This is a genomic window from Sphingopyxis fribergensis, from assembly GCF_000803645.1.
Lineage (GTDB): Bacteria > Pseudomonadota > Alphaproteobacteria > Sphingomonadales > Sphingomonadaceae > Sphingopyxis > Sphingopyxis fribergensis.
In genome coordinates, this window is the sequence record NZ_CP009122.1 from 4,508,797 (window position 1) to 4,962,269 (window position 453,473).

A 453,473-nucleotide genomic window follows, 5' to 3' on the forward strand; every position below is an offset into this window, starting at 1 on the left:
CGGGGGTGCTGAACCGGACGAGCATCTTGCTCTGATCGGCGCTGATACTCTCGATACGCACCGCCGACTGCGGCGATGCCTCTTCGAGCGTCTTCTGATGCGCCGCCATCGCCGGATCGAGCCAGCGCAGCGGGGCGTCGCGGTCGCTGGTCCGGACGCCGAGCAGCTTCGCCCCGTTCGACGCCATCAACACGCTTTCGACATTGACGCCGTCGGCGGCATAGACGGTCCGCACGGGCTTGCCGGTCGGAATGTCGACTTCGACGACCGCCGCCCGGCCGCCCTTGCTTTCCGTGATGACGAAACCATTGTTGCTGCCGGGCACGAAGTGGAAGGGCACGGTCAGTTCTTCTTCGGCGCCGAGCTTCGCGCTGTCGATGACGCGCAACGATCCCTCGCCGTTTGATCGGAACAGCAGGGTCGATTGGGTGCTTGCGTCGCGATAGCCGATGCCGAAGCGGACCTGGCCGAGATGATCGGCGCCCCAATCGAAAATGTTTGCACGCGGCCTTTCGGCGACCCGCTTGCGTCCGGTCGCCACATCGACGCGATAGACCGTCGGCCAGAAATCGGCTTCATTGCTATAGATCGAGTTTTGGGCGGCGATGAGGATTTCGGTCCCGCCGTCGGTCGGAACCCATAATATGTCGGACGCATTCTGCCCGCCGCTGTCCCAGAGCAGCTTGGTGATCTTGCCCGTGCCGCGATTGATGCCGATCGCGCGCGAAATATACCAGCGATCTCCCTCGACGGGCATCAGCGCATACAGGCCGACGATGATATTGTCGTTTCCGACCCAGCGGATCCACGCGACCTGCGTCTGGTCGGGAACCGCGACGATGATCGGTTTCGACCGGTCGCCGCGCACGGGCATCATCAGGATCCGCTGCTCGCCCCCTATCCCGAACAGCCCCGCGATATGCGTGCCGTCGGGCGACAGGTCGACATCTTCGACGAAAGGAAGCTCGGCAAAGGCGCTGGTCGGCAGCGGGGTGAAAGCGGGCGCGACGGGCGGCGATTTGAAATCCGCCGCGGCCAGCGCGCCCGAAGGCATAAGCAGCGCCGCCGCCAGCAGATATTCACCCCACGTCGCGCGCGCCATGCCCCGCTTATGCCCGCTCGCAAGCCGCAACGCATCCTCCCCCCGAAGACCGACAGTATATCGTCGGCGGCTACTTTCGCGAAGTCGTTGAAAAAATCAAATATTACTGATCGCGAGACGCGTGTCGTGGCGACAGTGACCGGCCTCTCGCTGGCAACGGACTGAAAACCATTGCAGCCGCCACCTTCGCGTTGATCCGATCATTGTTTTTGGGACCTTCAGCGGAAGGATTTTGGTGACCCCTACGGGCACCCGGCTGTCGTGGCAAGGTATTGAATTTACACCGGTATCTTTCCGATTCGTGATTTCTATACCATCATAAATGCCATCTGCCCAATGGACTTATATAGGCCGAAATGACTTTGCGCTGCCAGAGAGCTGACTCTTTGTTGGGCGGCGATGGAGCTGGCCGATCCGGTCGCGGATGCACTTCACCGGAACGGTTGTCCTTGGCAAGGACCTGTTGGAAGTGTAAATTGCCAGCTGAACCGGTGACCGTAAGTGGTCACCAGTCAGGCGATTTATCTCATTGATTTTATAAAATCAAATTATAAGAATCCAAACCGATACTACGAATGTTCCCACATTTTGAGTGGGCATAAATGAGTGGTTCTGGGTATTGGCGGAATGCTTTCACAGATTTTTTTCTGCTCCCACGACTTCGTGCAATTAGCGGAATGGTGCGGCGGAAAATGCCCCAATTGCTGAAATCGACGCTGCAGCCGCATTGCACCGATAGATGCTACGCTTGCCAACTCTCGAAAACTGTCTTCCGGAGCTTCATACTATAGATTTTCGAGTTGATCTCTTAGTCCCTCAAGCCACGGTGCATAGGCTCGCCAGCGTTGCAATCCTTCTCCATTGATCGGCTGTCGTACTTGCTGCGCACTGGGTGTGTAGATGCTTCTTTGGTTTTCATGCGGCCGCAGGCAGGCCGCGTCGAACGGCAGATCCAGGGCTGCAAGCAACTTGCGAATTTCTGCCTCGGGGTGTTCCACAAGCCTTTCATAACCCAGACGATAAACCCGTCCCGGCCGAACCCGTTCCAGATGATCCATCAAGTGGGCATAGTCGGAATGATACCGGCCAAGATCGGCCAAGTTGGCTGGAAAGCTCGTGTGGCGATTGAAATAGGTCGTGAAGTTCGACAGACAGCACGCCATGGGATCGCGACGGACGTCGATGATCTTTGCCTTAGGCAAGATAAGTAGGATCAAGGGAACAAGCTGCCAATTAGCGGGCATCTTGTCGGTGAAGAACGGGCGGTCGGTTCGCCGGTAGCGCCGCGTCGAGATGATGTAGCTGTCGCCGATCTCGCGTAGCTGTGGGGCCGGCAGGGCGGCAATGACGCCGGGCAAGGCGGCGTTTGATATCTCACGGCCAGCAATCTGCTGCGCGATATTCCGCAGTTCGAACAATTCGCCAAGATTCTCCACCATCGGATGGCTCGCGAGGATTTGCTCGACCAAAGTGGAGCCCGCGCGCGGCATGCCGACGATGAAGATCGGCGCATCGGTTTCGTTCCCATGCCCGGCGCGAGCATCGAACAAGGTGGACGTGAAAGCCGCTTCCGCTGCCCTGACGAAATCCTCCGTCGCCTGCGGGTCATAATGGATGAGCAAGCCGCGCACGCGATTCGCATCTTCATAGCGCCGGAACGACTCCTCATATCGGCCCTGGTCACCGAGCGCCTTGCCAAGGGCGAAGCCAAGCCGGACCCTGTCCAGACCCGGTTTGGCCTTTTCCATCGCCCGTTCCATCAACATGACGTCATCCGCGCTGAGCCGAACGACACGCAAATTAGCGAGACCCCACCAGGCAAGGCCGCTGGCGGGATCGAGGTCGAGGGCCTTGCGATAGGCGGCAACGGCTTGATCGAGATGCCCGGCGGTCTGCAATGCGTCGGCATAGCTGATCTGCGGAATAGCGGCGCCAGGGGTGCGAGCGATCAGTTGCCGGAGCACGGGCAGCGCCTCGTCCGCGCGACGTTCAGCCGTCAGCGTCGCCGCTTTGAGCGACAGCGCCCAGACAGGTCCGTCGCCGGCGCCAATCAACTCGTCCAGCAGCCCAAGCGCCTCGGCGGCACGCCCCTGGCGACCAAGCAAGGTACACAGATCGGCGTGGGCAAGCACGAAGCCCGGCGCTTGGCAGATCGCGCCACGGAGCAATCGCTCGGCATCGGCAAAATGCCCCGTTGCGACGGCGACGGCAGCCAGAAGGCGCAACGCATCGGGGTTTTCGGGGGAGACCACAAGGCTGGAACGGATCAGCTGTTCAGCACGCGTCAGTTGGTTGTCATTCAGGGCACGCGCCGCTTCAGCCAACATTTGGGTCTGCGCCGTCAACGAAGCAATTTGAGGACGTCGATAACGCGCTGAATCGCTATGGGGCATGTTCCGCGCGGTCGGATCGAGGGCGACAGCATCTGCATATCCTAGGCCGATTTCTCAGCAAAAATAGTCGGGTGCTTTGAATTTTGCAACTATTTACAGGCCTTAGTAACAAATTGATAACTCTGACATTGTTTAACGCCTATCCAGGTCACCTCCTATCGGGTCGCTAGCACACTTCGCAACGCCATCGGATCGGAAAGGGCACCGAAGGGCAAACTGCTGGTGACGGCAGGACGCAAAGTCTCCGGACGCTTCGAAAGAGAGTTAGCAGGGTTACTGGCAGGGGGTATGATGATCGCGACGGTTAAACCGTGCTGGCACGCCAGCCATTTGCAAGCGCCTGGGCGCGCTGTCATCCCTGACCTTGGTCCCGATCGTCAAAATTCTCGTGGTGTGCCGTCCTGATCGGGCGGCGCTCCGTCGTGTCTGAAATCCAACAATAACAACGAGGGGTCGATGAGCAACAGCAACAATAAGGCGCGCCGCGCGAGCGGAGCCAGTGCCTTCTCGCGTCGTCTGCTTTGCGGCGCCTCGCTGGCGGCGCTGATCGCCCTCGGCGCACCGTCGATCGCCCGAGCGCAGGACCAGGATCGTTACTGGGACGCCAACGGGACCAATCCCGGCAGCGGCGGCAACGGCACCTGGGACACCAGCTCGCCGGTCTGGAGCCAGGCAAATAGCGATGTGCTCGGTCCCTATCAAACGTGGGACAATGCCGCGCTGGACAATGCCATTTTCGGCATCACCGCGACCGGCACAACGACGACAGCAGGCTCGGTCACCCTCACCGCGCCGATCACCGTCCACAACATGACGTTTCAGACCGTCAACGGCTGGGTGCTGGGCGGCAGCACGCTGACACTTGCCGGCACTGCCCCCACGCTGACGATCAACGGCGACACCACCATCAATTCGATTCTTGCCGGAACGGCGGGCCTGACCAAGCTTGGATCGCGGACCTTGACGCTGACCGGCGCCAACACATTCAGCGGCGGGATCACTCTCGGCGGCGGCGCGCTGCGGGCCTCGACCGACGCCTCACTCGGTGCGCTCAGCAATAACATCGCGGTGACGGCCAGTTCAACCTTGCAGATCAATTCCGACGCGACGGCACGCACCGTTAACATCGGCACCGGGGCGACGCTGACGCTGATGGGAAGCGGTGTCGGGTCGGCTCTGCTCACTGGCGCTGGCGGCATTTCCGTTGGAACGACGGGTCCCGTCCGTCTGACCAACGACGCCAGCACTTATACCGGATCGACGCGATTCAACGGCTGTAACGGGGTGTGCTCCACCTATTTCTCGTCGATCGGCAATCTCGGCGAGGCAAGTTCGCTGGGCGCGCCGACGGACGCGATTTCGGGTACCATCCTGTTCGCCCAAACCAGCCAATATTCCGACAGTGTCATCTATACCGGCGACGGCGACAGTTCCAACCGCAACTGGACCCTTCAGGGGAGCACGGCGATCATCCGCAACCAGGGTTCGGGAACCCTGACGATCACCGGCAACGTCACCACCAATGGTGGCGCCAACTACAGCGCCGAAAGCGCGGACTTCCAGTTGCTGGGGACGCTGAGCGGCGCCAACTACAGCTTCGGCGGCCTGGCTGGCCGGACGATCACGCTGGGCGGCGCCAACGACTATACCGGCAGCAGCTCGATCGGTGCGATCACGGTCAAGGCGCCGGTGCTGGCGGATGCCGGGGTCGTCAGTTCGCTGGGCGCGGGCACCAGCGCTATCGCGCTCTCCAGCAACGGCGCGCTGAGCTATACCGGCGCCGGCGCGAGCAGCAACCGTTCCTGGGTCATTGCCAACACTTCGGGCACCATTTCCAACGATGGCACCGGCGCCCTGAACCTGAGCGGTGCTGTCGCGCTGGGCACCGCCGCCACCGACAACTTCACGCTGGGCGGCAGCTTTGCCGGCACGAACACCCTGTCGGGCGTCATTTCGGGCACCGGCAATATTGTCAGCAGCGGCAGTGGCACCTGGATATTGGGCGGCGCCAACAGCTTCAGCGGCAATGTGGTCGTCAATAGCGGCACGTTGCAGGCCGGGAGTGCCACCGCATTCGGCGCCACCAAGAGCGTGACCGTCAATGGCGGCATCCTGGACCTGAACGATTTCAGCTTCTGGACGCCGACCTTGAATGGCACCGGCGGCAGTATCGCGCTGGGCGCGAGCGGGACACTGACCGTCAACGGCACGGTGGCCAGCAGCTATGCCGGCACGATCACCGGCGGCGGCGGGCTGTTGAAGATGGGCAACGGCACGCTGACGCTGACCGGCGCCAGCAGCTACACCGGTGCAACGACCATTGTCGGCGGCGCTCTGGCGCTCGATTTCTCCGGCGTGGGCGGTCCGGCGAGTAACATCCTTTCCAGCGCATCGACGCTCAACTTGTCGGGCGGCACGTTGCGCGCGATCGGCGCGGCCGGGGAAGCGAACAGCCAGAGCCTCAGCGCCATCAATGTCATGGCGGGCAGCAACACCCTGCGCGCGGACTCGGGTGCGGGTGGCAGCCTCTCGCTCAATCTCGGCGCGATCAACCGTAGCGGCGGCCTCGTCAATTTCATCGTGCCGACCAGCGGCGCGATCACGACAAGCCATGCCGACGGCCTGCTTGGCGGATGGGCCACGGTCAATAGCTCGGACTATGCGAAGGTTCTGGGTGGCACCATCACGGCGTTCGCCGAAAGCGACTATGCCTCCAAGGACGATGCGGCCACCTGGATCGATGGCGATATCGTCACGGATACCGAGGGCGCTGCCGATACGCCGTTCTTCGGCACGGTGACCACCGGCCGGCAACTGGGCGGCCTGCGCTACACCGCGGCGGCGGACTCGACGGTGACCATCGCTGCGGGGCAGACGCTCGGCATCGACGGTACGATCATCGCCGCCCCTTCGGTCGGCAATTTCAACCAGACGATCACCGGCGGCTCGCTGACCGGCGGCGCCGGCGGCGGCACCTTGGGCGTGCAGCAGAACGGTGGCGGCATCTTCACCATCGCCTCGACCATCATCGACAACGGTGGCGCGACCGGCTTCGTGAAGGGCGGCAGCGGCGCGGTTCGGCTGGCCGGCGCCAACGGCTATACCGGCGGCACGACGCTGAGCGGCGGCCGGCTGGAAGTGAACAGCCTTGCCAATGGCGGCGTCGCCAGCAGCATCGGCGCGTCCTCCGGCGCGTCGTCCAACCTCGTGCTGGAAGGCGGCACGCTCGCTTATGTCGGCGGGACGGATGTCGTGTCGGATCGCGGCTTCACGCTGGTCAATGGCGGCGCCGGCGCGCCCACCATCGAAGTCAATACAGGGCGGAGCGTCGAATTCTCCGGGCAGGTGACAAGCCCCGATGACGCCGGGCTTACCAAGACCGGCTGGGGCACGCTTGTCCTTTCCAATCCCAACAACGACTATGTCGGCGTGACGACGATCAGCGGCTCGGGCGCCGGCGGCGCCAGCACGCTGTCCGTCGGCACACTGGCCAATGGCGGCGGTGCGAGTGGTATCGGCGCCGCCGGCGCGGACTCCGCCAACCTCATTCTCGATGCCGGCGGGCGCCTCCAATATACGGGCGGCAATGTCGCCATCGATCGCGGCTTCAGCCTGACCAACGGCGGCGGCCGCATCGATGTCAGCCAGGCGACGACCACGCTGACCGTCAGCGGCGCCGCGATCGGCACCGGCCAGTTCATCAAGGATGGTGACGGCACGCTGATCCTGTCCGGCACCAACAGCTATACCGGCGGCACGCATCTGACCGCGGGCACGCTCCGCGCCGGCTCCACCCAGGCTTTCGGAGGCAATGCGGCAGGCACGGGCGCGGGCGCGATGACCGTCGACGCCGGTGCGACCCTGGATCTTGCCGGCAAGAGCAATTTCGTGGGCGGCCTCAATGGCGGCGGGAACGTGCTGCTGGGCGCGGCCACGCTCAACATCAACAGCAGCGGCACCTTCACGGGCACGATCAGCGGCAGCGGCGGCATTGGCGTGACACGCTTCACCCAGGTCATGACCGGCTGCAACAACAGCTATACCGGTGTGACCACCGTCGTTTCCGGGCTGAGCACCGATTGCTTGGCCAATGGCGGGCAGGTGAGCGGCATCGGGGCTGCCAGCGCCGCCCCGACCAGTCTTGTCCTGAATGGCGGCTCGCTGAACTATACCGGCGCCTCCGTCAGCATCGATCGGGGCTTCGCCACCACATCCGGGCAGATCAACGTCACCAATGCGGCGACGACGCTGACACTGACCGGCACCACGACGGGCGGTTCGTTCACCAAGGAAGGCGCGGGCACGCTCGTGCTGTCGGGCACCACCACCCGCAACAGTACAACCCAGGTCAACAACGGGATTCTGCGCGCCGGAACGATCAATGCGTTCGGCACCGGCGGCGCCAGCTTCGCCAACGCTGCGGGCGCGGTGCTCGATCTCAATGGGTTCGACACGACCATTGGCTTCCTGAACGGCGGCGGCGCGGCCGGCGGCAATGTCACGCTGGGCGGTGCGACCCTGACGGTCGGCGCCAGCAACGGCAATTACGCCGGCGCAATCAGCGGCACCGGCAATCTCATCAAGACCAGCGGAGGTAACCAGACGCTGGCGAACTGCGCCAACAGCTATGACGGCATCACGACCGTGGCGGGCGGCGTGCTGGGCGTGAACTGCCTGACCGCCGGCGGCGTCAACAGCTCGATCGGTACCTCGAGCAGCGATGCGGGCAATCTGGTCATCAACGGCGGCACGCTGCGCTATCTGGGGACGGGCGACAGCACCGACCGGCAGTTCACGCTCGGTACGGGCGGCGGCAGGATCGATGCGTCGGGCACGGGCACCCTAGCCTTCACCAGCACCGCGGCCGTCACGCTCGCGGGCGCCGGCAATCGCACGCTGACGCTGGGCGGCACCAACACCGGCGACAACATCCTGGCGGCGCAGGTCACCAATCCCGGCACGGGCACGACCTCGCTGACCAAGACCGATGCCGGCACCTGGCGGCTGACCAACCAGGCCAGCAACTATACCGGCGTGACGACGATTAGCGGCGGCGTGCTGAGCGTCGATAAGCTCTCCGATGGCGGCGTCGCCAGCAGCATCGGCATGTCCTCCAACGCTGCCGCGAACCTGGTGATCGGATCGGGCGGCACGCTGCGCTATACCGGCACGGGCGATACGACCGACCGGCAGTTCACGCTGGGCGTGGGCACGACCGCGATCGAGTCCTCGGGCAGCGGCGCGGTGGTGTTCAACAATACCGGCGCGGTGTCCTATTCCGGAAACGGCGCGCGCGTGGTGTCGCTGGGCGGCACCAACGCCGGCGACAACGTCATGGGGGCCAGCATCGGCAACCAGAATGCCACGGTGCTGACCTCGCTTGCCAAGAACGATGCGGGGCTCTGGATCCTGACAGGCGACAACAGCTATACCGGCGTCACCAACATCAACGCTGGTACGTTGATCCTGGGCAATGGCGGCACCACCGGGTCGATCGTCAGCGGTACGGTCAATGATTTCGGTGTGCTGGGCTTCAACCGGTCCGACAGCTACACCTATGCCGGCGTCATCCAGGGCACCGGCGCCGTCAGCCAGTCCGGCGCGGGCACGACCATCCTGACCGGCGACAGCAGTTATACGGGCGGCACGACGATCACGGCCGGCACGCTCCAGCTCGGCAATGGCGGCACCACCGGCTCGATCGTCGGCGATGTGGCGAATAACGGCGCGTTCGTGTTCAACCGGTCGAACGACCTGACCTTTGCAGGCGTGATCTCGGGCACGGGCGTGGTCCGGCAGGACGGGACCGGCACGACCATCCTGTCCGGCACGAATAGCTATGCCGGCGGCACCATCATCAATGCCGGCACAATCCAGGTCTCGGCCGACGCCAATCTCGGCGCGGCCAGCGGCGGCCTGACCTTCAACGGCGCGACGCTGCGCAGCACGGCGAATATTGCCAGTAGCCGCAATGCGTCCCTCGTCGACGATGGCACGATCCTGACCGACGCCGGCACCAGCTTCGACCTGAGCGGCGTCGTGTCCGGCGCCGGCGGGCTGACCAAGGCGGGGGCGGGCACGCTGACCCTGACGGCGGCCGACACCTATACGGGCGGCACCACGATCACGGCCGGCACGCTCCAGATCGGTAACGGCGGCACGACCGGCTCGATCGTCGGCAATGTCGCGAATGCCGGCGCGCTGGTGTTCAACAGGTCTGACGAGATCGGCTTCGCCGGCGTCATTTCCGGCAGCGGCTCGGTGACCCAGGCGGGCACCGGCACGACCATCCTGACCGGCGCCAACAACTATCTGGGCGCAACCAACGTCAATGCGGGGACGCTGCGGATCAATGGCGATCAGTCGGCCGCGACCGGCCTGGTCACGGTCGCGAACGGCGCGACCCTGGGTGGTTCGGGGATCATCGGCGGCAGCGTCCTCGTCCAGAATGGCGGCACGCTGGCGCCGGGCAACAGCCCCGGCACGCTGACCATCGACAGCAACCTGACGCTGTCGGCGGGATCGGTCCTGAACTTCGAGTTCGGCGAGGCCAATGTCGCGGGCGGAGCGCTCAACGACCTCATCAATGTCGGCGGCAATCTGGTGCTGGACGGCACCATCAATGTCAGCGTGCCCACCGGCGGCACGTTCGGCGCCGGCATCTACCGCGTGTTCAACTATGGCGGCACGCTGACCGATAACGGGCTCGATCTCGGGACCATGCCCGGCGGCAGCCTCGTCGCCGTGCAGACCTCGGTCGCGGGGCAGGTCAACCTGGTGAACTCGGCGGGGCTCTCGCTCAGCTTCTGGGATGGCGATGCCGGTCCCAAGGTGAACAGCGTGGTCGACGGCGGCAACGGCACCTGGCACCTGGGCGGCACCGACAATAACTGGACCGACATGGCCGGCGGCACCAACGCCGCCTATGCCGACGGGACCATGGCGATCTTCGCCGGCGCGGCCGGCACGGTCGCGGTGGACAATGGCGGCGGTGCGGTGACGGCCTCCGGCCTGCAGTTCGCCACGAGTGGCTATCTCGTCCAGGGCGATCCGCTGACGCTGGTGGGGCCGAGCGCGGCGATCCGCGTGGGCGACGGCACGGCGGCGAGCGCGGGCTACACCGCCACCATCGCCTCCGAACTGACCGGCACCAGCGCGCTCGACAAGACCGATCTCGGCAAGCTCATCCTGACCGGCACGAACAGCTATGCGGGTGGCACGACGATCTCGGACGGCACGCTGCAAATCGGCAACGGCGGCACGAGCGGCTCGATCCCGGGCGACGTCGTCGATAACGGGACGCTGGCGTTCAACCGCTCGAACGATGTGACCTTCGCCGGCCTCGTCTCCGGCACTGGCGCGCTCGTGAAGCAGGGCGCCGGCGTCCTTACCCTCACGGGCGCCAACAGCTATGCGGGCGGCACGACGATCGATGCCGGCACGCTGCGTATCTCCAGCGACGCCAATCTCGGCGCCGCCACCGGCGGCCTGACCTTCAACGGCGGCACGCTGAACACCACGGCCGACATCACCAGCAGCCGCGATGTGGTGCTGGTGGGTGCCGGCACGATCCAGACCGGTGCGACCACGACCTTCACGCTGGGCGGCACGATCTCCGGCACGGGCAGTCTCGCCAAGACCGATCTGGGCACGCTGATCCTGACCGGGGACAACAGCTATACGGGCGGGACGACGATCACCTCGGGCAGGCTGCAACTCGGTAATGGCGGCACGACCGGCTCGATCGCCGGTAACGTGACGAACAACGCCACGCTGATCTTCAATCGCTCGAACGCCATGACGCTGGCCGGTGCGATCACGGGCGCAGGCGCCCTCGAGCAGGCCGGCTCCGGCACCACGACCCTGACCGGCACGAGCGGCTATACCGGCCAGACCCGCGTCAATAACGGCGAATTGCTTGTCGAGGGCAGCGGCAAGATCACCGGCACCACCAACTTCCGCGTTGCCGATGTTGCGGGGCAATCGGCGACGATGACGGTGACCGGCCCGGACGCGCAGGTCGTCTCCACAGGCAACAGCTCCGTCGGCAGCAGTGGCACCGGCATTCTGAACATCGAGAATGGTGGACGCGTCGCCAGCGCTGCCATTGGGATCGGCAATAGTGTAAACGGCAACGGAACGGTCAACGTCCGCGGTGTGGGCTCCAGCCTCGGCACCACCGATACCGCACAAGTGTTGGTAATCGGCGTTGCCGGGACGGGCGCGCTCAACGTCCTTGACGGCGGCACAGTCCAGGCGGCGAGTTCGGCGCGGATCGGTGCCTTGGGTTCGGCTCAGGGCGCCGTGACCGTCTCGGGGGCCGGATCGCGGTTCGAAACGGCGACCGGACTCACGCTCGCAAACACGGCTTCAACGACGGGCGTGCTGACTGTCGCGAATGGCGGCGCGGCCGTGGTCGGCAGCGGCACGCTGACGATGGGACCGGGCAATGCGGCGCTCAACATCGGCGGTGCGGAAGGGGCCGCCGCGACGGGGGCGGGCACGTTGACTGCCGCCAATGTCGTCACGAGCGCGAACGGCCGCGTCAACTTCAACCACACCGACGCCGGCTATACCTTCGCGTCGCTGATCTCGGGCACCGGCAAGGTGGACCAGAACGGTCCAGGCACCACGATCCTGACCGGCACGAACAGCTATACCGGCGGCACGACGATCAACGCCGGCACGCTGCAGATTTCGGCTGATACCAATCTGGGCGATGCCGCAGGCGGGATCACCTTCACCGGCGGCACGCTGCGCACCACGGCCGATATCACCAGCGCGCGCACTGTGGCGCTAGCGGGCGCCGGCACGGTGTTTACCGATGCGGGTACGACCTTCGAGCTTGACGGCACGATCTCGGGCGTGGGGGCGCTCACCAAGGCGGGTAACGGCACGTTCCTGCTGACGGCGGACAACAGTTATGCGGGTGGTACGACGATCTCGGGCGGCACGTTGCAGCTCGGCGATGGCGGCACGAGTGGTTCGATCCTGGGCAATGTTGCGAACAACGGCACGCTGGTGTTCGACCGTTCCGACACGCTCAACCTTGCGGGGGTCATTTCCGACACCGGCGCGGTCGTCCAGGCCGGCACCGGCACCACGATCCTGACCGGCACGAACAGCTATGCCGGCGGCACGACGATCAGCGCGGGAACGCTTCAGCTTGGTGACGGCGGCACCAGCGGTTCGATCCTGGGCGATGTGACCGATAACGCCACGCTGGCGTTCAACCGTTCCGACGACCTGACCTTTGCCAACCTCGTCTCCGGCACGGGGGCGCTGGTGAAGCAGGGCAGCGGCGCTCTCACCCTCACGGGCGCCAACAGCTACCTGGGCACGACGAGTGTCGATGCCGGAACGCTGCTGATCAATGGCGACCAGTCGACAGCGACCGGCGCTACCACCGTGAACAGCGGTGCGATGTTGGGCGGCGCGGGGATCATCGGCGGCAACGTCACCGTTGCGAGCGGCGCCAGCCTCAACCCCGGCCTTGCCGATGCGACGCCGGGCGTGCTCGCGATCAACGGCAATCTGTCGCTCGCGGGCGGCGCCACGCTCAACTATGATTTCGGCCAGGCGAATACCGTCGGCGGCGCACTCAACGATCTGATCACCGTGGGCGGCAACCTCACGCTGGGCGGCACCATCAACGTCAACGCGAGTGCCGGGGGTAGCTTCGGCCCCGGCATCTATCGCGTCATCAACTACACCGGCGCATTGACCAACAATAGTCTCGCCATCGGCACCATTCCTCCGGGTACCAATTTCTACGTGCAGACCTCGGTCGCCAATCAGGTGAACCTGATCAACACCGATGGCCTGGCGCTGCGCTTCTGGGACGGCGTCGCGGGCGGCCGCAACGACGGCATCATCACCGGCGGCAACGGCATCTGGCAGGGCACCGGCGGCAACGACAACTGGACGCTGGATGACGGTTCGATCAACGCGCCGTTCCTCGATAGCGCGTTCGCGGTCTTCCAGGGCATGAGCGGCCTTGTCACGGTCGATGGCACCCAAGGGCCGATCAATGTCGCAGGCATGCAGTTCGCGACCGGCGGCTACGACATCGTCGGCGACGCCATCAATCTTACGGGCACACAGGCGATCATCCGCATCGGCGACGGCACGGCGGCGAGTGCCGGCTATGTCGCGACCATCGGCGCGGCGCTGACGGGTGGCGCGCAGCTGGTCAAGACCGACGCTGGCACGCTGATCTTGGGCGGCACCAACAGCTATACCGGCGGCACGACGATCGACGGCGGCACGCTGCAGATCTCGAGCGACGCCAATCTGGGCGACGCGGCCGGCGGCCTTAGCTTCAACGATGGCACGCTGCACACCACCGCCGATCTCGCTGGCACCCGCGCAGTGACGCTGAACGGCACCGGGACGATCATCAGCGACGCGGGTACGACCGCGACGCTGGGAGGGGCAATTTCCGGCGGCGGGACCCTCGTCAAGGCTGGCAGCGGCACACTGATCCTGGGCGGCGCCAGCACCTATACCGGCGGCACGACGGTCGTCGGCGGAACGGTGCAGGTGTCGAGCGACTCCAATCTGGGCGATGTGTCGGGGGTGCTGTCGCTCCAGGGCGGCACGTTGCAGGCGGGTGCCGCGTTCACCTCCGCCCGCAACATTCTCGTGGGCAGCCCGACTTCCAACAGCATTGATACCCAGACGTTCGATGTCACGCTGAGCGGAACAATCGGCGATGGACCCGGCAATGCCGCCGGCGACTTCCTCAACAAGCTGGGTTCCGGCACGCTGACGCTGACGGGCGCCAACACCTATGGCAACCGCACGATCATCGCCGGGGGCACATTGGCGCTGGCGGGCGTCGGCACGATTGGCGCTGCCAACCTGGTGATCGGCTCGGGCACGGTCTTCGATATTTCCCAGACCGACACCGGCGCGAGAGTCATCCAGTTGAACGGCGCCGCCGACGGCAGCATTGCCCTTGGTTCCAAGACGCTGACGCTCGGCTTCGGCAATTCCTTCACCGACTGGACGGGCACGATCACCGATGGCGGGATCGGCGGCGGCACGGGCGGCCGCGTCGTCATCTCGGCGCCGGGCGGCGCTGTCCGCTATTTCAACGCGACCAGCTATACCGGCGGCACCACCGTCGCGGCCGGCAGCTTCGAGCTGGTGGGCAATGGCGCGCTCTATTCGGGCGGCGCGGTGGCGGTGAATGGCGGCGCGCTGTTCAACATCACCGGCCTGACTGGCGCTGGCACGACGATCGGCGACCTGAGCGGCAGCGGCGCGGTGGCGCTCGGCGACAAGTCACTCGCGCTCGGCACCGGCAACAGCACGACCTTCTCCGGCGTGATTGCCGGCAATGACGGGTCGATCGTCAAGAACGGCACCGGCACGTTCACGCTTTCCGGTGCCAACAGCTATACCGGCACGACCACCGTCAAAGCCGGCACGCTGCTGGTCAACGGCAACCAGTCGGCGGCGACGGGCCTGACGAGTGTGCTGAACAGCGCGACGCTGGGCGGCTCGGGCACGCTCGGCGGCAACGTGACGATTGCCGACGGCGGCACGCTGGCGCCCGGCAACGGCCGGGGCACGCTGACGGTCAACGGCAATCTGGCGCTGGCGGCGGGGTCGACGCTGAACTTCGAGTTCGGCCAGGCGAACACCGTAGGCGGTGCGCTCAACGATCTGGTGAATGTCGGCGGCAACCTGGCGCTCGACGGCACGCTCAATGTCAGCGTATCGACTGGCGGCTCCTTTGGCGCCGGCATCTACCGCGTGTTCAACTATGATGGCGCCCTGACCGACAATGGGCTGACGCTCGGCACCCTGCCGGCGGGCAATGTCGTCACAGTCCAGACATCGGTCGCGGGTCAGGTCAATCTGGTGAACAGCGGCGACCTGACGCTGAACTTCTGGGACGGCGATGCCGGGCCGAAGTTCAACGCCAGCGTCGATGGCGGCAACGGCATCTGGCAGGCCATAGCGGGCGGCGACAACTGGACGGATGCGGACGGCGTGGTCAACGCCGCCTATGCGAACGGCAGCTTTGCCGTCTTCATGGGGGCGCCCGGCACGGTCGCGGTGGACAATGGCGCAGGCACTGTCAGCGCCTCGGGCATGCAGTTCGCGACCAGCGGCTATCTTATCCAGGGCGACCCGTTGACGCTCGTCGGCGCCAGCGCCGACATCCGGGTCGGCGACGGCACGACGACGGGCGCGGGCTATGTCGCGACGATCGCGTCGGTCCTGACCGGCACGGCGGCGCTCAACAAGACCGATCTCGGCACGCTGATCCTGACGGGCACCAACGGTTATACCGGGGGCACGACCGTCTCGGGCGGCACGTTGCAGCTCGGCAATGGCGGCGCGACGGGCATGATCCAGGGCGATGTGGTCGATAATGGCACGCTTGCCTTCAACCGATCGGACGATGTCGCCTTCGCCAGCCTGATCGCCGGCACCGGCGCGCTGAACCAGAACGGTCCGGGCGCGCTGACTCTGACCGGTGCGAACAGCTATGCGGGGCCGACGATCGTCAACGCCGGCACGCTGTTCGTGAATGGCGACCAGTCGGCGGCGAAGGGCCTGACGACGGTCAATGGCGGCGCCACGCTGGGCGGTATCGGCATGATCGGCGGCAACGTGACGGTGGCCGATGGCGGCGTGCTGAATCCGGGCGGCATCGATGGCCTGCCGGGCACGCTGACGATCAAGGGCGGCCTGTCGCTGGCGGCGGGATCGACGATCAATGTCGCGTTCGGCCAGGCCGGCACGGTCGGCGGTCCGCTCAACGATCTGGTCGATGTCGGCGGTAATCTGACGCTCGATGGTATGCTGAACGTCGGCGTGCCGACTGGCGGCGCGTTCGATCCGGGCATCTACCGTGTGTTCAACTATGGCGGCACGCTCACCGACAACGGCTTGGCCCTTGGCACCCTGCCGGCGGGGAACGCGGTCACGGTCCAAACTTCGGTCGCGGGCCAGGTCAATCTGGTGAACAGCGGCAACCTGACGCTCAACTTCTGGGATGGAGATGCCGGGCCGAAGTTCAATGCCACCGTGGACGGCGGTAACGGCATCTGGCACGTCGCAGCCACCGGCGACAACTGGACGGATGCGAACGGCGCCGTCAATGCCGCCTATGCGAATGGCGCTTTCGCGGTGTTTGCCGGCCAGCCGGGCACTGTCACGATCGACAACAGCCAGGGCGATGTCAGCGCGGCCGGACTGCAATTCGCGGTCGATGGTTACACCATCCAGGGCGACACGCTGGCGCTCGTCGGGCCGCAATCGACCATCCGCGTCGGCGACGGTACGGCGGCCGGCAGCGCCTATACCGCCACGATCAATGCGGCGCTGACGGGTGCGACGCAACTGGTGAAGACAGATGCCGGCACCCTGAAGCTGGGCGGCATCAACAGCTACACCGGCGGCACGGCGATCAACGGCGGCACGATTGCCGTTTCGGCGGACGCCAATCTGGGCGATGCCGCGGGCGGCATCAGCGTCGACGGTGGCACGCTCAAGACCACGGCCAGCTTCACCAGCAATCGCGATTTCACGCTTGCCGGTGACGGCACGATCCTGACCGGTCAGGATACGACCTTCACGCTGGGCGGCATTCTGTCGGGTCCCGGCATCCTGACCAAGGACGGCGCTGGCACGCTGGCTGTCACCGGCGACAATAGCGGCTATGTCGCTGAGACCCGTGTCGCGCTCGGCACGCTGGCGGTCGATGGCGCGCTGGGCGGCAATGTCGATGTTACAGCGGCGGCGCGGTTGGAGGGTGTCGGCCGGGTCGGCGGCATCAGCAACGGCGGCGTGGTGGCGCCGGGCCGGGGCGGGTTCGGTACGCTGACCGTCACCGGCAACTATGTCGGCAATGGCGGCACACTGGAGATCGAGACCGCGCTGGGCGACGACGCCTCGCCGACCGACCGGTTGGTGGTGAATGGCGCGACCTCGGGCACAACCGGTGTCACAATCATCAACCGCAACGGCCTGGGTGCCCAGACGGTGGAGGGCATCAAGATCATCGACATCGCGGGCGCATCCAACGGCACTTTCACGCTGAACGGCGACTATCAGTTCCAAGGCGCGCCAGCGGTGGTGGCGGGTGCCTATGCCTATCGCCTCTACAAGAACGGCGTCACCGACCCCAATGACGGTGACTGGTATCTGCGTTCGGCGCTGACCAACCCGACGACGACCCCGATCGATCCCGACCAGCCGGTCGTGCCGCCGCCGCCGCTCTATCAGCCGGGCGTGCCGGTCTATGAAGGCTATGCGCAGACGCTGCTGGCGCTGACCGGCCTGCCGACGTTGCAGGAGCGCGTAGGCAACCGTTCCTGGGCCGGCACGCCGACCCAGGCTGGCACGGGCATCTGGGGCCGGATGGAGGGCGCGCGCCAGCGCCCGCAGCCGGTCTTCTCGACCAGCCATACCGACAAGAACATCGACAGCTGGCAGATGCAGATCGGCGTCGACCACGCCTTCGCCCAGCGGAGCGACGGCGCGGCGCTGATCGGCGGCCTCACGGCGCAATATGGCAAGGCCAATACCTCCGTCACCTCGCTGTTCGGCAATGGCGCGATCGGTGCCAAGGGCTATGGCGTCGGCGCGACGCTGACCTGGTATGGTCCCGACGGCTTCTATGCCGACGGCCAGGCGCAGGTCTCCTGGTTCACGAGCGACCTCAAGTCGAACGTGCTCGGCACGCTCGCCAGCGGCAATGACGGCATGGGCGAGGTATTCAGCCTGGAAGTGGGCAAGCGCGCGCCGATCGGCGGCAAGCTGAGCGTGACGCCGCAGATCCAGATGGCCTATGCCCATGTCAGCTTCGATCGCTTCACCGATCCCATGGGGGCGGTGGTGTCGGCGGACCAGGGCCGCAGCTTGAAAACGCGCTGGGGCCTGTCGATCGATCATCAGAACAGCTGGAGCACCGGCTCGGGCGGCAACCGCAGCAGCCATGCCTATGCGATTGTGAACCTCAACTATGAATGGCTACCCGACAGCGGCGTCAAGGTGTCCGGCACCCCCATCGTCAACCGCGAGCGGGCCCTGTGGGGCGAGTTGGGGCTGGGCGGCAGCTATAGCTGGAACGACCGGATCACGCTCTATGCCCAGGCGGCGGCCGATACGGCGGTTGCCGATTTCGGTAACGGATATAGCGTGAAGGGGACGGCTGGGATCAGAATACGATTCTAGGCGGATCGGGCGCGCTGTCGCGGTCTATGCACATCTTGCCAGTCCGACTGCGTGCTAGCGAAGCTGACCGGCCACGCGCTCCCAAAATAGCGTAGTACCTTCCGGTCGGATTCTCGAGGAGAACCCCATGATCTCGTCACCATCCTATCGTCCCACCTTGATCGTGCATCGTACCGGTTGTGCGGCCTTGGCCACTGCCTGTTCACAGGCAGCGATGGCGTCACGATTGTCATGCAGCATCTTGGCGGCGGTAGTGATCGCTGTCCACGCATCGGGATCGCTTGCGCGCATCATCCGGGTTCCCGCATCCCAAAGCGTCGGCTCGCCGATGATGTGAGCCGCCATGCTCTCCGGCATATGCCAGCTTGTCGGTAAGGCACGCAGGACGACGCCGGGGAGGATCGACCACAGCAGGCATCCGGCCGCTAGTCCGCCGCCGCCTGCCCATATCAGGCACCTGCGCTGCTCGCCTGTCACACGGACGGCCTCGACGAATCCGTGGATGATCCGCGCCGCCTCCTGATGCCCCTCCCGCGCTTCCCGGAGCGTCGCCTTGTCGGCCGCGCGGGATTTCTCGGCGGCCGCATCCATCCGCGCCGCCAGCCCTTCTGGGGTCAACTGCATGGCCGGCTTCTCGGCAATGACCGCCAGTCCTTGCGCGACGGCGGCGAGGCGCGTGTTCATCTGGCCGAGCGTCGCGCTGTAGTCGGGAATGTCGATGCTCGCGCGCTCCGCCGCCAGATGCTCGACCGCGTGCGCCATCATCGCGATCCGGCGGTCCAGCCGCGCGAACGCCTGCCCGGCGGATTCCTTCTGTAGCTCGGGTTTATTCAACAGCGATTGCTCGTCATCCATGTCTCATGCTCCTTGCTAGTGGCTGATCCCCAGGCTCCGGCCATGATCGAAGGGGATGCTATCGGCGAGGTCGCGCGACAGGCTGCGGCCCATGCTTTCGCCGATCTCAAGGCCAAGCTCGCGGCTGCGCAGCCCCAGCACGGATTCAAGCTGGGCGTCGCGCTCAAGGCTTTTCGCCATGTCGGCCATGTGCTGCGCGGTGGTCTTCGCGCCTCTGAAATTGCCGTCGCGCACCAACTCGGCGTGCTGCTCACGCAATTGCTGCCATCCTTCGACAAAGCGGTCGGCGCGCTGGAGGGGGTCTATGCGGATTTCAGCTTCGGCCTGCATGGCGCGCACGGCGTCATGACTGCTCCCTTGCGCCGCTTCGCGGATTAACTCCGGCTCGCCCCGGAACGCGCTGCCCAAGTCCGTGGAGCCTTGGGGCCGGATCGCGTCCAATGCTTGCCCAGCCCGATCCAGCGCCTCGCGCTGATGGGGCATGGGGTCGATACCTTGCGCGCGGGTCTGCCGGATAGCGTCCAGCGCCTTGGCGTAGCGTTCGACCGCCCCGCGCAAGCCCCCGGCGCGGATCGGCTGCGGGTCATGCTCGCGCTGCTGCTGGCGGGCCGGGTCGCGCTCGGCCTTGGGCATAGCGCCGCTGAGGTCGAGACCGTCGAACATACCGCGCCGGGGTTCGGGCGCGGGCGCTGCCTCGCGATCCTGACCGGGCAGCGAGAGGCGCAGCCCGTCGAAGATCCCGCGCGCCTTCTCCGCCCCGGCGCGGGCAATCTCCATGACACGCTCGCCAAAGCTGATGCCGTGCCGCTCCGCGAACTGCCGCGCCGGGTCGCGGGCAGGCTCGACTTGGCGGTAGTCGCTCACCATGTCCTTCGTGCGCTCGCGGGACAGGGTGCGAACAAGGCGGGCGTCGTCCTTGAAGTCGTCGCGGCCATAGTGGAGCGCCATGCCTTCGCGGTGGCGCGTCATGCCGACATAGGAGCCGTGCCGGTCCATCCCCGGCGTGGCGAGCATATGCGAGCGGTCCACGCTCATGCCCTGCGCCTTGTGGATCGTGGCGGCATAGCCATGATCCACATGGGCATAGTCCTTCGTATCGAACGCGACGCTGCGCCCGTCATCGGTGCGGACGGTCATGCCCTGCTGATTCACGTTCTCGACGGTGCCTAACGTGCCGTTCTTCACCTCAAGGCTACGCTCGTTGCGAAGGAACATGATGCGGTCGCCTGATGCGAAGGCGCGTGCGCCGCGCTCTGTCTTTACGCGAATATCATCGCCAAGCTCGTCCGCCGCCCGCATCCGGTCGCGCGCCGCCTCGTTGAGTTCGCGCACCTCGTCATTGGTATGGGTGAGGATGATCCGCGTTTGATCGGGCGCGGCGGTGCGCTCGCGGTCCCAGCGCTCGACCAGCTCGCTGCGCGCCTGCTCCCGCGTGTCGGCGGCGTGGACCATGCCATGGTTGGCATAGGCCCGGATCGCCTCGCCGGTGCGGCCGGTGGCAAGATGCCGGGTCGCGTCCTGCTGCCAGCCCTCATTCTGGCGACGAACCTCCGTGATCTCGACGCCGCCGTGCCGTTCGTGGATCGCGCGGAACGCCGCGCCCGCCTCGATGGCCTGCAACTGCTGCGGGTCGCCTACCAGCACGACCTTTGCGCCGGCGTCGGCGGCATGGGACAGCACGCGCTCCATCTGGCGCGTGCCGACCATGCCCGCCTCGTCGATCACCAGCACATCACGCGAAGTCAGTAGGTCGCGCCCCTGCGACCAGCCATGTTCCATGCTGGCGATGGTGCGCGACGCAATGCCCGAACCGTTCTCCAACCCTTCCGCCGCGATGCCTGACAGCGCCGCCCCGCGCACCTCGAATCCGCTGCGCTCCCATGCTTCCCGCGCAACCCCAAGCATCGCGCTCTTGCCGGTTCCGGCGTAACCGACGACGACGCTAAGCCCGCGCTCGGCCGTCACATGCTCGAACGCGGCGCGCTGCTCGCCGGTCAACTCCAACCCGCGCCCGTCCGCGCTGGTCAAAGCTGCTTCGCGCGCCTTCTCGTCCACGCGGTGCCGCTCGCGCTCGGCCATCAATTCCGATGCGCGCTGCAACCTCTGTTCCGTCTCGATCATCTCGCGCGACGTGAACCGATCATCGCCGCGCCCGTCCTTGCCCAAAGCGATCAAGTCGGGCGAAGCGCGAACGGCGCTCATGACGCGGTCGAACTGCTCCTTGCCGTCCGTGTGGCGGTGCACGAACATCGCCATGTCGCGGCGGGTGAACGTCGCCTGATGGTGGGTGATGGCGTCCAGCGCGATACGCGGCTCCGCGATGATGCGTTCGCCGTTGCGCTGCGCGGTGGCGCGGTGATTCTCGATGCACTCCGACTCAAGCCCGCGTTCGCCCATGCGCTGCGCGGCGGGGCCGATCTTGTCTTGTGGCTCAAGCCCGATGCCCTGCGCTTCCAAGGATCGGTGATCTATGCGGGCATCAATATCCAGTTCGGCAAGCCGGGTGTTGACGTGATCCGCCCACCGCTCGCGCCATTGCTCGACAAGCTCGGTCCTGTTCCAGTCGCGTTCCTTCGCGCCGAAACCATCCTTGCCCACCCCGCGCATGGTGAGCATGACATGGGCATGGGGTTTGGGCTGGCCGTCCGCGCCAATGTCCCAATGCACATTCAGGTCGGCAATCATGCCGCGTTCGACAAACTCCTGACTTACGAAATCGCGGGCAAGCGCGATGCCCTGTTGCTGATTCATCTCGCGCGGAATGGAGAACTCGACCTCGCGGGCTAGCTGCGCGTCCTTGCGCTTCTCGGTCGCCTCGACCTCGTTCCAAAGCGTTTCCCGATCCGCCAAGCGTTCGGGCGCACCGTCGGGCAGCATGATTTCGCTATGCTCGACGCCCGACTTGGCGTGAAAATCATGGTCGCGGTCCAGCCGCTCGTCATGCAGGCGCTCGCCCGCCCGATAGGCGGCGGCTGCAACGGCGCTGCGCCCTTGCGCGCGACCGATGACCTGAACGGAGAAGTGGTAGATCGCCATAGCGACATACCATCTACTGCCTTAAGCGCACGTCGGCACGACGTATAAGCGCGCCCTTCTCGAAATTTTCTCGGACGGGACTAGGCGGTGTCAGACTGTCACGGCGACTCTGCTGCGCTGTGGGTAGTATCATCTTATCATGATCGCATCGTCACTCAATGGAGACTTTGCGATGCGTAAACCCCGCGATTTTGATTCGGAACTCAAAGCCCTTGCCGACAAGGCCAAGGCGCTCAAGGAACGGCGTGTGCGACAGCTTGGCGAACTGGTGACGGCTTGCGGAGCCGATGCGCTCGATGCCGATCTGCTGGCCGGGGCGCTTCTTCATGCCGCGACGGTGAAGGATGCCGCCACAAAGGAGGGCTGGCGCAAGGCAGGTTCGGCCTTCTTTCACGGCAAGGGCGGCAAGCCTGCGGGCGGACCTGTTGGCCAACAGAGCGGCACTCTCCCGCTCGACGGCGGCGCGGCATCGGCTTGAGGCACGAAAGGCGCGAACCGACATGCGGGACTGGGCCGTCAAACGCCGTGAACGCACGCGGCATCTCATTGAACTCGGCGGCCTCGTCATCAAGGCGGGACTGGCTGAACTGACCGACGATGACCGCGCCACGCTTTACGGCGCGTTCCTCACGGTCGCGGACAGGTTGCGCGGCGACGAACGGGGAAACGCGCTTGCCCTCTGGCAGCGCAAGGGCAAGCGCGCATTCGAGGCGGAGCAGGGCGGAATAGACGGCTGATGCTATCGGCTGGGTTGCTGGGAATGTTCCTTGTTGCGCTTGTCCGCAACATAGCTCTGCCCGTTCTCGACGCGCGCTATGTCGAACAGCCCCGTGGCTTCGAACAGCGCCGTGAAGTTCCTGACGCCGTAGTTACGCGGATCGATCGGAGCCTGCCTTCGCGCGGCGAGTCCCGCCGCCGACATAGCCGCCCAGCCATCTTCTCGGGCTGTGGCCTCGACTGCCCCCCGTAATATGGTCACGAGTTTGGTGTCTTGTGACAGCGGCTTTCCCGCTGGTTTCGCGACGGGCGCTGGCTTTGCCTTGTCTCCCGCTTTTGCCTTGGCTTTGGGCTTTGTCGCCGGTTCCATGGGTGCGGCCGCTACCAGCGGTTCGTCCAATGTGTCGAGATAGAGGAAGGCCGTGCAGGCGTTGACGAACGGCGCGGGCGTCTTGCGCTCGCCAAAGCCGTAGACCTCATGCCCATTGGCCTTGAGTTGCATCACAAGCGGCGTGAAGTCCGCATCGCTCGATGCGAGGCAGAAGGCGTCGGGCTTCTGGGTATAGAGCAATTCCATAGCGTCGATCACCAGCGCAATGTCGGTGGCGTTCTTGCCGCTCGAATAGCTGAACTGCTGAATGGGCCGGATCGCGAAATCGTGCAGCTTGTCCTTCCAGTTCTTGAGGCCCGCGCTGGCCCAATCACCATAAGCGCGGCGAATGTTGGCCGTGCCATATTTGGAAAGCTCCGCCAGCATTTCGGCGATCTTGCTGTGCGGCACATTGTCCGCGTCGATCAGCAGCGCAATCCTGCGATCCGCTGTGCTGCGCGTCCGATCCTCTAATTCCACTTTATCCCCCCAAAGCGCGATGGCGATATTCTTGCGTACCGGCATCCCGAATGCCACCTGAATCGCGCAGACGAATGCCGCCTATTGCGGCACCTCCATCGTCACGCTGCCGCCAGGTAGCGCCTGATACTCGATCGTCGCCACGATGGGCGGGCGGCTCTTGTCGCAGTAGCGCACAGTGATGATGCCCTCCCGGATCGCGGGACACAGGCCGGAGCCATAGAGAATGTCCGCCAGCGCATCGAAGGTGGTCGCCTTCGCGCGATAGGCTCCGGTCCATCGCACCGCCCAAATGTCATCGTTGGCCTTGACCCGGTAGCCAGCCCTCTGCGCAACGTCCATGACCGCGCCAAGCACGGTGTCCGCGCGCACGTCGAAGTCCAGCACGGCGGACAGGTCTGCGGGTTTGGAACGGACGGCCTGCGCGGACTTCATCCGCCATAGCGTTGCCTCTGCGCCAGCCATGAAAAGGCACAGGCCGATCATCGCCAAGGGCAAATGGTCAACCCCGCGCTTGAGCCCGTCCGACCGCCAGAAACGGCGAACCGGAATGAGCGGATTCCACCGGCTCCGTGGCGGGGCGACATGTCTCACGATCCGCCATGTGCGTTGCAGCATGTTCGCACTGTGAGCAGGTCGGGACGGAGCTATCGCCGTCGTCGGCTCCGCTGGTGGCGGAAGCATTGGGGCTGGCAGGCTTGCGGCAAGCGACGCCTGATGGTCGGCAACGGCGCACGCCGCACGGTCGGCCAGTATCTCCACCCGCGCGAACGCCCACGCCAGTTCCTCTCCCGAAATGCGGTAGGATCGCCCATAGCGCGCCTCGACATAGGCGCGGCGGATGCAGCCGAATGCGCGACGTTCGAACCGGCTTTCTCGCGGCCATGCCGAACACAGGCGCGGGTCCAGTGCTTCCGCCGCCTCGCGCAGTTCATCCAGCGCATGGGTGCGCGGCGCGTGCAGGCTGATCGAGTGCAACACGGCCAGATAGAAATGCTCGCACGCCTGATGCAGCATCAGCGCCGCCATCGGTGCATCGCCCCGCTTTCGATAAAAAGCCGCGCCCGCCAGAAAATCCGTTCCGCGCTTATGCCACTGGATGAACTCCGCGACGCCCCGGATAGCCCGTTCCCGCACCGGAAGGCGGCGCGGCTCTTGCAGCCGCAAGCCTTCCATCTGGTAGAGCGCGATGCCCTGTTCGGCGATCGTGACGAAATAGGGATTGCCCTCGACAAGAGCACCGTTGATCCGCTCAAGGCTTTCTACGGACAGCCGCACCGGGCGGGCGATCTCGCCATGCTCCCATGCGCGGCGAAGCCGGTCGCGCACCAGCCGCCAGTCGCGGTCGCTGCGGGCGAGGCGGGGATCGTTGACGATCGCCAGCAGCCGGAATGCTTCCCCCGGCGCGACCTCTGCCCAATCCTTTTCTGCATGGGGACCGTGCAGGATCAGGGTGAGGATGCGGCCCGCCCGGAAATGTTCGGAGCATCGGCCCTTGGTCGTTTCCTCGAACGTCTCGAACAGGATCGTGGTGATATGAAGAAGCTCATCCCGGATTGGGGTGGGCAGATGATCGGCGTTGGTACGCAGCATCATGACTGCGCCTACTGTGGGCCGCGCTGGCAACCCTTCGGGCGTGGGTGGCCGGTCACGTCATGGACGCGGTCCACCAAGGCACGCACAAGAGGCGTGATCGTGGCCGGGATGAAGCCACCCGTCTGGGGCCGGTCTTCCTCCCAATCGTCATAGTGATAGCCCCACTTCCAGTAGGGCGAGAGAACCACCGCCAGCCGCGCCATGTCCGGGCAGTCATGGCCGAAGCCGCATGCATTGGCGTAGGCCAGCGCCTTGGCGATGTCCTGCTTGATGTGCTGGGCGTTCCATTCATCGGCAAAGCCCACGTCCAGCAGATAGGCGCATAGCGCCTGCTGACAGACGAAGCCTGCGTAATGCAGGGCTGGGTTGGAAAACCGGCTTTCGTGGAAAGGAACGACTTCCGTTAGCGACCAGCGCCGTTCCGCATTGTGATAGCGGAAGCGGCTGATGCTCCGCCCCTCTTTCGTGCGCGCAATGGTCGCGGGTTCGTCCTCATAGCGTTGGTGAAGCGACGCCAGCGCACCGCTCCAGGGTGAGGTGATCATCGGCATGGCGACCGACGCGACGGTCATACCGCGCAGCAAAGCGCGACGGGATGTAACGATTCTCGAATCGCTCGCTCGGAAGCTTGTCATCAGCCTGCCTTCCTTCAGCCATTCCAAGACGGAATGCCCGCCCGGAATCGATAACCGGCACCGCTTATAGCCCGAAAGGCAAGAAATATGCAATAAGAGGTGCCGGTTACTCCGCTTCAGGTTGAACAGGTGTCATGCACGGCTACGACGACAATATGGGAAGACCACCGCTCAACTTGAAATCAACCAATGTCCGTTTGCCCGAAGGTCTGGGCGATCGGATTGACAAACTGGTCGGGCGTCAGCGGCGCGCTGCCTTCATACGGGAAGTGCTTGAACGCGAAGTGGAGCGTTTGGAGGTCGAACAGGGTAAAGTCGGATAACGCCGAAATACCGCTGACGGAACCCCCTAATGATGAGGTTGTCGGATGCCACGCCAATCCGACAGTGTTTCTCAGGCAGTCGGGCAGCAAAAATAACTGTATAATGCCGTGGTCAGCGGAAACCCTTGGATTTGCGTCGCCCTTCCTGACGGGATCATGTGTTTTCCGACAGAGTGTTAATGTCAACAACCCGTCCTCCATTATCTTCTGTTATAAGCCGGACTGTAATATTTATGGGGGTGGCGAGTATGCCGGTAAAATCGCTGGGCGATATTTTTGGAACCTCACTTCATCGCGCCATATTGAAAGCAAGAGGCTACACCAAGGTAGGACGGACTTTTCGATGTGAGCGGCAAGATTTTACCGAGATGCTTATGATTCAGGGTAGCTCTTGGAACTCTGGGGTAGAACCATGGGAGTTCTACATTGATGTTTTGGTAGCCTTTCCAGACATTCCCTTGAGGCCGACGATACGGGGGGCGAACTATCACGCCAAAGGACGCATTGATGCCATTGTGGCAGATGCCCCTCCCAGCTTCCAATTGAGGGCTAATGATCTAGATCGCTTGGTTGTTGAAGTTGGGCAGCTTGCAACGGAGGCTTCCATTCGTTTGCCTGAACTGCTGCGACCAATCCAAGCTCGCGCACGTCAGGGGCTTTTTTCTCCTATTCCTCTGCCGGATTCGTGGCTTTGATGGTCAGGTTGTCCGAAAATCAGGTGAATTGCAGCACGTCGCTTCAGGCGACAGCCTGCAACCCCTTGCGCTGGATGATCGACAGCAGGCGCAGGGCAGGGCCACCGGGCCGCTTCACGCCACGCTCCCAATCGGACACGAGATTGCGCGAGACATTGAGATAGGCGGCGAACACCGGCTGCGAGACATGCTCGCGCTCGCGGATCGCCCGGATTTCATCACCTGCCAGCGCCGGGGCCGGGGCGAGGCACGCCTCGTCAAAGGTCCGCAGCGTCGCGCGCGACACCACGCCCGCGTCATGCGCGTCACTCATCATCTCATGGATCGCGCCTGCGATCTCGCTGCGATAGCCCTTATCCTTCATCACCGTTCCCATCGTCTATCTCTACCAGCGTTCCCGACGCCATCAGCCGGTCCAGTTCCTCACCGCTCCATTCCAGCGCCTCGCTCGCGGCCTTGCGGAGCAAGGCCAGGTCGACCTTTGATATGTTCGCCTGCGCATTCTTGGCGAACCCAAAAGCGAAAATCGCTCTGTCACCCTGCCTGAACAGGATCAGCGTGCGATAGCCGCCTGACTTGCCTTGCCCGGTGCGCGCGACGCGCTGCTTGATAACGCCGCCGCCAAGGTCGGCATCCACCAGACCGCTTTCCGCGCGCTCCACCGCCTTGCGAAGCGAAGCGTCCGCAATCCGCTTCCTTGCGCGCGAAGCGCTCGAACCATCCATTTTTGAAGATGCGCGAAATGGCGGTTCTCCTGCTTCTGTCACTGCATATAACACTTAGCGTTATAGTTCAACGCGGATGGGACGGGGCGATACGGTATCGGCTTCCTTGACAACGAACAGGTAGCGAGTGAGCATGAGTTCCTGCTTCACGACGCTTGCGGCGGTGGTCCTTTCAAAGGAGCATCCTATGACAGACTCGGCCTAGCGCCTTTTGGCTGCCCCCCGGAAAGGGGCGGCTGCGAAGGCTGCGCATGGGATTTTGGCACAGAGTGGGAAAAAATCTGCACTGATCGAGGTCAGTGAAAAGCCTATGCCAAGTTCCGCCGTTTTCCGCCGCTGACCGCCGATTGCCGCCAGCGTCCACCGTAACCTCAAAGCGGGACAGCCTGCGCGCCCGGAAGGCTCTTGTCCGGGACGGTAAGGCATCCAATGCTCGTGGCCGGGGGCGCGTGCAACATCCTGAATTGAAGAGATTGCCCCATGAATAGCCCTGACCGTATCATAAGACTGAAAACCGTTCTCGCCCGCACCGGGCTTTCCCGCACGACGCTCTATCGCAAGATGGGCGAAGGCACTTTTCCCCGCCAAGTGAAGATCAGCGTCCACGGCGCGGGCTGGCGCGAGTCCGCTATTAACCGCTGGATTGCCGATCCGGTAAGCTACCGGGAGGAGTTGGGCGTTTGATCCTGTCGCCGTGCCTTCGTCTCTTGTGGGCGAGGGCACGGCGATGTTGACAGCTTGCAATCAGGCGGCTTGGCTTTTCACCTTCCCGAATTTGCCGGTCACGACCTTCTGCCCATCGCGCAGGAAATCGAGATGGTCGGACCAGTGCTGCATCATGCGCACGCGCTCATCCCAATACTCGCCGCGTGTATAGGCGCGGCGCACGGCGTTGTTGTCGCAGTGGGCAAGCTGGCGCTCGATCGCGTCGGGATGCCATAGGCCCATCTCGTTGAGCAAAGTCGCCGCCATTGCCCGAAAGCCGTGGCCGGTCATTTCATCCTGCGCGAAGCCCATGCGCCGCAGGGCGGCGTTGATGGTGTTCTCCGACATGGGCCGGTCAACGGAACGCAGCGACGGGAACAGGAAGCGGCTATAATCCGCATCATGCTCGATGGTTTCGAGGATCGCGAGCGCCTGCCGGGATAGGGGGATGGTGTGGGCGCGGCGCATCTTCGTCTTGTGTGCCGGGACCGTCCACAGCGCCTTGTCGAAATCGAAGTCGGCCCATTCGGCATGGCGTAGCTCGCCGGGGCGAACGAACACATGGGGGAGCAATTGCAGCGCCGCCTTGGTGTTGGCGAAGCCCTCGAACGCCTCGATGGCCCGCAAGAGGCCACCTGCATTGTCGGCGCTGGTGATAGCGGCCCTGTGGACGGGTTGGGGCGCGATCAGTGCCCCGCGCAAGTCGGCGGCCACGTCACGTTCTGCGCGGGCGGTAGCGATGGCATAGCGGAATATCTGGCTGCATGTGCTGCGCAGCCGCTTGGCTGTCTCATACTTGCCCTTGCCCTCCATCTTGCGCAGCATGGTCAAAACCTCCTGCGCGGTGATGGCGGTGATAGGTCGCTTGCCCAGCGACGCATTGATGAACGCCAGCAGCCAGCGCAGTTTCTTCATCGTGACGGCGGAGCGGCCTTCGCGTTCGACCTTCACCAGCCATTCGTCGGCCACGGCCTTGAAGCTGTTGGACGCCGCCACGGTCGCGGCGATGCGATCCATCTTGATCTTCTCGGCGGGGTCATCCCCCTTCGCCAGAACCTTGCGGGCGGCGTCGCGTTGCTCGCGGGCGTCGGCAAGGCCGGTGTCGGGATAGACCCCGAAAGCCAGCGTCTTCTGCTTGCCCAGATGGCGGTAGTTCATCCGCCAGTAGCGCCCGCCATTCGGCGTCACATAAAGGAACAGGCCATCGCTATCGGTGAGCTTGTAGGGCTTGGCTTTGCTCTTGGCGTTTTTGATCGCAGCGGCGGTAAGCGCCATGATGGTATCTCCTTTTGGGGGAGGGCCGCGCTACCATCAGACATACCATCAATATGCTGGTATCCGGTGGTCCAAGACCGCTCCGTATGGGATACCTATACCACGAAAAACCGCAGAAATCCGCCGTTCCCGGCACCTTCTGATACTCTCTGGGAGAGTATTTTGGTGACCCCTACGGGAATCGAACCCGTGTTTTCGCCGTGAGAGGGCGACGTCCTGACCGCTAGACGAAGGGGCCTCAAGGGTCGGAAATTTTGCGGAAATGGGAGCCGACCGCTCCCGTGACCGATGGTGACCCCTACGGGCACCCGGTCCCGGTAGCAAGGTATTGATTATAGCTCGGTATTTTGACCGAGCTGGACGATGTACCATCAGAAATGCCATTCGTCCACCGGGATGATTCGGGCTTAAATGACATAGGGCGTGGGTTGGAGAGGCAGCAGCCATGCGCCTGGCCAAGTCATAGGAGGCGGCGAGACCGCTGCCCGAAACCTGTCATGCAGGGATGCCACACTGAGGCAGCAGCAACGCATCTGTGTCAATTGTTCTGATATTTATCGACCTCCGAGCCAAGCCGACATCCCCGCAAATTGGGAAGTCGTTCCGTCTCGGCGATTTTGGGGCATCACCGCCTGTGCCAAGCCTGCTTTGCACGTAAACTGAGAAATGGAGTGTAGATCATCACCCAAGCCTGACCATGCAATAATTGCGGTCATCTCATTGCGTTGAAACGGGAAACATAGATTCGAGCGGGGTCCCGATCGGCACCGATCGGGACCCGCCCAACGCCAAAATTCCGACGAAACTCAACGATTTGGGCTTGAAAGGCAGGGGCGTCCGGTTAGTCGCTGATCGACAATCTGACCCGGCAGAATATCTTGCCGGACCGGCCTGCCCCGATCGGGACAGGCCAAGCCGGAAACTAACGCCAACTCCGGACCACCAAGCCCAAACACTTCAGATCCTCGATCACGATCGTGTCACTTGGATCGACCCGCATTTCAGATCCCCCGTCGTGGGTGGTGGTGCCGATCACCAGCCGGCTGAGAACCCACATTCCCGTCGTCCCGGACTTGATCCGGGACGACGCCGGGTTCTGCTTTCACCTCACGGCGCGGTGCCGGCCGCCTGCGTTTCCTCCAGTCCGCCGCCCAGCGAGCGGTAGAGTTCGACCAGGTTGCTGGCTTGGGCCAGACGGGTCGTCACCAGTTGCTGCTGCGCCGCGTAGGAAGTTCGTTGCGCATCCAGAGTGGTGAGGAACGAATCCACGCCCGAACGGAAGCGAGCATCGGAGAGCCGCGCGGCCACGCCCGCCGATTCCGCGCGGGCGGTCTGGGCGCGCACCTGGTCGCCGATCTTGCCGCGTTGGGCCAGCGCATCGGCCACTTCGCGGAACGCGATCTGGATGGTCTTCTCGTAAGTGGCGACGGCGGCCTGCTGCGATGCCTTGGCATATTGCAGGTTGCCGCTGCGGCGGCCGAAGTCGAACAGCGGCAGCGAGGCGCTGGGGCCGGCGCTGTAGGTGTAGCTGCCATCCTTGAACAGGCCCGACAAGGCGCTGCTGAGCGTGCCGATCGTGCCCGTCAGCGAGATCGCTGGGAAGAACGCCGCGCGCGCCGCACCGATATTGGCGTTCTCAGCGATCAGCAGGTGTTCGGCGCGCAGCACGTCGGGACGGCGCAGCAGCACGTCGGAGCCGACATCGCCGGGCAGCGCGTCGCGGGTCGCGGGCTCGGCGGCAAGGCTGGAGGGCAGCTGCGCCTGAGGCACAGTGGTGCCAACCAGCAGGTTGAGCGCGTTCTGGTCCAGCGCCACAGCGGCCTCCAGCGCCGCGATGTCGCTCACCGCACCCTGATAGTTGGTATCGGCCTGACGCACTTCCAGTTCGGAGCCGATGCCGACGCGGAACTGCTCGCGGGTGAGGCGCAACGTCTCCTCGAACGCGCCCAGGGTCTGGCGCGAGAGGCGCAGCTGTTCCTGGTCCGAGGCCATCGTCAGCCAGGCGGTGGCGATCTCGGCGATCAGGCTGATGCGGGTGGAGCGCTGCGCCTCCTCGCTGGCGAAAACCTGCTCCTGCGCTGCGCGCGACAGATTGCGCACCCGGCCGAACAGGTCCAGCTCGAACGCCGAGAGGCCGGCGGTGGCCTGGTAGACCTCGATGTCCTGCGAGGCTCCCGTGCCAGTACCGCCCGCCGCGCCCATGTTGTTGTTGGTATAGTTCGCGGAGCCGCTGGCGTTGATCGTCGGCAGCAGGTCGGCGCGCTGCACCTTGAGCTGCGCGCGGGCCTGCAGCACGTTGGCCGCCGCCACCCGCAGGTCACGGTTGTTGGCGAGCCCCGCCTCGATCACCTGCTGCAGGCGGGGATCGAGGAAAAAGTCGCGCCAGCCGATCCGCGAGACGTCCACCGCGTCGGTGGCGGCGGCCGGGTAAACCCCGCCTTGCGGCAGCGTCGCCGGGATAGCCCCGGTGGGTCGTTCGTAATTGGGCGCCAGATTGCAGCCGGCGAGCAGCGCAGTGCTGGTGATCAGGGCGATGAGCGACTTGGTCATTTTGAGGATCCCTGCAGCGTGGTGCCGTCGTCGGTGGTGTGGCCCTTGTCCCCGGACGAGGTGTCGTCCTGCGGCGTCGCCCGGTCGTCCTGCCCGTGCTTGAACAGGCGGCAGACGACCACGAAGAACATCGGCACGAAGAAGATCGCGAAGACCGTCGCCGAGAGCATGCCGCCCACGACCGCGCGGCCGATGGCGTTCTGCCCGCCCGCGCCTGCTCCGTTCGACACCGCCAGCGGCAGCACGCCGAACACGAAAGCGAGCGAGGTCATCAGGATCGGACGCAGGCGCAGCCTGGCCGCCTCCATCGCCGCGTCGAAGGCGTTCATTCCCGCCTGCACGCGCTCCTCGGCGAATTCCACGATCAGGATCGCGTTCTTGGCCGAGACGCCGATCGTGGTGATCAGGCCCACCTGCAGGTAGATGTCGCTGTTGAGCCCGGTGATCCACGCCGCGAATACCGCGCCGATGACGCCGAGCGGCACCACCAGCAGCACCGAGATCGGCACCGACCAGCTTTCGTACAGCGCGGCAAGGCACAGGAACACGACAAACAGCGACAGGGCGTAGAGCGCGGGCGCCTGGCCGCCGCTGAGGCGTTCCTCGTAGGACAGGCCGGTCCATTCCAGCGCCGTGCCCGGGGGCAGCTTACCATGCATCTCGGTGATCGCGGTCATCGCGCCGCCGGTGCTCAGGCCCTCGCCCGGCGCACCCTGGAGCTGCATCGCCGGACGCCCCTTGTAACGCGTCAGGATGACCGGCGAGGTCTTCCACGACAGGGTCGAGAAGGCACCGTACGGTGCCATTTCACCATTGGTGCCGCGAACATAGAAGTTTTCGAGATCCTCCGGCACCTGGCGGAACTGCTCGTCCGCCTGGAGGTAGACCCGCTTGGTGCGGCCCCGATCGAGGAAATCGTTGACGTAGGCACTGCCCCAGGCCCCCGAGATTTCCGAGTTGATCGCACTGAGGTCGAGGCCGAGCGCGCTCGCCTTGTCCTGGTCGATCTTGATCTGCAGCTGCGGTGCGTCCTCCAGGCTGACCGGGCGGACCTGTGCAACGCGCTTGTCGCCTCCGGCGATGCCCAGCAACTGGTTACGCGCGGCGAGCAGCTTCTCGTGGCCCATGTTGGTCTCGTCGACTAACCACAGGTCGAAGCCGGTGGCGTTGCCCAGTTCCGGGACGGCGGGTGGCACGAGCGCGAAGATCATCGCGTCACGGTACTTTGCGAAAGTACCCATGGAGCGTCCCGCGATGGCGGCGGCCTTGTTTTCCGCGCCGCCGCGCTCGGCCCAATCCTTCAGCTTGACGAAGGCCAAGCCGGCGCTCTGCCCCTGGCCGTTGAACGAGAAACCGCTGACCGTGAAGACGGATTCGACGTTGGCTTTCTCATCCTTGAGGAAGTGGTCGTTCACGACGTCCAGCGCCTTCTGAGTCCGGGGCAGCGTGCCGCCCGGAGGTCCCTGGACCAGCGCGATCATCATGCCCTGGTCTTCTTCGGGCAGGAAGCCGCCGGGCAGGCGCGTGAACAGCAGCGCCATGATGCCGAAGATCAGCAGGTAGACTACGCTGGAGCGCTTCCAGCTGCGGGCCGTGGTGCGAACGCCCTTTTCGTACTTTTCCGTACCCCGGTCGAACTTGTCGTTGAACCAGCGGAAGAAGCGCGCGAGCGGGCCCTGACCCTGGCCCTGCCTGGGGTCGTGCGGCTTGAGGATGGTGGCGCACAATGCCGGCGTGAGCACCAGCGCGACGATCACCGACAGCGCCATTGAGGAAACGATGGTGACCGAGAACTGGCGATAGATGACGCCGGTCGAGCCGCCGAAGAACGCCATCGGCAGGAACACCGCCGAAAGCACCATGCCGATGCCGATCAGCGCGCCGCTGATCTCGTCCATAGATTTGCGCGCCGCTTCGCGTGGCGACAAGTGCTCGGTCTGGATCAGACGCTCGACATTCTCGACGACGACGATCGCGTCGTCGACGAGCAGACCGATCGCCAGCACCATGCCGAACAAGGTCAACGTGTTGATCGAATATCCCAGCATCGACATGATGCCGAAGGTGCCAAGCAGCACGACTGGAACCGCGATCGTCGGGATAATCGTGGCGCGCCAGTTCTGCAGAAACAGGAACATCACGAGGAAGACGAGCACGATCGCCTCGATCAGGGTGTGCACCACCTGTTCTACCGAGAGGCGTACGAACGGGGTGGTGTCGTATGGAAAGGCAACCTTGACGTCGGCGGGGAAGCCCTTGGCGATCGTCTGCACTTCGGCCTTGACCGCGTCGACCGTGTCGAGCGCATTGGCGCCCGAAGCCAGCTTGACGCCGAAACCGGAGGCCGGCTTGCCATTGTACTTGGTCTCGAAGCCGTAGATTTCCGAGCCTAACTCGACCCGCGCCACGTCGCGCAGGCGCACGACTGCGCCGCTGGTTCCGGTACGCAGGCGGATGTTGCCGAATTCCTCTGGCGTCTGCAGGCGCGACTGGACCGACACGGTGACGTTGAGCTGCTGTTCCTTGCTGGACGGCAGCTGGCCCAGCTGGCCCGCCGAAACCTGCGCGTTCTGCGCCGAGACGGCCGCGGTGATATCGGCGATCGTCATGTTGTAGCTGCGCAGCTTGAGCGGATCGACCCAGATGCGCATCGCGTACTGGGTGCCGAAGATTTGCAGCTCGCCCACGCCGTTGATGCGGCTGACGGGATCCTGGATCTGGCTGACGATGTAGTCCGAAAGATCGGTGGCTGAGTGGCTGCCGTCCTCGGAATAGATCGCGGCGATGACCAGGAAGCTCGCCGCCGACTTCTGGACCTGCACGCCCTGGCGCTGGACTTCCTGCGGCAGGAGCGAGGTCGCCGCCTGCAGCTTGTTCTGCACCTGGACCTGGGCGATGTCGGGATCGGTGCCCTGCTCGAAGGTCAGGGTGATGGTGACGTTGCCGGCCGACGAGGACGAGGCCGAGAAGTAGCGCAGATTGTCGATGCCCTTCAGCTGCTGCTCGATGATCTGCGTCGTCGTGCGCTCAAGCGTCTCGGCGTCGGCGCCTGGATAGGTCGCGGCGATGGTGACGGTGGGCGGCGCGATTTGCGGGAACTGCGCGATCGGCAGACTGCGGATCGCGATCACGCCGAACATCATCAGGACGATGGCGATGACCCATGCGAAGATGGGCCTGTCGATGAAATAGCGGGACATGATAGGTTACTTCCCCTGGCCCGGCTGCTGCGGCTGGCCGGCGCGCGCGCCCTGCGCGGCACCTGCCGGCACCGCCTTGACCACCACGCCCGGGCGCAGCATCTGTGCGCCGTCGACGACTACCTTGTCGCCCGGCTTCAGGCCCGCGGTGACGAGCCAGTTGGTCCCGACCGTGCGCGGCGCGTTGAGCTTGCGCATCTCGATCTTGTTCTGCGCGCCGACCACGAGAACCGTGGCGCTGCCCTTCTCGTCGCGCGAGACGGCGCCCTGCGGCACAAGGATGCCGTTGCTGCGGGTGCCCTCCACCATTTCGGCGCGCACGTACATGCCGGGCAGCAGCAGGCCACCCTTGTTCGGGAACTGAGCGCGGACGACTTGGCTGCCGGTGCTCGGATCCACGGTCACGTCGGTGAACTTGAGTACGCCTTCTTCGGCGAAGGCGCTGCCGTCCTCCAGCTTGAGCCGCACCCGCGCGGCCCCGCCTTCGCGCGAAAGCTCGCCCGAGAGGAGTTGCTGACGCAGCCGCAGCACGTCTGCGCTCGACTGCTGGATATCGACGAAGATCGGGTCGATGCGCTGGATCGTGGTCAGCGGATCGGCCTGCGAAGCCGACACCAGGGCGCCGGTGGTATAAGTCGAACGCCCGATCCGGCCGGAGATCGGCGCGCGAATCGTGGTACGGCCCAGATCGATCTGGGCGGAACGCAGCGCCGCTTCCTGCGCCGCCACGTCGGCCCGCGCCTGCTGGGCGGCGGCGACCGCGTTCTCTGCTTCCTGGCGCGAGATGGCGTTGATCTTGACCAGTTCGCCATAGCGCCGCGCCAGCGCCGCCGTGGAGGCGATCGCCGCGCGCGAGCGGCCAAGCGCCGCGCGTGCGCTGGCGACCTGTGCCTCGTAGGGCGCGGGATCGATGCGATAGAGCGCCTGCCCCGCCTGTACCTGATCGCCTTCGGTGAACAATCGCTGCAGGATCAACCCGTTGACCTGCGGGCGCACATCCGAAGTCTCATAGGCGCTGGTGCGGCCAGGCAGCTCGGAGCTGAGCACGACCGCTTCCGCGCGCACCGTCACGACTCCGACTTCGGGGTGACCGGCAGGCGCGCCCTGCTCGCCGCCGCCGCCGCAGGCGGACAGGAGAAGCGCCAGGGTCGGGGTGATCTTTTTCATGGAGAATGTCCGCAAAGAGAGTTAATAGTGAGTGAGCGCTCACTCCTGATTCGAGCGCTCTTTATTGCGCCGCAACATCGATTGCAAGCCGGGACATTGACTACCAGCGATAGAATAATGGAAAAGCGCCGGACGATCCGGTCAGCCGAACGGCGGCGACAGCTCCTCGAAACTGCGAGAACGCTCTTCGTTGAAGGAGGACCGGAATGGCCCAGATCGCCAGTGCTTCGGGTATCGCTATCGGGCAGAACTATCGCGATTTCGCCAACAAGGAAGCGATCATCGCCGCCATCTGCGAAGCAGACCTTGGGGGGTGGCTCGAAGAGGAGAAGCTGGAGGCTGCGGTCGCAGCAGGCGACCGTGACGCAATTCTCGGCTGGATCGAAAAGATCGCCACCGACACGCCGACAAGGGAAGACCGCCGCCTGATGTGCGAGCTTCTGGCCGAAGTGGGCCGCAATCCGATCATCGCCGAGATCAACCGCAACGTCGACGCACGCCTGCGGGCCAGCCTCGAGGCGGCGCTCGTCTCGCTGGCGCCCGTCACTTCCGGCCAGTGCCGCGCTACGATCACGGACTTCATTATCTCGCTGTCCTGGGGCATGGTCGCCGGGATGGAACTTTACCCCTTTCGCGAGCACGGCACGCTGCGCTGCTACGTCGGCTCTCTGCTCCAGCGCGAGGTATCCGCCCTGGCCAATTGAACAGGTTCACGCGATCTCGCATCCGCACAAGAAACGTCCCGTTTTTCGTGAGTTTGGCCCGTCGCTGCAATCGTGCGGCAACGCTGGACATTGTCCGGCAGTTATATCATCCTGAACCACTGCCAGGCCGAGGATACGGTCGTTCCAGAGGATGAGAATGATGATCGGACACAGTGAAGTGGATCCGGGCGACAAGGCGATGATTCTGCTGCAGAGCCTGATCTGCTACCTGCGGGAAAAGAACGTCCTGTCGCGCGCCGATATCGAGGAACTGCGTGAGCGCGTGGAAGCGCGAATTCCCGAAACCGAAGCCAGCCTCCCCTGCGTCGCCTCCCTAGCCGCAGCGGCGGCGGCCACGGAAATGCGCGAACTCGATGCCTATTGCGGTAAAAAATATGGCGGCAAACACCGCCGCCGGGCGAACTGAACCTGCCCGCGCCACCCCTCCGGCTGAGGAACTACGATCGGCGGCGTGCCCGGGTCGGCTGCGAATCGGCGGAACGAGGTCACGAGGACCTCGCCGGTTGTTGGACAGACCGCGAATTCCGCTTTATGCATTTGTCGGTAGCGATAGCATTGGGAGAAATGCTCTGCCGAAGGAATGTGGATGAAACAGGCTTCAAAAGCAAGAACGCGTGGAGAGCTGCCGCGCGAAAGGATCATCTCCAGCCCGCCGATTGTTCGGATCGAAAGGCTTCCATACCGCCACAACCGCCGAGCTCGCGACCGAGGCTTCCGTCTGCATGGGCCAGATCTACCGGCGCTTTTCGTCCAAGAGCGATATCATCCTCTCCATCGTGGAGGAGAATGCGCGTGCCCGCGTCGCGGAAATGCACGGGATATTCGATACCATTGAGCGTAATGAACGCTCAATGTTTGATGCGCTAAAGGCGATCACCGCGATCTCGCTGCAGAATGGCGACGGCGGCCTCTCCTACGAGATTCTCGCCGAGGCCTGTCGCAACGCTTCGGTTGCCGAGCGCATCGAAACCCTGTTCGCCTTCTACCGCGTGGGCGTGAGACGTCTGGTTACGCTCACGCGGCCAGACGTCTCACCTGCCGAGCGCGATACCTATGTCGACATCATGATGGCTTGCTTCATCGGACTCGGCTACCGAACTGCGGATTTGTACTCAGTCGACGTTGCACGAACCGCTGTCGCGGATTGGCGTTAGCCTCGATGTAAAGCCGTCCAGCGAGCGCCGCACCTGATTGAACGTCGGCCGCCATAGGCAGAGCTTTTCGACTCCTTCAACTGAGGAGTCGAACGATGAACGAGCTTATCCAGATTGGCCCGATCAGCCCGCTGCGCCAGCGCCTGATCGACGATATGACTGAGCAGATTCCAGCCGCCGATCACTACCCTCGGCCTTTCGCGGGCGGTCTGGTTCGCTGAGGCCCGACACGCTGAGGTGATCGGCGCTCATCGCTGGCGGTAGCACATGCCAACTGCAGCGCGACCGCGATGATCGCCTGCGACCTTCGCCCAGCTCATGGCGCCGTAAGGCCCACGAACTGAGCCAGCGCCTCTCCCCCTATTCGACGAGGCGGCGCACAGACATCCGGTGAAGGCCCGGGATTTTCATCGGGAGATCAGCAGCGGAAGGTGTGCGCCGGACAGCAAGGACCGGGTAACGCCGCCGAACAGGATTTTGGTGGTGCGCGGACGGCTATACACGCCAACGATCACCAGATCGGCCTTGCGCGCCGCCGCCTCGCCAAGAATGGCTTCCGCGATCGGCACGCGCCCGGAGGAGGTATTCGCGATATCGACATGCGCACCGTGCCTGGAAAGGTACTCGAGAAGGTTAACGCCGGGTTCGGGCCCGAAATGATCGGGGTGCCGGTCGCTATCGGCGGTAAGGATCGTCACACGGCTAGCTGCGGCCTTCACACACGCTTACCATCCTTTCGACTCTAACGGATGAGGATCAGGCATGGTATGGACTCGGGGCTGTAAACTGGCGTCGGAAGCCGACCCCCTTGAGCAGTCGCTGTATCGCACTGAATGAAAGTCATAATATTGAGAATCAGTGGGTTCCGGTCGCGCCGATCAACTCACGGGCCGATCCTCAATCAAGCGACGCGGAACCAGGCAAGAAAAGGCGCTATTCGCCATGCCAGCCATTCGTCGCTCGCTGTTGGAGATTCTACGCCGAGCAGAGTTTCGAACGGAGCATCTAGCAGTGCCATCGCAATGAATAAGCGGGCTGCATCCGGCGGCCGATCGATACGGGCAGAACCCGCTAGGTTCCAGCCGTGGAATATCTCTTCGAGATGGTGGATCAAAGGGAGGCGCTGCTCGCAATGATATCGTGGACCGAATGCCTTGTCCTGGAGGCTCGCTGCGGCAAGCAAACGGAGCATTGCCCGGCCTATATCCGAAACGGAAAAATCGAGGATGCCTCGCGCGAGCCGTAACAACTGTTCCGAGGGGCTGACCAGGCGGGAATCGACCTGTACCAATTGCGCGAGCGACAATTCGAGGCGACGCTGAACCACGGCACCGACAAGCCCTTCCTTGTTTCCGAACAATGCATAGAGGGTCGCCAGCGAACCTCCCGATCGCCGTATGACTTCGGAAAGCTTTGCGCGTTCGAAGCCCTTTTCGAGAAAAAGCTGTTCCGCCGCATCGAGAATAGCGAGGCGCCGGCTGTCGAGGCGATATTCGGACCGGCCAGCGGCCTGCGCCCGGTTGTGCCGGTCGCGCGCTCTGGCGCGGGTCGCTCTGTCGGGCCGTCTGACAGGTTTAACCATCGACCGTCAGCGCGGCAGGAAGCCGTGGGCAAGCTGGGATACAAGTTTGGCAGCGGAATTGTCGCTGCCCGGCGAAGCGGTGGGGTCAGACGAGCGCGCTGGCCAGTTGAGCGCACCAACAAGCGCGTGCAACAGAAGGACGGGATCGCTCCGAGCGATGGAGCCATCCGCCATTCCGTCCTCGATCAGTCCGAGCATCAAGGTGCGCGTCTCGTCCTTGAGCGCCCGAAGCTCGATGCGCTTTTCTTCACAAACCACTTTATCGTCGACCTGAATTGCGCATCGTCCGAAATCATCGATGCAGACGGCCGCGAGCCTCTCCAGGAAAGCGCAGAGGCGCTCGGCCCTCGTGCCCGGCCCGCATTGCGCATGTTCGGCTGCTTGATGCACGTCCTCAATGCCGATTTTCAGGCACTCGAAGACCATTTGCTCCTTGTTGCCGAGATAATGATAAAGCGTCGGCTTCTTCGCGCCGATGGCATCGGAGAGCTTGTCGAGCGAAGTTTCATGAAAGCCATGGTCGCTAAAGAGGCGCGCGGCGGCGCGCAGCATCTCCAGCCGCTTTGCTTGGCGCCGGACATTCTTGCTGACCCTGGCGGTCGTCCAATCCTTCATCGAACTCATCGCACTGCCCTTCGGAGCGTCCCGCCCGGGCGCCTCTCGTCGATGCCCGCCGCGAGTGCAAAAATGCGCCAGCGCTCATCGAAGTAGGAGGCCGGGGTGCCTTTCCCGAAGGCGTCGGCACTGCTCATTCGCACGTGCAGCGCCGCGCCGCCGATGAGATCGGCGAGAAGCCACCGATGCCGACGGCAACGGTCAGGCCGGCCTTAAGGGCCTTTTTCTTATGCATGGCCGCATTTCCTCCGATCGTTCAGCCGTCAGCGGGACAATAGCAACGGCAGGTGTGCGGCCGACAGGAGTGACCGCGTGATACCGCCGAACAGGATCTCGGTCGTCCGCGGATGGCTATATGCGCCAATGATCAGTAAATCCGCATTCTGCGCTGCCGCCTGGTTGAGGATTACATCCGCAATCGCGCTTCCGTCCGACGACAGTTTCGCGACTTCGACCGTGGCTCCGTGTCGGGTGAGATGCTCGGCCAGATTCGTGCCCGGATCATCCCCGTAGTGACCGGGATTGCGATCACTGTCGATGGTGAGGATCGTTACTTTAGCCGCCATGTTGATGAACGGCAGGGCATCGTTAACGGCGCGTCGCGCTTCCCGGCTCCGATTCCATGCGATGAGGGGGGCATCCCCGATCGTCGCGCCTGTCCATCCATCGGGAATTAGTAATACCGGAATGCCCGTTACCAGCAACAGACGCTCGGCCGACCAACTCGACGGGAGGTCCATGGGTTTAGGATGGGCGGCGACAATCAGATCGCAGTGCAGGGCGCGCAAGACTCCATCATCGAGCGCGCTGTCGCGCCATACGATGCGGAACTCGGAACTGATCTCATACTCTTGCGTGAGCTCAGCAAAATGCCGAGAAGCCGCCAGCACCTTTTGTTCGTCGGCTTCGCGCTGTTGTCTGACGACTGCTGCCACGGCCGATCCTCTTGCATAGGTCGAGTGGCGATCCAGAGAAGACCGCGCGACGCTATAAACTCCGACAAGATGCGCCTTGTGCCGCTTCGCCAGCATAGCTGCATGACGGCCAATCTGGTCCCCTTGCGGCGTTGCATCAAGGAATACAGCGATATCTCTCCAACTCGATAGCAATGGTGTCATCCTCTAACACTGGGTTTGGCGAATTTGCGTGTCGCCTTTGACGAAGACTAGGGTGCGGCAACGCTCGAGGGAGGGCGATGCGACCATCCCACGCCAATGCTGTCGCAGCGTTGCCGAAAATTGCGGCGTGCGGTGATCATGCCGGCCTGTTCCGCACAAACTACTATATTTCATGTTCGATCTCCTCCCGGTCGTCGTTAAACATCACCCGCGTTGAAGCAGGGATGGCTCCATGGTCGGCGAGAAGCTCGCGGACGGCCAGAATAACCGCAGGGCTGAAAATCTGGTGATCAACGCCCTCGCGCGAATAGAAGGCATGACCAGCGAGGCGCATTGCGAGGACGCGCAGGGCCTCAAGATGCGGGTTGGCCAGCGGGGAGACACCCGCAGGCCCAAAGAGCAGGCGTAGCAGACCCTCGCCGCCAGCCCCACTGATGCGCCGACGATGCCGCGCATCCGACAGACCGACCAGTACCGCCTGGCGTTCAAGCGATGTCAGGGAAGAAAGGCTGTGGGCCTCCGTGTTCGACGGGCCGAACGTTCGGTTATTGCCAACCGCTGAAGGGTGCCTGCCAACCGACCTCGGCGTAGGGAGGACGGAGATCGCCAAGTTGGGTGGCATATCGGCTGGCAGGCTGGCGGGGGATGACCGAGAGAGGTCCGTTGCGGAGGTGCCCCCGCCAAGGGGAATTGTATATATCTCATGGTGGGTCAGCATCGGATTCATGACGCGCCGCCTAATGGGCGCCGCCGGTGTCGATTGGCTCCCTCGGCCTGGGAGCGAACCAGATCCAGGGCGCGCAGCGATCGCAAAAAGGACCGTGATCGCGGCGAACATGTTGAGAGTGGCGCCCGTGAGGGAAGAGGGGGGCATGAAGCCTGGCAGAACGACAATGAACGAAAGTGCCATCCGCCAGCTCGACGCCTCCATGACTGCAGACAGCAATTGGTCAAGGGTTTCTCTTTCATCCTTAATTGGACGCCCGGCCGATCATTTTACACTTTTTCGGGGATAGCGGATTTTGCCCTACTGCTTCGCGGCCTGAAGTGATTTACCCTCAACGCCGGGGACTTTCTCCGAACGCAGATGAAGGATCGACCGCTTTTCTCTGGCTTTTTCGATTTCCTGGCTCATCGCGTCGATCCTCGACGAAACCCCCGCGTGGCGACGAATGCCGGTGATTGGTCCTGCCAGCCGGCTCGGGACAACCCGAGGGGGCTCCATTCTTGGGAGAGGCAGAAGCCGGGTTCGGGAACGCCGGCTGGCAGGTGGCGGGCAATGACACCGTGGGAAGGGACCTCAGGGTGCCATGGCCCGTCGAACTAAACGATGGGATGCAGGCGTCGAAAGGAAATCCAAGAGCTGGGTTCTCGCCCGGTCTTGCCATTGGAACGGTGCCGCTAGCGGAATTCGACGGTCGCTTGGCAATCATCTTCCTCTCCTCCGGAACAACGGAATGAGCGCTCATTCCGTTGTTCCGGATAGGTGATGTCTGACCACCGGTCAAGCGGTTCTCCCGCATATTTGGCCAAATCGGCTCGGAGTGAATACCGCCGGTTGGGCTCCGTTAGTGCTTTTCCCCTGTTCATCGGGCATGTAAGCGTGAGAGATCTGCATTGCAGAGCGGGGTGGCCTCGGTCTCCGACACAGGGTTGGCAAATGGCGGCTTCCCAAAGAAGGGCTACGAATGAACCGGGTTTCAAGAAAATATGCTGAAGGGGAGTCTCCGCGTGAGAGAATCGTCAACGCCGCGCGCAGGTTGTTCGGTTCGAAAGGCTTTTACGCGACGACAACGGCTGAGCTGGCGGTCGAAGCGGCGGTCAGCATAGGCCAGATCTACCGCCTCTTCACCGGTAAGGACGATATCATCCTCGCAATTGTCGAGGAGAATGTCCGCGTTCGTGTCGCCGGAATGTACTCGATTTTCGACGCCGTGGAACGGGGCGATCTTGCGATGTTCGACGCGATCAAGGCGATCGCCGGCAGCTCGCTAGACAATACGGATAGCAGTCTGTTCTACGAGATCCTGGCGGAGGCTTGCCGGAATCCTTTGGTTGCGGAGCGGTTCGAGGCGCAGACCGCCTTCTACCGCGAGGGCATTCGCCGTCTGGCAGCGCTTGCGCGGCCCGATGTGTCTTCTGCCGAGCTTGAAGCCTATAGCGATATAATGATGGCCTGTTTCATCGGTCTCGGCCACCGTACGGCGGTTTCGCCGCCTGTCGATGCCGAGGCGACGAGCCACAACACCGCTTGCCTGATGATGCGCGCGCTTGGCCTCGCCGAACAGGATGGGGCATCTTGTAAAGTCAGCCGTGGCCAGTTTGAATAAAATATGCTGCGTCGGAAGTTCGGTATTGCAGGCGCAGATATCGAGAGTTGCGATTGCACCGCGCACCAGGAGGAATATACGTCGCCTCATCCTCGGCATCGCCTTTAGGGCAGTCTCGAAAACGGCAAATCGCTCTTTGCCCAACAGGACGCTCTCTGGCGAGAAATCGGACAATCCATCTTTTGTCGACTGCTCCAGCATGTCGCGATGCACGGCATCATGATGGTTCGAGCGACGATGATGATCGATCACGATGTTGCACGCGACCGTATAGAGATACGCGCGGATTGGTCAGCTCGCCAAAATCGGGTGAGGCGGCGAGCTTGGCGAAGGCGGCCTAGGCGACTTCCTCGGGCTCCGGCGGCCCAGCTCCGAAACGCGACGCGATGTATCGCGTGAGACTACCCCAATGAGCGCGATAGAGGTTCTCAAGGATCGAGGCCGTATTCTGCGCGATCGGATGCGGGGCACCGCTGGCCGCCGAAGCAGCCGCGCGCGATCCTTCATTCTGATGCGGCTGGCCATACGTCTCCGAAGCTCGACAACGAGATTGGATCGGCCTCCGATGCAAGGCTGTTGCCCCCCGGTCTCATGTTCGACGTAAAGCGCCTCACTTGCAATCCCTCCCTGACCTGCCTTCCTAAATTTCGAGCTTCTGAGCTGAAAAACTAGAGAATGCGATGACGCGAAGAGGACGGCCTTCCGTGACCTCGCGCTCGGAGGATTGCGCCCGTGGTTTTTCGCCGGGCCATCGCCTTTCGGTCTCGAAAGTGGGGCGCTGACACCACCATCGGCGAGGAATGCCATCAGACCCACGCTCTTCGGCGTGGGTCTGATAATCCTCCAGGCGATCTGGCGGCCATCGGGGATGTCTTTGCTGGGCGCGTGCGGCGCCATGTTTCCGAGCGGCGAAGTGGCTCAGGGCTACGCTGGGGCCGAGACTGTCTGCCCCGCAGTCTTACAAACTCCAGGTTCAGACGATGAGATCAACCTATCTTCCAGCAACAGCCTGGCTGCATCGCGGTTTGCCTCTACGAGGGCGGGATCGCGCGTCGACTGGGCGATCACGATCGAGCCATGAACCAGCGACAAGATCTGGACCACGGCTTTTTCGGGCATGCTCAACGCCAAGGGCGCGATGAGTGACGCAACAAAGTCATGCAGGCGCTTGAAGTACATGGCGATGGTCGCCTGTACGTTTGGAGAGTTAGCCTCCGGGCCGAATTCGGCCAGCCCCTTCACGAAGGGGCAGCCCCGAAAGGACGGCGCACGCAAAGGCTCCTCCAGTGCGTCAAAAATGGCAAGGACGCGCTCCAGCGGTGATAGCCCGGCTCTTTCGGTCGCGGTTGCGAGCATCTGAAACCAAGCATCACTTTTATAACGCAGATAGGTAGCGATGAGGTCGGCCTTCGACGGAAAGTGCTTGTAGAAGGTCATCTTGGCCACGCCGCTTTCGGCGATGATCCGGTCTATGCCGACAGAGTTGATGCTGAGCCGGTAAAACAGGTCCGACGCCGTCTTCAGGATGCGTTCTCGCGGGGCAAGGGCGTCAAGCGACTGCCCATCCACATCCACGAACCCACGCACGCCGCGCTTCTGCATCTTTCCTTTCCTTCACCTACAATTCTTTGCCCGCACCAAGACAGACTAATCTGTCTATTTGTGATTGCAAGGGTAGACAGGTCTGTCTATATGGGTCGCCATGCACCGAGGAAAACTGAGAAAGGCCTTGAGATGAGCGGAAAAGTCGTTGTTGTGACCGGCGCCAGCAGTGGTTTTGGAAAACTCACTGCGTTGGAGCTGGCTCGTCGGGGCCACGCGGTGGTAGCGACCATGCGAGACATCGAAGGAAGAAACGCCCCGGTCCGAAGCCAACTTATCGACGCGGCGAAGGCCGAAGGACATGTGCTGCAAGTCCTTGAAATGGACGTCGCCGACGAGGCCTCGGTCAATTCCGCGATCGACCAGGTGGTCAAGCAGCACGGAAAAATTGACGCATTGATCAACAACGCCGGAACGATGGCTGTCGGGGTCACCGAAGCCTACACGGTTGCGGACGTTGAACGGCAATTCGCGGTCAACTTCTTCGGCGCTGTGCGGACCGATCGCGCCGTTCTGCCGCATATGCGTGCCGCCGGCAGCGGACTTCTCGTTCATGTGACATCCCTGATGGGCCGCGTCATTTTCCCGTTCTTCGGCGTCTATTCCGCGAGCAAGTTCGCGCTCGAGGCGCTTGCCGAATCCTATCGGTACGAACTGAAGGGCATCGGCATCGACTCCGTCATCGTCGAACCGGGACCGTTCCCGAGCAACCTTATCTCCTCGAGCCCGGAGCCATCCGATCAAGCCGTGCTTGCATCCTACGGTGAGGTCGCAGCGATACCGGGTCAGATCAAGGCCCACTCCAACGATGGACACGACGCGGCCAATCCGCCACGGCCCCAACGCGTGGCCGATGCCATTGCCCAACTGGTCGAGGCCACGGAGCGGCGTCCGTTGCGGACGGTCGTCATGCCTGAAGGCATGGACCTCGGCGTCCAGCGACTGAACGAGGCCGTCAGCCCAATTCAAAACGACATGCTCACGACGCTCGGCATGTCGGCCATGATTTGATCGGAGCCAGGCGATGAGCACACTCTACAGCACGAAAGTCACTGCAATTGGCGGCCGCAGCGGCACCGTGCGCAGCGATGACGGCCTTCTCGATCTCCCACTGGCGCTGCCAACGTCAATGGGCGGCAAGGGCGGCGCGACGAATCCGGAGCAGTTGTTCGCGGCCGGCTATGCGGCTTGCTTCGAAAATGCCGTGATCCACGTCACCCGCAACAAGACGACCAGAGTAAAGGACACCGACATCGTGGTGGTGGCCGAAGTGGGCTTGTCGCCAAATGCCAGCGGCGGTTTCGCGCTTTCAGTGGCGCTCGACGTCGCGATCACCGGGGTCGATCAGGCGACGGCCGAGGAGATCGTGCAGGCGGCGCATGCGACGTGCCCCTATTCGAATGCGGTGAAGGGCAATATCGACGTAGCCATCGCGGTCACGACGAACTGATCTCGATGCGGGAGGCGGATCTGGCGGAAGGGGCGACGGACCCGTAGCTCCCGGATCGCCAAGTCTGCGTCCCGCTACCGAGTCGAACTGCTGACGGGGCTCTCCCGGCCGGTGCGAGCGCTACTCGTCATCGGCGTACACGACGACCTCCGGCGCCATCACTGGGCGGTCGCCGACTGTCGCCAAAGTCGACCGGTTTTCGGAGAGAGTTCACTTCCCGATCTTGTATCCTTTGGATTGCGCTATTATCTAGTGCACTATGAAACAGCTCACTAGTTATTTGGCCGAAGCGCCCTCGGACGATCGGTCTGGGGCCGGCAACGAGCTGTCGTTCGCCGTGTACCGCGCAGCCAACCGGATGGCGCGGATGCACAAGCCGTTCCTGGAACCGCTGGGGCTGACGTTCCCGCAATATCTTGTCCTGCTCGAACTCTTTGCCGACACGCCGCGCACGGTGGGTGAGCTGGGCGGAAAGCTCGGCATGGATACGGGCACCATCACGCCGCTGCTGAAGCGGTTGGCAACAGCGGGAACGGTCACGCGGGTGCGGGACACCGCCGACGAACGGCGCGTCCTCATCGACCTGACACCCGCCGGCGAGGCGCTCCGCCCCGCTGTCCTGGCGATCAGCGGCCAGATCAGGACTGCCTGCAAGCTCGACGAACGGGGCGCCGCCGGCCTGCGTCAGACGCTAGACGACTTCGCCGTGCCGGCGTTCGAAAGCGATCCGAAATGACGGATCGTCGCCTTCCTTTCGTATCACCCCATCACCCTAGACACGGTCGCCTTCGGCACATCGCCAGGCCGATCACGGATCACACAGCAAAAGGACAGCACACATGAAGATCGGCATTCTTGGCACCGGCAATATCGGCAAGACGCTCGTCCACCGGTTGAGCGAGAAAGGTCACGACGTGAAGGTCGCCAACTCGCGTGGTCCCGCATCGATCGGCCCCGACATCCTCTCGTCCGGCGGACGGGCGGTGACGGCAGAGGAAGCGGTCCTCGATGTCGACGTCGTGATCCTTTCCATTCCCTTCAACAAGATTCCCGATATCGCGCCGCTGCTCGCCGGTCTCCCGGACGAGACGGTCGTGATCGACACGTCCAATTACTATCCCTCTCGCGATAACCGGATCGAGGCCGTCGAGGCAGGGCAAGTCGAAAGCCTGTGGGTGGCCGAACAGCTCGGTCGCCCGATCGCCAAGGCCTGGAACGCGATCGGCGCCGGGCCTTTTGCCAACAAGGGCAAGCCCGCCGGCACTCCGGGCCGGATTGCACTCCCCGTCGCCGCCGATCGCGACGAGGATCGCCGGGTCGCGCTCGCACTGGTCGAGGACACAGGGCTTGATGCCTTCGACGCCGGCAGTCTCGCCGATTCCTGGCGCCAACAACCTGGCGCACCGGCCTATTGCACCGACCTGACCCGTGACGAGATGGGGCCGGCGCTGGCCGCGGCGGAAAAGGCGCGACTGCCGAAGCGCCGCGACCTCGCCGGCGCGGCGTGGATGGAGCGGCTGGAGGGTGCGACCACCGAGCTCGATCCGGACTACCTGCCTCGCCTGAACCGCGCACTCTATATGTAATCGACACCGACATGCACCGGACGATGGGGTGGACTGCCCCATCGTGCGTGGCCAACGGTGGACTGCGAGAAATCCATGATCCGCGAAATGATTATCGGTCTGCATCTGGGCAACGGATACGGCTCGCTGCCCGGCTCGTGGCGCATGCCGGGCGTCGATCCCCTGAGCTATACCAGCTTCGATGCGAAAGTCCGGCAGGCGCAAGCCGCCGAGCGCGGCAAGCTGCACTTCCTGTTCCTGCCCGATGGCCCCAGTTCGGTCGCTGCCGACATCGAACATGAATCTCCCGGCTTCAATCTCGACGTCATGATGACACTCGCCGCGGTTGCCCGCGGCACCGAGCGGATCGGTCTCGTCGCCACCGGCTCGACCACCTTCAACGAGCCGTACAATCTCGCACGCCAGTTCAAGGCGCTCGACATCATGAGCCACGGGCGGGCAGGCTGGAACGCCATCACATCTGCCGGCGAGGATGTTGCTGCGAATTACGGCCAGCGGATTCCGTCGAGTGCGGACCGCTACGGACGCGCACACGAGATGGTGCAGCTCGTTCAGGCGCTTTGGGGCAGTTGGGGCAAGGACGCTTGGGTCCATGACCAGGCGTCCGGCCGGTTCGCGAATGCCGACGAGGTGGCCCCGATCAATCTGGGCGGACGGTTCGTCGCCTCGCGCGGGCCGCTCTACATCCCCCCTCCGAGCAGGGCCAGCCCGTGATCTTTCACGCCGGCGGCGCCAGCGCCAGCGCGCTCGCTCTCGCCGGCCGCTTCGCCAGCGCGGTCATCGGCGCGGCGTTCACGATCGAGGAAGGACGCGCCCACCGGACGGCATTCAGGAACGCCGCCGAACGCGCCGGTCGCGATCCCGACGAGATCAAGTTCATTGCCGGCCTGATGACCACGATCGCCGATGACAAGCGCGCCGCGCTCGATCGCCGCATCACGCTGACCGAACGGACGTTCCCGCAGCGCGCGGGGTATCTGCAGCAGATGCTGGGAGTGCGGATCGATCCAGCCCAGCTCGACGAACCGCTATCGCCGCAGCAGCTCGCCGCTGCCCGCCCGTCGTCCGGAGATCCCCGCGCGGTGCGGGCGCTGGAGGTCGCGCGCGAGGGATGGTCGGTGCGCGATATCCTCGCGCACGGCGTGATCGACTATCAGCCGGTCGTGGCGGGTCCGCCTACCGAGGTCGCAGATCACATGCAGGCATGGTTCGAGGCCGAAGCGGCCGATGGCTTCTGGGTGGCTCCCGACGTGTATGAGGACGGGCTGGGTCCGTTCGTAGATCAGGTCGTTCCGATCCTCCAGGCGCGCGATCTGTTCCACCGGGACTATGCCGGCACGACGCTGCGCGATCACCTGGGCGCGCCCGCGCAATACGGGCTCGATCCACGGATCGTCCGGTGACGGCAGGAGCAAGCAGAACCATGTGGGTGCGCGTGACTGCGGAAATCACGACGGAAAAGCCGCTCCGCCCATAGTCGTTGCCTCATCCTTTATGCTCAGGATGAAGAATGACGCTGGATCTGACCCGGTGCGACCTCGCCTTCAGCTCCATTGCTGCTCTGGCTGCCGCAGCCCTCCCGCACGCCATTGCCATGGCGCAGGTCCCGACACGGTCGGCTGTGAATCTCTCGCTGGTGGACCCGGAGCTGCGCGCCGCCGCGCGCGAGGCTGCGCCGATACCGACGCGCTGTCCCCGGCCACGCTTCCACCCCCGGGCCATCGGCGGCAAGGTTCCCGCCTTCGACGCCAATGTGCCGGCCGATCGACGGTAGATCGCCGGCGACCGCGGTGCGCCCGAGGTCGTCTATTCCGCGTCACCGTGGCGTGCCAGATCTTCTGGTAGCGGGGTCTGACCGCTCCGATTCTTCACGGCCGGCAGATCTGCTACGTTGCTGCGCCATGTGTGAAGAGCGGTGAGTTCAAGAGCGATCGGCAAGCCAACAATCTCGGCGAACATCAGGCCGGCAAACAAAGTTACGTCGGGCATGGAAAATTGATCGCCGGCCAGGAAAGGCTGCTTTGCCAGCACATCATTGAAATAGGGCATATTGGCCACGGCATATGCTCCGCGCCGCTGCCCCCATTCCTTTGCGCCGCTCCAGTCCGGCATCCGCCACGGTCGCAGCGTGGGGCCAAGACCAGGGGTGCCATAATGAAAATAATCGTCGACGGCATCGATCAACATCATCTCGGCGCGACGTTGCATCATGTGGATGAGCCCCTTCTCACGCGGTGTTGTGCCGGTCAGGATCGGGTTGCCATCCAGATTATCGAGATACTCGGTAATGGCGGTGGATTCAGAAATGATCGTGCCATCGGGCAACTCCAGAACGGGGATCTTTCCGATCGGGTTCATCGCGAGGAAACCCGGCTGCTTCTGTTCAGCGGCAATCAGATCGACACTGACGAATTCGATTTGGTCCTCCAGGCCTTTTGCAGCGACGACGATGCGGACCCGGGCCGGATGGGGAGCAGCCTCTCGATCAAAGATTCTCATGGACATTCCCTCTATCTGGCAGTTGATAGATATAGTACGTCTGTCGCGATCAATGCGTCAATGCCTATCTGCCATTTGATAGGCAGCAGACTTTGCAGGTATTGGAATGAGCACGAACACCAGGGAGCTGATCCTGAGCGCCGCCAAGCGGACCGCGCAGGCGCATGGCTATGGCGGTCTGAATTTTCGCGATCTCGCGAAGGACGTGGGCATCAAGTCGGCCAGCATCCATTATTATTTTCCCAGCAAAGCCGATCTCGGTGCGGCGGTAGCGAGGCGTTATCGGGAGGATGCTGCAGCGGCTCTGGAAATCATGTCGAACGAGACGCCGGATCCGATCGCGTGTCTGCGCCGCTATCCGGATACATTCCGTACGGCACTCCAGACTAACAACCGAATGTGCCTCGGTAGTTTCATGGCCGCCGAGTATGACGATCTGCCGGCTGCTGTGGCGAAGGAAGTCCAGGATTTTGCCGACGTCAATGTCGCATGGATCGCCCGCCAATTATCCGCTGCTTCCCTCATTTCCGTCGAGAAAAGCGAACAGAGGGCGCGGGCGATCTTTGCCGCCATCGCGGGCGCCCAACTATTAGCGAGAAGCCGATCAAATCTCAGTTTTTATGACTTGGCAATCGACAGCTTCCGCGAGGCGGGGCTTTTGCCAACTTAAACGCGCTTGCGGACATGTACACGAGCACGTTTGTGCCTGCCGCGGCCCCGCCTTTCATCCTGTCGGTGAGGAGCGCTAGCGGGTTGCTGCATAGGCAAGAAAGACCTTCCACCTGGTCTCGAATGTTTCCTGCAGGTCTGTGCTGTCAAGTTTGCTGGACTCGTTCCGCAACCGCTCAGCTACGCCGTCAATCAGATCGCTGAGGATGCTGGCGAGCGTCGGGGCATTGACGTGGCGAGTGATCTCCCCCTCTTCCTGACTGCGGATGATCAGGAGGATCAGCGGCGCCTCCATGATCGAGATCCAATTGGCACATCGTTCCCGCAGAAGGGGCGAGCGTGCCGACTCTGCCCTGATCACAAGGCCGAACGCCAGATTGTCGCGCTCGGTCAGGAAATTGAACAAACGGATCGCGGTCTGCTGCAAAGCATCCAAGGCCGAGGCTTGCGCGACGGTTGTCTCGTCCATGACAGCCCGCAATGAAGCAATGTTGCGATCGATCACAGCGACCAGTAGCCCCATCTTGCTTTCAAAACGGCGGTAGAGAGTCAGCTTTGATGCTCCGATCCGTTCCGCGATCTCGTTCATGGACGCATCGGAAAATCCATCGCGACAGAACACGTCTCGCGCTGCGGCAAGGATCTCGTCATCGATGGCCGCAGCCTGCTCGCGGGTCGGACGTCCCACTGAACGCTTCTTTGTCATGTGCACGCTTCCCATGGCGCCATTCTATACAATTGGCGGATTAAATAAACTTGCCGGTTGCATTTTTTGCGCATGGCGAATAAAGAACCCACGGGTATCATTTTATGAATCCGTCGGCGACTGGCCCAGCGTGCCTTTCGCGCTCTCACGGCAAAGGAGGCGGGAATGCAGCAAACAACACCTGGACACGAACATGCGGGGCGCGCGTCGCGTTTCGATCGCACCGTTCTTCGAACGGTCGCAGTGCTGCTGCTCTCGATTGGAGTGTTCCTCGCCGCCGGCGGAGCTTATCTCCTCGCACTTGGTGGCTCCCTATATTATCTGCTGACCGGCCTCGCCGTGGTCGCCAGTGCCGTGCTCCTCTGGCGCGGTGATCGGCGCGGCCAGTGGCTGTTCGGGGCAATGCTCGTTGCTACCGTGGGGTGGTCCGTCTGGGAGGTAGGGTTCACGGGCTGGTCCTTGGTCCCGCGTCTTGTCGGCCCCGCAGTTCTCGCACTGGTTCTACTGCTTCCCTCGATCCAGCGCGCCACTCGCAGCACCAGTCGGATGCCGCGCGGCGGCGTTGTCTTCGCCTTCGGGGGCGTAGCAGCGCTGGCCCTCGGCGGCGGTTTGCACACGTTCCGTGCGGCGCCAGCCGATCCATTATTTCAGACCGGCGCACAGGATTCACTGCCGCAAACAGCCGTTGCCGCATTCGAAGGTGTTCCTGGCGACTGGCTGCACTGGGGTAACGACCAAGGCGGCAGCCGTTTCAGTCCGCTCGACCAGATCACGCCTGACAATGTGAACGGCCTGACGGTCGCCTGGACCGCCGATATGGGGCCGGCGCCGGGTGACAAGCTGTCCAGTCTCGAAGTCACGCCGCTGAAGGTCGGGGACACTTTATATGCGTGCACACCTTACAGCATGGTCGTCGCGCTCGATGCCGAAACAGGCAGACGCCGTTGGACGCACAATGAACCGGACTCCGGCAAGGCGATCTCCCGCTTTTGCCGCGGCGTCGCTTACTACCGGACGCCAGATGTCTCTGGCGTTTGTGCCGAGCGGATCATCTGGGCCAGCCCGGATGCCAAACTCGTGGCATTGGACGCCAGGACCGGCCGCCTCTGTTCACGGTTCGGAAACAATGGACGCACAGACCTGCTGACCGGCATGGGCAAGGTCCCGGACGGCTATTACTACGTCAGCTCAGCGCCCCAGATCATCCGCGGCAAGATCGTCGTGGGCGGCGGTGTTTTGGATGGGCAGTATTGGGGCGAGCCGTCCGGCGTGATCCGCGGCTATGATGCCGTCACCGGCAAGTTTGCCTGGGCGTTCGATGTCGCCCGTCCAGAAGATCATTCGGAGCCAACCGGCGACGCGCATTACACCTACTCCACCCCGAACAGCTGGGCGCCCATCAGCGCGGACGAGAAGCTTGGCTTGGTCTACCTTCCAACTGGTAATGCCGTGCCCGATTACTACGGTAGCCAGCGTCGGCCATTCGACGAATTTCTCGCCTCCTCGGTGATCGCGATCGATGCGAATACGGGCGGACTGCGCTGGCGCTTCCAGACGGTTCATCATGACCTGTGGGACTATGACGTCGCCTCGCAACCGACTTTGATCGACCTCCCGGTAGGGAATGCGACGGTTCCCGCCCTGATCCAGCCCACCAAACGCGGCGAGGTTTTCGTGCTGGACCGACGCACCGGTAATCCCTTGCGTAGCGTCGCCGAACTCCCAGTTCCGCAAGGTCCGATCGCGCCGGGCGAGCGGCTGTCTCCCACCCAGCCCTTCTCAGTCGGCATGCCATCCTTCCGCGGCCCTGACATGACCGAAGCCGACATGTGGGGTGTGACGCCGCTCGATCAGATGCTGTGCCGGATCAAGTTCAAGCAGGCTCGGTACGACGGACCGCTGACGCCACCGCAAATCGACCGCCCAAACCTCGTCTCTCCGGGCTACCTTGGAGGAAGCGACTGGGGCAGCGTGTCGATCGATCGCGATCGCATGATCATGATCGTCAACTCCAATCGGATGCCCAATTACGACCAGCTCTATACCCGTGCAGACGCGCGCAAACGGGGCTGGGGAGTGGTCGGCAAAGATCCCCATGCCAATCCGGCAGCCGGACAGGCGATGGAAAACACCCCGTTCGCGGTGGACGTGCAGCCGTTCCTGTCGGTGCTCGGCACGCCGTGCAACGCGCCGCCCTGGGGCCTGCTCACTGCTGTCGACCTGCGAACCGGCAAGGTCATCTGGAACCGTCCCATCGGCACTGCGCGTGACAGTGGCCCGCTCGGCATTCCGATGATGCTGCCGATCACCATAGGCCTGCCCAATGTCGGCGGCTCGATCGTGACGCGCGGTGGGCTCGTGTTCATGGCAGGCGTGCAGGAGCGGATGTTCCGTGCGTTTGATATTCGAACCGGCAAGGAGGTCTGGGATGCGCGCCTCCCGGCTGGCGGACAGTCCATTCCGATGACCTACTGGTCGGATCAGTCCAAGCGCCAATTCGTGGTGGTAGCAGCAGGCGGACATGTTCCGCTCGGCACCAAGCTCGGCAAATCGCTGATCGCTTACGCGCTTCCGAAAGAACATTAACCGGCCTCTGCACATCATCGGACATAGATTGACGGTATGATATCATTCACCCTCTGCTCTATCAGAGATTAAGGTTAGGGTCAGGAAGGCTTCGGGATTGAGGGTAGCGTCGCGGTCCTCCCAGCCTGCAAAATTCTCGAAAGCCGCCTGTACGACATCTTCTGGATCGGGCGGCCCCGCTCCGAAGGCCGCGCGACATAGCGGCGAAGCCGATCCTTGTACGATCGATAAAGACGTTCGACATCCCCGCCGGAACTGGCGGCGTCGAAATATTCATCCGATGTCGGCTCGGAACGCACAGGCAGGAGCTTCCCTTCGCGCGCGAGGGGAACAAATCTTTTTTGAAGATGCAAGCTTGAGATTGATCGGCGCTCGTCCTGATTTCAGGCGGCCTCAAAGCTGACTAGCTGCTAGCGATCAGAAGCAGCTCTGGCGCGCCGCCATCGCGGCCTATCGGTTCAGGAAGAATTCTACCGGTACGGCGAGCTCCAGGGGGGCGGGCCGAGTGGCTGGAACGGCTGGGAGCGGTTGTGCCCGGCGCAGGGTATCGAGGGCGGCACGATCGAGCGCGGACGAACCGGAAGATCGGATAATTTCGGAGGAGAGCACCTGCCCGTCGCGCGTCATCCGGAACCGGACATGCGCTACGCCCTGTTCGCGTCGTGCGCGTGCGGCGGCTGGATAGCGGCGGTAGCGCTCCAGATGAGCGAGCAACAGCGCTTCCCACGTCGCCTCGGAATTGCTCGATGCCTGGTCGGCCGGCGGCGCCGCAAGCGATTTAGGTGCGGTCGTTTCAGGGACCGGATCGGCCGCGCGCGATTGTTCTTTCGGAGGCGTAGGACGTGTGACCGGAGAGACGCGCGGGTTCATGATCTCTGGCAATACCGGTTGCTCTTCGCGTTCTTGCGATTGCTGTTCCTGCTCGATCTGCCGGGGACCCTCTGGTACGTCCTGTGTGGGTTCGGTGGGAGCGGCTAGCGGCAGAAGGTTCACTGCCAGCGGCTTTGGCACGACCGTCGGCCGAGCCAGCTGCCAGGTGAGCAGCGTTGCTGCCGCAACCAGCAGGAATACGGCGGTCGTCCCGCTCAGTCCGACAAACCGCGTTCGCCAGTCCATCGGCTGGTCACTGTAACGCGAGATCGGATCCGGTTGAGCGCCCTCTACTTGGGTTGGCGGGCCCTGCTCGTCTGCAGGGTGCCGCGCGTGCGTCGCGCTCAAGGAAAGGGCCGCATGCTTCATGCGTTCGCGCCCGGTTCTGGGCGATGGATGATCCAGACGGCCCAGAACAAGAGGAAGGCGACGACCGCGATCGAGAGCGCGACGCCCGGTCGCACGTGCAGCCAGAACAGAACATAGCCGGCGCTCATTCCGCCGCATGCCAATATCTTCGCGCGGCGCGGCACGGCGCGTTCGGCGCGCCAGGCGTTGATTCCAGGACCTAAACGGGGGTGATTCAGCAGCCACGCCTCGAGTCTCGGCGATGACCTCGCAAAACAGGGCATGGCGAGCAGCAGGAAGTCTATGGTCGGCAGCAGCGGTACAAACAGGCCGAAGAACCCCACGCCGACCAGCAGGAGGCCGAGCCCCAGCCATGCCAGCCGGGCAACCCGCCCCTGCCGCAGCGGGGTGTCCGGACCGGGATCAGCGGAGGCGAGCATCGACGAAATGCTGGACGCGGGCAAAGGCGGCGTTCGCTCCGGCGACGGCGCGACCTTCCTCGTCGGGGGTCAGTTCCGCCGCGTCGAGGGCAGCGGTGAAGACACGCCAATGCGCCGCGGGTCCTTCGGGGGCAGGCGCCAGGTGCCGTGCGGCATGATCGTCGGACAGGCCAATCTTCGCAGCTTCCTTGCGCAGCAGGGCCGCGCCCATGTTCGAGCCTTCCGCGACATAGAGCCAGCCGAGCGCGGTGGGCACGTCGATGGTCGATCCCGGAGCAAAGGCGGGAGATTCGTCCAGATCGGGAAGCGGACGTTCGAGATCGGTCAGGTCTAACGCGATCAGCTCCGATTTCCGACGGTCGGCCAGCCCCGGAAGCAGCGACTGGAGCTCGGGGACTTCGTACAGCGGCTCGATATCGCGATGGAAGAGATACTGAACCTCGGCAAAGCGGGCATAGCCTTCGAGATCGGCAAAGCTTGCCGCTGACATGACCGAGCGATCAAGTTTGTCGTGCGCCGCGTGGGTGAGCGTCTTGAGGCGCTTGGAGAGCGGGAGGTCGATACCATCTGTCATTGGATTTCTTTCAGAAGCGGTAGCTGATGCCGATGCGAACCGAGTGCATTTCTGCATCGTTCCGGGCGCGGCGTCCGGTCACCACTGATGCCGTGCCGGGGTAGGCAGTCGATGGTGCGCGAACGAACTGGTTCGTCACCGGATCGCGGATGAGCGCGTTGGTAACGGGGTCGCGCAGATAGGCGCCAAGAACCTCGAATGTCTGGCCTACCCCCGCACGGGCATCCTCGAAATGAAATTCCGACGTGCCGAACCGGGTGTAGCCATATTCGCCGCGCACTGACCATTGATTGCCGAGCGCCAGCTCGGCGCCGCCGCCGACGGTCCAGCCGGTGCGCAGCTTTGTCGCCTTTTCGGAGAAGAAGGGCGCCGAGTTCTGGCTGAACCGGCGGTTCACGTTGAAATAGGACAGTGTCGCACTGTCGATATGCTGGGTACGGGTTTGCGCCTCCTGCATGAAAGCGAGCCCGCCCGTACCGAACAGCAGCACCCGGCCCGCCGAATAGCCGAGGCGCCCGCGCAGCGAGGCGGTCCAGTCGCTGGCATATTCGGTATCGGCCTGGTTGCTGCGATCCTGCGGATAGAAGTCGAACAGGACCGGCAGCAATTCGGTCGAGCGCGTATATTGATGCCCGCTCGCGCGGCTGATGCCGAAATCGCCCTCGACTCCAACGACCCACGGCCCTCCCAGCTTCCAGGTCATGCCGGCGACGAGGCCGATCTGGCTGCCGTCGAAGCTGGTGTTCGCGGACTCTGTCGCCGGGATGCCGCCTTCGGTGCTGTCGCCGGCGACCGTCGTGCCCTTGGTCGAAACAAAGCTATGGCCTGCGTTGAGACCGGCATAGGGGCCGGACCAGTCGCCGTCGAACGCGGCAAGCGGTTCGCGGCCGTCGAGCGCATCGATCGCGTGCTGTCGATGGCTGCGCGTCCGCTCGGGACCGCCGAAGGCTGCGGTGACCCCGATGCGAAAGGTCCGCCCCGGCGACGGCATCAGGCCGAGTGTAAGCGCGTCCATATAATAGCGGTCGGTGACATTATCGACCGCGACATCGAGCCGCAGCTGGTCGTTCAGGTCGAAACTGCCGTAAAGATCGAAGATGTCATAGGGCTTCCAGTCGATCGTTGTCACCGACCCGCCGAAGGTGATGATCGGCGTGTCGCGTTCGCCGACATGGATGTAGCGCCCGCCAAGAACCAGCCGCTCGTCGAACAGCCGCACGCCGATATCGGCGTTGAGCCCGAATTTTGGCGGGAGATGCGCGGGAACATAGCTGTTCGAGGTGCCGCCCTCGCGGCAGACATTGTCGTAGTCGCAGAATTCCTTGGAGGTGTAGAAGGTCCCACCGACGTTCGCGAAGACGATGCCCGCATCATAACGCAGCAGCGCTTCGATCCCCTGGAGCCGCGCGTGCTGGATGTTCACGACCGAGTTCAGCCCGTCGCTGGCGCCGCGGGTCAGATAATCGTCGATGTCGTTGGTGAAATAGGAGAACTTCGCCTGGAGCAGGTCGCTGTCCGAAACGATGCGCGCCTGCTGGAGGTTGATCCCGAGTTCGGTGTTGCGGGCGCGCTCTGGACGGATCGGGTTGCGCGGATCGGGATAGAAGGAAAAGCCGGTGGTCGATTCGAAGAGGCTGGGATTGCGGATCGCCTCCGCATAGCGCGCGTAGAATTGCAGCCCCTTCAGCGGTTCGATCACGAAAGAGACGATCGGAGCGAAGCCATCGTTCTTTTCATGATTATAGCCGGTGACATTGACTTGCGGCGATCCAGCCCAGGTGTCGGTTAAATTATTGTCGTGCGATTCGGTGTTGGTGTAACGGAGCGCGGCGTTGAAGCTCACCCACTCGTTCGGGCGCAGTTCGCCGGCGACGAAGGCGCTATATTCGTTGCGCCAGCCGTCGCGCGGTTCGACGAACGCGGTGTAGCCCGAATTATTCTTGTACGTCTCCCACCCGTCGGGAGGCGTGAGGCGCTCGCGCGTGTAGGAGGCGCCATAATCGAGTTCGAGGCGACCGAACGCGGTTTCCAAGCCCGAGCGGTTCGAGATGTTGATGCCCCAGCGATCTGACTGGCTTTGATATGCGGCATCCTGGATCGATACCCATGAACCGAAGGTGTAGCGGTACAGTGTCTCGATGCTGGTGAAGCTGCTCGTCTTCCAGAGATCGGCCTTAAGGTTGATCAGGTCATTGTCGTCGGGGTTCCAGCGATAGCGCGCGGTATATGTGTCGACTTCGGCGCGGCTGAGCGGCGCCTCCAGCGCGCCGCCGAAACGGATGATCTGCGACGGCATCATCTCGCCGAAATCGCTTTCATAGCGGACATAGGAGAGGTCGAGTCCGTGGCCGTTTCCGAAGCGGTACGTCCCGCGCAGCAGATAGGATGTGTTGTCCTGGGAGGTGCTGAGCACTTCTTCGCCCAGATTGTAGCGCTGCAGAACGCCGCCGGTAACATTGGTCCCGCCCGGCGGGACGGTGCCATGGTCACCACCGAAATAATTGCCGACCTCGCGTTTGGCGACCGCGCCGACGACTTCGAAATCGCCGACCCGGCCCGCGACCGCGACGCTGAAGCTGCTGCCATTGAGGTCGAGGGGGCCGGGGCGGTCGAAGCGCTCCGCCGTGCCCGCGCCGGTGCCGAGCGTCGCGATTTCTGGCGGTGCGACATTGTTGCCGATCAGCGAGCCGCGAAAGCGGATGCCGAAATCGCTTCTCGGCGCGATGAGGTCTTTCGCGCCGATGGTATCCACACGGACGACGCCGCCGGTGGCACCGACGCCGTCGGCGGAGGCAGACGGGCCTTTCTCCACGATGACGCTGCCAATCAGGTCCGGGTCGAGATAGGTGCGTCCCGCAACGCCCGAATAGCCGCGATAGACCGTCGATTGCTGGAGCGACCCGTCGATTACGACCGGAACGCGGTCCATCCCCTGCATGCCGCGGATATTGACGTCGAGCGCGCCGCTGTTGCGATTGTCGCCGTTGAGCACGCCGGGAATGCCCGAGAGAAAGTCGCCGGTCGATGTGCCCCGGAAGGTCAGGATATCATCCTGGCTGCGGACCGTGCTCGATTGTGCGGTCGTGAAAGCGCGACTTTCAGGCGGCACCGCCGAACCGCCCGTTCCCGTCCCACCTGCGCCCGAGGCACCCTCCACCCGCAGAGTGCCGAGCTGAACCACTCCATCGGCGGCCACGGGCGCCCGCTCGAGCCGGACCGCCGTCCGTGCGGTAAAGCGATAGGATAGTCCGCTGCCTTCCAAGAGCCGGGAGAGCGCTTGTGCGGCACTCAGCTTGCCGGTCAACGGCGCGCTCTGGCGACCCGCGACATCGCCGGGTTCATAACCGACCTGTATCCCCGTCTGCTGTGTGAACTGCCGCAAGGCGTCTTCGAGCGGTTGCGCCCGGATTTCGAAGCTACGGGTTGCGGATGGGGAAGTGGATTGTGCGAGGGCGGTTGTCATCGGCAGGAGCGTGAAAGCGGTGCCAGCAAGCAGCAGGCAACGGGCAAGATTACGAATTGGGCGGCCGGACGGCGCAAGCAACATGGATACCCCCTGAAGGTCTGACGGCCTCCGGTTATCGAGGGCCTAGGCTATACTGCGACGCATTCGCATCTCAGTGTCATGGCTATGACTGATGCAGACGGACGTTGCCCAAGGGAGGATCGGAATTTTTCTTAGTCCGACCCCGGTGACCGGACGATCATTATGCCGAGCGGCAGTCTCGTAACGGAAAGGCCGCGCATTGAGGCAATCGTCCGGATCGCATCGTCGGGACGATCGGTCCTGAATGTCCCGCTGACCCGGGCCAATCCGGCCGTCTCCCCGAAGGTGAAAACGTTGCCCCGCCGATAGCGTGCGAGAGTAGTGATTGCCGCATCGACCGAAATATTCCGAATGAGGAGCTCGCCATCCCGCCAGCTTGCGGTCGCACTAGCCGGCGCGCCGGCAATGCGTCTGACCATGCCGCCTTCGGCGTAGCGCGCATGATTGCCGGCCTTAAGAAGGAGGGGGTGCACGGAGCCGGGCGAGGAGACCTCGACCAGGCCTTCGGTCACACCGACCCGGACCTCATGCTCGCTTGTTCGATCCACCTCGAAGGCGGTGCCTATATCTTCGGTGACGCCGTCCAGCGCCGCTACGCGGAACGGGCGCGCATCGCCGTGCCGTACGGCGAACCAGGCGCGCCCCGAAAGCAATCTGATATTGCGCGTGCCGGCGTTGAAATCCACGGCGATGGCGGACCCTGTATCGAGGATAGCCTTCGATCCGTCGGCCAGCTCTATCTCACGAATTTCTCCGGTAGCCGTACGATGATCGGCCTCCATCATGATGGCAAGGTCGGGTGCCATGATGACGGCAAGCAAAGCCGCGGTAGCCGATGCGGCAACGGCGGGAGTGCGGCCACGCTTCTTGCCGAGCCAGAGCCGCAGACGGCGACGGGGATTGGGAGTTGGGGCAAAGGCGCTTTCGATCGACCCAAGTTGGCGCCACAGGGCGCGCTCGGTCTGAAACAACTGGTCATTCTCCGGAACGCTACGCCATCGCCGAAGGCGCGCCAGTTCGTCCTCGCTGATCGAGCCCGATGCGAGGCGTGCGATCCAGCGGCGCGCCTCGTCCGCGGGCGAGGATATATCTGACTCTGAAGCTCGAACAGTCACCCCGTCTCCCCGGCGTTATTGCTGTGGTTGACCCTATGACTGATCTCGCGCCGGTTTGCCCCAAGGCCGACGGCAAAAAAATTCATTCGTGGCTGCCACCACCGTCGCGAGCCGCCGCGAGGAGGCGAAGGGCGCGCTTGATATGGTTCTCGACGGTTGTGCTGCTGAGGCCGAGCTGAGCGGCGATGGCGCGCTGCGGAACGTCGGCAAACCGGTTCAGATGGAAAATGCGCTTGGTCGGTTCGGGCAAAAGTTCCGCTGCATCGGCAACCCTGCGCAACGCATCGGCCGCTAGCAGGCCGTGCTCCGGCGATGGCGTACCCTCTTCTTCCCAAAGAATGAAATGGGCCTCGGTATGAAGCGCGCGCTGCCGCGTTTCATGTTTTCGATAGTCACGCGCCTCGTTGGCCGCGAGGCGAAACAGATAGGCGCGCTTGTTGCTGATCGGCGGATCGTCCCGGACCTTCTGGATTTTGAACCAAAGCTTCTGAGTGATGTCTTCCGCGCTTTCCTGACCGGCAATCCGGCCCACCAGTCGCATCAGAGTGGGGCGTTCGGTCAGCAGCAGGCTCGATAGATCGGTTGAGTTTGTTGGCATGGCGTCCCAATGGCGATGGGCCAGAACTACGTCGGTTGCGAATCGTTTGCAATAAGATTGCTCTGAATGGAGCAACTGCGACAGAATGCTGGGCGCCCACAAGAGCAGGGCGCCGGCAAAAGAAACCGAGATGCGTCTTGGCGCGAGTGAAAAGGTGGAAACTTGGAATTTTGGCAAGCTAGCGCCAAAATGATCGCCGGGTGTCCCGTATACACGCTAAAAAACGCTGGTCCGCTTCCGGCCAAAATCGCCATTATCGGTGCCCTCGGGTTCGTGGGAACACCGATGTTATAACTCGCTGGAGACAGTGATCTGACCACGCGGAGATGTCCGTTTATGACGGGTGGCGAAGCGTGCCAGTCGCCAACTTGACGCTCCTATGTGGCTCCGTTGACCTAATTCTCGTGTAAACGAACCAAATCAGAATCCGATCGCTACCGCTTCTTTTTTTCCCAGTTCTTCTTCATTTCCGTCCAACGCTCGGCTTCATCGCGCTCTCGCGGGTCGGTCGGAAGCCGACCTGCGAGCCAGAAGTCGAACCATTGCAGGTTTCGGCGGTACACAGCCAACCGATGTGCTGGCTGCGACTTGATGTGATCCTCGCCAGGAAAAATATACAGGTCGCTCGGGATTCCGGCCTGTGTCAGCGCGGTGTGGCTCGCCACCATGGCCAGATATTCTTTGTCAGCGGCCTGGAAGAGCATAGGAAATTTCACACTCTTTGCTTGCTCTACCAGCGATATCTGGGACCAGAAGTGAGGCCTATTGTCGATGAGCCGTGGCCATCCACCGTCATGATAGCTTTGTGCGACGATCGGTCCAAGAAACGCATCCTGGATCGGTTCCCACCCGCAGCCGGATACAGAACCCGCAGTGAAAAGCGGGCTATGGATCGCGGCGAACTGCACCGTTGTGCAGCCATCGCTCAGTCCGGTGATTCCAATACGTTTCGGATCGATGAAGCCTCGATCGATCAAGGACTGGGCGGCAGTCTCGATCGCAGAGAGTATGTTCCGGCGCCCCGCAAAATCATGGTTGAATGCCGCCGTCAGAGCCTCCGACGATTCCTGTCTGCCGACGACATCCTCATAAGTCAGGTTGTCGACAACCAGTACGAAATACCCGCGATTGGCAAATGCCTGAATCGGAACTTCGTCTCCGATTCCACCGCGAAGAAACCCCTTCGTCCGATACTGAACGATCACAAGGGGATATCGATGTTCGGCGCTGAAAGCGACGGGGTAAACCAGATCCCCATAGAACGGGACGCCGAAGCCGTTACGCCAATTGATGCGTTCAACCTTGCCCATAATCAGCCGGGAAAATTCTGGATTGGGGTCGAATATCTTCCGCTCTTTGTTGCGATCCGGTTCCAACATCACAAAATGTCTTGGCTCTCGCGATCGTTCGCGCAGGCACAAGAGGTCATTATCCAGCGGCTGGCATTCAACCAGATCGTCGCTCGTGAGGTAGATGCGTCGGGCCGCCTGACTACCGGGACGCCATTCATAAATCGCAGACAGGCTATTCGCCCAGCCTTCCTTCCGCGTGAAGCGAAGCCGTTTGCCGTCACCAGACCACCAAAATGAAACCGACCTATCGATTCGGCAAAGGTCTACTGGGCATGGCAGGCGACGTCCTGTGGGCGTCTCTGCGATCACGCGGTAGTCTGGTGGATATACCGACGTATTGGCCGGCTCGGCATAGGCATTCCAACCAGCTGGGCTTGCTGAATAAGCAATTTTGTCAGCAGACAGTGACCCGAAGCGGATGATCTCCGAAGGAGAAGCGGGGCGCTCTAGACCACTATCCAGATTCACACTGATATAGTGCCGCTCTGCGTTAGGTGTTTGGGGCCGAGCTCCACGGACGGGGAATGCCCTTTCGTCGTATCGCCACCCCGAGAGACCCTCTTGATCGATAGCAGCGCGCATTGCGTCAAGACCGGGGCGCGCCGCGAAAATTATATCGCGCCCGTCCGGCGATATCCGGAAATCATCGACGTCCACGGGTGCGTCGGTGATCTGCCTTACATCTCCGTTAGCGATGTTAGCACGCCAGATTTGTGTCCTGCCTCCCACCCGTTTGAGATAGGCAACCCACCGTCCGTCGGGAGCCCAGCGCGGGGTCACCGGTGCGGCTGAGCCGATCGGAAATGCCGCCCAACCATATCTTGCCGGCTCGTCCCGGATTAGCTCTTCGCCAACGTCGAGCAGTTTCGGCTTAGCGCCCGGCGTGAGCGGAAGGACTACAATAGCAATGCAATACCGGTTCTGCCTCGGATCTCCCCGATGGAGTTGAAAGGCGACTGAACGATGGTCGGGAGAGAATGCGAACAGCGGACGTGAGCGATCAGGGCGGGGCGCAGGCCCGATATCCCTCAGGCTGGCTAATGCCTCGGGGGTGACCGGACCCGTGGCACCGTGCACGAAATCCGTCTTTGGAAGCGTTTCGCACCCGTCTTCAGCCAATGCCGGTTGACCGATGGCGCACAAAACCGGCGCCGCCAGCAGACGCACGCTCTTAAGGCATTGGCGCATTTCACCACTTCTTCGTCAGGGTTAGATTGATGACCCGACCGTAAAGTGAGTGATTTGTCGAATCGGCCTGTACTTCGGCGGCATAGGTGGCCCGAATTTTTTCGGGCTTGGCGTTGAATAGATTCTGAACTCCGACCTGCCATTCGACATTGGAAAACAGCCCGCTATTCGGTGCGCTGCGGATCGTCGCCACCGCGTCGAGTGTCGTGAATGAGCCAACCTTGACCGTTGGCGAAAGACGGTTGTCTTCCGTTGTTCCAACATAGGTGGCTGTGGCGGACAAGACTACATTATCCCCCTGCCAGCTTGCCCCCAGTCGTCCACGCCAATGCGGGGGAGTAAAGATGATTCCTGCCTGATCTACCAGTGGTAGGCCGGGTGCGATTTCCCGGGTGCTGTCGAGATAACTGGCCGATCCCTTTAATGAAAGTTGACCATATTCCCCCAAGTCTCGACGATAGCTGACAGAAAAATCGACCCCCTCCAGATTCTGTACGGCAATATTCTGCAGATAGTTCCGGAAGATTGCCGAAACGGCATCGGGATTGAAAGCGCCGGTTGTCAAATTGGTAAATACGCCTGTTATGCCGTCAATGGCAGACAGGACGTCTGACGAACCCGGATCTAACTGTATGAATTCGCTGTAAACGGGCTGGAATGCTCTCCCGGATGAGGCAACTGGAGCCGCGACGCGGTTCCTGTAGCGGATATTGAAGTATCCGATCTCCGCTTTGAAACCGTCCAAAAATGCGGGCGTGAGCTGGACTGAGGCTGTCCATGTCGTCGCGCGCTCTGGCGCCAAATCCGGGTTGCCGCCAAATAGGTACAGCACCGGAAGGTTCGTTGGGGGCAAGGGATTATATCGCGAGCTCGGAACGAGCTGGGCGTTGGTTAACTGACCGGTCTGATACAGGTTGGGAACCTTGAACGATTTGCCCCAGCTTCCCTTGAATTCGATACCCTCGTACGGCGAATAGACTAGGCCAAGCTTGGGCGTGGTCACGCGATTGATATCATGATGGTCCTCATATCGAAGGGCCCCGATAATATGCAGCTTGTTTACGAAGCTGATGTCATTTGTTGGCGCCACCAGTGGCAAGGAGAGTTCGCCATAGCCGAACGCCACGTCCCGGCTTTCCGTGAGCGCTTCGGTCGTTCTCTCAACGCCACCGACTACGGCTCGTGAATCGATGGTCAGCTTGTTGGAGCGATATCCAACTCCGACTGCTAGCCTTGCCTCGCCGCCCGGCAAGGAGAATAGCGATCCTTCGGCGCTGAGTTCGACCGACTTCAGTTCGTTGCTGTATTTCGGCAGTGCGCGGTAGGTTTCATTGCCCGCCGTAAATACGCGTGTGACAACGTCGGTATCGCTCTTGCTGTACGTTCCGGACAAGCGGGCATTCCAACCCGATGGTAGTTCAATTTTCAGCGCCGGGGATACAGACCAGCTATCCGCTTTCGATTCAACGACACTTCCCTGCGCATAACAGCTCGACGCAACGACGGCGATCAAGCATCGCGACGTGGAGCGATGCATATAGTGACCGTCAAACTCAAAGCTGATCGCATCGGTAATGGCCTGACGCCCCGCCGTTACGAGACTGATCTGGTCCTGCGCGGGTATCAGGGTTGCGTCGGGAGCGACGTTGCCCGTGTAAGAACGCTGACGCGCAGTGATTTCGGAAGAATCCTGATAATCGGCCGCCAGCATGAAGCCTCCGCTCCGCCAGGATGAGCCTGCAACGATGTTATACTGCCGCGTAACCGCACCGCCATCGGTCGCCGCTCCCAGCCTTGCAGACGTGATGATGCTGTCGATGTCCCGGCGCAGGGTGATGTTGGCAACACCGGCAACGGCGTCCGATCCGTAGAGCGCCGATGCACCATCGGCGACGACGTCAATCCGCTCGATCGCAGCGAGCGGGATAGCCGAAATGTCGATTCCCTGGCTGATTGCATCGAAGGCGACCCGATGGCCATTTATCAATGTCAGCGATGCATCCGGCCCCAGACCACGCAAATTGAGTGCCGACGAACCGGACACGTTGGTGAACCCTCCTTGGCCGGACGCCGAAATGGTCGGATTCTGGCCCCCGGCGAAGTTCTGGGGCAGGTCGCGGATGATTTGCCCGAGATCGGTCTGGCCAGACTGTCTTGCGTCCTCGCGCGTGATCGAGGTGACGGGCGAAATGGACGGGGCTCCCCGAATGTGCGATCCTGTTACGACAATTTCGGCGCTGTCCTCACTCGAGCCAGAAGTGCTCGCCTCGGCGCTACTGGCTGGCGACAATTGCGTCACAGCCGGCGCCGGCACCACCATGAATGTGCGTGGACCCGTCGAACGGACCACAAGACCAGTTCCTACAAGAAGCTTCGAAAGGGCATCGCTTACCGACATGGAGCCCCGGACCTCGTTCGTGCGTAGACCCGTCGTGTAGCGCCGGGCCGCAACGATCTGGATATCCGCTTGTCGGCCAAGAGCGGCAATTCCCGCATCTGCCGCTTGCGCGGGAACATTGAAAGTTCGTGTCTGCGCGTTAGCGGGGGCAGGCATCACCGCTATTAATGCGGCGGAGGCTAGAAAAATGGCATTGCGACTTCCGGTCATCTAATTCCCCCTGACAGATCCGGATCAATACGATCCGATCAAGGAAAAGGAGACCTTGGCAAGACGATTCCTTATTCTGGTACGATCATTTTTTGCGTCAGTGCGGCAGAATCCGAATTTCGTTGGAATTTGCGATATCGACCGAACGCGAAAAACTGCCGGCAATTACGCGAGCAAAGCCCTCAGGATCATTGGTCTGAAAAACGCCGTCAATCCGTTCAGCCGCAAGGATCGGATCACCCAGCACAATCTGACGCCGATTGTAGCGGTTCATTTCTGCAATGGCCGCGTCAACGCGTGTACCGGCCAAATCGATCTTGCCCGATCGCCAGGCAAGCGCTCGTTCGATCACCTGTTCTTCCGACGATCGGCCATCTACCGAGCCATTGTTTCTGATCCGGATTTTCGAGCCTGCGGGCAATCGTACGCTTTTCGTTCTGGTTCCGACCGCCCACGCCTCTACCACGCCTTCGCTTACAAGAATTTCAGCGCCGTCGCCGCGGCGGCGTACCGAGAACGCCGTCCCAACTGCGCGCACGCGGACTTCGCCCGCTTCGACAATAAAGGGGCGCTGCGGGTCCTTGGTAACTTGAAACCATGCTTCGCCTTTTTCGATCTTGATCCGACGTTCGTTCTCCACAATCTTGACGTCGAGCTTGCTGTCGGTGTTTATCGCGGCGATCGAACCGTCGGTCAGAGCAACTCTGCGGGTTTCTCCAACGTCCGTTGCATAGCCCATATCCGAATTGAACAGATAGAGACTACCGACGACGGAGGCGGCGAGAGCTCCCCCCGTGCCGAGCAGAAATTTTCGCCGGTCAAACCGGCGAGCTGAGCCGCGAGGCTCGTCCTGCAATTCCGAGCGGTCCAAAGCGATCACCGTCCATAGTGCCTGCGCGTGAACAAGCGCGCCCTCGTGCTGCTCGTCTTCCCTCAACCACTTTCCAAGTTGCTCGTCATCTGCATTGCTCCAAATGCCGGTGTCCATCCGCGCAACCCATTCGGCTGCCATCTCATCGACTGATTTTCGTGCCGACTGGGTCATGCCCGTCCGCTCCCTTTCCCAAATCTTTTTAGCGCATCAGTGGCCAGTTCCTCCTCGCGCCGCCAAGCAGCGCGAAGCTGGCGCACACCCAGCTGAACGTCATTCTCTACGATCGACTCGGTCACCCCGAGCGTCGCTGCAATTTCGCGTTGCGACAGGCCGTCGAACTTTCTCATTTCCACGATTCGACGGCAGCGCTCGGGCAGTTCTTTAAGTAGTCCCTTGAGCCGATCCATCGCCAAAAGGCCCGAGACGGTCGCCTCAGGCGACGGCGCATCGTCGATAACGGTGTCGTGAATTGAGCCGACCGTATCGATCGGGACGACCTTTGCTCTCCTCCGCATCCGAACCATCAGATTTTTCGCCATTGCGAAGAAATATATGTCGGGCCGTTCGATATGATCGACAGTCTCGAGCATCGCAAACCGGCAGTAACAGTCCTGTATCAGCTCATCGATCTCTTCGGGAGACGCTCGCGAACCCCTAAGCCATGCGCGCACGAACGGCTCATGGGGAATGACTTTATGGGCTACCCACGTTGCGCGCGCTCGCAAGCGTTCATGGTTTGAAAGTCTTCTCGTATTGTATCTCCTGGCCGGCTTAGCAGATGACGCCATGTGATAAGAGACCCAAGCGTCAGTTTTCCTTTTTCAGGGCATGTGAATTAATTTCGTGCCGCATGCCCACGCACGAATCATCGAATTGGGCCACAGGGGCTGGTCGCTCGAGTCCGCCTAGCCGATCCGGGACGCTGATCGTTCATATAGCTCAACACGATCGTTTTCAGGTGAACGGATGATCATGAGATGATGGCAACTATCCACACTACGTCACCGAAGCCGGATACTGTTCACCCCCACCAATGGTTGCTCGAACTGAGCGTTGCCTTCATTCGATCTGAATTTATTGTCGAGGTCGTCAGGCATGATGCCACGCATAGCAAAAGCGGGTTAAGAATCTTCGGCGTTGCACTCGCATGTCGTAAAACCGGGCGATAGCCGCCGTCCATCATGCGATTTCTGGCAGGTCATGCCCGCCGATCATCGTCGAAAAACTGCGTCGCACTTTATACTGTCGGCTTTTTTGGCGAAGCTCGATTGCAGAGACCCATTGTTCTTCGAACTCTGCTGCGTTATTTTTTGAAGCTCTGCATATCCTTTGCCATCAGGAGTAAATGCGCAAGATATGCCTGCTGCGGGTCAATCGAATTCCTTACACCGCGCGACCATAACAAAGCGAGACGATACAATGGATGACGCCGCAATGAATTCAACGGCACAAATGACGATCAAGCCGCGCTACCAATTCAGCCTGCCCGTTTGTCCGAGCCCGCGTCGCAGAGCCTAAGGCACGAAATCTTGGTTCCTTGAAAAAAGTGCGTGGACGAAAAAATTGCGTTACCAATTATCGACCGCCGGATTGTCTTGGCCTCTTCGAACAATTGTAGCGAGGGCAGCCCCGCCTGGATGATCGACGATGACAACCTCAATGCCTGGTTCGTGCGGGAGGTGCTCCCTCTTGAGCGGACGTTGACGTCCTACCTTCGTCGCAACTGGAGGGTGCCTGAAGACGTGGCAGAGTTGAGGCAGGACATCTACGAGAGCATACTGATCGGCGCGCGCCGGACGCTGCCGTCGAACACACGTGCCTACGTCTATACAGTCGCGCGCAACCGCCTCATTAACCATGCCAAGCGCGCGCGGATCGTGCCAATCGAGGCAATCGCCGACCTCGACAGCGTCAACCGGGGCGCAGACTTCGGCCTGTTCGAGGCCGAGCGGACGCTGACCGCCCGCGATGAGTTGCGCCGCACTAGGGAAGGCATCGACAAGCTGCCACCCAAATGCCGTGAAGTGATCCTCCTGCAGAAGGTCGACGGCATGACCGACCGGGAGGCGGCCGAGCATCTCGGCATCGGGATCGAAACGGTCCGGCGCCAGATCAAGCTCGGGATGAAAGCTCTATTTGATCATATGGCGGGCGGCACGGGCAAGATCGTGCGTAAGGCCTATCCCCGTCGGAGCGACCATGAGGTGGTGCCATGAAGCGGCAGGAAGCGATCGAGGACCAGGCGCTCGACTGGCTTATCCGTCGCAACGGCGAGGACTGGAGCGAGGATGAGCGGGTCAAGCTGGACACGTGGCTCGAAGAATCCATGGCGCACAAGGCGGCGTTCTGGCGGGTCGATCATCTGTGGCAGCAGGCGGACCGGATCAAGGCGCTCGGCATCGATCCGCATTCCGAGATCAAAGGACCGCAACCCGCGCGTCTGCGGTGGCCGGCCGCGATCGCGGCGAGCCTCATCGCGGCCATCGGCATTGGTGGAATCTCGCTCGGCCTGAAGTTTGTTGATTCGCCGCCGACACGAACGCAACTGGCGCAGCCGGCACGCTTCGATACGCCAATCGGCGGCCGTCGCGTGGTCCCGCTCGTCGATGGCAGCAAGGTCGAACTCAATACGCAGACCGTCCTGCGGACCGCTGTCAACGAGACGAGGCGGGAAGTCTGGCTCGACTCCGGCGAGGCGTTCTTCGAGGTTGCGCACCGCGAGGGCGAGCCGTTCGTGATTCATGCCGGCCGCCAGACCATCACGGTCTTGGGCACGAAGTTCTCGGTCCGCCGAGATAGGGACCGGGTGATAGTCAATGTGCTCGAGGGCCGGGTCCGGGTCGATGATGGCGACGGTCAGATGGCGCATGCAGCGATCATCACCGCGGGCGACACGGCGATCTCACGCGGCATTTCCACGCTCATCGCTCCAAGATCTGAAGAGCGTGTCGAGAACGCGCTGGCGTGGCGTGATGGCATGCTGAGCTTCGACCAGGCACCGCTGAGTGACGTAGTCGCCGAATTCAACCGCTACAATCGCACCCGGCTAGTCGTTACAGATGCGCAGGCCAGCCATATCCCGATCGGCGGCAGTTTTCAGGCGTCCAGCGTCGATTCCTTCACCCGGCTTCTGCGCGATGCCTATGGTCTCAAAATTCAGCGCGATGGCCAGACGGTGATAATCTCAAGTCAGTAGCGTTACCAAAAAAACGCCTCAGGATTGTCTTGCGCTCCCAATGGGGCAGACAGGCTGCCCGGATAAGGGGGGTAAATGAACCGAGCATTCGCAGCGGCACTCGCGACCAGCACCTGCGTAGTCGCGCTAGCCACGCCAGCGGCAGCGCAGACCCGCGAATATAACATTCCAGCCGGCTCACTGAAATCAGCGCTCGATACCTATGTCCGACAGTCCGGGCGCCAAATTGTTTATCGTGCCGATCAGGTTCGTTCCGCGCGCTCTCACGGCGCTCGCGGCAAACAGTCGGCAGAAGCCGCGCTCGCGGCTATCCTTGCGGGCAGCGGTTTCACCACTCGGGTCGACGGCAACCTTGTCGCGATCGTTCGGGGGGGAAACGCGGAAGCCGCTAGCTCGGCGGCCTCGCGGAAGGATGTGCCCGCTGCTGGCGCCGCGACCGAAGCCGAGAATGCGGGGGACATCATCGTGACCGGATCGCGACTGAAGCGCACGCGCCCCGACGATGGCGCGTCCCCCGTGACGACGATTTCACGCGAGAAGATCGATCGCGCGGGTGCGACGGGGGTCGGCGAAATCACGCGCAACTTGACTGCTACGAGCTTCACCACGGACGAGGAGTTCCAGCAAGGCGCCGGCCAGGCCGTCCAACTGCGCGGGCTCGGGCTCGGGTCGACGCTTGTGTTAATCAACGGGCGGCGCACGGTCACCTCGGCGCTGACCAATTCCAACAATTTCTTCGACCTCAACACCATCCCTCTCGCGGCCGTCGAAAGGATCGAGTTGCTGTCGGATTCGGCGTCGGCCGTCTACGGTGCCGACGCAACCGGCGGCGTGGTCAATGTGGTACTGAGCAGGGCCGTCGAGCGACCAACGCTGGATTTCTATTATGGCGGCGCGGATGGCGGTGCGACCGAGAAGAGAGCGTCGTTTTCGATGGGAACGTCCGGCCCGGACTTTCGCGCGTCGCTCGCTCTTGACTATTTCAAGCGCGAGAACCTGCCGGGGAGGGAGCGAGATCTGTTCGCCAACCGGGACTATCGCCGTTTCGGGGGGCGGGACCAGAGCTCGCTGATCGCCAATCCCGGCAATATCTGCACGGTCAGCGGGGCGAACCTGCCTGGTCTGTCAGCACCATGTGCCGCCGTACCGGCGGGCAGCATCGGCATCGGCCTGACTCCGGCGTCGTTCGCGGCGACGGCGGGACAGCAGAACCGGACGAGCAGCTATAATAATCTGTCGGTGGTGCCGGAAAGCGAACGGAAGAGCGCCGTCGGCCTTCTGGAATGGGACGTCGCGTCGGATGTGACGCTGTTTGCGGAGATGATGTATTCGGACCGGCGTGACCGAAGCTCGCAGCCGCCGCCCCAGCTTTCCAATGTCACTGTGCCCGCAAGCAACCCGTTCAACCCGTTCGGAGTGGCGGTAACGGCGAATTTCCTCCTCGCCTCACTGTCTGACCAGAGCATCGATTTTAGCAGCGAGTCTCTCCGATTGGTAACGGGCGCGCGCGGAAAGCTTGGAGCGTGGGATTGGGAACTGGCCGGCCTACGTTTCCGCGATCGCGGCAATCAGGATTACGGGCAGTTGCTGGACGGCGCCGCGGTGAACGCAGCGCTGGCATCGGCATCGCCGGAAATGGCCCTGAATGTGTTTCAGGACGGCCCCGGCGGCAGCGACGCGCTTGTCCGTTCGCTGCTGAATCCGACGCCGCGGCTGCTAATCGCGCGGTCCAAGGCCGACCAGATCGATGGTTTCGTGCGGGGGCCGCTGCTCGACCTGCCGGCCGGCGCGGTGCAAGCGGTAATCGGCGGCGAGTGGCGAAGGGAGAGCGTTAATTATGACTTCTCGGCCATCAATTATTCCATTCCATCGGATCGCAATGGACGGGAAAGCCATGCCGCATTTGCCGAGATTCAAATCCCCTTGCTCGCGGGCGATGCCTCGAAAGGAGATGCGGGCCGGCTGACGCTTTCGAGCGCGGGACGCTATGATCACTACAGCGATTTTGGCGGCACCTGGAATCCGCAGGTCGGCATCGTCTGGCAGGCGACGCCCTATCTGATGCTGAGGGGTTCCTATGGAACGGCCTTCCAGGCGCCGTCGCTCTACAATCTCTATCTCGCCGAGACCTCGTTCTCGACCCAAACCGTCGATCCCAGCCGCAACAACCAGACCGTCCCGATTCTCTCGCGGGGCGGCGGCAATCCCAACCTGAAGCCGCAGACGGCGGAGTCGTGGACGATCGGCTTCGTCCTGGCGCCGCAGCGCTCGAACCTACGCGTCAGGGGATCGTTCTGGCAGATCGTGCAGGAGGATCGGTTCCAGAGGTTGGCAGCGCCCGTCATCCTCGCCAACGAATCCTCCTTCTCCGACTATATCGTGCGCGACGCCCCCACGCCGGCCGACATCGCCGCCGGGCTTCCCGGAGTGCTGCGCGAAGTGCGCTCAGTCACGCTCAATTTCGGGCGGCTGAAGACCAACGGCTTTGACGCCGACGTGGCGATGTCGTGGGACACCGACCTCGGCCGCTTGTCGGCGGATGTCGCAGGAACGCTCGTCACCACCTATCGCACGGCGGACGTGCCCGGCGGCGCGCCGGTCGACCGCGTCGGCATCGCCAACACCAACGGGACGATCCCCCGGTTCAAGGCGACGGCGACCGGCGTCTGGGACCCGGGGCCTTTCGGCCTGACCGTCACCGGCCGCTATATCAGCGGATATGACGATACAACCGCCGATATCCGCAACGGGCTGCGCGTTCCAAGCCAGATATTCGTCGATGCGCAAGTTTCGGTTCACCTCGGTGAACTGATCGGCGGCTCGTGGGCGGAAAATAGCGAGCTGCGCTTCGGCGCGAAGAACCTGTTCAACCGCACCCCGGATTATTCCGGCGTATGGGGTATCGGCTATGATCCCAGCATCGCCGATCTCAGGGAACGGTTCCTCTATGTCGGCCTGTCGAAGGCCTTTTGAGGCCGCGATACTCGCCGACGCTCTCCAGATCTTCTCTCACGCCGATAGCGGCGCTTCCCGCATGAGGAACCTTCAATGACATCGGCCATGATACGATTCTTGTCAGCGATCGCGGCGATCATGATGTGCGCATCCGCCGTCGCTGCCCAATCGACACGGGGGACGAAATCCTATGACGTCGATCTGATGCTGAGGAACGAGGACATCGGGCGCGTCGAGTTCGATCCGCTGGGTCGTTACATCCTGTTCGACTATCAGCCGCGCTACGACCGTTCTCCGGATTTCGGCAAAGGCTGGTGGGGCCCCTTCGGCGGGCAAACCGCGAAGCTCTACATAGCCGATCTCGACCGGCCTGGCGCGGCGCGACCATTATTCGCCCAGGATGAGGGTGCCGGATACAGCCTTCGCTCGATATCCCCGGATGGCAGCGTTATCGTCTATATGAAGGCATCGGCGAACGCAGTCACCTATGGTCTGTACCGTCAGGGCGGAAAGGGTCCGGTTGAGATTGGCCTGACGCCGGATATCCGCTGGACGCTCACCTATGCCGATCCTGTGTGGATCTCGAATCATGAGTTCGTTCTCCCGGTTATGGCGCCAGGCCGGTTGCCGGCGCTGTTCGAGTCGCATGCTGAAGCCTTCGACCGGCTCGCCGAGGCGTGGCGCGATCAGCGCGCCGGCGAACGAGTAACCGCCAGCATCGTCGGGAGCGGTCGGCACGCGGCCACGCCATCACGGGAGACAATCGGAAGGCTGGTCGTGGTCGACAGCCTCACAGGCAAGTCTCGCACGCTGGCTGACGGCAATTTTCTCGCATGGTCGCTGTCGCCCGATCGGCATCATCTCGCTGCTGTCGAGGCTAGCCCGCTTGTGCCCGACCCGGCAGTGCCGCTCGATCACCAGGCGCCTTATTGGCGGGCCCAGAAGGCGATCCGCATATTCGACCTGCGCACGGGCACGCAAAGCGTGGTGGACTGCGACGAGTGCGACACCGCGACGACCACGCTGGAATGGTCATCCACTGGAAAACGGTTGGCCTTCTTCGCGCGCGCCCGGAAAGCAAGCTGGCGGGACGCCCGACTATGGGCATATGAGGTCATGCGAGACACCGCAGCGCCGATCGATGCGCAGGGCATGCGCGTCGATCTCAACCTACCCGGATATCCGCTCAGGCCGAGCATCCGTTGGCTGGGCGACCAATTGCTCGTCCTGGGCCGATCAGGCAGGCAGGCATCTTGGCACCTGATGCGCGACGGACGGGCGCCCCTCGATCTGGCCGAATCCTTCGGCGATGCGATGACGATCGTCGGCTCCGGCAAAGGCCTCCTCTGGGTGCAAGCCAACGGAAAACTCTGGTCGATGACGGCAGACGGCCGGAAGGCGGCCATCGATGCGATGGCGGAAACCGGCTCCTTCGGGGCATGGCAGGCGCCGGGGCGATTCACCCGGCGCGTTATAGGGCGTGGCGAAGGAGAGGCGGCGGTCATCGCTACATCCACGGGGTCGAATGCGGAACAGATGCTGCTGGCTTGGGGGGCAACCCCGCGGGACCGTTTCGTGCTGCGGGCGCCCTCAATCGACGCGAAGGCGGTTGCAGTGTCCGTCGATCGCCGCAAGGCCGTTTTCCGGGGAAACCCCGGCAATGTCGGCACGCTGACTATCGTTGATGCGGCGGGCGGCTCACGCGTAGTGATGAGGATCAACGAGCATCTGCGCGGCGTGGCACCCGGCCGTCCGGTGCGGCTGGATTATCGCGGTCCCGACGGTGAGCCGCTGGTAGCCTGGTTGCTCTTGCCTGCGGGCCATGCTCCGGGCAAGCCGTTGCCGACCGTGGTCGATGTCTATGCAGGTACGGGCAACCGGCAGCGTTGGTCAGGCCCGGAAATCTGGGAAACCAGCGAGTTGAACGGCCAGTTACTGGCAGCTCGAGGCTATGCCGTGCTCTATCCGAGCCTTCCTTACGATGAGGAGGCGACGAGACGCGAACCGATGGAAAAACTGGGCGGCCTTGTGCTGGCAGCCGTCGATGCAGCTGTCAGCGCGGGATATTCTGATCCATCGCGCCTTGCGATCCAGGGCCAGAGCTTCGGCGGCTATACGACGATGTCGGTGATCACCCAGACGGACCGTTTCAAGGCGGCGGTCGCTCAGGCCGGCCTATACGATCTAATCAGCCTCTATGGCGAACTGCAGCCGATCAACCGGATGCAGGCCGAGTTCGACGGCCCGGACCTATATTTTGCGAGCGGCGTCGAAACCGGCCAGCCGCGCTTGGGCGCCACGCCTTGGCAAGACCCCGAAGCCTATCTGCGCAACAGTCCGCTGATGCGTGTCGAACGCATCGTAACGCCCGTGATGATCGTCAGCGGCGACAAGGATTTCGTGCCGATGGCCCAAGCGGAGGAAATGTTCACGGCCCTCTTTCGGTTGAACAAGGACAGCGTGCTGCTTCGCTATTGGGGCGAGGGGCATGTGCTGTCGAGCCCAGCGAACATCAACGACAAGGTAGCGCGCGTCCTTGCATGGTATGACGAGAAGCTCGGTATGCCAAACGGGTCGCAGGCGCCGATAGCCTCGACGAACGAAAGCCCTACAATTGTGGTTCAATGATAAGCACCGAGCATCACCGCGAGCCCTACACCAGCTCCTCCAACGTCGACCGAAGCGGCAGAGAATAGAAAGAACGCTTCGACAAAAGCGAGAACGCGAAACATCCGATCGGGCCAAGTATTTACTCGTCACTCTGCTGAGGAGGGACAACTTGCACCGTGCATCTTACGATTCGTTTTGTCTTGGCAGCGGTCTTCTCGCAATTGGCGATTGTTTCACGATTCTGGTGTCGCATCACCGCTGCATCGGAAATCGCCCGCCAAGCCTCGGGGCTCCCGACGCGGAGCAGGCGCACGCCAGCTTCCCATATGGTCGGCTCCCCAAGCGCGCGTGTCGCGATCTTCTCGGGCATATGCCAGCTTTCAGGAAAAGCGCGGGCAATAGGACCGGGAACAACCGCCCATAGCAGGCATCCAGCCAGAACGCCTCCGCCGCCGGTCCACGCCAGCCATTCCCGCTGCTCATGCGCGGATTTCGCCGACGCCATCATTCGCCCAAGTTCGCGCACCGCGTGGTCATATCTATTCTCCGCCGCGGCGATCTGCTCCCGGTCGGACTGGCGCGCTTTCCGTGCGGCTTGGTCCATCCGTTGCCCCATGGTTTCCGGGGTCATTTCCATCGCGGGTTTTGCGGCGATGGCGGCCAGCGTCTTCGCTGCCGTGTCGAGGTGCTGCGCCATCTCGCCGAGCGTTGAGCTATAATCCGGTATATCGATATTGGCCTTTTCGGTCGCGAGGTTCTCGACCGCGCGGCGCATGAGTGCGATTTCGCCTTCAAGCCGTAAGAACGCCGCCGTCGCGGGATCGGTTGACTCAACTGCCCGAACGTCATTCGTCATCATCCTTCTCCTACATGCCTATTCCGATGCCGCGCGATCGGCTGCGGCCAAATCCTGCAATCTCGGCCAGTTCCTGTCCGATGGGGCGCACCGAGCGCGCATCGATACCTAGAGAGGCCCTGCGGGCTCTGAGGAGCGATTCGACCTGCACATCGCGCTCAAGGCTTTTCGCCATTGCGCTCATCTGGCCACTGACCTTGCGCGCCGCCTCATGCTCGGCATTCCGGCTGAGCGATGTGCGCTGCTGTTGCAGCCGCTGCCAGGTCTCGGTGAACCGGTCGGCGCGTTTGGCGGGATCGATGCGGATTTCCGCTTCGAGTTGCATCGCGCGGACCGCGGCCTGCGTGTTTCCTTGTGCCGCCGGACGAACCAGCTCAGGCTGACGCTCGAACGCCGCCGCCAGATCGGCGCGGGCGTGCGGCCGGATCGCATCGAGCTCGCTCCCGGCCTTGTCGAGCGCGTTGCGCTGGTGCGCGAGTGTCGGGAAGCCTTTTGCCGCCATGCGGTCGATGTCGGCCTGCGCGCGGGCGTAGCGTTCGACCGCACGCTTCGTGTCACTCGTTCGAGATGCCTCACGGGGTTCCAGGCTGGCCCGCTTCACGGTTGGGCTAAATCCGGCGAAGATGCTGCGCGCCTTTTCCGGAGCTTTGCGCACGATCTCGGCGACAAGCTCGCGGACTGTGATGCCGCGACGCTCGGCGAACGCGCGCGTCGGATCGGTGCGCGCATAATCGCTCGCCATATCCTTCGGCCGGTCGCGCGACAGGGTGCGCACCAGCTTGCCGCGATCGGCAAAGTCATCGCGACCATAATGCAGAGCCAGGCCGTCGCGATGGCGTGACATCGCGACATAGGCGCCGTGGCTATCCATGCCGGGCGTGGCGAGCACATGCGTGCGATCGACCGTCATGCCCTGTGCCTTGTGGATCGTGGCCGCATAACCATGATCGAGATCGCGATAATCTTTGGTGTCGAACGCGACGCTGCGACCGTCGTCGGTGCGCACGGCCATACGCTGTTCGCTGACGCGCTCGATGGTGCCGAGCGTGCCGTTCTTCACCGCCAGGCTGCGCTCATTGCGCAGGAACATGATACGATCGCCCGATGCGAACGCCCGATCGCCGCGCTCCACCTTGAAACTGACGTCTTCGCCAAGATCGCCGCCCACCCGCATGCGGTCGCGCGCTGCGTCGTTCAACTCGCGCACCTCGGCATTGGTATGGGTGAGGAAGATCCGGCTGGCGTTCGGATCGATCTTCCGGTCGCGATCCCAATATTCTACGAGCTGCGCGCGCGCCGCTTCCCGCGTCTCGGCGGCGCGCACCATACCCGCCTCGTCATAGGCGCGGATCGCATCGCCGGTGCGGCCCGTGGCAAGCTCGCGCGTCGCCTCGCGCTGCCAGCCTTCATGCTGGCGCCGAACTTCGCCGATCTCGACGCCGCCATGCCGCTCGTGAAGCGAGCGGAACGCGGCGCCCGCTCCGATTGATTGCAACTGCTGCGGGTCGCCAACGAGTACGACCTTGGCGCCGGCATCGCCAGCGTGCGACAGCACGCGCTCCATCTGGCGCGTGCCGACCATTCCGGCCTCGTCGATGACAAGCACGTCGCGCGCCGTAAGCAGATCGCGGCCGTGCGACCAGCCATGTTCGAGGCTGGCGATCGTGCGCGAGCCAATGCCCGAGCCGTTCTCCAGCCCCTCGGCAGCAATGCCCGACAGTGCCGCACCGCGCACGTTCAGTCCGGAACTCTCCCAAGCGTCGCGCGCGGCGCCGAGCATCGCGCTCTTGCCAGTTCCGGCATAGCCAACAACGATGCTGAGATCCCGCCGATCGGTCACATGGTCGAACGCGGCGCGTTGCTCACCCGTCAGATGCAAACCGCGGGCCGATGCGCGCGCCAGCGCGATGTCTCGATCGGTGTCCGCGACGCGGCGCCCATCGCGCTGCGCCATAGCTTCGGCGGCAAGGTGCAGTCGCTGCTCCGTCTCGATCATATCGCGCGACGTGAACCGATCCTCGCCGCGTCCGTCTTTCCCGAGTTCGATCAGATCGGGCGATGCGCGCACCGCGCCCAGCACGGCGTCATATTGTTCGCGCCCGTCGCTGTGGCGATGCGCGAACATCGCGAGATCGCGGCTGGTAAATGTGGCTTGCCCGTGGGTGATCGCGTCGAGCGCGAGACGCGGATTGGCGACAATGCGCTCGCCGTTGCGATAGGCAATATCGCGATGTTCTTCGAGCCGTTCGGCTTCAAGGCCGCGACCCTCCATGCGCGATGCGGCGGGGCCGATCTTGTCCTGCGGCTCAAGTGCAATGCCCTGCGCCTCGAGGCTGCGATGATCGATACGTGCATCGATATCGAGTTCGGCAAGGCGCTCGTTCACATGGTCAGCCCATCGCTCGCGCCATTGCTCGACAAGTTCGGTGCGGTTCCAGTCGCGGATCTTCGCGCCGAACCCCGCTTCGCCATCGTCGCCGACGACGATCTCGCGCATCGTCAGCATGACATGCGCGTGGGGTTTGGCGAGCCCGTCGGCGCCGATGTCCCAATGCACATTGAGGTCGGCGACCATGCCTTGATCGACAAACTCGCGTTGCACAAAATCGCGCGCCAGCTCGATGCCTTGGCTCTGGTTCATCTCGCGCGGGATCGCAAACTCGACCTCGCGGGATAGCTGCGCGTCCTTGCGCTTCTCGAACGCTTCGACGTCATTCCACAGGCGTTCGCGGTCGCGCCATTTGTCGGGCGCGTTCTCGGGCAGCAGCACTTCGCTGTGCACGACGCCGGACTTGTTGGTGAAGTCATGCGCGCGGTCGAGCCGCTCGTCGTGCAGCCGCTCGGCGGAGCGATAGGCGGCAGCCGCGACAGCGCTGCGGCCCGCCGCGCGGCTGATGACTTTGACCGAGAGATGGAAGATCGCCATGACGGCCATCCATCTACACTTCAAAAGCCACGTCGGCACGACGTATAAGCGCGCCCTTCCCGAATAAAATCCGGTCAGGGACTAGGCGGTGTCACTGCGTCCCGGCGACTCTACTGCATCACCGGCGCCCTTCTATTATCATGGCTGCATTGTCACTCAATGGAGACTTTGCCATGCGTAAACCACGGGATTTTGATTCGGAACTGCAAGCGCTCGCCGACAAGGCAAAGCTACTCAAGGAACGCCGTGTTCGCCAACTCGGCGAACTCGTCATTGCTTGCCGAGCCGATGCGCTCGATGCCGAGATGCTCGCTGGGGCATTGCTCAGCGCGGTGGCCACGAAGGATGGACAAGCGAAGGAGGGCTGGCGTCGTGCGGGTGCTGCCTTCTTTCAGCGCTCGGTCCGCAAGTCTGCGCCGCGATCTGGTCGCGGCGACGAAGGCGCTGTGCCGGGCGATGGCAATGCGGCATCGGCTTGACGCTGCGAGAGCGCGAAGTGGCATGCGCGAGTGGCAGATCCAGCGACGCGAGCGGACCCGCCAGCTTATCGAGTTGGGCGGCCTTGTGGTCAAGTCCGGGCTCGTCGACCTAACCGACGACGACCGAGCCACAATCTACGGCTCGTTTCTTGGGATAGCAGATAAGTTGCGGAGCGACGATGGCGCCCATGCCTCCGCGCTCTGGCGAAGGCGCGGCAAGCGGGCATTCGCCGCTGACGCGTTGCCTGACTCCGAATCGTCCGTCATAGACGCGCCATGATGCGGGAACTGACAGACGCCATCCGCCAGGTCGTAGAGCGCACGCCGCGGTGGATACGGCGCGATCTCGACAGCAAAGGCGGGCCGCATGACTCGGTGCTCAAGAAGCACTCGCCGCGATGATTGTCAGCGCGTTGGATCAAGAGAACAACTGATCGAGTTGTTTCATGGTGAGGTATCCAGGAGAGCCGGTTTGACTAAAGACTCCACTCGATCACGTCCATTTTGTTTCGCAAGGTAAAGAAGCCTGTCGGCCGCGGATAGCAACGGATCGATAGGGCCGCCGACTGCTGGGCTAACAATGATGAGGCCAATGCTGACGGTCGCCACAAGCGGTTGATGCTCGTCGAGCATGATTGGTTCGGACGCAACGGACCGAATGCGCTCGGCAACCATCATCGCCTCTTTTTGGCTGCAACCGGCAATCATGATCGCGAATTCCTCGCCGCCCATGCGCCCCAATATGTCTTGCGGTCGAAGGCAGTCCCTCGCACGATCGGCAAAGGTCGTCAGCACTTGGTCGCCGGCGGCGTGCCCGAACCGGTCGTTGATCGACTTGAATTGGTCGAGATCGACCATCATGATCGCGACGGATTGGTCGATCTCTCGCAGCATTCGTTCCGAATTCTCGATGAAGGCGTTTCGGTTGGCGACGCCCGTCAGTGGATCGTGCATCGCAAGATGCCGCATTCGGTCAAGCAGTTCTTTCCGGTTTTGCATCACGCTCGCCAGCATGACGGGCGCCAGTGCAATGAGTGCGGCACCCAGCCGCACGGACACCAGCGCCATTTCGCTCTCTGCCTGCAAGGGGCCTGGAATATACCCGCCCGAAATAATGCCGAGCGTCCAGATGCCGAAGACCAGTGTCAGGAGCGAGGTCATGAAGATCGGGTAGGCCAGACTGCACCACAACAGAGCGGGCACCGGAAAGGCAATCGCGCCGGGGCCTCCGATCAGCACGGCCGCTGCGCCCGAAAGTATGAAGAAAACAAAGGGAAGCGTGCGCACCGGTTTACCCGATGGTCGGAGACTCCATCCGTTGGAAAGCAGCGATGACAGCGGCGGAGCGACAAGAATAGCCGGGAGCAGCAGCACATAGTTGGCGAATTCGGTCGCGAACCAGAACGACCAGCCATTGAGGACGCCTCGTCCAAATAGCACTGGATTCGCGATCCCGCCGACAAGACCGGCAATTGCCCCGGCCACGGCGGATGCCATCACCAGATAGAGCATCGCATTGGGGTGTCGAAGCCGGCGCATATCGGATGGCAACCGAGTGAAGATCAGATATGCGCCCGCAATGCCGAGCAGATTGGCAGTGTTGAGAATGAGCGTCTTTAACAGAGTAGACCCGGTCAGCAGATCGGCCAGCATGAAGGCGCAAGCGCCAGTCAGCCATCCTCCTGAGCTTGCCGTGCGCGGCATGCGAAGCATAAGCCCCAGCATGACGGCATTTGCTGGCCACACCGTCGCTAGAAAGCCGACGGGCCGCGTCAAGATGCCGAACAGGCATGCCGTAAAGATGGCGATCCAAAATGTCGCCAGGGCTCCGGCCGGAGAGGCGGGCAAGTGCTTGAGGTCTGCTCCTAAGCGATTGAAGGTGGACACCGGCAGCGGCTTCCCATGTTGAAATCCGCACCGTCTGGTCAACTACGATCATCAGCACGGTGGACCGGGAGAAATGTGGCTGTTCAACCTTACCATAATGTTTGCGCGACGGCATTCCATGAATGGGAGGGGGTGCCCTCTACTGCAAAAGGCTCCCGTCGGCTGGGCGCGCACAGTTTCAGCGCGCGTCCCCGATTGGCATGATATCGCCCAATTCCGTTTCGTCTCTTAGGGTGCTGGCGATCATGGCATCATGTTCGGCAAAGACACGTTCGATATCCTCTCGCTTCTCAAATAGAAGCTTGGCCACGCCCGCCGTCATACCGCCTTCTTCGCCGACACGACCAAGAACATCGGCAAGGTCTGCAAGGGGCGCTTTCTCCGGGCCGGCGTGAAGCATGCCCTTGCCATCCCGATAAGCAGCGGACGGCATCCGAACTGCGATGACCGCATCGTCTGCTGCAATGGTTAACCAGATATTGATTTCCAGACCGGTTTGCGACGAGCCGATAGCAGCCCGGCCTGCTCCACTCTCCATCAGCGCGCGCTAATCTATCGGGCTCTGGGATCTGCCCATGTCGTCTCCGCTTCAAGGGTGGTGCGGCAAGCGGTGCATCGATCCCCTAACCGTAAATGGCGAATCGGATCATCTCCCACCGCCATTCGAGCGACAGTCGTTTCACCATGAGCGCGAAGCGAATGCGCGAGGCCAGCGACGGATATTCCTCGTCGAGGATCGCATAGCAGGCTTGCTTGCGGCGGCGTTCGACTTCGGCGCGGCCGATGCCGAGGTACGGGGCGATTTCCTCATACGGTCGGCCATGATGATGGAAGAGAACCCAGACCTGCTGCGACAGTTCGGGTTGGTCGAGCAGTCGCTCCGGAACCTGTATCGTGTCGGCTACCGTCATCTGCCTTTCCACCGGCAAGGGACGCCGCCGTCGACGATACTCGGAATAGCCATGCGGGTAGCGATGATCGGGAACAAGGGGTCGGCCAGCCATTCGTCGAACGATTGCCAGCCGGCGCCGCGGAGCGCGTCGTTGACGCGCCACAGTTGGTCGCGCCGACGTCGGCGCCACGGTCCAACGAAGCGCCATTGATCGACCGTGGCGACGCCGGCCCGGCGCGACCGCGCCACCGCTTTACGCAACGCCTTCGGCAATTGCGCGAGGATGAACGCGGCGGCGGCCTCCTGATCGTCGGCGATACCGGCAATCGGATCGGGCCATAGAATGTCGCCCGGAGAGCCACTCTCGGCGAAGGCGGTCGCGAGTGCTTGCCTATAGCGTTGTTGCAGGCGCGCCTGCAAGGCGGCGGTCGCCGGCCCGACGCCGGGCACCGAGTCCTTATAGCAGACGTGCGCCCACACGATCGCGCGCGCATCCATGAGACAGCTATTGATGGTGTCGCGATTGGCCCCAAGTTCCTCCGCTATCGCGCCGATTTCGACACCGTAGAAGTTATGGAGCAGGAACAGCGTGCGCGGGAGTGCGGGCACCCGTTCTATCGCGGCGCAGCGCTGACGATCGAGGCCGGACATGATCAGCGCCCCCGTTCGCATGGGGTTAAATGGTGCGTCGCGCGAAGCGCCGTACAGGCGGTTGCCCATTCCCCCGACCATTGCGCTGCGACCGCCGCGCGGCATCGCGCGAGCGCCTGCACCATATGATAATCGACGGTTGTGATGCCGATGCCAAGTTGCGCGGCAATCTCCTTGTAGCTCATCCGCCGCACCCGACGCATCAAGAAGACGCGCCGCGTCTTGGGCGGCATGGTGCGAACGGTCTGCCGATAGACGCGGAACAGGTCGATTGCCTCGATCCGCCATGTCTGCTCGGCTTGTGACACCGCATCGCGTTCCTCGTCGAGCGGATAGAAGGCGGTTGGGCCGCATGTCTTCTGGCGCGCGCGGTCGATCAGCAAATTGCGTGCGATCCGGGTCAGATAGGCTTGAGGACATTCGGTCCGCTCGAGGGCTCCGCTGCGCAGCAGCCGTGCAAAGGCTTCCTGCGTCAGATCGGGCGCTGCGTCGCGCCCGGCCCTTCGTCTGAAATATACATGTATCCGCTCGCGCTCGTCCCGATAGAAGGCGTCGAAGGCGGCGGTCGAAACCGGCGCGGTCATGACCGCGCCCCCTTGCGCTGGCGCGTGGGCAAGGGCGCATCGCGCGAGGCGCGACAGAGGGTGATGCCCGCTTCGATGCGGTCGAGGATGAAGGTGTCGCGTTCGACCTTGGCGACGCGGATGTCGGCCTTGGAGTAAAATTCAAGGCCGACCGCGCAGCGATTGCCGAGCTCGCTGCCGATGACATCGCGGGCGCGGGTCCAGCTTTCCGCTTCCTTGAACAGCGGATGATTGACGACGATCCAGAACTCATAATCGGAAAAATTGATCGCATCGTCGTCTTCGTACCAATTCTTCCGCGCATAGGGGCCGATGAGGATGATCCGGCGAATCTCGCCCGGCTCGGGCGCCTGCACGCGGGTTGGATCGAAGCAGGCGCGCAGGATGCGCGTGATGCGCTCGACCTCCTGCTGCTTGCGGCGGATCAGGTGGCCGACGCGCGCCATCACGACTTCGCGCGCGTAAACGTCGTTCGGGGGATTCATTTGCAGCTCGCACACCAGCGGTCCGCGCAGCACGCGCGGATGTGCAAGCGGTGTCCGCTGTTGCCGACCTAGCGGCTTACAGCAACTGCCCGACCGTGATGGCCGAACCTGCATGATGCCTGGCAGGGTAATCCTGAAGGATGGCCGCCAGTTACTCCATCCCGTGGGCGGGATCATGCCAGAATCAGGGAGCTCCGACAAGACGCCGAGCGGGTCGGGCTAATCGCGCGCGGCGGCCTCCAACGCGGTGATGCGTTCGGAGCGGACATGGTGGGCGACGCGGCCAAGGCCCTCAACGCGCCCTGTACAAGCAGCTATCGCACCTCGTTATGCGAAAGGGCGACAAGGCCATCGCCCTGCCGCCCTTTCGTGTTTCGGCTACGCCGGGCGTAAATTAGATCTGCGGAGTAGGGGCGGGCTCTTCGCTGGGAGCGGGCGCAGGCTCGTCCGTCGGTGCGGGAGCGGGTTCTTCCGCGGGCTTGGGTGCCGGGGCGGGCTCGGTGGTCGGTTCGGGAGCCGGTGCAGGCTCTTCCGTCGGCGCGGGGGTTCCGGTTTCCTGAGCAACAACCGCCAGCGGCGAAACAAGGAAGCTCACCGCCACGGCGGACGCAATCGCAATCTTACGCATGATATCTCCTAGCTATTGAGCGATGGGGCTGAAATGGAACCCCTCGATCGCACCAAGCCTGCAACTTTCCGCAGGCTAGGGGTCGCAACGTGTCCCGTTCCCGGATCGTTGCAGGAGGCCGGCAATCGCCTGCGCATAGTGAGGCAGATGCATAGATTTGCGCGGCGAACCGTTCACGCCAAAAGGTCCCGCCGGTTACGGCGAGGCACGTTTTGGGCGCACCATCGTCCCACGCTCGGTTTGAGCGACAGACCGCCCGACGTTCGCAACCGCCGCAAAGTTGCATGGCGGGAGCCATTTCTACGCGCGTGTCGAGTTGACTCCGTTGCGGGCCTCTATTTCCAAAATCGCGATCCGTTCGGAACAAACTTGATGAATGACGCGGCCCAATTCCTCGACGCGCTCGCCGAGCCAAGACAATTCCTCCGAACTGATCTTGTAGTGTTTTGAGTACCTGGCCTTCGTATAGGCCTCTTTCAATTTCTGGAACATCGCCCGCTCGCGGCGATTGGTCTCCGGCCAGACGCCATATAGGCGCCGGTCGAGGCCTTCCGCCAGCGAGCGGAGGAAAGCAATATTGTGATTGTAGGGCGTGTAGAAGGTCAGCGTGAGCAGCAGTCCCTGATAGAGCCGTTCCGTAGCTTGGTGTAGATCGAAAGCCGCCTTCTTGAGCTTTCCGCGTGCTTGCGCGTCTTTGAATCCCTCATAGAAATCTACCGAGCCTGCAATTTCTTCCTCAAAGTACCCTTTCGCAACCGCCAGAGCCTGTTGAGGCGTCTTGGGACGCGGTGTCGCCAGTTCGCTGCTGTCAGTTTCGTAGAGCGCGATGCCATCCTTAGCGACCTCCATGAAAAAGACGCGGCCATGCGCGAGCCCATCGTTCACCTCATGCAGCGAATGGACGATGAAATTGACTGGCGTGCGTAGCGTTTTCTCGATCGTATAGGCACGGATCAGCCGTTCCTCGGTCTTCGCCCAATAGGCGGCGCGGTCGGTGAGCTCCTTCTGGCTGACGATTACGAGAATGTCGTAATCGGACTTATACTGGTTCGCCGACAGCGGCGCATCGACCCAATCGCCGCGCGCGTGCGACCCAAACAATATGATTTTCAGGATACGGGCGCCCTTGCGGCGCCCGGTCGCATTCTCGGTCGCCTCGCGGAACTCGTCGAAAATGATCTCGACGATGCGCTCAAGTTCGCGCTGCTTGGCCGCAGGAAGATGGTCGACGTCGGTACGCATGGGTGCCAGAATCTTCGGGCAATGCCCGTCACTTGGCAAGGACAGAATGCCCGGCGCTTTGCGCCGGGCAAAAAAATGGAGAAACGAAACCGCTCCTCCATGAAGATTGCTGCTTGCAGTTCAGGCGGCTCGGCGCATTTCCGGTTCGGCGTCAATTTCCGCCGGAACCAGAAGCGGCGCGATGCGCTCGCTCCGTTCGACACAGCCGATACCGCCGCGTTCCGTATAACCGCGGTCCGTCACAGCGATGATCGAACCGTTCCACGATGTTGTCACGCCCATCAAGCGGCCGATTTCGGCGTCTGTCGCCGGCGCAACCCGCAAGGCCCATCCGACGTTCAGTTCCGCCGGAGCATCGGGGACCGGCACGGTCGTCTTGGTGAGGGGAATGGAGCGGCTTGCCGGTGTGCGGCAGTCGGCAACAATTTTCGCCCACTCTTCCAGGGGCGGCGGCGGCGGAATTGCCTGTGCCGTATTTGCCGCGAGGATGGCGCAACAAACGAAAAGTTCTATCATGCGGCGCTGCTTCATTCGGGCCCTCCTGGGCGGTCGATCCCTAAATCCATCGATTCGCTCACTTTATCAGAACAGTCCATTGCCGCATTGCAGTTTGTCAGAGTCTCTTCGAATCGAACAGGAACAGTGACCCCGGATGCGCGGCAGCAGGTTACCAATGGCGAGCGTCCGCTACCTGCAACGAGGTGAGCCCAAAGGTCAGGCCTTGTCCTCGACGCCGCGCCCTTCCCGGACGGGCCGGGTGAGGGATTCGCAACGCGACACCTCGTCGGGGTCGAAGCGGGCGATATTTTCGATGAGCGATCATCACGGCATCAGCCGACGAGGCGGCGCGTAGCGGAGTAGAGCGCGGCCGCCATTGGCGGGGCGCCACTGAGCGCTCATTCTGCACTCATATTCTCCCGCTCTTCGGAAAAATGTAGGCTAGCGTCTGATGGGCACGACATTCGTCATGTCCGTGTCTGCGTCGGGTGGCAAGTCCAGCCCGGAAACGCTTTCGAACATGCCATCTTCCAAGCCTGCGTCGGCTGCGATCCGCCGCACAGCTCCAGGCGAAGCCTGCTCAAGCGCTGTCATGGCCGAAGGCAGCAATTCGGGCTCCTCTGCAACTATAACATCGTCATAGCGTTCGAATTTGCGTTGCCCCGTCTTGCTCAGATGAATGTAGCCCGTCCGATATTGATCCGCCGACACGATCCTCAGATCATAGGCGCGACGAAGGATAGCCGAAGCGGCAACCTTCCAGCGCAACTTCATCTCGAAGATAGTCTGCCAGTTGAGCATTCGCCCGCGCGGAAATTCGTGGATGAACGCCGAGCGCGGAAGAAGAAAGGCGCTTGCGAAGCGATTGGCTTGATCTTCCGTGACCTTGTCGCCGGTCACAATACCTTTGTGCATGACGAGGTGACCGCATTCATGTGCCAAGTCGAAGCGAAGGCGACAGGCGCTTGGCTTGGCCTCGCTCCGAATGATCATCGGCCGGGGTCGGTCAATGGACAAGGCATCGACCCGTTCCGAAACGCCGCCAAAGAAGCTCACTACAGCGCCAGCATTTTCTACCACCCGCATCATGCTCGAAATCGGGCCTGTGCCCAATTTCCACTGATGGCGTGCTTCTTCGGCTGCACTCTCGATGTCGGCGGTGGACGTAACCGGGAGATCAGGGAATGAAACGTCCGGCAGTTCCAGAGCGCGATCGAGACGATCAATGAAACCATCAAGTAGCGTACCGCGTGCCAGCACCTGACTGACCACCGAAACGGGCGTCGTTCTTTGCTTGCGAAAATGGCACTGATCTGCCGACACCCCGCCCCGGGCGGGCAACGTGAAGAAACGCGCGGTCACTCCCAATGCGGCGGCGAGCGCCTCGATCATTACATCTGTCGGCTGCTTCGTACCCTGTTCAAGTTGGTTCAAATATTGACGTGTGGCACTGACGCGACTGCCCAGCTCGTCAAGAGTGAGCCCCTTGGCGACACGCGCAAGGCGCAGGCGTTCGCCATCGAAGACTTGCGTTCCGACCATGATCTCATCCGATCAATTCAAACCGGTGCGCCGTTAGGCGTCCGTGCCATCTTCCGCAATGTCGCGGTCGGTACGAAGCCCAACGCTGGGAGCCGCCAGTTCGACGCTCTCCGAGGCCGCATGTCCCACGGTGCCGGCAAATGTCGGCAAGCCGTCGAGCGGTACGTCCCAGATCAGAACCGCGGATTCGCCCCGCAAACCAACAAATTTCACCGCAAGCACGCTGCCGTCGATGTCGGTCTCCACCGCGAAGCGATAGGCAAGATCCCGGCCTTCGTCATGCTCGGGAAAAAGGATTTCGAGCTGGCGCAGTTCACCGAAGGTCTGCCGCAGCGTCCGGTCGGTCGGTTCGCCGGCGTCGCCCTTATAAATGCGTACAGGTACCTCTCCGATCTTGAAAATAAGCTGGAGAGTACGATCAATCGCGGTCAGCCAAACATGATCGCCGCTGTCAATTGCGCGCAGGATACGGTGCCTGCAAAACTGGAATGCCCGGCATCCGTGAGTCCAGCCATTGTCACCTGCCTCCTCGTCAAACCGCTCGAGAGCGGCGTGACGACCGTCGACCAGCATGGCGGCAACAATCTTGATTCGATCCTCGGTCAGGTCCGGATGATAGTCCCACGGATAAATCTTGGTCATCGAAGTCCCCAGTTGCTGGCTTGTTGCGCGCCACAATGGGCTTTTTCTATTATTTGTCAACCGATATGATTTTTGTAAACCGAGGGCCTGAGAGGCTGCTTTGAAGACATGGGAGCATTTGCAACATCATGCGGAGCAGACTCAGTCCTGGATTCCCCAAAATGCCGCAAAACCGTGCAGAACTGAAGCGTTCGAGAGAGCCCGCTATCGACCGCTGCCACTTGTATATTTAACATCTGCTCGCACCTTTCCCCGCCGGCAACGCCGGCGAGGAAAGATCAGATCAGCCGTTGAGGCGGTCCTTGATGGCCTTGGCTGCGCCAAAGGTCAGTTTCTTGGACGCCGCGATCTGGATGGTCGCGCCCGTCGAAGGGTTGCGGCCTTCGCGTGCTGCCGACGCTTTGACCTTGAACTTGCCAAAGCCGTTGACCGAAACTTCCTCGCCCTTGGCGGCGGCAGCTGCGATCGCGGCGAAGACGGCGTCGACGGCCTTCTTTCCGTCCGCTTTGCTGAGGCCGAGCGCGGCTGCAACGCTATCCGAAAGTTCGGTATGGTTCATTTCAAGTCTCCACAGGCGCCCGAGCCAATCCCGAGCGGCTCGCCGCTATAGGTGCGAGATCACCCAGTCGCCATCCCGGCATAGGTGATTGGCCGTTAGTGAGGATCGAATCGTGCGGGGTTACCTTGGGAGCGAGGGGAATAGGAATCGTACGTTTCGTGATGAGGCCCCGGTCGGACGGTGCCAAGCCTGGCACCAAGCCCCCTCGTTGGGACAGCATGGGAAATTATTTTCGCATATGGATTGGATGCTGCCGAACGCTAGCGAACGCAGCGGGACACAGGGACGTGTAAGCACCATTTTTGGCACTCTTGCGCGATTTTTAATCATCGCCAATTCTCCCGTCCAGGGGAGCCCACCAACCGCCAGACGATGGGACACAGGCCATGCAAAACTCCGAACGAATCATTCGTCTCCAGACCGTGCTCGCCCGCACGGGCCTTTCGCGATCCACCCTCTATCGTAAGATAGCAGAAGGCACTTTCCCGGCGCAATTGAAGATCAGCGTGCACGGCGCCGGATGGCATGAATCCGCCATCAACCGGTGGATCGCCGATCCCGTGCGTTACCGTGAAGGTTGCGCCGAATGACGCAAGGCCGGGTCAGTCTCCGGCCTTCGCCTTCTTGAAATCGCCGTTGATGATCATCGCACCATCGCGAAGGAAATCGAGATGATCGGACCAATGCTGCATCATGCGGACGCGCTCATCCCAATATTCGCCGCGCGTATAAGCCCGGCGCACCGCATTGTTGTCCTGATGGGCAAGCTGCCGCTCGATCGCGTCGGGATGCCATAGGCCCATTTCATTGAGCAGCGTTGCCGCCATCGCCCGGAAGCCGTGGCCGGTCATTTCATCCTGTGCATAGCCCATGCGGCGTAGCGCGGCGTTGACGGTGTTTTCCGACATCGGCCGATCGACCGAACGCAGCGACGGGAACAGATAAGGGCTATATCCCTCGTCGTGCTCGATGGTTTCGAGAATGGCGAGCGCCTGCCGAGAAAGAGGGATGCTGTGGGCGCGGCGCATCTTGGTCTTGTGTTTCGGGATGATCCACAGCTCCTTGTCCAAATCGAAGTCGGCCCATTCGGCAAAGCGAAGCTCGCCGGGGCGCACGAACACATGGGGTAGGAGGCGCAGCGCAGCCTTGGTGTTGGGATGCCCCTCGAACGCCTCGATAGCGCGGAGCAGGCCGCCCGCTGCATTGCCGTTCGTGATCGCGGCGCGGTGGACGGGCTGGGGCGCAATGAGCGCGCCGCGCAGATCCGCCGCCACGTCACGCTCGGCGCGGGCCGTGGCGATACCATAGCGGAATATTTGGCTGCACGTGCTGCGAAGTCGCTTGGCGGTCTCGTATCGGCCCTTGCTCTCCATCTTACGAAGCATCACCAAAAGCTCCTGCGCGGAGATGGAGGCGATGGGGCGCGTGCCGATGGACTCGTTGATGAAGTCCAGCAGCCAACGCAGCTTTTTCATGGTGACAGCCGAACGGCCTTCCCGCTCGACCTTCAAAAGCCATTCGTCGGCCACTGCCTTGAAGCTGTTGGACGCCGCGACAGCGGCTGCGATCTTTTCGAACTTGATTTGCTGGGCCGGATCGTCCCCGCGCGCCAGAACCTTGCGGGCCGCGTCGCGTTGCTCGCGGGCTTCGGCAAGGCTGGTGTCGGGATAGACGCCGAACGCCAGCGTCTTCTGCTTGCCGAAGTGGCGGTAGTTCATGCGCCAATAGCGCCCGCCATTGGGGGTCACATAGAGGAACAGCCCCTCAGAATCAGTGATTTTGTAGGGCTTTTCGCGGCCCTTTGCGTTTTTGATAGCAACAGCGGTAAGCGCCATGATGGTATCTCCTGATCAAGGAGGGCCGCGCTACCATCAAATATACCATCGAGATGGTGGTATCCGGTGGCACGAAGCCGCTCCATATGGGATACCTATACCACAAAAAACCGCAGAAATCAGCCATTTATGGCACATTCTGGAACCCTCTGGGAAAGAGAGTTGGTGACCCCTACGGGACTCGAACCCGTGTTTTCGCCGTGAAAGGGCGACGTCCTAGACCGCTAGACGAAGGGGCCGTCTGATCGGTGAGCGGGCGCCTTAGACGGGCGTTTCGGCGGGGTCAAGCATGGGGCGCCGTGGCCGCGTAAAAATATTGCGCCGCAGCGGATCAGCCGGTGCCTAGTCGGCCCACGCGGCGTCCTCGAGGTGGAGTTCAGCCGCCGGTCGGCTGCCCCAATCGTCGCGTTTCGCGCGGCCCGCGAGCCACAGCTTGCGATTGCCGCGCGTGTGCAGCAGGGCCTGCCCCAATTCGGTCTCGGCGCTGCGAAAGGCCACCGCCTTGAACCGCGCGCCATCGTCGCCCGATACGATCAGGCGGACATGGTCGGTGCCGACGATCCCCGATTCGACGATCCGCACCGGCCCGGTCGCGACGCGCGGCGCGGGCCAGCCCGCGCCATAGGGGCCCGCGCTCTCGATCGCATCGCACCACAAAGGGTTGATCCCGCGCGGCGCCAGTACCGCGTCGATCAGCAGCGACTTGTCGCCGCTCGCGCGCTCGACATCGGCGGCGAGGCGGTCGTTGAGCCAGGCGCCGAGCGCATCGACCTTGTCGGCTTCGACGGTCAGCCCCGCCGCCATCGCATGCCCGCCGCCCGCGACGAGCAGGCCGCTTTCCTTGGCGGCGAGGATTGCGGCGCCCAGGTCGACGCCGCTGATCGAGCGGCCGGAGCCTTTGCCGATGCCCGCGTCATCGAGCGCGATCACGATCGCGGGGCGGTGCAGTCGTTCCTTGAGGCGTCCCGCGACGATGCCGATCACCCCGGGGTGCCAGCCCTGTCCGGCGACGATCGCGACGGGGGCGTTGCCGCACGCGCTGCTCGCCGCCATCGCCTCTTCGAGCACCCCCGCCTCGATTGCGCGGCGTTCCTCGTTGAGCCGGTTGAGTTCCTGCGAGATGTCGGCCGCCTCCTGCGGGTCCGACGTCGTCAGCAAGCGCACCCCGAGGTCGGACTTGCCGACGCGCCCGCCGGCGTTGATCCGCGGGCCAAGCGCAAAGCCCATGTCGCTCGCGCTCGGCGGCTTGGTCAGCCGCGCGGCGTCCATCAGCGCCGCAAGGCCGGTGTTGCCGCGCCGCGCCATCACCTTCAGCCCCTGCGTCACCAGCGCGCGGTTGAAACCGGTGAGCCGTGCGACGTCGGCGACGGTGCCCAAGGCGACCAGATCGAGCAGGTCGATGAGCGCGGGTTCGTCGCGTGTCGCGAAAAAGCCGCGCGCGCGCAAAGTGCGGAGCAGCGCGGCGCCGAGCAGGAAGGCGACCCCTACCGCGGCGAGATTGCCGTGGATTGCGGCGTCGGGCTCCTCGTCGAGCCGGTTGGGATTCACCAGCGCAAAGGCCACGGGCAGCGTCGTCGCGCACTGGTGATGATCGACGACGATCACCTCGACCCCCGCCGCCTTGGCTTCGGCAATTGCGTCGAACGCCTGCGCCCCGCAATCAACCGTGACGACGAGCTTCGATCCCGCCTCGCCGATCTTGACCAGCGCAGCGCCCGAGGGGCCATAGCCTTCCATCAGCCGGTCGGGGATATAGGCGCCCGCAGGTAGCCCCAGCCCGCGCAGCAGCCGCACGAGCAGAGCGGCCGAGGTCGCACCGTCGACGTCATAATCGCCGAAGATCGTCACGGCCTCTTTGCGCTCGACGGCATCGGCGAGCCGCGCGGCGGCGGCGTCCATGTCTCGGAACAGCGACGGGTCGGGCATGAAGCCGCGCAAGGTCGGCGCGCGCTGCCGGTCGAGGTCGTCGCGCGTCACGCCGCGCGCGAGCAGCAATTGCGTGACGAGATCGTCGGGCGCGAGATTCTCCGACGCCATGTCGGCGCTCGCGCGGCGCCAGTGCCAGGGTTGGCCCTTGATCGAGTGCGTGATGCCGAGTGCAGTCTCGCTCATGACCGCGCCCTCGCGGCGAGGATGCGAGTGCGCAGGTCATGCGCGGCGGCGAGCGGGATCGCAGGTATTTCATGCGTCGCAAGCGAACTGCCGCCGGGGACGCCGAACACCAGGGTCGCGAGGCCGAGGGGGCGGAGGATGAAGTCGCTCTTGAGGTCGAGGCTCTGCACCGACGCGTGGGGCAGCAATGTCATCTTGGGTTTCCACCATCCGCGCAGGATCGCGACCTGCCCGCCAAGGTCGGCCCAGCGGTGGTAACGCGCGGCCCAGAAGGCGATCAGCGCGATCAGCGGCGCTGCGACCAGCGCCAGCCAGCCGACCGCATTGCCGAGCAGCAGCGCAACGCCGCCGCCGACCGTCGCGCAAAGCGCGCCGATCACAGGCCCGAGCGCGACGATGCGGTGGCTGCGCTGCCACGGCTGGCCGGCATCGGGGCGCTTTATGGCGACCTCGGCGAGCACCGGGTCGATCTCCCCCAGCTTGGCGAAAGGCACGACCTGATGGTCGCGCTCCTTGCCGCCGTCGCTGGCAAGGCTTTGCAGGCGCAGCTCGTGCCAGCCGAAGCGCTGGCGGAACCAGCCGGTGACGAGGATCGCCGCCTGCACGCGCTTCACCGGCACCGCGACGTCGGTGCGCGTCGTGAGGCCGCGGGTGCGACGCAGCGCGCGCGGCTCGCGCGTCAGGCGGAAGTCCCAGTTGGCGAAGACCATCGTCGCGACCCCGCTCAAGAAACCGATCAGCAGCAGCGACAGCAGCGCGCCGACTCCCGCGATCCAGCGGTGCGCCAGCAGCCATTGGTCGAGCCCATAATCCTCGGCGATATCGACCCAGTCCATCGGGTTGAAGACGTTGAAATCGAACGGCAGCAGCCCGTCGAAGAATTGCATGCCCGCGCCGACGACCGCAAGCGCGGCGAGCGAGAAGTTGAACAGCCCCGCGACGAGCAACCGGCGCGGCTCCATCGTGAACAACAGCCGGTCCTCAATGGCCGGCGCCGTTCCGGACGCATCGGCTGTGACCGGTGCGGCGACGGCCTCGCCGCTGCGGTGCGCGCGGATCGTCGTGCGCAGTGCCTGCGCGGAATCGAGCGCGATAGCATCGAGGCTCGCGTCATTTTCCTTGCCGCCCGCGCCGGTCTCGAACCCGACCTTGGCGATGCCGAGCGCGCGCGCGACGAGCCCCTGCTCGATGCTGACGTCCTGGATGCGGTCGAAAGGGATGGTGCGGTGCTGGCGCGAAAAGACGCCGCTTTCGATTATCACCTCGTCATCGCCGACAAGGAAACGGAAGCGGAGCCACTGGAACCAGGCGGCGGCCAGCGAGATCAGCAAGAAGGCGCCGACCGCGGGAACGATCCAGATCCAGTTGCCGGTAAAACCCAGCGCGGCGACCGCAGGCAGGAACTGCAACGAGCGCGGCCCCAGCTTGACGACCGCCAGCGCGAGCGTCGCGGGGTGCAGCCGCTGCCAGTCCGGCTCCGCTTCGGCCGTGGCTATGGCAGCAACGTCGCTCATGCGAAGTCGGTCTGGATATGGCGGCGGATCGTCTCGCGCATCGCGGCGGCGAGGTCGCTGTGCAGGCCCGGCAGCGTCACCGTGCTATTGTGCGTGCCCGACGTGTGGACGATCAGGTGCGACAGTCCGAACCAGCGCTCGATCGGCCCCTGCCCGACGTCGATATGCTGGACGCGCACAAAGGGGACGATGGTATCGGTGCGGAACAGCCAGCCGCGCGCAACGCGCAGCTGCCCGTCGCCGATCTTGTACCCCCAGCGCGACACGCGCCGCGACGGGAAGGTGACGATCATAGCGATCGCGATCAGCCACGCCGCCGCGGTGATCAGCCCGTACGGCCCCTCGATTTGCCGGATCAGCAGCGCGTCGAACACGCTCGCGCCGATCGCAAGGGGAATCAGGTTGAGCGCGGTCGCGATGCGCAAAACCTGCGCATAAGCGGGGTTAACCGGGTCGAGCCCCTCGGCGGCATTCAGCGCATCGGGATCGAAAGGGTCGGTCGGGTGCGCGGGGGTGTCGGTCATATTCCTCCGATAGTCGGTTACGTCCTCACGGTTCAACCACATTGAAGCGCGGATCGGCGGGCGGGTGCAGCGCGAACCACGACAGGAACGCCATGCGGTCGCCGTCGATCTTGATCGCGCCCGACTGGATCAGCGCGGGGAATTGCGCCTGTCCCAGCATCACATCGTCGAGCGTTGCCCGATTCATGGTGATCGTTGCGGTCGGCGCGGGGTCGGTCACGCCGTAACGCGGCACTTCGACTCCGCCGCCGACGACGATCGCGACCGTCTCCTTGCTGTCGGGCAGCACGAACTGGAATGCCCCCTTTGCCGCGCTCCCTTTCGCCGCATCGAAGCGCGCCGCGAGCGCGTCGAAAAATACCGCGGTCGGGATCGCGCTGATGAACGACCGGCTCTGCCCATTGCCCGACAGGCTTTCGACTGCGGTGCCGCGCAGGCTCGCCGCAGCGGCGAGATAATAATTCCGCCATGCGCCGGACTCGGCCTGATAGCCCATCTGGTCATAGGCCGAGGCGAGCGCCATGCGGGCGTCCTTGTTGGTCGGTTCGGCAAAGACCAGCTTGTTCAAAAGCTCGGCCGCCCAGCGATACTCGCCCGCCGCGACCGCGGCCTTGCCCGCCGCGAGCAGCTTGTCGGCGCCGCCCGCGAGCGCGACATATTTGGGCGCCGATTGCTCGGGCGGCAGCGGGTTGAAATTGGCGGGGTTGCCATCCCACCAGCCGAAATAGCGTTGATAGGTCGCCTTCATGTCGTGGTTCAGCGTGCCATAATAGCCGCGCGTCGAAAAATCCCTGCCCTGCACCGGCGCTTCGGCGGTCTGGTCGGCAAGCTCGTGCAGCGTCGCACCGCGATTGGCGAGGAACAAGGTGCGATCGTGAACATAGCGATAGGCATCGCGCTGGTTCGCCAGCAGCGCCGACACCTCGCCCGCGCCCCATGTCGGCCAGTGATGCGACGCCAGCGCGACCTCGGCCGTGCCGCCCCATTTCAGCAGCATCGCGTCGATCACCTTCGACCAGCGCAGCGCATCGCGCACCTGCGCGCCGCGCAGCGTCAATATATTGTGCAGATTGTGCGTGACCACCTCGGTCGTGTGCAGCGCCTTATAAGCGGGGATATAGAAAACGAACTCCGACGGCGCCTCGGTGCCGCCTGCGTCGAGGAAGTCGAAGGCGAGCCCATCGATCGTCAGCGTGCCGCCTTTTTCGCCGACACTCTCGGTCGGCTCCATATAGCCGATCGTGCCCGACGACAGCTTTGGCCCCAGCCCGGTGTCGACCTGCCCCGTCGGGCCGGGGGTCAGGATAGACCCGAACATATAGAGCGCGCGCCGTCCCATCGCCGTCCCGGCGAGGACATTCTCCGAGGTCGCTTCCTCCGAAAAACCGTGCGGTGCGATGATGCGGATCTTCTGCGCCTTGACCTGTTCGGGGGTGACGATGCCGCCGACGCCGCCGAAATGGTCGCTGTGGCTGTGGCTGAAGATCACCGCCTTGATCGGTCGCTTGCCCGACTTGGCTTCGACCGTGTCGGCGAATAATTTCCAACCCGCCGCCGCCGTCTCTTCGGACAGCAAAGGATCGACGACGATCCACCCCGTCTTGCCGCGGATGATCGTCATCACCGACAGATCATAGCCGCGCAGCTGCCAGATCTTGTCCGGCACAACCTCGAACAATCCGTGCACCGCGTTCAGCCGCGCCTGCCGCCACAGCGACGGATTGACCGTATCGGGGGCCTCGGCCTGGCTCAGAAAGGCATAGGGACGCCGGTCCCACACAATCTTGCCATCGGCGGTCTGGATCACCCCGCCCGGAATCTCGGCGAGCTTGCCGCGCATCGCATTGGCCTCGTCGCGCGGGTCGTTCAGCGGCAGGCGCCCCGCGATCTCGGCCTGCGCGGTGCGCGTCGCCTCGCTGGCTGGGTCCTGTGCGATGGCGGCGAAGGGCAGGCTGCCGGCAAGCAGCAGGGCGGTCAGTCGGCGCATATCATCTCTCCCCCATATTTCGGGGCAGCTTGCGCCGCGGCCCGGTGCTTGGCAAGCATCGGCGTATGATCGACGCGCCGCACCTGCTCATCGCCTGGCACAGCCGCACTGGCGGCAGCGAAGCGCTCGCACGCGCCGCGGCCGAGGGGGCCGCGAGCGCGAAGCTCGTCGCCGCGGACGAAGTCACGCCCGAAGGACTGCAAGCTGCGGGTGGCTATCTCTTCGTCGGTCCCGAAAATCTCGCCGCGCTGTCGGGCGCGATGAAGGAAATGTTCGACCGCTGTTATTATCCGTGCCTCGGCCGGCTCGAAGGCCGCCCTTATGCGACGATCATCTGCGCGGGATCCGACGGCGAAAACGCCCAGCGCCAGCTCGACCGCATCGCTACCGGCTGGCGGCTGAAGCGCGTGGCCGATCCGGTGATCGTGAACACCGCCGCGCAGACGCCCGAAGCGATCCTTGCGCCCAAGACGATCGCCCCCGACCGCCTCGCTGAAGCCCGCGACCTCGGCGCCGCGCTGGCGGAGGGTTTGGCGGCGGGGATTTTCTGACAATGCCAACGTTCATCCGAGCTGTATTATTGAGATAATACGGCAAGGATGGTCGGAAGGTCAAGGCCGCGCGTCGGCGCTGGGGCGGGGAGCTGGCTTCCCCATTTTCGTCATCCGCGCGAAAGCGGGGACCGAGCGCGTCCGTCGGCTGGCCTAGCCCTGGGTTCCCGCTTTCGCGGGAATGACGAAGTAAGCGGAGCGTCCGGTGCAGGTCGAACCCCGTCAATGCGACCGATGCTCGCCCTTCACCCAGCGCACCGTGCCCGACGAAGCGCGCATCACCACGGTTTCGGTCGTCATCACGCCGTCGCGGCGGCGCTTGACGCCGCGCAGCAGCGATCCGTCGGTGACGCCCGTCGCGGCGAAGATGACGTCGCCGCTGGCCAGGTCTTCGAGGTCATAGACCCGGTCGAGATCGTCGATGCCCCATTTCTTCGCGCGCTTCCGCTCGTCGTCGTTGCGGAACAGCAGGCGGCCCTTGAACTGGCCGCCGACGCAGCGCAGCGCGGCGGCGGCGAGCACACCTTCGGGGGCGCCGCCCGAACCCATATAGATGTCGATGTTGGTCTCGGGGTTGGTCGTCGCGATCACGCCCGCGACGTCGCCGTCGGGGATCAGCGCAACGCCGCAGCCGATCGCGCGCAGTTCGGCGATGATCGCCTCGTGGCGCGGGCGGTCGAGTACGCAGACGATGATCTGTTCGGGCGGGCAGCCCTTTTCGCGCGCGACGGCTTCGACATTTTCGCGCACGCTATTGTCGAAATTGACCACGCCGGGTGAATAGCCGGGGCCGACCGCGAGCTTGTCCATATAGACGTCGGGGGCGTTGAGCAGGCAGCCCTCTTCGGCGATCGCCAGCACCGCGAGCGCGTTGGGTCCGGCCTTGGCGGTGATTGTCGTGCCTTCCAGCGGGTCGACCGCGATGTCGATCTTCGGGCCCTTGCCCGGCGCATTGCCGACCTTTTCGCCGATATACAGCATCGGTGCCTCGTCGCGTTCGCCTTCGCCGATGACGATCGTGCCGTCCATATAGAGCGTGTTGAACGCGGTGCGCATCGCCTCGACCGCGGCGGCGTCGGCGGCTTTCTCGTCACCGCGGCCGATCAGCTTCGCGGCGGCGATCGCCGCAGCTTCGGTGACGCGCACCATTTCGAGCACGAGCACCCGGTCGAGGTTGCTGCCGGTATCCGTCATCTTTCGCACTCTCCGTCTTTACTTGTCCCGCCCCGTCGGCATGGTGGGCGCCATATGGTTGCCCGCGCCACTTGTCGAGAACGCTTCGCCCGATTCGGTGCGGCTTTCGCCATGAGCTGTGTCATCGCGATGACGGGCGCCGGGGCCGTCATGGCGCAGACGCAGGGCCCGCCCGCACCGCCGCCACCGCGCGATGCCGAAAGCGCCGCCGCCAGGGCAAAGGAAATGGTCGACCCGATCAAGCGCTGCCGACCCGCCGATGACGGCTCGATCAATGTTTGCGGTTCCGACACCGATCTGCACCGCCTGTCGCCCGAACTGCGCGCGATCGCGGGTATCGGCAAATCGACCGACGACGGCCTGCCGCGCGCCGCGGCGCAGGCGATGACGCTCGACAAACTGCCCTATAATTGGATATCTCTCGGCGGCCGGTACAAACGCGGCCCCGAATATAATGCGCAGTTCGAAGCGATGAAACGCGCGACCGACCCCGAAACGGGCACCCCGGCGCCACCGGAGGAAGAAGAACCCTAAAGCGCGAGGATCGGCATGTGCATCGGCGTGCCGACGACATGATCCGACGCGGCGAGGATGTCGAGCGCGGCGTGGATCGTGCTGGCGGGGCCTTCGTGGGTGACGAGCACGATCACGACGCCGCTTTCGTCGTCGCTGCCGCGCTGGATCAGGCTTTCGATCGACACCCCGGCATCGCGCATCGCCGCCGCTATCTCGGCAAGCACGCCGATCCGGTCCTCGACGATCAGCCGGACATAATGTTTGCCGATCCGCGCCCCCGCGTCGGCGATGGGTGCCGCATCGAGCGAATCGACCGGCATCGCAAAGGCCGGGCCATATTCGTCGCGCGCGATGTCGATGATGTCGGCGACGATCGCCGACGCCGTCGGCCCCGCGCCCGCGCCCGCGCCTTCGAAAAAGAGGCGGCCGACGAAATTGCCCTCGGCAACCACGGCGTTGAGCGCGCCGGGAACATAAGCGAGCGGATGGTCGGCGGGGACAAGGCACGGCTGGACATGCTGGTAGAGCGCGCCCCCGTTTTTGGCGCTATCGCGCTCGGCCATCCCAATCAGGCGGACGCGGTGACCGAGTGCTTCGGCCTCGCGAATATCGGCGGCGATCAGCCCGCGGATCCCGTCGGCGGTCACCGCGCCGATGTCGAGCCGCGTCCCGAAACAGAGCGCGGCGAGGATCGACAATTTATGCGCGGCGTCGATGCCGTCGACATCGAAGGTCGGGTCGGCCTCGGCATAACCCTCGGCCTGTGCGGCGCTCAGCGCATCGGCGAAGCTCGCGCCGTTGCGCTCCATCTGCGTCAGGATATAATTGCAGGTGCCATTGAGGATGCCATAGACGCGCGCGATCTCGTTCGCCGAGGCGCCTTCGCGGATCGCCTTGATGACGGGAATGCCGCCCGCGACCGCGGCCTCATATTTCAGCGGCGTGTCCTTTTCCTCGGCCAGCCGCGCGAGGTCGAGCCCGTGATGCGCGATCATCGCCTTGTTCGCGGTGACCAGCGCCTTGCCAGCGCCGAGCGCGTGGCGCGCCAGCGTCAGCGCCGGGCCGTCGGCGCCGCCGATCATCTCGACGACGACGTCGACATCTGCAGCCGCGACGAGCGCGTCCATATCGTCTTCCCAGCGATAGGGCGACAGGTCGACGCCGCGGTCCTTGTGGCGGTCGCGCGCCGACACGGCGACGATCTCGATCGCGCGGCCTGCGCGGCGCGCGATCAGCTCGCGGTTGACCTCGAGCAGCCGCACGACCCCGCCGCCGACGACGCCAATCCCTGCGAGCGCGACGCGCAGCGGCGGGCGGGGGGCGGTCGGGGCGGAATAAGGCGACATGCGAGGACTCCGATAAGACGCGGAGCTTCGCCCCGCCGTTGCGAGCGCCCTATCGGCTTTTGGGACGGAAACAAGCCCGGCGCGCCTTAGACGCGCCGAAGCAAATCTTTACCCGACCGGCGGCTTGCGCGTGCGCGTGCATTCGCCGAGCGCGCCCAATATGACGCCATAGTCCGACGCCGCCTTACGGCGATCCTCGGGCGCGGTGCCGGCGAGCTTGTTCAGCGGCAGCTGGCGCGGCAGCCCGCATGCGAGCCGGTACCAGGCGAGCGTATTGCGCGCGGGCACCGCCGCCGAGCCATCGACGATCTCGCCGAACGCCGCGGCCCAGCGCCGCGAGCCATCGGCGGCGGTCAAAATCGTCAGCGACACTGGCTCGCCCGTACTCGTGTTGAGAAAGACCTGCGTCTCGCCCTCGCCGGGCAAGGTGCCGGGAACATGGAATCCATTCGCGATGCCGGTGATCGCGGGCGCCGCGCCGGGCTTGACGAGCTCGGTCAGCACTGCGCGCAACTGCGCCTCTGTCGCCGGATCCCACGGCAGCTGGGCGTCGGGGGCGATCAGCTGGACGCTGCCGGTGTTGCTGCTCCCCGCCGCGGTCCCGGCGACGGGGCGGGCGAAGACTAGGACCGGCTGCTTTTTCTTCAGCTTCGGCGGCTTGCCCTTCGCGTCGAGCGGCAGATCGACGAGATAGGAGATTCGCGCTGCCAGCGGCCCCGATCCGCGAATCAGGCTGACAACGTCGGACTCGACATAGAATCGGGCGTGACCCGCCGCGACTCCGGGGGCCTGCTCCGGTTTGAGCACTGCGGCCTTATATATGCGCGCATGGAGCGCGATTGGCGCCGCGCTCGCCAGATCGGCGATGTCGGCATAGCTGTACGGGCTGGGGGTGGGCGCCGCTACGGGCGCCTGCATCGCGGAAACACTTGGGATTCCAAGACTCAAGGTCAAAATGCCGGCGATGGCCGCCGGGTGGGGGAGGCGCATGATCATTCGTCTTTCCATCGTTTATGACACCGTTATCGGCAAACAAAACCCCATCATGGGACAAGGCACATTAACCGCTGATAAAGGGTTTGCGAATGTGCCGCCACCGCGATAGGACGGGCCGCGAAGCGTCCGGCAAAAACATAATAAGCCGAACGTAGCGCCGTCGGGTCTCGCACAACGCATCGGAAATCATCCGGGCATTTGGCAACCGAACCCGTCGGCAGGGAATTGGTGTCAGGATGATCTAGCAAGGAGCGTCGTCCCTGAATGGCTTATGGTGATAATGTCGACCCTAAAAATAGGGTAGTGGCGATTGTCTTGGTTGGTCTGCTTACAGCGGTTCTGGGCTATGGCCTGGTTAACGGCTTGAATATCAGTATCGTCAAGAAACTCGCCGAAAAATTGGATGTGGTGGACGTTGAAGAGCCGCCGCCGCCGGAGGAACCCCCGCCGCCGCCGCCGCCAGACAACAAGCTGCCGCCGCCGCCGCCGGTTGTGACGCCGCCGTCGCCGATTCCGCCGCCGGTAACGACGAACACGATTCAGTCGGTGCCGAAGGCTCCGCCGACGCCGCCCCCGCCCGTCTACACGCCGCCGGCACCGCCCGCGCCGCCGCCGACGCCCGATCTGAGCGCCGCCGGTACGCCGCGTGGCAACCCGGGCCGCTGGGCGACGAACGACGACTATCCGGCACGTGCGATGCGCGAAGAGCGTGAAGGCACCACCGGCTTCCGCGTCACCTATGGTGCCGATGGTCGCATCACGTCGTGCGACGTGACCTCGTCGAGCGGCCATGCCGATCTCGATGCCGAAACCTGCAAGCTTATCCAGCGCCGTGGCCGGTTCAATCCGGGCAAGGATCGCGCGGGTAACCCCACGGGCGGCTCGTACAGCAATCGTATCCGTTGGCAGATCCCGCGCTGATCGCGCGGCCGGATCTGTGTTTCGAACTTATCGAATATTTTGAGAGGGATTTTCCAGTATGTTTAATCTGATCGCAAATGCCGCCGCTGCGGCAGCACCGGCCCACGAAGCGGGGCTCAGCTTGATGCCCGCCGCGATGTGCGTGAAGGAAGAAGGTGCGAGCCCTTATGGTCTCGTCCCCGCACTGTGCGAAGGCGGCATCGTCTCGCAGGTCACCTTCCTCGTCCTGCTGATCATGTTCGTCGGTACGCTCTACATCCTGTTCACCAAGCTGTTCGAACAGAATAAGGTGATGAACCAGGGCAAGGCCGTCGACGCCAATTTCTGGCGCGCCCCGACGCTCGCCGACGGCGCGGCAAAGCTCGAAAAGAACAGCGCCTACCGCCAGGTCGTCGAAGACGGTCTGCGCGCCAACGAAGAGCATAACAAGCTGACCGACCCCGTCGAAGCGCATGACTGGATGCACGGCACGCTCGAGCGTTCGCAGAACCACATCAACTCGAAGCTGAATTCGGGCCTCGCGTTCCTCGCGACCGTCGGTTCGACCGCTCCGTTCGTCGGTCTGTTCGGTACCGTTATCGGTATTCTTCGCGCGCTGGTGAAGATCGGTGCATCGGGTCAGGCTTCGATCGACACCGTTGCCGGTCCGGTCGGTGAAGCATTGATCATGACCGCCATCGGTCTGATCGTGGCGGTTCCTGCGGTGCTCGCGTTCAACTGGCTCCAGAGCCGCAACAAGGCGATCGCTCGCCGCCTCTCGACCTTCTCGAACGACGTGCTCGGCTCGATCATGTCGAACGGCCAGGTGAAGCCCGCGTTGATCGCTCCGGCGAAGACCGCTGCTCCGGCCGCGGCACCGAAGAAGGCCTGATCGGTCTCCTGGACCCCCGCCCTTGCCCGCGTGGCGAAGGGCGGGGTCCGTTGGACAGGGAAGACGAACTCAATGCGCGTCGTCCCGATGTCCGTGACAGAAATTTTGTGACAGGATGCTAATCCTATGGCGATGAGTGTAGGCGACAAGGGGGGCGAAGATGCCCCGATGTCCGAAATCAACACGACTCCGCTCGTGGACATCATGCTTGTGTTGCTCATCATCTTCCTCATCACGGTTCCCGTGGTGTTGGAGACGGTGAACCTGAAGCTGCCCGACGTGGCGTTTGAGGTGACGACGACGAAGCCTGAAAATGTGCTGCTGTCGATCCGTTCGGCTGATACCGACGGCGATGGCGAGCCCAATCCCGAGAGCACGGCGTGTGAAGTTTACTGGGGCCAGACCCCGGTCGATTCGAAGCAGTTGCTGGAACGTGGACAGAATAAACTCGAGCAGTTGCTCGAGGATATTGGCGGTCCGCAGAATATCACCGAGGAAAATTTTCCCGAAGTGCATATCCGCGGCGACGTCAACACCCCGTACCAGTGCATCGGCGGTGTGATCTACACGATGCAATATGCCGGCTTCCAGAAGATCGGGTTCATTTCGGAACCGGCTGCTGGCTCGGGCACCACGAGCCGCCTGTAAGGGCGCGCTCGGTTTAGGAACGAAGGAATAATCGCATGTCCATGGCAGTTGGAGATCGGGACGAAAATGAACCGATGATGGATATGAACACGACGCCGTTGATCGACGTCATGCTCGTGCTCCTCATCATGTTCATCATCACCATCCCGGTCCAGACCCACGCGGTGAAGATCGATCTGCCGGTCCCGACCGATAGCCAGAGCAATGTCGACCCCGAAAAGAACAAGGTGATGATCGATCCCGCGGGAACGATCACCTGGAACGGTTCACCGGTCGATCTCGCTCAGCTGGCGAACTATCTGGAACAGACCAAGGCTCTGCCCGTCGAACCCGAGCTGCAGGTCCAGCCCGACCCCTATGCGCGCTATATCGTCGTCGACAATGTCATGGCGGTGATCAAGCGCAGCGGCGTCGGCAAGCTGGGCTTTGTCGGCAACGAGCAATACGCCCGCGTCTTCTGATCATCGATCAGGGCCGTCAGGCAAAAATATGGGGCCGCGAAGCAATTCGCGGCCCTTTTTTTTCCTTTGCCGAGGGGCGTCCGGGTGTCCGCTAGCGACCGGAAGCCGCCCTCCCAAATCTCGTCACCCTGAACTTGTTTCAGGGTCCATGGTCCGCCGCTTCCTTCCGCGCAGCGTTGAATTGAAGCTCGGGCCATGGATGCTGAAACAAGTTCAGCATGACGAAATTAATGACCCGCCCCGCCCCAATCCCGACTATCCCCTTGGAACTTGTGGCATATGCGGGCATCGTCGCTAAACAGGGATCGAAACGCGCCGCCGCGACGTTCTGATTCACAGTTTTGCGATAGGGAGCAGCAGCAAGATGACGATAGGTTCGCACCAAAAACATATCATGGCTCAAGGGGCCGTTGTCATCGCCGCGCTCGCGCTCGCCGGCTGCGCCGGAATGGGGAAGAAGGCAACGACGACGCTGCCCGCGCCCGACGCCTATGCGCAGCTCTATGATTCGAAGGGCGCCGACCGCGGACGCGCCGATATCTATCGCGACACCACGGGCCTTCGCATCGAACTCGTCGCGCGCGGTTTTGCAACGGGTACTTATGGCATGCACGTCCATGCGGTCGGCCAGTGCACGCCGCCCGATTTCGCCAGCGCGGGTCCGCACTGGAACCCGACCAGCGTCCAGCATGGCCGCGACAATCCGATGGGCGCGCATCATGGCGACCTGCCCAATCTCACGATCGTCCCCGACGAGATCGGCCGCGCGACGCTGCGCATGGTCGGTTCGCGTTTCGAGGGCGATGGCGGGCTGCTCGACGCCGACGGCGCCGCTTTCGTGATCCACGCCGGACCCGACGATTACAAAACCGATCCCAGCGGCAACAGCGGCGGCCGCGTCGCGTGCGGCGTGATCGTCAAAGAGGGCGCGAAGTAAAGGGGCTTCCGAGTCGTCCCTCCCGCAACCCGGGGTGACGGAGCGGTTCCAAACCTCGACCGAAAGACTTAAGCGGGCGTCTCGATCGAAAGATCAGGCGCCCGCTGCGCGTTCGGCGATCGTCGCCTCTGCCTCGGGCACCGCGCGATAGGCATAGAGCAGCAAGCCGAGCGCGATCGGCGCGACACCGATTAGCGACAAGATGCCGGTGCGCAGGTCGCCGACCGGCTTGCCGTCGACGATCGTGCCCGCCAGGTCCGAAATCTGCCCGACCATATAGGGCCCGAACGACAGCCCGACCAAGGTGGTGCCGAGGAAAAAGGCGGCGGTTGCCGTCCCGCGCATCCGCGGCAGCACCAGATCCTGCGTCGTCGCCGCGGCGGCACCGAGCGCGGCGGCGCTCAGCATGCCGGCGAGGAAGTTCATGACATAAAAGAGCGTCGAATTTTCGGTGGTGTAGCCGATCCAGATCGGAATGATCGGCGCCACGACGCCAAAGATGATCATCAGGACGCGGCCCGCCGGGTTCTTTGCACGCAGATGGTCGGCGAGCCGCCCGCCGAGGATCACCCCGACGAAACCCGCGACTGCGCCGTTCGCCCCGAGGATGAAGGCGAGTTCCTGCTTGGGCAGGCCCAGCACGATTTCGGCATAGGGCGCCGACCAGAAAGCGAGTGCATAGGCGGCGAGGCTGACGAGACCGTAACCGAGCGTCGTGCAGATGAAGGCCGGGGTGCCCCAGATCAGCCGGAAGGTCGCAGGGTCGTGCGCGCGCAGCGCGCTCGCCCAGGAAAAGACCGCATAATAGCCGAGCGCGACCGCCGACCATTGCGGGAAATTGCCCGTCAGGCGGATCATCCACCAGGCAAATGCGGCGATCGCGGCGGCAAAGCCGACATTGATCGCCAGCGCCGCGGGGCCGCGCTTCGCGGCGCCCCACAGCGTCAGCGGCGGCACGATCATCGACAGATCCTTGCCGAACTCGCGAAAGGGGTTCGGCGAACTCGGGCTCGCGACGCCGTCCATCGCGCCGCGCACCGGCTCGCGCAAGCTGGCGACCCACAGCGCGAGGAGCAGGCCGGGGACGCCGACCGCGAGGAAGGCCGCCTGCCAGCCAACCAGTCCCATCGGCCCGCCGGCGGGGAAATTCCTGTTCCATGCTTCGACGATCAGCGCGCCGATGAACAGCGACACGCCGCCGCCGAGATAGAGCCCCGACGAATAAATGGCGAGCGCGGTCGCCTTTTGCCGCTTCGGAAAATAGTCGGAAATCAGCGAATAGGCGGTCGGGCTGGCGGTCGCCTCGCCGACCCCGACGCCCATACGCGCGAAGGTCAGCGTCAGCTGGTTATAGGCGAAACCCGATGCGGCGGTCATCGCCGACCACAAAGTCAGGCCGATCGACAGCAATTTCACCCGGTTCCAATTGTCGGCGAGACGGCCGAGCGGGATGCCGAACAGCGCATAGAAGACGGCGAACGCCGCGCCGCCAAGGAAGCCCATGTCGCCGTCGGTCAGGCCCAGATCAGCCTTGATGTCGACCGCGAGGATGCTGATGATCTGCCGGTCGATGAAATTGAGGATATAGACGACGACGAGCACCGACAGGACGTACCAGCTATATCCGGTGGCCTTCGGCTCGGCCAAAGCCGCCGCGCCGCTCATATCGTCTTCCGCCATCTGGCAACCCTCTCCCTGACCGATTATCTGTTATCGCTCATGGCTAGCAGAGCCGGAGGACGGCGCAAGTTGAAAGTCGGTTCAACTTTATGGAGAATATCGTCGATATGGCGGACGACAGACCAAGTACCGGGCCCGCTATCCTTTTCCTCTGCCTCGGCAACATATGCCGCTCGCCACTGGCGGAAGGCGCCGCACGGGCCGCCTTCGCAAAGGCCGGGATCGACGCGACGATCGATTCGGCGGGCACCGGCGACTGGCATATCGGCCGCCCGCCCGACGCGCGTGCACAGGCCGAAGCGCGCCGCCGCGGGGTTGATATCTCTACGCTCCGCGGCCGCCAGCTCCGCCGCGCCGACTTCTACGATTTCGACCTGATCCTCGCCGCCGATGCGACAAATCTGCGCGACGCCCGCGCGCTGCGCCCCGCCGACGCGACCGCCGAGCTTAAGCTGATGCTCGACCTGCTCCCCGACCGCGGCGGTGAGGGCGTCACCGACCCCTATTATGGTGAGGATGACGGTTTCGCTGCGACATGGGACGATGTCGACGCGGTCGCCGCCGCGCTTGTTGCTGAATTTTCGCCGCCTAGCGGATAACGCGCGACCGGATGATAACGCGATCCGCCATGACCGAGTTCGCTTTCGTACAGCGTAACATGAGAAAATTCGAACGCCGAACTGGCGAGGTCGCTGTTTAACGCAAGAAAGGGCGCGACCGGACCCGATCCGCGATTCAGTCGCGCCAGCGTGACATGCGGGGTGAAAGCGCGTGTTTCGGGCGCGACGCCGACGCGCGCGAGCAACTGATCGACCTTGCGGTGCAGCGCCGCGAGCGGTTCGTGCGGCTCGACCCCGGCCCAGATCATATGCGGGCGGCCCTGGCGTTCGAACAGACCCACCCCCGCGATCCGCGCGGTCACCGCCGGGGCATAAAGCGCGCCGAGCGCCGCGGCGATATCCTCGGCCATATGGTGATCAACCTCGCCGATGAAGCGCAGCGTCAGGTGGAGCTGCTCGTCATTTTGCCAGCGCGCGCCCGCGATGCCGTGCATCGCGGCGATCAATATGTCGCGGACCGGGCGCGGCGGGCGCAGCGCGACGAACAGGCGGTGCGTGGACATGGCGGTGAGCATAGAGGGCGGGATTTCGGATCGCGACCCCTAAGCGCCCGGAAGGCCATAATATTGCTCTTGTCCGGTTTCGCTTGAAAGACGAGGGGAAAGTCACGATATTGCTGCCTACGGCCGGTATGGGCTGGCCGGTGATGGAGTAATGACAATGGCGAATTGGAACGACCCCAATGTGGCGGCTTCCGGTTTTGGTGCCGGCGCGAATGCAATGGACCAGGCCGTCGATGCCGGCCTTCGGTCGTACATGCTGTCGGTTTACAACTATATGGGCTCGGGCGTGCTGCTGACCGGCATCGTCGCGTTGCTGGCGTTTCAGTCGGGCTTCACCGCCTCGCTGATCGGCTCGCCGCTGATGTGGGTCGTGGCGCTGGCGCCGCTGGCCTTTGTGCTGGTGCTGAGCTTTGGCATCAACAAGCTGTCGACCCCGGCGGCGCAGGCGCTGTTCTGGGTCTATGCCGCAGTGATGGGTCTGTCGATGTCGACGATCTTCATCGCCTTCACTGGCACCTCGATCGCGACGACCTTCTTCGCGACCGCGGCGGCGTTTATTGGTCTTAGCCTTTATGGCTATACGACCAAGAAGGATCTGTCGGGCTTCGGCACCTTCCTGATCATGGGTGTCGTCGGCATCCTGGTCGCGATGCTGATCAACCTGTTCCTGCAGTCGACCGCGATGGCGATGGCGATCAGCGTCATCGGCGTGCTGCTGTTCGCAGGCCTCACCGCCTATGACACGCAGAAGATCAAGAGCATGTATTTCTATGTCCGCGGGACCGACTTTGTCGGCAAGTCGGTGGTGATGGGCGCGCTGACGCTGTACCTCGACTTCGTCAACATGTTCACCTTCCTGCTCAACCTGATGGGCAGCCGCGACTAAGCGGACGGACAGACACGAAACAAGCGAGCCCGGCGAAGCGATTCGCCGGGCTCTTTCTTTTTGGGGGATGGGGATGAGCCGGTTCGCGATGCTTGCTGTGGCCGGCCTGATGCTGGGGGTGCCGGTGGCGATGGCGGGGGAAGGCGGTTCTGCCTGTACCGCCGCGCGGCCGGCCGGCGATCTCACGAGCCATGCTGCATCCTTCTTCCCCAAAGCGAGCAACGCCGATCTCGACGCGCTCGCCGCCTGTCTTGGCGATCCCGATCCGGCGGTGCGCGACGATTTTGCCTTCACCCTGTGGTCCGAAGGGCTTCGCGGTAAATATCTGACGCCCCCGCAAATGCGTTATACGCTCGGCCTGTTGACGAGGATGGTCGCAGCGCCCGACGATGCCGCCGGTTTTCGCCGTCCCTTCGCCGCGCTGGCGTTATCCGAGGTCGCGCGCGCCGACCGCGTCGAGGCGTTTCTGAGCCAGGCAGAACTCCACGCGCTCGCCGAAACCGGGGCGACCTATCTGCGCGGCGTGCACGATTATCGCGGTTTCATTGCCGGCGAAGGCTGGCGGCATGGCGTCGCGCATGGCGCCGACTTGCTGATGCAACTCGCGCTCAACCCGCGGCTGTCGCGCGCTGACGCTGATCTGATGCTCGGCGCCGTCGCGGCGCAGGTCGCTCCTGCCGAATCGCACGCCTATGTTCATGGCGAGGCGCGGCGACTCGCTCGTCCGATACTCTTTCTCGCCAAACGGACCGATATCGACGATGCCGCCTGGGCGGCGTGGTTCCAGTCGCTGCATCCCGATGCCACGCCGCGCTGGAAAGAGCCCTATGCCAGCACGGCGGGGCTGGCGGCGGTGCACAACAGCAGCGCGTTCGGCGATGCCATCTATGTCGCCGCCAGCGAATCGCAGGATCCGCAGGTCCGGCGACTCGCCCCGCTTGCCGCCGGATTGTTGAAGGCGTTGCCTTAGGCCGGCGCGGTGCCCGCCGCCTGCATTTCCGCGATCAGGCCGTTGTCGATCTCCTTGGCGCGCTTGTATGCCGCGCGTTCGCGCAAGGGCGCGACATAGGCTTCGAAAGCCGGGCGCGAAGGGATCGTGCCGAATTGCAGGCCCCAGTCGATCTGGCTGCCGACATAGACATCGGCGGCGCTGAAGCGGTCGCCCGCGACGAACGCCTTGCCCGCCACCGCGCTTTCGAGCGCGTCGAGCGCGGCGGAAAGTGAGCCGAAGCCCGCCATGCGCTGCTGGTCGGCATCGGGCTCGACCCCGAAATGCTTCGCGGTGATCGCCTGCTCGACGGGGCCTGCGGTAAAGAAGAGCCAGCGATAATAGTCGGCGCGGTCGGAGGGGTTGGGCGCGAGGCCCGCCTCGGGGAAGGCATCGGCCAGATAGGCACAGATCGCGGCGCATTCGGTGACGACCTTGCCGTTGTGGACGACCGCCGGAACCTTGCCCATCGGGTTGATCGCGAGATATTCGGCATCCTTCATCGTCGTGCCATAATCGAGGACGCGCGGTTCATAGCGCGCCCCGACCTCCTCGAGCATCCAGCGGACGATCTGCCCGCGCGACATTGGGTTGGTATAGAAAATCAGCTCATCGGCCATCGTACTTCTCCCATGGATTTCGAATCGGCATAGAACATATAAGGAACATTATCCGACTGCCAGCGGGCTTGTTTTGTCACCATAGGCAGCTAAGGCAAGGGCATGAGCGACGAACGCATATGGACAGCCGCCGTGCTGGTGATCGGCGACGAAATCCTTTCGGGCCGCACGCAGGACAAGAATGTGTCGCAAATTGCGACCTGGCTTGAAGTGCAGGGAATTCGCCTGCGCGAGGTGCGGATCGTTCCCGATGTCGAGGACGAGATCGTCGATGCGCTGAACGCGATCCGCGCGCGCTACGACTATGTCTTCACCACCGGCGGCATCGGTCCGACGCATGACGACATCACCGTCGATGCGGTCGCCAAGGCGCTCGGCGTTGGCGTCGTCATCCATCCCGCGGCGCGCGCGATCCTCGAGCGCTATTATGCCGCGCGCGGCAGCGAGCTGACCGAGGCGCGGCTGCGCATGGCGCGGGTGCCCGACGGCGCCGATCTGATCCCCAACCGCATGTCGGGCGCGCCGGGCATCCGCATCGGCAATCTGTTCGTGATGGCGGGGGTGCCGCATATCACCGCGGGCATGCTCGACGCGCTCACCGGCGAGCTTGAGGGAGGCGCGCCGCTTGTTGCCCATACGATCGGCGCGTGGGCACCCGAAAGCGAGATTGCCGATCTGCTGCGTCAGGGCGAAAAGGATTACCCCGGCGTCGCGATCGGCAGCTACCCCTTTTTTCGCGAGGGGAAGACCGGCGCCAATTTCGTCATCCGTTCGACCGACGGCGATCAGGTCGCGGCGTGCGTCGCGATGCTGATCGCGGGTTTCGAAGCGCTCGGCTATGCGGTGACCGACGGCGGTATCTGATCGACTGTTTCCGTTGCGCGCGGCAGGCGGCGGAGCATCAGGATCGCGAGCAGGCCAAAGATCGCCGCGACGACGAAGGCCGCGCCCGGAAAATGCAGCGGCGCGCCGTCGGCCGTAAAATAGGCCATCGTCCCGGTCAGCAGCAGCGGTGCGAACAACTGGCCGAGCCCCATCGCCATCGCCGAGATTCCCTGCACCTCGCCCTGCGTCTCGGCGGTTGCGCGGCGCGACATCATCGCCATCAGCGACGGCTGCACCGGTGCCTGCAACGCGACGGGGATCAGCAGCAGGAAGGCGCCGATCGTAGAGGTGGTGAAGGCGTAGCCGACATAGACGGCCACCGCGACGAGGATGCCAAGCGTCGCCGCGTCGCGCTCGCCAAAGCGCGCAACCGCGGGTCCGACGACGAAGACTTGGCCGAGCGCGATCATCACGCCCACCGCGGCAAGGCTGGCGCCGATCATCCCCGGCGTCCAGCCGAGCTGCGCGATGCAATAAAAGCTCCACGTCATCGGATAGACGAGGCTGGCGATCTGCCAGAGCACGAGCACCCCCGCGACGCCGTCCATGCCGGGCAGCGCGCGCATCGTCTTCCACGCGCCGAGCGGGTTCGCGCGGCGCCAGTCGAACGCGCGGCGGCGTTCAGGCGGCAATGTTTCGGGGAAAATGAAATAGCCGTAGAGCATGTTGGCCGCGGCGAGAATCGCGGCGGCCACGAACGGCGCGCGCGGGTTGATCTCACCGAGGAAACCGCCGAGGGCAGGGCCGGCGACAAATCCGATGCCGAACGCTGCGCCGACGAAGCCGAAGTTTCGCGCACGTTCCTCGGGCTTGGTGATGTCAGCGATCGCTGCTTGTGCCGCCGCATAGCTGCCGCCGAAAATGCCCGACAAGGCGCGCGCGACGAACAGCCAGGGCAAAGTCTGGACGATCGTCAGCAGCGCATAATCAATGGCAAGCCCGCCGAGCGCGAGCAGCAGCACGCGCCGCCGCCCGAAATGGTCCGACAGATTGCCGAGGATGGGTGAGGCGAGAAAGGTAGCGACCGCCATGACCAGCCCGATCCACGCCCCGACCTCGATTGCGTGGGGCAGATCGATGCGGCCGACCTCCATCACCAGTTGCGGCAGCACCGGCATGATGATGCCGAAACCGACCGCGTCCATGAAGATCGTTGCGACGATGAACGGGATGGTACGGGCCGCCGTCACTTGCTCTTTCTTTCTGCTGTCCCTAGCGCCACCGAACCCTCCCTCATGCGTTGGCGATAGATGAAACTCGAAATATCCGCCTCCCTAAATTACCGCCTGTCCGAACCCGTCGACCTGATGCTCCAGATCGAGGCCGCGAACGGGCATGGTCAGCGCGTCCTCGAAACCTCGCTCGACGTCGGCGCGCCCGAATTTGTCGCGCGCGTTCCGGCGGCGGACGGCATTTGCGAGCCGATCTGGCTGCGCGCCGAGGGCAGCCTGCGCGCCGAATATCGCGCGCTGGTCGAGGTCGACCGTCCCGACACCGACTTTCGCTCGCTCGCCGCAGTACCGCTCCACCGCCTGCCCGCCGAGGCGATCCCCTATCTCAACGAATCGCGCTATTGCCCATCGAACAAGTTCCACGCCTTTGTTGAACGCCGCTTTGGTGATCATGATGGCGGCGCGAAGATCGGCCGCATGCGCGACTGGATCGAAAGTCGTTTCACCTATGTTTCGGGATCGAGCGATGCCGAAACGGGCGCACTCGACAGTTTTGTCGAACGTCGCGGCGTGTGCCGCGATTATGCGCATGTGATGATCGCGCTCGCGCGCGCCGCGCATATCCCGGCGCGCATGGCGAGTGCTTATGCGCTGCGCGTCACGCCGCAGGATTTCCACGCCGTCGCCGAGGTCTATCTGGACGGCGACTGGCACCTCGTCGATGCGACCGGAATGGCGCGCGCCTCCGAAATGGCGCGTATTTGTGTTGGGCGCGACGCGGCGGATATATCGTTCCTGACGGCATATCGCGATATCGCGTTCGTCAGCCAGTCGGTGAAGGTGGAGCGCGTAGAGGGTTGAGGGGCCGTCGTGGCAAAGCCACGCCGTCAGTCCCGCTTTGCGGGCTGGCCGGACTTTCGCTAGTCGCGATTTAGCAGAGCTAAATCGCTGCGAAAGTCTGGAGCGGGTGAAGGGAATCGAACCCTCGTCACTTGCTTGGGAAGCAAAAGCTCTACCATTGAGCTACACCCGCGCTCGGCAACGGCCGTCAGGCCGCCTTTGCCGTCATCCGCGGCGCGGGTCAATCCTTTGCTGGCGGTGCAGCCTCAGCGCGCTGTTTCGCAGATCGTCTCCATCGCGACAAAGGTCGACGTGCTCGCGACATGCGGCAGGCTCGAGATTTTTTCGCCGAGCACGATGCGATAGCGACGGATGTCGGGGGTGCGGACCTTGAGAAGATAATCGAAGCTGCTCGCGATCATATGGCATTCCTCGACCTCGGGAATCTGTCGGACCGCCGTGTTGAACTGCTTTAATGCGTCTTCGCGCGTGTCCGACAGTTTGACCTCGGTGAAGGCGACATGATCGAGCCCGACCTTGGCGGGATCGACGATCGCGCGAAAGCCGGTGATCAGCCCGCTGTCGACGAGGCGCTTCACGCGCTGTTGGCAGGGTGTTTTCGAGAGACCGACCTGCAACGCGAGTTCGGTAAAGGTGATCCGTCCGTCGCGGCCCAGAATCGCGAGGATCTTGCGGTCGAACTCATCCAGTTCGACTGTTGAAGAAGCATTTTTCATAAGGATCGACTAGGATTGATCCAAAACTTGGTCAATTCATATATGAAGCCTGTCAAAACAAGTCGGATCGACTTACGCCAATATGGTATCAGGCGGCATGACCCAAAGCCCCGATCGCGCGCCCATCCGCGCCCTCGCCCGCCGCAGCGAATCCGACATCGTTGCCGAGCTGCGTAGTGCTCTCGCCACCTCCTCCGCCAGCGTCGACGCCGTAACGCGGCGCGGGCTCGAACTGATCCGCAAGGCGAAGGCCGAGGGCGAGCGCGAGACGCTCGTCGCGCAGCTGATGAACCGCTATCGACTGTCGACCGAGGAAGGCGTCGTGCTGATGTGCCTCGCCGAGGCGCTGCTGCGCGTTCCCGACAATGCGACCGCGAACGCGCTGATCCGCGACAAGATCGCCGGACGGCATTGGAAGGACGGCGAGGATGAGGACAGCCCGCTGATCGTCGCGCTGTCGTCGCGCGGGCTTTCGCTCGGCTCGGCGACGCTGATGCTCGATGCGATGGGCAGCCGGGCGAACCCGCTGACCTTGCTCAAATCGATGGTGCGCCGCTCGGGCGAGCCGGTGATTCGCCAGGCGGCGCTCGCGGCGATGAAGATGCTGGGTCAGCAGTTCGTGATGGGCGAGACGATCGACGCCGCGGTCAAGCGCGCCGACAAGGAGAAATCCGAACTCGCGAGTTTCGACATGCTCGGCGAAGCGGCGCGCACCGCCGAGGACGCGCAGCGTTACTATGAGAGCTATGCGAATGCCATCTCCCGCATCGGCAAGGCGGCGAAGCCCGGCGACCCGCACGCCAACCACGGCATTTCGATCAAGCTGTCGGCGCTCCACCCACGCTATGAATATCTCCAGCACGCGCGCGTGGTCGGCGAGCTGGTCCCCAAGGTGATCGACCTCGCCAAGGCGGCGCGCGGGGTGAACATCCCGCTGATGATCGACGCCGAAGAGACCGACCGCCTCGAACCGCATATGGACGTTTTCGCGGCGCTGATCGATGCCGGGATCGCCGACAACTGGACCGGGCTCGGCATCGTCATTCAGGCGTATCAGAAGCGCGCGCCGGCGGTGATCGACTGGCTCGCGAACCGCGCGCGGACGCGCGGGGTCAAGCTGTCGATGCGCCTCGTCAAGGGCGCCTATTGGGATACAGAGATCAAGCGCGCGCAGACGCTGGGGCTCGCTGATTTCCCGGTGTTCACGGCCAAACTCCACACCGATCTCAACTATATGCGCTGCGCTCAGCTCCTGCGCGATTGCCAGGATTGCATCTATCCGGCGTTCGCGAGCCACAATGCGATGACGCTCGCTTTTGTGTCCGAGCTGTTCGCGGGCGCCGATTACGAGCTGCAGCGGCTGCACGGCATGGGCGAGGGCGCCCACGACGCCTTGGTCGCGCTGTTCCCGCCGCCGCGCCCGGTGCGTGTCTATGCGCCCGTCGGCACGCACCGCGACCTGCTCGCCTATCTGGTTCGCCGCCTGCTCGAAAATGGCGCGAACTCCAGCTTCGTGCATCAATTCTCCGACCCCGGCGTCACCGCCGAACAGCTCGCGGTCGATCCGCGCAGCGTTGCGAGCGCGGCGTCAACGAACATTGCGACCGGCCTCGGCCTGTTCAACCCCACGCGGCGCAATTCGCGCGGCTATGATCTTGGCGAACCGGGCGTGCCTGAAGCGCTGGTTTCAGCGATCGGTGCGGCGCGGCGGAGCGACCTAGTCGCGGCACCGATCGTCGGCGGTGTTGCTCGTGAGGGCAAATCCGAAGCGGTGCGCAACCCCGCGACGGGCGCCGTCGTCGGCCAGGTGATCGAGGCCGATGCCGCGACGGTCACCGACGCCGTCGCCGCAGCGCGCAAGGCGCAGGGCGACTGGAGCCTCGCGGGCGGTGCCTTCCGCGCCGAGCGGCTCGAACGCGCCGCCGACCTGCTCGAGGAGCATGACGCGCTCTTCCTCGGCCTCGCGATCGACGAGGCGGGCAAGACGCTCGTCGATGCGATCGCCGAAGTCCGCGAAGCGGTCGATTTCCTGCGCTATTATGCCGCGCAGGCACGCGCCGATTTTACCTATCCCGTCGCGCTCCCCGGCCCGACGGGCGAGCGCAACGAACTGATGCTCGAGGGCAAGGGCGTGTTCGTGTGCATCAGCCCGTGGAACTTCCCGCTCGCGATCTTCCTGGGACAGGTGTCGGCGGCGCTCGCGGCGGGTAATGCCGTCCTCGCCAAACCCGCCGAGCAGACGCCGCTGATCGCCCACGCTGCGGTCGAACTGCTGCTCGAAGCCGGCATCCCCGGCGATATACTCCATTATCTCCCCGGCCGCGGCGAAACCGTCGGCGCGGCGCTGACCAGCAACAACGACATTATCGGCGTCGCCTTCACCGGCTCGACCGAGGTCGCGCGGATGATCAACCGCAGCCTTGCCGGGCGCGACGGCCCGATCGCGACGCTGATCGCCGAAACCGGCGGCGCGAACGCGATGATCGTCGATTCGACCGCGCTGCCCGAACAGGTCGCGCGCGACGCCGTCGCCTCGGCCTTCCAGTCGGCAGGGCAGCGTTGCTCGGCGCTGCGCCTGCTCTGCGTGCAGGAAGATGTCGCCGACACGATGATCGAGATGGTCGCGGGCGCGATGGCCGAGCTCAACGTCGGCGACCCCTCGATCCTCGCGACCGATGTCGGCCCGATCATCGACGACGAGGCGCAGGCGAACATCGCCGCCTATGTCGCCGAAGCGCGCGCGGCGGGCCGCGTGATCGCCGAGGCGGGGCGGACGAATTTGCCCGCCGACGGCCATTTCGTGCCGCCCGCGCTGATCCGGCTCGACCATGTCACCGACCTGAAGCGCGAGATTTTCGGGCCGGTGCTGCACGTTGCGACGTGGAAGGGTGGCGAGCTCGACCAGCTCATCGATGCGATCAACGCGTCGGGCTATGGCCTGACGCTCGGCGTCCACACGCGCATCGACGGCGTCGCGGCGCATATCGCGGCGCGGGCGGCGGTCGGCAACGTCTATGTCAACCGCAACCAGATCGGCGCGATCGTCGGATCGCAGCCTTTCGGCGGGCGCGGGCTGTCGGGGACCGGTCCCAAGGCCGGCGGTCCACATTATCTGCACCGCTTTGCCGAGGAAAAGTCGATCTCGACCGACATCACCGCGGCGGGCGGCAATGCGGCGTTGATGGCTGGCTGAATCTCAAGCTGGCTGATGTGCGGTCGCTTCGGCGACGCGCGCGTCAGCGTAGTGGGTGGAAACCACGAGGCCCGATACAGAGTGGACGACTGTCCCGGGCAAATACGTCCGAAAGCGTCTCGCGGCAGTGTGCCGCGGCGACCCTATGTTATGGTTGCCCCCCGCAGCCCTGACGGCGTATCGTTTTGCCGGCCGCGCGCCAATGGGTAATTTTACGCGCCCGGCACGCCGAGTAGCTGGGCTTGCCCCTTCAATCGCCCCGCCGCCGCCGGGTTGGCGGCGATCCCGTCCTTCAGCGCCTGCGCCGCCTTCGCCGTCTCGCCCAGCGTCATGCGGCTGCGCATCAGCATGATCCAGCGGTCGACGTCGGCCGGATTGGCCTTCAGCTTGGACTCGAGTCCGCTCACCATGCCTTCGATCATCTGATCCTGCTGGCCCTTGGGCAGCTGGGAAGCCGCCTCCATGTCGGCGCGGCTCGGCCCCGGGATCGCGCGTGCGGCGACCGGCATTTCGTTGGCGGTCAGCGGCCGCGCCTGCGTGTTCGCAAGTCGCGCGGTGACGTCGATCTTGTGGATCTGTCCGACTTGCTCGATCGTGCGGCGCAGGTCAGCCTCCCACGGTGCGCCTTGCGGCGTATCGGCGAGCAGCGCGAACCAGTCCTCGATCGCGCCCCTGTGATCGCCGCCGATGTCCTTTTTCACCGCGAGGAAATAGCGTGCGCGCGGGTCCTTGGCGTCGAGCGCGACCGCCTTGTCGAATGCCGTGAGCGCTGCGTCGGGCATCGGATCGCTGTCGCTCCCCATCACCCGCGCCTCGCCCAGCGCCGACCAGAGGCCGGCCGATTCGGGCGATAGAGCGACGGCTTTTTCATAAGCGGCGGCAGCGCCGGAAAAATCGCTGAGGTCGAATTTCGCCGCGCCGAGCGCGGTCCAGGCGTCGGCGCTGTTCGGTTCGCGCTTCGTCCGCGCTTCGAGTTCGGCGATTTGATCGGACGGCGCCGTAGACGCCTGCGCGGCCCGATCGAGGGCGGTGGGGCCGGTATCGCGCCAGATCGCATAGCCGACGGCCCCCGCCAGCAAGATGAAGGCGGCGATCAGGATCGCGCGGTTCGTGCCTGTCATGCCGCGGCCCGTTCCTTTGACCATCTCTTTGCTCTCGCTCATTTTTGCCCCTCTTGTGCGCTATATGAAAAAATACGGCCTGTGCGCGCAGTCATATTGCCTTTGCTTGGCGATGGTGTAGCCTTTGGCATACAAGGTCGGTCAACGATAAAATCGTCAGGGGTCGCACCGGCTTTCCCAGTCATACAGGGGAGGGGTGCATGGCAGTTTCGGATCACGTCGACTTTTCGACGTTCATGGAAGGCGTGAAAAAGCGCAACCCGGGTCAGCCCGAGTTCGTGCAGGCTGTTCAGGAGGTGTCCGAAGACATCTTCGATTTCATCGCCGACAAGGAAGAGTATCACGCACAGCAGATATTGCGGCGCATCGCCGAACCCGACCGGGTCGTATCTTTCCGCGTCTGCTGGGAGGACGATAACGGCAATATCCGCGTTCAGCGCGGCTGGCGCGTCCAGAACAACAATGCCATCGGCCCGTATAAGGGCGGCATACGCTTTCACCCCAGCGTCACCGAATCTGTGCTCAAATTCCTCGCGTTCGAACAGACGTTCAAGAATGCGCTGACCGGGCTGCCAATGGGCGGCGGCAAGGGCGGGTCGAACTTCAACCCCAAGGGCAAGAGCGTGCGCGAGATCATGCGCTTCTGCCAAAGCTTCATGACCGAGCTGTATCGCCACATCGGCGCCGACATCGACGTGCCCGCGGGCGATATCGGCGTGGGCGGGCGCGAGATCGGCTTCATGTTCGGCCAGTATAAACGGATCACCAACGAGTTCACCGGGGTGCTGACGGGCAAGGGGCTCGAATGGGGCGGCTCGCTGATCCGTACTGAAGCGACGGGCTATGGGGCGGTCTATTTCCTCGCCAATATGCTCGCGGCGAAGGGGCAGGATCTCGTTGGCAAGACCGCCGTCATCTCGGGGTCGGGCAATGTCGCGACGCACGCGGCGGAGAAAATCGTCCAGCTCGGCGGCAAGGTGCTGACCTTGTCCGATTCGGGCGGCTTCATCCACGATCCCGACGGCATCACGCAGGACAAGATCGACTGGGTGAAAGCGCACAAGACGCACCGCCGCGGCCGGATCGAGGAATATTGCGACGAGTTCAAAGGCGCGAGCTTCACCGCGGGCAAGACGCCGTGGGGCGTCCCGTGCGACGTCGCGCTGCCGTGCGCGACGCAGAATGAGTTGCTCGGCGACGATGCCAAAGCGCTGGTCGCCAATGGCTGTGTCGCGGTCAGCGAGGGTGCCAACATGCCAACGAACCTCGAGGGCGTGCATGTCTTCAAGGATGCGAAGATCATGTTCGCGCCGGGCAAGGCGGCGAACGCTGGCGGCGTCGCGGTGTCGGGGCTGGAAATGAGCCAGAACAGCGGCCGCCGCGCCTGGAGCGAGGGCGAGTTGCAACAGATGCTGAAAGATATCATGGACGGCATCCATACGCGCTGCCTGACCTATGGCGACCGGGGCGACGGCTATATCGATTATGTGAAGGGCGCCAATATCGCGGGGTTCAAGAAGGTCGCCGACGCGATGCTGGCTTTCGGGGTGGTGTAAATCGGCTCAAGGCGTAAAAGCGCCGGGTTGGGGAAAAGGGGTATTGCGGATGACGGCGCACGCTGGGAAGGAGCGCGGCGATCGGACTTGGTCGGCATTTGCCGTCCTTGCTGCCATGCTGTGCGCGCTCGCGATCGCCGCCTTCGTCTTTGCTCCCCCTGCGCGGTCGCAGGGCGAAAGCGGCGCGCGCTATACCGGCGTCGCATCTTGCGCCGGATCGACCTGCCACGGCCGGATGGAAGGCGACGGCACCGTCGTCCGCCAGGACGAGCTGATGAAATGGCAGGAGCCCTCGACCCCTGGCGGCGCGCATAGCCGCGCGTGGGCGGTACTGAACAATAACCGCAGCCAGTTCATAGCGCGTAATCTTGGCATTGGCGATCCCGCCAAGGCGCAGATGTGCCTCGGCTGCCACAGCACCGCGGGCACCGCGCGCGCGGTGCCGGCTGAGGATGGCGTCGGCTGCGAATCGTGCCACGGCGCAGCGGGCGGCTGGCTTGCGAGCCATTATGCTGGGGTGGGCACCAATGCCGACCCCGACCGCGAAATGCGGACCAAGCATTTGGCCAACCTGTCGGCGGGGCTCAAGAAACTCGAGGATCCGGTGGTGCGCGCCGGGGTGTGCGTCGACTGCCACTTCGGGTCGGCGGCCGACGGGCAGTTCGTTACCCACCGCATCATGGCCGCCGGCCACCCGCGTATTTCGTTCGAGCTCGACCTCTTCTCGTCGTTGCAGACGCATCATCAGGAGGACGCCGATTATGGCTGGCGCAAGTTCGGCGCCGCCGGGCGGCGCACCGACCATGTCCAGATGTGGGCGGTCGGACAGGCGACGGCGATCGAGCGCAGCCTCGCGCTGTTCCAGACGCGCCGTGGGGCCGAGGGCATGTTCCCCGAATTTTATTTCCTCGATTGCCACAGCTGCCATCGCCGCATCTTCGATCAGGCGAAGCCGGTCCGCACCGGGCTCGACAATGCGGGACGCGCGATCCCCGAAGGGATGCCGCCCTATAATGACGAAAATCTGATCATGCTCGCCGCCGCCGCGCGGCTGGCCGCGCCCACGCTGGCAGACCAGCTCGCCGCGCGCACCGCTGCCTTCCACAAGGCGATGGCAACCGACCGGGCGAGCGCGGTCGCCGCCGCGGCGCAGCTGTCGCAGACGGTCGCGGCGCTGAAATCCGCGTTCGCTTCGCGCAATTTCTCGGGCGCCGATGCTTTTGCGATGGTCGATGCAATTTCGGCAAAGGCGATTCGCGACCGCTACACCGACTATTCGGGGTCGCAGCAGGCGGTGATGGGGGTCGATACGCTGCTCAACGCGATGGTGTCGTCGGGCCGCGTCACCGTCGGCGCCGCGGCCGGTATCCGCGGCGACATCGACCGCGCCTATGCGGCAGTAAAGGATCCCAACGCGTACAAGCCCTCCGAATTCCAAGCGTCGTTCGGCAGCGCGGTGCGCGCGATAGGGGCGCTGCGGTAAGATCATGCAACACAAGACCCATCTTTTCCGCTCGGCCGCCTTTGCTGCGATGGGGGCGTTGTTGCTGACGTCCTGTGGCGGCGGTGGCGGCGGCAGTACGTCGACCCCGACGCCCACGCCGACGCCAACGCCCACGCCAACGACCGTCTACACTCCGCCCGCCGCCGAAGCGCTCACGACGGCCGACGTCGAACGCGTTCTCGCGCAAGCCATATCGGAAGCGCAGGCGCGCGGCCTGCCGTCGGTGATCGCGGTGACCGACCGCGTCGGCAATGTCCTTGGCGTGTTCCGCATGACGGGCGCGCGCGCGACGGCGACGACGTCGCCCGCACCCAACGGCGACAATCTCGACGCGCAGAATGTCACTTTTCCGGCGGAGGGCGGCGCGATCGCGAAAGCGGTGACCGGCGCGTACCTCTCGAGCGGCGGCAACGCCTTTTCGACGCGCACTGCGAGCCAGATCGTCCAGGAACATTTCCCGCCCGCGCCGACCACGGTGGGCCTCGAAAGCGGTCCCCTCTTCGGGGTGCAGTTCAGCCAACTCCCTTGCAGCGACCTGTCGGCGCGCTTTGGCGCCCCGGGGAATGCCGCGCTGATCGGCCCCAAACGCTCGCCGCTCGGCCTCGCCGCCGATCCGGGCGGGCTGCCGCTTTACAAGAACGGCGTGCTCGTCGGCGGCATCGGGGTGATGGGCGACGGCGTTTACGGCAGCGATCCCAACATCCTCGATATCGACAACGACGCCGAGGAGTTCATCGCGCTCGCGGGAACACGCGGGTTCGAGGCGCCAAGCACGATCACCGCCGACAAGATCACCGTCGACGGAACCAGTCTGCGCTTTTCGGACGCGACCTTCGCCGGGGTCATGTCGAACGGCGGCGCGAGCTTCGCCAGCCTCAACGGCGTCGCGGGCAATCTTGTCGCGGTGATCGGCTATGCCAATGCCGCGATCATGGCAGGGATCGCCTATGGCACCGAAGCGTCGGGTATCCGCGCTTCGACGTCGGCCGAATTTTCGAACCGCGACGCCTTTGTGCTGACCGACGGCAGCGGGACGAACCGCTATCCGCTGCGCGCGGGGACCGATGGAGCGACGAACAGCGCCCCGTTGACGCAGGCCGAAGCACGCGCTGTGCTCGAAGAAGCCTTCACCGTGATGAGCCGCGCGCGCGCGCAGATCCGCCGCCCGCTCGACAGCCGCGCGCAGGTCACGATCAGCATAGTCGATACGCATGGCGCGGTGCTCGGAATCGTGCGCTCGCCCGACGCCCCGATCTTCGGCACCGACGTTTCCTTGCAAAAGGCCCGCACCGCTGCCTTTTTCTCGGGCGCGCAGGCCGGGGCCGAACTCAGTGCCAACGCCAGCGCCGATGTCGCCGCCTTTGTGCCTGCCGTACGAACCTTCCTGAACGATCCTGCCGCGCTGACCGGCACGATCGCCTTTGCCGACCGCTCGGGCGGCAATTTGTCGCGCCCCTATTTCCCCGATGGCGAGGTCGGCCGCCCGCAAGGTCCGCTGTCGCGCCCGATCGCCCAGTTCAATCCCTTCTCGACCGGCCTGCAATCGGCGTTGATCATCGGCAATCTCGGCGCGCATCTCGGTTTCGTCTCGGGCGCCAGCGGGGCCGATACGCCGGCGCGCTGCACGACCTTGCCCGACGTCGCAGCGGGGCAGAACCGATTGCAAAACGGCATCCAGATCTTCCCCGGATCGGTTCCCATCTATCGCGGCAACCAGCTGGTCGGCGCGATCGGCGTCTCGGGCGACGGCATCGACCAGGACGACATGATCAGCTTTTTGGGCACGCATAATGGCGGCGCGCGCGTCGGCGGCATCGGCAATGCGCCAAAGGCGATTCGCGCGGACACGATCGTCGTCAATGTCGGCGCCGGCGTTCGCCTGCGCTATATCAGCTGCCCCTTCGCGCCGTTCCTCGACACGGCGCAGCAGAATGTCTGCGACGGGCTATAGGCGATGCTGACGGGGGGCAGCCTTTGGCCGGTCATCGCAACGCTCGCGGCGCAAGGCGCGCCGGGAGCCGAGGCGTTGCCGCCGCCGCCCGCACCCGAGGGGCCGCCGGTCGCGGGCGACGCCGCGCCCGCCGAGCAGTCCGCCGAAGAGCTGATCCCGCCGCCGCCGCCGGTCGATTGGCAGGACATGGTCAAGGACGATCTGGTCACCGACATCATCGAGGGCCGCCGCCGTCCCGGCTATCGGCCCGACCTTCCCGACGCGCTGACCCAGGACAATGAAGGCGCGCTGCGCCCGCCGCCGCCGCAAGCCTTTCCGGGGATGGAGGACCAATTGCCGGTTCCCGACCGCTGGCGCCTGATCGAGACATTGGGCGTCGTCAAGGAACGCTGGTTCGATCCCTATCACCAGAACACCTACAAGGGCGACCGCGCGATCGACCGCAGCAAGGTCAAATGGCTGCCGATCAAGGGCGACGACTGGTTCTTCGTCGCCAATGCCGTGTCCGACACCGTGTTCGAACCGCGCACCTTCCCGATCCCGGTCGGGGTCCAGACGACTGAGCGGCCGGGCAGCCTCGACGTGTTCGGCAAGGACCGCAGCTTCGTTTTCGCGCAGACCTTCATCGTCGGTGCCGCGCTGATAAAGGGTTCCACCGCGTTCAAGCCGCCCGATATCGAATATCGCGTCACGCTCGCCTATCAGGCCAATTATGTCGACGTGCCCGAACGGCGCGTGCTCGACGTGCGCCCGTCGAAGGCGAGCCATCGCTATGACTCGTTCCTCGGCGTGCAGGAATTGTTCGTCGACAAGCATCTCGGCAACACGTCCGACCGATATGATTTCTATTCGATCCGCCTCGGCATCCAGCCGTTCCAGAGCGATTTTCGCGGTTTTCTGTTCAACGACAGCCAGCTCGGCATCCGCCTGTTCGGCAACCGCGACAACAACCGCTTCCAATATAATCTCGCGGCGTTCTGGCGGCTCGAAAAGGACACTAATTCGGGTCTGAATGACATCACCCAGACGCCGCGCGACGACTTCATCCTGACCGCCAATCTCTATCGCCAGGATTTCCCCGTCGTCGGGCTGACCAGCCAGGTCAGCGTCACCTATAACATGAACCGCGAAAAGAATGACGTGCAGATCGACCACAACGGTTTCCCGGTGCGACCGGCGCTGCTCGGCGACCTGCGCGGGCGCGAATATGATGTCGTTTATCTGGGCTACAGCGCCGATGGGCGGATCGGGCGGATCAACCTGACCGCGAGCTTCTACGCCGCGCTGGGCGAGGACCGGAACAGCTTCTTCACCGGCAAGCCCGCCGAAATTCGCGCGGGCTTTGGCGCGGTCGAACTCAGCTACGACCACGACTGGATGCGCTTCCGCCTGTCGGGGCTGTACGCGACCGGCGACGGCGATCCGTATAACAATACCGAGGGCGGGTTCGACGCGATCTTTGAGAACCCGATCTTCGGCGGCGCCGACACCAGCTACTGGATTCGTCAGACGATCCCCTTCGCGGGCGGCGGGCGCGCGATTGCGATCAACGGGCGCAACGGCATATTGAACTCGCTCCGTTCGTCGAAGGAAGAGGGGCAGTCGAACTTCAACAATCCGGGCACCGTCTTTATCGGCGCGGGCGCCGATTTCGACCTGACGCCGGAGTTTCGCGTCAGCACCAATTTCAACCATCTGTGGTTCGCCGACACGTCGAGCCTGCAGGTGCTGCGCAGCGAAGGGTCGATCCCGAAGGATATCGGCTTCGACCTGTCGGTGGCGACGATCTGGCGGCCGAAAGCGACGCAGAATATCGTCGGCCGCCTCAGCGCAGCGGTGCTGCTGCCGGGCAAGGGGTTCAAGGACCTTTTCGACAACAAGCAGAAGAACGACGCCTACGTCTCCATCCTCGCCAATGTGATTTTGAGCTTTTAGATGCTGCTGCGCAAACTCTTCGCCCTGCTCGCTTTTGTGACGATGTGCGCTGCATTCGGCGCGAGCGTCGTGCGCGCGGCGGAAGAGGAAAAGCCGCTCAAGATCGAATATCGCTTCACCCCGCCCGCGCCGCGCGAGCAGAGCGACGCCGATGTCAGCGCGAAGTCGGAGGGCTGCTACAGCTGCCACACCCGCACCGACCAGCCCTCGATGCACGCGACCCCGGCAGTGAAGCTTGGTTGCACCGATTGCCATGGCGGCGATGCGAGCCAGCGCGGCACCCCCAGCCTCGGCTATCAGCATCCGACCAACAAGGAGGTGATGGCGCTCGCGCACCCGCAGCCGACCTTGCCCGGCGCGTGGCACGACAGCTCGGCGAACCCGCAGCGCAGCTATACCTTGCTCAACAAGGAATCGCCCGAATTCATCCGCTTCGTGAACCCCAGCGATTACCGCGTCGCGCGCGAGGCATGCGGGTCGTGCCATCTCGAGGTGATCGAGGCGACCGAGCGGTCGATGATGTCGACCGGCGCGATGCTGTGGGGCGGCGCGGCGTATAACAACGGAATCGTCCCCTATAAAAACTACATCTTCGGCGAAGCTTACACGCGCACCGGCGAGCCCGCGTGCATCCTGTCCCCCTCGTCGCGGTTGACCGCCGAGGACTATAAGGAAGCCTGCAAGCCAAGCTTCGGTTTCGACAAGATATTGACCGACGCCGAGAAAAAACGCGGCGCGCTCGCCAAAATGTACCCGCTCCCGCGCTGGAGCGTGTTGCCGCCGGGCGACGTGTTCCGTGTGTTCGAGCGCGGCGGGCGCAACATCAACACGCAATTCCCCGAAATCGGCCTGCCCAACCCGACGGGCAGCATCCAGCGGCTCGAGGAACCAGGGCGCCCCGACCTCAAGCAATCGAACCGCGGTCCGGGTACGGGCCTTCGCGTCTCGATCCCCGTGCTTAACATCCACAAGACGCGCCTCAACGATCCGCTGTCATGGTTCATGGGAACGAACGACCAGCCCGGCGACTATCGCCATTCGGGCTGTTCGGGCTGCCACGTCGTCTATGCCAACGATCGCGAACCGCGGCACAGCCTGACCTATGCCAAATATGGCCGCGATGGCGAGACCGATACCGTCGACCCGACGATCCGCGAGAAATTATGGACTGGCGTGGCCGATCATGGCGGCGACAAGAAACCCGCGGGCGGCGGTCATGCGGACGCATCGCATATGGCGCCCGACGACGGTTTTGTTGGCGGGACCGGGCATGGCGGACTAATCGATCCCGCGGCCACGACCGCTGGCGCACCGCAGCGCGAGCCGCGCCCGCGCCGCGAATCGGGGCATCCGATCAGCCACGCCTTTACCCGCGCGATCCCGACCTCGCAGTGCATGTCGTGCCACATGCACCAGCCGAACATCTTCCTGAACTCGTACCTCGGCTACACGATGTGGGATTATGAATCGGACGCGCCGCAGATGTGGCCGGGGCCGGACAATAGCGCGCCGCGCCCGCCGGGGATGAGCGACGAAGAGTATCAGAAGACATACAAGCAGCAGCGCTATCCGACCGCCGCCGAGGTTCATCAGGTGCTCGAACGCAATCCCGAAGGCGCGGCGACGCGCGGGCTGTGGGCCGATGTCGAATTCCTGCGCGACGTCTATGACGTCAACGACAGCAACAAGGACACGCAGTTCGCCGACTATCACGGTCACGGCTGGAACTTCCGCGGCATTTTCAAGCGCGACCGCGAAGGCAATCTGCTGACCGCCGACGGCAATATGTCGACCTATGGCACCGACACCGCGAACATCATCGATCCGAAGGATCCGGAGAAGTGGCGCAAGAGCTGTAGCCATTACACCGATCCGAAAGAACGCGAACTCTGCCTGACGAGCGCCGACCCCGGCCGACCGGACGTCGAGGGCAAGTTCGTTCCGCCCGGGATCAACCCGGGCAAGGCGGTCCATATGATGGACATCCACGCCGAAAAGGGCATGCAATGCGCCGATTGCCACTTCGCGCAGGACAGCCACGGCAATGGCTATATTCAGGGCGAAGTCGCCAACGCGGTCGAGATCAGCTGTAAGGATTGCCACGGCACCGCCGATGCCTTCCCGAACCTGCTGACGTCGAACGTCGCGGCGCGGCCGCAGGGCAATAACCTCGCTTTGCTGCGCAACCCCGACGGGCGGCGACGTTTTGAATTCCAGTATAATGACGATGCCGAGGTGATCGGGCTGATCCAGCGCTCGATCGTCGATCCGAAGCTCGAATGGCAGGTCAGCCTCGTCAAGCAGGCGGTGACGCCGGGGCCGCATTTCAACGCCAAGGCGGCGCGCGCCAAGCTGATGGCGCGCGCGGGCGCCGACGACGGCAGGTATGAATGGGGGCCGGGGGTCGCGAATGAAGACCGCGCGCACGGCGACGACAAGATGACCTGCTTCACCTGTCATCTGTCGTGGACGACGAGTTGCGGCGGCTGCCATTTGCCGATCGAGGCGAACTGGAAAACCAAGATGCACCATTTCGAGGGTGAGGAGACGCGCAACTTCGCGACTTACAACCCGCAGGTGGCGCGCGACGAGATGTTCCAGCTCGGCCGCCACCAGCTGACCAAGCCCGGTGAGCCCGGCCCGAACGGCGAGGCGCGCGGGATCATTACGCCGGTGCGCTCGACCTCGGCGCTGGTGCTGTCGTCGACGAACATCAACCGCGAGCGCATCTATGTGCAGCAACCGCCGATCAGCTCGGCCGGCTATTCGAGCCAAGCGTTCGCGCCGCATTTCCCGCACACCGTCCGGCGGCAGGAAACCAAGCAATGCTCAGACTGTCACCTGTCGGCGAACGACGACAATAATGCGATCATGGCGCAGCTGAACCTGCTCGGCACCAATTTCGTCAACTTCGTCGGCCTGAATGTCTGGTCGGGACAGGAAAACAGCTTCCAGGCGACGCGCGTCACCGAATGGGACGAGCCGCAGGCGGTGATCGGCAGTTACCTCCAGAAATATGCCTATCCCGACTATTGGAAACTGCACGTCGAACAGAATGGGCGTGAGCTTAAAAATTGGGTGCGCGGCAAGACTTTCGACAAGAAATTGTCAGGCGAAACGCACGCGCTCGAGGAATTCGCCAATATCGTCCAGGGCACGGGCGGACGGGTCAACTGCCTGCAACAGCGCGGCGAATATATGTTCGTCGCGGAAGGCAAGGGCGGCTTCCGCGTCTATGACGTCGCCTCGATCGGCAACAAGGGCTTCTCGGAACGCATCGTCCGCGCGCCCTTCTCGCCGCTTGGCCACGACACGCATGTGAAGACGAAGAACGCGACCTGCATGGCGATCGCGACGACGCAGCCGATCAGCGTGTCGCGCAACGAGACTATCGTGAAGAATTTCCCCGAGAATCACGAACAGGTGATGCACGACATCTATCGCTACGCCGTCATCACCGACAGCGTCGAAGGCCTGATCCTCGTCGATATCGACACGCTGGCCGACGCCGAATTCCGCAACAACAAGCTGAAGCGCGCGCTGACGTGGAACGAAGGCAATGTCCTTGCAGGGGCGCGGCACATCACGCTGGCGGGCAGCATGGCCTATGTCACGACCGACGCCGGCCTCGTCGTGCTCGACCTGACGACGCCGCTTGCGCCCAAAGTCACGGCGCAGCTTCCGCTGACCGACGCGCGCGCCAGCGCGGTGCAGTTCCGCTATCTTTGGGTCACCGATGCCGACGGCGTGAAACTGTTCGACGTCACCAACCTCGCGCAGCCGGTCGCGGTGCCGGAGGGCACGGTCCGGCTCGCCAACGCGCGCAAAATCTATCTGGCGCGCACCTATATGTATGTCGCGGCGAAAGCCGACGGCCTCGTGATCGTCGATGTCACGCGCCCCGCGGCGCCGATCGTCTGGCCGGGGCTCACCTTTGGCGGTGCAATGGCTGATGCGGAGGACGTGATCGTCGCGTCGACCAACGCCTCGCTCTTTGGCTATGTCGCCGACGGGCGGGGCGGCATCAAGGTGCTGCAACTGACCAGCCCCAACAATCCGGGCCTCTATGGCTTCTCGCCAAAGCCGACGCCTGAACTCATCGCCTGGGCAAAAACCCCGTCGCCCGCGCTCGCGCTGTCGAAGGGCCTCGACCGCGACCGCGCCGTCGACGAGACTGGTGGGCAGATGGCAGTCTTTGGACGTGTCGGGTCGCGGCCCTTCACGCGGGGTGAGATGGAGAAGCTGTTCCTGAACAGCAAAGGCATGATCTACAAGGTGAGTGACGAGGTCGACCAGAATGCGTGGCGCCCGCCGCTTCTCTACGCAAACTGATGGGGAAGGATGGCCAACGACCGGAAGCGGAATAATATCCTCCCCATGGCTTCGCCACCGGGAGGATTAACGTCCGCTTCCCACCCCTAAGCTGACATCGATCCGCCTAAAGCCGCTCGGCCTGCACCACCGTGTCCGACGCGCGCAGCGCCGACAATATGCGCATCAGATGCTGCACATCGCGCACCTCGACGACGACGTCATAGGTGTGGAAACCGCCCTCGCGGTTCGACAGGCGCAAATTGGTGATGTTCGCCATATTGGCGGCGAGGATGCCCGACATTTCGGCGAGCGTGCCGGGTTCGTTGCGGATGACGATACACAGCCGCGCGTTCCCGCCCTCGCTGTCTTCTTGCCAGCGCAGGTCGATCCAGTCGGCGTCGATGCCGTCGGCGAGCCGTGGGCAGTCGATGACATGTACCTCGATTCCCTCGCCTGGTCGCGACAGGCCGACGATGCGGTCGCCGGGGACGGGATGGCAGCAGTCGGCGAGCTGATAGGCGACGCCGGGTGTCAGCCCCGCGATCGACACCGCCGCGCCCTGCACCAGCTTGCCCGGCTTGGTCTTCATCTCGGCGGTGATGCCGGGGACGAGCGCCTCGAGCACGGCATTGTCGGTGAGCCGCTGCTTGGCGATCGCGACATAGAGGGCGCTGTCGTCGTCGAGCTTCAGCCGCTCGCGCGCCGCGATGCGCGCCTTGTCGCCGACCTTGTTGGGCAGGCGCGCGACGATCTCATCGTACATCTTGCGGCCCAATGCCGACAGCTCGACCTTTTCCTTCGACCGCACATGGCGGCGGATCGCCGCGCGCGCCTTGCCGGTGACTGCGAAGCCCAGCCAGGCCGGCTGCGGCGTCTGCTTGTCGGAGGAGAGGATTTCGACCGTGTCACCATTGTTCAGCTGGGTGCGCAGCGGCACCAGCCGCCCGTTGACCTTGGCCCCGACGGTGCGGTCGCCGAGCCCGGTGTGGACGGCATAGGCGAAATCGACCGGCGTCGCGCCCTTGGGCAGCTGGTGCAAACTGCCCTTCGGCGTGAAGGCGAAGATGCGGTCCTGATACATCGCGATGCGCGTGTTTTCGAGGAACTCTTCGGGATCGTGCGTCTGCTCGAGGATTTCGATCAGGTCGCGAATCCACCCCGCCTGTCCGTCAGGGGCGGAGCCGCCCTGTTTATACGCCCAATGCGCGGCGAAGCCGAATTCGGACTGCTGATGCATGCCGAGGCTGCGAATCTGGATTTCAATCCGCATATTCTGCTGGTGCATGATCGTCGTGTGCAGCGACTTGTAGCCGTTGCGTTTCGGGGTCGAGATATAATCCTTGAACCGGCCCGGAACCATTTTCCATTTGCTGTGGATCAGGCCGAGTGCGGCATAGCAATCGGCATCGGTCGGAGTGATGATGCGAAAGGCGATGATGTCGGTCACCTGCTCGAAGCTGACGTGCCGCTCCTGCATCTTGCGCCAGATCGAATAGGGGTGTTTCTCGCGCCCCGACACATCTGCTTCGATCCCGTTCTTGGCGAGCAATTCCTTGAATTCGCGGCTGATCCCCGCGACCTTGTCCTTGCCGCCCGCGCTCAGCTTGGCGAGGCGGCCGGTGATCGTCGCATAAGCTTCGGGTTCGAGCTCGCTGAACGCGAGCAGCTGCATCTCGCGCATATATTCATACATGCCGATCCGCTCGGCGAGCGGGGCATAGATGTCCATCGTCTCCTTGGCGATGCGGCGGCGCTTTTCGGGATTCTGGATGAAATGCAGCGTCCGCATATTGTGCAGCCGGTCGGCGAGCTTGACCAGCAGCACGCGGATATCGTCGGACATGGCGAGCAGGAATTTGCGCAGATTCTCGGCCGCGCGCTCATTCTCGGTCTGCGCTTCGATCTTGCTGAGCTTGGTTACGCCGTCGACCAGCCGGCCGACGTCGGCACCGAACAGGCGTTCGATCTCTTCGGGAGTCGTCAGCGTGTCCTCGAGCGTGTCGTGGAGCAGCGCAGTGACAATCGTCTCGGCATCGAGATGGAGGTCGGTTAAAATGCCCGCTACCTCGACCGGATGGCTGAAATAGGGGTCGCCCGATGCGCGTTTCTGGCTGCCATGCTTCTGCACGGTGAACACATAGGCGCGGTTCAGCAGCGCCTCGTCGACGTCGGGATCATAAGCGCGCACGCGCTCGACAAGTTCATATTGCCTCAGCATTGCATCCAATGTCGTTCATGCAGGCAATATTGCAATGCGAAATTTGCTTGCGTGTAACCGCGGGCGTCGAGCAATTTTGATAACGATGTTTGGAAGCATCGTTCGCCGAAGGTAGGCAGCGAAAAACCGCCGTACTTCACCGGCAAAGCCAAGTGGGCGTACGGCAGCTGCCGACCGGCGTGCGGGCGCGATTATTTCGCGCCGTTGCAGCGCGCCAGCTCTTCGGCCTCGAGCGCTTTGCCACCCGTGGCGAAGCTCGCCACCGGGCCTGCCTTTTTGACGAGCGCCGAACACATCACGAGCGGGCGGCTCGTACCTTGACGGGCAGTGCAGCTGGAGCCCTTGCATGCCCAGACGACATCGCGCGCGACGAAGCGCGCCTCTGTCGCCGGACCGGCGAGTTCGGCGCGGTAGTAGGCGCCGCTCGCGGCGGTTGCTGCGCTGGATGCGAATGAGAGGCCGCCGATCAGTGCGGCGCCTGCCAGCGCGAAGGAATGGGGGAGGGGAGAAGGTTTGAATATGGGCATTGGGAGCTCCTGTTTTTGCGCAACCATGAGGTTGCGAGGCGCTACCTAGACTTTGAGTTGCGAAATGCAACGTAGACCCTATATTTTTTTGACGCACAGGGCGATTTTACGTTAGGGCTTGGGTCATGGGAAAATTACGCGAACTGCTGAACGACATGGATGGGGGCAATTGCGCCCTGCCGCTGGCGCTGGAAGCGATGGGCGAGCGATGGTCGTTCATGATCCTGCGCGCCGCCTTTAACGGTGTCCATCATTTCGAGGAGTTCCAGCAGGAACTGAACATCGCGCGCAATATCTTGTCGAACCGGCTGTCGCGGCTGGTCGACCATGGCATCATGGCGCGCGAAGTGATGGCCGAGGACCGCCGCAAGGTGCAGTATCAGCTGACCGAAAAGGGCATCGAGCTGCTCCCCGCGATGATCGCTTTGCGCCAATGGGGCGAAAAATGGGGTGCCGGCGTGCCGTCGACCCCGGTGCTTGTCGACGCGCGCGACGAACAGCCGATCGGCCCGGTGACGCTGACCGCGCACGACGGCCGCGTGATCGGGTACAAGGAATTGCTGTGGAAGCATCGCGCCGAACTCCAGCCGCTCGGCCAGGCGCGCGTGCGCGGCGAGGCTGCGATGGCGCCGGTCGCCGCCGAATGATCGGCCGCGCCGGTTTCCGATATCGCCCGCGCGGCGACTGACCATCGCCATCGCACGGACTCCCATGCCGCTTTTCCGACTGTCTTCGCCGGGGCCCTTTTTCGACAACAAGGTCCGGGCCTTTTGGAACCTGCAGATATTGGGCTGGTCCGCGTGGCTCGGTCTGCGCGGCGTTTCGGGGCTTGCCAACGGCCAGCCCTTCACCTTTCTGGTGCCGCAGACGATCTCGGCGATTACCGGCTTCTCGCTCTCGCTGATCCTGTCGGTTTGTTACCGCGCGTTGATCAGCCGCCGGCCGCTGCTCATGTGGGGCGTCAGCTTCGGGCTTTCGGGCGTCGCGACCGCGCTTTGGGCCTTTATCGACGCATGGGTCGCGCAGATCCAGAACCCGAGCAGCGAGGCGGGATTTACGAGCCTTTTGCTTGGTGCGGTCTATATCGACGCGACCTCGCTTGCGGCCTGGTCGGCGCTTTATTTCGCGATCAACTATTTCCTCCAGCTCGAGGAACAGAATGACCGGGTTATCCGGCTCGAGGCGCAGGCGGCTTCGGCGCAGCTCGCGATGCTGCGGTATCAGCTTAACCCGCATTTCCTGTTCAACACGCTGAACAGCATTTCGACGCTCGTGCTGCTCAAGCAGTCGGAGCCCGCGAATGCGATGCTTTCGCGCCTGTCGGCCTTCCTGCGATATACGCTCGCGAACGAACCGACCGCGCAGGTGACGCTGGCGCAGGAGATCGAGACGCTGAAGCTTTATCTCGATATCGAAAAAATGCGGTTCGAGGAACGGCTGCGCCCGCATTTCGCGATCGACCCGGTGGTCGCGCGCGCGCGACTGCCGTCGCTTCTGCTCCAGCCACTCGTGGAAAATGCGATCAAATATGCGGTGACCCCGCAGGAGGATGGCGCCGATATCACGATTTCCGCACAGTTGGCCGGTCAAAATGTTCGGATTGCCGTGTCCGACACCGGCGCGGGATTGTCAGCCGACCGCACCGACCCCACCACGGGTATTGCAACGGAATCGACCGGCGTGGGTTTAGCCAATATCAGGGACCGGTTGGCGCAGGCTTTTGGCGACCAGCACCGGTTCGACGTCCAGGTGGGCGCTGAGGGCGGCTTCACGGTGGTGATCGAGTTTCCGTTCCAGCCCGACGGGCAAATGACGATTGGAACCGAGAGAACATGACGATCAGAACCATCCTGGTGGATGATGAAAAACTGGCCACCCAAGGCCTGCAACTGCGGCTGGAACCGCATGCGGACGTCGAAATCGTCGACACCGCGCAAAATGGCCGCGAAGCCATCAGAAAGATCAAGACCCACAAGCCCGACCTGGTTTTTCTCGACATTCAGATGCCGGGTTTCGACGGCTTTTCGGTGATCCAGGGGTTGATGGAGGTTGAACCCCCGCTGGTCGTGTTCGTCACCGCTTACTCGGATCACGCGATCCGTGCGTTCGAAGCGCAGGCGGTCGATTATCTGGTCAAGCCGGTCGAGCCCGAGCGCCTCGCCGACGCGCTGGACCGCGTCCGCCAGCGGCTCGCCGAAAAGCGTGGCGTCGCCGAAGTCGAGCGCCTCAAGACCGTTCTCGCCGAAGTCGCCCCCGAAGCCGTCGAGGACTATGACGCCGAGACCCAGCCAGACGCGCACGCCGCCGATCGCTATGAAAAGATGATCAACATCAAGGATCGCGGCCAGATCTTCCGCGTCGACGTGGACAGCATTGAACGCATCGACGCCGCGGGCGATTACATGTGCATCTATACCGCCGACAACAGCCTGATCCTCCGCGAGACGATGAAGGATCTCGAAAAGCGGCTCGATCCGCGCAACTTCCAGCGCGTGCACCGCTCGACGATCGTGAACCTGTCACAGGTTAAGCAGGTCAAGCCGCACACCAACGGCGAATGTTTCCTCGTGCTCGGGTCGGGTGCGCAGGTGAAGGTCAGCCGCAGCTATCGCGACGTCGTCGCGCGCTTCGTGCACTAATAAAACCCGCTCCCTCGTCATTGCGAGGAGCGTAGCGACGAAGCAATCTCCAGCCATCGGTATTGTAGGACGATAGCTGGAGTTTGCTTCGCGTCGCCCGCAATGACATTCGCCTAAAGCTGGTGCCCGGTCCTATCGCGCTTCGTTGCGAGATAGTGTTCGTTATATTTGTTCGTGGGTAGCGCGAGCGGGAGGCGCTCGACGACTTCGACGCCTTCTTTCTCGAGCCGCGCAACCTTTTCCGGATTGTTCGTCATCAGCCGGATGCGCGGGATTTTAAGCAGTGCGAGCATCCGTCCGGCAATCGCGAAATCGCGCGCCTCGACCGGAAAGCCGAGCCGCAAATTGGCGTCGACCGTGTCATAGCCCTGATCCTGCAGCGCATAGGCGCGCAGCTTGTTGACGAGCCCGATGCCGCGTCCTTCCTGCCTGAGATAGAGCAGCACACCCCACGGCGCGTCGGCCATCGCGTGGAGCGCGGCGTGAAGCTGCGGCCCGCAATCGCATTTGAGGCTGCCGAGAACGTCGCCGGTCAGGCATTCGCTGTGCAGCCGCACGACGGGCGGATTGCCGTCGCGCTTCCCGATAACGAGCGCGACATGGTCCGACGCTTCTTCGGGCGAGCGGAAGGCGACGATTTCGGCGCTTTCGCTCGCTTCGACGGGCAGGCGCGCGCGTGCAGCAACCTGGAGCCGCGTCGGGTCGAGCAGCGCCGCGACATCGTCGACGGTGCACATGGTTTCGGCGTCGCCACTGGCTTCGCGCACGAAAAAGGCGGGGAGCAGCCCGGCGTGGCGCGCGATCGTCATCGCGGCAGCAGCTGCTGCTTCGCCGCCGGTCGCAACGGTGCGGAAGGGGCCCTTGAGCGGGTTCGCCAGGTCGAGCGCCGGATCGGCGATCGCGAGCGCCGCCGTGACGCTATCGGCGGCGTTCGCCAACCGGACCGGACCCGGCGTTGCGGCGACGCGCTGGTTGGTCAGCTTGAGCGTGACTGCGCGTTCGCCCGAGAGCAGTACGTCATGGCTTCCAAATTCGGCCAGCGCCGCATCGCGCGCGCTTTCGACCGCGAGCAGGTCGAGCAACCCGTCCGCGCCCTCCACGCGAAACGGCCAGCCGCGCCGCAGCGCATCGATGGCGCGTGCCGCGCGCCGGGCGCCCCGGTCATTTGGGGCATCGCTCAAAAATCGAACTCGGTTATCAGCGGGATGTGATCCGACGGCCGTTCCCAGCTGCGCGCCGGCTGGACGATGCGGTGCGACACCGCTTTGGGCATCAGGTCGGGTGTCACCCACATATGGTCGAGGCGGCGGCCGCGGTTCGACGCTTCCCAATCCTTCGCGCGGTAGCTCCACCAGGTATAGAGGCGCTCCGGCGCCGGGATGAAGTGACGCCCAAGGTCGATCCAGTTCGATGCCGCCTGCAGCCGCGCAAGGGTTTCAACCTCGATGGGCGTGTGACTGACGACGTCAAGCAGTGCCTTGTGATTCCAAACGTCGCTTTCGAGCGGCGCGACATTGAAATCGCCGGTGAGCACCGTCGGCGTCCCGTTCAGCGCGCCCGACCATTCGGTCATGCGGCCGAAGAAATCGAGCTTTTGCCCGAATTTTGGGTTCAGCTCGCGGTCGGGAATGTCGCCGCCCGCAGGAATATAGACATTATCGAGCCGCACGCCCGACGGCAGCGTGACGCCGACGTGGCGTGCTTCGCCATTCGCCTGCCAGTCATATTTGCGTATGTCGGTCAGCGGCACCTTGCTGACGATCGCGACGCCGTGGTGCATGCGCTGGCCGTGCGTGACGATATGGTCATACCCCAACCGCTTGAACATGTCGGGCGGGAACAGCGTGCATTCGACCTTCGTTTCCTGCAGACAGAGGATGTCGGGGGCTTCTTCGCGCAGGAATTTCTCGACGATGCCGATGCGCGCGCGAACGCTGTTGATGTTCCACGAAGCGATGCTGGTACGAGTCATGCGGTGGCTCTATCGGCGCGAGGGAAGGCGCGCAACGTCCCAAGCACCGGATAAATTAAACCCCCGTTCCAGGGGCGGTGGAACGGGGGTTCAAGGTCAGCGTTCGTCACGCTCTTGAATGAAGGTGCCTGGCAGTCCCGGTGGGGCAACAGGGGGAAACCCAAATCCGGGGGCCGTGTTGGCGCCTTCGAGAATTGAAATAGACGGTCTTCCCTGTCGCCAAGCTGAACAAAATCGGCGCTCCGGCGCCATTCTTGCAGTTCGTCGATACGAGACGTCCGTTGGTCTGGAAAAAATGACGTCGAATCCGTTTCGCGGATTCGACGTCATGATCTTGGAACCCTGGTCCGGTCGGGTTAGCCCGCGCGACCGCGCTGCTTCGGCCGCGGGTCGGTCCATTTGAACGCCGAGTCGGCGACCGCTACGTTAAATTTCTGGTTGGTCAAATCGATCCGCGTGCGGTTGTTTTGCGAATCGAGCGCGACCCATCCGCGCAGGCGCAGCCCCGCGGGGGCCGATCCGTCGCGGACGAACACCATGGTGATCGTACCATATTCGGGGCGCTTCGGATCCTTGACCTCGACGCTCAGCACGTCGCCGCTGCCGGTGGGCAGCACCTTGGCATATTTGGTCAGGTCGCGGTCGGGGTCGAGCAGCGCGCCGAGCGGCGAATTCTTGACCGGCCAGCGCTGTACCTGCCGCACCTCATAATCGATCATCGTCAGCGAGCTGCCGTCGCCGACGATCAGCAACGGCACGCCCTTTTGATACTGGAACCGGATCTTGCCCGGGCGCTTCAGGGTCAGCTGGCCGCTCAGCCGCTGGCCGTTGCGGTCGGTCTGCACGAAATTGGCGGTCATCGAACTCGTTGCTTTGAGATGCGACTGCACCGATGCCAGCGTGCTGGACGACTGGGCGATCGCCGGCACGCCGATCGCAAGGCCGGCAGCGGCCATGGGTGCCAGCGTCCAGGCGGCGAGGCGGGTCATGTTCGTCTTGAAGATCATTGGACTCTCATCTCTGAATTAGGGAACGGGTCCATCGCAGCCGGGCATTGAACCCGCGCTGAACCTGTCGTTGGATGCTGTTCAAGTGATCAGACAGGCAAAGGTTCCTTACCTTTGCTGGCCATATTGGTCGGTGAGTACGTCGCGGCGGCCGACATGGTTGGGCGGGCTGACCAGCCCCTCCTCCTCCATCCGCTCGATCAGCCGCGCCGCGCTGTTGTAACCGATGCGCAGTTGGCGCTGGAGCCAGCTGGTCGAGGCCTTTTGACTCTCGACAACGATCTGGCAGGCCTTGGCATACATGCGGTCCTCGGCGCTATCGCCGCCCGCGGGAGCACCCTCCATTGCGAAGCCGCCGTCCTCGGGATCTTCGGTGACGCTTTCGATATAGTCGGGGCGACCCTGACCCTTCCAGTGATCGGCGACCGCGCGGACCTCGTCGTCCGACACGAACGGCCCGTGGATGCGCGTGATCTGCTTGCCGCCGGGCACATAGAGCATGTCGCCCTTGCCGAGCAGCTGCTCGGCGCCAGCCTCGCCCAGGATTGTGCGGCTGTCGATCTTCGACGTCACGTTGAAGCTGATGCGCGTCGGCAGGTTCGCCTTGATGACGCCGGTGATGACGTCGACCGAGGGGCGCTGCGTCGCGAGGATCAGGTGAATGCCCGCCGCGCGGGCTTTCTGCGCGAGCCGCTGGATCAGGAACTCGACCTCCTTGCCCGCGGTCATCATCAGGTCGGCGAGTTCGTCGACGACGACGACGATCTGCGGCAGCGGCGCATAATCGAGCGTCTCTTCCTCATACACCGGCTGGCCGGTGTCTGGGTCGTAACCCGTCTGGACGCGGCGCCCGAGCGACTTGCCCTTGGCAAGCGCGCCGCGTACCTTGTCGTTGTAGCTCGCGAGGTTGCGGACCGACAGCGACGACATCATCCGATAGCGGTCCTCCATCTGCTCGACCGCCCATTTCAGCGCCCGGATCGCCTTCTTGGGCTCGGTGACGACGGGCGCGAGCAGGTGCGGGATGTCGTCATAGACGCTGAGTTCCAGCATCTTGGGATCGATCATGATCATCTTCACCTGATCGGGACCGAGGCGATAGAGAAGCGACAGGATCATCGCGTTGAGGCCGACCGATTTACCCGAACCCGTCGTACCCGCGATCAAGAGGTGCGGCATCGGCGCGAGGTCGGCGATCATCGGGTCGCCGCTGATATTCTTACCCAGGATGATCGGCAGCGCCCCGGTCTGGTCCTGAAACAGCGCACTGCCGATGATTTCGTGGAGCACCACCGATTCGCGGACCGCGTTGGGCAGTTCGATGCCGATCACGGTTCGGCCGGGGATTGGCGCGATGCGCGCCGATAGCGCCGACATGTTGCGCGCGATATCGTCGGCGAGGTTCGACACGCGGCTCGCCTTGGTGCCCGGCGCGGGTTCTAGTTCGTACATGGTGACGACGGGGCCGGGGCGGACCGCGGTGACGACGCCCTTGACCTGAAAATCCTCGAGCACCGATTCGAGCAGCCGCGCGTTGCGTTCGAGCCCCGCCTTGTCGATCTGTCCGGTCGGCCCCGGCGGCGGCGGTGCGAGCAGGTCGATCGACGGCAGCTGGTAATTGGTGAACAGCTCGGTCTGCGGCTTGGGCCGGGGTTTCGAAGGCGCGCTACGCTCGGCGGGTTCGGCGATTTCAGGCGGCGCGCGGTCGCTCGGCTCGGCGACCGCGCGCGGCCGGACGACGCGCTCCATCAGGTTCGGCGCCTTGGTCTCGTCATTTGGCACCCGCGCGGGTTCGACGATGCGGCTGCCCTCCGCCGCGGGGAGCTTGAAGCGCGACGCCCATCCCTTTTCGAGCCGTAAGGCGCGCCACGCGAGCCAGAGGCCGAAAAGAACGAGCAGCAAGATGGTGGCAAAACGGATCAGCGCTGCGGCGGGCTCCCCCGCTTGTGCGAACAGTGGGGCGACCGCGCCGCCGATCAGCAGCGCGATAATCCCGCCCCAGCCCGCAGGCATCGGCGCGTTGGTCGCGGGCGACCAGAGTTCGGCGCCGAGGCCGACGAGCAGGATACCGATGAAGCAATAAGCGAGCTGGCGCGGCCAATAGGGCTGCGCCTCGCCAGTCCATAGACGCCACGCCATAATCCCGAGCAGCGGCAGCAGCAGCACGATGCCCGCCCCGCCAATCGAAAGCCCGAGATCGGCGAACCAAGCGCCCGCGCTGCCCATCCAGTTGGCCGCGGTGCCGTGCGCGGCGGTGTTGAGCGCCGCGTCGGTGCTGTCATAGGTCACGAGCGCGAGGGTCAGGAACAGCGTGAAAAACCCGAGCGCGACCGCCGCGGCGATCACCAGCGATCGCGCGATGCTTTGGCGGAAAACCGTGCGCCAATCGGCCTTTGCGGGTGCGGCCTTGCGGCTAGCCATGCTCTTTTCCGGTCCCTGTCAGTTAACCACGGCGATATGCGCATGGGGGGGACTCGCCGTCAAGCATGGCCCCGCGCCCGGCCACAGCCTTTCCAACCGTCCTGCAGCGCGCTAGGGCGAAGCCATGAGTGAAACGCTGCGCAGCGATGTCCTGATTTCGGGTGGCGGCCTTGTCGGCCAGGCGCTCGCCCTTGCCCTCGCCCATCATGGCCTGTCGGTCCAGATCGTCGATCCCGCCGACCCGGTGACAACGATCGCGCCGGGTTTCGACGGCCGTGCCTCGGCGATTGCCAGCGCGACGTGGCAGATGTTCGAAGTGTTGGGGCTTGCCGATCGGCTCGCCGGACATGGCTGCCCGATCCGCGCCATTAAAGTGGGCGACGGCGTGCCCGACAGCGATCGCGGCGGCGAACTTGATTTCGTCACTGCCGAGGGCGACCCGCCGCTCGGCACGATGGTCGAGAACCGCCAGCTCCGCCTCGCGCTCGCCGCCGGACTCGCCGAGGCGCCGCTGGTACGGCTGCTGATGCCCGCCGCGGTCGCGTCGCGCGAGATCGACGGCCATGGCGTCACACTGACGCTGGCCGATGGGACGAAGCTCGCGGCGCCGCTGCTGATCGTCGCCGAGGGGCGCCGCTCGCCGACGCGCGACGCCGCGGGGTTCAGCATCGCGAACTGGTCGTACCATCATCACGCGATGATCGGCGCGGTCGCGCATGAAAAGCCGCACGGCAATGTCGCCCACGAAATCTTCTACCCGTCGGGCCCCTTTGCGCTGCTGCCGCTCGTCGACGACGCGGAGGGTCGGCGCCGTTCGGCGTTTGTCTGGACCGTTGCCGAAAAGGACGGGCCGGGTTTCGCCAAGCTCGGGACACGCGGCTTTGTCGCCGAACTGCAAAAGCGCGCGGGCGGCGTGCTTGGCGCGATGGAGCTGGTCGCACCGCGCATGACCTATCCGCTCGGCTTTCATCACAGCGCGTCGATCGTTGCCGACCGCATCGCGCTCGTCGGCGACGCCGCGCACGGCATCCATCCGATCGCGGGGCAGGGGCTCAACCTTGGCCTGCGCGATGTCGCGGCATTGACCGAAGTGCTCGTCGAGGGCGCGCGGCTCGGGCTCGACCTCGGCGATGCGGCATTGCTCGCGCGCTACCAGCGCTGGCGCGGGCTCGACAATATGATGGTCAGCCTTGCGACCGACGGGCTGACACGCCTGTTCGGCATTCCGGGGCGCACCGCCGCCGCGGTCCGTCGCACCGGGCTGGGCGCGGTGCAACGCATGCCGATGCTCAAGCGCTTCTTCATGGACGAGGCCCGCGGCGAGGCGGGCGACCTGCCACGCCTGCTGGCGGGTGCCGAAATCTAGGTATTACTACCTAAGGCGTCGGCAGCCCGGCGCTAAGCATGACATCCTATCCCCATCGAAGCGGCAACCATGCTGCGGCACGATGGGGGACAGGACCATGTCGGCAAAAAGCGACGCGCTCGAACAGGCAGTGACCGATTATATCCAGGCGCGGACCGCGCTCGAGGCGGCGCCGGGCGCGCGAACCCGCGCCTTGGCCGACCGCGCCTTTGTCCGGCTCGCCGCGCTCGCGGCACCGCGCATTCGTTATTTCACCCGCACCTATGGCCTGGCCGATGTGGCCGACGATGCCGAACAAGTGTGCGCGATCGCGCTCCACCGGGCGGCGGAACGCTATGATCCGGCGCGCGCGCGCTTTACCACCTATATCAACTGGCAGCTGCGCGCTGAATTACAGGCGCTGCGGCACCGCCTTCATGGTGACCAGCGCTGTGCCGGGCGGCGCGATGTGACCGCGATGCTGTCGCTCGATGCGCTGGAGGAAGGCGGCGACGACAATTGGCTCGTCGATCCCGCGGCCGAACCGGCGACCGAACAAGGCGCTGCCGACGGCCTTGCCAATCTTGTCGCCGAGCGGTTGGTCGCCGAATGGACGGCACGCCGCCGCGCCGGGTTGTCGCGTGCCTGCCGAGCCGATGGCGACCGGATCGAAGCACGCGTCGCCGCTGAGCAAGCGCTGGTCCGCGATCAGCTGATGGTGAGCGACGCCGTCGAGCGGCTTCGCGAAAGCGACCGCCATATCGTGCGGCGTGCGCTGGCCGACATGGTTCGCCACGCGGGGTTGAAAAGGCCGCATTGACGGCCTTATTGCAGCGTGGCGCGTCCGTCGTCGCCGTCGAAACGGCCGAAAAACTGCATCAGCTGGACGACCAGCTCGGCGCGCGCGTCGATCGGCGTCGCTTCGAGCAAAGCCTGCTTAGCCGCCGCATCGAACGGTGCGACCTGCGCGATGCCGTTGACCAGCGTCGCATCGTCGAGCTGGCCGACCGAATCCCAGTCGACGACATAGCCCTGCCGCGCCGCAAAGCGCTTGGCTTCGCGCTCGAGGCTGGCGCGCTCGATGCTCGCCAGCACGGCACCCTCTTCGGCTTCGAGCTCGATCTCGGCCTCGACCTGCCGGAAGGGGGTCGTGACGTCGAGCTCGCGCCGGACGCGAAAACGCGCGACGCCCTCGAGCACGAGGTTGAAGCGGCCCTCGTCGAGCGCCTCGACATCGATGATGCGCCCGACGCAGCCGACGTCATAGAGCGCGGGCGGTTCGCGATCCTCTTCGCCGGGAAGCTGGCGCGGCTGGATCATCCCGATCTGCCGGTCGCGCGCCAGTACCTCCTGCACCATCGCCGAATAGCGCGGCTCGAAAATGTGCAGCGGCAGGTGCAGCCCGGGGAACAGCACCGCGCCGGTGAGCGGAAAGATCGCGATCCGCTGGATGGTCAGGGGGGCGGTCTCGCCCATCAGCCGAACAGGATGAGCGACAGGCGGCGGCGCTGCGCCGCGACCCACGCGTCTTCGAGCCCAACAGCTTCGAACAGCGACAGAAGCTTGGCGCGCGCGGCGTCGTCATTCCATTCGCGGTCGGCGGCGACGATATGGAGCAGATTGTCGGCGGCGGCATCGCGCTGCCCCGCGCCGATCTGTGCGCTGGCAAGGTCGTAGCGTGCCTGATGATCGTCGGGGTTGGCGGCGACCGCGGCTTCGAACGCCGCGAGTTCGCCCGCGTCAGGCGCATCGGCGGCGAGCGCGAGCGCGCTTTTCGCCTGTGCGATCGCGGGGTCTTCGGCGATCTCGGCCGGGACGACGTCGAGAGCAGCCTGCGCGCCGTCGATATCGTCCGCCAGCACGAGCGCGCGAATTAGCCCGCCATGCGCCGCAGCATTGTCGGGTGCGATGTCGAGAATCTGCGCAAAGACGCTCGCGGCGCGCGGGCCGTCGCCTTCGGCCAACACGCTCTCGCCCATTTCGATCAGCGGCGCGATCTCGATTGCGCGCGCGGTCGCCTCGCTCTCGATCGGGAGCTGTGCGAGCAGCTGGTCGAGAATCGCCTTCAGCTGGCTTTCGGTGCGCGCGTTGGTCAGGTTCGCGACCGGCTGGCCCTGAAAGATCGCGTAGACGGTCGGGATCGACTGGACTTGGAACTGGCCGGCGATGAAGCGATTCGCATCGACATCGACCTTGACCAGCACGACGCCCTTGTCGGCATAATCCTCGGCGACCTTTTCGAGCACGGGGCCAAGCTGTTTGCACGGCCCGCACCATTCGGCCCAGAAATCGAGGATGACGAGGCTGGTCATCGACGGTTCGACGACGTCGCGGCGGAAAGCTTCGACGGCTTCCTTTTCGGTGGGATTCAGACCGAGCGTGGCCACGCAATGTTGCTCCTGTTTTGATTTGGCGCCGCCTCCGCGCCAGCGGAAGAGACTCTTTCCTCGCTTATGTGGGAATTTCGGGCGATATGCCAACCCTTCGGAGAAAATGCGTAATCAGGGGTTGCCGAGTCAAAAAGCCGGTGCTAATCGCCCGCCTCACCCGCTGGAACCGACCGGTTTCCAGCCGCCAGAGCGGGCGTAGCTCAGGGGTAGAGCACAACCTTGCCAAGGTTGGGGTCGAGGGTTCGAATCCCTTCGCCCGCTCCAGTTTTTCCTATAAAATCAGCCATTTAGGCAGCTCGGCGTCCGGCGCTGTTTGATGCGTATTTCGTCGGGCTACCACCGGGCTACCACGGCTGCGGGCCGTTCACCGTTGTCTCGCGTTGTGTTTGGTGGCCGAGCAAGTGTTTGTAATTGGCTCTTCTTCACGGCAGTATTATCTCATGCCCGAGGAGAAGCCGGTGGAAGACCGAACGGAAGTTTTGTCGCTCCGCAGGGTTGCAGCCCGCTTCATCAACACGGATGAGCAGACTGGCCTTGCCGAACTTGACCGCATCGCGGCGGATGCCTCGCGCGTTATCCAGAAACGATACTGGCTCTTATCTACCACATCTGCGGCCACCGCTTTCGCGACTGCCGTTACCCTACTTCCCTGGCTAGCTCTCACTCTGAATGAGGCGCCCGGTGCCGACGTGATCGGGCTGATCGGTTTGGGTTGTTTTGGTTTGATGATGGCGGCTGGCGCCTCGTGGCGCGTTTTTCAGTATGGTGGATTGAAGGCCACCACGTCGCAGAAGCCGGTTTATGCGGACCCTGAAGATTCCGCTGTCCGAAACTTGGAGCGCCTGTTCGCCATCCTCCAACTCGAATCGTCACCACGCGCCTTTTACTTCGCTCGAAATGGCGCGCGCCGCTATGTCGACCATCGTTACTTCTTCAGCAAACTTCGTGCTGCGCATGTGGCCAATGACAGCACGATCCGTAACGCCCTCTTCGGCCCCGTCGGTTTCTGGTTCGCCCCGGAATTGTTTCTCGAGGCGGACGTCGACAAACTGATCGCTGACGCCAAGGCCAAACCCAAGCGGTCTGGCGTGCTCAAGAAGTATGATTACACCGGCGCGATCATGTCGCTGATCGACCATCCCAAGGTACGCGCGCTCGACATCACTAAAAAGATCGGAAACCAGAAGGTGATCATAGGCCTGCTAGTGCATTGGTATATCGGCAGGCGGATGGAGGTCCCTAGCGACACCCAGCTTGCAGGCTATGCAAACGATATTCTGGCAGCGATCAGAAAAAATCGCTCTTCTAATTCCTAGCCTCAATTACCGAGGAATAACGCATTTGCGTGGTTTCTGGTCGAAGCCAATTACCGGGAAACCCCGCGAACCGCTGAAATAGGCGCTTCCGCACACCGTTGGGAATGCCGGCGCTTGCGTGCAAATGATCCTGTCGCCCGCCGCATCGCGGCAATCGAACGGAGGCGACAATGGATGAACTCGCATACTCGATTAATCGCACAGCGAAGGCGCTCGGCGTCGGTCGCAGCACGATCTACAAGCTCATCAAGACCGGACAGGTCGATGCCCTCAAGATCGGGACGCGGACGCTGATCACCACCGAGTCGATCAGACGGCTGACCCAGACTCAGGCTTAGGCCTGTTCTCCCGGAGGGCGACACATCGCCCACCATCCCACCGACACATCCCATTTTATTGAAAGGACGCCGCATGTCCATTCTGAGCAAAGCCGTCGACCGGCTCAACAATTTCTTCCGCTTTGACCACAAAGTCACCCTGCGTTTCGCCGTCGATCGATACAGCGCACCCTATGTCGTTCCGCTCATAGAGAAGCTGATCGCTGACGGTGAAGACGGAGATACCTACCGGTCCGCGCTAGCTGCGTGGAACCGGGCAGAGCGCCCGCCTCTCGCTCTCTATGACGGCGAAACCAGTTTCTGCCGAATCGATGGTCCGTACCAGTGGGCGGGCAACCATGTTTTCCCGCTGGGTGGTCTCGTTCTCAGCTCCGGCGTCACAGCCCACCTCGATCCTTATCAGGCGAGCGATCTTCATTTGCAAACGCGGGCTGCGATCGAGCGGGCGATTCAAGCGTGGGTTGCCGATAACGGTCTGCGCGAATGTCCGATGACGCCCGTAGCGTTTGATCGCGAAGCTGCCGATCGCAAGGCCAAGACGATGATCGCGGCAAGGGGCGACATCTTAGATCAGGATCGCATGGTTGCGGCTCCTCGCGAGGAGGGCCCGAATCATGTCTGATACGGCTGCTTTGGAGGCAAGGTCGCGGGGCCGCGATGCTACGCATCGGACCCGTAATTTGGATACACACCTCACGCACGGGTGCATCCAGCTTTTCCGCCGTTTTTCGCGAGTACGATTCGACTACAGGGAGTGCAGCCTGCGTCAGAGTCGCGGATTTCCGCGCGTTTTCGAGAGTGCTACCCGCACTCTCGCGGGGGCGGTGTGATGAAGACTGTCCAATACACCGTCCGCGTGCCGGCTGCGGTCGACAAGGCCATGCAAAAGCTCGCGGCCCAGCAGAATGTCACCCCTTACGAGATGCTCCAGCGTTGCGTGAAGGCCGGTGTCGCTGCCCTGACGAACCCGCCTGCCCGGGGCACGAACGATCGTGAGTTCGTCGCCGAACTGGCGTCGGTCAGCACAAGGATGGTTCTTGTCGAACAGATGCTCGACCGGGCTCTGTTCACGGCCTGCGCCTCCTATTGCTACGCGCGCAGTGCAGCTCTCGGGGGTGGTCAGACCGATGAGGTCATCGCTGCTGAAGTCAGTCCGGCCTATGAGCGCCAGCGCCGCCTCTCGCAGGAGAAGCAGTCATGAGCCAGCACCAGGATCGCCGGATCCATGCTGACGCGCTGCGACGGCATTATCGGTTTAGCCAAGCAAAGCGTTTCAAGCGCCAAGCCTTGGTCATGATGGCGTCGGTCGCGCTGGGCGGTCTGATCGTGCCTCACATGATGCTGCCCCCAGGCACGATGCAAGCGACCGGAACTTACTATTTTGCGAAGGCCAAGACCTGGTTTGCCAGTGGCACCACCGCCGAGCCTGGCATCATGGTCGACTATGGTGGCGAGAGGTATGAGGCGTCGGCTCGCATTGTTGCGGCCCACCCCTATTTTCGGGATGCCGCGGCTGCGACGACGTCGTTTGTCGTGCGGGGTCTCTGGCTGGGCTTCGCCGGATGGTTGTCGGGCTTGATCCTTTTCCGACAAGCGATGGCCCGGCGCCGCGAGCTTGCACTCAGAGACCGTTTCATCGCCGGCACGCTCGTTACGACCGAACAGCGCCTTGCCAAACTGACCCGCCGCGAGGCTGGCGAACGCGCATTGGCGATCGGCGCAGTCCCGATCCCGACCAGACTCGAGACCCGGCACATGGCAATGATCGGGACGACCGGCAGTGGCAAGACCACCGTGCTCCGGCAAATGCTCGATGGCATCGAGGCGCGCGGCGAGGCGGCGCTTGTCTACGACACCAGCGGCGAGTTCATCGCGCATTACTACCGGCCCGAGCGCGGCGATATCATCCTCAATCCGTTCGACGCTCGCTGCGCCTATTGGTCGCCGTTCGCCGAGATTGCCCATCCGGCCGATGCCGACCGGATCGCGAACCAGCTTGTCACCGAGACCGGCCAGCATGATCGCGACGTCTGGCTGGAGACTAGCCGTATCCTCGTGGCCAACATGATCCGGGCGCTTTGGCGAGAGGGCAAAGGCACATTGCCCGATCTGCTCGATGCGCTTCAGGTGCGGACGAAGGACGACCTGAAGCTGTGGCTGGGCAACAGCTCGTCGGCGCGAACCTTTGCCGACGACGCGGACCGCGCAACGGGAAGCGTGCTTTTCATGCTCGCCAAGGCCTCGAACCTCATTCAGTTCCTCCGGATGCAGGAGGGCGATGAGGCCCCGTTTGCGTTCCGCGACTTTATCTCCGGGCTCGACAAGCATGAGGGCCGAAAGCCGTGGATATTCGTACCGCGTAAGGAGGATTATTTCGAAGCATCGAAGCCGCTGCTCGCGTGCTGGCTGGAGTGTGCGGCAAGTGCCGTGCTCGGATTATCGCCATCGGCCGACCGGCGCGTCTGGTTCGTGCTCGACGAGCTGGCCGACCTTCCCCGCGTCGACAATCTTGCGCGTCTGCTGCCCGAGGGACGGAAGTTCGGAGCCGCCGTCGTCCTGACCTTTCAGGCGATCGGCCAGATGCGCCATCGCTACGGGCCTCAGCTTGCAGAATCGATGCTCGGCTGTTGCAACACCAAGCTGTTCCTTCAGCTGACCGACAGCGAAACGCGGCAGTGGTCCAGTAAGACAATCGGCACGTGCGACGTCGAGGTTCCGACCATGACCGACGCCTTGGCCCATGGTGACGATAAGGCGCGCACGACGCTTGGTCGGCAACGCGAGACGCGGCCCGCAGTGTTAGAGAGCGAATTCCGTCTGCCCAAGCATGAGGGCTATCTGCTTTTCCCGGACGGCTTGCCCGTCGCGCGCATAAAGCTCTCGGCCGATCATATCGCCCGTCGTGGCGAACCTCGCCAGCCTGGCTTTGCCGAAGGCGACCCGAAGAATAGTCTGTGGCACCGGTCCGTGGAAGCGCCGCCGCCTGCTCCGCCGAAACCTGATGCGCCAGCAGCGCCAGCAGCGCCATCGTCGCCAGCCGCAGAGTCGCCTCCGACGCCGCCCGCCGGTAACGGGCCAGTCTGATGGTCGCGTCGGTATCCGTGCTGACCAGCTCAGCTCAGGCCAGCAGCTACTACGAGGCCGACGACTATTATGCCGAGGGCGGCCTTTCGCCGTCCGAATGGCATGGCAAGGGCGCCCAGGAGCTTGGGCTGTCGGGCGATGTTGATCGCGAGCGCTTTCGTGAACTGCTCGACGGCCAGGTCGGCGACCAGCAACTCGGCACCTTCCGCAACGGTCAGCTTGAGCATCGGCCCGGATGGGATGTGACCTTGAGCGCGCCCAAGTCGGTGTCGATCATGGCAGAGGTTGCCGGCGACCGACGGTTGATCGCCGCCCACGGCGAGGCGGTGAGGACGGCGCTCGCCCATGTCGAAACCCATATGGCCGCGACCCGCGTCCGGCATGGCGGCGCCGTCACGCGCGAAGCGACCGGTAACCTTATCGTCGCGAGCTTCCAGCACGGGACCAGCCGGGCGCAAGACCCGCAGCTTCATACCCACAACGTCATTATGAACGCGACGCAGGGCGAGGACGGATCGTGGCGCAGCCTTGAACCGCGAGCCATCTATCAGCTGCAGAAGCAGATCGGGGCGATCTACCGGCAGGAACTGGCCTTGAAGGTCCGCGAACTCGGTTATGTGATTGAGACTGCCAAGGAGTCGATGTTCGAGATCAAAGGCGTCTCGGCTGACGTCATGGCAGCATTCAGCACTCGCAGCGCCGAGATCGAGGCCGCGCTCGGCGAGCGCGGAACGTCGCGTGAGGCCGCCAGCGCCGCGGAGAAGCAGGTCGCGGCGCTCGATACGCGACAGGCCAAGGTTGCGGCGGATCAAGCTTCCTTGGTGGCGGACTGGCGCCAGACCGCCGACCGGGCCGGCTTCAATTCCGAAGCGCGGCTCGCGCTTATCGGTGAGGCAAAATCCAATTCGGTTAGCGCGACGGGATTGGCGGAGCAGGCGAAAGCGGCCGAGCGCGCGGTGGCCCATGCCGCTGACAAGCTCGGCGAGCGGCAATCGGTCTTTTCGGTCGCCGCATTGCACGAGGAAGCCGGGCGCGTTGGATTGGGGAAGGTCAGCTATGCTCAGGTCGGCGCCGCCATCGACGCCGCAGGCGCACGCGGCGAGTTGGTTGACCGCACCTTCCTGGACCGGCGCGGTGCGGAGTTTGCCGGCCTTACCACGCATCAGAATATCGAAGCCGAAACGCGATTGCTTCGGATCGAGTCAGAAGGTCGCGGTGCATTCGCCCCGATCGCGTCGCCGCTAGCCGCAGCGAAGGCTGTCGCGGTCGCATCCCGTCAGGCCGAGCATGACGGTTTTGCCTGGAATGCCGATCAGCGCGCGGCGACCGAACAACTTCTGACCAGCCGAAACCGGATCACTGCGGTGCAGGGCTATGCAGGGACCGCGAAGACAACGACGGTCCTCGCGACCTTTGCACGCGAAGCAGAGGCGCGCGGGGTGTCGGTCGTTGCGCTCGCGCCGACCGCATCGGCGGCGATGGTGCTCGGCGAGGCGTTGGGGACGCGCGGCGACACGGTCGCGCGCCATATGCTGTCGCCCGGACCCTCCGCGTCCGGTCAGCCCGCCGCGTGGATTGTCGATGAAGCTTCGCTGCTCTCCGCGCGCGACACGGCGCGCCTCTTCGATCTCGCCGAGCAGCATGATGCCCGCGTCGTCCTGGTCGGCGACGTGAAACAGCTTGGATCGGTCGAAGCCGGCGCGGCGTTCGCGCAGCTCCAGACTGCCGGAATGGAAACGGCCAAGCTCGGCGAAATTGTCCGGCAGACTAACACCGCGACAAAAGAAGCGGTGCTGGCGTCGATCGAGGGAGATGCCAAGAAGGCACTCGGCGCCCTCGATCGCGGTGGCGGCGCGATCATCGAGGGTGCTGATCGCGCCGAACGCTTGGCCGCGATCGCCGATCGCTATGCTGGGCTCGACAAGGCCAGCCGGGCTCGCACGCTCGTCATCGAACCGTCGCGCGAAGGCCGCGACGCCTTGACCGCGGATATCCGTCAGGCGCTTGTGCGGTCAGGCACGCTCAGGGGGCCAGCCGTCACGGTGGAAAGCCTGGTCAACAAAGGCCTCACCCGAGCCGAGGCCCGCGACCCACTGAGCTACGACAGGGGCGATGTCGTTCGTTTCTCGCAAGACTATGCCGATAAGGGCGTCGTTCGCGGCGAGGCTTTCCGCGTTGAACGCGTCGATCCAGCCAAGGCTGCGATTGCTCTGCGATCAGAAGACGGGCGCGAGGTGGATTGGCGGCTGCGCCAATGGGGCGCAGGCAAGGTGCAAGTGTTCGAGGCGCAGCGTCTGGAACTCAGGGCCGGTGACAGCATCCGGTTCACGCGCAACGATCGGGAGGCAGACAGGGTAAACGGCGCGCGCGCGGAAGTGACGGCGGTCAATGCCGATACCAGGACCGCCACCGTTCGGGGCTCGCGAGGGCAGGTCCAGACGTTGCGGCTCGACACCGCTCGCGACCGCCACATCGCGCATGGTTATGTCGATACCGCCTTCGCCGCGCAGGGCCGGACGGCCGAACACGTCATCGTTCATGCCGACAGCCGCGCCACCAATTTGGTCGATCAGAAAAGCTTCTACGTCGGCATATCCCGCGCGAAGCAGTCGGCGACGATTTTCACCAACGATCGCGCGAAGCTGGTCTCCGCAATCAACGAACGTGCCGGTACGGTCCAGACCGCGATCGCACAGGCCGCCATTCCGCAGCCTGTTGCCGCGAAGACGAGCGTGTCCGGATTGGCGCAAACTCTGGCATCTAAATTCGGGGCCGGGCTTTAGTCCTTGCCAAACCGTATGATCTTGCCGAAGATTCTTGAGACATGCGCACCGATCTCGATCATCTTCCTGCCGCCAAGCAGCGCGAACTTGAACGCGTCGTCGAGACCATCTTCGACGAGTTTCGCGGCGCCACGGAGAATGCGACCGGCCCACGCAAGGGCGCGCGCATCCTCAAGATCATCCTGTTCGGCAGCCACGCGCGGGGCGATTGGGTCGATGCGCCGTTATCGGCAAACCAGTATAAATCCGACTACGACATCCTCATCATTGTAAGCCAGAAGGAGCTGACCGACCGCGCTGCCCATTGGGCAAAGGCCGAGGAGCGACTGATCCGCGCCTACACGATAGAAAAGACGCTCCATACGCCGGTCAACTTCATCGTCCACAGCCTGCACGAAGTGAACGACGGGCTTTCGCATGGGCGCGTGTTCTTCATGGAAGTCGTGAAAGACGGTATCGCGTTGTACGAAGCGGACGACCGGGAGTTAGCCGCGCCAAGACCGAAGACACCTGAGCAAGCTCTCGTCGCGGCGAAGGAGTATTTTGAGGATGGCATTGCCAGCGCAATGTCACGGGAAAAACTTGCCAAATATGCCATGTCGGAAGGGCTCTTAAAGGATGCGGCGTTCGACCTTCATCAGACGACCGAGCGATTGTACTCGTGTGTCTTGCTGACGCTAACATTCTATACGCCGTACAACCATAACATCGCATTTCTGCGTTCGTTGGCCGAAGGGCATGATCGGCGTCTTTTCGGAATTTGGCCCGAGGACAGCCAGCGCGACCGCGCTATGTTCCAAAAATTGAAGGAGGCCTATACTAAGGCTCGCTATTCCAAGCACTACAGGATCAGCAAAGACGAGCTGGCTTGGCTCGCCGCTCGGGTCGAGGAACTGGGCCGCGTCGTACATCAGGTCTGCACCGATAAAATCGCAGAGCTTGAGGCGGCGGCACGCAAGTAGACTCGCGCCATCGGACTTGCCGGGACTCCCGGATTCTGGCATAATCCGCGTCACGGAATGGAACGACTGGCGGCCATTCCGGGGATTATCCTGCCAGGCATCATGTAGGTCCGGCTGCGTGTCGGACGGTTGCTGATAGCCGCTCCAGCGGCCCGACAGCGAACACCGCTTGCTCATCCGCGCAGGAATGCGCGGACCGCCGCGGTGCGAGCTGCAAATGACCACCCGACATTCGAACGACGTTTACGCGCGCGAGGTCGTGATGGCGCGCGTTGGCCATCTCATCCGGCGCAAACAACGAGAAATCGAGCGCATCACCCGCATTTTGCGCGGCCTGTTTGACCCTTCGCAGGTTCATGCACCCGAACCGGGTCGGATCAAGCGGATCATCCTCATCGGTCCCTACGCGCGGCGATCCTGGTACGAAGATAGTCGGACGATCGAATTTTCCGATTATGAATTCTGGGTCGTCGTCAATCATCCCCTTTTTACTGACGAACGCAGTTGGCGACGGGCGCGGGCAACAATCAACCGGGAACTCGGCAATCGCTGCGCCGTCGATGTCGAGATCTATTCGAAGTCTGACATTCGCACCGCCAAGACCGAGCGCGACACTTTCATTCTCGACCGGATCGAGGCGGGCATCACACTCTTCCGCGCTTCCCGGGATGCGTCGTTACCCTCGCGGTGCAATCGGGAGGAACGGCCATGACCGCACCCGGACCATTCAAGTCGTTCGACGACTTCTACCGATGCGAGAATAGGCAGCTGTTTCATTTTTTCCGGCGTCGTGTGGGACGCGAAGAAGCCTCAGACCTCACGCAAGAGGCGTTCACGCGGATGTTGCGAACCGGGGCATTTGAACGGGTCGAAAATCCGCGCGCTTACCTGTTTCGCGCAGCCCGCAATCTAGTGATCGAGCGCGCACGCCGTGGGAGACGGAAGGAATCTGGGCTGTTCCCGTTCGATGAAGGGCGTGACGCACCTGCCGGCCCCGAACAGGCATTGGCAATTGAAGCGTCGGATTTGCGGCGCGGTTTACGGCGGGCAATTCTTGCGATGCCTCGTCGCACGCGGCGCATTTTCCTGATGCACAGGTTGCGGCGTCAAACTTACCGGGAAATCGCGGAAGAAATTGGTATCCGCGAACAAGGAGTTGAATATCATATGATGCGAGCGCTCTCGCGGTGCCGAAAGGCGGTCGCGTTTCAACGGTGGTGAACGGGACGGGCGCCGAAACGACCGCTTTGCGCCTGATTTCAGTCGTACCGTCCAATGAAATGGCGACCCGAAAGCTGCCATTTGTAGAGGCGGAGACAAGGCGATGGGTTCGCGTCCGGTATCGAACGTTCGCTTTATTCTCGCACCATTATTAAACCGGGCGGTGTTCGTGCCGGGCTTTCCGTCAGCAGAAATTTAGATGGACCAATCAGCGCGCGCGCCCGGTTCTTAGGTGGCACCGTAGATCGATCGTTTCACCGTCTGGACTCTTGATCGATCGGGGAGTTCGTTATGAAGATAATGTTCTACCAGCAATTGAACTTCGCTCGTCGATCCGAGCACGACCGGTATCCTTTGATGAAGTGATTCTGGTTCGATATCCAGAATGGCTTGGCCATTACTCCAGGTGCGGCCGCCGGCCTGTTCTATGAGGAGCGCCATGGGAGCGCCCTCATAGAGCAGGCGCAGTTTTCCGCTCTGCATTCCCGGCCGGCTGTCCGCAGGATAGAGGAAAACACCGCCGCGAGTTAGAATGCGGTGCACGTCCGCCACCATCGAGGCCGTCCAGCGCATGTTGTAATCGTGAGCGAGTTGGCCCACCGAGCCGGCGAGGCAATCATCGAAATATCGCTGGATCGGCTCCGGCCAGTAGCGACGGTTCGATGCGTTGATCGCGAACTCCCGGTTCGTATCGGGAATTTTCATAGTCGCGTCGGTCAGGATGAACGACCCGATGTGGCGATCGAGCGTGAACCCCGATACGCCTCGGCCAAGCGTCAGCACCAATATCGTCTGCGGACCGTATATGGCATATCCGGCCGCCACCTGATTGCGTCCCGCCTGGAAAAAATCTTCCTCGCGAATATCTCGTCCGGGCGACGCCTCTGGTGCTTTCAGGACCGAGAAGATCGTGCCGACCGAGAGGTTGACGTCAACGTTGGAAGACCCGTCGATGGGATCGAAAACGAGCAGATATTCGCCCTTGGGATAGTGGCTCGGTACCACCCGGATGAACTCCATTTCTTCTGACGCGAGTGCGGCGAGTTGGCCGCCCCACTCATTGGCATCGAGGAAAATCTCGTTCGCTATGACGTCCAGCTTCTTTTGTACTTCGCCTTGCACATTCTCGGTCTGGAGGTTGCCGAGCGCATCGCCAAGCGCCCCCTTGCTGATCCGGTGGCTGATCGACTTGCACGCGCGGGCGACCAGCTCGATCAACAGCCGCAGATCGGCCGAAATGTCGCCCGTTCGCTCGGCTTCGATCAGAAATTGGGATAAGGATTTTCGGCGCATGCGTGGCTTCCTTAAAGTTTGTGTCGGCCCTACGGCGGTTAGCAGTTGGAACGAACGACGCGCGGCCGGCGCATGGCAAAGTCGCCGTACCGCGAGGCAGATCTAGAATATCGGGTCCCCGATCGCGGCGGGAACCACCGTCCGGCGGTTTGCAAAGCGCGCGGTAAGCCAGCGGCGGAGCGGCCGGTCGTAGAGGAGGAAGGCTGCGTAGGAGACCGCCAGCGTGAGGGGCAGGATGAAGATGCCGTTGAGAAATGGGTTTTGGGTAAAGCCGATCCCCAGCGTCTTGCACGCGCCGTTCATCGTCCAGATCAAGGGAACATGCAGCGCATAGAGCGGATAGGACAGGTCTCCGAGCACCTTTTCGGCGCCGGTGAATGGACCCGAATGCACGACTTTCGTGCCGGCGGCGATGATATAGGGGAAGACGAGCGCGAGCAGCGCCATGACGGCGAGCGGCGGTACCAGGTCGCGAGGCAGCGCCAAAGCAGCAACAAGCAGCAGTACGAGCCACCGGCCTCCTGGCAACACGGCACTGGTGATGCGGTCGCGACAGCGAAAGATCATCATGCCGAGGGTGAACGAGAAGGCGACTCGGCTGAGCGCATGTGTATATCCGGTCGCGGTATCGCCTGCGGCGGATCTTAGATCGGCCGGACCGAATGTCATCATGGCCCAGACATAGCATCCGAGCATCGCAACCAGGGCGATGACGGCCAGTCTGAAGGTACTGACGCGATAGAGAACGAGCCAGAAGGCGAGATAAGCAATGAACTCGAAATGCAGCGACCAGAGTGCATTGTTCAGCGGGAAAAAGCCGGCCACGCCGCCGCCCAGATCGAAGGGGATCATCGCCAGTCCGCCGACCAATTGGGTAACAAGCACCTCATCTATCGGGCTGCCGCTCTCCTGGAAGGAGAGCATCGCAAATCTCATAAATCCCAGCAGGACGCCGGCCGCGATCATCGGATAGAGCCGAATAAACCGTTGGCGGATGAATTGCGCCGATTTGCCCTGGGCGAGAAGCCGCTGCTCATAAGCTAGCGCGACGACAAAGCCACTGAGGATGAAGAAGAAATCGACCGCGAGTAATCCCGATCCGAAGAGTTCTTTTCCATTTCCCTCGAACCAGTGGAGCAGCAGCACCATGATCGCGGCGACACCGCGCAAACCATCGAGAAAGATATAATGCTGCTTTGGCACCGCGGAGCTATCCGACATGGAAGCGCTCCGCCCCAGGCGGTTTATCGGCGATGCATATGGTGGCGCCCATGGTCCGGAACTCCAGCGAGTCGTGACCTGACGAAACTGGCATCATTTCGCACTTGCAGCAATTTTTCTTTTCGCACTTGCACAATTTTTTCAGCCTGTCGGCCAGTGCCCGCTCACTATTTCGCAAAATGTTGGAAGTGGCGCTTTTTGGCGGGTTTTTTCTGCGGCGCTTGTTTTTGCCGATGGTCGTGAACGTCGGCATGACGGCGCGTGCGCCAGATATGTTGCAAAGCAGCAAAATAGGAGGCATGAAGGGTTCAAATACAAAGACGGGAGAGAATGTCGCCTGGTCAGGGGTGCGACAATGGATGTCTTTGTTACCGCTCGAACCGAATCCGATTGTCAGCTCGCAACGCGCGGCAAGCGCGGGGTGAGATGTTCGCGCACGGCGCGGCGATCTCGGGCGACCCTTTTTGAATGTCCACTATCATGAGCGCCGCGGCGAACCCGGCAGTCGTGAACGCTGGTGAGCCGTTGCCGCAGCGAATGCGCCGGTTTCGCGAAGAATGCGGTCTGAGCCGGGCAGAACTGGCCGATCGCACCGGGCTTAGCCGGCCCACCATCTGGGCCTGGGAATCGGGCAAGAGCCGGCCCCGTCAAAGCAATCTCGAAACGCTGGCTCACGCGCTCGGCATTTCCGCGCAGGAATTGACGGGAAAGGACCAAAGCGAAGCGATGTACCGGGAAATGGATGCCATGGGGTTATCCGCGTGGCGCACTGTCGGCATACCGGCAGGGGCGGGCAATGCGCATCGATTGAGCGTTCTCATTTATGGAGCGCAACTCGTCATCGCAGCAATGGCCGGCGTTGACGCCCGGAACGTGCGGATCTCCATCAAGCGCTGAGCCTTATTCGGCGGCGCGCCGTGGCTCTGATTGTGTGTTGGCGAGGGCGTGAGCATTGCGCTGAATGCGCCATCTGAAGCGCTTAGCTATCGACTATAGTCGAAGGCGGCAACGGACGGAGCCCCAAGTAACCGTCTGTCGCCGCCTTCGTAGGGAACGGTCCCCGCCCGCGGCAGGCTTGCTCAATAGCAGCCGCGCGCGCCAAGAATCGCAGGGATCGTCCTTGCGCAGATTTCGATGTTTGAATGAAGGTTCCGGGTCTGGACGTAACGCACATCGAGCGCGACCCGCTCGTCATATGTCGTGTCGTTGCGACCGCTGATCTGCCACAGGCCGGTAAGGCCCGGGCGCACGGCGCAATAATATTCGAAGCTTCGGCCATATCGCGGAACTTCCCCCGCGACGATCGGCCGCGGTCCCACGACGCTCATCTGACCCGCCAGAATATTGAACAACTGCGGGAGCTCGTCGAGGCTGGTTTTACGCAGCACGCCGCCGATTGCGGTAATCCGCGGATCGTTGCGCAGCTTCTGGTCCGCCGCCCATTCGCGGGCCGCATTTTCATCGGTTGCAAGGAGCGTCGCCAATCGCTGTTCGGCATCGGCCGCCATCGACCGGAACTTCATGCAGGGAAAGGTCTTGCCGTCCTTCCCGATCCGCTGCTGCACGAACAGGGCGGGGCCTTTGTCAGTGGCCTTGATAATGAAGAAAATGACAAGGAGCAGGGGAAGGAAAAGCACGATCGCGAACAGGCTGATTGCGAAATCGAAAAGGCGAATGATCGCATCTTCGGCCTCGTCGCGGTCCCAAAGGCCCATATCGACGGAGTTTGCCGCGTTCGGATGATGCAGGGCCCCAAGAACGGAATCGCCGAATTGCTCGACGCTCGACCGCGGCAGATTTGCGATACTCATCGGACTATCGAGTGACATAAACGATCCCCTGTCGAAGATGACGCTATGCTTGAGTCCGCTCCCAGCCCTTTTTTTCTTGCCGAACATTTCTTCGATCGACTTACCGAACTCTATGGCAAGCAGCCCGCTCGTCAAGATTTTTTTGCACTGCAGCATAAATCGGGCGCCCGCGGCCGGTAATTATCCACTTCTGGCCGATAAACTGCCCCAAAGCGAAGCATCGCTGCAATCAGAATACACGCTCGGGAACGCGAATCGTGTCGCCTGGCTGGACGGGCGTGCTGCCGTCGACGCTGTAGAGCTTTTCATCCTTTTCCATTTTATGCCGGATGAACACCTTCTTCTGGGCAGCACGATAGGAAAAACCACCGGCTCGCGCGACCGCGCTGAAGATCGTCAGGCCATCGACAAAGGGATATTCGCCCGGCTTGCCGACCTCGCCGAGAATATAATAGGGCCGGTAGTTAGTCACTTCGACAACCACATTCGGATTGTTCAGCAATCCTTCGCTGAGCGCCTTCGTCAAGGTCGCCTCGAACTCGCTGATCGAAAGACCGGCCGCCGGGATTTCCTCGACGAGCGGAAAGGATATCTTGCCTTCGCCATTGACCGGATAGGTGCCGCTCAACCGTTCTTCGCCATAGACCGTGATTTTCAGCTGGTCGCCGCTGCCGAGGCGATAAACGGCTTGTTCCGGCGTAATCGCCAGCGTTGGCAACGCCCCCGCCGATGAGCAGGCAGACAGAAGCAGCGCAGCGGCCAGGATCATTCGTCGCATCATCGTCATTCTCCCAATCACCAGATTGTTGTCGGTGAGTTTCGAAACAGATCGCCGCCGCAACTGCGTGCAACGAACATTCGCGCGCCGCCGAGCGGCACGACGCGCGATGGATCGCCCGTCACCACGCAATCTCCGGGCTTCGCCACGCCGTTGTCGGTCGCGACGATGCCCTCTAAGGGGACGACAAAATAGGGACCCCGTCCGTCGAGCCGCGGAATGCTGTCATGAGCAACCGACAGCTTGAACTTCGGTCCATCGACGAGCCGCCCTGCCTTTTCGATCGACACATGCCGCCGCATGGCGGCTGGGTAGGGCTGGGCATTCGAGACGTCGATCCCGTGGTCGAGGTGCAGCTCGCGCGGTCGTCCATAATCGTAGAGGCGATAGGTGATATCGGCATTTTGCTGGATTTCGACCAGCGAAATCCCGACGCCGATCGCGTGTACCGTGCCTGCCGGAATATAGAAGAAATCGCCCCTTTTGACAGGAATCCACTCCATCAAGCTTTCGATATCGCCATTGCGGCATGCTTCGCGCAACTCGTCGGCGGTAAGTTTACGCTTCGTACCGATGCCGACGCTGGCGCCCGGCTCGGCATCAAGGATGTACCAGCATTCTTCCTTGCCCTGACGGTGTCCGGCGCGGCGCGCTTGATCGTCGGACGGATGGACCTGGATCGAGAGCTTTTCGCTTGTGAAAATATATTTGATCATCAGGTCCAGCGGGCGCCCTGGCATCTCGAACCAGATCTCGCCCACCGGATCGGAAAGCGGGGCGTTTGGCGTGCCGAAGGGGGTGGGGAGGGTCCGGCGCCCCCACGGTTTTTCGACCCGCATCGTGTCGAGCTTGAGCGCCGCGATCGGCATGCCGCTATAATGCAACATGGCTGCGCCCCTTGCCGGCTGTGCCCGAAATGTGAGTTTGCGCGGACCAGAAGTCCTCGACCGGGCCCGTCATCCCGGGGCGCGTCATCGCCACGGCCAAGTTGGCGATGACAAAGCCGATCGCATCGCCGCAATCATAACGCCGTCCTTCGAAATTATAGCCGAAGCTGTCGCCCTTGGCCGCCGCGCGCGCCAGCGCGTCGGTCAGCTGGATTTCGCCGCCGGCACCGCGTTCCTGTGTCGCGAGCAGCGACATGATGTCGGGGTCGAGGATGTAGCGGCCGACGATCGCCATGTCAGACGGAGTGTCGGCGGGCGCGGGTTTTTCAACCATGCCGCTGATCCGCGTCACCGAGCCGATCTCCTCTTCGGGAATCACGATGCCGTACCGGGCGCTGTCGTGCGGATCGATCCGCTGGGTGCAGATGATATTGCCGCCATGTTCGGCATGGACAGCCGCCATCTGTGCAAGGCAGCCAGGTTGGCCGACCATCAGATCGTCGGGCAAGAGGACGGCGAACGGTTCGTTGCCGACCAGCTCGCGCGCGCACCAGATGGCATGACCCAGCCCGAGCGGTGCCTGCTGCCGAACATAGGAGACGCTTCCGGGTTCGAGCCGCGTCTGGGCGAGCGGTGCCTGGGATTTCCCGCGTGCGCTCAGCGTCGCCTCAAGCTCGAACGCGACGTCGAAATGATCCTCAAGCGAGGATTTTCCGCGCGACGTCACAAAGATGAAATGCTCGATACCTGCTTCCAGCGCCTCCTCGACCGCATATTGGATCAGCGGCTTGTCGACGATCGTCAGCATCTCCTTCGGGATGGCCTTGGTCGCGGGCAGGATACGGGTGCCCAGCCCGGCAACGGGAAAGACGGCCTTGCGGATTTTTTTCACGACGCGGACACCTCCAAATGATGTTATCCGCCTCCTGCATCCTCTCTTTTTAAGTGTTCTGCGTGCCGGATCGTCGGTCCGACTGGAAGTTCCCGTTAAAGCCTATCCATCGCGCCCTGTCTGCGCCCAGGCACTGGCTGCTGCTCTTCCGCTCGAAATGCGAGCAATTCCAAAAGGCCCGATCGACGCCGGTGCGACGATCGCGAACATAGAGAAAAGCAACCGCCTCCCGATCCGCGCTCGACGTCGGCAAGGCGTTGGCGCGGCCGCTGCTTTCCAGCCATCCGACGACCTTGCAGAATTTCTGATCGCCGCAGACGTTTAGCGCCTGCATCGCGAGTGAACCGCCATTTCCCTCTTCGCGCGCATTGATGAAATGGACGCCTTCGAGCGAGGGCGGAGGCATTGCGGGCGCCTCCAGCGAGGCGAGGGTGGTTTTTACATCGGCGACCGCCACGGGCACGAGGCCCGCCGCGTCGGCGATCATGACAGCGTCCTCGCTGAGCTCTGCTCGGTGCGATAACGAGAGCGAGGCGAGTTTTGCGATGGGCTGCTCGTGCCCTGCATAGCCTTGACGCAGCGCGGCGGGTTGGCCCCACTTTCCGCTCCAACGGAAGAATAGATGCGTGTCGACCTGCGCGATTTTCTCGAGTTTCGCACTCCAGATCGGATGCACCCAATCGGTGTGATAGTGGGTCGCGAGACCGACGGACGCATCGACCAGGCCGCCAAGTGCCGACCGTGCGCGCGCGCGCGTCTCTGCCCAGGCGACCTCGGACGGCGTGCGGCGTAAAGCGCCGTCGCAGGTGAAGGTGAACTGGCATCCCGTCGTTCGTTCGCTTCCCTGGAACACGACGCCGCATACGGTGGCCGGGAAGGCGGGATGGCGGACGCGATTGAGGACCACCTGCGCGACGGCGCGCTGGCCGCGGTCGTCATTGCCCGCCTCGTACCACATGGCCGCGGCGAGGCAGTCGACCGCTTTTTCGCGGCTCGCGGTTTCACCCGCGAGCGCGAAGGGTCGCGCGGCCGGGATCGGGGCGGTGCTGAAAGGTATCGCGACGTTGATCTCGCGCGCCGATTGCGGGTCGATCTTGTTGAGCAGCAACGGCTCGGGAAGCGGAAGGTCGCTTGGAACACCGGGCGAACCCAAATGAGCCGCGGCGAGCCGGGACGCGATATCGCGCGCTTGCCCGATCGTTCCACCGGTGAAGCTCGCAAGGACGACGAGCAGCGTCAGCGCCGCCGCCGCCTGGAATATCCGGTCCTGGATAGCAAATCGCGTCACCGAACTCCGATCGACCAAAATGCTGGACTGCCCGAAATTCCGGGCGGCGCTCTTCAAGATCACCACAGGAATGTGACACAATCAAAAAATATTGCAATGCAACATAGGTCTGCAAAGCCGGTCTATGGTGCGAAGATTGTCCGAACCCCTGATTTTGGCGTCACGAAAATCCCTATTTAACTGACATTTACGGTTCTGCTAATGAGCGGCCTCGCTGTCTCGTTCCGGTACCGGCCGACCCTAATCGCGCTGTCGACACATAAATATGTTGCATCGCACAACGAGTCGGCCCTAGCATGAGGTATAGGCGTCTGGGAGCTCTCCCCATGAACCAGGCAATGACGATCCGGATTCTGAGCGCTCCTGCGCGCGCTGCCTCGACGGCGGGGCTCGACCCATTGGCGCGCCTCGCGATCGGCTCGCCACCAGAGCGTTCATCCTGCCGGTTACAGCTGAGGAGTTGAAGGCATGAGTCGGCTCGAGGTTGCGGTCATCATCGCCAGCACGGGCAGGCCCGCCAATCTGGCAACGTCGCTCCGCCATTTCTCGAACCAGACCCGGCCCCCTGCGGTGATCCTTCTTTCGGTGGCGTCCAAGGACGATTTGCCGTCCGATCTCGATGACTATCCCGGCGTCGAGCATGTGATCGGCCCCAAGGGCCTTCCGGCGCAGCGCAATAACGGACTGCGCAATCTGCGCGTCCCGGCCGATGTGGTCGCCTTTTTCGACGACGATTATATTCCCTCGCGGCGCTGTATCGAGAGGATGGCCGATTTTTTCGATACCAATCCCGATGTTGCCGGCGCGAACGGGCTGCTCCTCGCCGACGGCATCAACACGCCTGGCATCTCGACCGAGCAAGCCGAGGAACTGGTGGAACGTTACGACGACATCGCAGCAACGCCTGACACCGCAATCCGCAAGGACATGAAGGGCCTCTACGGTTGTAACATGACCTACCGTCGCCTGATGATCGAGGGCATCTGGTTTGACGAGCGTTTGAAGCTCTACGGCTGGCAGGAGGATATCGACTTTGCCGCCCAATTGCTCGGACGCGGTCGGCTGGTCCAGACCCACGCCTTTGCAGGGGTGCATCAGGGCGTGAAGGGTGGCCGCGCGTCCGGCGTCCGGCTCGGCTATTCGCAAATCATCAATCCCCTCTACCTCGCAGGCAAGGGAACGATGCGGACAAGTTTCGCCCTGCGAATCATTTTCGGTAATTTCGTCGCCAATCACGCACGGGCGCTGAAACCGGAGCCATGGGTCGACAGGGCCGGGCGCGTGCGCGGCAATTGGCTCGGCCTGTTCGATGCGATGCGCGGCAGGCTGACGCCGGAAAGGATCGAGGCCCTGTGATCAGCCATCGCCGTCCCGACGCCGTCACCGGCATCCGGCCTTCCTGTTCCCAACCGTCGTAGCGAGGTGCGTTTCCAATGACATCACAGCCCCAGCGCAATGCTCCGCAAGGCGAGAAGGTCGGGCTGCTGAAATACGCCTGGCGCAACCTCGGGATTCGCAAACTGGTCCTCGAACGGCGCTTTCGGACACTTGAACTGGAATGGAAGGCGGCGCGCGCGAAGGTCCGGCAATATCATGGTGTCCCGGCGAATATCCTGATCATTCCGTCCGATCCCGAACTCCTGACATCATCGACCGGCGATCAGGCGATGATCGGCGCCATCGTGGCTTACTGGCGCCACGCGATCCCACACGCCCGCATCAACGTGGCCGTTGCCAATGACGTCGCCGCTGCCGCGGCGCAAGCCATTGGTCTGACGCCGCTTCGCCTCCTTACCTCGGCGGCGACCTTCGAAGCTGCGATCGAGCAGGTGAAGGCGTGCGAAATCGGTACCGTCGTCGCGATGGGGGCCGATGTGCTCGATGGCAGCTACAATGTGGCCTTCTCTGGCCGTCAGCTGATGCTTCTCGACCTGCTCGCACGCGGTGGTGCAGACAGCTATGTTACCGGCTTCAGCGTCAGTCAGGACTTTCATCCGCGCATCGCCCGCCTGTTCGATGCGCTCGACGCGTCGGTCCGGATCAACCTGCGCGATCCCGTGTCTTTCGGCCGTTTCCAGCGTGCATCGACGGCACAGTCGCATCTCGTCGCCGATGTCGCCTTTCTTCTCGATCCAAGGGTGTCCTCACTCACCGAGGAGATCTCCGGCTGGATCGCCGATCAGCGGCGGACAGGCCGTCTTGTGCTCGGGCTCAACTGTCATCCGTTGTTGCTCGAACTTGAGGACCGCCACGATCTCGATCGCTTTCTCGACGCCTTTGTCGAGGCGATTGCCGATTTCGCTGCCCGCCGCGAGCTGGCCTTTTTGATGATCGATCACGACAGCCGGGGCTCCTCCTCCGATGCCATCTGCTTGCGGCCAATCTATGACCGCTTGCTTCGAAGGATGGGCGCGGAGCATATCCTTTATCCGGACGAGCGCCTTGCCGCCGACGAGATCAAGGCGGTGGTCGGCGATCTCGATGGCGTCGTTTCGGGGCGGATGCATCTGATGATCGCCGCGATGGGGGCGGGCACGCCAGTCTTCGGCATCGACTATAAGGATAAGATGGAGGGGTTGCTCAACCATTTCGGTCTCCCGACCGATTCGCTGTGCACGGCCGCCGACTTCATGCGAGGCGATGACAGACCGGCTGTGCTCCTCACCGAATTTGTCGATCGGATCGACGCGATCCGGACGCATGTGGCGGAAGCCAAGCCGCTGGTGAAGGCAGCCGCAAGGCAAAATTTCGCGGCCGCAGCCTGATGCTCGCCGTCGCCAAATCCTTTGCGAAGCTGAACCGCAATCTCTTTTACGATGCCTTCCGCTATTTTCGTTTCTCCTCGATGTTCGACCGCGAATCCGAAAGCGCGCGGCTCGGTGCGGCGATCAAGATGGATGCTCACCGGATCGAGAAAGGGCTGGCCTTGCCGCAATCGCGCCCCGGCTTCGGCCAGGATGTCGTTGCACGGCTGATCCGCGATGTCAGGATTTATGAGCAGCGCTTCGGCGCCGACCGGATTACGCGCGTCGCCCGTTCGGCGCTCGCGGACTATGAGCAGACCAGTCGCGATCAAGGTGTGCCGCACGCAAACCTTGGTCAGTTTCTGACCCCGGGCGATTTTGCCCAAGCCGAGTCCGCGACGATCCGGCTCGATGCGGAATCGGTCCGTGCCCGATCGCACATGGATTTTGCGTCATTCGCGCATTCGCGCCACTCGCTTCGCCAATTTTCCCTTGACCCTGTCGACCGCGCGGCGATCGAGGCCGCTGTGCGTGCGGCCGAACGCACACCTTCGGTCTGCAACCGCCAATCGGCCAAGGCTTACCACATCGTCGATTCGGCGCTGCGCAGGCAGTTGCTGGAGATACAGGGCGGAAACCGGGGGTTCGGCGACGATATCTCCGAACTTCTGATCATAACGTCCGAACTGCGCAATTTCGTGAGTGCGGCCGAACGCTATCAATGCTGGATCGATGGCGGCCTGTTTGCTATGTCGCTCGTTTACGCGCTTCATGCCCAGGGTCTGGGCACCTGCATGCTCAACTGGAGCGTCGATCCGAGCCGCGACATCGCAGCGCGCAAGCTGATGAAACTGCCGCCGACGCAAAATATCATCGTCTATATCGCGGTGGGCCATTACCCCGAAAGCTTCTCGGTCGCGACCTCCGCGCGGCTTGGTGTCGACGATATTCTGATACGTCTCTGACCCGCGCTGGTCAGCGGGCGTGCACCGCGCGCCTGCGGAAGATGTTGAGGATGAAGGCGCCGGTGACAATGGCGTAGATGGCAACGCCGGCGGAACCCAGCGCCAAGATCTTGAAGATATGCGGAAGGGCATGCACTGCGCCGTGCCTTTCGAGCAACCACAGCGCGCCGATCATTGCAGTGAGGCCTGCAGCTGGAGCAGCGAGCCGCTTCAGGAAACGGGTGGAAGCGAAATCGCCATGGACCCGGAGTGACCACAGGGTCACGGCCGCGACCAGAACGCTTGCCGCCAGCTGCGCCCAGGCAACCGCATGGAGTCCGAACGGGACGGCCAGAATGGTCGCGACCACCGACATAATGGCGGCCGAGATCGCGAGTTCGCGCGCCCGCTTTGGCTGGTTGTCGAGTGAGAAGACCGGCTCGCTCAGCGTCGTGACAAACCCGATCAGATAGGCGATCGCCAGGATCGATATGATCGGCGCCGCGGGAGCCCATTTCTCCCCGAGCAGCATCAGGATCAGCGGTTCGGACAATTCGGCCATGAGCACGAAGACCGGTGCCGCCACGCAGAAAAGATACCAGGCCGAATTTTCGGCGCTCCGCATGCGTAGTTCGCGGCGGTCTGCACCGTCGGCCTTTTTCATGGTCGACCAGAAGATCACGCGCGCGGGTTCCCGCAGGGCTTCGGCGGCGGCTCCAGCGACGCGGGTCGCGGCGCGGTAGAAGCCCACCGCGATCGGATTCAGACCGAATCCGATAACGAAGACCGAGGAGTTCCCACTCAGGAAGGAGGCGAAACGTCCGACGAGGATTTGGCCCGCGAACTCGATCATCGCACGATCGTGCGGCTGCCGCCGCCACTCGCATTTCACGCGCTCCTGACCATGCATCAGGCAAAGCAATGCGGTGGCCTCGAGCGCGAGTTTGGACACGCCGAGCGCCAATATCCCCTGGCCGGCCCACAGCGCGCCGAGGCCTGCAAGGCAGCCTGCGGTTTCCGAAACGATCGATGCCACGGAAATCTGATGAATCTGGCCGGCTTTCGTCAGTCGCCCGGCGTCGAGGGTCGCGAAACTTCGAAATGGCACCCATAATGCCAGCGCCACCATGGTGGGAGCGAGACGGGCGTGCGGACTCGCGACCCAGAAGATGACCGCGGCGCTGGTAATCAAAAGAAAAATGGCCAGCGAGATCATGATCGCCAGCCCATAGCTTCGCCGAACGAGGGCGTCTTCGTCATGGCAGATCAGATATTCGCGCCAGCCCCCCTCGGCGAAGAGCGAAAGCCCGAGGGCAAAAGCGAATAGGAGACTGAAAGTGCCGAAGTCGGCGACGCCGATAAAGCGCGCGACGACGAGAAAGAAGGCGAACTGGACGATTTGCGCATATACTCTGGCAAGGAACAGTCCTCCTGCGGAGGTCGAACGGCCTGCCGTCGATCGAAGCCGCTTCACGATAGCCGCCGTCTGGGACACGATGGAGAGACACTCCTGAAACGCCGAATTCAAAGGCTATCAGATCAATGTTGCGTTGCAACATAAATCGCTTTGAGGCTCTGGAAAACCGTGGCCTATCGAAAACCAATCCATTTCGAGAGACCGACGCGATCGGTAATCGCCGCTGCCACGAGGGGCACGAGAACTCCAACGAGACACAAGAGCGCCAGAAGGATCTGGGCTGGAACGGCTGGGTCATATTTGAGCACGGCGATCCGCGTCGCAGCGATGAAGAGAATATGAAGGAGAAAGATCGGCATTGTCTGTCTGCCACAGGAAATCAGCCAGCCTGGTGCCCATTGTCCGGTGAACCGCGCAAGCGAAACGAGCGCAATAATCGCGGCGAGTGCGGCATAGAAATTGTCGAAACTTCGAACGTCGAGGATGATCGCTGCCCCCGTTTCCGGCCAGCGACCGGGAATACCTAGATCGATCGCGTGCGCCATCGTTACAGCGAGCGCGGCACATGCCAAGGGGACCGACCAGAGCGAAACCCTGTCGCGCGGCGAAGGCCCGCGATCGAGAAGCAATGGGCCGAGAAAGACCCCCAGCCCATAATAGGGCGCCATCTGCAGGCTTGCCTCGACAATGCCGGGCAAGGCTTGCTGTTCGGCGAGTGACCCGGCCGCGATCAGAAGGAGCAAATAGAAGGGAGTCGCGATGGCGCGTCGGGCGATGAGGGACAGGCCATGGAAGAAAAAGAGCGAGTAGAGGAACCAGAATTGCGCCGACGGCATGAAGAACATCCGCAGCAGCGATGGGCCAAGAGGGCCGCCTGGATTGTTGGCGAGCGATCCCGCCATCGTGATCGCTACAATCTGGACGGCGCTCCACAGGAAATAGGGCCATGCGATCTGGCTAAAAAGCCGGGCGCGAAAACGATCGGGATTATCGGTCACCCGCTTCGCCACGAAGAGTCCCGTCAAAAAGAAGAAAAGCGGCATATGGAAGATGTATATCGCGGCGAAAAGCGGCCGAAACCATGTCGTGCCCGGCGCGAAGCCGGCATCGATCAAGCCGCCGAGCGCATGGCCGAGCACAACCAGGAAAATGCCGGCGCCCTTTAGCGCGTCGACCCATTGCAGCCGCGCCGCGCGCGTATCGCGCGCCGGGGAATCGGCAATCGCATGAGGCGCTCCGACGCCGGTCGCTTCCAACGGCATAATCGGCTGTTTCCCGGCTGCAATTCGTAATCCGAGTGTTGCATCATTTCGCAGGTGCAGCAATAAAAAAGCAGGGCGCCGCCGCGCTATCGGCGAGTCGGAACGACGGAGCGGAATGTGCCTTCAAAACCTCGAAAAGTGGTCATAAACGGCAAGTTTCTTTCGGGGGTGCCGACCGGCGTACATCGTGTTGCCGAAGAGCTGATCCGGCATGCCAAGACCATCGTCGATCAGGACCCCGAAATCGGTCGGCGGATCGAGCTGTCGCTGTGGGTTCCGCGCAACGGGGAAGCGAAGGCGAAGCACATGGATATGCCGTACCGCGTCGTCGGTCCTTTCAGCGGGAACCTGTGGGAGCAGATCACGCTTCCGTTGCGCGCACGTGGCCGGACCATCGTCAGCTTGTGCAACGTGGGACCGATGCTGACACGCGATGCAATAACAATGTTTCACGACGCCCAGGTGCATCTGGCACCCGACAGCTACTCGCGTCCGTTCCGGCTATGGTATCGCCTGCATCAGCCGATCAGTGGACGGCGGCACCGCAGGATTTTGACCGTATCGCATTTCTCGCGCGAGCAGCTCGAGCGGGTCGGGGTCGCTGGCCTCGACAAGACCGCCGTCGTCCATAACGGGGTTGATCATGTGCTGTCGACGGTGCCGGACGATGCCGCGCTACAGCGTCTCGGCTTGGGCGATGAACCCTTTGTCGTCGCGCTGGCCAACACGCAGCCGCACAAGAATATCGGGCTTTTGCTGAAGGCATTTTCGCGGTCCGAATTGGAAGGCACGAAACTTGTCCTGTTCGGTTCGGCCCGCGCCGGGGACTTTGTCGCAGCCGGTCACGTGGTACCCGCCAATGTCGTCTTTGCTGGCCGCGTAAGCGATGCCGAATTGCGCTCGCTATATGGCCATGCGCTTTGCATCGCCTTTCCCTCGCTTACCGAAGGCTTCGGCCTGCCCCCGCTCGAGGCGATGACAACCGGCTGCCCGGCCATCGTCGCGCCGCTCGGCGCTCTTCCCGAAATATGCGCCGATGCGGTTGTTTATGCCGCGGCGGACGATCCCGGCGCATGGGCCGCTGCCATCGTGCGGCTCAACCAGGATGGCGATTTCCGCACCGAGATGCGGGCGGCCGGCGAGCGTCAGGCGGCTTCCTTCACCTGGAAACGTGCCGCCAGCCGGCTGGTCGAGGAATTGTTGGCGCTGTAGGGCTGCCAGCGCGATCGGCCGGCCGGTTCGGGATTGCGTTGCGGCACTTCAGCGCGATCGCGATGCCCGCAAAACAGGCGAAATCCATGCCCGGATCGGGTGAAGCCTGCGTGAGCAGCGCCGGAATCAGCGAAGCGATGGCGGTCCAGCCCATGGCATCGGCGATATCGCCTGCCTCGGACCCGGGTTGCGCGCCGCGCCGCGGCCATCCGATTTGGACAAGATAGACGATGAAGCTCACAATTCCGACCACGCCCATTCCGCCGAGGATTGCGGTCACAATGCTGGATGATCGGAAACTTCCGGCTCCGATCCCCAAGCCATAGGACACGAAGAACGCATCAAGCCCCTGGCGAGCCCAAAATGCACGCTGCAAACCTGAATCCGAGCCGGCTTTGTCGACGGTCATTTGGCGTATCATCTCTTCGAACGCCTGTGCCGCTTCGCTCGATGCGATCATGAGCAGCGCGACAAACGCGAGACCGAGCAGCGCGACCGCACCGATCGCGATCAGCTTGTCTGCGCGAAGATAGGGCGGCATCAGCGCCGCGCGGCATATGAGGACAAGCGCGTAGCCGGCGAGGCCGACATAGGCTGTCGACGATGTCGAAAGCATGAGTACCACCGCCATCAATGCCGCCGCAAGCCCCGTCGCTCGCGGTCGGATATGCCTCAGCCACAGTTCGAAGCAGAGGATGAACCAGGCGAGACCGAAATCGGCATAGACCGAAGGTTCGGGCATGATCCCGTTGATCCGGATGAAGCTTTTAGTGCGCTGATCGACTTGCGAATAGGAGCCGTTGCGGAAGAATTCGACGACATGGTCCCACGGCGTCCCGCGAAGGGCCACACCCAATATGCCGAGCGTGGCGTGCGTGACCGTGATGACGATCGCGGCCGTTACAATCGGATTGAGATTTTTCGAGCGCGCGACCGCGATATAGCAACAGAGGGCGGCTATCCCGGTGCCGATCAGATAGACTGCCGTCGTGATATTCTGCGACGAAAAGAAGAGCGGGATCGTGTCGAACTGATGACGCATCCCTATCGGCCGTAACGGGAAAACCTCCATCGACCGCTGGAAAATCCGTGGCAACAGAAAGGCACCGATAAAACTGTAAACGCAAAAGATGACCAGCCAGACATTATCCACGATCGCCTGGCGGAACAGCCCGGCGTCCTCCTTCACCAAGCTGAAGCAAGACAAGAGCAGGAAACCCAGCATGATGCGCCCCGGCGGGATCGACGATCCGCCGAGGCTTGTCAGGATAAGCGCCGCCGAGCCATCGAGCAGGCTGAGCGCAATGACCGCGCATAGCAATGCCATCGGGCTACGGCGAAGCAAAAGCCAGCAGCCCAGAAGGATCGTCGCAGCGCCGATCAGCGTCGGTATCATCGCGCCGCCTCGACCAGCCTCGCCAAGGGATCGGACAGGGGCGAAGCCGAGTTCAGCGCGCGCGACACGATGCGCGTAATTCCGGCGTCGAAAAATTCGGGTGCGAAACGCTGGGCGTTGGCAACTGCGGCATCGGGCTCGAAATCGGGCAGCCAGCGCTCGAAGCGCTCGACGGCTTCGATCAGGGAGTCGGTTTCCTGGCGGTCGAAGAACAGCCCGGTTTGCTTGTCGACAATCGAATCGCGAACGCCGCCGCGGCCGAAGGCGATCACTGGGCGGCCGGCGGCGTTGGCCTCCACCGGGATAATGCCGAAATCCTCCTCGGCCGGAAAGACCAGCGCGCGGCAATCGGCATAGGCCTGGCGAAGCGCAGCATAGTCGAGCCGTTCGACGATCCGGACATTGCGTCCCGTGCGCCTTGCAATGTCGCGCGCCAGCTCGCCTGTGCCAACCATGAGCAGCGGCAGTCCGAGCCGTGTGAAGGCGTCGGCGACGAGGTCGGCTCGTTTATAGGGCGTCATTTGCCCGACCCACAAATAATGGTCGCCGATCGACTGGGATTTCTGAAACATCGCCACGTCGACGGGCGGGTGGACGACGTCGGCCGAGCGACCCCAGCTTTTCCGGATCCGGCGCGCGATGAAATGGCTGTTGGCTGCGATATGGTCGATCCCTTGCGCGGACGTCACATCCCATCGTCGCAGGGCCGGAAAAGTTGCCGACATCGCGGCGCGCGAAAGCAGGCCCGCGCTCGCGCGATACTGATGATAATGATCCCACAGATAGCGCATCGGCGAATGACAATAGCAAAGGTGGAATGCATCGGGGCGTGCGATCACGCCCTTGGCCGGACCGGACTCGCTGCTGATCACCAGATCATATTCGCTCAGATCCATTTGCTCGAGCGCGCGCGGCATCAGCGGCAGATATTTCTGATAATGTTTCCTTGCGCCGGGAAGGTCCTGGATGAATGTCGTGCGTATCCTGTGCGACGCGATGAAATCGGACACGGCCGCGGGGTCGTAGACATGGGTGATGATATCCGCGCCGGGATACAGGCGCAGCAGGCGTTCCAGCACCCGTTCGCCGCCGCGCATGGCGACCAGCCAATAGTGGACGATAACGGTGCGCGGCGGCTTCATGCGGCCGCCGCGACATATTGCTGATACTGGGTGTAATAGCTGCTCGAGTCATCGGGCGCGTAACGGCTCTGTTTGCGCAGATCGACGCGCGTAAGCGCGACGCCCACATAGCGGGTCAGCCGGGCAGGGAGGAGCCGCGACGCCGTGACGACGGCTTCGTCGGGTGTCGATCGCCATTTTGCGGCCAGGATGACGCCGTCCGACAAGCCGGCAATCTCGCGCGTTTCCGCGACGGCAAGCAGCGGCGGGCAGTCGAGGATGACGAGGTCATACCGTTCCTTGAGCTGCGCGACCGTCGCCTGGATGAGGCCCTTGTCGGTCAGCCGGTCGCCTTCGCTTCCGCGCGACACGATTGGCAGGATATGCAGGCCAGCGCCGACCGTACGAATGGCCGCATCGAGGCCGCTTGTTCCCGCACCGACTTCGATGAGGCCCTGCCCGTCGTGAATATGAAATTCGTGCGACAGGCCCCGGCGGAAGATGTCGCAGTCGACGACAATCGTGCGATGGCCGGTTTGCGCCGCGACCAGGCCGAGCAGCGCCGACAACACGCTCTTGCCTTCCGCCGGCAGCGCGGATGTGACCGCGATGACCTGCGCTCTTTCGAGGCCCGGTATCTGGATCGAGGCATGGATGTTGCGCAGCGATTCCGCGAGGATCGAATTGGGCATGCTGGCAATCGTCTCGATCGGATTCGGCGCGTGATGCTTGGCCGTGCCATTCTCCGGGACCATGCCGAGGTAGGGAAGCCCGGTCCGCTTTTCGACATCGGCTGCCGTGGTCAGGCCGCGGAACTGCATCTCGGCCACGAAGGCGGCGACAAGACCCAGACCGATACCGCAGATCGATGCGAAAAAGAGGTTGAGAATGATGTTCGGGCTCGTCGGCATTGTCGGCGGTGAAGCGAGGGTCAATACGCGGGCATCCGACCGTTCGGTGCCGCTGCTGGCCAACGTTTCCCGATAGCGCGCGAGGTAGGATTCATAGAGACCCTGCGACGCTTCGGCGCGGCGCTGCAGGTCGTCGAGCGCCACCATGGCCTTGTTGTTGGTGAGCAACTGTCCCTTTGCCGAACCGAGTGTTCCCGAAAGCGAAGCCAGTCGCTGCGACGATACTGCCGCCTTCGCTTCAAGATTCGAGATGACGCGGTCGATCTCCTCCTGGATCTGCTTGTCGAGGTCGGCCATTTCCTGCCGCGCACGCTGAAGGTCCGGATGGCGGTCGCCATAGCGCACCCTGAGATCGGCCATCTTGACGACCAACTGTCCGCGTTGGGAACGAAGCGACGAGACGACCGACGATTCGAGCGCCTCGCCGACATCATCGCCCATCGAGCCGCTGCGAAGCTGTGCGCGAGCGGTTTCGAGCCTGGCGGCATCGGCCGCGGCTTCCGCGCGCGCGGTTGCCGCCTGCTGGTTGTAGACCGAAATATCCTGTTCGGTCAGCGATGCGCCCGTCGTGCTGGGAAGACCGTTGCGGATGCGGTAATTCTGTACTTCGGCAAAGTCGGCCGTTGCCTGCGCTCGAAGCTCCTCGACCTTGTCCCTGAGGAAGCCAATCGCTTCAGAGGTCGCGGTCTTCTTTTCGTTTATCTGCGACTGCGCATATTCATTGGCGTAGGCGTTGGCCAGCATCGCCGCCATTTCCGGATCGTGATGGCGGTAAGCAATGCCGATCGAATAGGAGGTCCCGATCCGGGTCGCGCCCAGCCCACTGCGAAGATAGCGGACAAGTTGGTCTTCCATCTTCTGGCGCTGTTCTGGGTTGAGCTTGTGCAGATCGATCGGCGCTTTCCCCCCGCCAAACATGCGCGACAGCGTCGACGCGGGCGGATTCACAAAGGGGTTGAATTGCCGGTTGTCGACAAGACCGTATTTTCGGACGATTTCGCGAGCCATCCCGAGCGATCCCACCACCTGGATTTCGGTGGCGACATCGGCATCCCCGGCCATGGTCGGCTCGGCCTCGTCGCCAACTTTCGCCGCAAGTTCGCGATTGGATCCTGTCAGCCGAACGATCGCATCGGCCGTATATATCTTGGGCTGCCAAAGTGTTGCGAGGAGACCGATAACGAATATGGCAGCCGCGACGCCGACGATCAGCCACAGGCGGCGGCGCAGCATGTTGAACAGCTTGGCAAAGCTCAGCCTGTCTCCGGCGGGCGAGGGCGACGTATCGCGCAGGCTCCGTGCGTCGGAACCTCGCACCATATCCTGCTGCGGCTCGGCATGCATTGCGGGGAGAGTCATTTCGTGCCTTTCGCTTTTCTTTTTCTTGCAAGCTTGATGGCGGTTACAGGGCGAATGTCATGCGGACTCCTGTCTGCGCGGCGGAATAATCACGGATCGGGCCGGAGCCCGAACCAAAGCGGCTGTTGAACGTCGCGTAACCCCCGGCCCGGAGCCACCGGTTAACTTTCCATTCGACCCGGCCTGTTAGCGAAAGGCGCTTTGCCTGGAGCCCGATCTGGCCATAGTCCTCGAATGCCAGCGCGGTCTCGGCCGTGATTAGAATGTTCCGCCGGAACTCATAGTCGGCGCCAAGCGTGAAATCGGTGATGGTCACCGCGCTCACCTGGTCGAGCGTGCTGGTCGATGTCGACTGCGCAAGATCGGCACGTACGCTGATCAGCGGCGTCGGGTACCAGCGAAGCCGGCCGAACAAGGCGACGCCCTTGATTTTGGCGAATAGCGGGTTGTCGAACTTGTGCTGGCGGATGCCGGCGTTAAATTCCGCCGTCAGTAACTGGGTGATCTGGTAGCGTAGGCCGACGCCGATCGAATAGGCCTCGGCATCGCGAGAGAACAGCGGCCGAGCGTCGCTATAACGGTACACGTCGTAGGTTGCGCGCGTTTCGAGCGCGAGAAGGGGGCTCACTTCATAGCCGAGCGTCAATGTGCCGCCCGAGCGCCGACTGTTGCGAAAGCTCTGGTCGATGACAAAGCCATCGTCCAGTTCGACATCTTCGTATGTCGACCGCGCGGCAGAGAGCCCAATCGACGCGTAGAGGCGGTTGAAGCTCTTTCGGAGCGATATGCGCGAACGCAGTTCGCGCATTTTGAGCGGGTCGCCGACCGAAAGGTCGTTTGCGACAGTGCCGCGCGCCGCGGTCGTATCGGCCCAACCGATTCCGGCGCTCAGGACAAAGCCCGACGGTAGTTCGGTCGATCCCCCGGCATCGAGGCGGAACTGTTCGTCGTCTTGGGTGGAATAGGTTGCGTAGCGCCGGATCCTCGCCTCGCCATAAAGAGCAAAATTTGCGCCGGGCTCGGTGATCGCTGCGGTGATCGTCGGGACGATCGAAACGCTGGTGTCGGATCGCGGGTCGTCGGCAGTGGTAAAGACATTCGAAGAAAAATCGGGGGAGATCGTCAAACTGGGCCGGATCATCAATTTGCCTGCCCGGATACCGACGGGATCATAGCCAGGCTGGGGCCGGTTACCGGCAACATCGCTTGGTTCGCTGTCGAGCGTTTGCGCGCAGGCCGGCTGAATGCCGGCCGCAAGGCTGAGGGCCGTTATAAGGGCCGCGACCAGTCGGCAACGATCGACGCGTTCCCTCCGGGCAGCGCACTTGTCGCCGGCGATAGTCTCTCTTGAACCGGTCCGCATATGCACCCCGCAATGCCTCCGAGAAACAGACTCCCTGATCGTAACCGAATACAGAAATGTTGCAATGCACAAAAAACTAAAGCATCATAAGCCGTGTAGAAAATGAGGAGGAGGCGAGGGCCTCACCGCATGTCTCGACGAAAAGCACCCGGCTACGCCGGCTTGGTGATCCTTGGCCTTCTCCTAGGCTTGGCATTTCTCGGCGCGGACATAGAGATGCTCGATAGCATCAATATCGCCGCGCCGGTTTGGACCGCGCTGGCGCTCACCTACCTGCTTCTCGCGCTATGGGGCGACTGGCATGCCGGCCGCCGAGGGCGCGCTGCGATGTCGGCGCTCCTCGCGGCCGGCTACCTCGGCTTTGCCCTTTTGATTTTCCGTCCGCTATGGGACGGGGTGGATCCTGTCGCTGCCGGAGGGGAAAGCTTTCGCCTCGTCAGTTTCAATATCAACAAGGAAAATCCGGAGCAGCGCGAAGTCGCGCGATGGATCGAAGCGCAATCGCCCGATTTTATCATTCTGCTTGAAGCCCGCGATCGGACCGGTTCGGTCTCGCGCATGCTGAAGGCGCGATATCCCTATCAATATGACTGCCGCGGCGATGGTTATTGTTCGACGCTGATTTTGTCCCGAACCCCGGCGCTCGACGTCACGCACCATGCGCGCGGCGATGCGGAAAATCGCAAGGCAATTTCGGCGCTGACCGCGCGCTTCGATCGGGAAGGCAGGGAAATCGCGATCACGGCTGCGCACATGCCGCGGCCGTGGCCCATGGGGCGCCAGGCATCGCGGTTGCGGGAACTTGCGGCCGTCGCAACCGAGCCGAGCGGCAGCCAGATCGTGGTCGGTGACTTCAATAACGTTCCATGGACCTTTGCCATGAACCGGCTCGCGGTCGATCTGGACATTCGCCTGATGAGCCGGGCCCTCGCCACCTGGCCTACCGGCGGACCGGGTGCGGTGCTACCGATCGATAATATTTATGGTCGGGGATGCCTGGGTCTGGTGGACCTGTCGCGCGGTCCGGAAATCTGGTCGGATCATCACCCCTTGGTCATGACCGCGCGAATAGGGGGGTGCGATGGATAACCGCCCCTTTCTTGCGCTTGCGACCGTCGTCAATCCACGCCGGCGGTTAACGACCGATGGATTGGCGGACCAGCTTGGTCCCGATTTTTGCGGCTGGCCAACGCTCATCGAATATGCCGAACGCCACCGCGTCATGCCATTCTTTGCCAACCGCCTTCGGGCGCTCGGCTGGATGGCGGGTACGGCGGCCCGGGTTGATGCGGACGTGCAGGCGCGGCTGGAAAAAACGGTGCGCGAATCCGCCTTTGCCGAACTCGCGTCGCTTGCCGAACTCAAGCGCATCTCCCAACGCTTCGCGGACCATGGCGTGACCCCCATTCTTCTCAAGGGGCTGGCTCTTTCGCAACTCTGCTTCGGCAAGATCGGCTGGCGAACCAACCATGACATCGATCTCCTCATCAAGCCTGCCGAACTCGAGGCGTGCGACCGACTTCTCGGCGATATGGACTATGTGCGGGTCGAACCGCATCCGGCGCTCGACCCAGTGCAAACAGAACGCTGGCGGCGCGCGCACAAGGATTGGGTCTATATCCACCGGTCGCGGCGAACGATCGTCGAGGTTCACTATCGCCTGTTCGACAATGAGCCGCTCTGCGCGAAAGTCGATCTGGATCAGGTCGAACCTTTGGATCTGTTCGGCCAGCATCTGGCGCTGTCGCTGACCGGCGACGCGCTGCGCTCCTATTTGGCGCTTCACGGCCTGCTGCATGGCTGGTCACGCCTGAAATGGCTGATCGATTATGAGCTGATCGGACCTGCTTCAACGTTGCGCAGCGAGCGGCCGGTGGCGATCCGGGTTGCCGACCGTCTGGGCGATACGCTTTTTTCATCTCCGCCAGCGGCGCCGAATGGCGGGGGTTATGGCCGCACGGCGTTGCTCGTGAGATCGTCACTCAACGCGATGGCCGGCGGCGGGGCACAGGAACTCGAACGGACGAGATTTGGCACGACAATCAAGAATATAAGTCATTACTTAATCTCGGTTCGGCCCGCCTATTGGCTCGCCGAGCTTCGGTACGACCTTGCGGACAGGTCGCGCGACGGCGACGCGGGCGCCGCTGGATCCGGATTCTTCAATCGGGTCGGCGGCTGGATTCGGAGGAAGGCGGGTTTCGACTCGGGCCTGCGCAATTAGCGAAAAGCTAAATTGACCGGTGATCCGTCTATTTTTGCCGCGCCCAAAAATGGGACGGCCCCCGTTTAGTTGTGCGGCCCTGAAGTAGAAAATCGGCCATCTTCATGCGTTTAAGACATTCAATTTGTTTAGTTGTTTAGTTTGCACCCGCACGAATTGGTGCGCCGCACCATATTGACTTGGTTAAGGAATCATGAAAATTTTCGATGGGCGGGCACTTCCGCCCGTCTACTGATGGAGGGTATCCATGCATACACTTCCGAAATCGGCTTATGCGAAGCCGGAACTCGTCGAAGTCGGTTCTTTCGAGGACGTGACGCTCGGCGGCAGCTCGGGGTCCAATCTGGACGCCGATTTTCCCTCGGGGACCCCGTTTAGCGATCTCACCTTCTCCTGATTCGTTCAGGAAAAGAGGGACCTCTCGGGATTCCGAAACAGTGGGGGGCGGTGGGTCGCCCGCCCTCCATTTCCTGATCGGGGTCGCAACCATCGGGAGAATTTTGACGTGAAATGGATAGCCAGCCCATCGGCTGTTTACAGCGATCTCGACGGGATGACCGCATTGCTCGATACGCATGGCAATATCTATTATTGCCTATCGGGCATCGGCCCCTTTGTCTGGGACAATCTGCGGGCCGGTGCGAGCGCGGATGACATTTGCGACGCGGTAACGGAAAATTATGATGTTTCCCTGTCAGTTGCACAAACCGATGTCACCGCGCTGCTGGACAAGCTGTCCTCTGCTGGTCTGATCGTGTCGACGGATGCCTAGAGAGCGACCGGGCAAGAACCGGCGCCTCGCGGCAGTTTGGCGTGACAAGTGGCTGCTGTTGTCGTCGTTCATAATATTGTGGTTTGTGAGGCTCTCCCTCTCGCTGATAGGCTATAACCGAATGATCCGTTGCGTATCGTTCCAGCCGCACCAACCGGTCCCGAGCGATGCTCTGGCGCTCCGCATTGCGACCTCCATTCGGTACGCGTCGGCTCTTGTGCAGAACCCGACCTGCCTGGTGCAGGCACTCGCCGCGAAGATACTCCTCGGGCTGCGGGGATATGCCTCGCAAATCAAAGTGGGTGTCCGCCGCAACGGCGATACATTCGGCGCCCATGCCTGGCTGATCAGCGACGGCAAGATCGTTCTGGGAGGCGACAGCGAGAATGTCGCCAGCTTTCAGCCTCTCATGAAGATCGAATAGAGATGAGCGGCATCTGCGGCATCGTTCCTGCAACAGGCGATCATTCTCATGGCGTGGCCATGCTGGAGAGCGCGCTCGACGCGATGGCGCATCGCTGCCGCGACGGAATGTCCTGCTTTCATGACGAGCATGTTCTGGTGGGCCATGGGCTGCTCGACACCGGGTGCAACGGGTTCGCACTCGACGACGACGGCTATGTTGTCGCATTCGATGGCCGGCTCGACAACGGCGACCAGTTGCGGGCAAGCCTTCGCGACGCGGGAGGCCTTCACGCGCCGCCCTTTGATCACCTGTCGGATACGCGACTGTTACTCGCAGCCTATCGCACGCTCGGTGATGCGCTGGCGGAACATTTGCTCGGCGATTTTTCGATCGCGATCTGGGATCCAGTCAAGCAGCAACTGTATCTGGCGCGGGATCAGATCGGGGTCAAACCGCTCTTTTACCGGATCGTTGACGACGCATTGCTGTTCGCTTCCGAGATAAAGGGGCTGTTGGCGATGCGCCCCGACCTTCCGACGGAGCGGCGCGAGGCCGCAATGGCGGCCTTTGTCCAGGGCGAATTTCCGGACGCCGATCGCGACCGGACCTTTTTCGCAGATATCTATCGGTTGCTGCCCGGTCATTATGCGATCGCTACGCGCGGGACCTTCACGACGCATTGCTACTGGCGCCTCGATGCCGATGCGCCGGTTCCGCGAGACGATGTCGGAGGTGAATTTCGCAAGCTGTTCCTCGAAGCGATCCGCCGTCGGCTTCGCGGGAACTCGGCGGTCGGATCGCTCCTCAGCGGGGGGCTCGATTCCTCGTCGATCGTCAGCGCCATGGCTTCGAGCCGGGCGGATACCGATCCTCCCGTACAGGCGTTCTCGCTGATATTCTCGGACCCGGATGTCGAGGATGAGCGCGATTTCATTGCCGCTGTCGTCGATCAATATGCGATTGGCCATGCGACCGTGGATTGCAGCGGCGTCTCGGGCCTGGCGCATGCCGACGCGATCCTCGGAGAACAGGATCAGCCGCCGGCTGGACCAAATGGCGGCATTTTTCGCTATTTTCTGAAACAGATCGCAGCCGATTTTTCCGGACGCGTGATCCTGCACGGGCACGGCGGCGACGAAGTGATTTCGCACGGAGGCGGCCTGTTCGGTGAACTCGCGGCTTCGGGCCAGTGGCGAAAATTGTGGCGGGAATTGCAAGCGGTGCGCCACGTCACCGGCGCGCCCTGGCCGCACTTCCGGCGCCTGGTCTGGCGGCGCGGCATTCGCCGCAGCGTTGGCAAAATGCTTGACTATCCGGCGAGCTTCCTCATGCGCGGCGCGGCTGTGCAGCGCGACCCGCTCACCACCGCGCCCGATGGACGCGACCGACCGATCGAGCAGGCGGCCCACTTGAAGAAGCTGAGCTCGCCCATTTTCGCCCATGCGCTCGAGGTCATCGATATCGAGGCAGCTTGCGCCGGCGTCGAACTGCGTATGCCGTTTCTCGACCTCGACGTGGTTCGCTTCTGCATTACGGTCGAGGCGCAAGAGAAATGGCAGGATGGGCGCCCTCGCTCCGTACTCCGCAATGCGATGGACGGCGTCTTGCCGGAGAAGGTGAGGCTGCGCACCGACAAGCATGATTTTGCGACCCATCTGCGCCAGTCGCTGTTGCGCTTCGATCGCGACGTTATCGACGAAGCGATATTGAAGCGGCCCGATCTGATTCTGCCATATTGCAATCTTGCCGAGCTTCGCGCCGACTGGTCGGACCTGCGAATGACGGGTGAGCTCGATGGCTTGGCCCTGATGCGACTTTGGCGCGCCGTCATGCTCTCGCGCTGGCTGGCGATGGAAAATCCACCAGAGGATGCGCCGTATCTCGAGGAGGCGGCATGATATCCGGCGCGTTCTTCTACCGGCTTTATGGCCTGATCATACGGTCGGACTTTTGGCTGGAGGAAACCGATTCTTGTCCCGCGGCCGCTCCCGACGTCCAGATCGCTGCGGCAGATTTGTCGCAATATTCGCTGCCCTTCGAGGGATTCCGGCAATTCGTCGTCCTGCCCGAAGGCGATCTGCTGCGATTCCGGGGCGTCGGCGCTTTCCTCGTCCGCGCCGGTGGGCGCGAAATCGCGGTGGACCTCGATCCGGCGTTCGACCTTCGCCTCCTTGCCCTGCCGCTACTCGGTCCCGTGATCGCAATCCTGCTGCATCGGCTCGGATATCTGGTCCTTCATGGCAGCGCGGTGGAACTGGACGGAGAGGCCGCCGTCTTCCTTGGCGACAAAGGAGCTGGAAAATCGACCACCGCTGCCAGCCTCGTGGCGGCGGGCTACCCGCTCATTGCAGACGATGTCGTCGCAGTCCGTTTGTCGGGCGAGTCGACTCTCGTCCTCGCCGGCTTTCAGGCTATGAAGCTTGATTCGCATATGGAGGAACGCTTCGACCCGGGGGCTGGTCACATCATCGAACCGTCCGACGGCCTCTTCACCAACGGCAAGATCCGCTTTCGCTTGAATCGGGACAATCCGCGTTCGCCTTTGCCTCTCGGGACGATCCATGTTCTCGATCGTGGGGCGGCAAATGTTTTTCGCCCCTTCGCTGCGGTCGATTCTTTTCAGGCATTGATCCGTTTTTCCTATTTCCCCCGCCTCGGAACCGCTGCGATCGAAAGGGGCGAATCCGCTACCTTGTTCGCGAAGGCAGCCGCCCTTGCGGGACGCGCGAGCGTCGGCCAACTCACCGTTCGCAACGGGCTCGACTGGCTTCCCGAACTCGCATCGTTCCTCAGCCATGCCGACAGGCGCGACCATGCGCTCGCATGACGGGATAGCCGATTTCATCCGGCTCGTATGGACCGGAACGCGCGGCGCCTTTGCAAAGGCCGCCATTCTCCAGACATTGGGCAGTCTTAGCGAAATCGTCTCGATCCTCCTGCTGATACCGTTGCTTCGTTTGCTCGATCCGAGCCGGAACGAAATCCTCATCGACCTCAGTCGGTTTCCTCTTGCTCCAACCGGGCATGCGTTGGCGATTACGCTTCCAATGATTATCGGCGCCTTTGTCGTCGCAACGATTATCCGTTCGCTGCTTCTCGAAACCAAGGAACGCTACAATGCGCGCGTCATGTTTGGTTTTGTCGCCGACTTTCAGCACCGGCTCTTCAAGGCGGTCACCCTGACACGCTGGCAGGTCCTCGGGCGTTACCGCACCGCGGACCTGACCCAGATATTGACCTCGAACATCGACCGGCTCCTGATGGCGACGCACCAGTTGCTCCAACTTGTTCAGTCAGCGTTGATGACGGTGATTTTCGCGCTCGCGTCGCTCGCGATTTCGTGGCGAATGACGCTTGCTGCGGTTGTCATAGGCGTCGCGGTGTTCACCTTCACCTATCGTGCGAGACGGCGCTCGTTCGAGCATGGACAGACCGTGGGTCGGCAGCGCCGAGACGAATTCCGCCTCGTCGACGGCTTCCTCGGCGGGCTGCGTACTGCGAAGCTATTCGGTTTGCAGAAACAGCATCTGGCCGCGATGGATGATGTGCTGTTCCGCATCTATCGTCACAACATCCGTTTCGCGTCTGCGCGGGCGCGCAGCGCGACGATCTATCAGACGTTGACGGCGGTGGCTGTCGCAAGCTTCATCTTCTTTGCGCTGACATTTCAGACGATCGAATTGCCCGTCCTTCTGGCGATGCTCTTCCTGTTCATGCGCCTCGCACCGCGGATCATGGCTCTGCATTCGGTCAGTCAGGAACTTGCCGCCAGCCTGGGGCCTGTGAGCGCCGTGGTGCAGCTTCTGCAGACGTGCCGTGAAAACGCCGAGCAACCCGTCCAGTCGGAGGGCAGGATCGATATCCAATTGGAACGCGGCCTCGAACTGGCCCAGATCCGGTTCCAATATGGGCCTGCCGAGGCTCCGACGCTCGACCGCATCTCCGCATTTGTCCCCGCGCATGCGATAACGGCGATCAGCGGGCCGAGCGGCAGCGGCAAGTCGACTTTGCTCGACATAATTTCGGGTCTCTTGCCGCCGGCGAGCGGCAAGATCATGGTCGATGGCGTCGCGCTCGGTGAAGATCTGATGCCGCAGTGGCAGCGCCACGTCGCGCTCGTTCCGCAAGAGACTTTCCTGTTCAACGATACGATCGCTGCCAATCTTCGGCTCGCCGACAATGAGATCGATGACGAGCAATTGTGGAGGGCTCTCGAACTCGCCGATGCGGCTGAACTGGTGCGGTCAAAGCCCGCAGGGCTTGAAACGCCCGTAGGGGATCGGGGGCAGGCCTTGTCGGGTGGCGAGCGGCAGCGCATCGCGATCGCGCGGGCTCTGCTGCGCCGTCCTCGCCTCCTGATACTCGACGAGGCGACCAGCGCGCTCGATACCGCAAGCGAGGCGCGTGTGGTCGAGGCGATCCGTTCGCTGCGCGAGGACATGACAATCGTCATCGTGACGCACCGCCCCGCGCTACTCGACGCCGCCGATTATGTCATTGCGCTCGAGGAGGGCAGGGCAACCTCTAGCCCCCTCGCGTGGGAAGTGATGGACGGCGGCAAAATCGCGATCTAGAATACTCGCGCAGGCTTCTCGGCAGAAGATGCCGACGACGATGCGAGAGGAAATGGGTCATGGATGGTTCGCGCGACAATCCGCAGTCCCGGGAAGGGACAGAACCCTCGCCTCTGCCCCGCGGAATTCACGACAATTTAACCAGCGAATCGGCAATTGGCCCCGGGGACCGCAATCGGGGGCAAGACATGCGTACTTCGACGATCGATGCGGGCCAGCGCAAGGCTGGTGCGAACCCTATCCGCTGGTCGGGCTGGCTCGCCGGACTAGCGATTTCGGTCCTTTTGTGGGTGGTGGTTTACTGGATCTGGACCGCCGTCTAGCTGGTCGCCCTACGGCTTCTGGCAAGCGACGATCGCCTCGATCACGGCCAGCGTCTCCCTTGGATCGCGGACGCGCACGGTGTCCAGACCGAGTTCTTTCGCCGGATAATCGTTCCCGCCGGGAAAGATCGCATCGCCGATGAATATCATCGCCTCGAGCGGTATGCCGCTGGCGTCGCGTAGCTTCTGGAGGCCATAGGCCTTGTCGACCCCTTCGCGCGTAATGTCGATCGAGGTTGCGCCGCCCATGTTGATCGACATGCCCGGCAGCCGCGTCCGAAGGTCGGCCTGAATGATTTTGCGCTTCGCAAAATCGGGATCCCAGATTTCCTTGGCATGGATAGGCGCCTGCTGGCCGAGCGCCGAGAAGGTGATCTGGCTGCCCCGGTCTTCGATGCGTTCGCCCCATGTTTCTTCAGGCACGAAACCGGTCGCTTCGAGACTGGTGTCGAAAGCGGAAAGTATGGATTGTTTTTGCGAGTCATCGAAGAGCTCGGCGTAGATGGGATTCCATGCACCGTCCCGATGCATATAGAGCTTGGTTCCCGTAGTCGGCATCAACCATAGCCGCGAAAGGTCGGCTCGGATTGGTAGCTGGCTCGCGACCTGCTTATTGAACTGCGGCCAGTCGCCCCCCGATATGACGGCGACGTGGGCGACTTTGAGAAGGTCGGCGACGGCCTCGGCCATCCAGCCGGGGAGGGGCTGCTTGCTTTCGGCGAGCGTTCCGTCGAGATCGAATGCGACAAGCTGCTTCATCGGGAAAACTCCTTTGAGAGAATCGCACGCGGGCGCATGAGCCCGCGGCCTTTCCGACACCGTCGCCAAACGAGATGCCGCGACATCCTTCCCGCCCGAATGCTCGTGGCAATCGACCTTCCACGCTGTCTTCGACCCGCGCGGAGAACTAGGATATTGCCGTTAAAATCAGGTGGATCAAGTTTCTCTTCGCACCTGCAGCAAAATGGTTGCCGTCGGGTCGGTTTTGCCCTTATGTTCGCGGTTAGGGAGAGGCATGCTTTCTGGCCAACTTTGATTGGATCGGAGCCTGCCGATGATTCAACCCGTTATTCTCTGCGGTGGTGCCGGGACGCGGCTCTGGCCCGAATCCCGCGGACATCGCGCCAAGCAATTCCTGCCGCTCGCCGGCTCGGAAAGCCTGTTCCAGCAGACCGTCAAACGAACGCCCACGGGAGCGCTTTTTGCACCGCCAATGATCCTGTGCGGGAGTGCGCATGTTCCCGTCGTTCGCGAGCAGTTGGGAAACCGGGACGCGCTACTGATCGTCGAGCCGATGCCGCGCGGGACGGCGGGGGCGATTGCTCTCGCGGTCGCGCAGGCCGAACCCGACGCCTTGTTACTCGTTATGCCCAGCGATCAAGTCATTGCCGACCTTCCAGCCTATCACGTGGCAATCGAAAGGGGGACGGAACTGGCCCGACAGGACTGGATCGTGACCTTCGGGATTACGCCCGACCGGCCTGATACGGGCTTCGGATATATCGCGAGCGGCGATGCGTTGGGCGATGACGGCTTTTCCGTCGAGCGGTTCGTCGAGAAGCCACCGCTTAAAGAGGCGAAGCGAATGCTCGCAGCAGGCAGGTTTAGCTGGAACGCCGGCATCTTCCTCTTTCGCGCCGGACGTATGCGCGATGCGATGCTTGCCCGCTGCCCAGCAATCTTCGGTGCCGCGCGCGACGCCGTCGCCGCTGGCACGGTGGATCGCGATGCGCTCCACGCAGATGCGGTCGAGTTCGGCCATGCTCCCAATAATTCGATCGACTATGCGGTCATGGAGAAGGACGATCGCGTTGCAGTCGTTCCGGTGGCAATGGGCTGGTCTGATCTCGGCAGCTGGCATGCGGTGCAACTCCTCGCGGCGAAAGACGCGATGGGCAATGCAGCAGTGGGCGATGTATTTCTCCACAGGAGCAGCAACAACCTCGTCCGGGCAGGGGGCAGACGAGTGTCGATCGTCGGAATGAGTGACGTGGCTGTCGTTGTCGATGGAGACGATATTCTAGTCATCTCGCTTGATTGCTCGCAGGAGGTTCGCGCCGCCGCAGACGCGCGCAAGATTTGAGCTCTGTGAAGCGACGAGAAGGCAAGCGAGAGAAAGACAGTGACTGATTGCAATGAACAGTCGTTTATTGTCTAGACTTCGCCGATTTTCTGATGTTTTTCGCCGCGAGGCGCGAAGTCGACTAGGGTCAGGACTCATTGATCAGAGCCAGAAGATGACGGTTGCGGCGAGGGCGACGGCGGAGAAGAAAGCCTTCGGGCACCGATCGTAGCGTGTTGCGACCCGTCTCCAGTCCTTGAGGCGGCCGAACATGATCTCGATGCGGTTGCGGCGTTTGTAGCGGCGCTTGTCGTATTTGACGGTCTTGTTCCGTATTTTCCGGCCCGGGATGCAGGGCGTGATGCCCTTTTCCTGCAAGGCATCGCGGAACCAGTCGGCATCATAGCCCCGGTCGGCGAGCATCCATTGCGCTTTGGGCAGACTGTCGAGCAAAGCGGCTGCGCCAGTGTAATCGCTCACCTGCCCGGCGGTCATGAAGAAGCTGATCGGGCGGCCATTCGCATCGCTCACGGCATGCAGCTTGGTGTTCATACCGCCTTTCGTGCGGCCGATCAGGCGTCCCGGACCCCCTTTTTTACCCCAAGACTCGACGCCGTGCGGTGGGCCTTCAAATAGGTCGCGTCGATCATGATCGTCTTGCGCTCGGGAGCCTGAGGTGTCGCCAGGCCTTCCATCATGCGGATGAAGATGCCCTTGTCGCTCCACCGCTTCCAGCGATTGTAGAGCGTCTTTGCCGGGCCATATTCTCTCGGCGCATCCCGCCACCTCAGCCCATTACGATTGACGAAGATGATGCCGCTCAAAACCCGCCGGTCATCGACGCGCTCCCGGCCATGGCTCTTCGGAAAATACGGCTGAAGACGCGCCATCTGCTCGTCCGTCAACCAATACAAATCACTCATCATTCAGGCTCCTCACCCCAAGCCTGAATCACAGCCGTCACCGCAAATCAATGGGTCCTGACCCTAGAAAATGTAGACGCAATAACCAGTGGAAATAAATTTGCGCCCCACTTCACCGATAAGGCGCTCGTTGCCGATTACATTCGCACCCTGCCGATTAGGCACTCATTTGTTTCTCTCGCTTTCTTTTATACAAATCTGTTGGAGTACTATGTCCCGCAGATGGAAGGGGACACGCTCCTCATGCCAATATACCTTCCGGAGGACTTCCGCGCACCCTTCGTCGATCCTACGACGGCGACGGGGCCTGCTGTTCTGTCAGTGTTGTCCAATCCTGAGACTTTTGAAGGAAAGACCCTTCCGATCGTGGGCGACATAATCGACGGCGCACCCCGAAGGGGCTGGACAGCTAAGGAGGGCTTTCTTGTCCCGCGAGGAATGGCGGCGCAGCCGGCAGGGGAAGAAAGTTTGACGCGGCTGTTGCGTCATAGGCGATCGAGGCTTCAGCCGACCTTCGGCTAGATCAGGCCATTGAAGAGGCCGTTTGGAGCGGTCGAGGCACGGTCAGACAACGGAGAAAATAGTGGCCCTCCCGCACCGAAAAGCAGGCGCCACGGCAGGGTTCAGCGGCTTCGTCCCGCCAAGCCAACGTTGCTGCCTCCTGACCTCCCGTCGCCCTGAAAGAAATCGCCGCGGCGAATGTCCGGTGTCCCGCCAAGACATGGCTCTGCCATACGGCGCTTCAGGGTGATGATCGAGAACTACATGGGACTCTATTTCGTGGTGTAGCCGCCATTGACGAGGATCGTCTGGCCCGTCATCCACCAGCCGTCCGAGACCATGAAGCGAATATACGGGACGATGTCCTCAATGTCGGTAAGGCCGGTCTTCGAGTATCCCGACAGAGCTGCGGCGGTCTTGTGATAGGCTACCGCATCCGAGCCTTCGGCCGGATAGAAGAACGGCGTATCCATCGGTCCCGGACCGATTGCCGTAACTGAGATGCCGCGCTCACCGAACTCCTTGGAGGCTGCGCGGGTAAAGTGTTCGACCGGAGCCTTGGTGCCGGCATAGCTCGAATAGAAGGGTGTGAAGGCGCCGAGCAGCGAGGTGACCAGCGTCACGAGCTTGCCGTTGTCGTTTAGATGTTTGCCGGCCTCCTTGAGGAAGAAGAAGGCGGTCTTGGCGTTGACCGCGCTCATTTCGTCGTATTCTGCCTCGCTGATCTCAACGATGGGCTTCTTCAGCACCTTGCCGACAGTGTTGATGGCGATGTCCGGTCGGCCGATGGCGGCGACAGCATCGGCAAACAGTTTCTCGACGGCCCCGGCGCTGGTTAGGTCGGCCTGGAAGGCTACCGCTTCGGCGCCCGCGGCCTTGATGGCCGCAACGGTCGCATCGGCGTCCACCTTGGTGACATCGCTATTGTAGTGGATCGCGATCGCCTTGGCGCCATGAGTGGCGAGATCGCGGGCGATCAGTCCGCCGAGGTTCTTTGCCCCACCCGCGATGATGACGGTTTTGCCTTTGATGCTGTGATCGGTCATGGGCGGCCTCCTTTGCCGAGCTGCAATCGCACCGGCGACCGCTTTTGTTGAGCAACCATATCCTCTAGGATTGGCCAATAAAGCTGATCATTCTGACATCACTTGTCAGAAAATCAGTGCAATTGGAGTTCTGACTGTTTGGACCGCGTCGATCTGTTCCGCATGTTTGTGCGTGTCGTTGAATGTGCGAGTTTTACCCGTGCGGCGGACACGCTGGGCGTTCCGCGGTCCTCCGTATCGGCCGGCATTCAGGAATTGGAGGGACGGGTTGGGGCGCGGCTGCTACACCGCACGACCCGCAAGGTCTCCCCGACACAGGACGGCATCGCCTTCTGTGAGCGCTGCCAGCGGGTCATCGCGGACGTCGAGGATACGGAAAATCTTTTCCGGCAGACCGCCGCCAAACCGTCGGGCAAGTTGCGGGTCGATGTCCCGGGCCGGATCGGGCGTCTGATTATCGCGCCGGCTTTGCCGGGCTTCCTTGACATATTTCCCGAGATCGACATCGACCTCGGCGTCACCGACCGCGCGGTGAATCTGGTCGAAGACAGCATCGACTGCGTGCTGCGTGTTGGTCCACTCAATGACTCAGGCCTGATCGCGCGGACTATTGGAAAGTTGCTACTGATCAATGTCGCCAGCCCAGCCTATCTGACGCGACATGGAACGCCAGGCTCCCCCGAGGATCTCGGAGATCACTGGGCGGTCAATTATGCTTCTCCGTCCAGCGGGCGTGTTGAGGATTGGGAGTGGCTGGAACAAGGGAAGCGGCATAGGGTTCCGTTGCGCGGGCGGGTCACGGTCAACAGCGCCGAAGCCTACATCGCTTGTTGCCTCGCAGGCCTCGGCATGATCCAGATCCCAGCCTATGACGTGAAACAGCATCTTGAGGCAAAAGAACTGGTCGAGGTGATGCCCGGCCATCGAGCCGAGCCGATGCCTATGACTTTACTCTATCCTCACCGCCAGCACCTTTCACGCCGGCTGCAGGTGTTTGCCGATTGGCTTGAGACGCTGCTGAAGGACGAGCTCTTATGAAGAGCAAAAACCCTCGGGATCCGAAACACCTGTGATCAAACGGTCTGGATGACCGAAGCATCCTCGCCGGTCACGCGGTCGAGGGAGTTTTTGCAGACGTCAGAATTACCGATCGGTCCAGACGCGACCGGCAAAGATCATGGCGAGGCCGAGCGATCCTGATGAACTGCACGTTCGCAAAGACCGACGATCGACGAGCGGGTTCCTAACCCCAGCTCCCGGCCGCCAACCATTGGATCGCAGACAAGCTTGGCATGAACAGATATTCGCCGCCCTTCATGACGTTGAAGGTCTGGATGCCGTCGATGCGCTTGCGCGCGGGCGCCTGCGGAATCGTGAACCGGCCGTCATCCTCATGCAGGCCAACGATCGGATCGCGTTCCTCGCCGAGGTCGACAAAATTGCCCCGGTTGATCCACTCCTGCTGCATGAACTCGATCGTGTCATAGGCGCGCGCGCTGATGAAGATGAAGAATAGCCCACGATCTCCTTTGGCATCGTCTTCCGGTGCCACATCCTCGGAATAGACCGGGCCGAAGGTCGATGACCGGCGAATGATACGGTGAATGTTGACATCGGTGAGCAGCGTCAGCTCTGAATCGCGCGGGTTGAGCCGGCGCATATGGCAGCCGAGCGGCACCACGCGGCCCTTGGGGTCATCCTTGAAATCGAAGTCGTTGTTCCGTTGCGGATCCGCGCCCAATTCCGGATCGTCATGGTCCGGAGACAAGGTCAGCGGCGCGCCGGAGCGCCAGCGGCCGAACATTTTGGCGGCGAGATGCTCGTGCTCATCGGGCGTCTCGCCATGCGCCTTGAGGAATGCGTTGAAGCAGCCAACCCGGCTGTTGTATTTGCGCAGGACGACGAAAGTGCCGTTCTTCCCGAGCGCGGCCGGCTCGGGCATGCCAAGCGCCTGGCCGTTTTCGCTCTCGTATCCCAGGAGGAACTCGCCGGCCTTGATCGCACGTTCCTCGCCGGGCAGCGGGTCGACGCCGCTGCCATCGACGGCGGGCTGAGAGATCGAATCCCGAAAGCCGAACGGGTTTTTCGCGCCATCTGGCGCACCAAAGCGATGCTCGCCGAGCAAAGTCACACCGCTGCTCTTGTCCAGTTCGGCGCGCGCCGTCGCCAGAGCCTTGTCCAGCGCCGTATCGTCGACCGCGTAGATGGTCAGCGCGAGATGGCAGTTGCCGGCCTTGAAAACCTCGTCCCAGTTCTCCGGCGCGTTGGGCCCGAAGTCGCGAAGCTGCTCCGAGCGCGCGGCCATGCCTTGTTGAAAAGGCAGCGGGAAGGTCTTGAGCTGGGCTTCGGGAACACCGAGCGCCTTCAGCCCCTCGAAGCTGAGCGCGGCCCCGATCCAGAAATCGAGATCCTCGCTCCAGTTGTCGGCGGAGGCGATATGCGGCGCCAGCCGTCCGAGCAGGGCGCGCGCGCCGTCCGCCTCGTTGAAATGGAGCATGGCGTGGACACCGACATAGGGTTCCGGCCGGCTCCTCAGGATCAATGCCTGAATGTCGTGAAGATCGAGCGTGACGCTGTCGCGCCGGAAGCGCTGCTTGAGTTTCTGGAGAAGCGTCATGTTCAGCCCACCTTGTCGAGGAATTCGTTGACGGCGTGCTCCATGCGCTGGAGCCGGCGCACATCGACGACGGTGACCTGCGGGTTGGCGACGAACCACCCGGCGGCTGTGATCTGATGCTCGGCGATGAAGTCCTTGACCTTCGGGCTGGCGATGCCGGGCCAGCCCTCGACCGATGCGAAAAGCAGGTCCATCAGGTCGGGAATCTTGGTGGCGAAGTCGTTGATATAGGTGTCCCAGTCGCCGTCATAGGCGGTGGCGAACAGGATGCGCGTGTCATTGTCGAAGAAGACGAAGCGCATGTTGTGGAGGGTGCCGACCTTCTGAGCGCCGTCGAAATTGCCGTTCACCAGCCCGAAGATGCGTTTCAGCCGGTCCGCGCCGCCTGGCTTGAGGTTGGCGATCGCGGTCAATTCCGAGACGTTGCCAGACTGGGCGCCGACACGGCCCGCCGATCCCGCCGTGCCCTTGAGGTCGGGATTGTGCTTCGTCACCATTTGCTCGAGCGCGAGCTTGGCGAGCTGCGGTGCGTCGCCCACCACTTCCTCAACCCGGCGCCGGATGGCCTGGAGGCGGGTCTCGTCGATCTGCGGAGTTTCGTCGGTCTCGGCCATGGCTGGCCTCCTTTCGTGATGACGGGTGATGATCGGATCGTCAGTCCGGGATGGCATCGATGCTCGCTGGCTCGACGCGGGGCTGGGCGTTCATCTCGTGGCGATAGCGGACGGACCGCTCATAGGCGGCTATCCGCACCCGCATGATCGAGCCGAGCGGCTGATGCTCGCGGATGCCATGCCAGGGGTTGAAGGACAGCCCATCGTCGCCATAGACGCGCCGCGCCGGCGAATAGGCGTCCTGCGGCGAAATGCGCAGCGTCGCGACCGGCTGGTGCGGCGACAGCTCTTCCGGCCAGAGCACGGCCGCATCTTCGACCGGCATCTTTTCGAGATCGGTACAGAGTTGTGCCTGGATCTGGTACTCGGCGCCTTGCTCGCGAAAATGCTCGACCACCAGGTCGCGCATGGTGGAATCCCCGACCGTGCCGACATCCTTGCCGGTGAGCGCGCGGACATTGTCGGACAGCGGCGCAGCGCTGATCTTGGCGATGAAGTCGCCGAAGCGGATCGCGGCCATCGAATGATAGGTCTCGCCCAGCAGATGGTCGTTGTCGCGTGCGAGGCCGCGCAGCGTGGCGCCGGGCTCGACGCCAACCGCTTCGACCGCGGCTTCCACGCCGCGCGCCACACCGGCCATGGCGCGCTGGAGGAAAGCGGGATTCTGCGCATTCTTCTCCAGAAGACCGATGAGTTGGCGATATTTGCCGATCGTGCCGAAGCTCAGGATCGGGATATTGACCAGCAGGAAGTCCTGATTGCCGCCTTGATCACCGGGCAGCAGCCGCTCTCCTTCGACGCCGATCACCTTGATCGCCATGCCGCGCGGCGCGGGGATCGTATCGGAGTGAATGTCGCCGGGCGCTGATGAGAGGCGGATCACCACGGAATAGGTGGCGGGGCGAGCGAAAAGCCCCTGGCGCAGATGCTCCGGCAGTTCCGGGACGACGAGTTCGCCCTTGAGGAAGCCGTGGCTCTTGGCATGGGCGTCGCGCACCGCATGGCGATGCCGCTCGAAGGCCTTGCGGTTGGTGCTCGCCATGATCTCGAGGATTTCGGCGGTCAGCCGCTCCTCGTCTTCACCGATAACCTCCACGTCTGGGGAATAGCCGATGTAGGTTTGAGCCAAGGGCGCTCCTTCACGCTGAGATTTCATTGCCTACGAGCGATTTCGGGTCGAAATCGCCGTTGAAATCGGATATCAGATGATATCTGGTTTCACTGAGAACGCGGGACCTCCGAAAAGGTTTCGCCCGTCTCGCCCGTTGGTTGGAGAACGAACCCATGCCGCTTACGCGCAAGGACACGCAGCGCCAGACGCGGGACCGGCTGATCGCTGCCGCGCATTCCTCGATCGTGGAGGAGGGTGTCGCCGCCATGTCGATCCGCAACATTTGCAGCGCCGCTGGGCATTCGCAGGGCGCCTTCTACTCGAACTTCGCCAGCAAGGACGATCTGCTGGTCGAGATCCTGCAGAGCTATATCCAGGACGAGGTCACACTGCTCCGCGACCTGGTCGCGCACTGCTCCGGCGACGATATCGAGGCGACGCTGCAGGTGTTGGCCGCCCGGCTCGCGAAGCTGGCCGACGAGGCACAATGGTCGCTGCTCTCGATCGAATTGCAGCTTCATGCCCGGCGCGATCCGGCTTTCGCCGAGCGGCACCGAGAGGGTAAGGCGGCCTGCTATCGGATGTTCGGTGAACTCGTCGCCGATCTGACGCAACGTTTCGCACTGCGTCCGACCTTGCCGCCGATGCAGACCGGTATCGGTCTTTACGCGCTCTGGATGGGACTGGCGGTCCAGGGCGATGTCGGAGGCGCCATGCCGCGCGACGAGATGCTGGTCGGCTTCTTCCGTACCATGGCAGGACTGGGCGCGTCGCATGAGGAGCAGGCGTATTCGTGAGCGGGATCGTGTCAGATCGTCGACGCATCGGCTGCGATGAGCAGGGACACCCGCTCGTCGGCGAGGTGGATGAGCATCGGCGCTTCCATATCCGCTTCCACGCCCGGGACGCTGACATCGACGAACTTGGCCATGTCAACAATGCGGTCTGGGTGACGTGGATTCAGGATGCGTCGGTGGCGCATTGGCTGACGGCCGCGCGTCGGCAGGATCGCGACCGGTTCGTCGCGGTCGTACTGCGCCATGAGGTCGATTATCGCGGCAATGTCCGGGCAGGAGATGAGGTCAGCGCGATCACCTGGGTCGTCGGAGCGCCGCGAGGTGCGCGCTATGCGAGATGTGTCGAATTCCACGGCGATGACGGCCGGACGATCGTTGTCTCGCTGACACAGTGGGCCCTGGTCGATCGCGAAACCGGCAAGTTGGCCCGTGTCCCGGTGGAGGTGGCGGCTCCGTTTCTCTGTGTCGATACAGCGAAGAAGGAGAGCAAATGAGCGATATCACGAAAGTGGCAGTTCTCGGCATGGGAGTCCTCGGCAGCCAGATAGCCTTCCAGACGGCCTATAGCGGCTTCGACGTCACTGCCTACGACATCAGCGAGGACGCGCTTGAACAGGCGAGGGAGCGTTTCGCCATACTTGTCGAGACCTACGTGAAAGAGGTGCCCGACGCGTCCGGCGGCAAGGCATCCGAAGCGCGCGGGCGGATCGTCCTGGTGGGCGACCTTGGCGCGGCCGTCGCGGACGCCGATCTGGTTATCGAGGCCGCCCCGGAAGTGCTGGAAATCAAGCAGGCGCTTTACGAGAAGCTGGCGTCGCTTGCGCCGGACAGGACGATCTTCGCCACCAACAGCTCGACCCTGCTCCCGAGCGACCTCAAAGCCTTTACCGGCCGCCCGGATCGGTTTCTGGCGCTGCACTTCGCCAACAGCATCTGGAAGTTCAACACTGCCGAGGTGATGGGCACCGACGACACCGATCCGGCCGTATTCGACGCCCTGATCGCCTTCGCCTCCGCCATCGGCATGGTGCCGATCCCGATGCGCAAGGAGAAGGCGGGCTACGTCCTCAATTCGCTTTTGGTGCCGTTCCTGAACGCCGCCGCCGATCTGGCGGCCGGCGGCTATGCCGATCCGCACGATGTCGACAAGGTATGGCAGATCGCCACCGGCGCACCGCTGGGACCATTCCAGATCTACGACATGATCGGGCTCAACACACCCTACAACATCCTCTCCCACGGCGATGAGCATGCCCGGTCGCTCGCCGCATGGCTGAAGGAAAACTACATCGACAAGGGCAAGCTCGGCATCGCCTCGGGCGAAGGCTTCTACAGCTACAAGCCCGCCGACTGATCCGACCACAAGAACAACAGGAGTTCGCCATGCACTATAGCAGCGGAAACTATGAAGCCTTCGTTCGTCCCCGCAAGCCCGAGGGCGCAGACAGGAAAACGGCCTGGTTCGTCGGCTCGGGTCTCGCGGGCCTCGCGGGCGCAGCCTTCCTGATCCGCGACGGCGGTGTAGCCGGTGAGCGTATCACCATCCTCGAAGAGCTGGATATCCCCGGCGGCGCGCTCGATGGTCTCGATGTGCCGGACAAGGGTTTCGTCATCCGTGGCGGCCGCGAGATGGAGGAACATTTCGAATGCCTGTGGGACCTGTATCGCTCGATCCCCTCGCTGGAAATCGAGGACGCCAGCGTTCTCGACGAGTTCTACCGGCTTAACAAGGACGATCCCAATGTCTCACTTCAGCGCACGACCCAGAACCAGGGCCAGGACGTTCCCGACAAGCACCTGCTGACGCTGAACGACCGGGCGCAGAAGGATCTCATCTCGATCTTCCTCGCAACCCGCGAGGAGATGGAAAACAAGCGGATCAACGAAGTCTTCAGCGATGACTTCCTCAAAAGCAATTTCTGGCTCTACTGGCGCACCATGTTCGCGTTCGAGGAATGGCATTCCGCGCTGGAGATGAAGCTCTACATCCACCGTTTCATCCATCATATCGCCCATCTCGCGGATTTCTCGTCGCTTAAATTCAACCGCTACAACCAGTATGAATCGATGGTCCTGCCGTTGGTGAAATGGCTGACGGATCGGGGCGTGAAGTTCCGCTACGGTGTCGAGGTGACGGATGTCGACTTCGATATCGCGGAGGGCCGCAAGCAGGCAACCCGCATCCACTGGAAGGAGAAGGGCGAGGAAGGCGGGGTCGATCTCGGCGCGGACGATCTTGTCTTCATCACCATCGGATCGCTGACGGAGAATTCCGACAATGGCGATCATCACACCCCGGCGAAGCTTAAGGACGGGCCCGCGCCGGCCTGGGACCTGTGGCGCCGCATCGCCGCCAAGGACCCGGCCTTCGGGCGTCCGGACGTGTTCGGCGCGCATATCCCGGAGACCAAATGGGCTTCGGCCTCGATCACCGCGCTCGATCACCGCATCCCGCAATACATCGAGAAGATCACCAAGCGGAATCCGTTCACCGGCAAGATCGTCTCGGCCGGTATCGTCACGGTGAAGGATTCCGCGTGGCTGTTGAGTTGGACAGTCCATCGGCAGCCCCATTTCAAGAAGCAGCCCAAGGACCAGATGATCGCTTGGTTCTATGCGCTCTTCGTGGACAAGCCCGGTGACTATGTGAAGAAGCCGATGCAGGAGTGCACCGGCGAGGAGATCACGCAGGAGTGGCTCTATCACCTCGGGGTGCCTGTCGAGGACATCCCGGAACTTGCCGCCACGGGCGCCAGCACCGTTCCGACGATGATGCCGTACATTACCGCTTTCTTCATGCCGCGCCAGGCCGGCGACCGGCCGGACGTGGTGCCGGAGGGGGCGGTCAATTTTGCTTTTATCGGCCAGTTTGCTGAGTCGAAGCAGCGCGATTGCATCTTTACGACCGAATATTCGGTGCGGACTCCAATGGAGGCCGTCTACACGCTGATGGATGTCGAGCGCGGCGTGCCCGAAGTGTTCAACTCGACCTATGATATCCGCACGCTGCTTGCCGCCGTTACGCCCCTGCGCGACGGCAAGGGCATCGATGTTCCCGGCCCGGCCTTCCTGCGCAAGCTGCTGATGAAGAAGCTGGAAGGCACCGAGATCGCGAAACTGCTCGAGGAGTACGACCTGATCTCCGATTGAGGAGCATAGAGAGCCCGCCGCTGCGGGGGAAGGCATTTGGATGGCCGGCGACGACGACAAGACCCAATCCACCGTGGAGGCGGCCGACGGTCACCATGCGCATCACCATCATGCGTCGGGTGAAACGTCTGCCGATGGCTGGGTCAAAGACCCTGTGTGCGGCATGTCGGTCGATCCCGCCACGACGGCCCACCATGTGAACCATGACGGCGCCCGCTATTTCTTCTGCTCGGCCGGCTGCAAGGCCAAGTTCGAGGTCGATCCCGACCATTATGCCGGGTGGGCGGCGAATGCACACGGGGAGCACGCTGATCGGGCGTCCGTTCGTCACGATCATGCCCATCATTATGCCGCACCGGCGGCATCGAGGGCCGTGCCGGAGGGCGCGATCTGGACATGCCCGATGCATCCGGAAATTCGCCGGAATGCTCCGGGCAATTGCCCGATCTGCGGCATGGCGCTTGAGCCGCTGGTCGCGACGCAGGAAACCGGACCAAGTCCTGAGCTCGCCGACATGACGCGGCGATTTTGGATCGGGCTGGTGCTCGCGCTGCCCGTCTTCCTCCTGGAGATGGGCGGTCACCTGATCCCCATGCTGCATCACATCGTGCCGATGCGTGTTTCGGTCGGGGTCCAGTTCGCGCTGGCGACGCCAGTTGTTCTCTGGGCCGGCTGGCCGTTCTTCCAGCGCGGCTGTGCGTCGATCGTCCATGGCAGCCTGAATATGTTCACCCTGATCGCGATGGGCACCGGTGTCGCCTGGGGTTACAGCATCGTGGCGACGTTCGCTCCGGGGATCTTTCCTGACGCCTTTCGCGCAGCCGACGGCACGGTCGCCGTCTATTATGAAGCGGCGGCGGTCATCACCGTGCTCGTGCTGCTCGGTCAGGTGCTGGAATTGCGCGCCCGCGAGCAGACGTCCGGCGCTATTCGCGCCCTGCTCAATCTCGCGCCGAAGACGGCACAGCGGATCAAGGACGATGGCGCAGAGGAAGACGTCTCCGTCGAGGCCCTGGCGATCGGCGATCGCTTGCGGGTTCGGCCCGGCGAAACCGTGCCCGTCGATGGCACGGTCGAGGACGGGCGTTCCTCGCTCGACGAATCCATGCTGACCGGCGAGTCCATGCCGGTGACGCGGCAAGCGGGCGATACGGTGGTTGGTGGCACGCTCAACCAGACCGGAGCTCTGATCATCCGCGCCGGCAAGATCGGCCGCGATACCATGCTCGCGCGGATCGTGCAGATGGTCGCCGACGCGCAGCGGTCGCGGGCGCCGATCCAGCGCATGGCGGACAAAGTCTCAGGCTGGTTCGTTCCCGTCGTCATCGGCGTTGCGCTCCTGGCGTTCGCGGCTTGGGGAATCTGGGGGCCGGAACCGCGCATGGCGCATGGGCTGATCGCCGCCGTCTCCGTCCTCATCATCGCGTGCCCCTGCGCGCTCGGGCTGGCCACGCCGATGTCGATCATGGTCGGTGTCGGCAAGGGAGCGGCGGCCGGCGTGCTGATCAAGAATGCCGAAGCGCTGGAGCGGATGGAAAAGGTCGACACGCTTGTAGTCGACAAGACGGGCACGCTGACCGAAGGCAAGCCCGCCGTGACAGGCATCGTCACAGGCGTTGGCTTCACGGAAGCGGAGGTGCTGCGTCTGGCTGCTGGCGTCGAGAGGGCTTCGGAGCACCCGCTCGCCTTGGCGATCGTGGCACATGCTGAAGAGCGGAAAATCACGATACCGGCGGTCGCCGAGTTTGATTCGCCAACTGGCAAGGGCGCGGTGGGGACGGTCGAGGGCCGGCATATCGTTCTCGGCAATGCCGCCTTCCTGAAAGAACACGGCATCGATACCGATACTCTGTCCGCGCAGGCTAATGATCTGCGCCGCGACGGCGCAACGGCGATCTATATCGGGGTCGATGATCGGATCGGCGGCATCTTCGCGATCGCCGATCCCATCAAGGTGACGACGGTGGACGCGCTCAAGGCTCTGCAAGCCAAGGGCATCCGCATCATCATGCTGACCGGGGACAATCGGGTCACGGCGGAAGCCGTCGGACGGCGGCTTGGTATCGATGAGGTTGAAGCCGATGTGCTGCCGGACCAGAAAGCCGCGGTGGTCGAGCGTCTCAAGGCGCACGGCAAAGTCGTCGCTATGGCAGGCGATGGTGTGAACGACGCGCCGGCATTGGCCGCAGCGGATGTCGGAATCGCCATGGGATCCGGTACGGACGTCGCGATCGAAAGCGCTGGCGTCACGCTGCTCAAGGGTGACCTGACAGGGATTGTCAGAGCGCGTCGCCTGTCCCAGGCGACCATGACGAACATCCGCCAGAACCTCACCTTCGCTTTCGTCTACAACGCGGCTGGAGTGCCAATTGCGGCCGGCGCCCTCTACCCGACGTTCGGATTGCTCTTGTCGCCGATCATCGCCGCCGCAGCCATGGCTCTCTCTTCCGTCAGCGTGATCGGCAATGCGCTTCGACTAAGAGCTGGCAGGATATGAAATAATATCGGGGTGTAGGTTCTTAAATCCAATGTCACGTTGCGTCCGGCGCGCCGCAACCGCGCACATCGGTATCGAATCAGGACGCCCTAAACTCGAAACATGATGCCAGCTATGCAGACGCAAACGGAGGCATTCGCGTTGAGACCCGGCGCCGTCCGTCTCTTCAGGTCTGAAGAAGGTCAGCCGCGAATAGCTCGTCGATAGCGAAGCGCCGACGCGACAGGCCCTGTTCGTGGAAGTACCGGCAGAAAGTGTCGAGCGCGGCCTGGTTCGCCTTCATTCCAAAGGGCCACCAGTCGTCGCCGAGCAGCGCGCGGTCGCGCGCGAGCAGCGGCGTCTGCCAAGGCAAGGTCGTCTTGAAGTTCATCTCCACCATGCCCTTGCGGAGGCGATCGAGCGCCTCTTCCTTGGCTTTTGCGAAGGCGTCGAAGATCGCGCGGGCGAGGTTTGGATCCGCAGCGAGCCGCTCGCGACGGACGACCAGCGTGTGCATGATCGGAAAGATGCCGGTGCGCTTGAAATAGTCGCGCTCGACCGCCTCGTGGTCAGGGAAGAGGCGGCCGACCTTGGGAGAACCCTCGACGAAACAACGCGGTGCCCGCGCGGACATCAGCGCCTGGATCTCACCGCTTTCGAGCATGTCGCTGAGCGTCCGGCCCTCGGGCGCGGGCTGTACGTCCACGTTCGCCGGATGCGGCTGCGCGATGAAGTCGAACGGTGGCATGTACCAGTCGGTCGCGCCGATCACCCAGCGACATTGGTCCGGAGAGATACCATATTCGTCGGACAGGATGCCCTTCGGCCAGACGCCGCCGTCGTGCCCGTACAGGCCGAACTCGCCGACCGTCTTGCCGGCGAGGTCTTCCGGCCGCGCGATGCCGGCCTCCGTGTTGATGTAGATCGCCGAATGCCGGAACACGCGGGCGAGAAAGACAGGCAGGGCCACGAAACGATCGTCCCCCTCATCGATCAGCCGCAGCAGGTAGGTGAGACCGAGTTCCGCCGCGTCATAAGCATCTTCGCGGATCATCTTCTCAAAAATGTCGGAGGGAATATCCGCGCTGTGCATCCGCACTTCGGCGCCTTCGATCTTGATGTTGCCGTCGAACAGCCCCGCGACATGGTCGTAGCGCGAGCAGCCGATATCGAGCGTAGTCATGCCGAACCTCCCGCGCCGCGCCGGATGCGTGCAATAAGACGATCCCAATTGCCGCTCGCGATATTCGCGCGATCGGTGTCGGAGATGTCGGCCTCTTCGAGAAAGTGGCGACCATCACGGCTCGCCGGCACGAACGGATAGTCGGTCGAGAAGAGGATGCGGTCGGTACCGATCACCTCGGCTGCCCAGCCCAGATATCGCTGGCTGAACATGCCGCTCGGGCTGACATAGACCTGATCCCTCACATACTGCTCCATGCGGCGCGGCAGCTTTGCCGCTCCTGCCAGGAGGTCGATCCGTTCGAGATAGAACAGGATCATCTCGCCCCAATGGCCGAGGATCAGCGTGAGGTCCGGGAAACGGTCTAGCACGCCCGACAGGATCAACCGGATCACCTGCACCCCGGTTTCGTAATGCCAACCGACGCCTCCGATCGCGAACAGTGCGCTGACGTCGGAATCGAAGCCGGCGTAGAGTTGCGAGCGCACAGCCGGGGTCGGGGATTGCGGGTGGAGATAGAGCGGTACCCGCATGGCCGCCGCCGCTTCATAGATCGGCCAGTAGTCCGGATGATCCATGTTCCTGTTTCGGGTGCGGCCGAACAGCATCGCGCCGTTCATGCCGAGCCGCATCGTGGCCCGCTCGAGTTCCTTCACCGCCGCATCGGGATCCGGCGTCGCGAGCGTGGCGAAGGCCTGAAACCGGTCGGGATGCGCGCGCACTGTCTCGGCCAGCAGATCGTTGACCTGCGCCTGCAGGCGGACCGCATCGTCGGCATCCATATTCTGGACGCCGGGCGTGGTGAGCGAGAGCACCTGCACATCGACGCCGCTTGCGTCCATCGCGGCGAGGCGTTCGTCGCCAAAATTCTGCAAGGCCGCCCCGACCAGTCCCTCGGACGAGTTGCCGAAGCCGACGTCCCGCCACTGCGGATCGAGCCGCCGCCACGCCTCCACCACTTCCGGCGTCGCGATATGCTCCTCGAGCGCGATCAGGCGCATGGCTCAGCTATCCAGTAGGGCCGGGACGAACACCTCTTCGATCGTCCACAACCGCTTCGACAAGCCCTGCTCATAGTGATAGCGCAGGAAAGCCTCGATTGCGGGCCTGTTCTTCGTGACCCCATAGGGCCACCAGTCGGCGCCGAGCGTGTCGATATTCTCCTGCATCAGATGGCTGAGCCAGGGGACCATCACCGTCATGTTGTTGAAGGTCATGCCCCTGCGCAGCTTCTCCGCCATTGCTTCCTTGGCGTCCAGGAAGCCCTTGTAGACGGCCCGCATCAGATCGGCGTCGCCTGCCAGTTCCTTCTTCACCGAGACCATGTGCATGATGGGAAAGATGCCGGTGCGCCTGTAGTAATCTCGCTCGACCGTCTCGTAATCCTCGAACAGGCGGCCGACGTTCGGCTGCTTCTCGAGCACGCACTTGGGGGCGTCAGCGGAGATCAGCGCGTCGATCTCTCCGGCGGCGAGCATCTCGCCGAGATCCTCGTCGGCTGCGGCATAGACGACCTCGACGCCGTCGGGCACGGGCTTGGGAAGCCAGTCGATCGGCTTCAGCGGGAAATCGATGCCGCCGACGATCCAGCGGCAGCTCTCGGGCCGGAAGCCGAACTCGTCCGACAACATGCCCTTGGGCATCACGCCGGCATCATGGCCGTAGAGCGCCAGCTCGCCGATCTGTTTGCCATTGAGGTCCTGTGGGCGCTCGATGCCCTTGGTCTTGTTGATGTAGATCGCCGAGTGGCGAAACATATGCAGCAGCGGAACTGGCAGCAGCCTGAATGGCGCTTCCTCGGTGTCCATGGTGCGCAGAAAATAGCTGAGGCCGAGATCAGAGACATCGTAGGCACGATGCTTCACCATGCCTTCGAAGATGTCAGTGACGATCCTGCCGTTATGGAACGTCGCTTCGACGCCTTCGATCGTCACCTCGCCATCTCGCAGCGCCTGCGCGCGGTCGTAATTCCAGAAGGCGATGTCGAGCTTGGTCATATGCCAACTCCTGTGTTGCTGGGGAGGGACGCATCATATTATGTGGTTCAGATAGTAAATGCATTTACTATTAATCCGGTTCCCCATCTTTTGGGGCGCCCGGGAGATCCGTTTTACCATGACGCGTTGAAGCTTAGGACCCATGCATGACCATCGATCGACAATCCCTCACTGACTTTTACGCGCGAGAGACACTCCGTGCGCCGGAGAACGCGGTGGGATTCCTACTCTGGCGGGTGATGCACCGCTATCAGCGTGCGATCGACCGGGCGCTGGCTCCGCTGGACCTTACGCATCTGCAATTCACAACGCTCGCGATGGTCGGTTGGCTGTGCCGGAAAGAGGAACCCACGACCCAGGTCGAACTCGCTCGGCATGCCGACATTCATGTCATGCAGGTCTCGCTGATGCTCAAGGCACTAGAGAAGAAAGGATTGGTGGCGCGGCTGCCATCGTCATCGGACACGCGCGCCAAGCGCGTCGCGATTACGTCCGCTGGTCTTGAGGCCCTCAAGGTCGCGATGCCGCTCGCGATCGAGATACAGCAGCGGATGTTCGGGGCGGCGGGGGAGCCGGGCGGCGCGCTCCTGACGGAGTTACGCGATGTCGAGAGAAGGGCTGAGTGAAGAAGATGCCACCCCGAGAACCTCTGTGCGACGGAAGCGGAAACCCGTGCCGAAGCGCATCAGCGCCTTCGGTGATTTCTTCGCTCAGCTTTGTCGCCATCATCAGCCCCGTAAACGTGCGATGCAATTCTTTCTTGAATGCTCGTTCCTGAATCGCTATACATGGTTCATGGCAAGACCTCGGGAATTCGATACGGATGCTGCTCTGGACGGTGCGATCACCGTGTTCAGCGAGCATGGCTATGAGGGCAGTTCGGCCCAGATGCTCGTGGACGCGATGGGCATTGGGCGGCAGAGCCTCTACGCTGCATTCGGAGACAAGTGGCAACTCTATTGCGCATCGGTGCGGCGCTACGGCATGGGCGAGTGCGCGGCGCATTTCGAGGCGCTTCGCAGCGGCGCGCGCGCCATCGACGGTATTAACGCAATGCTGCGCCGTGTCGTGGCGACAGCCGCCACGCCTTGCCTTGGCGTCGGTTCGACCTGCGAGTTCGGCGCGTCGCGACCGGACCTCGTCGATATCCATTCAGCACTGGGCAGGACATTGCACATGGCCATCGCCACCCGCGTTCGCGACGCCCAACGTGAGGGCGATATTCTGGGCAGCCTCAATCCCGATACGATCGCGCAGTTTCTGATCGCCAATATCGCCGGGATCCGCATCGCCGGACGAGGCGGCGCCGACCGATCAACGCTGGGCAGCTTGCAGGAGTTGGTCATGCGCGCGCTGCGCTGACCCTTTTTTTGAGCAATTAGGGAACGATCATTCAAATAAGGGGAAAGACATGCGAGCAGTGGTGATGACGATGATCGGCGGCCGAGAGGTGCTGGATCATACCGAGCGACCCGAGCCTGCCGCCGGACCAGGCGAGGCGCTGGTCGAGATCGCTGTTGCCGGGGTCAACTTCATGGACATCGGCGTGCGTCAGGGCATGGCCTGGACCGAAACGCCCAATCCCAAAATCCTGGGCGTCGAAGGCGCCGGCCGCGTGCTGGCGGTGGGCGAAGGCGTCGAGACTGTCCAGCCCGGCCAGCGCGTTGCCTGGGTCTATGCGCCCGGCAGCTACGCCGAGCGGATTGCCGTTCCTGCGACGTCACTGGTGCCGGTTCCCGATGCGATCGACGACAGGACAGCGGCCTCGATCATGATGCAGGGTCTTACCGCGAGCCATTTCGCGACCGATTTCTATCCGGTCCAGCCCGGCGACATCGCTTTCGTTCATGCCGCAGCAGGAGGTTTGGGTCTCCTCCTGACCCAGATCATCAAACTCTGTGGTGGCCGGGTGATCGGGCGGGTTTCGTCGCAGGACAAGGTGGCGGCCGCGCGCGAGGCGGGCGCTGACCATGTGATCGTCGACACGGAAGGGCGATTTGCCGAAGAGGCGCTACGCTTGACCGATGGAGAGGGCGTCCATGTCGTCTATGACGGATCGGGACCAGCGACGTTCAAGGGTTCGCTTGATGTGCTGCGTCGCTCCGGGACCTTCTGCTGGTATGGGCCGGTACTGGGCGGTCCGGGGCCGCTTGATATCATGAGCCTGCCGAAGAGCATCAAGATCGGCTACGCGGTCTTTTTCGATCACATCCATACAGCGGAGCTGCTTGCCAAACATGCATCACAGCTCTTCCGATGGGTTGCGGACGGCAAGCTCAAGGTCCGGATCGGCGGTGAATATGCCCTCGCGGATGCAGCGAGAGCCCATGCAGCCATGGAAAGCCGTGGGACCACCGGAAAGCTGGTGCTGATCCCATGAGCGGCCGGGTTGCCATGGTGTTTGGCGGATCGCGCGGTATTGGCGCCGCAACCGCGATCCGGCTTGCCAGGGATGGCTTCGATGTGGCGCTGACCTATGTCTCGCAGCCTGATCGCGCCGCTGAGGTTGTCGGAGCGATCAACGGCCTGGGTCGCAGTGCCGTCGCGATCCGGGCCGACAGCGCCGATGCAGGCGCCATCACCGCAGCTGTCGCGCAGGCGGTCGATCGGTTGGACACGCTCGACGTCGTCGTCGTCAATGCCGGCGTCCTTCGTCGCGCAACAATCGAAGCGTTCACGCTCGAGGATCTCGACCTGATGCTGGACGTCAACATACGTGGCGTCTTCCTCATCCAGGCTTCGATCGCGCAGATGCGTGATGGCGGACGCGTGATCACGATCGGCAGCAACACGGCGGTCCGGACCGGCTCGCAGGGCAGCAGCGTTTACGCCATGACCAAGGCGGCCGTCGCGACCATGGTGAAGGGCATCGCTCTCGACCTGGCGCCGCGGCGGATCACCGTCAACAATGTCCAGCCGGGGCCCATCGAAACGGATCTGACGGCGGCGATGGTCCCGCGCCTGCGCGACCTTGTTCCGCTCGGACGCGTCGGCAAAGCAGAGGAGGTCGCGTCGCTCGTTTCCTACCTGGCAGGCCCGGAGGCCAGTTACATGACCGGTGCGAGTCTGACGATCGATGGCGGTTATGTACTCTAGGGTCAGGACCCATTGATTTGCGGTGACGGCTGTGATTCAGGCTTGGGGTGAGGAGCCTGAATGATGAGTGATTTGTATTGGTTGACGGACGAGCAGATGGCGCGTCTTCAGCCGTATTTTCCGAAGAGCCATGGCCGGGAGCGCGTCGATGACCGGCGGGTTTTGAGCGGCATCATCTTCGTCAATCGTAATGGGCTGAGGTGGCGGGATGCGCCGAGAGAATATGGCCCGGCAAAGACGCTCTACAATCGCTGGAAGCGGTGGAGCGACAAGGGCATCTTCATCCGCATGATGGAAGGCCTGGCGACACCTCAGGCTCCCGAGCGCAAGACGATCATGATCGACGCGACCTATTTGAAGGCCCACCGCACGGCGTCGAGTCTTGGGGTAAAAAAGGGGGTCCGGGACGCCTGATCGGCCGCACGAAAGGCGGTATGAACACCAAGCTGCATGCCGTGAGCGATGCGAATGGCCGCCCGATCAGCTTCTTCATGACCGCCGGGCAGGTGAGCGATTACACTGGCGCAGCCGCTTTGCTCGACAGTCTGCCCAAAGCGCAATGGATGCTCGCCGACCGGGGCTATGATGCCGACTGGTTCCGCGATGCCTTGCAGGAAAAGGGCATCACGCCCTGCATCCCGGGCCGGAAAATACGGAACAAGACCGTCAAATACGACAAGCGCCGCTACAAACGCCGCAACCGCATCGAGATCATGTTCGGCCGCCTCAAGGACTGGAGACGGGTCGCAACACGCTACGATCGGTGCCCGAAGGCTTTCTTCTCCGCCGTCGCCCTCGCCGCAACCGTCATCTTCTGGCTCTGATCAATGAGTCCTGACCCTAGCTATAGAGACGTCATGAAGGGCCTGATCTCGACGCTCTGGAGCCAACTCGATATCCGGTCTGCAGGATGGCCAGAGCGGCTGCGCGCCATCCTGGTCGGGCTGACGATCCGGGCCGGCAGTCAACTTAGTCAAAAGGTTCGCCGCCGTCGCCGTGCGATCGAACCGTTCGTCTGGACTTTCGTGTTTGGCGGCGCTGCACTCATCGCCGATGCATTCCAAACCTTGGTGGGGCCGCGTCTCGGCGAGCCCGGACTTAAAACACTCTCCGATGTCGTGATCGCGATTGGCGGCGCCATGATCGGTGCGACCACGATTGTCGCGTCCTTCATCCTCTTCGCGATGCAGGTGAATGTCGAGCGCCTCCCCTATAGACTTTTCTACCGCTTCAGCTCGGACGGTCGACTTCTCCGCAGTTTTGCCGCTGCCTTCCTTCTCTCGATTGGCTTGGTCTCTCTCGCTTTTGCAAATGACCCCAATTACAGCGGGCATATCATTCTCGCAGGACTCGTGGCCTTGGCGCTGATCCTTCGCCTGCTCTTCCACGCCTATCGCCGCTCGCTTCGGCTCGTCGATCCCGTTTCGCAGCTTGATATGCTCGTCGAGAATAGCGCACGCGACATTCGTCGATGGAGTCGTCGCTTCGACTGGCTCACGCCGCTGATCAAGGCGGAGGAGAATAAGGTCGGCTGGCGCCGCGGTGAACCTGAGCTCGATGTGCGCCGCGCCGCGATCATGAATACCAACAAGGGTTGGGATATCTCGGTCCGCAAGACGATTGCGCAAGCGATCGCCTTCTCTCGCCAGGCCGCCGAGCGCGGCGACCTCGAAGTCTCGGCGGCCGCCTTGTCGAGCGTCGTCCAGTTGAACCGGAGCTATATTGCCGCGAAAGGCCGAACCTTTCAGGCCCGCGCCATAATGATCGACAACCCAATGGTGACCGATGGCACGGTGAATGCGACGCTCGAAGAATTGCGGCGGGTGCGCGCCGCCGCGATCAGTCGCGCTGATGAGCCGCACCTCGAGCAGCTTTACGACACACACCTCGCGCTGATCGAAACATATCTCGAAATCGAATATCCCGGAATAGGGCGCTCACCGTCTCACGCGCTGCTCGCCGCCGGATATCTCGAGCGCAGCGTCGAAGCCGCGCTCCCGACGACGCTGATCGACACGGTAATGCAAGGCGTGCGAACGCTGTCGGAAGCGGCCAAGCGCCTAATTGCGAAAGGCCATAGTGCAGAGGCTGCCGGTATCGCGGGCAAGATCGGCATGATCGGCGTCACCGGCGCGCTGAAGCGCGACGCGCTCCCCATCTCGATCACGGCGATGGAACAGCTCGCGAAGCTGCAACTGGCGCTCCTCTTCGCAGAAGATGCCAACAGTGGCTATGCGGCGCGGCAGGTTCGCGACGCCGCCTTCACCGCCGCGACGGCGATGCTGGCGCTTCCCGATCTGCCTATCGCTTCGAGCCAGTCGCGCGCGATCGCCCCCTATTTCTCTAGCACCGAATTCCAGTCGCTCCGATCCGATCTCACGACCTTGGTCAACAGCCTTCAAGAACTAAACGCAGGCAGCGCGCTCGGTGAAAGGTTCTCGCATAATCTCGCCGAGTGGGCCGAGCAGCTTTATGAAGGGGTCCGCAAGTTGCTGAAAAGCGCAGTCGACCAGCGCTCGCAAGTCACGCTCGACATCATCTTCTGGATCTGCGGCATCAGCGAGCTCTTGATCGCCGCATCGCGCGCGCCGTCCGCATCCGATCACAGCCGCAAGGAACTTGAAGAAGCCGCGCACTGGCTCTTTTCCTCGCTCACATTCATTCCGCGCGATAAGGAAACGGCGCAATGGGTTGAGGCCTTTTCGTTCATTGACCAATTGTTCGAATTTGCGGCGATGGCTAACAATCGCGAGTGGGACGAGGGGCTCGACGCCGCATTCGACCTGCTGCTGCGCTGGGGATTTGAGGCGGGCGGCAAACTCACCGGCTGGGACACCCTGCAAAGCGCGTTGACCGCCGCCGGCGCGCTGACTTTGCTCGTCGACCCGTCGCTGCGCGTGCGCCTCCTTGCTCGCGTCCCTGCTGCCGCTGCGTCCAATAAGGCTCCGTCGCCAGAAATACTCGCACGGACGGCGCGCGGGCTTCGAGTGCGCGCCGCCGCGTTGCGGACGCGCGAATTCGAGGTCGATGCCGTCAACCAGGTGCTGGCGAGCGACATTCCGGCGGCACGCGCCATCCTGCGCGAGATGGCAGATCTTCTGTCTCCGGAGGCCCCAGACGACATCGGCGCGGAGCCCTATTGATCTCAAGGTGCGGGGACGGCAGCAAATGTCCGCTTCGCATGGTCTGGCTCGGAAAGCCGACGGACCGAAATCGGCCAGTCCGGTCCGTTCGGCGAACTCGTTGGATAGACGCTGCGCGGCTAAGATGCGAACAATCTGGGTTGTCCGGAATTTTCCGTCCCGCCTGCGGGAGGGTTGTCAAACAGCGGCGCTCTCCGCTTTGTCATTGGCGGCGACCTGCCGCGCGATTTGGCCAGTGTGGGTGAGCGACACGCGCGTTCCCGGCGCGGCGTCCTCGACCGCGATCTCCGCGCCCAATTGCTTGGCGAGCGCTTGGACGATCCGCGTCCCCAGCCCCGCCGCCGATCGTTCGGGGTCTTCGTCCATGCCGACCCCATCGTCGGACACCGAGAGCGTCCAGTCGCCGCCCTTTGCAGCATAGCCGACGACGACATGGCCGGGGCGGCCATCCGGAAAGGCGTGCTTGAGCGCGTTGATCACTAGTTCGGTGACGACCAGCCCCATGCTGACCGACACATCGCCGCTGATCGACACCGCATCGACCTGGGTGGTCAGGGTCAGCTGCTCGCGGTCATAGATCATCGATGCGCCGATGCTGGCACAAAGCTGAGCCAGATAGGGTTCGAGCTCCACCGATCCGCCCTCGGATTCGGCGAGATGGCGTTGCAGCGTCGCGATCGACATCACGCGCTGATGCGCGTCGCTCAAATGGCCTCGCGCCTCGCTGGATTGCACCTTGCGCGCGCTTTGCATCAATATGCTCGCGATGATCTGCAGGCTGTTGGCGACGCGGTGCTGCATTTCGTGGAGCAGCGCGGCATTGTCGTGGACCAGCTCCTTCTGGCGCTTTTCATTCTTCCTGACCTCGGTCACGTCGATCACCGTGATCATCATCCGCGTGTTCAGGCCGTCGCCATATTCGAGCCGCTGTGCCTTGAGCACCAGCCGGCGGCGGCCGCCGAGGCTGGTTTCGATATCAACCTCATACGCCTCCACCTCGGCCGCGCCAGACAGCGTCGCATCGATCAGCGAATGCAGCCGCGGGAGGTCCCATTGCTGGTTGTCGAGGTCGTAGATCGTCCGCCCAGTGACGGTATCGGGATCGATACCGAAGGCGGCGCAGAAACTGTCGCTAGCCGCAACGATTGCCAGATTTTCGTCAAGCAGCAGTAGCGGCGCGTCGGAGGCAAGCGCCATCGCGAGCCCCAGTGTGCGGCCCAGATTGATCGGTGGATTGTCGGCAGCCATGCGGCGCGCCTTCCCGGTCGGCCTGGACCGCAGGACGCGGCCTTGTCGGCAACCAAATCCGGGGGAGGTTGAGCGACGTCGCCGACCATCGCCCCGAACGCAGGGCATAGCACGCCGTCGAGGTTCGACGCATATTAAATCGAAATGGCGGTAAGATCGCCGCGCCGACCACGAACGTCATAGTCGATAACAGAGCGCGGGATGTCGATGTCCGCATTAGCCGATTCTGGCGCAACACGCCGACACTCTCTCATCGGCCAAACCCCGCAAATTTGAGCTCGTTTGCCAAGCTGTCCGATGTTGTCACAGCCGTGGGCATGCCCACCTAATCGCCCGTCGCGACGCCGGACGAATACGGGGAACTACGGATAGGGTTACTCCTCGCTCCGGTTCAAAAGCGTCTCGATACATTCGGCAAATAACCGCGCCGCATCGAAAGGACGAAAAATGAACACCCAGAGCTGGAGCGGCGATCTTACAACCCGGACGGGGTTCAAATTCCATGTTCGCCCGATCAGTTCGAACGACGAACCGGCGCTCGCGGAGCTGTTCACGCATGTGACCCCCGACGATCTGCGATTCCGTTTTCTCACCGGCATCAATATCGTCGATCATAACCGTTTGGCCGCACTGATCGACGTCGATCATCGCCAGAAAGAGAATTTTCTCGCGCTTGCAGAAGATGGCGCAACGGTCATCGCAACCGCGATGCTCGCATGTGACGACGCGATGGAAACCGGCGAGGTCGCGATCAGCATCCGGTCGGATTACAAGGGCCGCGGCGTGAGCTGGAAGTTGCTCGAATATGTCGCACGTTTTGCGGAGGCAGCCGGCGTACAAACGCTCCAGTCGATCGAAAGCTACGCGAACCATTCCGCGATCGAACTGGAACGCAACATGGGCTTCACCGCGCGCCCCTATCCGGGCGATGCCACGCTCGTGCTGGTCGAGAGAAAACTGCCGCTGCCGGTCGATGCGTGATCGATCTTTGGGGGTCAGGCCGATCGCGAGACCACCCGGCATATGGCCATGGCAGAAAGGAGCGGCATTTGGACATCAGCGGCAACGTTAGCGAGGCGCAGCTCGAGCGCCTGATTCCACGCTTTTACGCGCGCGTCCGGGACGATGCTCTGATCGGTCCGGTGTTCGATAGCGTGATCGGCGACTGGCAGCAGCACCTGGGAAAGCTGGTTGACTTCTGGTCTTCTGTCATGCTGACCAGCGGTCGCTACAAAGGCAGCCCGGTTGCCGCGCACCTCAAGCACCTGCCCTCTATCACGCCGCCAATGTTCGATCGCTGGCTGATGCTCTGGGCTGAGGTGACTGCCGAGATATTGCCACCGACCACCGCCGCCGCGCTCCAGGGCAAGGCGGCGCGGATCGCCGAAAGTCTTAAACTCGCGCTGTATTTTCGGCTCTCTCCGGCGCCCGGGAATGCATCCCGACCGACTCCCACGCAGTCCTGAAAGGACTTAAGATGACGAATATGATCCTGGTCCCCGACAAGCTCGCCCTCGCCACCGAACGTAATGTACGGCCCGCGGTGCATCACCAGCCGAACGGCTTTTCCGACCGGTTCGCACTTGGCTTCACCAAGCTTCTCCGCTTCAGCGCCGACAGGCTGTTCGCCAAGCGCTACGGCCATCGGGCGATCGTTCTCGAGACGGTCGCGGCGGTGCCGGGCATGGTCGGCGCGATGTTCACCCATCTGAGCTGTCTACGCCGGATGCGCGACGACGACGGCTGGATCCGGACCTTGATGGAGGAAGCCGAAAACGAGCGCATGCACCTCATGACTTTCATCGAGATCGCCAAGCCCACCTGGTTCGAGCGGCTGATGATCCTGTCTGTCCAAGGCGTGTTCCTGGTTGGATTTTCGATCCTCTATCTGGTCTCGTCGCGTACCGCTCACCGCGTTGTCGGCTATTTCGAGGAGGAAGCCGTCACCAGCTACACATTGTACCTCCAGGAAATCGACGAGGGTCGGTCGCCGAACGTGCCCGCACCTGCCATTGCCAAACATTATTGGAAAATGGCTGACGATGCGAAATTGCGCGATGTCGTATTGCTGGTGCGCGCGGACGAAGCGCATCACCGCGACGTCAATCATGGTTTCGCAAACCAGCTCAATGGCGAGCATGTCGATCAATCGCAGGTCGCAGCCTATCCCGACCACGCTACCGAAATCCGGCTGCATGCTTGAGATGCGTGACGGAATGCAGGGCGGCGGTATCCCGATGCGCGGCGACCGACGCCCGGACGGCCCCGTGAAGATTGGCGCACCTGAACCGTACAGAAGTACCCCCATCTTTGACGAGACCACGCTTCCGGCCGGGCTTCGCCGGGAGCATCGAACTAAAGTCGGCGTTTGGGGCGTCATTCGGGTGCTCGAAGGCCGGCTTCGCTACAGGGTGCTCGATCCCGTTTCGGAAACCATCCTCGACGCCGAGCATCCGGGGATCGTCCTTCCGGACCAGCCCCATTTGGTTGAACCGATTGGCCCCGTCCGCATGGTCGTCGAATTCTACGATCAGGAGCCACAGTTAGCCAGTATGGGAGACTGTGCCATCCACGTTTGATTGCGACGCTGCTTTGCAACCTCGCCACCTGGCCCCCAGAAAGGCTCGCCATGCAGATTTCACGACTGTTCGTCGTACTGACAACTGCTCTGCTGTGCGCATGCGTGCCCGCCGAAAGGGAAGTTGCTACTTCCAATACAGCAGCCCTTGCGACCGCGCCGCAAACTCAGGACGCGCGAACGCTTTCTTTTGTCGAAGAGCGCTGTAGCGGTTGTCATGCATTACGCCCGGGCGTTGAGCCGCCCAATTCGCAGGCGCCCAGCTTTGTGGTGGTGGCGAATGACATGGGGTTTAACCAAGATTTGCTGCGCGAATTTTTTCGCGATGGACACGATACACCGGATGCGATGTCGATCATGTTAACCAGAGAAGAGGCTGAGATGGCCTCTGCTTACATTGTGTCGCTTCGCTCTCCCCGCTGACACCATGCGAAGACTTTGACAAAAGTGACCTAGCTGGAGAAGTTCCGGCGAACCCGGGAAAATAGCCGCTAGGCTCACTGGTAAACGCTGTGAAAGCCCGATTTTGAGTGAGCGGGGATAGGACGGCCATCCAATACCTGATCGCGCCGGACCGGAAGTTCGGCGGGTTTGCGACAAACTGCTGCGCGCTGCTTGAGATCGCGGTTCCGCCGGTCTCAGAATAGGGCGGCGCGTTGTTTGGCGGAGCGAGAGCGGCAGATGATGCTGTGCCAGATCGCCGAACGCGAGGTGTCGGTTGGCGAGCTGACTGAGATTTGCGGCCTGTCGCAGTCTGCGGGTTTGCAGCATCTCGCTCGTCTCCGAAAGCAGGGGATCGTGTCGATGCGCGGTAAGGCGCAGACGCGATATTCTAGTTTGTCGGACCCCAAGATGCGGAGGGTCGCCGCCGCCCTTTGCCAGGCGTGCTGCGGCGTCTAGCCCGCGCCGCACAACGCCATTGGGCATTTCGCGGGTTTGATGCAAATCAATGTGCCGAGATACTGACTGTGGTGAATCGGCTTGAGGAGAACCGATGTGACGCCCAAGACCGACCCGGAGCATTATGCACTCCCATCGATCATACTTCATTGGCTTATGCTTCTACTCCTTGTCGCCGTCTATGCGGCCATCGAGTTGCGGGAATTCTGGCCGAAAGGCACCATAACCCGTGAAGCCTTCAAAACCTGGCACTTCATGTTGGGCCTCTCGGTCTTCGCACTCGTCTGGCTCAGGATCGCGGCGCGCCTGATATGGGCGCCGCCGGCAACGGTGAATGAACCGGCGTGGAGAAACGCGATTGCCGGCGCAACGCACGCCGCGCTGTATGTCCTGATGATTGCAATGCCGGTCGCTGGCTGGCTTGTCCTGAGTGCAGAAGGCGAAGCGATACCCTTTTTCGGCATCGAGCTACCGCCGTTGGTCGCAGCGAACGGCGCCCTAGCCGAGCGAGTGGAGAAGCTCCACGAACTGGGCGGTACGATCGGATATTGGCTTATCGGGCTTCATGCCGCGGCGTCTTTGTTCCACCATTATATTCTAAGGGACAGGATGTTGGCGCGGATGCGGCCTTCGCAGATCTGAAAGGATCTTCATGCGGCCAACCCAAAGCAAGGGGCCGCTTGAAGCTGAAAGCGCTTCGGCAGGCCGGTCCGCGTTATCACCTGCTTATGTCCGGAAATTATTCGCACGCTATCCGGTGTCGCGGCTTCTCCGCTTTCTTTCGTGCGGCATCGAGAGCTGAACGATGACCACCGCCCATCATCGGGTGGCACTTCATCGAGTCATCGAGAAAAGGCGTTGCGTCGGCCTTGCGTCACAGCACGATCTGACCAATGAGTAGCGTATATTTTGATGATCGGAGATTTCACGTGGCCAGCTCTCGCATTGGTCTGACGTTGTTGCGCTCGCGCGTAATGGACGCGGATGCCGCAGCGGCGATGATTGCGCCCGGTTCGACGGTTGGCATGAGCGGTTTCACCGGGGCGGGGTATCCCAAGGCGGTCCCGATCGCGTTGGCGCGACGCATCGAGCGGGCGCATGAAGCCGGCGAACCCTTTTCGATCAAGGTGTGGACCGGCGCATCGACAGGACCCGAACTCGACGGCGCGCTGGCCAAGGCCAAGGGAATAGAATTTCGGCTCCCCTATAATTCCGACCCCATCGCCCGCGACATGATCAACCGCGGCGAGATGAACTATTTCGACATGCATCTGAGCCAGGTCGCACCGATGGCCTGGCAGGGTTTTCTGGGGCCGCTTGATACTGCCTTGATCGAAGTCACGGCGATCCTGCCCGATGGCTCGCTTGTGCCTTCATCCTCTGTGGGAAACAACAAGACCTGGCTCGACCGCGCCGACAAGGTCATTCTCGAAGTGAATCGGTGGCAAAATCCAGCGCTCGAAGGAATGCACGACATCTATTACGGTACTGCGCTGCCGCCCGATCGCGTCCCGATCCCGCTCGTTCGCCCCAACGACCGGATCGGGCAGGCCAGCTTTCGCTGTGACCCGGAAAAAATCGTCGCGATCGTCGAAACCGAAAGTCCGGACCGGAACCTGCCGTTCAAACCGGCCGACGATACGGCATTGCGCATTGCGGGCTATCTGCTCGAATTCTTTGGGCATGAAGTGTCCCGGGCGCGTCTTCCCGCCCATCTCCTGCCGTTGCAGTCGGGAGTCGGCAACATTGCCAATGCCGTGCTGAGCGGCCTTCTCGACAGTCCGTTCGATCAGCTCGACGCCTATACGGAAGTCCTTCAGGATGGAATGCTCGACCTTCTCAAGGCCGGCAAGCTGCGAATGGCGTCGGCGACCGCCTTTTCGCTGAGCCCCGAGGCGGCGTTGGAGCTCAATGCCGATATGCAGCGCTATCGCGAGCGGATCATATTGAGGCCCCAGGAAATTAGCAATCACCCCGAACTGATCCGCCGACTGGGATGCCTCGCGATGAACGGGATGATCGAAGCCGACATCTACGGCGCGGTTAACTCGACCCACGTCATGGGCTCGCGCATTCAGAACGGTATCGGCGGGTCGGGCGATTTCGCCCGCAACGCCTATATTTCAGTCTTCATGGCGCCATCGACCGCAAAGGGAGGAAGCATTTCCACGATCGTTCCGCAAGTCAGCCACGTCGATCATATCAACCAGGATGTGCAGGTGATCGTCACCGAGCAGGGCCTCGCGGACTTGCGCGGCCTGTCGCCCAAGCAACGAGCGCGGTTGGTCATCGACAACTGTGCGCACCCCGATTACCGCCCCATGCTCGCGGACTATTTCGAGCGGGCACAGCGCGGCTCATATGGCCAGCATGCTCCGTCGCTGTTGGCCGAGGCGCTGTCGTGGCACCAGCGGTTCATAGACACGGGAACCATGCGGCAGGCCTGAGTCCGCTCTCCCGAGGCGCAGCGGCCATTCATCTTCCCTATTGTTTGCGGTCGAACGCCTCCGCGTCTCGCCGTTCCTTCTCGAATCCATGCATGCCGAACCACCATTGCAGGGCGATGATCGCCCCTTTCGCGGGCTGGATAAACCCGATCATCAGCGCCAGCATCAGCGGGACGATGATCGCGGCAAGCCCTGCGAGCGACAGCGCCGTCTCCTGAACGAGCGCGATGATGATCGGCGCCATGATATGCCCGGTCAGCAGGATCGAGACATAGGCCGGAAAATCATCGGCCTGTTGATGCGTCCAGTCCTGCAGGCAATGGGGGCAAGTCGCCACCGGCTTGAGAAAGCGGGTAAACAGCTTCGCTTCGTTGCAGCGAGGGCAGCGGCTTCTCGCGCCGCGGAGCATCGACTCCCAGCCCGACGCCGGAAGGACAAAGCTATCCACATTCGACACCTCATCGTTCGCTGGCGGCGAGATCTTCCGGGTGACGGGACGGTCGAAGGGCGAAACCATGAAATTGGGCATCAGCCGGGCTCCTTGCGGCAAACTCGCGAACGGCATTGGCGGCGCGCGCCCGTGAGAGCGCGACAAGTTGATCTATCGATTGGCATGATCGATATATACAGCATTAGTTGATGATGTTAAGAATTATAAATGATGTATAAAGCATCAAGGAGCTGATATGATCACGTCACAGCAGATGCGCGCCGCCCGTGCCCTTCTCGGGATCGACCAGCGCCATCTCGCCGAACTGGCCGGGCTCTCCCTTCCAACCATCCAGCGGATGGAAAGCTCCGGTGGCCAGGTGCGCGGCGTCATCGACACGCTGGTGAAAGTGATCGCCGCGCTCGAAGGCGCGGGAATCGAGCTTCTTGGGGAGAATGCGCCGAGCATCGGGATCGGCCGCGGAGTCCGCTTGCGCGAGACGATCGAAGGCAAGCCCAAAGGGCTGGGGTCTTCGCTTCTCTACGACAAGGACGTCAGCGAGGCAGCCGCCCGGTGACGGCGAAAGCCTATACGCCCAAGCTCCTGACGGTTTTTCGCGAAGGCTATTCCGCCGCAACCTTCCGCGCCGATGCGATTGCCGGCCTGACCGTCGCGATCGTCGCGCTGCCGCTCGCCATGGCGCTCGGCATCGCCAGCGGTGCCTCGCCCGACAAGGGGCTGATCACCGCGGTCGTCGCCGGCTTCCTGATCTCGGCGCTCGGCGGATCGCGCGTCCAGGTCGGCGGGCCGACCGGCGCCTTCGTCGTCGTGATCTTCAATGTGATCGCGAGCCACGGCTATGACGGGTTGCTCATCGCCACTTTGCTCGCGGGACTGATCCTGATCCTCGCCGGTGTGCTGCGGCTCGGGCAGATGATCAAATATATCCCGCACCCGGTTGTGATCGGCTTCACCGCGGGCATCGCAGTCATCATCGCGTCGAGCCAGGTCAAGGACTTCCTCGGTCTTGCCATCGACAAGGTGCCTGCCGATTTCCTTCCCAAATGGCAGGCTTATCTGGGGGCTTTGCCGAGTGCTAGCTGGGCCGCCATCGGCGTCGGCATCGGTGCCCTCGCGATCATCATTGGCTTTCGCAGGCTGGCGCCGCGACTTCCCGGCTTCCTGATTGCCGTGGTGGTCAGCGCGTTCGTTGTGGCGTTGCTGAAGCTCCCGGTCGATACCGTCGGTTCGCGGTTTCCGGATATTCCGGCGGGTCTTCCAATGCCGTCGTTTCCGGAGATTTCATTCGCGAAGATCAGCGCCGTCCTGCCGTCGGCCTTCACCATCGCCTTCCTCGCGGGGATCGAGGCGTTGCTATCCGCAGTCGTCGCCGACGGCATGGCGGGGACGCGGCACCGCTCAAACCAGGAACTGATCGGCCAGGGCGTCGCCAATCTCGGCTCGGCGCTGTTCGGTGGTCTCCCCGCAACGGGGGCGATCGCCCGCACCGCGACCAATATCCGCTCGGGCGCGAAGACGCCCGTCGCGGGTATCATGCATGCGGTCTTCTTGCTGCTGTTCATCCTCTTCGGCACCGATCTGATGGCCTATGTGCCGATGGCGGCGCTCGCCGCGATCCTGTTCATGGTGGCGTGGGGCATGAGCGAGTATCAGCGCTTCCTCGCCTTGCTCCGCATGCCAAACAGCGATCGGGCCGTGCTCTTGCTGACTTTCGGGCTGACGATACTCGTCGACCTGACGGTCGCGATCGGCGTTGGCGTGACGCTCGCGTCGCTTTTGTTCATGGCGCGCATGGCTGAGGCCGTCGAGGTCGGGTCCGGCAGGCCGCGCGATATCGATCTCGATTCCGAAGATAGGCATCAGCGCGACGATTTACCGCCGGGCGTCGAAGTGTTCCGGATCGCCGGTCCCTTCTTCTTCGGCGTCGCTGGCGAACTTCTCGATACGCTGCGCCGGTTGGGCCAGTCACCGCGCGTCATCATCCTGCGCCTGCGGCTTATGCCCCTACTCGACGCGAGCGGGGCGCAGGCGCTCGAGGAATTTGTCGAACAGGCGCGGCTCGCCGGGGCTGAGGTCATATTGTCGGGTGTGCAGCCGCAGCCCCGTTCGATGTTGGGTCGCGTCGGGCTTGGCGAAACGTCGATGAAGCTCTCCTATGCGGCCGACTATGCGCGTGCGCAGGCGCTCGCCGTCGAGCTGCTCGGAAAGAAGTGAATGCAGTTCCGCGCTTTGCGCGCTCTCAAAAATATATGCGTCCGTTCGACCGACCGAACGGCCGCCAACCTCAATGGAGCATGAAATGACCAGCGATAATGATTATGTCTATGATGAAGAGAGCGGCGAGTGGATGCCTGCATCCGAACTGGCCAGCCGAAACGCGGCGGCCGGGCAGGTCGAGATACGCGATTCGGTGGGCAACATCCTCCACGACGGCGATCAGGTGGTTCTGGTCAAGGATCTCGACGTCAAGGGGGCCGGCAAGACACTCAAGGTAGGGACCGTCATCAAGTCGATCCGGCTGACCGGCGATCCGCAGGAAATCGATTGCCGCCACGAAGCCATCAAGGGTCTTGTGCTTCGCGCAGAGTTTGTCCGCAAGCGCTGAGCCTCCCCGTCGGCGGCCCGCCCGCCTATGCGGGCCTATACGGTGCGATGGCGGACGACGGTCGTAGTCGATCCGCACAGGCTGCACGAAGCTTTGCCGCGGTCGATCGAGGTCAAGCAGTACCCGGCCCCCGCCCATGTGAAGAGGCGCATCGTCTCCGCCTTCAAGCGCCAGGCGGATCTCGACGCGGCCGCGGTTACCACCGACGGCGGCATCATCAAACTCGGCGGCAAGGTCAAGGCATGGGCCGAACGCGGGGTCGGCGAGAGGGCCGCATGGTCGGCGCCGGGGGGCACCCGAGTCGAGGATAATATCACGATCGCCCTTTGAGCGGAGCGATCGGGAAAGATTCGCTTTGCGGCCGTCCCAGAAACGGGGGCGGCCGCTTTTGTGTCAGTGTCTTAGGGCCAGATAATCGGCGAGCCGGTCGAGGAATGGCTGCTGGCTGGGAAGCATCATGGCCTCGGCCTCCGCGACCGTGAACCATTGCGCCGCCTCGATCTCTGGAAAAGACTGGCGCCGGCCGCTGCGCGGAGGCCACTCGATCTCGAAGCAATTGCTCACGATCGCGGCAGTGTCGAGATCCTGCTCGAGCGCGAAGCCTTCGACGATCTTTCCACCGGCCTGCCGGAGCCGCCCCATTGGAACGAGCGTCCCTTGCAACGCCGTGCCAAGCTCTTCTTGAGCTTCGCGCAAGGCCGCCGCCTCCGTGCTTTCGCCGGCTACAATATCTCCCTTCGGAATCTGCCAGGCACCACGATCGCGCCGGCGCCAATAGGGTCCGCCGGGATGGACGAGCAAGACCTCCAAGCTCCCGCCTATCAGCCGATAAAGCAATATCCCGGCGCTTCGAGCCGTCATCGGCCGCGGCATCGATCAGGTCTCCCAATCATCGCATCGACCTGCTGGGTCCGCGAGGTACCGCCGGGCAGGCATTGCAGAACGGTAACGCGTCCTTCGCGCCCCGGCCACATGCGGGATCTACGTATTTCGCGCCCTGCCCCTTTCGCCCAGTCTCTGGCCACGCTCAGGACGAAGGAGGACAATATGGATTTGCCTAATGTCGATAGGTCGCTTGCGAAGCTCGGCGTGCCGCGCCGGATGCGCAAGAAGATCGGCCGCGTTTCGCGATCGCCCAAGCTACGCGCGGCGGCGGCGCTCGTTCCGCTTCTCACCGCAGGCCTCCTCGCCGCGCGAAGATTTGCGCGCAAGGGATCCTGACGGTGGCGCCGTCGAACCCCGAAGACCCGATCGAGCGTAACCGCGAGCACGCGGGTGCGCTCGGGCTGTGGCTCGTCTACTTCGCCTTCGTCATTCTGGGGTCGGTCTGGTTCTTTCTCTTCCGGCTCTGACCGGCACTGCTGGCGCCTGGGCAGCACATCCTCGAACAGATGAGGGCGCCGGCCTGGTTGATCAAGGTCAATGACCTTTGATGATGCGGTGTTCATGCCGTTCCACGGATACAAGGAAAAGGGAGCTGTCGATGGCGGAAACCAGGAACCGAGCGGACCCAGGCCAGCCCCGTCCGATCCATGTCGATGTGCTGATCGTCGGTGCCGGCATCTCGGGCATCGGCTCGGCCTATCACCTCCAGCAGCAGTGTCCGGGCAAGAGTTACGCGATCCTCGAGGCAAAACCGACTTTTGGCGGGACATGGGAGACCCACAAATATCCCGGCGTGCGATCGGACTCGGACCTCTACACATTCGGCTATCGCTTCAAGCCCTGGGTCGGCGCGCCGATCGCCAGCGGCGCCGAAATCCTCAAATATATGGGCGAGGTGATCGAGGAGAACGAGATCGGCGTCCATATCCACTATGGCCATCGCATCACTGCCTGCCACTGGTCGAGCACCACCAATCGCTGGACGATCGAGGCCGTGCGCGCGTCGGATGGCGCGGCGGTCACCTTCACAGCCGGCTTCCTCTGGATGTGCCAAGGCTATTATGATCATGAGAAGCCCTACATCCCCGATTGGCCCGGCCTGTCGAATTATGAGGGGCAGTTCATCCATGCCCAGCTCTGGGACCCGGCGATCGATTATGCGGGCAAGCGCATACTCGTTATCGGCTCGGGCGCCACCGCGGCAACCATCGTGCCGGCCTTCGCCGAAAAGGCGGCGCATGTGACGATGCTCCAGCGTTCGCCGACCTATTTCTACTGCAGCGAGAACAGGAACGAACTTGCCGACCGGCTTCGCGAAGTCGGGATCGACGAGCCCACGGTCCATCGCGTCGTGCGGGCACAGATCATGCACGACCAGGATCTGATGACACGGCGGTGCCAATCCGAGCCCGACGCGGTGTTCGAGGATCTGAAAGCGCTGATCCGGGCTTATTCGGGCGATCCCGACTTCGTGTTCGAGCCCCATTTCACGCCGAAATACCGCCCGTGGCAGCAGCGCCTCGCCTTTTGCCCCGACGGCGACATCTTCAAGGCCGCTACGCAAGGGAAGCTGACGGTCGTCACCGATATGATCGATCACTTTACCGCGACGGGTGTCCGCACGGCCGGCGGCGAGGCGATTGAAGCCGACATCATCGTGGCGGCGACCGGATTCAATCTGTCGGTCATGGGCGGAATCCCGTTCGATATCGACGGCGCACCGGTCGATTGGGCGCAGACGATTACCTATCGCGGCATGATGATGACCGGCGTGCCCAACCTCACCTGGGTCATGGGCTATTTTCGCGCCAGCTGGACCCTCAGGGTCGATATGATGGGGGACTTCGTTTGCAACCTCCTCAACCATATGGAGGACATCGGTGCAAAAAGGGTCGAGGTCGCGCTGCGGCCTGAGGATGAGGGCATGCAGATCCTGCCATGGATCGAGGAAGATAATTTCAATCCGGGCTATCTGATGCGCGGTCTCGACGCGATGCCGCGCCGCGGCGACAAACCCGAATGGCGCCACAATCAGGATTATTGGGCGGAGAAGGACGCCTTCCCGCGGATCGACCTGCGCGGAGCGGAGTTCGTCTATGATGGTGAGCGCCCGGCGTTGTCGGCTCGCACCGGTACGGAAATCGCGGCCTGATGGCGCGGCCGCGCCGCAAGGCCGGCCGGGGGCATAGCTCCGCGATCGTGCAGCCGGCCGTCCGGAGCGGTTCGTGACGCTCGCCCATCAGCTCGGTCTCGCTACCCTCGTCGTCGGGATTACGGTCGTGGTGCATCTCGCCGGGTTGGCGCTGTTGCTTGCGATCCTGCGCCGCTACCGGCGTGCGTCGCGGCGCTATCTCGTCATTCTTCTCAACGGCGGCGCAATTCTCGTCGCCGCTTTCGGGCTGTTCGCGCTGCACTCGGCTGAAATCTGGATCTGGGCGGGAATTTATCAGCTCCTTAGCGCTTTCACGGACTTTGAGCATGCCCTGTATTTCTCGACGTCAACCTATGTCACCATAGGCTATGGCGACATCGTCCTGCCCCCGGGACTGCGCATCCTCGGCGCGATCGAGGGCGCGAGCGGGATCATCCTGATCGGCTGGTCGACGGCCTTCTTTTTCTCGATCGTCGATCGCATGAAACTCCTCGAACGCAGTTTCGATACCGATCATGGCCGATGACGGGGCGACGACCGGGCCGCGGCATGGCTGCTCGGTCACGAATTTCAAAGGGTCTGACGGCGCCGCATTTCTCGCCATCGCGGAGAGCCAGAGCGCCCCGAGTTCAAAATCGATCCAGTCCGCGGCAAAGGGGTCGAGCCCGGAACCCGGATAGAGACAATATTCCCCGAAATAGGGCCGGCCCCCGACGTCGTAAAAGTCGACGCGAAGAAAGTTCATGTCGCCGGCTAGCGCCTCGGCTGCCTCCAGCATCGCGGCCAGTGAGGGCGGCGGTGGCGGTTCGTCCGCGGCCCTGACGAGCTGCCGCCAGCTGCGGTCGTGAAGGATCCATCGATGCCGACGGCCGCGCCCGAGATGGACCTGGACATGCGTCGCGACACCCCCGAACACATATATCTTATAGTCGATCGGCAGCGGAAGCGCGCCGCCAAGCAGTGGTTCGGCGAGGATGCCGCGCGGAACGTCGTGATAGGCCCACTCGTCGAGCCAGCGCCCATAGGGCCTGCGCTGCCAGCGGCGCGCGATTCTGCGCAGTTGCTGCCATCGTTCACAGTCGGGTACCGCGGTGACGACACGATATTGGTTGCAGCCGTGACGCGACTTGATAATCGCGGGGACTGGAAACAGGATAAGCCGGGGCAGGGCCGTGCCTTGCCAGATGGTCGGCACGATCCACTCCTCACCCAGCTGCGCTCCCGCAAGGCGCTTCGCCGCTATTTTGTCCATCATCTGGGTCTGGATCGGGGACCGGTCGGTCAGCTTTCTAAGCTGCACAAGTTCGGTGAAGCGGGCGGGATGGTCCCAGGCGACGCGGCGCCCATGGCGCCAAGCATAGAGAAGGCCGACGCGCTGCGCAGCAAGCGGAAATACCCGATCAGGGCCGAAGTCCGTTGGTGCGGGGGCAACTGCCGCGGTCATGGCGCCTTTGCTCCATAATGACCGCCGATGCCCAGGTTCTCGCATGCCTGTAGATTGGCGGAGGCGGCCGGGAGCCGCGAATGTTTCGTTAGTTCGGCCGCGGCCACCATGAAGCAGGAAACCGCGCCAGAGCGAAAAGGCTGCCTCTGCCGATCATTTGTTCGAGGATCGGGGCCGGGCCCGCCCACGACCGTCAGACAGCCGTGCCCACCAGCCGGCCGATTCCGGCAGTGATGGCCATCGCAAGCGCGCCCCAGAATATGACACGTGCAACCGGACGGGCAGGCGCCGCGCCGCCTGCCAACGCGCCCAGCCATCCCAGCGCGGCGAGGAACAGGAGCGACCCGAGAGCTTCGAGCGCAACGATCCGCGTCGTCGGCGCCAGGGCCGCGACAAGGAGCGGTAGCGACGCGCCGGCGGTGAAGGTGGCAGCAGATGCCAGCGCCGCGGTGACCGGGCGCGCCGCCGTCATGTCGGTGATATGGAGTTCGTCGCGGGCATGCGTCGCGAGCGCGTCGAACGCGGTCATCTGGCTGACCACGATGCGCGCGGTTTCCGGATCGAGGCCGCGGCTTTCATATATGCCGGCCAGCTCATCGCGTTCGGCAGCGGGGTCGCTCGCCAGTTCTCTCTTTTCGCGCGCAAGGTCCGACTGCTCGGTATCGGCCTGCGAACTGACCGACACATATTCGCCTGCCGCCATCGACATGGCGCCGGCAACGAGGCCGGCAATTCCCGAAACCAGTATCGATTGATGGGTGGCGCCGGACGCCGCGACACCGATAATGAGGCTTGCGGTCGACACGATCCCGTCGTTGGCGCCGAGCACGGCTGCCCGCAGCCATCCCGTCCGCGATACGAGATGGGCTTCGCGGTGATCGCCGCGCGCAGACGGCCAGGGACCCAGCGGGAGGGTGCCCGTCATCCGTCGTGCCCTTCGACCCACATCAGGGCCGCGCCGCGATCTTCGGGCTTGAACACCCGATAGCTGATGTGCGGCAGAAGCGCGCTTTCGATCCGCGTGAGGGCCCGGATCCATAGTTGGTCGGCGACGACCGCGACGCGTCCGAACCGGTCGAGCTTTGCGAAAAGCGGTGCGGCCCGCGCGATATGCGCGGCCAGCCCGCTGATCTCGATACCGTCGATCGACCGCGTCTCGGCATAGACATGCACAGTCTCGTTCGCCGCCATCGCGGTGTCGAGCCGGTCCATGATCGAGGCCAGATCCTCTCCCGTAATCTTGCCGTCGACACGGACGGCGAGCACATCATCCTTCGTGTGGATCATTTCGAACATGTCGGGGCCTTTCCGGTAACGCTCGCCAGCATCGCCGCGACGGCGAGCAGGTCGAGCGTGAGACTTTGCGCCGCGGGGAGGATCGAGGCGAACGGCCAGGCGAACCCGATCGCGAGCGATACCATCATGCTGACCGCGCCCGAGAGATAGAGCCAGCCGCGGCCGGCATGGTTGCGGGCGAGCGCGAGCGTCAGCCGCGCCGCCGCGCCAACCGCGAGCACGCCAGCCATCGCCATCGCGGTATGATAGCCGCCGAGCAGCGGATCGACGAACAGGATGATCGCCTGAACCAGGCAGGCGAGCGCGCTTGCGAGCCAGAGCCGACGATCCAGCCGGTCATCGCAGGTCGCCGCCATGCGGCCCTGGACGATCGCGGCGAACAGCATCGCGGCAACGAGCATATAGATGGCTGCGATCGTCTCGAGGAAAGTGCGTGACAGGATGAACAGGATGAGAAGGCATGCCGCCACGCCGATCTCGAGGACCGAGATTTCTTTCCAGAGGCTGCTCCGCACCGGGCGGCCGGGCGCATTGGTCGCAATCATAGTCGTCTCCTTTGCGGAAATGGCGTCGGGAGCAGGCATAACGCAGCGCTGGAAGCGCCGCATTGCGGGATTCTACGGACTCGTCCGTTCCTGCGCTTCCGCCTGCCGCGCCGCGGCGGCGCGCTCCGCGGAGCTGTCGTCGCCATCCGCGCTCAGCAACGCGCGGAACGCGGCAAGGCGCGTCCGATACCCCTCGGCATCGCCAAATTCGAGAAATTCATAATAGCGCTGGTGCGGGTCGCTGATCCTGAGCGCATGCTTGATCGGGCACCAATATTGCTCGGTCCGGCTTCCGATCTCGCGGGCGTAGGCAATGACGCCATTGGCGTAGGCGCAATAGGCGCAGTTCAGCGCTTCGACCCAGTTGAGATAGGCGAGGCGCCCCCGGTCGAACGCGATATAGTCGCGCCGCTCGACGCGGGCGATCCCATAGGCGCGAAAGCAGATGGCCTGGTAGAAGCTGATCCAGATATCGAGGAGGAGCAGCGGAAGCAGCATCGAGTAGATGACGGGCGCGCTGATCACGGCGCCGAAGGACGAGCGGGCGAAAAAAGCGCGGACGCTGGTCTTGAGTTTCCGTTGTTCGATCACGATGCCGCGCTCGAATTCGACAAGCCGGTCATGGACCCGCACGCCGAGCGCCCTGCGCCGATGTTCGATCTCGCGATCGAGTTCGGCCTGCAGATCGACGATGGTCCGCGCGATCTCGTGCATGCGCTGCGTCACGCGGCGGATCTCGCCGCGCGTGGATCGGCCGCTTCGATGATGACCTTGAGCGCCTTCGTTTCGGCGGCCCGGGAGAAGACGTCATAAGCGTCCATCATGTCGGCCATCGCAAAATGGTGGGTGACAAGCTGTTCGGGGTCTAATTGTTTCGCCTCGACCATCCGCAGCAGCTGCGGCGTCGAGACGGTGTCGACCAATCGCGTCGTGATCGTGATGTTGTGGGACCACAGGCGCTCGAGGTGCAGGTCGGCCTTGGCGCCATGCACGCCGACATTCGCAATCGTTCCTCCGGCTGCGACGAGCAGCTGGCAAAGTTCGAAGGTGGCGGCGATGCCGACCGCCTCGATCACCGTGTCGGCGCCGCGCGCGCCCGTCATCTCCATCAGCGCCGCCGCGGCGTCGCGCGTGCCGCTGTTGATCGTGTCGCTGGCGCCGAACCGGCGTGCGACAGCGAGGCGTGCCTCGTCCAGATCGATCATGATGATACGGGCGGGCGAGAAGAGCTGTGCGGTGAGCAGCGCGGCGAGGCCGATCGGCCCCGCGCCGACGATCGCCACGGTCGACCCCGGGGCGACCTTGCCGTTGAGTACGCCGCATTCGAAGCCGGTCGGGAGGATGTCGCTGAGCATGACAAGCGCATCCTCGTCGGCCTGCTCGGGGATGGCATAGAGGCTCGTGTCGGCATGCGGGATGCGAACATATTCGGCCTGGGTGCCATCGATGATGTTGCCGAGGATCCACCCGCCCGTCGCGCAATGCGATTGCATGCCCCGGCGGCAATATTCGCAGCGCCCGCACGCGGTGATACAGCTGATCAGAACATGATCGCCGGGCGCGAAAGCCGTCACGCCCGCCCCGATGCTGTCGACGATGCCCACGCCCTCATGCCCGAGGATGCGCCCCGGCTCGCAGCTGGGGACATCGCCTTTGAGAATGTGAAGGTCGGTGCCGCAAATGGTCGTCTTGGTGATGCGCACGATCGCGTCGCCAGTATCCTGCACCTGGGGGACGGGCCGCTCCTCGACGGCCTTCAGGCCGGGGCCGTTATAGACGAGGGCTTTCATGCGAAGTCTCCTTTTGTGGGTGGAAGGCGTCTGGACCTTTGCCTTGGACGGCCTCGATCGCATCGGCACCGCCGGATGCGAGGTTTTTGCCTATGCCGCACGGCGGCGCCGTTTCTGTTCGGAGCGCGCCGCCTCATAGCCGGCGAGCACGCGTCGCATATCGTCGAGCGCCCTGCGGCGACCTTTCTCGCTGCGGATATGGGCGAGGTTGTGCTTCAGATTGGCGGCGAAATCGGCATAGTCATTCTGCCAGTCGTCGCCCGCGAGTTGGGTAAGATCGACGCGTCCGGTCTGGATTCGCTTGGGCGGTGCTCCCGGGGTGAGCGCGAAGCTCTCGCCGATCGCGGGAGCGACGACGGCGAGGCCCGGCGTTTCGGATTGGACTAGGAAGCGAAGCGCTTCGATCGCTTCGCTCTCGCCATGGTCGAGAAAAAGTCCGCCGCGGATCGGATGACGTTCGCGAATCCAGGCCGCGAGCTCGTCCCGGTCGGCATGCGCCGAATAGCTCTCGATGCGCCGTACGGCGGCGCGAACATTGATGTCCTTGCCCGAAACCCGCACGCGCTCAGCCCCGTCGAGAATGACCCGCCCGAGCGATCCGCGCGCCTGGAAACCGACGAACAAGATCGTCGACTGGCGCCGATGCAGATTATGCTCGAGATGGTGGCGGATGCGCCCGCCCTCGCACATGCCCGAGGCAGCGAGAATGATGGCGCCCGACACGCTGTTGAGGCGGATCGATTCGGCGACATCCTCGACATAGCGGATCGAGGGGTGACGGAAGATGTCGCTGCCCGCGACATCCTCGAGCTCGGCCGCGTGCGCCGCGAAGACTTTCGTTGCCCGGCTCGCAAGGGGGGAGTCGACGAAGATGGGGACGTTCGGGATGCGGTTCGCCTCGGCGAGGCGGGCGAGGTCGAGCAGCAGCTCCTGCGTCCGCTCGAGCGCGAACGTCGGGATGATGAGATTGCCGCCGCGCGCGAGCGCGGCCTTCACTTCGGTTTCGAGGAGCTGACGGCGGTCCTCGATCGTCAGTTTCGGCCGCGGCCGGTCGCCATAGGTCGATTCGCATATGATGAAGTCCATGCCCGTGGGCGCATCGGGATCGCTCTGGAATGCCTTGTTGTCGGGTCCAAGATCGCCCGAGAAGAGCAGGCGAACCCCGCCCGCCTCAAGCTCGACCGAGGCCGACCCCAGAATATGCCCGGCATTCCACAGCCGCGCCTTGAAGCCCGGTGCGGGCTCGAACCAGGTCCCAAGCTCGGCAGGCCGCGTCAGGCGCCACGCGCGCAGTCCATCGGCCTCGGTGTAGAGCGGCTCGAACATCTTTTCGCCCGCGCGGTCGTAGCGGCGGTTCCGCCGCGCGGTGTCGCTTTCCTGGATTCGGCCGGCGTCGGCGAGCATATATTCGAGTAGGTCGGCGGTCGGCGCGGTACACCAGACGCCGCCACGATATCCTTCTTTCGCCAGCTTCGGCAACAATCCGCAATGATCGATATGAGCATGGGTAAGAAGGACCGCGTCGATCGTACCGACGTCGAACCCGAAGGCGCCGTGATTAAGCGTCTCGAGGCTTCGCGATCCCTGGAACAGCCCGCAATCGATCAGAATCCTTCGCTGTCCGAGCGTGAGTTCCATGCACGAGCCGGTGACCGTGCCCGCGGCCCCATGAAAGGCGATCTTCAGCTGCGTTTCGGGGTCGGCCATGACAAACTCTCTTTCGTTCGCAGGTGGAAGGGGACGCGGCCTTGCATCGCGCTCAGCGCGCGGCCGCGCCATATTCGGTCATTGTCTCGAGCCACGTCGTGCGGTGCTTGGCATCGCCCTCGACATTGCCGACGATGCTTCGCTCGGTGGGCGTGATGCCGACAAAGCCCAAAATGTTGCGCTCGAGGCTGCGCAGGCTGTGCGCGCGAAAATAGACACGGTAAAAGAGCGCGGGCATCCCCATCGTCACGACGATATGCGCCGTCCGGCCCTTGAGGCGCTTTTCGGGCAAACCCTTCGCCTTGGGCTGAAAGGCGAAGCCGGGACGCATCACCTGTTCGAAGAAGCCCTTGAGGCGGGCGGGCAGGTCGCCGAGCCAGAGCGGGTAGAAGATCGCCAGATGTTCGGCCCAGGCAATATCGTCCTGCGCCTCGGCGATCGCGGGCGGCAGCGGACCCTCTTCCCACTCGGCGCGACTTTCGAGCAGGTCGAACGCGAGGCCCGCGACGGCGATGCGGCGGACGTCATGACCCGCCGCCAGCGCCGCCGCCGCATAGGCGTCGGCGAGCGCATGGACGAACCGCCCCGGATCGGGGTCGGGGTGTCGGTCGATGAGCGTGATCCGTCTGGCCTTCATGGCGAATTCCTAAAGGTGCGCGCGATGGCGCGGCCGGAACGGACCACCGCGCCGGGCCGAGCTGGACGGATGGGCGAGGTGCGGCGATCCGCCCGCCGCTTTTGGGATCGCGGACGCATTCCTCCTATCCGTAGTTTCCCGCATGGTCCCGCCGCGCGCACGGCCTTAGCGAAGCGGCATGCCCCTTAAGGATCAATACGGATCGCCCACGCAGCGAGCGTTTCGCTCTCGCCCGAAAATCGCTATGGATGGCGGCCGGGGGAAGGCGCACCTTCAGGATGGCGGCGCCTTTTTTGCAGCGCGGGCGGAGGCCGCGCGGTCGATGTCGATGTTGCAACGCTCTTTCGCGGCGCGTCTCGCCTGCGCGCTGGCTCTCGTCGCCGCCGCCGGGCTGCTGCGCTATGCGCTTGAGCCCTGGCTTGCCGACAATGCACCCTTCCTGCTGTTCGCGCCCGCGATTCTCGCCGCCGCCGTCCTCGCCGGACCGCTTGCGGCATCGATCGCGACCGGTCCCGCTCTGCTTCTCGGCCTCTATTTTGCCGGCTATCGCGGCGACGGGACCTATAATCTGGTCGAGGCCGCGGTCTTCCTGCTCACGGCGGCCGGCATCGTTGCGCTGTCGCAGGCTTTCGAGCGGATGCGCAAGCGCATGCACGAAAGCGACCGCCACGCCGCACGGCGCGATGCCGAGGCGGCGCTCGTTGCCGAGGAGCTCAATCTGCTGATCGACGGCGCGCAAGGCCACGCCATCTATCTGCTCGACGCCGAGGGCCGGATCACGATCTGGAACAAGGGCGCCGAGCGCCTCAAGGGGTGGTGCGAAGACGAGGTCGTCGGCAAGGAATCGGCGATCTTCTATCCGCCCGACGCGGTTGCCGCGGGCAGGCCCGCCGAGGATCTCGCGACGGCCGTGCGCGAGGGCCGCCTCGAGACCGAAGACTGGCGCGTGCGCAAGGATGGCTCGGAGTTTCTCGCCGACGTCTCGATCACGGCGCTTCGCAACGATGACGGAAGCCTTCGCGGCTTTGCCAAGATCGTCTCGGACATCACGGGGCGCCGCGCATCCGAGGAAGCTTTGCGATCGCAGCAGAGCCATCTCCGCTCGATCCTGTCGACGGTGCCCGATGCGATGGTCGTGATCGACGATCAGGGGCTGATCGTCTCGTTCAGTGCTGCCGCAGAGCGCCTGTTCGGCTATCAGGAAGCCGAACTGCTTGGCGTCAATGTCAGCCGGCTTATGCCCTCGCCTGATCGCGAACGCCACGACGCCTATATTCGCCGCTTCCTCGAAACCGGCGAGAAACGCATCATCGGGATCGGGCGGGTGGTGTTCGCCGAGCGCAAGAACGGCTCGACCTTTCCGATGGAATTGTCGATCGGCGAGGCGTCGAGCGACAGCCATCCGCTCTTCACCGGCTTCATTCGCGATCTCACCGAGCGCCAGCGGACCGAGGCGCGGCTCGAATCGCTCCAGTCCGAACTGATCCACGTCTCGCGCGTGAGCGCGATGGGGACGATGGCCTCGACGCTTGCGCACGAGCTCAACCAGCCGCTCACCGCCGTCGCCAATTATGTCGAGGCCATTCGCGACCTGCTCGCCGATCCCGATCCTGCCGATATGCCGATGGTTCGCGATGCGCTCGACGATACGGCGAAGGAGGCGCTGCGCGCCGGTCATATCGTCCGGCGCCTGCGCGATTTCGTGGCGCGCGGCGAGGTGGAGAAAACGATCGAGAAACTGCCGTTGCTCATCAACGAGGCGGCGGTTCTGGGGCTGATGGGCGCGCGCGAGAAGAGCGTCGAGCCCCGTTTCGACCTCGATCCCTATGCGTCGCCGGTGCTCGTCGACAAGGTCCAGATCCAGCAGGTATTGATCAACCTCATTCGCAACGCCGTTGAAGCGATGGCCGACAGCCCGGTGCGGCAGCTGACCGTCACGAGCCGTCCCGACCAGCGCGGCTTTGTCCGGGTGATCGTCGCCGATACCGGCCCGGGGGTCACCCCCGAGGTCGCGGAGCAACTCTTCACGGCGTTCGTCAGCACCAAGGCCGAGGGCATGGGCCTCGGCCTCTCGATCTGCCGGACAATCGTCGAAGCCAATGGCGGCCGCATCTGGATGGAAAAGCGCCCCGGCGGCGGGACCGAGTTTCATTTCACGCTGGTGAGCGCGAAAGCGGAGGAAGATGATGTCGGATAGAAAGCTTGTGCATATCGTCGACGATGAGGAGGCGATCCGGCGCTCGGCGAGCTTCATGCTCAAGACTTCGGGCTATGCCGTCGAGACCTGGGCCAATGGCATCGCTTTCCTGAAGGAAATCCGGCACGTCTCCGAAGGCTGCATCCTGCTCGATGTGCGTATGCCCGAAATGGACGGGCTCGAGGTCCAGCAGGCGCTGCTCGAGCGCGGCGTTACCATGCCGGTGATCGTGCTGACCGGCCATGCCGACGTCTCGATCGCGGTGCGCGCGATGAAGGCCGGCGCGGTCGATTTTCTGGAGAAGCCTTTCGAAAAGGCGGTGCTGATCGGCTCGATCGAGACGGCTTTCGCTCGCATGGCCGCCGCTGGGCGGGCCGCAGCGCGCGCCGCCGAAGCCGAGGTGGTTCTCGCCATCCTCACCCCGCGCGAGCGCGAGGTCCTCGAAGGCCTCGCGCAGGGGCTGCCCAACAAGACGATCGCCTATGATCTCGGCATCTCGCCGCGCACGGTCGAGGTCCACCGTGCCAACCTCATGGCGAAGCTCGACGTCCGCAGCCTCTCGGACGCCCTCCGGCTCGCTTTCGCGGCCGGACTCGGCGCGTGACATCTGCGGACATTACGTAACGACCCGATGCTGCGTCCCCGATAGACTTTTGTCCTTCGGAAGGATGCACCGCATGACCACAGGCCGCGGCGAATACCCCATGGCATCAACGCGCCGCTCGGCGTCGGCCGCTGCCGCACGGCAGCGGGGTACCGCGCCTCCGGTCGATCTGCTGACGCATCGCGAGATGGAGGTCGCTGCCGGGCTGGTGCGCGGGCTCACGAACAAGCAGATCGGGCAGGAGCTCGGCATCAGCCACCGCACCGTCGAAATCCATCGCGCGCGCCTGATGCGCAAGCTCGGCGCCGCAACGCTTGCCGGGCTTCTCGGCATCGTCCTGCCGCAGCGCGACCGGATCGACGCGCTGATCGCCGAACAGGCAAGCGCGCGAGCCTAGACCTGTCCCGCGACGAGGAAGAAAAAGAAGAGCAGGGTGGCCGCTGCCATCACCGCAGTCGCCGCCCAGCCCGACCAGAGCTGCCGCCGCGAAATACGGAGGCGCCCCATCGCGCGCGGATTGCGCGCAATCAGCATCATCACGACCATCAGCGGCGCGGCGAGCACGCCATTGACGACCGCGGCCCAGTAAAGCGCGCGCGCCGGGTCGATCCCGATCGCCGAGAGCGAGGCCCCCGCGAGTGTCGTCGCGGCGATCGTGCCGTAGAAGAGCCGGGCGGAGAGCGGCTTGGCGTCAAGGCTGCCCGCCATTCCCGCCATCTCGGTCACCGCATAGGCGGCCGATCCCGCCAGCACGGGAACTGCGAGAAGGCCGGTGCCGATGATCCCGAGCGCGAACATCGCGAAGGCGAACGCCCCCGCGACCGGGCGCAGCGCTTCTGCCGCCTGCGCCGAGGTGGCGATGTCGCGCACCCCCTCCGCATGCAGCGTCGCCGCGGTCGCGAAGACGATCGCGAGCGAGATTAACGTGCTGAGCGCCATGCCGGTCAGCGTGTCGATACGGATGCGCTTCAGTTCGGGACCCGCCGCCGCCGGCGTCAAACACAGCGGTTTTGCATGATGGCGATGCTGTTCCTCGATTTCCTGGCTCGCCTGCCAGAAGAAGAGATAGGGGCTGATCGTCGTGCCGAGGATCGCGACGAAGGCGGTCGCATAGGCGGCGTTGAGCTCGATGTCCGGGACCACCATCGCGCCCAGCGCCCGGCTCCAGGGCACATGGACGACGCACAGCACCGCCACATAGGTGAAGAGGGTGAGCGTTGTCCATTTGAGGATCGCGGCATAGCGCGGATAGCTGAGGCCGACCTCGAGGACGATGCTGAGGATGCCGAACAGCAAGGTGTAGAGCCCGGCATTGCCGCCGGCGAGCAGCGCCAGCGCCGCCCCCATGGCGCCGAGATCGGCGCCGAGGTTGATGATGTTCGCCACCAGCAGGAGCGACACCATCGACCACAGCAGCGGGCGGGGATAATGCCGCCGCAGATTGCGGGCGATCCCCGCTCCGGTGACCCGCCCGATCTCGGCGGCGATGCCCTGGATCGCGACCATCAACGGGAAGCTGAGCACGAAGGTCCAGGACAGGCGATAGCCGAAGGCCGCGCCGATCTGGCTATGCGTCCCGATCCCGCTCGGGTCGTCGTCGGCGGCGCCGGCGATCAGGCCCGGACCGAGTGCGCGAAGAAATTCTCTCGGGCTCGGCCTGGCCTCCGCTGATGCGGCGAGAGCCCTTGCGTCCTCGTCACTTGTAATCGGCATGAATGCCCCTTCTTTTCGGTAACTTTCGCGCTCGCGAGGGCGATGATCGGCATTCCGGCTTCAGAAGAGAAGGATCGGAACCAGCGTGAGGCTCGCCGCGACACTGAGGACGAGCGGCAGCGCAAGTTTCCACCCCTTCCGCCAGCCGGCGATCGCCACGGCGGTCGCGCCCTTGAACAAGGTGTTGGCAAGGACCGGCGCGACGATCACGATCGTCGCGAGCTGGCCTTTGAGCAGACCCTGGGGAAGCGAGCCCACGGCGATGATCGCGGAGTCGACGTCGGCCAGTCCCGAGAGCGCGATGACGAGCGCGAGGCCGCGTTCGCCGACCAGCGCCATCGTCCAGCGGGCGGCCACCGTCAGCAGCATGACGAGCAACATCAGGCCGATCGCCGGCGCGAGGCGGAACGGGTTCTTGAGGTCGACGGGGCGGTCGCTGGCACTGGCGTCGCGGCGGCTGCGCAACGCAAAGAAAATGGCTCCGCCGCTCACTAGCGCCGCGGGCGCGGCGATCCAGGCGAATCCGGGCATGGCCGCCGGCGCCAGCACCGCGGTCAGGATCGCCGCGCGGATCAGCATCACCGCCGACGCGGCGCCGATCCCGGCGATCGCCATCGCTTCGCTTTCCTCGCCGTCGCGCACGCGCATCGCGAGCGCCGCGGTGACCGCGGTCGAGGAGACCATTGCGCCGGTCGCGGCCATGACAAGTGTGCCGCGCGAGGCCCCGAAGCGCTTCGCTGCAATATAGCCGAGAAAAGAGAAGCCCGAGACGAAGACGACGACCAGCCAGAGCTGGCGCGGGTTCCAGGCGTCATAAGGGCCGAAGCTCTGGTCGGGCAGCAAGGGCAGGATGGCGAGCGCGATGAGCGCGAAGCGGATGATCGCCCCGACCTCGACATCGCTGAGCCCCGCGACCCAGCGATGCAGCTCGTCGCGGAGCGCGAGCACCATCGTCATGGCAACGGCAACCACTGCCGCCATCTCGGGTCGGCCGCTCGCGGCGAGATAACCGCAGCTGAGCGTGATGAGCGCGGCGAGGCTCGTCGTCCCGCTGAGCTGGTCGGGCGGTCGCGCGCTCTTCGCATAGCCGATGAGGATGAGGATCGCCGCGGCGCCGGAGACGATCGCCGCAATCGCCGGGGCCTGGGCTGCCGCCGCCGCCGCCATGCCGCCCGCGAGGCCGAACAGGGCAAAGGTCCGCACGCCGGCGAAGCGGCTGCCCGCCGCCTCGTTGCGCAGGCTCCAGCCGCGCTGGACGCCGACGAGCAGCCCGAGGAGGAGCGCGAGCCCAAGTCCGGCGAGCCCTTCGAGTCCAGCGCTTGATAGTGCGTCGGTCATGGTGCGCGTCCGGCGCCGCCGCTCAGCCGCCGCGCTCGCGCTCGCAAGCGATGCAGTGCGTCGCGGTCGGCAGGGCCGCAAGGCGCGCGGCATCGATCGGCGTGCCGCACGAGGTGCAGAGGCCATAATAACCGGCATCGAGTCGCGCGATCGCGTGCCGGATCGCTATTATCTCCGCAGCTGCGGCGCGCTGCTGCGCGTCGAGCGCTTCGTCATCCTCACGTTCGATCGCCTGCTCGGCCGAATCGTCGTCGAGCGGGGCGCTCTGTTCGCCTTCCACCCGCTCGACCTGCGCGGCCAGCCGATCGAGTCGCGCGACGAGGTCGGCGCGAATCTTGGCCAGATTGTGCATCACGCCGCCTCCTCGTGCGCGATGAGCGCGGCGATCTCGTCCAGGATGAACAGGCGCTTCTTCTTCAGCGTCTCCAGCTCGTCGTCGGGCACAGCGGCAAGGCAGGCATCGAAGCGCTGAATCTGGCTCGAAAGGTCATGATGATCTTCGGCGAGCTTACGGAAATGGGCGTTGTCGAGCTTGAGCGCATGGAGCGTCGGCCCATGCTCGGGAAACAGCGTGTGAAGGTCGTGGCCGGCTTCGCTCATCTTCGGTCCTTTCGTCGCGGATTTGTCTCGCCGGATTGCGCCGGGACGCGGCGCCTGTCGTTACGCAATAGCCCTTACGCGCGGCGCCGGCCGGGCCGCCGACGGTGCCCCACAATGCGCCGCGCGAGCGGCATACGTACAGTTGCGTAATCACCTCTGCGCGGCGCTCCGCTATCTGGACCGCATGAGGGGTCAGCCACATCCATCCCGCCACCATCGCGGCAACCGCCCGGCACCGGGCCGGAGCACCGTGGGCGCATCGCTTGCGGGAGGACGGCGATGAGCGATTGCGCTTCCTGCGCCGTGCGAGGCCGCGCCATCTGCGCCAGCCTTGCCGTCGACGAAGCCGCCGAACTCGGCCGCATGGGGCGGCGGCAGCGCGTGAAGGCGGGTCACACTCTGCTCTGGGAAGGCGACGAAGCGCCGACGGTCGCGAATGTCCTGTCGGGCGTTCTCAAGCTCGTCGTCGCCACCGCCGATGGCCGCGAACAGATCGTTGGCCTGGTCTTCCCTTCCGATTTCATCGGCCGGCCGTTCGGCAAGCAAAGCCCTTACCGGGTCACCGCGATGACAGACGCCGAGGTTTGCATCTTCAATCGCCAGCAGTTCGACGACTTCGCGGGCCGCCATCCGCATTTGCAGCAAAAGCTTCTGCACCGCACCCTCGACGAACTCGATCGGGCGCGGCACTGGATGATGCTGCTCGGCCGCAAATCGGCGCCCGAGAAGGTCGCCTCCTTTCTTCTCGATATGGAAGAACGGCTTCCCGGCGACGCCGGCGGCGGGTCTGGCGGCTTCGAGCTGCCCTTCGGCCGCCAGCAGATCGCCGACATCTTGGGGCTGACCATCGAGACGACCTGCCGGCAGCTCACGCGCATGCGCAGCGACGGCCTCGTCGATCTTCCCTCGCGGCGCGCGGTGCGGATCAACGACCGGGCCCGCGTCGCGGCGATGGCAGGCTGAACCGATGGCCAGGTACGTGAAGCTCGCCGGAAAGGCGGCGATCCTGCTGGGGGCGGCACTATGGCTTCCCTTCGCGGCGCCGGCTGGGGCCGCGAGTCCGCAGGGGAGCGTTCTCGAAGCGGCCGAGCGGCTGGCGCCTGGCGATTATATCTGGGCACCCGAGATCGCGCCGCGCGGCCCTTTACTCATGATCGTGAGCCTCGCGACCCAGCGCGGCACCCTCTATCGCAACGGCGTGCCGATCGCGATCACCACCGTCTCGACGGGCAAGGCGGGCCATGAAACCCCGACCGGCGTCTTCACGATCCTCCAGCGCGACATCGATCATCGCTCGAACCTCTACGACGATGCGCCCATGCCCTATATGCAGCGGCTGACCTGGGGCGGGGTTGCGCTGCATGGCGGACGCTTGCCGGGCTATCCGGCGTCGCATGGCTGCATCCGGCTGCCGCAGGCTTTTGCCCGCCTCCTCTATGGTGTGACCCGGCTCGGGATGACGGTCATCGTCACCGAGGCCGCTGCCGTGCCACGCGCGGCTCCCGGCGACCCCCTGCTCCAGACCGGGCCGGCACTGGCCGAGGGCGCGGTGCTATGGGAGCCGGACCGGGCACCAAGCGGCCCGGTGTCGATCATTGTCAGCGCCGCCGACCAGCGGCTGCTGGTGCTGCGCGACGGGATCATGATCGGATCGGCGCCCGCGCGCATCGAAGGTCCGGTCACCGGCACCTCGGCATTCGTCCGCCAGTCGGGCGGATCGGGTGCGGCAGCCTGGCTCGAGGTCGCCATCCCGGGCGCAATTGCCGCCAAGGTGCCGGCGCCCTTTGCCGGACGCGTCGATATCGCGGCCGATCTGCGCGCGCTGCTTGCCCCGCTCATGACCGCGGGAACCAGCGTCATCGTGACGCCGGACTCGCTTCGCACCGCGAGCCCGTCGCCGCTCGAGATTCTCGGCGGCGACGAGAGTGGCGCGCCAACGCGCTAAGGCGCGATGGGATCGGCGAGGCGGCTAAAGGCGCGGGGCGAGCGACAGGATAAGCGTCGCGCCCATCACCAGCGAAAGGATCGCCGATCCGAGCTTTAGACGCAGCAGTGCCTCGCTGCGCGAGGCCGTGTGATGGGTCAGGGACATTGTTCTGCTCCGGTAAGGGGGCGCGGCCCCGGCGCACGCGTCTAGCTGCCGATCTTGATCTTGCGGGCATGATCGCGCGCCTTTTCGGTCTTCGCGATCTCGACGCTGAGCAATCCATGCTTGAACTTCGCTTCGATCTCGTCGGCATCGGCGTCGGCGGGGAGAGCAATCCGGCGCCGGAAGCTGCCGTGGCGCCGCTCGCTGATCAGATGCCCGTCCTCGCGCCGTTCGGACGACTCCTCTTTCTCGCTCGCGAGCAGAAGGACGCCGTCGGCGACCTCGAGCCGGATGTCCTTTTCGGTGAGCCCGGGGAGCTCGGCGGTCAGCTTGTAGGCCGACCCGGTATCGACGAGCTCAACCGCCGGGAGCGGGCTCACGAGCCGCGGGACGTAGCTCAGCAGGCTGCGGCCGGGCGGTGCGAATTCCTCGAACATGCGGTCGAGTTCGCCGCGCAGCCAGTTCATCGCGCCAAGCTCGGCTTGGGCTGGCTGCCTGCGGTGCGAGTCGGGGTAAGGTCGTTCATCAAACTGCTCCTTTTCAAAGCGGATATTGTCAGGACGGCGGGCCGCGCCGGAGCAGGGGCCGTCGCCGTCGGGACGCGACCTCGGACATACCGAGCGGTTGCTGGCGGCTGAATTGGGGAAGCTCCCAATCGGAACCTTCCTTACGGGAAGTTGCGGATAAGCGGCTGGCTCGGCCTCGGGCAGGGTGTGCACGCTCGCCGGGCGCTCGCTCGGGGCCGTGCCGCGAGCCCGGCTCCCCGGACGTGACCGACGTCGAGGATTATCTCGCGGTCGACAACTGATCCCGCTCGCCTTGGGGAAGAGGCGACCCCCTGCGGCCGTCCGGACATCCGGGCGGCCGCCTTTCTATCCGTATCATTGCGCATATCGGCCGGGGCGTGCGGCCCATAAATTCATCGCAGACACAAAGGAGACGGCTCATGAAAAATATCCTGTTGCTCGTACATGACGACCATGGCCAGGAAGCCCGCCTGCAGGCGGCGCTCGATATCACCCGCGCGGTGGAAGGCCATCTTACCTGTATCGACGTCACTCCCTATCCGCTCATCGCGGGCGATGGATTCGGCTTTGCCGAAACCGTCGTCGTCCTCGACGAGCGCGAAAGCGAAGCGAAGAACAAGTCGGTGATCAGCGATCGCCTGTCGCGCGAGGATGTCAGCTGGAGCTGGATCGACGCGATGGACGAGATCGCAAACGCGGTGCTCGATGCCGCCGACCTCGCCGACCTCATCATCCTCAATCGCGCCCTCGACGGCTTTCCGATGCCCGACATGCGCGACATTGCGAGCCGCATCGTGGCGCGCGCGAGTGCGCCCGTGCTCGCGGTGCCCGAGACGCTCGAACGCTTCGAGCTCGAGCGGGCGCTCGTCGCATGGGACGGCCGTCCCTCGGCGGCGGCGGCGCTCCGCGCCGCGGTGCCGCTCCTCGCCTTCGCGAAGGAGGTCGAGATCTTCACCGCGCAAGGGCCCGACAATCATATCGCCCCCGAGGAAGCCGCGACCTATTTGTCGCGCCACGGCATCAAGGCGAATGTTCGCAAGACCGACATCGGCAAGTTTCACGCCGATTTTCTGATCTCGGACGAAGCCACGATGTTCCGTGCGGACTATATCGTGATGGGCGCCTACGGCCGCGGCCGGCTGCGCGAGACCTTCGGCGGCACCACGAAGAATCTGCTGACGAAGAGCAAATTTCCTCTGCTCATGAGCCATTGATCGATGGCCTTTGGCCTTGCTCTCCGGCTTCGGGCTCGCGCCTCCAAAGGGGCGAGCCCGACGATTTTACAAGAATCTGGCGGAGCATGTGGCGGTCGGCACCCGGCCGCCATGCCGAAGCTTCGATAACGGGACCATGGACATGTTGATCGCCCGATCGGGTTGGAGCGAGGCACCGCCGACCATCCTTATCGTCGAGGATGACCCCGCAGTGCGCCGCTCGCTCCTCCTGCTTTTGCAGGGGCGCGGATTTGCGGCGAAGGCCTGGTCCGCCGCCGATCCCGCGCTCGCCGAGGCGGCGCGCGCCGCGCCCGACTGCCTGATCGTCGATTACCGGCTCGAGAGCAGCGACGGGATCGCGATGCTCGGCGCGCTGCGCGCGCAGGGCTGGGATGGACCTGCCATCCTGATCTCGGCCTATCCGTCCGAGGAATTGAGCGCCCGGGCGCGCGAGGCGGGCTTTGCACTTGTTCTCGAAAAGCCGCTGCGCGAGCATATGCTCATCGACGCCGTGACCCGGCTCACGCGCAGCGGCACGCCGTCCGCTAGCCCTTGAGGCGTTGTCCGACGCGCGCCGCGGGCGCGGCTATTCGGGATACTCGCGCGGCGTGGCTTCGGGATGGCTGTCGGGAAGCACTGGCGCTTCGGGCGACGTGCGCAGCGGCTGGCGATCGGGGTTTGGCGCCGGCATCTCGGGATAGACCTTGTCGGGCTGTGCCGGCGGGTCGCAATCGGGACACTCGGGAGGGCGCGCCGCGCTGGCGGGGTCTCGCTCGAAACGATCCATGACAGTCTCTCCTGACAGGCCGGTCTGGCCTTCGCCTCTTTCGCGCCGCTGCCCGCGGCGCGCCATTAGGGATTCCCCCTAGCCGCTCCCTCGGGGACGAGGACGAGCGCGCCTTCGACCGCGCCGGCGCGCAACCGGTCGAGCGCGCGGTTCGCGTCGGCGAGCGGCAGCGCCGTGACATGTGTCCGCACGCCGCAGCGCGCAGCGGCTTCGAGGAACGCTGCGCCATCGGCACGGGTCAGATTGGCGACCGAGTGGATCGATCGTTCTTCCCAGAGATCGGCATAGGGAAAGGCAGGAATGTCGCTCATGTGGATGCCCGCGCAAATGACGCGTCCGCCCTTCCGCACCCGGCACAGGGCTTCGGGCACCAGCGCGCCGACCGGCGCGAAGAGAATCGCGGCATCGAGCGCGGCGGGCGGGGCCTCGTTAGACGCGCCCGCCCAGATGCAGCCGAGGCGGCGCGCGAAATCCTGGCCTTCCGTGTCGCCCTCGCGCGTGAAGGCATAGACGTCGGTGCCGTCGGCGATCGCGATCTGCGCGAGAATATGCGCGGCGGCGCCGAAGCCATAGAGGCCAAGCATCTTGGCGCCGTCCGCCATGCGATAGGCCCGGTAGCCGATCAGTCCGGCGCAGAGCAAAGGCGCCGCATGAACATCGTCGAAGGCGGCAGGGATTGCGAGACAGAAGCGCGCATCGGCGACGACGTGCGACGCGAAGCCGCCGTCGCGCGTGAAGCCGGTGAACTCGGGCGCGTCGCAGAGATTTTCTTGGCCGGTTGCGCAATAGGGGCAGGCGCCGCAGCTCCGCCCGAGCCAGGGCACCCCGACCCGGTCGCCAAGCCCGAACCGGGTGACGCCCGCGCCGAGCGCATCGACGCGGCCGACGATCTCATGGCCCGGGATGATCGGAAGCCGGCCGCTGATGTCGCCATCGGCAATATGGAGATCGGTCCGGCATACGCCGCACGCGGTGACCGCGATTCGGATCTCGCCGTCTCCCGGTGTCGGCATCGCCCGCTCGACACGGCGCAGCGGCGCCCCCGGCGTGTCGAGCTGCATGGCATGAAAGCCTTGGTCCATTGGGTGCGTCTCCAGCCGGCTGCCTGTCGGGAGGCCGACCCGGTGGCCCAGTTCAGCGAAGCTCGAGTTCGAGCAGCGCCAGCGTGGCGTCGCCATCATAGTCGCTCGCCTTAAACCCCAGCGTCCGTTCGACCTCCATCGCGCCGCGATTGGCGCGGCTTTCGATCGACCGCAGCGTTTTGAGGCCGCGGGCACGCGCGAGATCGACGGCATGGTTGAGGAGGGTCCAGCCGACGCCGCGCGTCTTATACGCGGGCGCGACCGAAATCGCGACCTCGGCGGTCACAAAAGCGTCGTCGGCGGCGATCAGCAGGCTCGCGATGAGCTCCGACGTCGCCGCATCGAACGCCAGCAGATGCTCGCGGTGCCGGTGATCGACCCCGATCATCGCCGCGAGCTGGGCGCTCGACAGGTGCGACTGGCCGCTCAGGAAGCGGAACTGCATGTCGTCTGCCGTCAGGCCGTCGAAGAATTGGTTGACGCTGTCGGCGTCACTGTCGGCGACCGGCCGGAGGCGAAGATCGACGCCGCTGCGGGTCTGCAGGCAGGTCTCGGTCGCCTCGCTCAGCGTGGTGTCGGGCGCGTTGGTGAGTGTCATCCTCTGTCTCCTTGATTTGGGCCGGACCGCCGGAGCGGCGAAGTGCGAAGGGTGAGCGTGCCCGCGATGCGACTTTGCTCGCGCCGCGGGTCCGCCGGCGCGCGATTCACGGGGGTCCGGCGCGGATGCGCGCGAAATGGGGTCAACGGACGGGGTTTCGGCATCGGCTGCTCCTTTGCGAAGACAGGCTAACGCCCCGCGCAGTCGGCGCATTTGGTAATTATACGGAGCGACCCACTGTGCCGCCCGGCCTGAAAGCGCGGCTTTATTGATCAGGGTCAATGAAGCCGGCGCGCATAAGGGCTTCCCTCTCCATCTTGAAGGAGAGCCAGACATGCGAAATCTTTTGATTCACGCCGACGCGAGCCCGGCCATGGCCGAGCGCACCGAGACCGCGCTCGCGATCGGGCGCCGCCTCGGCGCCCATCTCAGCTTCCTGATCTGTTCGCCTTTCCAGCAATTCATCGCCTCGGACCCCTTCGGCGGCATGTATCTGGCGCGCGAACAGCTCGCCGCGGCCCAGCTTGCCGATGCCGAGCTCGAGACCCGGCTCGCGGCGCAGCTCGCGCGCGAGGATGTGCCCTGGGATATCGCAATCGCCGACGGCGATACGCTCGCGTCGCTGTCGCTCGCCGCAACGCTCGCCGATCTGGCCATCGTCTCGCTCGGCCCCCGCGACCGGCGCGGCCTTGCGCAGCCAACGCTGGCGGGCGACCTCGCGATGACCGTGCCGGCGCCCGTGCTCGCCTTGCCCGCCGAAGGCCCGCCGCTCGACCTCGACGCCCCGGTGATGATCCTGTGGAACGGCAGCCCGCAAGCCGCGCACGCCTTGCGCGCCGCGGCGCCGCTGATGGCGGGCGCGGGGACGGTGACGATGGTTCAGGTCGGGCCGGACGAGGGCAGGGTGCCCGCCGAGGATGCGCTTTGCTATCTGTCGCGGCACGGCATTCATGGCGAGCTTCGCCGCCTCGATCGCGGGGCGCTGACGCCCGAGGAGATTCTCGAGCAAACCGCGAAGGAGCTAGCCCCGGGGCTCATCGTCATGGGCGCCTATGGCCGTCCGCGGCTGCGCGAGACCCTGTTCGGCGGGGTCACGCGTTATCTGCTCGAAGCCGCGCCGGCGCCGCTCCTGCTCGCCCATTGACCGCGATGCGTGCCTGCCGGGCGCCCGGCGCATGACCGATTGCCTGTCCTGCATCGTGCGCAACCGCGCAATCTGTGCGAGCCTGCGACCCGACGAGCTCCTGTTGCTCGGCCGGATGGGCCGACGCCAGCGCGTGAGCAGCGGTCACACGCTCCTGTGGGAGGGCGACGACGCGCCGGTCGTCGCCAATGTCCTCGAAGGGGTGCTGAAACTCGTTGCCGCGACCGCCGACGGCCGCGAGCAGATCGTCGGCATCGTCTTTCCCTCGGACTTCATCGGGCGGCCGTTCGGGAAGGAAAGCCCTTACAGCGTCAGCACGATCAGCGAGGCCGAGCTTTGCATCTTCCATCGCGACCAGTTCGACGAATTCGCCAGCGACCATCCCGACCTGCAGCAGAAATTGCTGCGTCGCACGCTCGCCGAGCTCGATCGCGCACGCCGCTGGATGCTCCTACTCGGCCGCAAGTCGGCATCGGAAAAGGTCGGATCGCATTCGGTGGCGGCAGCCCCAATGCGATCGCGCCGGTCGAGCTCGTGCGCCTGCTCGATCTTCTGCTCACTCTCTTCGACGCTCATCATCCCGAGATATCGATCGAACTCGATCCGCGCGGCTTCTCCGCCGAATGGGCGCTCGTTCTCGCCGCCGCCCATGTCACGCGCGTCAGCCTCGGCGTCCAGACCTTTGCGCCGCACATCCAGCAGGCAATCGGCCGCATCCAGCCACTGTCGCACATCGAACGCGTCGTTGCCGGGCTGAGGCTGCGCGATATCAACGCTATCAATTTCGATCTGATGTACGGCCTGCCCGGTCAGACCCTCGCCGATCTCGACGACACGCTCGAAGAAACGATCCGTCTCGCGCCGAGCCGGATATCGCTTTTCGGCTATGCGCATCTTCCTCACATGATTCCGCGCCAGCGCCAGATCGACGCCAGCAATCTGCCCGATCACAAATTGCGCTTTGAGCAGGCTTGGCGCGGTTATGAGCGCCTGACCGAAGCAGGCTATGTTCCCGTCGGATTCGATCATTTTGCGCTGCCTTCCGATCCGCTTGCCGACGCCGCGCGCGAGGGGCGGGTGAGCCGCAATTTTCAGGGCTTTACCGAAGATGACAGCCCGGTGCTGATCGGCATCGGTGCCAGTGCGATCAGCCGGTTTCCCGATCTCATCGTGCAGAACGAAAAGCGCGCAGGCGTCTATCGCGACCTCATCGCGGCGGGCCAGCTGACCCCCGTTCGCGGCGTTGTGATCGACGCCGATGACCGCGAGCGCAGGCGGATCATCAGGGAGTTGCTGTGCCAGGGGAACGCATGTCTTGAGGCGGGCTGGCTAAGGTCTGCGCATACCGCGCTCGCGGCCTTCGAGCGCCTGCATATCCTTCGCTGGGACGATGACAGGCTCGTCGTCGAGGATGATGGCCTGCCCTACGCCCGGCTGATCGCCGCGCAATTCGACCGTCATCGCGGTGCGATCCTGCGCGACGACCTTGAGCGATTGCCTTCCATCTGCGCAGGCAGCACAACAAACGGAGCATGACCCAAATCGCCCGCTAACCGGCGAAATCTCCGGCCGACCCGTACGTGTTATTCCTAATGGGAAGCAGATGCGCCTGGCAGTTAGAAGTCAGGGTATCCCGGCTATTTCGACCTTTGGGGGCAGGCCTATGCGCTACGACCAGATTTTCAGCGATGCGATCTCGCGTCTGCACGACGAGGGGCGCTATCGGGTATTCGTCGACATCCTGCGCGACCGCGGCGCCTATCCCGGCGCGCGTTGCTTCGATGCAGCCGGCGAAGCAAGACCTATCACCGTCTGGTGCTCGAACGACTATCTCGGCATGGGGCAGCACCCGGAGGTACTCGAGGCAATGGAGGCCGCGATCGCCGATGTCGGCGCCGGTTCGGGCGGCACGCGCAATATCAGCGGCAACACCCATTATCATATCGAACTCGAGCGCGAGCTTGCCGATCTCCATGGCAAGGAAAGCGCGCTCCTCTTTACGTCGGGCTATGTGTCGAACGACGCCACACTGGCGACGCTCGGCAAGCTCCTGCCCGGCTGCGTGATCTTTTCGGACGAACTCAATCACGCCAGCATGATCGCGGGCATTCGCAACGCGGGATGCGAACGGAAGATCTTCCGCCATAATGATCTGGCGCATCTCGAGGCGCTGCTTGCCGAAACCGACCCCGCGCGGCCCAAGCTCATCGCCTTCGAGAGCGTCTATTCGATGGACGGCGACGTCGCACAGATCGCCGCGATCTGCGATCTGGCTGACCGCTATCAGGCTCTCACCTATCTCGACGAGGTCCATGCCGTCGGTATGTATGGACCCCGGGGCGGCGGAATATCGGAACGCGACGGCGTTGCGCACCGCATCAGCGTGATCGAGGGGACGCTTGCCAAGGCTTTCGGTGTCATGGGCGGCTATATCGCCGCCGACCGCGCGATCGTCGACTGCATCCGCAGCTATGCTCCTGGGTTCATCTTCACCACCTCGCTGTCGCCGGTCCTCGCCGCCGGCGCGCTCGCCAGCGTCCGCCATCTGAAGGCATCGACGGACGAACGCGAGGGCCAGCAGGCGGCCGCGCGGCGGCTCAAGTCGCTGTTTCGCGCCGCGGGGCTGCCGGTCTTGCCGAGCGACACGCATATCGTGCCGCTCCTCGTGGGCGATCCCATCCAGGCCAAGGCGCTCAGCGACCATCTGCTCATCGAGCATGGCGTCTATGTTCAGCCGATCAATTTTCCAACGGTGCCGCGTGGAACCGAGCGGCTTCGCTTCACGCCCGGGCCACTGCACGGCGAGGATGAAATGAAAGCGCTGACGGCGGCGCTCGCCGCTTGGTACTTTCCATATCGCATGCCGATCGCCGCGTAATGAACCGGGCAATCCTGTCTCCTGATCTCGGGAAGCGCCTTGATACTGCGCGGGCTTCAAAGGCTTCCGTGCCAACAAGCCGTGAAATGACCGAAAAAAACGCCGGGTTGCCGCTGTCGGAGCTGGCCCGCGGGCCTGAGCTTTGCGCGCGCTCGCCGGGAGGCGGAAGATCGTGGCGAGGCAATTACGCATTGGCAGGAAGTCGTCTTCCTTACGATGCTGCTCATTTTTGCATGGCTCGGCCGCAGTCTATTTCCCATCCCCGTTGAAGCCACCGCAAAGTTCGAGCTGATCGACAAAGCGCATGCAAACGATGGCCGGTTGCGGCGGCGCCTTTCACAGCGATGCGGCGATTTGCAAGCCGAACCTCTTCTCCAATCCTCCGCCGTCGAGGCGGGTGGGTTCGATTAAGCTTGCCTTTGCAATCTCGCTGACCGCGCCGACCGCTCAATTAGCCGGAAAGCGCATTTATGTTCCGGGTAGATTAGCCATTTGCGCCGGCGTCGCCATCGGCTCTTGCCGATCTTTTCGCTCCGAATAACGGTCAACCAGCTGATCGGCATGGCTGCGGGTCAGCACGGTGAACCGTACCAGTTCCTCGGCGACGTCGACAATCCGGTCATAATAATTCGATGGCAGCATGCGGCCCGCTTCGTCGAACTCCTGATAGGCTTTCGCCACGCTCGACTGGTTGGGGATTGTAATCATGCGCATCCAGCGGCCAAGGATACGCAGCGTGTTCACGCTGTTGAAAGACTGCGAGCCCGCCGAGACCTGCATTACCGCGAGCGTTCGCCCCTGTGTCGGGCGGAGGCCCTTGTAGGCAAGCGGCAAATGATCGACCTGGGCCTTCATGATGCCGGTAATCTGGCCGTGACGCTCGGGGCTGCACCAGACCTGGCCTTCTGACCAGATCGAATGCTGGCGCAGCTCCTCAACCGCCGGATGATCGTCGTCAGCGACCTGGTCTGGAAGCGGAAGGTCGGACGGGTCGAAGATGCGCGTCTCGCAGCCGAAAAGCTGGAGCAGGCGCGCGGTCTCCTCGACGACGAGCCGCGAGTAGGAGCGCTCGCGAAGCGACCCGTAGAGTAGGAGGATGCGCGGCGCCGGATCGAGCGGGCCAAGGCCGAGGCCGGGCGAGGACCGGATAAATTCGGGACGCAGCGCCGGAAGATGGTCGGGATCGGCGAGCGTGCGCAGGCGGGAAAAGGCCGTGCCGGACATAATGGTCAACCTTTCGCTGGAGTGGTCGCGGGAAACCAGCGCCGTCCGAACCAGAAGGCGACGCTCACCAGCAGGATGAGTACTGGGACCTCGACAAGCGGCCCGATGACCGCGGCGAAGGCGACCGGCGAGGCAAGGCCAAAGGCTGCGATGGCGACAGCGATCGCAAGCTCGAAATTATTGCCCGCCGCCGTGAAGGCGACCGCGGTCGTGCGCGGATAATCGGCTTCGATAAGCTTCCCCATCCAGAAGCTGATGACAAACTGGACGACGAAATAGATGGTGAGCGGGATCGCGATCCGCACAACGTCGCCCGGAATGGTGACGATCTCGCCGCCTTTGAGACTGAACATGGCAACGATCGTGAAGAGCAGCGCAACTAGCGTGATCGGTGCGATCCTTGGCAGGAAGCGCGTCTCATACCAGTCGTTGCCCTTGGTACCGGCCAGTAACTTGCGGGTCAGGAAGCCGCCGAGGAACGGGATGCCGAGATAGATGAGGACCGCCTCGGCAACGGTCCAGAAGCTGACGTCGATGACGCTGCCTTCGAGCCCGAAGAGCGGCGGCAGGACGGTCAGGAAGAACCAGGCATAGACGCTGAAGAACAGGATCTGGAAGATCGAATTGAAGGCGACCAGCGCCGCGACATATTGATTGTCGCCCTTTGCGAGCTGGTTCCACACAATCACCATCGCGATGCAGCGCGCGAGGCCGATCAGGATCAGGCCGGTCATATATTCGGGCTTGTCGGACAGGAAGATGACGGCGAGCGCGAACATCAGCACCGGACCGATGATCCAGTTCTGGATCAGCGAGATCGCGAGGACCCGCTTATCCTCGAACACCCGCGGCAACTCCTCATAGCGGACGCGAGCCAGCGGCGGATACATCATCAGGATCAGACCGATCGCGATCGGGATGTTGGTCGAGCCCCAGGAGAGGCTGTCGATCGCTGCGGGAAGTCCGGCGAAGGTTGAGCTGATCAGGACGCCCAGCGCCATGGCGAGGAAGATCCATAGGGTCAGATAGCGGTCGAGAAACGACAGGCGTTCGCGCTTGCTCGCCATCGATCAGCGTCCGACGCGATTGCCGGCGTGGTCGACGACCTGCTCGCCATCTTCCTTGGCGAAGCCGCCGCGCTGGCGCGCCGGGATGAGGTCGAGCACCTCCTCAGAGGGGCGGCAGAGCTTCACGCCGAGCGGCGAGACCACGATCGGCCGGTTGATGAGTATCGGATGCAGCATCATGGCGTCGATGAGTGCGTCGTCGTCGAGACTTTCGTCGCCGAGACCGAGTTCGGTAAAAGGCGTCCCTTTCTCGCGGAGGAGCGCGCGGGGCGCGATGCCCGCGCGCGCTATCATTTGTTCCAGCAGCGCGCGCGATGGCGGTGTCTTCAGATATTCGACGACGTGCGGCTCGATACCGGCGTTGCGGATCATCGCCAGCGCGTTGCGCGACGTTCCGCAATCGGGATTGTGGTAGATGATGATGTCGGTCACATGAGGTCCTTCAGCAGCAGGCAAGTTCCGCGAGCAGCGGCTCACAAAGCTCGGGTCGCCCTTGGCAGCAGTCCTTTGCTAGGAAGAGCATCAGGCCTTTCAGCGTGTCGATTTCGGCGCGCTGGTTAATCTGCCGGCCGCGCTTCTCCGACGTCACCAGCCCCGCTTTCGCAAGGACCGCCAGATGCGTCGAGAAGGTGCTTTGCGAGAGACCCGACGCGTTGACGAGCTGGCCGGTGGAAAGGCCGTCCGGCTCGTGCTGAACCAGCAGTCGGAACGCGTTGAGGCGCGTGGGATGTGCGAGGGCGGCCAAGGCCGACAGTGCCGAATCGCTGTTCATTCATCGGTATTATCCGATGCAATTATCGCCGTCAAATCCCATCGGGAAAATCCGATTTAAAACTTGGAAAGCGAGGGGAAAGCCTTCCCCTGACGGCCAGCCGCGTCTGGCCGTACCCCATCCGCTGGGGCTGGACGCCCCCGCGACGCCCCCGGATGAAAGAGCGCGGTTGCCGATGGGCGCTCGCTGCCGGCGACAGGCGCCGACAGGGATCGCATGTTCGTTTTGACCGCGCTGCGCACTCGGTGCGCCTGTCTTGGCGGTGCGACGGCTAAGCACAGCTGCGCGCGCACGCCGCACCGCCGGCGGTCGCGCCGAGAGCGCATTTCTCGTTTGGAATCCGCCGGGACGGCGGCTCGGTGGTCACAGCAGGGATGATCGCGGTCGCCGCGCTGGGCGCGGCGGCGTTGTCGTGGGCCTCCCGTCGATCGCGGGAGTGGGCGGCGCTCCCTTCTGGGCGCGGCCCGGCGTCCCGCAAGCCGGCGCGCCGGCTCTTCCTCTTCGTTCCAGCCCTTCGGGTGCGGACCGCCTCCTGGCCGCGCCCGGCAGGTCGCCAGTCGCCGCCCACCCCCGCTCCGCCGGGGGCCTGCTGGTTTTGGGGCGGGGATGGAGATCGAGACATGCGCCAGAAGGTCAAGGGCAGTGACAGGGCGAGCCATCGTCCATCGCGCAGCGGCGAGCCGCACGCGTCGCTCTACGACAGCGTGACGAGCCGGATCGTCGCCGAACTGGAGGCGGGGCGGCTTCCTTGGGTCCAGCCTTGGGGCCGCAGCGGCGGGGCAGCGGCCGCCCTGCCGCATAATGCCCATTCGGGCCGCGCCTATTCAGGGATCAATATCCTGATCCTCTGGGGAGCGGTGATCGAAGCAGGCTGGCCGAGCCAAGGCTGGCTTACCTTTCGGCAAGCGTTGGAGGCGGGCGGCAATGTCCGCAAGGGCGAGCGCGGCACGACCGTAGTCTATGCCGACCGCTTCATTCCCAAAGGCGAAGCCGAGCGGGCGGCGCGCGACGGCGGCGATGCGCGCGCGGTGCCGTTCCTCAAAAGCTTTACCGTGTTCAATGTCGCGCAATGCGAAGGCTTGCGCGAAGGGATCGCTTCCGACCCTGCCCCGTTGCCCGAGCGCGAGATCGTGCCCGTCGCCGAAGCGGTGATTGCCGCGAGCGGGGTCGATTTCCGGGTTGGCGGCGACAGGGCCTTTTACGTGCCCGCCCATGATTATGTGCAGGTTCCTCCGCAGCCCGCCTTTTTCGATCAGATCAATTTTTATCGCACCGCGCTCCACGAACTCACCCACGCGACCGGCCATGTGTCGCGGCTCGACCGCAAGTTGCTGAACAGCTTCGGCAGCAAGGATTATGCGCGCGAGGAACTGGTCGCCTTATCTGGACAGTCTGCGCCGCCCGCAACATTGCAGTAAGGTCGGCGATGGACGCCCACGGTAGGCAGTTATCAGGCTGGCCGTAGCGCTGACCCAAGAGCTGGCGGAGGCCAGCCTGATAACTGCCGGGCCATAGGGCGCATCGGTGTGAGGTCAGCTTCCGGGTGGGGGGTCCGGGGGGGAGGGTTTCGTGCCGGTGTCGATCATTACCGTTTGCGAGCGCCGCGACGCCAGGGGGCTCGACGCGCATGTGCCGCTGATCCTGCGGGGAGACGCTCTCTATGATCCCGATCTCGACCGCTTCTTTGTCGACCTGCCGCTAGCGGGGATCCGCTCGCGCCATTCGCTGCGCGCCTACGCCTATGACGTTGCGGTGTGGCTTCGCTTCCTCGATGCCTGCGGCACGACGATATGGGACGCGGCCCGCGACGATGTGACCGCCTATCACCGCGCGCGGCGGCGCGGCGACGCCGCCCAGCGGATCAGCGCGGCAAGCTGGAACCGGGCAGTCGCCAGCCTCGATCGCCTCTACCGCTGGGGTAAGAGCCAAGGGCTGATTGCCGAAGCGCCGTTCAGTCGGCGCGCTATATGGCGACCGGCGCATGGGGGGCGTCGGGGCATGATCGCCGCGCGCAACGACGCCTATGAACGCACTGCCAAGCGATCGGATGTGCGGTTCGTCACGATGGACGACTACCGCATTTTCCGCGACGTCGGTCTGCGCGGCCTCGCCCTTGACGGTACGGAACGCCCCGGCGCTCGCGATCGCAACGGGCTGCGCAACGCGCTGTTCGCCGATCTTCTCGTCACAACCGGCCTGCGTCTCGAAGAGGCGTCGGGCCTGCTCGCCGATGAGCTTGCGGCCATCGATCACGACCACGATCAGGCTCAGCAGCTTTGGCTGCGCCTGCCGCCGCCGCTCACCAAGGGCGACCGCGGACGCAGCGTCCTGGTCCCGCGCCGGCTCCTTCGTCAGATCACCGCCTATGTCGCCGTCGAGCGCGCCGCGGGCGTGACCAAGTTCGCCGCGCGCGACGGTGCGGCCAGGTTCGAGCGACCGATCCACGTCACCCGCGCCGGTCTCGACCGCATGCGCGATGTCTGCACCCCGGAGGAACGATGCCGCCTGATCCTGTGCGACGAGGATGGAACGCCCCGCGAGCCGGTGGCGCTATGGCTGACCGAGGTCGGGCAGCCTGTCCGCCCCAACTCGTGGGAGGTGATCTTCACCCGGGCCTGCAAGCGGTGCGAGGAGAACGGCTTCCCGCTGTCGATCAGCCCGCACCAGCTTCGCCACACCTTCGCAGTCCATATGCTCGCTCTGCTGATCCAGCAGCGACTGCGCGAGGCCGCACTGCCGGTGGGGCCGGTGGAGACCTATCGGCTGATCCTGGGCGACCCGCTGCAACAGGTGCAACGCCTGCTCGGCCACGCGAGCCTCGCCACCACCTATGTCTATCTCGACCATATCGCGACCCGCGCCGATACGGTGGATGCGGCCGTCGAGGAGCTGCTGGCGCTGTTGCCGGGACCGCAGGGCGCATGAGCGAGCGTCCCCGCAAGGGCCGGCCTGTCGCCTTCGCGCCCATCACGCCGGAGCGACCGCAGCCCGATCCGGTGTTCGGCCTCAAGTTCACCATCGAGGCGCGGCATGGCGGGACGGTCCTGGTCGATATGACCGCGCTCGATCCTCGCCCGCTCGCCATCGCCTTTGCCGGTGCGCTGCGTCGGTCGGCCGCGCTCGGGGGACCGATCGGTGCGGCCAGCGTCATCAAGCAGTATGTCCAGGTCTATCGTCACTTCTTCGCCTGGCTTGCCGACGAAGGACTGAAGGTGGTTGGCGTCAGCGACCTGCGCGCGGTCCATATCGATGGTTTCGCATCCGCGCTCGAACGGCGTGGGATGGGCCCGATCCACCGTCACATGACGGTCAGCAAGATCATCAACACACTGCGCGCGATCGAAGCAGACCGGCCCGATCGGATCGCACCCGAGCTGCATGAGCGGCTGCGCTACACGCTGGCCACTTCGGCGGGCCGCTCGACCCCGCGCGATGCCTACAGCCCCTTCGTCGCCCGCGCGCTGCGCGACGCGGCGCGAGCCGATGTCGAAGCGATGTTCCGCCGTCTCGGCGCCGACGATCGGACCGACGAGGGTGATCCGGCCATCACCGCCGCCCGCGCCGATGTCGAAGCGATCATCGCGCGGCAGGGCTTTATCGTCGCAGACCAGCCCGAGCTGAAGAGCCTTTATTTCATGCGCATGCGCCGCAACCTGCCAACCGCGACGCTCATCGACGACCTGCATGGCCGGCATCATCTGCTCGCGCGCGACCTGCCGGCGCTGCTCGTGCTGCTCACGCTTGAGACGGGCCTTGAGCCCGAGTGCCTGAAGACGCTGACCGTGGACTGTCTCGCCAATGCCCATGCCGGCACGGTGGAGCTGCGCTATCTGAAGCGCCGGGCTCGCGGCGCCGAGCACAAGAGCATGCGCATCCGCGACGGCGGTGGCGGCACGCCGGGCGGGCTGATCCGCCGCCTGATCGACGCCACGGCGGCTGCCCGCGAGCACCTGCCCGGCGATTGCCTGTGGGCCTATCACAACGTCGGCGGCCTTCGCGCCGGCATAGTCGACCTCAAGTATCCGCTCCCCGCCTGGGCTCGCCGCTGTGGCATTGTCGACGATAACGGCAAGCCGCTGCATCTGCTGCTTTCCCGGCTGCGCAAGACCCACAAGGCGCTGTGGTACACCAAGACCGAGGGGCACATGGCCCGCTTCGCGGTCGGTCACACGCGCGAGGTCGCGGCGCGCCATTATGCCGACCTGCCGTCGCTCCGGCCCCTGCACGAGGCGGCCGTCGCCGATGCCTTTCGCGAGGCGGTCGCCGCCGCGATGCCGACCGTCCTCGCGCCCACGGCCGAGCAGGCGCTGCGCGAAGCGCCCGAGCAGGCGGCGCCGTTGATGTCGGCCGATACGGTGGGGCCGTTGCTCGACGGCGAACAGGATGTCTGGCTCGCCGCCTGCTCGGGCTTCCATAGCAGCCCCTTCTCCGAGGCCGGCTCACCCTGCGCGCAGCCCTTCTGGGGCTGCCTCGATTGCCCCAACGCCGTCATCACCGCGCGCAAGCTTCCCGCGATCCTCGCCTTCCTCGCGTTCGTCGAAGAGCAGCGACCGAGCCTCCCGGCGAGCGACTGGGCGGCCAAGTTCGGCCGCGTCCATTCCCGCATCACGACCCAGGTCCTGCCGGTCTTCTCCGATGCCGTTATCGCCGATGCGCGCTGGCAGATGGAGAGCGAGCGGCTCTATCTGCCGCCGGAAGCACGCGCATGATCACGCCCGCCCATGCCCGCGCACCCGCGTTCGACGATCGGCCCGTGCTGGCCACTGCGCCGCTCAAGGCGGGCCACGCCCGCGAAGAGCTGTCGCGGGTCGGCGACTCAAGCTGGGATCTCGGTCCCGCCGTGTTCCGCGAGAACGCGCGGCGCTGCCATGTCACCGTGCATTTCGACGTGCTCGAACATGCCGATGTGCAGGCGGCGATGCGTGCCTATCTCTACGCCCGCCTCAACGTCGATCTTCCCGGCTACCGCCCGAAGCTGCCGCCGGCGAGCATCCGCCAGGCATTCAACCGCGCACGCCGGTTCTTCGCCTTCGCGCGCCTGACGCTTGGAGGGCTCGACCTTGGCCGCATCGATCAGGCGCTGGCCGATGCCTATGCCAGGCATCTTCGCCACGATTCTGCCCGGCGACCCGTCATAGTCGGCCACCTCCTCGAAGTGGTCTCCGATCTCTATCACTATCGTGACCGCCTCGCTGGCGGAGGCCTCGCGTTTGAGCCCTGGGCCGGACAGGCACCCGCCCGCGTCGCAGGCTATCGGCACGTCGTTGAGAACCGTACCCCGCGGTTTCCGGAAGATGTCATCGCCGCACTGCTCGCCTGGTCATTGCGCTACGTCACCGTCTTCGCGCACGATATTCTATCGGCTCGGGCCGCGCTGGATCGGCTCGAGGCGCGCCGCGCCCGGCTGCTTGCCGCCGAGCGCGGACTGCCTGGCGCAGAGCGCCGCCTGCGGCAGCGCGCGCGCCTCGAGCGCCATATCGCGCGTCGAGCCCGGCAAGGCCGCGGCGTGCCGATCTGGACGACCGCGCATAACGGCGTCACGCGCACCGATCCCCGCACCGGAGAAGCGACGCCGCCGATCAACGTCCATCTTCTCCATCTTCATGCCGGTGTCGATGCTGAGGCGGAACCGGCCATGCATTTCGGACTCGCCAAGGGCGTCTCCGCCCTGATCGAAGCCGCTGCCGCCGACCTGGGCGTCGAAGTGGGCGGCATGGACACGCCGATCTCGATTGATCCCGATAGCGGTCGGCCATGGCGCGCACGCTTCGATGCGAAGACGCTCGCACAAGAGGAACGGATGCTTCAGGCGGCCGCCTATATAGTGTGCGCTTACCTCACCGGCATGCGCGACTGCGAGGTGCAGGCGATGCGGCGGGGGTGCCTCTCGATCGCGCGCAGCGAGGATGGCCTGGTCGAGCGGCATCGCATTCGATCGACCATCTACAAGCGTCGGTCGACCATGGGCGAGGCGGCGAGCTGGGTGACGATCGAGCCGGTCGCAGACGCGATAGCGGTGCTTGAACGCCTGTCGGCAAGACCGACGCGCGCCAGCGGCAGCGATACGCTCTGGCCGGTGCTACGCCCCGGCGCCGCCACCAAGACGCATCTGTCGAGCGAGGTGGTCCGCCAACTCAACGCCTTCCGCGACCACCTCAACGCTGCCTTCGGCAGCCCTGATGTGCCGGTCATCCCGTCCGGACCCGGTGGCAAGCCGTGGCGCATAACGACGCGGCAGTTCCGCCGCACCATCGCATGGCACATCGCCAACCGTCCGTTCGGCACCATCGCCGGCATGATCCAGTATAAGCACGCCTCGGTCGCCGCTTTCGAGGGCTATGCCGGAACCAGCGCATCGGGGTTTCGCGCCGAGGTCGAGGCGCAGCGCCGGCTCGGTCAGCAGGGCGACCTGCTGGACTATTTCGACCGGCGGCAGGGCGGTGCCTCACTCGCGGGGCCGGCGGGACCACGCATCGCGCGGACGCTCGACGATGCGGCCGTGCAGCTCGGGCCCTTGCCCGCCATGATCGCCGACCGCTCCCGGCTACGTGTCATGCTCGCCAGCGTCGCGCGAACCCTCCATGTCGGCCTCCTCGCGGATTGCTTCTTCGATCCCGCCACCGCGCTCTGCCTCAAGCGCGTGACCACCCCCGATCCCAAGCAGCCGCTCACGGCGCTGTGCGAGCCGACCCGCTGTCCCAACGCCTGCATCACCGCCCGTCACAGGCCAGCTTGGGAACGCGCGGCCGATGATGCCAGGGCATTGCTGCGCGAACGACGTCTGTCGGATCTTCAACGCCATGCACTCGCCACCGAGATCAACCGGCTCACTACCGTGATCGACGCCATCGGCCCCGCGCCGCCGGAGGCCAACCCCGGCTGACGGCGGAAGCTCTGCGCCGGTCGGCGCGCTGGCGCAACGGCGTTGCCGTCCTCCGCTTCGCTGCGGCCCTACGGGTGCGCAACCGCGCTTGTGCCCGGCGCTAGTCGAGCTCCGCCGCCGGGGATGGCCCCCGACGGGCAAGCGGAGTTCAGATCATGCCAACTCAGGTACGAGCCGACGTCTATACTCGGGTCACCGAGGCGATCCTTGCAGCGATCGAAGCCGGTACGGGCAACTGGCGCATGCCATGGCATCACAGCGGCGCCGATGTCACCCGGCCGACCAACATCGCCAGCGGCAAGCCCTATCGCGGCATCAACACGGTGTCGCTCTGGGCGGCGGCCTATGGCGGCGGCTATGCGAGCGGGGTCTGGGGCACTTATCGTCAGTGGCAGGACCGCGGCGCCCAGGTCCGCAAGGGCGAGCAGGCCAGCCTCGGCGTCCTCTGGAAGGAGATCAGCCGGCGCGACGACGAGCAGGATGACGAAGATGGCGGCAAGGGACGGCGGCTCTTCGCCCGGGCGTTCAGCCTGTTCAACGCCGATCAGGTCGACGGCTACGCGCCCGAGCCCGGGCCGGTCCTGCCCGAGAGCGAGCGCCTTGCGGCCGCCGAGGCCTTCATCGCCGCGCTCGGTATCGACACGGTCTACGGGTCGAGCAGCGCCTATTACCATCTCGGCGAAGACCGCATCTACATGCCGCACTTCGCAACCTTCCGTAGCGCGCATGGATTCTACGGCACCCATATCCACGAGTGTGCCCATGCCAGCGGCGCGGCGCATCGGCTCGACCGGGATTTCAGCGCCAGGTGGACCAAGGACGCGCTCGCGATGGAGGAAGCGACCGCCGAGCTGACCGCCTCGTTCCTGCTTGCCGACCTCGGCATCGCGCACGATCCGCGTCCCGATCATGCCGCCTATATCGCCTCCTGGCTTCAGGTGCTGAAGAACGACAGCCGCGCGATCTTCACTGCGGCCAGCAAGGCGCAGGCGGCGGCCGATTGGATGCACGCCCAGCAGCCGTGACGCTCACGCGGCCCGCACCTCGGCGCCGAGCGCATCAAGCAGCGGACAGCCCGGATCCTGACCGGCATCGCAGGCTCGCACCGAGTCTGCCAGAACCCGTTCCATCCGCCTGAGGTCCGCGATCCGCGCGCGCACATCCTGCAGATGCGACGCCGCGAGCTCGCGGACTTCGGTGCAGGAGGCCTGGCCGCCGGCCGCGAGTCCGAGCAAGGCGCGCACCTCGTCAAGGGTGAAGCCCAGCTCCCTCGCACGGCGCACGAAGCCCAGGCGAGCCACGTCCTCCCGACCGTAGCTGCGGTAACGGCCCCGCCGCGGCGGAACGGGCAGCAGCCCGATCCGCTCGTAATAGCGGATCGTCTCGATGTTGCAGCTGGTACGGCGCGAGAGTTCGCCGATCTGGATCGCGGCGGTTGCGGCCATCTTCAAAATACCTCTTGAGTCTGTAGTCGCTACAGATGGTAGGATAGCTGCATGCCCGCCACAAGGAGTCGCCCGTGACCCAGACACCAAGCCCGCCCAAGGGGATAAGTACCGCCGCGCTTACCCTGGCGGGGATCGCCGCCGCGTTCGGCGTCGCTGCCTGCTGCGCACTGCCGATCCTCTTGGCATCCGCCGGCATCGGCGCGGCCTGGCTCAGCGGCGTGGCCGTCGTCTCCGCGCCCTATCGCACGCCGCTCCTCGTGATCGGCGCATTATGCCTCGTCGCCGGCGCCGCGCTGCTATTGCGCCAGCAACTCGCCGCCATGCGCTGCGGCCCGGACGGCGTGTGCACGCCGCGCTGGACGCGCATCCTCACTCTCGCCGGCCTATTGGTCGGCGCGGCACTGCTCTGGGCGGGTTATAGCTATGTCTGACGTCGTTCCGGAGCTGCACTCGACCCTGACCTGTCCGCACTGCGGACATCAGGCGACCGAGACGATGCCGACCAACGCATGCCAGTTTTTCTATGACTGCCGGGGCTGCGGCGCGGTCCTCAAGCCCAAGCAGGGCGATTGCTGCGTCTTTTGTTCCTATGGCGACGTTCCGTGTCCGCCGATCCAGATCGAGGGCAAGGGCGCGTCCTGCTGCGGCTGAAGACAAGCCGTGACGCTTGCCACCCCCGCTGACGCTGCCCCTGAACCGACGGTTGCATTCCCCGACGGCACCGTCGTCCCGGACTGGACTGCGGTCACCGCGCCAAGCGCCCATTCGGCCCTGACAGCGCTGTTCGCGGCATTTATCGGCCGCAGGTGGCATGGCATCGACAGCACCGAGGACGAGGTGCGGCGTGCCATCCTCCGGGCCTATGTCACCCAGGGCCACGCGCCGGCGCCGGTGGAGATCGCTGCCGCGGTTGCGCTCCCGCCCGGCGACGTGGCCGCAGCGCTCCACCGGCTCGCCGGACGTGATCTCGTGGTCCTCGACGGCGACGGCCGAGTGAGCGGCGCCTATCCTTTCACCGATGCTCCCAGTGAGCATCAGGTGGAGGCCGCGGGTATCACGATGGGAGCCATGTGCGCCCTCGACGCGCTGGGGATCTGCACGATCGCACCGCACGCCAGCCTCATCCGCTCGTCATGCCGCCAATGCCGGCGCTCGCTTGCGATCCATGTCCACGACCGGGGCTGCACCTTGGGCGACGTCGTGCCCGAGGGGATTCTCGTCTGGTCCGGTCATCGCTACACCGGCGGCTGTGCAGCGTCTTCGCTCTGCACTCAGCAGGCTTTCTTCTGCCATGCCGATCATCTTGAAGCCTGGCGTATGGACGGTTCCGTGACCGCCCGCGACGGCATTCGCCTGACCCTGCGCGAGGCCCTCCAGGTCGGCCGCGCGATCTTTGCACCGATGCTCGGAGGGATATTGCCATGGCCCATTACGACCTGATCGTCATCGGCAGCGGAACAGCCGCCCAGGTCGCGATCGGCCAGGTCCGCGCCGCCGGATGGTCCGTCGCCGTCATCGACCACCGCCCGTTCGGCGGCACCTGTGCGCTACGGGGCTGCGATCCCAAGAAGATGCTGGTCAGCGGCGAAGAGGCGATCGATGCCGCCGCTCGCATGGCCGGACATGGTGTCGGCGGCGACCTGGCGATCGATTGGCCGAGCCTGATGGCGTTCAAGCGCAGCTTTACCGATCCGGTCCCCGCCAAGCAGGAACGCCGCTACGCCAAGCTGGGCGTCGACGCCTTCCACGGGCTAGCGCGCTTCGCAAGCCCGGACGCGGTCGCGGTCGACGGTCGGACGTTGCAGGCCCAGCATATCCTGATCGCAACCGGCGCGGGGCCGATCCCGCTCGGCATTCCAGGCGAGGAGCTGGTCAGCACGAGCGACGCTTTCCTCGAGCTGGAGACGCTGCCGCGCCGGATCGTGCTGATCGGCGGCGGCTATGTCGCCGCGGAGTTCTCGCATCTGGCCGCACGTGCCGGCGCCGAAGTCACGATCCTGCAGCGCGCTAGCCGGCTGCTGCCGCATTTCGATCCCGACCTGGTGGGCTGGCTCACACCGCGGTTCACGGCGCTCGGCATTCGCATCGAGACCGGCACCGCGGTCACACGGGTCGAGCGGAACGGGGACGGCCTGCAGGTGCGTGCCTCTCGCCAGGGAGCGCCGGACCTGGAGGTCGCCTGCGATCTCGTCATTCATGCTGCCGGGCGTCGTCCCGATCTCGGCAGCCTCGACCTGTCCACCGGGCAGGTCGCGGTGCAAGACGGACGACTGCAGCTCGATGCGCATCTGCGCAGCATTTCCAACCCGCGGGTCTATGCCGCCGGTGACGCCGCCGGCGTCGGGCCGCCCCTGACCCCGGTGTCGAGCCACGACGCGAAGATCGTCGCCGCGAACCTCCTGCAAGGTCCATCGCGCGAGCCCGACTATCGCGGTGTTCCGAGCGTCGCCTTCACCGTGCCGCCGATCGCCGCCGTCGGGCTTTCGGAAGAGGCGGCGCGCCGCAGCGGCCTCAAGTTCCGGGTTAACGCGGCCTCGACGCCGGACTGGTTCACCGCCCGCCGGCTCGCCGAGCCGGTCTATGGCCACAAAGTTCTGATCGACGAGCGGACGGACCTCGTCCTCGGCGCGCATCTCGTCGGGCCGAACGCCGACGAGGTGATCAACCTTTTCGGCCTGGCCATCCGCCACGGCCTCACCGCGGCCGATCTACGCTCCACCATGTTTGCCTATCCGACCGGCGCCTCGGATATCGGCTACATGCTCTAGGCGACGCCGCGCACGATCCGTCACCAGTGCTCGCCCGCGGGCGGGCGGCAGCCTGTCGCGAAAGACGATAGCGGGCTGTCGCCCGCCTGATCTGCGGACGCCGCTGACGCGGCGGCGCTACTTTTTGGGCCTCCCTTCCGACGCGGAGGTGGTCGGCGCTCCCTGCTAGGCCCGCCACGGCGGGCTGCAAGCCCCGGCTTCGCCGGGCTGCTCCATTTCATTTCGCCCCTGCGGGTGCAGCCCGCCGCTCGAACGGGCCTCTTCGGTCGCTCTCGCCGCCCACCCCCGCCTCGGGGGAGGCCGATGCGGTTTTTGGGCAGTGCTGGAGGCAGCCGATGGTTTTCTTCCTCGAACCCCGGATTGGGGCTGGACTGTCAGGATATGTCGCGGAGATGGGGAGCGCCTTCCTGTGCGCCGCACTCGGCATCGAACCGAGCGTGCGCCACGCCGATTACATCGGGTCGTGGCTGGAGGTTCTACGCGAGGACAATCGCGCGATCTTTCGCGCCGCGAGCCTCGCCAGCAAGGCCGCCGATTGGCTGCTTGCCCGCCATAACGAGGCAGCGGCGGACGAAGGGAGGGCGGCGGCATGACCTGCGCCGCGCGCGAGCTTCGCCACAACGAGCTTCCGAAACCCTGGGTCAAATGGGGCAACGGCTGACGAAGGCGGCGCGTTTCGCCGTCAACCATAGTCGGTCCCGCCACGCTTCAAGACACAACGGAACCGACGCTCACAAGGAGCAAGACCATGAAACTCGACTTTATCGACCTTGGCAAGCTTTCGATCAGCAAAGCCAATATGCGCTACGCCAAAAAGGCGCCCGATGTGTCGGACATTTTGCCGACCGTTCGCGCGCGCGGCGTTCTCGTTCCCCTGATCGTGCGGCCCAATTGCGCCGAAGGCGCTTATGAGATCGTCGCGGGCGCGCGGCGCTTCACCGCCGCGTGTGTGGTCGCGGGCGAAAAGGGCGAAGCCGAGCCGCTGCCATGCGCCATTCTCGAAGAGGGCGACGATGCCGCCGCGCTCGAAGCCTCGCTGATCGAGAATGTCGCGCGGCGCGATGCCGACGAGGTGACCCAATGGGAAACCTATACGCGGTTAGTGAAGGAAGGCCGCAGCGTTGCCGACCTTGCCGACACGTTCGGAATGCCCGAGCCGATGGTCAAGCGCATCCTCGCACTCGGCAATCTGCTCCCGCGCATCCGTTCGCTCTACGCCAAGGAGAAGATCAGTTCGGGCACGGTCCGGCATCTGACGATGGCATCGAAAGGCCAACAGCGCGCATGGCTGGCGCTGTTCGACGATCCGCAGACCTATTGTCCGCAGGGAAATCAGCTCAAAGGCTGGCTGTTCGGCGGCGGCGCGATCAAGGTTGAACATGCGTTGTTCGATGTCGAGACGAGCGGATTGGCGATCATCGCCGACCTGTTCGGCGACGAGCGTTATTTCAGCGACAGCGATGCCTTTTGGACCGCGCAGCTTGCTGCAATTGAAGAACGCCGGGCGCGATTTCTGGACGAGGGATGGAGCGACATCGTTGTCCTGCCCAAGGGCGAGTATTTCCGCAGTTGGGAATTTCGCCAAGCGTCCAAGCGCAAGGGCGGGCGCATCTATATCGAAGTTCGCGACACCGGCGAGATCGACATTCACGAAGGCTACGTCACCGCCAAGGAAGCGGCGCAGCTCGACAAGGGGGAAAAGATCGAGGCCACGCCCAAGACGGCTCGCCCCGAACTGACCGCGCGGATGCAAACTTATGTCGACCTGCATCGCCACGCTGCCGTGCGCGCGGCGCTGACCGGCCATCCCGCCGTCGCGCTGCGCTTGATGGTCGCCCATGCCGTCGCGGGATCGCCGCTCTGGAATGTGAAAATCGAACCGCAGTCGGCGAAAGACGACGATGTTCGCGAGAGCATCGAGGTCAGCCGCGCCGAGACGGTTTTCGACGAGAAGCGGCGCGCCGTGCTCGCGCTGCTTGGGTTCGACGCCGAGGAACCGAGCGTGACCGGCGGCAATCCGATGCCGCTCGCGGCGCTGTTCCAGCGGCTGCTCGACCTTCCCGACCGCGCTGTTATGGACGTGATCGCCACTGTGATCGGCGAGACTTTGTTCGCGGGAAGCGCCGCAGTCGAGGCGGTGGGTCTTCATATCGGGCTCGATATGGCGACATAGTGGAGCGCCGACGACGCTTTCTTTGAAGGCCTTCGCGACCGCGAGGTGCTGACCGCGCTGGTCGCCGAGGTTGGCGGGGCCGAGGTTGCCGCCGCCAATGCCAAGGAGAAGGGCGCGACTTTGAAGGCCATCGTCCGCGACCATCTGCACGGCACTAATGGCCGGACCAAGGTCGAGGGCTGGGTGCCGAAATGGATAGCCTTCCCGCCCGCCGCCTACACGGCGCGCGGCGGGGTTGGGACCGTGACGGCGCATGGCGAACTGACTGTGCCGGAGGCCGAGGACCGGCCGCAGCGCGAAGCCGCGTGACGGCTGTGGGCGGCGGCGAGAGCCGCCGCCCATTCTATCCTGTAAAAATCGCGCGCCGCGCGCCCTGAGGGCGCACGGCGCGATGCCCCATCGGTCAAATAGTCGTGGCCGGACGGTAACGCAGGCGATAGGGCGTGGGTCGAAGAGGAGATGACCGATGGCCGAAGACACTCAGCATATGCTGCTCACGCTCACCGCCGATATTGTCGCGGCGCATGTCTCGAACAACGCCGTCGGCCTCGCCGATCTTCCCGACCTGATCGCGCGCGTTCATGGCGCGCTGGCGGGCCTGGGTTCGCCGGTCGCCGAGCCGGTCGAGGAGCAGAAACCGGCGGTCTCGATCCGAGCCTCGATCAAGCCCGACTACATCGTCTGTCTCGAGGACGGCAAGAAGCTCAAAATGATGCGCCGTCATTTGATGACCGCTTATGGCATGACGCCGGACGACTATCGCGCGAAGTGGAATCTGCCGAAAGACTATCCGATGGTCGCGCCGAACTATGCCGAAACCCGGCGAGCACTCGCCAAGTCGATCGGCCTCGGCACCAAGGGACGCGGCGGCGGCCGCAAGCCCGCAGTCAAGGCGCCTGTGCGGCGTGGTCGCGCAAAAGCGGGCGCCTGACGGGAACCCCTGTCTTACGGCGCCCCTAACCCGTCGGCGTCCGACAATCCTCGCATCGGTCTCGCGATAGCCGACCGCGCCAGCCTGTCTCATTTGCGGCTCGCGAACCCCTGCCCTTCACGGCCTCTTCGAAAGGCTTGATGACCGAAACCGGCTGCGCCTCTGCCGCTCCGGGCCGCAATGGCAGGTTCGCCTTTTTTCCCCTGCCGGCGGCAAGCGCCGTCATTCCTCGCGAAACAAAAAAGGGCGCCCCTTGCCGTCCTCCAGCTTCGCTTGCGGGCCTTCGGCTGCGGCCGCGGCAGTCCCGGTCATGTCCCAAGCCATCGAGGCCATGAAGGGCATGGTCTCGGAGCAAGGAAAGGACATCAACATGGCTACCATCGGAACTTTCAAGAAGACCGCCAACGGCGAATATGTCGGCGACATCGTGACACTCAGCGTTCAGGCCAAGGGGGTTCGCATCGTCCCCGATCAGAACCCGCCCAGCGAGAATGCGCCCACGCACCGGGTTTTCGTCGGCAGCGCCGAAGTTGGTGCCGCCTGGGCCAAACAGTCGAACGAGGGCCGCGCCTATCTCGGGATCAAGCTCGATGATCCGAGCTTCAGCGCTCCGATCTACGCGAACCTCTTCGACGATGAAGGCGGCGAGACTTTCAGCCTGATCTGGTCGCGTTCCAATCGCCGGACCGGCGACTGACCGACCAGCGAAAATCCCGTCCGGTGCGCCGGGCGGGCTTCTCCGAAAATCAGGCGGGGATCGTTTCCATCGCCTGCTTTGGTAGAGGGCGGCCCAATGCTTCGGCAAGAGGGCCGGTTACACGATCGGCCGCCAGCCGTGCCGGATCATGAGAGATATGAGCGTAGATCGCTGTGGAACGTGCATTCGCATGCCCGAGAAGCGATCCAACCATCAGCAGGGCCTCGCCCGCAGACGCGGCCGCGCTACCGAGAGTGTGGCGGAGAACGTGAGGCGTCACGCCGGGAAGCGCCGCCTTCTTGATTGCAGCCTGCCACACCGTCTTCGTGCCTTGGTAGAATCCGTCGCCACGCTCAGCCGGGAAGACATAGCCTTCGGCCTCTTCGGGTTTCAAAGCTTCGAGTAGCGCTATGGCTGCGGCGCCGAGCGGGCGGACGCTTCTGCCGGTTTTCGTGTCATCGAAAACGAGCAAGCCGCGATCAAAATCGACTTCCGGCCATTTCAGGCCGGCGATTTCGTTTCGGCGGCAGCCGGACAACGCCCAGAGCCGGGCAATATTCACTGCCTTGGCGTTTACGCCTTGGGCCTCCAACGCATTGAGAGCTTCGCCTAGCCGCTTCACCTCTTCTATAGAGAGAAAGCGCGTGCGCTTATTGTCCGTCTTTCGGACGCTTGCGTCTTCGACCGGATTATGGGTGACCCGTGTCTTCCTCTTATGCGTCTTTAGGAAGGAATAGACCGCGGACAGGTCGCGCACGACCTTCCGCGCGGCGCCTTCGCCGCCGCGGACGATAACGCGCTTACGCTTGCCGGTTTCGGGATCGACGATCCACTCGTCGCGCGCGGTCTTTCCGGCGCTCACATCTCGCACGAATGTGGTGATGTCGCCCTCGTCGATTTCGGTGATCCGCCTTTTGCCCAGCAGCCGGACGACGTGATGGCGCAGGCGGGCGAGAGTATAGTCCTTCGTCATGGGTTTCATCGGCTCGCCCTGCCGAACGCCGCGCTGCACGAAGCAGCCTTCCTGCTCGTAGAAATCGATAGCCTGCGCCACGGTCATTTCGGCGCGCTTCGTAATGCGCTCACCGCTGGGATCTTCGCCTAGGCGCACACGCGCCAGAGCAATTTCGGCGGCCTTGCGTGCGTCTGCAGCGGGCGTCTCGGGATAGGTTCCGATCGTATACCAGCGCACGGCGGCGGTCCGGCCGCCTTCGCCTACGCGATACTTCACTGCCCACGACTTCGCGCCAGCGGGGGTCACCCGCAGGGCGAACCCGGTCAGCTCGGAATCCCAGATGGTGTACCGCGCGGATTTCGGCTCAGCGACGTCCGCGACAGTCTTGGAAAGTTTGGTCTTCATGACCGAACTTATAGCATGATTCTGCCTTCTGGGCTACCACCGGGCTACCACCGAGCGAATATTCGTCGCTGTCTGCCGCTGGCCGTTTTTGCAAAAAATGGCGAAATACTGGGAGTTTAGAAGCCGACCGCAATCAACGGCAAACAGCCAAAAACGCATTTTTGCAACCTTGCCAAGGTTGGGGTCGAGGGTTCGAATCCCTTCGCCCGCTCCAGTTTTCCTAACAATTTCAGACACTTACGCCGAATGGCGGCGTAATACGCGTCGTTACGTGGGCTCGATTTTTGCCTCGCGTAATAAGGACGTAATATGATGGGAGCGAGCTGTCGGGTGCCTCTAGGGCAGGATCGGCGACGTTGTTCGCAGAGGTCCGAACATTCTTCCGCCGATCCGACACGCCTCACATGCTCTAATCTTTCTGCTGTTTGGCCTCTTGGCGGGCGTCGCGAAGGATTTCGATGCCGCCCTTGATCGCGATCAGCGCAGTCGCAAATCCAACCAGAAGGTCCGGCCAGTTCGTACCGAGCCACCAGACGAGGACACCCGCGATCAGGATGCCGCCGTTCGAGATGAAGTCGTTGTAGCTGAAGGTTGTCGCGGCTCTGAGGTTGACGTCCGGATCCTGAATGCGCTGCAAGAGCTTCAGACAAGCATAGTTCACCACCGCAGCGACGGCCGACATGATCATCATTGTCGGACCGATCGGTTCGCTGCCTTCGAAATAGCGCCGTCCTACATCGAACAGGACGCCGGCCGCGAAGACCAGCAGCATGACACCCGATGCCGTGGCAGCACGGGTTTTCCATTTCAGGCCGTGGCTGAGCGCAACGAGGCTCAAGGCATAGACCGCGGCGTCGGACAGATTGTCGAGCCCATTGGCGATGAGCGCGCTCGAATCGCCGAGCCCGCCGGTTACGAGGAAGGCGATCGCGATAGCCGAGTTCAGGACGAGAACGATCTGGAGCGTTCGCTTTTCGCGTTCGCTCCCGGATGCTTTTTCATTCATTGCAAGCTCCTCAATCCTCACCATCCCTAAAAGGAGGCGGAACCCGCTTGGGTTCCGCCCCAGTCAGCACTCTCGGTTGCCGCCGACAGGGGGGAATGGCGGCCATCCGGGAGTGTCTCAGCCTTCGGGGCTGGGGACGCTGCTCGGGCGCGCCAGCTCTTCCTCTTCGGCCTTCGCGGTCCGTCGATGGACCAGGAGGTACAGGGCCGGCAGCACGAGCAAAGTCAGGATCGTCGACGAGATGATCCCGCCGATGACGACAGTTGCCAGCGGCCGCTGCACCTCGGACCCAGCCCCGACATTGAGCGCCATCGGTACGAACCCGAGCGACGCCACCAGCGCCGTCATCATCACCGGTCTGAGGCGGGTCAGCGCGCCTTCGCGGATCGCCTCGACGAGCGCTTTTCCGCGTTCGCGCAGATCCTTGATGAAGGATAGCATCACCACGCCGTTCAGCACCGCGACCCCGGACAAAGCGATGAAGCCGACGCCCGCCGAGATCGATAACGGAATGTCGCGCAGCGCCAGCGCCGCGACCCCGCCCGTCAGCGCCAGAGGCACGCCCGAGAAGACGATCGCAGCATCGCGCACCGTGCCGAACAGCATGAACAGCAGCCCGAAGATCAGCAGCAGCACCAGCGGCACGACGATCTGGAGGCGCTCGGTCGCGGACTGAAGCTGCTCGAATGTGCCGCCATATTCGATGTAGTAACCATCGGGCAGCACGACCTCAGCTTCGACCTTTTGCGTGAGCTCGTCGATGAACGAGCCCAGATCGCGCCCACGAACATTCGCCGTGATCACCGCGCGGCGCTTGCCATTTTCGCGGCTGATCTGGTTCGGCCCCGCCGCGAGCGATATCTCCGCCAGCTCCGAAAGCGGCACGAAGCCGCCGGCCGGAAGTGCAACGGGGAGATTGCCGAGCGACGCGAGATCGGTGCGAATGGCCTCGGGAAGCCGGACGATGACGTCGAAGCGGCGGTCACCCTCGAAAAGCTCGCCGGCCTGACGGCCGCCGGTCGCTGTCGAAACCGCATCCTGCACCGTTTCCATGCTGACACCGTAGCGCGCGAGCTTGTCGCGATCGGGCGTGACCGAGAGCATCGGCAGGCCGGTGACCTGTTCGAGCTTCACGTCCTGCGCGCCCGCAATCCCGCCCGCGACTTCCTCGATCGCCTGCCCCGATTCGAGCAATTGATCGAGGTCGTCGCCGAACAACTTGATCGCCACGTCGGCGCGAACGCCGGCGATCAGCTCGTTCATGCGCATCTTCACCGGCTGGGTGAACTCATAATTGTTCCCTGGCACCTCGTTCGCCGCCTTGTTGAGTTCGGCAACGAGCTGGTCGCGCGTCTTTCTCGGATTGGGCCATTCCTTCCGGTCCTTGAGCATGATGAAATTATCGGCGACCGACGGGGGCATCGGATCGGTCGCTACCTCGGGAGTGCCGATCTTCGCGAACACCCGCTCGACTTCGGGGAACTGCCTGATCCTCTTCTCCAGCGCCTCCTGCATCGCGATCGACTGGGTGAGGCTCGTCCCCGGAATGCGCATCGCGTGCATCGCGATATCGCCTTCGTCGAGGTCCGGGATGAACTCGGACCCGAGACTGGTCGCCGCCACGCCGCTCAGCGCGACAAGCGCCAAAGCACCAGCCAGCGCAGCCTTCGGCCAATTGAGGACGCGGTCGAGCATCGGGCGGTAGCCCTTGCCGAGCCCGCGCATCAGCCAATTTTCCTTTTCTTCGACCTTGCCGGTCACGAACAGCGCCACCGCGGCCGGAACCAGGGTGAGCGACAGCAGCAGAGCGGCGGTAAGCGCGAGGACGACGGTGATCGCCATCGGATGGAAGGTTTTGCCCTCGACGCCCTCGAGCGCGAAGATCGGCAGATAGACTGCGGTGATGATAATAATGCCGAAGATGCTCGGCTTGATCACTTCTGCGCTTGCGGAAGCGACTAGGCCGAAGCGCTCGTCGCGGTCGAGCAGGCGTCCGAGCCTGTGCTGAGCCTCGCCGAGCCGGCGGAGGCAGTTCTCGACGATGATGACGGCCCCGTCGACGATGAGGCCGAAGTCGAGCGCCCCGAGGCTCATGAGGTTTGCCGATGTCCGCGTCTGGAGCATGCCCGTCAGCGTCATCAGCATCGCGACCGGAATGACCGCCGCCGTGATCAGCGCGGCCCGGAAATTGCCGAGCAGCAGGAACAGGATCACGATGACGAGCAGCGCGCCCTCGGCGAGATTCTTCTGCACCGTCGAAATCGTCCGCTCGACGAGCGCGGTGCGATCGTAGAGCGGCTTGGCAACGACACCCTTCGGCAACGCACGCGAGGCTTCGACGAGGCGTTCGGCCGAGGCCTGCGCCACCACGCGCGGATTCTCGCCGATCAGCATCGAGACCGTCGCGAGGACGACTTCCTTGCCATTTTCGGTTGCGGCGCCTGTGCGGAGCCCCGAGCCGATCGCGACATCGGCGACGTCGGCGATCCGGATCGGAACCCCGCCGCGGGTGGTGACGATGATCTGCGACAGGTCACGCTCATTATTGGCCTGACCCGGCACGCGGATCAGAATCTGTTCGCCGCTGCGCTCGACATAACCGGCCCCGCGGTTGGCATTATTGGCCTCGAGTGCGGTGACGACATCGTTGAGCGAGAGATTGAGCGAGGCGAGCGAGGCCGGGTTGGGTGTCACATGATATTGGCGGGCATAGCCGCCGATCGTGTTGATCTCGGCGACCCCCGGAATCGTGCGCATCTGCGGCCGGATGACCCAATCGGACATCGTCCGGAGGTCTTCCGCCGTATAAGGCGTGCCGTCGGGTTTTCGCGCGCCCGGTTCGGCCTCGATCGAGAACATGAAGATTTCGCCGAGGCCCGTCGAGATCGGGCCCATTTCGGGCTCCATCCCGGGCGGAAGCTGGCCGCGCGCGGCCTGGAGCCGCTCGTTGACCTGCTGGCGCGCGAAATAGATGTCGGTCCCGTCCTCGAAGACGACAGTGACCTGGCTCAGGCCATAGCGCGAGATCGACCTGGTATAGTTGAGGTTCGGGATGCCCGCGATCGCGGTCTCGATCGGATAGGTGATGCGCTGCTCGGACTCGAGCGGCGAATAGCCTTCCGCCTTGGTGTTGATCTGGACCTGGACGTTGGTGATGTCGGGAACGGCGTCGATGGGCAATTTGGTCGCGCTCCACGCGCCGATCGCGCAGAGGAGCGCGACCACCGCGAGGACGAGCCATCGTTGCCGGATCGAAAAGCCTATGGTTCTGGCTAGCATGTTATCCTGCTCCCCGATCAATGGTCGTGGCCCGCGCCGGACTTTTCGATGTCGGCGCGAACGAGGAAACTGCCCTTGGTGACATAGGCGGTGCCGGGCTTGATGCCCGACAGGACCTCGGTCCATTCGGGCGACGAACGGCCGAGCTTCAGCATCCGGACCTCATAGTCCTGCCCGAAATTGGCATAGACCACCTTGAAGTCGCGGAAGGGCTGGATCGCCTCGGTGCGCACGGCAAGCGGCACGGTGACGGGGTTGACCATCACGCGGCCGCGCAAGGCCATGCCAGGGCGGAGCGTTCCCGAGCGGTTCGGGATGGTCGCGCGGATGAGCGCAGTGCCCGCCTCGACATTGCCGTCGGGCAGGAACTGCCCGAGCGGCGCGGTCGCGATTTCGGCGCCGTCCTGCGTCTCCACCGTCACCCGCATGCCCGGACGTATGATCGCGAGGTCGCGGGGGAAGATGTTGAAGACGACCGTGGTCTGCGCCGGGTCGGTGACCACATAGAGTGCGCGCCCGTCGGTGACGTCGCCGGGGTTGGCGTTGCGCTCGGCGATCACGCCGCCGACCGTCGCATATACCGGATAGACCTGGAGGCTCTCGCTCGACTCGATGCGCGCGAGCAGTTCCCCACGGCGGACGCTGTCGCCCACCGCCTTGGTCACCGAGACGACGCGGCCGGGGAACTGGCCGCGAATTTCGGAGCGGGCGGTCGGCGACAGTTGGACGGTGCCGTAGAGTTCGCGCATTTCGCCCACCGTCGCCGGTCCGACGACCGCGGTTTCGATGCCTCCGGCCTTGGCGGCGTCAGCCCCGATCCGCGTGCGCCCTTCGGGGTTCGCATATTTCCAAACGTGCCGCTTGCCGCCCGTCACCGCGACAACCTCGACGTCGAAGCTGTGCGGTTCGGTGACGACACCTTGCCCTGCGAGGAATTTGCCCTGCGGGCGGAAGGTGAAGCGATCGACGTCGCCGCCAAGCCGCGTGAGGGTGATGGCGAGCTGGACATCCTTCGGGTCGACCGGTTTGCCGTCCCGCGTTGCGAAAACGCGGAATTGCGGCTCGGTGCCATTCTCGAAGATTATGACCTCGACCGCGAAATCGCCATTCTTGAGCAATTTGCCACCGTTCGGGCCTTTGGCATCTTCCTCGCCTTCGCCCTCAGCGTGGCTTTCGCCTTCTTCATGCTTGTCTTCGCCCTCGGCTCCGCCACCGCAGGCAGCGAGAGGCACAGCAAGGAACAGCGCCGCAGCCGCGGCGGGAAATGGAAACTTCTTCATGGAATATTCTCCGCAAGGGGAGCCGCATCGAAGCGGCCGGTCAGGCGATCGATCTCCGCGAGCAAATCGCGGTAGCGTGTCATGGCCTCGGCCCACTGACCCTGGATCTGGATGATGACGTCGGCGGCATCCTGTACGTCGGCGAACAGGAACCCGCCGCGGGCATAGCCTTCGCGCACCTGGCCGAGCGTCTTCACCGCCTTGGGATAGACGTCGTTCATGATGCCCTCGGCCCGGACGCGTGCGGCGTCGGCATCGGCGCGCAGCGACGCGAGGCGCCGCAGCCGCTCGAGCCGGCTCGCTTCGGATTGGAACTCGAGCTGCCGCCGTTCGGCCTGCGCCCGGGCGATATTGCCCTGGTTGCGGTCGAACCGTCCGAGCGGGATCGAGATGCCGCCAAGAACGGCGACATCATTGGTCTCGCGAAGAAAGCGCGTGCCGCCCGAGACCGTATAGTCCTGGTGCGCACGGCTCTGCTCGACGACGACCTGCGCGCGGGCCCGGTCGACGGCGGCGTCGAAGACCGCCGCGTCGGCTTCGGCGAGCGGCGGATCGCGCGGATCGGGTTTCTCGATCCCCTCGGCGATAACGAGGCTGTCAGGCGTGCCGCCCCAGAAGGAGGTGAGCAATGCGCGTGCGGACTGCCGCTTCGCCTGGGCTTCCTTCAGGGCCAGTTCGGCTTCGAGAATGCGGGCATCGGCGCGCGTCTCGACGAAGAGCGGATCCTTGTAGCCGCGCACGCGCCTGATCGCTTCGGTCCGCATCTCCTTTTCAAGTTTGACGCGATCCTCTGCGATCCAGACCATCTGCTCGGCGATCTGGACGTCGATATAGGCGCGCTGCACTTCCTGGGCGATGTCGAGCCGGACGAGCCGCCACTGCGCCTCGGCGAGAACGACACCGCGCTCGGCAAGCGCCATTCGCGCCTCGCGCTTGCCCCCGCGTTCGAGCGGCTGCGAATAGGTGACGGTGAGTTCCGATTGCCGGAACAGGCCATAGCCGCCCGTCCCGACGCCATTGTCCATGTCGACCGACACGGTCGGATTGGGACGGACGCGGGCTTGCAGCTGGTCGGCGCGCGCGGCGTCGACCCCCGCTTCGCCCGCTCTAAGCTCGGGCGATGCAGCGATGGCCCGCTCGACCGCCTGGTCGAGCGTTAGCGGCTGGGCCCAAACGGACCCCGCCAGCAGCGCAGCCCCGGCCAACAGGGCGGCGCGCATATGGATATGCATGAATGATCACTCCTGAACGATTCGACTGAGCGCAGGCCGAAAAGGGGCCGCGCGGCAGGCGGCGTTCAGGCGAGGGGAGGGTTCAGGGGCGGTGCGAGCGCGCGCGAAGCGAGGCGCGTCGCGGGCAACGCAAAGTGCAGGCCGCCGGAAAAACAGGACAGATCGTCATGACCCGAAAGGGCCTGATCGGATGCGACCGGGCAATTATGGTGACTGCCGTGGAGGTCGGCGTCCTGCTGACCTTTTTGCGTGTCCTTGTCCGACGCATGGCCCGGCTCGACATGGTGCGAAAGATGCGAATCCGTCGCATGGTGCGTCATGCCCGCCATCGCCGGCGCAGCATTGTGGAGCCCGCTGAGCAGCAGGATGAACACAAGCAACAGGCGAAGGGTAGCGCCGGACATGGTCGCGCCCCTAACAGCGAATGACCCGTTCCGGAAGTCCAAAACCGGATCAATCGGTTCGCGCAGCGCGGCTCTCCGTCGACCGGGCCGTTTCGATCAGCGCTTCGAGGGCCTGCGGCATCGGCATCGGCTCGAAGGCGCTCACCCGCGCGCGACCATTATTCCCTGCGGGGAGGCGGCCGGTCAGCGAACCGAGCGGGACGAGCAGGAACCGCATTGCCTGACCGGTAGCTTCACGGGCATCGCCGAGCTCGATCGCATAGCGAAACATGTGCCAGTGGGAGGCGAGATGCGCGCCCATATAGGGCTGGCTCAATATATGTTCCCATTCCAGCGCCTGCCACGCAGCGGCTTCATCTCCGATTCGGCGTGATTCGCAAAACAGGCGATATTGCTCGCGCAGCAGCGGCTCGATGACGGCCATGCTCACGGGATTTACTGTCGGCGGCACCATCCTCTTTCCCCCTTTTTTGTGCAGGGCAGGCTCTTGCACCCTGTAGTAGATACAGGGTCAAGCCCTGATGTTCCGGCAGGACGCTGTGCCGCTCTGCGTCCGATTTACCCCCTCGTCTCACGGGAAGCATATCGCTCGAATGTCGTCCCGAACAAAGGAGGCGGGAGCCAATAGCGAAGCGATAGAAATAAGAGTGAAAGACAATTGTAGAATTATTGTGCTTAACGCGTGATTGTTCGGCCGATATCCTGTTTCTTGAGGCGCATCTGCAACTATAGAGGGGCAAGGTGCACTGCTCTCTTACCTCCATGAGATAAAATTACGGAGCCGGTTCGGGGGTTCGAAGAGTGCCGCCGAAGTTGATTGAAAATCTTCTACTTTTCACCGCGCCGTTTCGATGCTAGGGGCCGGTTTCAATGCGACGGGTGATCCTCTTCCTCCTGACCCTTCTCCTTGCATCCGGAACGGTTGCGGGGTCGCTCGCACATGCGACCGAGGATCGGGCCGAGGCGAGCCTTTTCGTTGCTGTGATCGAAGCCGGCTGCGTTCCCGCACCGGCGATCGAAGGCGCCGAAGTCGACAAGAAAAAATCCTCTCCCGGCGAAAAGCAGCAGGTGCCTGCCGCCGCTCATGGCTGCCACGGTCACCATTCGGGCGTCCCGGCGGAATCGCTGTCGGCAGCGACCGAAACGCCTGCCCCTGAAGCGCATACGCGCATCCTGACGGCCGCCTTGCCGCCCGTCGCCTATATCGGGACGTTCCGCCCTCCAATCGCCTGACGCTCTAGGTCTGCGCGTGCCCTTCGCGTGCGCTTCTCCCTGGAAACGTCAGGAGTCTCCTTTTCATGAAATCCATAGTTGTCGCCGCGAGTCTCGTGGCGCTCGTTGCAGGCTCAAATTCCGCGCCCGCCGCTGCCCAGTCGGCAGCGACGGAGCTGGTGGGACCGCCTTCTTCCGCAGGCGAGGCCGTGCGTACCGGCCCGCTTCCCGCTCGATTGTCCCTCGCGCAGGCGATGGAGGAAGCCGACGCGCGCTCGCCGCGCGTGGTTGCCGCCGAAGCCGAAGTGGAGGCCGCTCGCGGTCGCCAGCGTCAGGCGGGCTATCGCTACAATCCGACGCTCAATGTCGATGTCGAGAATTTCGCAGGCACCGGCCCCTACTCGGGCCTGAACGGTCTCGAAACGACCGTGTCGGTCAATCAGCGTCTCGATATCGGGGGCCGGCGCCGGTCGCGCATGACGCTCGCCGACGCCGAGTTTCTGGCCGCGAAGTACAAGTTGGAGATTGCACGCGCAGATCTTGCGCTCGATGTCCGCAACCAGTTCGCGACCGCTCTCGCGGCCCGCGATAGCCTCGCGCTCGCACGCGAAAATGAAGCGCGTGCCCGCGAACTCGTCCGCGTGGCACAGGCCATGGTCGATACCGGCAACGAGCCGCCGCTCCGTGCGTTCCGCGCCAATGCGGCTCTCGTTCAGGCCACCGCCGAGCTACGCACGGCCGAGGCCGAAGAAAGGACCGCCCGGCGTTCGCTCGCGGCGCTCCTTGGAAGCTCGGTCCCGCCTGCCGAGTTGATGGAAGGCGATATGTGGGTGGCACCGGAGACGGTGGACTCGCTCGCGACGCTCGACGTTCGCTTGGCAGAAACCGAGAAGCTGATTGCTGAAGCGCGGCTCCAGGGGCAGCGCGCCGATGGCCGGCTCGATCCGTCGGTCGGCTTCGGGGTGCGTCAGCTTCGCGACACCGGCGATCGCGCATTGATCGCCAATGTTTCCGTGCCGCTCCCCGTCTTCGACCGCAACCGCGGCAACATCTCGGCAGCCAAATCCGATGTCGCCGCCGCCATTGCGCGGCGCGAGAATGCAGTGGTCAATGCTCAGGCGGAGATCGCCAATGCGCAGGCCGAACTCGAAGCCGCAGAGGCCCGCCTCGCGGCGCTTGAGGGTAGCGGCATCGAGCAGGCGCGCGAAGGTGTCCGGCTCGCCGAACTCAGCTACCGCGCCGGCAAGTCCTCGCTCGTCGAATATATCGACGCGCAGCAGGCCTATGCGGCAACGCAGGCCGAACTGATCGCGGCGCGCCAGGCCCGGGCCGAAGCCCGCGCCATCCTATCGCGCCAGGCAGCCGCCGACGGCGATGCGGATCATCAGCCATGAGCGCGCCGAGCCTTCCAGTGGACGGAGGCGCCTTCGCCATCGTCCTTCCAAGTCAACAGGGGTGCGCCGCCGGTCGGCGCGCGAACCGCATCAACAGCGGAGATAGAATATGATCACCAAGGACAAGCGTCTCCTCGGCACTGTCGCGGGCGCCATGATACTCGCTGCCGTCACGGGCTTCGGCGTTGCACGCTGCACCGCCGACCCGGCCGCCGCGCCGGCTGCCGAAGGCGAAAAGGAAGCGGCGAGCGAAGCCCTTCCGAGCAGCCTCGCCATCACGCCCGAAGCGATCAAGGCCGCCGAGATCGGCGTCGAGACGATCGGCGCCGGCGGACTCGGTTCGGAAATCATCTCGCAAGCGACCGTTACCGCCGCGCCGAGCGGCGAGGCGATCGTCACCGCCCGCGCGGGCGGCGCGGTCACCCGTCTCTTCAAGCGGCTCGGCGATCCGGTCAGCGCCGGTGAGACGATCGCGATCGTGCAAAGCCGCGACGCCGCCCAGATTGCGGCCGAACGGATTGCCGCCGATGCGCGCTCGACGCTCGCGCAGAAAAATCTCCACCGCGAGAAGACCCTGTTCGACCAGAAGGTGTCGGCGCGCGTCGACTATGAGCAGGCGCAAGCCGAAGCCGCGGCCGCCGCGGCCGAAGCGCAGCGCGCGCGTGCCGCAGCGAGCGCCGCGCAGGTCACGCGCGATGGCAGCAGCGTCATCGTGGCAAGCCCGATCTCGGGACGGATCACGGCCGAGAACGCCAGCCTTGGCGCCTTCGTTCAGCCCGAAACCGAATTGTTCCGCGTTGCCGATCCCAGCAAGGTGCAGATCGAGGCCGCCGTCGGTCCGGCCGATGCCCAGCGGCTCTCGCCCGGAGACCGTGCGATCATCGAACTTCCCGACGGACGGACGATCGATGCCCGCGTGCGCGCCGTCACGCCCGGCCTGTCGGGCGACACGCGCTCGGCAACCGCCGTGCTCGACGTACCCGGGGCGCTCCAGCCGGGCTTGGCGGTCCGGGTGCGGCTGCTTCCGAGCCGCGGCGCCGAAACCGGTGGGCCGGCCCGTATCGTGATCGCGGACGAAGCCCTCCAGACGCTCGAAGGCCGCGACGTGGTGTTCGTCCGCACGAAGGACGGCTTCCGCGCGCAGCAGGTGACCGTCGGCCAGCGCAGCGCGGGCCGTGTCGAAATCCTCGCCGGGCTGAAGCCGGGCCAGATCGTCGCGACCAAGAACGCATTCCTGCTCAAGGCCGAACTCGGCAAGGGCGCGGGCGAGGAGGAATAAACCGTGATCGCGAAACTGATGGCGCTATCCGTCCGCGCGCGCTGGGCGGTACTCTTTCTCTTCCTCGTGATCGCGGGACTCGGCGTATGGCAGCTCACCAAGCTGCCGATCGACGCGGTTCCCGACATCACCAACAAGCAGGTGCAAATCAACACGATCGATCCGCGTCTCTCGCCGGTCGAAATCGAGAAGCTCGTAACCTATCCGATCGAAATCTCGCTCGCCGGCATTCCGGGGCTCGAGACGACACGCTCGATCTCGCGCAACGGCTTCAGCCAGGTGACGGCAATCTTCACCGATGAAACCGACCTCTATTTCGCGCGCCAGCAGGTGGGCGAACGGCTTCTCCAGGCGGGCGAGAATCTTCCCGACGGGGCCCAGCCGCAGATCGGTCCCGTCACGACGGGTCTCGGCGAGGTCGTCATGTACACCGTCGGCTACAAAAATCCCGACGGGAAGGGCGCCAAGAAGGTCGCGGGCCAACCAGGTTGGCAACCCGACGGCAGCTATCTGACCCCCGAGGGCGATATCCTCACCGACGAGATCGCCAAATCGGGCTATCTTCGCACGGTCCAGGACTGGATCGTCAGCCCGCAATTGAAGTCGGTCGGCGGCGTCGCCGGCGTCGACTCGATCGGCGGCTATGCCAAGACCTTCGTGGTCGAACCCGATCCGACCCGCCTCACCAGCTACGGCATTTCCTATAGCGAACTGGGCGAAGCCCTTGAACGCGCCAACCTCGCGGTCGGTGCCAACTACTATAACCGGGCAGGCGAGGCCTATCTCGTGCGCGTCGATGCACGCGTCCGCTCGGTCGACGAAATCCGCAACGCCGTCGTCGCGACGCGCGGCGGCGTGCCCGTGACGGTTGGACAGCTCGCCAATGTGAAGATCGGCGGCGACCTCAGAACCGGTGCGGGCAGCATGAACGGCAAGGAGGCGGTCATCGGGACCGTGCTCATGCTGATCGGGCAGAATAGCCGCACTGTTGCGGAGGATGTTTCGGCGAAGATCGCGCAGGTGTCGAAGACCCTGCCGCCCGGCGTCGAAGTGAAGGTGGTACTCGACCGCGCCAAGCTCGTGAACGCAACCGTCGGCACGGTTGAAAAGAACCTCACCGAAGGCGCGCTGCTCGTAGCGGCCGCGCTCTTCTTCCTGCTCGGCAACTGGCGCGCCGCGATCATCGCGGTGCTCGTCATTCCCTTCTCCTTCCTGATGATGGCGATGGGCATGAACGCCTTCCGGGTCCCCGGTAACCTGATGAGCCTCGGCGCGCTCGACTTCGGTCTGATCGTCGACGGGGCGGTGATCATCATCGAAAACTGCCTCGCCAGACTGGCGCACCGGCAGGAGCATGAAGGGAGATTGCTCAACCTTCGCGAACGTCTCGAGGAGACGATGCGCGCGAGCCAGGAGATGATCAAACCGACCGTCTTCGGCCAGGCGATCATCCTACTGGCCTTCGCGCCGTTGCTGATGTTTACGGGCGTCGAGGGGAAGACCTTCTCGCCGATGGCCATCACCATCATGCTCGCGCTCGTTGCGGCCTTCATTCTCGCGATCACCCTGGTTCCGGCGCTTGTCGCGCTGATGATTCGCGGCAAGGTTGCCGAGAAGGAAGTCTGGGCGATCCGCAAGTCGAAGGAGCGCTACCTGCCCTTGCTCGACAAGGCGCTCGCCAAGCCGTGGGCTTTCATCGCCGGCGGCTTTGCCTTCTTCGTCCTTGCGATCCCGGCGTTCGGACTGCTCGGCTCGGAATTCATTCCGCAGCTCGACGAGAAGAATATGGCGCTTGCCTCGACGCGCGTGCCTTCGGTGAGCCTCGAACAGTCTCTGGTCATGCAGCGCAACGTCGAGACGGCGATCTCGAGCCTGCCCGAAGTCGAGCTGATGTTTTCGAAGACGGGTACGGCCGAGGTGGCGACCGACCCGATGCCGCCGAACATCTCCGACGGTTTCGTGATCCTGAAACCCCAGGATCAGTGGCCGGCAGGTGTCGATTCGAAGGCCGATGTCGTCGAGCGTATCGAGAAAGCCGCTGGCGGCCAGCTCGGCCAGCTTTATGAAGTCAGCCAGCCGATCCAGCTTCGTTTCAACGAACTGATCGCGGGCGTTCGCGGCGACGTGGCCATCAAGCTCTACGGGGACGACCTCGACAAGATGTCGCTCGCGGCGAACGAGATGGTGCGCGTGCTCCAGGGCATACCGGGTGCGGGCAGCGTCAAGGCCGACCAAGTGGGCGGCGCTCCGACGCTCGACGTGAAGCTCGATCGCAATGCGATCGCGCGCTACGGTCTCTCGGTACAGGAGGTTGCCGATACGGTGTCGGCGGCGCTCGGCGGGCGGGAATCCGGCCTGCTCTATGAGGGCGACAGGCGCTTCGACATCACGGTTCGCGTCCCCGACGCGACCCGGGTCAATCTCGACGACATCCGCGCGCTGCCCGTGTTGCTGCCCTCCGAGGGCGGCAATCGCGGACAGATACCGCTCGCCCAGGTGGCGCAGATCCGGCTGACCGAAGGGCTCAACCAGATCAGCCGCGAAAATGGCAAGCGGCGCGTCGTCGTGCAGGTGAACCTCGAAGGCCGCGATGCGGGATCCTTCGTGGCCGAAGCCCAGGCGAAGATCGCCAATGTGAAGCTTCCGGCGGGCTATTACCTCGAATGGGGCGGGCAGTTCGAAAGTCTGCAGGCCGCATCGCAGCGGCTCTCGATCGTGGTGCCGCTCTGCTTCGCGGGCATCTTCATCCTGCTTTACATGGCGCTCGGCACGTTCGGGCGCGCGACCGCCGTGTTCCTCGCCGTGCCGCTTGGGCTCGCGGGCGGGGTGTTCACTCTCGCGCTTACGGGCATCAACTTCTCGGTGTCGGCGGCGGTGGGCTTCATCTGCCTTGCCGGCGTCGCGGTGCTCAACGGTCTCGTCGTCATGACGGCGATCCGCGAACGGCTCGAGAATGATGTCCCGCTCACGGAGGCAATCCGCGAGGGCATGACCGAGAAGATGCGTGCGGTGATCATGACCGGCTTCGTGCCCGCGATCGGCTTCGTGCCGATGGCGATCGCGACCGGCACGGGTGCCGAGGTGCAGAAGCCTCTCGCGACGACCGTCATCGGCGGTCTCATCGCGGCGACCATCCTGACGCTGCTCGTTCTCCCCGCGATCGCAAAAGTCGTCCTCGGGGCGAACTGGCAGCCGAAGTTCCTCAAGCGAAAAGCGGAGTCGGCGGTCCAGCCGGTCACGGAATAGGGAGAGACTGTCATGACAAAAGCATCCAAGCTCTTGCGCATCTACACCGATGAATCCGCCTTCTTCGGTGATCAGCGGGTCTTCGAGTTCATTTCCGAACTCGCTCGCCAGCAAAAGCTGGCAGGCGTTACGGTGCTCGAAGCGGTTCTCGGTTTCGGTCGCTCGGCGCATCTCCACCGCAAGCATGCGCTGGAGAATGACCGGGCGGTCGTGATCGAGATCATCGACGAGGAGCAGCGGCTCCGCGACTTTGCGGCGCAGCTGACCGAAATACCGGACATCGGGCTCATCACGCTCGAAGCGGTCGAAATCCTCGGCGGGAAATCCGCCGCGGAGCCCCCCGATGTTCAGAGCTGACCGGCATCTTGCCGGTCTACACCGCGGCGCAGGTCCCCGGCCTGCGTCGCGGACCAGCTCGTGCGAGCGAGGAGGTCTCCGATGTTCTCGGTAGGCACCTCGCTCCGCTTGCCGGTCCCGATCGGGCGGGTCTGGCGACTGCTCGTCGATATCGAGCGGTACGACGACTGGCATCCGACGCTCCGTTTCACCGATCGTCCGGGAGATGATGAGCGCGTAGGCTATGTCTATTCTCCGCGCGGGAAGCGGGGTCCGGAATTTGCATCCGAGGGGCGGATAACCGGCCTCGACTGGCTGACGGGCTTCTCCTGGCGGACAGGCACGCGCGGGCTGCTCGTCATCGAGGAGAGCTACCGGCTCGAAAAGCTCGGCCAAGGGGTGGAGGTTACCCATCGCCTGGAATGCGCGGGTCTCTTCTCATGGCTCGGCTATCCCATTCTGCGGCGGGTTTGCAGCGTTTTTCTCAAGCGCTCGAACATGGCGCTCGAACAGCAACTCCGTCGCACGACAGTTCAGTCCCGCTACGCGCGGCCAAGCGGGCGCCGCGCATGATCTTGAATTCGAAACCTGGCCGTCGGAGGCCCCTCTCAATCGCCCCCCTCACCACGGGCAGGGATTTCCGGCTGTCAGGGAGGTGCGGGAGCCGGGTCGCATCCCGCAATGGCTCCCGCACCTCATCCTGCCGCGCGTTTAACATGCGCCCGGATCGCATTGCCGACCGCCAACAGAAAAGGATGGCATCATGAGTGACCAGTTGCGGCTCGATATTCCGCTTCTCCTCCCCGAAGTCGCCGATACCGCCGACCGCTGCGTCGCGCGCCTGACGAGCGAACTCGAAGGACGCGAAGGCGTCGACAAGGTCCATGTTGTCCGCTCAAGCGACGGTTCGCCGCCACAGCTCTGCATCCATTACCGTCCGGATATTCTCCCGCTCGAACGCGTGCGGCAGCTCGCGCGCAGCGCCGGTGCCGAGCTCACCGGCCAGTATCAGCATCTCTTCTGGGATGACCTCGAAGGCGTCGGCCACGCCCGTCGCGCGCGGACGATCGGACTGAAGCTTCGCGAAATGCCGGGCGTGATCGAGGCCGAAGTCGGCGCCGCCGGTACGCTGCGCGCCGAGTTCCAGCGCTCGGAGACCTCCATCGAAATGATCAGAAAGACACTCTCGGATATGGGCGTCACTCAGAAATCGACTGCCGTCGCCGCGGCTGCCCCGGCACAAGCCGCCCACCAACATGGCGATGATGGCCATGACCATGGTCCGGATCACGCGCATGGGCCAGATCACAAACATGGCCATACGGGCGAGGATAGCCACGACCATGGCCATGATCATGGCGGCATCTTCGGCGAGCGGACCGAGCTGATCTTCGCGCTGCTGTGCGGTCTCGTCCTCGGCATCGGCTTTGCGATCGAGAAGCTCGCCGCGGCGCCGGAGTGGGTGCCGCTCGCATTCTATATTGCCGCTTATGGCTTCGGTGGCTGGTTCACTGTCCGCGAGGCCATCGAGAATCTGAAGCTCAAGCGCTTCGAGATCGACACGCTGATGCTCGTCGCCGCGGCCGGCGCTGCCGCGCTTGGTGCGTGGGCCGAAGGCGCGCTGCTCCTCTTCCTCTTCAGCCTCGGCCATGCGCTCGAACATTATGCCATGGGCCGCGCCAAGCGCGCAATCGAGGCGCTTGCGGAGCTGGCGCCGCAGACCGCGACGGTGAAGGATGCCGACGGGACGGCTCGCGAAGTCCCGGTCGAGCAGCTGGCGATTGGCGACACCGTCATCGTCAAGCCCAACGAGCGTCTTGCCGCCGACGGCTTCGTCGTCGTTGGCCGCACGGCGATAGATCAGGCTCCGGTGACCGGCGAGAGCGTCCCCGTCGACAAGGAACCGGTGGCCGATCGTGCGCAGGCCGCGGCAAAGCCCGATGCACTCGACGCAAAATATCGCGTCTTCGCGGGCACCATCAACGGCTATGGCGCGATCGAGATCGCGGTAACCCGTCTTGCGGCCGATACCACGCTCGCTAAGGTCGTGAAGATGGTGAGCGAGGCGGAAACGCAGAAATCGCCGACCCAGCGCTTCACCGACAAGTTCGAGCGCATCTTCGTGCCGAGCGTGCTCGCGCTTGTGTTCGTCCTGCTCTTCGCCTGGGTCGTTGTCGACGAGCCGTTCCGCGACAGCTTCTATCGCGCCATGGCGGTCCTTGTCGCGGCAAGCCCGTGCGCGCTCGCGATCGCGACGCCGAGTGCCGTCCTGTCGGGCGTTGCGCGTGCGGCGCGCGGCGGCGTGCTGGTCAAAGGCGGTGGCCCGCTCGAAAATCTCGGCTCGCTGACCGCGCTGGCGTTCGACAAGACGGGAACGCTCACCGAAGGAAAGCCGCGCATCACCGACGTCCTGCCGGCCAGCGGCGTGCCGAAGGAGGAACTGCTGCGGATCGCGGTGGCGGTCGAGCGGCTGAGCGATCATCCGCTTGCCGCTGCCATCGCGCGCGATGGCGAGGCCATGCTGACGTCGACGCGCGTACCGGTGGCGGACGACCTTAACAGCCTGACGGGTCGCGGCGTCACGGCAAAGGTCGAGGGCGAAACCGTCCTGATCGGCAAGGCCGAAATGTTCGGTGCCGACGGCATCGCGCCGATCGGCGGCGAAGTGGCGGCTGCGATCGCCGGCCTCCGCGAGCAGGGCCGCACGACGATGGTCGTTCGTATGGGCGACCGCGATCTTGGCGCGATCGGTCTGATGGACACGCCGCGCGAAGCGGCGCGCACCGCGATCGCCAAACTGCGCGAGCTCGGCATCGGCCGGATGATCATGATTTCGGGCGATCACCAGAAGGTCGCGGAATCGATTGCCGCCGAGGTCGGGATCGACGAGGCCTGGGGCGACCTGATGCCCGATCAGAAGGTCGACGCCATTCGCGACCTCAAGGCGCAGCAGCCGGTCGCCATGGTCGGTGACGGCGTCAATGACGCACCGGCGATGGCGAGCGCCACCGTCGGGATCGCGATGGGCGCCGCGGGGTCCGATGTTGCCCTCGAAACCGCCGACGTCGCGCTGATGGCCGATGACCTCGCTCATCTGCCGTTCGCGATCGGACTTAGCCGCCAGACGCGCCGCATCATCCGCCAGAATCTGGTGGTCAGCCTCGGCGTCGTCGTGGTCCTCGTGCCGGCGACGATCTTCGGACTCGGAATCGGTGCGGCGGTCGCGGCGCACGAAGGCTCGACCCTCGTCGTCGTCGCCAACGCGCTTCGCCTGCTCGCCTATCGCGATCGCAGCATGGGCTGAGGGCGCACAGTCGCGGTGGGATCGAACCGGAAGGGGGAGAGAGGATGAACTTCAAGAATATCTCGGCCTGGTCCATCCGGAACCCGATCCCGCCGCTCGTCATGTTCTTCGGTCTGACGGTGGCGGGCATCGTCTCCTTCCTCATGATGGGGGTCCAGAGCGATCCCGACATCGATTTTCCGGGCGCCATCGTCATCATCGCCCAGCCGGGCGCCGCGCCCACCGAACTCGAAACGCAGGTCACGCAGCGTGTCGAGGCGGCGGTGCGGACGATCGAGGGGATCGACGAGCTCAATTCGACGGTTACCGAAGGCCAGTCGCAGACCTTCGTCCAGTTCGCGATCGGCACGCCGATCGACCGGGCGGTGACTGACATTCGCGACAAGATCACCCAGATCCGCAGCAACCTGCCGAACGGCATCCTCGAACCGCAGGTTATCCGCCTCTCTACCTCGGGCAACACGCTTGCCTATTGGTCGGCTTCGGCCACCGATATGACGCTCGAGGAATTGAGCTGGTATGTCGACAATGTCGTCGCGAAGCGGCTGATCGCGGTCCCCGGCATGGGCGACGCCTATCGCCGGGGCGGCGTCAGCCGCGAAATCCGCGTCATCCTCAACCCCGAACGCATGCGCGCCTACGGCCTTACCGCCGCCGCGGTGAACACCCAGCTCGTCCAGCTCAATGTCAATGCGGCCGGCGGCCGGATGGAGGTCGCGGGCTCCGAGCAGGCGGTGCGTATCCTCGGGAACGCGAGCAGCGCCAACGCGCTCGGCGAGACGCTAATCTCGGTCGGGACGAACCGGACCGTGCGCCTCGCCGATATCGCCGAGGTCAAGGATCTCTACGCCGAGCAGCGCTCGGTCTCGAAGCAGGACGGGCGGCAGGTGCTGACCTTCGGCTTCGAGCGCGCCAAGGGCGCCTCGGATGTGACCGTCTATGACGCTGCGGTCGAGGAGCTGCGAAAACTCGAGAAGGAAAACCCCAAGGTCAAATTCACCGAGCTGTTCAGCGATATCGAATATACCAAAGGCCAATATCATTCGGCGATCAATGCGATGGTCGAGGGCGCGATCCTCGCGGTCGTCGTCGTCTTCCTTTTCTTGCGCGACTGGCGGGCGACGTTGATCTCGGCGCTCGCCATCCCGCTGTCGGCGGTCCCGACCTTCCTGTTCATGGACCTCATGGGCTTCTCGCTCAACATGATGACCTTGCTCGCGCTCAGCCTCGTTGCCGGCGTGCTGGTCGACGATGCGATCGTCGAGATCGAGAATATCGTGCGCCACATGCGGATGGGCAAATCGGCCTATCAGGCCTCGATCGATGCGGCCGACGAGATCGGCCTCGCGGTGCTCGCGACAACCATGACGATCGTCGCGGTGTTCCTGCCGGTCGGGCTGATGCCGGGCGTCGCCGGGCAATATTTCAAGAATTTCGGACTGACGGTCGTGGCCGCGGTGCTGATGAGCCTCGCGGTCGCGCGCATGATCACACCCATGCTCGCCGCCTATTTTCTCTCTGCGCAGGGTCCGCAAAAGCATGGCGAGGGCCCGCTGATCGACACCTATATGCGCATCTTGCGCTGGAGCCTCGACACCAGCGGGGCCGCTGCCGCGCGTGCGCGCGGCGGGCGCTGGAAATGGCTCGGTTACATCAAGGACCATCGCGTCTGGGTGGTCGGCATCGGTGTGCTGGCGCTCTTTGCGACCATTTTCAGCTTCTCGCTGCTCCCGATGACCTTCCAGCCGTCGATCGATTCCGACACGAGCCGCGTGGCCATCCAGCTCGCCCCGGGCGCAACGCTCGAACAGACCGAGGCAGTGGCCGACGAGGTGACCGATCTCATGAAGCGCGACCCGCTCGTCGAATCCGCCCTGTCGCGGATCGATGTCGGCACGGCGACGGTCTATCTGAAATTGCGCAAGGACCGCGAGCTGACCTCGACCGAGTTCGAAAAGGACCGCGCGCCGCGGCTAGCGCAGGTTCCCGATGCCCGAATCAACTTCCAGTCGCAGCATGGCGGCGGCGGCGGCAGCAGCCGCGACATCTCGATCACGCTCGGCAGCGACGACCCGAAGAAGCTCGAAGATGTCGGCAACCGGCTGCTTGCCGAGATGGCCCGCGTGAAGGAAATCCGGTCGCCGCGTGTCGAGGGCAATCTTCAGCGCCCCGAGATCGTCATTCGCCCGCGCTTCGCGCTCGCGGCGCAGCTCGGCGTGACGACGCAGGCGCTCAGCCAGTCGATCCGCGTCGCGACATTGGGCGAGATCGACCAGAATAGCGCGAAATTCTCGCTGTCCGACCGGCAAATCCCCGTTCGCGTCGCGCTTGCGGAAACCGCGCGCGAGCGGCTCGATACGCTGCGCAATATGCCTGTTCCGACCCGGAACGGGGGAACGGTGCCGCTCTCGGTTGTGGCCGAGATCGGCTTCGGCGCCGGCCCGACCCAGATCAATCGGACCAACCAGGTGCGCCAGCTCACCATCGGGGCCGACCTGGCTCCGGGTCTCGTGACCGGTCAGGCGATGGACAAGGTCGAGGCGCTGCCGGCGCTCAAGGCGCTGCCCGCCGGGGTCACGCGGCTGGTACTCGGGAGCGCCAAGTGGCAGGCCGAGATGCTGCGCAACTTCGCGATCGCGGTCGTATCGGGGATTTTTCTCGTGCTCGCTGTGCTGATCCTACTCTATCGCAAGATCATCCCGCCCTTCGTCAACATGGGCTCGCTTCTGCTCGCCCCGCTCGGCGGGGCGGTCGCGTTGCTGCTGACGGGCTATCCGCTCTCGCTTCCCGTGTTCATCGGCGTGCTGATGCTGCTCGGTATCGTCGGCAAGAACAGCATCCTTCTCGTCGACTTCGCGATCGAGGAAATGGCGTCGGGGGTGCCGCGCGACGAGGCGATTGTCGACGCCGGACACAAGCGCGCGCAGCCGATCCTGATGACCACGGTCGCGATGGTCGCGGGCATGATCCCGACCGCGCTGTCGCTCACCGGCGACGGCGCATGGCGCGCGCCGATGGCGGTCACGGTGATCGGCGGGCTCATCCTGTCGACGATGCTGACACTGCTGATCGTGCCGGCGTCCTTCAGCCTCGCGGCGGGCTTCGAACGCCGGATGGTCCCGCGCTTGCGCCGCTGGTTCACGACGGGCGGCGCGCACGCCGACCCATCGCCTGCGGGCGTCACCGACATCGGCGCGGGGCAAAGCCCGGCGGCCGATCGATAGAGGAGTTAAGCTGATGGAGTTCGAGCGGGAGCATGACCTCCCCTATAGTCCGGAGCAGATATGGGCGGTCCTCGGCGATTTCGAGAACCACCGGATCTGGAATCCCTATGTCCGGATCGAGCAGCTTGCCGAGGACCCGATCGCGATCCGCTATTCGATGCGCATGGATCCGCACAAGCCCAAGTTTCTCGAAGTCTCCGCGGCGGTGCTCTCCGCGCGCCCGGGCGAGGAGCTGATACTCGACGTCAAGCCGAGCTTCATCCTCCAGTTCGAGGAGAGTTATATCCTGACGCCGACGGCGAGCGGGACGAAGTTCGTTCACCGCTATCGTTGCCGCGGGCCCTTTGCCTGGCTCCGGCTTCCCGGCATCAAGACCAGCTTCCAGCGAATGATCGCGTCGATCGACGGCATCCTGCTCAGCTACCTCAAGTCCAAATACAGCAAGCCGCCACCGCCGCCGCGACGGCCCAAGTCCAAGTTCAAAGGTGGCCGGCGATGACGAGCTTTCCGCTGCTCGCGCCGCACAAATGGCGTCCGCTCGGCGCGGCCTGGGCAATCGCCCTCCTGTCGAGCCTGGCCGTCCTCTTCGTCGGCGAGGTCATGGGCCAGGCGCCGTGCGACCTCTGCTGGTTCCAGCGTAGCTTCATGTTCCCGCTTGCGATCATTCTCGGCATCGCGGCGTTCAGGTCGGACCGCGCCATCGTTCCTTATGGGCTGGCGCTGGCTGCGGGCGGTGGTCTCGTCGCTTTCTATCATAGCCTGCTCTACGTCGGCGTCATTCCGGCCCCGATCGTCCCCTGCACCGGCGGTCCATCATGCTCGGGAGAGAGCATGGCAATCGGAGGCGTGCCGCTGCCCCTCCCGTCGCTGACCGCGTTCGCGCTCATCCTCACCCTCTTGCTCAACTTCCAAAGGAGACTGAAATCATGAACAAACGCATCGGAGTGGTGGCCACGCTTGTCGTTTCCGCACTCGCTTTCACCGGCGGCGCGATGCTCTACAGCGGAACCGCCGAGGGCGAACCCACGAAGAAGGTCGTGGCGGGGCCCGTCGACAGCCTCATTCGCCCGCATTCGCCGATCATCGGACCGAAAAATGCCCCGGTCACCATCGTCGAATTTTTCGACCCGTCGTGCGAGGCCTGCCGCGCCTTCTATCCCACGGTGAAGGGCATCGTTGCCAAATATCCCAAGGATGTGCGTCTCGTTATGCGCTACCTGCCGCTGCACCCCGGCTCGGCCGAGGCGATCGTGATCCTCGAAGCCGCCCGCGTCCAGGGCAAGCTCGAGCCGGTGACGGCCGCCCTGCTCGAAGCGCAGCCCGAATGGCACGACGGCAAGATGGACGGTGCCTGGGCGGCCGCCGAGAAGGCCGGCCTCAATGTCGCGAAGGCGCGCGCGATGCCGACAACCGATGCGATGGCCTGGATGGAGCAGGACATCGCCGACGCGCGTGCGGTCGGCGTCCGGGGCACGCCGACCTTCTTCGTCAATGGCGAGATGCTCGTCCAGCCGAGCCCCGAACAGGTCGAGGCCCGAGTCCAGGCCGCGGTAGCGGCAAAGGGCAAATGAGGGCCCGCACCCGTCCCGCTTCGTCCACGCGGGACGGGTGCCCACCATGCGGCGCGATACTGTCTCTCCCGCCATCGGCCTGTCGCATGGAGACGCCGGGTCACCGTCCGATCGGCAGCATCGGAGCCAATATTCACAGCGCATTCAAACATGAAGGGGGATTTTGAACGCCACGAAAAGGAGAGACTGACATGCGAAAACTGATGACGATCGCGGCCGCGATGCTCGCCTTCGCGCTCCCCGGAACAGCGCTTGCCCAGCACCATGGCGATCGCGGGGGATATAGCCGCGGACATGACGCGCCACGTGGTCATGACCGCGACTATCGTTCCTCACGCCACGGCGTGCCCAATTATGGCTATGATCGTGGCTATCGTGGCTACGATCCCTACTACCGCGGCCATGATCGCCGCTATGAACGGCGGGACCGCTACGAGCGGCGCTATCAGAAGCGCCGGATGCACCACCATCACCGCGGGCGTCACTGGCGCGGCTAGCCGCGACCGCGCGGGCCGGGCGAGAAACTACCGCTTCGCCCCATAGATTGAAATCGAGCCGGTCGGCGTCGGGATGACTCTCATCTCTTCGACCGCCTCGAAACCCGCGGCTTTAAGGATCACCGGGACGCAGCCCTTAGCGTTGGGTTCGGTATATTCGAACCCGTCGAGCAGCTGGATCTGTCGAAAAAGCATGCGCATCAGCAGCGAGCGCTGCTCGCCATAGTCGGCTATGAAAAGGGTCCCGCCCGGCCTCAGGAGCCTGAACATCTGCGCGGCAATCGCTTCCTTAACGGCCATCGGGCACTGGTGAAGGACCAGGCTCGATACGATCTTGTCGCATTGCCGGAGTGCGTCGATGCCGTCCAGCTCGTCGCCCATAGCCTCGAACCATCGAATCTCGGCATCGGCAACCTCAGCCTTGGCGCGCGCGATTTCCAGCACGGCGGGGTCGGGATCGACCGCCAGAACGATGCTCTCCGGCGCCGCCTGCTTGAGGGCGATCGCAAAGGTTCCCGTGCCGCACCCGATATCGACGATCCGCTCGCCCGGCCGCGGTTCGGCGAAGCGCAGCAAGTCGCTTCGCCATCTTTTCTCTCTGGTCATGAGGGCTATGGCGGCATCGTAGCGGTCGAGCGATCCGCTCTTGCCGAGTGCCGGGACGAAGTCTCTGTGTGCGTCTGACATGATGCGCCTCTACCAGGCGCGATCACGCACCGGCTTGAACGGAGAGGCTATGATTCGATGAAAAGGTCGCTTGCCCGGATACCGAACATCGCCTTGATCGTGCGGGCGAAATGCGCGCTGTCGCTGAACCCTGCCATGTGTGCGGCCTCGGTCGCGCTGCGGCGCATTCCCAATTCGTCGAAGGCGATAATCAACCTTCGCCAGAGCACAAAGCGCTGGAAGGGCATGCCGATCTCGGCGGCAAAGAGATGCCGGAAGCGGCCGAGCGAAAGGCGGCTCTCCTCCGCCACAGCCGCGAGACGGACAGAGCCCATGGGGATCAGGCGGTCAATCGAGGCGGCGGCGCGGGTGATGCGCGGATCGAGCGGGGGTCGGGCGCCTCGCGTGAGCCAGTTTTTCCAGAAGGACCGCTGTCCCGGCAGCGCGACATGAATCGGATCGGAGCAGATCAGCCGGTCTTTCAGATCTACCGGCGGACCGAAGACCACTGTCGGCTCGACGAACCATAATTCAGCCGTGGGCGCGGGGAGCAGCCGGTGCACGGTATCGGGTTCGATGAGCAAGCAACGCCCCGACAGGCGCGCGCCATCAGCATCGACCACGGTAAGCGGCTCGGCACAAAACACTGCCTGCGCCGCAAAATGGCGGTGCGCGGCGGCATCGCCAACCGAACCCGACCAGAGAGCATGATAGTCGCCGAGGCTAAGTCGGCCGTTCCAGTTGGACGTTTCGGGCATCGGGTCGCAATAGCAGGCCTAACTCGTGTGCGTAACGGGCGCCGGGTAAGCACTCTGGCTCGGAGGCTCTTTTCGGAAGCCGTCTTACGGCCAAGGAGGAGTGCGCCGACCCCGTGATGATTCCCCTCATCGACCGGGCGCTGTCTCGATGCGGCGATGTTGCCGACTGTTGTAACGATAGCCGATCCAGAGGATTGCAAGCGCGAGAAGCTGGAGCAACAACGGTTCGAGCGAAGGAAATATCCCCATCGCCGGGAAGCGGGGAAAATGAGCTAGCGGGGTGATGCCGAGGAGGCCGGCTTCCTGTAGCGCGCCCGCGCCCTTGCCGGCCAGGACAACCGCGAGGATAGCGATGAGCGAAGAGCTGTAAGCGAAAAATCTTCCGATCGGCAGGACCCGGCTGTAACGAAGCATGACCCATGCGATTGCTGCCAGGATCACCACTGCGGTTCCGGCTCCGGCGGCGATCGCGCTGCGGCTTCCTTGCGCGGCGAGAGCTGCGAAAAACAGGATGGTCTCAAAGACTTCCCGATAGACCACGAGGAAAGCGAGCCCGAACAGGAACCAGGCCGAGCGACGTGAAAGCGCTTTGCCCATCGCTTCGCGAATATAGCGCTGCCAGCTCTCCGCATGTGACTTTCCGTGCATCCAGATGCCGACCCAGACGAGAACGACTGCGGCGAAAAGCGAGCCAAATCCCTCTGTCAACTCGCGGTTCGCTCCGCTGATCGAGATTGCATAGGTCGCGACTGCCCAGGTTGCGCCGCCGGCTGCCAGGGCTGCGATCCAGCCGCCATGGACATAGGGTAGGACCTCAGGCCGTTCGGCCTTTCGTAAGAAAGCGATCATCGCCACGATGATCAGAAGCGCTTCGAGACCCTCGCGCAGCAAGATGGTAAGCGCCCCGACAAAGGTCGATGCGTCGCTGGCTGCATCGGGAGACAGTGCAGCTTCGGCATCGGCGAAAAGGGTTTCGACTGCGGCGGCTTTACCCGCGACCGCATCGACCGGCACACCTCGCGCGATGGACACGCGATAATCGGACATCGCGGATTCGATTTGCGCCATAAGGGCGGAATCGCGCGTCGTCAGGATCGGCTCAATCGGTTCGAAACCGTCGAGATAGGCGGACAGCGCGAGACGCTCTGCCTCGCTCCGATTTCCCTTGCGGTACGCGGCAAGGCTTTGCGCCAATTTGTCACGGGCAACCGCAAGCGTCGCGGGCGAAGCGGTTGTCAATGCTTGGGGATCTGAGCGCAAATAGGCGGTAAGCGCGTCGGCCTGCTCCGATCCCAGCCCACGACCAAGCACTTCCGGGCTGAGACTCGTGAAGGCTTGCAGGTCGGGGACCAGTTCGCGCGCCGCAGGGGTCTGGTTCCAGACACGCCGGCCGGCTGCGACGTCGCGAAAGGCAAATCCACCGGCATAGGCTGCTACCGCCCAGCGGTCGTCGGAGGGCAAATGGGCAAAACTGGGCATGGACGTGCCTTCGAGCCCCTGTCCTATCACCTGATAGAGCGCGAACAGACTGCGCTTGCGAGCGCGTCCGGCGTCGGTGAAATCGATAGGTGCCGGGTCGAGCCCCTTGGCCTGAGGTCCATTGCCATCGCCGCGCGCGCCGTGACAGCTGGCGCAATTTTCCAGATAGACTTGGGCTCCGCGCCGGGGATCTGGAGCGTTGCGCGGCGCGAGGGGCACAGGGTAGGCGGCGAGGAGGTCCGCCGCGAGTCCGCGCGCCTGGCCAGCCACCTTGCCGGGGTCCGCCTTCGATGCGATCGCCGTCTGGAGTTGTCCCGCTTCACTGACAAGGCGAGCCCGCGCCGGGGATACCGGAAGCGCTTCGATCCCCTTGCGAACGGTGGCGGAAAACTCGGTCATCTCGGCATATTCGACCGTGCTCGTCACCGCGCCATTCGAGACCGCTCCACCATAGTCGACCGCAACATAGTCCAGCAGGCGCCAGATGGTCTGGACTTCGCCGGCATCAGTGCGGGCCTGTGCCGTCGGCACGACGAGGCCGCAGATTGCAGCGAGCGCGATCAGCAGAGAGAGAAAGCGGCGGGCGGGGGGCATTGGCCCTATTGTCCGGGCACAGTCGACAGTTCGCGCAATTCGGTCCGCGCGCTGCGTAGAATCTCATAGGCCGAATGCAGGAAAAGCGTGGCAATGATGGCGGCGACTGCAAGGTCGGGCCAGGCTTGCCCGGTCCATGCGACGAGGCCGGCGGCGATGATCACCGCCACATTGGCGATCGCGTCGTTGCGGCTGAACAGCCACACCGCCCGGACATTGGCGTCGCCTTCGCGGAACCGCGAGAGGACCGCGGCCGAGGTGAGGTTGACGAGGAGGGCGGCGGCGCCGATGCCGCCCATCAGCTCGGCTTCGGGCGGAACCGCGGTCAGGGCACGCCACAGCGCGACGCCGATGACCCCTATGCCAAGCGACAGCAGGAACAGGCCTTGGGCTAAGGCGATACGCGTGCGGGCGAGCGCAGTCCAGCCTATCGCGACGAGGCCGGCCAACGTGATCGTGCCGTCGCCGATAAAGTCGAGCGAGTCGGCTTTCAGCGCCTGGCTGTTGGCGATGAACCCGCCGACGATCTCGATCGCGCCGAAGCCGAGATTGAGAATTACGACGATCCACAAGGCCCTTCGATAGGCGGGATCGCGTTCGGCCCTGACGGTGTCGCCCGTGCAGCCGCAATTGCTGTCGTTGCTCATTCCCCTGTTCTACATTCTACAGTAACTGTAGAAGCAAGCTGAAATCGAAACGAGACTGAGAGGAAGGGAGATGGCGCGCGACACGCGGCTGCCGATCGGCGGCCTGGCGAAACGCACCGGCACCAAGGTAAACACGATCCGCTTCTATGAGGATATCGGATTGCTGCCTTGCGCAGCGCGCACAGCCTCTGGCCGGCGCACCTACGGGGATGAGGATGTCGGGCGCCTCGCATTCATCCGCAATGCCCGCGGCCTCGGCTTTTCGATCGATGAAATCCGGTCGTTGACGGCGCTGGCCTTGGGGCCGGGGCAGGACTGCGCCGAAATCCGCGCAGTTGCGGCGCGTCACCTGCTCGATGTCGATGAAAAGCTGGAACGGATGGCGCGGCTCCGTGCTGAACTTGCCCGTATCGTCCAGCTCTGCGATGGCGGGCCGGTGTCGGATTGCCGGGTCATCGAGGCCATCGCCGCCGGAAATGCCTAGCCGCCGCGCTATCGGGACTGTCGGCGGCTTGCGGCTCAGCCGCAGCAACTGCCCTTGCCGCCGTCAACCTGTATTGGCGGGCAGGGTACCGTGCCATAGGAACAGAAGACACAGCAGTCTCCTGGCAGCGGCTTGAGCAGCGCGCCGCATCCCTTGCAGTCGTAGAAATACTGACACGCATCGGTGGGCATGATTTCGTCGGCGATTTGACCGCAGAGCGGACACGTCAGCGTCGATTGCAGGACCGGCGAGGGATCAAGCATAGCGATAGCCGAGCCAGAGGAGGACGGCGGCGAGGAGCAGTCCGATCAGGGTCACAAAGCGCAGCGACGCGGGCACGCACAGGCCATCGGCGCCGCAGCGCGCCGCGCGCATCTGCTGGCGCGCCAGCAGGACGCCACCGGCGACGAGCGAAATTGCGCCGAATGCGACGAACCAGAGCCGGTAGGGCGCGGCCGGGACCGCTATGCCGACGAGCCAGGCGGACCCGAGCCCCGCCGAGGCCAGCAGCATGGGGAGGGCGCAGCAGGTGGCTGCGAGAAAGCCCGATGCGATCCCGCCAAGCGCCAGCGAAATGGCCCCAAATCCTTTTGGACGCCTTGCATCTCCAGCCAAATTCAAACTCCTTGTTTCGCGGTAGCGGCAAGTCTACCATCTGTAGTGACTACAGATGCAAGCGGAATCGCAATGGCCCCCTCAAGCACCATCCCCATCGGCGAGCTTTCTCGGCTTACCGGCTGCAATATCGAGACGATCCGCTATTATGAGCGCATCGGCATTCTGCCCGCGCCGGTCCGGTACGGGCGATTTCGCCGTTATGATTCAGCTGGTGTGCGGCGCCTTGCATTTGTGCGCCGCGCGCGCGAACTGGGGTTTCCCCTCGATACGGTCCGGACTTTGCTCCTTCTTGCCGAAGGCGGCGGCCATAGCTGCGATCAGGCGCGCCATATGGCCGAGAGCCAGCTTGCCGACGTCCTCGCCAAGCGCGCCGACCTCGACCGGATGGCCGCTGTCTTGGGCGATCTTGTCGAGGCGTGCGGCGCCGGCGATGCCGGGGGCTGCCCGCTTCTGGAGGCGCTGTCCGACTAGGTTCGAGTACAGCCGTCTTCCGCCAGCGCCCCAAAGCAGCCATTGCGCGCGGCAACTAGGGCCACCGCGCGCAATGGCGGCGCGTTACGGCGCCTTGTCGAGCTTGGTGATCGTCCCGGCCTTGCCGTCCCAATTGAGCTCGAACGCGACCTTGTCGCCGACCTTGATGTCCTTCAGCAGCTCGGGTTTCGCCGCAAAACCCATCGTCATCGGCGGCCATTCGAGTTCGGCGATCGCGCCATGATCGAGCGTGACCTGGCCTTTTGCCGTATCGATCGCGGTCACGGTCGCCGTGCCCTTGCCATGCTTCGTTTCGGCCGGGGCCGCCATGGTCCCTGTGTCATCGGCCATCGCGGCCTTTTCTTCCGTCTTCGGTGCTTCGCCTTGCTTGCCGCAGGCGACAAGTCCAGCGCCGAGCGCAAGGCTGAGCGTAATCGCAGTGAGTTTATTCATGTCGTTTCTCCTTCGGGTTGGACGGGATGAGCCGCACGCCTTCGCATCAGCAGATAGGCGGCGGGAATGATAAGCATCGACAGCAGCGGCGCGGTGAGCATGCCGCCGATCATCGGCGCGGCGATGCGGCTCATCACTTCGGAGCCGGTGCCGGTCCCGACGAGGATCGGGAACAGGCCCGCGAGGATAACCGCAACGGTCATCGCCTTCGGGCGGACGCGGAGCAGCGCGCCTTCGCGAACCGCGGCCAATATGTCGCCATCGCCGCGATCGGCGAGCGCATGCTTGAGGTAGATGAGCATGACGACCCCGAACTCGGCGGCGACGCCGGCGAGCGCGATGAACCCGACCGCGCTCGCGACCGACTGGTTGTAACCGAGCAGATAGAGCAGCCAGAGCCCGCCGGTGAGTGCAAAGGGCAAGGTCGCCATGATGAGCAGCGCCTCGTCCCAGCGGCGGAAGGTGAGGTAGAGCAGGATGAAGATGATCGCGAGCGTGACCGGCACGACCACCTTCATCCGCTCGGTCGCACGAACGAGGAACTCGAACTGCCCGGTGTAGGAGATGCTGACGCCGGGGGGCAGCTCGACATCGCGCGCGATCGCCCGCTGGATGTCGTGCACCAGACCCTGCAAATCGCGGCCGCGGCTGTCGACATAGATCCAGGTCACCGGGCGGCCATTCTCGCTGCGCAGCATCGGCGGCCCGTCGCTGACCTTGACGCTCGCCACCGTCCCGAGCGTGATCTGCTGGCGCGACGGCGTCAGGATCGGAAGGGCCGCGAGCTCGCCGATGCTGTCGCGCATCTCGCGTGGATAGCGGACGCTGATCGGATAGCGCGCGAGCCCCTCGACCGTCTGGCCGATCGTCTCGCCGCCGATCGCGCCCGCGACGATCGCCTGCACGTCGGCGACGTTGAGACCATAGCGCCCCGCGGCGGCGCGATCGATGTCGACGTCGATATAACGGCCGCCAGTCAGGCGCTCGGCCAGCGCCGAGGCGACGCCGGGGACGGTCCTGACTACGCCCTCGATGCGCTTCGCGGTGCGGTCGATCTCGGCAAGATCCGAGCCCGCGACCTTGATGCCGACCGGGCTTTTGATCCCGGTCGCGAGCATGTCGATGCGGTTGCGGATCGGCGGGATCCAGAAATTGGCGAGCCCAGGGACCCGGACCCGCGCGTCGAGCTCCTCGATCAATTTCTCCTCGGTCATGCCGGGGCGCCACTGGTCCTTCGGCTTGAAGCGGATCGTCGTCTCGAACATCTCGAGCGGCGCGGGGTCGGTGGCGCTGTCGGCGCGGCCCGCCTTGCCGAACACGCTTTCGACCTCTGGCACCGTCTTGATCAGCCGATCGGTCTGCTGGAGCAGGCTCGACGCCCGCGCTGCTGAGATGCCGGGAAGCGCTGAGGGCATGTAGAGGAGATCGCCCTCATGCATCTGCGGCATGAACTCGCCGCCGATCTGGGTCATCGGCCAGAGGCTGGTGGCGAAGACGAGGCCGGCGATGAGGAGCGCCTTTTTCGGCCGTTCGAGCACCCAGTCGAGTGCCGGGCGATAGGCGCGGGTCAGCCAGCGGTTGACCGGATTGGCCTGTTCGGCCGGGATCTTTCCGCGGATCAGCCAGCCCATCAGCACCGGGATGAGCGTGATCGAGAGGATCGCAGCGGCCGCCATCGCATAGGTCTTGGTGAAGGCGAGCGGCGCGAAGAGCCGCCCTTCCTGGCCTTCGAGCGTGAAGATCGGCAAGAAGGAGAAGGTGATAATGAGAAGGCTGAGGAACAGCGCCGGGCCGACCTCGGCGGCGGCATCGGTGATGACGCGCCAGCGCTCGGCGCCCTTCAATTCCTCGCCCGGATGATCGCGCTCCCAATGTTCGAGATGCTTGTGGGCATTTTCGATCATCACCACCGCCGCATCGACCATCGCGCCGACCGCGATCGCGATGCCGCCGAGCGACAGGATATTGGCGTTGAGCCCCTGCAGCCGCATGACGATGAAGGCGATGAGGATGCCGAGCGGCAGGGTCAGGATGGCGACCAGCGCCGACCGGGCGTGCCACAGGAACAGCGCGCAGACGAGCCCGACGATGATGAATTCTTCGACGAGCTTCGAGGTGAGATTGTCGACCGCACGATCGATCAGCCCCGAACGGTCGTAGGTGGTGACGATCTCGACCCCCGGCGGCAGGCTGCGCTTGAGCTCGGCGAGCTTGGCGCGCACGCCGTCGATGACCTCGCGGGCATTCTTGCCCTCGCGCATGACGATCACGCCGCCCGCGACCTCGCCCTCGCCATTGAGTTCGGCGATGCCGCGCCGCGTGTCGGGGCCGATCTGGACCGTCGCAACATCGCCGACCGTCACCGGGATGCCGCCGCCGGCGGTGCGGATCGGGACGCTGCGGAAATCGTCGAGCGATTTCAGATAGCCGCCCGCGCGCACGATATATTCGGCCTCGGCGAGTTCGAGGCTGCCGCCGCCGCTTTCCTGGTTTGCGCGCTTGAGGGCGTCTGCCACGTCGGTTGCGGTCACGCCGAAGGCGGCAAGCTTCTGCGGATCGACGATGATCTGATATTGGCGCACCATGCCGCCGATGCTCGCGACCTCGGCGACGCCCGGCACTGACTTCAGTTCGAAGCGCAGGAACCAGTCCTGGAGGCTGCGGAGCTCGGCAAGATCGTGGCGGCCGCTTTTGTCGACGAGCGCATATTCATAGATCCACCCGACCCCGGTCGCGTCGGGACCGATGCTCGCGCGCGCGCCCTCGGGGAGACGGCTTTGCACCTGGCTCAGATATTCGAGCACGCGGCTGCGCGCCCAATAGGGATCGGTGCCGTCGTCGAACAGGACATAGACGAAGCTGTCGCCGACGAAGCTGTAGCCGCGCACCACGCGCGCGCCCGGCACCGAGAGCATCGTCGTCGTGATCGGATAGGTGACCTGGTCCTCGACGATCCGCGGTGCCTGTCCCGCATAGCTGGTGCGGACGATGACCTGGACGTCCGACAGGTCGGGCAGGGCGTCGACCGGAGTCGTGCGCACCGCGGCGATCCCGAGCAAGGTCAGGATCAGCGCCGAAGCGACGACAAGCCCGCGCGCCGCGACCGAGGCGCGAATAATGCGTGCGATCATTGCGCTGGCTCCAGCGGACGAACCGTGAGACCGGTCAGGCTCGCCTCGGAGTCGAGCAGGAACTGGCCCGACGCGACGACCTTCTCGCCGGGGGCGAGCCCTCGCAATATCTCGGTCTTGCCGCCGCCTTCGCGTCCGGCGACCACTTCGGCGGGATGGTAGCGTCCGTCGCCCTTCTCGAGCATCACGATGCTGCGCGTGCCGGTGCGGATCACCGCTTCGCTTGGCACCAGCAGCGTTGGCTTGGCGTCCCCGCCGAGCGCGACGACGGCGAACATGCCGGGGCGTAGGCGACCGCCGCGGTTGGCGAGCTCGATGCGCACTGTCAGCGTCCGGCTGTCCGCCGCTGCGGTCGGCAGGATCGCGACGACCCGCCCGGTAAAAGCCTCGCCGGGAAAGGCGGTGAGGTTCGCGGTGGCAGGTTGGCCGATCTTCACCAGTCCGGCCTGCGCTTCGGGGAGCGCGGCATTGAGCCACACCGTTCCAAGTCCCGAGATTTCGGCAAGTGTCTGCCCCGAGGCGAGAGTCACGCCTGCACGGGCATTGAGCGTCTGGACCACGCCGCCGATCGGCGCGCGCACCGTCAGTCTGCCGCCGGTCCGTCCGCTCCGGTCGACCTCGGCGATCACGCCTTCGGGCATGCCCATCAGCCGCAGCCGCTGCCGCGCGGCCGCCGTGAGTTCAGGTTTGCCGAGCTTCTTGACGCTCAGATATTCGGTCTGGGCGCTGCCCCATTCAGGCAATTGCAATTCGGCGATCGGCGCACCGGCGCCGATGACATCGCCAGGCGCGAGGCGATAGACGCGTTCGACGAAGCCGCCCGAGCGCGCCTGGACGATCGCGACATCGCGCTGGTTGAAATCCACACTGCCATTGACGTCGAAGGTTGCGGCAAGGCTCCCCATTTCGGCCGCGACCACTCTTATGCCGAGGCTCTGACGCGCCGACGGGTCAATCGACACGCCGGGCGCCGCGCCGCCACCCTCGTCGGCATATTTGGGCTCGAGCTGCATGTCCATGAAGGGCGACTTGCCGGGCTTGTCGAACTTCTGGTTCGGGAACATCGGATCATAATAGTAGAGGATCTTGCGCCCGCCGCTTGCCGTCTCGGTTGGTGCATCGCTCTTGCCGCTCTGTCCCAACCAATAACCGCCGCCGCCCGCGATCAGCACCGTGGCCAGGATTGCGACGCGCCAGCGCGCCGCTGATGTTGCATCGGTCATCGACCTGCCTCCCCATAAATATAATTGATCCGGATCGCGTCGCGCGCGACCTCGGCTTCGCGCGCCAGCGCATCGACTTCGGCCTCGGCAAGCGCGAGAGTCGACAGGAGCGCGGTCCCGAGGTCGAGCTTTCCGGCGGCGTAGCTTGCAAGATCGAGCTCGGCGCGCTTCTTCGCGAGCGGCACGAGCCGCGTACGTGCATTGGCGAGCTGCTCATGATGCATGCGGTGATCGGCGAGATCGGCGTCGAGCGCTGCCGCGATGTCGCGCTTGGCAGCCTCGCGGTCGAGCCGGGCGCGCATCGCCTCGCTGGCGCGCGCGGCGATCTTGGGGTCCTGCCGCTTTTTCGAGAAGAAGGGCAGGTCGACGGTGACCCCGACCGTGACGAGATCACCGTAATTGGGCTCGCGGCGCCCATAGGCCGCGTTGACGCTCCAGTCGGGTCGCTTGTCGGCGCGTGCGAGACCGGTCTCGGCGTCGGCGGCGAGGGCGCGGGCATCGAGTGCTCTGAGCTTTGGCAGGGCGTCGATGCCGGCGCGCAATCCTTGTTCGTCGATCGACTGCGGCGGCAAGTCGCCGAGCGTGTCGGCGGCGGGGTCGCCGGTGAAGCGGGCGAGCTGCGCGCGGGCGCGGGCGATCTCGGCGGCGAGCGCGCTGCGGCGATCGTTGATCGCGGCGCGAAGCTGATCGGGTTCGAGCGCCTGCGCCGGGCGCGCCGCACCGCTGGCAAGCCGCGCCGTCACGGTCGATTGAAGGTCCTCGAGGCCGCTATCGAGCAGGTCGAGTTCCTTCAGCTCCTTCTTGGCATAATAGAGATCGACCCAGGCGAGCGCGGTCGCGAGCCTGATGTCCTGCGCGGTGACCGCTTCGTCGGCGCGGGCGATTCCAATGTCGGCCTGCGCGCGGGTCGCGCGCGCGCGGCGTTTGGCGGGGTTCGGAAAATCCTGGCTGACGCCGATGACCTGCATCGTGAAATCGTCGCGATTGAACCGGCCCGCGTCGGGTCCGGTCACCGGGAAATCCTGGAGGACGATATTGAGTTTCGGGTCGGGCAGCCGGTCGGCGGCGATCGCCGCCGATTGGGCGGCGTCGACGCCCGCTTCGCGGCTTTGCAGTTCGGGTGCCTCCGATGCTGCTCGGCTGAGCGCCGAATCGAGCGTCATCGGCTCGGCGTGAAGAGCCGAGGGCAGCGCAAGCAAGGCTGCCGTAAAATATGGGCGCATGATGTCCCCCTGCTGTGGACTGGGCGAAAGCCTCCCCGGCGTCTGTACGCCGGGGAAGAAAGACCGTTACCCTTGCGGGGGCATCCTTTGGTCGCCGGACATATTCTTCATGCAGTCCGCCGGACTCACCTTCATCATGTCGCAGTCGCAATGCGCCATCTGTCCCGGCTTGTCCTTGACCCAGACGCGGACTCGCGAGGTGGTATTGGACTTGTTCGGCCCTGGCACCTGGCGGGTCTGCCATTCATGATGGCCGCCGGACGGTTCTTGGGCGAGGACGGGAGCGGCAAGCGTTGCTGCCGCGAGCGCGGCAACGGCAAAAAACGGTTTCATGTTGAATTCCTTGATTGAAAAGCGTGAAACCGCGCGCCGGGACGAGCCGGTGCGCGTCGGCAATTCAGGCAAGAAATAGGGGCGGGTCGGGTTCGGGGCCGAATGTTCTTCCGGCGAGCCGCCGGACAGGAAGCGGATCGAAGGAGCCGGCGACAAATGTCTTTTCGGCAAGGGGGATAGCCGGAGAGACGACGGCGGGCGGGAGCGCGCAGCCCATCTTCGCGATGCAGTCGAGCGTGAGGCCTTGGCACGGAGCGCTCTTCTGGGATTTTTCAATCCCCATCATCTCCGCGCATTCGTCGCTCATCGCCGCCGCGGACGCCGTCTCGGCCGACGGGAGCGCGGGCGCAGCGGCAAATGCGGCCTCCTGCGCCAGAAGGCCGAGTACGGCTCCGACAAGAAGTAGAAAGGTGAGCCAGCGTTTCACGGTCGAAGCATGATCCTTGTCAAACTTGGCGTCAATCTAAACCGGGGTAGAGATACCGCTCACTTGTTCGCCGGCTATCCCCTCGCGGTTACGCCAGACCCGTTAAAAATGGCCCATCGTCATGGCGACGGGCGCGACCAGCATCCACAGCGCCATGGCGATCATCATCAGATTTTCGGTCAGTGAGATGAAACCCAGCGGCACATTGCTGTCGCCGCCGACGCAGGCGCATTTGAGTTCGCGCTTGTCGATATACACCGCCTTGAACACCGACACGGCGCCGATGATCCCGATGAACAGCGCCACCGGAATCGAAATCCAGCTTAGCGCTCCCGAAATCATCAAAATGCCGGCCAGTGCTTCGGCAAAAGGATAGAGGGTGGCATAGGGCACCCAGCGTTTGGCGAGCAGGTCATAGTTCAGGAACATGCTCGAGAAGCTCTCGATGTCGCGGAGCTTGAGGAAGGCAAGCAACGCCATGCTGAACCCGATAAACCATTCGGCGGTACGGATCGTGAAGGGCGTGCCCGACACCGCCTGGCTGACGGCCAGCGCCATCAGCGCGGTGATAGAGAAGAGCGCGATGACGGGCTTATAGGTTAGCGCCTTTGGATCGCGGACTTTCAGACCGAGATGGCGCCTCAGATCATCGTGACCGCCGATCCGCTCGCCTTCGATGAAGGTCTGCGGCGTCGTCGCGACGCTATGCTTCGCCTTGAAGGCGTCGGTTTCCTCGCGGGTCGTCAGCCAGACATCCTCGACGTCGTAGCCGCGGCTGCGCAACAGATGCAGCGCCTTCAGGCCATAGGGGCAGATATGCTGCTCCATCACCATGCGATAGATGGTCGCCCGCGGCTTGCCCGAAACCGCCGCACCAGTGTGCGCTGGCGCGCTTTCGTTCGCGCGCTGAACCTGCATATTCATCGATTCGCCTTTCTTGATTCCCGATCGCTTCCCGCTATATAGGCTCCGTACCATAGTACGGAGTCAAGGCCTTGCGTGACATGACCATCGGCCAGCTTGCCCGGCAGGGCGGCGTCAATGTCGAGACGATCCGCTATTACCAACGCCGCGGCCTGTTGCCCGTTCCGCCTCAGTCGGCCAGCGCCCCGTCGGAAGGCCGAGTCCGGCGTTACGACGAGGCGGTTCTGCGCCGTCTGCGCTTCATCAAATCGGCACAGGCAGCGGGATTTACGCTCACCGAGATCGCCGAACTGCTCGAACTCGACGCGTCGAGCGATCGCGCGCGAGCGCGCGAACTGGCCGACGCGCGCATCGCGGCGATCGAAAAGACGATCGCCGAACTCGATGTGGCGCGGCGCGCGCTCATGGGCCTGTCGCGCCAATGCGCTGCCGCCGACACGCTCCACTGCCCGATCATAGCGGCGTTCGAGCAGATCTAGCCCGACTGGTCTTGGGGGCGGATGGTGCTGACGGCCCGTCTCACCTCCCTCAAACTGGTGTCAATCGGTCGCAAATGGTTCCAGCATCCCGGCTACAAGCGATGGGATGGTAACTCCGGCTGCGACATCGAGCTGAAGGCTAGCGCGGATCGCAGCCGCAGTGTCTCGCCGCTGCCGCGTCCGGAGTTGCGACGGCCGTCCGAAGTGCCTGGGTCAGGCGCCATCGAATCTCCGCGGCTAGGACCGGCATCAGAGCGAACAAATAGGCTTCCACGGGGAAGACCTGACCATAGGGTCAAGCGAGCGATTGCGTCACGTGCACGGCGCCGACCAAGGCTCCGACGAGGGGCAGAAGCGAAAAGCGCCGCTTCTGGATGAAGGTAGGAGCCTTTGGGCGTTCCGGATCAACTTCATCCTGGCGATCTGAACAAATCGGGGAGCCCAATTCCGATGGTTTTACGTCGCCCGAACCATTTTTGAGGGATGAGTCGTTCTGGTGCGTAATCAATGTCAGTAGGGGATGTTGGGTGCTTGAACCCGGAAGCCGTAAGCAGCGGTTTCCGGGCATGCATGTTTTTGTCCTCGACTTCCCCGAAACTCATTTGGGCTGCGCGAAAGGGCAGTTCTTCGAAACAGGGGAAGCATAATGAACAAATTATACTGTTATTCGTCGACGAAGCGCGCAATGCAGCGAAGCTCGATGGCGGCGATTGCGGTGGCGGTCGCGTTTCCCGCGCAGGCTCAGGAAGCCCAGTCGGACGGCCTCGCCGAGATCATCGTAACGGCGGAGAAGCGCGAGGAAAATCTGCAGTCCGTTCCCGTCTCGGTGACAGCGATGACCGGCGAGGCGCTTACGGCAACGGGCATATCAAACGTCGAAGACCTCCAATTTTTTGTGCCGGGCGTGTCGATCACCAACGATTCCATGGCGATCATCAATATTCGTGGAATTGGCACCTCGGCGTTCGGCGTTGCGACCGACCCCAGCACGACAGTCCATTATGACGGCGTCTACATCTCGCGCCCGACCACAAGCTATCAGGATTTGTTCGACGTCGAACGCATCGAGGTGCTGCGCGGACCGCAAGGCGTTCTCTTCGGTCGCAACTCCGCCGGCGGCACACTCAACATCATTTCCAAAATGCCTACGGAGGATTTGACTGGCGCGCTGGGACTCACCGTCGGAAATTACGAGAAGCGCTCGCTGAGCGGCACGATTTCTGGACCGCTTGGAGCGGGCGTCCGAGGCCGCCTCACCTTGCTTGCCAACCAGCGCGACGGCATCTACCGCGACGTCGTCTCGGGACGGCGATACCAAAACGAAGATAATCTCGCTGGACGACTGACGCTTGCGATTGACGCGAGCGACCGTCTTGAGATCGTGTTGCGGGCGGATGCCAGCCGTGATCGCGAGACCGGCGCGCGGTCTGTTCGGCCCTTTTATCCGCAAGGCTTCGTCGATGCGGGGGCGACGATCCCGGCCAATGACAAAGAGGCCGCACTCGACCGCCTGCCGCGTTACGATGTCGATGCCTGGGGCGTGTCCTCGACCATGAACTGGGACGGCGGCCCGGTCACGCTCCGCTCGATTACGGCGCTGCGCAAGAGCAAGGTCGTCCAGGCGCTCGACGTTGACTCGACTGACCTCTTCCTCCGCGATATCGAATTTTACGAACGTTCCCGCAGTTTCACGCAAGAGTTCCAACTTCTCAACAACGATGCGGACAAGCTGCGCTGGATCGTCGGAGCATTCTATCTGAATGAAAAGGGCAACGACGAAATACGGATCATCGAACCGGGTCGTCGGCTCGCGATCCCGGAAAACAATACGACGAATGCATTCGCGCTCTTCGGACAAGCAAGCTACGAACTCATCGACCGCCTGCGATTGACCGGAGGGCTTCGATACTCATACGAAAAAAAGGATTTCGGATATCGTGTCCTGCTGAACGGAAATCAGGTCGATGCCGGTCAGCCCAAATCATCCTGGACCGCCTGGACTCCGAAAATTGGGATCGATTACGACCTTGCCGATGACGTCATGGCTTATGCGTCGGCAACCCGCGGGTTCAAATCGGGTGGATTCCAGCTGGGAGACGGGCGGCCTTTCCTCCCGGAGTATGTCTGGAGCTACGAAGTCGGCTTGAAGTCGACGCTCCTCGATCGCCGGCTTCGAGCTAATTTTTCGGCCTTCTATTATGATTACACCAATCTTCAGGTGGTCGAGTATAATAATGGCGTTGCCAGTACCACCAACGCCGGCAAGGCGACGATCAAGGGCGTTGAAGCGGAACTGATGGCACGGCCGTTCGATCGCCTGACGCTTACATCCACGATCGCTTATCTCGATGCGCGCTACGATGTCTATTTTGACGACGTCGGCGCAAGCCTCAAGGGCAAGCGGCTGCCGAACGCGCCGAAGTGGAACATCACTCTCGGCGGAGAATATAAGGCCTCCCTGGGCGGCGGAATGCTGACATTACGGACCGATATCTCCTGGCGCGACAGCATCTTTTTCAAGCCCAGCAACAATCCGCTTTTTTCCGGAAACGCCACGACCCTTATAAATGGGCGTGTCGCATGGCAGCCGGCGAGCGAAGCGTGGGAAATTGCGCTTTATGGCCGAAATCTCACCAACGAGCGCTATGTGAGCTATAGTACGATCGGGACGGACGCGACGGGTGTCTCGAACCCTACTCTTCCGCTCTACATCTACGGCGAGCCGCGCCAGTACGGATTGCAGCTGCGCTACTTTTTCTGAGGTTCCTCGTCCTGCGAGGTCCCCCGGCGACTCCCCTACGGTCGTCGGTCCCCCTGGGCGCTTGCGCCCGGGGGGAATACTTCCTCTGAACGCAGGACATGATATGTCCCTGTTCTCACCGGCGCCGTTACTTGAACGGCCCTGCTGATGGCACGATGAGCCGGACAGTAAGATGGCACGAACAGATACGGGCTAGTCCCATCCTGAACGTCGGTAGCGCGCGCGATTTCGATGCCCGGCTTTCCCTGTGACGCCGCGAGGATGCAAAGACCAACTGCTTTCGGAGGCCTACGCGTCGTCGGCTGCCTCACGGCAATGGATGGGAGATCGCCTTGATCGCCTTCAGGCCCGTACCGAAGCGGGCAATGGCGACCCTGTTCTGTTCGAGCTCGGCGTAGGGCAGGTAGGAAATGTCGAGATCACCGATCCGGCTGAAAGCCGGGCGTCGGAGCTGAGCGCGGACATCGGCTTCTCGCGCATCGGGTGCAACCAGGAAAAGTGGCGTCGACAAATGAAGATTCTCGCTGCTCAGCGCGAGATCAAGCATGCGGACAATTCCGGAATAAATGGATGTCGAATGCTCGACTTCGAATGCCGCCGCGACCGTAGCCGTCGATTGCTCGAGCCATAAGATGTCGATCAGTCTTATGGCATCGCTTCCTTGAGCGGTTGCGATGGCATGCGGCAAGCTATCGAGGCATCGAGACCCGAGCGGTACACCCTCATGAAGGCGCCCCCGGTCATTTGCCGCTACCCAGACGTCATATCCAAGTGCAAGGCCGAGGTCCCGAAGCCAGGATTGGACTTCGCTATGCGTCCGGTCGCTCTCTTTCTGATTTGCAAGCCCCTTATCGAACTTGTCGGACTGTGAGCGCGTTTCATTCAGCAAGGCCATCCAATCGCGAGCATTTTCGCTCGAACCGCTGAGCGGTGGGGCTGGAAACCGTCCCGATCCGATATCGAACAGCAGCCCTCCTATCGCGCCCAAATCGTTGGAGAGAAGATCCCGGTAGCAATCGTTGAGATCCAGAATGCCCGCGCGCATCGCGAGAAAATGCTCCCAGCTGCCAAGCTTCACATTCGCACCCGTCAGCGCGTTGTAGCCCTTTACGATTGCCGTATTGAACGGAGGCACAAGGGTGGGATGCAGAAAATAGAGAATGTTGGCTACCGCAGGACCCAACCCCTTGATCTTCTGTCTGTCGATTGCGAGGATCCCGGCGACGACCTCCTCGGCGGTATCGCAACAGGAGCAATGGTGAAGAAGTCTGCCAAAAGCTCGTTGATTGTCGGCGTTCTCGTAGATGTCCGGGATTCGGAGTTTGGGCTTCCACAAGAAAGCATGATCCGCACCTTTGAAAATCTGTCGTTGCTCGGCGATTGAATGAACAATGATCTCCAATGACGAGCCCCGATATGCCGCTCCGAAGGTGCCGGCCTCAATTTCGGCGACGACCTGCGAGATGCCTCTTCTGATCGACCGAAAATTCTTCAGTCGTTCCTCCCACAGGAACCAGCTTTGATAGGTCGAGCCGGAATCGCCGCGCCAGCGCTCGATCAGTTCGCGAACAAGATCGCGCTTCATGTTTATAGCCCCCGCTTGATCCATTCCGAATTGCTGTTTTCCACCTGCGGCTTGCCGGCCAAGACAGTTCGCTCGATCCGGCCCTTAGCGAAAGGCGAAACCTTCCGTCCCACCGGCAAGGTGGGCGGGAATGGAAGGTCGAAACGAGCCCGTTCACGCCCGGCGCTGCATAATTGTCGACGACCTCAGTGCCCTGCGTGTTCGCCCGCTCCGCTTGGTTTCTGACTCGCGCCTTCCGCCTCTGTCATGCCCTTCATCATCGCGTCATGGTCCATTGGCGCATTCTGCGTAATAGCCTGATATTGTGCCGGCGACAGGCCAGGGAGTTTTCGGACAAACGCGACCATATCCCAGATGAGACGATCATCATGCGTTTTCCCCCAGGCCGGCATGGCGGTCATCTTGATGCCATGCTTGATGATCCAGAATTGCTCCGCAGCCGAACGTTCCGAACCTTTGAACAAGACGGGCGCTTGCGGATACAGCCCTTGACTCATTTCGGTCTTTTCCATCCCGGGCGCGAGATGGCAGCCGCTGCACATCTCGGTATAGAGACCTGCGCCCGACGCGATCCGCGCCGGAGCCGCCAAATCTGCCGGCACCGCGATCGATCCGGATCGCGCTGCGATGGACTTCTCCCTGAATGTTTCGATGACGCTGTAAGTCAGCCGGTTATGGGGGGCATCGGCCGCTATATTATATAGGCCGAGATAGACGGTGATCGCACCCGCGCCCGCTATCAGGGCAACCGCCAGCAGCGTGAACGTCACGCTCGGCATATGCTTTCGGAAATCGAAAGTTCGAAATCGCTCCATTATCTATCTCCCGCATAACAGGCCTTGAGCTTTGCAGCCGAACGCAATGCGGCGGCTGTGCAACAGATGATACGCACCCCAACAGCTTTGCCCTTGTCACAGACGAGGCAGGCGTTTCCGTACTTGCCGCGACGAGCCATTTCAGGGTGCCCACACCCGCTCGGGCTCATGCGTCCTGCTAGGTGTGGGTTCGGAGAGATCGTGAGGACTAGCCCCTTTTTTGCCCGCTCAGCTGCCACCCGCCGGTCGCACCTTCGGCTTGCGTGAGGAGCTGTGGAGATTGAAGATCTGCCACTTTCCGTTGTCCTGTTTGAGGACACTCGTAGCGACGCCATCCCGTTCGATGGTCTCGCCGCTCGCGAGCACAATCGAGAAGCTGTAGGTCTCGGTTGCGATCGCGATATTTCCTTCGCCGCGAACCGAAATCTTGTAATTGCGGAAGGTGAAGGATTTGAATTCCTTGAGTTCGGGACCCAGGTGATGGTCGCGATAGTGGGCGAAATTCCCTTCAACGCCGCCGGATTCGAATATCTGGGCGTCTGGCGAAAAGAGGGCCTCGACGCCGGTCAGGTCCAGTTTCTCCATCGCCGATTTATACTGCGCGAGCGCTGCCGCCGCGCCCTGAAAATCCGCAGGCTCGGTCGCCTGAGCCGGGACGGCCACCAGCATGGCCAATGCGATTGCTGTAATCGTCAGTCGTCTCATATCATTTCCCCTTGTTGTGCCGACACTTCACGAGTGCCTCCCGTGGTTTCGATCAGATTCTGGCAAAGCGCAGCCGCAAAGAATTGGCAATGACGCTGACGGACGAGAGTGCCATTGCAGCGGCGGCAATGACCGGCGAGAGCAATAGTCCGAAAATCGGATAGAGCACGCCCGCAGCGACGGGAATCCCGGCGACATTATAGGCGAAAGCGAAGAAGAGATTCTGACGGATGTTCGCCATCGTCGCATGGCTGAGATGCCGCGCCCGCACGATGCCCAGAAGGTCGCCGCGCAGTAGCGTCACACCCGCGCTTTCGATGGCGACATCGGTTCCCGAGCCCATCGCGATGCCGACGTCGGCGGCGGCGAGCGCGGGGGCGTCGTTGACCCCGTCGCCGGCCATGGCGACGATCCGGCCCTCTTCGCGCAGCCGCTGCACGACCGCGCTCTTCTGGTCGGGGAGGACATCGGCCTCGACGTCGTCGATGCCGAGGCGCCGCGCGATCGCCTCGGCGGTGACGCGATTGTCGCCGGTTAGCATGATGACCTTGATTCCGGCTTCGCGCAGCGCCGCGAGTGCGTCGCCCGTCGTCTCCTTGACCGGATCGGCGATGGCGATGACGCCGGCCGCCTTGCCGCTGACCGCGATGTAGATCGCCGTTGCACCGTCTGTACGAAGCCGGTCAGCCGCCTCGGCGAGTGCGCCCAGATCGACGTCATATTCTTCGAGAAAGTTCGCATTGCCGAGGACGATCGCCTTGTCGTCGACGACCCCGACGATGCCCTTGCCGACCGGCTGGTCGACTCCCGATGGCTCGACGAGCGCGAGGGCGCGGTCTTCCGCCGCTTTGACGATTGCGGCGGCCAATGGATGTTCGCTGCTGCGCTCAAGGCTCGCGGCAATCCGGAGGAGGTCGTTTTCCTCGAACCCTTCGGCGACTTCGATGGCGACGACCGAGGGTCTGCCTTCTGTCAGCGTCCCGGTCTTATCGACGACGAGCGTGTCGACCTTCTCCATCCGCTCAAGCGCCTCGGCATTTTTGATCAGCACGCCAACTTCGGCGCCGCGCCCCACGCCGACCATGATGGACATTGGCGTCGCGAGGCCGAGCGCGCAGGGACAGGCGATGATGAGCACCGAGACGGCGGCGATAAGGCCATAGGCCATGGCGGGCACGGGGCCCAGAAGCGACCAGACAACGAAAGCGGCAATGGCGACGACGATGACGCCGGGCACGAACCAGCCCGAAACGGCATCGGCGAGACGCTGGATCGGCGCGCGGCTGCGCTGCGCATCGGCGACCATCTGTACGATTCGCGCGAGCATCGTGTCGCGCCCGACCTTCTCGCTGCGCATGAGCAGGCCGCCCGTTTGATTGATCGTTCCGCCGACCAGCGCCGCCCCGGCCGCCTTGGTCACCGGCATCGATTCGCCCGTGACCATCGATTCGTCGACCGTGCCGCGGCCTTCTACGACGATGCCATCGACGGGGACTTTTTCGCCCGGACGGATGCGTAGCATGTCACCGACCGCGACGTCCTCGAGCGCGACCTCCTCGTCGCTTCCATCGCTGCGGACGCGCCGGGCGAGCTTCGGTGTGAGGTCAAGGAGCGCGCGGATCGCGCCGCTCGTCGTTTCGCGGGCCCTGAGTTCGAGCACCTGCCCGAGTAGCACCAGCACCGTGATGACCGCCGCCGCCTCGAAATAGACCGCGACCGAGCCATCATCGGCGCGGAACGCAGCCGGAAAGATTTGGGGGACGATCGCCGCGATCATGCTGTAGCCCCACGCGACCCCGGTCCCCATCGCGATGAGGGTGAACATGTTGAGGCTTTTGTTGCGGATTGAGAGCCACGCGCGCTCGAAGAAGGGCCAGCCCGCCCATAGAACGACGGGAGTCGCGAGCAACATCTGGGTCCAGTTGTTCGTCTGGCGACCGACAAATTGATGAAGGCCTGTCAGATGGCCGCCCATTTCGAGCGCAACCACCGGGAGTGCGAGAAGGAGCCCGATCCAGAAGCGCCGCCGCATATCGCGATATTCTTCGCTGGGGCCGCCCGATGCTGTCGGCATGACGGGCTCGAGTGCCATGCCGCAGATCGGGCAGCTTCCGGGGCCGGCGCGCTGGATCTCGGGATGCATCGGGCAGGTCCAGATGGCGCCTTCGGGTGCATCGGCTGCGGCCGGCTCGCGTTTTGCGGCATAAAGATCGGGATCGGCCTCGAATTTGGCGAGGCAGCCTGCGCTGCAGAAATAGTGATGCTTGCCGCTATGCGTCGCGATATGAGGTGTGGTGGCCGGATCGACCATCATGCCGCAGACCGGATCAGTCGTGCTCCCGCTGCCTTTTTCTGCGCCCTGATGATCGTGCATCGCCGCCGCTCCCGTATGTGTCGGATGCCCGCCTCGCGGCGGGGCGGTCCAAACGCCACCGGTCGAGTTCGCCGTTGGCGTCGTTCCTGGCGGTTCCAGAATGGAGCCGCTTCTATCGATACGCAAGAAGAGCGGTTATCCCTTGGATTTTCTTTGCCCCGTGCCGTCAGGTCCCGGGCTTTCGGGCCTCGATGATCCCGATCGCACCGGTTGGCGTGCGGAACGTCTCAAGCTCGCGAACATCGCAAAAGCCTGCCTCTCTCATCAGCACCGGGAGCAATCCATCGGCGTTGGGCTGGGTGTCCTGGACGCCGTCGAGCTGCTGGATCGTGAGGCGGAACAACAACCGCATGAGGCGGCTGCGCTGTTCCCCATAGTCGGCAACATAGAGTTTGCCGCCCGGCGCGAGCACCTGCCGGGCCTCGCGTAGCAGACGTGCCTTTTCCTCAAGCCCGACCTGATGAAGGACGAGGCAGATCGCAATCTTGGCAGGCGGGGGCCAGTCATCGATCGCCGAAGCCGCGAAAAAGCCAACTCGAAACTCCGGCGGTGGAACAATCTGCGCGGTCTTCGTTCGGGCAATTCGCGTCGCTGCCTCGTCGGGGTCGAAACCAAGATAGCGGACGTCCCGGCTATGGCGAGCGATCGCCAGCGCAAGATTTCCCGTACCCGAGCCGATATCGAGAATGACGTCACCCTCGCCGAGCGCCATATGGCGAACGAGACGGTCGCGCCACACGCGCTCGCGCGTTGTCACCGCGACGCCGAAATCATAAAAGGGCGTCAGGAAGTGATATCCTGCCGCTGGCGTGTAGGATCTTGCTACGGGTTTCGGGTCGGGCATGGCCGTCTCCTTTCGACGCTTTGGCTTGCCGCCGGATTGCGGCCGCAATCGCCGGTCTCGACGAGACGCTTAAGGGCAAACAGGCGCGGCAGTCTTGAATGTTTCGCCGGGGCGACGCGGTGCGAGGCGCATCCGGCTCAGGGCACGATTTCGAACGCGAAGGCACTAAGGCCGGCCGAAGGCGTCACGCCTAGCCATTGAGCGCAGCGGCGCGTGAAGTGCGATTGATCGGCGAAGCCTCCCGCCGCCGCGGCGTCGGCAAGACCTCCGCCGCCGACCAGCGTCCGCACGGCGCGTTGAAGCTGGAGCCATTGCAGCAATTTGGCCGGAGGCACGCCGAAGTCGCGGCTGACGATTTCGCGGAGGCGCGAGGGCGAAAGGCAGGCGACGTCGGCCAAGGCGCGCGCGGTCGACAAATCGTCAGGGGCCGCGAGCACTTCGGACAGGCGGGCATCCACCGGATGCGCCTGCGAGCGGTCGAGATAGTCGGACGCCCAGCGCTTCGCGTCCGCGCCGCTTGCGATGTCACCTAGTCCGGCTGTCTCTATCGGCGTCAACAGGACAGGCGCCGATCCGGCGGACAGCCGGGTGCCGGCACGAAAAAGCGGGTCGAGATAAAATGACCGCACGAGGGCGCCCGGCGGCCCGAGGCGGTGCCGGACATGCGACGCTATCGCAATGGCGTGTCCGGCGGGAACTATCAGGTCGGCATCACCGGAAATTTCGAGGTCGCGTTCGATGGCGAGGCTGATCTGGTGCGCCACATGGTTATGGGGACGGCTGCTCCCGATGCGCGCGTCAATGAGCGCCCAGCCGGTCCCGAGCATGATCGAACCCGACCAAGAGGCGGTGCTTGGGGTCAAACCGGATCGGCGGTGACGAAGGGTTCGAGCGTACCGAACCAGGCAACCAGCGCGAGTATGGCGAGCGCGGCCGACGCTTCGATGATGAGGCTTCTGCGCATGGCTGCAATCGCGAGGTCGGGGTCGGCGTCGACATTGTCGGTATCGGTCCCCGGGACGGCGGCCGCGAGCGCCGGGGTCAGCCGCCAGCGGTTCGCCGCCGCGAGCGCCAGCATCAGTCCGAACAGCGCAAGCTTGGCGAGAAGCAATTGTCCATAGGGCGAGCCGAGGGAACGGCCGAGATTCTCGGCGCCGACGATCATCTGGCTGTTGACGAGGCCGGTGGCGGCGATGACGAGGACGCAGATCGTACCGACGCGCGAGAATTGATCGAGGCTCCGCGCCGCAATTTGGAGTCCGCCCGGCCATTCGCGGACACGACGTGGTGAGATCAGGATCAGGAAGGCGCCGATCGCGCCGATCCAGACCGCCGCTGCAATCAGGTGCAAGATGTCGCTGATCCGGTGCACGGTGCCTGCGGCGCCTTCGGTCGCGCCGGCGTGGCCGGACCAGACCAGACTCGCGACGGCCACCGAGCCCGCGGCCGCGAGTACGGCGGCCGAAGTTGTCGGCCAGCGGACCATCCAGATCGCGACTCCCAGCGCGAGCAGCAGCGCTGCGCTCCGGTAGACCCAGGCTGTGCCGACCTCGGTCTCGCGAACAAGGTCCCAAAAAGGCTGGAGTTCCAGGGAGAGGAGCCCCACACCCTGCATCGAAGCCGCGAGCACGCCCATCCCCAAGATGGAGAGAAGCAGTCCGGCGGCGCAGAGCCATCGCTCTGCGCGCCAGATCGAGGCCATCATCGACTGCGGCGCAAGGCGTTCGCTCCGTGTCAGCGCAAAAAGCGGGAACGCAGCAAGGCCGGCGATGAGCATCAGGTCCGCATAAAGTGCGAACCTGATGCCGATCAGAACGGGGTCCCCCACCGTCTTTTACTTTACGGTGAAGCTGAATTCGCTGCCCATGCGGTGGGTATCAGCGCCCGCCGCCGACCATGTGACCTTGTAGGTTCCGGCTGTCAGCGGCCGCTTGAGCATCAGCATCGCCGACTTGCCCTCTTTGCCCATCATCGACGAGTAAGGCACCTTCATCGGGGCATGATTGGCCATGCCGGGCATGCCGGTCATGACCAGCTCGGTCTTGAGGGTCGAGGCGACGATCTTTTCGTTGAACTGAAGATTGACCGACGTGACCTTCGAAACGGTCGAATTGGCGGCGGGCGTCGAGCTGACGAGCTTGGTGTGCGCGCTTGCCGTGGCCGGCATGAGAAGCAGAGCGAAAGCCGCCGCTGCAGAGGGGAGAAGAGACTTGAACATGAACACCTCCAAATGCGTGTCTGTCCTGCTAATACGCAGGATATCGGCATGGCCCTCAAATATTCCGGAATAATATTCTGGTGTGAGGGGTGAGGCGCTTCGGCGCGTATGTACAATGATGGAAAGGTTTGAAGAGACGATCGATGGATAAGGAGCTTCGCATTTTGAACAGGATCGATCTGCCCGCAGCGCTCGATGCGCTCGATGATCGCATCATGGGCGCATTGGCGATCCGCCGGCGCGAAGCGGTAGCGATGCGCCGCCTGATGGCGCTCGCGGCCTTTGTCTCGCTCGGCGGCGGTGTCTTTGCGGGGAGTGCGATTTCCCAGCCGGCGGTCGCGGCAAGCCCCCTGACCCCATTCGGCCCGCCTAGCGCATTGGTGCCTTCCACCTTGCTGGATGTACAGTAGCGATGCCGTCGCGCCGTCTTCTTCTCTTGGGGCTCATTGCCTTCGCCGCGGCGATTGCCGGCGTGTTCATCGGCCGTCTGGTAGCCGATGCGCCCAAAGCCAGCGAAACCGAACTTCATGCGCTTCTCCACGGCCAACTCGACCTGACCCCGGAGCAGGAAAAGAAACTCGAGCGGATCGAAGCCGACTTCGCCGGTCGCCGCCAGGCGCTCGAACTCGAGATGCGCGCCGCCAATGTCCGGCTCGCGCAGGCGATCGAAGCCGAGCATGGCTATGGACCGCGCGTCACCGAGGCGATCGACGAGACGCATGAGGTGATGGGGACATTGCAGAAGGAAACGCTCCAGCATCTCTTCGCGATGCGCGGGGTTCTCAACCCCGATCAAGCGGAAATGTTCGACAAAAGCGTGGTCAAGGCGCTGACCGCCGATGCGCGGTGAGCGCCGACCTATCGCAATGTAGCGACCAGGATCTGGCGGCCTTTGCGCGCGCGCACCGCGAAGACGCCTATCGCGAGTTGCTGCGCCGTTACAAAACGGGCGTCTACCGGCTCATCGTAAAGCAGATCGGCGATGCCGACGAGGCGATGGATTTGACGCAGGAGACGTTCGTCTCCGGCTTTTCGGCGCTCGATCGCTATGATGGCGAACGCCCCTTCCGCACATGGATCGCCCGTATCGCGCTCAACAAATGTCGCGACTGGGCACGACGGCGAAAGGTGCGCGCCTTTTTCTCCCGCGCGCTCCCGCTCGAAAATGCGCATCACGTAGCAAGCGATGGTCCTGGGCCCGATTCCGCGGCGACCGACAGGCGAGAGCTCGCCAGGGTTCGCGGGGCGATCGATCAGCTGCCGCAGAATTTGCGCGAAGTGTTGCTCCTCCGCGGTGTCGACGAGGTCAGCCAGGCCGAAACAGCGGTCATTTTGCGGGTCAGCGAGAAAACAGTCGAAACGCGCCTCTATCGAGCGCGGACCAGGCTCCGGGAATTGCTCGCGGGAACATCTGCGAGCGCCGAGGGTTGAGGGTTCGACCGCTCGTTCAGGCGGCATCTCCTCATCGTCCGGCATTTTTATTGAGGGGCAGGCGTGCCGCCTGCGTATAGCTTTAGGAACAGTCAGTAACGGTCGGAAAGAATATGCAGATGGAAAGGCGTCGGTTCGTCAGTGGAGCTTTGGGTGGAGGGGCTGCTGCGGCGATGGCCGCATGGTTCCCGGCCTGGGCCCAGCCGGTGTCGTCCGGCATCACCGCGCCGCTTCCGACCGTATCCGGCAATGACATAACGCTGCGCATCGCGCGCCAGACGATGCGCATCGACGGCAAGGTCAGTCGCGCGATCGGGATCAACGGCACCGTGCCCGCGCCGCTCGTCCGGCTGAAGGAGGGACAAAACGCGCGCCTCACCGTCGTCAACGATCTCGACGAGGACAGCTCGATTCACTGGCACGGCCTGATCCTGCCGTTCCAGATGGACGGCGTGCCCGGCGTCAGCTTCCCCGGGATCAAGCCGCGCTCGAAGTTTGTCTATGAATTCCCGGTCGTTCAATCGGGGACCTATTGGTATCACAGCCATTCGGGGCTTCAGGAACAGCTCGGCCATTATGGCCCGATCGTCATCGATCCCGCGGGCGCCGACCCGATCGGCTACGACCGCGAGCATGTCGTCGTCCTGTCCGACCACAGTCAATTGTCGCCCGAGGCGATCTTCCGCAAGCTCAAGGTCAATCCCGGCCATTTCAACATGCAGCGCCAGACGCTGGCGGGCCTGCTTGCCGGCAAGGATCAACCGCTCAAGGAGCGGATCGATTGGGGCAAGATGCGGATGGACCCGACCGACGTCGCCGACGTCAATGGTTCGACCTACACCTTCCTCGTCAACGGCCATGGTCCGCGCGACAACTGGACCGCGCTCTTCAGCCCCGGCGAGCGGGTACGCCTGCGCATCGTCAATGCGTCGGCGATGACGATCTTCAACGTCCGTATCCCGGGCCTCAGGATGACCGTCGTCCAGGCTGATGGGCTCAATGTCGTGCCGACCGAAATCGACGAGTTCCAGATCGCGGTCGCCGAAACCTATGACGTCATCGTGACCCCGGTCGAGGACCGTGCTTATACGCTCGTTGCCGAGGCCAATGACCGCTCGGGCATGGGACGCGCGACGCTCGCACCGCGCGCTGGCATGGTCGCCGAGGTGCCGCCGCTCCGCGAACGGCCGCTCGCGACCATGAAGGACATGGGCATGGGCGACATGTCGGGCGGCGCGATGGCGGGTATGGACCATTCGGGCGGCGATATGGGCGCCATGCCCATGCCGGCGAGCGACCCTTCTTGTCCTCCCGAACATGCCAAGATGGGCCATTGTACGCCAGCGGGGGAAAGCGGCGCGATGGCGGGCATGGATCATGGATCTGGCGGAGGCATGCAGCACAGCATGCGCGACTTCAGTGTCGCGCCGCAGGTCAAGCGCGATCCCAGCGTTCAGACGATCTCGCCGATGCCGATGGATCGCATGGGCGAGCCGGGGCAGGGACTGGAGAATGTCGGGCACAAGGTGCTGACCTACCATGACCTTGTCGCGCTCGAGCGCAACCCCGATACCCGCGCCGCCTCGCGCTCGCTCGACATCCATCTGACCGGCAATATGGAACGCTTCATGTGGTCGTTCGACGGCATCAAGATGTCCGACTATCACGAGCCCATCCCCTTCATCGAGGGAGAGCGCGTGCGGATCAACCTCATCAACGATTCGATGATGAGCCACCCCATCCACCTCCACGGCCATTTTTTCGAACTGGTGACGGGCAAGGGCGACCGGTCGCCGCGCAAGCATACGGTGCTTGTCCAGCCGGGCGGCATCGCGAGCTTCGATTTCACCGCCGACGCGCTCGGCGACTGGGCGTTCCATTGCCACCTTCTCTATCACATGCACGCGGGGATGATGCGCGTCGTCAGCGTCCGTCCGAAGGGAGACGGCGAATGACCCGGGTCGCGCTTCTCCTCGCGGGTATCGCCCCGCTGGCCTTTGCTGTGCCCGCCGCGGCGCAGTCGATGGATCATTCGATGCATGGTGCGGCGCCCGCGCCGACACCCGCTCCCTCGCCAACGCCAGCACCCGTAGCGCAGTCCGCGCCCGAAGCGCCCGCCGAAGGGTCGATGGAGCAGATGGACCATGGGAACATGCAGGGCATGGACATGGAACCCGAGGCTTCAAGCTGCCCGCCCGAACATGCGGCGATGGGTCATTGTACGCCTGAGGCGGAAGCTCCAGGCAAGGGCGCTTCGGACATGGGTGCGATGGATCATGGCGCACCGCAGCCGTCCGATCCCGATTGCCCGCCCGAACATGCCAAAATGGGCCATTGCACCCCGAAGGGCGGATCTGCGGACGCGATGGCGGGAATGGAAGGCATGGCGACCACGAGCAGCGCTAGCGGCACCGATTTGCCGCCGGGCGATGCTACCGCGCCTGCGCCTCCCGGCGACTGGTATGCCGATCGCATTTATCCCCAAGCCGAAATGGAGCATTCGCGCCACGACATGATGAAAGAGAATGGTGCGCAGACCATCGCTTTCATCAGCTTCAACCTTGCCGAATATCAGGCGCGCAAGGGCCGCGACGGGTTCCGCTGGGACGGTGAGGCTTGGTACGGCGGCGACATTAACCGGCTGACGATCAAGAGCGAAGGCGAGGGCGTGTTCGGCGAAGGCATCGAGAGCGCCGAGGTACAGGCGCTCTACAGCCGGGCGATCGGACCCTATTTCAACGCGCAGGCGGGTATCAGGCAGGATCTTGGGCCCGGCCCCGACCGCACCTATGCGACGATCGGCTTCGAGGGGCTCGCCCCCTATTGGTTCGAAGTCGAGGGCGCGCTGTTTCTTTCGAACAAGGGTGATCTGCTCGCCCGGCTCGAAGGCTATTACGACCAGCGCATCACCCAGAAACTGATCCTCCAGCCGATGGCGGAGGTCAATTTTGCGCTCCAGGATGTCCCCGAGACCGGCGTTGGTTCGGGGCTTTCGGATTTCGAGCTCGGGCTTCGCCTGCGTTACGAGGTCGTGAAGGAATTCGCGCCTTATGTCGGCGTCGAATGGGCGCGCAAGGTCGGCGATACCGCGCGTTTTGCCCGCGCCGCGGGCGAGGATGCGAGCGGCGTCAGCTTCGTGATGGGGGTGCGGGCCTGGTTCTAGAAGTTTCGCGGGGTGGCGACACGTCGAGGAGAAATGCCGTGAAACCAGCCTATCGCAGCCTCGCGCTGCAGACGATCGTCAGCGGCGTCATCATGTATCTGGTGATGTTCGTCATGATCGACCGCCTCTCGAGCTTCTACAATAATCTCAACATGCTCTACATGACGCTGATGATGGTCTCGCCGATGGTCGTGCTGATGATCGTCGCAATGCCGGGCATGTTCCCGTCGAAACGTCTCAATACGTTCCTGCTGCTGGGATCGGCAGTTGCCTTCTTCGGGAGCTTCGGGCTCATCCGGACACAGACGACGATCGGCGACACGGCCTTCTTGCGTTCGATGATCCCGCATCACTCGGGCGCGATCCTCATGTGTGAACAGGCTTCTCTCAAAGATGCCGAGATACGCGAACTCTGCCGCGGCATCATCGCGGGGCAGGCGGCCGAAATCGAACAGATGAAATCCATTCTCGCGAGGAAATGACATGAAAAATCCGATGACGCGCCGTCATCTTTTCGGCCTGATTGCGGTCGGATCGGGGATGGCGCTTGCGGCATGCAATTCTGCCTCGGGCCCGGCGGCGACCAGCGATAAGAATGGCGCGGCGCCCGCGCCGGGCGCCGAGACGTCCAGCCCCAAGCGAATGCTCGTTTATCGCGATCCCGAATGCGGCTGCTGCGAAGCTTGGGCGGATATCGCGCGCAAGGCGGGTTATGATGTGACTGTCGAGAACCGCTCTGACATGGCCGCCGTAAAGACGCGATATGGTGTGCCTGGCCAGCTGGCGTCGTGCCACACGGCAGTTATCGGCGGCTATGCCATTGAGGGTCATGTGCCGATGCAGCATGTCGCGAGGCTCCTTCACGACAAGCCACGCGACATTCGAGGGATCGCCGTGCCCGGCATGCCGCGCGGCTCACCAGGAATGGAAATGCCGGACGGAAGCGTGGACGCATTCGAAGTGATGGCGTTCGGCAGCGACGGCAAGGTTTCTGAATTCCGCGCATGACCTGCCGACACCAAGAGGAGACAGATATGACGAGATTCATTCCCCTGGCGAGCGCCGCCGCGCTGATATTTGCTCTGGCAGGATGCGGCACTGAGCCCGCGCAGCAGAGCGACGTCACACCGGAACAGAGTGAGGTCACTGCCGGTGAGCCGCCCGCAATGGTCGAGACCATGCCCGTAGCGGACGAGACGCCCGCCGCGTCTGCCCCGGCGGCGCCGACCAAAGAGGCAGTGCCTCCGGAGAAATCCCGCCCCAAGCAAGAACCTGCCGCGAAGGCCGCTGTGCCGCCACGGGCAAAGGCCGCGCCGGAAACGCCGAAACCTGTCGAACCCGAACCCGATCCTCATGCTGGGCACGATATGGACAAAAAATAAGGGGCATGTGCCGACGCGGCATGTCGACCGGGCGGTCGAGGACAAACTGCGCGATATGTCCGGCTTCGCCGTGCCCGGCATGCCGCGCGGCTCCCCGAACGGAAATGTCGAAGCATTCGAAGTCTTGACCTTCGGCGCCGATAGAAAGGCCGTTGTGTTCCACACGGACCCCCGGGAAGGGATCGAGTAACAGCGACCGGGCGCTGCTCGATGCCGCAGCGAGAGATATAACCATATGGAATAACCATCTCGTTTGTAGCGATGAGTGGTGATTATTTCTGGTCATGCCAAGGCCGCGAAGATAGCTCGGTGGCGAAGCCGAGAGCTTTCGCAAATGGGAGGGGACCATGAAGAAATTGCTTCGCACGAGTGGCTCGATTATCGCCGTCCTGGCAGGCATTTCGGCCGCCGCCGCCTTCGCGCAGGATAACGCCAAAGAGGCGCCGCAGCCGGGCGCGTCGCAGGGCGAAATCGTTGTGACGGGCACGCGGCGGAACGATCTCAAGGCGGCCGATTCCGCCCAGCCAATCGACATTATCACCGGCGCCGAACTGCTCGAAAAGGGCACGGCCGACATGAACGATCTTCTCCGCACCGAGGTCCCGTCGCTCAACGTCCAGCGCCTCGTCAGCAACGACGGCGCCGTTTTCACCCGGCCTTTCTCGCTGCGCGGCCTGCCGCCGGACCAGACGCTGGTGCTCGTGAACGGCAAACGGCGCCATCGCGGCGCGACGGTCCAGTTCACCAATGTTCCCTATATCCGGGGATCGCAGGGACCCGATCTTTCGGCGATTCCGTCGATCGCGATCGGCCAGCTGGAGGTTCTGCGTGACGGCGCGTCGGCGCTCTATGGATCGGATGCGATCGCCGGCGTTCTCAATTTCGGTCTGCGCCGCGATCGCGAAGGCGGATTGCTGATCGCCCGCTATGGCCAATTCTACAAGGGCGACGGTGAGGATTTCCTCGTCCAGGGCAATGTCGGGCTTCCCTTCACCGACGCCGGTTTCGTCAACATCAGCGGCGAATATGTGAACGCCAGCACGACGTCGCGCGGTATCCAGCGTCCCGACGCGCAGGCGCTCATCGATGCCGGCGTTCAGGATGTCCCGGTCCCGGCGCAGCGCTGGGGAAATCCCGAATCCGAGGCGGCGCGCATCTTCGTCAATGCCGGCATCGAACTGTCGGACGAGATGGAATTCTACACCTTCGGCAACTATAGCTGGAGCCGCGGCACGACGGCCTTCTTCTACCGCAACCCCAATGCCAGCTTCATTTCCACCTCGATTCCGCTCACCAATACGCCCGGAGGACAGCGCTTCAGCTTCCGCCAGCTCTTTCCCGGCGGCTTTACGCCGGATTTCGGCGCCACGGTGACCGACGCGGCGCTTGCGGCCGGCCTCAAGGGCGAATTCTCCTCGGGCCTGACCTATGACCTCAGCGCTTCCTATGGTCAGAACCATGCTTCCTACCGGATCGAAAATACGGTCAATCCGTCGCTTGGCCTCGCGTCGCCAACATCCTTCAAGCCGGGGCAGCTCGAGCAGCGCGAACTCGCTTTCAATCTCGATCTCACTTACCCCATCGCGATCGGCACCTCCGATCCGCTGACGCTTGCCGGCGGTCTCGAGTATCGGCGCGAGACATATGAGATCACGGCCGGCGACATCGCATCATGGCAGGTTGGTCCTTTCGCGTCGGTCATCGATCCCGATACCGGAAACCGCGTCGGACTGCCGGTCGGCTCGAACGGCTTCCCGGGCTTCAGTCCCATCCAGGCGGGCGAGTTCGCGCGCAGCAACTGGGCCGCCTATACGTCGCTCGAAGGCAATCTCACCGACGCGCTCCAGTTCGGCCTTGCCGGCCGCTACGAGAATTACTCGGACTTCGGCTCGAAATTCACCTGGAAGATCAACGGGCGATATGATTTCTCGGACGTCTTCGCGGTGCGCGGATCGGTCAACACCGGCTTTCGGGCGCCGACGCCGGGCCAGTCGAACGCCTCGCAAGTCCAGACCAACATCGACTCGATAACCGGGGCGCCGCTGACCGCAGGCATTATCGCGCCCAACAATCCGGTGGCGCAATTCTTCGGCGCGACGCCGCTTCGGCCCGAGAATTCGTTCAACGTCGCCGGCGGCATCGTGGTGAAGCCCTCCAATCGCATCACCTTCACGCTCGACTATTTCAACATCAAGGTCGAAGACCGGATCGCCGTATCGGGCAATTTCAATCTCACCCCGGCGCAGCGCGCGCAGCTCGCGGCGCTTGGCATTCCCGGTGGGGATTCCTTCCAGCAGGTGAGCTTCTTCACCAACTCCTTCGACAGCCGCACCCAGGGCGTCGATGCGGTGCTCACCGTGGGCTTCGACCTCGGCGGCGGCAAGGCCACGCTCGGCCTCAACGGCAACTATACCAAAACCGATGTCATCAAGGCTTCGCCGGTGATCACTGCGGACCGCGAGCGGCTGCTCGAACTCGAGGGCTTCGTTCCGAAGTGGAAGGGCAATGCGTCCTTCACTTATGCGGGCGAGCGCTTCGGCTTCGTCGCGCGCGCGAACTATTATGGCAAATGGACCGACTATGGCGCCGCACCGGCTGCCGACCAGACGGGCGGCGCCGAACTGCTGGTCGATCTCGAGCTGTCCTACAAGGTCAGCGACATGCTCAAGCTTGCGGTCGGCGGCGAGAATATCTTCGACAATTACCCCGACGTCGAGGCGCGGCAATCCCAGATCAACAACGGGATCCGATATCTCCGCTTCGCGCCGACGGGGTTCAACGGGGGCTTCTGGTACGTTCGCGCGACCGCCTCCTTCTGATCGGTGGCCGTGAGGGCCGTGCGGCGTCTTGTGTCTTCAGCTGGCGTCGGAGCCGAACATCGCGTCGCGGTGGGATTCGAGCACCGCGATAAAGGCCGCAGCGACTTGGGACATCGGCCTCAACTTCGGCGTGAAGAGCATATATTCGAAATGGACCTCCGGCGCGAAATCACGGACCGTAAGGCCCCGCTCGGCATAATCCGCTGCGGTCACGGGGTTGAGGATCGAACATCCGACCCCCTGCATGACAAGCGCGCAGATGGTCATCGCATATTGGGTTTCGATGACCATCTCGCGGTGGACGCCCGCGTCCTCGAAAATGCGATCGATGCGGTGACGCACGCCGTCCTCGAGCGCGAGCGAAATGAAGGGCTCGCCCTCGAGATCGGCCGGCCGAATGACGTCCTTGACGGCCAGCCGGTGACCGGCAGGGAGAACGCAGGCGCCGGGGCAGCGCAGGAAGCGCTCCATCCTTATGCCGGGCAATTCGCGCGCCGGCGTCGCGAGCCCGATGTCGAACTGCTGGTTCGCCATCCATTGCCGCACCGTCGAGGAACTGCGGGTCTGGAGCTGAACGGTGACGCCGGGATGCGTCTCGCGAAAGGCCGCGATCACGCGCGGCAGGAAACTGACCGCGAGCGCCGGGAGGGCGGCGATCCGGAGCGTGCCGGTCGCCATGTTGCGGATGTCTTCCGCTACCCGCTTCAGGGCCGCAATACCGGAGAAGCTCCGCTCGACTTCGTAGAAAAAGGCGTCGGCTTCGGGCGTCACGGTGAGCGCGCTGCCGCGCGAACGCAGGAAGAGCTGAAAGCCCAGCTGATGCTCGAGCTCGGCAAGCATCTTGCTCACCGCGGGTTGCGACAGGTTGAGCGACTGCGCGGCCTGGGTGACCGATCCCGAGAGCATCACGGCCCTGAAGGCTTCGAGGTGACGCAGGTTCATCGGACATCGCTCCCTATAGCTATTTCTTATGGCGCTAGCATTGAAAGCCTCGTTTATGAATAGGTCGCACGCATCGCGCCGCTGGTTACCGGCGCTGCTCGCCGCAGGCGCCCTGTTACTCGGCGGCTGCGGCCGCGAGCCCGCCGGCACCGGTGGGCATGAAATCGCCGCGGCGAAGGGGTCGACGCTTGCGCGGATTCGCGCGCGCGGAACGCTCAATTGCGCAATTCATACGGGGCAGCTCGGCATGTCCTATCTCGACAAGCGCGGGCGCTGGCAGGGGTTCTTCGTCGACTACTGCCGGGCGCTCGCCGCTGCGGTCCTCGGCGATGCCCGCAAGGTCCGGTTCATGCCGGTCGCCTCGAACAAGCGCTTCACGATCGTGCAGACGGGCGAGGCCGACGTCCTGTCGCGGACGACGACATGGACGCTGACGCGCGACACCGACCTCGGGGTGAATTTCGTCGGCACCATGTATTATGACGGGCAGAGCTTCCTGGTGCCCCGGCGATCGGGTGTGCGGCTTCCGACGGATCTCGATGGCGCATCGATCTGCATCACCAAGGGGACGACCTCCGAACTCAACACCGCCGAATATTTCGAGCGCAAGGGGCTGCGTTTCCAGTCGGTCGTGTTCGAGAATCCCGAGGAAGCCAAGCTCGCCTTCTTTGCCGGGCGGTGCGACGCGATGACCACCGATGCCTTCACGCTGACCGTGATCCGTCTCGCCGATACCGCGCATCCGGACGATTATGTTGTGCTGCCCGAACGACTCACCAAGGAGCCGGTAGGTCCCGTCGTGCGCAGCGACGACGAGCAATGGTATGAGATCAACAAATGGGTGCTGAACGCGCTCTTTGCTGCCGAGGAAATGGGGGTCACCCGCGCGAATGCAGCGCGCATGCGCATGGCCTCGCGTGACCCCGAAGTGCGCAAGATGCTCGGCGGCCTGCCCGGATTCGGCAAGTCGCTCGGCCTCGACGATGACTGGGCGTATCGCGCGATCGAGGCGACGGGCAATTATGGCGAAATCTTCGACCGGCACATTACGCCGCTCGGCGTCGAACGCGGACAGAATAAGCTCTATCGGGACGGCGGGCTGATCTACCCGTTGCCGATGCGATGACTCATAAACACAGGCGGCTTGCCATCGCTGCGTTACCCTGGCTGCTGATCGCGGGCGGGCTTGTGGTCGCCTACGGCCTGTTTGCGACATTGGCGGACAATCTCGCGGACCGAAACATCCGGACGGGGTTCGGTTTCCTGTTCGACCGGGCGGGTTTCGCGATCGGTGAAACGCTGATTGCTTACGCGCCGGGCGATTCCTATGCCGCGGCGCTGGCGGTGGGTCTTCTCAACACGCTCCTGATATCGGCGCTCGGCATCATCTTCTCGACCTTGCTCGGCCTCGCGGTCTGCATGGCGCGCCTGTCGTCCAACTGGCTGCTTGCGAGGCTCTCCGGCCTTTATATCGAGCTGGTTCGCAATATTCCGCTGCTGCTCCAGATGTTCGTCTGGTACGCCGCGCTGCTGTTCGGTCTGCCCGGACCCGGCCCGGGCGCCGTCGGACCGTTCGACCTCGATAATCGGGGATTGCACCTCCCCGCGCTCTCCTTGGCCGATCCGGGACGGCCGGTCTTTCTCATCGCGATCGTCGCCTGTGCGATCCTGCTGGGTGCCGTGCGGCGAGGAGCCGTTCGCACGCGCACTGCGCTGGCCTTCGCCGGCATCTCCCTGGTGCCGCTCTTGCTGTGGGGCGGGATCGATCTGCCGCGGGCGGGGCGCTTCGGAACCGTCGGCGGATTGTCGCTCTCCACGGAGTTTCTGACGCTGGTCGCCAGCCTTTCGGTCTATGCCTCGGCCTATCTGGCCGAGATATTCCGCGGCGCGATCCTCGCCGTTCCCGCAGGGCAGAGCGAGGCCGCCAAAGCGCTCGGCCTGTCGCCCGCGCAAACAATGGGACGGATCGTGATGCCGCAAGCGCTGCGCATCGCCATACCGCCGATGACGAGTTGGCATCTCAACACGATCAAGAACAGCTCTCTGGGGGTAGCGATCGGTTATCCCGAGTTTGTCTCGGTGGTCGACACCGTCATCAGCCAGACAGGCCAGGCGATCGAAGGCGTCGGCCTGATCGTCGCGACCTTTCTCCTGCTCTCGCTGTCCTTGTCGTTCGTTACCGACCGCTATGCCCGCCGGTTGGGCTGGAGCGCTGCCGGGCAGCCCGGCCGCAGCATCCAGTCGTCGCCCCTCGAACCCTTTCCGCTGCGCTCGGTGGCCGCGTGGCCGTCGTGGATGCGGCGCAATCTCTTCAAGGGATGGCGCCAGTCGATATTGACCATCGCGATCCTCGCTATGACCGCGGCTTTCGTCGGCAGGGGACTCTCGTGGCTGCTATTCGACGCGACCTTCGCCGGGGGCGCCGCCGATTGCCGGTTGGCCAGCGGTGCTTGCTGGCCGTTCCTCCGCGAAAATGCGAGGCTCATATTGTTTGGCACCTATCCCGAAGCCGAGCAATGGCGGTCCGCCGCAGCGGCGGCCGCGCTGCTTTCGTGCCTTGCGTTCTCCTTCGTTCCCCGATTTTGGCGCAGCCGCCTCGGGCTTGTCTGGCTCGGAGCAATCGCCGTGGCGGTACTGCTGTTACGAGGAGGGTTCGCGGGCCTTCCTTATGTCCCGATGGAGAAGTGGAGCGGCCTGCCGGTCACATTGCTGCTCGCGAGCCTTGCGGTGGTCGGCGCTTTTCCATTGGCTATACTCCTCGCGTTCGGCCGCAGGTCGATGCGGCGCGGGGTTCGCTGGCCGAGCATCGCTTTCATCGAGCTGGTTCGCGGAACACCCCTGATTGGGGTGCTCTTCCTCGCTGCGGTCCTGTTCCCGTTGTTCGTGCCCTCCTATCTCTCGATCGACAGCCTGCCACGCGTCCAGATCGCGCTCATTCTCTTCACTGCCGCCTATATGGCGGAGGTCATCCGGGGCGGCCTGCTGGCCATTCCCGTCGGACAGGCCGAGGCGGCCCATGCCCTTGGCCTCACCAAATGGCAGACGCGGCGCCACATTCTGTTGCCGCAGGCCCTGAAAGTCAGCGTGCCCGGGCTGGTCAACACATCGATCAGCGAGGTCAAGAATACAACGCTCGTCCTCATCGTCGGCGTCTTCGATTTGTTGCAGACGACCCGCCTCTCCTACGTCGAGGCGCAATGGCGACCCTATTTCGCCGAAGCCTATCTTTTCACCGGGGCAATTTTCTTTTTCCTCTGCTTCTCCCTGTCCCGGCTCAGCATGAAGATCGAACGGAAACTAAACTATGCAGGATAATCATGACGGAAAATGGCCCGAGGAGCCGGCGAGCCCGAAAGGAACCGCCTGGCAAGATCCGACGCGTGCCGTGCACGGCGGTCCCCGCCCGCGCGATCAGCGGGGCCTTATCAATCCGCCCGTCGATCGAGCTTCCACCATTATCTACGACAGCGTCGACGCCTATATGGACCGGCACCAAGGGCTCTACGACGAGGTCATCTATGGTCTGTACGGAACGCGAACGACCTTTGCGCTCGCCGAGGCTGTCAGCGAACTCGAAGGCGGCTGCGCGACCGTCATCACCTCGTCCGGAACCAGCGCAATCGCGCTAGCCCTCACGGCTTTCGTGGCCGGGAGCGACCATCTGCTCGTCGCGGACTGCGTCTATGGGCCGACCCGCAAGTTTCTGACCGACGTTCTCGCGCGTTTCGGGGTCGAGGTGGAATATTTCCGGCCCGATATCGGAGCGGAGATTGCCGGGCTGTGCCGCAGCAACACCCGGCTCATCTATATGGAGACCCCGGGCTCGCAGACATTCGATATGATCGACGTCCCCGCGATCACGGCGGTTGCGCGCAGCCGGGGCATATTGACCGCTCTCGACAACACCTGGGCGACGCCGCTCTTCTTCAAGCCCTTGGCCCATGGCGTCGACATCTCGCTTGCTTCGGCAACCAAATATCTCTCGGGGCACTCCGACTGTCTGCTCGGCACGATGACGGCGGCCAGCGATGCCGTCTACCGCCAGCTCAAGGACGCGGCGGCGCGCTGGGGCAACTGCGCGAGTCCCGACAATTGCTATCTGGTCCACCGGGGCATCAGGACGCTCGATGCGCGCCTTGAACGCCACCAGCGCACCGCAGCGACGCTGATCGAATGGTTCGCCCAGCAACCCGAAGTGGTTGCGGTCCGCTATCCGGCTCATCCCGCCGACCCCGGCCATGCAATCTGGAAGCGGGATTTCACCGGTGCTTCCGGATTGTTCGGTGTTCAGCTCGATGGCCTGACCCCGCCCGAAACCAGCGCCTTTTTCAACGAATTCTCGCTATTCCAGCTCGGTTCGAGCTGGGGCGGCTTCGAAAGTCTCGCGGTTCCGGCGTGGCCCGCTCCGATCCGCGATTTTCCCAATGGCGAGGCAGATGGGGCGCTGATCCGCATTCACGCCGGCCTCGAAGCGCCGCAGGATCTGATCGCCGACCTCGCCGCAGCCTTCGCGCGGGTACGAGCGCTCCGCGGCCGGGGGCAGGCGTCATGACCGACGCCTCGGGCCACGCGGCCGTCAGCTTGCGGCAGGTCGACAAATATTATGGCGCCTATCATGCCCTCCGCTCGATCGACCTCGAAATCGCCCCGCGCGAGCGGATCGTGATTTGCGGCCCTTCAGGCTCCGGCAAATCGACGCTCATTCGCTGCATGAACAGGCTCGAGGTGCCCGACTCCGGTGCCGTCCTGATCGAGGGAACCAGGATAACCGACGCGTCGCGGGAGGCCGTTGCGGCGCTCCGCGCCGTCGGCATGGTCTTTCAACAGTTCAATCTGTTCCCGCACAAGACGGTGCTGGAGAATTGCACCCTCGCGCCCGTCCTGCTCGGCGGCTTGTCTCTTCCGGAGGCGGAGGCGCGCGCCATATCCTATTTGGACAAGGTGAGGATTGGCGACCAGGCGGGCAAATATCCGGGGCAGCTCTCGGGAGGGCAGCAACAGCGGGCCGCGATAGCCCGCGCTCTGGCGATGGAGCCCCGGATTCTTCTCTTCGACGAGCCGACATCGGCGCTCGATCCCGAGATGATCAAGGAGGTACTCGATGTGATGACGTCCCTTGCCGGCGAAGGACGGACGATGGTGTGCGTGACGCACGAAATGGGATTCGCGCGCGAGGCGGCCGATCGCATGCTTTTCATGGATCAGGGCCAGATCATCGAAGACGCAAGGCCGGCAGATTTTTTCGCCGCGCCGAAAAGCGAGCGCGCACGGACCTTTCTCGAACAGATACTTTCGCATTGAGCGGCTCAAGTCGGTCGCGCCCCCAAGCTGTGCCGACCCACTTAATCATGTCATTTCATAAGCAAGCCGAGGGAGGGGCCCGCCGGCTCCTTGCGCGAAAAGGCTCAGGCCGGAAAAAATTTCAAAATTGATGAGGGGTAGAGCTTTGGGGTGCGTATCTAGTAAGTATCGTGCGCCCGGAATTTACTTCATAACCAATTGATATGATTCAATAAATTCCTATTGACCTGTATATACATTTGATGCTCTCTGAGGGGAATCAGCCAACCATCAGGGGGTTTCGCTATGATGACCAGGACAATTTTGCTCGCCAGCGCCGCAGCGGTCGCGACCTTTGCAACGCCAGCGCTCGCGCAGAGCGATGCTGCGACGCAGTCACCCGCCGCGGAGGATGCTCCGAACGGATCGGACATCGTCGTGACCGGCTCGCGCATTCGTCGCCAGGATCTCGCGGGCGTCGGCCCCGCGACCGTCGTGTCGGCCGAGCAGATCGAGAACACCGGCGTCGTCAATATCGAGACGGTGCTGCAGCGCCTTCCCGCCAACGCCGGCTTCGCAGGCAACCAGACCTCCGCCTATTGGGCGAACAATGGATATGGCACGGCGCAGGTGAACCTGCGCGGTCTCGGCATCAAGCGCACGCTTGTTCTGCTCAACGGCCGCCGCCTCGTCGCGGGCGGCACCGGCGCGAACTCCTCGCCCGATCTTAACATGATCCCGGTCGCGGCGCTCGCGCGCACCGATGTGCTCAAGGACGGCGCCTCGGCGATCTATGGCGCCGACGCGATGGCGGGCGTGGTCAACCTCGTGACCCGCACTGACTATGAAGGCCTCGGCCTCAGCGTGCGCCAAGGCATCACCGAAAAGGGCGATGGCTCGGACTTCACCGCCGACCTCCTGTGGGGCGTCCGCAACGATCGCGGCGGTTTCATGGCGGCGGTCACCTATCAGAAGACGAGCGCGGTCAATATGGCAACGCGCGCGCCTTGCTCGCTTGCCGAAACCACGCCCGGCATGCTGAGCTGCGTGAACAGCGCCTCGACGATCGGCGGCCGCGCGGTGCTGCCGAACGGCCAGCAGATCAACTTCAATCAGGTGCTGGGCGGTAACGGCAACTTCTTCGAGCCGTACAGCGCTGCCAAGCACAACTTCAACTCGAACCCGTTCCTCAACGCGGTGAGCCCGGTCGAGCGCGTGAGCACGGCGTTTTTCGCCGACTATGACATCACTGACAATATCGAGGCGTTCGGCGAATTCCTTTACACCTTCCGCAAGTCGAATCAGATCGCGACGCCCGGAACGCTGCGCAACCTCTCGATCGCGGCGAGCAATCCCACCAATCCGACGGGGCAGAATATCGTCCTCATCCAGCGCCGCCTCGCCGAGCCCGGCCCGCGCCAATTCTTCCAGGAAACCGATACCTGGCAGGGTACGTTTGGCCTCCGCGGCAAGCTCTCTAACGATTGGGGATGGGAAATCGCGGGCGCCTTCGGCCGCAACACCGCGGTCGATGGTTCGACCAACATCGCCAATCTCGAGCGAGTGGCGAATTCCCTCGATACGACCAAGTGCAGTCTTGCTGCCGGTGCCACGATCCCCTGCGCCGACTATCTCGGGTTCGGCGACCTGACCCCGGAGGTTCTCGACTATATCCTGTTCACGTCGCGCGACCGCGGCGGCAACGAGCTTGCGACGGTCACCGCCGATATCAACGGCGATCTCTTCAAGCTGCCCGCAGGCCCCGTCTCCTTCGCGGCGGGTGTCGTCTATCGCAAGGAAAAGGGTTGGCGCGATCCCGATCCGCTGACGGTGCTCGGTATTGCCAACACCAACCAGCAGGATCCGATCTCCGGAACGAGCACGGCGAAGGAAGCCTATCTCGAACTGTCGGTGCCCGTTCTGGCCGACACACCCTTCTTCCAGTCGCTTACCCTCGACGGCGCGGTTCGCTACTCGAACTACGACCTGTTCGGCAGCGACTGGAACTACAAGGGGAGCGTCGACTGGGTCATCAATGACAGCTTCCGCCTGCGCGGCACCTACGGCACCGGCTTTCGCATTCCGAACGTCCCCGAATTGTTCGGCGGCGTCTCCGAGGGCAATCTGACGACCACCGACCCCTGCTCGCGCTATTCGACCAGCGGCAATGCGACACTGATCGCCAATTGTCAGGCGTCGGGCGTGCCGGCCAATTATGTTCAGCTCGGTACAACGATCCTGACAACGGTCGGCGGCAACGAGAATCTGAAACCCGAAAGCTCGACGACCTGGACCGTCGGGACGGTGATTTCACCGAAGGGACTGGTTCCGGGACTCTCGCTCACTGCCGACTGGTTCGACATCAAGATCAAGGATGCGATCCGTGCTATTCCGGGCTCGACAAAGCTCAGCATTTGTTATGCGAGCCAGAATCTTTCGCATCCCTTCTGCGAAGATTTTACCCGCAGCCCGTTGACCGGCGAGGTTACCTTCCTCTCCGCGCAACCGATCAACACGGGCCGCGAAGAAATGAACGGCCTCGATCTGGGTCTCGTTTACAACAATGACATCGGCAGCGTGAACGTCTCGCTCGACGTCAACGTGACCTATCTCAACAAATATGTGGTCCTGCCTTTCCCCGGCGGCGCGCCGATCGACTTCGACGGCTTTATCGGCGGCGGCAATGGCGGCTATCCGAAATGGCGCGGCTATGGCGTGCTGACCGCTGAAAAGGACGGGGTCAGCGCGACCTGGTCGACCCAGTGGATCGGCAAGGCGACCGACTTCAATGCGGCCCCCGGCGACATCGGCTACAGCACGCCGAATGTCTTCTACCACAATCTCCAGGTCGCTTTCGAAATCGACGAGAAGACCCGGTTCCAGGTCGGTGTCGACAATCTTTTCGATCGCAAGGCGCCCTATATCCAGAGCTTCACCGATGCGAACACCGACACGATGACCTATGACCTGCTCGGACGGCGTTTCTACGTCGGCTTCCGCACCGCGTTCTGAGGGTAATCGATATGGCGATCCGTTGGCCGCTGCTCGTCCGGCGAACGCATAAATGGCTGGCCTTGGTGGTCGCCGTCCAGGCGCTGCTCTGGACGCTGACCGGCTTCTACATGGTGGTCGTGCATATCGACACCATCCATGGCGACCATCTCGTGCGCGCGCCGATGGTTCAGCCCTTCGACCTCGCGGGCCTCGCGCCGCCGTCGCGGATCGTTGCGGCCGCGCCCGGTGCGTCCGAGGTTCGCTTGCAGCGGTTCTTCGATCGCCCCGTCTGGCGCGCTGAAACTCCCGAAGGGGCGCGGCTGTTCGATGCCCGCTCGGGTGCGCCGCTGCCTGCGCTTACCGAGTCCCAGGTCCGCGAGCAGGCGCGGCGCATCTACACCGGCGACGGCAAGATCGTGTCGGTGCGGCTGTTGACCGAAGCGCCACAGGAAATGCAGTCGCGCAAGCCGCCCTATTGGCAGGTCGAGTTCGAGGGCTGGAACCGCCCGACGCTCTATCTGTCGCCGACGACCGGTGAGCTTATCTCGCGCCGGCACGCATTGTGGCGCGTGTTCGACTTCGCGTGGATGCTCCACATCATGGACTATGATGAGCGGACCGACGTCAACAACCCGTTGCTCCGCGTCGCGACCTGGAGCGTCTTCGCGATGGCGATCAGCGGGGCGTGGTTGCTGATCTGGTCCTTCAAACGCCGCAAGAGGAAGCAGGCATGAAACGCATCCGACTGACGCCGCTCTTCTTCCGGCGCATCCACAAATGGGTCGGGCTGATCCTGGGTCTCCAGTTCCTGCTCTGGGCGCTCAGCGGATCGGTGATGGCGCTGCTCGACAAGGATAAGGTCGGCGGGCACGGCGGCGGGATGTCGCATGCGCATCCACTGCCACCGGGGGAATATTTCGACGTGGCGGCCCTGCCGCGCGGCGAACCTGTCACGGGCGTGATCCTTCGCGATCTCGGAACCCGGCCGGTCTATGAAGTGCGCTCCGCAAAAGGCGTCCGTCTCGTCGACGCGACAAGCGGCGAGCACATCCGGGTCGACGAGGCCATGGCGCGCGAAGTCGCCTCCATGATGAACGAGGCGCCGATCCGAGAGGTGAGCGTAATCGCCAAGCCGAACCTCGAATCGCGCGATCATGAGGGGGCGATGTGGCGCGTCGATTTCGCGGACGACGAGAACAGCAGCGCCTATGTCTCGCTCGATACCGCCCGCTTTCTCGTGATGCGCGGCGATACCTGGCGCACATGGGACTTCTTCTGGATGCTCCACAATATGGACTATATCAACCGGTCGAGCTTCAACCACCCGCTGATCATCTTCGTCGCCTTCGGTGTACTATGGCTGTCGGGAACCGGCTTCTACCTGCTGTTCAAAAGCTTCAGCAAAGCCGACTTCCGTTGGCTGCGCCGGCGCCGCAAGCCGGTCGTGGTCACCCGCACCGGCTGACCGGCCTCAATCGTCGATCGAAAAGGCGGCTGACAGCTCGAAGCGTGTTCCGGGGTGTGTCAGCCAGGCATGCGACACAAGGCGCGAGCGGCTCCAAGTCCGGCGCGTCATCTGGAGCACCGGTTCGCCGTCGGACAATCCCAGCATGCCGCGCATCCGCTCGTCGGGCATCGTCGAGCAAACGCGATGCTCGACCCGTTCGAGCGGTGCAATGCGCGTCAGATATTCATTTGGTGTCATCCGCGTGAAGTCGAGCGTGCCATAGTCGGGGGCGATCGACGCGAGAACGAACCTCTCTTCTATCTGTATCGGAAATTCGGCTTCGTGATGGACGATGATCGAATGGAACAATTTCGTGCCCACGGACACCTCGAGCAGCGGCGCCGTCTCTACATTGGCGCGCTCTTCGCGGTTCTGGATCACGCGGGCGCGGTACGCATGACCGCGCTCCCGGATTTCCTCGGCGATGTTGCGGATTTCAATCATCTGGCCGATCGGCTTTGGCTCTGCGATGAACGATCCGCTGCCGGCGCGCCGCACGACGACGCCCGCCGCCTGCAACTCGCGTAGAGCGCGGTTCGCGGTCATCCGCGAAACGTCGAACTGCTGAACCAGCTCCGCTTCCGACGGCACCCGGTCTCCTGGGTTGAGGCGGCCGTCCCGCACTGCATCGCAAATGCTTTGCTTGATGGCGACGTACCGGGGCATCACCTCGCCTCCCGTCTCTTCGGGCGGCCGGGTTGCCTCGCGGGGCCGAGATTCTGAAGCGGGGGATTTTCGAGTGAGCGAAGGGTTCATAAGTCGTCTATACAACTTCGCCGACTCCCAGCTAGGTAAAACAGAATGTCACGCGCCGATTGCGCAAAAACTTGCGCGCCAAGCCACTCTCGGTGAGAGCGGGAGACTAATTGTCTCGATTCCGCTTGCGATCGGGAAAGTAGCGTGCCGGCGTTACACCGGTCAGTTCGCGAAACGAGCGGATAAAGTTACTCGCCGTCCCAAAACCGAGTTCGAGCGCGATCGATGTGACCGCCTCGCCCTGCGCCAGCCGCAAGAGCGCGGCCTTGAGCCGAATCTGGTTCCGAAACGCGGTAAAGCCTGTTCCGGTATCGCGTTGGAACAGCCGCGCAAGGCTTCGGCTCGAGATATGGAGTTGCTCCGACCAGGCTTCGAGGCTCCTCCGGTCGCCGGGATTGCGATCGAGTGCCGCGGCGATTTGCGCGATACGGGGCGCTGTGACCGACGGGATCGTCAGGGCAGGCGATATTTTCAACGCCATCTCGTCGGCGAAGAGGAAGGCCAGATGCCGCTGACGCGCCCCTGCGCCCGTGCCTGCGGCCGCAAAAATGATCTCGCGCATCAAGGGGCTCACGGAAGTTAGCCCGGCTTCTTTCGGCAGCCTCCGTAGAATGCTGCCGAAACAATATATGCTGTACATCTCGAAACCGCCCGAGGTCTCGACGCGATGCTCATGGTCCGCGGGCAGCCAAACGCCCTGCTGGGGCGGAACGACCCATTGTCCCTCACGGGTGTGCAATATCATGACCCCCCTGCTCGGGTATATCAGTTGGACTACTGGGTGCCGGTGCCACTCCCCGATGCTTCGTGCATGGAATGTGGCTCGTTCCACCTCGATCGAGACCGAAGGAGCATTCTTGTCGGATAGTGAATTCATTATGTCCTGATATCATCTATCGGACATAGTCTCCAACGCTCAGCATCGTCTTCGCAATCGACGGAGACCTTATGCGCCTACCCATGATGATCCAGTCCACGAAGCGTTCGTCCGCCGCCCGTCCCCATGGGGAATATAAGCGCCAATTGCTCGACGAAATTGTCGCTCTCAAGCCGGCAACCTTACTCGACGTCGGATGCGGCACGGGCGATCTTCTCGTCGCAGCGCGCGAAGCGGGCATCGCCCGCACTGTCGGGATCGAGCCGGAAACCCAAGCTTGCGTCCGCGCGCGATCCCGGGGTTTGGACGTCATTTCATGTCGTGCCGAAGCGCTGCCATTCGAAGACCGCAGTTTCGACGTCGTGACGCTCGATTATGTCGCACATCATACGGAGAATTTGCCGAGAGCATTGCGCGAGGCGTCGCGCGTCGCGCGCTGCGCCGTGCTCATCCTGGATTGCTGGTTCGACGACACCCTTGCTTCCCAGCGCGTCGCACGACGCTATGACAACTGGCTGAAGAGGCGCGACCGCAAGAGCGGATATGTGCACAACGCCTGCCCCACGGCGATCGAACTAATCTCTATGTTTGCAGCCGAAGAATTTTCGATCGACTATTTTTGCCGCCTTATCCTTTCGCCGCTCGACGTCGCCGAAGTCGAACGATCGGCCCGCGGTCTCCTGGAAAATGACGACGACCCGATCGGGAGGCTGGAACTGGAGGGCATTCTAGACGATGCCCGCCGCGACGGAATAAGCGATGATGGCTGCATCGTCGCTCGCTTTCTTCGCGACGGCGAAGCTGCAGACACCGCCTAGGCCCGAGAATGAAGGAGAGGCGATCATGTCGAGGCAAGCGGCTCTGGCCGAGATCCGGTTTCTGGGCGATGATCGATGTGAGTTGTCTGCCTGGGTGTCGGCGGCGGCTCCAGGGATCGAGAATCCAACGCCGATCCTGCTATGCCACGGTGGCGGACCCGATCACGCAATGTTCCTGCCCCTGATCGAGACAATCCCGGACGAATATGCGGTAATACTTCCCGATGTGCGCGGCTATGGCCGATCGCGATGTCGCGACACGGCGCGCCACACTTGGGCCCAATATGTATCCGATGCAGTCGCGTTGCTTGACGCCCTTGGTTTCTCGCGCGCCATCATCGGAGGCGCCGGACTTGGATCGACGATAGCACTCCGCTTCGCGGTGGATCTTCCGACCTATGTTCTGGCTGTCATCGCGATCGGGATCGAGGATATCGAGGACGATAAGGCAAAGGAGGCTGAAATCCGGATGATGGAGGCGTTCGCCTTGCGAGTACAGCGTGACGGCATTCTGGCCGGATGGGAGCCCCTCTTGCCGCATCTATCTCCGATCATCGGCGCGATGGTTTGCGAGGCGATCCCGCGTTCCGATGCGGAGAGCATTGCCGCGGCTGCGGCGATCGGTCGCGACCGATCCTTTAAAGATCCCGAAGAGCTTGCCGTCATTTCCGTTCCGGTCATCTTGTTCGCGGGTGACGACGCGAGACACCCGCAGTCGCTGGCCGAAGAGCTTGCGAGCATCATTCCCCGTGGCCGATTGGCGGCGGCTTCGCTGTCATCGAACGTGAAAACAAGCCGCGATTTCGGTCGGTTCATCGCGCCCGCTCTTCTCGACTTTATTGCCGAAGTTCGAGCCGCACCCACAGGATGATCGCAGCCTCTACGATCTGACCGACGGATAACCGCCGAAGCAGGCCCATCCAGCCGGACCTGGCGCGCACCCGATTGCGATAGCAGCAAGCGGTCTCGGCCGGCACCTGCGTCGGTGGTGCGATGTCCCGCCGCGAAGCGCGGCCCCCTTCGGCGGCCGCAGAGGGAGAGGAGAGAGGGGCCAGGTGACGGGTTGAAACCGGGAGAGAGTCTTCCGGACCCGTCGCGGAGACACGCCATGACACTTCTACCCAGCACCCTCGCCCGCGATTCGTCCCCGGGCTACAAGGTCGATATCTCGCGAGGCCGGCGCATCGGCCGCGTCTCGTCCGAATGGTTCTCCCGGCCCGACGACGAGCGCTACCTGTCGCTCTCCGACCTTTATGATGCAGTGCGCGCGCGGGCCGAGACCGCGACTGCGCGGACTGTCGAAACCCGCGCCATTCGCGTCATCGCCGCGCCCGACGAACCCGAGCGACTGAGCCTGCTCCTTCCCGACCGCGAAGCGCCGGTTGCACCCACGCACTGGTCTTTCGGGCAAATGTGCAGTCTCGTCGGGGCGCCGTCGGCCTATCTGCGCCAGCTTCCCGCCGCATTGGCGGGCATCAACATGCAGCACGGTCTGCTCGCGCATCGCGGGGAATTGGTGAAGACGCTCGAGACCGGCGACGGGCGCACCGAGCTGCGTGCCGTGACCGGCCCCGATTATGGCCGCATCTGGGATCATGAGCTTGTCGCCGCGGTCATGAAGATCGCGGGCAATGGCACTGGCGACACGCGGTGGAAGGTGCCGGGGCTCCTCGACTGGTCGACGATGCGCCACAATCCCTTCGTCGAGGTCATGAAAGATACGACGACGCTCTACGCCAGCGACCGCGACGTCTTCCTCTTCCTTGTCGACGACGCCAATCCGATCGAGGCCGGTCGTCTGCCCAACGGCGATCCCGACCTCTTCTTCCGCGGCTTCTACTGCTGGAACAGCGAGGTCGGGTCGAAAGCCCTCGGCATGGCGACCTTCTATCTTCGCGCCGTCTGCATGAACCGGAACATCTGGGGCGCCGAGGGCTTCGAAGAGATCAGCATCCGGCACAGCAAGTTCGCGGCCGGTCGCTTCGCGCAGCAAGCGGCGCCCGCGCTCGAACGCTTCGCCTCTTCCTCGCCGGTCTCCTTTATGAACGGCATCAAGGCCGCTCGGGCCGCGATCGTCGCGCGCGACGATGACGATCGGCAGACCTTCCTGCGCAAACGCGGCTTCTCGAAGGGCGAGAGCGAGCGGATCATCCGCAGCGTGCTGCAGGAAGAGGGGCACCCGCCCGCATCGATCTTCGACTTCGTGCAGGGGATCACCGCGCTGGCCCGCGAGCGTCCGCATCAGGATGGACGGCTCGAGCTGGAAGCCAAGGGTGCCAAGCTTCTGGCCTCGGTCCACTGAGCAAATCTCGCGTTCGCCGGCGGCGTGGTCCTTTCCCTTCAGAGGGAGAGGGCTGCGCCGGAGCCATGACGGGCTGAGAGCCGGGAGAGAGTCTCGCGGCGGCCTGTCATGGAGAAGCATCATGACGAAACAGGCAAAAATCACCCTCAGCGGCGCGCGGGAAATTCCCTTCAGCGCGCTCGTGCTGAGCCAGGCCAATGTGCGGCGCGTGAAGGCCGGGGTGTCGATCGACAGCCTTGCCGCGGACATCGCGCGGCGCGGCCTCCTCCAGAGCCTGACTGTTCGCGCCCAGCGCGACGAGGCGGGCCAGGAAACCGGTCGCTTCGAAGTCCCGGCCGGCGGTCGCCGCTTCCGCGCGCTCCAGATGCTGGTGAAACAGCGGCGCCTGGCGAAGACCGAGCCCGTGCCCTGCATCGTCCGCGAGGATGATGCCGTGTCGGCCGAAGAGGATTCGCTCGCCGAAAATGTCCATCGCGAACCGCTGCATCCGCTCGACCAGTTCCGGTCGATGCAGAAGCTCGTCGAACAGGGCACCGACATCGAAACGATCGCGGCGACCTTCATGGTCACGCCCGCGGTCGTGAAACAGCGCCTCAAGCTCGCCGAGGTCTCGCCCAAGCTCCACGACATCTACGCCGATGACGGCATGACGCTCGAACAGCTGATGTCCTTTTCGGTGTCGAGCGATCACGCGCGGCAGGAACAGGTCTGGGATATGCTCGCCTCGAGCCACACCCAGCAGCCCTGGTATATCCGCGCGCGGCTGACCGAGGACAAGGTTCGGGCATCGGACAAGCGCGTCCAGTTCGTCACCCTCGACGCCTATCGCGAGGCAGGCGGACATATTCTTCGCGATCTCTTCGAAAGCGATGACGGCGGCTGGCTCGAGGACGTCGCGCTGCTCGACCGGCTGCAGGCCGAGAAGTTCGAAGCCGAGGTTGCGCGTGTCGCGGCGGAAGGCTGGAAGTGGATCGAGACGGCGGTCGACTTCCCCTATGGCCACACCTTCGGCCACCGCCCGCTCGATGGCGTGGCGGCCGAGACGAGCGCCGACGATGAGGCGCGGATCGAAGCGCTGCGCGAGGAAGCCGACCGGCTCGAAGACGAATGGGCGGGCGCCGAGGACATCCCCGATGAAATCAGTGCCCGGATCGATGCGATCGACGAGGAGATCGCGCCGCTCGTCTCGAAGCCGCTGATCTACGACCCGGAGGAAGTGGCGATCGCCGGCACCTTCGTGAGCATCGATGTCGACGGGTCGCTGCATATCGAACGCGGCTTCGTTCGTCCCGAGGACGAGCCGCAAGAGCCCGTTGACGAGGAAGCTGCGGGCGGCGAGGAAGCGGCCGGCGGCGTGATCGGCGACGAAATGCAGGAAGATGCGGTCGGCGCGACATCTCCGGAAGAAGGCGGCACCGGCGAGGGCGAAGATCCGGATGATCTCGTCCGCCCGCTTCCGGACAAGCTCGTGACCGACCTCACCGCGCACCGCACCCTTGCGCTGCGCGACGCGCTGGCCGCAAGCCCGCTGGTGGCGTTTGCGGCGATGCTCCACGCCATCGTTCTCGAATGCTTCTACACCTATGCCTCCTCGGCGAGTTGCGTCGGCATCGCGCTGCGCAATCATTCGATGGTCGGCTATGATGCGGGGCTCAACGATACGCCGTCCGCGCGGGCCATTCGCGAACGGCACGAAGGCTGGTCCGAGCGGCTGCCCGATGCGACCGCCGATCTGTGGGACGTGCTTGCCGGTCTCGACGCTGATGACCAGGCAGCACTGTTCGCGCACTGCGTCTCCTTCGGCGTCAATGCGGTGTGGGAGCCGGCGACCCGCTATAATGAAGGCCGGGTGTCGGCCCGCGCGGTGGCGAGCCGGATCGACCATTCGCACATCCTCGCGCGGGCGTCGGGCCTCGACATGGTCCAGGCGGGCTGGGTTGCTACCACGGCCAATTACCTCGGACGGGTGACCAAGCCGGGGATCCTCGATGCCGTCGAAGAGGCTTGCGGGGCCGAAGCGGCGGCGCGGATTGCGGGACTGAAGAAGCCCGAGATGGCGAGCGCCGCCGAGGACCTGCTCAAAGGCACCGGCTGGCTTGCACATCCGCTGCGCACGCCCGTCATCGACGAGCCCGACGGTGATGGGGAGCTGGCTGCGGCCAATGACGATGGCCCTGCAATCGAAGCGGGCCATGACGAGCTGGGCGACGACGACATCGAAGCGATTGCCGCCGAATAACGCCACCGACTATCATTCGGGGAGTTCGGCGCTGTGCCGGGCTCCCCATTTTTTCGCTGGCCCTTGAAATCAGGACGCTCCGCGCGAACATCGGAGGTGTCCGGCAGGGGCTGCCAGACCGCCGCATGCCTTCCTGACCCGCTCCACCGGGCGGGATCGCGCGCAGCCTGTCTTGTGAAGGAGGCCCCCATGTCGAGTCCTGCAGCCGAGGTCGCGCGACGCCTCGCCGACGATGCCGAGGCGGTTTGCCGCCGATATCTCTCCCATGGACGCCGCGAGGGACATTATTGGATGGTCGGTGACGTCCGTAATTCGCCGGGCCGCAGCCTTTACGTTCGCCTTTCTGGCACCGCCGACGGTCTTCGGTCCGCTGGCAAATGGACCGATGCCGCCAGCGGCGATCATGGCGATCTTCTCGATGTCATCGCCGCGAGCTGCGGCCATACATCCTTCCGCGACACGCTCGACGAGGCGCGCCGCTTTCTGAGCCTGCCTGCCGTCATGCCCGGCGACCGAAATCCGGCTCCGCGTAAAGCACCGCGCGGCACCCCCGAGGCCGCCCGCAGGCTATGGGCCGGATCGAAGCCGCTCAGCGGCACCCTTGCCCGCGCCTATCTGTCTGCCCGCGCGATCGGCGACCTTCGCGATGCCGAATGGCTTCGTTTCCATCCCCATTGCTTCTATCATCCATCCGAGGACGACGCCCCCGATGTCCGCCGGGCATGGCCCGCCCTGATCGCGGCGATCACTGACGAGGCGGGCAATGTCACCGGAGTCCATCGCACCTGGCTCGACTCGGCCGCCTGCGACAAGGCGCCGGTTGCCTATCCGCGGCGCGCCATGGGCCAATTGCTCGGTCATGGCGTTCGGTTCGGCACGTCGGCTGCGGTCATGGCGGCGGGCGAAGGCATCGAAACCATCCTGTCTTTGCGTCAGATCACACCAGCCCTGCCGATGATCGCCGCCCTTTCGGCGGCCCATCTGGGAGCGTTGACCTTCCCGCGCGGACTGCAGCGACTGTATGTCGCGCGTGACGACGACCCGGCGGGTGCGGCCGCCTTCGGGACGCTTTGCGACCGAGCCCGGCCGCTCGGCATCGAGGTCATCGCGCTCGAAGCGGATCGCGGCGACTTCAATGCCGATCTCATGACACTCGGCCGACAGCGAATGATCGGCTCGCTTCGATCCCAGCTCCGGACTGCGGATCGTTCACTCCTGCTCTGACGCCTCAGCATCGGCCGGAAGGAGGGCGGGCGAGGGATGGACCGGTGCTGATGCAGCACCACGGGGTGGCCGCGCTCCGGCCTTCGCAAGAGGGCGACTGCGGCGAACCGTACCGGGCCCGCAATGGCGGGCGGGCGGCTATTTTCCGCCGGGGCGCGCGGCGCCCCTTTGCATCGCGAAACAAAATAGCCTTCGCCCGCCATCCTCCGCCTTCGGCTTCGGCCGCGGCCGGGGCCGCGGTGCAGTTCGGTACGGCGCGCCGCGAGGGGTCGCCGCGAAGGCCGCGCGAGCGCGGCAAAACCCGACTGGAGACGATCATGTTGAGCCCCACCGAACCCGCCGACGATCCTGCCGAAGCCGGCGCCACCCATCTCCTCCTTCAGGAGATGCAACTCTTCGGACATCGCCCCTTCGAAGACGAACCCGACCCGCGCCCGCTGCCCGATGCCCGCCTGGCGGCCGGCGCTGTCGCCGACATATTCGATGCCCTTGTCGGCTGTCTCGACGATACGCGGATCGAGCCCGATCTCGAAGAGCTCCTCTGGAACGTCGTCAACCTCTTCCACCGCGCGGGGGAGCGGGTCGAACGCAGCCTCGACGACAATGAACAGGCGCAACGCCGAGCCCAGCGCGAACAGGACGGGAGCGAGATCCGGTCGGTCGAGCTCGAACGCCTCGTGCAGCAGGGGATCAGCCTGATCGAACGGCGCGATGCGATGGAATTCTTCCGCGAAAGCGCCGCCGAACAATTTCGGACCCACTGCCGCAAGGCCTGGTCACCGCGCACCGGATCGCGCGCGCATCACCGGTCGATGACCGCGGCGATGATCGACAGCCGTGACTTTCTCGACGCGCGGTTGCGCCAGAAAGCGGCTGCACTTCTTCCCGAGGGCACGCGCATCCTGTTCACCGGCGGCGCTGATGTCGACGATCATAGGGCGATCTGGGATGCTCTCGATCGCGCACGCGACCGCCATCCCGATATGATCCTGCTCCATGGGGCAACGCCGACGGGGGCCGAACGCATCGCCGCCTGCTGGGCCGAAACCCGCAAGGTGACGCAGGTGGCCTTCCGTCCCGACTGGAGCCGGCATGGCAAGTCCGCGCCGTTCAAGCGCAACGACCGGATGCTCGAAGCACTGCCGGTCGGGGTCATCATCTTCCCCGGCACCGGCATCCAGGACAATCTCGCCGACAAGGCTGCGAAGATCGGCCTTCCGGTCTGGGATTTTCGCAAGCGGGGCCGATGACAGCCGTCGGGCATTCGGACGCTTTCGGCAAAATGGCCCCAATCTGGTTCTATCTCCCGAATATAATTGAAATATATTCGTAACATCCGCAAATTTACATCATTGTAGATCGCTATGACCAGCGGCGATCACCCGTCGCCGGCGGGACGGCCCATTGAGAGGGCACCGCTCGCAGGCCATGACGAGGAGCAGGGACGGTCGGCCGACTTGGCGACGACTGCCGTCCGCTGCCATGGGTCGCAATGCCGACGATGGACGCTGCGCATGCTTTTGCGCTCGACGTCACGCGGGTGAAGGATGCGGCGGGTCTGGCCGATCTGCTGGCGGAGGCCTGCGCGCGCATGGGCTGTTCCTGGTTCGCGCTGAGCCACCATGTCGATTTCCTCGCGGCTCCCGACAGGGGTGTTCGCGTCCACAACTATCCCGAGGATTGGGCCCGCTGGTTTGACGAGCGCGGCCTAGGGCTTACCGATCCGGTGCATCGCGCCAGTCACCGCAGTCTCGAGGGTTTCTTCTGGCGCAACATGAAGCCGCTTTCGGGCGAACGCCCCGAGGACGAACTGGTTCTCAGTGAGGCGCAGCGGCACGGAATAGGAGACGGGCTTACCATACCGGCGCATATTCCTGGCGAGGCGCATGGTTCGGTGTCCTTCGCCTGGACGCCGGGGATCGCCGCGAATGATATGGCGCTCCTCTTTGCCCGAATGATCGGTGGGCCAGCCTTCGAAGCCGCGCGGCTGCTCGCCAATCCCGAACTCGCGCAGGTCGGGCCGCGGCTGACGGACCGCCAGCGCGAATGTCTGATCTTGTCCGCCAAAGGCAACAGTGCCCCGAAGGTTGGACGCATCCTCGATCTCAGTCCCGACACGGTTCGCGAGCATCTTCGCAACGCGCGGCAGCGTTACGACGCGAATGGTGGGATCACGCTGACGGTGCGCGCGCTTTATGCCGGCGACCTCAGCTACGAGGATATCGCCAAGCGCTGAACTTTTTTCGCCGACACCCCCCGATCGTGCTATGGTGGAGTGGCAAAAAGCCGTTCAATTGGATGGTCTCTTTCGAAAAGGAGACACATCCATGCTTTCGGTAATCGACCATTCCAACCGCGCGCACGAGCATCAATTGCTCCGCGCGATGTTCGAGGCGCGTAAGCGCGTCTTCATCGATCTTCTGAAATGGGACCTGCCGGTGCTCGCCGACCGGTTCGAGATCGATCATTTCGACGATCCCCATGCGACCTATCTGATCGTCGGCGATCAGGAGGGCGGGCATCTCGCCTCGGCGCGCCTCCTTCCCACCACGCGCCCGGCTCTTCTCGATGGTCTCTTCCCCGGCCTCGTCGACGGCATCCCGCCGTCCGGCCCCGACATCTTCGAGATCACGCGCTTCTGCCTGTCGCCGGGGATCGGTGCGCGCCAGCGCCGCACCGCGCGCGACACGCTTCTTGTCGGGCTGGTAGACTATGCGCTCGCCAACGGCATCCGCTCCTACACCGGCGTCGCAGAGCTCGACTGGTTCGCTCAGATCCGGACCTTTGGCTGGGACTGCAAGGCGCTCGGCGAAGCCGGCATTTACGACGGCCGCGCGCTGACCTCGCTGCGGATCGAGATCGACGCCGACACCCCCGCAAGGCTCAAGTCGGCGGGGATTGTTTCGGGCAGCGCTGCGACGCCGGTCGCGGCCAATGCAGCGTGAAAGGAGCGGGACCATGATTACCGATATCGCTCCAGTCGATAGCCACCAGCCGCCCTCTGCTTCGATGCGGGCGCTCAAGGAAAACGGCTACGCGATCGTTCGCGAAGCCGTTCCCGCCGAGCTGATCGCGGCGATCGATCGCGACCTCGATCCGCGATACGCCGCGACGCCCTTTTGCGAGGGCGGCTTCTATGGGACACGCACCAAGCGCTTCGGCCGCCTGCTCATCCGCTCGCCGCATGTTGGCGCATTGGTCATGAACCCGGCGATCCTCGCCCTCGCCGAGGCCGCGCTCGGCGACTGGTGTGAGCGCATCCAGCTCAATCTCGCCCAAGCGATTGAGCTGCATCCGGGAGCGCTTCCGCAATTCCCGCACCGCGATCAAGATATGTGGCAGGGCACACTCGGTGAGGTCGAATATCTCGTGAATGTGATGTGGCCGCTGACGCCCTTCACCACCGAGAATGGCGCCACGATCATCTGGCCGAAAAGCCATGGGCTCGAGGCGCTCATCGAGGAACCGGCGGAGGAGCCGATCATTGCCGAGACCATGCCGGGCGATGCCATCGTCTTCCTGGGTTCGACGCTCCACGGAGCCGGCGGCAATTGCAGCGCGTCGGTGCGGCGCGGGATCATCATCAGCTACTGCCTTGGCTGGCTGAAACCATATGAGAACCAGTGGCTCGCCTATCCACCCGACGTCGCGAAGGACTTTCCGCCGGAGCTGGCGGCCTTGACCGGCTATGTACAGCATCGCCCAAACCTCGGCAACTTCGAGGGCCAGTGTCCCTCGATCCTGTTCCGCGGCTATCCCCCCGACCCGATCGCAGCCGTTGATGCGCTCCGGCCCGACCAGCAGGCGCTTCTTGCCGACTATATCGGCGACCAAAGATCGGCGGGCGGAGACGGGACGCTCGCGGCATGAGCCCGGGCACCACGATGGAGCGGGTCTATCTGGACCTCAAGGCGCGTATCCTGTCGGGCACCTATCCGCCCGGTACGCGCCTCGAGGCGGCGCAGCTCGCAAAGTCGCTGGCGGCCAGCGCTACCCCCGTTCGCGATGCCCTGTATCGCCTGTCGGGCGAGCGGATCATCGAGAGCTGGCATCAGGAGGGGTTTCGGCAGCCCCTTCTTAATGAGGCGGATTTGGTCGAACTCTATTGGTGGACCGGCGCCCTTCTCTCGCTGGCGTTGAAGGGGAGGACGCCGAGGCCCGATTTGCCAGGCGGACTGATCTCGCTCGCGAATCACCAGGCCTATCCTGAGGGGCTCAATGGCCTCTTCCGGACCATCGCAATCGGCAGCAGCAACGGCGAACTTCGCGCTACCATCATCAATTGTGTCGAGCGAAGCATGACAATCCGCACATTGGAGGTTCGTGTCGATGGGTCTGTGGGCGACGCGCTCACGGCGATGGCGGACGATTACCGGTTCGGTCGATGGAGCGCTTTACGCAGTAAAATCACGCGCTTCCATCGCCGCCGCGCGTCATATGCCGGCCGCGTCGCGGCCGAAATCCGGCGCCGGTCCGAGCCGCTGGATAATATTCGGAGAATATGAGTCGTATTAAATTCCTATACGGCGCGGCCTCCCTAGCTTCGAGAGGGCCGCAATTCCGCGGCAATCATGGAAGGAAGCGATCATGGACCGCGAACTCAATGAGTTGATCGAACTCGGCAGCGTTACCGGCGACACCGCGGGCAGCGAAGACGTCGGCATCGAAACGAACGGCAAGTTCAAGCCGCTCGGACTCAGCCAGGACTGACCAGCGCTCCGGGGACCGGCCCGAGGCCGGCCCCCGGTCGTTTCCTTGTGTCTGAGAAGGGAAGCAACATGGAACGCGATAACGACACGCTCGTCGAACTCGGCTCGGTCTCCGGTGACACCGCCGGCGACTGGGGCCTGTATGTCGAAGCCGGCGGCCGTATGCCGACGCCCGGTCTCGTCCAGGACTGACTGGTGTATCCGGGAGCCGTCCAGCATCGAGCGGCTCCCGGGTCTCGCGCGGCGCCATGACGACCGGCTGGAAACTGGCAACCGGAACGGGCTATTGCGAAGTCGACGGAGATCTCGTCTTCCTCGACCTTGTCCGGGACAAATATTTCGCGCTGCGCGGGCAAGACCGCGCGGCCTTCGAGCGGCTTCGGGCAGGCGAGCCGAACGACAGCGAGGCGATGGGGCGTCTTGTGGCGACAGGATTCCTCGCACGGTCGAGCGAGCCGACGAAGCTCGATCCGGCCTCGCCTCACATTCCGGCCAACGATTTGTCGGCGGTCGCCGACGGACCGACATCGCTCCGCATGGGTTTCGCAGCGTCCCGCGCGCTGCGCTGGGCAAGACGTTCGATGCGGCCAAACCGGATCGCGTCAACGGTGGAAGCCATGCGGAACGCAAAGCTTCGGCTCGGCGTGCCGGGCGCCGAAGCGGCGGTTCGGGGCATCGCTTCATCCTATGCAGCATCGCGCTGGATGGCGCGGACCCCGCCACGATGTTTGATCGACGCGCTAGCGCTCGACCACATCCTCCTGTCGCACGGCCTAGGCGCGCGGCTGGTTTTTGGGGTGCGTCTCAGCCCCTTTGCCGCACATTGCTGGTTACAGAGTCCCGGCGCGGTGTTGACCGGAACCTCGGCCGAGGCCCGCAACTTCACACCAATATTGGCGATCGGATGAAACGCGGCATTCTCGCACTTGTGGGAACCACGTCCGGGGGGCTGGCGCTTGCGGCAGCTGCCGAGCGCCACGCATTGCGATGCGTTCAGAATGCGGGCGCACTGACCGTCTATGCAGGCGCCGGCATTGCTGACCAAGTGATGGAAAGCGGTGCCCTATTGCTCGGGGACATTTATTCGCTTTCGGGCGCTACCTGCCACGCGCCCGGCGACGGCTGGGGAAGCTATCTGGCCTTCACCGTCGACGATGCATCGGTCGAGATCGCGCGCGCCGCGCTCACCGGCATGCCGATCTACTGGACCCGGTTTGAAGACGGCTTTCTGCTTTGGAACGATCTCGAGCTGGTCGCGCCAATGCTTGGCATCGGGTCATTCGATTGGCAGTTCATCGCCGGGACTTTGGCGTACGCCAATCTGCGGACCGAACGGACCGGGCTTGAAGGTGTGAGCGAGCTATTGCCCGGCAGCTGTGCCAAGTTTTTGGCCGAGGAGTCAGCTGTCCAGACTTTGTGGACGCCTTGGAAGGCTGTCTCGCAGCCCGATCTTCGACCAGTCGCTGAACTTGCGCTAGACCTCGAACGTCGGTTCCTTGGGTGCTTGCGAGGCTGGTGTGGGAATCGGAGCGACATCCTGCTCGAGCTGTCGGGCGGACTCGACTCTTCGATCGTCGCGGCAGGCCTGTCATCGGCGCAAGCCAATTTCTCTGCCGTCACTTTCGTTTCGTCCGGTGCCGACGGCGACGAGCGTCCCTACGCGCGCGCCGTCGCGGCGCATTGCGGTGCTGAGCTTCTCGAAATGCCCCACGCGGATACCGGCATCGATCTGGTATCGCTACCGCCTGTCCTTCACGCGCGGCCCTCCGCCTATGGCGTGCTCGGCGGGATCGACGATGCCTTCGAATCGGCGTTCCCCGTTTCCGATGCCGCGATCTTCGGGGGCATCGGTGGGGACAATATCTTCGATTTCGACACGAGCGTCGCGCCGATCCTCGACGCCTTTCGTCATTTCGGGCCGCGGCGCCCTGCATTCGAGACGATGCGCGACGTCGCGCGCGCGGGCGATGCAACGGTCTGGCAGGCCGCTCGCTTGGCGTATCGGGCGGTGCGGGACGGCCCGAGCGGCTGGCGCCGTGAGACCGGCTTCTGCGTCGCGGACCAGGTGCCGGCCTCGCCGCCGGCTCATCCCTGGGATGCGGGCGAGGAGGATGCGCCGCGCGGCAAGCGCAACCATGTGCGCGCGCTTCGGCGCATCCTCGACTTCGTCGACCGGCCGCGCCGCTGGCGGGACCGCGATGTCGTAGCGCCGCTGCTTTCACAGCCGGTGGTAGAATTTTGCCTTACTGTTCCGAGCTGGGCGTGGGTGAGGGGCGGTCGCGACCGCGCGGTTGCCCGCGCCGCATTCGCGTCGCGACTTCCGCCGGAGGTCGTTTGGAGGCGCGGCAAAGGGCGGCTCGATTCCCTCTGTACCGCAAGCTATCTTCGCCAGCGCGGTGCGCTCGCCGACCTCCTGCTCGGCGGGCGGCTGGCGGAACGCGGGCTGCTGGACAAGCCTGCGATCGAGACCTACCTCGCGCACGATCTCGTCGAGGGCGACTTCGCCTATTTCCGGCTGCTCGAAATCGCCGATGTCGAACGTTGGGTGCGGTCGGTAGAAGCCTCGCCCTTGATGGGGCCGAGCAGCCGCCAGCGACGATACTGATCGGCCTTCGCTGGATCGGGGTCGATCTCGCCTTTGAGCCAGAAGCGGAACCAGTCGAGATTGCGCTCATAGGCCGCGAGCTTCTGGCGGGGTTCGACCTTCAGATGCGGGGCGAGGGGGAAGAGGTGGGTCTCGCCGAGACCGTTGGTAGCAAGCTTGCTCATCAGTTCGGCCGACTGGCGCGCTTCGCTCTCGGGAAGTTGCAGCAGCATCGGCGCCGTGATCATATCAATATTGAGCGCGGCCGAAAGCGCCTGCCACTCGGCAGGTTCGGTATCCGGCGGGCCGAGCTTCCAGTTCTGCCGGATATTGCGGGCGAATGTCTCGCGGCCCGGGCGAGCATTGTACCAGTAATACGTGGGTTCGATCTGGACCGAGGCGATCGAAACCGCCTTGAGAAGATCGCTGTGCATGGCAGTCCATACCGCAACCTCGCTTCCGAAGCTGAGACCGCCCATGCCGACGCGGCTGCGATCTATCGTTCCGCGCCGGTCGAGGGTGTCGATCGCGGCCCGCACGGCTTCCATGCCGATCTGGTAGCGATCCTGCGCGATCTCGCCGCCTGGGAGGACGTCGATGCAGAGCGATGCGATGCCGCCCGCGGCAAGCGCGCGCAGAGGCCATTCGTCGCCTGTTCCGCCGCGCAGATATCCATTGCAGCGATAGTAGGTGACGAAGAGCGGCAGCCGCCCGGGGATCTTCGGGCGGATGAGTATGCCCGACGCACGGCTGCCGCTCACCTGCCACGCGATCGTTTCGACAAGGAGCCCGTCGCGGCCAGGAAATGAATTTGGGGAATCGATGATCTTCTTGCGGCCAGAGGCCTCGATCCGGACGAGGCGGGGTGAGACCGACGCGGCCGCCTCGACGCAAAAGATTGCTTTTTCGCCTGCAGCGCAGGGCTTGCTGTCGCTCCGCCCACTCGAGAGCTGTCCTGCCGAGACCGCGATCATCTTGAACTTCGCCGACGCGGGCGTCCACACATGCAGGGTCGTTTGGCCCGATTGGGCGCGGAGTGCGATCAGGACGCGGCCGTCGGCAAGCCCGCTCCGCCATGCGATACGCTCCGCATCGTTCGGGCAGCCGCTCGCCGCGACGCAGACGCCGCGCTGCCGAAGAATGCCGCGGAGGCTTTCGGGGATGTCCGGCCCGGGCGCCGGCTTGAGCAGGGCGCGTTCAGCGTCGTTCGCCGGGCGCTCGCTGGTGCCGGATGCGTCTCGGGCAACGACAGCGCGCGGTGTATCTTCGAGCAGCGGCACGCGGTCGAACCAGTCACCAGAGAAGCGCTGCGTCGAAGGACGTCCATTGATTGAGGCGCCGCGATAGAGGGGTTGGGCAAGATCGACGCGCGCGTCGAACAAGATACCGGTGTCGCGCTCGGCCTCCTCTGCCCGCGCGATCGCATCGCGCGGAGGTCCTTCGCGCGAGATGACGGTACCGTCAGCGGCGATGGCAAAGGCCTCGATTTCGCCTTCGCTTGGCCCGATCTCGTGGAATCCCGACCCGTCGATGGGACTCACCCACAGGCCGATTCGTCCGTCGACAAGGGCACGGACAACGACTGCCTTGCCGTCGGGCATCCATGTGGCTTCGCCGGGCAGGACGCTCCCGGCGTCGTTCCACATCGCGGTGCCGAGTCGTCCGAGCGCGCGGGGAGGGGCGGTGGCGTCCGTGGGCGCTAGATACCAGTCGATATCGATCCGGTTGGTGACGGTGGATGGGCGCTCGACCCGATAGGCGATCCAATTTCCGTCAGGAGAGACCGCGAGCCCCGACAGGTCGGCAATCTCGGCGATTTCGCGCGGGGTCGTCTGGCTGGCCGCGGGCGATGCCGCGGCCAGGAGACAGCCGAGGATCGCGGCTTTGCTCACCATCGGATGGTGGCCTGGAGCGACATCATGCGGCCGAGCGGGCTCGCCTTCTCGGGGTCGTAGCCGAGCGCGGACGACACGCTGCGGTTGTTCACATAGGGCGGATCCTTGTCGAACAGGTTGGTGATTCCAAGGCTGAGCCGCAGGCCCCGCCCTTCCACGCCATCGCCGCCCCCGATGCGCTGCGAGATGCTGAGGTCGAACGTGGTCCAAGAACCGACCCGCTCCATCGGCGTCACGACCTGGTTGAGATAGCCGTCGATGTAGTTGACGAAGGCATTGGCCGAGAAGCCGCCCGTCGCCCAACCGAAGCGACCGCGAAGGCGCCATTTGACCGGCTTGGCATAGGTGCCGACGACATCGACCTGCGGCCCGCCCGGAGCCAGTTGCTGTTTTATCGAGAAGATATGCGTGCCCGCGATGCCGAGGTCGAGCGTTCCGCCCGCGAATGCGGGGGAATAGCCGACATCGAAATCGATCCCGCGCTGGCGTTCGGCGGCGAGGTTGCGGATGCGACCGTCCAGGATCGCGGCGACCTGGCCCGGCGCGATGTTTGCTGCGTTCACGAAGCTGGGACGTGCGAAATATCCCTCTACCAGTGCCAGCGACGGATTGTCGGTGATCAGCCCGCCGAAGCGCGCCCGGTCGACAAGAAAGCGGGTGTAATCCTCGCTCGCCGTCCCGATGCGGTCGCGATAGTCGACGTCATAATAGGTGACCGACGCCTTGAAACCGGCAAGCGACGAGGGGGCGACGTCGATGCCCGCGGTCCAGGTCGTCGCTCTTTCGGGACCTACGTCCGGTGCATAGCCGAACAGGCCGAGTATGTTGGTCGTGCCCGTCGGCGAAGCGGGGTCGGGGACCGCTTCGGTCTGAAACAGCGAAATCGCCTCGCCGATGAGCTCGTCGAAGGCGGGCGCGCGGAAGGATTTTCCGTAGGACCCGCGCAGCGCAATGCCCTGGAACGGTTCCCATCGGACGCCGACCTTGGGATTTTCGCTTCGGCCGACGTCGCTGTATTTCTCGGCGCGCCCGGCCAACGAAATGTCGAGCCTGCGGAAACCCGGCATCCCGTTATCCGGCCCGAAGACCGGCACGAGCAGTTCAGCATAGGCTGCGCGAACCTTCCGCACGCTCGGAATGATGTCGAATGGGTCGGTGAAGGGCGTCGCGAGGCTGAATCCGTTGACGGTGTAATAGTCGAAATTCTCGCGGCGATACTCCGCGCCGATCGCGAGCCGGACCTCGCCGCCGGGCAGGCGGAAGAGCGGGCCGTCACCGCGGAGCGCCGCCGACCAGCTTTCGAAATCATTGACCGACTGGAATGTGCCGCGAATGCTGTCGATGGTGACCGGATTGTTTGCGGTGCCGTTTCCGAAGACGTTGAATGCGGTTGCTCGGTTGGTGTCGGCAAGCGCCGCAGCAAGGCGCGGGCGATTGACGAGATTGGCCTTGTTCGCGATGCCGCGCTGATGGCCATAGGCGCCGCCGACCTGCACGCGCCAGCGGCCAATTTCCTGGTCGAAGCCCGCTGAGGCGGTGAGGCCGCGCGCCCGGCCGCTGTCGATCTGCGGTCCCAAGTCGTTCACGAAGCGATAGGCGACGCTGACCGGCTGGTTCGTGCCGATCGGATCAACGTAGAAAGGATTGGTAACCGGCACCCGCGCGGCCTGGATGAAGTCTCCGGTACTGACGCGGCTGTAGCGGCGCTGCGCCGCGAGCGCGCTTGCGCGAAAGGTCAACGTGTCGGTAAGGTCGAATTCGGCAGCGGCATAAAGGCTGTGAATGCGCGTTCTCGGCAAAATGTCGCTGTTCACGCGACCGTCGTAGCGGTTCTGGACACCTGGAATCAGCTGAGCGGCAGTCAATGCGCGGCCGTCTTGTCCGGCCGGGATGCCAAACCGCTGTCCATTCGCGGCCGTAATCGTCCCGGGCACCGCGAAGTTGGTCCGATAGTCGGGGCCTCCGAAGGCCCGCAGATCCTCGCGCGCGAAATCGCGGGAGGCGCCCGCGAGCGCACCGCGCTGCGAGTATTGGTAAGCAAGCACCAGCCGTGCGCCGCCGAAGTCACGACCAAAGATTTGGCCGAACTGCAACTCGGTCGTATCGCCATCGGCGGTGCCCGCGCGCAGCATTGTCTCGGCTCCCTCGAAGCGACTCCGCATCCGCACGTTCACCACCCCGGCGACCGCGTCGGCGCCGTAGATCGCCGATGCGCCGTCGATCAGCACTTCGATCCGTTCGACCGCGCCTACCGGGATGAGCGAGATGTCGGCGAAGACGCCGCCGATCCCGCCAAGCGCTGGGCGCGCATTGTCGATGAGGACGAGGGTCGACGAGGTCCCGAGGCCGCGCAGGTTGATGCTCGAGCCGAAAGTCGAATCCGAACCCCCGCCGTTCCGGGTCGTGGTCGTCGAGACTGCCTCGTTGGGGCCGCCGCCAAATGCCTGTGGCAGTGATTGGAGCATCTGCTGAACAGTGCCATAGCCGCTCTTTTCGATGGCTTCGCGGTCGATGGTGACGACCGGAGAACCGGTCGGTCCTGCACCGCGAATGCGCGAGCCTGTAACGATGATCGCTTCGCCGTTCGTCTCAGTCGATCCAGTCTCCCCGGCATCGACGTTTCCCGAGCGAAGGACCCATGCGCCTTCGACGAGTTCGATCGTCAGGCCCGTGCCGGTGAGGAGTCGGGAAAGGGCGGCGTCGGGAGAGAGTCGCCCGCGGACACGGTTGCTGCGTCGGCCTTCGAGCAGGCTCGAAGCCGCGATGACCTCGCGGCCGGAAATGTCCGAATATTTGCGAAGTGCGTCGCTAAGGCGCTGACCCTCGATATTGTAGGTCTGCTCGCCCGTCTGCGCACACGCGCTGGGTGCATAGAGTGCGGTCGCCGAGACGCCCGAAGCCAGAACGGCCGCGAAAAATTTCATCGTCATTCATCCCTCCCGTGCGGCCGATTTTGGCCGTCTGAAGGGAAAAAATGACGGGGGCTCCGAACACCCTATGGGTTTTTCTTGGGTGTCCTACTCGGATTTCGCGCCGAGAATCGGTCCGTTCGCACCGAACTCGACCTTGAGATCGAGCGCGGCGCCGAGCTTCAGCGCAAGTTTCCGGGCATCGGTCATGTCGAAGCGTCCCGTCACCTGCAGCGATGCCAGCGCCGGATCGGCCAAGCTGATCTTGACGCCATTCTCGCGGCCAGCGCGGTCGAGGATCGCGCCAAGCGGGAGATTGTCGGCCCACAGTGATTTGGCCGGGGCGTTCGCCTCCTCGCTCTTGATCGTCTGGGGGCCGGTCGACCTGACCTCGGCGCGTTCGCCGGGGCGGAGGCGAAGTGCCTTTCCGCCTTCGAGGCGCCGCACTTCGACCGAGCCTTCGACCAGCGCGATGCGCGGAACATCCGCGCGGAGATCGACCTCGAAGATGGTGCCGAGCGCGCGCGTGACCGAATCTCCGGCCTCGACGAGAAAGGGACGCGACGCGTCGTGTGCGACCTCGAACCTGGCTCGGCCGTCATACAGAATGACGCGGCGTTCGCCGTCCGAGAAGCGCGTCTCGATGCGGGCGCCGTCCATCAGCGTCACGCGCGTCCCGTCGGCGAGCTGGCTCTCGCCTTGCGCCGAATTGGTGGCGATGATCGGCTGATCGCTGTCGCGGCCGACCAGATACCAGGCGAACCCGACCGCGATCACCGCAGCGAGAATTGTGGCAAAAGCCCATCGCCGCCCGCCGGGTTCACGCTCCCGGGCATCGGCCCGAACATCGGCCTCGATCCGGGACGGCGACATCGCCGCAGACCAGTTCCAATTGTCGCGCGCTTCGTCATAGGCCTTGGCGTTGTCCGGCTTGGCCAGCCATTCGTCGAACGCCGCCCGGTGCTGGTCGGCATCGGGGCCCATCATCTTGTCGAGCCAGGCGGTGGCTTCGCTTTCGGCGCGGCTCACTGCTTACCCCGCGCGCGCTTGATGGCGGCAAGGGCTTTGGTCATGTGGCTTTCGACCGTCTTCACGCTGATTCCCTTGATTCGAGCGATCTCGGGATAGCGTAGTCCTTCGAAGCGATGCATCAGGAAAATCTCGCGCGTGAGCGGAGATAGCCTCGAAATGGCTCTTTCTGCCCGGCGAAGGACGTCGCGCGCTTCGAGCGCGGCGTGCGGGTCGCTCGCTCCCTCATGCTCGTCACTGAAACTGTCGTGCTGCGACCGGTGACGGCGCCCGTCGGCGCGACCATATTCGGCGAGGAGCATCCGGGCGCTCTTCACGAGATAGGCTCCGGGGCCTTCGACCAGCGCAGCGAGGCCGCCGCGCGCGCTCGCAAAGCGGCTGAAGACTTCCTGCACAAGGTCGCCGACATCTTGGGTCGGCGCGCGGCTCTTGAAGAAGCGGGTTATTTGGGGGCGGTGTTCGGAGTAGATCGCCTCGATGCGCGCCGATCGGCCGAAGCGCTCCCAATCCTCTGGCGGCAAGGGGTCGCCGCCGGCAATACCCGGTCGCTCGCTGTCCTTGTCCTCGAAGTCCATACCTGCCGCCTTCCCGTTCGGGACGAAGGCGGCAAGCCGGGCGTTGAGAACTTGCTTAGCGAACAAGCGCCGCCGCCTTTAGCCCGAGGGCTTGGACATGCGCAGCGGCCACCCGGCAGGATGGAATAGGAAAACTAAGCTAAGCAGGTTCTCACGCCTGGCACCGTGCGCCTTGCCCGATGCACCTCAAAGCATAGCTTTGCCCCTGTCGCTTGCAAGCCGGCTGTGCGGAGATAGGTCCAGATCGAGTCAAATTCCTGCGGACCGCGAGGCTATTTCGCGCCCTTTAGTTCGTCGTCGAGTGAGCATTCGGTGACCATCCCCGAAAGGTCGGGAAGGGCGGGCAGCCCCGAGGGGCCGGGTCCCGTGTCTGGCTTGAAAGCAGGCATCATGAACGACGGGAAATTGAACTCTGGAGGATTTTCGGCCGCGAGCGTCTTGCCGACCTCGGCGAACGGGTGTTTGAAAAAATGTTGGTTGAGCGCGTCGGCGATACCCTTTTCCTTTCCGGCACGCGCCAACGCAAGAACCGCATCCCCGTCCTTCCAGTCGATCGGCGCCTTGGACCGCTTGGCCTTTTCTTCCTTGAGAAGATAGAGAGCGTCGGCATCGATCGTTCCGCTCGTCCATATCTCGAAGCGATGTTCGGCTTCTCGTAGGGCGGCATGGTTCGCATAGTGCGCACGAAAGATCGGAATCTTTTTGAGCCAGATTTCGACCTCAGCGCGCGACAGTGATCCGCCGGGCTCTTTGCCTTTACATTCGATCGCTGTCACCGCGCTCGACTGCTGGGTGATGGCCTGAACGTCTATGTCCGCGGTCTGGCCGGTCGCAGGATTTCGCGCGGTAACCCCCATATCGATAGAGATAGCGCTTCGCCGGGCGAGGTAGCCGACCACTAACTCGAATAGGATGCCGCGCAGGTTGAGGCTGCGTCCCTCGATGTCGAGCAAATTGTCGAGGAGGTATGTGAGCCGCTCAGGACTGGACGATGCATATTTGGCGGCATTTTTTAGGACTTCGCATAGTGACGCAATCGCCACCCCAACCCGTTTGCCGAACAGATCTTTCGGCGTGGCGAGCATCACGCCCGCGGCATGGCCAGCCTTCATTGCTTCGCCGGTAAATTCTTCCGCGACAATGATCGACAACACCCCGATATTCTTGAGGGTCGCCTTGAGCATCCTCGCCTTGCGGATGAAGAACTGGATTTCGTCGGCGGTAAGCCGCCCCTCAGCGAACACGTCGGCGACAATGAAGCCGGGCTTGCCGCCGGGACCCTGGAGCGGAAGCAGGTAGCTCGGGCCGGCGAAATCGAAGGCGAAGGGGCCGATGGGCTGGAGTTCTTCGTCGCCGCGGATGCGGATCAGATTGTAGCTCGCAAATCCGATCTTCCTCGCCCATTCGCGCATTCCGTCGAGCAGAATCCCCTCTGTGAGGTCGCGGGCCCTTAGTCCGGCAGGCGTGCCGAAAGCCAGCGACGGCGCGAGCTCGAAACATCGGCCGTGGTCGATATTATGTATTTCCTTGATGAACCCTGCGGCGATCAGGCGTTGCGCGACCGTCTCGACCGGCAGCTGTCCGCGCTGCGGGATGACCGTCGCGCCGCTGATCGACGCGAATTGGTCGGCACGGATGAGGCCGCCGCGTGCGATCATGCCATCGACCGATGCAGCGAAGACCGAATTGGTCGCGCGCATGTCGCGAATGAAATTCTGCCAGAAGCGTTCGCTGTTCCGATCCTTGTCGAGATAGAGAAAGGCTTCGCGCTTGGGCAGCATCGGGACTGGAAAGCGGCGTATCGGTTTTGCGACCCGAGCGACGCGCTGGCGCGCTGCCTCTGGGCTCGCTCCGGCAGCGACGAGCGCCTCGACAATCAGCGACGAGCGCGATGGGCCATGCTCTGAAAGATATTGCGCGATGGTGGTCATGGTCGATGTCACACTGCTTAATTTATTAATTTAACTACCCTGTGCCTCCTCGTTTTTCAACCTTCGATATGAACTCAAATTTTTCAAATACTTAACGAGACGATTTTTGGACGTCCGCGCGGCGCGATGTCACAGAGCCATTTCGAACGACTGAAAATCGTCGCCGCACGCTGCAGCCGCAACTGCGCTGGGCCTTCGCTCGGTCAGTGATGGTAGAGCGGGAATTGCCGTGCGGTGGTCGGGCATTCGCACGGGGCGAGCACCGATATCGCTCGAGGCAAGACGCGGAAATGCGCAGGCGTCGCGGTGACGATCTCACCGTCGGTGTTCACCGGCATCGGCCGCCGCGTCTCGATATCGAACTCGACGCATTTGGCGGTGCGCACTTCCTTCCACGCGCCATGCGTGCCGGACCGGAAGGCGCGAAGCATGAGGGCGAGCTTCCAGAGGTTTTTGACCTCGAGACTATAAAGATCGAGCGTGCCGTCGTCGATCGCGGCATTCTCTTCTACGACATTACCTCCCCCGTAGAGACGCCCGTTGCCGATCGCGACCTGATAGGTGCTGACGGTCCTCGACTCGCCCTTCTCCCTGATCCTCGCCCGGAACCGCTGGGCAGCCAGGATGACCCGCAGCGCGGCGACGGCATAGCCGAGGCGGCCGAACCTTTTCTTGATCGCCGGGTCGAGCTTCTGCGCAAGTTCGCTGCTGATCCCGATGCTCGCGACATTGAAGAAGGCATGGCCATTGACCATGCCGACATCGATCCGTCGGCTGTGACTCTCGACAATGACGTCGGCCGCCGCCGCGAAGTCGAGCGGGATCGACAGGGTGCGCGCCAAGTCATTCGCGGTTCCGGCGGGAATGATTCCCAGCGGCAGGCCGCTCTCGATCACCGCGGGCGCGGCGGATGAGATCGAACCGTCGCCGCCGCACACGACAATGATATCGGCGGTCTGATGCAAGCGTGTCACGTCGCGTGCAATTTCGGGCAAGCTCTCGAACGGCTCGACCGTCACCAGAAGGCCGCCGGCAGCGAGGCGCTCGCGAACGGGAACGAGCGCCTGCTCGCCCTGCCGCGCCTTTGCATTGTGCAGCACGAGGGCGCGCGTACCTTTGGGCCACGGCATCGACACGATCCTGTTCAGCAGAGTTACGACCGTCGAGCGCGTGCCTTCAGAAGAACCACGCCCGATAGAGCAGGCCTATATATCGCCGCGACGAGGCCGGGAAGCATCCGTATCGATGCAGCTCCCTTTTCGGCTTCGTCATATCCTTGGCGCGATCGCTCGCCCTGATCGCTCTTCCATTTTCGAAGTTCGACCGGTCCCACCCAAGAGCGCTCCGCCAATCTGGTCGGCGGCGGCGCCCGCGCAAGCGAGGCGTAGCCTCACTCCTCCGCTGCGCTTCGGCCCTTCGGGTGCGCAAGCGCCTCAAGCCGCCGACCCGCCCGGCTGCACGCCCGGGATGGTCCCGGGCAAATCAGCAGGAGTATCGACATGGCGAGCATCGGCATCGTCAGCGGCAGCATCGAGAAGGGCTTTGTGGGCCAGCTCATCACGCTGTCGATCAAGGCACCGATCGAGATACGCCCCAACCGCGGCAAGGCGAGCGATGTGCAGCCCGACTATCGCGTTTGGTCCGATGGCGTCGAGATCGGAGCCGGCTGGATTCGCGTCGCCGAGCAATCGGGGCGTCCCTATGTCTCGCTCTCGCTCGCGACCCCCGAGTTCGGGCCGCGGCGCATCTACGCCAATCTCGGGCGGGCCGCGGGGCAGGATCGCGACGATGTTTTCGCGATCATCTGGACACCCGCCGACTGAGCGGCGGCCATCTTGCGGCATCCTTGCGCATCGGAACAATCTTCCGGGTGCAAGGGTGCCGCCACCTTGTTAGGGTGACCCCAATGCAGAGCAGCCTCGAACATCTTCCCCCGCACAAGCAACGCGAGATCGAGCGCGTCGTCGAGATCATCTTCGAGGAATTCGAGGATGCGCTGGCGCTCGCGACGCAGGACTGGAAGCGCAAGGGCCGGATTTCCAAGATCATCCTCTACGGCAGCTATGCACGGGGTGGGTGGGTCGACGAGCCGCACACGGCGAAGGGCTATCAGTCGGACTATGACCTGCTGATCATCGTCAACGACAAGCGGCTGACCGATCGGGCGGACTATTGGTCGAAGCTCGACGACCGGCTCATTCGTGAGCTGTCGGTAACGAAGCGGCTCCGCACGCCGGTGAATTTCATCGTTCACAGTCTCGACGAGGTGAATGCCGGACTGACGCAGGGTCGCTATTTCTTCATCGACGTCGCTCGTGACGGGATCGCGCTGTACGAGGCCGACGGGAAGGAGCTCGCAGAACCCAAGCCGATGACGCCGCATGCGGCGCTCGAGATGGCGCGCGAGTATTTTGATGAGTGGTATCCTAGCGGAGCGCAGTTTCTTCATCACTATCGAAGCGCTGTCGCTGCAGGTTGGTTGAACAATGCGGCCTTTCAGCTTCATCAGGCGACGGAACGATATTACCACTGCATCTTATTGGTATGCACTTTCCACACGCCGCACATCCATAATCTTGTTTTCCTGCGCACCCAAGCCGAGCGGATCGATGATCGATTGATCGAGGCATGGCCGCGAGAAGTTAAGGCCGACCGGTCGCGGTTCGAAAAGTTGAAGGAAGCGTACATCAAGGCGCGCTATTCGAAGCATTACGCGATCACCGCCGACGAACTGGAATGGCTCGGCGCGCGGGTTCAGCATCTCGCCGGTATCGTCGAGACTATTTGCCGTGACCGCATCGCTGAGCTTGAGACAACAGCGCGTCAGGCAGGTTGAGACCCGCTACTTTTTCCCGCGGAACCGCTCGAATTTGGCCTTTCCCTCGGCAGTCTCGACCGCGACATTGGCATTGCTGCATTCATCGCCGCGCTTGTCGCCCGCCGTGCAGCTTTGGACGACGTCGCGTGCCTCATCGAGATTGGCCTCGAAATATTGAACGCTGCGTGGCTCCGGCGGAGCACATGCTGTCAGGATCGTCAGGCTGGCGATCGCCAGCATCTTGAAAATGATCATCGTCACCTCCGACGATCAACTCTAGCGTCGGCGACCCGGTCCATGCAGTGGCGATTTGAGATTTAGAACCAAATTGAGGCTAGTTCTCCGTCCATCGGCCTATGTGAGCCAGTTTTGCGCCATTCTTAGCTCTCTCTCAAGCGTCGCATTGGGCGGCGAGGCTCAAGGGAACGATTGAGGAAATCCGTCGCAAAAGCTAGTTTGCAACGATGAGCGAACCACCAGCACCGCGCGGACAGCGCCTCGTCACACCATATGCTTTCATCGATACCGAGGCTTTTCGTGCGGCGGGTCTCGACTGGCAATCGCGAACTTGGTCCAGCCTGATCGATCTAGCGTCGAAGAGCACGCTCGAGCCGATCACGACTTCCATCACCACGCGGGAGGTTGAAGCGAGACTTTCGGAAGCGCTGGCGGAGGCGGAAGCAGCAGCGAAGAAGCACGGCGCGATTTTTGGCCAGCTTGGAGAAAGCGGTCCCTTTGGTGATACCGATCCAGCCGATCGGAAGGCACTGCTTCACGCGCGCTTTCGAGAATTCCTAGCGACAGCAAAATTTACCGAAATCCCCGTTGTTGCCGATCACAAAGCGATTTTTGACGATTATTTTGCTGGTGCTGCGCCCTTTGGGGAGGGCAAAAAAAAGAGCGAGTTTCCGGACGCCTTTGTGCTGTCGAGCCTCCTCGCCTGGATCCGGCCCGGTCGACCCAGAATATATGTGGTTGGCAAGGATCCGGACCTGGTGAAATTCTGCGAGGGACGGGACGATCTGATCCAATTGGACTCCGTTGCCCAGCTTCTCTCGCTGGCTCTGGCGTCAGCCCAGTTGGTGAAGCGTCTTGAAGCGCATGTCCGTGGAGACGCGTCCCTGCTCGAAAGGCTGAGGGCACGCCTTAACTCCTATCGTCCGCGCCGTGTCGATATCGAGGTTGAAGATGTCGAGTTCTTCGATCTTGAGATTTCGAGCGTGTTTCTCGTCGACGAATCCGAGGAGGGACAGGATTTTGTCCTTGAGGTCGAAGTCTTGGCTGAGGTCGAAGCCGACGTTCGTGAGACGGGTCATGAGTATGTCATCTCGCGGCGGGGAGAGCCTGATTTGGATATTCGGACTTACCATGCTCGTCCAACTTCCAGCGCGGCTATTTATGTTGAGGTGCTGGTGTCCGAGGACGATAGTGGCGAAGAGCCAGCCTTGGTGACGACCGATTGGGCTATCACATCGGGCGATATCGAGATCAAATTGCCATCTCAGTTCAGCAGGCGTGAAATCACCCTCGAGGCGCGGTGACGCCAAAATCCTTCGTTGACGCCACCGGAGCGTTGCCAGTTTCGACGCTTTCCAGATTTCAGATGAAATTTTTTCCATTTTTTTAATGCAAATTTTCTGCGCAGCAAATATCAAGGTTTTTCCGAATATTCACTTTTAGGGTGATTTTTGCTGGGCACAAAATATGGCCGAATTTGAAAATTCTCAGCGCGAATTGCTCGATGCGCTTTTGGAGGCGCTTTTGGCGCTGCCGCAGTCGCACGCGCAAATCGAGCGATATGAGGTCGAAATCGGGCCTCGCGGCCGCGCCGACGCCCTGATCGGCGCATATATCGGCCGCCAGCCGCTCTTATTGCTTGTCGAAATCAAGGCGCAGCTTTTTCCGCGCGATGTGCGCGAAGCAATCTGGCAGCTTCGGAATAATCAGGCCCATCTCAGCAATTCCGGTGACGACCGGGAAATCATTCCTTTTTTTGTCGCCCGTGCGATCTCGCCGGGCGCTCGAGAGATTTTTCGGGAAGAGCGCGTCGGATATTACGACCTCGGAGGCTCGCTTTATATTCCGGGGAAAAAGGCATTCATATTTCTCGATAAACCGGCTCCGAAAAAAGGGACGAAGAAATTCGATTCCATTTTTCAGGGGCAAAAGGCGCGCGCACTCCATGAAATTTATGAGAGGCGGCAGGACTGGCTGGGCGTGAAGGATCTCGCCGATGCGAGCGGCGTATCGCCCGCTACGGCTTCCGAGACCCTCACGGAACTCGAACGGCGCGAGTGGGTGGATGTGCAGGGGGCGGGTCCGTCGAAACAGCGTCGATTGCGCGCCGCACGGCCCCTTCTCGAAGCTTGGACCAGCTATGCGAGCGATCAGAAGGCGCCGACAGTGCGGCGTTACTATGTCCCGAAAGGGAGTGACGCACTGGCGCTGGCGCTGCGCCTTGATCAGGCGTGCGACGAGGCGAAAGCCGCCTATGCGGTCACCGGCGAGGTAGCCGCTCAAATCTATGCCCCCTATCTTTCTTCCATCTCGCAGCTTCGTTGCCGGATCGAGCCCGGGCAGAAGCTGATCGAGGCGCTGCTCAATCTCGACGCCCGGCCCGTGGCGGAGGGGTGGAATCTCGGTATCATCGAGGCGAAGAGCCGGCGCGATGTCGCGGTCGGCCAACGGATCGATGGCGTCTGCTATGCGCCGCCGCTGCAGGTCTATCTCGACCTGCTCCAGGCGTCCGGCCGTTCCCGTGAATTGGCGATGCACCTCCGTAGCGAATGTCTGGATAAATAATGCCCAAACCACAGACGATCAGCGGCTATGAGGACATGGTCACCGACGCGTGCGAGCGCGTACTGGTCACGCTCCTGCGCGGGCTTGGACCATGGAAGGATTCGGTCTTTCTCGTCGGCGGACTCGCGCCGCGCTATCTCGTGACCGCCAGGCCGCCGAAAGTCCCGAAACATGCGGGCACGGGTGACGTCGATATCGTCGTCGACGTCGGAATCCTCACGACGACCGAAGCCTACAGTACGCTAGAAGAAAATCTAAAGGCGATGAACTTCGAGCGCGCCGAGAATGAAAAGGGTGCGAAGCAATCCTGGCGGTGGCGCGCCGAGATCGAGGACGGCACGACGATGATCCTCGAGTTTCTGGCGGACTCGCCGGAACTTGGAGGCGGCAAGGTAAAGGAACTTCCTTCGGACGGAAATGTCTCGGCGTTGAACATCCCCCACGCTTCCATGGTGTTCGACCATCACGGGACCGTCGAAATCACGGCGGACCTGCTGAACGGTAAGGGCCGTGCCACCGAGGTCGTGCGCTACGCTGATATCGTCACCTTCACCTGTCTCAAGGCCTTTGCTTTCGATCAGAGGTTCGAGCGCAAGGATGCGCACGACCTGATCTACTGCATCGAGAATCTGGAAGGTGGCGTCGGCGCGGCGCAATCCGCATTCGCGGCTGCACTGACCGGTCCGCATGCCGAGGCGATACGCGAGGCTCTTACTCGCATGGCGGCTCGCTTCCGCGATCCCAATCCCGACGAGAGCTATTTGCGCGACGGGCCCGTCGCCGTGGCAAGTTTCGAAGACGACGAAGCCGATGTCTCGGCCGACCCCGATCTGCTGAACGCCCGGATCTTGCGGCAGCGACATGCCGCGGAAATTATGGCCGACTTCCTCAAGGCATTCGAAATCTGATGACGAAGGCTGTGATCGCAGTTTCGTTCCGGCGCATTCCAAGAGCTTGCCCGTGAACAAAGCGATCATAGTCGGCGCGAGTTCAGGGATCGGCCGAGAGCTGGCGATGCTGCTCTCGCATCATGGCTATTCGGTTGGCGTCACCAGTCGGCGCCGCGACCTGCTCGCCAATCTCGCTGGCAATTCTTCCGGTTCGATAATCTACGAGGCGTTCGACGTGGCCGACACGACCGCGATGCAACGCGGACTCGCCGCCCTGATCGAGCGGCTTGGCGGGCTCGACTTGCTGGTGATCAGTGCCGGGGTCGGCCACATAAATGCCGATCTTGTCTGGGAGGCGGAACGCGAGACCATCGCGGTGAATGTCGAAGGTTTCGCGGCCGCGGCCAATATCGGCATGCAGCACTTCATCGCCCAAGGCACGGGGCATCTGGTGGCCATTTCGTCGATCGCGGGATTGCGGGGAAGCGGCGACGCGCCTGCCTACAATGCGTCCAAGGCCTTCGTCTCCAACTATATGGAGGCGCTACGCCAGAACATGGCGCGCCGGGGCCTGCCGATTGCAACGACCGACGTGCGGCCCGGCTTCGTCGACACCGCGATGGCGAAGGGTGACGGACTCTTCTGGGTTGCTTCGCCTGAAAAGGCGGCGAAGCAGATCTACGGCGCCATCCGCGCCCGTAAGTCTCATGCCTATGTCACCAAACGCTGGTGGCTCGTCGCTGGCCTGATGAAACTTCTGCCGAACGCCATCTACGACCGACTCTAGCCGCTCGCGATCATCGCCCGTGGCAGATTTTGTATTTCTTGCCAGAACCGCAGGGACATTTTTCGTTGCGGCCGACCTTTTTCCTCGGCTCAACCTCCCTGGGGGCACCGCGACGCTGATCGAACAGCGCCTGCAAAGGGGCAGGAATCACAACCTGTCGCTGCGGGGGACCGCCTTTGCGCCGAACCTCGCGAATGATGGCCTTCTGCTCCTGGAATGCCGCGCGATGGTTCGGATCCATCGCATCCTCGAACGGCAGCAGCCGCTCGACCTCGTTCGCCGCCGCATCATGGTCGCCGCAGTACGCAAGAACCACCGCATATAGAGCGCGAGCTTCGAGAACGGGCCCCGCGAGGCCCGCGCCTTGCAAGATGGGGAAGATGTTCCGTTCGAAGGCCTCGCGGGCGCTTATGAAGTCGTTCACCCAGACCAGTTCTTCGACAAGATCGAGACCAACCCGGACGAATGACTGGTAGGATTGCGACAGTTCGTAGAATTTCATCGCATGGATGCGTGCGAGAGTAGATCGCTGGCTCTTCCGGCCCAAGGCCTGCGCGAAAAGATCGTGACTGTCTGCCAGATGTTTCAGCCGATCGGTGAGATCTTCGTCTTTGGGAAGAAGCTCCCGAAGTTCGGGGGCGTTCCGTCCTATCACATCGTCGGGCCTGATCCCGAGCTCCCGATAATATTCGCCGATGAGGGCGAGTGCCTCACTTACCGCTGTATCGTTGTCGCCGAGCTTGAAGAGGGCGAGGGCGCGATTGTAGCGAAACACGCGCAGATGTTCGGGCTGGTCGGGAAGTCGATCCGAAACTTCGTCAAGCATGGCCCGGACGCCATCAATGTCGCCAAGCTCGGACAAGAGCAACATCCGCTTCATGCCCCAGGCCATCCACTCCTCGTCGCCGAGCTCGTTCGCCCTCAGCAGCGATTCCATCTCGTCGACCCGCTCCCGGCCGGCCTCATAATCTCCCTCGCGCAGATCATTGAAGACCAGGCCGTCGAGCGCCCACAGCCTTGTCTCGGCATCTCCGTTCGGATCGGCCGCGATCGTCAGCAGATAGGGTTCGATTTCCGGCCAGACCCCGAGTTCGTGGAACAATTCGTCTGTGGCAAACTGCACCAATATTCTCGCCTGACCGAGAAGCCCGAACAGACGGATGAGCAGTCCTAACTTCGCGAGGCTCCAGTTGGTCCGGATCGAGCTTACGATGACCCGCTGCAGCGAGCCCAAGGCTTTCTGCTCGAAGTCCTGACCCTTTGCCGAGACGTCCGCTTTGCCGAGTATCCTCACCGCGTCGTGAATTTTTAGGCCGCTATTCCCGAATAATTCCAGCGCACCCGTTGCGGGAAGCGCGCGCAACCGGGCCGTGGCCGCCTTCGCGTCGATGTCGCATGCGGCTTGAAGCAAGGCACTGGCTTCGTCCCGTGAGAGCGCGACATCGGCGAGGCTCAGGACCGCGATCGTTTCTCTGTCGACCGGCGGCAAGCCTTCGAACGCGCGCCTCAGGATAATCTCTTGAGCCGTCTCGACGATATTGGTCTGCTGCTCGATATCCGTACAAAAGGCCCTAATGTCGCCGCCATATTCGCGCGCCGCGATCGTCGCCGCATTGAGTACATAAAATGGCAGGCCTCCGGTAATTCTGGATAGCCGCTCGCAATCGCCGAAATCGGCACGGCAACCAGCATCTTGAACTGCCGCCGCGATAGTGTCTTCGTCCCAGCCGTTCAGAGTCTCGGCTTGAATATCTAGTCCTGCTTCGAGTTCGGCGATGTGCCGACCCGGTTGGCTCAGCAGGACAAATCGGAGATTGGGGCCCCGTGCTACCAGCGCCTCTATATCGGCCGCGGGAATGCGGTGGCTGTTATCGATGACGACAGCCGCGTGAAGGCCGTCTTCGCCGAGCTTGATGCTCAGCGCGCTCACCATGTCCAATCCGCTCGCGCCCGGCAGAAGAATTTCGCCGAGCTTGTCGTTGGAGCGACCGAACATCTTCGCCGCCACTTCGCGCGCTACCGCTGACGCGAGCGCGGGTCCCGGCGTGTCCCCAACGTCGAGATAGGTGACCGGGAGCGCAGCATGGACCGCGGCCTCGGCCATCCAGGCGGTTTTCCCCGAGCCCGAAAGTCCCGCTATGATGCGGACGGGCTGGTCACTTAGCAGGGCGGGTTCGTCGACCTGGGCGCGGTACACCGGGGGCGGCGCCGGAAGCTGCTGCATCTGGACCACGAGCTGCTCGAACAGGTCCGGCAATTCCTCGCGGGAAAAACTGTGATCCTCGCGCGGAGGCGTGCCAGCGGATGCGAGCATGACCATGGCGGCCAGCTTCCAGGTCAGCGTCTCCGGCCTGAGCAACCCGAATGGCAGCTGCGCCGCGAGATCCGAGCAATATGCAGCCATACCGGCAACATTGTCGGCAGGTCGAGGCAGGCAATTGTCGGAGGGCTCAGGACCGCCTGGCCAATGCAGCTCGACATCGTCAGGCCAGTCATCCGCGGCAATCTTCTTGAGCAGGGCTGGCGACGGAGGCGCATTCGTCGCGATCACGAATCTCGCGTCGCCAGCTCGCAGGCCGTTCTGATGATCCGCACGTATGTCCTCGAAACGCTCTAGTGCTCCTGAAATATCACTGGGATTGAGGACGTCCTGCCGCGTTTTGACCTGCGCATAGATACGGGCGTCCGGAAGCTGGACTTCAATGTCCTCGTCCCGCTCGACGATGATATGTTCGGCTCCCGCCTTTCCCGCGAGGAGAAGGCACGCTGCCGCGAAAAGATGCTGGTAGAGGAAACCCCTGTGTACGGCCTCGATCCGGATGAGTTGGCGCTCGTCGAGAACGAGGAGTTCGTCGACCGGCGGCTGTGGGCGTTCTGCCTCATCCTCCGCGCGGTGATCGGCCGCATTATGACCGGAATTGTCTCCGGGATCTTCTGACGCGGTCATCGTGTCGTGAAGGCTGCGACGACCTTGTTCGTCCCGTCCATGAGCAGGCCGCACTGAATGTCGGCGACCAGGACCGTCGAATTCACCGTGATATCGGTCGGATTGCTGATCGTCGTCTTGCCATAGGGGTAGGTGGCGCGAACGACATTCGGGAGCTTCGGCACGACAACAAAGGCAATCTTGGCTTGGGGTTTGAAGGCTTGCGCTTCGGCGACGCTCATGGGGATGGTCCCGATGACCCCACCCTTGTTGGCGATGAAAAGCTCTTCGCCATAGCGCGCCGGTTCACCCTCGAAGATCGCGTTCTCGGTCCGGGTAATCTTGCTGATGGTGGCCTTCGCCCCGAAGCCATTCTGCGCGGAATAGGTGCCGGTCGTGACCTCGCTGCTCGAAATCGTCACGTCGAGGTTGCTGAGGGTGCTGGCCTTCGGACTTTCGACTTTTGCATAATAGAAGGTGTCCCAAGCGCTGAAGTTCGTATTGTCGAACAGGTAGGACTTCACCTCGAAGGCTCCGAGATCGGCATTATAGGCCAGATATTCCGCGCCTTCGATCTTCTTCGAGATGATGAGGGGGCCGGAGCCGCCCGCTGCTGCGAGCCGGGCGCGGTATGCATCGCTGGTCTCGAATTCGTCCTTCGGCGCGACGGGCTTGATGGACGCGATAGCCTGGTCGAAGGTCTGGGGCTGCACCATGGTGCCCGTATAGGCTGCACAGCCCGATTGCGCCTGCGCCAGTCCCGGCGCGCAGATCAGCGCCGCAGCCAGAATGATTTTCCTCATTGGTTTTGCTCCCCCTTGAGCCCGTGCAAAATATCGAGACTAACGCTCCAGGCGAACGCGCAGGCGCCGTGCGCGCTCGCGAAACGCATGTTCCCCGCCCTCGAGAATGTCGCAGACCATCTTGCGGATCGGTGCATCTTCGAGGCCGCCGCTCGCATAGGCGATCTCGGGCAAGCCATCCCCCGGATGCGGGCCGGCCGATGCAACGATGACCTGATCGGCGTCGGTGTTGATCACCAGATTGGCGTTATGCGTGACGATGATGACCTGGCGCTTCGCCTTGGCCTTGAGGAACAGGCCGACGAGTTCATCATAGATCGACTTGGGATCGAGATTTTCCTCGGGCTGATCGATGATCAGCGGCCGCTCATCTGCGTTGTCGAGCGCGAGGTACAGCAGCAGGAGTACGATGCCGCGCGTGCCCGGCGAAAGTTTGCGGATGTCGACCCCATCATAATCGACGCTGTACCGGACTTCGATATGATCGGTGCCATAGAGCCAGCGCGCGAACAGCTTGAGCCAGCCGCGGAATGCGGCGGCATCGCTGCGCTGTGCGAGAGCATGTTCGAAGAAGCTCTTCTGATATTTTTGGCGAAAGTCTTTGAGCGCCTCGGTCACTTCTTCGGCGGTCCCACTCTCCCAAACGCCGCGAAGCTCGTCATTCGCGGCCTCGAGCAATTTGCCCTCGCCGCGGAACGGGCCCTGTCGGCGAAGGTCCAGCAGATCCTCGCCGCGCTTTGCCCACTCCGCCATGTCTGCTCGGCGGGTGACGGTGAATGCAAGCTTCCCGAGCGTCCCGCCCGTCTCGTCCATTCGCGCCCGGATGGGTGCGTAAAGGTCGTTGAGGACCTGCTGTTCCGAAAACACCGCTTCGAAGATCCGCCGGTAGCTTGACTGCCTTTCCGTAGGCAGGCCCTTGGCGCGCTCCTCTGCGCCCTCATAGTCCTTCAGCTTGTCCTGCAGGACCGAGAGCAATTCGGTCTCGGTCGTGATTTTCGTCGACAGGGAATTGAACCGTTCGCGTGTTTCCTTGTCGACGTTTATGATATCGCCGAGCCGCCGGATTTCCGCATCGAGCCGGCCAAGGGGAAGTCTCGTCAGATCGGCATCGTCGGCGATGAGCGGGGTCGCTGGATCGGTGATTGCGATATCGATCCCGCGCCACCCGTCACGGTTCTTCCGGGTGGAGGACAGGTTGTCGTTGATGATGCCGTCCACATTGCCGCTGTACTGCGTCAGAAACGGGTCCCACGCCTCTCCGGCTATGCCGGCATCCTTGTGGCGCTCTTGCGCATCGCGCAGATTTTCGGGCGCCTGATGGGTCCGGAAGTCCGAAACCTCGTCCTGGACGAGTAGCAACTTCTGCTCGCGATTGGTCAGGCGCCTAACCCGTGCGCGCACTTCGTTTGCCGCCTCGGTCAGGGCCTCGAGGCGCTTGATCCGGTCCTCGCTGCCTTTGCGGACAAGCTTGCCGCGGTCCTCGGTGAGCTGGGTGATCTTGAGCTTCTTCTCGTCGACCTGCTTCCGAATGGCCACGATCTGAGATTGCTTCTCGAGCTCGATGTTGATCCGGTCGGACAATTCCTCGAGCTTCTGTTCTTCGCGGCGTCGCGCCTCGCGGAACCGGGCTGCCTTGAGGTCGCGAAGGTCCGCAAAATCGACCGCGCCCTCTCGCTCGGTCGGGCTGTGGGCGTCAAAGACCACGCGCTCGACTTCCGACAGCAGGCCATCGGTCATTCCCTCCGGTGAGCAGAGCGATTCCACGAACTGCTGTGTCAGGTATCGAGCGCGGGCGTAGCCGTCCCATGCCGCCGCGGCATTATCGAGGCCGCGTTCGGTGACAACGCCATTGCCCCAATCGAGCTTCACCGTCGCATCGTCGAGATATTCGCTCGCCCGAACCAGGAAAGACTGCATAGGGAGCTGGTCGGCATGGGCATCGCAGCCCGCTGCGATCATGTCGGCCAGCGCGGTCTTGCCGGACCCGCGCGCACCAATGATCGCGACGAGGCCCGGGTTGAGATCGATCACCGAATTGGGGGCCCACGGCGCATTCGTCAGGGTCACACGGTGGATCGTCTCAGACGGCGCAGCTGCGGGCGGCGCCTCGGTCCCGACGTAAGCGCGGCCCTCGGGATCGATGCAGGCCTGCTTCAGTCCGTCGAATGTCGCCGCACCTTTGATCCAGGTATAGCGGTCGCCATCGGGCGCGCCCGTTCGTTCCACAGAATGCCCGTCGCTGCCGTGCATGCAGGGCTTGAGCCCGCCGTAGGTCTCGCAGATATGCTCGCGACTGGTTTTTCGGCCGAGCCAAAATTCACGTTGCGCCGGGCTCGACGCGAACATGATGTGAGCAAAATGTTCAATCTGCTGGCGCAAAGCTTGGTCTGCGCCATCTTGAAGTCCCGATGTCCCATCGCCCTTCGCGCCGGCGACCGCGATCAGGATATTCTCCTGCGCCCAGCTCATCCCCTTATATTCTTCACGGAGCTGATCGAAGCTTACCTTGAATTGTTCGGAGCCGTGGCGAAGCGCTGAACGATCATCGGTCAGCTCGGAATTGAGCGAACGTCCCAGGCGGATCAGCTCCGAAGGATTACAGGCGAAGGTGTCGGTCGTGGTCTTGAAGGTCAGGCGCTGAAGGAAGCGCGTGAGCTGCTCGATATGATCGGGATCGTCGGGGCAGACGAGCAGATGGGCGTTGATCCACGACCGCGCGGTTCCCACGCTGAACCGAAGCTCGATATTCGGAAAGATCAGGTCGCAGTCCTTGAGGCGACCTTGCTCCTTGCGCGCGCGAACCTCCTTGTAGAGTTCAAGCCCGTAATAGTCGGTAATACCGAGCGCACGGATCGCCGGCGTCGCACCCTCGATCGCGGCAAGATAGGCTTCCCAATCGCCCTTGAACTGGTCGTTGAAGATCGTGCCCGGGGCGTGGACGTGCGGATCCCATCGCAGCCACAACGATCCCGGTCCGATCGATTCCTCTTCCCCCACGGTCATGGCGCGGCACGCTATCGTCAACAGGGGGGAAACGGAAGTGCCGCCGCCAGATCAAACCATTTTGGATCTATTTTGTGCCGGGGCCTGCGGCCTGATCGCAGGGCGGCTCGGGCTCGCCGGAACCGCAGGACTTGCCGGCCGTTTCCCAGTGGCAACGTCCATAGGAGCTGTCATGGCAAGCGCACCGCCCGACCCGCATCCCGATTCTCCCCCGACCGGCCCCGAGCAAGTTCCGGAGCAGGTTCCCCTTCCTGATGACGACGGTCGGGAAAGTGTCGAGGACGTGCCTGACGCAGAATGATCGTCGGGCCGCTTGGCTTCTCGCCTGCGGCATGGCGCCCGCATATCTGCGGAGCGGAAATGGTAAGCCCCGCTACATCGCTGCAGCGGGGCTTCCCTAGATTGCATCCGAAGATGCGATCAAATTCTGCCATTCTTTCGTCTGGACAGGTAAGTGAAACGTGCCGGGCGCGCGATGGTTCCGTGGGCTACTTCGAGGCCCGGAATTTTTCTATCGCCGCAGCGTGACCGCGATCGGGCAGTGGTCCGAATAATGCTTCTCGCCGGGCGCATAGAGCGTTTCGCTGAACCCCGTCCGGTCGGCGGCGGCGCGCCGGTCGAGCACGATATGATCGATGAAACTGTCGTAACGCGGATCGCAGGCCGGCGGCTGGCCCGCGTCGGCGAGCATCAAATCGGCGTTGGCCGGATCGCCATCGTCGATTTTAGTCCAGATCGCGTCGCCGGGAAGCGCGAGCCGCCGGTTCCAGTCGCCCAGCACCGCGAAGCGCTCGGGCCCGGCGGCGGCCGCGTCGATCCAGGCTTCGAGCGCCGGAATCTGGTCCTGGAATATGGGGCAGGCCTTCGCCTCGTTCCCGGAGAAGCAGCCTGACTTGAGGTGGATGCCGAGAAGGCGGATCGGTGTGCGGCCCTCGGGGCGGAGCGTGATGTCGACGCCCGAGCGAAGCTGTTCGTTGCCGCGCATCAGCGACGTCACATCGGCATGGCGATCGAAGGCCATATCCTTGCGGATCGCAAAACCGACCGCTTGGCGGATCACCGTCTGCGACGGGAACTTGCCGCCGCAGGTGCCGCCCGGCGCGCCCTTCCGCGCTTCCATGATCACGACATATTTGGCGGGGTCGAAGACCCGCGCCGCGGCGGTCTCATTCTCGGCCTCCTGAAAGGCGATCACATCGGCGTCGAGGTCGTCGACGATGCGGCGCATCGCGGCATAATCGCTGTCATCCCTGGGGTTGCAGCCTTCGCCGTTCCTCGCGGCGAGAAATTCCAGGTTCCAGCTCGCAAGCTTGAGCGGTTTCGATGGAGCAGACGGGTTCGCGGGTGCGGAGGTCGCGGGCGAGCAGGCGGCAGCCAGCAGGAGCAGGGCGGATGCGATGAGGCGGTGGGGAAGCATCCGCCGCTACTGCCGCACGCCGCCACCGAGTGCAACTCGCCGTGCCGCGCCTTGGCGCGGCGCAGATGGCGCCGATCCGTCCGCGGCGCTATAGCGCCCGCCCGGCCGGGATCCTTCCGGCCGCTCAAGGAGATGATTTTATGAACCACGCCGAACTGTCGGACAGCGTCGCAACCGCACTTGGTCTGAGCAAGGCCGATGCGAAGAAGGCTGTCGATGCCGTTTTCGCTGCGATCACCGACGCCGCCGCCAAGGGCGACGAAGTCTCGGTGAACGGCTTCGGCAAGTTCAAGGTCAAGGAATCGGCCGCGCGTGAAGGCCGCAATCCCTCGACTGGCGAAACCATCCAGATTGCGGCTTCGAAGAAGCTGACCTTCGGCGCCGCGAAGGCCGTCAAGGATCGTCTGAACGGCTGAGCCGGTACGTCCCGCCGGCGTGCCCGGCGGGACGGCCGCGCGGCGGCATGTCGGGCGCGGCATCTGATGAGCGCGCTCTGGCCTCGCAGGCTCGGCCAGGGGTCGCACTTTTGTTTTGGCCGCGCGGCACACTCGGCTCGCTATCCTTGCGGGGCGGCGGCTAGGCACGGGAGCGCATCGCACGCCGCCCCGCTGCGGGCTCGCCAAGAGTGCGGTTGTTCGGGCCCTGCGGGCCGGCGACATCATGACCTAGAGCGGAAGTTCCGCCTGTTTGCGCAAAGGCTCAACGAACAGCGTGCGACGCGGCGGTTCCTCGAACAGCAGCTCGTTCGGCAGGCTGCCGTCGAGCCAATGGTTCGCGTCGCGCCGCTGGATGATCACGCCGTGGCGCGACTGATAGGGAATGACATCGGCGCCCGCCGGGATGGTGAGGATGCGGTAGGACAGCGGCCAGTCGGCGAGTGGCGGGTCCCACACTGCGGCGAGATAGAAGAAATTGCCGCTGTCGAGCGTCACCCGGTAGCGGTGATCGCCGGTTCCCATGCGAAACTCGGACGCCGGGATCAGGCAGCGGCGCGCCGGGAAGGCGCGGCCCTCGGCGCGCACGAAACGATAATTGATCCCGTCGCTAAACCGCGGGTCGGAACCCCAAACCGCTTTGACCATTTCGATCTCGGTCATATTGTCGGGATTGCGCCGGACGAGCGCTTGCACGCCTCCGCTCGGGGCGTCGGGATCGAAAGGGGTTGGCGCGATACCCATATGTGGAACATAATGGGAACGATGTTGAGTCGCAAGGGCGAGGGGGCCGACGCGCATGTGCAATGATTATCGGCTCGAAATTGACATCGCGTCGATCGCCGAGGACTTCGACAACCTCCAGATCAAGATCGACATGCCCGAGGGCGCACCGAACGTGCCGGCGCGCGAGGATGTCCGCATCACCGATACAGCGCCGATCGTGAAGAGCAGCGACGGCGCCGCCGCCGGATCGCTCGTCAACCGGCGCTGGAGCTGGCCCGGACAGGGCGGCAAACCGGTCTATAATGTGCGCTCGGAGCGCCGCGATCTCGGCATGCAGCGATGCCTCGTCCTCTGCGACGGTTTCTATGAGTTCACCGATCCCACCGACCCTGCGCAGAAGCGGCTCGACAAGTGGCTGTTCACGCTGAAGGACCATCGCTGGTTCTGCATGGCCGGCGTCTGGCGCGACAGCCATGTCGGCGAAGCCTTCAGCCTCCTGACCATGGACGCAGGTCCCGACATCGCACCCTATCACCATCGCCAGATCATTCCGCTGCCACGCGATCAATGGGCCGCTTGGCTCGATCCGCGCGTTCCGGCCGAGGACATATTGAAATGGCTTCCCGAAGGCAGCCTCGAGGTGACGCAGGTATATGGTAAGCCGCCTGCACAAGGCGCTCTTGCCTTATGACGAACGAAGAGGGACTCGATCTGTTCGTGACCGCGCAAGAGCAAATCTACCCGCGCGCGCTCGGCGAGATTCGCCGCGGCAAGAAGTGCTCGCACTGGATGTGGTTCATATTCCCGCAGCTGGCAGGCCTTGGCCGAAGCGCGACGTCGAAGCTCTACGGTCTCGCGGGAGCCGATGAGGCGCGGGCCTATCTGGCCCATCCGCTTCTCGGCGCGCGCTATGCCGAATGCGTCGAAGCGATCCAGGACCTGCCGGCAAGCGACCCGGTGGCGGTCTTCGGCGAGGTCGACGCCGTCAAGCTGCGTTCATCGCTGACATTGTTCGAGGCCGTGAGCCGGCGGCCGCTCTTCTCCGCCGCGCTCATCCGCTGGTTCGGCGGCGAGCGCGATGAGCGCACCCTCGGCCTGCTCAGCCGCGACGACAGCATGCCGTGACGCCGACGCGTGTCAGCCGCGCGGATTGCGAAACAGCGGCAGCATCCGGTGGAGCACTTCGTCCTTGTCGAAAAAATGATGCTTGAGCGCGCCGAGAACATGCAGCGCGAGCACGACGTAAATGGCCTTCACCATCAGCTTGTGTATGTCGCCGAGCTCTTCGGCGAGATCCTCGTTCAGCGGTAGCGGAAGATTGGGCGCGGGCACGGCGCCGTAAAGCGGCACTTCAGGCGCCCCGCCCGCCGACGCTGCGGCCCAGCCGAGAAGCGGGGCGCCGATCATCAGCACATAGAAGAGGACATGGGTCGTGCGCGCGAGCATCCGTTCCCATGACGGCATGCCGCCGGGGAAGGCCGGCCAGGGATGGCCGAAGCGCCAACCGAGCCGGATAATGCTGAGCGCGAGGATCGTGATCCCGACCGATTTGTGCAGATGATAATAGCCAAGTTTCTCGCTGTCCGAGGCGTCCTCCATCCAGCCGCCAAAGGTGGCATTGGCGATGATCAGGATGGCGATCGTCCAGTGCAGGACGATCGAGACGGTGGAATAGCGGCTGTGATTCTCACGCATGATTCGCCTCGCAATAGGTCCGTCACCGGTCTTCCAATGCTTTGGCGGCGATCCTCGTTCCGTCAGCAGGACGCAGCCGTCACGATCATGAGCCCAATTTGTTTCGCTTTTACAGAGGCCGGGCGGAAGGCGCGCACCGATTCCCGGCGGTTCGTCGCGGCCCGCTTGACGCGCCCTTTGACTCGGTGGAACATAAAGGGAACATTTGAGTCGATATTTCCCATGAGCACGACGCCCCAATCTGCACCTCGGCCAAGTGCCAGAGATATCGACGTGCTTCGCGCGGCGGTGGCGCGTGTAGCCGCCTCGCGCGGGCCGGTCTTGCCGTTCGGCGTCGGGCCGGTCGATCATCTTCTCGCTGGCGGCGGGCTCGATGGCGCAGGCCTGCACGAGGTCACGGGCGCCTCGGCAAGCTGGAGCGATGACGCTGCGGCAACGCTCTTCGCGGCTGGAATCGCGTCGCGCTTCGCGGCGGCGCCCGACGTGTCGGCGCTCTGGGCGCTGACGCGGTTCGATCTCTATGCCCCCGGTCTCGAACAGGCGGGGCTCGGTCCGGACCGCGTGCTCTATGCTCAAGGCAGGACCGACAAGGAACTGCTGGCGCTGTGCGAGGACGCGCTGCGCGACGGTTCGCTCGCCTGCGTCGTTGCCGAAGTGAAAGCGGCCGATCAGACCGCGACGCGCCGGCTGCAACTGGCAGCATCCGAGGGCAACACGCCGATGATCCTCTATCGCCGGTACCGGCGTTATGGCCAATGCCCGCTCGCCGATCCGTCGCTCGCAATGACCCGCTGGCGCATCGGCACCTTGTCGTCGGGCCGCCTCGCCTCGCCCGGCGTCGGGCGCGGGCGCTGGAATGTCGAGCTGGTCCGGCAGCGCGGCGGGCCGCCTTTTTCCCTCGAACTGGAGGCGTGCGATGACCAGGGTCGCCTCGCTCTTCCTGCCGCAACTGCCGATCGAGCGGTTGCGCCGGGCAGAACGGACACCGTCGCATTCGGGCACGCCGCCTGATCGGGCGCGGGCGGGTCCGCGCTTCCCCGAGCCTGTCGACGACAATCCCGGCACCTGTTCGGTGCCGCGCGGCGGCGGCTGGCGTCCGGGCGCGCGCTGGGCGCAAGGCACGCACTCCGGCGAGCCGTCGCTCGACGCCCTCCCGGCGCACCAGCGACCGACGATGCGCGAGCTCGGACGGCGGAGCGAAGCTGCCGCACCGGTGTTCCGGGCGTTGCGCTCGGACGACGGGACGTCGGGCGGGATCGCTGCGCCGCTGCCGCCGCTCTGGGGCCTCCGTCCGACGATCGTCGTCGCGCGAACCGGCCAGCGCGACGTCGTGACCGCCGCCTGTCCGGCGGCGCTCGATCTCGGCCTCGTGCCCGGCATGGCGGCCGCCCATGCCCGCGCGCTGGTCTCCGATCTCGACATACTCGATGCCGCACCCGACGCCGATCGCGCGTGGCTCGATCGCCTTGCGCTCCACGCCGCCCGCTGCTGGACGCCGACGGCGGCAGTGTCGGGCATCGACGGGCTGTGGCTCGACCTGTCGGGCACGACGCATCTCTTCGGCGGCGAAGAGCGTTTCGCGGCGCGTCTGCTCGGTTTTCTAAGGCGCCTCGGCTTCACCGCGCGTGTCGCGATCGCCGGCACGCCCGGCGCCGCTCACGCGCTCGCACGCGATGGCGGCGCGGGCGTGCGGATCTTGCCGGAAGGAGGCGAGAGCGAGGCGCTGGCGCCTTTGCCGCTGGCGGCGCTCCGGCTGGCGCCGGAGGCGCTCGCCGCGGCGGCGCGCTTCGGGATCGAGCGGATCGCCGATCTTTATCCGATGCCGCGCGGGCCATTGGCCCGGCGGCTCGGGCGCGGCGCGGTCGAGCGGCTCGACCAGGCGCGAGGGTTCGTACCCGAGCCGATCGTGCCCGTCGTCCCGTTCGACATGCCCGAGGCGCGCCGTTCCTTGCTCGAGCCGATCGGGACCGCCGAGGCGATCGAGCAGGTCATCGCCGACCTGCTCGGCGATCTCGTGCTCGCGCTGCGCGAGCGCAGTCTTGGCGTGCGGAGCCTCGTCTTGCGCTGCGACCGGCTCGACATGGGCGCGCAGTTCGTCACCGTCGGCACGGCGCGCGCGACGCGCGATGCGAAACATCTGCTGCGCCTGTTCAGGCTCCGGATCGACCGGATCGAGCCGGGGCTCGGGATCGAGACGATGGTTCTCGCGGCGCCGCAGGTCGAAGCGCTGGCGCCCGAGGCGATCGCCGCCGTGCTCAACACGGCACGCCAGGCGCCCGACCTCGCTCCGCTCGTCGATGCGCTGGCCGGCCGCGCCGGCGATGCCGCGCTGTTCCGCCTGTCCGCGATCGAAAGCGATGTCCCCGAGCGCGCGATCGTGCGCGCCGGGCCTTTGGCCCAGCCTGCCGGCTGGCCCGTCTGGCCGCGGCCGATCCGGATGCTCGCGCGGCCCGAGGCGCTGTCGGGCGTCGTCGCCTTGCTTCCCGACCATCCGCCGCGCCGCTTCGCGTGGCGCGGGCGGAGCTATGCGGTGGTCGCAGGCGATGGCCCCGAGCGCATCCATGGCGAATGGTGGCGCCGCCCGGGCGAGATGTGGGCGGTTCGCGACTATTTCCGGGTCGAGGCGACAAGCGGCGAGCGCTTCTGGCTCTTCCGCCGCGGCGACGCGATCACCGACAAGACGGGTGACCTCAGCTGGTACATGCACGGCGTGTTCGGATGACGGACCCCGTTACGACCTATGTCGAACTCTACGCCACGAGCCATTTTTCCTTTCTGCGGGGGGCCTCTTCGCCCGAGGAATTGTTCGCGGCCGCCGCTGCCCTCGGCCATTCGGCCCTCGGGCTTTGCGACCGGGGCAGCGTCGCCGGCATGGTGCGCGGTCTGTCGGGACAGGAAGCAACCGGCGTCCGGCTGATCGCGGGGACGCGCGTCGACCTTCGCGACGGTCGCTCGATCCTCCTCTATCCGACGGACCGCGCGGCCTGGTCGCGGCTGACCCGGCTGCTCTCCTTGGGCAAGGGGCGCGGCGGCAAGGGCAATTGCTGGCTCGACTGGCCCGACGTCGCGGCCTCGGCCGAGGGCCTCGTCGCGATCCTCCTGCCCGGTGAAGCCGACGAACGGGCGCGGCTCGATCTCGCCGAGCTCAGCGGCGCCTTCGGCCCGCGCGCCTTTCTCGCGCTCGCGCTGCGCCGCCGGCCCGGCGATTTCGCGCGGCTTCGCGCGCTCGATGCGCTGGCGCAGGAAGTGGCGGTGCGGAGCGTCGCGCTCGGCGACATCCTCTACCATGCGCCCGAACGGCGCCCGCTGCAGGACGTGCTGACCGCGATCCGCGAGAAGACGACGGTCGATGCGCTCGGGTTCAAGCGCGAACGCTTCATGGACCGGGCCTTGAAGAGCCCGGCCGAGATGGAAAGGCGCTTCGCGCTGTTCCCCGACGCGATCGCGGCGACCGCCGACATCGCGGCAGCCTGTCGCTTCGACCTTGCCGAGATCCGCTACCAATATCCCTATGAGCAGGTGATGGAGGGCCGCACCGCGCAGGAAGCGTTGGCGGCGTTGACCGAGGAAGGTGCGAACCGGATGTTTCCGGGCGGCGTGCCGCCTGCCTTTCGGAAACAGATCGATCACGAGCTGCGCCTGATCGGCGAGCTCGGCTACGCGCCCTATTTCCTGACCGTCAATTCGATCGTCGCCGAGAGCCGGCGGCGCGGCATATTGTGCCAAGGGCGCGGGTCAGCCGCGAACAGCTGCGTCTGCTTCCTGCTCGGCGTGACTTCGATCGACCCGATCAAGCACGAGCTGCTCTTCGAGCGCTTCGTGTCGGGTGAACGCAAGGAGCCGCCCGATATCGACGTCGACTTCGAACATGAGCGGCGCGAAGAAATCATCCAGTGGATCTACGAGACCTACGGCCGTCATCGCTCCGCGCTGACCGCCGTGGTCACGCGATACCGAACCCGCGGGGCGGTCGCCGAGGTGGGGAAGGCGCTCGGGCTACCGCGGGATCTCACCAAGATGCTGACCGGCCTCGTCTGGGGCTGGTCGGTCGACGGCATCCCCGAGGAGCGCATCGCTGAGCTTAACCTCAACGCCAATGACTATCGACTTCGGCTGACGCTCGATCTAGCGCGGCAGCTGATCGGGACGCCGCGGCATCTCTCCCAGCACCCGGGCGGCTTCGTGCTGACCGAGGAGCGGCTCGACGATCTTGTGCCGATCGAGCCGGCGCGGATGGAGGACCGCCAGATCATCGAATGGGACAAGGACGATATCGACGTCCTCAAATTCATGAAGGTCGACGTGCTGGGTCTCGGGATGCTCGGCTGCATGAACCGGGCGTTCAACCTGCTCCGCGAACACAAGAGCATCGATGTCGGCATGGCCGACCTGCAGGACGACGACCCGGCGGTCTATGGGATGATCCAGAAGGCCGACACGCTCGGCGTCTTCCAGATCGAGAGCCGCGCGCAGATGTCGATGCTGCCGCGGATCAAGCCCAAATGCTTCTACGACCTCGTGATCGAGGTCGCGATCGTCCGCCCCGGCCCGATCCAGGGCGACATGGTGCACCCCTATCTTCGGCGGCGTGAAGGCAAGGAGAAGCCCGAATATCCAAAGCCCGAGCTTCGCGCCGTGCTCGAGAAGACCTTGGGGGTGCCACTCTTTCAGGAGCAGGCGATGAAGGTCGCGATCGTCGGTGCCGGCTTCACGCCGGTCGAGGCCGACCAGCTTCGCCGCGCGATGGCGACCTTCAAGCTCACCGGCGGCGTATCACATTTCTACGACAAGCTCGTCGGCGGCATGGTCGAGCGCGGCTATCCCAAGGATTTCGCCGAGCGTACCTTCAAGCAGATCGAGGGTTTCGGGAGCTATGGCTTTCCCGAGAGCCACGCCGCGAGCTTCGCGAAAATCGCCTATGCCTCATGTTGGATGAAGCATCATCATCCGGACGTCTTTTGCGCGGCCTTGCTCAACGCGCAGCCGATGGGCTTCTACGCGCCCGCGCAGATCGTGCGCGATGCCCGGAATCACGGCGTCGAGGTGCGCCCGGTCTCGATCAACGACAGCCATTGGGACTGCACGCTGGAAAGGAGCGACGGGCGCTATCTCGCGGTTCGCCTCGGCTTCCGCCAGGTTCGATCGCTCGCGAACATACATGGTGCCGCGATCGTCGGGGCGCGCGGCGATGTGCCCTACGACTGCGTCGAGGATGTATGGCGGCGCGCCGGCGTGCCGCGCGCCGCGATCGAGCGGATCGCCGAAGCGGATGGATTTGCCTCTCTGTCCGAGGACCGGCGGCAGGGGCTGTGGAAGGTCCGCGGCCTCGGCGAGGCGCCGCTGCCGCTCTTCGCGGCCGCCGACGCGCGCGAGGCGAACTTCTCGCCCGAAGGGCTCGAACCGCCGACCGCGCTTCGGCCGATGACCGAAGGACGCGAGGTGGTGGAGGATTATCGCACGCTTCAACTGAGTTTGCGCGCGCATCCCTTAAGTTTCCTGCGCGAGGAGCTGGACCGGATGGGGATCGTCCGCTGCGCGGATCTCGGCTCGATCCGCGATGGCCGGAATATCGAGGTCGCCGGGGTGATCCTCGTCCGGCAACGCCCCGGCTCGGCAAAGGGCGTGCTGTTCGTCACGATCGAGGATGAGACCGGTATCGCCAACGGCATCCTCTGGCCCGATCGCTTCGACATCTATCGGCGCCAGGTCATGGCGGCGTCGATGATCGCGATGCGCGGCCGCGTCCAGAAGGAAGGCGAGATCATTCATGTCATCTGTGACCGGATAACCGACCATGACGCGATGCTGCGGCAGGTCGGGCGCAGCGCGCTTTCCATTGCGCCGGGACGCGGGGACGGGGCGCGGAACGGGGGCGGGCCCGACAGCCGCGAGCCTGCGTTGCGCGTCCGGAGCCATGACTTTCACTGATGGTGGCCAAATGCTCCGGTTGCAGGACCACTCCCTCCTTGGCTGCCTGACTGCGGGCCTCGGCTCGCCTCATGCCGTCAACCCCCTGCGGGGGTTCGCCCTCGCGTACCGCTCGGTGACGGCGGCTCGCGGGCCCTTCGGTCGGCGCCATCGGGGATGGTCCCGAGCAACCCAAGGAGACACGACATGGCCACCATCGCAAATCTCACCGTCAAGGCCGACGGCAGCTTCGAAGGCACGCTGACGACCCTTCTGGTCACCGCGCCGATCGCGATCGTCCCGAACGGCCGCAAGGTGAAGGACAATGAGCCCGACTTCCGCGTGATCGCGCGCAAGAACGGCTACGAGGTCGGCGCCGGCTGGACCCGCACGTCGCAGTCGAACGGCACCGAATATGTCTCGGTCACCCTTTCGGCCCCCGAATTCGGCACGATCTACGCGAATATCGCGAACGCGCCCGGCGACGATCCGATGAAGAAGGTGCTTATCTGGAACCCGCCGAGCTGACCCCAGCGGCCCCGCCTTCGGGCGGGGCCGTCATTTTTCCTGCGTGAGTTTCGCCAATCGGCGCGGAAGCTCCGAGGCCAGCTTGCGCTGCTGGAATGGCGAGGCCTTCTTCCAGCTCCGGCATTCGGACTGGGTGCGGCCGCAGCCGGGGCACCAGCCCGTCCGACCGTCGAACGCACATAATTCGATGCAGGGCGAACGCATCGCTCAGTTGCACTCGATCGTGACGTGACGCAGCTCGTGGACCGGCGCGAGGCGCTCGCGGATCGCCGCGCCGGTGAGACCGGCAGGCCCGGCGACGCTGACGATCGCGGCATGCGCGTCGGGTCCGAGGCGCCATACGTGAAGATCGACGATCCGGGCATCGCCGGGCGCCTCGACCAGCTCGCGGACTTCCTCCGCCACATGATCGTCGCTCCGGTCGAGCAGGACCGCGGCCGTGTCGCGCATCAGGCTCCACGACCAGCGCGCGATCACGATCGCGCCGACGATCCCCATTACGGGGTCCATCCACACCCATCCGAGATAGCGTCCCGCAAGCAGGGCTGCGATGGCGAGCACCGACGTCAACGCATCGGCAAGCACATGCACATAGGCCGAGCGCAGATTATTGTCGCCGCTCTGCGCCATTGGCCCATGGTTGTGATGATGATCGTCGCCATGGCCATGGCCATGACCATGGTGATGTCCGTGCCCATGACCATGGTGATGCCCGCCCGACAGCAGGAAGGCGCTCGCAATGTTTACGCCAAGGCCAACCGCCGCGACGACAGTCGCCTCGAGAAAAGCGACGTTGGTCGGATTGAACAGTCGCGACACCGCTTCGACGCCGATGCCGAGCGAAACAAGCCCGAGCGCCATCGCCGAGGCAAATCCTCCGAGATCGCCGACCTTGCCGGTTCCGAAGCTATAGGCCGCGTTGTGCGCATTGCGCTTCGCATAACCATAAGCGATCGCCGCCACGCCGAGGGCACCGGCATGCGTCGCCATGTGGAAACCATCGGCGAGCAGCGCCATCGATCCCGTGATGTAGCCGGCGATGATCTCGCCGACCATCATCAGCGCGGTCAAAACGACGACGAGCAGCGTGCGCCGGGCATTCTCGTCATGTGACGCGCCCAGGAACATATGATCGTGGACACGCGCGTCCGCGATGGGGGTAGTGGCCATTATGCGATCCTATTTGCTGTAGCGGCGGATAACGGTGAGCAACTCCTCGGCACCGGCCGCGCGCTCGGCGTCGGTCAGCCCCGGGCGCGAGACATGCTCCTCGAGATGATCGGAGATCACTTCCTCGATGAGCCCGGCGACCGCGCCGCGGACTGCCGCAACAAGATGCAGGACTTCGGCGCACGGCGCTTGCGACTGGAGCGCTCGCTCGATCGCGCCAACCTGTCCGCTGATGCGGCGGACGCGCGCAATGAGTTCGGAATTATCGCCTGAAAGATGTGCCATAGGGATACCCCCTACCCCTACCCAAGGCAGAAGGCAAGCAACCTCGTGTGGAGAGGCACGATCGCCAAGTCCCACTACAGGGGCCACGGCGCACGCAGATTGTGGTCCGGGAGGAAGGCGCAAGGGCCTCCAGTCCCCGCGAAACCATACCCGCTCTCGATAGCCGCTGATCCCTGGGCTCGAAGCCGGGCCTCCTTCAATCAACCCGTGAAGGGTCCGCTACGCTTCGCGTGCGGCCGCAGCCTTGCTGCGGTGATTGCGGCCCGCCCCCGGCCGGCGGGGCGACTGTCGAGCGGGAACGGTCCCGCTCCGAAAGGACAGGAGCCAAACCCATGCCGCTTTCCACCGCTCAATCGCTCGGCTGGAGCCTCGCCCGCACGATGATGACGATCATCGTCCTTATCGAAACGACAAAAGGCTATGCGGTGATGCCCATCGAAGAGTTCGACGGCGACCCCGAACACATCGTGTGCGAATATGACCCGTTCAACCGCTGAGCCCGCAAAATTTGCCCCGCGATGGTTCCAGTTCCGGTTCCGTCGCGGGCGGCTGTCTGCTAGATTGACGGTGCAGACCGCGCTGTGGTGGTGGTGGAGAGCGCGTCCCCAGGGAGGACGCTCGTGACTTTCATGCTTATCCTCGGCGCTGCCGCAGGCCTCTATCTCATCTGGCTTCTGTTCCGGCTGGCGGCACTCGCGCTGCCGCTTGGCACCGGCATTGCTCTCGCCTTCGAACTTCTGGACCGGGGCTATGGCATTGGCGCTGCCCTTGCGATGGCATTCCTGGCGGGGATCCTGCTCCATCTTGCTGGACGGCACCTCTACGCGCACGGCGGATCGACATTGCTGCGAGCCTGTGTCGCAATGCTCTTCCTCCTCCCGGCGGGGGTCGCAGGCTATTATGGCATGACGGGGATCGTGCGGCTCTTCGCTACGGAGGGCATGCTGGTGGCGATCCTGCCTATGCTCGCTGCCGTCGTCGCCGCCGTGGCGGCGGTCCGGGGACTTAACGGGTCTTCGGTGGATGCAATTGGTGTCGGCGACCGGGAACGTGACGATCGCGCACCCGCGATCCCGGCCTCCGCTTCGCCCGCTTCCGACCGCCTCTGAGTCCTTCGCTCCCGCCGCAGGAACACGGTCTCTTCCCTGCGCGATCTGCCGGCAAGCCGCTGCGCTGAGCCCGCTGGCCGCAACGGCGCTCCCCGATTTTCTTCCCCCGGCGTGCCGCCGTTCCTCGCGGACCAAGAAAATCGCTGCGCTGCCGTCCTTTGCTTCGCTCCGGGCCTGCGGCTGCGGCGCGGTCTCCTTTCCGGCCACCGATGCGCATCGAGACCGCGATCCTGCGGCTCGAAAGCAAGGAAAGGACTTCAAGATGGCCAAGATCGGAACCTTCAAGAAAGCGAAGGGCGAATATCGGGGCGCAATCGCGAGCCTCGCCCTCTCGGTCGACGCGGTTCGCATCGTCCCCGAGGACAATCCCAAACCCAGCGCTCCGACCCACCGCATCTATGTCGGCGACGTCGAGGTGGGTGCGGCCTGGGAGAAGACCAGCCAGGACGACCGCACCTATCTCTCGACCAAGTTCGACGACCCGAGCTTCACCGCGCCCATCTTCGCGCAGCTCTTCGAAGGAAGCGACGGCGACTATGACCTCGTCTGGACCCGTCCCCAGCGGCGGGACTGATCGAGCACGCCGCCCGGCCGCAAGCCGGGCGGCGATACTCTCATTTTGAGGCTTTTCGCGCGGGGATTCTCCGCCGCAATGCGTTACGATGATCCTTTGCATGCCGCTAACCATGTTCCAGCCGATGCGGGCAAGCTGCTGATAGGCTTTGCTTTCATTCCTGAAGATCAGCCGGAGGTGCGAATGGATCAGGTCGTCGATTGGCAATCGCCATATTTTCCGAGAATATTCGAAACATATGATCGCGCCGATTTCGCGCAGGAGTTCCTGCGCCGAAGCCCGGCCTATCGCCGCGCCTATCGTTCGGCCGCGTTGGCGCCGACGCGGCGGCGCACCGCGCGCCTCGCTGGGCTGGCGCGACGATGGGGGTTGGTCTTTCGCCCTAGACCCTGACCGATCCGTCACCGAATCCCCCGCGCTCTGGCAGCCCGAGGCCTGCGCGCATGTCGCCATCGCCGAACCGGCGCCCGACGGCTTTGCCGCGCCGCGGCTCGCCGAGCTCATCGCCTCCGCGGATATCGCCTCCGAGATCATCCTGCCGGGCGAGTGGCATCTCGTGTTCGTGGCCGACGGACGGCGCTTCCGCCTCTGGCTTCGCCGCTTCCTCGCCGATGAACGGCTCGCCTATGTAAATCCGGCCGATCCGCACAGCGAGCTGCGGATGGCCGTGAGCCTCGCCGTACAGCGCCGCTTCTCGGCGGGCGTCACGACGCATCGCTTCCTGCGGGGAGGCGCCCCCGGACCATCCGAGCGCTGGCGTCTCATCCAGTGGCTGCGGCTCCTCGACGCCTCCGCCGAAGGGCGTTCGGCGCGCGACATCGCCGCCGCCCTCATCCTCGACGATGCCCAGGATTTCTCGGCCGCCGACTGGGACGGATCGAGCGAGCGCCGTCGCATCGCGCGCTGGCACCGCGCCGCGGTCGCGATGCGCGACGGCGGCTATCAGGAGCTGCTCGGCGCCGCCTGATCGGGACATTCCGCGCGTCGTCACTTTGTCCGTTCCTAAACCGCATCCCGATTTCCGAATGTCGCCGCCTCTCCGCCGGAGCCCCCCACGGGACCCGGCGCTGCGAACGGAGGCCCCTTTTGAGCGACATGCATACCCCCATTTCGCCGCGCTACCTCAAGACGCCCGACGCTGCGCTGCACCTCGGCCTGTCGAGCCGGACGCTCGAAAAACATCGCTGCTTCGGAACGGGTCCCGAATACCGCAAACTCGGCGGGCGGATCGTCTACGCGATCGCTGATCTCGACGCCTGGGCCGAGATCGGCCGCAAGAAGTCGACATCCGATCCCGGCAAGGGCGTCGTCCATCCCGCGCGCCCGGTCCGCCGCTGATGCGCTCCGCCCAGAACATCCCGCCCGCTCCCGGCGTGCAGCCGGTCGCGGCGACCGCGAGCGGTCTCACCGACCTTGAGCTGACCTGGATCGAGCAGCGGCTCGAGAATTGGCTGCGCTTCGGCCGCGTCGCCGCCGAGCGCATCGTCAGCCGCCGGACGCGCATCGTCTCCTTCCGGCCCGAGGCCGTCTTCGGCTTCGTCCGTTGGGGCGCGAACGATTTCGGCACGATCTTCTCGAGCATCTCGGTCATCGCGGCGCCCGCGCCCCGCGCCCCCTTCGCGACGCATCCCTACGTGCGTCCCGGAGGCGACATCCTGCTCCGCGTCGACGGTTGGCCGAAGGTCCAGCAGGTGCTCTCGGCGATCGATGCGATCGAGGCCGACGGGCTCGACCCGTGCGAGACGGCGCCCGATCATTGGCGCCACATCGGCAGCCATATCGCCGCCGGACTGCCGTTCCGGCCCTATGGTCCGGAGCGGCACCGGGCATGGCTCCAGCGCAAGGCGATCGCGCCATGAACCGCCGCTGGTTCCGCGCAACCGCGGCGAGCGCTACGCTCTTCGCGGGGCTGTTCGTCGCGGCGGCAGCGCTCGCGCCGAAACCGCGCCTCATCTGGAACGCGAGCCCGAGCGTTCCGATCGGCTTCTACCGCGTCGATGTCGGCGCCGATCCCGAGGTCGGCGACCTCATCCTCTTCCACCCGCCCGAGGCGGTCGCGACGCGCCTCGCGGTGCGCGGCTATGTGCCGCGCGGCGTGCCGCTCCTGAAGCATGTCGCCGCCGGTGAAGGCGCGCTCGTCTGCCGCAGCGGCACCTTCGTGACGATCGACGGCGCGCCGGCAGCGCGCGCGCGGGACGCGGACCGCCTCGGGCGGTCGCTGCCGCGCTGGCTCGGCTGCCATCTCCTGCGCCCCGGCGAACTGTTCCTCCTAAACCCCGCGCCCGACAGTCTCGACGGCCGATATTTCGGACCGCTCCCCGACACCGGCGTCGTCGGCGTCGCGCACCCGCTTCTCGTGCGCGATGCGCCCGGCGCGCCGCTGCGCTGGCGCCGTGACGCCGATCGCTCCGCATTCACCCTCGAAGGAAAGGATATGTCCTCATGATTATCGGAAGCTTTCAAACTGCTGGCGACGGCTATGCCGGACAGATCCGGACGCTGCTGCTCGATGCGATGATCGCGATCGTTCCGGCGAAGCCGAACGACGCGGAAAATGCGCCGGCCTGGCGCGTCCTGCTCGTCGAAGCCGATACCGGCGTGGAGATCGGGGCAGGCTGGGAACGCCGCAGCGAACGCGCCGGCTCCTATATCGCCCTGCAGATCGACGATCCGGCGCTCGCGGTTCCGCTGCGCGCCAATCTGCTCCGTTCGACGCAGAACGAGGATGAATATCATCTCCTCTGGACGCGTCCCGTTCCACGCGAACAAGCGTGAGCATCATGCATCCGGCTCGCTCGGCGCGCGTCCGCGCCGTGCGCCTCGCCTTGCTGCTGCTCTGCTCGGCGAGCGCCGCCCCGGACCGGGCATGGGGCGCGGCACCGGCGGAAGAGCCGACGGCCGCGGCCCACCCCTATGCCGCTCATGTGGCGGAGGCATCGCATCGCTTCGGCGTTCCGGAGGTCTGGATATGGCGCGTGATGCATGTCGAGAGCCGCGGAAAGCCGCGGGCGCTCTCGCATGCCGGTGCAATGGGGCTGATGCAGATCATGCCCGCAACCTGGGCGATGCTGACGGCGCAGCATCGTCTCGGGTCCGACCCCTTCGACGTGCGTGCCAACATCCTCGCGGGCGCGGCCTATCTGCGCGCGATGTGGGACCGATATCGCGACGTTCGCCTCATGCTCGCTGCCTATAATGCAGGCCCCGGCCGCGCCGACGCCTATGCAGCGGGGCGGCGCGGCTTGCCCGCCGAGACGGTGGCTTATGTCGCAGCCATCGCGCCCGCGCTCGGTGCGCCGGCTGCTCCGTCATCTGCGATGGCGCGGACTGCCGAACCGCCGAGCTGGCGCAGCGCCTCGCTCTTCGCCGAGCAGCGATCGGACACGCCGGCTGCAACTTCGGTGCAGCGCGGCGACGCCGCGCCTGCTGGGCCGTCGAATTCCGCGCCTGCTCCCTCGCCCCTCTTCGTCCCGCTTTCCGGGGACAATCGGTGATGGTCGTCCTGGCGATATTTGCTGGAGTGCGCCGGTCCATGGATAGGCACTGCTTGGCGTTCAGAAGGGGTTCGGGGGGATGGCAAGATAAAAGACCTGCCAGCTCGCCGGCAGATTGTGGTTGGATTACAGCGCTTTATGCGTATGGCACCCCCCTCCGGCTGCCATATCGACCTCTGGATTTCCGAGGCAGAACAAGCGCTTACGATATGGCACCGGCGTTGTGAGCGGCGACGAGCATGATTTTCGGGTGCGACCGGGAAGGGGTCGCGATGCGGGTTCGGGATCGGCGCGGCGCGGGAAGAGGCTCGCGGCGCAGGTGCGCAAGGCAGCCGCCCGCTCGGGTTACACCCGCTCCCGTCGGGGCGGCGGCGGTCGCAGCGGAACCGGTCGGCATGGCCGCGGCCGCGCCGCGCTTGCGACGATCCGGCGCGGCCCCGCGCAGCGCCGCGTGACGGTCATGGCGCGCATCGTCCGGCATAAGGGCGCGCAGTTTCGCTCCGCGCCTCTCGCACGGCATATCGCTTATCTCGAACGCGACGGCGTCACCCGCGATGGTCGCGATGCCATGATGTTCGATGCGTCTGGAGATACCGCCGACCGCGAGGCCTTTGCCGATCGCTGCGCCGACGATCGCCATCATTTCCGTTTCATCGTCAGCCCTGAAGATGCGGAGCAATTGCAGGACCTTCGGACCTTCACCCGCGATCTCATGGGCCGGATGGAGAAGGATCTCGAGACCCGGCTCGACTGGGTGGCGGTCGATCACTGGAACACCGACAATCCGCATATCCATATACTCCTGCGCGGCGTCGCCGAGGACGGAAGCGACCTGGTCGTCGACCGCGCTTATATGTCGGAAGGCGTGCGCGGACGGGCGTCGGAGATCGCGACCCTCGAACTCGGCCCGCGAAACGAACAGGAGATCGACGCGAGCCTCGTGCGGGAGACGGGCGCCGAGTGTTGGACCGGGCTCGATGCGCGCCTGCGCGAACGCGGCGGCGAAACGGGGATCGTCGATCTTCGTCCCGACCCAAGCTCGCCGCCGGGCCGCGATCGGCATCTCATCGGACGTGCGGCGAAGCTCGAGGCGCTTGGGCTTGCGACGCGCCTTGGACCCGGCATTTTCGAGATCGATCCGCGCGCCGAAACCCTATTGCGCGACCTCGGCGAGCGAGGCGACATCATCAAGGGCGTCCACCGCGCCATGCGCATGCAAGGGCTCTCCTTCGACGCATCGAGGCTCGCCCTTCACGGCGAGGCGGAGCGTTCGGGCCTCGTCGGGCGGCTGGTCGCACGCGGCCTCGACGATGAGCTTGCCGGCTCCGCCTTCGCCATCGTCGACGGGACCGATGGACGGACCCATCACATCAAATTCTCCGATCTCCAATGGACCGGGGACGCGAAGCCGGGCGCGGTCGTCGAGCTGCGGCGCTGGGAAGGACGCGACGGCGGCGAGCATCTCTCGCTCGCCCTGCGATCGGACCTTGCGGTCGCCGACCAGACATCCGCGCGCGGCGCAACCTGGCTCGACCGCGAGCTGGTCGCGGCGAAGCCCACGGCAGGAACCTCGGGCTTCGGCATCGATGTTCGCCGCGCCATGGCAGCGCGCGCCGAGTTTCTCGCGAGCGAAGGCCTCGCGAGCCGACAGAACGGCAAGCTCGTACTGGCGCCCGATCTCATCGAAACGCTGAAGCGGCGCGACCTCGAGGCGGCCTGCGAAACCATCGCCGCGCGCACCGGGCTCGCGCATCGCCCGCCGGCCACCGGCGACGCGGTGAGCGGGACCTACCGCGAGCGCGTGTCGCTCGCCTCGGGGCGCTTCGCGATGATCGACGACGGCCTTGGCTTTCAACTCGTGCCCTGGCGCCCGGCGCTCGACCGGCACCTCGGGCAGCATGTCACCGGCACCGCCACCGCGGGCGGCATCGACTGGAGCCTTGGCCGCGATCGCGGGATCGCAATCTGAGAAAGGATGAACGATGAGCGACAGGATATTATGGGGCCAGATCTTCGCGGTGCTGCTGATCGTCCTCGCGGCGGTCTGGACCGCGACCCAAGCGACGGCGGAAGCGCTCGGATTTCAGGCGGCGCTCGGTGCCCCCTGGTTCCGCATCGGCGACTATCCCGTCTATCCCCCGCCCGCCTTCTTCTGGTGGTGGTTTGCCTTCGACGCCTATGCGCCGCCGATCTTCTATCGCGGTGCCGCGATCGCCGCGTCGGGCGGGCTGCTGTCGGTTGTTGTCGCGATCAGCATGTCGGTGTGGCGTGCGCGCGAGCGCCGGCGGGCCGAGACCTACGGATCGGCACGCTGGGCGCAGGAGCGTGAGATACGGGCTGCCAACATGCTCGGCCCCGATGGCGTCATTCTCGGGCGCATGGCCGGAACATACCTGCGTCACGATGGCGCCGAGCATGTCCTCTGCTTCGCGCCGACCCGATCCGGAAAGGGCGTCGGCCTCGTGGTGCCGACCCTGCTGACTTGGCCGGGGAGCTGCATCGTCCATGACATCAAGGGCGAGAACTGGCAGCTCACTGCGGGCTTTCGCGCAAAGCATGGCCGGGTGCTGCTCTTCGATCCGACCAACCCCGCATCGGCCGCCTATAATCCGCTCCTCGAAGTCCGGCGCGGCGCGTGGGAAGTACGCGATGTGCAGAATGTCGCCGACGTGCTGGTCGATCCCGAAGGAAGCCTCGAGCGCCGAAACCACTGGGAGAAGACAAGCCACGCCCTGCTCGTCGGCGCGATCCTCCATGTTCTCTACGCCGAGGAGGAAAAGAGCCTTGCCGGTGTCGCGGCCTTTCTGTCGAACCCCGAGCGCAAGATCGAGGCGACGCTCCACCGGATGAAGACCACCAGCCATTTGGGAGATCGCGTCCACCCGGTCGTCGCCGCGGCGGCGCAGGAGCTGCTCAACAAGAGCGAGAATGAGCGGTCCGGCGTGCTGTCGACCGCCATGTCCTTCCTCGGTCTTTATCGCGATCCGGTGATCGCCAAGGTCACGGGACATTCCGAGTGGCGCATCGCGGACCTGATCGGAAGCGAGCGCCCGGTCTCGCTCTACCTCGTGGTGCCGCCCGGCGATATCAGCCGGACCAAGCCGCTCATGCGCCTGATCCTCAACCAGATCGGGCGGCGGCTGACCGAGGAGCTGAATCCCAAGGCACGGTCGCAACGGCTGCTGTTCATGCTCGACGAGTTTCCCGCGCTCGGACGTCTCGATTTCTTCGAAAGCGCGCTCGCCTTCATGGCGGGCTATGGCATCAAGGCCTTTCTGATCGCCCAGTCGCTCAACCAGATCGAGAAGGCCTATGGCCAGAGCAATGCGATCCTCGACAATTGCCACGTCCGGGTCAGTTTCGCGACGAACGATGAGCGCACCGCCAAACGGATTTCCGATGCGCTTGGCACTGCGACCGAGCAACGCGCGATGAAGAATTATGCCGGCCATCGGCTCTCGCCCTGGCTCGGCCATTTGATGGTGTCGCGCACCGAAACCGCCCGGCCGCTGCTCACCCCCGGCGAAGTCATGCAGCTCCCCCCGGACGACGAGATCGTGATGGCCGCCGGCCTCGCACCGATCCGGGCCAAGAAGGCGCGCTACTATGGCGACCGGCGCCTGGCCGGCCGCGTCATTCCGCCGCCCGCACCCGGTCGCGGTCTTCCCGCCGGCCACGATTGGATGGCCGACCGGGTACAGCAGCCGATGGAGACGAAAGCGAAGGCGGCGGAGGACGATGACGCGGCCAATGGCGGCATTCGGCAGGAACCCGAACTTCCCGTCCATGAGGATATCGCGCCGCCGCCGCCGCGCAGCGTCAATGGCGAGTTTGATTTCACCGAGGACGGAGCACAAGCCGATGCAGCGCGGCTTCGCGCCGCCGCGGATCGGCGGATGGCGCGGCGCGCTCAAGCTGCCGCGCTCGATCCCGACGATGGGATCCAGCTGTGATCCGATCGCATGTCAAACAGACATTCCGGATCGAAACCGGCCTGTCGCGCGACCTGACAGACCTTGCCCGCCGACGCGGCCTCACCCGGACCGAAGTGCTGGAGGCTGCACTGCGCTCCTTTCTCTCGCCCGATCAGGAGGAGCGGATCGAGGCGCTGTTGACCCGGCGCCTCGACCGCATCGGCCGCCAGCTCGACCGCATCGAATGGCATGGCGAAATGTCGGGAGAAGCGATGGCCCTGTTCGTTCGACACTGGCTCACGAGCACGGCGCCTTTGCCCGATGATGCATTGCCGGCCGCGCAGGCCAGCGGGAAGCGGCGGTGGGAGGCTTTCGTCGATGCCCTTTCACGTAGGATGGAAGTTGGACCAAAGCTCGCCGCGGAGCTGATGCGTGATGTCGGCGGTTCCAATTGAAGCCTTTAACCGGCTCATCCAGCCCGCAGTTTTAAGAGAAAGCTGATGGCCTCGGCGGGGACACCGCACAGGGCAGCCGCTAGCAGCAGTATCGCGAGAGCCAGATATTTGGCCAGAGGAGTTCGGCACAGCTCGAGAAGCACCGCCGATTTGTGGCGGCCCAATTGCACAAGCGCCATGAACTGGGCGAGCTCGGCCTCACGGTCAGTCATCGGACGATCACCTACGGGCGGGAGAGGGGGCATGTCGGTCATCACAAACCTCACGGATTCATCGCAAAAATGGCGCGCTGTTACAGATGCGCGTGCGGGTTACCGTGAGGGATAAGCCCTCCGGGCTGGAGTGCCCCTCAGGCGAGTCGCTTGTCAACAGGGTGAATCGCAATTTTATCAACAGTCGGGGGTGCGTCTGGGGATATCTTGCCGCATTTCCGGGAAAGCCGGAGTTCGTTCAGTCCTCTTCGCCCTGCTGCTCGCGCTCGCGTAGTCTCTCGGCATAGCGGTAGCTCGCTTCGACGGAGTGATAGTCATCGGCGTAGCGATCGATGTCGCCGAGCGCGCATTCGACCTCATAGGCCACCGTATGGGGAGACGAGCCCGGGCGCTTTCGGCCCAGCCAGCGCTCTAGCTTGTCGAAGCGGCTCTGCATCCCCTGCACGCTGCATGCGATGCGCAGATCGTCGAGATTGCTGCTCGTTCGATTGCGGCTCCAGGCCCTGCAGGCGAACTCAAGCTCTTCACCCCGTGTCGGAGGGCGATCGCTGAGATCAGCCCCACCATCTTTCGCAAGGGTCGGGTCGGCCTGTACACCGGCAAGGCCCGCACTGAGTGCCTCGCACAGTTCGCTATGATATTTATCCCGGAGCGCGGCGTCCCAATCATAGGGGCCAGCGCCGACGAAAAGATGCGGCAGCTTGAAATGCGCCCCCACTGCCTTCGGCAGCATCTTCTCGATCCGGATCACTCCGCGAATGACGCCGAGAAGGCGCTCGGCGTCGATCCCGGCCCAGGGCCGCGCCAGATTTTCGAGCGCGCCAAGGTTCGAATTGGTGGGCGTGTCCCCCGTGTTCCAGTATCGCATGGTCAGTGCTTCAGTTTCTCTTTGGCCTTGATCCCTAATATGGCTTTCGCTTCCTCGCTCGCATTCTTGCCGATCTCGTCGAGGCGCTTTCTCACTATGGGGTCCGCGAGGAGCTGAGCCTTGGGTCCTTCGCCGGAACCGCAGACGACAGCATAGAAGAGCCGGTATAGCTCCTGTGCATGCTCGGCTCCGGCCACGGCAGCGTCGATGTCGCCCTGCCGGTAAACCAGTATGTCCTTGTCATCGATGGGTTCGGGCCTGATCACGCCGCGTCCATCGGGCAATATCTCAGATCTTTGTCGATGGCTGACATTATGGTTCACGATCGTCTTCGGATGGGTGAGCAGGATTGCATCCGGCAGTTCGGAGCTATGACCCCAGACGCGGTGCGCAAACTGGTTACGCTCGGTTCGCGAGGTCTCGGCCACCGACCCGATGGTCTGCAGGAGCAATTGCTGCCATTCAGGAAGCGCTTCCTTGGCCGCGGCGTTGAGCGCCGACCTCTGGCCTCCCGAATTGACGAGCGAAAGATACATGGCCGTGCCCACCGCGATATCGGCTTTCAGCATGCGGCTGAGGATGCTCGCGAGATCGCCATCGATGTGGGCCCAGAGCGCTATGATATAGGCTACATCAGCCGCGAACGGCGAACGGCGCAAAACGCCGGGGCCAAAGAACAGCTGCCCATCGGGCGCGACATCGAAAAGGCGTTCGGGCATCAGCCGCGATCCAGGCCGCCCGTGGACACCACCCGTGCCGAGGCCGTCGCGCGCGCCACGCATCGGCCCTCGGCGTCGAAAAGCTCGCCCTCGAGAAAGGCGACCGTCTTCCCCAATTGGACGATCCGGCCGACACCGGTGAAGCTGCCCGGCCGCGCGGGAGCGAGATAGCTGATGTTGAGCGAGATGGTTGCGCAATAATAGGCGCCCCCCGATTTCACGAGAACCGTCGGTCCCAGCGTATCGTCGAGCATCGCAGCGACGAAGCCGCCCTGGATATTGCCTCCGGGATTACAGAAGGCGGGCTTCCCTTCCATTCTCACCCGTATGGTGCCGGTGGCTTCCTCGGCCTCGATAAGCTCCCAGCCAAGTGTTTCTGCGCAGGGCGGGCGTGCGAAGCTGTCGAATATGCTCATGTCCATCTCCCGATGCTGCCCGGCTAGTGCAGGCATTCGGCAGCATAGTGACGGGCCTCTCCCCCAAACTCCAGACCTGTCGCAATCAGCATTCCATCCTGGACCAATCTGTCTGGTCATGCTCGCTTTTCTCCGGGGGCGAATGCTGGCATCCCCGGTGCTCCATCACATTGGGAGAGAATAATGGACGAAGACGCTTTGTTCGCGGTTGGAACAGTCCTGGCGGCGATCGGCGGCCTGCTGGAACGAAAGGGCGTCTGTACCACCACCGAATTTGCCGAAACTCTTGGCGGCGTTGCCCTGATGACCGCCGAGTCCGGTGAGCAGTACCGGAACCGTGCCGCCTATGTCGGCAGTTGGGCACAGATGGTGCGCGCTGCCGCCGAACATGCTGGCGGCGCGCGCGAGCATTGACCCACCCTCATTCGGCGCCAGCTTCGAAATAGGCGCGCATCCGGTGGGCAATGACTGGGTCGAGCCGGATGAAAGTCCGGCGGCCGTCGATCGGATCGGGCACGCGGCGCGTAATCCCGGCATCGCAGAGGCGCTGTGCCAGCCTCAACGCGCTGCTCATTGGGATCGAGGATGTGACGCACAGCGCGCTGATGGAGAGACGCTTGCGTTCGCATTCGTGAACGAAGAGATCGATCAGCATCTCCCAAGCGGGATCGCCGAATAGTTCGGGTGTCCCGATCAGCTGCTGGCGGAGGAGGCGCCTGCGCATTGCGGCCCTTGCATTGGCCAGCGCAATGTCCCCGTGGTCGATGCGCGCGGGACCTCCCGGACTTCGCAATGTGAAGGAGGCTGACGGAATGGGCGTCCCGGCAAGAGTGTCATTGCTGATGACGTGATGACAGTGGGTTGATGTCACGACGATGTGGTCGATGATCTCGACGTTGAGCGACCGTCCGATCATTTCGAGCTTCCGCGTCGCTTCGATGTCCTCGACGCTGGGGCGATGGTCGCCGCTCGGATGGTTGTGCACGAGGATCAGCCCGGCGGCATTGAGTTCGAGCGCACGCCGGAAGATCGTCCGGGGGTAGATGGCAAGCTGGGCAAGTGTACCGCTTTGCAAAACTTCGTCGGCAAGAAGATGTCGCCCGCCGTCGAGAAAAAGGATGCGGAGCCGTTCGTCGGAAAGCGAGCCCATCGACATGATAAGATAGGAGCGCAGCCTCCGATCGAAAGGATCGATGCTGATACCTCGAAGGTCGCCTGAAAAGCTCTCGGCGGCGAGCTTGCGCGCCTCGAGAATGACCTCTGCCACCTGCGGCGCGTCGCCAATTACGCGAGCAAGTGCTTCGGGCGACTGCGCCCAAATGCGGCTGATCGAATGAAACGCAGCAAGAAGCTGGTCGGCTAGTGCTTCGCAGCGTTCCGGCTCGATGGTCGCAATGAAATGTACCAGGACCGATCGCTGCCGGCCTGAGCCAATCGCTTTTGGTGTTGCCAGGTTGCGGCCACGAGGAGCGGCGGAAGAAGCCAGGATGCAGCAACCTGCATCGTCAGATAAGCTATCGGATGAAGGTCCATGTCGATCGCGCGGGTCGTGTGAGCCAGCAGCGGAAGGAATTGCAGGACCGCCGCCAGCATGGGCCAGAAACGATAGGCCGTCAGCGCTACGGTCATCGTCGCGGCCGCCGCTATCAGATCGATCAGGAGGTGACCCGCATCGACCGAGAGGAAATTCACCGCGAATATCAGGTGTAGAGCTTGGTCGGAAATCAGCATGAACAGGAGAATGGCTGCTACTGCCTTCTCCGGGCCGCCCCCTTTCCGGAGGGCGTAGACGAGAGCCACCAGCAGCAATGTCACGAAGATTGCGATCCGCAGCATCGCGCTCATTCACCATGCCGATGGCCCATCGTCAATGTCGCTCAGCTCACCAGGGCAATCTTCGCCGGGCCAGCCTCGGCAACTGCCGGGCATTCGTGAAGATCGAGGCCCGACGTTTCACGGCCGATGTCGGCAAGGTCGCCATGAACACGAAGGATGTCGCCGCTCACACCAACCAGCGCCAGCTGCGCCTCGGCAATACGGCGGATCGTCGCATGGCCCTTGGCAGCGGGGACGCCTGCCGTGTCGCGACGTGCGGTTACCACTTCCGCCATGAGCGACGATACGGCGATAAGGGCGCCGTCTATCTGTGCCTCAGCGGCAGGCACCACTTTCTGCAACCGCTCGGCCGCAACGTTGTTCAGATTTTGCATAGACTCTCCTCTCCGGGGAAGCGCACCGCGCTCCCGGACCATGGTTCAACAAGAGTTGGGATCAGGCCGCGGCGAGCCGGGTCAGCGAATGACCGATCGACAGGCCTGCGATCACCATGAGCAGGATCGCAATGAGCAAACTCACGACGATCACGACCCGGGCCTGAGGCCTGTAATTTGGCCTCAGCAAATCCCTGAACGGAGAGCCTTCGCTCCGAGGCCCGGCTCGGCTTGCCAAATTATCGTTCAGATGCAGCAAGCTGGCGGGGTCACCGTCCGGGAAGTCGGATGGCACCAGCTCGGGGGCTGGCGGTAGTATGACCGGATCACATGGTATCCGATCATAGGTCTGGCGCAGCCGCGCATAGATGATCGCGGTCTCGTCACGGTTGGCCGCGCCCAGCGTGTCGCGTGCGGTGGTGAGCCGCAGATCCACCGCCTGCTTCGATATGTCGAGGTCGCGGGCGATCTGTTTCGAGGTTTTTCGTTCCAGCAGCAAATCGAGACAGGCCCGCTGCTTTTCTGTCAAGCGCGTCCACCTCAAGAACTCGTCCGAATGCTGCGACCCCGAATCACTCATCCTGACACTGTTGTCAAAATTACGCTCGGCACAACCCGCCGACCTTCATTTAATCGCCACCGAATCGGAACTGATCGCATCGCGGCCTACGCCATTCTCTGTCTTTCTTACCCACAGTACGACGCGCGCAAATCTCTGTTGAAAATAGTGAATCTCTGCGTCTCTTACTCGTCCCCGTCGAGCCGGGCGTCCTTGCCCGGACCATCCAACGGGGACTATCATGGGCGCAGAGCCGGTCCGTTTCGAGGCGCAGGGGCGTGGTGCCCGCATGCTGCGTACAGCGCTTGGCGGCGCAATTGCCGAGTGGCTTGCCGACCCCGCGGTCATCGAAATCATGCTCAATCCTGACGGTCGGCTCTGGGTCGATCGCCTCGGCGCAGGGATCACCGATAGCGGTATCCTGCTCGCGGCCACCGACGGTGAGCGCATCATCCGGCTCGTGGCGCATCATGTCGGCGCCGAGGTCCATGCCGGGTCGCCGCGCGTGTCGGCCGAGCTTCCCGAAAGCGGCGAGCGCTTTGAGGGTCTGTTGCCGCCCGTGGTCGCGGCGCCGACCTTCGCGATCCGCAAGCCCGCGGTCGCCGTCTTCTCGCTCGGCGATTATGTCGCAGCCGGCATCATGTCCGCACCGGCGGCCGAGGCGCTACGCTCCGGGGTCGCCGAGCGCCTCAATATCCTCGTCGCCGGCGGAACCGGGACGGGCAAGACGACGCTCACCAATGCCCTGCTCGCCGAGGTCGCCAAGACCAGCGAACGCGTCGTCCTGATCGAAGACACCCGCGAGCTCCAATGCGCGGCTCCGAACCTCGTCGCGATGCGCACCAAGGATGGGGTCGCGTCGCTGTCCGATCTCGTCCGTTCCTCGCTTCGGCTTCGGCCGGACCGCATCCCGATCGGCGAGGTCCGCGGTGCCGAGGCGCTCGACCTTCTGAAGGCTTGGGGCACCGGACATCCCGGCGGCATCGGCACGATCCACGCGGGCAGCGCGATCGGCGCGCTCCGCCGCATGGAGCAGCTCATTCAGGAAGCCGTGATCACGGTCCCACGGGCCCTCCTCGCAGAAACGATCGATCTCGTTGCCGTTCTCGTGCGCGACGGCGCCGGGCGGCGCCTTGCCGAACTCGCCCGCGTCGACGGTCTCGATGCGTCGACCGGCGACTATCGCATCACCCCCCTCTTTACCCCCGAAGGAGACTGACCATGACCCACGCCGCCCGGCGGGAGGCGCCGCGCTTCCTGCTCGCCTCGACCGCTCTCTATGTCGCGCTCGTTACCGCCTTGCCCGCTCGGGCCGGTGGCTCGTCGATGCCGTGGGAAGCGCCGCTGCAATCGATCCTCGAAAGCGTCGAGGGGCCCGTCGCGAAGGTGATCTCGCTGATCATCATCATCATCACCGGGCTGACCATCTCGTTCGGCGACACGTCGGGCGGTTTTCGCCGCATGGTCCAGATCGTGTTCGGGCTGTCGATCGCCTTCGCGGCGTCGAGCTTCTTCCTGACCTTCTTTTCCTTCGGCGGCGGAGCCGTCGTCTGATGGATGCCCCGGCCGAAGTCACCGGTTTCTTCGCGCCCGTGCACCGCGCGCTCGCCGAGCCGATCCTGCTCGGCGGCGCGCCGCGCGCCCTCGCGATCGCCAATGGCACGCTCGCGGCCGGGATCGGCCTTGGCCTCCGCCTCTGGATCGCGGGTCTCGTCCTCTGGATCGTCGGCCATGCGCTCTCGGTCTGGGCGGCGCGCCGCGACCCGCAATTCGTCGACGTCGCCAAGCGTCACCTCAAATATCCTGTCTGGATGCGGCCATGATGAACCTCGCCGAATATCGCTCGAAGTCGGCCTGCCTTTCCGATTATCTCCCCTGGGTCGCGCTGGTCGCCGAGGGCGCGGTGCTCAACAAGGATGGCTCGTTCCAGCGAACCGCGGCCTTCCGCGGCCCCGATCTCGACAGCGCCACCCCCGCCGAACTCGTCGCGGTCACCGCCCGGCTCAACAATGCGATCCGGCGCCTCGGCTCCGGCTGGGCCTTGTTCGTGGAGGCGCAGCGGCTGCCGTCGAGCGATTATCCCGCATCCTCATTTCCCGATCCGGCATCCGCTCTTGTCGACATGGAGCGCCGCGAGCAATTCCGGGAGGAAGGGGCGCATTTCGAGAGCCGCTATTATCTGACCCTCCTGTGGATGCCGCCGGCCGAGGATGCCTCGCGGGCGGAGGGCTGGCTTTATGAGGGTATGGAGCGCTCGGGGGTCGATCCGAAGGAGCATCTCGCGAGCTTCATCGACCGGTCGAACCGCATCCTTCATCTCGTCGAAGGCTTCATGCCCGAGGCCGAATGGCTCGATGACGGCGAGACGCTGACCTATCTCCATTCAACCGTATCGACGAAGCGGCAGCGTGTCCGGGTTCCCGAGACGCCAGTCTATCTCGACGCGCTGCTGACGGACCAGCCGCTCATCGGCGGGCTTGAGCCGCGGCTCGGCGAGCAGCATCTGCGGACCCTGACGATCACGGGCTTTCCGACCGCGACCTGGCCCGGCCTCCTCGACGATCTCAACCGGCTGGCCTTCGCCTATCGCTGGTCGACCCGCGCGATCATGCTCGACAAGACAGACGCGACCAAGCTGCTGACGAAAATCCGGCGACAATGGTTCGCCAAGCGCAAGTCGATCGCGGCGATCCTCAAGGAGGTGATGACCAACGAGCAATCGGCGCTCGTCGACAGCGATGCCTCGAACAAGGCGGCCGACGCCGACATGGCGTTGCAGGAGCTCGGCGCCGATCATGCCGGCGTCGCCTATGTGACCGCGACCGTCACCGTGTGGGACAGCGACGCGGCCCTCGCCGCCGAGAAGCTCCGGCTGGTCGAGAAAGTCATCCAGGGGCGCGACTTCACCTGCACGATCGAGGGCATGAACGCGATCGAGGCCTGGCTCGGGAGCCTGCCCGGCCACGCCTACGCCAATGTCCGCCAGCCGCCGATTTCCACCCTCAACCTTGCCCACATGATCCCCCTGTCTGCCGTGTGGGCGGGGGCGGAACGGGACGAGCATTTCGGAGACGCCCCCTTGCTCTATGGCAAGACCGAAGGCTCGACCCCGTTCCGCCTTTCCCTCCATGTCGGCGACGTCGGTCATTGCCTCGTCGTCGGTCCGACGGGGGCAGGCAAATCGGTGCTGCTCGCGACGATGGCGATGCAGTTTCGCCGCTATCCGGGCTCGCAAATCTTCGCGTTCGATTTCGGCGGCTCGATCCGCGCCGCAGCCCTCGCGATGGGCGGGGACTGGCAGGATCTTGGCGGGGCGCTCCACGATGGCGAGGGCGGCGTGGCGTTGCAGCCGCTCGCCCGGATCGACGAGGCGTCCGAGCGGAGCTGGGCTGCCGAATGGCTCGCCGCGCTGTTCGCGGGCGAAGGCATGATGATCGACCCGGCGGCGAAGGAGCATCTCTGGTCGGCGCTGACCTCACTCGCGACGGCGCCTGTCGCCGAACGCACGCTGACGGGGCTCGCGGTGCTTCTCCAGTCGCGCGACCTCAAGCAGGCGCTCGCGCCCTATTTGGTCGGCGGACCCTGGGGGCGGCTGCTCGATGCCGACGAGGAGCGCATCGGGGCCGCGCGCGTGCAGGCCTTCGAGACCGAAGGCCTTGTCGGCGCCGCGTCGGCGGGACCCGTCCTGTCCTATCTGTTTCACCGGATCGCCGGACGGCTCGACGGCTCGCCGACGCTCATCATCATCGACGAAGGCTGGCTCGTGCTCGACAGCCCGGCCTTCGCGGCGCAGCTCCGCGAATGGCTGAAGACGCTCCGCAAGAAGAATGCGAGCGTGGTCTTCGCGACGCAGAGCCTTGCCGACATCGAAACCTCTAGCATCGCACCCGCGATCATCGAGAGCTGTCCGACCCGCATATTTCTGCCGAACGAGCGCGCGCTCGAGCCGCAGATTGCCCGCATCTACGAGCGCTTCGGTCTCAATGACCGGCAAATAGAGATACTGAGCCGGGCGACCCCGAAGCGCGACTATTATTGCCAGTCGCGGCGCGGCAATCGCCTCTTCGACCTGGGGCTAGGCGAGGTTGCGCTCGCCTTCACCGCGGCATCTTCGAAGACCGATCAGACGCGCATCGCGGAGCTGTTCGCAGCGCACGGCCCCGAAGGGTTCGCGGCCGCCTGGCTTTCCCACCGCAAGCTCGAATGGGCGGCCGAGCTGCTCCCCACCATTGCCGCCCCCAATGAGGAGTGCCCCCGATGAAGAAGAATATCGTCCGCGCCGTCGCTGCCGCGGCACTTGTGTTGCTGCCCGTGTCGGGCGCGATGCTGGCCGTCCCGGCGAGCGCCCAGCTCGGCGGCATCGTCCACGATCCGCGCAACTATTCGCAGAATATCCTGACCGCGGCGCGCACGCTCGAGCAGATCAACAACCAGATCAAGCAGCTGCAGAATCAGGCGACCTCGCTGATGAACGAGGCGAAGAACCTCAACAGCCTGCCGACATCGACGCTGGGCACGCTCGAGGCGCAGGTCGACCAGACGCGCCAGCTCCTCGCGCAGGCAGAGGGCATCGCGTTCAACGTGTCGGACATCCAGAAGGGGTTCGAGGCGCGCTACAAGGGCGGAGCGCTGACGGGCTCTGCCGCCGAGATGGTCGCCAATGCCGAGGCGCGCTGGAAGGACAGCGTCGGCGCCTTCGAGGATGCGATGAAGGTGCAGGCCGGCATCGTCACGAACATGGGCGGAACGCGGACGTCGATCTCGACGATCGTCGGCGCCAGCCAGTCGGCAACCGGCGCGCTGCAGGCCGCGCAGGCGGGCAACCAGCTGCTCGCCATCCAGTCGCAGCAGATCGCCGATCTCGCCGCCGTCATGAGTGCGCAGGGCCGCGCCGAGATGCTCGATGCCGCGCGCGCGGCGGCCGCCGAGGCCGAAGGCCGCGAGCGCTTCCGCCGCTTCCGCAAGGGCAATTGAGATGGGCCGGGCGGGCGGGCTGGTGATGGGGGCAATCGTCCTGGGTCTTGCGCTGACCCTTGCCCTTGTCGCCGCGCTCGATCCGCCCGCGCCCCGTGCGTCCGCCCCCGCGATCTCCGGGGCGGACGCACCCCCCGATTATGGCGACACGCTTCGTCGCTGCCGAACCGCCACCGAAGCCGATCCCGAATGCGAGGCGGCCTGGGAAGCGAAGCGGCGCCATTTCTTCCGGACCGAAAAGAGCAAGCCATGAACGACACCGGCGTCATCGATAATTTCCTGTCGGTCTTCTCGACCTATATCGACAGCGGGTTCGGTCTGCTCGGCGGCGAGGTCGGCTTCCTGTCCTCGACGCTGATCGTGATCGACATAACGATCGCGGCGCTCTTCTGGGCATGGGGCACCGACGAGGATGTGCTGCAGCGGCTGGTGAAGAAGACGCTCTATATCGGCGTCTTCGCCTTCATCATCGGCAATTTCCAGGCGCTGGCCACGATATTGCTCGAGAGCTTCGCCGGGCTGGGCCTGAAAGCGGCAGGAAGCGCGATGGCGATCGGCGATTTCATGCGCCCCGGCATGATCGCGTCCACCGGCCTCGATGCCGCCGAGCCCTTGCTCGACGCGACCGCCGATCTTGTCGGCCCGGTGGGGCTCTTCACCAACTTCGTCCAGATCCTGATCCTGCTGATCGCCTGGGTGATCGTCGTGATCGCCTTCTTCATTCTCGCGGTGCAGGTCTTCGTCACGATCCTGGAGTTTAAATTGGTGACGCTCGCGGGCTTCGTCCTGCTGCCCTTCGCCTTCTTCGGACGTACCGCCTTCATGGCCGAGCGCGTCCTCGGCCATATCATCTCCTCGGGCATCAAGCTGCTCGTGCTCGCGGTCATCACCGGCATCGGCACGACCCTCTTCCAGCGCTTCATGGACGCGGGGCTCGGGACCGAACCCGACATCCGCGAGGTGATGGCGATCGCCCTCGGCGCCTTGACCCTGCTCGGTCTCGGCATCTTCGGTCCGAGCGTCGCCAACGGCATCGTGGCGGGCGGCCCGCAGCTCGGCGCAGGCGCCGCCGCAGGCACGACCCTCGCGGCCGGCGCCACGATCGCCGCCGGGGCCGCCGGCGCGACGCTGGCGGCGGGCGCGGCGAGCAGCGCCGTCGGTCGCACCGCGCTCGGCGCCTCGCGCGCGTCCGGCAGCGCTTCGGCATCCTATGCCCGGGGCGCGGCCGGGAAGAGCGGGATGCGGGCGTTCGGTGCGGGGCTCGCCAATGTGGCGCGTGACACGGCGCGCGGCGCGGGTTCGCCGCTCCGCGCCGCGGCTGACCGCCTGCGTCAAAGCTATGCCGCGGGGCAGGCGGGCAAGTCCGTGGCCGGCGCTGCCACCGCGAGCGACGGCGCGGCGTCGCCCCCGACCTGGGCGGCCGCCATGAAGCGACGTCAGGCCGTCACCTCGGGCGCCACCATCGCCTCGCAGACCCTCAAGGCCGGCGACAGCCATGGCGCCGGCTCCGCTCCCGACATCAGCCAGAAGGATTGAACCCATGTTTCGACGCCCGTCCCAACATTATGGCAAGTCCCCGGTCCCGGTTACGCCCTACCAGCGCGCGGCGCAGGTCTGGGACGACCGCATCGGCTCGGCCCGCACCCAGGCGAAAAGCTGGCGCCTCGCCTTCTTCGGCTGTCTCGCGCTTTCGGGCGGACTCGCCTCGGCGCTCGTGTGGCAGTCGCTCCGCGGCACGATCACCCCTTGGGTCGTCGAGGTCGACAAGCTCGGCGAGGCAAGATCGGTGGCGCCCGCCGATGCCGACTTTTCGCCGACCGACCCGCAGATCGCATTCCATCTCGCGCGCTTCATCGAGCATGTCCGCTCGATCCCGGCCGATCCGGTGGTGCTCCGAAAGGACTGGCTCAGCGCCTATGACTTCACCACGCCCAAGGGCGCGCAGGCGCTGAGCGATCACGCCCGCGCGAACGATCCCTTTGCCGAAGTCGGCAAGATGCAGGTCGCCGTCGATGTATCGAGCGTCATCCGCGCATCGCGCGACAGCTTTCGCATCGCCTGGACCGAGCGCCGCTATCAGGATGGCAGCCTGGTCGAGACGTCGCGCTGGTCGGCGATCCTGACCACCTCGATCCAGCCGCCCCGCACTCCCGACGCCCTGCGCCGGAACCCGCTCGGCGTTTTTGTCACCGCTATTTCTTGGTCGAAGGAGCTCAGCCAATGATCCGCCTTACCCTTCTTCTCGGCGCTGCCGCGCTCGCGCTGCCGGCGCAGGCGGCACCCGCCGATCCGCGCACGCAGGTCGGCCGCGCGAACGACGCGGCGCGCGTCCAGCCCGAGCGCGCGACCTTCCTCAACGCCATCCAGAAATATGCCTGGGCCGATGGCGCGCTGTTCCAAGTCTACACCGCCCCCGGACAGGTCACCGACATCGCATTGCAGGAAGGCGAGGAGCTTGTCGGTCCGGGGCCTGTCGCGGCCGGCGACACCGTGCGCTGGGTGATCGGCGATACGGTGAGCGGGACGGGCGCGTCGCGCCGCGTCCATATTTTGGTGAAGCCCACGCGCCCCGACATCATGACGAATCTGGTCATCAACACCAGCCGTCGGACCTATCACATCGAGCTGCGCGCGACCCCCGCCACCTATATGGCGGCGGTCTCCTGGTCCTATCCGCAGGACGAGCTGATCGCGCTTCGCTCCGCCGAGACCGAACAGGCGCGGCTCGCTCCGGTTGCAGGCGGGATCGATTTCGCGGCGTTGAGTTTTGCGTATCGCATCTCCGGCGCGAAGGTCCCCTGGCGGCCGGTGCGCGTTTTCGACGATGGGCGCCAGCTCTTCGTCGAGTTCGGTGCTGCGATCGCAACCGCGGACATGCCCCCGCTGTTCGCGGTCGGCGAGAAAGGCGCGGCGGAGCTGCTCAACTACCGGGTCGACGGCCGTTACATGATCGTCGACCGCCTTTTCGATCGCGCTGAACTCCGGCTGGGGAGCGGGCGCGGCGCCAAGGCCGTGCGGATCGAACGCGAAACGCCGCGCGCGCGAGGCCGGTCGTGACGGCGCCCGAACAGCCGGGCACGGAAGCTGTGCCCGCCGAGGCCGAGGTTGCGCCGATCGCCCCTGCGAGCCCCGATGCGTTCCGCTTGGCGGGTGAGACTCCGCGGGTCATGCGTCTGTCACGGAAAACGCTGGCGGTTATCGGCGGGGCCGGCGGTCTTGCGATTGCGGCATCGCTCATGTGGGCGCTGCGAACGCCGGCCCCGGCCGAGCGTCGGGAGCTCTATGAAGCGAGCAACAATGCGCGGCCCGACGCGGTCCCCGGAGCACCCGCCGATTATGGCGCCGTGCCGAAGCTCGGTCCGCCGCTCCCCGGCGACCTTGGCCGGCCGATCGTTGCGGCGCAGGGGAGCGGCGAAGCCATCCCCGTCCCGCCGATCGGCGCGGAAGGGCGCAATCCTCCCGATCCGCGCGTGGCGGCCGCCGAACAGGCGCGGCAGCGGGCACTGCAGGAGCGCGAGAGCGCCCAGACGAGCCGGCTCTTTCTGGGGGGCGGAACCGCAAGTTCCGCAGCAACAGATATTGTGCCCGCCGAGGCGGCCGCGCCCGAACAGGCGGCGGAGCCTCGCACGGCCAATGAGGGGCGGCGTCAGTTTCTGGCATCGGGTTCGAAACGGCCCCTCGAAAGTGGCGAGCGGCTGATCGCCCCGAGCTCCGCGCTGATCGTCCAGGCCGGGACTGTCATTCCGGCAGCGCTCATCACGGGCATACGCTCGGACCTTCCGGGCCAGATCAGCGCGCAGGTGACGCAGAATATCTATGACAGTCCGACCGGGCGTATCCTGCTCATCCCGCAAGGGTCGCGGTTGATCGGCGAATATGACAGCGAGATCGCGGCGGGACAGAGCCGGGTGCTCCTCGCATGGGATCGCCTCATCTTGCCCGGCGGACGATCGATCCGCCTCGAACGGCAGCCCGGCGCCGACGCCGCAGGCATGTCGGGGCTGGAGGATCGGGTGAACAATCATTGGGGCCGGATGGTCCGCGCCGCGCTCGTCTCGACCCTGCTCGGGGTCGGGAGCGAGCTCAGCGTCGGCGGCGACGACGAACTCGCCCGGGCGCTCCGCTACGGGATGCAGGACAGCACGAGCCAGGCCGGGCGCCGCATCGTCGAGCGCGAACTGGCGGTGCGTCCGACGCTCACCATCCGGCCGGGTTTCGCGCTCCGCGTAGTCGTCACCCGCGACCTTATTCTCGAGCCGCAGGCGGATTGGAGATGAGTCGGCTGCGACTTGGGCCGATCGTCGAGGAGAAGCCGGTCAAGGCTACTGTCGAACTCACGGGCAAGCTTGCGCGCGATCTCGCTGACTATGCCGCGGCACATGCGAAGGAAAATGGCCTGTCGGAGCCGTTGTCGATCGAACGGCTCATACCGCCGATGCTGGAACGGTTCGTCGCGACCGATCGCGGTTTTGCGAAGGCGCGGCGTTAGGCGGTAAAGAGTATTTTGTATGCGCACACAGGGTCGATTATGATCGCCCTGTGGACGAGCATTTTGCTCCTGAGCGGCCGACCCAACCTCCGCGGCCTTGCACAACGAAGCCCGATCCCTCGGGCTTGCGGGTGCCATTCGCTGCATGCGGCGATGGCGTGGTTCGGCACGTCGAACAGATCGTATCGCACCGCGACGGCCCCTTTACCTGCCTTGGATGCAAGGAACGACTGACCCTTCGGCTCCCGAAGAAGATGCGGAAGCATTTCGCGCACCAGTCCGACAGCCGATGCTCAGGCGAGACGGCCCTGCATCTCTACGCCAAGCTGCTGCTGGCTGCTGTCCGGTGGGTCACCCTGCCAAGCCTTGTCCTCCGCGAGGAGCGATTGGAGGAGGTCGTTTTCGAAGGCGGGCAATTCGCGCTCGACGAGGTGAGGCTAGAGACATCGGAGGGCGATTTTCAGCCCGATGCCATGGTGTGGATCGGGTCCGATCGCCGCGCGGTGGAATTCAAGGTGTCGCACGCGGTCGATGAGGAGAAGCAGCAGAAGGTCGCGCGCGCAGGCTGCCCGATGATCGAGATCGATCTTTACGGAGTGCGTTGGCGCCAGCTTGATGGCGCCGAACTCGACCAGCAGATTTTGCACGACGCACCGCGGCACTGGATCCATCATCCGGATCGCGAGCGTTCCGCGCAGCGCCTGTCCGAGCGGGTCACGGCGGAAGCGACGCGCAAGGGCGAGGCGCTCCGATGGCATATCCGGGAGCGACCGCAGAAGCCTCCCGTCGATACCGAATGGGTCGCGGAGATCATGGCCGACCTGCAATATGCCGAACTGGACTATCTGCTCGGGGCCAAGAGCCGGATGGGCCATTGGTTCACGGTAAGGCCGCAGCTTTGGCAGGCGGCGCTCGTGCATGCCCTGATCTACACGCCGAGCATCAAATACTCGGCGGGATCGGACATCCATATCCATGGCGAGTGGCCGAACGAGGCCAATCTCGAGAGCGTGCTGCCGACATGGATGCTGCGCACCGACCTCAGCAATTACAAACCGAACGCGCTGGCAGCGGCCGGCTACTCGCGGGAGAGTTTCGGGTCGCCCAGCCAAGCCGTGACCGAATATCTCTTCAATCTCTTCACCGATCGGCAGGCTGTGGTGTGGGAGCGTGACGAGCAGCGCTTCTATGTCGACCCCGATCTTCATGCCCGCGTTCACAATCGCTACGACCTTGAGCGCACCGTTGCCTGCATCGCCAAGGATGCCGGCCATCCCGATCCCGATGGTTTCAGCCGGCGCTGGATGCGGCGATATAATGTCGACGGCCGAAATCCTTGGAAGGTGGCGGCGGAAGGCGGCGATGATTTTCACGCGCTGGACAAGCGGGTCCGGGCGATCTTCGACATGTCGCGCAGCTATCGCGACCTTCCCATCGTCGACGATCTTTGCGGATTGCCCTTTCAGGAGTGGCGCGACGGTATCCGACAGAAGCGCGAGGCGAAGGAAGCCGCCGAGCGCAAGCGGATCGAAGACGCAAAGGAAAGCCGGCGGCGGAACTTCGCCATTGCCGCGAAAAACGCGCTCAAGGACGAGGCCGAGACCTGGCTCGCATCGACGGTGGTCGATGGAGTGCCGATCACCGAGTGGGCGTGTGGCAGCGACGATCTCTATTGGCGAGCCTTCAGCCATATCGAGCGCGCCGAGGACGTGAGGAAGCGCCGGGTTTTGGCGGCGGAAGCGGCGGAGGAATTTCGTAAGCGGCTCACGACCGCCTCCAACAAGGCCTTCCGCGATCCCGACCGCGCGCACCTTTTTCTCAACAGTGCGCACCCGAAGCTTGCCGGTCGTCGCCCGATCGAAGCTTGTGAGACCGATGCGGATTTGAGAGTCGCTCTGGCGCTTCTCCCGAAAGTGTAGCGGAGCAGGCCGGAAGGAATTCCCGCTCGCGTGTGAAATCGCGATGTTCTAGACTTGTTCTATGGACCAGCCCGACGATTCGGCCGATCAGCTTGCGGCAACACGCGCCATCCTTCCCTCGGAATTCATGCGCCAGCTGAGACCCGACGAGTTTTCCGATAGCGGGTCCGAGCCTGCCTTCATCCTCGAAGCCTATGAGCTGGAGCAGCGCCTCGAGTATGTCACGGCGCGCAACGAGACCCATGATTTCGAGATTTTCTGTCGGAAGCTTTGCGAGCGGATCGTCTGCAAGAATCTGAAGCCTGCGACGGGCCCGGAGGGCGGCGGTGACAGCAAGGCCGACAGTGAGACCTTTGCGGTCTCCGACGAGATTACGACACTTCACTATGTCGGCGAGGCCAACTCTGGAAGCGAGCGCTGGGCGTTTGCTTTCAGCGCGAAGAAGCAGTGGCAGCAGAAGGCGCGATCGGACATCGAGGGGATCGCGGCGACTGGGCGTCCCTATACGAAGGTGTTCGTCGTCACCTCGCGTTATGGCCGCTCCAAAGATGTCGCCAAGATTCAGGATGAGCTGTCAGAGAAATTCGGCTTTCGCGTCGAGATATTCGACCGAAGCTGGATCATCGACCGGGTTCTGACGCACGGAAATCAGGATATCGCTGTCGACTATCTCGGAGTCGGTAAGCGAAACGAGAAGGCGCGTGTCGGGCCAGCCGACTACGCGCGGTCGCAGCAACTCGAAGATCTGGAGAAGGCAATCCAGGACCCTGCCGCTTATGCCGGCATCGAGGCGCAGCGCGTGACCGACGCCCTGCTCGCTGCGACGCTTTCGAAGGAGTTGGAGCGGCCGCCTTTCGAGACCCATGGGCGATTTGATCGGGCGATCCGCATCGCCGATCAACATGGTCTGCTCAGCCAGCAGATCGAAGCACGCTATCAGCGGCTTTGGACGGCCTTCTACTGGTTCGACGAGTTTGACCTCCTGGACCGCGAGTTTGACGCGTTCGCTGAACTCGCGTTTGGCTCGCCCGCGGCGCGACACGCGGAACGCCTTGCAAACCTTCTGCAATGCCTGATTACGGCGGTCGCACAGGGCTATCGTTCAGCCGAACAGGTTCGCCTCTCGGAACGCCGGTCCGCGTTGGTCGCTCGCCTCGAATTTTTTGCGGGTCAGAAGGACCGTCCCAACAATGCGCTCGAAGCGCGCACGACCTCCCTAATGCTCGAGATCACCTCCCTTGCGTTCGATCGACGCGACGAAATCTCCCCCTTTTGGCAGGAAGCCGAAGCTATCCTCGAAGCGGCGTCGGGGCTCGCTGAATATGATGCCGAGCGGCTCGCGCAGCTGATCGAGGAGGTGGGGCCGCTTGCCGGGAACGATCCGGCCTATGGTGAACTGGTCGACAAGCTCGCAGACTTCATGGGCAAGCGGGTCGGCGAAGGCGAGAGTGGACGTATTTTGCTGCGAAGGGCGCGGCGGCTCGACACAAATGCGGACCGTCTTGAGATAATTCGTCTGCTCGGACGGGCCACGCATCAACTCACCAAGCGCGAATATGCGGAAGAGCTCATCGAAGCGAGCTACATGCTCGCGGTCGCCTATCGGGGCACCGGTACGCTCTGGGCTGCGCGTGCCGCGGCGCTGTTTGCTGTCGCATCGATAATTGCAGATTCGGAGCACGATAGCCATCCATCGGTCACCCTCGTTCCCGCGTTGATGCTCCTCATCTGGATAGACATCGAGTTGCGGCTGCTGCCCGAGGCGCTCGACGCGATCCGGATGGTGAATGGTTGCCGAAAGTTGCTGCCGCTCGACGACGCTTCGAAGGTTCGCGTCGACGAGAGGTTGAAGGAATTTGATGGCGTCCTCACTTGCCAGTTTCTCAACAGCTCGGCCGATGACTTCGAGGCGATGGCGGGCCTCCCGACGGTTCTGGAACGCCTTGGTTTGCCTATGTCCTGCGGCGCGCTTCTCTACGCCTTGGGCTATGCGGAGCGCCTGGGTGAACGTCAGCCCGAGGAGGAGCCGGAAGGGGGACTTGAAGGCATGTTCGCGCGCGCGGCCAACCAGCCAGCGGGCGACCTCGGTGGTCGGCCGCTGGTTACCGGCAGCCCGCGACCGCACAGCATCGAGACCCGCGTTATCGGCATGCGCGTCGCGGTGCATCTATCGGGCAGCGACACAGCGCTGCTCGCCGGCCAAACCCTGCTGGCGGTTATCGACACGCTGTTTGCTACGGTTATCGGCCTGCGGATCGGAGCATTCGTCGAGCGCTTTGATATCGATCTCGTGGAAAGCGATGTTGCCACAGCACCGAACGTTGATTTCGATGGCAATAACATGCGCGCCAAACTTCATTGGCCTGCCGGATCGACACCCGCCGATCATCTCGGTGAGAGCGGAACCCATAGCCAATTCCTGCTTCTCTCAACGCTGATGCTCGTCGCGACCTCACTCGCCGACCGGCAAAAAATATCTCTGGAGAAGCTTTTTCGGGAAGAATCACTCCTTGAGCGCGTCAGCGCCGCAGTCGCGAGTTCGAACAGCCGCATCCGGGCGATGAACAGTCCAGCGTCGCGACTGACGGATTGGAACGAGCTATCGCTCGAGCGGTTTCCGCCGAAGGCCGACCGGCCGGTAATTGTAAGGGTGCCAGAGGCTGATCCCGAAGAAGAAACAATCAGCGAGCGATACGCGACTGGCGATCACCGCAGCGTCGAAGTGCGCTCGATCTTGGACATTCCGCAATGGGAGCAGGCCCGCTGGATCGGCGTGATGCTCGGTCTGCAGCATGATCTCCCGATCGTCGGATTGCACTTTGAGGATCGCGAGGCGGGACGCCAAATTTTCGAGCGTTGGCGCGAACGGTTCGGCGCACGAGATGCCAAAGGGGCTATCCACATCGCGATCTTGCGCGAACTACCTGGTCGGCCCCCGTCCCACTATGCGGTGCTATTGATGGCGGGAACTGAGCCAGGGGATTTCGCTGGTACGCTGGTGAGCATGCCGAGCCGCCTCAAGCTGCTCGAACCTGCCGCCGACACGAATCTGAGGTTCTTTCTCGATAACTATCCCGCGGGTGGCTCGTTCATTCTGGTTCCCACTTACGTGAAGGAAAATGGCGAGCCCGATCTGATGATGGACCTTGCCATACTAAAGCATGACCTCTCGATCCGGAGAGTTGCCGATATCGGCAAGTCCGATTTGGAAATCATCGGAGTGCAGCTTCTCGAGCAAATGGAGGCGCGCGACGGTTCGCCGCCTTGATCAGGCGGCGAACTTCATCTTTGCCGCCTTCCGCACGCCAGTCTCAAGATGTTTTGCGATCTCGTCCGAAGTGCGGCTGACCGCCAGCTTCACGGCTTCATCGATATGAACATAGTCCTGCGTCACACTTTGCGACGCGTGGCCTAGCATCGCGCGGATCGTGAGCTCGGAGAAGCCGAGTTCGCCCGCCATGCTGCCGAAGGTGTGGCGCAGCGTATGCGGCGTTACGCCCTCAATGCCGGCCGAGCGGCATAGTCGGGCCAAGCAGTCGCTGACGGCGGTAAACGGGCCTTCGCCATTCGACGCGGGAAAGACGTAGGGGCAGCCGGCTATTTCGGGTTGAGCGACGACGATCTTGATCGCCTCGGGTCCGATCGCCCGAAATTGTGCATCGCTCTTCGTGTCGGGGAACGCGACGTAGCCGCCCATGGGGTTAACCCACTGCCGCTGCAGCGCCTGCGCCTCTTCGCGCCGATAGCCGGTCAGAAGGAGCGTCCTGACAATTGCGAGCGCAACGGGGTTCTCGGAACCCAGTTCGGCCCGGCCGATCGCCCGACCCAGCAGCTCGATCTCGGCGATGCTGAGACGCCGGGTCCTTTTCTTGGTCGCGAGCTTCTTCGCGCCCTTCGTAGGATGTTCCGCAATCAGTCCCTTGTGCTTTGCATGGCCTAGGATGGCCTGGAGGGTGCCGAGGCTCCTCCCGGCAACGCCGGCACCGCCCGTCGGGCGGCCGCCGCGCCCGCCCGAAGGAGGCTTTCGGGTCTGACCGGTTGCAATGTCATTTTGCATTGCCTCGACGTCGGCGATCGTCAGCTTCCGCACGAGGCGTTTGCCCATCAGCGGGATGATATGCGTCAGGATGCGGCTCTCATCCATGTTGAGCGAGGTGTCCTTGATCGGGCGGTTCTTCCGTCCAAGAATGCGGCCGGCTCGCGCTTCGACGAGATACCATTCGCACATCTCGGCGACATTGAGATCCTTCCGGACCCGGCGCGACTCCTCTGCGGGATCTTCGCCAGAGGCGACCTTGCCCAACTGAATCTTCGCGAGCTCGCGGGCTTGCTCGACCGTCATCACGCCGAAGCGCCCGATCTTCACTCGCCGAACCCGGCCTTCCTCATTCATATACTGGATGACGAAGGTTTTCGTCCCGGTTGCGCCGACACGGACACCGAAACCTTTGATCTCGGTATCCCAAAGAAATGCCTGGCCTGTCGCTGGTGCAGCCAGCGCATCGACCGTCCGCTTATTGAGCTTCGCAAGCGCCACAAGTTCCTCCATCATATTACGCGAGGGTGGCCGATTCGAAAAGTAATGAGGACGTAATAGAAAATCACCGCTTCGCAGGGTAGGGCTAGGATAAATTATCGTAGGCCGAAGTCAACAAATGCTTGGATTTTCGTACCTTGGCGTAGAAAAAGAAGCTCTGGGGTATTTGCAGTAATTTCTTGCCAAGGTTGGGGTCGAGGGTTCGAATCCCTTCGCCCGCTCCAGTTTTTCTAGATATTTGCAATCGATCCCTTCAGCGAAGGGCAATGCCGCGCCATCTAGTTGGACGAAAAGTTCAGCGAGACGAGCGCGAAGACGAAAAGCAGAACGACGGCGGTGAACAAGGCCATCAGCGCCGTGAACAGGATCGCGCTGGGTGGCCGCTGTGTATATAGGCCGTCGCTACTATATACAGTGGCGGCTTCGGCAACATCGCCTTCTTCCTCGTCATGCGGTGTCCTCAATAGCGCTGCGCTGATCGCGCTCGCGGGGACCGGCGTCAGAAATTCGCACCCGAAAAGCCTGCCGTCGCTTCGAACGACGCGCGCGGGCGCGGCGCCGAGTTCGGGCAAGACGAGCAGGAAGGTTTCGCCGATGGAAAAGGCCGCGTCGGTTTCGATCAGCAGGCCGGTTCGCGACAGGTTGCGGATGATGACGGCGGATTCGACGGCCACCGACCGCGCGGCGACATCGAGGCGGAGCGTGCGGCGTTGCATCCGCCTGCGGTCGGCCGTTTCGACCGGATCCGCGATATGGGCCAGCAAGGATCTCACCACTGTCTCCCTTGGCGAATATTTATCGGCCGCAACCCTTAATATTGGATTGTCGCGGCGACTTTGCGGGTGTGTCGATCGAGCCGATCATGGCCTCGCGCAGCCCGTCCGGGTTCGCCCTATGCGAACGCGCGAACGGCGCCGATTCGCCTCTCGGCCGCGCGATCCATGCGACGAGCCGTGTTATTTTATGGATCGAATTGGGACGGAAATCGGCCCGATCCGCAGCAGCGCGCTTTTGCAGTTCGCCTCATATTTCTTTTAATATCAATGAATCACTGGAATTTCCTTCGCGCTCTTTGAGCGGGCGCTCCGCCCAAATCTCCCTTGCCTAAAAATGTGTTAACGCGCTTGCGGAGTCTCGAGAATCCATGCTTCCTAATGGGTGGGGAAGGTCCGAGTCGCTCGGACAGTGGGTCGCACTGACATTGGAAGAAATTTTGCTGTGCCGTTTTTGCGGCAGGGCGAGGTGCGTTCGAGGGAAATTGACATGGATGCTTTCGACAATCCGGCGCGGAATGGCATGACGGGCCCTGAGCGCGACGGCGCATCGACCGAACCATCGAACCGGGCCGTATCGGGCAGCGAGTTCCTTGCCGCTGCCGCGAATGTGACGGCGGCTGCATCGACGATACCGCTGGCAATCCAGGCCATCCTCGTTCCCGACGCAAGCGGACGCATCGTCCTGCCCGCCGGCGCGTCGATTGACGACATCACGATATCGGGCACCGACCTTGTCATCACCATGCCGAACGGCCAGGTGTTCATCATTCCGGGCGGCGCCGTCGATGTTCCCGCGATCGTCGTCGACGGCGACACGGTGCCCGCGAGCACCGTCGCACAATTGCTGGAAAATCTGGGCGAGCTGAACCCCGAAGCCGGGGTTCGCAGCTCGGGCGGCAATTTCGCCGATCCCGAAGGCCCGATCCAGGATGCTTATGCGCTCGGCGATCTGCTGCCTTACACCCAACTCGCCTTTCCGCAGCCCGAAGACCGCGAACTGCTGCCGGCGGTTCAGGACGAGGAACCCACGCTCCGCATCGTCACCCCCGACCAGCCCGCCGGGCTGGCGGCGGCAACCGCGAGCGTCAACGAAGCCGGGCTGCCCGCACGCGGCAATGAACCCGCAGGCAGCAACAGCGCCGCGAACAGCGAAACCACGACGGGTTCGATCGTCTATGGCGCCGGCGACGGCCTCGATTCGCTCACGATCAACGGCACCGCAATCACCGCGGTCGGACAGGTCATCATCACTCCGCTCGGCCAATTGACGATCACCAGCCTGGCGCCGGGCAATGTCGGCTACAGCTACACGCTGGCCGACAACACCAACGCAAACGCCAATCTGACCGACCCGTTCACCGTGATCGTCACCGACCGCGTGAATGCGGGCGAACAGATCATGCAGGTCGTGCCGCTGGGCGACAAATTGCTGATCGAAACGCGCGTTACGCCGCGCGACATCGCCTTCATCAAGGTCGGCGATCCCGCGAACGTCAAGGTCACGGCCTATGATTTCTCGATCTATGGCGGGCTGAAGGGTCGCGTCGTGCGCGTGTCGGCCGACAGCATCTATGACGAGGTCGAACGGCAGGCCTATTTCACCGTCGTCGTCGAAACGACGAACAGCTATCTGACCTCGAACGGCCGGCGGCTGCCGATCACCCCCGGCATGTTATGCGATGTCGAAATCGTGACCGGCAAAAAGTCGGTGCTGAGCTACTTGCTGAAGCCCGTCTTGAAGGTCAGCGGGTCGGCGCTCACCGAACGCTGATTGTTCAGCGCGAGCGTGTAGCTTTTCTGCGACGCCGGGATCGCGGCGAGGTTCGGCGACGGCTGGCTCCCGCGATAGGCATGAACCCAGCGCCGGTTCTCGCTGAACGACAGCACGGGGCGCACCGAATTGGCCCGGCTGCCGTCGTAAAGGCGGTCGGTCACATTATCGAGCACGACCTTGCCCGCGTCGGTCTGCACGAGCAGGAAAGCATGGTCGGCGTTTGCCGCAAGGTCGCGAAGCAGCACCAGCTTCATCCGCTCGGCATCGACCCCGGCGGCTCGCAGCATCTGCATTTTCAGGATCGCGAAATCCTCGCAATCGCCGCTGCCGCGCCCCAGCGTCTGTTCGGCGGTCGCCCAGAAATCGCGCTGCCGGTAATTGCGGTCGTCGTTCACATAGGCGATTTCACGATTCACCCACTGGTTGACGCGCGCGAGCAGGTCCTGCTCGGCCAGGCCGGACGACGCATTCGCGCTGCGCAGCTTGCTTTGCATCAGCGCAGCGGGTGCGGCGCGGCGCACATGGTCCCAGCGGGTGTCGAAGCGCGTGCGCTTGACCAGGATCGCGCGCGTGCCGAGTTCGGCGGCCGGATCATAGTCCGCGGTTTCGGTGAGCGGGGCGAAGATCGACGGCGCGGCGCAGCTTTCGGGGGGCGCGAAGGAGATCGGGGTGCGGCTCGCGGGTTCGAGCGTGTGGCGAACCGGGAAAGCGGCGAGGCCAGCGGTGACGGGCATAGTGGACCCAAGCGCCTCAGCGCCCTGCTGGTCGGCGCGAATGCGGTCGAGCGCGCTCGGCGCGCCGCCCAAAATCGCTCGCGAGATGTCAATCGGAGCCGACGGTGCAGCGGTCACGGCGACTGGACATGCGGCCTTGCTGTCCGCCAACGCCTTGACATTGAGCAGCTTCGACGAGGCGTGCGCCGCCGAGGGCGTCAGCGCCGCGGCGGCGAGGGCGATGGAGACAGGAAGCCATCGCGAATCGCCAGCGACAAGATGGGCATGCTTTCTCATGCCACCCGATTTGACGGCGCGGCGTGAGGATATGCTTCATGACGGTGGTAAACGTAGCATTCAGCATGTTTTGAACGAGGGCGGGATCAGCCGTCCGATTTGAGCGTGAGGGGTAGCCCGACGGTCAGCAGCACCACCTCGCGCGCGGTCGCCGCGACCGACTGGTTGAGCTGCCCGGCGGCATCGCGGAACGCCCGCGCCAGCGCATTGTCGGGGACGATACCGAGACCGACTTCGTTGGCGACAAGGATCAGCGAGCCTTCGAACCTCGCGATGGCGTCGCAGAGCTGCCGTCCAGCCAGTGCGATATCGGCTTCGGCGAGGAGCAGGTTCGAGACCCAGAGCGTCAGGCAGTCGACGAGCACCACCGCGTCCTTTGCGTTTAGCGCATCGATCGCAGCGGGAAGCGCGCGCGGCGCCTCAACCGTGGTCCAGCGCGCGTCGCGGTCGGCGCGGTGCCGTGCAATACGATCGCGCATCTCGTCGTCGAACGCTTCCGCGGTCGCGACAAAGACGGGATTGTCTCCGGCCACTTCGGCGCGGGCCTGCGCATAGCGGCTCTTCCCCGATCGCGCGCCGCCGAGCACGAACAGCGACGACCCGGTCACGCGCCGGCTCCCGCGAGGCGGAGCAGGCCGTCGATGTCGGCATGCGCCGACAGCTCGGCGGCAATCTCGTCGAGCGCGGCATCGACATCGGCCGCATAGTCGCGGCCGCTGCCCGCAAGGCCGATACGGGCAAGTAGCGCGCGCCGCATATCGGGCGACGCGAACAGCCCGTGCAGGTAGGATCCGATCACATGGCCCTCGACGGCGCCGTCCTGCGCACCGTCCGCCAATATCGCGAAGGGGCTCGCGATGCCGGGACCGACGGTTTCACCCATATGCATTTCATACCCCTCGATAGCCGCGCCAAGAGCCTGACCATGGACGTGGCGCAAAATCTTCGCGGGCGAGAGTATCGTCTCGACGTCGAGTAGGCCGAGTCCCTCGACCTCGGCCGGCGCCCCCTCGATCCCGAGCGGATCTGCGATGCGCTTTCCCAGCATCTGATAGCCGCCGCACAGCCCGACGATCAGCCCGCCGCGCCGGTGATGCGCCTTGATGTCGATGTCCCACCCTTCGCGCCGCAGCGCCCCGAGGTCGGCGATCGTCGCCTTCGAGCCCGGCAGGATGATGATCGCCGCTTCGGCGGGGATCGGCCGGCCCGGCGGCACCATGACGAGCTCGAGCCCGGGCTCGAGCTTCAGTGGGTCGAGATCGTCGAAATTCGAAATGCGCGGCAGGATCGGGCAGGCGATCAGCTTGCGGCCCTCGCGCGGGTCGGCGGGGCGTTCGAGGATAACCGCATCTTCGCTCGGCAGGCGCGACGCTGCCGCAAGCCAGGGGATGACGCCGAACCCCGGCCAGCCGCTGCGCGTCTCGATCTCGCGATAGCCATCTTCGAACAGAGCCGGGTCGCCGCGGAACTTGTTGATCAGGAAGCCGCGGATCATCGCGGCATCCTCGGTATCGATCACCGCGCGCGTGCCGACGAGCGAGGCGATGACGCCGCCGCGGTCGATATCGCCGATAAGGACGACGGGGACGTTCGCGGCGCGCGCGAAGCCCATGTTTGCGATGTCGCCGGCGCGAAGGTTGATTTCGGCGGGCGACCCGGCGCCTTCGACGACGACAATATCGCACTGGCTGCGTAGCCGCTCATAGCTTTCGAGGACCTCGGTCATCAGCGCGCCGCGCGCTTCGCGAAAATTGCCGCTGCCGAGCGTACCGCGCACCCGTCCATGGACGATCAGCTGCGAAGTGCGGTCGGCCTGCGGCTTCAGCAGCACGGGATTCATGTCGCTGTGCGGTAGGGCGCGGCACGCGATGGCTTGCAGCGCCTGCGCGCGCCCGATCTCGCCGCCGTCGATCGTGACCGCGGCGTTGTTCGACATATTCTGCGGCTTGAAGGGAAGGACGCGAAGCCCGTGATTGCTGAACGCGCGGCAAAGGCCCGCGACAAGCACCGACTTGCCGACGTCCGATCCGGTGCCCTGCAGCATCAGCGCAGCCATGCGATGACCCCTGCAATCAGCCACAGCAGCAGGCACGCGCGCAGATAGACGGCAAGCGCGCGGTCGATGTCACCGCCGCCCGCGTTGCTGGCCCCGTCGCCGATCCAGTATTTATCGTGCATCACGCCGTCATATGCGATCGGGCCCGCCAGCCGAAGCCCCAGTGCGCCCGCCATCGCGGCCTCGGGCCAGCCGGCATTGGGCGAGGCGTGCTTGCGCGCATCGCGCCTCAGGACACGCCACCCGCCGCCGCCCGCGAGGCACAGCAGCAGCCCCGACAGCCGCGCGGGAATCCAGTTCGCGAGGTCGTCCGTGCGCGCCGCCGCCCAGCCGAAGGCGCGCCAGCGGTCCTCGCGGTGGCCGATCAGGCTGTCCGCTGTGTTAATTGCTTTGTACGCCCAAATGCCCGGAAGACCGAGCAGAAGGAGCCAGAAGAGCGGCGCCGCAATGCCGTCGCAAAAACTTTCGGCGAGGCTTTCGATCGCGGCACGCGCGACGCCGGCCTCGTCGAGCGCGGCGGTGTCGCGGCCGACGATCTTGCCGACCGTGCTTCGTGCGCCGGCGAGGTCGCCCGCGTCGATCCTTTCGCGGACCGCGCGGACATGATCGAAAAGGCTGCGCTGCGCGAGCGCGGGCCAGGCAAGGATGGCCACGACGATCCAGCCCCAGCCGCCAAGCGACGATATTAGGAGGTGCTGGAGCGCCCAGCCGGAGCCTCCAACGAATATGAGCAGGATGAGCAGCGTCAGGATACCAAGCGCGCGCCGCGCGCCGAAGCCATATTCGGAACGGTTCCACCGCGCCTCGCAACCCTCGATCAAGCGCGCAAACAGCCCGACCGGGTGACCGATGCGGCGATAGAACGCGCGCGGCCAGCCAAATGCGGAATCGAGCGCGAGCGCGGTGAGCGCGATCGGCTCAGCCATCGGCGAGCGCCGCTTCGAGCCGCGCGCGCGCGTCGGCATCGGCGGGCAGACCGATCCGCAGCCAGTGCGGATGATCGGCGAAAGGGCGGGTCAGGATCGCGCGCCGCGCGAGCCGCTCGAACAGCGAATGCGCATCGTCGACCTCGATCAGGCGAAAGAGCGGGCAGTCGCCGATCGGTCGATGGCCTTGGCGCGCCAGCAAGGCATCGAGCGCGGTGGCGTCGGCGGGCAGCCGCGCCCGGGTGGCAGCGATCCAGTCGGGGTCGGCATAGGCAGCGCTCCCGATCGCAATCGCCGCAGCCGACAAGGGCCACGCGCCGAGCCGCTGGCGCAGCGCGGCGACGATGGCTTGCGGCGCAATGACAAAGCCCAGCCGGACGCCCGCGAGGCCGAAAAATTTGCCGAAGGAGCGAAAGACGATCAGCCTTGCCCCGTCATCGACCGACGGTGCGATACTCGCGGTGGGATCGACATCGGCAAAGGCCTCGTCGACCAGCAGCCAGTCATCGGCGCCACGCGCGGTCAGCAGCAGCTGCATCGCCGCGGCGCCCGTCACGCGGCCATCGGGGTTGTTGGGATTGGCGAGGATCAGCGTGCCGTCATGCCGTCGTGCTGCTTCGGGATCGATGGGAGCGCAGTCCGCGATCATTTCGTCGTGGGTGCGATAGCTTGGCGCGATATGCCGCGCGGGGCGGCCGACCAGCGTGCCGGTTAGGCGAAGGCCGATCTCGCTTCCCGGCACCGCGCAGACATGACGCGCATCGACCCCAAAAAAGGACGCCGCACTGGCTTCGAGCCGCGTCAGCGCCTCAGGTTCGGGCAGGCGCTGCCAGTCGCACGCCATCTCGGTGGCACCCGGCCACGGGTGTGGGTTGATTCCGGTCGACAGATCGATCCAGTCGCCCCCATCCTCGTTGGCACCGAAATGGCGTCTCGCGGCCTCGATCCCGCCGCCGTGCCAGGTCCAGCGCGCGCTCACGCCAGATGCGCCAGCAGCAGCGCGGCGGCGAGCAGCAGGCTTTCGCCCAACTCGATTCCCGCGCCGTGTCCGTCGCCCGAAATGCCGCCGATCTTGCGCAGCAGCCACGCGCCCCAGAGCAGGACGATCAGGGGTGCGGCGAGCAGCGAGGGCGAAAACCACGCCGCCGCCACGAGAGCCAGGCTCCAGATCCCGAAATCGATCGGCCGCATCGCATTCCGGAAACGCGCGCCGAGCCCCGCGTGGAGATCGGGCAGCGCGCGCGACCAGACGAGCGGGCCGATCCGCGCCGCGAACGGGATCAGCGCGATGGCGATAACGGCCTCTGCGTCGAGCAGGGCGTGGAGCAGGACGAGCTTGGCGAGCAGCTGCAGCGCGATGGCGACGACCGCGAAGCTGCCGACATGCGGGTCGCCGAGCACGGCAAGCAGCTGTTCGCGGTCCTTGTGCGCCGCGCCGCTCGCATCGGCGATGTCGCCGAGCCCGTCGAGGTGCAGCGCGCCGGTCACCGCGACCCAGATGACGAGCGCACACAACGCCCCCGTCCACGGATCGATCCGCGCGCCGGCCCAGCCCGCGCCCGCGACAAATGCGCCGACGATCAGGCCGACGGCAGGAAACCAGCGCATCGAAGCCGCGAATTCGTCGCCCGACACCGCGATCCGCGGTGTCGGTAGGCGCGTCAGGAACTGGATCGCAACGATCAGCCCTTTCATGGATAGAGCCCCGCAATCTGTGCGCTGGGCGGCTCGCCCGGCCAGACGCGGAGTGAGAGCAGCCCGGCGTAAGGCAGGTCGAACGCCCAGAGCTGGCGCTGGTCGAAACCGCACAGCGCATAGAGCGCTGCGCGCATCGCGCCGCCGTGGGTGACGACGAGGGTGGGGACGGGCGCGAGGTCGGTTATCGCGGCGGAGATGCGCGTGACGAGCGACGACCAACGTTCGCCGCCGGGCGGGGGGTTGGCGTCGGGGTCGTCCCAGAACCGAGCGAACGCATCGCGGTCGACCGCGCCGCTCGACCGGCCATCCCAATCGCCGAAATCGAGTTCGCGCCAGCGGGGATCGATCGTCAGCGGCAAACCGGTTGCGTCGCCGATCGCCTCGCCCGCCGCGCAGCTGCGGCGAAGGTCGGAGGCTATGAGATGCTCGATGCCGAGATCTTCGGCTTGCGCGGCGCAAGCAGCGATGCCCTCGGCCGTCGGCGTGCCATCGGTGCGGCCCATCAGCAGCCCCGGCGTCTCGGGCGCGCCGTGACGTAGCAGATGGAGCGCGAAGCCGGTCACAGCGATGCCGAAACCTCGGCCTCGGCAAAGGTCGCCATCCGGTCGTGCACGGCAAGCGCGCTGCGGATGATATTCGCGGCGACCGCTGCTCCGCTGCCTTCACCGAGCCGCATGCCCAGCGCGAGTATCGGCTGGAGGCCGAGCAGGTCGAGCAGCCGCTTGTGCCCCGGCTCGGCCGAGCAATGGCCCGCGATGCAATGCGCGGTGATCGCGGCATTGTCGGCCGCGAGCGGGGCGATCGCCGAAGTGCAGATGAAGCCGTCGAGCAGTACGGGCACGCCCAGCTGGCGCGCACGCAGGATTGCGCCGGCAATCGCCGCAATCTCGCGCCCGCCGACGCGGCGCAGCGTCTCGAATGCCGAGCGCGGCGCGTCGGCGTGGAAGGCGATGGCCCGATCGACGACCGCGGTCTTGCGCGCGACGCCATGGCCGTCGACCCCCGTGCCGGGGCCGACCCATTCGCTCGCATCGCCGCCGAGGCTGCGCGCGCAGAGCGCGGCGGCGGCGGTCGAATTGCCGATCCCCATTTCGCCAAGGACGATCAGCGCGAGGTCGGCGTCGACAACCGCGGCGCCGCGGTTCAACGCGTCGAGACATTCGGCCTCGCTCATCGCGGCATCGACGGTGAAATCGGCGGTCGGCCGGTCGAGATCGAGCGCGACGACGGTGAGATCGAGTCCCGCCGCGCCCGACAAGGCGTTGATCGCGGCGCCGCCGCTTGCGAAATTGGCGACCATTTGTGCGGTGACGCTGGGTGGAAAGGCGCTGACGCCATGGACGGTGACGCCATGGTTGCCGGCAAAAATGGCGGCGCGTGCTCGGTCTATTTGTGGTCGCGCCCGCCCCTGCCAGCCGGCGAAGAAAATCGCGAGATCCTCGAGCCGCCCGAGCGATCCGGCGGGTTTGGTGAGTTCGGCCTGCCGGACGCGCGCATCGGCTGCGGCATCGGCGTCGGGCCCGCGCAAATCGGCGAGTGCGGCCTCGAAGGCGTGAACGGAAGCAAAGCTGGTCATTCGGCGACAAATCCTGGCGGCGGGGTGCGGGTGATGAAATGGCCTTTGACGCCTTCGGGCCAAAGAGAAAAGGGGACGCGGCCATGCTCGCTCGCGGCATAATGGACCGCATAATCGAGGATTGCGCGTGCAGATTCCGCGTCGCCTTGAAAACGGCCGAGGACATAGCCGACCTTGTCGGGCGCGCGCAGGTGGACGGTGCAATGGTCCGCGCACGCAAAGAGGCACGCCATTTCCTGTACCGCGATGCCGGCATAGCGTGGGTCGGCGGCCCTCACCACGTGCAGCGCCGCGACCAGCCGCGCGCCGCCGCGCAGGCCCGCCGCGTCGACCTGCGCCTCGCGGCTGTGGCGGCAGGTGTTGCACACCACCACCGCCGGACCCGGATCGACGCGCGTCAGCATCAGGCGGCCGTTGCCGGTTGTGGCGGCGCAGGAACGCCGGCCGCGACAAGCGCGCGGTAGAGGGCATAAAGCCCGATCAGGATCGCGCCGTTGCGCACGAATTGCTCGGCGAGGAGGTCGGGTGCCATCGCCGTGTGCAGCCCGCCGAGGACAAGCGCCGAGGCGAGGATGATCCCCTTGAACGCCGTGAACCCCGCCGCATAAGCGAGGCTGAGCCGCGCCGCCGCCGAGCGGTAATCAAGCGCCCGCAGCGCAGCATAGCTTGCGAGCGCAGACCCGGTCGCCGCAGTGCCGAGGGCGGCACCCCACGCCAGCGTGCTCCCGTCGCGCGGATAGCCGAGCAGGAAGAAGCCGACGAACTGGCTCGCCGCCCACGCCAGCAGAATCAGCGCGACGCCCTCGCGGCGGCGCAGATGCACCGCCGCGAGCGCCGCAAGCGAGGGGAAGGGCGTCGCGCAGCCGAGCGCGAGCGTCGTTACCGTGCTTGCCGACCCGAGCAACGCAACCCACAGCGCCGACGCGCCCCGATCCGACAGCGCGGCCATCAGAAGCGCCCCCGGATGCCGGCATAGATGCTGCGGCCGAGCGAACCGTAACGGAACGCGGTCATATAGTGCTCGTCAAAGATATTCTCGGCGCGCGCGAACAGCTTCACCGTGTCGGACAGCGCAAATTCGGCGCGCAGGTCGACGAGTGTGTAATCGTCGAGCCGTTGGGCGTTGCTCGCATTATCATAGCTCTTGCCCGACCAGCGAAGCGCGGCGCCGAGTTCGAGCCCGAAATCGAAGCCATAGCTTGCCGAGGCATTCGCGATATTGCGCGGACGGCGCGGCAGCCAGTTGCCGAAATTGGCGCCCGGCGAGCGGTCTTCGGCGACGATCCAGCTATAATTGCCGTCCAGCCGCAGTCCGCCGAGGGTCATCGCGGCGACCGCCTCGACCCCATGCGCTTCGCTGCGCGCGACGTTCAGATAATAGCCGAAGCGTGGATTGGGCGGGTTGCTGCCGGGAACAAAGCACATCGGGTCGGTCGAGGGCGCCGAGCAGCCATTGTAGATGATCTGGTTGGTCGTCGTACGGTCGAACCAGGTTGCGCCGACGACGAGCTTGCGATCGAACAGATGCTGCTCGATACCCGCTTCCCAGCCATGCGCTTCCTCGGGGTCGAGCCCGATATTCCCATATTCGCTGAACAGCTGGTAAAGCCCCGGCGCCTTGAACCCCTCGCCATAGCTTGCGCGCAGCACGGTTCCCGTCGGCAGCCGCCACACGCCGCCCGCGGCGAACAAGGTCTGCCCGCCGTAGCGGTCATGATCGTCGTAGCGGACACCGCCATTCAGCGTCAGCCCGCTGATCGGCTCGACGCTGAGCTGGCCATAAACGCTGGTAATCTCGGCCTTGCCGCGCACGAAAGCCGGGAGCGGGGTTGCCAGCGATGCCGAGGGCGATCGGCTGCGGAAGTCCGAACGCTCATTCTCGACCCCGAAGATCGCGGTGATGCGATCGCTGACGTCGAAGCTGCCCTGATATTCCCAGCGCTTGTTCTTGCCGTCGGCCTCGAAACTGCGCGGACGCGCGCGGTCGGGGTTGAAATTGTCGCGATTGGTGTCGGTGTAGGCGTAAGCGATGCGGTTGCGGAAGCGTCCGCCGACGAGGTCGACATTCAGCCCCGCGTAACCGACGAACTCCTTATTCTGCCCATAATCATTGCTGTCGGTGTTGAAGCCGTCGAATTCGACCCGGCCGCTCGAATAAGTGCCGCGCACCTCGGCGCTGACATTGTCGGCGAGCGCGAGTTCGGCGCGGCCCGAAACATTGCTGTTGCGATAGCCGTCGCGCTCAGTCCCGCCGAACGCCTTGGCGTGCGATGAAATGCCGTCGGTGGTGAAACGCTGGCCGCCGATGCGCCAGTGCAAGGGACCAGTGCGGCCGCCGACTGCGGCGCGCGCACTGACCGTTTGGCGTGACCCGGCCTCGAGGTCGAAACTGCCTTCGAGCGCCTTTTCGGGCGAGGCGGTCACGACGTTGACGACGCCGCCGATTGCTTGGCTGCCCCAAAGGATCGACTGCGGCCCGCGCAGCACCTCGATGCGCGAAATATCGCCCGCGAGCAGATTGGTGAAGTTGAAGCCGCCGCCGGTCGACGACGGATCGTTGAGCTTCACTCCGTCGATCACGACGACGCTATGCTCCGATTCGGCGCCGCGGATGCGCAGCGAGGTCGACGTGCCATAACCGCCGTTGCGCGAGATGCTGATCCCCGGCGTGCGGAGCAGCAATTCGGTGACGCCGATATCCTGCGCGCGGTCGATTGCCGCCTTGTCGAGCACGGCGACCGATGACGGGATCTCGTCGAGGGTCAGCGGTGCGCGCGTCGCGGTGACGACGATGCTGTCGCCGTCGGCGGCAACGGCGTGCGCGGTGGACGCCTCGTCGGCGGACGCGGCAGAGGATGCCGCGACGGCGGCGAGGCAGATAGAACTTCGGAAAAATATTCTGAACATGAAAACAACCCATCGACAATGCCGCCCACGCGCGCGGAATCGATGCGGTAGTCCAGTGGGGACGCACGACATCGAGCCCGCGCGCGAACGCGGCCAAGCTTGTCGTCATGCGGGTTTACCCCCGTCCGCCCGGCACACCCTGTCCGGTCGAAAGACGACGGCGACGGGCAGGTCTCCTGGCTTGCGGGTCAGCGCCGGTCGGCCGCCTTCTCGGGACCGGAATCCCAATGGCAAGTGGCCGATGGCTCGCCGCGTACAGTTGCAGGGGCAGCCGGGGTTTTCCCGTTCCCTCTTAGTCCCCGTCGGCGGGGAACCTGTCGCTTGCCGCGGCCGATAGCCCTATTATCGGGGCGCGGTCAATTGTTGCGATGCAGCAGGTGCGCGATCAGAACAGCCCGGGCAGTTCGCGCTGTGCGGCGCTCGGCCGGTCGGGGACCAGCATTTCGGGTTTGGCTAACACTGGCGCGCTGCGGCGCTGCGCCGACGCGCCGGCGCTGGCATCGGCGATCCGCGTGGGGCAGGCCCGGCCGGCAAGGAAGTCGATTGCGGCGCTGACCGACGCTTCGCGCGCGTCGCCGAGCGGGAGCCTCAGATCATCGCCCGCGGCGCAGCTGTTCGCGATCTTCGGTGCTAGTCCGTCATAATAATCGCCCGCGCCGGTCGCATTGACCGTCGCGAAGGCGACTACGCGCATGCGGTCGTCGCACTCGGCCTTGTCGAGCGCGATCTGGCCGACCGGCTTGCCATAGGTGTTGCCGCCGACCAGCGTCATATTGGTGCCGAGGTACGGCAGCATCGAATTGATCACGAGTTCGCTCGCCGATGCGGTCGATCCGGTGCCGATGAACGCGATGCGCGTCGGCGCGATCGATTGCGCTACGGGCGCGAAGCGATGCTCATCATCTTCGGCGGATTTGGTTGGGCGAAAACGAGTCTGCGAGAAGATTTGCCCCGCGCGATTGGCGCCCATCAGGTCGCCCATCAGATTGGCAGTCGAAACGAGGCCGCCGCCATTATATCGGAAATCGACGATGATGTCGGTCACGCCTTGCGCGCCGAAATCGGCAAAGGCCGCCTTCAGCTGGTCGTCGGCCGACGCGATGAAGGTGCGCAGGTTGAGATAGCCATAGCTGCGCCCACCCTCGGATATGATCTTCGCGCCATAGCGGTCGGAAATCGGGTCCAGCGAATAGTCTGCCTTCGCCACCGTGACGTCGCGGGTGCCTGCGGCATCGGTGATGCGCAGCACGCGGCTGACCCCCGGGTCGTTCGGGCCCAGCGCATTGGTGATGCCGGCGGTTCCCTCGGCGTTCACGATGCTCGCGACCGTCCGGAGGTTGCTGCTGTTGGTGCCGATCGCGACGATCGCGGTGCCGCGGTCGATTCCCGCGGCAAAGGCCGGCGCGCCTTCATAGGCTTCGGCGATGAGTATGCGCTGGTCCACGGCGTCATAGGTCATCCGGACCCCGAAACCGGCACTCGATCCGTTGGAAAAGAAGGCATTTTCTTCGGCGATCGATGTGATGTAGGTGAAGAAACGATCCTTGTTCAACGCGCGCGCCGGGGCGACCAGCGCGTCGATATAGGATTGGACATTGCTATGGCTGGCCGGATTGACGCTCGCGACGTCCCCGGGGAACAGATACCATTCGTCGATCACCGTCTTGGCAAAGCTCTGGCGCGAGGCGAGCGCGCAATTGGGGGTCGGCGTGGGGCTGGGTGTCGGCGTGACCGTGACGGGGCCGCCGCTGCTCAAACTTCCTTCGCCGCCGCATGATGCCAGCATCAGCGCCGCGAGCGTTACGGCCGCGATCGACTGCTTCGACTTCCCCATCAAAACTCCCCCCGGTTCGACCCGATATTCGACTATTCCGCGTCCACCCCCGCGTCATTGCTCCGGCCCTTGAAACCTTGGGCGATGACATAAAGTTCGGGCGACCCTTTACGGCTCGCGGGCGGTTTTGCGTGCTTTACCGTTGAAAAATGACGTTTTAGTAAAGTCAGCAGCGTGTGATCGGCCCCACCCGCAAACACCTTGGCCACGAAAGCACCGCCGGGCAGCAAATTCTGCACCGCGAAATCGGCGGCTGTCTCCGCCAGCCCGATCGTGCGCAGATGATCGGTCTGCTGGTGGCCGACGGTGTTCGCCGCCATGTCCGAAATGACGAGATCGGGGGCGCTGCCCAGCGCCTCGATCAAGGCATCGGGCGCCGCATCGTCCATGAAATCCATCTCGAGGATTTCGACACCCTCGAGCGGTTCGCAGTGGAGCAGGTCGATCCCCGCGACGCGCGCGCGCGGGTTCGCCTTGCGCACGACCTGCGACCAACCGCCCGGCGTGATGCCCAGGTCGACGACCGCGCGCGCTTTCTTGATGAAGCCGAATTTCTCGTCGAGCTCGATCAGCTTGTACGCGGCGCGCGAGCGATATCCCTCGGCCTGCGCGCGGCGCACATAGGGGTCGTTGAGCTGCCGTTGCAGCCACCGTGTCGACGAGACGCTGCGCTTGCGCGCGGTCTTGACGCGTACGTGCAGGCCGCCGCGGCCGCTGCCGCCCTTTCCGCCGGCACCGCTCATTTGCGATACTCGCGGCGGGTCACGGGAATGTCGCGGCCCTGCATCGCCAGCGTGCGCAAAATGCCTTCGCGGATACCGCGGTCGGCCACGCCGACGCGCGCGGCAGGCCACAGGTCGATGATGCTTTCCAGGATCGCGCAGCCCGCGACGACCAGATCGGCGCGCTCGCGGCCGATACAGGCGATTTCGGCGCGGTCGGCGATGCTCGCATCGGCGAGGCGGCGGCTGATGTCGCGCATCGCGTCGGCAGGAACGACCAGCCCGTCGACGGCGCGGCGGTCGTATCGCGGCAGGTCGAGGAAGACGCTGGCGAGCGTCGTGACGGTGCCGCTGGTGCCGAGCAGCCGCAGTTTCTGCCCCGCGAATTGCTCGGCGCGGTCGGCGAAGGCGGCAAAGGCGGTGCGTGTCACCTCGCGCATATGCGCATAGGCGGCCTGGCGGCCGGCGAGGCTGTCTTCGGGAAGCGGGGCATGTTCGGTCAGCGACACGACGCCCCATGGCACGCTGATCCAGTCGTGGATCTGCACGTCATGGTCGGACACATCGACGTGCATGAGCTCGGTGGAGCCGCCGCCGATGTCGAAGATCAGCGCCGGGCCTTCACCGGGCTCCATCAGGTTGTGGCAGCCGAGGACGGCGAGTCGCGCCTCTTCGGCCGCCGAAATAATATCGAGGACGATGCCGGTTTCGCGGCGGACGCGGTCGGCCAGTTCTTCGCCATTGGTGGCGCGGCGGCACGCTTCGGTTGCGACCGCACGCGATAGCGAGACATGGCGGCGGCGCAGCTTGTCGGCGCAGATCGACAGCGCCGCGACGGTGCGGTCCATCGCCGCTTCGCTGATTTTCCCGCTGCCGTGCAGGCCCTCGCCCAGACGCACGATGCGCGAAAAGGCGTCGATGACGACGAGTTCGCCATTTTGCGGGCGCGCGATCAAAAGCCGGCAATTGTTGGTGCCAAGATCGATGGCTGCATAGCTGCGCGGCCGCGTGACCGGCATCGGGCGCGCATCGCCGCCTGCCTTGTTCCGTCCTTTTGCCGCCGGCCCTGTTCTTGAACCTGGCCGCGGCGGTCGCCCTGATGGCGCTGCCATTTGCCGCATGGCTAGTATAACCTGTTCTGCTCACGCGCCCGCAAAAACGCGGGCGTGCACTTGGCGCCGAACCTAGTCCTCCCCCGCCATGTTGGCAAGTCCTCCCCCCGCTGCGCGCTTCGGACAAAGAAAACCCCGCCCGGCGGAGGCCGGACGGGGCGAAGGAGGGAAGGAAATTATTGGGGGTCGGGACTGCCTCTTAACGGCAGCCGTCATTCCCCTTGTCGATCGCGCGGCCGGCGATCGCGCCGACAGCGCCGCCGAGGATCGTGCCGACCGTGCGGTCGCCGCGGCCGGCAATCTCATGACCGGCAAGGCCGCCTGCGATCGCACCGATCACGGTGCCGCCGGTGCCATTGTCGCACTGGCGATAATTGCGACGGTCACCCCGGTAATAATTGCGGTTGTTGCGATAATCGCGGCGGTTGCTCTGGCGATAATCGCGGCGGTCGTAACGGCGATCGTCGCGGTCGTAGCGAACATTATAGCTCGAATAGCCGTCGCGGTCGTAATAGCCGTTCTGCGCCGCAGCGGGAGCCGCCATGCCCAGCGTCGCTGCGGACATCAGGGCGGCGATCGAGAGGGTCATCATCTTTTTCATTGTCGTTCTCCTTCGTCGTCGTTTGGCCCGTCTGGGCTTTGTCGATGATCATGTTTTGCCCGACTCGCTTTGAGCGAAGCCTGAACATCATTGTTGGCCAATGTTCAGCTTTCTGCGGCGAACCGCTTTCCTTTCTCATGCCGGCGCCCTAACCCCACCGCGATGCGCCGCCTGCTGTTCGCCGCCCTGATCTTTGTCGCCGTCGGTCCGATGCCCGGCACCGTCCTGCGTTTTCCCGAAAGCGACCCGACGCAAAGCGCTGCAGCGCGCCCGCTCGTCTTTGCGCCCGCGAACAGCGGCACGATGCGTTTCGTTCGCGGTTGGCGGCTCGTCAGCCCGCACGGCCGGTTCGGCGGCTTTTCGGCCATTGCGCATATCGCGCCGGGAAAGTTCGAGCTGATCGGCGACAATGGCCATGCCACCTCGCTGGCGCTCGATTCGCGCGGCGCAATCGCCGCTTTCCGGATTCGCGCGCTGCCTACCCCCGACGGACATCCGCAGCGCAAGTCGATGGTCGATTCCGAAGCGATGGCGATCGACCCCGAGAGCGGCAAGCGCTGGATCGCGTTCGAGGGAATTAATCAGATATGGCGCCTCGACTCTCGCCTTTCCACGATCGAATCGCGCCGCGACCTGCCCGCCCGGCCGCAGTGGCCGTCGAAACAGGGGCCAGAGGCGATGGTGCGGCTTGCCGACGGGCGAACGGTCGTTTTTTCCGAAGGCGCCGACGCTGACCCGCGAGGCCGCGCGGCGCTGATCTATTCCGACGATCCGGCGGCGCCGGGGCCGGAGCCGATTCGCTTTTTCTATGATCCGGCGGGTCGGGGGCTGGTCAGCGACGCCGCGGCGCTCCCCGATGGGCGCATCCTGATCGTCCACCGGCGGCTCGGTTTCGACCCGATCTTCACGACGGTGATCGCGATCGTAGACCCGGCAGATATCAAGAAAGACGCCGTCGTGCGGTCGCGAACGATCGGCCGCGTTCCCGCACCGCTCGCCGAAAATTATGAGGGCGCGGCGATTTCGGTCGAGCAGGGGCGCACCTGGCTGTGGCTCGTGGCAGACGATAATTTCAACGTCTGGCAGCGCAGCCTGTTGCTGCAATTCGAGCTGGTGAACCTGCCGCCGAAGAAGCAGCCGGACAGCAAAAAGGCCGCGCGGTAAGCCGGCGGCCTTTTTGTTTCAGCGATTTGGAAGCGCTTAAGCGGCCTTTTCAGCCAGCTTCTTTGCGACTTCCTTCTTCACCTTGCGCGCCGAAGCCGACAACTGGTCGTCGCCGGCCTTCAGCAGCCAGTTGTCGAGGCCGCCATTATGTTCGACCGTGCGCAGGCCGTGGGTCGACACGCGCATCTTGACGCCCTTGCCGAGCGCGTCCGACAGCAACGTCACATTCTGCAGGTTGGGCAGGAAGGTGCGCTTGGTCTTATTGTTGGCGTGGCTCACATTGTGGCCAACCTGGCGGCCCTTGCCGGTCAGTTCGCAGATGCGCGACATGGTCTTCGTCCTCGTCAAAAAAACTGGGTCAAAAAAATTTCGGATCGGCGTCCGGGCACTTCCCGTAAAACGGGCAGTCAGGACCGGAGTGAGCCGGGAAAGGCGCGCGCTTATCGGCTTGCAGGAGATTCGTCAAGCGCATAGGCCGCTTTTATGGCCTCATTCCCGCTCCCCGAACCCATGCGCCGCGCGCTCGATTTGGCCCGCATCGCCGCGGAATGGGGCGAAGTGCCCGTCGGTGCGGTGATCGTCAAGGAGGGCGCCATCATCGCCGAGGGCCATAACCGCCCGCGCGAATCGCACGATCCGACCGCGCACGCCGAAATCGTCGCGATTCGCGCCGCGGCGACAAAGCTCGGCAACGAACGGCTCGACGGTTGTGATTTGTATGTGACGCTCGAGCCCTGCGCGATGTGCGCCGGTGCCATCGCGCATGCGCGAATCGCGCGGCTCTATTATGGCGCCGACGATCCGAAGGGCGGGGCGGTCGTCCACGGCCCGCGCACCTTCGCGCAGCCGACGATCCATCATCGGCCCGAAATTTACGATGGGATCGGGGAAGGCGAGGCGGCGGCGCTCCTCCGCGACTTCTTCGCCGCGCGGCGCTAGCCGAGCATCTCGTCGACCCACGCCGGCACCAGCACGCCTGCGGGCCCGTGCCGCGCTTCGTCGAACCAGTGTGAGCCTTGGCTCGGCTCCATATTAAGTTCGAGTGTGCGTGCGCCCGACGCGCGCGCTTCGCGCACGAAGCCCGCGGCGGGATAGACCGCGCCCGACGTGCCGATCGACACGAACAGGTCGGCGCGGTTCAGGATATGATAGATGTCCTCCATCCGGTACGGCATTTCGCCGAACCACACGATGTCGGGACGGAGCAGCCCCGCCACGCCGCACGCCGGACACGCCGGCCGGTCGAGCAGCGGCCCGGTCCACGGCATCCGCGTGTCGCACCCGGTGCACCAAGCATTGAGATGCTCGCCATGCATATGGATCAGCCGCTTGGCGCCCGCGCGTTCGTGGAGGTCGTCGACATTCTGGGTGACGATCAGCAGCTCGCCCTGCCATGCGGCATCGAGCCGTGCGAGCGCGTCATGCGCCGCATTGGGCGCCTTGGTCTGGATCGCCTCGCGCCGCATGTCGTAAAAGCGTAGGACAAGGTTGGGATCGCGGGCAAAGGCCTCAGGCGTCGCGACATCCTCGACGCGGTGCTGTTCCCACAATCCGCCGCCGTCGCGAAAGGTGTCGATGCCGCTTTCGGCCGACACGCCTGCGCCGGTCAGGATCACGATATTGTTGATCGGGGGCACATTAACTCCGTTCGTCCTGATCTTGTCGAGGGACCGTTCTTCCTTCAAAGCGGCGGTTTAGCAAGGACGGCCCTTCACCCGGACTGGATCCGGCGTCAGGGCAAACGGGGATTTGGGTATGACCAGCATCGGAATTATCGGCAGCGAAGGACGTATGGGCGTCGCGCTCGCAGCCGCGATCGCCGAGGCGGGGCACAAGCATTGCGGCGTCGACAAGGGCGGGAACGTGCTGAACCTCGCCAGCGACGCCGACGTGCTCGTCGATTTCTCGTCGCCCGACGCGCTCGAGGCGACGCTCGATGCCTGTGTTGCGGCACGGACCCCGATCGTCATCGGCACGACGGGGCTTGAGGAACGCCATCATTATCTGATCGACGATGCCGCAAAGGATATCGCGGTGCTCCAGACGGGCAACACCTCGCTCGGCGTCACGCTGCTCGCGCATCTGGTGCGCGAGGCGGCGACGCGGCTCGATGCCGACTGGGATATCGAGATTCTCGAAATGCACCACGGCAAGAAGGTCGACGCGCCGAGCGGCACCGCGCTGCTGCTCGGGCAAGCGGCGGCTGCAGGGCGGGGAATCAGCCTCGACACAAGCTCCGAACGCGGCCGTGACGGCATGACCGGTGCGCGTGGGCGAGGCAACATCGGCTTCGCGAGCCTGCGCGGCGGCACCGTCGCGGGCGATCACGATGTGATCTTCGCCGGCGCCGAGGAAATGATCACCCTGTCGCATCGCGCCGAAAACCGCATGATCTTCGCGCGCGGCGCGGTGCGTGCGGCGCTGTGGCTGATCCATCAGAAGCCCGATCGCTATACGATGCCGCAGGTGCTGGGGCTGTCGTAACGGCGATGAAGAAAGCCGACATCTTCGAATTCTACCGCCGGCTCGCGGAACTCAACCCGAGCCCCGAGACCGAGCTGCAATTCGGCAACACCTATCAGTTGCTCGTCGCGGTCGTGCTGTCGGCGCAGGCGACCGACGTCGGCGTGAACAAGGCGACGCGGCTGCTCTTTCAGGATGTGAAGACGCCGCAGCAAATGATCGACCTCGGCGAAGAGGGGCTCAAGCAGCACATCAAGACGATCGGGCTGTTCAACGGCAAGGCGAAGAATGTGATCGCGCTCAGCGAAATCCTCGTCCGCGACTTCGGCGGCGCGGTGCCCGCCGACCGCGACACGCTCGTCGACCTGCCCGGCGTCGGGCGCAAGACCGCCAATGTCGTGATGAACTGCGCCTTCGGGGCGGAGACCTTCGCGGTCGACACGCATATCTTCCGCGTCGGCAACCGCACCGGGCTCGCACCCGGCAAGACGGTGCTCGCGGTCGAAAAACAGCTCGAAAAGAACACGCCGCAGCCCTTCCGGGTCGGCGCGCATCACTGGCTGATCCTCCACGGCCGCTATATCTGCAAGGCCCGGACCCCCGAATGCTGGCGCTGCCCGGTCGACGACCTCTGCCGCTACAAGCCCAAGACGCCCGCGCCAAAGGCAAAGAAAATCGCCTGAAGCGTTATGGCGACGAACGATCGCCTTGGGGTGATGAGTTGCCCTCAAAATTTCCTCATGCTGAACTTGTTTCAGCATCCCGGCGCTGCGCCGAAGGAAGTGGCGGGCCATGGATGCTGAAACAAGTTCAGGGTGGCGATGGAAGGAATGGCAAACTTCGGTGGATAGCGGACGATGCGAGAAACGTTGCACGTGCGCCTCTCCCACCCCACGTTCGCAATATGTCTCTCCCCGCCCCTTTTGCTCAATGGTTTAGCGCGCGCGGGTGGCGGCTCCGGCGGCATCAGGCCGATATGCTCGCCGCGGGTGCGCGGGGCGAGAGTGCGCTGCTCGTCGCGGCGACGGGGGCAGGCAAGACGCTGTCGGGATTCCTGCCGACGCTCGTCGATCTCGCGCAAAATCCGACCGACCGGCTGCACACGCTCTATGTGTCGCCGCTGAAAGCGCTCGCCGCCGACGTCGAGCGCAACTTGCTCGGTCCGATCGCCGAAATGGAGCTCGGGATCAGCGTCGAGAGCCGCAGCGGCGACACAAGTTCTGACAAGAAGGCGCGCCAGCGCAGCCGCCCGCCGAACATCCTGCTGACGACCCCCGAATCGTTGTCGCTGCTGCTGTCCTATCCCGACAGTTTCTCAATGTTCGCCGATTTGAAAACCGTGGTGATCGACGAGATCCACGCCTTTGCTCCCGGCAAGCGCGGCGATTTGCTGAGTTTGGCGCTCGCGCGGCTGCAGCACATCGCGCCGAATTTGCGCCGCGTCGGCCTGTCGGCGACCATCGCCGACACAACGGCCTATCGGAGCTGGCTTGCGCCGAACGGCGATGCCGATGGCGTGACATTGGTCGAGGGCGAAGCAGGCGCCGACCCCGATATCCAGATATTGCTGCCCGAGGGGGCGGTGCCGTGGGCCGGGCATTCGGGGCGCTATGCGGTGCACCAGGTGATGGACGAGGTCGCGAAGAACCGCACAACGATCATCTTTTGCAATACGCGCGGGCTCGCCGAGTTGATTTTCCAGGAGTTGTGGAAGGTCAACGACCTCGGCCTGCCGATCGCCATCCACCACGGCAGCCTTGACCGCGAGGCGCGCCAGCGCGCCGAACTGGCGATGGCCGAAGGGCGGCTGCGCGCGCTCGTCGCGACGTCGAGCCTCGACCTCGGGCTCGACTGGGGCGATGTCGACTGCGTGATCCAGATGGGCGCGCCCAAGGGCTCGTCGCGGCTGCTCCAGCGCATCGGGCGCGCCAACCATCGGCTCGACGAGCCGAGCAAGGCGCTGATCGTGCCGGGCAACCGCTTCGAATATCTGGAGGCGCAGGCGGCGCTCGATGCTGTCGAGGCGGGCGAGCGCGACGCCGACCGCTTTCGCCCCGGCGCGCTCGACGTGCTCGCGCAGCATGTGATGGCGCTCGCCTGCGCGGCGCCGTTCAAGGAGGACGAACTGCTTGGCGAAATTCGCTCGGCGATGCCGTATCAGTGGATCGACGCGCCAACCTTCGCGCGCCTGCTCGGTTTCGTGCGCGACGGCGGCTATGCGCTCAAAAGCTACGACCGATTCCGTCGTCTTGCTCCCGACGGACAGGGAGGCTGGCGCCTCGCGCACCCGCGATTGGCCGCACAGCACCGGCTCAACGCCGGGATCATCGTCGACGCGCCGACGCTCGACGTGCGCTTCAGGAACGGGCGGCGGCTCGGCACCGTCGAGGAATATTTTGCGAGCACGCTGACCGCGGGCGACACCTTCGCCTTTGCCGGCCTCAGCCTTGAGGTCGAGTCGATCCGCGACACCGACCTTTATGTCCGCGCGACGACGAAGCCCGCGCGCATCCCCTCCTACGTCGGCGCGCGCATGGCGCTGTCGACGCGGCTCGCCGACCGCGTGCGCGGCTTCCTCGCCGACCCGGCGAGCTGGCAGCGCTTTCCCGAGGATGTGCGCTTCTGGCTGGAGATGCAGCAACTGCGATCGGTGCTGCCGCGTCCCGGCGAACTGCTCGTCGAGACTTTCCCGCACGAGGGGCTCCATTATATGGTCGCCTATCCGTTCGAGGGGTGGAACGCCCACCAGTCGCTCGGCATGCTGCTGACCAAGCGCATGGACCGCGCCGGGCTCCAGCCGATGGGGTTCGTCGCGTCGGACTATGCGCTTGCGATCTGGTCGCTGCGTCCCGTCGCCGACCCCGCCGCACTGTTCGACTCGGCGATCCTCGAGGATGAATTCGTCGAGTGGGTCGAAAGCTCGCACCTGCTCAAACGCGCGTTCCGCGAGGTCGCGGTGATCGGCGGGCTGATCGAGCGCCAGCATCCGGGCAAGCGCAAGACGGGCAAACAGGTGACCTTTTCGACCGACCTGATCTTCGACGTGCTGCGCAAATATGAACCCGATCATCTGCTGCTCGAAGCCGCGTGGGCCGATGCGCGCGAGCGGCTCACTGACGTGGCGCGGCTTGGCGACCTGCTCGACCGCGCTGCGGGGACGATGGTGCATCGGACATTGCCGCGCATCAGCCCGCTCGCGATCCCCGTGCTCGTGCTGATCGGGCGCGAAAATGTCGCCGCCTCCGATCTTGACGACATGCTGCTCGGCGAACTTGCCGATACGCTCGCCGAAACGGCGATGCGCCTCGACGAGTGACCGGCGTTTCGCTTGCTGCGCGGCGCGATGAGGCGTAGAATGCGGCAAAATATATAGAGGATGCCAGCGATGACCTATGCTTCGAAGCGGTCCGTCCTTTTGGCGCTGCTGCTCGCCGCGCCTGCGCTGACCGGCGCGACGCCGGCCCCCACCGAGCCGCCCGCCATTCCCGTCGCCGCGCCCGCCCCGGGCGAGGAACTGGCCGCCCCGCCGGTGATGCTCGTTCCGTTCATCGAACCCTTCGACCTCGACGCGTCGCGGCGGATGTCGGTCAAGGTCATGGTCGGGGGCAAAGGGCCGTTTTCCTTCCTCGTCGACACCGGCGCCGAACGCACGGTGATCGCTCGCGAACTCGCCGAACGGCTCGGGCTGGTACAAGGCGAAAAGCTGCGGCTGGCGACGATCGGCGGGTCGGCAATGGTGCCCAGCTATCGCGTCGCGGCGCTTCAGATGCAGAAACTGCACCTCGCCTCTGTCGAGGCTCCCGCCTTTTTCGGGCGGCATATCGGTGCCGCCGGGCTGATCGGGGTCGACATGCTCGAAAAGCGGCGCGTGCTGATCGATTTCCGCAAGGAAAGCATGCAGATACTCGAAACACGCCGTCGCGCCCCGTCGCTGATCAAGGATGACGATGCAATCGTCGTCACCGCGCGCAATTCGGCGGGCCGGCTGATCCTGTCCGACGCGCGCCTGAACGGCAAGCGCATCGATGTGATCGTCGACACCGGGGCCCAAACGAGCGTCGGCAATATGGCGTTGCAAAGGCTGGTCGTGAGCAAGCGCGCCAACCGTTTTCCCTTTACCCCGGCGATCCTCGACGCCGTAACCGGCGAGGCGGTGCCCGCGATGCGCAGCGCGATCAAACGCATCGTGATCAACGGCATGGACGTCAACGACCTGCCCGTCAGCTTTGCCGACGGCCAGGCATTCAAGGCATTGGGGCTCCACGAGCGGCCGGCGCTGCTGCTCGGCATGGACAGCCTGGCGCTGTTCGACCGCGTCGAGATCGATTTCCCGAACAAGCGCGTCGTGTTCGACCTGCCCGACGGCGCGCATCGCGAATCCGGCCAACGCTTCGCCGCAAATATGGCGACGCGCGGTATCTAGGACGCTTGCGGCGCGGCGAGGGGGTCTGCATAGCGGCGCCATGTCCGCCGCAGTAACTTTCGATTTTGCGGGCCAGCAGTTTCACATGCTGGCCGACCGGGCGCTGTTCTGGCCGCGCCACGGGGCGCTGATCGTTGCCGACCTGCACCTGGAGAAAGCGAGCTGGTATGCGGCGCTCGGCCAGCCGCTGCCGCCCTATGACAGCCACGACACGCTCGACCGGCTCGCGGCGCTCGCGGCCGAAACCGGCGCGCGCGCAATCTGGTGCCTTGGCGACAGTTTTCATGATCGGGACGCGGCAGAGCGGATCGTGCCCGCGGTCGCCGAACGCCTGTTCGGGCAGGCGGCGACGGCAAGGCTGCTGTGGATCGCGGGCAACCACGACGGGCTGACCGGCGGCGCGTGGGGCGGCGAGGTCGCCGAGGAGTTGATCGTCGACGGCATCGTCTTTCGCCACCAAAGCCTCGCCCACGAAGTACGCCCCGAAATTTCGGGGCATTTTCACCCCAAATTGCGGCTGAGGATCCGCGGCCGCCCGGTGTCGCGCCCCTGTTTTGCAGGCGATAACAGGCGACTGATTCTGCCCGCCTTTGGCAGCCTGACGGGCGGACTGTCCGCCGAGGACCGCGGGATCGCCACAAATTTTTCCGGTGCCTATCAGGCTATGCTGGTCGCGCGGGGCCGGTTGCTCCGCTTCCCTTGCGGCAATGGCACAGCCGTTGACGCTACGGCAAGCCGCGCGGTCGCCGCCGAATAGAGGCTAAGCCCTACCGAACAGGCGCTTTTCTTCCTGTGGCCTAAAAGCATCACCCAGCCAAAAACGACGCAAATACGGGCCTCCCGCTGGATCGGTCGCGCAATTGAGTTATGCTCCCCCGGCAACAAAAATAAATAAATGTTGAGAGGAGTGCCCGATATGAAATCATCTTCCCTTCGTGCTGCCCGATTCATGCGCACCAGCGCGCTCGGCGTATCGCTTGCCATCGCTGCCGTATCGGTCCCGGCCTTCGCGCAAGACGCGCCGGCCGAGACCGCAACCGACGACAGCGACAACACCCCGATCATCGTCACCGCACAGGGTCGCTCGCAATTGCTGTCCGACGTGCCGGTCGCCATCTCGGCGGTCAGCGCCGAAACGCTGCAGAACAGCGGCGCGAACGACATTCGCCAGCTGAACCAGCTCGCGCCGTCGCTGCTCGTTTCGTCCACCGGTTCGGAAGCCAATGGCTCGGCGCGTATCCGCGGCATCGGCACCGTCGGCGACAACCCCGGCCTTGAAAGCTCGGTCCCCGTCTTCATCGACGGCGTCTATCGTTCGCGTTCGGGCATCGGCCTCAACGAACTCGGCGAAATCGACCGCATCGAGGTCCAGCGCGGCCCGCAGGGTACGCTCGGCGGCCGCAACTCGTCGGCGGGCCTGATCAGCATCTATTCGAAAAAGCCCGATTTCAACTTCGGCGCCACGGGCGAGATCACCTATGGCAATTATGATTACTGGCGCCTCGGCGGCAGCGTCACCGGTCCGATCAGCGACACGCTCGCCGCGCGCCTCGACGGCGTGTGGGTCAAGCGCGACGGTTTCTACAACGACACCGCGAACGACCGCGACATCAACAACCGCGACCGTTATTTCCTGCGCGGGCAATTGCTGTTCGAGCCGACCGATGCGCTGTCGGTCCGCCTGATCGCCGATTATACCTCGCGCGACGAGGAATGCTGCGCGGCGACCTATGTCGGTCCGACGGTGAACCAATATATCGGCAATCTCAACACGCCTACGGCCGTCGGTGCGGGCGCGACCCCGACGTCGAACAACATCATCAACGTGCTGCGCGACCTTGGTCAGTCGGTCGGCGCGTTCAACCAGGGTTACAGCCGCGACATCTCGGTTACCCCGGGGCGCAGCTTCGCCGGCAAAACCAAGGATTATGGCTTCTCGGGCCAGATCGACTATGATTTCGGCGGCGTGACGCTGACGTCGATCACCGCGTACCGCGAATATCGGTCGAGCCAGGCCGGCGACGTCGACTATGGCACGGTCGACATCCTCTATCGCGGCGACAGCGACGATGCGTATCGCCAGTTCCACACTTTTACGCAGGAACTGCGCCTGCAGGGCGAGGCCTTCGACGGCAAGCTCGACTGGCTCGTCGGCGGCTTCTACGCCAATGAAAAGCTGCGGGTACGCGACAATCTGCGCTTCGGCGAGGACTATGGCCGCTTCGCGGCATGTCGCCTGATCACCGGCACCGCACTTGCGGGCCTGTATTCGCCAACCAGTACCGGATGCGTCGTACCTTTCGCCGCTCCAGGCGTGCCCGGCTTCGCGGCAATCGCGGGCGCAGCGGGTGCTTCAGGCCCAGACATCGTAGCCGCCCTGACCGCACTCGACGGCTTGAGCGATCGCGGCAGCATCAACGATCGCTACAGCCAAAATGGCGAGAATTGGGCGCTGTTCACGCACAATATCTTCCACATCACCGACAAGCTCGATTTCACTTTTGGCGTCCGCTACACCAACGATAAGAAGAAGTTCGCGGCGACCTTCACCAACGACAACACCGTCTGCACGACGGTCCAGGGACTGGTTCTCGACGATCTGACCACAACGACCGCAGGGACGGCCACACAGATCGGCACCGCCCGCGCGCTTGCCGGCGCACTTATCGGCCTCAGCTGTCAGGGCAATTCGACCGCCGAACTCAATAATGTGTCGATCCGCGACAAGCGGAGCGAGGACGAATGGACCGGCACCGCGATCCTGTCGTACAAGCCGATCGACGACCTGATGGTCTATGCAAGCTATTCGCGCGGCTACAAGGCGGGCGGCTTCAACCTCGACCGCTCGGCGCTGAAATCGCCGATCCTGCCCTTCGCGGCGACCCCCGGCGGGGCGCAGGGGCTGGTGCAAAACCTGCAGTTCGACCCCGAAAAGGTCGACAGCTATGAAATCGGAGCCAAATATTCGACCGGTCCGTTCGGCCTTGGCCTGACCCTCTTCCGGTCGGATTTCTCGAGCTTCCAGCTCAACACGTTCAACGGCACCGTCTTCCTCGTCCAGAACGTCAACGGATGCGATAGCGACCTCAATGGCGGCGATCGCGACCAGAGCAAGTTCACCGGCGCGCCGAACTTCAATGCCGCCGCCGCGACCACCGGCGCCTGCCCGACCGACGACGTCAGCCATGGTGTCCGGTCGGAAGGCTTCGAACTCGAAGCCTCGCTCGTTCCGGCACGCAGCTTCCGCATGACCGCCGGCCTGACCTATGCGAAGACCAAATATCGCGGTCAGCTGGTCGGTAACAATTCGGGCGCCCCGCTTGACCAGGCGCTGCGCCTGCTGCCGGGCAACAATCTGTCGAATGCGCCCGAACTGGTCGCAACCGGCAGCGTCGCCTGGACGCCCGATATCGGCAGCAGCGGCCTCTCCGGCCTCGTCTATATCGATGGCCGCATGACCAGCGATTACAATACCGGGTCGGACCTGTTCCCGCAAAAGGAACAAAATGGCTATGCGCTGTTCAACGCGCGTATCGGCATTCGCGGCCCCGACGAGAAATGGGGCATCGAATTCTGGGGCCAGAATATCTTCAATAAGCAATATGCGCAGGTCGCGTTCAACTCGCCGTTCCAGGAAGGCGCGACCTCGGCGACCACCGCCTTCTCCGACCCGCAATATCCGGGCGGGCGGCAGATCTTCTCGCAGTTCCTGGCCGAACCCAGGACCTACGGCGTGACGTTGCGCGGCAAGTTCTAAGTAGCAGAAAATTTCAGGCTATCGGGGGCGGGACACATTGTGTCTCGCCCCTTTCTTTTGCCTTACGATAAAAAGACCGCCCTCCCCACATCGATAAATCTTGTGAGAGGAGGGCCGGTCCCGTGAATGACCGTTCCCGCAGTGCCGCCCATATGCTGCGCATCAGCGCCGCCGGCGTGTCGCTTGTCCTGGGCCTGTTGGCGACGCCCGCCACGGCACAAGGCGCCGGCGCCGAAACCGACGACAGCACCATCATCGTCACCGCGACGCGCCGCAGCGAGGCGCTGTCCGACGTGCCGATCGCGGTCTCGGCAGTCACCGGCGACACACTCGAAAAAACCGGCGGCCCGACGTCCGCTCGCTGGGGCAGGTCGCCCCTTCGCTGCTCGTGTCGGGTGCGACGAGCGAGGTCAATTTTTCGGCCCGTATCCGCGGCATCGGCACGGTCGGCGAAAATCCCGGCCTTGAATCGTCGGTCGGCCCGTTCATCGACGGCGTTGATCAACCCCGCGTCGGCGACCTGCTCGAACCTGCCCGCAGCAAGCTTCCCCGGTTTCCAGGGCATCGCGGCGCTGCTCGGGGCCGCTCCGCTGATCAGCACCGGCAACAATGGATCGACCTTTCATCAGCGCGGCACCAATTATGCGCTGTTCACGCACAACAGCTTCGACATCATCGAAGATGCGCTGACGCTGACCGTCGGCGCGCGTTACACGCATGAGAAAAAGACGCTGGCGGGCGACGCCAATTTCACCAACACGCTCTGCCCCGCGCCCGAATGGCTCGTCTACGCTTCGGTGTCGAAGGCTATAAGGAGGGCGGCTTCAACCTCGACTTTTCGGCGCTCGACCGGCCGTGCAGCACGACCGCGGGATCCGCCGCGCAAAACGCGGCCTGCACCAGTGCGCTTGCGCGACCCGCGAACACGCCGGGCAACGGTCGGCCCGAGACGAGCGACCTGCAATTCGCGAGCGAAAAGGTCGATGCCTATGAGCTCGGGGTCAAATGGGACGGCCCCGGAATCGACGTCAACCTCGCCGCTTTCTGGCAGGAATATAGCAGTTATCAGCTCAACACCTTCAACGGCGTCAATTTCGCGGTGACCAATATACAGGCGTGCAAGGATGATCTCGCCGGGGCCGACATCGATGCATCCGCAACGACCGGTGCCTGCGTCTCCGACCGGTTGAAGCCGGGGGTCGTCGCCAAAGGCTTCGAGATCGAGACTTTCCTGCGCCCCGCGCGCGATATATCGGTCAATATGGGGCTTTCTCCCCTCCCGCTTGCGGGAGGGGAGAGGAAATGTCCGCAATTGGTCGATTGCCGATATTCGTCATAGTGATCGCGGCTCCTGGTTTCGACGATTGACGCCGGCCGACGATGCGCCATAGTCCGCGTCCATGCGCAACCATACCGCTCCGCTCGCCCTCGCCGCCGCTCTGCTCGCCGCCGCGCCCGTCCACGCGAAGCCCGCCGACACCGAAACCGCCAAGAAAATCCTGAAGGACAGCATCGCGATCCCGACCGTTGAGGGGCGCGGGCAGGTTCCCAAGCTCGCGGCCTATTTTGCGAGTGTCCTGAAAGCGGCGGGCTATGCCGACAGCGATATCGAGATCACCCCGATCGGTGAAACCGCGACCTTCGCCGCGACGCTCGCGGGAACGGGCAAGGGCAAGCCGATCGTACTGCTCGGCCATATGGACGTCGTCGAGGCAGATCCCAAGGACTGGACGCGCGACCCCTTCGTACCCGTCGAGGAAGATGGTTATATTTTCGGCCGCGGGTCGGAGGATAACAAGTTCGACGTGTCGATGATGGTTGCAACGATGGCGCAGCTCAAGAAGGACGGTTTCAAACCGAAGCGGTCGATCATCCTCTTGCTTTCGGGTGACGAAGAAACCTCGATGACGACGACGCGCGCGCTCGCCGCCAAGTACAAGGGCGCCGAATTTGCCCTCAATGGCGATGGCGGCGGCGGGCTGATCGGCGAGGACGGCAAGCCTCAATATTACGGGCTGCAAGCGGGCGAGAAGACCTATGCGGATTTCACGCTCGAAGTCACCAACCCCGGCGGCCACAGTTCGCGTCCGTCGCCTGTCAACGCGATCGTGCAGTTGTCGACCGCGCTCGCCAAGGTCGGCGCGTACCGCTTTGCGCCGCAGCAGAATGAGCTGACCAAGGTCGGCATGCCGATCGTCGCCGATCAGGTCGGCGGCGATATCGGCGCGGCGCTGAAGGCCTTTGCCGCGAACCCCACCGACGCCAAGGCGATCGCCGCGATCCGCGCCGATCCCGAATATGTCGGTCAGATCGGTACCACCTGCGTGCCGACATTGGTGAAGGGCGGACATGCCGAGAATGCGCTGCCCCAGCGCGCCACCGCGAACATCAACTGCCGCATCTTCCCCGGCGTCCCCGTCGAAACGGTGCGCGCAGAGCTGGAGAAGGTGATTGCCGACCCCGCAGTCAAGGTGAACACCGATCCCGACGCGAGCGCGAGCGACGCCTCGCCGCTCCGTCCAGATGTTGTCGCTGCGGTGACGAAGGCGGTGCATGCGCGCGCGCCGGGGCTGGCGATCATCCCGTCGATGAGTGCGGGCGCGACCGACAGCTATCATTTCCGCATCCAGGGCGTGCCAAGCTATGGCGTCGCGGGCTTGTTCTCGAAAGCGAGCGACAGCTATGCGCACGGCCTCAACGAGCGCGTCCCGGTCGACGCCATTGCCCCCGCGCTCGCGCATTGGGATAGTTTGCTGCGCGATTTATCGAAGTAGGCGATATGGAATTGGGCTGTGCCCCTGCGAAGGCAGGGGCCCATCTCCAGCCCATAAGGTCTCCGCAAGCGACAGGTTTGTACGCGACGTTCGATGATGAGCCCCTGCCTTCGCAGGGGCACGATTAGCGGGATAGCAACGCCGCCACCGCGCGCTCGACCATCGTCACCGCCGCTTCGGCACCGAAGCTGGTCGAATCGAGCGACAGTTCGAGCCACAGGCCGTCGACCATCGCGGTCAGCATGATCGCCAGCCGTTCGGCGTCGACCGCGCCGCAGGCGATGAGCAGTTCGCGGAGCCTTGCACGATAGCCCGCGTAACTTTCCGCGTGAATCGCCGCCATGCGCGCATCGCTTCGTGCCAACGCCCAAAAGGCGGTCCACGCCCCCAACAGTTCGGGATCGGTGACTGGCGGGCGGAAGCTTGCGGTCAGATAGGCCAGAAGCCGCGCGCGCGCGTCAGCCCCCGCTCCCTCGACCGCGCCCGCAAAAATCGCGTCCATCCGGTCGCTTGTCGCCTCGTAGGTCGCGACGATCAGATCGTCGATGCCGCCGAAATAATGGCGCAGCAGTCCCGGCGACACCCCCGCCTTCGCGCAGATCGCGCGAACATTCGTCCCCGCCAGCCCCTGTTCGGCGAGCACTGCTGCGGTCGCCTCGATCAGGTCCGCGCGGCGGGCATCGGCGCTTTCGCGCGTAAAGGCTTGGCGAACGGCGGTCATCTTGTTATACGTATGTACAACAAGGAGCGATCCATGGCAACTGCACCCCTTCGCGATTCGCATTTTGACCCGCAGGACGGCTGGTCGCTGCCGGCCTGGACGTACAGCGATCCCGATTTCCACGCGGCGGAAATGGAAAAGATTTTCCGCCCGAGCTGGCAGGTCGTCTGTCACGACAGCGACATCCCGAACGTCGGCGACTGGCACAGCATCGATTATTGCGGCGAAAGCGTGATTCTGGTGCGGGGCACCGACCGCAATGTGCGTGCCTTTACCAATGTGTGCCGCCATCGCGGTTCGCGCCTCGTCGACGGCGCCGTGGGCTGCGCGAAAAAGCTCGTCTGCCCCTATCACGCCTGGACCTACGAGCTCGACGGCCGGCTGACCGGCGTGCCCGATAGTGCAAGCTATCCGACGCTCGACAAGGGCAAGGCCGGGCTCGTTCCTGTCGGCCTCGAACAATGGCGCGGCTTCTGGTTCGTCCGGCTCGAAGATGACGGCGGCCCATCGGTCGCAAGCATGATGGCGCCCTATGAGGCGCAGGTCGCGCCATACCGCTTCGAGGAACTCGGCGCGCTCGGCCGTGTCACGCTGCGCCCGCGCGAGGTGAACTGGAAGAATGTCGGCGACAATTATTCGGACGGGCTTCACATCCCCGTCGCGCACCCCGGGCTGACGCGCCTGTTCGGCAAAAGCTATGGCGTTGAGGCCGAGGACAATGTCGACCGCATGTGGGGCGATCTGATCGATCGGCCATCGGTGAACTGGTCCGAACGCATGTATCAACGATTGCTGCCGCCCGTGCCGCACCTTCCGCAAGCGAACCAGCGCCACTGGCTCTATTTCAAGCTCTGGCCCAACGTCGCGTTCGACATCTACCCCGATCAGGTTGATTTCATGCAGTGGCTGCCGACAGGGCCGACGACCTGCCTGATCCGCGAAATCTCCTATGTCCTGCCCGATGAGCGCCGCGAGATGAAGGCTGCGCGCTACCTCAACTGGCGCATCAACCGGCAGGTCAATGCCGAGGACACCGAGCTGATCACCCGCGTCCAGCAGGGGATGCAGTCGAAAAGCTTCACCATGGGGCCGCTCAGCGACAAGGAAGTCTGCCTCAAGCATTTCTGTTCGCGGATGCGCGAGATAATTCCCGAGGCGCGGCGGGAACATGCGCCCGGGGCGGGGTGGAGCAAGGCGTGACAATAGCCCCGTTCGCATCAAGCGCAGTCGAGATGCTCATCGGAAGCGCCTTGGCTCACGGTGTCTCGACTTCGCTCGACACGAACGGAGTTTGGCATGGCTGATAATTCACCAGTCATCATTGTCGGTGGCGGCCCTGCAGGCATGGTCGCGGGCCTGCTCCTCGCGCGCGCCGGGGTAGCCGTCACTATCCTCGAAAAGCATGCCGATTTCCTCCGCGATTTCCGCGGCGACACGGTGCATCCCTCGACGCTCGAACTGTTCCACGAGATCGGGCTGCTCGATGAGCTGCTGAAGCTGCCGCACGCGAAGGTCGACACGATGACGCTCGATCTGCTCGGCGGGCGCTACACGATCGCGTCGCTGAAAAGCCTGCCCGTTGCTGCGCCCTATGTCGCGATGATGCCGCAGTGGGACCTGCTCGACTTCATCGCACGGCAGGGCAGGGGCTATCCGACCTTCGACCTGCGCATGTCGACCGAAGCTGCCGCGCCGACCTTCGATGCCGCGGGCCGCGTGAACGGCGTGACGCTGACCACGGGCGAGACCTTGCCCGCGCGCCTCGTCGTCGCCGCCGACGGTCGCCGCTCGGTGCTGCGCGACGCCGCCGACCTGCCGCTCGAAGATCTGGGCGCGCCGATGGACGTGCTGTGGTTCCGCATCCCGATGCCCGCCGATGCCCCGACCGACGTGCCGCTCGGCACCATCGCCACGCGCGGCATGGTCGTCGCCATCCCGCGCGGCGATTATTGGCAATGCGCGCGGATTATCGAAAAGGGCGGCTTCCCGGCGATCGAAGCGCGCGGGATCGCCGCCTTCCGCGACGACGTGGTGGCGCTCGTCCCCGGCCTTTCCGCCGGGATCGATGCCATTGCGAGCTTCGGCGACGTAAAATTGCTCACCGTCGCGCTCGACCGGCTGACGCGCTGGTCGCGTCCGGGCCTGCTTGCGATCGGCGACGCCGCGCACGCGATGTCGCCCGTCGGCGGCGTCGGCATCAACCTCGCGGTACAGGATGCGGTGGCGACGGGGAATATTCTCGCCGCGCCGCTCGCCGCTGGCGCCGACCCCGATCCGTTGCTCGCACGCGTGCAGGAGCGCCGCTGGTCGCCGACAACGCGCATGCAGGCGATCCAGCGTTTCGCGCACCAGCGCATCATCGAACCGATGCTCCGCGGCGAGATCACGCGCGTACCACTCGCCGTGCGCCTGCTCGATCGCATCTCGCTGCTCCGCCGCATTCCGGGCCGTATTCTCGGCCTCGGCTTCGGCCGCCAACATGTTCAATCCCCGCTTGCGAAAGAGTTCCAATGACCAAAGCCTATGACGCCCTGATTATCGGCGCCGGCCACAACGGCCTCGTCTGCGCCTTCTATCTCGCCAAGGCGGGGCTGAAGGTTCGCATCGTCGAGGCGCGCGACGTCGTCGGCGGCGCCGCGGTGACCGAGGAATTCGCGCCGGGCTTTCGCAATTCGGTCGCGAGCTATACGGTCAGCCTGCTCCAGCCCAAGGTCATCGCCGACATGAAGCTCGCCGATCATGGCTATCGCGTGATCGAACGGCCGATCAGCAATTTCCTGCCGCAGGAGGATGGGGGCTATCTGAAGCTCGGCGGCGGACTCGAACGCACGCAAAAGGAATTTGCCCGCTTCTCGGCGCACGACGCGGCGCGCCTTCCCGAATATTATGACATGCTCGAGGGTGTGGCCGATGTGCTGCGCGATCTCGCGCTCAAATCGCCTCCGAATGTCGGCGACGGCTTCAAGACGCTGATCGACGCGGCGCGGCAGGGGCGCGGGCTCACCAAACTCAGCCTGTCGCAGCAGCGCGACGTGCTCGAACTCTTCACCAAATCGGCGCGCACCTTCCTCGACAGCTGGTTCGAAAGCGAGGCGGTCAAGGCCGCCTTCGGATTCGACGCGGTGGTCGGCAATTATGCCAGCCCCGATACGCCGGGCAGCGCCTATGTCCTCCTCCATCACGTCTTCGGCGAAGTGAATGGCAAAAAGGGGGCGTGGGGCCACAGCGTCGGCGGCATGGGCGCGATCACCCAGATGATGGCGAAGGTGTGCACCCAGCTCGGCGTCGAGATCAGCCTCGAAAGCCCGGTCGACAAGGTACTCGTCGATGGTGGCAAGGCGGTCGGGGTCAAGCTGGTCGGCGGCGCGGAAATCGCGGCGGCGCGCGTGATCGCCAATGTCGGGCCCAAACTGCTCTACGAACGGCTGATGGGCGAGGGCGATATCGCCCCCGAATTCCGCCGCCGGATCAAGGCGTTCAAGGCCGGCAGCGGCACCTTCCGCATGAACGTCGCGCTCAGCGAGCTGCCGCGCTTCACCTGCCTCCCCGAACCCGGCGAGCACCACCAGTCGGGGATCATCATCGCGCCGACGCTCGACTATATGGACAAGGCGTTTCTCGACGCGAAGGAGCATGGCTGGTCGAAAAAGCCGATCGTCGAAATGCTCATCCCCTCGACCGTCGACGACAGCCTCGCGCCGCCGGGGCAGCATGTCGCGAGCCTGTTCTGTCAGCAATTCGCGCCCGCGCTTCCGGGTGGCCGCGATTGGGACGCCGAGGAAGACAAGGCCGCCGACACGATCATCGACACGGTCGAGGCGCACGCCCCCGGCTTTCGCGCCTCGATCGTTGGGCGACAGATCCTCAGCCCCAAGGGGCTCGAACGCAAATTCGGGCTCGTCGGCGGCGATATCATGCACGGCAATATGAGCCTCGACCAGCTGTGGTCGGCGCGCCCCGTGCTCGGCAACGGCGCCTATCGCGGACCGCTCAAGGGGCTCTATATGTGCGGTGCGGGCACGCATCCGGGCGGCGGCGTCACTGGCGCACCGGGGCATAATGCGGCGCAGGTG

The 453,473-nt window shown here is 63.9% G+C and carries 418 protein-coding genes, 4 tRNA genes, 6 pseudogenes and 2 riboswitches (2 of these 430 only partly in view); of the genes and pseudogenes, 234 read left to right on the forward strand and 194 right to left on the reverse strand.

What is annotated here, in order from left to right; translation table 11 throughout:
- Both SKP52_RS21220 and SKP52_RS21225 read right to left on the reverse strand, forming a co-directional pair.
- Positions 1 to 1,102, reverse strand: the 5' portion of a protein-coding gene (locus SKP52_RS21220) for an alpha/beta hydrolase family protein (RefSeq protein ID WP_052208672.1). 863 nt of this gene lie to the left of the window's left edge; 1,102 of the gene's 1,965 nt are visible here — the first part of the coding sequence; it begins with the start codon at positions 1,100 to 1,102; its stop codon lies beyond the left edge, outside the window.
- Positions 1,103 to 1,887: 785 nt separating this feature from the next.
- The gene (locus SKP52_RS21225) at positions 1,888 to 3,447 is read right to left on the reverse strand and encodes a tetratricopeptide repeat-containing sulfotransferase family protein (RefSeq protein WP_160292452.1); all 1,560 of its coding nucleotides are present in this window, start codon (positions 3,445 to 3,447) and stop codon (positions 1,888 to 1,890) included.
- A gap of 248 nt (positions 3,448 to 3,695) precedes the next feature.
- Positions 3,696 to 3,776, forward strand: a riboswitch (cyclic di-GMP riboswitch).
- Between the two features lie 175 nt (positions 3,777 to 3,951).
- Between SKP52_RS21225 and SKP52_RS26295 the strand changes: the two genes are divergently transcribed.
- Positions 3,952 to 18,693, forward strand: coding sequence for an autotransporter-associated beta strand repeat-containing protein (locus SKP52_RS26295; protein WP_039578508.1), 14,742 nt, complete (start codon positions 3,952 to 3,954; stop codon positions 18,691 to 18,693).
- 144 nt (positions 18,694 to 18,837) lie between these two features.
- On the opposite strand, the gene SKP52_RS21235 is transcribed toward SKP52_RS26295, so the two are convergent.
- Together SKP52_RS21235 and traA (SKP52_RS21240) are read right to left on the reverse strand one after the other, a co-directional pair.
- The gene (locus tag SKP52_RS21235) at positions 18,838 to 19,548 is read right to left on the reverse strand and encodes a DUF6118 family protein (protein ID WP_039578512.1); all 711 of its coding nucleotides are present in this window, start codon (positions 19,546 to 19,548) and stop codon (positions 18,838 to 18,840) included.
- Positions 19,549 to 19,563: 15 nt separating this feature from the next.
- Positions 19,564 to 22,584: a Ti-type conjugative transfer relaxase TraA gene (gene traA, locus SKP52_RS21240; RefSeq protein WP_039578516.1), complete on the reverse strand. Its 3,021-nt coding sequence runs from the start codon at positions 22,582 to 22,584 to the stop codon at positions 19,564 to 19,566.
- A 172-nt stretch (positions 22,585 to 22,756) separates the two neighbouring features.
- On the opposite strand from traA (SKP52_RS21240), the gene traD reads away from it, so the two are divergent.
- Both traD and SKP52_RS21250 read left to right on the forward strand, forming a co-directional pair.
- Entirely contained in the window at positions 22,757 to 23,062 is a 306-nt protein-coding gene (gene traD, locus SKP52_RS21245; RefSeq protein ID WP_039581926.1) for a conjugal transfer protein TraD, read from the forward strand.
- 22 nt (positions 23,063 to 23,084) lie between these two features.
- Positions 23,085 to 23,321 carry a conjugal transfer protein TraD gene (locus SKP52_RS21250; RefSeq protein ID WP_039578519.1) on the forward strand — a complete coding sequence of 79 codons (237 nt, stop codon included), beginning with the start codon at positions 23,085 to 23,087 and terminating at the stop codon, positions 23,319 to 23,321.
- A gap of 2 nt (positions 23,322 to 23,323) precedes the next feature.
- Here SKP52_RS21250 and SKP52_RS21255 read toward each other — a convergent pair whose 3' ends face one another.
- From SKP52_RS21255 to SKP52_RS26560, 4 genes are all read right to left on the reverse strand, one after another.
- Positions 23,324 to 24,151 carry an NYN domain-containing protein gene (locus SKP52_RS21255; protein ID WP_039581929.1) on the reverse strand — a complete coding sequence of 276 codons (828 nt, stop codon included), beginning with the start codon at positions 24,149 to 24,151 and terminating at the stop codon, positions 23,324 to 23,326.
- An 81-nt stretch (positions 24,152 to 24,232) separates the two neighbouring features.
- Positions 24,233 to 25,747 (reverse strand): HEPN domain-containing protein, encoded by a 1,515-nt coding sequence (locus SKP52_RS21260; protein ID WP_039578523.1) that lies wholly within the window; start codon positions 25,745 to 25,747, stop codon positions 24,233 to 24,235.
- Positions 25,748 to 25,755: 8 nt separating this feature from the next.
- Positions 25,756 to 26,319, reverse strand: a complete 564-nt coding sequence (locus SKP52_RS21265) for a hypothetical protein (protein ID WP_228383727.1) — start codon at positions 26,317 to 26,319, stop codon at positions 25,756 to 25,758.
- Between the two features lie 245 nt (positions 26,320 to 26,564).
- Positions 26,565 to 26,891, reverse strand: a complete 327-nt coding sequence (locus tag SKP52_RS26560; RefSeq protein WP_160292453.1) for a hypothetical protein — start codon at positions 26,889 to 26,891, stop codon at positions 26,565 to 26,567.
- Positions 26,892 to 26,953: 62 nt separating this feature from the next.
- Here SKP52_RS26560 and SKP52_RS25700 point away from each other — a divergent pair, with 62 nt between their 5' ends.
- Positions 26,954 to 27,400, forward strand: coding sequence for a DUF4304 domain-containing protein (locus SKP52_RS25700; protein ID WP_160292454.1), 447 nt, complete (start codon positions 26,954 to 26,956; stop codon positions 27,398 to 27,400).
- Between the two features lie 43 nt (positions 27,401 to 27,443).
- Here SKP52_RS25700 and SKP52_RS21275 read toward each other — a convergent pair whose 3' ends face one another.
- Both SKP52_RS21275 and SKP52_RS21280 read right to left on the reverse strand, forming a co-directional pair.
- The gene (locus SKP52_RS21275; RefSeq protein WP_009820704.1) at positions 27,444 to 27,764 is read right to left on the reverse strand and encodes a helix-turn-helix domain-containing protein; all 321 of its coding nucleotides are present in this window, start codon (positions 27,762 to 27,764) and stop codon (positions 27,444 to 27,446) included.
- Positions 27,754 to 28,062: a type II toxin-antitoxin system RelE/ParE family toxin gene (locus tag SKP52_RS21280; RefSeq protein ID WP_039581938.1), complete on the reverse strand. Its 309-nt coding sequence runs from the start codon at positions 28,060 to 28,062 to the stop codon at positions 27,754 to 27,756. The genes SKP52_RS21275 and SKP52_RS21280 overlap by 11 nt, the downstream gene beginning before the upstream one ends.
- A 543-nt stretch (positions 28,063 to 28,605) precedes the next feature.
- Between SKP52_RS21280 and SKP52_RS21285 the strand changes: the two genes are divergently transcribed.
- Positions 28,606 to 28,809 (forward strand): helix-turn-helix transcriptional regulator, encoded by a 204-nt coding sequence (locus tag SKP52_RS21285; RefSeq protein WP_037521612.1) that lies wholly within the window; start codon positions 28,606 to 28,608, stop codon positions 28,807 to 28,809.
- 60 nt (positions 28,810 to 28,869) lie between these two features.
- Here the strand turns inward: SKP52_RS21285 and SKP52_RS21290 are convergent, their stop codons facing one another.
- The 5 genes from SKP52_RS21290 to SKP52_RS21310 form a co-directional block, all read right to left on the reverse strand.
- Complete coding sequence (locus SKP52_RS21290) at positions 28,870 to 30,105, reverse strand: tyrosine-type recombinase/integrase (protein WP_039578538.1); 1,236 nt, start codon at positions 30,103 to 30,105, stop codon at positions 28,870 to 28,872.
- A 163-nt stretch (positions 30,106 to 30,268) separates the two neighbouring features.
- Positions 30,269 to 30,343, reverse strand: a tRNA-Glu gene (locus tag SKP52_RS21295).
- A gap of 869 nt (positions 30,344 to 31,212) precedes the next feature.
- A complete protein-coding gene (locus SKP52_RS21300; protein ID WP_039578542.1) occupies positions 31,213 to 32,655 on the reverse strand; it encodes an efflux transporter outer membrane subunit in 1,443 nt (480 codons plus the stop codon).
- The gene (locus SKP52_RS21305; protein ID WP_039578545.1) at positions 32,652 to 35,855 is read right to left on the reverse strand and encodes an efflux RND transporter permease subunit; all 3,204 of its coding nucleotides are present in this window, start codon (positions 35,853 to 35,855) and stop codon (positions 32,652 to 32,654) included. Before SKP52_RS21305 ends, SKP52_RS21300 begins: the two co-directional genes overlap by 4 nt.
- 6 nt (positions 35,856 to 35,861) lie before the next feature.
- A complete protein-coding gene (locus tag SKP52_RS21310; RefSeq protein WP_039578547.1) occupies positions 35,862 to 37,022 on the reverse strand; it encodes an efflux RND transporter periplasmic adaptor subunit in 1,161 nt (386 codons plus the stop codon).
- A gap of 206 nt (positions 37,023 to 37,228) precedes the next feature.
- Here SKP52_RS21310 and SKP52_RS21315 point away from each other — a divergent pair, with 206 nt between their 5' ends.
- The 4 genes from SKP52_RS21315 to SKP52_RS27285 all read left to right on the forward strand — a co-directional run bounded on the left by SKP52_RS21315 (position 37,229) and on the right by SKP52_RS27285 (position 39,122).
- Entirely contained in the window at positions 37,229 to 37,726 is a 498-nt protein-coding gene (locus SKP52_RS21315) for a TetR/AcrR family transcriptional regulator (RefSeq protein WP_228383729.1), read from the forward strand.
- 157 nt (positions 37,727 to 37,883) lie between these two features.
- A complete protein-coding gene (locus SKP52_RS21320) occupies positions 37,884 to 38,153 on the forward strand; it encodes a hypothetical protein (protein WP_167702738.1) in 270 nt (89 codons plus the stop codon).
- Between the two features lie 208 nt (positions 38,154 to 38,361).
- The gene (locus SKP52_RS21325) at positions 38,362 to 38,901 is read left to right on the forward strand and encodes a TetR/AcrR family transcriptional regulator (RefSeq protein WP_081997469.1); all 540 of its coding nucleotides are present in this window, start codon (positions 38,362 to 38,364) and stop codon (positions 38,899 to 38,901) included.
- Between the two features lie 95 nt (positions 38,902 to 38,996).
- Positions 38,997 to 39,122: a hypothetical protein gene (locus tag SKP52_RS27285; protein ID WP_267128005.1), complete on the forward strand. Its 126-nt coding sequence runs from the start codon at positions 38,997 to 38,999 to the stop codon at positions 39,120 to 39,122.
- A 186-nt stretch (positions 39,123 to 39,308) separates the two neighbouring features.
- Here SKP52_RS27285 and SKP52_RS21330 read toward each other — a convergent pair whose 3' ends face one another.
- The 4 genes from SKP52_RS21330 to SKP52_RS21345 form a co-directional block, all read right to left on the reverse strand.
- Positions 39,309 to 39,599: a universal stress protein gene (locus tag SKP52_RS21330; RefSeq protein ID WP_052208676.1), complete on the reverse strand. Its 291-nt coding sequence runs from the start codon at positions 39,597 to 39,599 to the stop codon at positions 39,309 to 39,311.
- A 203-nt stretch (positions 39,600 to 39,802) separates the two neighbouring features.
- A complete protein-coding gene (locus SKP52_RS27385; RefSeq protein ID WP_052208677.1) occupies positions 39,803 to 40,483 on the reverse strand; it encodes a TetR/AcrR family transcriptional regulator in 681 nt (226 codons plus the stop codon).
- A gap of 6 nt (positions 40,484 to 40,489) precedes the next feature.
- Positions 40,490 to 41,098 (reverse strand): TetR/AcrR family transcriptional regulator, encoded by a 609-nt coding sequence (locus SKP52_RS21340; protein WP_039578551.1) that lies wholly within the window; start codon positions 41,096 to 41,098, stop codon positions 40,490 to 40,492.
- A 263-nt stretch (positions 41,099 to 41,361) separates the two neighbouring features.
- On the reverse strand, positions 41,362 to 42,216 hold the full coding sequence (locus tag SKP52_RS21345) for a universal stress protein (RefSeq protein ID WP_039578553.1): 855 nt from the start codon (positions 42,214 to 42,216) through the stop codon (positions 41,362 to 41,364).
- A 232-nt stretch (positions 42,217 to 42,448) separates the two neighbouring features.
- Between SKP52_RS21345 and SKP52_RS26565 the strand changes: the two genes are divergently transcribed.
- Complete coding sequence (locus tag SKP52_RS26565) at positions 42,449 to 42,625, forward strand: hypothetical protein (protein ID WP_160292456.1); 177 nt, start codon at positions 42,449 to 42,451, stop codon at positions 42,623 to 42,625.
- Between the two features lie 1,279 nt (positions 42,626 to 43,904).
- Complete coding sequence (locus SKP52_RS21355) at positions 43,905 to 44,546, forward strand: TetR/AcrR family transcriptional regulator (protein WP_081997472.1); 642 nt, start codon at positions 43,905 to 43,907, stop codon at positions 44,544 to 44,546.
- 924 nt (positions 44,547 to 45,470) lie between these two features.
- Here SKP52_RS21355 and SKP52_RS21360 read toward each other — a convergent pair.
- Positions 45,471 to 46,148: a TetR/AcrR family transcriptional regulator gene (locus SKP52_RS21360; RefSeq protein ID WP_039578562.1), complete on the reverse strand. Its 678-nt coding sequence runs from the start codon at positions 46,146 to 46,148 to the stop codon at positions 45,471 to 45,473.
- Positions 46,149 to 46,280: 132 nt separating this feature from the next.
- On the opposite strand from SKP52_RS21360, the gene SKP52_RS21365 reads away from it, so the two are divergent.
- The 6 genes and pseudogenes from SKP52_RS21365 to SKP52_RS21390 all read left to right on the forward strand — a co-directional run bounded on the left by SKP52_RS21365 (position 46,281) and on the right by SKP52_RS21390 (position 50,958).
- Positions 46,281 to 47,159 carry an SDR family oxidoreductase gene (locus SKP52_RS21365; RefSeq protein WP_039578565.1) on the forward strand — a complete coding sequence of 293 codons (879 nt, stop codon included), beginning with the start codon at positions 46,281 to 46,283 and terminating at the stop codon, positions 47,157 to 47,159.
- Positions 47,160 to 47,172: 13 nt separating this feature from the next.
- Positions 47,173 to 47,598 (forward strand): organic hydroperoxide resistance protein, encoded by a 426-nt coding sequence (locus SKP52_RS21370; RefSeq protein ID WP_039578568.1) that lies wholly within the window; start codon positions 47,173 to 47,175, stop codon positions 47,596 to 47,598.
- Between the two features lie 259 nt (positions 47,599 to 47,857).
- Positions 47,858 to 48,334, forward strand: a complete 477-nt coding sequence (locus tag SKP52_RS21375; protein ID WP_052208680.1) for a MarR family winged helix-turn-helix transcriptional regulator — start codon at positions 47,858 to 47,860, stop codon at positions 48,332 to 48,334.
- Between the two features lie 103 nt (positions 48,335 to 48,437).
- The gene (locus SKP52_RS21380; RefSeq protein ID WP_039578572.1) at positions 48,438 to 49,184 is read left to right on the forward strand and encodes an NADPH-dependent F420 reductase; all 747 of its coding nucleotides are present in this window, start codon (positions 48,438 to 48,440) and stop codon (positions 49,182 to 49,184) included.
- Positions 49,185 to 49,328: 144 nt separating this feature from the next.
- Positions 49,329 to 50,587 (forward strand): annotated as a pseudogene (locus tag SKP52_RS21385) (NtaA/DmoA family FMN-dependent monooxygenase).
- 107 nt (positions 50,588 to 50,694) lie between these two features.
- Positions 50,695 to 50,958, forward strand: a complete 264-nt coding sequence (locus SKP52_RS21390; RefSeq protein ID WP_148309204.1) for a hypothetical protein — start codon at positions 50,695 to 50,697, stop codon at positions 50,956 to 50,958.
- A gap of 32 nt (positions 50,959 to 50,990) precedes the next feature.
- Here the strand turns inward: SKP52_RS21390 and SKP52_RS21395 are convergent, their stop codons facing one another.
- Complete coding sequence (locus SKP52_RS21395) at positions 50,991 to 51,683, reverse strand: glutathione S-transferase family protein (RefSeq protein WP_039578577.1); 693 nt, start codon at positions 51,681 to 51,683, stop codon at positions 50,991 to 50,993.
- A gap of 106 nt (positions 51,684 to 51,789) precedes the next feature.
- Between SKP52_RS21395 and SKP52_RS21400 the strand changes: the two genes are divergently transcribed.
- Positions 51,790 to 52,353 (forward strand): TetR/AcrR family transcriptional regulator, encoded by a 564-nt coding sequence (locus tag SKP52_RS21400; protein WP_039578579.1) that lies wholly within the window; start codon positions 51,790 to 51,792, stop codon positions 52,351 to 52,353.
- A gap of 75 nt (positions 52,354 to 52,428) precedes the next feature.
- Here SKP52_RS21400 and SKP52_RS24845 read toward each other — a convergent pair whose 3' ends face one another.
- Entirely contained in the window at positions 52,429 to 53,058 is a 630-nt protein-coding gene (locus tag SKP52_RS24845) for a TetR/AcrR family transcriptional regulator (RefSeq protein WP_160292457.1), read from the reverse strand.
- Positions 53,059 to 53,223: 165 nt separating this feature from the next.
- Between SKP52_RS24845 and SKP52_RS21410 the strand changes: the two genes are divergently transcribed.
- The gene (locus tag SKP52_RS21410; protein ID WP_052208684.1) at positions 53,224 to 55,644 is read left to right on the forward strand and encodes a membrane-bound PQQ-dependent dehydrogenase, glucose/quinate/shikimate family; all 2,421 of its coding nucleotides are present in this window, start codon (positions 53,224 to 53,226) and stop codon (positions 55,642 to 55,644) included.
- 450 nt (positions 55,645 to 56,094) lie between these two features.
- Here SKP52_RS21410 and SKP52_RS21415 read toward each other — a convergent pair whose 3' ends face one another.
- The 10 genes from SKP52_RS21415 to SKP52_RS21460 form a co-directional block, all read right to left on the reverse strand.
- A complete protein-coding gene (locus tag SKP52_RS21415; protein ID WP_228383730.1) occupies positions 56,095 to 56,883 on the reverse strand; it encodes an energy transducer TonB family protein in 789 nt (262 codons plus the stop codon).
- Positions 56,880 to 57,302 (reverse strand): YbaN family protein, encoded by a 423-nt coding sequence (locus SKP52_RS21420; RefSeq protein ID WP_052208687.1) that lies wholly within the window; start codon positions 57,300 to 57,302, stop codon positions 56,880 to 56,882. Before SKP52_RS21420 ends, SKP52_RS21415 begins: the two co-directional genes overlap by 4 nt.
- The gene (locus SKP52_RS21425; protein ID WP_039578581.1) at positions 57,286 to 57,876 is read right to left on the reverse strand and encodes a biliverdin-producing heme oxygenase; all 591 of its coding nucleotides are present in this window, start codon (positions 57,874 to 57,876) and stop codon (positions 57,286 to 57,288) included. The genes SKP52_RS21420 and SKP52_RS21425 overlap by 17 nt, the downstream gene beginning before the upstream one ends.
- A 10-nt stretch (positions 57,877 to 57,886) precedes the next feature.
- Complete coding sequence (locus SKP52_RS21430) at positions 57,887 to 61,258, reverse strand: TonB-dependent receptor domain-containing protein (protein WP_039578583.1); 3,372 nt, start codon at positions 61,256 to 61,258, stop codon at positions 57,887 to 57,889.
- Positions 61,259 to 61,554: 296 nt separating this feature from the next.
- Positions 61,555 to 62,394 (reverse strand): FecR family protein, encoded by an 840-nt coding sequence (locus tag SKP52_RS21435; RefSeq protein WP_052208689.1) that lies wholly within the window; start codon positions 62,392 to 62,394, stop codon positions 61,555 to 61,557.
- A 226-nt stretch (positions 62,395 to 62,620) separates the two neighbouring features.
- The gene (locus tag SKP52_RS21440; protein WP_228383731.1) at positions 62,621 to 63,313 is read right to left on the reverse strand and encodes an RNA polymerase sigma factor; all 693 of its coding nucleotides are present in this window, start codon (positions 63,311 to 63,313) and stop codon (positions 62,621 to 62,623) included.
- Between the two features lie 257 nt (positions 63,314 to 63,570).
- Positions 63,571 to 65,676 (reverse strand): Atxe2 family lasso peptide isopeptidase, encoded by a 2,106-nt coding sequence (locus tag SKP52_RS25705; RefSeq protein ID WP_081997474.1) that lies wholly within the window; start codon positions 65,674 to 65,676, stop codon positions 63,571 to 63,573.
- A gap of 1 nt (position 65,677) precedes the next feature.
- Positions 65,678 to 68,284 (reverse strand): TonB-dependent receptor, encoded by a 2,607-nt coding sequence (locus SKP52_RS21450; protein WP_039578591.1) that lies wholly within the window; start codon positions 68,282 to 68,284, stop codon positions 65,678 to 65,680.
- Between the two features lie 97 nt (positions 68,285 to 68,381).
- On the reverse strand, positions 68,382 to 69,329 hold the full coding sequence (locus tag SKP52_RS21455) for a FecR family protein (RefSeq protein WP_039578594.1): 948 nt from the start codon (positions 69,327 to 69,329) through the stop codon (positions 68,382 to 68,384).
- A complete protein-coding gene (locus SKP52_RS21460; RefSeq protein ID WP_081997475.1) occupies positions 69,326 to 69,946 on the reverse strand; it encodes an RNA polymerase sigma factor in 621 nt (206 codons plus the stop codon). The genes SKP52_RS21455 and SKP52_RS21460 overlap by 4 nt, the downstream gene beginning before the upstream one ends.
- A gap of 849 nt (positions 69,947 to 70,795) precedes the next feature.
- Here SKP52_RS21460 and SKP52_RS21465 point away from each other — a divergent pair.
- The 4 genes from SKP52_RS21465 to SKP52_RS21480 all read left to right on the forward strand — a co-directional run bounded on the left by SKP52_RS21465 (position 70,796) and on the right by SKP52_RS21480 (position 77,937).
- Entirely contained in the window at positions 70,796 to 71,374 is a 579-nt protein-coding gene (locus SKP52_RS21465) for an RNA polymerase sigma factor (RefSeq protein ID WP_039578596.1), read from the forward strand.
- Complete coding sequence (locus SKP52_RS21470; RefSeq protein ID WP_039578599.1) at positions 71,371 to 72,354, forward strand: FecR family protein; 984 nt, start codon at positions 71,371 to 71,373, stop codon at positions 72,352 to 72,354. The genes SKP52_RS21465 and SKP52_RS21470 overlap by 4 nt, the downstream gene beginning before the upstream one ends.
- Before the next feature lie 75 nt (positions 72,355 to 72,429).
- Positions 72,430 to 75,327: a TonB-dependent receptor gene (locus SKP52_RS21475; RefSeq protein ID WP_039578602.1), complete on the forward strand. Its 2,898-nt coding sequence runs from the start codon at positions 72,430 to 72,432 to the stop codon at positions 75,325 to 75,327.
- A gap of 87 nt (positions 75,328 to 75,414) precedes the next feature.
- Positions 75,415 to 77,937, forward strand: coding sequence for a S9 family peptidase (locus tag SKP52_RS21480; RefSeq protein ID WP_039578604.1), 2,523 nt, complete (start codon positions 75,415 to 75,417; stop codon positions 77,935 to 77,937).
- A gap of 121 nt (positions 77,938 to 78,058) precedes the next feature.
- Here SKP52_RS21480 and SKP52_RS21485 read toward each other — a convergent pair whose 3' ends face one another.
- Together SKP52_RS21485 and traA (SKP52_RS21490) are read right to left on the reverse strand one after the other, a co-directional pair.
- On the reverse strand, positions 78,059 to 78,778 hold the full coding sequence (locus tag SKP52_RS21485) for a DUF6118 family protein (protein ID WP_039578606.1): 720 nt from the start codon (positions 78,776 to 78,778) through the stop codon (positions 78,059 to 78,061).
- A 7-nt stretch (positions 78,779 to 78,785) separates the two neighbouring features.
- On the reverse strand, positions 78,786 to 81,701 hold the full coding sequence (traA, locus tag SKP52_RS21490) for a Ti-type conjugative transfer relaxase TraA (protein WP_039581970.1): 2,916 nt from the start codon (positions 81,699 to 81,701) through the stop codon (positions 78,786 to 78,788).
- Between the two features lie 173 nt (positions 81,702 to 81,874).
- Here traA (SKP52_RS21490) and SKP52_RS21495 point away from each other — a divergent pair, with 173 nt between their 5' ends.
- Together SKP52_RS21495 and SKP52_RS21500 are read left to right on the forward strand one after the other, a co-directional pair.
- A complete protein-coding gene (locus SKP52_RS21495) occupies positions 81,875 to 82,180 on the forward strand; it encodes a conjugal transfer protein TraD (protein ID WP_039578611.1) in 306 nt (101 codons plus the stop codon).
- A gap of 22 nt (positions 82,181 to 82,202) precedes the next feature.
- The gene (locus SKP52_RS21500; protein WP_039578615.1) at positions 82,203 to 82,460 is read left to right on the forward strand and encodes a conjugal transfer protein TraD; all 258 of its coding nucleotides are present in this window, start codon (positions 82,203 to 82,205) and stop codon (positions 82,458 to 82,460) included.
- 164 nt (positions 82,461 to 82,624) lie between these two features.
- Here SKP52_RS21500 and SKP52_RS21505 read toward each other — a convergent pair whose 3' ends face one another.
- The 12 genes from SKP52_RS21505 to SKP52_RS21555 all read right to left on the reverse strand — a co-directional run bounded on the left by SKP52_RS21505 (position 82,625) and on the right by SKP52_RS21555 (position 91,790).
- Positions 82,625 to 84,067: a GGDEF domain-containing protein gene (locus tag SKP52_RS21505; RefSeq protein ID WP_052208699.1), complete on the reverse strand. Its 1,443-nt coding sequence runs from the start codon at positions 84,065 to 84,067 to the stop codon at positions 82,625 to 82,627.
- 178 nt (positions 84,068 to 84,245) lie between these two features.
- On the reverse strand, positions 84,246 to 84,605 hold the full coding sequence (locus tag SKP52_RS21510) for a hypothetical protein (RefSeq protein ID WP_228383732.1): 360 nt from the start codon (positions 84,603 to 84,605) through the stop codon (positions 84,246 to 84,248).
- Between the two features lie 85 nt (positions 84,606 to 84,690).
- Complete coding sequence (locus SKP52_RS21515) at positions 84,691 to 84,978, reverse strand: hypothetical protein (RefSeq protein ID WP_148309206.1); 288 nt, start codon at positions 84,976 to 84,978, stop codon at positions 84,691 to 84,693.
- Entirely contained in the window at positions 84,975 to 85,610 is a 636-nt protein-coding gene (locus SKP52_RS21520) for an RNA polymerase sigma factor sigma-70 region 4 domain-containing protein (protein WP_148309207.1), read from the reverse strand. The genes SKP52_RS21515 and SKP52_RS21520 overlap by 4 nt, the downstream gene beginning before the upstream one ends.
- 2 nt (positions 85,611 to 85,612) lie before the next feature.
- Positions 85,613 to 86,194, reverse strand: coding sequence for a sigma-70 family RNA polymerase sigma factor (locus tag SKP52_RS25710; RefSeq protein ID WP_081997477.1), 582 nt, complete (start codon positions 86,192 to 86,194; stop codon positions 85,613 to 85,615).
- Positions 86,191 to 86,712 carry a hypothetical protein gene (locus tag SKP52_RS21530; RefSeq protein WP_228383733.1) on the reverse strand — a complete coding sequence of 174 codons (522 nt, stop codon included), beginning with the start codon at positions 86,710 to 86,712 and terminating at the stop codon, positions 86,191 to 86,193. The genes SKP52_RS25710 and SKP52_RS21530 overlap by 4 nt, the downstream gene beginning before the upstream one ends.
- Positions 86,713 to 87,073: 361 nt before the next feature.
- The gene (locus tag SKP52_RS25715; protein ID WP_187337270.1) at positions 87,074 to 87,307 is read right to left on the reverse strand and encodes a hypothetical protein; all 234 of its coding nucleotides are present in this window, start codon (positions 87,305 to 87,307) and stop codon (positions 87,074 to 87,076) included.
- Between the two features lie 300 nt (positions 87,308 to 87,607).
- The gene (locus SKP52_RS21535) at positions 87,608 to 88,549 is read right to left on the reverse strand and encodes a HEPN domain-containing protein (RefSeq protein WP_039578625.1); all 942 of its coding nucleotides are present in this window, start codon (positions 88,547 to 88,549) and stop codon (positions 87,608 to 87,610) included.
- A gap of 120 nt (positions 88,550 to 88,669) precedes the next feature.
- Positions 88,670 to 89,080: a hypothetical protein gene (locus SKP52_RS21540; RefSeq protein WP_039578629.1), complete on the reverse strand. Its 411-nt coding sequence runs from the start codon at positions 89,078 to 89,080 to the stop codon at positions 88,670 to 88,672.
- A gap of 408 nt (positions 89,081 to 89,488) precedes the next feature.
- On the reverse strand, positions 89,489 to 90,589 hold the full coding sequence (locus tag SKP52_RS21545; protein ID WP_039578633.1) for a helix-turn-helix domain-containing protein: 1,101 nt from the start codon (positions 90,587 to 90,589) through the stop codon (positions 89,489 to 89,491).
- Between the two features lie 33 nt (positions 90,590 to 90,622).
- Entirely contained in the window at positions 90,623 to 91,231 is a 609-nt protein-coding gene (locus tag SKP52_RS24855) for a hypothetical protein (RefSeq protein WP_052208700.1), read from the reverse strand.
- Between the two features lie 283 nt (positions 91,232 to 91,514).
- The gene (locus SKP52_RS21555; RefSeq protein ID WP_039578638.1) at positions 91,515 to 91,790 is read right to left on the reverse strand and encodes an HU family DNA-binding protein; all 276 of its coding nucleotides are present in this window, start codon (positions 91,788 to 91,790) and stop codon (positions 91,515 to 91,517) included.
- 386 nt (positions 91,791 to 92,176) lie between these two features.
- On the opposite strand from SKP52_RS21555, the gene SKP52_RS21560 reads away from it, so the two are divergent.
- Complete coding sequence (locus SKP52_RS21560; RefSeq protein ID WP_039578641.1) at positions 92,177 to 92,380, forward strand: helix-turn-helix transcriptional regulator; 204 nt, start codon at positions 92,177 to 92,179, stop codon at positions 92,378 to 92,380.
- Positions 92,381 to 92,392: 12 nt separating this feature from the next.
- Here SKP52_RS21560 and SKP52_RS21565 read toward each other — a convergent pair whose 3' ends face one another.
- The 6 genes from SKP52_RS21565 to SKP52_RS21590 all read right to left on the reverse strand — a co-directional run bounded on the left by SKP52_RS21565 (position 92,393) and on the right by SKP52_RS21590 (position 99,762).
- Positions 92,393 to 93,625, reverse strand: coding sequence for a tyrosine-type recombinase/integrase (locus SKP52_RS21565; RefSeq protein WP_039578645.1), 1,233 nt, complete (start codon positions 93,623 to 93,625; stop codon positions 92,393 to 92,395).
- Positions 93,626 to 93,788: 163 nt separating this feature from the next.
- A tRNA-Glu gene (locus tag SKP52_RS21570) sits at positions 93,789 to 93,864 on the reverse strand.
- A gap of 103 nt (positions 93,865 to 93,967) precedes the next feature.
- Positions 93,968 to 95,737, reverse strand: coding sequence for a single-stranded-DNA-specific exonuclease RecJ (gene recJ / locus SKP52_RS21575; RefSeq protein ID WP_039578647.1), 1,770 nt, complete (start codon positions 95,735 to 95,737; stop codon positions 93,968 to 93,970).
- Entirely contained in the window at positions 95,734 to 97,251 is a 1,518-nt protein-coding gene (locus SKP52_RS21580; RefSeq protein ID WP_039578649.1) for a PH domain-containing protein, read from the reverse strand. The genes recJ and SKP52_RS21580 overlap by 4 nt, the downstream gene beginning before the upstream one ends.
- On the reverse strand, positions 97,248 to 97,775 hold the full coding sequence (locus tag SKP52_RS21585; protein WP_052208702.1) for a PH domain-containing protein: 528 nt from the start codon (positions 97,773 to 97,775) through the stop codon (positions 97,248 to 97,250). The genes SKP52_RS21580 and SKP52_RS21585 overlap by 4 nt, the downstream gene beginning before the upstream one ends.
- A gap of 25 nt (positions 97,776 to 97,800) precedes the next feature.
- Positions 97,801 to 99,762, reverse strand: coding sequence for an alkyl/aryl-sulfatase (locus SKP52_RS21590; RefSeq protein WP_039578651.1), 1,962 nt, complete (start codon positions 99,760 to 99,762; stop codon positions 97,801 to 97,803).
- A gap of 65 nt (positions 99,763 to 99,827) precedes the next feature.
- Here SKP52_RS21590 and SKP52_RS21595 point away from each other — a divergent pair, with 65 nt between their 5' ends.
- The gene (locus tag SKP52_RS21595) at positions 99,828 to 100,313 is read left to right on the forward strand and encodes an NAD(P)H-dependent oxidoreductase (protein WP_039581985.1); all 486 of its coding nucleotides are present in this window, start codon (positions 99,828 to 99,830) and stop codon (positions 100,311 to 100,313) included.
- A gap of 222 nt (positions 100,314 to 100,535) precedes the next feature.
- Here SKP52_RS21595 and glpX read toward each other — a convergent pair whose 3' ends face one another.
- Positions 100,536 to 101,507, reverse strand: a complete 972-nt coding sequence (gene glpX / locus SKP52_RS21600; protein WP_039578653.1) for a class II fructose-bisphosphatase — start codon at positions 101,505 to 101,507, stop codon at positions 100,536 to 100,538.
- A 111-nt stretch (positions 101,508 to 101,618) separates the two neighbouring features.
- Here glpX and SKP52_RS21605 point away from each other — a divergent pair, with 111 nt between their 5' ends.
- A complete protein-coding gene (locus tag SKP52_RS21605; protein ID WP_228383734.1) occupies positions 101,619 to 102,041 on the forward strand; it encodes a hypothetical protein in 423 nt (140 codons plus the stop codon).
- On the opposite strand, the gene SKP52_RS21610 is transcribed toward SKP52_RS21605, so the two are convergent.
- Both SKP52_RS21610 and SKP52_RS21615 read right to left on the reverse strand, forming a co-directional pair.
- Entirely contained in the window at positions 102,038 to 103,369 is a 1,332-nt protein-coding gene (locus SKP52_RS21610) for a homoserine dehydrogenase (RefSeq protein ID WP_052208704.1), read from the reverse strand. The genes SKP52_RS21605 and SKP52_RS21610 overlap by 4 nt on opposite strands.
- A 108-nt stretch (positions 103,370 to 103,477) precedes the next feature.
- Positions 103,478 to 104,287 carry a hypothetical protein gene (locus tag SKP52_RS21615; RefSeq protein WP_321164061.1) on the reverse strand — a complete coding sequence of 270 codons (810 nt, stop codon included), beginning with the start codon at positions 104,285 to 104,287 and terminating at the stop codon, positions 103,478 to 103,480.
- Positions 104,288 to 104,629: 342 nt separating this feature from the next.
- On the opposite strand from SKP52_RS21615, the gene SKP52_RS21620 reads away from it, so the two are divergent.
- The 5 genes from SKP52_RS21620 to SKP52_RS21645 all read left to right on the forward strand — a co-directional run bounded on the left by SKP52_RS21620 (position 104,630) and on the right by SKP52_RS21645 (position 108,203).
- Positions 104,630 to 105,286, forward strand: coding sequence for an energy transducer TonB (locus SKP52_RS21620; protein WP_039578659.1), 657 nt, complete (start codon positions 104,630 to 104,632; stop codon positions 105,284 to 105,286).
- A 58-nt stretch (positions 105,287 to 105,344) separates the two neighbouring features.
- On the forward strand, positions 105,345 to 106,157 hold the full coding sequence (locus tag SKP52_RS21625; protein ID WP_187337271.1) for a MotA/TolQ/ExbB proton channel family protein: 813 nt from the start codon (positions 105,345 to 105,347) through the stop codon (positions 106,155 to 106,157).
- A gap of 126 nt (positions 106,158 to 106,283) precedes the next feature.
- On the forward strand, positions 106,284 to 106,805 hold the full coding sequence (locus SKP52_RS21630; protein WP_039578661.1) for an ExbD/TolR family protein: 522 nt from the start codon (positions 106,284 to 106,286) through the stop codon (positions 106,803 to 106,805).
- Between the two features lie 35 nt (positions 106,806 to 106,840).
- Entirely contained in the window at positions 106,841 to 107,266 is a 426-nt protein-coding gene (locus SKP52_RS21635) for an ExbD/TolR family protein (RefSeq protein ID WP_037517269.1), read from the forward strand.
- Positions 107,267 to 107,660: 394 nt separating this feature from the next.
- Positions 107,661 to 108,203: a superoxide dismutase family protein gene (locus SKP52_RS21645; protein ID WP_039578670.1), complete on the forward strand. Its 543-nt coding sequence runs from the start codon at positions 107,661 to 107,663 to the stop codon at positions 108,201 to 108,203.
- Between the two features lie 93 nt (positions 108,204 to 108,296).
- On the opposite strand, the gene SKP52_RS21650 is transcribed toward SKP52_RS21645, so the two are convergent.
- Positions 108,297 to 109,883, reverse strand: a complete 1,587-nt coding sequence (locus SKP52_RS21650; protein WP_039578674.1) for a spinster family MFS transporter — start codon at positions 109,881 to 109,883, stop codon at positions 108,297 to 108,299.
- A gap of 107 nt (positions 109,884 to 109,990) precedes the next feature.
- Here SKP52_RS21650 and SKP52_RS21655 point away from each other — a divergent pair, with 107 nt between their 5' ends.
- Positions 109,991 to 110,482, forward strand: coding sequence for a low molecular weight protein-tyrosine-phosphatase (locus tag SKP52_RS21655; RefSeq protein WP_039581995.1), 492 nt, complete (start codon positions 109,991 to 109,993; stop codon positions 110,480 to 110,482).
- Here the strand turns inward: SKP52_RS21655 and thpR are convergent.
- Positions 110,389 to 111,006: an RNA 2',3'-cyclic phosphodiesterase gene (thpR, locus tag SKP52_RS21660; RefSeq protein ID WP_039582000.1), complete on the reverse strand. Its 618-nt coding sequence runs from the start codon at positions 111,004 to 111,006 to the stop codon at positions 110,389 to 110,391. The two genes, SKP52_RS21655 and thpR, sit on opposite strands and share 94 nt — an antisense overlap.
- Positions 111,007 to 111,163: 157 nt before the next feature.
- On the opposite strand from thpR, the gene SKP52_RS21665 reads away from it, so the two are divergent.
- Both SKP52_RS21665 and SKP52_RS21670 read left to right on the forward strand, forming a co-directional pair.
- Positions 111,164 to 111,892, forward strand: coding sequence for a Bax inhibitor-1/YccA family protein (locus SKP52_RS21665; protein WP_039578676.1), 729 nt, complete (start codon positions 111,164 to 111,166; stop codon positions 111,890 to 111,892).
- A gap of 73 nt (positions 111,893 to 111,965) precedes the next feature.
- Positions 111,966 to 112,862 (forward strand): DUF2785 domain-containing protein, encoded by an 897-nt coding sequence (locus SKP52_RS21670; protein ID WP_160292458.1) that lies wholly within the window; start codon positions 111,966 to 111,968, stop codon positions 112,860 to 112,862.
- On the opposite strand, the gene SKP52_RS21675 is transcribed toward SKP52_RS21670, so the two are convergent.
- Entirely contained in the window at positions 112,859 to 113,500 is a 642-nt protein-coding gene (locus tag SKP52_RS21675; RefSeq protein WP_039578681.1) for a glutathione S-transferase family protein, read from the reverse strand. The two genes, SKP52_RS21670 and SKP52_RS21675, sit on opposite strands and share 4 nt — an antisense overlap.
- A 102-nt stretch (positions 113,501 to 113,602) precedes the next feature.
- Here SKP52_RS21675 and SKP52_RS21680 point away from each other — a divergent pair, with 102 nt between their 5' ends.
- Positions 113,603 to 114,364: a competence/damage-inducible protein A gene (locus SKP52_RS21680; RefSeq protein WP_039578684.1), complete on the forward strand. Its 762-nt coding sequence runs from the start codon at positions 113,603 to 113,605 to the stop codon at positions 114,362 to 114,364.
- On the opposite strand, the gene SKP52_RS21685 is transcribed toward SKP52_RS21680, so the two are convergent.
- Positions 114,337 to 115,575 (reverse strand): tetracycline resistance MFS efflux pump, encoded by a 1,239-nt coding sequence (locus tag SKP52_RS21685; protein WP_039578686.1) that lies wholly within the window; start codon positions 115,573 to 115,575, stop codon positions 114,337 to 114,339. The two genes, SKP52_RS21680 and SKP52_RS21685, sit on opposite strands and share 28 nt — an antisense overlap.
- A 60-nt stretch (positions 115,576 to 115,635) precedes the next feature.
- On the opposite strand from SKP52_RS21685, the gene SKP52_RS21690 reads away from it, so the two are divergent.
- Positions 115,636 to 116,418, forward strand: a complete 783-nt coding sequence (locus SKP52_RS21690) for a transglutaminase-like domain-containing protein (RefSeq protein WP_039578689.1) — start codon at positions 115,636 to 115,638, stop codon at positions 116,416 to 116,418.
- Positions 116,419 to 116,516: 98 nt separating this feature from the next.
- On the opposite strand, the gene SKP52_RS21695 is transcribed toward SKP52_RS21690, so the two are convergent.
- Together SKP52_RS21695 and SKP52_RS21700 are read right to left on the reverse strand one after the other, a co-directional pair.
- Positions 116,517 to 116,590: transfer RNA gene (locus tag SKP52_RS21695), tRNA-Gly, on the reverse strand.
- A gap of 73 nt (positions 116,591 to 116,663) precedes the next feature.
- Positions 116,664 to 117,134 (reverse strand): Lrp/AsnC family transcriptional regulator, encoded by a 471-nt coding sequence (locus SKP52_RS21700; protein WP_039578692.1) that lies wholly within the window; start codon positions 117,132 to 117,134, stop codon positions 116,664 to 116,666.
- Positions 117,135 to 117,231: 97 nt separating this feature from the next.
- Here SKP52_RS21700 and putA point away from each other — a divergent pair, with 97 nt between their 5' ends.
- A complete protein-coding gene (putA, locus tag SKP52_RS21705; protein WP_148309208.1) occupies positions 117,232 to 120,327 on the forward strand; it encodes a bifunctional proline dehydrogenase/L-glutamate gamma-semialdehyde dehydrogenase PutA in 3,096 nt (1,031 codons plus the stop codon).
- Between the two features lie 212 nt (positions 120,328 to 120,539).
- Here putA and SKP52_RS21710 read toward each other — a convergent pair whose 3' ends face one another.
- Complete coding sequence (locus SKP52_RS21710; protein ID WP_081997478.1) at positions 120,540 to 121,490, reverse strand: tetratricopeptide repeat protein; 951 nt, start codon at positions 121,488 to 121,490, stop codon at positions 120,540 to 120,542.
- A 158-nt stretch (positions 121,491 to 121,648) separates the two neighbouring features.
- On the opposite strand from SKP52_RS21710, the gene gdhA reads away from it, so the two are divergent.
- Genes gdhA through SKP52_RS21735 form a run of 5 tightly spaced genes read left to right on the forward strand, consistent with a single transcriptional unit; the run spans position 121,649 to position 132,726 of the window.
- Entirely contained in the window at positions 121,649 to 123,004 is a 1,356-nt protein-coding gene (gene gdhA / locus SKP52_RS21715; RefSeq protein ID WP_039578698.1) for an NADP-specific glutamate dehydrogenase, read from the forward strand.
- A gap of 49 nt (positions 123,005 to 123,053) precedes the next feature.
- A complete protein-coding gene (locus tag SKP52_RS21720; RefSeq protein ID WP_039578701.1) occupies positions 123,054 to 124,487 on the forward strand; it encodes a multiheme c-type cytochrome in 1,434 nt (477 codons plus the stop codon).
- A gap of 4 nt (positions 124,488 to 124,491) precedes the next feature.
- Positions 124,492 to 126,459: a heme-binding protein gene (locus tag SKP52_RS21725; RefSeq protein WP_039578705.1), complete on the forward strand. Its 1,968-nt coding sequence runs from the start codon at positions 124,492 to 124,494 to the stop codon at positions 126,457 to 126,459.
- A 3-nt stretch (positions 126,460 to 126,462) separates the two neighbouring features.
- The gene (locus SKP52_RS21730) at positions 126,463 to 128,394 is read left to right on the forward strand and encodes a hypothetical protein (RefSeq protein WP_039578709.1); all 1,932 of its coding nucleotides are present in this window, start codon (positions 126,463 to 126,465) and stop codon (positions 128,392 to 128,394) included.
- Positions 128,395 to 132,726: an LVIVD gene (locus tag SKP52_RS21735; RefSeq protein ID WP_039578712.1), complete on the forward strand. Its 4,332-nt coding sequence runs from the start codon at positions 128,395 to 128,397 to the stop codon at positions 132,724 to 132,726.
- Between the two features lie 106 nt (positions 132,727 to 132,832).
- On the opposite strand, the gene SKP52_RS21740 is transcribed toward SKP52_RS21735, so the two are convergent.
- Together SKP52_RS21740 and SKP52_RS21745 are read right to left on the reverse strand one after the other, a co-directional pair.
- Complete coding sequence (locus tag SKP52_RS21740; RefSeq protein ID WP_039578716.1) at positions 132,833 to 134,926, reverse strand: RelA/SpoT family protein; 2,094 nt, start codon at positions 134,924 to 134,926, stop codon at positions 132,833 to 132,835.
- A 191-nt stretch (positions 134,927 to 135,117) separates the two neighbouring features.
- The gene (locus tag SKP52_RS21745; RefSeq protein WP_052209024.1) at positions 135,118 to 135,453 is read right to left on the reverse strand and encodes a CC_3452 family protein; all 336 of its coding nucleotides are present in this window, start codon (positions 135,451 to 135,453) and stop codon (positions 135,118 to 135,120) included.
- A gap of 125 nt (positions 135,454 to 135,578) precedes the next feature.
- Between SKP52_RS21745 and SKP52_RS21750 the strand changes: the two genes are divergently transcribed.
- From SKP52_RS21750 to SKP52_RS21760, 3 genes are all read left to right on the forward strand, one after another.
- Positions 135,579 to 136,100, forward strand: a complete 522-nt coding sequence (locus SKP52_RS21750; RefSeq protein ID WP_039578718.1) for a winged helix-turn-helix transcriptional regulator — start codon at positions 135,579 to 135,581, stop codon at positions 136,098 to 136,100.
- A 64-nt stretch (positions 136,101 to 136,164) separates the two neighbouring features.
- Positions 136,165 to 137,289 carry a sensor histidine kinase gene (locus SKP52_RS21755; RefSeq protein ID WP_039578723.1) on the forward strand — a complete coding sequence of 375 codons (1,125 nt, stop codon included), beginning with the start codon at positions 136,165 to 136,167 and terminating at the stop codon, positions 137,287 to 137,289.
- Positions 137,286 to 138,092 (forward strand): LytR/AlgR family response regulator transcription factor, encoded by an 807-nt coding sequence (locus SKP52_RS21760; RefSeq protein ID WP_039578727.1) that lies wholly within the window; start codon positions 137,286 to 137,288, stop codon positions 138,090 to 138,092. Before SKP52_RS21755 ends, SKP52_RS21760 begins: the two co-directional genes overlap by 4 nt.
- 113 nt (positions 138,093 to 138,205) lie before the next feature.
- Here the strand turns inward: SKP52_RS21760 and ribA are convergent, their stop codons facing one another.
- From ribA to SKP52_RS21780, 4 genes are all read right to left on the reverse strand, one after another.
- A complete protein-coding gene (ribA, locus tag SKP52_RS21765; protein WP_039578730.1) occupies positions 138,206 to 139,273 on the reverse strand; it encodes a GTP cyclohydrolase II in 1,068 nt (355 codons plus the stop codon).
- Entirely contained in the window at positions 139,270 to 140,064 is a 795-nt protein-coding gene (locus tag SKP52_RS21770) for an exodeoxyribonuclease III (RefSeq protein WP_039578733.1), read from the reverse strand. The genes ribA and SKP52_RS21770 overlap by 4 nt, the downstream gene beginning before the upstream one ends.
- Positions 140,065 to 140,420: 356 nt before the next feature.
- Entirely contained in the window at positions 140,421 to 141,071 is a 651-nt protein-coding gene (locus SKP52_RS21775) for a LolA family protein (protein ID WP_228383735.1), read from the reverse strand.
- A 108-nt stretch (positions 141,072 to 141,179) separates the two neighbouring features.
- Entirely contained in the window at positions 141,180 to 143,492 is a 2,313-nt protein-coding gene (locus SKP52_RS21780) for a DNA translocase FtsK (protein ID WP_039578737.1), read from the reverse strand.
- A gap of 124 nt (positions 143,493 to 143,616) precedes the next feature.
- Between SKP52_RS21780 and SKP52_RS21785 the strand changes: the two genes are divergently transcribed.
- On the forward strand, positions 143,617 to 144,858 hold the full coding sequence (locus SKP52_RS21785) for an FAD-dependent monooxygenase (RefSeq protein ID WP_039578740.1): 1,242 nt from the start codon (positions 143,617 to 143,619) through the stop codon (positions 144,856 to 144,858).
- A gap of 97 nt (positions 144,859 to 144,955) precedes the next feature.
- Positions 144,956 to 145,657, forward strand: coding sequence for a sigma factor (locus SKP52_RS21790; protein ID WP_039578745.1), 702 nt, complete (start codon positions 144,956 to 144,958; stop codon positions 145,655 to 145,657).
- Between the two features lie 5 nt (positions 145,658 to 145,662).
- Here SKP52_RS21790 and SKP52_RS21795 read toward each other — a convergent pair whose 3' ends face one another.
- Positions 145,663 to 146,313, reverse strand: a complete 651-nt coding sequence (locus SKP52_RS21795; protein WP_039578748.1) for an LON peptidase substrate-binding domain-containing protein — start codon at positions 146,311 to 146,313, stop codon at positions 145,663 to 145,665.
- Positions 146,313 to 147,224: a tetratricopeptide repeat protein gene (locus SKP52_RS21800; protein ID WP_039578751.1), complete on the reverse strand. Its 912-nt coding sequence runs from the start codon at positions 147,222 to 147,224 to the stop codon at positions 146,313 to 146,315. Before SKP52_RS21800 ends, SKP52_RS21795 begins: the two co-directional genes overlap by 1 nt.
- Positions 147,225 to 147,416: 192 nt before the next feature.
- On the opposite strand from SKP52_RS21800, the gene SKP52_RS21805 reads away from it, so the two are divergent.
- The 10 genes from SKP52_RS21805 to SKP52_RS25720 all read left to right on the forward strand — a co-directional run bounded on the left by SKP52_RS21805 (position 147,417) and on the right by SKP52_RS25720 (position 156,931).
- Positions 147,417 to 147,491, forward strand: a tRNA-Gly gene (locus tag SKP52_RS21805).
- 176 nt (positions 147,492 to 147,667) lie between these two features.
- Positions 147,668 to 148,543 (forward strand): hypothetical protein, encoded by an 876-nt coding sequence (locus SKP52_RS21810; RefSeq protein ID WP_039578756.1) that lies wholly within the window; start codon positions 147,668 to 147,670, stop codon positions 148,541 to 148,543.
- Between the two features lie 170 nt (positions 148,544 to 148,713).
- Positions 148,714 to 148,881, forward strand: coding sequence for a helix-turn-helix domain-containing protein (locus SKP52_RS21815; protein ID WP_039578759.1), 168 nt, complete (start codon positions 148,714 to 148,716; stop codon positions 148,879 to 148,881).
- A 73-nt stretch (positions 148,882 to 148,954) separates the two neighbouring features.
- Complete coding sequence (locus SKP52_RS21820; RefSeq protein WP_052208712.1) at positions 148,955 to 149,503, forward strand: hypothetical protein; 549 nt, start codon at positions 148,955 to 148,957, stop codon at positions 149,501 to 149,503.
- 207 nt (positions 149,504 to 149,710) lie between these two features.
- Positions 149,711 to 150,082, forward strand: coding sequence for a hypothetical protein (locus tag SKP52_RS21825; RefSeq protein ID WP_039582019.1), 372 nt, complete (start codon positions 149,711 to 149,713; stop codon positions 150,080 to 150,082).
- Positions 150,079 to 151,965 carry a type IV secretion system DNA-binding domain-containing protein gene (locus SKP52_RS21830; RefSeq protein WP_039578761.1) on the forward strand — a complete coding sequence of 629 codons (1,887 nt, stop codon included), beginning with the start codon at positions 150,079 to 150,081 and terminating at the stop codon, positions 151,963 to 151,965. Before SKP52_RS21825 ends, SKP52_RS21830 begins: the two co-directional genes overlap by 4 nt.
- Positions 151,965 to 154,748, forward strand: coding sequence for a MobF family relaxase (mobF, locus tag SKP52_RS21835; protein ID WP_052208714.1), 2,784 nt, complete (start codon positions 151,965 to 151,967; stop codon positions 154,746 to 154,748). The genes SKP52_RS21830 and mobF overlap by 1 nt, the downstream gene beginning before the upstream one ends.
- A 41-nt stretch (positions 154,749 to 154,789) precedes the next feature.
- Entirely contained in the window at positions 154,790 to 155,710 is a 921-nt protein-coding gene (locus tag SKP52_RS21840) for a nucleotidyltransferase and HEPN domain-containing protein (RefSeq protein ID WP_039578763.1), read from the forward strand.
- Positions 155,711 to 155,927: 217 nt separating this feature from the next.
- Positions 155,928 to 156,422, forward strand: a complete 495-nt coding sequence (locus tag SKP52_RS21845; protein ID WP_228383736.1) for a hypothetical protein — start codon at positions 155,928 to 155,930, stop codon at positions 156,420 to 156,422.
- Entirely contained in the window at positions 156,419 to 156,931 is a 513-nt protein-coding gene (locus SKP52_RS25720) for an RNA polymerase sigma factor (RefSeq protein ID WP_081997479.1), read from the forward strand. The genes SKP52_RS21845 and SKP52_RS25720 overlap by 4 nt, the downstream gene beginning before the upstream one ends.
- Before the next feature lie 228 nt (positions 156,932 to 157,159).
- Here SKP52_RS25720 and SKP52_RS21850 read toward each other — a convergent pair whose 3' ends face one another.
- Together SKP52_RS21850 and SKP52_RS21855 are read right to left on the reverse strand one after the other, a co-directional pair.
- Positions 157,160 to 158,224 (reverse strand): class 1 fructose-bisphosphatase, encoded by a 1,065-nt coding sequence (locus SKP52_RS21850; RefSeq protein WP_081997480.1) that lies wholly within the window; start codon positions 158,222 to 158,224, stop codon positions 157,160 to 157,162.
- 102 nt (positions 158,225 to 158,326) lie between these two features.
- A complete protein-coding gene (locus SKP52_RS21855) occupies positions 158,327 to 159,445 on the reverse strand; it encodes an acyltransferase family protein (protein ID WP_039578765.1) in 1,119 nt (372 codons plus the stop codon).
- Between the two features lie 128 nt (positions 159,446 to 159,573).
- Here SKP52_RS21855 and SKP52_RS21860 point away from each other — a divergent pair, with 128 nt between their 5' ends.
- Entirely contained in the window at positions 159,574 to 159,870 is a 297-nt protein-coding gene (locus tag SKP52_RS21860; protein ID WP_148309210.1) for a hypothetical protein, read from the forward strand.
- 43 nt (positions 159,871 to 159,913) lie between these two features.
- Positions 159,914 to 160,342: a helix-turn-helix domain-containing protein gene (locus tag SKP52_RS21865; protein ID WP_039578771.1), complete on the forward strand. Its 429-nt coding sequence runs from the start codon at positions 159,914 to 159,916 to the stop codon at positions 160,340 to 160,342.
- Positions 160,343 to 160,524: 182 nt separating this feature from the next.
- Here the strand turns inward: SKP52_RS21865 and SKP52_RS21870 are convergent, their stop codons facing one another.
- The 5 genes from SKP52_RS21870 to SKP52_RS21890 form a co-directional block, all read right to left on the reverse strand.
- Positions 160,525 to 161,256 carry a sugar transferase gene (locus SKP52_RS21870; protein ID WP_228383737.1) on the reverse strand — a complete coding sequence of 244 codons (732 nt, stop codon included), beginning with the start codon at positions 161,254 to 161,256 and terminating at the stop codon, positions 160,525 to 160,527.
- Between the two features lie 229 nt (positions 161,257 to 161,485).
- Complete coding sequence (locus SKP52_RS21875) at positions 161,486 to 162,037, reverse strand: polysaccharide biosynthesis/export family protein (protein ID WP_228383738.1); 552 nt, start codon at positions 162,035 to 162,037, stop codon at positions 161,486 to 161,488.
- Between the two features lie 14 nt (positions 162,038 to 162,051).
- Complete coding sequence (locus SKP52_RS21880; RefSeq protein WP_228383739.1) at positions 162,052 to 162,921, reverse strand: class I mannose-6-phosphate isomerase; 870 nt, start codon at positions 162,919 to 162,921, stop codon at positions 162,052 to 162,054.
- The gene (locus SKP52_RS21885) at positions 162,908 to 163,813 is read right to left on the reverse strand and encodes a UTP--glucose-1-phosphate uridylyltransferase (RefSeq protein WP_052208716.1); all 906 of its coding nucleotides are present in this window, start codon (positions 163,811 to 163,813) and stop codon (positions 162,908 to 162,910) included. Before SKP52_RS21885 ends, SKP52_RS21880 begins: the two co-directional genes overlap by 14 nt.
- 49 nt (positions 163,814 to 163,862) lie before the next feature.
- A complete protein-coding gene (locus SKP52_RS21890) occupies positions 163,863 to 165,164 on the reverse strand; it encodes a cell wall hydrolase (RefSeq protein WP_148309211.1) in 1,302 nt (433 codons plus the stop codon).
- A gap of 405 nt (positions 165,165 to 165,569) precedes the next feature.
- Here SKP52_RS21890 and SKP52_RS21895 point away from each other — a divergent pair, with 405 nt between their 5' ends.
- The 3 genes from SKP52_RS21895 (at position 165,570) to SKP52_RS25725 (ending at position 168,810) form a co-directional block, all read left to right on the forward strand.
- Entirely contained in the window at positions 165,570 to 166,457 is an 888-nt protein-coding gene (locus tag SKP52_RS21895) for a glycosyltransferase family 2 protein (protein WP_039578776.1), read from the forward strand.
- A gap of 77 nt (positions 166,458 to 166,534) precedes the next feature.
- Positions 166,535 to 167,866: a polysaccharide pyruvyl transferase family protein gene (locus tag SKP52_RS21900; protein ID WP_039578779.1), complete on the forward strand. Its 1,332-nt coding sequence runs from the start codon at positions 166,535 to 166,537 to the stop codon at positions 167,864 to 167,866.
- Complete coding sequence (locus tag SKP52_RS25725) at positions 167,866 to 168,810, forward strand: nitroreductase family protein (RefSeq protein WP_039578782.1); 945 nt, start codon at positions 167,866 to 167,868, stop codon at positions 168,808 to 168,810. The genes SKP52_RS21900 and SKP52_RS25725 overlap by 1 nt, the downstream gene beginning before the upstream one ends.
- A gap of 10 nt (positions 168,811 to 168,820) precedes the next feature.
- Here SKP52_RS25725 and SKP52_RS21910 read toward each other — a convergent pair whose 3' ends face one another.
- Together SKP52_RS21910 and SKP52_RS21915 are read right to left on the reverse strand one after the other, a co-directional pair.
- Complete coding sequence (locus SKP52_RS21910) at positions 168,821 to 170,284, reverse strand: oligosaccharide flippase family protein (protein WP_228383740.1); 1,464 nt, start codon at positions 170,282 to 170,284, stop codon at positions 168,821 to 168,823.
- Between the two features lie 95 nt (positions 170,285 to 170,379).
- Entirely contained in the window at positions 170,380 to 171,468 is a 1,089-nt protein-coding gene (locus tag SKP52_RS21915; protein ID WP_039578786.1) for an acyltransferase family protein, read from the reverse strand.
- A 117-nt stretch (positions 171,469 to 171,585) separates the two neighbouring features.
- Between SKP52_RS21915 and SKP52_RS21920 the strand changes: the two genes are divergently transcribed.
- Positions 171,586 to 172,680, forward strand: coding sequence for a glycosyltransferase family 4 protein (locus SKP52_RS21920; RefSeq protein WP_039578787.1), 1,095 nt, complete (start codon positions 171,586 to 171,588; stop codon positions 172,678 to 172,680).
- Here SKP52_RS21920 and SKP52_RS21925 read toward each other — a convergent pair.
- The 4 genes from SKP52_RS21925 to SKP52_RS21940 are packed head-to-tail and all read right to left on the reverse strand — an operon-like array spanning position 172,628 to position 178,608.
- Positions 172,628 to 174,076: a hypothetical protein gene (locus SKP52_RS21925; protein WP_052208719.1), complete on the reverse strand. Its 1,449-nt coding sequence runs from the start codon at positions 174,074 to 174,076 to the stop codon at positions 172,628 to 172,630. The genes SKP52_RS21920 and SKP52_RS21925 overlap by 53 nt on opposite strands.
- Positions 174,073 to 175,218, reverse strand: a complete 1,146-nt coding sequence (locus SKP52_RS21930) for a glycosyltransferase (protein WP_052208722.1) — start codon at positions 175,216 to 175,218, stop codon at positions 174,073 to 174,075. Before SKP52_RS21930 ends, SKP52_RS21925 begins: the two co-directional genes overlap by 4 nt.
- Positions 175,215 to 177,467, reverse strand: a complete 2,253-nt coding sequence (locus tag SKP52_RS21935; RefSeq protein ID WP_081997482.1) for a GumC family protein — start codon at positions 177,465 to 177,467, stop codon at positions 175,215 to 175,217. Before SKP52_RS21935 ends, SKP52_RS21930 begins: the two co-directional genes overlap by 4 nt.
- Before the next feature lie 43 nt (positions 177,468 to 177,510).
- On the reverse strand, positions 177,511 to 178,608 hold the full coding sequence (locus SKP52_RS21940) for an outer membrane beta-barrel protein (RefSeq protein ID WP_039578789.1): 1,098 nt from the start codon (positions 178,606 to 178,608) through the stop codon (positions 177,511 to 177,513).
- Between the two features lie 438 nt (positions 178,609 to 179,046).
- Here SKP52_RS21940 and SKP52_RS21945 point away from each other — a divergent pair, with 438 nt between their 5' ends.
- The 9 genes from SKP52_RS21945 to SKP52_RS27290 all read left to right on the forward strand — a co-directional run bounded on the left by SKP52_RS21945 (position 179,047) and on the right by SKP52_RS27290 (position 187,129).
- A complete protein-coding gene (locus tag SKP52_RS21945; RefSeq protein WP_039578791.1) occupies positions 179,047 to 179,919 on the forward strand; it encodes an endonuclease/exonuclease/phosphatase family protein in 873 nt (290 codons plus the stop codon).
- On the forward strand, positions 179,912 to 181,054 hold the full coding sequence (locus tag SKP52_RS21950) for a nucleotidyltransferase domain-containing protein (protein WP_039578793.1): 1,143 nt from the start codon (positions 179,912 to 179,914) through the stop codon (positions 181,052 to 181,054). Before SKP52_RS21945 ends, SKP52_RS21950 begins: the two co-directional genes overlap by 8 nt.
- Positions 181,055 to 181,301: 247 nt before the next feature.
- Positions 181,302 to 181,451 carry a lasso RiPP family leader peptide-containing protein gene (locus tag SKP52_RS26305; RefSeq protein WP_148309212.1) on the forward strand — a complete coding sequence of 50 codons (150 nt, stop codon included), beginning with the start codon at positions 181,302 to 181,304 and terminating at the stop codon, positions 181,449 to 181,451.
- A 108-nt stretch (positions 181,452 to 181,559) separates the two neighbouring features.
- Entirely contained in the window at positions 181,560 to 181,826 is a 267-nt protein-coding gene (locus SKP52_RS21955) for a PqqD family protein (protein ID WP_052208727.1), read from the forward strand.
- The gene (locus tag SKP52_RS25730) at positions 181,819 to 182,250 is read left to right on the forward strand and encodes a lasso peptide biosynthesis B2 protein (RefSeq protein WP_081997485.1); all 432 of its coding nucleotides are present in this window, start codon (positions 181,819 to 181,821) and stop codon (positions 182,248 to 182,250) included. Before SKP52_RS21955 ends, SKP52_RS25730 begins: the two co-directional genes overlap by 8 nt.
- 2 nt (positions 182,251 to 182,252) lie before the next feature.
- Entirely contained in the window at positions 182,253 to 184,130 is a 1,878-nt protein-coding gene (locus SKP52_RS21965) for an asparagine synthase-related protein (RefSeq protein ID WP_039578797.1), read from the forward strand.
- Positions 184,127 to 185,059, forward strand: coding sequence for an HPr kinase/phosphorylase (locus SKP52_RS24865; RefSeq protein WP_052208729.1), 933 nt, complete (start codon positions 184,127 to 184,129; stop codon positions 185,057 to 185,059). Before SKP52_RS21965 ends, SKP52_RS24865 begins: the two co-directional genes overlap by 4 nt.
- The gene (locus SKP52_RS21975; protein ID WP_039578799.1) at positions 185,046 to 186,806 is read left to right on the forward strand and encodes an ABC transporter ATP-binding protein; all 1,761 of its coding nucleotides are present in this window, start codon (positions 185,046 to 185,048) and stop codon (positions 186,804 to 186,806) included. The genes SKP52_RS24865 and SKP52_RS21975 overlap by 14 nt, the downstream gene beginning before the upstream one ends.
- Before the next feature lie 188 nt (positions 186,807 to 186,994).
- On the forward strand, positions 186,995 to 187,129 hold the full coding sequence (locus SKP52_RS27290; RefSeq protein ID WP_267128007.1) for a hypothetical protein: 135 nt from the start codon (positions 186,995 to 186,997) through the stop codon (positions 187,127 to 187,129).
- Positions 187,130 to 187,138: 9 nt separating this feature from the next.
- On the opposite strand, the gene SKP52_RS21980 is transcribed toward SKP52_RS27290, so the two are convergent.
- A complete protein-coding gene (locus tag SKP52_RS21980; RefSeq protein ID WP_039578801.1) occupies positions 187,139 to 187,888 on the reverse strand; it encodes an HAD-IIB family hydrolase in 750 nt (249 codons plus the stop codon).
- Positions 187,889 to 188,183: 295 nt separating this feature from the next.
- Here SKP52_RS21980 and SKP52_RS21985 point away from each other — a divergent pair, with 295 nt between their 5' ends.
- Complete coding sequence (locus SKP52_RS21985; RefSeq protein ID WP_039578803.1) at positions 188,184 to 189,212, forward strand: mannose-1-phosphate guanylyltransferase; 1,029 nt, start codon at positions 188,184 to 188,186, stop codon at positions 189,210 to 189,212.
- 141 nt (positions 189,213 to 189,353) lie between these two features.
- On the opposite strand, the gene SKP52_RS25735 is transcribed toward SKP52_RS21985, so the two are convergent.
- Positions 189,354 to 190,114, reverse strand: a protein-coding gene (locus tag SKP52_RS25735) for an IS5 family transposase (RefSeq protein ID WP_148309286.1) whose coding sequence is annotated in 2 segments (ribosomal slippage) — positions 189,354 to 189,790 and positions 189,790 to 190,114 — 762 coding nt in all. Because the reading frame shifts where the segments join, the coding sequence is not laid out codon by codon here.
- 141 nt (positions 190,115 to 190,255) lie between these two features.
- Here SKP52_RS25735 and SKP52_RS27500 point away from each other — a divergent pair.
- Positions 190,256 to 190,636 (forward strand): hypothetical protein, encoded by a 381-nt coding sequence (locus SKP52_RS27500; protein ID WP_456114836.1) that lies wholly within the window; start codon positions 190,256 to 190,258, stop codon positions 190,634 to 190,636.
- Positions 190,637 to 190,887: 251 nt separating this feature from the next.
- Here the strand turns inward: SKP52_RS27500 and SKP52_RS22005 are convergent, their stop codons facing one another.
- Entirely contained in the window at positions 190,888 to 191,661 is a 774-nt protein-coding gene (locus tag SKP52_RS22005) for an SDR family oxidoreductase (RefSeq protein ID WP_039578809.1), read from the reverse strand.
- 138 nt (positions 191,662 to 191,799) lie between these two features.
- On the opposite strand from SKP52_RS22005, the gene SKP52_RS22010 reads away from it, so the two are divergent.
- Complete coding sequence (locus SKP52_RS22010; protein WP_039578812.1) at positions 191,800 to 192,699, forward strand: LysR family transcriptional regulator; 900 nt, start codon at positions 191,800 to 191,802, stop codon at positions 192,697 to 192,699.
- 205 nt (positions 192,700 to 192,904) lie between these two features.
- On the opposite strand, the gene SKP52_RS22015 is transcribed toward SKP52_RS22010, so the two are convergent.
- The 3 genes from SKP52_RS22015 to SKP52_RS22025 are packed head-to-tail and all read right to left on the reverse strand — an operon-like array spanning position 192,905 to position 196,021.
- On the reverse strand, positions 192,905 to 194,377 hold the full coding sequence (locus SKP52_RS22015) for a Dyp-type peroxidase (protein ID WP_228383741.1): 1,473 nt from the start codon (positions 194,375 to 194,377) through the stop codon (positions 192,905 to 192,907).
- The gene (locus SKP52_RS22020; protein ID WP_039578818.1) at positions 194,281 to 194,892 is read right to left on the reverse strand and encodes a hypothetical protein; all 612 of its coding nucleotides are present in this window, start codon (positions 194,890 to 194,892) and stop codon (positions 194,281 to 194,283) included. Before SKP52_RS22020 ends, SKP52_RS22015 begins: the two co-directional genes overlap by 97 nt.
- 40 nt (positions 194,893 to 194,932) lie before the next feature.
- Complete coding sequence (locus tag SKP52_RS22025) at positions 194,933 to 196,021, reverse strand: catalase family protein (RefSeq protein ID WP_228383742.1); 1,089 nt, start codon at positions 196,019 to 196,021, stop codon at positions 194,933 to 194,935.
- Between the two features lie 155 nt (positions 196,022 to 196,176).
- Between SKP52_RS22025 and SKP52_RS22030 the strand changes: the two genes are divergently transcribed.
- The 5 genes from SKP52_RS22030 to SKP52_RS22050 all read left to right on the forward strand — a co-directional run bounded on the left by SKP52_RS22030 (position 196,177) and on the right by SKP52_RS22050 (position 202,447).
- On the forward strand, positions 196,177 to 196,800 hold the full coding sequence (locus SKP52_RS22030; RefSeq protein ID WP_039578825.1) for a TetR/AcrR family transcriptional regulator: 624 nt from the start codon (positions 196,177 to 196,179) through the stop codon (positions 196,798 to 196,800).
- Positions 196,801 to 196,865: 65 nt separating this feature from the next.
- Positions 196,866 to 197,294 carry an acyl-CoA thioesterase gene (locus SKP52_RS22035; RefSeq protein ID WP_052209028.1) on the forward strand — a complete coding sequence of 143 codons (429 nt, stop codon included), beginning with the start codon at positions 196,866 to 196,868 and terminating at the stop codon, positions 197,292 to 197,294.
- Positions 197,291 to 198,154 carry a 3-hydroxyacyl-CoA dehydrogenase gene (locus SKP52_RS22040; RefSeq protein WP_039578828.1) on the forward strand — a complete coding sequence of 288 codons (864 nt, stop codon included), beginning with the start codon at positions 197,291 to 197,293 and terminating at the stop codon, positions 198,152 to 198,154. The genes SKP52_RS22035 and SKP52_RS22040 overlap by 4 nt, the downstream gene beginning before the upstream one ends.
- Positions 198,070 to 199,950 carry an oleate hydratase gene (locus tag SKP52_RS22045; protein WP_228383743.1) on the forward strand — a complete coding sequence of 627 codons (1,881 nt, stop codon included), beginning with the start codon at positions 198,070 to 198,072 and terminating at the stop codon, positions 199,948 to 199,950. Before SKP52_RS22040 ends, SKP52_RS22045 begins: the two co-directional genes overlap by 85 nt.
- Positions 199,951 to 199,990: 40 nt before the next feature.
- On the forward strand, positions 199,991 to 202,447 hold the full coding sequence (locus tag SKP52_RS22050; protein WP_039578833.1) for a heavy metal translocating P-type ATPase: 2,457 nt from the start codon (positions 199,991 to 199,993) through the stop codon (positions 202,445 to 202,447).
- Between the two features lie 166 nt (positions 202,448 to 202,613).
- On the opposite strand, the gene SKP52_RS22055 is transcribed toward SKP52_RS22050, so the two are convergent.
- From SKP52_RS22055 to SKP52_RS22065, 3 genes are read right to left on the reverse strand one after another with little or no spacing between them, the layout of a single operon-like run.
- The gene (locus SKP52_RS22055) at positions 202,614 to 203,609 is read right to left on the reverse strand and encodes a substrate-binding domain-containing protein (protein ID WP_039578835.1); all 996 of its coding nucleotides are present in this window, start codon (positions 203,607 to 203,609) and stop codon (positions 202,614 to 202,616) included.
- Positions 203,606 to 204,610, reverse strand: coding sequence for an amidohydrolase family protein (locus SKP52_RS22060; RefSeq protein ID WP_039578837.1), 1,005 nt, complete (start codon positions 204,608 to 204,610; stop codon positions 203,606 to 203,608). Before SKP52_RS22060 ends, SKP52_RS22055 begins: the two co-directional genes overlap by 4 nt.
- A 3-nt stretch (positions 204,611 to 204,613) precedes the next feature.
- Positions 204,614 to 205,606, reverse strand: coding sequence for a substrate-binding domain-containing protein (locus SKP52_RS22065; RefSeq protein ID WP_039578840.1), 993 nt, complete (start codon positions 205,604 to 205,606; stop codon positions 204,614 to 204,616).
- A gap of 146 nt (positions 205,607 to 205,752) precedes the next feature.
- Between SKP52_RS22065 and SKP52_RS22070 the strand changes: the two genes are divergently transcribed.
- The 6 genes from SKP52_RS22070 to SKP52_RS22100 all read left to right on the forward strand — a co-directional run bounded on the left by SKP52_RS22070 (position 205,753) and on the right by SKP52_RS22100 (position 211,845).
- Positions 205,753 to 206,232, forward strand: a complete 480-nt coding sequence (locus tag SKP52_RS22070) for a MarR family winged helix-turn-helix transcriptional regulator (RefSeq protein ID WP_228383744.1) — start codon at positions 205,753 to 205,755, stop codon at positions 206,230 to 206,232.
- A 169-nt stretch (positions 206,233 to 206,401) separates the two neighbouring features.
- The gene (locus SKP52_RS22075; protein ID WP_039582079.1) at positions 206,402 to 206,968 is read left to right on the forward strand and encodes a TetR/AcrR family transcriptional regulator; all 567 of its coding nucleotides are present in this window, start codon (positions 206,402 to 206,404) and stop codon (positions 206,966 to 206,968) included.
- A 49-nt stretch (positions 206,969 to 207,017) separates the two neighbouring features.
- Positions 207,018 to 207,986 (forward strand): quinone oxidoreductase family protein, encoded by a 969-nt coding sequence (locus SKP52_RS22080; protein ID WP_039578842.1) that lies wholly within the window; start codon positions 207,018 to 207,020, stop codon positions 207,984 to 207,986.
- Positions 207,983 to 208,702 (forward strand): SDR family oxidoreductase, encoded by a 720-nt coding sequence (locus SKP52_RS22085; RefSeq protein WP_228383746.1) that lies wholly within the window; start codon positions 207,983 to 207,985, stop codon positions 208,700 to 208,702. The genes SKP52_RS22080 and SKP52_RS22085 overlap by 4 nt, the downstream gene beginning before the upstream one ends.
- Before the next feature lie 63 nt (positions 208,703 to 208,765).
- Positions 208,766 to 209,526 (forward strand): IS5 family transposase gene (locus tag SKP52_RS25740; RefSeq protein WP_148309286.1). Its coding sequence is split into 2 segments (ribosomal slippage): positions 208,766 to 209,090 and positions 209,090 to 209,526, totalling 762 coding nucleotides; the frame shifts between segments, so codons are not numbered across the junction.
- 33 nt (positions 209,527 to 209,559) lie between these two features.
- The gene (locus tag SKP52_RS22100) at positions 209,560 to 211,845 is read left to right on the forward strand and encodes a hypothetical protein (protein WP_039578846.1); all 2,286 of its coding nucleotides are present in this window, start codon (positions 209,560 to 209,562) and stop codon (positions 211,843 to 211,845) included.
- A 177-nt stretch (positions 211,846 to 212,022) separates the two neighbouring features.
- On the opposite strand, the gene SKP52_RS22105 is transcribed toward SKP52_RS22100, so the two are convergent.
- On the reverse strand, positions 212,023 to 213,093 hold the full coding sequence (locus tag SKP52_RS22105) for a sensor histidine kinase (protein WP_052208731.1): 1,071 nt from the start codon (positions 213,091 to 213,093) through the stop codon (positions 212,023 to 212,025).
- Positions 213,094 to 213,540: 447 nt separating this feature from the next.
- On the opposite strand from SKP52_RS22105, the gene SKP52_RS22110 reads away from it, so the two are divergent.
- The 8 genes from SKP52_RS22110 (at position 213,541) to SKP52_RS22140 (ending at position 219,018) form a co-directional block, all read left to right on the forward strand.
- On the forward strand, positions 213,541 to 214,074 hold the full coding sequence (locus tag SKP52_RS22110; RefSeq protein WP_039578850.1) for a GNAT family N-acetyltransferase: 534 nt from the start codon (positions 213,541 to 213,543) through the stop codon (positions 214,072 to 214,074).
- A gap of 68 nt (positions 214,075 to 214,142) precedes the next feature.
- Positions 214,143 to 214,559 (forward strand): group III truncated hemoglobin, encoded by a 417-nt coding sequence (locus SKP52_RS22115; protein WP_407695049.1) that lies wholly within the window; start codon positions 214,143 to 214,145, stop codon positions 214,557 to 214,559.
- A 20-nt stretch (positions 214,560 to 214,579) separates the two neighbouring features.
- Positions 214,580 to 215,296 carry an alternative oxidase gene (locus SKP52_RS22120; RefSeq protein WP_052208733.1) on the forward strand — a complete coding sequence of 239 codons (717 nt, stop codon included), beginning with the start codon at positions 214,580 to 214,582 and terminating at the stop codon, positions 215,294 to 215,296.
- Positions 215,297 to 215,330: 34 nt separating this feature from the next.
- Complete coding sequence (locus SKP52_RS22125) at positions 215,331 to 215,672, forward strand: DUF1971 domain-containing protein (protein WP_052209030.1); 342 nt, start codon at positions 215,331 to 215,333, stop codon at positions 215,670 to 215,672.
- A gap of 50 nt (positions 215,673 to 215,722) precedes the next feature.
- Entirely contained in the window at positions 215,723 to 216,094 is a 372-nt protein-coding gene (locus SKP52_RS26310) for a hypothetical protein (RefSeq protein ID WP_148309214.1), read from the forward strand.
- A 261-nt stretch (positions 216,095 to 216,355) separates the two neighbouring features.
- Positions 216,356 to 216,571 (forward strand): ArsR/SmtB family transcription factor, encoded by a 216-nt coding sequence (locus tag SKP52_RS22130; protein WP_235534173.1) that lies wholly within the window; start codon positions 216,356 to 216,358, stop codon positions 216,569 to 216,571.
- Between the two features lie 96 nt (positions 216,572 to 216,667).
- Positions 216,668 to 217,213 carry a cytochrome b gene (locus SKP52_RS22135; protein ID WP_039578857.1) on the forward strand — a complete coding sequence of 182 codons (546 nt, stop codon included), beginning with the start codon at positions 216,668 to 216,670 and terminating at the stop codon, positions 217,211 to 217,213.
- 287 nt (positions 217,214 to 217,500) lie between these two features.
- Positions 217,501 to 219,018 (forward strand): acetyl-CoA hydrolase/transferase family protein, encoded by a 1,518-nt coding sequence (locus SKP52_RS22140; RefSeq protein WP_039578860.1) that lies wholly within the window; start codon positions 217,501 to 217,503, stop codon positions 219,016 to 219,018.
- A 37-nt stretch (positions 219,019 to 219,055) separates the two neighbouring features.
- On the opposite strand, the gene SKP52_RS22145 is transcribed toward SKP52_RS22140, so the two are convergent.
- Positions 219,056 to 219,547, reverse strand: a complete 492-nt coding sequence (locus tag SKP52_RS22145) for a DUF983 domain-containing protein (protein WP_321164062.1) — start codon at positions 219,545 to 219,547, stop codon at positions 219,056 to 219,058.
- 157 nt (positions 219,548 to 219,704) lie between these two features.
- Between SKP52_RS22145 and SKP52_RS22150 the strand changes: the two genes are divergently transcribed.
- From SKP52_RS22150 to SKP52_RS22165, 4 genes are all read left to right on the forward strand, one after another.
- Entirely contained in the window at positions 219,705 to 220,025 is a 321-nt protein-coding gene (locus tag SKP52_RS22150; protein ID WP_039578863.1) for a helix-turn-helix domain-containing protein, read from the forward strand.
- On the forward strand, positions 220,022 to 221,683 hold the full coding sequence (locus SKP52_RS22155) for a SulP family inorganic anion transporter (protein ID WP_039578865.1): 1,662 nt from the start codon (positions 220,022 to 220,024) through the stop codon (positions 221,681 to 221,683). The genes SKP52_RS22150 and SKP52_RS22155 overlap by 4 nt, the downstream gene beginning before the upstream one ends.
- Before the next feature lie 85 nt (positions 221,684 to 221,768).
- Positions 221,769 to 222,074, forward strand: coding sequence for an alkylphosphonate utilization protein (locus SKP52_RS22160; RefSeq protein ID WP_039582095.1), 306 nt, complete (start codon positions 221,769 to 221,771; stop codon positions 222,072 to 222,074).
- A 27-nt stretch (positions 222,075 to 222,101) separates the two neighbouring features.
- Positions 222,102 to 222,404, forward strand: coding sequence for a BON domain-containing protein (locus SKP52_RS22165; RefSeq protein ID WP_052208737.1), 303 nt, complete (start codon positions 222,102 to 222,104; stop codon positions 222,402 to 222,404).
- Between the two features lie 63 nt (positions 222,405 to 222,467).
- Here SKP52_RS22165 and SKP52_RS22170 read toward each other — a convergent pair whose 3' ends face one another.
- Positions 222,468 to 222,947, reverse strand: a complete 480-nt coding sequence (locus SKP52_RS22170; protein ID WP_228383748.1) for an NUDIX domain-containing protein — start codon at positions 222,945 to 222,947, stop codon at positions 222,468 to 222,470.
- 174 nt (positions 222,948 to 223,121) lie between these two features.
- Here SKP52_RS22170 and SKP52_RS26570 point away from each other — a divergent pair, with 174 nt between their 5' ends.
- From SKP52_RS26570 to SKP52_RS22180, 4 genes are all read left to right on the forward strand, one after another.
- Positions 223,122 to 223,295: a hypothetical protein gene (locus SKP52_RS26570; RefSeq protein ID WP_156377268.1), complete on the forward strand. Its 174-nt coding sequence runs from the start codon at positions 223,122 to 223,124 to the stop codon at positions 223,293 to 223,295.
- Positions 223,296 to 223,297: 2 nt separating this feature from the next.
- Positions 223,298 to 223,426 (forward strand): hypothetical protein, encoded by a 129-nt coding sequence (locus SKP52_RS27295; protein ID WP_267128009.1) that lies wholly within the window; start codon positions 223,298 to 223,300, stop codon positions 223,424 to 223,426.
- 131 nt (positions 223,427 to 223,557) lie between these two features.
- Entirely contained in the window at positions 223,558 to 225,111 is a 1,554-nt protein-coding gene (locus SKP52_RS22175) for a flavin-containing monooxygenase (protein ID WP_052208739.1), read from the forward strand.
- Positions 225,112 to 225,184: 73 nt separating this feature from the next.
- Positions 225,185 to 225,637 carry a potassium channel family protein gene (locus SKP52_RS22180; RefSeq protein ID WP_039578868.1) on the forward strand — a complete coding sequence of 151 codons (453 nt, stop codon included), beginning with the start codon at positions 225,185 to 225,187 and terminating at the stop codon, positions 225,635 to 225,637.
- A gap of 150 nt (positions 225,638 to 225,787) precedes the next feature.
- Here SKP52_RS22180 and SKP52_RS25745 read toward each other — a convergent pair.
- From SKP52_RS25745 to SKP52_RS22220, 8 genes and pseudogenes are all read right to left on the reverse strand, one after another.
- A pseudogene (locus tag SKP52_RS25745) lies at positions 225,788 to 226,600 on the reverse strand (ATP-grasp fold amidoligase family protein); the annotation flags it as partial.
- A 148-nt stretch (positions 226,601 to 226,748) separates the two neighbouring features.
- A complete protein-coding gene (locus SKP52_RS22190) occupies positions 226,749 to 227,480 on the reverse strand; it encodes a VIT1/CCC1 transporter family protein (RefSeq protein ID WP_052208742.1) in 732 nt (243 codons plus the stop codon).
- A complete protein-coding gene (locus tag SKP52_RS22195) occupies positions 227,477 to 227,851 on the reverse strand; it encodes a SpoIIAA family protein (protein WP_039578874.1) in 375 nt (124 codons plus the stop codon). The genes SKP52_RS22190 and SKP52_RS22195 overlap by 4 nt, the downstream gene beginning before the upstream one ends.
- Positions 227,839 to 228,396: a hypothetical protein gene (locus SKP52_RS22200; RefSeq protein ID WP_039578876.1), complete on the reverse strand. Its 558-nt coding sequence runs from the start codon at positions 228,394 to 228,396 to the stop codon at positions 227,839 to 227,841. Before SKP52_RS22200 ends, SKP52_RS22195 begins: the two co-directional genes overlap by 13 nt.
- A gap of 72 nt (positions 228,397 to 228,468) precedes the next feature.
- On the reverse strand, positions 228,469 to 229,122 hold the full coding sequence (locus SKP52_RS22205) for a hypothetical protein (protein ID WP_081997490.1): 654 nt from the start codon (positions 229,120 to 229,122) through the stop codon (positions 228,469 to 228,471).
- Positions 229,119 to 230,186 (reverse strand): zinc-dependent alcohol dehydrogenase family protein, encoded by a 1,068-nt coding sequence (locus SKP52_RS22210; RefSeq protein ID WP_039578879.1) that lies wholly within the window; start codon positions 230,184 to 230,186, stop codon positions 229,119 to 229,121. Before SKP52_RS22210 ends, SKP52_RS22205 begins: the two co-directional genes overlap by 4 nt.
- A gap of 90 nt (positions 230,187 to 230,276) precedes the next feature.
- Positions 230,277 to 231,893: an MBL fold metallo-hydrolase gene (locus SKP52_RS22215; RefSeq protein ID WP_039578882.1), complete on the reverse strand. Its 1,617-nt coding sequence runs from the start codon at positions 231,891 to 231,893 to the stop codon at positions 230,277 to 230,279.
- A gap of 52 nt (positions 231,894 to 231,945) precedes the next feature.
- A complete protein-coding gene (locus SKP52_RS22220; protein ID WP_039578885.1) occupies positions 231,946 to 232,530 on the reverse strand; it encodes an NAD(P)H-dependent oxidoreductase in 585 nt (194 codons plus the stop codon).
- Positions 232,531 to 232,858: 328 nt separating this feature from the next.
- On the opposite strand from SKP52_RS22220, the gene SKP52_RS22225 reads away from it, so the two are divergent.
- The 3 genes from SKP52_RS22225 (at position 232,859) to SKP52_RS26690 (ending at position 235,728) form a co-directional block, all read left to right on the forward strand.
- Positions 232,859 to 234,727, forward strand: coding sequence for a PAS domain-containing sensor histidine kinase (locus SKP52_RS22225; RefSeq protein ID WP_081997592.1), 1,869 nt, complete (start codon positions 232,859 to 232,861; stop codon positions 234,725 to 234,727).
- A complete protein-coding gene (locus SKP52_RS22230) occupies positions 234,717 to 235,331 on the forward strand; it encodes a response regulator transcription factor (protein ID WP_039582121.1) in 615 nt (204 codons plus the stop codon). Before SKP52_RS22225 ends, SKP52_RS22230 begins: the two co-directional genes overlap by 11 nt.
- Positions 235,332 to 235,404: 73 nt before the next feature.
- The gene (locus tag SKP52_RS26690) at positions 235,405 to 235,728 is read left to right on the forward strand and encodes a response regulator transcription factor (protein ID WP_056369310.1); all 324 of its coding nucleotides are present in this window, start codon (positions 235,405 to 235,407) and stop codon (positions 235,726 to 235,728) included.
- On the opposite strand, the gene SKP52_RS22240 is transcribed toward SKP52_RS26690, so the two are convergent.
- From SKP52_RS22240 to SKP52_RS22255, 4 genes are read right to left on the reverse strand one after another with little or no spacing between them, the layout of a single operon-like run.
- Positions 235,725 to 237,044 carry an NRAMP family divalent metal transporter gene (locus SKP52_RS22240; RefSeq protein WP_052208748.1) on the reverse strand — a complete coding sequence of 440 codons (1,320 nt, stop codon included), beginning with the start codon at positions 237,042 to 237,044 and terminating at the stop codon, positions 235,725 to 235,727. The two genes, SKP52_RS26690 and SKP52_RS22240, sit on opposite strands and share 4 nt — an antisense overlap.
- A 60-nt stretch (positions 237,045 to 237,104) precedes the next feature.
- Entirely contained in the window at positions 237,105 to 238,382 is a 1,278-nt protein-coding gene (locus SKP52_RS22245) for an MgtC/SapB family protein (RefSeq protein WP_039578887.1), read from the reverse strand.
- Between the two features lie 22 nt (positions 238,383 to 238,404).
- Positions 238,405 to 238,734, reverse strand: coding sequence for a TraR/DksA family transcriptional regulator (locus SKP52_RS22250; RefSeq protein ID WP_039578889.1), 330 nt, complete (start codon positions 238,732 to 238,734; stop codon positions 238,405 to 238,407).
- Complete coding sequence (locus SKP52_RS22255) at positions 238,734 to 238,982, reverse strand: YdcH family protein (RefSeq protein ID WP_039578893.1); 249 nt, start codon at positions 238,980 to 238,982, stop codon at positions 238,734 to 238,736. The genes SKP52_RS22250 and SKP52_RS22255 overlap by 1 nt, the downstream gene beginning before the upstream one ends.
- 279 nt (positions 238,983 to 239,261) lie before the next feature.
- Between SKP52_RS22255 and SKP52_RS22260 the strand changes: the two genes are divergently transcribed.
- On the forward strand, positions 239,262 to 239,945 hold the full coding sequence (locus SKP52_RS22260; RefSeq protein ID WP_039578896.1) for a Crp/Fnr family transcriptional regulator: 684 nt from the start codon (positions 239,262 to 239,264) through the stop codon (positions 239,943 to 239,945).
- Positions 239,946 to 239,949: 4 nt separating this feature from the next.
- Positions 239,950 to 240,927 (forward strand): L,D-transpeptidase, encoded by a 978-nt coding sequence (locus SKP52_RS22265; protein ID WP_052208750.1) that lies wholly within the window; start codon positions 239,950 to 239,952, stop codon positions 240,925 to 240,927.
- Between the two features lie 24 nt (positions 240,928 to 240,951).
- Here the strand turns inward: SKP52_RS22265 and SKP52_RS27300 are convergent, their stop codons facing one another.
- Positions 240,952 to 241,074, reverse strand: a complete 123-nt coding sequence (locus SKP52_RS27300; RefSeq protein WP_267128010.1) for a hypothetical protein — start codon at positions 241,072 to 241,074, stop codon at positions 240,952 to 240,954.
- A gap of 41 nt (positions 241,075 to 241,115) precedes the next feature.
- Complete coding sequence (locus tag SKP52_RS22270; protein WP_039578899.1) at positions 241,116 to 241,538, reverse strand: Hsp20/alpha crystallin family protein; 423 nt, start codon at positions 241,536 to 241,538, stop codon at positions 241,116 to 241,118.
- Positions 241,539 to 242,017: 479 nt separating this feature from the next.
- On the opposite strand from SKP52_RS22270, the gene SKP52_RS22275 reads away from it, so the two are divergent.
- Positions 242,018 to 242,812 carry a universal stress protein gene (locus tag SKP52_RS22275; protein ID WP_039578903.1) on the forward strand — a complete coding sequence of 265 codons (795 nt, stop codon included), beginning with the start codon at positions 242,018 to 242,020 and terminating at the stop codon, positions 242,810 to 242,812.
- Positions 242,813 to 242,954: 142 nt separating this feature from the next.
- Positions 242,955 to 243,368 carry a response regulator gene (locus tag SKP52_RS22280; RefSeq protein ID WP_039582133.1) on the forward strand — a complete coding sequence of 138 codons (414 nt, stop codon included), beginning with the start codon at positions 242,955 to 242,957 and terminating at the stop codon, positions 243,366 to 243,368.
- Between the two features lie 30 nt (positions 243,369 to 243,398).
- Here the strand turns inward: SKP52_RS22280 and SKP52_RS22285 are convergent, their stop codons facing one another.
- The 3 genes from SKP52_RS22285 to SKP52_RS26575 all read right to left on the reverse strand — a co-directional run bounded on the left by SKP52_RS22285 (position 243,399) and on the right by SKP52_RS26575 (position 245,279).
- Positions 243,399 to 243,599, reverse strand: coding sequence for a hypothetical protein (locus SKP52_RS22285; RefSeq protein ID WP_056375926.1), 201 nt, complete (start codon positions 243,597 to 243,599; stop codon positions 243,399 to 243,401).
- A gap of 65 nt (positions 243,600 to 243,664) precedes the next feature.
- On the reverse strand, positions 243,665 to 244,780 hold the full coding sequence (locus SKP52_RS22290) for a zinc-dependent alcohol dehydrogenase family protein (protein WP_407695050.1): 1,116 nt from the start codon (positions 244,778 to 244,780) through the stop codon (positions 243,665 to 243,667).
- Positions 244,734 to 245,279 carry a GNAT family N-acetyltransferase gene (locus SKP52_RS26575; RefSeq protein ID WP_052208752.1) on the reverse strand — a complete coding sequence of 182 codons (546 nt, stop codon included), beginning with the start codon at positions 245,277 to 245,279 and terminating at the stop codon, positions 244,734 to 244,736. The genes SKP52_RS22290 and SKP52_RS26575 overlap by 47 nt, the downstream gene beginning before the upstream one ends.
- A gap of 334 nt (positions 245,280 to 245,613) precedes the next feature.
- On the opposite strand from SKP52_RS26575, the gene SKP52_RS22300 reads away from it, so the two are divergent.
- The 5 genes and pseudogenes from SKP52_RS22300 to SKP52_RS22315 all read left to right on the forward strand — a co-directional run bounded on the left by SKP52_RS22300 (position 245,614) and on the right by SKP52_RS22315 (position 249,712).
- On the forward strand, positions 245,614 to 246,423 hold the full coding sequence (locus SKP52_RS22300) for a universal stress protein (protein ID WP_039578909.1): 810 nt from the start codon (positions 245,614 to 245,616) through the stop codon (positions 246,421 to 246,423).
- Between the two features lie 31 nt (positions 246,424 to 246,454).
- Positions 246,455 to 246,913 (forward strand): annotated as a pseudogene (locus tag SKP52_RS27115) (Crp/Fnr family transcriptional regulator); the annotation flags it as partial.
- Between the two features lie 26 nt (positions 246,914 to 246,939).
- Positions 246,940 to 247,959: a radical SAM protein gene (locus tag SKP52_RS22305; protein WP_407695113.1), complete on the forward strand. Its 1,020-nt coding sequence runs from the start codon at positions 246,940 to 246,942 to the stop codon at positions 247,957 to 247,959.
- A gap of 127 nt (positions 247,960 to 248,086) precedes the next feature.
- Positions 248,087 to 249,301: a 5-aminolevulinate synthase gene (gene hemA, locus SKP52_RS22310; RefSeq protein WP_052208754.1), complete on the forward strand. Its 1,215-nt coding sequence runs from the start codon at positions 248,087 to 248,089 to the stop codon at positions 249,299 to 249,301.
- A gap of 216 nt (positions 249,302 to 249,517) precedes the next feature.
- Positions 249,518 to 249,712, forward strand: a complete 195-nt coding sequence (locus SKP52_RS22315; RefSeq protein ID WP_039578913.1) for a hypothetical protein — start codon at positions 249,518 to 249,520, stop codon at positions 249,710 to 249,712.
- Positions 249,713 to 249,769: 57 nt separating this feature from the next.
- Here SKP52_RS22315 and arsH read toward each other — a convergent pair whose 3' ends face one another.
- The 4 genes from arsH to SKP52_RS22335 are packed head-to-tail and all read right to left on the reverse strand — an operon-like array spanning position 249,770 to position 252,364.
- A complete protein-coding gene (gene arsH / locus SKP52_RS22320) occupies positions 249,770 to 250,525 on the reverse strand; it encodes an arsenical resistance protein ArsH (protein ID WP_039578916.1) in 756 nt (251 codons plus the stop codon).
- A gap of 5 nt (positions 250,526 to 250,530) precedes the next feature.
- Positions 250,531 to 251,592 (reverse strand): ACR3 family arsenite efflux transporter, encoded by a 1,062-nt coding sequence (gene arsB / locus SKP52_RS22325; RefSeq protein ID WP_039578919.1) that lies wholly within the window; start codon positions 251,590 to 251,592, stop codon positions 250,531 to 250,533.
- A 3-nt stretch (positions 251,593 to 251,595) separates the two neighbouring features.
- Positions 251,596 to 252,024, reverse strand: a complete 429-nt coding sequence (gene arsC, locus SKP52_RS22330) for an arsenate reductase (glutaredoxin) (RefSeq protein WP_039578924.1) — start codon at positions 252,022 to 252,024, stop codon at positions 251,596 to 251,598.
- 10 nt (positions 252,025 to 252,034) lie between these two features.
- A complete protein-coding gene (locus tag SKP52_RS22335; protein WP_039578928.1) occupies positions 252,035 to 252,364 on the reverse strand; it encodes an ArsR/SmtB family transcription factor in 330 nt (109 codons plus the stop codon).
- Between the two features lie 620 nt (positions 252,365 to 252,984).
- Here SKP52_RS22335 and SKP52_RS22340 point away from each other — a divergent pair.
- The 5 genes and pseudogenes from SKP52_RS22340 to SKP52_RS22360 all read left to right on the forward strand — a co-directional run.
- A pseudogene (locus SKP52_RS22340) lies at positions 252,985 to 253,758 on the forward strand (ArdC family protein); the annotation flags it as partial.
- A 181-nt stretch (positions 253,759 to 253,939) separates the two neighbouring features.
- Positions 253,940 to 255,289 (forward strand): tyrosine-type recombinase/integrase, encoded by a 1,350-nt coding sequence (locus tag SKP52_RS22345; RefSeq protein ID WP_039577820.1) that lies wholly within the window; start codon positions 253,940 to 253,942, stop codon positions 255,287 to 255,289.
- A complete protein-coding gene (locus SKP52_RS22350) occupies positions 255,286 to 257,073 on the forward strand; it encodes a hypothetical protein (protein WP_039574907.1) in 1,788 nt (595 codons plus the stop codon). The genes SKP52_RS22345 and SKP52_RS22350 overlap by 4 nt, the downstream gene beginning before the upstream one ends.
- The gene (locus SKP52_RS22355; protein ID WP_039574906.1) at positions 257,070 to 259,247 is read left to right on the forward strand and encodes a hypothetical protein; all 2,178 of its coding nucleotides are present in this window, start codon (positions 257,070 to 257,072) and stop codon (positions 259,245 to 259,247) included. The genes SKP52_RS22350 and SKP52_RS22355 overlap by 4 nt, the downstream gene beginning before the upstream one ends.
- A 155-nt stretch (positions 259,248 to 259,402) precedes the next feature.
- On the forward strand, positions 259,403 to 260,272 hold the full coding sequence (locus SKP52_RS22360) for an ArdC family protein (protein WP_017184391.1): 870 nt from the start codon (positions 259,403 to 259,405) through the stop codon (positions 260,270 to 260,272).
- Between the two features lie 3 nt (positions 260,273 to 260,275).
- Here the strand turns inward: SKP52_RS22360 and SKP52_RS22365 are convergent, their stop codons facing one another.
- Positions 260,276 to 260,692 carry a MerR family transcriptional regulator gene (locus SKP52_RS22365; RefSeq protein ID WP_017184392.1) on the reverse strand — a complete coding sequence of 139 codons (417 nt, stop codon included), beginning with the start codon at positions 260,690 to 260,692 and terminating at the stop codon, positions 260,276 to 260,278.
- Positions 260,693 to 260,766: 74 nt separating this feature from the next.
- Between SKP52_RS22365 and SKP52_RS22370 the strand changes: the two genes are divergently transcribed.
- The 9 genes from SKP52_RS22370 to SKP52_RS22405 all read left to right on the forward strand — a co-directional run bounded on the left by SKP52_RS22370 (position 260,767) and on the right by SKP52_RS22405 (position 267,264).
- A complete protein-coding gene (locus tag SKP52_RS22370) occupies positions 260,767 to 261,126 on the forward strand; it encodes a hypothetical protein (RefSeq protein ID WP_017184393.1) in 360 nt (119 codons plus the stop codon).
- Positions 261,119 to 261,346, forward strand: coding sequence for a GDCCVxC domain-containing (seleno)protein (locus SKP52_RS22375; RefSeq protein WP_025549113.1), 228 nt, complete (start codon positions 261,119 to 261,121; stop codon positions 261,344 to 261,346). The genes SKP52_RS22370 and SKP52_RS22375 overlap by 8 nt, the downstream gene beginning before the upstream one ends.
- A gap of 9 nt (positions 261,347 to 261,355) precedes the next feature.
- Positions 261,356 to 262,135, forward strand: a complete 780-nt coding sequence (merB, locus tag SKP52_RS22380; RefSeq protein WP_025549114.1) for a mercuric reductase — start codon at positions 261,356 to 261,358, stop codon at positions 262,133 to 262,135.
- Entirely contained in the window at positions 262,117 to 263,463 is a 1,347-nt protein-coding gene (locus tag SKP52_RS22385; RefSeq protein ID WP_039574902.1) for a dihydrolipoyl dehydrogenase family protein, read from the forward strand. Before merB ends, SKP52_RS22385 begins: the two co-directional genes overlap by 19 nt.
- A 335-nt stretch (positions 263,464 to 263,798) precedes the next feature.
- Complete coding sequence (locus SKP52_RS22390; RefSeq protein ID WP_081997494.1) at positions 263,799 to 264,056, forward strand: zincin-like metallopeptidase domain-containing protein; 258 nt, start codon at positions 263,799 to 263,801, stop codon at positions 264,054 to 264,056.
- Between the two features lie 155 nt (positions 264,057 to 264,211).
- Entirely contained in the window at positions 264,212 to 265,636 is a 1,425-nt protein-coding gene (locus SKP52_RS22395; RefSeq protein WP_321164063.1) for a ParB/RepB/Spo0J family partition protein, read from the forward strand.
- Between the two features lie 45 nt (positions 265,637 to 265,681).
- Positions 265,682 to 265,945, forward strand: a complete 264-nt coding sequence (locus tag SKP52_RS27390; RefSeq protein WP_321164064.1) for a hypothetical protein — start codon at positions 265,682 to 265,684, stop codon at positions 265,943 to 265,945.
- Between the two features lie 157 nt (positions 265,946 to 266,102).
- Positions 266,103 to 266,567, forward strand: coding sequence for a MucR family transcriptional regulator (locus SKP52_RS22400; protein WP_039578938.1), 465 nt, complete (start codon positions 266,103 to 266,105; stop codon positions 266,565 to 266,567).
- A 370-nt stretch (positions 266,568 to 266,937) separates the two neighbouring features.
- Positions 266,938 to 267,264, forward strand: coding sequence for a DUF736 domain-containing protein (locus tag SKP52_RS22405; RefSeq protein WP_039582154.1), 327 nt, complete (start codon positions 266,938 to 266,940; stop codon positions 267,262 to 267,264).
- A gap of 49 nt (positions 267,265 to 267,313) precedes the next feature.
- Here the strand turns inward: SKP52_RS22405 and SKP52_RS22410 are convergent, their stop codons facing one another.
- The 7 genes from SKP52_RS22410 to SKP52_RS22440 form a co-directional block, all read right to left on the reverse strand.
- On the reverse strand, positions 267,314 to 268,624 hold the full coding sequence (locus tag SKP52_RS22410; protein WP_039578942.1) for a site-specific integrase: 1,311 nt from the start codon (positions 268,622 to 268,624) through the stop codon (positions 267,314 to 267,316).
- Positions 268,625 to 269,033: 409 nt separating this feature from the next.
- Positions 269,034 to 269,630, reverse strand: coding sequence for a cation transporter (locus tag SKP52_RS22415; RefSeq protein WP_003046522.1), 597 nt, complete (start codon positions 269,628 to 269,630; stop codon positions 269,034 to 269,036).
- A 117-nt stretch (positions 269,631 to 269,747) separates the two neighbouring features.
- Complete coding sequence (locus SKP52_RS22420) at positions 269,748 to 272,909, reverse strand: efflux RND transporter permease subunit (RefSeq protein ID WP_037553392.1); 3,162 nt, start codon at positions 272,907 to 272,909, stop codon at positions 269,748 to 269,750.
- A 17-nt stretch (positions 272,910 to 272,926) separates the two neighbouring features.
- A complete protein-coding gene (locus tag SKP52_RS22425; RefSeq protein ID WP_003046516.1) occupies positions 272,927 to 274,189 on the reverse strand; it encodes an efflux RND transporter periplasmic adaptor subunit in 1,263 nt (420 codons plus the stop codon).
- Positions 274,186 to 275,421 carry a TolC family protein gene (locus SKP52_RS22430; protein ID WP_003046513.1) on the reverse strand — a complete coding sequence of 412 codons (1,236 nt, stop codon included), beginning with the start codon at positions 275,419 to 275,421 and terminating at the stop codon, positions 274,186 to 274,188. The genes SKP52_RS22425 and SKP52_RS22430 overlap by 4 nt, the downstream gene beginning before the upstream one ends.
- 65 nt (positions 275,422 to 275,486) lie before the next feature.
- Positions 275,487 to 275,825, reverse strand: coding sequence for a hypothetical protein (locus SKP52_RS22435; RefSeq protein WP_003046510.1), 339 nt, complete (start codon positions 275,823 to 275,825; stop codon positions 275,487 to 275,489).
- A gap of 49 nt (positions 275,826 to 275,874) precedes the next feature.
- Positions 275,875 to 276,279, reverse strand: coding sequence for a DUF3703 domain-containing protein (locus SKP52_RS22440; protein WP_003046507.1), 405 nt, complete (start codon positions 276,277 to 276,279; stop codon positions 275,875 to 275,877).
- Positions 276,280 to 276,695: 416 nt separating this feature from the next.
- On the opposite strand from SKP52_RS22440, the gene SKP52_RS22445 reads away from it, so the two are divergent.
- From SKP52_RS22445 to SKP52_RS22500, 12 genes are all read left to right on the forward strand, one after another.
- On the forward strand, positions 276,696 to 277,058 hold the full coding sequence (locus SKP52_RS22445) for a hypothetical protein (RefSeq protein WP_003046504.1): 363 nt from the start codon (positions 276,696 to 276,698) through the stop codon (positions 277,056 to 277,058).
- A gap of 65 nt (positions 277,059 to 277,123) precedes the next feature.
- Entirely contained in the window at positions 277,124 to 278,431 is a 1,308-nt protein-coding gene (locus SKP52_RS22450; RefSeq protein ID WP_037553274.1) for a TolC family protein, read from the forward strand.
- 109 nt (positions 278,432 to 278,540) lie between these two features.
- Positions 278,541 to 279,710 carry an efflux RND transporter periplasmic adaptor subunit gene (locus tag SKP52_RS22455; RefSeq protein WP_003046498.1) on the forward strand — a complete coding sequence of 390 codons (1,170 nt, stop codon included), beginning with the start codon at positions 278,541 to 278,543 and terminating at the stop codon, positions 279,708 to 279,710.
- A 3-nt stretch (positions 279,711 to 279,713) separates the two neighbouring features.
- Positions 279,714 to 282,956, forward strand: a complete 3,243-nt coding sequence (locus SKP52_RS22460) for an efflux RND transporter permease subunit (RefSeq protein ID WP_003046495.1) — start codon at positions 279,714 to 279,716, stop codon at positions 282,954 to 282,956.
- Positions 282,957 to 282,968: 12 nt separating this feature from the next.
- On the forward strand, positions 282,969 to 283,313 hold the full coding sequence (locus SKP52_RS22465; protein WP_003046493.1) for a DUF190 domain-containing protein: 345 nt from the start codon (positions 282,969 to 282,971) through the stop codon (positions 283,311 to 283,313).
- An 81-nt stretch (positions 283,314 to 283,394) separates the two neighbouring features.
- Positions 283,395 to 283,865, forward strand: coding sequence for an SRPBCC family protein (locus SKP52_RS22470; RefSeq protein WP_003046490.1), 471 nt, complete (start codon positions 283,395 to 283,397; stop codon positions 283,863 to 283,865).
- Between the two features lie 190 nt (positions 283,866 to 284,055).
- A complete protein-coding gene (locus SKP52_RS22475; RefSeq protein WP_003046486.1) occupies positions 284,056 to 286,596 on the forward strand; it encodes a heavy metal translocating P-type ATPase in 2,541 nt (846 codons plus the stop codon).
- A gap of 44 nt (positions 286,597 to 286,640) precedes the next feature.
- Positions 286,641 to 289,820: an efflux RND transporter permease subunit gene (locus SKP52_RS22480; RefSeq protein WP_003046483.1), complete on the forward strand. Its 3,180-nt coding sequence runs from the start codon at positions 286,641 to 286,643 to the stop codon at positions 289,818 to 289,820.
- A 13-nt stretch (positions 289,821 to 289,833) separates the two neighbouring features.
- Positions 289,834 to 290,319, forward strand: coding sequence for an SRPBCC family protein (locus tag SKP52_RS22485; protein ID WP_003046480.1), 486 nt, complete (start codon positions 289,834 to 289,836; stop codon positions 290,317 to 290,319).
- Positions 290,316 to 290,750: a disulfide bond formation protein B gene (locus SKP52_RS22490; RefSeq protein WP_003046478.1), complete on the forward strand. Its 435-nt coding sequence runs from the start codon at positions 290,316 to 290,318 to the stop codon at positions 290,748 to 290,750. The genes SKP52_RS22485 and SKP52_RS22490 overlap by 4 nt, the downstream gene beginning before the upstream one ends.
- Positions 290,747 to 291,391 (forward strand): DsbA family protein, encoded by a 645-nt coding sequence (locus SKP52_RS22495; RefSeq protein WP_003046475.1) that lies wholly within the window; start codon positions 290,747 to 290,749, stop codon positions 291,389 to 291,391. The genes SKP52_RS22490 and SKP52_RS22495 overlap by 4 nt, the downstream gene beginning before the upstream one ends.
- Before the next feature lie 191 nt (positions 291,392 to 291,582).
- Positions 291,583 to 291,888 (forward strand): hypothetical protein, encoded by a 306-nt coding sequence (locus SKP52_RS22500; protein WP_003046472.1) that lies wholly within the window; start codon positions 291,583 to 291,585, stop codon positions 291,886 to 291,888.
- Between the two features lie 27 nt (positions 291,889 to 291,915).
- Here SKP52_RS22500 and SKP52_RS22505 read toward each other — a convergent pair whose 3' ends face one another.
- The 4 genes from SKP52_RS22505 to SKP52_RS22520 form a co-directional block, all read right to left on the reverse strand.
- On the reverse strand, positions 291,916 to 292,575 hold the full coding sequence (locus tag SKP52_RS22505; protein WP_037553277.1) for a class I SAM-dependent methyltransferase: 660 nt from the start codon (positions 292,573 to 292,575) through the stop codon (positions 291,916 to 291,918).
- A 47-nt stretch (positions 292,576 to 292,622) separates the two neighbouring features.
- Complete coding sequence (locus tag SKP52_RS24870; RefSeq protein WP_003046466.1) at positions 292,623 to 293,312, reverse strand: helix-turn-helix transcriptional regulator; 690 nt, start codon at positions 293,310 to 293,312, stop codon at positions 292,623 to 292,625.
- Between the two features lie 126 nt (positions 293,313 to 293,438).
- The gene (locus SKP52_RS22515; RefSeq protein WP_003046463.1) at positions 293,439 to 295,385 is read right to left on the reverse strand and encodes a cytochrome c/FTR1 family iron permease; all 1,947 of its coding nucleotides are present in this window, start codon (positions 295,383 to 295,385) and stop codon (positions 293,439 to 293,441) included.
- Positions 295,386 to 295,390: 5 nt separating this feature from the next.
- Positions 295,391 to 296,032: a cation transporter gene (locus tag SKP52_RS22520; protein WP_037553278.1), complete on the reverse strand. Its 642-nt coding sequence runs from the start codon at positions 296,030 to 296,032 to the stop codon at positions 295,391 to 295,393.
- A 70-nt stretch (positions 296,033 to 296,102) separates the two neighbouring features.
- On the opposite strand from SKP52_RS22520, the gene SKP52_RS22525 reads away from it, so the two are divergent.
- Positions 296,103 to 296,516 carry a MerR family transcriptional regulator gene (locus SKP52_RS22525; protein WP_003046458.1) on the forward strand — a complete coding sequence of 138 codons (414 nt, stop codon included), beginning with the start codon at positions 296,103 to 296,105 and terminating at the stop codon, positions 296,514 to 296,516.
- A gap of 35 nt (positions 296,517 to 296,551) precedes the next feature.
- On the opposite strand, the gene SKP52_RS27395 is transcribed toward SKP52_RS22525, so the two are convergent.
- Complete coding sequence (locus SKP52_RS27395; RefSeq protein ID WP_081611194.1) at positions 296,552 to 296,779, reverse strand: GDCCVxC domain-containing (seleno)protein; 228 nt, start codon at positions 296,777 to 296,779, stop codon at positions 296,552 to 296,554.
- Entirely contained in the window at positions 296,772 to 297,029 is a 258-nt protein-coding gene (locus tag SKP52_RS22530; RefSeq protein ID WP_003046455.1) for a hypothetical protein, read from the reverse strand. Before SKP52_RS22530 ends, SKP52_RS27395 begins: the two co-directional genes overlap by 8 nt.
- Positions 297,030 to 297,203: 174 nt before the next feature.
- Between SKP52_RS22530 and SKP52_RS22535 the strand changes: the two genes are divergently transcribed.
- Positions 297,204 to 297,605 carry a MerR family transcriptional regulator gene (locus tag SKP52_RS22535; RefSeq protein WP_003046453.1) on the forward strand — a complete coding sequence of 134 codons (402 nt, stop codon included), beginning with the start codon at positions 297,204 to 297,206 and terminating at the stop codon, positions 297,603 to 297,605.
- Positions 297,606 to 297,689: 84 nt separating this feature from the next.
- Here the strand turns inward: SKP52_RS22535 and SKP52_RS22540 are convergent, their stop codons facing one another.
- From SKP52_RS22540 to SKP52_RS22570, 7 genes are all read right to left on the reverse strand, one after another.
- Positions 297,690 to 298,058 carry a copper-binding protein gene (locus SKP52_RS22540; RefSeq protein WP_003046451.1) on the reverse strand — a complete coding sequence of 123 codons (369 nt, stop codon included), beginning with the start codon at positions 298,056 to 298,058 and terminating at the stop codon, positions 297,690 to 297,692.
- Positions 298,055 to 301,189 carry an efflux RND transporter permease subunit gene (locus tag SKP52_RS22545; RefSeq protein ID WP_039578951.1) on the reverse strand — a complete coding sequence of 1,045 codons (3,135 nt, stop codon included), beginning with the start codon at positions 301,187 to 301,189 and terminating at the stop codon, positions 298,055 to 298,057. Before SKP52_RS22545 ends, SKP52_RS22540 begins: the two co-directional genes overlap by 4 nt.
- The gene (locus SKP52_RS22550) at positions 301,186 to 302,412 is read right to left on the reverse strand and encodes an efflux RND transporter periplasmic adaptor subunit (RefSeq protein WP_039578955.1); all 1,227 of its coding nucleotides are present in this window, start codon (positions 302,410 to 302,412) and stop codon (positions 301,186 to 301,188) included. Before SKP52_RS22550 ends, SKP52_RS22545 begins: the two co-directional genes overlap by 4 nt.
- Complete coding sequence (locus tag SKP52_RS22555) at positions 302,409 to 303,635, reverse strand: TolC family protein (protein ID WP_003046442.1); 1,227 nt, start codon at positions 303,633 to 303,635, stop codon at positions 302,409 to 302,411. Before SKP52_RS22555 ends, SKP52_RS22550 begins: the two co-directional genes overlap by 4 nt.
- Before the next feature lie 66 nt (positions 303,636 to 303,701).
- Positions 303,702 to 304,040: a hypothetical protein gene (locus SKP52_RS22560; RefSeq protein WP_228383749.1), complete on the reverse strand. Its 339-nt coding sequence runs from the start codon at positions 304,038 to 304,040 to the stop codon at positions 303,702 to 303,704.
- Positions 304,033 to 304,395, reverse strand: a complete 363-nt coding sequence (locus SKP52_RS22565) for a hypothetical protein (protein ID WP_039578959.1) — start codon at positions 304,393 to 304,395, stop codon at positions 304,033 to 304,035. The genes SKP52_RS22560 and SKP52_RS22565 overlap by 8 nt, the downstream gene beginning before the upstream one ends.
- Positions 304,396 to 304,497: 102 nt before the next feature.
- Positions 304,498 to 305,319, reverse strand: coding sequence for a MauE/DoxX family redox-associated membrane protein (locus tag SKP52_RS22570; protein ID WP_294033990.1), 822 nt, complete (start codon positions 305,317 to 305,319; stop codon positions 304,498 to 304,500).
- 80 nt (positions 305,320 to 305,399) lie between these two features.
- On the opposite strand from SKP52_RS22570, the gene SKP52_RS22575 reads away from it, so the two are divergent.
- Positions 305,400 to 305,798, forward strand: coding sequence for a MerR family transcriptional regulator (locus SKP52_RS22575; protein WP_039578962.1), 399 nt, complete (start codon positions 305,400 to 305,402; stop codon positions 305,796 to 305,798).
- A 646-nt stretch (positions 305,799 to 306,444) separates the two neighbouring features.
- Positions 306,445 to 308,559, forward strand: coding sequence for a TonB-dependent receptor (locus SKP52_RS22585; RefSeq protein ID WP_058455286.1), 2,115 nt, complete (start codon positions 306,445 to 306,447; stop codon positions 308,557 to 308,559).
- Positions 308,560 to 308,866: 307 nt separating this feature from the next.
- Here the strand turns inward: SKP52_RS22585 and SKP52_RS22590 are convergent, their stop codons facing one another.
- From SKP52_RS22590 to copC, 8 genes are all read right to left on the reverse strand, one after another.
- The gene (locus SKP52_RS22590) at positions 308,867 to 310,144 is read right to left on the reverse strand and encodes a hypothetical protein (RefSeq protein WP_011542709.1); all 1,278 of its coding nucleotides are present in this window, start codon (positions 310,142 to 310,144) and stop codon (positions 308,867 to 308,869) included.
- Positions 310,145 to 310,329: 185 nt separating this feature from the next.
- Entirely contained in the window at positions 310,330 to 310,923 is a 594-nt protein-coding gene (locus SKP52_RS22595; RefSeq protein ID WP_223181176.1) for a c-type cytochrome, read from the reverse strand.
- A 264-nt stretch (positions 310,924 to 311,187) separates the two neighbouring features.
- The gene (locus tag SKP52_RS22600) at positions 311,188 to 311,664 is read right to left on the reverse strand and encodes a YybH family protein (protein WP_037553291.1); all 477 of its coding nucleotides are present in this window, start codon (positions 311,662 to 311,664) and stop codon (positions 311,188 to 311,190) included.
- Positions 311,665 to 311,716: 52 nt separating this feature from the next.
- A complete protein-coding gene (locus SKP52_RS22605) occupies positions 311,717 to 314,038 on the reverse strand; it encodes a heavy metal translocating P-type ATPase (protein WP_039578973.1) in 2,322 nt (773 codons plus the stop codon).
- Between the two features lie 166 nt (positions 314,039 to 314,204).
- Complete coding sequence (locus tag SKP52_RS22610) at positions 314,205 to 314,882, reverse strand: class I SAM-dependent methyltransferase (protein ID WP_003046415.1); 678 nt, start codon at positions 314,880 to 314,882, stop codon at positions 314,205 to 314,207.
- 137 nt (positions 314,883 to 315,019) lie between these two features.
- Positions 315,020 to 315,709 (reverse strand): helix-turn-helix domain-containing protein, encoded by a 690-nt coding sequence (locus tag SKP52_RS22615; protein WP_039578977.1) that lies wholly within the window; start codon positions 315,707 to 315,709, stop codon positions 315,020 to 315,022.
- A 32-nt stretch (positions 315,710 to 315,741) separates the two neighbouring features.
- The gene (gene copD, locus SKP52_RS22620; RefSeq protein WP_003046408.1) at positions 315,742 to 316,710 is read right to left on the reverse strand and encodes a copper homeostasis membrane protein CopD; all 969 of its coding nucleotides are present in this window, start codon (positions 316,708 to 316,710) and stop codon (positions 315,742 to 315,744) included.
- A 6-nt stretch (positions 316,711 to 316,716) separates the two neighbouring features.
- Positions 316,717 to 317,100, reverse strand: coding sequence for a copper homeostasis periplasmic binding protein CopC (gene copC / locus SKP52_RS22625; protein WP_011542702.1), 384 nt, complete (start codon positions 317,098 to 317,100; stop codon positions 316,717 to 316,719).
- Positions 317,101 to 317,243: 143 nt separating this feature from the next.
- Here copC and SKP52_RS22630 point away from each other — a divergent pair, with 143 nt between their 5' ends.
- The 10 genes from SKP52_RS22630 to SKP52_RS22675 all read left to right on the forward strand — a co-directional run bounded on the left by SKP52_RS22630 (position 317,244) and on the right by SKP52_RS22675 (position 325,895).
- Positions 317,244 to 317,510, forward strand: coding sequence for a hypothetical protein (locus SKP52_RS22630; protein ID WP_003046403.1), 267 nt, complete (start codon positions 317,244 to 317,246; stop codon positions 317,508 to 317,510).
- A 2-nt stretch (positions 317,511 to 317,512) separates the two neighbouring features.
- Entirely contained in the window at positions 317,513 to 317,950 is a 438-nt protein-coding gene (locus SKP52_RS22635; RefSeq protein ID WP_003046401.1) for a periplasmic heavy metal sensor, read from the forward strand.
- Entirely contained in the window at positions 317,947 to 318,531 is a 585-nt protein-coding gene (locus SKP52_RS22640) for an RNA polymerase sigma factor (RefSeq protein ID WP_003046398.1), read from the forward strand. The genes SKP52_RS22635 and SKP52_RS22640 overlap by 4 nt, the downstream gene beginning before the upstream one ends.
- Positions 318,532 to 318,650: 119 nt before the next feature.
- On the forward strand, positions 318,651 to 320,486 hold the full coding sequence (locus tag SKP52_RS22645) for a copper resistance system multicopper oxidase (RefSeq protein ID WP_374046507.1): 1,836 nt from the start codon (positions 318,651 to 318,653) through the stop codon (positions 320,484 to 320,486).
- Entirely contained in the window at positions 320,483 to 321,694 is a 1,212-nt protein-coding gene (locus SKP52_RS22650; protein ID WP_003046391.1) for a copper resistance protein B, read from the forward strand. The genes SKP52_RS22645 and SKP52_RS22650 overlap by 4 nt, the downstream gene beginning before the upstream one ends.
- 92 nt (positions 321,695 to 321,786) lie before the next feature.
- A complete protein-coding gene (locus SKP52_RS22655; RefSeq protein WP_223181178.1) occupies positions 321,787 to 322,176 on the forward strand; it encodes a DUF305 domain-containing protein in 390 nt (129 codons plus the stop codon).
- Between the two features lies 1 nt (position 322,177).
- Positions 322,178 to 322,702 carry a DUF411 domain-containing protein gene (locus SKP52_RS22660; RefSeq protein WP_039578984.1) on the forward strand — a complete coding sequence of 175 codons (525 nt, stop codon included), beginning with the start codon at positions 322,178 to 322,180 and terminating at the stop codon, positions 322,700 to 322,702.
- A 26-nt stretch (positions 322,703 to 322,728) separates the two neighbouring features.
- Positions 322,729 to 323,076, forward strand: a complete 348-nt coding sequence (locus SKP52_RS26325) for a hypothetical protein (protein ID WP_137890128.1) — start codon at positions 322,729 to 322,731, stop codon at positions 323,074 to 323,076.
- Complete coding sequence (locus SKP52_RS22670; protein WP_077031244.1) at positions 323,048 to 323,266, forward strand: DUF411 domain-containing protein; 219 nt, start codon at positions 323,048 to 323,050, stop codon at positions 323,264 to 323,266. The genes SKP52_RS26325 and SKP52_RS22670 overlap by 29 nt, the downstream gene beginning before the upstream one ends.
- Positions 323,267 to 323,423: 157 nt before the next feature.
- Positions 323,424 to 325,895 (forward strand): TonB-dependent receptor plug domain-containing protein, encoded by a 2,472-nt coding sequence (locus SKP52_RS22675; protein ID WP_039578990.1) that lies wholly within the window; start codon positions 323,424 to 323,426, stop codon positions 325,893 to 325,895.
- A gap of 36 nt (positions 325,896 to 325,931) precedes the next feature.
- On the opposite strand, the gene SKP52_RS22680 is transcribed toward SKP52_RS22675, so the two are convergent.
- Positions 325,932 to 326,837 carry a LysR substrate-binding domain-containing protein gene (locus tag SKP52_RS22680; protein ID WP_003046376.1) on the reverse strand — a complete coding sequence of 302 codons (906 nt, stop codon included), beginning with the start codon at positions 326,835 to 326,837 and terminating at the stop codon, positions 325,932 to 325,934.
- Positions 326,838 to 326,892: 55 nt separating this feature from the next.
- Between SKP52_RS22680 and SKP52_RS22685 the strand changes: the two genes are divergently transcribed.
- The 7 genes from SKP52_RS22685 (at position 326,893) to SKP52_RS22715 (ending at position 336,576) form a co-directional block, all read left to right on the forward strand.
- Positions 326,893 to 327,963 (forward strand): amino acid ABC transporter substrate-binding protein, encoded by a 1,071-nt coding sequence (locus SKP52_RS22685; protein ID WP_003046368.1) that lies wholly within the window; start codon positions 326,893 to 326,895, stop codon positions 327,961 to 327,963.
- Complete coding sequence (locus tag SKP52_RS24880; RefSeq protein WP_228383750.1) at positions 327,960 to 330,152, forward strand: ABC transporter permease subunit; 2,193 nt, start codon at positions 327,960 to 327,962, stop codon at positions 330,150 to 330,152. The genes SKP52_RS22685 and SKP52_RS24880 overlap by 4 nt, the downstream gene beginning before the upstream one ends.
- Positions 330,142 to 331,389 (forward strand): cystathionine beta-lyase, encoded by a 1,248-nt coding sequence (metC, locus tag SKP52_RS22695; protein WP_052208761.1) that lies wholly within the window; start codon positions 330,142 to 330,144, stop codon positions 331,387 to 331,389. Before SKP52_RS24880 ends, metC begins: the two co-directional genes overlap by 11 nt.
- Positions 331,386 to 332,138, forward strand: coding sequence for an amino acid ABC transporter ATP-binding protein (locus tag SKP52_RS22700; protein ID WP_039578994.1), 753 nt, complete (start codon positions 331,386 to 331,388; stop codon positions 332,136 to 332,138). The genes metC and SKP52_RS22700 overlap by 4 nt, the downstream gene beginning before the upstream one ends.
- Before the next feature lie 285 nt (positions 332,139 to 332,423).
- On the forward strand, positions 332,424 to 335,129 hold the full coding sequence (locus SKP52_RS22705; RefSeq protein WP_037553305.1) for a TonB-dependent receptor domain-containing protein: 2,706 nt from the start codon (positions 332,424 to 332,426) through the stop codon (positions 335,127 to 335,129).
- Between the two features lie 11 nt (positions 335,130 to 335,140).
- Positions 335,141 to 335,845, forward strand: a complete 705-nt coding sequence (locus tag SKP52_RS22710) for a PepSY domain-containing protein (protein WP_039578997.1) — start codon at positions 335,141 to 335,143, stop codon at positions 335,843 to 335,845.
- Positions 335,842 to 336,576, forward strand: a complete 735-nt coding sequence (locus SKP52_RS22715; protein ID WP_037553306.1) for a PepSY domain-containing protein — start codon at positions 335,842 to 335,844, stop codon at positions 336,574 to 336,576. Before SKP52_RS22710 ends, SKP52_RS22715 begins: the two co-directional genes overlap by 4 nt.
- A gap of 6 nt (positions 336,577 to 336,582) precedes the next feature.
- Here the strand turns inward: SKP52_RS22715 and hutC are convergent, their stop codons facing one another.
- The 3 genes and pseudogenes from hutC to SKP52_RS27505 form a co-directional block, all read right to left on the reverse strand.
- Positions 336,583 to 337,284, reverse strand: a complete 702-nt coding sequence (hutC, locus tag SKP52_RS22720; protein ID WP_052181953.1) for a histidine utilization repressor — start codon at positions 337,282 to 337,284, stop codon at positions 336,583 to 336,585.
- Between the two features lie 196 nt (positions 337,285 to 337,480).
- A complete protein-coding gene (locus SKP52_RS27120) occupies positions 337,481 to 337,936 on the reverse strand; it encodes a helix-turn-helix transcriptional regulator (protein WP_052181954.1) in 456 nt (151 codons plus the stop codon).
- Between the two features lie 66 nt (positions 337,937 to 338,002).
- Positions 338,003 to 338,251 (reverse strand): annotated as a pseudogene (locus tag SKP52_RS27505) (AraC family ligand binding domain-containing protein); the annotation flags it as partial.
- Positions 338,252 to 338,334: 83 nt separating this feature from the next.
- On the opposite strand from SKP52_RS27505, the gene SKP52_RS24890 reads away from it, so the two are divergent.
- The 14 genes from SKP52_RS24890 (at position 338,335) to SKP52_RS22785 (ending at position 352,148) form a co-directional block, all read left to right on the forward strand.
- On the forward strand, positions 338,335 to 339,069 hold the full coding sequence (locus SKP52_RS24890) for a class I SAM-dependent methyltransferase (RefSeq protein WP_052181955.1): 735 nt from the start codon (positions 338,335 to 338,337) through the stop codon (positions 339,067 to 339,069).
- Between the two features lie 169 nt (positions 339,070 to 339,238).
- On the forward strand, positions 339,239 to 339,940 hold the full coding sequence (locus tag SKP52_RS22735) for an alpha/beta fold hydrolase (RefSeq protein ID WP_267128071.1): 702 nt from the start codon (positions 339,239 to 339,241) through the stop codon (positions 339,938 to 339,940).
- 237 nt (positions 339,941 to 340,177) lie between these two features.
- Positions 340,178 to 341,371: a hypothetical protein gene (locus SKP52_RS22740; RefSeq protein ID WP_039578999.1), complete on the forward strand. Its 1,194-nt coding sequence runs from the start codon at positions 340,178 to 340,180 to the stop codon at positions 341,369 to 341,371.
- A gap of 121 nt (positions 341,372 to 341,492) precedes the next feature.
- Positions 341,493 to 343,610 (forward strand): ParB/RepB/Spo0J family partition protein, encoded by a 2,118-nt coding sequence (locus tag SKP52_RS22745; RefSeq protein WP_037553309.1) that lies wholly within the window; start codon positions 341,493 to 341,495, stop codon positions 343,608 to 343,610.
- 189 nt (positions 343,611 to 343,799) lie between these two features.
- The gene (locus SKP52_RS22750) at positions 343,800 to 344,834 is read left to right on the forward strand and encodes a DUF7146 domain-containing protein (protein ID WP_037553310.1); all 1,035 of its coding nucleotides are present in this window, start codon (positions 343,800 to 343,802) and stop codon (positions 344,832 to 344,834) included.
- Positions 344,835 to 345,151: 317 nt separating this feature from the next.
- Complete coding sequence (locus SKP52_RS22755) at positions 345,152 to 346,084, forward strand: DUF2493 domain-containing protein (protein WP_037553311.1); 933 nt, start codon at positions 345,152 to 345,154, stop codon at positions 346,082 to 346,084.
- 242 nt (positions 346,085 to 346,326) lie between these two features.
- On the forward strand, positions 346,327 to 347,070 hold the full coding sequence (locus tag SKP52_RS22760; protein WP_052208764.1) for a helix-turn-helix transcriptional regulator: 744 nt from the start codon (positions 346,327 to 346,329) through the stop codon (positions 347,068 to 347,070).
- Between the two features lie 91 nt (positions 347,071 to 347,161).
- Positions 347,162 to 347,779: an acyl-homoserine-lactone synthase gene (locus SKP52_RS22765; protein WP_052181957.1), complete on the forward strand. Its 618-nt coding sequence runs from the start codon at positions 347,162 to 347,164 to the stop codon at positions 347,777 to 347,779.
- 13 nt (positions 347,780 to 347,792) lie between these two features.
- Positions 347,793 to 348,704: a phytanoyl-CoA dioxygenase family protein gene (locus tag SKP52_RS22770; protein ID WP_037553312.1), complete on the forward strand. Its 912-nt coding sequence runs from the start codon at positions 347,793 to 347,795 to the stop codon at positions 348,702 to 348,704.
- Complete coding sequence (locus tag SKP52_RS24895) at positions 348,701 to 349,339, forward strand: GntR family transcriptional regulator (RefSeq protein WP_052181958.1); 639 nt, start codon at positions 348,701 to 348,703, stop codon at positions 349,337 to 349,339. The genes SKP52_RS22770 and SKP52_RS24895 overlap by 4 nt, the downstream gene beginning before the upstream one ends.
- A gap of 82 nt (positions 349,340 to 349,421) precedes the next feature.
- Entirely contained in the window at positions 349,422 to 349,544 is a 123-nt protein-coding gene (locus SKP52_RS27305; protein ID WP_255265930.1) for a hypothetical protein, read from the forward strand.
- A 68-nt stretch (positions 349,545 to 349,612) separates the two neighbouring features.
- On the forward strand, positions 349,613 to 349,735 hold the full coding sequence (locus SKP52_RS27310) for a hypothetical protein (RefSeq protein WP_255265931.1): 123 nt from the start codon (positions 349,613 to 349,615) through the stop codon (positions 349,733 to 349,735).
- Between the two features lie 56 nt (positions 349,736 to 349,791).
- Positions 349,792 to 350,451, forward strand: coding sequence for a lasso peptide biosynthesis B2 protein (locus tag SKP52_RS22780; protein ID WP_037553313.1), 660 nt, complete (start codon positions 349,792 to 349,794; stop codon positions 350,449 to 350,451).
- Positions 350,448 to 352,148: an asparagine synthase-related protein gene (locus tag SKP52_RS22785; RefSeq protein ID WP_039579005.1), complete on the forward strand. Its 1,701-nt coding sequence runs from the start codon at positions 350,448 to 350,450 to the stop codon at positions 352,146 to 352,148. Before SKP52_RS22780 ends, SKP52_RS22785 begins: the two co-directional genes overlap by 4 nt.
- On the opposite strand, the gene SKP52_RS22790 is transcribed toward SKP52_RS22785, so the two are convergent.
- The 6 genes from SKP52_RS22790 to SKP52_RS22815 form a co-directional block, all read right to left on the reverse strand.
- The gene (locus SKP52_RS22790; protein WP_037553315.1) at positions 352,049 to 354,022 is read right to left on the reverse strand and encodes an Atxe2 family lasso peptide isopeptidase; all 1,974 of its coding nucleotides are present in this window, start codon (positions 354,020 to 354,022) and stop codon (positions 352,049 to 352,051) included. The two genes, SKP52_RS22785 and SKP52_RS22790, sit on opposite strands and share 100 nt — an antisense overlap.
- Positions 354,016 to 356,952 carry a TonB-dependent receptor gene (locus SKP52_RS22795; RefSeq protein WP_052208766.1) on the reverse strand — a complete coding sequence of 979 codons (2,937 nt, stop codon included), beginning with the start codon at positions 356,950 to 356,952 and terminating at the stop codon, positions 354,016 to 354,018. The genes SKP52_RS22790 and SKP52_RS22795 overlap by 7 nt, the downstream gene beginning before the upstream one ends.
- Positions 356,953 to 357,039: 87 nt before the next feature.
- Entirely contained in the window at positions 357,040 to 357,960 is a 921-nt protein-coding gene (locus SKP52_RS24900; protein ID WP_052181960.1) for a FecR family protein, read from the reverse strand.
- Complete coding sequence (locus SKP52_RS22805; protein WP_136173115.1) at positions 357,957 to 358,601, reverse strand: RNA polymerase sigma factor; 645 nt, start codon at positions 358,599 to 358,601, stop codon at positions 357,957 to 357,959. Before SKP52_RS22805 ends, SKP52_RS24900 begins: the two co-directional genes overlap by 4 nt.
- Before the next feature lie 206 nt (positions 358,602 to 358,807).
- On the reverse strand, positions 358,808 to 360,466 hold the full coding sequence (locus SKP52_RS22810) for a hypothetical protein (RefSeq protein WP_037553316.1): 1,659 nt from the start codon (positions 360,464 to 360,466) through the stop codon (positions 358,808 to 358,810).
- A 203-nt stretch (positions 360,467 to 360,669) separates the two neighbouring features.
- Positions 360,670 to 361,596 carry a lipid kinase gene (locus tag SKP52_RS22815; RefSeq protein ID WP_052181962.1) on the reverse strand — a complete coding sequence of 309 codons (927 nt, stop codon included), beginning with the start codon at positions 361,594 to 361,596 and terminating at the stop codon, positions 360,670 to 360,672.
- A gap of 369 nt (positions 361,597 to 361,965) precedes the next feature.
- Between SKP52_RS22815 and SKP52_RS22820 the strand changes: the two genes are divergently transcribed.
- On the forward strand, positions 361,966 to 362,289 hold the full coding sequence (locus tag SKP52_RS22820) for a DUF736 domain-containing protein (protein WP_037553318.1): 324 nt from the start codon (positions 361,966 to 361,968) through the stop codon (positions 362,287 to 362,289).
- Between the two features lie 83 nt (positions 362,290 to 362,372).
- Positions 362,373 to 363,302, forward strand: a complete 930-nt coding sequence (locus SKP52_RS22825; RefSeq protein WP_037553319.1) for a HEPN domain-containing protein — start codon at positions 362,373 to 362,375, stop codon at positions 363,300 to 363,302.
- Between the two features lie 6 nt (positions 363,303 to 363,308).
- Here SKP52_RS22825 and SKP52_RS22830 read toward each other — a convergent pair whose 3' ends face one another.
- Positions 363,309 to 363,539 carry an EexN family lipoprotein gene (locus tag SKP52_RS22830; protein WP_037553321.1) on the reverse strand — a complete coding sequence of 77 codons (231 nt, stop codon included), beginning with the start codon at positions 363,537 to 363,539 and terminating at the stop codon, positions 363,309 to 363,311.
- A gap of 209 nt (positions 363,540 to 363,748) precedes the next feature.
- Between SKP52_RS22830 and SKP52_RS22835 the strand changes: the two genes are divergently transcribed.
- The 4 genes from SKP52_RS22835 (at position 363,749) to SKP52_RS22850 (ending at position 367,763) form a co-directional block, all read left to right on the forward strand.
- Positions 363,749 to 364,825 (forward strand): PIN domain-containing protein, encoded by a 1,077-nt coding sequence (locus SKP52_RS22835; protein ID WP_037553323.1) that lies wholly within the window; start codon positions 363,749 to 363,751, stop codon positions 364,823 to 364,825.
- A gap of 163 nt (positions 364,826 to 364,988) precedes the next feature.
- Complete coding sequence (locus SKP52_RS22840; RefSeq protein WP_037553325.1) at positions 364,989 to 366,086, forward strand: MarR family transcriptional regulator; 1,098 nt, start codon at positions 364,989 to 364,991, stop codon at positions 366,084 to 366,086.
- Positions 366,086 to 366,994 carry a hypothetical protein gene (locus tag SKP52_RS22845; RefSeq protein WP_037553327.1) on the forward strand — a complete coding sequence of 303 codons (909 nt, stop codon included), beginning with the start codon at positions 366,086 to 366,088 and terminating at the stop codon, positions 366,992 to 366,994. The genes SKP52_RS22840 and SKP52_RS22845 overlap by 1 nt, the downstream gene beginning before the upstream one ends.
- A 52-nt stretch (positions 366,995 to 367,046) precedes the next feature.
- The gene (locus tag SKP52_RS22850) at positions 367,047 to 367,763 is read left to right on the forward strand and encodes an SDR family NAD(P)-dependent oxidoreductase (RefSeq protein WP_037553328.1); all 717 of its coding nucleotides are present in this window, start codon (positions 367,047 to 367,049) and stop codon (positions 367,761 to 367,763) included.
- Between the two features lie 10 nt (positions 367,764 to 367,773).
- On the opposite strand, the gene SKP52_RS22855 is transcribed toward SKP52_RS22850, so the two are convergent.
- On the reverse strand, positions 367,774 to 369,867 hold the full coding sequence (locus SKP52_RS22855) for a YecA/YgfB family protein (RefSeq protein ID WP_228383751.1): 2,094 nt from the start codon (positions 369,865 to 369,867) through the stop codon (positions 367,774 to 367,776).
- A gap of 363 nt (positions 369,868 to 370,230) precedes the next feature.
- Here SKP52_RS22855 and SKP52_RS27125 point away from each other — a divergent pair, with 363 nt between their 5' ends.
- Together SKP52_RS27125 and SKP52_RS27130 are read left to right on the forward strand one after the other, a co-directional pair.
- Entirely contained in the window at positions 370,231 to 370,380 is a 150-nt protein-coding gene (locus tag SKP52_RS27125) for a hypothetical protein (protein WP_228383752.1), read from the forward strand.
- A gap of 111 nt (positions 370,381 to 370,491) precedes the next feature.
- Entirely contained in the window at positions 370,492 to 370,701 is a 210-nt protein-coding gene (locus tag SKP52_RS27130; RefSeq protein ID WP_052181964.1) for a hypothetical protein, read from the forward strand.
- Positions 370,702 to 370,706: 5 nt separating this feature from the next.
- Here SKP52_RS27130 and SKP52_RS22860 read toward each other — a convergent pair whose 3' ends face one another.
- The 3 genes from SKP52_RS22860 to SKP52_RS22870 all read right to left on the reverse strand — a co-directional run bounded on the left by SKP52_RS22860 (position 370,707) and on the right by SKP52_RS22870 (position 375,912).
- Positions 370,707 to 371,492, reverse strand: coding sequence for a hypothetical protein (locus tag SKP52_RS22860; protein ID WP_037553329.1), 786 nt, complete (start codon positions 371,490 to 371,492; stop codon positions 370,707 to 370,709).
- A 39-nt stretch (positions 371,493 to 371,531) separates the two neighbouring features.
- On the reverse strand, positions 371,532 to 374,495 hold the full coding sequence (locus tag SKP52_RS22865) for a TrlF family AAA-like ATPase (RefSeq protein WP_037553330.1): 2,964 nt from the start codon (positions 374,493 to 374,495) through the stop codon (positions 371,532 to 371,534).
- Between the two features lie 511 nt (positions 374,496 to 375,006).
- Entirely contained in the window at positions 375,007 to 375,912 is a 906-nt protein-coding gene (locus SKP52_RS22870) for an endonuclease/exonuclease/phosphatase family protein (protein ID WP_037553331.1), read from the reverse strand.
- A gap of 140 nt (positions 375,913 to 376,052) precedes the next feature.
- Between SKP52_RS22870 and SKP52_RS22875 the strand changes: the two genes are divergently transcribed.
- Positions 376,053 to 376,328 carry an HU family DNA-binding protein gene (locus SKP52_RS22875; protein WP_037553418.1) on the forward strand — a complete coding sequence of 92 codons (276 nt, stop codon included), beginning with the start codon at positions 376,053 to 376,055 and terminating at the stop codon, positions 376,326 to 376,328.
- Between the two features lie 249 nt (positions 376,329 to 376,577).
- Here the strand turns inward: SKP52_RS22875 and SKP52_RS22880 are convergent, their stop codons facing one another.
- Positions 376,578 to 377,090 (reverse strand): SOS response-associated peptidase family protein, encoded by a 513-nt coding sequence (locus SKP52_RS22880; protein WP_037553332.1) that lies wholly within the window; start codon positions 377,088 to 377,090, stop codon positions 376,578 to 376,580.
- Positions 377,091 to 377,145: 55 nt separating this feature from the next.
- Here SKP52_RS22880 and SKP52_RS22885 point away from each other — a divergent pair, with 55 nt between their 5' ends.
- Both SKP52_RS22885 and SKP52_RS22890 read left to right on the forward strand, forming a co-directional pair.
- The gene (locus tag SKP52_RS22885) at positions 377,146 to 377,763 is read left to right on the forward strand and encodes an SOS response-associated peptidase family protein (protein WP_037553333.1); all 618 of its coding nucleotides are present in this window, start codon (positions 377,146 to 377,148) and stop codon (positions 377,761 to 377,763) included.
- Entirely contained in the window at positions 377,760 to 378,197 is a 438-nt protein-coding gene (locus SKP52_RS22890; protein ID WP_037553335.1) for a DUF1810 domain-containing protein, read from the forward strand. The genes SKP52_RS22885 and SKP52_RS22890 overlap by 4 nt, the downstream gene beginning before the upstream one ends.
- Before the next feature lie 12 nt (positions 378,198 to 378,209).
- Here SKP52_RS22890 and SKP52_RS22895 read toward each other — a convergent pair whose 3' ends face one another.
- Positions 378,210 to 378,767, reverse strand: a complete 558-nt coding sequence (locus tag SKP52_RS22895) for a cytochrome b (RefSeq protein ID WP_037553336.1) — start codon at positions 378,765 to 378,767, stop codon at positions 378,210 to 378,212.
- 222 nt (positions 378,768 to 378,989) lie between these two features.
- Between SKP52_RS22895 and SKP52_RS22900 the strand changes: the two genes are divergently transcribed.
- From SKP52_RS22900 to SKP52_RS22915, 4 genes are all read left to right on the forward strand, one after another.
- Complete coding sequence (locus SKP52_RS22900; protein WP_228383753.1) at positions 378,990 to 379,778, forward strand: ImuA family protein; 789 nt, start codon at positions 378,990 to 378,992, stop codon at positions 379,776 to 379,778.
- Positions 379,684 to 381,489 carry a DUF6504 family protein gene (locus tag SKP52_RS22905; RefSeq protein WP_081932951.1) on the forward strand — a complete coding sequence of 602 codons (1,806 nt, stop codon included), beginning with the start codon at positions 379,684 to 379,686 and terminating at the stop codon, positions 381,487 to 381,489. The genes SKP52_RS22900 and SKP52_RS22905 overlap by 95 nt, the downstream gene beginning before the upstream one ends.
- Entirely contained in the window at positions 381,486 to 384,695 is a 3,210-nt protein-coding gene (locus SKP52_RS22910) for an error-prone DNA polymerase (RefSeq protein ID WP_037553338.1), read from the forward strand. The genes SKP52_RS22905 and SKP52_RS22910 overlap by 4 nt, the downstream gene beginning before the upstream one ends.
- A 186-nt stretch (positions 384,696 to 384,881) precedes the next feature.
- Entirely contained in the window at positions 384,882 to 385,202 is a 321-nt protein-coding gene (locus SKP52_RS22915) for a DUF736 domain-containing protein (protein WP_037553339.1), read from the forward strand.
- Between the two features lie 30 nt (positions 385,203 to 385,232).
- Here SKP52_RS22915 and SKP52_RS25770 read toward each other — a convergent pair whose 3' ends face one another.
- Genes SKP52_RS25770 through SKP52_RS22930 form a run of 3 tightly spaced genes read right to left on the reverse strand, consistent with a single transcriptional unit; the run spans position 385,233 to position 386,657 of the window.
- On the reverse strand, positions 385,233 to 385,406 hold the full coding sequence (locus SKP52_RS25770) for a DUF1289 domain-containing protein (protein ID WP_037553340.1): 174 nt from the start codon (positions 385,404 to 385,406) through the stop codon (positions 385,233 to 385,235).
- Positions 385,407 to 385,409: 3 nt separating this feature from the next.
- Positions 385,410 to 386,372, reverse strand: coding sequence for a CDF family Co(II)/Ni(II) efflux transporter DmeF (dmeF, locus tag SKP52_RS22925; RefSeq protein WP_037553341.1), 963 nt, complete (start codon positions 386,370 to 386,372; stop codon positions 385,410 to 385,412).
- Positions 386,373 to 386,381: 9 nt separating this feature from the next.
- Positions 386,382 to 386,657 carry a metal/formaldehyde-sensitive transcriptional repressor gene (locus tag SKP52_RS22930; protein WP_037553343.1) on the reverse strand — a complete coding sequence of 92 codons (276 nt, stop codon included), beginning with the start codon at positions 386,655 to 386,657 and terminating at the stop codon, positions 386,382 to 386,384.
- Between the two features lie 332 nt (positions 386,658 to 386,989).
- On the opposite strand from SKP52_RS22930, the gene SKP52_RS26700 reads away from it, so the two are divergent.
- From SKP52_RS26700 to SKP52_RS22985, 13 genes are all read left to right on the forward strand, one after another.
- On the forward strand, positions 386,990 to 387,154 hold the full coding sequence (locus SKP52_RS26700) for a hypothetical protein (protein ID WP_162928261.1): 165 nt from the start codon (positions 386,990 to 386,992) through the stop codon (positions 387,152 to 387,154).
- 123 nt (positions 387,155 to 387,277) lie between these two features.
- Positions 387,278 to 387,766 (forward strand): hypothetical protein, encoded by a 489-nt coding sequence (locus tag SKP52_RS22935; RefSeq protein WP_058801025.1) that lies wholly within the window; start codon positions 387,278 to 387,280, stop codon positions 387,764 to 387,766.
- 262 nt (positions 387,767 to 388,028) lie between these two features.
- Positions 388,029 to 388,340 (forward strand): DUF736 domain-containing protein, encoded by a 312-nt coding sequence (locus tag SKP52_RS22940; RefSeq protein WP_037553344.1) that lies wholly within the window; start codon positions 388,029 to 388,031, stop codon positions 388,338 to 388,340.
- A gap of 183 nt (positions 388,341 to 388,523) precedes the next feature.
- On the forward strand, positions 388,524 to 388,733 hold the full coding sequence (locus tag SKP52_RS27135) for a transcriptional regulator domain-containing protein (protein WP_081932956.1): 210 nt from the start codon (positions 388,524 to 388,526) through the stop codon (positions 388,731 to 388,733).
- A gap of 169 nt (positions 388,734 to 388,902) precedes the next feature.
- On the forward strand, positions 388,903 to 389,307 hold the full coding sequence (locus SKP52_RS24910) for a DUF2285 domain-containing protein (protein ID WP_228383939.1): 405 nt from the start codon (positions 388,903 to 388,905) through the stop codon (positions 389,305 to 389,307).
- Between the two features lie 128 nt (positions 389,308 to 389,435).
- A complete protein-coding gene (locus SKP52_RS22950) occupies positions 389,436 to 389,678 on the forward strand; it encodes a helix-turn-helix transcriptional regulator (protein ID WP_037553423.1) in 243 nt (80 codons plus the stop codon).
- Complete coding sequence (locus tag SKP52_RS22955) at positions 389,678 to 390,199, forward strand: DUF2840 domain-containing protein (protein ID WP_052181966.1); 522 nt, start codon at positions 389,678 to 389,680, stop codon at positions 390,197 to 390,199. The genes SKP52_RS22950 and SKP52_RS22955 overlap by 1 nt, the downstream gene beginning before the upstream one ends.
- Complete coding sequence (locus SKP52_RS22960; RefSeq protein ID WP_037553345.1) at positions 390,196 to 390,786, forward strand: S26 family signal peptidase; 591 nt, start codon at positions 390,196 to 390,198, stop codon at positions 390,784 to 390,786. The genes SKP52_RS22955 and SKP52_RS22960 overlap by 4 nt, the downstream gene beginning before the upstream one ends.
- The gene (locus tag SKP52_RS22965; RefSeq protein ID WP_039579016.1) at positions 390,783 to 391,115 is read left to right on the forward strand and encodes a DUF736 domain-containing protein; all 333 of its coding nucleotides are present in this window, start codon (positions 390,783 to 390,785) and stop codon (positions 391,113 to 391,115) included. The genes SKP52_RS22960 and SKP52_RS22965 overlap by 4 nt, the downstream gene beginning before the upstream one ends.
- A gap of 5 nt (positions 391,116 to 391,120) precedes the next feature.
- The gene (locus SKP52_RS22970; protein WP_081932958.1) at positions 391,121 to 391,834 is read left to right on the forward strand and encodes a lytic transglycosylase domain-containing protein; all 714 of its coding nucleotides are present in this window, start codon (positions 391,121 to 391,123) and stop codon (positions 391,832 to 391,834) included.
- Positions 391,835 to 392,057: 223 nt separating this feature from the next.
- Complete coding sequence (locus tag SKP52_RS22975; protein WP_039579018.1) at positions 392,058 to 393,803, forward strand: relaxase/mobilization nuclease domain-containing protein; 1,746 nt, start codon at positions 392,058 to 392,060, stop codon at positions 393,801 to 393,803.
- Positions 393,804 to 393,816: 13 nt separating this feature from the next.
- A complete protein-coding gene (locus SKP52_RS22980; protein ID WP_037553349.1) occupies positions 393,817 to 395,787 on the forward strand; it encodes a conjugal transfer protein TraG in 1,971 nt (656 codons plus the stop codon).
- Positions 395,784 to 396,203, forward strand: a complete 420-nt coding sequence (locus tag SKP52_RS22985; RefSeq protein WP_037553350.1) for a hypothetical protein — start codon at positions 395,784 to 395,786, stop codon at positions 396,201 to 396,203. Before SKP52_RS22980 ends, SKP52_RS22985 begins: the two co-directional genes overlap by 4 nt.
- 14 nt (positions 396,204 to 396,217) lie before the next feature.
- Here the strand turns inward: SKP52_RS22985 and SKP52_RS22990 are convergent, their stop codons facing one another.
- The 4 genes from SKP52_RS22990 to SKP52_RS23005 all read right to left on the reverse strand — a co-directional run bounded on the left by SKP52_RS22990 (position 396,218) and on the right by SKP52_RS23005 (position 398,418).
- Positions 396,218 to 396,415: a hypothetical protein gene (locus SKP52_RS22990; RefSeq protein WP_037553351.1), complete on the reverse strand. Its 198-nt coding sequence runs from the start codon at positions 396,413 to 396,415 to the stop codon at positions 396,218 to 396,220.
- Positions 396,416 to 396,653: 238 nt separating this feature from the next.
- A complete protein-coding gene (locus SKP52_RS22995) occupies positions 396,654 to 397,283 on the reverse strand; it encodes a hypothetical protein (protein ID WP_037553353.1) in 630 nt (209 codons plus the stop codon).
- A gap of 2 nt (positions 397,284 to 397,285) precedes the next feature.
- A complete protein-coding gene (locus tag SKP52_RS23000; protein ID WP_037553355.1) occupies positions 397,286 to 398,002 on the reverse strand; it encodes a hypothetical protein in 717 nt (238 codons plus the stop codon).
- Complete coding sequence (locus tag SKP52_RS23005) at positions 398,002 to 398,418, reverse strand: PaaI family thioesterase (protein ID WP_197411523.1); 417 nt, start codon at positions 398,416 to 398,418, stop codon at positions 398,002 to 398,004. Before SKP52_RS23005 ends, SKP52_RS23000 begins: the two co-directional genes overlap by 1 nt.
- Positions 398,419 to 398,601: 183 nt before the next feature.
- On the opposite strand from SKP52_RS23005, the gene SKP52_RS23010 reads away from it, so the two are divergent.
- Positions 398,602 to 398,832 carry a hypothetical protein gene (locus tag SKP52_RS23010; protein WP_037553358.1) on the forward strand — a complete coding sequence of 77 codons (231 nt, stop codon included), beginning with the start codon at positions 398,602 to 398,604 and terminating at the stop codon, positions 398,830 to 398,832.
- Between the two features lie 7 nt (positions 398,833 to 398,839).
- Here SKP52_RS23010 and SKP52_RS26580 read toward each other — a convergent pair whose 3' ends face one another.
- The 4 genes from SKP52_RS26580 to SKP52_RS23035 form a co-directional block, all read right to left on the reverse strand.
- Complete coding sequence (locus SKP52_RS26580; protein ID WP_160292463.1) at positions 398,840 to 399,685, reverse strand: JAB domain-containing protein; 846 nt, start codon at positions 399,683 to 399,685, stop codon at positions 398,840 to 398,842.
- Positions 399,686 to 399,777: 92 nt separating this feature from the next.
- Entirely contained in the window at positions 399,778 to 400,263 is a 486-nt protein-coding gene (locus SKP52_RS26585; protein WP_037553360.1) for a hypothetical protein, read from the reverse strand.
- A 32-nt stretch (positions 400,264 to 400,295) separates the two neighbouring features.
- On the reverse strand, positions 400,296 to 400,628 hold the full coding sequence (locus SKP52_RS23030; RefSeq protein ID WP_052181967.1) for a hypothetical protein: 333 nt from the start codon (positions 400,626 to 400,628) through the stop codon (positions 400,296 to 400,298).
- A gap of 61 nt (positions 400,629 to 400,689) precedes the next feature.
- A complete protein-coding gene (locus SKP52_RS23035; protein WP_052181968.1) occupies positions 400,690 to 401,208 on the reverse strand; it encodes a LuxR C-terminal-related transcriptional regulator in 519 nt (172 codons plus the stop codon).
- Between the two features lie 220 nt (positions 401,209 to 401,428).
- Between SKP52_RS23035 and trbB the strand changes: the two genes are divergently transcribed.
- The 13 genes from trbB (at position 401,429) to SKP52_RS23100 (ending at position 415,837) form a co-directional block, all read left to right on the forward strand.
- On the forward strand, positions 401,429 to 402,406 hold the full coding sequence (gene trbB / locus SKP52_RS23040; protein ID WP_037553362.1) for a P-type conjugative transfer ATPase TrbB: 978 nt from the start codon (positions 401,429 to 401,431) through the stop codon (positions 402,404 to 402,406).
- A gap of 2 nt (positions 402,407 to 402,408) precedes the next feature.
- Positions 402,409 to 402,741: a TrbC/VirB2 family protein gene (locus SKP52_RS23045; RefSeq protein ID WP_037553363.1), complete on the forward strand. Its 333-nt coding sequence runs from the start codon at positions 402,409 to 402,411 to the stop codon at positions 402,739 to 402,741.
- Complete coding sequence (locus SKP52_RS23050; RefSeq protein WP_037553365.1) at positions 402,741 to 403,010, forward strand: VirB3 family type IV secretion system protein; 270 nt, start codon at positions 402,741 to 402,743, stop codon at positions 403,008 to 403,010. The genes SKP52_RS23045 and SKP52_RS23050 overlap by 1 nt, the downstream gene beginning before the upstream one ends.
- Entirely contained in the window at positions 403,007 to 405,448 is a 2,442-nt protein-coding gene (gene trbE / locus SKP52_RS23055; protein WP_052181969.1) for a conjugal transfer protein TrbE, read from the forward strand. The genes SKP52_RS23050 and trbE overlap by 4 nt, the downstream gene beginning before the upstream one ends.
- Positions 405,445 to 406,161 (forward strand): P-type conjugative transfer protein TrbJ, encoded by a 717-nt coding sequence (trbJ, locus tag SKP52_RS23060; RefSeq protein WP_037553367.1) that lies wholly within the window; start codon positions 405,445 to 405,447, stop codon positions 406,159 to 406,161. Before trbE ends, trbJ begins: the two co-directional genes overlap by 4 nt.
- Position 406,162: 1 nt before the next feature.
- The gene (gene trbK-alt, locus SKP52_RS23065) at positions 406,163 to 406,414 is read left to right on the forward strand and encodes a putative entry exclusion protein TrbK-alt (protein WP_039579026.1); all 252 of its coding nucleotides are present in this window, start codon (positions 406,163 to 406,165) and stop codon (positions 406,412 to 406,414) included.
- The gene (gene trbL / locus SKP52_RS23070; protein WP_037556046.1) at positions 406,411 to 407,697 is read left to right on the forward strand and encodes a P-type conjugative transfer protein TrbL; all 1,287 of its coding nucleotides are present in this window, start codon (positions 406,411 to 406,413) and stop codon (positions 407,695 to 407,697) included. Before trbK-alt ends, trbL begins: the two co-directional genes overlap by 4 nt.
- Before the next feature lie 4 nt (positions 407,698 to 407,701).
- Positions 407,702 to 408,385, forward strand: a complete 684-nt coding sequence (gene trbF / locus SKP52_RS23075) for a conjugal transfer protein TrbF (protein WP_037556047.1) — start codon at positions 407,702 to 407,704, stop codon at positions 408,383 to 408,385.
- Complete coding sequence (gene trbG / locus SKP52_RS23080) at positions 408,382 to 409,218, forward strand: P-type conjugative transfer protein TrbG (RefSeq protein ID WP_081933119.1); 837 nt, start codon at positions 408,382 to 408,384, stop codon at positions 409,216 to 409,218. The genes trbF and trbG overlap by 4 nt, the downstream gene beginning before the upstream one ends.
- On the forward strand, positions 409,215 to 410,438 hold the full coding sequence (locus tag SKP52_RS23085; protein ID WP_052182310.1) for a TrbI/VirB10 family protein: 1,224 nt from the start codon (positions 409,215 to 409,217) through the stop codon (positions 410,436 to 410,438). The genes trbG and SKP52_RS23085 overlap by 4 nt, the downstream gene beginning before the upstream one ends.
- Complete coding sequence (locus tag SKP52_RS23090; protein ID WP_037556048.1) at positions 410,435 to 410,650, forward strand: DUF2274 domain-containing protein; 216 nt, start codon at positions 410,435 to 410,437, stop codon at positions 410,648 to 410,650. Before SKP52_RS23085 ends, SKP52_RS23090 begins: the two co-directional genes overlap by 4 nt.
- Before the next feature lie 131 nt (positions 410,651 to 410,781).
- Entirely contained in the window at positions 410,782 to 412,569 is a 1,788-nt protein-coding gene (locus SKP52_RS23095) for a competence protein CoiA family protein (protein ID WP_171005348.1), read from the forward strand.
- Positions 412,570 to 412,630: 61 nt separating this feature from the next.
- Positions 412,631 to 415,837 (forward strand): hypothetical protein, encoded by a 3,207-nt coding sequence (locus SKP52_RS23100; RefSeq protein WP_052182311.1) that lies wholly within the window; start codon positions 412,631 to 412,633, stop codon positions 415,835 to 415,837.
- Here SKP52_RS23100 and SKP52_RS23105 read toward each other — a convergent pair whose 3' ends face one another.
- Together SKP52_RS23105 and SKP52_RS24915 are read right to left on the reverse strand one after the other, a co-directional pair.
- Positions 415,838 to 417,106, reverse strand: coding sequence for a site-specific integrase (locus SKP52_RS23105; RefSeq protein ID WP_120218387.1), 1,269 nt, complete (start codon positions 417,104 to 417,106; stop codon positions 415,838 to 415,840). It lies immediately after the preceding gene.
- Between the two features lie 278 nt (positions 417,107 to 417,384).
- The gene (locus SKP52_RS24915) at positions 417,385 to 417,879 is read right to left on the reverse strand and encodes a PilZ domain-containing protein (RefSeq protein WP_148309219.1); all 495 of its coding nucleotides are present in this window, start codon (positions 417,877 to 417,879) and stop codon (positions 417,385 to 417,387) included.
- Positions 417,880 to 418,402: 523 nt separating this feature from the next.
- On the opposite strand from SKP52_RS24915, the gene SKP52_RS27140 reads away from it, so the two are divergent.
- Positions 418,403 to 419,653 carry a putative HlyD family type I secretion protein gene (locus SKP52_RS27140; RefSeq protein WP_228383754.1) on the forward strand — a complete coding sequence of 417 codons (1,251 nt, stop codon included), beginning with the start codon at positions 418,403 to 418,405 and terminating at the stop codon, positions 419,651 to 419,653.
- On the opposite strand, the gene SKP52_RS24920 is transcribed toward SKP52_RS27140, so the two are convergent.
- The 15 genes from SKP52_RS24920 to SKP52_RS23190 form a co-directional block, all read right to left on the reverse strand.
- Positions 419,599 to 420,666, reverse strand: a complete 1,068-nt coding sequence (locus SKP52_RS24920; protein ID WP_052208773.1) for a transglutaminase-like cysteine peptidase — start codon at positions 420,664 to 420,666, stop codon at positions 419,599 to 419,601. The two genes, SKP52_RS27140 and SKP52_RS24920, sit on opposite strands and share 55 nt — an antisense overlap.
- An 86-nt stretch (positions 420,667 to 420,752) precedes the next feature.
- Positions 420,753 to 421,274 (reverse strand): bifunctional adenosylcobinamide kinase/adenosylcobinamide-phosphate guanylyltransferase, encoded by a 522-nt coding sequence (cobU, locus tag SKP52_RS23125; RefSeq protein WP_039579031.1) that lies wholly within the window; start codon positions 421,272 to 421,274, stop codon positions 420,753 to 420,755.
- A complete protein-coding gene (locus SKP52_RS23130) occupies positions 421,271 to 422,722 on the reverse strand; it encodes a cobyric acid synthase (RefSeq protein WP_039579033.1) in 1,452 nt (483 codons plus the stop codon). The genes cobU and SKP52_RS23130 overlap by 4 nt, the downstream gene beginning before the upstream one ends.
- Complete coding sequence (gene cbiB, locus SKP52_RS23135; protein ID WP_039582184.1) at positions 422,710 to 423,648, reverse strand: adenosylcobinamide-phosphate synthase CbiB; 939 nt, start codon at positions 423,646 to 423,648, stop codon at positions 422,710 to 422,712. Before cbiB ends, SKP52_RS23130 begins: the two co-directional genes overlap by 13 nt.
- A complete protein-coding gene (locus tag SKP52_RS23140; RefSeq protein WP_039579034.1) occupies positions 423,641 to 424,627 on the reverse strand; it encodes an aminotransferase class I/II-fold pyridoxal phosphate-dependent enzyme in 987 nt (328 codons plus the stop codon). Before SKP52_RS23140 ends, cbiB begins: the two co-directional genes overlap by 8 nt.
- A complete protein-coding gene (locus SKP52_RS23145; RefSeq protein WP_039579035.1) occupies positions 424,624 to 425,343 on the reverse strand; it encodes an adenosylcobinamide-GDP ribazoletransferase in 720 nt (239 codons plus the stop codon). Before SKP52_RS23145 ends, SKP52_RS23140 begins: the two co-directional genes overlap by 4 nt.
- Positions 425,340 to 425,909 (reverse strand): histidine phosphatase family protein, encoded by a 570-nt coding sequence (locus SKP52_RS23150; protein ID WP_039579037.1) that lies wholly within the window; start codon positions 425,907 to 425,909, stop codon positions 425,340 to 425,342. The genes SKP52_RS23145 and SKP52_RS23150 overlap by 4 nt, the downstream gene beginning before the upstream one ends.
- On the reverse strand, positions 425,906 to 426,922 hold the full coding sequence (gene cobT / locus SKP52_RS23155; protein WP_039579040.1) for a nicotinate-nucleotide--dimethylbenzimidazole phosphoribosyltransferase: 1,017 nt from the start codon (positions 426,920 to 426,922) through the stop codon (positions 425,906 to 425,908). The genes SKP52_RS23150 and cobT overlap by 4 nt, the downstream gene beginning before the upstream one ends.
- Positions 426,919 to 427,326 (reverse strand): DUF1636 domain-containing protein, encoded by a 408-nt coding sequence (locus tag SKP52_RS23160; protein WP_039579041.1) that lies wholly within the window; start codon positions 427,324 to 427,326, stop codon positions 426,919 to 426,921. Before SKP52_RS23160 ends, cobT begins: the two co-directional genes overlap by 4 nt.
- Positions 427,326 to 427,871 carry a hypothetical protein gene (locus tag SKP52_RS23165; protein ID WP_052208775.1) on the reverse strand — a complete coding sequence of 182 codons (546 nt, stop codon included), beginning with the start codon at positions 427,869 to 427,871 and terminating at the stop codon, positions 427,326 to 427,328. The genes SKP52_RS23160 and SKP52_RS23165 overlap by 1 nt, the downstream gene beginning before the upstream one ends.
- Positions 427,871 to 429,829 carry a TonB-dependent receptor plug domain-containing protein gene (locus tag SKP52_RS23170; RefSeq protein ID WP_039579044.1) on the reverse strand — a complete coding sequence of 653 codons (1,959 nt, stop codon included), beginning with the start codon at positions 429,827 to 429,829 and terminating at the stop codon, positions 427,871 to 427,873. The genes SKP52_RS23165 and SKP52_RS23170 overlap by 1 nt, the downstream gene beginning before the upstream one ends.
- A gap of 149 nt (positions 429,830 to 429,978) precedes the next feature.
- Positions 429,979 to 430,162: riboswitch (cobalamin riboswitch) on the reverse strand.
- A gap of 52 nt (positions 430,163 to 430,214) precedes the next feature.
- The gene (locus tag SKP52_RS23175) at positions 430,215 to 431,663 is read right to left on the reverse strand and encodes a S41 family peptidase (RefSeq protein ID WP_039579046.1); all 1,449 of its coding nucleotides are present in this window, start codon (positions 431,661 to 431,663) and stop codon (positions 430,215 to 430,217) included.
- 32 nt (positions 431,664 to 431,695) lie between these two features.
- A complete protein-coding gene (locus tag SKP52_RS23180) occupies positions 431,696 to 432,406 on the reverse strand; it encodes an RlmE family RNA methyltransferase (RefSeq protein ID WP_052208777.1) in 711 nt (236 codons plus the stop codon).
- Positions 432,403 to 433,506 (reverse strand): Ppx/GppA phosphatase family protein, encoded by a 1,104-nt coding sequence (locus SKP52_RS23185; protein ID WP_039579048.1) that lies wholly within the window; start codon positions 433,504 to 433,506, stop codon positions 432,403 to 432,405. The genes SKP52_RS23180 and SKP52_RS23185 overlap by 4 nt, the downstream gene beginning before the upstream one ends.
- A gap of 190 nt (positions 433,507 to 433,696) precedes the next feature.
- On the reverse strand, positions 433,697 to 434,098 hold the full coding sequence (locus SKP52_RS23190) for a glycine zipper 2TM domain-containing protein (protein WP_039579052.1): 402 nt from the start codon (positions 434,096 to 434,098) through the stop codon (positions 433,697 to 433,699).
- A 162-nt stretch (positions 434,099 to 434,260) separates the two neighbouring features.
- Here SKP52_RS23190 and SKP52_RS23195 point away from each other — a divergent pair, with 162 nt between their 5' ends.
- Positions 434,261 to 435,262 (forward strand): esterase-like activity of phytase family protein, encoded by a 1,002-nt coding sequence (locus SKP52_RS23195; RefSeq protein WP_039579056.1) that lies wholly within the window; start codon positions 434,261 to 434,263, stop codon positions 435,260 to 435,262.
- A 36-nt stretch (positions 435,263 to 435,298) separates the two neighbouring features.
- On the opposite strand, the gene rpmB is transcribed toward SKP52_RS23195, so the two are convergent.
- Positions 435,299 to 435,592, reverse strand: coding sequence for a 50S ribosomal protein L28 (gene rpmB / locus SKP52_RS23200; protein WP_039579060.1), 294 nt, complete (start codon positions 435,590 to 435,592; stop codon positions 435,299 to 435,301).
- A 153-nt stretch (positions 435,593 to 435,745) separates the two neighbouring features.
- Here rpmB and tadA point away from each other — a divergent pair, with 153 nt between their 5' ends.
- A complete protein-coding gene (gene tadA, locus SKP52_RS23205) occupies positions 435,746 to 436,201 on the forward strand; it encodes a tRNA adenosine(34) deaminase TadA (RefSeq protein ID WP_039579063.1) in 456 nt (151 codons plus the stop codon).
- Here the strand turns inward: tadA and SKP52_RS23210 are convergent.
- Entirely contained in the window at positions 436,198 to 436,899 is a 702-nt protein-coding gene (locus SKP52_RS23210; RefSeq protein WP_052208779.1) for an NAD-dependent deacylase, read from the reverse strand. The two genes, tadA and SKP52_RS23210, sit on opposite strands and share 4 nt — an antisense overlap.
- Positions 436,900 to 437,017: 118 nt before the next feature.
- On the opposite strand from SKP52_RS23210, the gene dapB reads away from it, so the two are divergent.
- The 6 genes from dapB (at position 437,018) to SKP52_RS23240 (ending at position 445,905) form a co-directional block, all read left to right on the forward strand.
- Entirely contained in the window at positions 437,018 to 437,746 is a 729-nt protein-coding gene (gene dapB, locus SKP52_RS23215) for a 4-hydroxy-tetrahydrodipicolinate reductase (protein ID WP_039579067.1), read from the forward strand.
- A 5-nt stretch (positions 437,747 to 437,751) separates the two neighbouring features.
- Entirely contained in the window at positions 437,752 to 438,408 is a 657-nt protein-coding gene (gene nth / locus SKP52_RS23220; RefSeq protein WP_039579071.1) for an endonuclease III, read from the forward strand.
- A 221-nt stretch (positions 438,409 to 438,629) separates the two neighbouring features.
- Entirely contained in the window at positions 438,630 to 441,041 is a 2,412-nt protein-coding gene (locus SKP52_RS23225) for a ligase-associated DNA damage response DEXH box helicase (protein ID WP_039579074.1), read from the forward strand.
- Between the two features lie 69 nt (positions 441,042 to 441,110).
- On the forward strand, positions 441,111 to 442,148 hold the full coding sequence (locus SKP52_RS23230; RefSeq protein ID WP_039582191.1) for a retroviral-like aspartic protease family protein: 1,038 nt from the start codon (positions 441,111 to 441,113) through the stop codon (positions 442,146 to 442,148).
- A gap of 40 nt (positions 442,149 to 442,188) precedes the next feature.
- Positions 442,189 to 442,905, forward strand: a complete 717-nt coding sequence (gene pdeM, locus SKP52_RS23235; protein WP_052208781.1) for a ligase-associated DNA damage response endonuclease PdeM — start codon at positions 442,189 to 442,191, stop codon at positions 442,903 to 442,905.
- 159 nt (positions 442,906 to 443,064) lie between these two features.
- Positions 443,065 to 445,905, forward strand: coding sequence for a TonB-dependent receptor (locus tag SKP52_RS23240; RefSeq protein ID WP_039579078.1), 2,841 nt, complete (start codon positions 443,065 to 443,067; stop codon positions 445,903 to 445,905).
- Between the two features lie 13 nt (positions 445,906 to 445,918).
- On the opposite strand, the gene SKP52_RS27145 is transcribed toward SKP52_RS23240, so the two are convergent.
- Complete coding sequence (locus tag SKP52_RS27145) at positions 445,919 to 446,515, reverse strand: hypothetical protein (RefSeq protein ID WP_039579082.1); 597 nt, start codon at positions 446,513 to 446,515, stop codon at positions 445,919 to 445,921.
- Here SKP52_RS27145 and SKP52_RS27510 point away from each other — a divergent pair.
- The 3 genes and pseudogenes from SKP52_RS27510 to SKP52_RS23255 all read left to right on the forward strand — a co-directional run.
- Positions 446,403 to 446,687, forward strand: a pseudogene (locus SKP52_RS27510) (hypothetical protein); the annotation flags it as partial. The gene SKP52_RS27145 and the pseudogene SKP52_RS27510 overlap by 113 nt on opposite strands.
- Positions 446,684 to 447,244: a TonB-dependent receptor gene (locus tag SKP52_RS23250; protein WP_039579084.1), complete on the forward strand. Its 561-nt coding sequence runs from the start codon at positions 446,684 to 446,686 to the stop codon at positions 447,242 to 447,244. The pseudogene SKP52_RS27510 and the gene SKP52_RS23250, both read left to right, overlap by 4 nt.
- 61 nt (positions 447,245 to 447,305) lie before the next feature.
- Positions 447,306 to 448,679: a M20/M25/M40 family metallo-hydrolase gene (locus SKP52_RS23255; RefSeq protein WP_039579087.1), complete on the forward strand. Its 1,374-nt coding sequence runs from the start codon at positions 447,306 to 447,308 to the stop codon at positions 448,677 to 448,679.
- 124 nt (positions 448,680 to 448,803) lie between these two features.
- Here the strand turns inward: SKP52_RS23255 and SKP52_RS23260 are convergent, their stop codons facing one another.
- On the reverse strand, positions 448,804 to 449,400 hold the full coding sequence (locus SKP52_RS23260; RefSeq protein WP_039579091.1) for a TetR/AcrR family transcriptional regulator: 597 nt from the start codon (positions 449,398 to 449,400) through the stop codon (positions 448,804 to 448,806).
- A gap of 33 nt (positions 449,401 to 449,433) precedes the next feature.
- Here SKP52_RS23260 and SKP52_RS23265 point away from each other — a divergent pair, with 33 nt between their 5' ends.
- The 3 genes from SKP52_RS23265 to SKP52_RS23275 form a co-directional block, all read left to right on the forward strand.
- Entirely contained in the window at positions 449,434 to 450,600 is a 1,167-nt protein-coding gene (locus SKP52_RS23265; protein ID WP_039579094.1) for an aromatic ring-hydroxylating oxygenase subunit alpha, read from the forward strand.
- Between the two features lie 96 nt (positions 450,601 to 450,696).
- Positions 450,697 to 451,914 (forward strand): FAD-dependent oxidoreductase, encoded by a 1,218-nt coding sequence (locus tag SKP52_RS23270; protein WP_039579098.1) that lies wholly within the window; start codon positions 450,697 to 450,699, stop codon positions 451,912 to 451,914.
- Positions 451,911 to 453,473, forward strand: the 5' portion of a protein-coding gene (locus tag SKP52_RS23275; protein ID WP_039579101.1) for a phytoene desaturase family protein. Its footprint extends 42 nt past the window's final position; the window shows 1,563 of its 1,605 coding nt (coding positions 1–1,563); the start codon lies at positions 451,911 to 451,913; its stop codon lies off the right edge, out of view. Before SKP52_RS23270 ends, SKP52_RS23275 begins: the two co-directional genes overlap by 4 nt.

What these genes read in the sequence shown, in the direction of transcription:
- SKP52_RS26295 (WP_039578508.1), top strand. Translation starts at nt 3,952, where the DNA reads ATGAGCAACAGCAACAATAAGGCGCGCCGCGCGAGCGGAGCCAGTGCC.
- SKP52_RS21235 (WP_039578512.1), bottom strand. Translation starts at nt 19,548, where the DNA reads ATGGATGACGAGCAATCGCTGTTGAATAAACCCGAGCTACAGAAGGAA.
- traA (WP_039578516.1), bottom strand. Translation starts at nt 22,584, where the DNA reads ATGGCGATCTACCACTTCTCCGTTCAGGTCATCGGTCGCGCGCAAGGG.
- traD (WP_039581926.1), top strand. Translation starts at nt 22,757, where the DNA reads ATGCGTAAACCCCGCGATTTTGATTCGGAACTCAAAGCCCTTGCCGAC.
- SKP52_RS21250 (WP_039578519.1), top strand. Translation starts at nt 23,085, where the DNA reads ATGCGGGACTGGGCCGTCAAACGCCGTGAACGCACGCGGCATCTCATT.
- SKP52_RS21260 (WP_039578523.1), bottom strand. Translation starts at nt 25,747, where the DNA reads ATGATGCTGCGTACCAACGCCGATCATCTGCCCACCCCAATCCGGGAT.
- SKP52_RS21265 (WP_228383727.1), bottom strand. Translation starts at nt 26,319, where the DNA reads ATGACCGTCGCGTCGGTCGCCATGCCGATGATCACCTCACCCTGGAGC.
- SKP52_RS25700 (WP_160292454.1), top strand. Translation starts at nt 26,954, where the DNA reads ATGCCGGTAAAATCGCTGGGCGATATTTTTGGAACCTCACTTCATCGC.
- SKP52_RS21275 (WP_009820704.1), bottom strand. Translation starts at nt 27,764, where the DNA reads ATGAAGGATAAGGGCTATCGCAGCGAGATCGCAGGCGCGATCCATGAG.
- SKP52_RS21285 (WP_037521612.1), top strand. Translation starts at nt 28,606, where the DNA reads ATGAATAGCCCTGACCGTATCATAAGACTGAAAACCGTTCTCGCCCGC.
- SKP52_RS21290 (WP_039578538.1), bottom strand. Translation starts at nt 30,105, where the DNA reads ATGGCGCTTACCGCCGCTGCGATCAAAAACGCCAAGAGCAAAGCCAAG.
- SKP52_RS21300 (WP_039578542.1), bottom strand. Translation starts at nt 32,655, where the DNA reads ATGACCAAGTCGCTCATCGCCCTGATCACCAGCACTGCGCTGCTCGCC.
- SKP52_RS21305 (WP_039578545.1), bottom strand. Translation starts at nt 35,855, where the DNA reads ATGTCCCGCTATTTCATCGACAGGCCCATCTTCGCATGGGTCATCGCC.
- SKP52_RS21310 (WP_039578547.1), bottom strand. Translation starts at nt 37,022, where the DNA reads ATGAAAAAGATCACCCCGACCCTGGCGCTTCTCCTGTCCGCCTGCGGC.
- SKP52_RS21315 (WP_228383729.1), top strand. Translation starts at nt 37,229, where the DNA reads ATGGCCCAGATCGCCAGTGCTTCGGGTATCGCTATCGGGCAGAACTAT.
- SKP52_RS21320 (WP_167702738.1), top strand. Translation starts at nt 37,884, where the DNA reads ATGATGATCGGACACAGTGAAGTGGATCCGGGCGACAAGGCGATGATT.
- SKP52_RS27285 (WP_267128005.1), top strand. Translation starts at nt 38,997, where the DNA reads ATGAACGAGCTTATCCAGATTGGCCCGATCAGCCCGCTGCGCCAGCGC.
- SKP52_RS27385 (WP_052208677.1), bottom strand. Translation starts at nt 40,483, where the DNA reads ATGGTTAAACCTGTCAGACGGCCCGACAGAGCGACCCGCGCCAGAGCG.
- SKP52_RS21340 (WP_039578551.1), bottom strand. Translation starts at nt 41,098, where the DNA reads ATGAAGGATTGGACGACCGCCAGGGTCAGCAAGAATGTCCGGCGCCAA.
- SKP52_RS21345 (WP_039578553.1), bottom strand. Translation starts at nt 42,216, where the DNA reads ATGACACCATTGCTATCGAGTTGGAGAGATATCGCTGTATTCCTTGAT.
- SKP52_RS26565 (WP_160292456.1), top strand. Translation starts at nt 42,449, where the DNA reads ATGGTCGGCGAGAAGCTCGCGGACGGCCAGAATAACCGCAGGGCTGAA.
- SKP52_RS21355 (WP_081997472.1), top strand. Translation starts at nt 43,905, where the DNA reads ATGAACCGGGTTTCAAGAAAATATGCTGAAGGGGAGTCTCCGCGTGAG.
- SKP52_RS21360 (WP_039578562.1), bottom strand. Translation starts at nt 46,148, where the DNA reads ATGCAGAAGCGCGGCGTGCGTGGGTTCGTGGATGTGGATGGGCAGTCG.
- SKP52_RS21365 (WP_039578565.1), top strand. Translation starts at nt 46,281, where the DNA reads ATGAGCGGAAAAGTCGTTGTTGTGACCGGCGCCAGCAGTGGTTTTGGA.
- SKP52_RS21370 (WP_039578568.1), top strand. Translation starts at nt 47,173, where the DNA reads ATGAGCACACTCTACAGCACGAAAGTCACTGCAATTGGCGGCCGCAGC.
- SKP52_RS21375 (WP_052208680.1), top strand. Translation starts at nt 47,858, where the DNA reads ATGAAACAGCTCACTAGTTATTTGGCCGAAGCGCCCTCGGACGATCGG.
- SKP52_RS21380 (WP_039578572.1), top strand. Translation starts at nt 48,438, where the DNA reads ATGAAGATCGGCATTCTTGGCACCGGCAATATCGGCAAGACGCTCGTC.
- SKP52_RS21390 (WP_148309204.1), top strand. Translation starts at nt 50,695, where the DNA reads ATGACGCTGGATCTGACCCGGTGCGACCTCGCCTTCAGCTCCATTGCT.
- SKP52_RS21395 (WP_039578577.1), bottom strand. Translation starts at nt 51,683, where the DNA reads ATGAGAATCTTTGATCGAGAGGCTGCTCCCCATCCGGCCCGGGTCCGC.
- SKP52_RS21400 (WP_039578579.1), top strand. Translation starts at nt 51,790, where the DNA reads ATGAGCACGAACACCAGGGAGCTGATCCTGAGCGCCGCCAAGCGGACC.
- SKP52_RS24845 (WP_160292457.1), bottom strand. Translation starts at nt 53,058, where the DNA reads ATGACAAAGAAGCGTTCAGTGGGACGTCCGACCCGCGAGCAGGCTGCG.
- SKP52_RS21410 (WP_052208684.1), top strand. Translation starts at nt 53,224, where the DNA reads ATGCAGCAAACAACACCTGGACACGAACATGCGGGGCGCGCGTCGCGT.
- SKP52_RS21415 (WP_228383730.1), bottom strand. Translation starts at nt 56,883, where the DNA reads ATGAAGCATGCGGCCCTTTCCTTGAGCGCGACGCACGCGCGGCACCCT.
- SKP52_RS21420 (WP_052208687.1), bottom strand. Translation starts at nt 57,302, where the DNA reads ATGCTCGCCTCCGCTGATCCCGGTCCGGACACCCCGCTGCGGCAGGGG.
- SKP52_RS21425 (WP_039578581.1), bottom strand. Translation starts at nt 57,876, where the DNA reads ATGACAGATGGTATCGACCTCCCGCTCTCCAAGCGCCTCAAGACGCTC.
- SKP52_RS25705 (WP_081997474.1), bottom strand. Translation starts at nt 65,676, where the DNA reads ATGCGCCAATGCCTTAAGAGCGTGCGTCTGCTGGCGGCGCCGGTTTTG.
- SKP52_RS21450 (WP_039578591.1), bottom strand. Translation starts at nt 68,284, where the DNA reads ATGACCGGAAGTCGCAATGCCATTTTTCTAGCCTCCGCCGCATTAATA.
- SKP52_RS21455 (WP_039578594.1), bottom strand. Translation starts at nt 69,329, where the DNA reads ATGACCCAGTCGGCACGAAAATCAGTCGATGAGATGGCAGCCGAATGG.
- SKP52_RS21460 (WP_081997475.1), bottom strand. Translation starts at nt 69,946, where the DNA reads ATGGCGTCATCTGCTAAGCCGGCCAGGAGATACAATACGAGAAGACTT.
- SKP52_RS21465 (WP_039578596.1), top strand. Translation starts at nt 70,796, where the DNA reads ATGATCGACGATGACAACCTCAATGCCTGGTTCGTGCGGGAGGTGCTC.
- SKP52_RS21470 (WP_039578599.1), top strand. Translation starts at nt 71,371, where the DNA reads ATGAAGCGGCAGGAAGCGATCGAGGACCAGGCGCTCGACTGGCTTATC.
- SKP52_RS21475 (WP_039578602.1), top strand. Translation starts at nt 72,430, where the DNA reads ATGAACCGAGCATTCGCAGCGGCACTCGCGACCAGCACCTGCGTAGTC.
- SKP52_RS21480 (WP_039578604.1), top strand. Translation starts at nt 75,415, where the DNA reads ATGATACGATTCTTGTCAGCGATCGCGGCGATCATGATGTGCGCATCC.
- SKP52_RS21485 (WP_039578606.1), bottom strand. Translation starts at nt 78,778, where the DNA reads ATGATGACGAATGACGTTCGGGCAGTTGAGTCAACCGATCCCGCGACG.
- traA (WP_039581970.1), bottom strand. Translation starts at nt 81,701, where the DNA reads ATGGCGATCTTCCATCTCTCGGTCAAAGTCATCAGCCGCGCGGCGGGC.
- SKP52_RS21495 (WP_039578611.1), top strand. Translation starts at nt 81,875, where the DNA reads ATGCGTAAACCACGGGATTTTGATTCGGAACTGCAAGCGCTCGCCGAC.
- SKP52_RS21500 (WP_039578615.1), top strand. Translation starts at nt 82,203, where the DNA reads ATGCGCGAGTGGCAGATCCAGCGACGCGAGCGGACCCGCCAGCTTATC.
- SKP52_RS21510 (WP_228383732.1), bottom strand. Translation starts at nt 84,605, where the DNA reads ATGGAGAGTGGAGCAGGCCGGGCTGCTATCGGCTCGTCGCAAACCGGT.
- SKP52_RS21515 (WP_148309206.1), bottom strand. Translation starts at nt 84,978, where the DNA reads ATGACGGTAGCCGACACGATACAGGTTCCGGAGCGACTGCTCGACCAA.
- SKP52_RS21520 (WP_148309207.1), bottom strand. Translation starts at nt 85,610, where the DNA reads ATGTCCGGCCTCGATCGTCAGCGCTGCGCCGCGATAGAACGGGTGCCC.
- SKP52_RS25710 (WP_081997477.1), bottom strand. Translation starts at nt 86,194, where the DNA reads ATGACCGCGCCGGTTTCGACCGCCGCCTTCGACGCCTTCTATCGGGAC.
- SKP52_RS25715 (WP_187337270.1), bottom strand. Translation starts at nt 87,307, where the DNA reads ATGCGTAAGATTGCGATTGCGTCCGCCGTGGCGGTGAGCTTCCTTGTT.
- SKP52_RS21535 (WP_039578625.1), bottom strand. Translation starts at nt 88,549, where the DNA reads ATGCGTACCGACGTCGACCATCTTCCTGCGGCCAAGCAGCGCGAACTT.
- SKP52_RS21540 (WP_039578629.1), bottom strand. Translation starts at nt 89,080, where the DNA reads ATGAAGCAGCGCCGCATGATAGAACTTTTCGTTTGTTGCGCCATCCTC.
- SKP52_RS21545 (WP_039578633.1), bottom strand. Translation starts at nt 90,589, where the DNA reads ATGGTCGGAACGCAAGTCTTCGATGGCGAACGCCTGCGCCTTGCGCGT.
- SKP52_RS24855 (WP_052208700.1), bottom strand. Translation starts at nt 91,231, where the DNA reads ATGACCAAGATTTATCCGTGGGACTATCATCCGGACCTGACCGAGGAT.
- SKP52_RS21555 (WP_039578638.1), bottom strand. Translation starts at nt 91,790, where the DNA reads ATGAACCATACCGAACTTTCGGATAGCGTTGCAGCCGCGCTCGGCCTC.
- SKP52_RS21560 (WP_039578641.1), top strand. Translation starts at nt 92,177, where the DNA reads ATGCAAAACTCCGAACGAATCATTCGTCTCCAGACCGTGCTCGCCCGC.
- SKP52_RS21565 (WP_039578645.1), bottom strand. Translation starts at nt 93,625, where the DNA reads ATGGCGCTTACCGCTGTTGCTATCAAAAACGCAAAGGGCCGCGAAAAG.
- recJ (WP_039578647.1), bottom strand. Translation starts at nt 95,737, where the DNA reads ATGAGCGAGACTGCACTCGGCATCACGCACTCGATCAAGGGCCAACCC.
- SKP52_RS21580 (WP_039578649.1), bottom strand. Translation starts at nt 97,251, where the DNA reads ATGAGCGACGTTGCTGCCATAGCCACGGCCGAAGCGGAGCCGGACTGG.
- SKP52_RS21585 (WP_052208702.1), bottom strand. Translation starts at nt 97,775, where the DNA reads ATGACCGACACCCCCGCGCACCCGACCGACCCTTTCGATCCCGATGCG.
- SKP52_RS21590 (WP_039578651.1), bottom strand. Translation starts at nt 99,762, where the DNA reads ATGCGCCGACTGACCGCCCTGCTGCTTGCCGGCAGCCTGCCCTTCGCC.
- SKP52_RS21595 (WP_039581985.1), top strand. Translation starts at nt 99,828, where the DNA reads ATGATCGACGCGCCGCACCTGCTCATCGCCTGGCACAGCCGCACTGGC.
- glpX (WP_039578653.1), bottom strand. Translation starts at nt 101,507, where the DNA reads ATGACGGATACCGGCAGCAACCTCGACCGGGTGCTCGTGCTCGAAATG.
- SKP52_RS21605 (WP_228383734.1), top strand. Translation starts at nt 101,619, where the DNA reads ATGAGCTGTGTCATCGCGATGACGGGCGCCGGGGCCGTCATGGCGCAG.
- SKP52_RS21610 (WP_052208704.1), bottom strand. Translation starts at nt 103,369, where the DNA reads ATGTCGCCTTATTCCGCCCCGACCGCCCCCCGCCCGCCGCTGCGCGTC.
- SKP52_RS21615 (WP_321164061.1), bottom strand. Translation starts at nt 104,287, where the DNA reads ATGCAGGCGCCCGTAGCGGCGCCCACCCCCAGCCCGTACAGCTATGCC.
- SKP52_RS21620 (WP_039578659.1), top strand. Translation starts at nt 104,630, where the DNA reads ATGGCTTATGGTGATAATGTCGACCCTAAAAATAGGGTAGTGGCGATT.
- SKP52_RS21625 (WP_187337271.1), top strand. Translation starts at nt 105,345, where the DNA reads ATGTTTAATCTGATCGCAAATGCCGCCGCTGCGGCAGCACCGGCCCAC.
- SKP52_RS21630 (WP_039578661.1), top strand. Translation starts at nt 106,284, where the DNA reads ATGGCGATGAGTGTAGGCGACAAGGGGGGCGAAGATGCCCCGATGTCC.
- SKP52_RS21635 (WP_037517269.1), top strand. Translation starts at nt 106,841, where the DNA reads ATGTCCATGGCAGTTGGAGATCGGGACGAAAATGAACCGATGATGGAT.
- SKP52_RS21645 (WP_039578670.1), top strand. Translation starts at nt 107,661, where the DNA reads ATGGCTCAAGGGGCCGTTGTCATCGCCGCGCTCGCGCTCGCCGGCTGC.
- SKP52_RS21650 (WP_039578674.1), bottom strand. Translation starts at nt 109,883, where the DNA reads ATGGCGGAAGACGATATGAGCGGCGCGGCGGCTTTGGCCGAGCCGAAG.
- SKP52_RS21655 (WP_039581995.1), top strand. Translation starts at nt 109,991, where the DNA reads ATGGCGGACGACAGACCAAGTACCGGGCCCGCTATCCTTTTCCTCTGC.
- thpR (WP_039582000.1), bottom strand. Translation starts at nt 111,006, where the DNA reads ATGTCCACGCACCGCCTGTTCGTCGCGCTGCGCCCGCCGCGCCCGGTC.
- SKP52_RS21665 (WP_039578676.1), top strand. Translation starts at nt 111,164, where the DNA reads ATGGCGAATTGGAACGACCCCAATGTGGCGGCTTCCGGTTTTGGTGCC.
- SKP52_RS21670 (WP_160292458.1), top strand. Translation starts at nt 111,966, where the DNA reads ATGAGCCGGTTCGCGATGCTTGCTGTGGCCGGCCTGATGCTGGGGGTG.
- SKP52_RS21675 (WP_039578681.1), bottom strand. Translation starts at nt 113,500, where the DNA reads ATGGCCGATGAGCTGATTTTCTATACCAACCCAATGTCGCGCGGGCAG.
- SKP52_RS21680 (WP_039578684.1), top strand. Translation starts at nt 113,603, where the DNA reads ATGAGCGACGAACGCATATGGACAGCCGCCGTGCTGGTGATCGGCGAC.
- SKP52_RS21690 (WP_039578689.1), top strand. Translation starts at nt 115,636, where the DNA reads ATGAAACTCGAAATATCCGCCTCCCTAAATTACCGCCTGTCCGAACCC.
- SKP52_RS21700 (WP_039578692.1), bottom strand. Translation starts at nt 117,134, where the DNA reads ATGAAAAATGCTTCTTCAACAGTCGAACTGGATGAGTTCGACCGCAAG.
- putA (WP_148309208.1), top strand. Translation starts at nt 117,232, where the DNA reads ATGACCCAAAGCCCCGATCGCGCGCCCATCCGCGCCCTCGCCCGCCGC.
- SKP52_RS21710 (WP_081997478.1), bottom strand. Translation starts at nt 121,490, where the DNA reads ATGAGCGAGAGCAAAGAGATGGTCAAAGGAACGGGCCGCGGCATGACA.
- gdhA (WP_039578698.1), top strand. Translation starts at nt 121,649, where the DNA reads ATGGCAGTTTCGGATCACGTCGACTTTTCGACGTTCATGGAAGGCGTG.
- SKP52_RS21720 (WP_039578701.1), top strand. Translation starts at nt 123,054, where the DNA reads ATGACGGCGCACGCTGGGAAGGAGCGCGGCGATCGGACTTGGTCGGCA.
- SKP52_RS21725 (WP_039578705.1), top strand. Translation starts at nt 124,492, where the DNA reads ATGCAACACAAGACCCATCTTTTCCGCTCGGCCGCCTTTGCTGCGATG.
- SKP52_RS21730 (WP_039578709.1), top strand. Translation starts at nt 126,463, where the DNA reads ATGCTGACGGGGGGCAGCCTTTGGCCGGTCATCGCAACGCTCGCGGCG.
- SKP52_RS21735 (WP_039578712.1), top strand. Translation starts at nt 128,395, where the DNA reads ATGCTGCTGCGCAAACTCTTCGCCCTGCTCGCTTTTGTGACGATGTGC.
- SKP52_RS21740 (WP_039578716.1), bottom strand. Translation starts at nt 134,926, where the DNA reads ATGCTGAGGCAATATGAACTTGTCGAGCGCGTGCGCGCTTATGATCCC.
- SKP52_RS21745 (WP_052209024.1), bottom strand. Translation starts at nt 135,453, where the DNA reads ATGCCCATATTCAAACCTTCTCCCCTCCCCCATTCCTTCGCGCTGGCA.
- SKP52_RS21750 (WP_039578718.1), top strand. Translation starts at nt 135,579, where the DNA reads ATGGGAAAATTACGCGAACTGCTGAACGACATGGATGGGGGCAATTGC.
- SKP52_RS21755 (WP_039578723.1), top strand. Translation starts at nt 136,165, where the DNA reads ATGCCGCTTTTCCGACTGTCTTCGCCGGGGCCCTTTTTCGACAACAAG.
- SKP52_RS21760 (WP_039578727.1), top strand. Translation starts at nt 137,286, where the DNA reads ATGACGATCAGAACCATCCTGGTGGATGATGAAAAACTGGCCACCCAA.
- SKP52_RS21770 (WP_039578733.1), bottom strand. Translation starts at nt 140,064, where the DNA reads ATGACTCGTACCAGCATCGCTTCGTGGAACATCAACAGCGTTCGCGCG.
- SKP52_RS21775 (WP_228383735.1), bottom strand. Translation starts at nt 141,071, where the DNA reads ATGATCTTCAAGACGAACATGACCCGCCTCGCCGCCTGGACGCTGGCA.
- SKP52_RS21780 (WP_039578737.1), bottom strand. Translation starts at nt 143,492, where the DNA reads ATGGCTAGCCGCAAGGCCGCACCCGCAAAGGCCGATTGGCGCACGGTT.
- SKP52_RS21785 (WP_039578740.1), top strand. Translation starts at nt 143,617, where the DNA reads ATGAGTGAAACGCTGCGCAGCGATGTCCTGATTTCGGGTGGCGGCCTT.
- SKP52_RS21790 (WP_039578745.1), top strand. Translation starts at nt 144,956, where the DNA reads ATGTCGGCAAAAAGCGACGCGCTCGAACAGGCAGTGACCGATTATATC.
- SKP52_RS21795 (WP_039578748.1), bottom strand. Translation starts at nt 146,313, where the DNA reads ATGGGCGAGACCGCCCCCCTGACCATCCAGCGGATCGCGATCTTTCCG.
- SKP52_RS21810 (WP_039578756.1), top strand. Translation starts at nt 147,668, where the DNA reads ATGCCCGAGGAGAAGCCGGTGGAAGACCGAACGGAAGTTTTGTCGCTC.
- SKP52_RS21815 (WP_039578759.1), top strand. Translation starts at nt 148,714, where the DNA reads ATGGATGAACTCGCATACTCGATTAATCGCACAGCGAAGGCGCTCGGC.
- SKP52_RS21820 (WP_052208712.1), top strand. Translation starts at nt 148,955, where the DNA reads ATGTCCATTCTGAGCAAAGCCGTCGACCGGCTCAACAATTTCTTCCGC.
- SKP52_RS21825 (WP_039582019.1), top strand. Translation starts at nt 149,711, where the DNA reads ATGAAGACTGTCCAATACACCGTCCGCGTGCCGGCTGCGGTCGACAAG.
- SKP52_RS21830 (WP_039578761.1), top strand. Translation starts at nt 150,079, where the DNA reads ATGAGCCAGCACCAGGATCGCCGGATCCATGCTGACGCGCTGCGACGG.
- mobF (WP_052208714.1), top strand. Translation starts at nt 151,965, where the DNA reads ATGGTCGCGTCGGTATCCGTGCTGACCAGCTCAGCTCAGGCCAGCAGC.
- SKP52_RS21840 (WP_039578763.1), top strand. Translation starts at nt 154,790, where the DNA reads ATGCGCACCGATCTCGATCATCTTCCTGCCGCCAAGCAGCGCGAACTT.
- SKP52_RS21845 (WP_228383736.1), top strand. Translation starts at nt 155,928, where the DNA reads ATGACCACCCGACATTCGAACGACGTTTACGCGCGCGAGGTCGTGATG.
- SKP52_RS25720 (WP_081997479.1), top strand. Translation starts at nt 156,419, where the DNA reads ATGACCGCACCCGGACCATTCAAGTCGTTCGACGACTTCTACCGATGC.
- SKP52_RS21850 (WP_081997480.1), bottom strand. Translation starts at nt 158,224, where the DNA reads ATGCGCCGAAAATCCTTATCCCAATTTCTGATCGAAGCCGAGCGAACG.
- SKP52_RS21855 (WP_039578765.1), bottom strand. Translation starts at nt 159,445, where the DNA reads ATGTCGGATAGCTCCGCGGTGCCAAAGCAGCATTATATCTTTCTCGAT.
- SKP52_RS21865 (WP_039578771.1), top strand. Translation starts at nt 159,914, where the DNA reads ATGTCCACTATCATGAGCGCCGCGGCGAACCCGGCAGTCGTGAACGCT.
- SKP52_RS21870 (WP_228383737.1), bottom strand. Translation starts at nt 161,256, where the DNA reads ATGAGTATCGCAAATCTGCCGCGGTCGAGCGTCGAGCAATTCGGCGAT.
- SKP52_RS21875 (WP_228383738.1), bottom strand. Translation starts at nt 162,037, where the DNA reads ATGATGCGACGAATGATCCTGGCCGCTGCGCTGCTTCTGTCTGCCTGC.
- SKP52_RS21880 (WP_228383739.1), bottom strand. Translation starts at nt 162,921, where the DNA reads ATGTTGCATTATAGCGGCATGCCGATCGCGGCGCTCAAGCTCGACACG.
- SKP52_RS21895 (WP_039578776.1), top strand. Translation starts at nt 165,570, where the DNA reads ATGAGTCGGCTCGAGGTTGCGGTCATCATCGCCAGCACGGGCAGGCCC.
- SKP52_RS21900 (WP_039578779.1), top strand. Translation starts at nt 166,535, where the DNA reads ATGACATCACAGCCCCAGCGCAATGCTCCGCAAGGCGAGAAGGTCGGG.
- SKP52_RS25725 (WP_039578782.1), top strand. Translation starts at nt 167,866, where the DNA reads ATGCTCGCCGTCGCCAAATCCTTTGCGAAGCTGAACCGCAATCTCTTT.
- SKP52_RS21915 (WP_039578786.1), bottom strand. Translation starts at nt 171,468, where the DNA reads ATGCCGTTGGAAGCGACCGGCGTCGGAGCGCCTCATGCGATTGCCGAT.
- SKP52_RS21925 (WP_052208719.1), bottom strand. Translation starts at nt 174,076, where the DNA reads ATGATACCGACGCTGATCGGCGCTGCGACGATCCTTCTGGGCTGCTGG.
- SKP52_RS21930 (WP_052208722.1), bottom strand. Translation starts at nt 175,218, where the DNA reads ATGAAGCCGCCGCGCACCGTTATCGTCCACTATTGGCTGGTCGCCATG.
- SKP52_RS21935 (WP_081997482.1), bottom strand. Translation starts at nt 177,467, where the DNA reads ATGACTCTCCCCGCAATGCATGCCGAGCCGCAGCAGGATATGGTGCGA.
- SKP52_RS21940 (WP_039578789.1), bottom strand. Translation starts at nt 178,608, where the DNA reads ATGATCCGGCCCAGTTTGACGATCTCCCCCGATTTTTCTTCGAATGTC.
- SKP52_RS21945 (WP_039578791.1), top strand. Translation starts at nt 179,047, where the DNA reads ATGCTCGATAGCATCAATATCGCCGCGCCGGTTTGGACCGCGCTGGCG.
- SKP52_RS21950 (WP_039578793.1), top strand. Translation starts at nt 179,912, where the DNA reads ATGGATAACCGCCCCTTTCTTGCGCTTGCGACCGTCGTCAATCCACGC.
- SKP52_RS26305 (WP_148309212.1), top strand. Translation starts at nt 181,302, where the DNA reads ATGCATACACTTCCGAAATCGGCTTATGCGAAGCCGGAACTCGTCGAA.
- SKP52_RS25730 (WP_081997485.1), top strand. Translation starts at nt 181,819, where the DNA reads ATGCCTAGAGAGCGACCGGGCAAGAACCGGCGCCTCGCGGCAGTTTGG.
- SKP52_RS21965 (WP_039578797.1), top strand. Translation starts at nt 182,253, where the DNA reads ATGAGCGGCATCTGCGGCATCGTTCCTGCAACAGGCGATCATTCTCAT.
- SKP52_RS24865 (WP_052208729.1), top strand. Translation starts at nt 184,127, where the DNA reads ATGATATCCGGCGCGTTCTTCTACCGGCTTTATGGCCTGATCATACGG.
- SKP52_RS21975 (WP_039578799.1), top strand. Translation starts at nt 185,046, where the DNA reads ATGCGCTCGCATGACGGGATAGCCGATTTCATCCGGCTCGTATGGACC.
- SKP52_RS27290 (WP_267128007.1), top strand. Translation starts at nt 186,995, where the DNA reads ATGCGTACTTCGACGATCGATGCGGGCCAGCGCAAGGCTGGTGCGAAC.
- SKP52_RS21980 (WP_039578801.1), bottom strand. Translation starts at nt 187,888, where the DNA reads ATGAAGCAGCTTGTCGCATTCGATCTCGACGGAACGCTCGCCGAAAGC.
- SKP52_RS21985 (WP_039578803.1), top strand. Translation starts at nt 188,184, where the DNA reads ATGATTCAACCCGTTATTCTCTGCGGTGGTGCCGGGACGCGGCTCTGG.
- SKP52_RS22005 (WP_039578809.1), bottom strand. Translation starts at nt 191,661, where the DNA reads ATGACCGATCACAGCATCAAAGGCAAAACCGTCATCATCGCGGGTGGG.
- SKP52_RS22020 (WP_039578818.1), bottom strand. Translation starts at nt 194,892, where the DNA reads ATGGCCGAGACCGACGAAACTCCGCAGATCGACGAGACCCGCCTCCAG.
- SKP52_RS22030 (WP_039578825.1), top strand. Translation starts at nt 196,177, where the DNA reads ATGCCGCTTACGCGCAAGGACACGCAGCGCCAGACGCGGGACCGGCTG.
- SKP52_RS22040 (WP_039578828.1), top strand. Translation starts at nt 197,291, where the DNA reads ATGAGCGATATCACGAAAGTGGCAGTTCTCGGCATGGGAGTCCTCGGC.
- SKP52_RS22045 (WP_228383743.1), top strand. Translation starts at nt 198,070, where the DNA reads ATGGCTGAAGGAAAACTACATCGACAAGGGCAAGCTCGGCATCGCCTC.
- SKP52_RS22050 (WP_039578833.1), top strand. Translation starts at nt 199,991, where the DNA reads ATGGCCGGCGACGACGACAAGACCCAATCCACCGTGGAGGCGGCCGAC.
- SKP52_RS22055 (WP_039578835.1), bottom strand. Translation starts at nt 203,609, where the DNA reads ATGACTACGCTCGATATCGGCTGCTCGCGCTACGACCATGTCGCGGGG.
- SKP52_RS22060 (WP_039578837.1), bottom strand. Translation starts at nt 204,610, where the DNA reads ATGCGCCTGATCGCGCTCGAGGAGCATATCGCGACGCCGGAAGTGGTG.
- SKP52_RS22065 (WP_039578840.1), bottom strand. Translation starts at nt 205,606, where the DNA reads ATGACCAAGCTCGACATCGCCTTCTGGAATTACGACCGCGCGCAGGCG.
- SKP52_RS22070 (WP_228383744.1), top strand. Translation starts at nt 205,753, where the DNA reads ATGACCATCGATCGACAATCCCTCACTGACTTTTACGCGCGAGAGACA.
- SKP52_RS22075 (WP_039582079.1), top strand. Translation starts at nt 206,402, where the DNA reads ATGGCAAGACCTCGGGAATTCGATACGGATGCTGCTCTGGACGGTGCG.
- SKP52_RS22080 (WP_039578842.1), top strand. Translation starts at nt 207,018, where the DNA reads ATGCGAGCAGTGGTGATGACGATGATCGGCGGCCGAGAGGTGCTGGAT.
- SKP52_RS22085 (WP_228383746.1), top strand. Translation starts at nt 207,983, where the DNA reads ATGAGCGGCCGGGTTGCCATGGTGTTTGGCGGATCGCGCGGTATTGGC.
- SKP52_RS22100 (WP_039578846.1), top strand. Translation starts at nt 209,560, where the DNA reads ATGAAGGGCCTGATCTCGACGCTCTGGAGCCAACTCGATATCCGGTCT.
- SKP52_RS22105 (WP_052208731.1), bottom strand. Translation starts at nt 213,093, where the DNA reads ATGGCTGCCGACAATCCACCGATCAATCTGGGCCGCACACTGGGGCTC.
- SKP52_RS22110 (WP_039578850.1), top strand. Translation starts at nt 213,541, where the DNA reads ATGAACACCCAGAGCTGGAGCGGCGATCTTACAACCCGGACGGGGTTC.
- SKP52_RS22120 (WP_052208733.1), top strand. Translation starts at nt 214,580, where the DNA reads ATGATCCTGGTCCCCGACAAGCTCGCCCTCGCCACCGAACGTAATGTA.
- SKP52_RS22125 (WP_052209030.1), top strand. Translation starts at nt 215,331, where the DNA reads ATGCGCGGCGACCGACGCCCGGACGGCCCCGTGAAGATTGGCGCACCT.
- SKP52_RS26310 (WP_148309214.1), top strand. Translation starts at nt 215,723, where the DNA reads ATGCAGATTTCACGACTGTTCGTCGTACTGACAACTGCTCTGCTGTGC.
- SKP52_RS22130 (WP_235534173.1), top strand. Translation starts at nt 216,356, where the DNA reads ATGCTGTGCCAGATCGCCGAACGCGAGGTGTCGGTTGGCGAGCTGACT.
- SKP52_RS22145 (WP_321164062.1), bottom strand. Translation starts at nt 219,547, where the DNA reads ATGCCCAATTTCATGGTTTCGCCCTTCGACCGTCCCGTCACCCGGAAG.
- SKP52_RS22150 (WP_039578863.1), top strand. Translation starts at nt 219,705, where the DNA reads ATGATCACGTCACAGCAGATGCGCGCCGCCCGTGCCCTTCTCGGGATC.
- SKP52_RS22160 (WP_039582095.1), top strand. Translation starts at nt 221,769, where the DNA reads ATGACCAGCGATAATGATTATGTCTATGATGAAGAGAGCGGCGAGTGG.
- SKP52_RS22165 (WP_052208737.1), top strand. Translation starts at nt 222,102, where the DNA reads ATGCGGGCCTATACGGTGCGATGGCGGACGACGGTCGTAGTCGATCCG.
- SKP52_RS22170 (WP_228383748.1), bottom strand. Translation starts at nt 222,947, where the DNA reads ATGCCGCGGCCGATGACGGCTCGAAGCGCCGGGATATTGCTTTATCGG.
- SKP52_RS26570 (WP_156377268.1), top strand. Translation starts at nt 223,122, where the DNA reads ATGGATTTGCCTAATGTCGATAGGTCGCTTGCGAAGCTCGGCGTGCCG.
- SKP52_RS22175 (WP_052208739.1), top strand. Translation starts at nt 223,558, where the DNA reads ATGGCGGAAACCAGGAACCGAGCGGACCCAGGCCAGCCCCGTCCGATC.
- SKP52_RS22190 (WP_052208742.1), bottom strand. Translation starts at nt 227,480, where the DNA reads ATGACGGGCACCCTCCCGCTGGGTCCCTGGCCGTCTGCGCGCGGCGAT.
- SKP52_RS22195 (WP_039578874.1), bottom strand. Translation starts at nt 227,851, where the DNA reads ATGTTCGAAATGATCCACACGAAGGATGATGTGCTCGCCGTCCGTGTC.
- SKP52_RS22200 (WP_039578876.1), bottom strand. Translation starts at nt 228,396, where the DNA reads ATGATTGCGACCAATGCGCCCGGCCGCCCGGTGCGGAGCAGCCTCTGG.
- SKP52_RS22210 (WP_039578879.1), bottom strand. Translation starts at nt 230,186, where the DNA reads ATGAAAGCCCTCGTCTATAACGGCCCCGGCCTGAAGGCCGTCGAGGAG.
- SKP52_RS22215 (WP_039578882.1), bottom strand. Translation starts at nt 231,893, where the DNA reads ATGGCCGACCCCGAAACGCAGCTGAAGATCGCCTTTCATGGGGCCGCG.
- SKP52_RS22220 (WP_039578885.1), bottom strand. Translation starts at nt 232,530, where the DNA reads ATGAAGGCCAGACGGATCACGCTCATCGACCGACACCCCGACCCCGAT.
- SKP52_RS22225 (WP_081997592.1), top strand. Translation starts at nt 232,859, where the DNA reads ATGTTGCAACGCTCTTTCGCGGCGCGTCTCGCCTGCGCGCTGGCTCTC.
- SKP52_RS22230 (WP_039582121.1), top strand. Translation starts at nt 234,717, where the DNA reads ATGTCGGATAGAAAGCTTGTGCATATCGTCGACGATGAGGAGGCGATC.
- SKP52_RS26690 (WP_056369310.1), top strand. Translation starts at nt 235,405, where the DNA reads ATGACCACAGGCCGCGGCGAATACCCCATGGCATCAACGCGCCGCTCG.
- SKP52_RS22240 (WP_052208748.1), bottom strand. Translation starts at nt 237,044, where the DNA reads ATGCCGATTACAAGTGACGAGGACGCAAGGGCTCTCGCCGCATCAGCG.
- SKP52_RS22245 (WP_039578887.1), bottom strand. Translation starts at nt 238,382, where the DNA reads ATGACCGACGCACTATCAAGCGCTGGACTCGAAGGGCTCGCCGGACTT.
- SKP52_RS22250 (WP_039578889.1), bottom strand. Translation starts at nt 238,734, where the DNA reads ATGCACAATCTGGCCAAGATTCGCGCCGACCTCGTCGCGCGACTCGAT.
- SKP52_RS22255 (WP_039578893.1), bottom strand. Translation starts at nt 238,982, where the DNA reads ATGAGCGAAGCCGGCCACGACCTTCACACGCTGTTTCCCGAGCATGGG.
- SKP52_RS22260 (WP_039578896.1), top strand. Translation starts at nt 239,262, where the DNA reads ATGAGCGATTGCGCTTCCTGCGCCGTGCGAGGCCGCGCCATCTGCGCC.
- SKP52_RS22265 (WP_052208750.1), top strand. Translation starts at nt 239,950, where the DNA reads ATGGCCAGGTACGTGAAGCTCGCCGGAAAGGCGGCGATCCTGCTGGGG.
- SKP52_RS27300 (WP_267128010.1), bottom strand. Translation starts at nt 241,074, where the DNA reads ATGTCCCTGACCCATCACACGGCCTCGCGCAGCGAGGCACTGCTGCGT.
- SKP52_RS22270 (WP_039578899.1), bottom strand. Translation starts at nt 241,538, where the DNA reads ATGAACTGGCTGCGCGGCGAACTCGACCGCATGTTCGAGGAATTCGCA.
- SKP52_RS22275 (WP_039578903.1), top strand. Translation starts at nt 242,018, where the DNA reads ATGAAAAATATCCTGTTGCTCGTACATGACGACCATGGCCAGGAAGCC.
- SKP52_RS22280 (WP_039582133.1), top strand. Translation starts at nt 242,955, where the DNA reads ATGTTGATCGCCCGATCGGGTTGGAGCGAGGCACCGCCGACCATCCTT.
- SKP52_RS22285 (WP_056375926.1), bottom strand. Translation starts at nt 243,599, where the DNA reads ATGGATCGTTTCGAGCGAGACCCCGCCAGCGCGGCGCGCCCTCCCGAG.
- SKP52_RS22290 (WP_407695050.1), bottom strand. Translation starts at nt 244,780, where the DNA reads ATGATGGCGACGCCACGCTGGCGCTGCTCGAACTCGAGCTTCGCTGAA.
- SKP52_RS26575 (WP_052208752.1), bottom strand. Translation starts at nt 245,279, where the DNA reads ATGACACTCACCAACGCGCCCGACACCACGCTGAGCGAGGCGACCGAG.
- SKP52_RS22300 (WP_039578909.1), top strand. Translation starts at nt 245,614, where the DNA reads ATGCGAAATCTTTTGATTCACGCCGACGCGAGCCCGGCCATGGCCGAG.
- hemA (WP_052208754.1), top strand. Translation starts at nt 248,087, where the DNA reads ATGCGCTACGACCAGATTTTCAGCGATGCGATCTCGCGTCTGCACGAC.
- SKP52_RS22315 (WP_039578913.1), top strand. Translation starts at nt 249,518, where the DNA reads ATGCTGCTCATTTTTGCATGGCTCGGCCGCAGTCTATTTCCCATCCCC.
- arsH (WP_039578916.1), bottom strand. Translation starts at nt 250,525, where the DNA reads ATGTCCGGCACGGCCTTTTCCCGCCTGCGCACGCTCGCCGATCCCGAC.
- arsB (WP_039578919.1), bottom strand. Translation starts at nt 251,592, where the DNA reads ATGGCGAGCAAGCGCGAACGCCTGTCGTTTCTCGACCGCTATCTGACC.
- SKP52_RS22335 (WP_039578928.1), bottom strand. Translation starts at nt 252,364, where the DNA reads ATGAACAGCGATTCGGCACTGTCGGCCTTGGCCGCCCTCGCACATCCC.
- SKP52_RS22350 (WP_039574907.1), top strand. Translation starts at nt 255,286, where the DNA reads ATGAGCGAGCGTCCCCGCAAGGGCCGGCCTGTCGCCTTCGCGCCCATC.
- SKP52_RS22355 (WP_039574906.1), top strand. Translation starts at nt 257,070, where the DNA reads ATGATCACGCCCGCCCATGCCCGCGCACCCGCGTTCGACGATCGGCCC.
- SKP52_RS22360 (WP_017184391.1), top strand. Translation starts at nt 259,403, where the DNA reads ATGCCAACTCAGGTACGAGCCGACGTCTATACTCGGGTCACCGAGGCG.
- SKP52_RS22365 (WP_017184392.1), bottom strand. Translation starts at nt 260,692, where the DNA reads ATGGCCGCAACCGCCGCGATCCAGATCGGCGAACTCTCGCGCCGTACC.
- SKP52_RS22375 (WP_025549113.1), top strand. Translation starts at nt 261,119, where the DNA reads ATGTCTGACGTCGTTCCGGAGCTGCACTCGACCCTGACCTGTCCGCAC.
- SKP52_RS22385 (WP_039574902.1), top strand. Translation starts at nt 262,117, where the DNA reads ATGGCCCATTACGACCTGATCGTCATCGGCAGCGGAACAGCCGCCCAG.
- SKP52_RS22390 (WP_081997494.1), top strand. Translation starts at nt 263,799, where the DNA reads ATGGTTTTCTTCCTCGAACCCCGGATTGGGGCTGGACTGTCAGGATAT.
- SKP52_RS22395 (WP_321164063.1), top strand. Translation starts at nt 264,212, where the DNA reads ATGAAACTCGACTTTATCGACCTTGGCAAGCTTTCGATCAGCAAAGCC.
- SKP52_RS22400 (WP_039578938.1), top strand. Translation starts at nt 266,103, where the DNA reads ATGGCCGAAGACACTCAGCATATGCTGCTCACGCTCACCGCCGATATT.
- SKP52_RS22405 (WP_039582154.1), top strand. Translation starts at nt 266,938, where the DNA reads ATGGCTACCATCGGAACTTTCAAGAAGACCGCCAACGGCGAATATGTC.
- SKP52_RS22410 (WP_039578942.1), bottom strand. Translation starts at nt 268,624, where the DNA reads ATGAAGACCAAACTTTCCAAGACTGTCGCGGACGTCGCTGAGCCGAAA.
- SKP52_RS22415 (WP_003046522.1), bottom strand. Translation starts at nt 269,630, where the DNA reads ATGAATGAAAAAGCATCCGGGAGCGAACGCGAAAAGCGAACGCTCCAG.
- SKP52_RS22420 (WP_037553392.1), bottom strand. Translation starts at nt 272,909, where the DNA reads ATGCTAGCCAGAACCATAGGCTTTTCGATCCGGCAACGATGGCTCGTC.
- SKP52_RS22425 (WP_003046516.1), bottom strand. Translation starts at nt 274,189, where the DNA reads ATGAAGAAGTTTCCATTTCCCGCCGCGGCTGCGGCGCTGTTCCTTGCT.
- SKP52_RS22430 (WP_003046513.1), bottom strand. Translation starts at nt 275,421, where the DNA reads ATGCATATCCATATGCGCGCCGCCCTGTTGGCCGGGGCTGCGCTGCTG.
- SKP52_RS22435 (WP_003046510.1), bottom strand. Translation starts at nt 275,825, where the DNA reads ATGTCCGGCGCTACCCTTCGCCTGTTGCTTGTGTTCATCCTGCTGCTC.
- SKP52_RS22440 (WP_003046507.1), bottom strand. Translation starts at nt 276,279, where the DNA reads ATGGTGCCGCCGACAGTAAATCCCGTGAGCATGGCCGTCATCGAGCCG.
- SKP52_RS22445 (WP_003046504.1), top strand. Translation starts at nt 276,696, where the DNA reads ATGCGACGGGTGATCCTCTTCCTCCTGACCCTTCTCCTTGCATCCGGA.
- SKP52_RS22450 (WP_037553274.1), top strand. Translation starts at nt 277,124, where the DNA reads ATGAAATCCATAGTTGTCGCCGCGAGTCTCGTGGCGCTCGTTGCAGGC.
- SKP52_RS22455 (WP_003046498.1), top strand. Translation starts at nt 278,541, where the DNA reads ATGATCACCAAGGACAAGCGTCTCCTCGGCACTGTCGCGGGCGCCATG.
- SKP52_RS22465 (WP_003046493.1), top strand. Translation starts at nt 282,969, where the DNA reads ATGACAAAAGCATCCAAGCTCTTGCGCATCTACACCGATGAATCCGCC.
- SKP52_RS22470 (WP_003046490.1), top strand. Translation starts at nt 283,395, where the DNA reads ATGTTCTCGGTAGGCACCTCGCTCCGCTTGCCGGTCCCGATCGGGCGG.
- SKP52_RS22475 (WP_003046486.1), top strand. Translation starts at nt 284,056, where the DNA reads ATGAGTGACCAGTTGCGGCTCGATATTCCGCTTCTCCTCCCCGAAGTC.
- SKP52_RS22480 (WP_003046483.1), top strand. Translation starts at nt 286,641, where the DNA reads ATGAACTTCAAGAATATCTCGGCCTGGTCCATCCGGAACCCGATCCCG.
- SKP52_RS22485 (WP_003046480.1), top strand. Translation starts at nt 289,834, where the DNA reads ATGGAGTTCGAGCGGGAGCATGACCTCCCCTATAGTCCGGAGCAGATA.
- SKP52_RS22490 (WP_003046478.1), top strand. Translation starts at nt 290,316, where the DNA reads ATGACGAGCTTTCCGCTGCTCGCGCCGCACAAATGGCGTCCGCTCGGC.
- SKP52_RS22495 (WP_003046475.1), top strand. Translation starts at nt 290,747, where the DNA reads ATGAACAAACGCATCGGAGTGGTGGCCACGCTTGTCGTTTCCGCACTC.
- SKP52_RS22500 (WP_003046472.1), top strand. Translation starts at nt 291,583, where the DNA reads ATGCGAAAACTGATGACGATCGCGGCCGCGATGCTCGCCTTCGCGCTC.
- SKP52_RS22505 (WP_037553277.1), bottom strand. Translation starts at nt 292,575, where the DNA reads ATGTCAGACGCACACAGAGACTTCGTCCCGGCACTCGGCAAGAGCGGA.
- SKP52_RS24870 (WP_003046466.1), bottom strand. Translation starts at nt 293,312, where the DNA reads ATGCCCGAAACGTCCAACTGGAACGGCCGACTTAGCCTCGGCGACTAT.
- SKP52_RS22515 (WP_003046463.1), bottom strand. Translation starts at nt 295,385, where the DNA reads ATGCCCCCCGCCCGCCGCTTTCTCTCTCTGCTGATCGCGCTCGCTGCA.
- SKP52_RS22520 (WP_037553278.1), bottom strand. Translation starts at nt 296,032, where the DNA reads ATGAGCAACGACAGCAATTGCGGCTGCACGGGCGACACCGTCAGGGCC.
- SKP52_RS22525 (WP_003046458.1), top strand. Translation starts at nt 296,103, where the DNA reads ATGGCGCGCGACACGCGGCTGCCGATCGGCGGCCTGGCGAAACGCACC.
- SKP52_RS27395 (WP_081611194.1), bottom strand. Translation starts at nt 296,779, where the DNA reads ATGCTTGATCCCTCGCCGGTCCTGCAATCGACGCTGACGTGTCCGCTC.
- SKP52_RS22530 (WP_003046455.1), bottom strand. Translation starts at nt 297,029, where the DNA reads ATGCTGCTGGCCTCGGCGGGGCTCGGGTCCGCCTGGCTCGTCGGCATA.
- SKP52_RS22535 (WP_003046453.1), top strand. Translation starts at nt 297,204, where the DNA reads ATGGCCCCCTCAAGCACCATCCCCATCGGCGAGCTTTCTCGGCTTACC.
- SKP52_RS22540 (WP_003046451.1), bottom strand. Translation starts at nt 298,058, where the DNA reads ATGAATAAACTCACTGCGATTACGCTCAGCCTTGCGCTCGGCGCTGGA.
- SKP52_RS22545 (WP_039578951.1), bottom strand. Translation starts at nt 301,189, where the DNA reads ATGATCGCACGCATTATTCGCGCCTCGGTCGCGGCGCGCGGGCTTGTC.
- SKP52_RS22550 (WP_039578955.1), bottom strand. Translation starts at nt 302,412, where the DNA reads ATGACCGATGCAACATCAGCGGCGCGCTGGCGCGTCGCAATCCTGGCC.
- SKP52_RS22555 (WP_003046442.1), bottom strand. Translation starts at nt 303,635, where the DNA reads ATGCGCCCATATTTTACGGCAGCCTTGCTTGCGCTGCCCTCGGCTCTT.
- SKP52_RS22570 (WP_294033990.1), bottom strand. Translation starts at nt 305,319, where the DNA reads ATGAATATGCAGGTTCAGCGCGCGAACGAAAGCGCGCCAGCGCACACT.
- SKP52_RS22575 (WP_039578962.1), top strand. Translation starts at nt 305,400, where the DNA reads ATGACCATCGGCCAGCTTGCCCGGCAGGGCGGCGTCAATGTCGAGACG.
- SKP52_RS22585 (WP_058455286.1), top strand. Translation starts at nt 306,445, where the DNA reads ATGAACAAATTATACTGTTATTCGTCGACGAAGCGCGCAATGCAGCGA.
- SKP52_RS22590 (WP_011542709.1), bottom strand. Translation starts at nt 310,144, where the DNA reads ATGAAGCGCGATCTTGTTCGCGAACTGATCGAGCGCTGGCGCGGCGAT.
- SKP52_RS22595 (WP_223181176.1), bottom strand. Translation starts at nt 310,923, where the DNA reads ATGCCGAGCGTGACGTTCACGCTGCTGGCGGTTGCCCTGATAGCGGGC.
- SKP52_RS22600 (WP_037553291.1), bottom strand. Translation starts at nt 311,664, where the DNA reads ATGAGACGACTGACGATTACAGCAATCGCATTGGCCATGCTGGTGGCC.
- SKP52_RS22605 (WP_039578973.1), bottom strand. Translation starts at nt 314,038, where the DNA reads ATGCACGATCATCAGGGCGCAGAAAAAGGCAGCGGGAGCACGACTGAT.
- SKP52_RS22610 (WP_003046415.1), bottom strand. Translation starts at nt 314,882, where the DNA reads ATGCCCGACCCGAAACCCGTAGCAAGATCCTACACGCCAGCGGCAGGA.
- SKP52_RS22615 (WP_039578977.1), bottom strand. Translation starts at nt 315,709, where the DNA reads ATGCTCGGGACCGGCTGGGCGCTCATTGACGCGCGCATCGGGAGCAGC.
- copC (WP_011542702.1), bottom strand. Translation starts at nt 317,100, where the DNA reads ATGTTCAAGTCTCTTCTCCCCTCTGCAGCGGCGGCTTTCGCTCTGCTT.
- SKP52_RS22630 (WP_003046403.1), top strand. Translation starts at nt 317,244, where the DNA reads ATGGATAAGGAGCTTCGCATTTTGAACAGGATCGATCTGCCCGCAGCG.
- SKP52_RS22635 (WP_003046401.1), top strand. Translation starts at nt 317,513, where the DNA reads ATGCCGTCGCGCCGTCTTCTTCTCTTGGGGCTCATTGCCTTCGCCGCG.
- SKP52_RS22645 (WP_374046507.1), top strand. Translation starts at nt 318,651, where the DNA reads ATGGAAAGGCGTCGGTTCGTCAGTGGAGCTTTGGGTGGAGGGGCTGCT.
- SKP52_RS22650 (WP_003046391.1), top strand. Translation starts at nt 320,483, where the DNA reads ATGACCCGGGTCGCGCTTCTCCTCGCGGGTATCGCCCCGCTGGCCTTT.
- SKP52_RS22655 (WP_223181178.1), top strand. Translation starts at nt 321,787, where the DNA reads ATGTATCTGGTGATGTTCGTCATGATCGACCGCCTCTCGAGCTTCTAC.
- SKP52_RS22660 (WP_039578984.1), top strand. Translation starts at nt 322,178, where the DNA reads ATGAAAAATCCGATGACGCGCCGTCATCTTTTCGGCCTGATTGCGGTC.
- SKP52_RS26325 (WP_137890128.1), top strand. Translation starts at nt 322,729, where the DNA reads ATGACGAGATTCATTCCCCTGGCGAGCGCCGCCGCGCTGATATTTGCT.
- SKP52_RS22670 (WP_077031244.1), top strand. Translation starts at nt 323,048, where the DNA reads ATGCTGGGCACGATATGGACAAAAAATAAGGGGCATGTGCCGACGCGG.
- SKP52_RS22675 (WP_039578990.1), top strand. Translation starts at nt 323,424, where the DNA reads ATGAAGAAATTGCTTCGCACGAGTGGCTCGATTATCGCCGTCCTGGCA.
- SKP52_RS22680 (WP_003046376.1), bottom strand. Translation starts at nt 326,837, where the DNA reads ATGAACCTGCGTCACCTCGAAGCCTTCAGGGCCGTGATGCTCTCGGGA.
- SKP52_RS22685 (WP_003046368.1), top strand. Translation starts at nt 326,893, where the DNA reads ATGAATAGGTCGCACGCATCGCGCCGCTGGTTACCGGCGCTGCTCGCC.
- SKP52_RS24880 (WP_228383750.1), top strand. Translation starts at nt 327,960, where the DNA reads ATGACTCATAAACACAGGCGGCTTGCCATCGCTGCGTTACCCTGGCTG.
- metC (WP_052208761.1), top strand. Translation starts at nt 330,142, where the DNA reads ATGCAGGATAATCATGACGGAAAATGGCCCGAGGAGCCGGCGAGCCCG.
- SKP52_RS22700 (WP_039578994.1), top strand. Translation starts at nt 331,386, where the DNA reads ATGACCGACGCCTCGGGCCACGCGGCCGTCAGCTTGCGGCAGGTCGAC.
- SKP52_RS22705 (WP_037553305.1), top strand. Translation starts at nt 332,424, where the DNA reads ATGATGACCAGGACAATTTTGCTCGCCAGCGCCGCAGCGGTCGCGACC.
- SKP52_RS22710 (WP_039578997.1), top strand. Translation starts at nt 335,141, where the DNA reads ATGGCGATCCGTTGGCCGCTGCTCGTCCGGCGAACGCATAAATGGCTG.
- SKP52_RS22715 (WP_037553306.1), top strand. Translation starts at nt 335,842, where the DNA reads ATGAAACGCATCCGACTGACGCCGCTCTTCTTCCGGCGCATCCACAAA.
- hutC (WP_052181953.1), bottom strand. Translation starts at nt 337,284, where the DNA reads ATGCCCCGGTACGTCGCCATCAAGCAAAGCATTTGCGATGCAGTGCGG.
- SKP52_RS27120 (WP_052181954.1), bottom strand. Translation starts at nt 337,936, where the DNA reads ATGCGCGAGATCATTTTTGCGGCCGCAGGCACGGGCGCAGGGGCGCGT.
- SKP52_RS24890 (WP_052181955.1), top strand. Translation starts at nt 338,335, where the DNA reads ATGATGATCCAGTCCACGAAGCGTTCGTCCGCCGCCCGTCCCCATGGG.
- SKP52_RS22735 (WP_267128071.1), top strand. Translation starts at nt 339,239, where the DNA reads ATGTTCCTGCCCCTGATCGAGACAATCCCGGACGAATATGCGGTAATA.
- SKP52_RS22740 (WP_039578999.1), top strand. Translation starts at nt 340,178, where the DNA reads ATGACACTTCTACCCAGCACCCTCGCCCGCGATTCGTCCCCGGGCTAC.
- SKP52_RS22745 (WP_037553309.1), top strand. Translation starts at nt 341,493, where the DNA reads ATGACGAAACAGGCAAAAATCACCCTCAGCGGCGCGCGGGAAATTCCC.
- SKP52_RS22750 (WP_037553310.1), top strand. Translation starts at nt 343,800, where the DNA reads ATGTCGAGTCCTGCAGCCGAGGTCGCGCGACGCCTCGCCGACGATGCC.
- SKP52_RS22755 (WP_037553311.1), top strand. Translation starts at nt 345,152, where the DNA reads ATGTTGAGCCCCACCGAACCCGCCGACGATCCTGCCGAAGCCGGCGCC.
- SKP52_RS22760 (WP_052208764.1), top strand. Translation starts at nt 346,327, where the DNA reads ATGCCGACGATGGACGCTGCGCATGCTTTTGCGCTCGACGTCACGCGG.
- SKP52_RS22765 (WP_052181957.1), top strand. Translation starts at nt 347,162, where the DNA reads ATGCTTTCGGTAATCGACCATTCCAACCGCGCGCACGAGCATCAATTG.
- SKP52_RS22770 (WP_037553312.1), top strand. Translation starts at nt 347,793, where the DNA reads ATGATTACCGATATCGCTCCAGTCGATAGCCACCAGCCGCCCTCTGCT.
- SKP52_RS24895 (WP_052181958.1), top strand. Translation starts at nt 348,701, where the DNA reads ATGAGCCCGGGCACCACGATGGAGCGGGTCTATCTGGACCTCAAGGCG.
- SKP52_RS27305 (WP_255265930.1), top strand. Translation starts at nt 349,422, where the DNA reads ATGGACCGCGAACTCAATGAGTTGATCGAACTCGGCAGCGTTACCGGC.
- SKP52_RS27310 (WP_255265931.1), top strand. Translation starts at nt 349,613, where the DNA reads ATGGAACGCGATAACGACACGCTCGTCGAACTCGGCTCGGTCTCCGGT.
- SKP52_RS22780 (WP_037553313.1), top strand. Translation starts at nt 349,792, where the DNA reads ATGACGACCGGCTGGAAACTGGCAACCGGAACGGGCTATTGCGAAGTC.
- SKP52_RS22785 (WP_039579005.1), top strand. Translation starts at nt 350,448, where the DNA reads ATGAAACGCGGCATTCTCGCACTTGTGGGAACCACGTCCGGGGGGCTG.
- SKP52_RS22790 (WP_037553315.1), bottom strand. Translation starts at nt 354,022, where the DNA reads ATGGTGAGCAAAGCCGCGATCCTCGGCTGTCTCCTGGCCGCGGCATCG.
- SKP52_RS22795 (WP_052208766.1), bottom strand. Translation starts at nt 356,952, where the DNA reads ATGACGATGAAATTTTTCGCGGCCGTTCTGGCTTCGGGCGTCTCGGCG.
- SKP52_RS22810 (WP_037553316.1), bottom strand. Translation starts at nt 360,466, where the DNA reads ATGACCACCATCGCGCAATATCTTTCAGAGCATGGCCCATCGCGCTCG.
- SKP52_RS22815 (WP_052181962.1), bottom strand. Translation starts at nt 361,596, where the DNA reads ATGCCGTGGCCCAAAGGTACGCGCGCCCTCGTGCTGCACAATGCAAAG.
- SKP52_RS22820 (WP_037553318.1), top strand. Translation starts at nt 361,966, where the DNA reads ATGGCGAGCATCGGCATCGTCAGCGGCAGCATCGAGAAGGGCTTTGTG.
- SKP52_RS22825 (WP_037553319.1), top strand. Translation starts at nt 362,373, where the DNA reads ATGCAGAGCAGCCTCGAACATCTTCCCCCGCACAAGCAACGCGAGATC.
- SKP52_RS22830 (WP_037553321.1), bottom strand. Translation starts at nt 363,539, where the DNA reads ATGATCATTTTCAAGATGCTGGCGATCGCCAGCCTGACGATCCTGACA.
- SKP52_RS22835 (WP_037553323.1), top strand. Translation starts at nt 363,749, where the DNA reads ATGAGCGAACCACCAGCACCGCGCGGACAGCGCCTCGTCACACCATAT.
- SKP52_RS22840 (WP_037553325.1), top strand. Translation starts at nt 364,989, where the DNA reads ATGGCCGAATTTGAAAATTCTCAGCGCGAATTGCTCGATGCGCTTTTG.
- SKP52_RS22845 (WP_037553327.1), top strand. Translation starts at nt 366,086, where the DNA reads ATGCCCAAACCACAGACGATCAGCGGCTATGAGGACATGGTCACCGAC.
- SKP52_RS22855 (WP_228383751.1), bottom strand. Translation starts at nt 369,867, where the DNA reads ATGGCCGAGGCCGCGGTCCATGCTGCGCTCCCGGTCACCTATCTCGAC.
- SKP52_RS27125 (WP_228383752.1), top strand. Translation starts at nt 370,231, where the DNA reads ATGCAGCTCGACATCGTCAGGCCAGTCATCCGCGGCAATCTTCTTGAG.
- SKP52_RS27130 (WP_052181964.1), top strand. Translation starts at nt 370,492, where the DNA reads ATGTTCGGCTCCCGCCTTTCCCGCGAGGAGAAGGCACGCTGCCGCGAA.
- SKP52_RS22860 (WP_037553329.1), bottom strand. Translation starts at nt 371,492, where the DNA reads ATGAGGAAAATCATTCTGGCTGCGGCGCTGATCTGCGCGCCGGGACTG.
- SKP52_RS22865 (WP_037553330.1), bottom strand. Translation starts at nt 374,495, where the DNA reads ATGACCGTGGGGGAAGAGGAATCGATCGGACCGGGATCGTTGTGGCTG.
- SKP52_RS22870 (WP_037553331.1), bottom strand. Translation starts at nt 375,912, where the DNA reads ATGCTTCCCCACCGCCTCATCGCATCCGCCCTGCTCCTGCTGGCTGCC.
- SKP52_RS22875 (WP_037553418.1), top strand. Translation starts at nt 376,053, where the DNA reads ATGAACCACGCCGAACTGTCGGACAGCGTCGCAACCGCACTTGGTCTG.
- SKP52_RS22880 (WP_037553332.1), bottom strand. Translation starts at nt 377,090, where the DNA reads ATGGGTATCGCGCCAACCCCTTTCGATCCCGACGCCCCGAGCGGAGGC.
- SKP52_RS22885 (WP_037553333.1), top strand. Translation starts at nt 377,146, where the DNA reads ATGTGCAATGATTATCGGCTCGAAATTGACATCGCGTCGATCGCCGAG.
- SKP52_RS22890 (WP_037553335.1), top strand. Translation starts at nt 377,760, where the DNA reads ATGACGAACGAAGAGGGACTCGATCTGTTCGTGACCGCGCAAGAGCAA.
- SKP52_RS22895 (WP_037553336.1), bottom strand. Translation starts at nt 378,767, where the DNA reads ATGCGTGAGAATCACAGCCGCTATTCCACCGTCTCGATCGTCCTGCAC.
- SKP52_RS22900 (WP_228383753.1), top strand. Translation starts at nt 378,990, where the DNA reads ATGAGCACGACGCCCCAATCTGCACCTCGGCCAAGTGCCAGAGATATC.
- SKP52_RS22905 (WP_081932951.1), top strand. Translation starts at nt 379,684, where the DNA reads ATGACCAGGGTCGCCTCGCTCTTCCTGCCGCAACTGCCGATCGAGCGG.
- SKP52_RS22910 (WP_037553338.1), top strand. Translation starts at nt 381,486, where the DNA reads ATGACGGACCCCGTTACGACCTATGTCGAACTCTACGCCACGAGCCAT.
- SKP52_RS22915 (WP_037553339.1), top strand. Translation starts at nt 384,882, where the DNA reads ATGGCCACCATCGCAAATCTCACCGTCAAGGCCGACGGCAGCTTCGAA.
- SKP52_RS25770 (WP_037553340.1), bottom strand. Translation starts at nt 385,406, where the DNA reads ATGCGTTCGCCCTGCATCGAATTATGTGCGTTCGACGGTCGGACGGGC.
- dmeF (WP_037553341.1), bottom strand. Translation starts at nt 386,372, where the DNA reads ATGGCCACTACCCCCATCGCGGACGCGCGTGTCCACGATCATATGTTC.
- SKP52_RS22930 (WP_037553343.1), bottom strand. Translation starts at nt 386,657, where the DNA reads ATGGCACATCTTTCAGGCGATAATTCCGAACTCATTGCGCGCGTCCGC.
- SKP52_RS26700 (WP_162928261.1), top strand. Translation starts at nt 386,990, where the DNA reads ATGCCGCTTTCCACCGCTCAATCGCTCGGCTGGAGCCTCGCCCGCACG.
- SKP52_RS22940 (WP_037553344.1), top strand. Translation starts at nt 388,029, where the DNA reads ATGGCCAAGATCGGAACCTTCAAGAAAGCGAAGGGCGAATATCGGGGC.
- SKP52_RS27135 (WP_081932956.1), top strand. Translation starts at nt 388,524, where the DNA reads ATGGATCAGGTCGTCGATTGGCAATCGCCATATTTTCCGAGAATATTC.
- SKP52_RS22950 (WP_037553423.1), top strand. Translation starts at nt 389,436, where the DNA reads ATGCATACCCCCATTTCGCCGCGCTACCTCAAGACGCCCGACGCTGCG.
- SKP52_RS22955 (WP_052181966.1), top strand. Translation starts at nt 389,678, where the DNA reads ATGCGCTCCGCCCAGAACATCCCGCCCGCTCCCGGCGTGCAGCCGGTC.
- SKP52_RS22960 (WP_037553345.1), top strand. Translation starts at nt 390,196, where the DNA reads ATGAACCGCCGCTGGTTCCGCGCAACCGCGGCGAGCGCTACGCTCTTC.
- SKP52_RS22965 (WP_039579016.1), top strand. Translation starts at nt 390,783, where the DNA reads ATGATTATCGGAAGCTTTCAAACTGCTGGCGACGGCTATGCCGGACAG.
- SKP52_RS22970 (WP_081932958.1), top strand. Translation starts at nt 391,121, where the DNA reads ATGCATCCGGCTCGCTCGGCGCGCGTCCGCGCCGTGCGCCTCGCCTTG.
- SKP52_RS22980 (WP_037553349.1), top strand. Translation starts at nt 393,817, where the DNA reads ATGAGCGACAGGATATTATGGGGCCAGATCTTCGCGGTGCTGCTGATC.
- SKP52_RS22990 (WP_037553351.1), bottom strand. Translation starts at nt 396,415, where the DNA reads ATGACTGACCGTGAGGCCGAGCTCGCCCAGTTCATGGCGCTTGTGCAA.
- SKP52_RS22995 (WP_037553353.1), bottom strand. Translation starts at nt 397,283, where the DNA reads ATGCGATACTGGAACACGGGGGACACGCCCACCAATTCGAACCTTGGC.
- SKP52_RS23000 (WP_037553355.1), bottom strand. Translation starts at nt 398,002, where the DNA reads ATGCCCGAACGCCTTTTCGATGTCGCGCCCGATGGGCAGCTGTTCTTT.
- SKP52_RS23005 (WP_197411523.1), bottom strand. Translation starts at nt 398,418, where the DNA reads ATGAGCATATTCGACAGCTTCGCACGCCCGCCCTGCGCAGAAACACTT.
- SKP52_RS23010 (WP_037553358.1), top strand. Translation starts at nt 398,602, where the DNA reads ATGGACGAAGACGCTTTGTTCGCGGTTGGAACAGTCCTGGCGGCGATC.
- SKP52_RS26585 (WP_037553360.1), bottom strand. Translation starts at nt 400,263, where the DNA reads ATGAGCGCGATGCTGCGGATCGCAATCTTCGTGACATTGCTGCTGGTG.
- SKP52_RS23030 (WP_052181967.1), bottom strand. Translation starts at nt 400,628, where the DNA reads ATGCAAAATCTGAACAACGTTGCGGCCGAGCGGTTGCAGAAAGTGGTG.
- SKP52_RS23035 (WP_052181968.1), bottom strand. Translation starts at nt 401,208, where the DNA reads ATGAGTGATTCGGGGTCGCAGCATTCGGACGAGTTCTTGAGGTGGACG.
- trbB (WP_037553362.1), top strand. Translation starts at nt 401,429, where the DNA reads ATGGGCGCAGAGCCGGTCCGTTTCGAGGCGCAGGGGCGTGGTGCCCGC.
- SKP52_RS23045 (WP_037553363.1), top strand. Translation starts at nt 402,409, where the DNA reads ATGACCCACGCCGCCCGGCGGGAGGCGCCGCGCTTCCTGCTCGCCTCG.
- SKP52_RS23050 (WP_037553365.1), top strand. Translation starts at nt 402,741, where the DNA reads ATGGATGCCCCGGCCGAAGTCACCGGTTTCTTCGCGCCCGTGCACCGC.
- trbE (WP_052181969.1), top strand. Translation starts at nt 403,007, where the DNA reads ATGATGAACCTCGCCGAATATCGCTCGAAGTCGGCCTGCCTTTCCGAT.
- trbJ (WP_037553367.1), top strand. Translation starts at nt 405,445, where the DNA reads ATGAAGAAGAATATCGTCCGCGCCGTCGCTGCCGCGGCACTTGTGTTG.
- trbK-alt (WP_039579026.1), top strand. Translation starts at nt 406,163, where the DNA reads ATGGGCCGGGCGGGCGGGCTGGTGATGGGGGCAATCGTCCTGGGTCTT.
- trbL (WP_037556046.1), top strand. Translation starts at nt 406,411, where the DNA reads ATGAACGACACCGGCGTCATCGATAATTTCCTGTCGGTCTTCTCGACC.
- trbF (WP_037556047.1), top strand. Translation starts at nt 407,702, where the DNA reads ATGTTTCGACGCCCGTCCCAACATTATGGCAAGTCCCCGGTCCCGGTT.
- trbG (WP_081933119.1), top strand. Translation starts at nt 408,382, where the DNA reads ATGATCCGCCTTACCCTTCTTCTCGGCGCTGCCGCGCTCGCGCTGCCG.
- SKP52_RS23090 (WP_037556048.1), top strand. Translation starts at nt 410,435, where the DNA reads ATGAGTCGGCTGCGACTTGGGCCGATCGTCGAGGAGAAGCCGGTCAAG.
- SKP52_RS23100 (WP_052182311.1), top strand. Translation starts at nt 412,631, where the DNA reads ATGGACCAGCCCGACGATTCGGCCGATCAGCTTGCGGCAACACGCGCC.
- SKP52_RS27140 (WP_228383754.1), top strand. Translation starts at nt 418,403, where the DNA reads ATGACGGGCCCTGAGCGCGACGGCGCATCGACCGAACCATCGAACCGG.
- SKP52_RS24920 (WP_052208773.1), bottom strand. Translation starts at nt 420,666, where the DNA reads ATGAGAAAGCATGCCCATCTTGTCGCTGGCGATTCGCGATGGCTTCCT.
- SKP52_RS23130 (WP_039579033.1), bottom strand. Translation starts at nt 422,722, where the DNA reads ATGGCTGCGCTGATGCTGCAGGGCACCGGATCGGACGTCGGCAAGTCG.
- cbiB (WP_039582184.1), bottom strand. Translation starts at nt 423,648, where the DNA reads ATGGCTGAGCCGATCGCGCTCACCGCGCTCGCGCTCGATTCCGCATTT.
- SKP52_RS23145 (WP_039579035.1), bottom strand. Translation starts at nt 425,343, where the DNA reads ATGAAAGGGCTGATCGTTGCGATCCAGTTCCTGACGCGCCTACCGACA.
- cobT (WP_039579040.1), bottom strand. Translation starts at nt 426,922, where the DNA reads ATGACCAGCTTTGCTTCCGTTCACGCCTTCGAGGCCGCACTCGCCGAT.
- SKP52_RS23160 (WP_039579041.1), bottom strand. Translation starts at nt 427,326, where the DNA reads ATGCTGACGCGCGTCGATCCGGGTCCGGCGGTGGTGGTGTGCAACACC.
- SKP52_RS23165 (WP_052208775.1), bottom strand. Translation starts at nt 427,871, where the DNA reads ATGGCCGCGCTGTCGGATCGGGGCGCGTCGGCGCTGTGGGTTGCGTTG.
- SKP52_RS23170 (WP_039579044.1), bottom strand. Translation starts at nt 429,829, where the DNA reads ATGTTCAGAATATTTTTCCGAAGTTCTATCTGCCTCGCCGCCGTCGCG.
- SKP52_RS23175 (WP_039579046.1), bottom strand. Translation starts at nt 431,663, where the DNA reads ATGGGGAAGTCGAAGCAGTCGATCGCGGCCGTAACGCTCGCGGCGCTG.
- SKP52_RS23180 (WP_052208777.1), bottom strand. Translation starts at nt 432,406, where the DNA reads ATGAGCGGTGCCGGCGGAAAGGGCGGCAGCGGCCGCGGCGGCCTGCAC.
- SKP52_RS23185 (WP_039579048.1), bottom strand. Translation starts at nt 433,506, where the DNA reads ATGCGGCAAATGGCAGCGCCATCAGGGCGACCGCCGCGGCCAGGTTCA.
- SKP52_RS23190 (WP_039579052.1), bottom strand. Translation starts at nt 434,098, where the DNA reads ATGAAAAAGATGATGACCCTCTCGATCGCCGCCCTGATGTCCGCAGCG.
- SKP52_RS23195 (WP_039579056.1), top strand. Translation starts at nt 434,261, where the DNA reads ATGCGCCGCCTGCTGTTCGCCGCCCTGATCTTTGTCGCCGTCGGTCCG.
- rpmB (WP_039579060.1), bottom strand. Translation starts at nt 435,592, where the DNA reads ATGTCGCGCATCTGCGAACTGACCGGCAAGGGCCGCCAGGTTGGCCAC.
- tadA (WP_039579063.1), top strand. Translation starts at nt 435,746, where the DNA reads ATGGCCTCATTCCCGCTCCCCGAACCCATGCGCCGCGCGCTCGATTTG.
- dapB (WP_039579067.1), top strand. Translation starts at nt 437,018, where the DNA reads ATGACCAGCATCGGAATTATCGGCAGCGAAGGACGTATGGGCGTCGCG.
- nth (WP_039579071.1), top strand. Translation starts at nt 437,752, where the DNA reads ATGAAGAAAGCCGACATCTTCGAATTCTACCGCCGGCTCGCGGAACTC.
- SKP52_RS23225 (WP_039579074.1), top strand. Translation starts at nt 438,630, where the DNA reads ATGTCTCTCCCCGCCCCTTTTGCTCAATGGTTTAGCGCGCGCGGGTGG.
- SKP52_RS23230 (WP_039582191.1), top strand. Translation starts at nt 441,111, where the DNA reads ATGACCTATGCTTCGAAGCGGTCCGTCCTTTTGGCGCTGCTGCTCGCC.
- pdeM (WP_052208781.1), top strand. Translation starts at nt 442,189, where the DNA reads ATGTCCGCCGCAGTAACTTTCGATTTTGCGGGCCAGCAGTTTCACATG.
- SKP52_RS23240 (WP_039579078.1), top strand. Translation starts at nt 443,065, where the DNA reads ATGAAATCATCTTCCCTTCGTGCTGCCCGATTCATGCGCACCAGCGCG.
- SKP52_RS23250 (WP_039579084.1), top strand. Translation starts at nt 446,684, where the DNA reads ATGGCTCGTCTACGCTTCGGTGTCGAAGGCTATAAGGAGGGCGGCTTC.
- SKP52_RS23255 (WP_039579087.1), top strand. Translation starts at nt 447,306, where the DNA reads ATGCGCAACCATACCGCTCCGCTCGCCCTCGCCGCCGCTCTGCTCGCC.
- SKP52_RS23260 (WP_039579091.1), bottom strand. Translation starts at nt 449,400, where the DNA reads ATGACCGCCGTTCGCCAAGCCTTTACGCGCGAAAGCGCCGATGCCCGC.
- SKP52_RS23265 (WP_039579094.1), top strand. Translation starts at nt 449,434, where the DNA reads ATGGCAACTGCACCCCTTCGCGATTCGCATTTTGACCCGCAGGACGGC.
- SKP52_RS23270 (WP_039579098.1), top strand. Translation starts at nt 450,697, where the DNA reads ATGGCTGATAATTCACCAGTCATCATTGTCGGTGGCGGCCCTGCAGGC.